The sequence below is a fragment of the Citrobacter sp. RHB36-C18 genome, from assembly GCF_013814485.1.
In the GTDB taxonomy this organism is placed as follows: Bacteria; Pseudomonadota; Gammaproteobacteria; order Enterobacterales; family Enterobacteriaceae; genus Citrobacter; species Citrobacter braakii.
Genome location: NZ_CP057125.1, coordinates 2,475,183 through 2,936,555, shown reverse-complemented (window position 1 = coordinate 2,936,555; position 461,373 = coordinate 2,475,183). Strand labels below are relative to the sequence as shown.

Annotated in this window: 457 protein-coding genes, 5 tRNA genes, 1 other RNA gene, 11 pseudogenes and 1 other annotated feature (2 of these 475 running past the window's edge); of the genes and pseudogenes, 263 read left to right on the top strand and 211 right to left on the bottom strand. The window is 50.9% G+C overall.

Annotated features, from left to right (window positions below):
• The 4 genes from csgC to HVZ52_RS14095 form a co-directional block, all read left to right on the top strand.
• On the top strand, positions 1-214 hold the 3' portion of the coding sequence (csgC, locus tag HVZ52_RS14110) for a curli assembly chaperone CsgC (RefSeq protein WP_016152602.1). Its footprint begins 119 nt before the window's first position; the window shows 214 of its 333 coding nt (coding positions 120-333); its start codon lies beyond the left edge, outside the window; the stop codon is at positions 212-214.
• 151 nt (positions 215-365) lie between these two features.
• A complete protein-coding gene (locus HVZ52_RS14105) occupies positions 366-686 on the top strand; it encodes a type 1 fimbrial protein (protein WP_016152603.1) in 321 nt (106 codons plus the stop codon).
• A gap of 100 nt (positions 687-786) precedes the next feature.
• On the top strand, positions 787-1,329 hold the full coding sequence (gene ymdB, locus HVZ52_RS14100; RefSeq protein ID WP_016156177.1) for an O-acetyl-ADP-ribose deacetylase: 543 nt from the start codon (positions 787-789) through the stop codon (positions 1,327-1,329).
• Positions 1,313-2,752, top strand: a complete 1,440-nt coding sequence (locus HVZ52_RS14095; protein WP_275943308.1) for a phospholipase D family protein — start codon at positions 1,313-1,315, stop codon at positions 2,750-2,752. Before ymdB ends, HVZ52_RS14095 begins: the two co-directional genes overlap by 17 nt.
• A 24-nt stretch (positions 2,753-2,776) precedes the next feature.
• Here HVZ52_RS14095 and mdoC read toward each other — a convergent pair whose 3' ends face one another.
• Positions 2,777-3,937, bottom strand: a complete 1,161-nt coding sequence (gene mdoC / locus HVZ52_RS14090) for a glucans biosynthesis protein MdoC (protein ID WP_016152606.1) — start codon at positions 3,935-3,937, stop codon at positions 2,777-2,779.
• A gap of 271 nt (positions 3,938-4,208) precedes the next feature.
• Here mdoC and mdoG point away from each other — a divergent pair, with 271 nt between their 5' ends.
• The 3 genes from mdoG to HVZ52_RS14075 all read left to right on the top strand — a co-directional run bounded on the left by mdoG (position 4,209) and on the right by HVZ52_RS14075 (position 8,568).
• On the top strand, positions 4,209-5,744 hold the full coding sequence (mdoG, locus tag HVZ52_RS14085) for a glucans biosynthesis protein MdoG (RefSeq protein ID WP_085951042.1): 1,536 nt from the start codon (positions 4,209-4,211) through the stop codon (positions 5,742-5,744).
• On the top strand, positions 5,737-8,265 hold the full coding sequence (mdoH, locus tag HVZ52_RS14080) for a glucans biosynthesis glucosyltransferase MdoH (protein ID WP_019076449.1): 2,529 nt from the start codon (positions 5,737-5,739) through the stop codon (positions 8,263-8,265). The genes mdoG and mdoH overlap by 8 nt, the downstream gene beginning before the upstream one ends.
• Before the next feature lie 75 nt (positions 8,266-8,340).
• Complete coding sequence (locus HVZ52_RS14075; protein ID WP_016152609.1) at positions 8,341-8,568, top strand: YceK/YidQ family lipoprotein; 228 nt, start codon at positions 8,341-8,343, stop codon at positions 8,566-8,568.
• Here the strand turns inward: HVZ52_RS14075 and HVZ52_RS14070 are convergent, their stop codons facing one another.
• The 3 genes from HVZ52_RS14070 to HVZ52_RS14060 form a co-directional block, all read right to left on the bottom strand.
• On the bottom strand, positions 8,569-8,952 hold the full coding sequence (locus HVZ52_RS14070; protein WP_181598362.1) for a MysB family protein: 384 nt from the start codon (positions 8,950-8,952) through the stop codon (positions 8,569-8,571).
• A gap of 81 nt (positions 8,953-9,033) precedes the next feature.
• On the bottom strand, positions 9,034-10,254 hold the full coding sequence (gene mdtG / locus HVZ52_RS14065; RefSeq protein WP_131405795.1) for a multidrug efflux MFS transporter MdtG: 1,221 nt from the start codon (positions 10,252-10,254) through the stop codon (positions 9,034-9,036).
• Positions 10,255-10,409: 155 nt separating this feature from the next.
• Positions 10,410-11,330 (bottom strand): Kdo(2)-lipid IV(A) acyltransferase, encoded by a 921-nt coding sequence (locus HVZ52_RS14060; RefSeq protein WP_181598361.1) that lies wholly within the window; start codon positions 11,328-11,330, stop codon positions 10,410-10,412.
• Between the two features lie 220 nt (positions 11,331-11,550).
• Between HVZ52_RS14060 and HVZ52_RS14055 the strand changes: the two genes are divergently transcribed.
• On the top strand, positions 11,551-12,603 hold the full coding sequence (locus HVZ52_RS14055; protein WP_181598360.1) for a rhodanese-related sulfurtransferase: 1,053 nt from the start codon (positions 11,551-11,553) through the stop codon (positions 12,601-12,603).
• 46 nt (positions 12,604-12,649) lie between these two features.
• Here HVZ52_RS14055 and HVZ52_RS14050 read toward each other — a convergent pair whose 3' ends face one another.
• From HVZ52_RS14050 to mdtH, 9 genes are all read right to left on the bottom strand, one after another.
• Complete coding sequence (locus HVZ52_RS14050) at positions 12,650-13,225, bottom strand: YceI family protein (protein WP_181598359.1); 576 nt, start codon at positions 13,223-13,225, stop codon at positions 12,650-12,652.
• Between the two features lies 1 nt (position 13,226).
• The gene (locus HVZ52_RS14045) at positions 13,227-13,793 is read right to left on the bottom strand and encodes a cytochrome b (RefSeq protein ID WP_181598358.1); all 567 of its coding nucleotides are present in this window, start codon (positions 13,791-13,793) and stop codon (positions 13,227-13,229) included.
• A 260-nt stretch (positions 13,794-14,053) separates the two neighbouring features.
• Positions 14,054-14,167, bottom strand: coding sequence for a YceO family protein (locus tag HVZ52_RS14040; protein ID WP_003036148.1), 114 nt, complete (start codon positions 14,165-14,167; stop codon positions 14,054-14,056).
• A 52-nt stretch (positions 14,168-14,219) separates the two neighbouring features.
• Positions 14,220-15,338 (bottom strand): N-methyl-L-tryptophan oxidase, encoded by a 1,119-nt coding sequence (solA, locus tag HVZ52_RS14035; RefSeq protein ID WP_181598357.1) that lies wholly within the window; start codon positions 15,336-15,338, stop codon positions 14,220-14,222.
• Positions 15,339-15,452: 114 nt separating this feature from the next.
• Positions 15,453-15,707: a biofilm formation regulator BssS gene (bssS, locus tag HVZ52_RS14030; protein WP_003036154.1), complete on the bottom strand. Its 255-nt coding sequence runs from the start codon at positions 15,705-15,707 to the stop codon at positions 15,453-15,455.
• 339 nt (positions 15,708-16,046) lie between these two features.
• On the bottom strand, positions 16,047-16,292 hold the full coding sequence (dinI, locus tag HVZ52_RS14025) for a DNA damage-inducible protein I (RefSeq protein WP_003036157.1): 246 nt from the start codon (positions 16,290-16,292) through the stop codon (positions 16,047-16,049).
• Between the two features lie 65 nt (positions 16,293-16,357).
• Complete coding sequence (pyrC, locus tag HVZ52_RS14020; RefSeq protein ID WP_047359338.1) at positions 16,358-17,404, bottom strand: dihydroorotase; 1,047 nt, start codon at positions 17,402-17,404, stop codon at positions 16,358-16,360.
• Positions 17,405-17,509: 105 nt separating this feature from the next.
• On the bottom strand, positions 17,510-18,070 hold the full coding sequence (locus HVZ52_RS14015) for a lipoprotein (protein WP_016152618.1): 561 nt from the start codon (positions 18,068-18,070) through the stop codon (positions 17,510-17,512).
• A gap of 114 nt (positions 18,071-18,184) precedes the next feature.
• Complete coding sequence (gene mdtH, locus HVZ52_RS14010; protein ID WP_049040972.1) at positions 18,185-19,393, bottom strand: multidrug efflux MFS transporter MdtH; 1,209 nt, start codon at positions 19,391-19,393, stop codon at positions 18,185-18,187.
• Positions 19,394-19,652: 259 nt separating this feature from the next.
• On the opposite strand from mdtH, the gene rimJ reads away from it, so the two are divergent.
• The 4 genes from rimJ to murJ all read left to right on the top strand — a co-directional run bounded on the left by rimJ (position 19,653) and on the right by murJ (position 23,603).
• Positions 19,653-20,237, top strand: coding sequence for a ribosomal protein S5-alanine N-acetyltransferase (gene rimJ, locus HVZ52_RS14005; RefSeq protein ID WP_006685101.1), 585 nt, complete (start codon positions 19,653-19,655; stop codon positions 20,235-20,237).
• 34 nt (positions 20,238-20,271) lie between these two features.
• Positions 20,272-20,919 (top strand): YceH family protein, encoded by a 648-nt coding sequence (locus HVZ52_RS14000; protein WP_047359336.1) that lies wholly within the window; start codon positions 20,272-20,274, stop codon positions 20,917-20,919.
• Between the two features lies 1 nt (position 20,920).
• Complete coding sequence (locus HVZ52_RS13995) at positions 20,921-21,844, top strand: Gfo/Idh/MocA family oxidoreductase (protein ID WP_181598356.1); 924 nt, start codon at positions 20,921-20,923, stop codon at positions 21,842-21,844.
• Between the two features lie 223 nt (positions 21,845-22,067).
• Positions 22,068-23,603 (top strand): murein biosynthesis integral membrane protein MurJ, encoded by a 1,536-nt coding sequence (murJ, locus tag HVZ52_RS13990; protein WP_016152622.1) that lies wholly within the window; start codon positions 22,068-22,070, stop codon positions 23,601-23,603.
• 85 nt (positions 23,604-23,688) lie between these two features.
• Here the strand turns inward: murJ and flgN are convergent, their stop codons facing one another.
• The 3 genes from flgN to flgA all read right to left on the bottom strand — a co-directional run bounded on the left by flgN (position 23,689) and on the right by flgA (position 25,161).
• A complete protein-coding gene (gene flgN / locus HVZ52_RS13985) occupies positions 23,689-24,111 on the bottom strand; it encodes a flagella biosynthesis chaperone FlgN (RefSeq protein WP_016152623.1) in 423 nt (140 codons plus the stop codon).
• Positions 24,112-24,114: 3 nt separating this feature from the next.
• Positions 24,115-24,408 carry a flagellar biosynthesis anti-sigma factor FlgM gene (gene flgM / locus HVZ52_RS13980; RefSeq protein WP_181598355.1) on the bottom strand — a complete coding sequence of 98 codons (294 nt, stop codon included), beginning with the start codon at positions 24,406-24,408 and terminating at the stop codon, positions 24,115-24,117.
• 93 nt (positions 24,409-24,501) lie between these two features.
• Positions 24,502-25,161 carry a flagellar basal body P-ring formation chaperone FlgA gene (flgA, locus tag HVZ52_RS13975; protein ID WP_047359507.1) on the bottom strand — a complete coding sequence of 220 codons (660 nt, stop codon included), beginning with the start codon at positions 25,159-25,161 and terminating at the stop codon, positions 24,502-24,504.
• Between the two features lie 157 nt (positions 25,162-25,318).
• On the opposite strand from flgA, the gene flgB reads away from it, so the two are divergent.
• The 11 genes from flgB (at position 25,319) to flgL (ending at position 35,213) form a co-directional block, all read left to right on the top strand.
• The gene (gene flgB / locus HVZ52_RS13970) at positions 25,319-25,735 is read left to right on the top strand and encodes a flagellar basal body rod protein FlgB (protein WP_016152626.1); all 417 of its coding nucleotides are present in this window, start codon (positions 25,319-25,321) and stop codon (positions 25,733-25,735) included.
• A 3-nt stretch (positions 25,736-25,738) separates the two neighbouring features.
• Positions 25,739-26,143: a flagellar basal body rod protein FlgC gene (gene flgC, locus HVZ52_RS13965; RefSeq protein WP_006685091.1), complete on the top strand. Its 405-nt coding sequence runs from the start codon at positions 25,739-25,741 to the stop codon at positions 26,141-26,143.
• A 12-nt stretch (positions 26,144-26,155) separates the two neighbouring features.
• Entirely contained in the window at positions 26,156-26,854 is a 699-nt protein-coding gene (flgD, locus tag HVZ52_RS13960) for a flagellar hook assembly protein FlgD (protein ID WP_016152627.1), read from the top strand.
• A gap of 26 nt (positions 26,855-26,880) precedes the next feature.
• Positions 26,881-28,134, top strand: coding sequence for a flagellar hook protein FlgE (gene flgE / locus HVZ52_RS13955; protein WP_016152628.1), 1,254 nt, complete (start codon positions 26,881-26,883; stop codon positions 28,132-28,134).
• Between the two features lie 20 nt (positions 28,135-28,154).
• Entirely contained in the window at positions 28,155-28,910 is a 756-nt protein-coding gene (locus tag HVZ52_RS13950; protein WP_181598354.1) for a flagellar basal body rod protein FlgF, read from the top strand.
• Between the two features lie 13 nt (positions 28,911-28,923).
• On the top strand, positions 28,924-29,706 hold the full coding sequence (gene flgG / locus HVZ52_RS13945; RefSeq protein WP_003036202.1) for a flagellar basal-body rod protein FlgG: 783 nt from the start codon (positions 28,924-28,926) through the stop codon (positions 29,704-29,706).
• Between the two features lie 57 nt (positions 29,707-29,763).
• Entirely contained in the window at positions 29,764-30,462 is a 699-nt protein-coding gene (gene flgH, locus HVZ52_RS13940) for a flagellar basal body L-ring protein FlgH (protein WP_016152630.1), read from the top strand.
• A gap of 33 nt (positions 30,463-30,495) precedes the next feature.
• Complete coding sequence (locus HVZ52_RS13935; RefSeq protein WP_019076467.1) at positions 30,496-31,572, top strand: flagellar basal body P-ring protein FlgI; 1,077 nt, start codon at positions 30,496-30,498, stop codon at positions 31,570-31,572.
• A complete protein-coding gene (flgJ, locus tag HVZ52_RS13930) occupies positions 31,572-32,522 on the top strand; it encodes a flagellar assembly peptidoglycan hydrolase FlgJ (protein WP_016152632.1) in 951 nt (316 codons plus the stop codon). The genes HVZ52_RS13935 and flgJ overlap by 1 nt, the downstream gene beginning before the upstream one ends.
• Positions 32,523-32,586: 64 nt before the next feature.
• Positions 32,587-34,245 carry a flagellar hook-associated protein FlgK gene (gene flgK / locus HVZ52_RS13925; protein ID WP_046274758.1) on the top strand — a complete coding sequence of 553 codons (1,659 nt, stop codon included), beginning with the start codon at positions 32,587-32,589 and terminating at the stop codon, positions 34,243-34,245.
• Between the two features lie 14 nt (positions 34,246-34,259).
• Positions 34,260-35,213, top strand: coding sequence for a flagellar hook-associated protein FlgL (gene flgL / locus HVZ52_RS13920; protein WP_094761485.1), 954 nt, complete (start codon positions 34,260-34,262; stop codon positions 35,211-35,213).
• A 242-nt stretch (positions 35,214-35,455) separates the two neighbouring features.
• Here flgL and rne read toward each other — a convergent pair whose 3' ends face one another.
• On the bottom strand, positions 35,456-38,704 hold the full coding sequence (gene rne, locus HVZ52_RS13915) for a ribonuclease E (RefSeq protein ID WP_181598353.1): 3,249 nt from the start codon (positions 38,702-38,704) through the stop codon (positions 35,456-35,458).
• A gap of 698 nt (positions 38,705-39,402) precedes the next feature.
• Between rne and rluC the strand changes: the two genes are divergently transcribed.
• Positions 39,403-40,356: a 23S rRNA pseudouridine(955/2504/2580) synthase RluC gene (gene rluC, locus HVZ52_RS13910; protein WP_049259723.1), complete on the top strand. Its 954-nt coding sequence runs from the start codon at positions 39,403-39,405 to the stop codon at positions 40,354-40,356.
• 90 nt (positions 40,357-40,446) lie between these two features.
• Here rluC and HVZ52_RS13905 read toward each other — a convergent pair whose 3' ends face one another.
• A complete protein-coding gene (locus HVZ52_RS13905; protein ID WP_016152637.1) occupies positions 40,447-41,031 on the bottom strand; it encodes a nucleoside triphosphate pyrophosphatase in 585 nt (194 codons plus the stop codon).
• A gap of 197 nt (positions 41,032-41,228) precedes the next feature.
• Here HVZ52_RS13905 and yceD point away from each other — a divergent pair, with 197 nt between their 5' ends.
• The 8 genes from yceD to fabF all read left to right on the top strand — a co-directional run bounded on the left by yceD (position 41,229) and on the right by fabF (position 47,584).
• Positions 41,229-41,750: a 23S rRNA accumulation protein YceD gene (gene yceD, locus HVZ52_RS13900; protein ID WP_003036239.1), complete on the top strand. Its 522-nt coding sequence runs from the start codon at positions 41,229-41,231 to the stop codon at positions 41,748-41,750.
• Positions 41,751-41,766: 16 nt separating this feature from the next.
• On the top strand, positions 41,767-41,940 hold the full coding sequence (gene rpmF, locus HVZ52_RS13895) for a 50S ribosomal protein L32 (protein ID WP_003036242.1): 174 nt from the start codon (positions 41,767-41,769) through the stop codon (positions 41,938-41,940).
• A 122-nt stretch (positions 41,941-42,062) separates the two neighbouring features.
• Positions 42,063-43,142, top strand: coding sequence for a phosphate acyltransferase PlsX (gene plsX, locus HVZ52_RS13890; RefSeq protein WP_181598352.1), 1,080 nt, complete (start codon positions 42,063-42,065; stop codon positions 43,140-43,142).
• Positions 43,143-43,219: 77 nt separating this feature from the next.
• On the top strand, positions 43,220-44,173 hold the full coding sequence (gene fabH / locus HVZ52_RS13885; protein ID WP_016152639.1) for a beta-ketoacyl-ACP synthase III: 954 nt from the start codon (positions 43,220-43,222) through the stop codon (positions 44,171-44,173).
• A 15-nt stretch (positions 44,174-44,188) separates the two neighbouring features.
• Positions 44,189-45,118, top strand: coding sequence for an ACP S-malonyltransferase (fabD, locus tag HVZ52_RS13880; protein WP_019076478.1), 930 nt, complete (start codon positions 44,189-44,191; stop codon positions 45,116-45,118).
• Positions 45,119-45,130: 12 nt separating this feature from the next.
• The gene (gene fabG, locus HVZ52_RS13875; protein ID WP_016152641.1) at positions 45,131-45,865 is read left to right on the top strand and encodes a 3-oxoacyl-ACP reductase FabG; all 735 of its coding nucleotides are present in this window, start codon (positions 45,131-45,133) and stop codon (positions 45,863-45,865) included.
• Between the two features lie 155 nt (positions 45,866-46,020).
• Positions 46,021-46,257 carry an acyl carrier protein gene (acpP, locus tag HVZ52_RS13870; RefSeq protein ID WP_000103754.1) on the top strand — a complete coding sequence of 79 codons (237 nt, stop codon included), beginning with the start codon at positions 46,021-46,023 and terminating at the stop codon, positions 46,255-46,257.
• 85 nt (positions 46,258-46,342) lie between these two features.
• Complete coding sequence (gene fabF / locus HVZ52_RS13865) at positions 46,343-47,584, top strand: beta-ketoacyl-ACP synthase II (protein WP_016152642.1); 1,242 nt, start codon at positions 46,343-46,345, stop codon at positions 47,582-47,584.
• Here fabF and HVZ52_RS13860 read toward each other — a convergent pair.
• From HVZ52_RS13860 to HVZ52_RS13830, 7 genes are all read right to left on the bottom strand, one after another.
• Positions 47,581-48,333 (bottom strand): molecular chaperone, encoded by a 753-nt coding sequence (locus tag HVZ52_RS13860; RefSeq protein WP_181598351.1) that lies wholly within the window; start codon positions 48,331-48,333, stop codon positions 47,581-47,583. The two genes, fabF and HVZ52_RS13860, sit on opposite strands and share 4 nt — an antisense overlap.
• 2 nt (positions 48,334-48,335) lie before the next feature.
• Positions 48,336-48,860, bottom strand: a complete 525-nt coding sequence (locus tag HVZ52_RS13855; protein ID WP_181598350.1) for a fimbrial protein — start codon at positions 48,858-48,860, stop codon at positions 48,336-48,338.
• A gap of 3 nt (positions 48,861-48,863) precedes the next feature.
• Entirely contained in the window at positions 48,864-49,409 is a 546-nt protein-coding gene (locus tag HVZ52_RS13850) for a fimbrial protein (RefSeq protein ID WP_181598349.1), read from the bottom strand.
• A gap of 14 nt (positions 49,410-49,423) precedes the next feature.
• Positions 49,424-50,503 carry a fimbrial protein gene (locus HVZ52_RS13845; protein WP_181598348.1) on the bottom strand — a complete coding sequence of 360 codons (1,080 nt, stop codon included), beginning with the start codon at positions 50,501-50,503 and terminating at the stop codon, positions 49,424-49,426.
• A complete protein-coding gene (locus tag HVZ52_RS13840) occupies positions 50,503-53,052 on the bottom strand; it encodes a fimbria/pilus outer membrane usher protein (protein WP_181598347.1) in 2,550 nt (849 codons plus the stop codon). The genes HVZ52_RS13845 and HVZ52_RS13840 overlap by 1 nt, the downstream gene beginning before the upstream one ends.
• Positions 53,049-53,747: a fimbria/pilus periplasmic chaperone gene (locus HVZ52_RS13835; RefSeq protein ID WP_181598346.1), complete on the bottom strand. Its 699-nt coding sequence runs from the start codon at positions 53,745-53,747 to the stop codon at positions 53,049-53,051. Before HVZ52_RS13835 ends, HVZ52_RS13840 begins: the two co-directional genes overlap by 4 nt.
• Positions 53,748-53,858: 111 nt before the next feature.
• Positions 53,859-54,434 carry a fimbrial protein gene (locus HVZ52_RS13830; RefSeq protein ID WP_181598345.1) on the bottom strand — a complete coding sequence of 192 codons (576 nt, stop codon included), beginning with the start codon at positions 54,432-54,434 and terminating at the stop codon, positions 53,859-53,861.
• Between the two features lie 541 nt (positions 54,435-54,975).
• On the opposite strand from HVZ52_RS13830, the gene pabC reads away from it, so the two are divergent.
• The 6 genes from pabC (at position 54,976) to ptsG (ending at position 60,976) form a co-directional block, all read left to right on the top strand.
• Positions 54,976-55,785 carry an aminodeoxychorismate lyase gene (pabC, locus tag HVZ52_RS13825; RefSeq protein WP_181598344.1) on the top strand — a complete coding sequence of 270 codons (810 nt, stop codon included), beginning with the start codon at positions 54,976-54,978 and terminating at the stop codon, positions 55,783-55,785.
• A gap of 1 nt (position 55,786) precedes the next feature.
• The gene (gene yceG, locus HVZ52_RS13820) at positions 55,787-56,809 is read left to right on the top strand and encodes a cell division protein YceG (protein ID WP_181598343.1); all 1,023 of its coding nucleotides are present in this window, start codon (positions 55,787-55,789) and stop codon (positions 56,807-56,809) included.
• Positions 56,799-57,440, top strand: a complete 642-nt coding sequence (tmk, locus tag HVZ52_RS13815) for a dTMP kinase (RefSeq protein ID WP_016156195.1) — start codon at positions 56,799-56,801, stop codon at positions 57,438-57,440. The genes yceG and tmk overlap by 11 nt, the downstream gene beginning before the upstream one ends.
• Positions 57,437-58,441 (top strand): DNA polymerase III subunit delta', encoded by a 1,005-nt coding sequence (gene holB, locus HVZ52_RS13810; RefSeq protein ID WP_016152653.1) that lies wholly within the window; start codon positions 57,437-57,439, stop codon positions 58,439-58,441. The genes tmk and holB overlap by 4 nt, the downstream gene beginning before the upstream one ends.
• A 10-nt stretch (positions 58,442-58,451) precedes the next feature.
• Entirely contained in the window at positions 58,452-59,249 is a 798-nt protein-coding gene (locus tag HVZ52_RS13805; protein WP_016156196.1) for a metal-dependent hydrolase, read from the top strand.
• A 293-nt stretch (positions 59,250-59,542) separates the two neighbouring features.
• Positions 59,543-60,976, top strand: a complete 1,434-nt coding sequence (ptsG, locus tag HVZ52_RS13800; protein ID WP_016152655.1) for a PTS glucose transporter subunit IIBC — start codon at positions 59,543-59,545, stop codon at positions 60,974-60,976.
• A 55-nt stretch (positions 60,977-61,031) separates the two neighbouring features.
• Here the strand turns inward: ptsG and HVZ52_RS13795 are convergent, their stop codons facing one another.
• From HVZ52_RS13795 to HVZ52_RS13775, 5 genes are all read right to left on the bottom strand, one after another.
• Positions 61,032-62,810, bottom strand: coding sequence for an aminopeptidase P family protein (locus HVZ52_RS13795; protein WP_131352093.1), 1,779 nt, complete (start codon positions 62,808-62,810; stop codon positions 61,032-61,034).
• A 15-nt stretch (positions 62,811-62,825) separates the two neighbouring features.
• Positions 62,826-64,280, bottom strand: coding sequence for an AMP nucleosidase (locus HVZ52_RS13790; protein WP_016152657.1), 1,455 nt, complete (start codon positions 64,278-64,280; stop codon positions 62,826-62,828).
• A 118-nt stretch (positions 64,281-64,398) separates the two neighbouring features.
• Entirely contained in the window at positions 64,399-65,715 is a 1,317-nt protein-coding gene (gene shiA / locus HVZ52_RS13785) for a shikimate transporter (protein WP_047415337.1), read from the bottom strand.
• A 208-nt stretch (positions 65,716-65,923) separates the two neighbouring features.
• Positions 65,924-65,999, bottom strand: a tRNA-Asn gene (locus HVZ52_RS13780).
• A 113-nt stretch (positions 66,000-66,112) separates the two neighbouring features.
• Positions 66,113-66,265, bottom strand: a complete 153-nt coding sequence (locus HVZ52_RS13775) for a hypothetical protein (protein ID WP_016156199.1) — start codon at positions 66,263-66,265, stop codon at positions 66,113-66,115.
• Positions 66,266-66,325: 60 nt separating this feature from the next.
• Here HVZ52_RS13775 and nac point away from each other — a divergent pair, with 60 nt between their 5' ends.
• The 10 genes from nac to HVZ52_RS13725 all read left to right on the top strand — a co-directional run bounded on the left by nac (position 66,326) and on the right by HVZ52_RS13725 (position 78,662).
• Entirely contained in the window at positions 66,326-67,243 is a 918-nt protein-coding gene (gene nac / locus HVZ52_RS13770) for a nitrogen assimilation transcriptional regulator NAC (RefSeq protein ID WP_016156200.1), read from the top strand.
• Positions 67,244-67,344: 101 nt separating this feature from the next.
• Complete coding sequence (cbl, locus tag HVZ52_RS13765) at positions 67,345-68,295, top strand: HTH-type transcriptional regulator Cbl (protein ID WP_016152661.1); 951 nt, start codon at positions 67,345-67,347, stop codon at positions 68,293-68,295.
• A 292-nt stretch (positions 68,296-68,587) separates the two neighbouring features.
• On the top strand, positions 68,588-69,583 hold the full coding sequence (locus HVZ52_RS13760; protein ID WP_181599299.1) for a hypothetical protein: 996 nt from the start codon (positions 68,588-68,590) through the stop codon (positions 69,581-69,583).
• A gap of 139 nt (positions 69,584-69,722) precedes the next feature.
• Positions 69,723-71,123 (top strand): hypothetical protein, encoded by a 1,401-nt coding sequence (locus tag HVZ52_RS13755; protein ID WP_181598342.1) that lies wholly within the window; start codon positions 69,723-69,725, stop codon positions 71,121-71,123.
• Positions 71,116-71,889, top strand: coding sequence for a chromosome partition protein MukE (locus HVZ52_RS13750; protein ID WP_049270517.1), 774 nt, complete (start codon positions 71,116-71,118; stop codon positions 71,887-71,889). Before HVZ52_RS13755 ends, HVZ52_RS13750 begins: the two co-directional genes overlap by 8 nt.
• On the top strand, positions 71,886-76,469 hold the full coding sequence (mukB, locus tag HVZ52_RS13745; protein WP_181598341.1) for a chromosome partition protein MukB: 4,584 nt from the start codon (positions 71,886-71,888) through the stop codon (positions 76,467-76,469). Before HVZ52_RS13750 ends, mukB begins: the two co-directional genes overlap by 4 nt.
• Entirely contained in the window at positions 76,469-77,443 is a 975-nt protein-coding gene (locus HVZ52_RS13740; RefSeq protein ID WP_137351926.1) for a DUF2220 family protein, read from the top strand. The genes mukB and HVZ52_RS13740 overlap by 1 nt, the downstream gene beginning before the upstream one ends.
• A gap of 112 nt (positions 77,444-77,555) precedes the next feature.
• Positions 77,556-77,870, top strand: coding sequence for a hypothetical protein (locus HVZ52_RS23050; protein ID WP_223949810.1), 315 nt, complete (start codon positions 77,556-77,558; stop codon positions 77,868-77,870).
• Positions 77,871-78,071: 201 nt separating this feature from the next.
• Positions 78,072-78,329, top strand: a complete 258-nt coding sequence (locus HVZ52_RS13730) for an antitoxin (RefSeq protein ID WP_049270509.1) — start codon at positions 78,072-78,074, stop codon at positions 78,327-78,329.
• Complete coding sequence (locus tag HVZ52_RS13725) at positions 78,330-78,662, top strand: type II toxin-antitoxin system PemK/MazF family toxin (protein ID WP_049270508.1); 333 nt, start codon at positions 78,330-78,332, stop codon at positions 78,660-78,662.
• Positions 78,663-78,734: 72 nt separating this feature from the next.
• Here the strand turns inward: HVZ52_RS13725 and HVZ52_RS13720 are convergent.
• Both HVZ52_RS13720 and HVZ52_RS13715 read right to left on the bottom strand, forming a co-directional pair.
• Positions 78,735-78,810: transfer RNA gene (locus tag HVZ52_RS13720), tRNA-Asn, on the bottom strand.
• 99 nt (positions 78,811-78,909) lie between these two features.
• Complete coding sequence (locus HVZ52_RS13715; protein WP_287091592.1) at positions 78,910-80,397, bottom strand: EmmdR/YeeO family multidrug/toxin efflux MATE transporter; 1,488 nt, start codon at positions 80,395-80,397, stop codon at positions 78,910-78,912.
• Between the two features lie 160 nt (positions 80,398-80,557).
• On the opposite strand from HVZ52_RS13715, the gene HVZ52_RS13710 reads away from it, so the two are divergent.
• Positions 80,558-80,633: transfer RNA gene (locus HVZ52_RS13710), tRNA-Asn, on the top strand.
• Positions 80,634-80,731: 98 nt separating this feature from the next.
• Here HVZ52_RS13710 and fhuE read toward each other — a convergent pair.
• Positions 80,732-82,918 (bottom strand): ferric-rhodotorulic acid/ferric-coprogen receptor FhuE, encoded by a 2,187-nt coding sequence (gene fhuE, locus HVZ52_RS13705; protein WP_181598339.1) that lies wholly within the window; start codon positions 82,916-82,918, stop codon positions 80,732-80,734.
• A gap of 347 nt (positions 82,919-83,265) precedes the next feature.
• On the opposite strand from fhuE, the gene hinT reads away from it, so the two are divergent.
• The 8 genes from hinT to HVZ52_RS13665 all read left to right on the top strand — a co-directional run bounded on the left by hinT (position 83,266) and on the right by HVZ52_RS13665 (position 89,310).
• The gene (hinT, locus tag HVZ52_RS13700) at positions 83,266-83,625 is read left to right on the top strand and encodes a purine nucleoside phosphoramidase (protein WP_181598338.1); all 360 of its coding nucleotides are present in this window, start codon (positions 83,266-83,268) and stop codon (positions 83,623-83,625) included.
• 2 nt (positions 83,626-83,627) lie between these two features.
• Entirely contained in the window at positions 83,628-84,002 is a 375-nt protein-coding gene (locus HVZ52_RS13695) for a YcfL family protein (protein WP_019076489.1), read from the top strand.
• Positions 84,003-84,015: 13 nt separating this feature from the next.
• Complete coding sequence (lpoB, locus tag HVZ52_RS13690) at positions 84,016-84,657, top strand: penicillin-binding protein activator LpoB (RefSeq protein ID WP_016152673.1); 642 nt, start codon at positions 84,016-84,018, stop codon at positions 84,655-84,657.
• Positions 84,638-85,462: a thiamine kinase gene (gene thiK / locus HVZ52_RS13685; RefSeq protein WP_181598337.1), complete on the top strand. Its 825-nt coding sequence runs from the start codon at positions 84,638-84,640 to the stop codon at positions 85,460-85,462. Before lpoB ends, thiK begins: the two co-directional genes overlap by 20 nt.
• A 10-nt stretch (positions 85,463-85,472) precedes the next feature.
• Positions 85,473-86,498: a beta-N-acetylhexosaminidase gene (gene nagZ, locus HVZ52_RS13680; RefSeq protein WP_016152675.1), complete on the top strand. Its 1,026-nt coding sequence runs from the start codon at positions 85,473-85,475 to the stop codon at positions 86,496-86,498.
• A gap of 21 nt (positions 86,499-86,519) precedes the next feature.
• Entirely contained in the window at positions 86,520-87,062 is a 543-nt protein-coding gene (ycfP, locus tag HVZ52_RS13675; protein ID WP_003030817.1) for an alpha/beta hydrolase YcfP, read from the top strand.
• A gap of 236 nt (positions 87,063-87,298) precedes the next feature.
• Positions 87,299-88,603 (top strand): NADH-quinone dehydrogenase, encoded by a 1,305-nt coding sequence (gene ndh, locus HVZ52_RS13670; RefSeq protein ID WP_016152676.1) that lies wholly within the window; start codon positions 87,299-87,301, stop codon positions 88,601-88,603.
• 167 nt (positions 88,604-88,770) lie between these two features.
• On the top strand, positions 88,771-89,310 hold the full coding sequence (locus HVZ52_RS13665) for a glycine zipper 2TM domain-containing protein (RefSeq protein ID WP_032936150.1): 540 nt from the start codon (positions 88,771-88,773) through the stop codon (positions 89,308-89,310).
• A 58-nt stretch (positions 89,311-89,368) separates the two neighbouring features.
• Here HVZ52_RS13665 and HVZ52_RS13660 read toward each other — a convergent pair whose 3' ends face one another.
• Positions 89,369-91,549, bottom strand: coding sequence for a TonB-dependent siderophore receptor (locus HVZ52_RS13660; protein WP_019076496.1), 2,181 nt, complete (start codon positions 91,547-91,549; stop codon positions 89,369-89,371).
• A gap of 255 nt (positions 91,550-91,804) precedes the next feature.
• Complete coding sequence (comR, locus tag HVZ52_RS13655; RefSeq protein WP_016156207.1) at positions 91,805-92,440, bottom strand: TetR family copper-responsive transcriptional repressor ComR; 636 nt, start codon at positions 92,438-92,440, stop codon at positions 91,805-91,807.
• Positions 92,441-92,683: 243 nt separating this feature from the next.
• Here comR and bhsA point away from each other — a divergent pair, with 243 nt between their 5' ends.
• Entirely contained in the window at positions 92,684-92,941 is a 258-nt protein-coding gene (gene bhsA / locus HVZ52_RS13650; RefSeq protein ID WP_029139491.1) for a multiple stress resistance protein BhsA, read from the top strand.
• A gap of 85 nt (positions 92,942-93,026) precedes the next feature.
• Here the strand turns inward: bhsA and HVZ52_RS13645 are convergent, their stop codons facing one another.
• From HVZ52_RS13645 to HVZ52_RS13635, 3 genes are all read right to left on the bottom strand, one after another.
• A complete protein-coding gene (locus tag HVZ52_RS13645) occupies positions 93,027-93,992 on the bottom strand; it encodes a L,D-transpeptidase family protein (protein WP_016156209.1) in 966 nt (321 codons plus the stop codon).
• Positions 93,993-94,140: 148 nt separating this feature from the next.
• The gene (gene mfd, locus HVZ52_RS13640; RefSeq protein ID WP_181598336.1) at positions 94,141-97,587 is read right to left on the bottom strand and encodes a transcription-repair coupling factor; all 3,447 of its coding nucleotides are present in this window, start codon (positions 97,585-97,587) and stop codon (positions 94,141-94,143) included.
• A gap of 118 nt (positions 97,588-97,705) precedes the next feature.
• Positions 97,706-98,770, bottom strand: a complete 1,065-nt coding sequence (locus tag HVZ52_RS13635) for an acyltransferase family protein (protein WP_181598335.1) — start codon at positions 98,768-98,770, stop codon at positions 97,706-97,708.
• 261 nt (positions 98,771-99,031) lie between these two features.
• Between HVZ52_RS13635 and lolC the strand changes: the two genes are divergently transcribed.
• The 5 genes from lolC to cobB all read left to right on the top strand — a co-directional run bounded on the left by lolC (position 99,032) and on the right by cobB (position 104,059).
• The gene (lolC, locus tag HVZ52_RS13630; RefSeq protein ID WP_003030806.1) at positions 99,032-100,231 is read left to right on the top strand and encodes a lipoprotein-releasing ABC transporter permease subunit LolC; all 1,200 of its coding nucleotides are present in this window, start codon (positions 99,032-99,034) and stop codon (positions 100,229-100,231) included.
• The gene (lolD, locus tag HVZ52_RS13625; protein WP_003832278.1) at positions 100,224-100,925 is read left to right on the top strand and encodes a lipoprotein-releasing ABC transporter ATP-binding protein LolD; all 702 of its coding nucleotides are present in this window, start codon (positions 100,224-100,226) and stop codon (positions 100,923-100,925) included. Before lolC ends, lolD begins: the two co-directional genes overlap by 8 nt.
• Entirely contained in the window at positions 100,925-102,169 is a 1,245-nt protein-coding gene (gene lolE / locus HVZ52_RS13620; protein WP_016152683.1) for a lipoprotein-releasing ABC transporter permease subunit LolE, read from the top strand. The genes lolD and lolE overlap by 1 nt, the downstream gene beginning before the upstream one ends.
• 141 nt (positions 102,170-102,310) lie before the next feature.
• Positions 102,311-103,222 carry an N-acetylglucosamine kinase gene (nagK, locus tag HVZ52_RS13615; RefSeq protein WP_016152684.1) on the top strand — a complete coding sequence of 304 codons (912 nt, stop codon included), beginning with the start codon at positions 102,311-102,313 and terminating at the stop codon, positions 103,220-103,222.
• A 15-nt stretch (positions 103,223-103,237) separates the two neighbouring features.
• Positions 103,238-104,059, top strand: a complete 822-nt coding sequence (gene cobB / locus HVZ52_RS13610; protein WP_016152685.1) for a Sir2 family NAD+-dependent deacetylase — start codon at positions 103,238-103,240, stop codon at positions 104,057-104,059.
• A gap of 51 nt (positions 104,060-104,110) precedes the next feature.
• On the opposite strand, the gene potD is transcribed toward cobB, so the two are convergent.
• Together potD and potC are read right to left on the bottom strand one after the other, a co-directional pair.
• Positions 104,111-105,157 (bottom strand): spermidine/putrescine ABC transporter substrate-binding protein PotD, encoded by a 1,047-nt coding sequence (potD, locus tag HVZ52_RS13605; protein WP_181599298.1) that lies wholly within the window; start codon positions 105,155-105,157, stop codon positions 104,111-104,113.
• 27 nt (positions 105,158-105,184) lie between these two features.
• The gene (gene potC / locus HVZ52_RS13600; RefSeq protein ID WP_003030794.1) at positions 105,185-105,964 is read right to left on the bottom strand and encodes a spermidine/putrescine ABC transporter permease PotC; all 780 of its coding nucleotides are present in this window, start codon (positions 105,962-105,964) and stop codon (positions 105,185-105,187) included.
• 238 nt (positions 105,965-106,202) lie between these two features.
• Here potC and HVZ52_RS13595 point away from each other — a divergent pair.
• Positions 106,203-106,310, top strand: a pseudogene (locus tag HVZ52_RS13595) (antitermination protein); the annotation flags it as partial.
• Positions 106,311-106,448: 138 nt separating this feature from the next.
• Here the strand turns inward: HVZ52_RS13595 and HVZ52_RS13590 are convergent.
• A complete protein-coding gene (locus HVZ52_RS13590) occupies positions 106,449-106,661 on the bottom strand; it encodes a KTSC domain-containing protein (RefSeq protein WP_016152687.1) in 213 nt (70 codons plus the stop codon).
• A gap of 553 nt (positions 106,662-107,214) precedes the next feature.
• On the opposite strand from HVZ52_RS13590, the gene HVZ52_RS13585 reads away from it, so the two are divergent.
• From HVZ52_RS13585 to HVZ52_RS13575, 3 genes are all read left to right on the top strand, one after another.
• Positions 107,215-107,427: a cold-shock protein gene (locus tag HVZ52_RS13585; protein ID WP_005127641.1), complete on the top strand. Its 213-nt coding sequence runs from the start codon at positions 107,215-107,217 to the stop codon at positions 107,425-107,427.
• Positions 107,428-107,855: 428 nt separating this feature from the next.
• Entirely contained in the window at positions 107,856-108,044 is a 189-nt protein-coding gene (locus HVZ52_RS13580; RefSeq protein WP_071600303.1) for a cold-shock protein, read from the top strand.
• A 342-nt stretch (positions 108,045-108,386) separates the two neighbouring features.
• Positions 108,387-108,557, top strand: a complete 171-nt coding sequence (locus HVZ52_RS13575; protein WP_223949811.1) for a hypothetical protein — start codon at positions 108,387-108,389, stop codon at positions 108,555-108,557.
• Between the two features lie 203 nt (positions 108,558-108,760).
• On the opposite strand, the gene HVZ52_RS13570 is transcribed toward HVZ52_RS13575, so the two are convergent.
• Positions 108,761-109,846, bottom strand: coding sequence for an FUSC family protein (locus HVZ52_RS13570; RefSeq protein WP_016156215.1), 1,086 nt, complete (start codon positions 109,844-109,846; stop codon positions 108,761-108,763).
• A gap of 1,338 nt (positions 109,847-111,184) precedes the next feature.
• Here HVZ52_RS13570 and cspG point away from each other — a divergent pair.
• The 6 genes from cspG (at position 111,185) to HVZ52_RS13545 (ending at position 121,881) form a co-directional block, all read left to right on the top strand.
• A complete protein-coding gene (gene cspG, locus HVZ52_RS13565) occupies positions 111,185-111,397 on the top strand; it encodes a cold shock protein CspG (RefSeq protein ID WP_003841958.1) in 213 nt (70 codons plus the stop codon).
• Between the two features lie 10 nt (positions 111,398-111,407).
• A complete protein-coding gene (locus tag HVZ52_RS13560) occupies positions 111,408-111,596 on the top strand; it encodes a cold-shock protein (protein WP_181599297.1) in 189 nt (62 codons plus the stop codon).
• Between the two features lie 73 nt (positions 111,597-111,669).
• Positions 111,670-111,900 (top strand): hypothetical protein, encoded by a 231-nt coding sequence (locus HVZ52_RS13555; RefSeq protein WP_019076503.1) that lies wholly within the window; start codon positions 111,670-111,672, stop codon positions 111,898-111,900.
• Positions 111,901-112,106: 206 nt separating this feature from the next.
• Positions 112,107-112,280: an addiction module toxin, GnsA/GnsB family gene (locus tag HVZ52_RS13550; protein WP_016152691.1), complete on the top strand. Its 174-nt coding sequence runs from the start codon at positions 112,107-112,109 to the stop codon at positions 112,278-112,280.
• A gap of 697 nt (positions 112,281-112,977) precedes the next feature.
• On the top strand, positions 112,978-113,142 hold the full coding sequence (locus tag HVZ52_RS22950; RefSeq protein ID WP_175299807.1) for a YnfU family zinc-binding protein: 165 nt from the start codon (positions 112,978-112,980) through the stop codon (positions 113,140-113,142).
• A gap of 156 nt (positions 113,143-113,298) precedes the next feature.
• A complete protein-coding gene (locus tag HVZ52_RS13545; RefSeq protein WP_181598334.1) occupies positions 113,299-121,881 on the top strand; it encodes a glucoamylase family protein in 8,583 nt (2,860 codons plus the stop codon).
• Between the two features lie 19 nt (positions 121,882-121,900).
• Here HVZ52_RS13545 and HVZ52_RS13540 read toward each other — a convergent pair whose 3' ends face one another.
• From HVZ52_RS13540 to potA, 3 genes are all read right to left on the bottom strand, one after another.
• Positions 121,901-122,134 (bottom strand): hypothetical protein, encoded by a 234-nt coding sequence (locus HVZ52_RS13540; protein ID WP_029139493.1) that lies wholly within the window; start codon positions 122,132-122,134, stop codon positions 121,901-121,903.
• 829 nt (positions 122,135-122,963) lie between these two features.
• Positions 122,964-123,827 (bottom strand): spermidine/putrescine ABC transporter permease PotB, encoded by an 864-nt coding sequence (gene potB / locus HVZ52_RS13535; RefSeq protein ID WP_016150058.1) that lies wholly within the window; start codon positions 123,825-123,827, stop codon positions 122,964-122,966.
• Entirely contained in the window at positions 123,811-124,947 is a 1,137-nt protein-coding gene (gene potA / locus HVZ52_RS13530; protein ID WP_016152695.1) for a spermidine/putrescine ABC transporter ATP-binding protein PotA, read from the bottom strand. Before potA ends, potB begins: the two co-directional genes overlap by 17 nt.
• Before the next feature lie 250 nt (positions 124,948-125,197).
• Here potA and pepT point away from each other — a divergent pair, with 250 nt between their 5' ends.
• Entirely contained in the window at positions 125,198-126,424 is a 1,227-nt protein-coding gene (gene pepT, locus HVZ52_RS13525) for a peptidase T (RefSeq protein WP_016152696.1), read from the top strand.
• 104 nt (positions 126,425-126,528) lie between these two features.
• On the opposite strand, the gene roxA is transcribed toward pepT, so the two are convergent.
• The 10 genes from roxA to HVZ52_RS13475 all read right to left on the bottom strand — a co-directional run bounded on the left by roxA (position 126,529) and on the right by HVZ52_RS13475 (position 135,803).
• A complete protein-coding gene (roxA, locus tag HVZ52_RS13520; RefSeq protein ID WP_016152697.1) occupies positions 126,529-127,650 on the bottom strand; it encodes a [50S ribosomal protein L16]-arginine 3-hydroxylase in 1,122 nt (373 codons plus the stop codon).
• A 92-nt stretch (positions 127,651-127,742) separates the two neighbouring features.
• Positions 127,743-129,206 (bottom strand): two-component system sensor histidine kinase PhoQ, encoded by a 1,464-nt coding sequence (gene phoQ / locus HVZ52_RS13515; RefSeq protein WP_181598333.1) that lies wholly within the window; start codon positions 129,204-129,206, stop codon positions 127,743-127,745.
• Entirely contained in the window at positions 129,206-129,877 is a 672-nt protein-coding gene (gene phoP / locus HVZ52_RS13510; protein WP_003846709.1) for a two-component system response regulator PhoP, read from the bottom strand. Before phoP ends, phoQ begins: the two co-directional genes overlap by 1 nt.
• A gap of 73 nt (positions 129,878-129,950) precedes the next feature.
• Positions 129,951-131,237: a site-specific integrase gene (locus tag HVZ52_RS13505; protein WP_044700610.1), complete on the bottom strand. Its 1,287-nt coding sequence runs from the start codon at positions 131,235-131,237 to the stop codon at positions 129,951-129,953.
• Positions 131,237-131,452, bottom strand: a complete 216-nt coding sequence (gene xisR / locus HVZ52_RS13500) for an excisionase family protein (protein ID WP_032943036.1) — start codon at positions 131,450-131,452, stop codon at positions 131,237-131,239. Before xisR ends, HVZ52_RS13505 begins: the two co-directional genes overlap by 1 nt.
• Before the next feature lie 66 nt (positions 131,453-131,518).
• Complete coding sequence (locus HVZ52_RS13495; protein ID WP_053090400.1) at positions 131,519-133,990, bottom strand: exonuclease; 2,472 nt, start codon at positions 133,988-133,990, stop codon at positions 131,519-131,521.
• 141 nt (positions 133,991-134,131) lie between these two features.
• Entirely contained in the window at positions 134,132-134,470 is a 339-nt protein-coding gene (locus tag HVZ52_RS13490) for an Rrf2 family transcriptional regulator (protein WP_225622103.1), read from the bottom strand.
• Positions 134,470-134,808: a hypothetical protein gene (locus HVZ52_RS13485; protein ID WP_135912188.1), complete on the bottom strand. Its 339-nt coding sequence runs from the start codon at positions 134,806-134,808 to the stop codon at positions 134,470-134,472. Before HVZ52_RS13485 ends, HVZ52_RS13490 begins: the two co-directional genes overlap by 1 nt.
• 161 nt (positions 134,809-134,969) lie before the next feature.
• Positions 134,970-135,185 (bottom strand): hypothetical protein, encoded by a 216-nt coding sequence (locus HVZ52_RS13480; RefSeq protein WP_048235613.1) that lies wholly within the window; start codon positions 135,183-135,185, stop codon positions 134,970-134,972.
• A gap of 228 nt (positions 135,186-135,413) precedes the next feature.
• Complete coding sequence (locus tag HVZ52_RS13475; protein WP_032949520.1) at positions 135,414-135,803, bottom strand: helix-turn-helix domain-containing protein; 390 nt, start codon at positions 135,801-135,803, stop codon at positions 135,414-135,416.
• Positions 135,804-135,904: 101 nt separating this feature from the next.
• Here HVZ52_RS13475 and HVZ52_RS13470 point away from each other — a divergent pair, with 101 nt between their 5' ends.
• From HVZ52_RS13470 to arsC, 9 genes are all read left to right on the top strand, one after another.
• Positions 135,905-136,120, top strand: coding sequence for a YdaS family helix-turn-helix protein (locus tag HVZ52_RS13470; protein ID WP_032949519.1), 216 nt, complete (start codon positions 135,905-135,907; stop codon positions 136,118-136,120).
• A 2-nt stretch (positions 136,121-136,122) separates the two neighbouring features.
• A complete protein-coding gene (locus tag HVZ52_RS13465; RefSeq protein WP_048235612.1) occupies positions 136,123-136,677 on the top strand; it encodes a toxin YdaT family protein in 555 nt (184 codons plus the stop codon).
• A 252-nt stretch (positions 136,678-136,929) separates the two neighbouring features.
• Positions 136,930-137,841: a DnaT-like ssDNA-binding domain-containing protein gene (locus HVZ52_RS23045; RefSeq protein ID WP_048236453.1), complete on the top strand. Its 912-nt coding sequence runs from the start codon at positions 136,930-136,932 to the stop codon at positions 137,839-137,841.
• A complete protein-coding gene (locus HVZ52_RS13460; protein WP_135912879.1) occupies positions 137,753-138,298 on the top strand; it encodes a replication protein P in 546 nt (181 codons plus the stop codon). Before HVZ52_RS23045 ends, HVZ52_RS13460 begins: the two co-directional genes overlap by 89 nt.
• A 123-nt stretch (positions 138,299-138,421) precedes the next feature.
• The gene (gene arsR / locus HVZ52_RS13455; RefSeq protein WP_044711237.1) at positions 138,422-138,775 is read left to right on the top strand and encodes an As(III)-sensing metalloregulatory transcriptional repressor ArsR; all 354 of its coding nucleotides are present in this window, start codon (positions 138,422-138,424) and stop codon (positions 138,773-138,775) included.
• A gap of 46 nt (positions 138,776-138,821) precedes the next feature.
• Positions 138,822-139,184 (top strand): arsenite efflux transporter metallochaperone ArsD, encoded by a 363-nt coding sequence (gene arsD / locus HVZ52_RS13450; protein WP_044711234.1) that lies wholly within the window; start codon positions 138,822-138,824, stop codon positions 139,182-139,184.
• 17 nt (positions 139,185-139,201) lie between these two features.
• Positions 139,202-140,953, top strand: coding sequence for an arsenite efflux transporter ATPase subunit ArsA (arsA, locus tag HVZ52_RS13445; protein WP_048235610.1), 1,752 nt, complete (start codon positions 139,202-139,204; stop codon positions 140,951-140,953).
• Positions 140,954-141,000: 47 nt separating this feature from the next.
• Entirely contained in the window at positions 141,001-142,290 is a 1,290-nt protein-coding gene (gene arsB, locus HVZ52_RS13440; protein WP_044711231.1) for an arsenite efflux transporter membrane subunit ArsB, read from the top strand.
• Between the two features lie 12 nt (positions 142,291-142,302).
• Positions 142,303-142,728, top strand: a complete 426-nt coding sequence (arsC, locus tag HVZ52_RS13435; protein ID WP_181598332.1) for a glutaredoxin-dependent arsenate reductase — start codon at positions 142,303-142,305, stop codon at positions 142,726-142,728.
• 67 nt (positions 142,729-142,795) lie between these two features.
• On the opposite strand, the gene HVZ52_RS13430 is transcribed toward arsC, so the two are convergent.
• Positions 142,796-143,092, bottom strand: a complete 297-nt coding sequence (locus HVZ52_RS13430) for a metalloregulator ArsR/SmtB family transcription factor (protein ID WP_038641364.1) — start codon at positions 143,090-143,092, stop codon at positions 142,796-142,798.
• Positions 143,093-143,192: 100 nt separating this feature from the next.
• Between HVZ52_RS13430 and HVZ52_RS13425 the strand changes: the two genes are divergently transcribed.
• The 7 genes from HVZ52_RS13425 (at position 143,193) to HVZ52_RS13395 (ending at position 147,436) form a co-directional block, all read left to right on the top strand.
• Entirely contained in the window at positions 143,193-144,284 is a 1,092-nt protein-coding gene (locus HVZ52_RS13425) for a permease (protein WP_044700597.1), read from the top strand.
• A gap of 286 nt (positions 144,285-144,570) precedes the next feature.
• Positions 144,571-144,804 carry a DinI family protein gene (locus HVZ52_RS13420; RefSeq protein WP_044700595.1) on the top strand — a complete coding sequence of 78 codons (234 nt, stop codon included), beginning with the start codon at positions 144,571-144,573 and terminating at the stop codon, positions 144,802-144,804.
• A 45-nt stretch (positions 144,805-144,849) separates the two neighbouring features.
• Complete coding sequence (locus HVZ52_RS13415) at positions 144,850-145,095, top strand: hypothetical protein (RefSeq protein ID WP_049268782.1); 246 nt, start codon at positions 144,850-144,852, stop codon at positions 145,093-145,095.
• A 128-nt stretch (positions 145,096-145,223) separates the two neighbouring features.
• The gene (locus tag HVZ52_RS13410; RefSeq protein ID WP_003832333.1) at positions 145,224-145,424 is read left to right on the top strand and encodes a hypothetical protein; all 201 of its coding nucleotides are present in this window, start codon (positions 145,224-145,226) and stop codon (positions 145,422-145,424) included.
• A gap of 2 nt (positions 145,425-145,426) precedes the next feature.
• Positions 145,427-145,786, top strand: a complete 360-nt coding sequence (locus tag HVZ52_RS13405; protein ID WP_049268781.1) for a RusA family crossover junction endodeoxyribonuclease — start codon at positions 145,427-145,429, stop codon at positions 145,784-145,786.
• Positions 145,783-146,823: a DUF968 domain-containing protein gene (locus HVZ52_RS13400; protein ID WP_049268780.1), complete on the top strand. Its 1,041-nt coding sequence runs from the start codon at positions 145,783-145,785 to the stop codon at positions 146,821-146,823. The genes HVZ52_RS13405 and HVZ52_RS13400 overlap by 4 nt, the downstream gene beginning before the upstream one ends.
• Before the next feature lie 13 nt (positions 146,824-146,836).
• Positions 146,837-147,436, top strand: a complete 600-nt coding sequence (locus tag HVZ52_RS13395; RefSeq protein WP_048235605.1) for a hypothetical protein — start codon at positions 146,837-146,839, stop codon at positions 147,434-147,436.
• A 317-nt stretch (positions 147,437-147,753) separates the two neighbouring features.
• Here the strand turns inward: HVZ52_RS13395 and HVZ52_RS13390 are convergent, their stop codons facing one another.
• On the bottom strand, positions 147,754-148,128 hold the full coding sequence (locus HVZ52_RS13390) for a FlxA-like family protein (protein ID WP_016152722.1): 375 nt from the start codon (positions 148,126-148,128) through the stop codon (positions 147,754-147,756).
• Positions 148,129-148,271: 143 nt separating this feature from the next.
• Here HVZ52_RS13390 and HVZ52_RS13385 point away from each other — a divergent pair, with 143 nt between their 5' ends.
• Together HVZ52_RS13385 and HVZ52_RS13380 are read left to right on the top strand one after the other, a co-directional pair.
• Positions 148,272-148,460, top strand: a complete 189-nt coding sequence (locus HVZ52_RS13385; RefSeq protein ID WP_049268779.1) for a hypothetical protein — start codon at positions 148,272-148,274, stop codon at positions 148,458-148,460.
• A 92-nt stretch (positions 148,461-148,552) separates the two neighbouring features.
• A pseudogene (locus tag HVZ52_RS13380) lies at positions 148,553-148,660 on the top strand (putative holin); the annotation flags it as partial.
• 136 nt (positions 148,661-148,796) lie between these two features.
• Here HVZ52_RS13380 and HVZ52_RS13375 read toward each other — a convergent pair.
• Complete coding sequence (locus HVZ52_RS13375) at positions 148,797-149,090, bottom strand: hypothetical protein (RefSeq protein WP_048233519.1); 294 nt, start codon at positions 149,088-149,090, stop codon at positions 148,797-148,799.
• 258 nt (positions 149,091-149,348) lie between these two features.
• Between HVZ52_RS13375 and HVZ52_RS13370 the strand changes: the two genes are divergently transcribed.
• From HVZ52_RS13370 to HVZ52_RS13345, 6 genes are all read left to right on the top strand, one after another.
• Complete coding sequence (locus HVZ52_RS13370; RefSeq protein WP_003832349.1) at positions 149,349-149,627, top strand: phage holin; 279 nt, start codon at positions 149,349-149,351, stop codon at positions 149,625-149,627.
• Positions 149,599-150,147: a lysozyme gene (locus tag HVZ52_RS13365; protein WP_049268778.1), complete on the top strand. Its 549-nt coding sequence runs from the start codon at positions 149,599-149,601 to the stop codon at positions 150,145-150,147. Before HVZ52_RS13370 ends, HVZ52_RS13365 begins: the two co-directional genes overlap by 29 nt.
• Positions 150,144-150,611, top strand: coding sequence for a lysis protein (locus HVZ52_RS13360; protein ID WP_049268777.1), 468 nt, complete (start codon positions 150,144-150,146; stop codon positions 150,609-150,611). Before HVZ52_RS13365 ends, HVZ52_RS13360 begins: the two co-directional genes overlap by 4 nt.
• A gap of 66 nt (positions 150,612-150,677) precedes the next feature.
• Positions 150,678-151,361, top strand: a complete 684-nt coding sequence (locus tag HVZ52_RS23040) for a DUF4145 domain-containing protein (RefSeq protein ID WP_249417936.1) — start codon at positions 150,678-150,680, stop codon at positions 151,359-151,361.
• Between the two features lie 151 nt (positions 151,362-151,512).
• On the top strand, positions 151,513-151,716 hold the full coding sequence (locus tag HVZ52_RS13350; protein ID WP_049268775.1) for a hypothetical protein: 204 nt from the start codon (positions 151,513-151,515) through the stop codon (positions 151,714-151,716).
• A 432-nt stretch (positions 151,717-152,148) separates the two neighbouring features.
• Positions 152,149-152,511, top strand: a complete 363-nt coding sequence (locus HVZ52_RS13345) for an HNH endonuclease signature motif containing protein (RefSeq protein WP_075207154.1) — start codon at positions 152,149-152,151, stop codon at positions 152,509-152,511.
• A 135-nt stretch (positions 152,512-152,646) separates the two neighbouring features.
• On the opposite strand, the gene HVZ52_RS13340 is transcribed toward HVZ52_RS13345, so the two are convergent.
• Positions 152,647-153,162: a hypothetical protein gene (locus HVZ52_RS13340; RefSeq protein WP_003841965.1), complete on the bottom strand. Its 516-nt coding sequence runs from the start codon at positions 153,160-153,162 to the stop codon at positions 152,647-152,649.
• Positions 153,163-153,377: 215 nt separating this feature from the next.
• Here HVZ52_RS13340 and HVZ52_RS13335 point away from each other — a divergent pair, with 215 nt between their 5' ends.
• From HVZ52_RS13335 to HVZ52_RS13235, 21 genes are all read left to right on the top strand, one after another.
• The gene (locus tag HVZ52_RS13335) at positions 153,378-153,875 is read left to right on the top strand and encodes a phage terminase small subunit P27 family (protein ID WP_003832359.1); all 498 of its coding nucleotides are present in this window, start codon (positions 153,378-153,380) and stop codon (positions 153,873-153,875) included.
• Positions 153,872-155,599, top strand: coding sequence for a terminase large subunit (locus HVZ52_RS13330; protein ID WP_016152731.1), 1,728 nt, complete (start codon positions 153,872-153,874; stop codon positions 155,597-155,599). The genes HVZ52_RS13335 and HVZ52_RS13330 overlap by 4 nt, the downstream gene beginning before the upstream one ends.
• Positions 155,593-155,772 carry a hypothetical protein gene (locus HVZ52_RS13325; RefSeq protein ID WP_003832363.1) on the top strand — a complete coding sequence of 60 codons (180 nt, stop codon included), beginning with the start codon at positions 155,593-155,595 and terminating at the stop codon, positions 155,770-155,772. The genes HVZ52_RS13330 and HVZ52_RS13325 overlap by 7 nt, the downstream gene beginning before the upstream one ends.
• On the top strand, positions 155,772-157,031 hold the full coding sequence (locus tag HVZ52_RS13320; protein ID WP_016152732.1) for a phage portal protein: 1,260 nt from the start codon (positions 155,772-155,774) through the stop codon (positions 157,029-157,031). The genes HVZ52_RS13325 and HVZ52_RS13320 overlap by 1 nt, the downstream gene beginning before the upstream one ends.
• A 36-nt stretch (positions 157,032-157,067) precedes the next feature.
• The gene (locus HVZ52_RS13315) at positions 157,068-157,988 is read left to right on the top strand and encodes a S49 family peptidase (protein ID WP_075847153.1); all 921 of its coding nucleotides are present in this window, start codon (positions 157,068-157,070) and stop codon (positions 157,986-157,988) included.
• Between the two features lie 72 nt (positions 157,989-158,060).
• Complete coding sequence (locus tag HVZ52_RS13310; RefSeq protein WP_016152734.1) at positions 158,061-159,347, top strand: phage major capsid protein; 1,287 nt, start codon at positions 158,061-158,063, stop codon at positions 159,345-159,347.
• A 97-nt stretch (positions 159,348-159,444) separates the two neighbouring features.
• On the top strand, positions 159,445-159,822 hold the full coding sequence (locus HVZ52_RS13305; RefSeq protein ID WP_016152735.1) for a hypothetical protein: 378 nt from the start codon (positions 159,445-159,447) through the stop codon (positions 159,820-159,822).
• Positions 159,803-160,120: a head-tail connector protein gene (locus HVZ52_RS13300; RefSeq protein WP_016152736.1), complete on the top strand. Its 318-nt coding sequence runs from the start codon at positions 159,803-159,805 to the stop codon at positions 160,118-160,120. The genes HVZ52_RS13305 and HVZ52_RS13300 overlap by 20 nt, the downstream gene beginning before the upstream one ends.
• Complete coding sequence (locus HVZ52_RS13295; protein WP_016152737.1) at positions 160,117-160,467, top strand: phage head closure protein; 351 nt, start codon at positions 160,117-160,119, stop codon at positions 160,465-160,467. Before HVZ52_RS13300 ends, HVZ52_RS13295 begins: the two co-directional genes overlap by 4 nt.
• On the top strand, positions 160,436-160,825 hold the full coding sequence (locus HVZ52_RS13290; protein ID WP_016152738.1) for a hypothetical protein: 390 nt from the start codon (positions 160,436-160,438) through the stop codon (positions 160,823-160,825). The genes HVZ52_RS13295 and HVZ52_RS13290 overlap by 32 nt, the downstream gene beginning before the upstream one ends.
• Positions 160,822-161,226, top strand: a complete 405-nt coding sequence (locus HVZ52_RS13285; protein WP_016152739.1) for an HK97-gp10 family putative phage morphogenesis protein — start codon at positions 160,822-160,824, stop codon at positions 161,224-161,226. The genes HVZ52_RS13290 and HVZ52_RS13285 overlap by 4 nt, the downstream gene beginning before the upstream one ends.
• Positions 161,227-161,259: 33 nt before the next feature.
• Complete coding sequence (locus HVZ52_RS13280; RefSeq protein ID WP_003832379.1) at positions 161,260-161,742, top strand: hypothetical protein; 483 nt, start codon at positions 161,260-161,262, stop codon at positions 161,740-161,742.
• A 62-nt stretch (positions 161,743-161,804) separates the two neighbouring features.
• Positions 161,805-162,167, top strand: a complete 363-nt coding sequence (locus tag HVZ52_RS13275; RefSeq protein WP_075847155.1) for a phage tail protein — start codon at positions 161,805-161,807, stop codon at positions 162,165-162,167.
• A 250-nt stretch (positions 162,168-162,417) separates the two neighbouring features.
• Positions 162,418-165,720, top strand: coding sequence for a phage tail tape measure protein (locus HVZ52_RS13270; RefSeq protein WP_137366890.1), 3,303 nt, complete (start codon positions 162,418-162,420; stop codon positions 165,718-165,720).
• 33 nt (positions 165,721-165,753) lie between these two features.
• On the top strand, positions 165,754-166,053 hold the full coding sequence (locus tag HVZ52_RS13265) for a phage tail protein (protein ID WP_049268767.1): 300 nt from the start codon (positions 165,754-165,756) through the stop codon (positions 166,051-166,053).
• Positions 166,054-166,061: 8 nt separating this feature from the next.
• Complete coding sequence (locus tag HVZ52_RS13260) at positions 166,062-166,757, top strand: phage minor tail protein L (RefSeq protein WP_016152743.1); 696 nt, start codon at positions 166,062-166,064, stop codon at positions 166,755-166,757.
• 11 nt (positions 166,758-166,768) lie between these two features.
• Entirely contained in the window at positions 166,769-167,503 is a 735-nt protein-coding gene (locus tag HVZ52_RS13255; protein WP_075847159.1) for a C40 family peptidase, read from the top strand.
• The gene (locus tag HVZ52_RS13250) at positions 167,401-168,078 is read left to right on the top strand and encodes a tail assembly protein (RefSeq protein WP_049268765.1); all 678 of its coding nucleotides are present in this window, start codon (positions 167,401-167,403) and stop codon (positions 168,076-168,078) included. The genes HVZ52_RS13255 and HVZ52_RS13250 overlap by 103 nt, the downstream gene beginning before the upstream one ends.
• Positions 168,079-168,149: 71 nt before the next feature.
• Positions 168,150-171,530, top strand: coding sequence for a host specificity protein J (locus tag HVZ52_RS13245; RefSeq protein ID WP_087050944.1), 3,381 nt, complete (start codon positions 168,150-168,152; stop codon positions 171,528-171,530).
• A gap of 68 nt (positions 171,531-171,598) precedes the next feature.
• Positions 171,599-174,346 carry a prophage tail fiber N-terminal domain-containing protein gene (locus tag HVZ52_RS13240; RefSeq protein ID WP_075847163.1) on the top strand — a complete coding sequence of 916 codons (2,748 nt, stop codon included), beginning with the start codon at positions 171,599-171,601 and terminating at the stop codon, positions 174,344-174,346.
• Positions 174,346-174,927, top strand: a complete 582-nt coding sequence (locus HVZ52_RS13235; RefSeq protein WP_075847165.1) for a tail fiber assembly protein — start codon at positions 174,346-174,348, stop codon at positions 174,925-174,927. The genes HVZ52_RS13240 and HVZ52_RS13235 overlap by 1 nt, the downstream gene beginning before the upstream one ends.
• On the opposite strand, the gene HVZ52_RS13230 is transcribed toward HVZ52_RS13235, so the two are convergent.
• A complete protein-coding gene (locus tag HVZ52_RS13230; RefSeq protein ID WP_306299935.1) occupies positions 174,899-174,982 on the bottom strand; it encodes a tail fiber assembly protein in 84 nt (27 codons plus the stop codon). The genes HVZ52_RS13235 and HVZ52_RS13230 overlap by 29 nt on opposite strands.
• A gap of 60 nt (positions 174,983-175,042) precedes the next feature.
• Here HVZ52_RS13230 and HVZ52_RS13225 point away from each other — a divergent pair.
• Positions 175,043-175,171: pseudogene (locus tag HVZ52_RS13225) on the top strand (helix-turn-helix domain-containing protein); the annotation flags it as partial.
• 147 nt (positions 175,172-175,318) lie between these two features.
• On the opposite strand, the pseudogene HVZ52_RS13220 reads toward HVZ52_RS13225, so the two are convergent.
• Positions 175,319-175,438 (bottom strand): annotated as a pseudogene (locus tag HVZ52_RS13220) (DinI-like family protein); the annotation flags it as partial.
• A 287-nt stretch (positions 175,439-175,725) separates the two neighbouring features.
• Here HVZ52_RS13220 and HVZ52_RS13215 point away from each other — a divergent pair.
• Positions 175,726-177,267, top strand: coding sequence for an EAL domain-containing protein (locus HVZ52_RS13215; RefSeq protein WP_153647147.1), 1,542 nt, complete (start codon positions 175,726-175,728; stop codon positions 177,265-177,267).
• Between the two features lie 114 nt (positions 177,268-177,381).
• Here HVZ52_RS13215 and HVZ52_RS13210 read toward each other — a convergent pair.
• From HVZ52_RS13210 to HVZ52_RS13195, 4 genes and pseudogenes are all read right to left on the bottom strand, one after another.
• Positions 177,382-177,477 (bottom strand): annotated as a pseudogene (locus tag HVZ52_RS13210) (SOS response-associated peptidase); the annotation flags it as partial.
• A gap of 537 nt (positions 177,478-178,014) precedes the next feature.
• Positions 178,015-178,272, bottom strand: a complete 258-nt coding sequence (locus tag HVZ52_RS13205; RefSeq protein WP_016152751.1) for a hypothetical protein — start codon at positions 178,270-178,272, stop codon at positions 178,015-178,017.
• Complete coding sequence (locus HVZ52_RS23035) at positions 178,260-178,367, bottom strand: hypothetical protein (RefSeq protein WP_230330203.1); 108 nt, start codon at positions 178,365-178,367, stop codon at positions 178,260-178,262. Before HVZ52_RS23035 ends, HVZ52_RS13205 begins: the two co-directional genes overlap by 13 nt.
• Before the next feature lie 223 nt (positions 178,368-178,590).
• Entirely contained in the window at positions 178,591-179,499 is a 909-nt protein-coding gene (locus HVZ52_RS13195; RefSeq protein ID WP_016152752.1) for an SDR family oxidoreductase, read from the bottom strand.
• Positions 179,500-179,838: 339 nt separating this feature from the next.
• Here HVZ52_RS13195 and HVZ52_RS13190 point away from each other — a divergent pair, with 339 nt between their 5' ends.
• The 3 genes from HVZ52_RS13190 to HVZ52_RS13180 all read left to right on the top strand — a co-directional run bounded on the left by HVZ52_RS13190 (position 179,839) and on the right by HVZ52_RS13180 (position 181,145).
• Complete coding sequence (locus HVZ52_RS13190) at positions 179,839-180,024, top strand: general stress protein (protein WP_016152753.1); 186 nt, start codon at positions 179,839-179,841, stop codon at positions 180,022-180,024.
• A 92-nt stretch (positions 180,025-180,116) separates the two neighbouring features.
• Positions 180,117-180,614 carry a ferritin-like domain-containing protein gene (locus HVZ52_RS13185; protein WP_181598331.1) on the top strand — a complete coding sequence of 166 codons (498 nt, stop codon included), beginning with the start codon at positions 180,117-180,119 and terminating at the stop codon, positions 180,612-180,614.
• 24 nt (positions 180,615-180,638) lie between these two features.
• Positions 180,639-181,145 carry a ferritin-like domain-containing protein gene (locus HVZ52_RS13180; protein ID WP_016152755.1) on the top strand — a complete coding sequence of 169 codons (507 nt, stop codon included), beginning with the start codon at positions 180,639-180,641 and terminating at the stop codon, positions 181,143-181,145.
• Positions 181,146-181,192: 47 nt separating this feature from the next.
• Here HVZ52_RS13180 and HVZ52_RS13175 read toward each other — a convergent pair whose 3' ends face one another.
• Genes HVZ52_RS13175 through HVZ52_RS13165 form a run of 3 tightly spaced genes read right to left on the bottom strand, consistent with a single transcriptional unit; the run spans position 181,193 to position 182,679 of the window.
• Positions 181,193-181,711 carry a 2-oxo-tetronate isomerase gene (locus HVZ52_RS13175; protein WP_016152756.1) on the bottom strand — a complete coding sequence of 173 codons (519 nt, stop codon included), beginning with the start codon at positions 181,709-181,711 and terminating at the stop codon, positions 181,193-181,195.
• Positions 181,712-181,719: 8 nt separating this feature from the next.
• Positions 181,720-182,166: a YetF domain-containing protein gene (locus HVZ52_RS13170; protein WP_075847167.1), complete on the bottom strand. Its 447-nt coding sequence runs from the start codon at positions 182,164-182,166 to the stop codon at positions 181,720-181,722.
• Positions 182,167-182,175: 9 nt separating this feature from the next.
• Positions 182,176-182,679, bottom strand: coding sequence for a hypothetical protein (locus tag HVZ52_RS13165; RefSeq protein ID WP_016152758.1), 504 nt, complete (start codon positions 182,677-182,679; stop codon positions 182,176-182,178).
• A 140-nt stretch (positions 182,680-182,819) separates the two neighbouring features.
• Between HVZ52_RS13165 and HVZ52_RS13160 the strand changes: the two genes are divergently transcribed.
• Positions 182,820-183,215 (top strand): YdeI family stress tolerance OB fold protein, encoded by a 396-nt coding sequence (locus HVZ52_RS13160; protein ID WP_181598330.1) that lies wholly within the window; start codon positions 182,820-182,822, stop codon positions 183,213-183,215.
• Positions 183,216-183,553: 338 nt separating this feature from the next.
• Here HVZ52_RS13160 and HVZ52_RS13155 read toward each other — a convergent pair.
• The 3 genes and pseudogenes from HVZ52_RS13155 to znuC form a co-directional block, all read right to left on the bottom strand.
• A pseudogene (locus tag HVZ52_RS13155) lies at positions 183,554-183,817 on the bottom strand (SOS response-associated peptidase family protein); the annotation flags it as partial.
• Positions 183,818-184,108: 291 nt separating this feature from the next.
• Positions 184,109-184,894: a zinc ABC transporter permease subunit ZnuB gene (gene znuB, locus HVZ52_RS13150; RefSeq protein ID WP_016152760.1), complete on the bottom strand. Its 786-nt coding sequence runs from the start codon at positions 184,892-184,894 to the stop codon at positions 184,109-184,111.
• On the bottom strand, positions 184,891-185,646 hold the full coding sequence (znuC, locus tag HVZ52_RS13145; protein ID WP_016152761.1) for a zinc ABC transporter ATP-binding protein ZnuC: 756 nt from the start codon (positions 185,644-185,646) through the stop codon (positions 184,891-184,893). Before znuC ends, znuB begins: the two co-directional genes overlap by 4 nt.
• A 78-nt stretch (positions 185,647-185,724) precedes the next feature.
• Here znuC and znuA point away from each other — a divergent pair, with 78 nt between their 5' ends.
• The 3 genes from znuA (at position 185,725) to lpxM (ending at position 189,095) form a co-directional block, all read left to right on the top strand.
• The gene (gene znuA / locus HVZ52_RS13140) at positions 185,725-186,669 is read left to right on the top strand and encodes a zinc ABC transporter substrate-binding protein ZnuA (protein WP_019076521.1); all 945 of its coding nucleotides are present in this window, start codon (positions 185,725-185,727) and stop codon (positions 186,667-186,669) included.
• A 15-nt stretch (positions 186,670-186,684) separates the two neighbouring features.
• Positions 186,685-188,004 carry a murein DD-endopeptidase MepM gene (gene mepM / locus HVZ52_RS13135; protein WP_016152763.1) on the top strand — a complete coding sequence of 440 codons (1,320 nt, stop codon included), beginning with the start codon at positions 186,685-186,687 and terminating at the stop codon, positions 188,002-188,004.
• A gap of 119 nt (positions 188,005-188,123) precedes the next feature.
• Complete coding sequence (gene lpxM, locus HVZ52_RS13130; protein WP_137381103.1) at positions 188,124-189,095, top strand: lauroyl-Kdo(2)-lipid IV(A) myristoyltransferase; 972 nt, start codon at positions 188,124-188,126, stop codon at positions 189,093-189,095.
• 44 nt (positions 189,096-189,139) lie between these two features.
• Here lpxM and pyk read toward each other — a convergent pair whose 3' ends face one another.
• Together pyk and HVZ52_RS13120 are read right to left on the bottom strand one after the other, a co-directional pair.
• Positions 189,140-190,582: a pyruvate kinase gene (gene pyk, locus HVZ52_RS13125; protein ID WP_016152765.1), complete on the bottom strand. Its 1,443-nt coding sequence runs from the start codon at positions 190,580-190,582 to the stop codon at positions 189,140-189,142.
• 118 nt (positions 190,583-190,700) lie between these two features.
• The gene (locus tag HVZ52_RS13120; RefSeq protein WP_019076523.1) at positions 190,701-191,570 is read right to left on the bottom strand and encodes a MurR/RpiR family transcriptional regulator; all 870 of its coding nucleotides are present in this window, start codon (positions 191,568-191,570) and stop codon (positions 190,701-190,703) included.
• 368 nt (positions 191,571-191,938) lie between these two features.
• Here HVZ52_RS13120 and zwf point away from each other — a divergent pair, with 368 nt between their 5' ends.
• The 3 genes from zwf (at position 191,939) to kdgA (ending at position 196,134) form a co-directional block, all read left to right on the top strand.
• Positions 191,939-193,414 (top strand): glucose-6-phosphate dehydrogenase, encoded by a 1,476-nt coding sequence (zwf, locus tag HVZ52_RS13115; protein ID WP_003034896.1) that lies wholly within the window; start codon positions 191,939-191,941, stop codon positions 193,412-193,414.
• A 232-nt stretch (positions 193,415-193,646) separates the two neighbouring features.
• Positions 193,647-195,458, top strand: a complete 1,812-nt coding sequence (edd, locus tag HVZ52_RS13110) for a phosphogluconate dehydratase (protein ID WP_047358576.1) — start codon at positions 193,647-193,649, stop codon at positions 195,456-195,458.
• A gap of 34 nt (positions 195,459-195,492) precedes the next feature.
• Positions 195,493-196,134, top strand: coding sequence for a bifunctional 4-hydroxy-2-oxoglutarate aldolase/2-dehydro-3-deoxy-phosphogluconate aldolase (gene kdgA, locus HVZ52_RS13105; RefSeq protein ID WP_016152768.1), 642 nt, complete (start codon positions 195,493-195,495; stop codon positions 196,132-196,134).
• Positions 196,135-196,200: 66 nt separating this feature from the next.
• Here the strand turns inward: kdgA and purT are convergent, their stop codons facing one another.
• On the bottom strand, positions 196,201-197,379 hold the full coding sequence (purT, locus tag HVZ52_RS13100; RefSeq protein WP_181598329.1) for a formate-dependent phosphoribosylglycinamide formyltransferase: 1,179 nt from the start codon (positions 197,377-197,379) through the stop codon (positions 196,201-196,203).
• 132 nt (positions 197,380-197,511) lie between these two features.
• Here purT and yebG point away from each other — a divergent pair, with 132 nt between their 5' ends.
• From yebG to ptrB, 4 genes are all read left to right on the top strand, one after another.
• Entirely contained in the window at positions 197,512-197,802 is a 291-nt protein-coding gene (yebG, locus tag HVZ52_RS13095; protein ID WP_003833810.1) for a DNA damage-inducible protein YebG, read from the top strand.
• Positions 197,803-197,923: 121 nt separating this feature from the next.
• Positions 197,924-198,277 carry a protein YebF gene (yebF, locus tag HVZ52_RS13090; RefSeq protein WP_016152770.1) on the top strand — a complete coding sequence of 118 codons (354 nt, stop codon included), beginning with the start codon at positions 197,924-197,926 and terminating at the stop codon, positions 198,275-198,277.
• A 101-nt stretch (positions 198,278-198,378) separates the two neighbouring features.
• A complete protein-coding gene (locus HVZ52_RS13085) occupies positions 198,379-199,038 on the top strand; it encodes a tellurite resistance TerB family protein (RefSeq protein ID WP_104652107.1) in 660 nt (219 codons plus the stop codon).
• Between the two features lie 86 nt (positions 199,039-199,124).
• Positions 199,125-201,200 carry an oligopeptidase B gene (gene ptrB / locus HVZ52_RS13080; protein WP_181598328.1) on the top strand — a complete coding sequence of 692 codons (2,076 nt, stop codon included), beginning with the start codon at positions 199,125-199,127 and terminating at the stop codon, positions 201,198-201,200.
• On the opposite strand, the gene exoX is transcribed toward ptrB, so the two are convergent.
• The 3 genes from exoX to HVZ52_RS13065 all read right to left on the bottom strand — a co-directional run bounded on the left by exoX (position 201,182) and on the right by HVZ52_RS13065 (position 202,861).
• A complete protein-coding gene (gene exoX / locus HVZ52_RS13075; RefSeq protein ID WP_181598327.1) occupies positions 201,182-201,844 on the bottom strand; it encodes an exodeoxyribonuclease X in 663 nt (220 codons plus the stop codon). The genes ptrB and exoX overlap by 19 nt on opposite strands.
• Positions 201,845-201,867: 23 nt before the next feature.
• Positions 201,868-202,524 (bottom strand): carbon-nitrogen hydrolase family protein, encoded by a 657-nt coding sequence (locus HVZ52_RS13070; RefSeq protein ID WP_016156222.1) that lies wholly within the window; start codon positions 202,522-202,524, stop codon positions 201,868-201,870.
• Between the two features lie 106 nt (positions 202,525-202,630).
• Positions 202,631-202,861 (bottom strand): DNA polymerase III subunit theta, encoded by a 231-nt coding sequence (locus HVZ52_RS13065; RefSeq protein WP_003034925.1) that lies wholly within the window; start codon positions 202,859-202,861, stop codon positions 202,631-202,633.
• 143 nt (positions 202,862-203,004) lie between these two features.
• Here HVZ52_RS13065 and yobA point away from each other — a divergent pair, with 143 nt between their 5' ends.
• From yobA to pphA, 5 genes are all read left to right on the top strand, one after another.
• The gene (yobA, locus tag HVZ52_RS13060) at positions 203,005-203,379 is read left to right on the top strand and encodes a CopC domain-containing protein YobA (RefSeq protein WP_047415373.1); all 375 of its coding nucleotides are present in this window, start codon (positions 203,005-203,007) and stop codon (positions 203,377-203,379) included.
• A gap of 3 nt (positions 203,380-203,382) precedes the next feature.
• On the top strand, positions 203,383-204,255 hold the full coding sequence (gene copD / locus HVZ52_RS13055; protein ID WP_181598326.1) for a copper homeostasis membrane protein CopD: 873 nt from the start codon (positions 203,383-203,385) through the stop codon (positions 204,253-204,255).
• Between the two features lie 20 nt (positions 204,256-204,275).
• The gene (locus tag HVZ52_RS13050) at positions 204,276-204,614 is read left to right on the top strand and encodes a YebY family protein (RefSeq protein ID WP_003833793.1); all 339 of its coding nucleotides are present in this window, start codon (positions 204,276-204,278) and stop codon (positions 204,612-204,614) included.
• 581 nt (positions 204,615-205,195) lie between these two features.
• The gene (locus HVZ52_RS13045) at positions 205,196-206,476 is read left to right on the top strand and encodes a hypothetical protein (protein WP_181598325.1); all 1,281 of its coding nucleotides are present in this window, start codon (positions 205,196-205,198) and stop codon (positions 206,474-206,476) included.
• Positions 206,477-206,553: 77 nt separating this feature from the next.
• The gene (gene pphA / locus HVZ52_RS13040; protein ID WP_047358581.1) at positions 206,554-207,195 is read left to right on the top strand and encodes a protein-serine/threonine phosphatase; all 642 of its coding nucleotides are present in this window, start codon (positions 206,554-206,556) and stop codon (positions 207,193-207,195) included.
• On the opposite strand, the gene HVZ52_RS13035 is transcribed toward pphA, so the two are convergent.
• From HVZ52_RS13035 to yebS, 5 genes are all read right to left on the bottom strand, one after another.
• Complete coding sequence (locus HVZ52_RS13035) at positions 207,196-207,387, bottom strand: YebW family protein (RefSeq protein ID WP_016152779.1); 192 nt, start codon at positions 207,385-207,387, stop codon at positions 207,196-207,198.
• A 102-nt stretch (positions 207,388-207,489) separates the two neighbouring features.
• Positions 207,490-207,726: a YebV family protein gene (locus HVZ52_RS13030; RefSeq protein WP_029139506.1), complete on the bottom strand. Its 237-nt coding sequence runs from the start codon at positions 207,724-207,726 to the stop codon at positions 207,490-207,492.
• 100 nt (positions 207,727-207,826) lie between these two features.
• Positions 207,827-209,215: a 16S rRNA (cytosine(1407)-C(5))-methyltransferase RsmF gene (gene rsmF / locus HVZ52_RS13025; RefSeq protein ID WP_053389829.1), complete on the bottom strand. Its 1,389-nt coding sequence runs from the start codon at positions 209,213-209,215 to the stop codon at positions 207,827-207,829.
• 116 nt (positions 209,216-209,331) lie between these two features.
• The gene (locus HVZ52_RS13020) at positions 209,332-211,965 is read right to left on the bottom strand and encodes a PqiB family protein (protein ID WP_181598324.1); all 2,634 of its coding nucleotides are present in this window, start codon (positions 211,963-211,965) and stop codon (positions 209,332-209,334) included.
• Positions 211,934-213,217: a membrane integrity lipid transport subunit YebS gene (yebS, locus tag HVZ52_RS13015; protein ID WP_016152782.1), complete on the bottom strand. Its 1,284-nt coding sequence runs from the start codon at positions 213,215-213,217 to the stop codon at positions 211,934-211,936. Before yebS ends, HVZ52_RS13020 begins: the two co-directional genes overlap by 32 nt.
• A 128-nt stretch (positions 213,218-213,345) precedes the next feature.
• Here yebS and HVZ52_RS13010 point away from each other — a divergent pair, with 128 nt between their 5' ends.
• The 4 genes from HVZ52_RS13010 (at position 213,346) to htpX (ending at position 217,768) form a co-directional block, all read left to right on the top strand.
• Positions 213,346-213,843: a GAF domain-containing protein gene (locus HVZ52_RS13010; protein ID WP_016152783.1), complete on the top strand. Its 498-nt coding sequence runs from the start codon at positions 213,346-213,348 to the stop codon at positions 213,841-213,843.
• A 96-nt stretch (positions 213,844-213,939) separates the two neighbouring features.
• Positions 213,940-214,626 (top strand): RNA chaperone ProQ, encoded by a 687-nt coding sequence (gene proQ / locus HVZ52_RS13005; protein WP_003833781.1) that lies wholly within the window; start codon positions 213,940-213,942, stop codon positions 214,624-214,626.
• Between the two features lie 19 nt (positions 214,627-214,645).
• A complete protein-coding gene (prc, locus tag HVZ52_RS13000) occupies positions 214,646-216,694 on the top strand; it encodes a carboxy terminal-processing peptidase (RefSeq protein WP_029139508.1) in 2,049 nt (682 codons plus the stop codon).
• Between the two features lie 192 nt (positions 216,695-216,886).
• The gene (htpX, locus tag HVZ52_RS12995) at positions 216,887-217,768 is read left to right on the top strand and encodes a protease HtpX (protein ID WP_003034964.1); all 882 of its coding nucleotides are present in this window, start codon (positions 216,887-216,889) and stop codon (positions 217,766-217,768) included.
• 283 nt (positions 217,769-218,051) lie between these two features.
• Here htpX and HVZ52_RS12990 read toward each other — a convergent pair whose 3' ends face one another.
• On the bottom strand, positions 218,052-220,139 hold the full coding sequence (locus HVZ52_RS12990) for a TonB-dependent receptor (protein ID WP_181598323.1): 2,088 nt from the start codon (positions 220,137-220,139) through the stop codon (positions 218,052-218,054).
• A 432-nt stretch (positions 220,140-220,571) separates the two neighbouring features.
• On the opposite strand from HVZ52_RS12990, the gene HVZ52_RS12985 reads away from it, so the two are divergent.
• From HVZ52_RS12985 to HVZ52_RS12940, 10 genes are all read left to right on the top strand, one after another.
• Entirely contained in the window at positions 220,572-222,158 is a 1,587-nt protein-coding gene (locus tag HVZ52_RS12985; protein ID WP_103766191.1) for an ABC transporter substrate-binding protein, read from the top strand.
• The gene (locus tag HVZ52_RS12980; protein ID WP_016156289.1) at positions 222,158-223,132 is read left to right on the top strand and encodes an ABC transporter permease; all 975 of its coding nucleotides are present in this window, start codon (positions 222,158-222,160) and stop codon (positions 223,130-223,132) included. Before HVZ52_RS12985 ends, HVZ52_RS12980 begins: the two co-directional genes overlap by 1 nt.
• Positions 223,122-223,934, top strand: coding sequence for an ABC transporter permease (locus tag HVZ52_RS12975; RefSeq protein ID WP_049271223.1), 813 nt, complete (start codon positions 223,122-223,124; stop codon positions 223,932-223,934). Before HVZ52_RS12980 ends, HVZ52_RS12975 begins: the two co-directional genes overlap by 11 nt.
• A complete protein-coding gene (locus tag HVZ52_RS12970) occupies positions 223,928-224,722 on the top strand; it encodes an ATP-binding cassette domain-containing protein (protein ID WP_016152790.1) in 795 nt (264 codons plus the stop codon). The genes HVZ52_RS12975 and HVZ52_RS12970 overlap by 7 nt, the downstream gene beginning before the upstream one ends.
• On the top strand, positions 224,706-225,296 hold the full coding sequence (locus tag HVZ52_RS12965; protein ID WP_029139511.1) for an ATP-binding cassette domain-containing protein: 591 nt from the start codon (positions 224,706-224,708) through the stop codon (positions 225,294-225,296). Before HVZ52_RS12970 ends, HVZ52_RS12965 begins: the two co-directional genes overlap by 17 nt.
• Positions 225,297-225,420: 124 nt before the next feature.
• Positions 225,421-226,032, top strand: a complete 612-nt coding sequence (gene zinT, locus HVZ52_RS12960; RefSeq protein ID WP_249417960.1) for a metal-binding protein ZinT — start codon at positions 225,421-225,423, stop codon at positions 226,030-226,032.
• 140 nt (positions 226,033-226,172) lie between these two features.
• Positions 226,173-226,811 (top strand): leucine efflux protein LeuE, encoded by a 639-nt coding sequence (gene leuE / locus HVZ52_RS12955; RefSeq protein WP_016152793.1) that lies wholly within the window; start codon positions 226,173-226,175, stop codon positions 226,809-226,811.
• A gap of 173 nt (positions 226,812-226,984) precedes the next feature.
• On the top strand, positions 226,985-227,347 hold the full coding sequence (gene yeaR / locus HVZ52_RS12950; protein ID WP_005120376.1) for a DUF1971 domain-containing protein YeaR: 363 nt from the start codon (positions 226,985-226,987) through the stop codon (positions 227,345-227,347).
• A 3-nt stretch (positions 227,348-227,350) separates the two neighbouring features.
• Positions 227,351-227,533 (top strand): DUF1869 domain-containing protein, encoded by a 183-nt coding sequence (locus HVZ52_RS12945; RefSeq protein WP_003832433.1) that lies wholly within the window; start codon positions 227,351-227,353, stop codon positions 227,531-227,533.
• A gap of 216 nt (positions 227,534-227,749) precedes the next feature.
• Positions 227,750-228,397, top strand: a complete 648-nt coding sequence (locus HVZ52_RS12940) for a hypothetical protein (RefSeq protein ID WP_181598321.1) — start codon at positions 227,750-227,752, stop codon at positions 228,395-228,397.
• A 49-nt stretch (positions 228,398-228,446) separates the two neighbouring features.
• Here HVZ52_RS12940 and fdhF read toward each other — a convergent pair whose 3' ends face one another.
• Complete coding sequence (fdhF, locus tag HVZ52_RS12935) at positions 228,447-230,594, bottom strand: formate dehydrogenase subunit alpha (protein WP_181598320.1); 2,148 nt, start codon at positions 230,592-230,594, stop codon at positions 228,447-228,449.
• 359 nt (positions 230,595-230,953) lie between these two features.
• On the opposite strand from fdhF, the gene HVZ52_RS12930 reads away from it, so the two are divergent.
• Positions 230,954-231,202: a GlsB/YeaQ/YmgE family stress response membrane protein gene (locus tag HVZ52_RS12930; protein WP_016152796.1), complete on the top strand. Its 249-nt coding sequence runs from the start codon at positions 230,954-230,956 to the stop codon at positions 231,200-231,202.
• 49 nt (positions 231,203-231,251) lie between these two features.
• Here HVZ52_RS12930 and yoaJ read toward each other — a convergent pair whose 3' ends face one another.
• The 3 genes from yoaJ to HVZ52_RS12915 are packed head-to-tail and all read right to left on the bottom strand — an operon-like array spanning position 231,252 to position 232,500.
• Positions 231,252-231,326 carry a protein YoaJ gene (gene yoaJ, locus HVZ52_RS12925; protein WP_101700011.1) on the bottom strand — a complete coding sequence of 25 codons (75 nt, stop codon included), beginning with the start codon at positions 231,324-231,326 and terminating at the stop codon, positions 231,252-231,254.
• Positions 231,327-231,328: 2 nt separating this feature from the next.
• The gene (locus HVZ52_RS12920) at positions 231,329-231,427 is read right to left on the bottom strand and encodes a YoaK family small membrane protein (protein ID WP_032941789.1); all 99 of its coding nucleotides are present in this window, start codon (positions 231,425-231,427) and stop codon (positions 231,329-231,331) included.
• A gap of 47 nt (positions 231,428-231,474) precedes the next feature.
• Positions 231,475-232,500, bottom strand: coding sequence for a sensor domain-containing diguanylate cyclase (locus tag HVZ52_RS12915; protein WP_181598319.1), 1,026 nt, complete (start codon positions 232,498-232,500; stop codon positions 231,475-231,477).
• A 186-nt stretch (positions 232,501-232,686) separates the two neighbouring features.
• On the opposite strand from HVZ52_RS12915, the gene HVZ52_RS12910 reads away from it, so the two are divergent.
• Positions 232,687-232,935: a DUF333 domain-containing protein gene (locus HVZ52_RS12910; protein WP_016152798.1), complete on the top strand. Its 249-nt coding sequence runs from the start codon at positions 232,687-232,689 to the stop codon at positions 232,933-232,935.
• Positions 232,936-232,942: 7 nt separating this feature from the next.
• On the opposite strand, the gene HVZ52_RS12905 is transcribed toward HVZ52_RS12910, so the two are convergent.
• The gene (locus HVZ52_RS12905; RefSeq protein WP_016152799.1) at positions 232,943-233,290 is read right to left on the bottom strand and encodes a DUF488 domain-containing protein; all 348 of its coding nucleotides are present in this window, start codon (positions 233,288-233,290) and stop codon (positions 232,943-232,945) included.
• Between the two features lie 198 nt (positions 233,291-233,488).
• On the opposite strand from HVZ52_RS12905, the gene HVZ52_RS12900 reads away from it, so the two are divergent.
• A complete protein-coding gene (locus HVZ52_RS12900) occupies positions 233,489-234,196 on the top strand; it encodes a CTP synthase (protein WP_016156299.1) in 708 nt (235 codons plus the stop codon).
• 37 nt (positions 234,197-234,233) lie between these two features.
• Here the strand turns inward: HVZ52_RS12900 and HVZ52_RS12895 are convergent, their stop codons facing one another.
• Positions 234,234-235,421 carry a CynX/NimT family MFS transporter gene (locus HVZ52_RS12895; RefSeq protein WP_181598318.1) on the bottom strand — a complete coding sequence of 396 codons (1,188 nt, stop codon included), beginning with the start codon at positions 235,419-235,421 and terminating at the stop codon, positions 234,234-234,236.
• 99 nt (positions 235,422-235,520) lie between these two features.
• Between HVZ52_RS12895 and HVZ52_RS12890 the strand changes: the two genes are divergently transcribed.
• Positions 235,521-236,339, top strand: coding sequence for a helix-turn-helix transcriptional regulator (locus tag HVZ52_RS12890; RefSeq protein ID WP_047358592.1), 819 nt, complete (start codon positions 235,521-235,523; stop codon positions 236,337-236,339).
• Here HVZ52_RS12890 and HVZ52_RS12885 read toward each other — a convergent pair.
• From HVZ52_RS12885 to dgcJ, 3 genes are all read right to left on the bottom strand, one after another.
• Positions 236,296-236,742, bottom strand: a complete 447-nt coding sequence (locus HVZ52_RS12885; protein WP_016152803.1) for a DUF441 domain-containing protein — start codon at positions 236,740-236,742, stop codon at positions 236,296-236,298. The two genes, HVZ52_RS12890 and HVZ52_RS12885, sit on opposite strands and share 44 nt — an antisense overlap.
• 137 nt (positions 236,743-236,879) lie before the next feature.
• Complete coding sequence (locus HVZ52_RS12880) at positions 236,880-237,383, bottom strand: YbaK/prolyl-tRNA synthetase associated domain-containing protein (RefSeq protein ID WP_181598317.1); 504 nt, start codon at positions 237,381-237,383, stop codon at positions 236,880-236,882.
• A 44-nt stretch (positions 237,384-237,427) separates the two neighbouring features.
• Positions 237,428-238,918 carry a diguanylate cyclase DgcJ gene (gene dgcJ / locus HVZ52_RS12875; protein ID WP_016156302.1) on the bottom strand — a complete coding sequence of 497 codons (1,491 nt, stop codon included), beginning with the start codon at positions 238,916-238,918 and terminating at the stop codon, positions 237,428-237,430.
• Between the two features lie 165 nt (positions 238,919-239,083).
• Between dgcJ and HVZ52_RS12870 the strand changes: the two genes are divergently transcribed.
• From HVZ52_RS12870 to HVZ52_RS12860, 3 genes are read left to right on the top strand one after another with little or no spacing between them, the layout of a single operon-like run.
• Positions 239,084-239,854 carry a class I SAM-dependent methyltransferase gene (locus HVZ52_RS12870; protein ID WP_181598316.1) on the top strand — a complete coding sequence of 257 codons (771 nt, stop codon included), beginning with the start codon at positions 239,084-239,086 and terminating at the stop codon, positions 239,852-239,854.
• Between the two features lie 13 nt (positions 239,855-239,867).
• A complete protein-coding gene (locus HVZ52_RS12865; RefSeq protein WP_169330190.1) occupies positions 239,868-240,278 on the top strand; it encodes a hemerythrin domain-containing protein in 411 nt (136 codons plus the stop codon).
• A 35-nt stretch (positions 240,279-240,313) separates the two neighbouring features.
• Positions 240,314-240,952 (top strand): CatB-related O-acetyltransferase, encoded by a 639-nt coding sequence (locus tag HVZ52_RS12860; protein ID WP_170973730.1) that lies wholly within the window; start codon positions 240,314-240,316, stop codon positions 240,950-240,952.
• Between the two features lie 75 nt (positions 240,953-241,027).
• On the opposite strand, the gene HVZ52_RS12855 is transcribed toward HVZ52_RS12860, so the two are convergent.
• Complete coding sequence (locus tag HVZ52_RS12855; protein WP_016152809.1) at positions 241,028-242,311, bottom strand: YeaH/YhbH family protein; 1,284 nt, start codon at positions 242,309-242,311, stop codon at positions 241,028-241,030.
• Positions 242,312-242,434: 123 nt separating this feature from the next.
• A complete protein-coding gene (gene yeaG, locus HVZ52_RS12850; RefSeq protein WP_016152810.1) occupies positions 242,435-244,369 on the bottom strand; it encodes a protein kinase YeaG in 1,935 nt (644 codons plus the stop codon).
• A 434-nt stretch (positions 244,370-244,803) separates the two neighbouring features.
• On the opposite strand from yeaG, the gene HVZ52_RS12845 reads away from it, so the two are divergent.
• From HVZ52_RS12845 to HVZ52_RS12830, 4 genes are all read left to right on the top strand, one after another.
• Positions 244,804-245,550, top strand: coding sequence for a MipA/OmpV family protein (locus tag HVZ52_RS12845; RefSeq protein ID WP_016152811.1), 747 nt, complete (start codon positions 244,804-244,806; stop codon positions 245,548-245,550).
• Positions 245,551-246,128: 578 nt separating this feature from the next.
• Positions 246,129-246,371: a hypothetical protein gene (locus HVZ52_RS12840; protein ID WP_019076610.1), complete on the top strand. Its 243-nt coding sequence runs from the start codon at positions 246,129-246,131 to the stop codon at positions 246,369-246,371.
• 10 nt (positions 246,372-246,381) lie between these two features.
• On the top strand, positions 246,382-246,735 hold the full coding sequence (locus HVZ52_RS12835) for a hypothetical protein (protein WP_016152813.1): 354 nt from the start codon (positions 246,382-246,384) through the stop codon (positions 246,733-246,735).
• A 178-nt stretch (positions 246,736-246,913) separates the two neighbouring features.
• Positions 246,914-247,768: an aldo/keto reductase gene (locus tag HVZ52_RS12830; RefSeq protein ID WP_181598315.1), complete on the top strand. Its 855-nt coding sequence runs from the start codon at positions 246,914-246,916 to the stop codon at positions 247,766-247,768.
• Positions 247,769-247,863: 95 nt separating this feature from the next.
• On the opposite strand, the gene HVZ52_RS12825 is transcribed toward HVZ52_RS12830, so the two are convergent.
• Together HVZ52_RS12825 and gapA are read right to left on the bottom strand one after the other, a co-directional pair.
• The gene (locus HVZ52_RS12825; RefSeq protein WP_181598314.1) at positions 247,864-248,748 is read right to left on the bottom strand and encodes a D-hexose-6-phosphate mutarotase; all 885 of its coding nucleotides are present in this window, start codon (positions 248,746-248,748) and stop codon (positions 247,864-247,866) included.
• 199 nt (positions 248,749-248,947) lie between these two features.
• Complete coding sequence (gene gapA, locus HVZ52_RS12820) at positions 248,948-249,943, bottom strand: glyceraldehyde-3-phosphate dehydrogenase (protein ID WP_003030697.1); 996 nt, start codon at positions 249,941-249,943, stop codon at positions 248,948-248,950.
• Positions 249,944-250,284: 341 nt separating this feature from the next.
• On the opposite strand from gapA, the gene msrB reads away from it, so the two are divergent.
• Positions 250,285-250,698 carry a peptide-methionine (R)-S-oxide reductase MsrB gene (msrB, locus tag HVZ52_RS12815; RefSeq protein WP_016152816.1) on the top strand — a complete coding sequence of 138 codons (414 nt, stop codon included), beginning with the start codon at positions 250,285-250,287 and terminating at the stop codon, positions 250,696-250,698.
• A gap of 42 nt (positions 250,699-250,740) precedes the next feature.
• Positions 250,741-251,016 (top strand): YeaC family protein, encoded by a 276-nt coding sequence (locus HVZ52_RS12810; RefSeq protein WP_016152817.1) that lies wholly within the window; start codon positions 250,741-250,743, stop codon positions 251,014-251,016.
• Between the two features lie 44 nt (positions 251,017-251,060).
• Here the strand turns inward: HVZ52_RS12810 and yajD are convergent, their stop codons facing one another.
• From yajD to sppA, 5 genes are all read right to left on the bottom strand, one after another.
• The gene (gene yajD / locus HVZ52_RS12805; RefSeq protein WP_003832478.1) at positions 251,061-251,405 is read right to left on the bottom strand and encodes an HNH nuclease YajD; all 345 of its coding nucleotides are present in this window, start codon (positions 251,403-251,405) and stop codon (positions 251,061-251,063) included.
• Positions 251,406-251,498: 93 nt separating this feature from the next.
• Entirely contained in the window at positions 251,499-252,752 is a 1,254-nt protein-coding gene (locus tag HVZ52_RS12800) for a glycoside hydrolase family 18 protein (protein ID WP_181598313.1), read from the bottom strand.
• A gap of 259 nt (positions 252,753-253,011) precedes the next feature.
• Positions 253,012-253,656, bottom strand: a complete 645-nt coding sequence (gene pncA / locus HVZ52_RS12795) for a bifunctional nicotinamidase/pyrazinamidase (protein ID WP_088583155.1) — start codon at positions 253,654-253,656, stop codon at positions 253,012-253,014.
• Between the two features lie 8 nt (positions 253,657-253,664).
• Positions 253,665-254,681 (bottom strand): asparaginase, encoded by a 1,017-nt coding sequence (gene ansA, locus HVZ52_RS12790; RefSeq protein WP_047498899.1) that lies wholly within the window; start codon positions 254,679-254,681, stop codon positions 253,665-253,667.
• Between the two features lie 55 nt (positions 254,682-254,736).
• A complete protein-coding gene (gene sppA / locus HVZ52_RS12785; protein ID WP_181598312.1) occupies positions 254,737-256,593 on the bottom strand; it encodes a signal peptide peptidase SppA in 1,857 nt (618 codons plus the stop codon).
• A gap of 175 nt (positions 256,594-256,768) precedes the next feature.
• Between sppA and HVZ52_RS12780 the strand changes: the two genes are divergently transcribed.
• From HVZ52_RS12780 to topB, 3 genes are all read left to right on the top strand, one after another.
• Positions 256,769-257,320, top strand: coding sequence for an NAD(P)H nitroreductase (locus HVZ52_RS12780; protein ID WP_016152830.1), 552 nt, complete (start codon positions 256,769-256,771; stop codon positions 257,318-257,320).
• Between the two features lie 116 nt (positions 257,321-257,436).
• Positions 257,437-258,480 carry a selenide, water dikinase SelD gene (gene selD / locus HVZ52_RS12775; protein ID WP_016152831.1) on the top strand — a complete coding sequence of 348 codons (1,044 nt, stop codon included), beginning with the start codon at positions 257,437-257,439 and terminating at the stop codon, positions 258,478-258,480.
• Between the two features lie 4 nt (positions 258,481-258,484).
• The gene (gene topB, locus HVZ52_RS12770; RefSeq protein WP_181599295.1) at positions 258,485-260,431 is read left to right on the top strand and encodes a DNA topoisomerase III; all 1,947 of its coding nucleotides are present in this window, start codon (positions 258,485-258,487) and stop codon (positions 260,429-260,431) included.
• A 63-nt stretch (positions 260,432-260,494) separates the two neighbouring features.
• Here topB and gdhA read toward each other — a convergent pair whose 3' ends face one another.
• Complete coding sequence (gene gdhA, locus HVZ52_RS12765; RefSeq protein ID WP_016152833.1) at positions 260,495-261,838, bottom strand: NADP-specific glutamate dehydrogenase; 1,344 nt, start codon at positions 261,836-261,838, stop codon at positions 260,495-260,497.
• Positions 261,839-262,090: 252 nt separating this feature from the next.
• Here gdhA and HVZ52_RS12760 point away from each other — a divergent pair, with 252 nt between their 5' ends.
• A complete protein-coding gene (locus HVZ52_RS12760; protein ID WP_170973731.1) occupies positions 262,091-262,351 on the top strand; it encodes a YnjH family protein in 261 nt (86 codons plus the stop codon).
• Here the strand turns inward: HVZ52_RS12760 and HVZ52_RS12755 are convergent.
• Positions 262,311-262,724, bottom strand: coding sequence for a pyrimidine (deoxy)nucleoside triphosphate diphosphatase (locus HVZ52_RS12755; protein WP_181598311.1), 414 nt, complete (start codon positions 262,722-262,724; stop codon positions 262,311-262,313). The two genes, HVZ52_RS12760 and HVZ52_RS12755, sit on opposite strands and share 41 nt — an antisense overlap.
• 79 nt (positions 262,725-262,803) lie before the next feature.
• Here HVZ52_RS12755 and HVZ52_RS12750 point away from each other — a divergent pair, with 79 nt between their 5' ends.
• Positions 262,804-263,373 (top strand): carboxymuconolactone decarboxylase family protein, encoded by a 570-nt coding sequence (locus tag HVZ52_RS12750; RefSeq protein ID WP_016156315.1) that lies wholly within the window; start codon positions 262,804-262,806, stop codon positions 263,371-263,373.
• Positions 263,366-263,989 carry a CDP-alcohol phosphatidyltransferase family protein gene (locus HVZ52_RS12745; protein WP_047358607.1) on the top strand — a complete coding sequence of 208 codons (624 nt, stop codon included), beginning with the start codon at positions 263,366-263,368 and terminating at the stop codon, positions 263,987-263,989. The genes HVZ52_RS12750 and HVZ52_RS12745 overlap by 8 nt, the downstream gene beginning before the upstream one ends.
• A gap of 100 nt (positions 263,990-264,089) precedes the next feature.
• Here HVZ52_RS12745 and HVZ52_RS12740 read toward each other — a convergent pair whose 3' ends face one another.
• From HVZ52_RS12740 to xthA, 7 genes are all read right to left on the bottom strand, one after another.
• Positions 264,090-265,397 carry a sulfurtransferase gene (locus HVZ52_RS12740; protein ID WP_181545681.1) on the bottom strand — a complete coding sequence of 436 codons (1,308 nt, stop codon included), beginning with the start codon at positions 265,395-265,397 and terminating at the stop codon, positions 264,090-264,092.
• An 86-nt stretch (positions 265,398-265,483) separates the two neighbouring features.
• Entirely contained in the window at positions 265,484-266,116 is a 633-nt protein-coding gene (locus tag HVZ52_RS12735) for an ATP-binding cassette domain-containing protein (protein WP_181598310.1), read from the bottom strand.
• Positions 266,116-267,651 carry a thiamine ABC transporter permease gene (locus HVZ52_RS12730; RefSeq protein WP_181598309.1) on the bottom strand — a complete coding sequence of 512 codons (1,536 nt, stop codon included), beginning with the start codon at positions 267,649-267,651 and terminating at the stop codon, positions 266,116-266,118. The genes HVZ52_RS12735 and HVZ52_RS12730 overlap by 1 nt, the downstream gene beginning before the upstream one ends.
• Positions 267,624-268,793: an ABC transporter substrate-binding protein gene (locus tag HVZ52_RS12725; protein WP_181598308.1), complete on the bottom strand. Its 1,170-nt coding sequence runs from the start codon at positions 268,791-268,793 to the stop codon at positions 267,624-267,626. The genes HVZ52_RS12730 and HVZ52_RS12725 overlap by 28 nt, the downstream gene beginning before the upstream one ends.
• 32 nt (positions 268,794-268,825) lie before the next feature.
• Positions 268,826-269,536, bottom strand: a complete 711-nt coding sequence (locus HVZ52_RS12720; protein WP_181598307.1) for a TVP38/TMEM64 family protein — start codon at positions 269,534-269,536, stop codon at positions 268,826-268,828.
• Positions 269,533-270,207, bottom strand: a complete 675-nt coding sequence (locus HVZ52_RS12715) for a TVP38/TMEM64 family protein (RefSeq protein ID WP_249417959.1) — start codon at positions 270,205-270,207, stop codon at positions 269,533-269,535. The genes HVZ52_RS12720 and HVZ52_RS12715 overlap by 4 nt, the downstream gene beginning before the upstream one ends.
• Before the next feature lie 205 nt (positions 270,208-270,412).
• Positions 270,413-271,219: an exodeoxyribonuclease III gene (xthA, locus tag HVZ52_RS12710; RefSeq protein ID WP_016156323.1), complete on the bottom strand. Its 807-nt coding sequence runs from the start codon at positions 271,217-271,219 to the stop codon at positions 270,413-270,415.
• Positions 271,220-271,663: 444 nt separating this feature from the next.
• On the opposite strand from xthA, the gene HVZ52_RS12705 reads away from it, so the two are divergent.
• The 7 genes from HVZ52_RS12705 to ves all read left to right on the top strand — a co-directional run bounded on the left by HVZ52_RS12705 (position 271,664) and on the right by ves (position 279,450).
• A complete protein-coding gene (locus HVZ52_RS12705) occupies positions 271,664-272,884 on the top strand; it encodes an aspartate aminotransferase family protein (RefSeq protein WP_016156324.1) in 1,221 nt (406 codons plus the stop codon).
• Positions 272,881-273,915 (top strand): arginine N-succinyltransferase, encoded by a 1,035-nt coding sequence (gene astA, locus HVZ52_RS12700; RefSeq protein WP_181598306.1) that lies wholly within the window; start codon positions 272,881-272,883, stop codon positions 273,913-273,915. Before HVZ52_RS12705 ends, astA begins: the two co-directional genes overlap by 4 nt.
• Positions 273,912-275,390 carry a succinylglutamate-semialdehyde dehydrogenase gene (gene astD, locus HVZ52_RS12695; protein ID WP_181598305.1) on the top strand — a complete coding sequence of 493 codons (1,479 nt, stop codon included), beginning with the start codon at positions 273,912-273,914 and terminating at the stop codon, positions 275,388-275,390. Before astA ends, astD begins: the two co-directional genes overlap by 4 nt.
• Entirely contained in the window at positions 275,387-276,730 is a 1,344-nt protein-coding gene (astB, locus tag HVZ52_RS12690; protein WP_131379188.1) for an N-succinylarginine dihydrolase, read from the top strand. Before astD ends, astB begins: the two co-directional genes overlap by 4 nt.
• Positions 276,723-277,688: a succinylglutamate desuccinylase gene (gene astE, locus HVZ52_RS12685; protein WP_181598304.1), complete on the top strand. Its 966-nt coding sequence runs from the start codon at positions 276,723-276,725 to the stop codon at positions 277,686-277,688. The genes astB and astE overlap by 8 nt, the downstream gene beginning before the upstream one ends.
• A gap of 349 nt (positions 277,689-278,037) precedes the next feature.
• The gene (spy, locus tag HVZ52_RS12680; protein WP_003030629.1) at positions 278,038-278,523 is read left to right on the top strand and encodes an ATP-independent periplasmic protein-refolding chaperone Spy; all 486 of its coding nucleotides are present in this window, start codon (positions 278,038-278,040) and stop codon (positions 278,521-278,523) included.
• Between the two features lie 351 nt (positions 278,524-278,874).
• On the top strand, positions 278,875-279,450 hold the full coding sequence (gene ves, locus HVZ52_RS12675; RefSeq protein WP_046275875.1) for an environmental stress-induced protein Ves: 576 nt from the start codon (positions 278,875-278,877) through the stop codon (positions 279,448-279,450).
• On the opposite strand, the gene cho is transcribed toward ves, so the two are convergent.
• Together cho and nadE are read right to left on the bottom strand one after the other, a co-directional pair.
• Positions 279,410-280,297 (bottom strand): excinuclease Cho, encoded by an 888-nt coding sequence (gene cho, locus HVZ52_RS12670; RefSeq protein WP_047417878.1) that lies wholly within the window; start codon positions 280,295-280,297, stop codon positions 279,410-279,412. The two genes, ves and cho, sit on opposite strands and share 41 nt — an antisense overlap.
• Positions 280,298-280,430: 133 nt before the next feature.
• Complete coding sequence (nadE, locus tag HVZ52_RS12665; RefSeq protein ID WP_103766219.1) at positions 280,431-281,261, bottom strand: ammonia-dependent NAD(+) synthetase; 831 nt, start codon at positions 281,259-281,261, stop codon at positions 280,431-280,433.
• Between the two features lie 210 nt (positions 281,262-281,471).
• On the opposite strand from nadE, the gene osmE reads away from it, so the two are divergent.
• The 7 genes from osmE (at position 281,472) to chbG (ending at position 287,383) form a co-directional block, all read left to right on the top strand.
• Complete coding sequence (osmE, locus tag HVZ52_RS12660) at positions 281,472-281,813, top strand: osmotically-inducible lipoprotein OsmE (protein WP_003030621.1); 342 nt, start codon at positions 281,472-281,474, stop codon at positions 281,811-281,813.
• A 297-nt stretch (positions 281,814-282,110) separates the two neighbouring features.
• Positions 282,111-282,431, top strand: a complete 321-nt coding sequence (gene chbB, locus HVZ52_RS12655) for a PTS N,N'-diacetylchitobiose transporter subunit IIB (RefSeq protein WP_003832547.1) — start codon at positions 282,111-282,113, stop codon at positions 282,429-282,431.
• Between the two features lie 87 nt (positions 282,432-282,518).
• Positions 282,519-283,877, top strand: coding sequence for a PTS N,N'-diacetylchitobiose transporter subunit IIC (gene chbC, locus HVZ52_RS12650; protein ID WP_003030619.1), 1,359 nt, complete (start codon positions 282,519-282,521; stop codon positions 283,875-283,877).
• A 54-nt stretch (positions 283,878-283,931) separates the two neighbouring features.
• On the top strand, positions 283,932-284,279 hold the full coding sequence (gene chbA / locus HVZ52_RS12645) for a PTS N,N'-diacetylchitobiose transporter subunit IIA (protein WP_003030618.1): 348 nt from the start codon (positions 283,932-283,934) through the stop codon (positions 284,277-284,279).
• 10 nt (positions 284,280-284,289) lie between these two features.
• Positions 284,290-285,132: a transcriptional regulator ChbR gene (gene chbR, locus HVZ52_RS12640; protein ID WP_085951046.1), complete on the top strand. Its 843-nt coding sequence runs from the start codon at positions 284,290-284,292 to the stop codon at positions 285,130-285,132.
• A gap of 124 nt (positions 285,133-285,256) precedes the next feature.
• Positions 285,257-286,612 (top strand): 6-phospho-beta-glucosidase, encoded by a 1,356-nt coding sequence (locus HVZ52_RS12635; protein WP_016152854.1) that lies wholly within the window; start codon positions 285,257-285,259, stop codon positions 286,610-286,612.
• A 12-nt stretch (positions 286,613-286,624) separates the two neighbouring features.
• Positions 286,625-287,383: a chitin disaccharide deacetylase gene (gene chbG, locus HVZ52_RS12630; protein ID WP_019076632.1), complete on the top strand. Its 759-nt coding sequence runs from the start codon at positions 286,625-286,627 to the stop codon at positions 287,381-287,383.
• A 36-nt stretch (positions 287,384-287,419) separates the two neighbouring features.
• Here the strand turns inward: chbG and katE are convergent, their stop codons facing one another.
• Complete coding sequence (katE, locus tag HVZ52_RS12625; RefSeq protein WP_181598303.1) at positions 287,420-289,678, bottom strand: catalase HPII; 2,259 nt, start codon at positions 289,676-289,678, stop codon at positions 287,420-287,422.
• Positions 289,679-289,890: 212 nt separating this feature from the next.
• On the opposite strand from katE, the gene cedA reads away from it, so the two are divergent.
• The gene (gene cedA / locus HVZ52_RS12620) at positions 289,891-290,133 is read left to right on the top strand and encodes a cell division activator CedA (protein WP_029139771.1); all 243 of its coding nucleotides are present in this window, start codon (positions 289,891-289,893) and stop codon (positions 290,131-290,133) included.
• 66 nt (positions 290,134-290,199) lie between these two features.
• On the opposite strand, the gene tcyP is transcribed toward cedA, so the two are convergent.
• From tcyP to hxpB, 4 genes and pseudogenes are all read right to left on the bottom strand, one after another.
• Entirely contained in the window at positions 290,200-291,591 is a 1,392-nt protein-coding gene (gene tcyP, locus HVZ52_RS12615) for a cystine/sulfocysteine:cation symporter (RefSeq protein ID WP_019078417.1), read from the bottom strand.
• Between the two features lie 135 nt (positions 291,592-291,726).
• Positions 291,727-292,326, bottom strand: coding sequence for a metal-dependent hydrolase (locus HVZ52_RS12610; RefSeq protein ID WP_087121839.1), 600 nt, complete (start codon positions 292,324-292,326; stop codon positions 291,727-291,729).
• 83 nt (positions 292,327-292,409) lie between these two features.
• Positions 292,410-292,532, bottom strand: a pseudogene (locus HVZ52_RS12605) (SDR family oxidoreductase); the annotation flags it as partial.
• 30 nt (positions 292,533-292,562) lie between these two features.
• Positions 292,563-293,231 carry a hexitol phosphatase HxpB gene (gene hxpB / locus HVZ52_RS12600; RefSeq protein ID WP_016156335.1) on the bottom strand — a complete coding sequence of 223 codons (669 nt, stop codon included), beginning with the start codon at positions 293,229-293,231 and terminating at the stop codon, positions 292,563-292,565.
• 168 nt (positions 293,232-293,399) lie between these two features.
• Between hxpB and HVZ52_RS12595 the strand changes: the two genes are divergently transcribed.
• Complete coding sequence (locus tag HVZ52_RS12595; protein ID WP_019076635.1) at positions 293,400-293,936, top strand: YniB family protein; 537 nt, start codon at positions 293,400-293,402, stop codon at positions 293,934-293,936.
• 64 nt (positions 293,937-294,000) lie between these two features.
• On the opposite strand, the gene HVZ52_RS12590 is transcribed toward HVZ52_RS12595, so the two are convergent.
• Positions 294,001-294,861, bottom strand: a complete 861-nt coding sequence (locus HVZ52_RS12590; RefSeq protein WP_016152861.1) for a fructosamine kinase family protein — start codon at positions 294,859-294,861, stop codon at positions 294,001-294,003.
• A gap of 269 nt (positions 294,862-295,130) precedes the next feature.
• On the bottom strand, positions 295,131-296,060 hold the full coding sequence (gene pfkB / locus HVZ52_RS12585) for a 6-phosphofructokinase II (protein WP_016156336.1): 930 nt from the start codon (positions 296,058-296,060) through the stop codon (positions 295,131-295,133).
• A gap of 287 nt (positions 296,061-296,347) precedes the next feature.
• On the opposite strand from pfkB, the gene HVZ52_RS12580 reads away from it, so the two are divergent.
• On the top strand, positions 296,348-297,106 hold the full coding sequence (locus tag HVZ52_RS12580) for a YdiY family protein (RefSeq protein WP_016152863.1): 759 nt from the start codon (positions 296,348-296,350) through the stop codon (positions 297,104-297,106).
• 167 nt (positions 297,107-297,273) lie between these two features.
• Here HVZ52_RS12580 and yniD read toward each other — a convergent pair whose 3' ends face one another.
• Positions 297,274-297,381 (bottom strand): small membrane protein YniD, encoded by a 108-nt coding sequence (yniD, locus tag HVZ52_RS12575; protein WP_003030590.1) that lies wholly within the window; start codon positions 297,379-297,381, stop codon positions 297,274-297,276.
• A 304-nt stretch (positions 297,382-297,685) separates the two neighbouring features.
• Between yniD and thrS the strand changes: the two genes are divergently transcribed.
• The 8 genes from thrS (at position 297,686) to ihfA (ending at position 304,969) form a co-directional block, all read left to right on the top strand.
• The gene (gene thrS, locus HVZ52_RS12570; protein WP_016152864.1) at positions 297,686-299,614 is read left to right on the top strand and encodes a threonine--tRNA ligase; all 1,929 of its coding nucleotides are present in this window, start codon (positions 297,686-297,688) and stop codon (positions 299,612-299,614) included.
• 3 nt (positions 299,615-299,617) lie between these two features.
• Entirely contained in the window at positions 299,618-300,160 is a 543-nt protein-coding gene (infC, locus tag HVZ52_RS12565; protein WP_048997935.1) for a translation initiation factor IF-3, read from the top strand.
• Positions 300,161-300,256: 96 nt separating this feature from the next.
• Positions 300,257-300,454, top strand: coding sequence for a 50S ribosomal protein L35 (rpmI, locus tag HVZ52_RS12560; RefSeq protein ID WP_003030583.1), 198 nt, complete (start codon positions 300,257-300,259; stop codon positions 300,452-300,454).
• Positions 300,455-300,509: 55 nt separating this feature from the next.
• Positions 300,510-300,866: a 50S ribosomal protein L20 gene (gene rplT / locus HVZ52_RS12555; RefSeq protein ID WP_003030578.1), complete on the top strand. Its 357-nt coding sequence runs from the start codon at positions 300,510-300,512 to the stop codon at positions 300,864-300,866.
• Between the two features lie 120 nt (positions 300,867-300,986).
• Positions 300,987-301,111, top strand: a sequence feature (Phe leader region).
• Complete coding sequence (gene pheM / locus HVZ52_RS22940) at positions 300,992-301,036, top strand: pheST operon leader peptide PheM (protein ID WP_001386830.1); 45 nt, start codon at positions 300,992-300,994, stop codon at positions 301,034-301,036. (Overlaps the previous feature by 45 nt.)
• Positions 301,112-301,278: 167 nt before the next feature.
• Positions 301,279-302,262: a phenylalanine--tRNA ligase subunit alpha gene (gene pheS / locus HVZ52_RS12545; protein ID WP_016152865.1), complete on the top strand. Its 984-nt coding sequence runs from the start codon at positions 301,279-301,281 to the stop codon at positions 302,260-302,262.
• A gap of 15 nt (positions 302,263-302,277) precedes the next feature.
• Positions 302,278-304,665: a phenylalanine--tRNA ligase subunit beta gene (gene pheT / locus HVZ52_RS12540; RefSeq protein WP_181598302.1), complete on the top strand. Its 2,388-nt coding sequence runs from the start codon at positions 302,278-302,280 to the stop codon at positions 304,663-304,665.
• A 4-nt stretch (positions 304,666-304,669) separates the two neighbouring features.
• On the top strand, positions 304,670-304,969 hold the full coding sequence (gene ihfA, locus HVZ52_RS12535) for an integration host factor subunit alpha (RefSeq protein WP_003030571.1): 300 nt from the start codon (positions 304,670-304,672) through the stop codon (positions 304,967-304,969).
• A 40-nt stretch (positions 304,970-305,009) separates the two neighbouring features.
• Here ihfA and HVZ52_RS12530 read toward each other — a convergent pair whose 3' ends face one another.
• The 5 genes from HVZ52_RS12530 to HVZ52_RS12510 all read right to left on the bottom strand — a co-directional run bounded on the left by HVZ52_RS12530 (position 305,010) and on the right by HVZ52_RS12510 (position 309,447).
• Positions 305,010-306,239, bottom strand: coding sequence for a NupC/NupG family nucleoside CNT transporter (locus HVZ52_RS12530; RefSeq protein WP_053389681.1), 1,230 nt, complete (start codon positions 306,237-306,239; stop codon positions 305,010-305,012).
• A gap of 3 nt (positions 306,240-306,242) precedes the next feature.
• A complete protein-coding gene (locus HVZ52_RS12525; RefSeq protein WP_080858713.1) occupies positions 306,243-307,205 on the bottom strand; it encodes a nucleoside hydrolase in 963 nt (320 codons plus the stop codon).
• Positions 307,206-307,222: 17 nt separating this feature from the next.
• Positions 307,223-307,957 carry an outer membrane protein OmpK gene (locus HVZ52_RS12520; protein ID WP_016152869.1) on the bottom strand — a complete coding sequence of 245 codons (735 nt, stop codon included), beginning with the start codon at positions 307,955-307,957 and terminating at the stop codon, positions 307,223-307,225.
• Between the two features lie 31 nt (positions 307,958-307,988).
• A complete protein-coding gene (locus tag HVZ52_RS12515) occupies positions 307,989-309,203 on the bottom strand; it encodes a PfkB family carbohydrate kinase (RefSeq protein ID WP_131405848.1) in 1,215 nt (404 codons plus the stop codon).
• Positions 309,204-309,288: 85 nt separating this feature from the next.
• Positions 309,289-309,447, bottom strand: coding sequence for a DUF1427 family protein (locus tag HVZ52_RS12510; protein ID WP_016152871.1), 159 nt, complete (start codon positions 309,445-309,447; stop codon positions 309,289-309,291).
• Between the two features lie 304 nt (positions 309,448-309,751).
• Between HVZ52_RS12510 and btuC the strand changes: the two genes are divergently transcribed.
• The 6 genes from btuC (at position 309,752) to selO (ending at position 315,172) form a co-directional block, all read left to right on the top strand.
• On the top strand, positions 309,752-310,732 hold the full coding sequence (gene btuC, locus HVZ52_RS12505) for a vitamin B12 ABC transporter permease BtuC (protein WP_032931198.1): 981 nt from the start codon (positions 309,752-309,754) through the stop codon (positions 310,730-310,732).
• Positions 310,733-310,792: 60 nt separating this feature from the next.
• The gene (locus HVZ52_RS12500; RefSeq protein ID WP_016156341.1) at positions 310,793-311,344 is read left to right on the top strand and encodes a glutathione peroxidase; all 552 of its coding nucleotides are present in this window, start codon (positions 310,793-310,795) and stop codon (positions 311,342-311,344) included.
• The gene (gene btuD / locus HVZ52_RS12495; protein WP_080858716.1) at positions 311,344-312,093 is read left to right on the top strand and encodes a vitamin B12 ABC transporter ATP-binding protein BtuD; all 750 of its coding nucleotides are present in this window, start codon (positions 311,344-311,346) and stop codon (positions 312,091-312,093) included. Before HVZ52_RS12500 ends, btuD begins: the two co-directional genes overlap by 1 nt.
• A 77-nt stretch (positions 312,094-312,170) precedes the next feature.
• Entirely contained in the window at positions 312,171-312,635 is a 465-nt protein-coding gene (locus HVZ52_RS12490) for an NlpC/P60 family protein (RefSeq protein ID WP_003832591.1), read from the top strand.
• 319 nt (positions 312,636-312,954) lie between these two features.
• Complete coding sequence (locus tag HVZ52_RS12485; protein ID WP_016152875.1) at positions 312,955-313,668, top strand: EAL domain-containing protein; 714 nt, start codon at positions 312,955-312,957, stop codon at positions 313,666-313,668.
• A gap of 61 nt (positions 313,669-313,729) precedes the next feature.
• On the top strand, positions 313,730-315,172 hold the full coding sequence (gene selO / locus HVZ52_RS12480) for a protein adenylyltransferase SelO (protein ID WP_047500304.1): 1,443 nt from the start codon (positions 313,730-313,732) through the stop codon (positions 315,170-315,172).
• Here the strand turns inward: selO and HVZ52_RS12475 are convergent.
• The 8 genes from HVZ52_RS12475 to ppsR all read right to left on the bottom strand — a co-directional run bounded on the left by HVZ52_RS12475 (position 315,169) and on the right by ppsR (position 323,251).
• Positions 315,169-315,948: a heme ABC transporter ATP-binding protein gene (locus HVZ52_RS12475; protein WP_080858718.1), complete on the bottom strand. Its 780-nt coding sequence runs from the start codon at positions 315,946-315,948 to the stop codon at positions 315,169-315,171. The genes selO and HVZ52_RS12475 overlap by 4 nt on opposite strands.
• Complete coding sequence (locus HVZ52_RS12470; RefSeq protein ID WP_032947022.1) at positions 315,941-316,933, bottom strand: iron ABC transporter permease; 993 nt, start codon at positions 316,931-316,933, stop codon at positions 315,941-315,943. The genes HVZ52_RS12475 and HVZ52_RS12470 overlap by 8 nt, the downstream gene beginning before the upstream one ends.
• Positions 316,933-317,754 (bottom strand): hemin ABC transporter substrate-binding protein, encoded by an 822-nt coding sequence (locus HVZ52_RS12465; protein ID WP_181598301.1) that lies wholly within the window; start codon positions 317,752-317,754, stop codon positions 316,933-316,935. The genes HVZ52_RS12470 and HVZ52_RS12465 overlap by 1 nt, the downstream gene beginning before the upstream one ends.
• Positions 317,751-318,782, bottom strand: coding sequence for a hematinate-forming heme oxygenase ChuS (gene chuS, locus HVZ52_RS12460; protein WP_016152880.1), 1,032 nt, complete (start codon positions 318,780-318,782; stop codon positions 317,751-317,753). The genes HVZ52_RS12465 and chuS overlap by 4 nt, the downstream gene beginning before the upstream one ends.
• Before the next feature lie 47 nt (positions 318,783-318,829).
• The gene (locus HVZ52_RS12455) at positions 318,830-320,815 is read right to left on the bottom strand and encodes a TonB-dependent hemoglobin/transferrin/lactoferrin family receptor (protein WP_109017540.1); all 1,986 of its coding nucleotides are present in this window, start codon (positions 320,813-320,815) and stop codon (positions 318,830-318,832) included.
• Positions 320,816-320,889: 74 nt separating this feature from the next.
• Positions 320,890-321,066 (bottom strand): hemin uptake protein HemP, encoded by a 177-nt coding sequence (gene hemP / locus HVZ52_RS12450; RefSeq protein WP_137367684.1) that lies wholly within the window; start codon positions 321,064-321,066, stop codon positions 320,890-320,892.
• A gap of 178 nt (positions 321,067-321,244) precedes the next feature.
• Complete coding sequence (aroH, locus tag HVZ52_RS12445; protein WP_016152883.1) at positions 321,245-322,291, bottom strand: 3-deoxy-7-phosphoheptulonate synthase AroH; 1,047 nt, start codon at positions 322,289-322,291, stop codon at positions 321,245-321,247.
• 126 nt (positions 322,292-322,417) lie between these two features.
• Complete coding sequence (ppsR, locus tag HVZ52_RS12440) at positions 322,418-323,251, bottom strand: posphoenolpyruvate synthetase regulatory kinase/phosphorylase PpsR (protein ID WP_016152884.1); 834 nt, start codon at positions 323,249-323,251, stop codon at positions 322,418-322,420.
• 328 nt (positions 323,252-323,579) lie between these two features.
• Between ppsR and ppsA the strand changes: the two genes are divergently transcribed.
• Positions 323,580-325,958: a phosphoenolpyruvate synthase gene (gene ppsA, locus HVZ52_RS12435; RefSeq protein WP_016152885.1), complete on the top strand. Its 2,379-nt coding sequence runs from the start codon at positions 323,580-323,582 to the stop codon at positions 325,956-325,958.
• A 95-nt stretch (positions 325,959-326,053) separates the two neighbouring features.
• Here ppsA and fadK read toward each other — a convergent pair whose 3' ends face one another.
• From fadK to HVZ52_RS12410, 5 genes are all read right to left on the bottom strand, one after another.
• Positions 326,054-327,700 (bottom strand): medium-chain fatty-acid--CoA ligase, encoded by a 1,647-nt coding sequence (gene fadK, locus HVZ52_RS12430; protein ID WP_181598300.1) that lies wholly within the window; start codon positions 327,698-327,700, stop codon positions 326,054-326,056.
• Positions 327,701-327,783: 83 nt separating this feature from the next.
• The gene (locus HVZ52_RS12425; protein ID WP_016152887.1) at positions 327,784-328,077 is read right to left on the bottom strand and encodes a ferredoxin; all 294 of its coding nucleotides are present in this window, start codon (positions 328,075-328,077) and stop codon (positions 327,784-327,786) included.
• Positions 328,074-329,363, bottom strand: coding sequence for an FAD-dependent oxidoreductase (locus HVZ52_RS12420; RefSeq protein ID WP_053389672.1), 1,290 nt, complete (start codon positions 329,361-329,363; stop codon positions 328,074-328,076). Before HVZ52_RS12420 ends, HVZ52_RS12425 begins: the two co-directional genes overlap by 4 nt.
• 53 nt (positions 329,364-329,416) lie before the next feature.
• Positions 329,417-330,352 carry an electron transfer flavoprotein subunit alpha gene (locus HVZ52_RS12415; RefSeq protein WP_016152889.1) on the bottom strand — a complete coding sequence of 312 codons (936 nt, stop codon included), beginning with the start codon at positions 330,350-330,352 and terminating at the stop codon, positions 329,417-329,419.
• Positions 330,353-330,373: 21 nt separating this feature from the next.
• Positions 330,374-331,138, bottom strand: coding sequence for an electron transfer flavoprotein (locus HVZ52_RS12410; RefSeq protein ID WP_181598299.1), 765 nt, complete (start codon positions 331,136-331,138; stop codon positions 330,374-330,376).
• Positions 331,139-331,643: 505 nt separating this feature from the next.
• On the opposite strand from HVZ52_RS12410, the gene HVZ52_RS12405 reads away from it, so the two are divergent.
• A complete protein-coding gene (locus tag HVZ52_RS12405; RefSeq protein WP_016152891.1) occupies positions 331,644-332,534 on the top strand; it encodes an AraC family transcriptional regulator in 891 nt (296 codons plus the stop codon).
• A gap of 54 nt (positions 332,535-332,588) precedes the next feature.
• On the opposite strand, the gene HVZ52_RS12400 is transcribed toward HVZ52_RS12405, so the two are convergent.
• The 9 genes from HVZ52_RS12400 to ydiK form a co-directional block, all read right to left on the bottom strand.
• Complete coding sequence (locus HVZ52_RS12400; protein WP_003836610.1) at positions 332,589-333,740, bottom strand: acyl-CoA dehydrogenase; 1,152 nt, start codon at positions 333,738-333,740, stop codon at positions 332,589-332,591.
• 13 nt (positions 333,741-333,753) lie between these two features.
• Positions 333,754-335,349 (bottom strand): acyl CoA:acetate/3-ketoacid CoA transferase, encoded by a 1,596-nt coding sequence (locus tag HVZ52_RS12395; RefSeq protein WP_046274671.1) that lies wholly within the window; start codon positions 335,347-335,349, stop codon positions 333,754-333,756.
• Between the two features lie 156 nt (positions 335,350-335,505).
• A complete protein-coding gene (gene aroD / locus HVZ52_RS12390; protein WP_181598298.1) occupies positions 335,506-336,264 on the bottom strand; it encodes a type I 3-dehydroquinate dehydratase in 759 nt (252 codons plus the stop codon).
• Positions 336,265-336,300: 36 nt separating this feature from the next.
• A complete protein-coding gene (gene ydiB, locus HVZ52_RS12385) occupies positions 336,301-337,167 on the bottom strand; it encodes a quinate/shikimate dehydrogenase (protein ID WP_016156358.1) in 867 nt (288 codons plus the stop codon).
• A gap of 21 nt (positions 337,168-337,188) precedes the next feature.
• Positions 337,189-338,424 (bottom strand): MFS transporter, encoded by a 1,236-nt coding sequence (locus tag HVZ52_RS12380; protein ID WP_181598297.1) that lies wholly within the window; start codon positions 338,422-338,424, stop codon positions 337,189-337,191.
• Positions 338,425-338,664: 240 nt separating this feature from the next.
• On the bottom strand, positions 338,665-339,885 hold the full coding sequence (locus HVZ52_RS12375) for an MFS transporter (RefSeq protein ID WP_049040475.1): 1,221 nt from the start codon (positions 339,883-339,885) through the stop codon (positions 338,665-338,667).
• Positions 339,886-339,933: 48 nt separating this feature from the next.
• Positions 339,934-340,290: a YdiL family protein gene (locus tag HVZ52_RS12370; protein ID WP_181598296.1), complete on the bottom strand. Its 357-nt coding sequence runs from the start codon at positions 340,288-340,290 to the stop codon at positions 339,934-339,936.
• Between the two features lie 158 nt (positions 340,291-340,448).
• Positions 340,449-340,556: antisense sRNA RprA (gene rprA / locus HVZ52_RS12365), an RNA gene on the bottom strand.
• Between the two features lie 184 nt (positions 340,557-340,740).
• Entirely contained in the window at positions 340,741-341,850 is a 1,110-nt protein-coding gene (gene ydiK / locus HVZ52_RS12360; RefSeq protein ID WP_016156362.1) for an AI-2E family transporter YdiK, read from the bottom strand.
• 213 nt (positions 341,851-342,063) lie between these two features.
• On the opposite strand from ydiK, the gene HVZ52_RS12355 reads away from it, so the two are divergent.
• The 3 genes from HVZ52_RS12355 (at position 342,064) to HVZ52_RS12345 (ending at position 345,793) form a co-directional block, all read left to right on the top strand.
• Positions 342,064-345,120 carry an FAD-binding and (Fe-S)-binding domain-containing protein gene (locus tag HVZ52_RS12355; protein ID WP_019076678.1) on the top strand — a complete coding sequence of 1,019 codons (3,057 nt, stop codon included), beginning with the start codon at positions 342,064-342,066 and terminating at the stop codon, positions 345,118-345,120.
• Positions 345,117-345,527, top strand: coding sequence for a 1,4-dihydroxy-2-naphthoyl-CoA hydrolase (gene menI, locus HVZ52_RS12350; protein WP_016152900.1), 411 nt, complete (start codon positions 345,117-345,119; stop codon positions 345,525-345,527). The genes HVZ52_RS12355 and menI overlap by 4 nt, the downstream gene beginning before the upstream one ends.
• Before the next feature lie 77 nt (positions 345,528-345,604).
• A complete protein-coding gene (locus tag HVZ52_RS12345; RefSeq protein WP_029139522.1) occupies positions 345,605-345,793 on the top strand; it encodes a YdiH family protein in 189 nt (62 codons plus the stop codon).
• Between the two features lie 67 nt (positions 345,794-345,860).
• Here HVZ52_RS12345 and HVZ52_RS12340 read toward each other — a convergent pair whose 3' ends face one another.
• Complete coding sequence (locus HVZ52_RS12340; RefSeq protein ID WP_046274676.1) at positions 345,861-346,712, bottom strand: Vmh family MBL fold metallo-hydrolase; 852 nt, start codon at positions 346,710-346,712, stop codon at positions 345,861-345,863.
• A gap of 122 nt (positions 346,713-346,834) precedes the next feature.
• On the opposite strand from HVZ52_RS12340, the gene HVZ52_RS12335 reads away from it, so the two are divergent.
• The 8 genes from HVZ52_RS12335 to HVZ52_RS12300 all read left to right on the top strand — a co-directional run bounded on the left by HVZ52_RS12335 (position 346,835) and on the right by HVZ52_RS12300 (position 355,132).
• Complete coding sequence (locus tag HVZ52_RS12335; RefSeq protein ID WP_181598295.1) at positions 346,835-347,722, top strand: LysR family transcriptional regulator; 888 nt, start codon at positions 346,835-346,837, stop codon at positions 347,720-347,722.
• A gap of 769 nt (positions 347,723-348,491) precedes the next feature.
• Positions 348,492-348,860: a Fe-S cluster assembly scaffold SufA gene (gene sufA, locus HVZ52_RS12330; protein WP_016152905.1), complete on the top strand. Its 369-nt coding sequence runs from the start codon at positions 348,492-348,494 to the stop codon at positions 348,858-348,860.
• 8 nt (positions 348,861-348,868) lie between these two features.
• On the top strand, positions 348,869-350,356 hold the full coding sequence (gene sufB / locus HVZ52_RS12325) for a Fe-S cluster assembly protein SufB (RefSeq protein ID WP_016152906.1): 1,488 nt from the start codon (positions 348,869-348,871) through the stop codon (positions 350,354-350,356).
• 16 nt (positions 350,357-350,372) lie between these two features.
• A complete protein-coding gene (gene sufC, locus HVZ52_RS12320) occupies positions 350,373-351,119 on the top strand; it encodes a Fe-S cluster assembly ATPase SufC (protein ID WP_019076682.1) in 747 nt (248 codons plus the stop codon).
• Positions 351,094-352,365 carry a Fe-S cluster assembly protein SufD gene (sufD, locus tag HVZ52_RS12315; RefSeq protein WP_016156369.1) on the top strand — a complete coding sequence of 424 codons (1,272 nt, stop codon included), beginning with the start codon at positions 351,094-351,096 and terminating at the stop codon, positions 352,363-352,365. The genes sufC and sufD overlap by 26 nt, the downstream gene beginning before the upstream one ends.
• The gene (sufS, locus tag HVZ52_RS12310) at positions 352,362-353,582 is read left to right on the top strand and encodes a cysteine desulfurase SufS (RefSeq protein ID WP_181598294.1); all 1,221 of its coding nucleotides are present in this window, start codon (positions 352,362-352,364) and stop codon (positions 353,580-353,582) included. Before sufD ends, sufS begins: the two co-directional genes overlap by 4 nt.
• Positions 353,583-353,594: 12 nt before the next feature.
• Positions 353,595-354,011, top strand: a complete 417-nt coding sequence (gene sufE / locus HVZ52_RS12305) for a cysteine desulfuration protein SufE (protein ID WP_016152910.1) — start codon at positions 353,595-353,597, stop codon at positions 354,009-354,011.
• 116 nt (positions 354,012-354,127) lie between these two features.
• Positions 354,128-355,132 (top strand): L,D-transpeptidase family protein, encoded by a 1,005-nt coding sequence (locus HVZ52_RS12300; RefSeq protein ID WP_016152911.1) that lies wholly within the window; start codon positions 354,128-354,130, stop codon positions 355,130-355,132.
• A gap of 68 nt (positions 355,133-355,200) precedes the next feature.
• Here HVZ52_RS12300 and lpp read toward each other — a convergent pair whose 3' ends face one another.
• From lpp to HVZ52_RS23030, 3 genes are all read right to left on the bottom strand, one after another.
• Complete coding sequence (lpp, locus tag HVZ52_RS12295) at positions 355,201-355,437, bottom strand: murein lipoprotein Lpp (RefSeq protein ID WP_003029373.1); 237 nt, start codon at positions 355,435-355,437, stop codon at positions 355,201-355,203.
• A gap of 309 nt (positions 355,438-355,746) precedes the next feature.
• Entirely contained in the window at positions 355,747-357,159 is a 1,413-nt protein-coding gene (gene pykF / locus HVZ52_RS12290; protein ID WP_016152912.1) for a pyruvate kinase PykF, read from the bottom strand.
• A gap of 7 nt (positions 357,160-357,166) precedes the next feature.
• Positions 357,167-357,361, bottom strand: coding sequence for a hypothetical protein (locus HVZ52_RS23030; protein ID WP_242637968.1), 195 nt, complete (start codon positions 357,359-357,361; stop codon positions 357,167-357,169).
• 374 nt (positions 357,362-357,735) lie between these two features.
• Between HVZ52_RS23030 and HVZ52_RS12285 the strand changes: the two genes are divergently transcribed.
• The 3 genes from HVZ52_RS12285 to HVZ52_RS12275 are packed head-to-tail and all read left to right on the top strand — an operon-like array spanning position 357,736 to position 360,253.
• The gene (locus HVZ52_RS12285; protein ID WP_016156371.1) at positions 357,736-358,758 is read left to right on the top strand and encodes an ATP-binding cassette domain-containing protein; all 1,023 of its coding nucleotides are present in this window, start codon (positions 357,736-357,738) and stop codon (positions 358,756-358,758) included.
• On the top strand, positions 358,751-359,419 hold the full coding sequence (locus HVZ52_RS12280; protein ID WP_016152914.1) for a methionine ABC transporter permease: 669 nt from the start codon (positions 358,751-358,753) through the stop codon (positions 359,417-359,419). Before HVZ52_RS12285 ends, HVZ52_RS12280 begins: the two co-directional genes overlap by 8 nt.
• 21 nt (positions 359,420-359,440) lie before the next feature.
• Positions 359,441-360,253 carry a MetQ/NlpA family ABC transporter substrate-binding protein gene (locus HVZ52_RS12275; RefSeq protein ID WP_003029358.1) on the top strand — a complete coding sequence of 271 codons (813 nt, stop codon included), beginning with the start codon at positions 359,441-359,443 and terminating at the stop codon, positions 360,251-360,253.
• Between the two features lie 74 nt (positions 360,254-360,327).
• Here HVZ52_RS12275 and ttrA read toward each other — a convergent pair whose 3' ends face one another.
• Genes ttrA through ttrB form a run of 3 tightly spaced genes read right to left on the bottom strand, consistent with a single transcriptional unit; the run spans position 360,328 to position 365,149 of the window.
• The gene (ttrA, locus tag HVZ52_RS12270) at positions 360,328-363,399 is read right to left on the bottom strand and encodes a tetrathionate reductase subunit TtrA (protein ID WP_181598293.1); all 3,072 of its coding nucleotides are present in this window, start codon (positions 363,397-363,399) and stop codon (positions 360,328-360,330) included.
• Positions 363,392-364,414: a tetrathionate reductase subunit TtrC gene (gene ttrC, locus HVZ52_RS12265; RefSeq protein WP_181598292.1), complete on the bottom strand. Its 1,023-nt coding sequence runs from the start codon at positions 364,412-364,414 to the stop codon at positions 363,392-363,394. Before ttrC ends, ttrA begins: the two co-directional genes overlap by 8 nt.
• Positions 364,415-365,149 carry a tetrathionate reductase subunit TtrB gene (gene ttrB / locus HVZ52_RS12260; RefSeq protein ID WP_019076686.1) on the bottom strand — a complete coding sequence of 245 codons (735 nt, stop codon included), beginning with the start codon at positions 365,147-365,149 and terminating at the stop codon, positions 364,415-364,417. It lies immediately after the preceding gene.
• A gap of 227 nt (positions 365,150-365,376) precedes the next feature.
• On the opposite strand from ttrB, the gene ttrS reads away from it, so the two are divergent.
• From ttrS to ydhT, 9 genes are all read left to right on the top strand, one after another.
• Entirely contained in the window at positions 365,377-367,110 is a 1,734-nt protein-coding gene (gene ttrS, locus HVZ52_RS12255) for a tetrathionate respiration histidine kinase TtrS (RefSeq protein WP_230675865.1), read from the top strand.
• Positions 367,085-367,669: a tetrathionate respiration response regulator TtrR gene (ttrR, locus tag HVZ52_RS12250; protein WP_049268696.1), complete on the top strand. Its 585-nt coding sequence runs from the start codon at positions 367,085-367,087 to the stop codon at positions 367,667-367,669. The genes ttrS and ttrR overlap by 26 nt, the downstream gene beginning before the upstream one ends.
• A 92-nt stretch (positions 367,670-367,761) precedes the next feature.
• Entirely contained in the window at positions 367,762-367,971 is a 210-nt protein-coding gene (gene fumD / locus HVZ52_RS12245; protein ID WP_003029345.1) for a fumarate hydratase FumD, read from the top strand.
• 482 nt (positions 367,972-368,453) lie between these two features.
• On the top strand, positions 368,454-369,080 hold the full coding sequence (locus tag HVZ52_RS12240) for a ferredoxin-like protein (protein WP_016152920.1): 627 nt from the start codon (positions 368,454-368,456) through the stop codon (positions 369,078-369,080).
• Between the two features lie 119 nt (positions 369,081-369,199).
• Positions 369,200-371,302, top strand: coding sequence for an aldehyde ferredoxin oxidoreductase (locus HVZ52_RS12235; RefSeq protein WP_181599293.1), 2,103 nt, complete (start codon positions 369,200-369,202; stop codon positions 371,300-371,302).
• A 10-nt stretch (positions 371,303-371,312) separates the two neighbouring features.
• Positions 371,313-371,978, top strand: a complete 666-nt coding sequence (locus tag HVZ52_RS12230) for a YdhW family putative oxidoreductase system protein (protein ID WP_181598291.1) — start codon at positions 371,313-371,315, stop codon at positions 371,976-371,978.
• Between the two features lie 64 nt (positions 371,979-372,042).
• A complete protein-coding gene (locus HVZ52_RS12225; protein WP_016152923.1) occupies positions 372,043-372,711 on the top strand; it encodes a 4Fe-4S dicluster domain-containing protein in 669 nt (222 codons plus the stop codon).
• Positions 372,708-373,493, top strand: a complete 786-nt coding sequence (gene phsC / locus HVZ52_RS12220) for a thiosulfate reductase cytochrome B subunit (RefSeq protein WP_049040486.1) — start codon at positions 372,708-372,710, stop codon at positions 373,491-373,493. Before HVZ52_RS12225 ends, phsC begins: the two co-directional genes overlap by 4 nt.
• Before the next feature lie 3 nt (positions 373,494-373,496).
• The gene (gene ydhT, locus HVZ52_RS12215; protein ID WP_181598290.1) at positions 373,497-374,309 is read left to right on the top strand and encodes a protein YdhT; all 813 of its coding nucleotides are present in this window, start codon (positions 373,497-373,499) and stop codon (positions 374,307-374,309) included.
• A gap of 9 nt (positions 374,310-374,318) precedes the next feature.
• Here the strand turns inward: ydhT and HVZ52_RS12210 are convergent, their stop codons facing one another.
• The 5 genes from HVZ52_RS12210 to HVZ52_RS12190 form a co-directional block, all read right to left on the bottom strand.
• Positions 374,319-374,996 (bottom strand): ABC transporter permease subunit, encoded by a 678-nt coding sequence (locus tag HVZ52_RS12210; RefSeq protein WP_137367649.1) that lies wholly within the window; start codon positions 374,994-374,996, stop codon positions 374,319-374,321.
• Complete coding sequence (locus HVZ52_RS12205) at positions 374,986-375,771, bottom strand: amino acid ABC transporter permease (protein ID WP_181598289.1); 786 nt, start codon at positions 375,769-375,771, stop codon at positions 374,986-374,988. The genes HVZ52_RS12210 and HVZ52_RS12205 overlap by 11 nt, the downstream gene beginning before the upstream one ends.
• The gene (locus HVZ52_RS12200) at positions 375,771-376,589 is read right to left on the bottom strand and encodes an amino acid ABC transporter ATP-binding protein (RefSeq protein WP_016156382.1); all 819 of its coding nucleotides are present in this window, start codon (positions 376,587-376,589) and stop codon (positions 375,771-375,773) included. The genes HVZ52_RS12205 and HVZ52_RS12200 overlap by 1 nt, the downstream gene beginning before the upstream one ends.
• Position 376,590: 1 nt before the next feature.
• Positions 376,591-377,424 carry an ABC transporter substrate-binding protein gene (locus HVZ52_RS12195; RefSeq protein WP_181598288.1) on the bottom strand — a complete coding sequence of 278 codons (834 nt, stop codon included), beginning with the start codon at positions 377,422-377,424 and terminating at the stop codon, positions 376,591-376,593.
• 204 nt (positions 377,425-377,628) lie between these two features.
• Positions 377,629-377,769: a hypothetical protein gene (locus tag HVZ52_RS12190; RefSeq protein WP_016152930.1), complete on the bottom strand. Its 141-nt coding sequence runs from the start codon at positions 377,767-377,769 to the stop codon at positions 377,629-377,631.
• Positions 377,770-378,100: 331 nt separating this feature from the next.
• Between HVZ52_RS12190 and HVZ52_RS12185 the strand changes: the two genes are divergently transcribed.
• Complete coding sequence (locus tag HVZ52_RS12185) at positions 378,101-379,582, top strand: APC family permease (RefSeq protein ID WP_016152931.1); 1,482 nt, start codon at positions 378,101-378,103, stop codon at positions 379,580-379,582.
• Between the two features lie 21 nt (positions 379,583-379,603).
• Here the strand turns inward: HVZ52_RS12185 and HVZ52_RS12180 are convergent, their stop codons facing one another.
• Both HVZ52_RS12180 and HVZ52_RS12175 read right to left on the bottom strand, forming a co-directional pair.
• Positions 379,604-380,302, bottom strand: a complete 699-nt coding sequence (locus tag HVZ52_RS12180) for a cache domain-containing protein (RefSeq protein ID WP_155574191.1) — start codon at positions 380,300-380,302, stop codon at positions 379,604-379,606.
• Positions 380,303-380,326: 24 nt separating this feature from the next.
• On the bottom strand, positions 380,327-381,052 hold the full coding sequence (locus tag HVZ52_RS12175; protein WP_047358859.1) for a GntR family transcriptional regulator: 726 nt from the start codon (positions 381,050-381,052) through the stop codon (positions 380,327-380,329).
• Positions 381,053-381,367: 315 nt separating this feature from the next.
• Between HVZ52_RS12175 and HVZ52_RS12170 the strand changes: the two genes are divergently transcribed.
• From HVZ52_RS12170 to HVZ52_RS12155, 4 genes are all read left to right on the top strand, one after another.
• Positions 381,368-382,795 carry a gamma-aminobutyraldehyde dehydrogenase gene (locus HVZ52_RS12170; RefSeq protein ID WP_181598287.1) on the top strand — a complete coding sequence of 476 codons (1,428 nt, stop codon included), beginning with the start codon at positions 381,368-381,370 and terminating at the stop codon, positions 382,793-382,795.
• Positions 382,796-382,806: 11 nt separating this feature from the next.
• Positions 382,807-383,280 (top strand): ester cyclase, encoded by a 474-nt coding sequence (locus HVZ52_RS12165; RefSeq protein WP_052733163.1) that lies wholly within the window; start codon positions 382,807-382,809, stop codon positions 383,278-383,280.
• An 88-nt stretch (positions 383,281-383,368) separates the two neighbouring features.
• The gene (locus tag HVZ52_RS12160) at positions 383,369-385,261 is read left to right on the top strand and encodes an FAD/NAD(P)-binding protein (RefSeq protein ID WP_181598286.1); all 1,893 of its coding nucleotides are present in this window, start codon (positions 383,369-383,371) and stop codon (positions 385,259-385,261) included.
• 3 nt (positions 385,262-385,264) lie between these two features.
• Positions 385,265-386,473: a cytochrome c gene (locus HVZ52_RS12155; RefSeq protein WP_181598285.1), complete on the top strand. Its 1,209-nt coding sequence runs from the start codon at positions 385,265-385,267 to the stop codon at positions 386,471-386,473.
• A gap of 47 nt (positions 386,474-386,520) precedes the next feature.
• On the opposite strand, the gene HVZ52_RS12150 is transcribed toward HVZ52_RS12155, so the two are convergent.
• A complete protein-coding gene (locus HVZ52_RS12150; protein WP_181598284.1) occupies positions 386,521-387,996 on the bottom strand; it encodes a PLP-dependent aminotransferase family protein in 1,476 nt (491 codons plus the stop codon).
• A 106-nt stretch (positions 387,997-388,102) separates the two neighbouring features.
• On the opposite strand from HVZ52_RS12150, the gene puuE reads away from it, so the two are divergent.
• From puuE to HVZ52_RS12130, 4 genes are all read left to right on the top strand, one after another.
• Entirely contained in the window at positions 388,103-389,365 is a 1,263-nt protein-coding gene (gene puuE / locus HVZ52_RS12145) for a 4-aminobutyrate transaminase (RefSeq protein WP_016152939.1), read from the top strand.
• A gap of 175 nt (positions 389,366-389,540) precedes the next feature.
• Positions 389,541-390,596: an ABC transporter substrate-binding protein gene (locus HVZ52_RS12140; RefSeq protein WP_047358855.1), complete on the top strand. Its 1,056-nt coding sequence runs from the start codon at positions 389,541-389,543 to the stop codon at positions 390,594-390,596.
• Positions 390,583-391,587: an iron ABC transporter permease gene (locus HVZ52_RS12135; RefSeq protein ID WP_181598283.1), complete on the top strand. Its 1,005-nt coding sequence runs from the start codon at positions 390,583-390,585 to the stop codon at positions 391,585-391,587. Before HVZ52_RS12140 ends, HVZ52_RS12135 begins: the two co-directional genes overlap by 14 nt.
• Entirely contained in the window at positions 391,584-392,336 is a 753-nt protein-coding gene (locus HVZ52_RS12130) for an ABC transporter ATP-binding protein (protein WP_181598282.1), read from the top strand. The genes HVZ52_RS12135 and HVZ52_RS12130 overlap by 4 nt, the downstream gene beginning before the upstream one ends.
• Here HVZ52_RS12130 and HVZ52_RS12125 read toward each other — a convergent pair.
• The 6 genes from HVZ52_RS12125 to HVZ52_RS12100 form a co-directional block, all read right to left on the bottom strand.
• The gene (locus HVZ52_RS12125; RefSeq protein WP_181598281.1) at positions 392,323-393,045 is read right to left on the bottom strand and encodes a substrate-binding domain-containing protein; all 723 of its coding nucleotides are present in this window, start codon (positions 393,043-393,045) and stop codon (positions 392,323-392,325) included. The two genes, HVZ52_RS12130 and HVZ52_RS12125, sit on opposite strands and share 14 nt — an antisense overlap.
• Before the next feature lie 200 nt (positions 393,046-393,245).
• Positions 393,246-393,322, bottom strand: a tRNA-Val gene (locus HVZ52_RS12120).
• A 4-nt stretch (positions 393,323-393,326) separates the two neighbouring features.
• Positions 393,327-393,403: transfer RNA gene (locus tag HVZ52_RS12115), tRNA-Val, on the bottom strand.
• 199 nt (positions 393,404-393,602) lie between these two features.
• Complete coding sequence (locus tag HVZ52_RS12110) at positions 393,603-394,085, bottom strand: glutathione peroxidase (protein WP_016152944.1); 483 nt, start codon at positions 394,083-394,085, stop codon at positions 393,603-393,605.
• A 267-nt stretch (positions 394,086-394,352) separates the two neighbouring features.
• Entirely contained in the window at positions 394,353-395,363 is a 1,011-nt protein-coding gene (gene gap, locus HVZ52_RS12105; protein ID WP_181598280.1) for a type I glyceraldehyde-3-phosphate dehydrogenase, read from the bottom strand.
• Positions 395,364-395,441: 78 nt separating this feature from the next.
• On the bottom strand, positions 395,442-396,422 hold the full coding sequence (locus tag HVZ52_RS12100) for a helix-turn-helix domain-containing protein (RefSeq protein WP_181598279.1): 981 nt from the start codon (positions 396,420-396,422) through the stop codon (positions 395,442-395,444).
• 248 nt (positions 396,423-396,670) lie between these two features.
• Here HVZ52_RS12100 and HVZ52_RS12095 point away from each other — a divergent pair, with 248 nt between their 5' ends.
• A complete protein-coding gene (locus HVZ52_RS12095) occupies positions 396,671-397,141 on the top strand; it encodes a GNAT family N-acetyltransferase (protein ID WP_019076706.1) in 471 nt (156 codons plus the stop codon).
• A gap of 554 nt (positions 397,142-397,695) precedes the next feature.
• On the top strand, positions 397,696-398,007 hold the full coding sequence (locus HVZ52_RS12090; RefSeq protein WP_153646506.1) for a hypothetical protein: 312 nt from the start codon (positions 397,696-397,698) through the stop codon (positions 398,005-398,007).
• A 99-nt stretch (positions 398,008-398,106) separates the two neighbouring features.
• On the opposite strand, the pseudogene HVZ52_RS12085 reads toward HVZ52_RS12090, so the two are convergent.
• From HVZ52_RS12085 to HVZ52_RS12060, 6 genes and pseudogenes are all read right to left on the bottom strand, one after another.
• Positions 398,107-398,543 (bottom strand): annotated as a pseudogene (locus tag HVZ52_RS12085) (integrase).
• Between the two features lie 80 nt (positions 398,544-398,623).
• Entirely contained in the window at positions 398,624-399,136 is a 513-nt protein-coding gene (locus HVZ52_RS12080) for a GNAT family N-acetyltransferase (protein WP_047499599.1), read from the bottom strand.
• A gap of 258 nt (positions 399,137-399,394) precedes the next feature.
• The gene (gene brnQ / locus HVZ52_RS12075; protein ID WP_115190619.1) at positions 399,395-400,564 is read right to left on the bottom strand and encodes a branched-chain amino acid transport system II carrier protein; all 1,170 of its coding nucleotides are present in this window, start codon (positions 400,562-400,564) and stop codon (positions 399,395-399,397) included.
• Positions 400,565-400,649: 85 nt separating this feature from the next.
• Complete coding sequence (locus HVZ52_RS12070; protein ID WP_047358845.1) at positions 400,650-401,456, bottom strand: PhzF family phenazine biosynthesis protein; 807 nt, start codon at positions 401,454-401,456, stop codon at positions 400,650-400,652.
• Positions 401,443-402,099, bottom strand: a complete 657-nt coding sequence (locus HVZ52_RS12065) for a PAS domain-containing protein (protein WP_047358844.1) — start codon at positions 402,097-402,099, stop codon at positions 401,443-401,445. Before HVZ52_RS12065 ends, HVZ52_RS12070 begins: the two co-directional genes overlap by 14 nt.
• 13 nt (positions 402,100-402,112) lie before the next feature.
• Positions 402,113-402,475: a RidA family protein gene (locus HVZ52_RS12060; protein WP_032947028.1), complete on the bottom strand. Its 363-nt coding sequence runs from the start codon at positions 402,473-402,475 to the stop codon at positions 402,113-402,115.
• 309 nt (positions 402,476-402,784) lie between these two features.
• Between HVZ52_RS12060 and HVZ52_RS23165 the strand changes: the two genes are divergently transcribed.
• Entirely contained in the window at positions 402,785-403,468 is a 684-nt protein-coding gene (locus tag HVZ52_RS23165) for a hypothetical protein (protein ID WP_249417935.1), read from the top strand.
• Here the strand turns inward: HVZ52_RS23165 and HVZ52_RS12050 are convergent.
• From HVZ52_RS12050 to HVZ52_RS12020, 7 genes and pseudogenes are all read right to left on the bottom strand, one after another.
• Positions 403,424-404,274: pseudogene (locus HVZ52_RS12050) on the bottom strand (AbrB family transcriptional regulator); the annotation flags it as partial. The gene HVZ52_RS23165 and the pseudogene HVZ52_RS12050 overlap by 45 nt on opposite strands.
• A 113-nt stretch (positions 404,275-404,387) precedes the next feature.
• The gene (locus HVZ52_RS12045; RefSeq protein WP_075849150.1) at positions 404,388-405,620 is read right to left on the bottom strand and encodes an ATP-grasp domain-containing protein; all 1,233 of its coding nucleotides are present in this window, start codon (positions 405,618-405,620) and stop codon (positions 404,388-404,390) included.
• An 8-nt stretch (positions 405,621-405,628) separates the two neighbouring features.
• Positions 405,629-406,258, bottom strand: a pseudogene (locus HVZ52_RS12040) (2OG-Fe dioxygenase family protein).
• A 146-nt stretch (positions 406,259-406,404) separates the two neighbouring features.
• Complete coding sequence (locus tag HVZ52_RS12035; protein WP_016152960.1) at positions 406,405-406,608, bottom strand: 4-oxalocrotonate tautomerase family protein; 204 nt, start codon at positions 406,606-406,608, stop codon at positions 406,405-406,407.
• A gap of 14 nt (positions 406,609-406,622) precedes the next feature.
• Positions 406,623-407,963 (bottom strand): hypothetical protein, encoded by a 1,341-nt coding sequence (locus tag HVZ52_RS12030; protein ID WP_047417697.1) that lies wholly within the window; start codon positions 407,961-407,963, stop codon positions 406,623-406,625.
• On the bottom strand, positions 407,953-409,815 hold the full coding sequence (locus HVZ52_RS12025; RefSeq protein ID WP_049040505.1) for an FAD/NAD(P)-binding domain-containing protein: 1,863 nt from the start codon (positions 409,813-409,815) through the stop codon (positions 407,953-407,955). The genes HVZ52_RS12030 and HVZ52_RS12025 overlap by 11 nt, the downstream gene beginning before the upstream one ends.
• Entirely contained in the window at positions 409,812-411,002 is a 1,191-nt protein-coding gene (locus tag HVZ52_RS12020) for an MFS transporter (RefSeq protein ID WP_046276354.1), read from the bottom strand. The genes HVZ52_RS12025 and HVZ52_RS12020 overlap by 4 nt, the downstream gene beginning before the upstream one ends.
• 108 nt (positions 411,003-411,110) lie before the next feature.
• Here HVZ52_RS12020 and HVZ52_RS12015 point away from each other — a divergent pair, with 108 nt between their 5' ends.
• Positions 411,111-411,983 (top strand): LysR family transcriptional regulator, encoded by an 873-nt coding sequence (locus tag HVZ52_RS12015; protein WP_016152964.1) that lies wholly within the window; start codon positions 411,111-411,113, stop codon positions 411,981-411,983.
• A gap of 249 nt (positions 411,984-412,232) precedes the next feature.
• On the opposite strand, the gene HVZ52_RS12010 is transcribed toward HVZ52_RS12015, so the two are convergent.
• Positions 412,233-412,835, bottom strand: a complete 603-nt coding sequence (locus HVZ52_RS12010; protein WP_103928174.1) for a site-specific integrase — start codon at positions 412,833-412,835, stop codon at positions 412,233-412,235.
• Positions 412,836-413,105: 270 nt separating this feature from the next.
• Between HVZ52_RS12010 and HVZ52_RS12005 the strand changes: the two genes are divergently transcribed.
• The 5 genes from HVZ52_RS12005 (at position 413,106) to HVZ52_RS11985 (ending at position 419,132) form a co-directional block, all read left to right on the top strand.
• Positions 413,106-413,819 (top strand): lysogenic protein, encoded by a 714-nt coding sequence (locus tag HVZ52_RS12005; RefSeq protein WP_223952617.1) that lies wholly within the window; start codon positions 413,106-413,108, stop codon positions 413,817-413,819.
• Positions 413,820-414,180: 361 nt separating this feature from the next.
• Positions 414,181-415,833 carry an AAA family ATPase gene (locus HVZ52_RS12000; RefSeq protein ID WP_181598278.1) on the top strand — a complete coding sequence of 551 codons (1,653 nt, stop codon included), beginning with the start codon at positions 414,181-414,183 and terminating at the stop codon, positions 415,831-415,833.
• On the top strand, positions 415,830-416,945 hold the full coding sequence (locus HVZ52_RS11995; RefSeq protein ID WP_181598277.1) for a UvrD-helicase domain-containing protein: 1,116 nt from the start codon (positions 415,830-415,832) through the stop codon (positions 416,943-416,945). The genes HVZ52_RS12000 and HVZ52_RS11995 overlap by 4 nt, the downstream gene beginning before the upstream one ends.
• A 448-nt stretch (positions 416,946-417,393) precedes the next feature.
• On the top strand, positions 417,394-417,639 hold the full coding sequence (locus tag HVZ52_RS11990; protein ID WP_181598276.1) for a hypothetical protein: 246 nt from the start codon (positions 417,394-417,396) through the stop codon (positions 417,637-417,639).
• A gap of 275 nt (positions 417,640-417,914) precedes the next feature.
• On the top strand, positions 417,915-419,132 hold the full coding sequence (locus tag HVZ52_RS11985; RefSeq protein ID WP_181598275.1) for a hypothetical protein: 1,218 nt from the start codon (positions 417,915-417,917) through the stop codon (positions 419,130-419,132).
• Between the two features lie 277 nt (positions 419,133-419,409).
• Here the strand turns inward: HVZ52_RS11985 and HVZ52_RS11980 are convergent, their stop codons facing one another.
• From HVZ52_RS11980 to HVZ52_RS11955, 6 genes are all read right to left on the bottom strand, one after another.
• A complete protein-coding gene (locus tag HVZ52_RS11980) occupies positions 419,410-419,970 on the bottom strand; it encodes a hypothetical protein (RefSeq protein WP_181598274.1) in 561 nt (186 codons plus the stop codon).
• A gap of 278 nt (positions 419,971-420,248) precedes the next feature.
• Positions 420,249-421,001, bottom strand: a complete 753-nt coding sequence (locus HVZ52_RS11975) for an SDR family oxidoreductase (protein ID WP_181598273.1) — start codon at positions 420,999-421,001, stop codon at positions 420,249-420,251.
• Between the two features lie 290 nt (positions 421,002-421,291).
• A complete protein-coding gene (locus tag HVZ52_RS11970; RefSeq protein ID WP_016152967.1) occupies positions 421,292-421,453 on the bottom strand; it encodes a hypothetical protein in 162 nt (53 codons plus the stop codon).
• Positions 421,454-421,802: 349 nt separating this feature from the next.
• Positions 421,803-422,807: a tryptophan--tRNA ligase gene (gene trpS / locus HVZ52_RS11965; protein WP_016152968.1), complete on the bottom strand. Its 1,005-nt coding sequence runs from the start codon at positions 422,805-422,807 to the stop codon at positions 421,803-421,805.
• A 218-nt stretch (positions 422,808-423,025) separates the two neighbouring features.
• Complete coding sequence (locus HVZ52_RS11960) at positions 423,026-424,810, bottom strand: diguanylate cyclase (protein WP_181598272.1); 1,785 nt, start codon at positions 424,808-424,810, stop codon at positions 423,026-423,028.
• A gap of 119 nt (positions 424,811-424,929) precedes the next feature.
• On the bottom strand, positions 424,930-426,039 hold the full coding sequence (locus tag HVZ52_RS11955) for an AI-2E family transporter (RefSeq protein ID WP_016156415.1): 1,110 nt from the start codon (positions 426,037-426,039) through the stop codon (positions 424,930-424,932).
• Between the two features lie 203 nt (positions 426,040-426,242).
• Here HVZ52_RS11955 and HVZ52_RS11950 point away from each other — a divergent pair, with 203 nt between their 5' ends.
• Entirely contained in the window at positions 426,243-427,202 is a 960-nt protein-coding gene (locus HVZ52_RS11950) for a DUF523 and DUF1722 domain-containing protein (RefSeq protein WP_094761209.1), read from the top strand.
• A gap of 154 nt (positions 427,203-427,356) precedes the next feature.
• On the opposite strand, the gene HVZ52_RS11945 is transcribed toward HVZ52_RS11950, so the two are convergent.
• The 7 genes from HVZ52_RS11945 to HVZ52_RS11915 all read right to left on the bottom strand — a co-directional run bounded on the left by HVZ52_RS11945 (position 427,357) and on the right by HVZ52_RS11915 (position 433,878).
• The gene (locus tag HVZ52_RS11945) at positions 427,357-429,285 is read right to left on the bottom strand and encodes a bifunctional diguanylate cyclase/phosphodiesterase (RefSeq protein ID WP_047358443.1); all 1,929 of its coding nucleotides are present in this window, start codon (positions 429,283-429,285) and stop codon (positions 427,357-427,359) included.
• Positions 429,286-429,302: 17 nt separating this feature from the next.
• The gene (locus HVZ52_RS11940) at positions 429,303-429,797 is read right to left on the bottom strand and encodes a molybdopterin-dependent oxidoreductase (RefSeq protein WP_016152974.1); all 495 of its coding nucleotides are present in this window, start codon (positions 429,795-429,797) and stop codon (positions 429,303-429,305) included.
• Positions 429,798-430,338: 541 nt separating this feature from the next.
• Positions 430,339-430,980 carry a PAS domain-containing protein gene (locus HVZ52_RS11935; RefSeq protein WP_016152975.1) on the bottom strand — a complete coding sequence of 214 codons (642 nt, stop codon included), beginning with the start codon at positions 430,978-430,980 and terminating at the stop codon, positions 430,339-430,341.
• A gap of 124 nt (positions 430,981-431,104) precedes the next feature.
• Positions 431,105-432,073 (bottom strand): threo-3-hydroxy-L-aspartate ammonia-lyase, encoded by a 969-nt coding sequence (locus tag HVZ52_RS11930; protein WP_181598271.1) that lies wholly within the window; start codon positions 432,071-432,073, stop codon positions 431,105-431,107.
• A 27-nt stretch (positions 432,074-432,100) separates the two neighbouring features.
• The gene (locus HVZ52_RS11925) at positions 432,101-432,496 is read right to left on the bottom strand and encodes a RidA family protein (protein WP_019076721.1); all 396 of its coding nucleotides are present in this window, start codon (positions 432,494-432,496) and stop codon (positions 432,101-432,103) included.
• 245 nt (positions 432,497-432,741) lie between these two features.
• Positions 432,742-433,050: a monooxygenase gene (locus HVZ52_RS11920; RefSeq protein WP_019076722.1), complete on the bottom strand. Its 309-nt coding sequence runs from the start codon at positions 433,048-433,050 to the stop codon at positions 432,742-432,744.
• A 36-nt stretch (positions 433,051-433,086) separates the two neighbouring features.
• On the bottom strand, positions 433,087-433,878 hold the full coding sequence (locus tag HVZ52_RS11915; protein ID WP_065554474.1) for a PhzF family phenazine biosynthesis protein: 792 nt from the start codon (positions 433,876-433,878) through the stop codon (positions 433,087-433,089).
• 133 nt (positions 433,879-434,011) lie between these two features.
• Here HVZ52_RS11915 and HVZ52_RS11910 point away from each other — a divergent pair, with 133 nt between their 5' ends.
• Positions 434,012-434,710 carry an RluA family pseudouridine synthase gene (locus HVZ52_RS11910; RefSeq protein WP_047358440.1) on the top strand — a complete coding sequence of 233 codons (699 nt, stop codon included), beginning with the start codon at positions 434,012-434,014 and terminating at the stop codon, positions 434,708-434,710.
• 38 nt (positions 434,711-434,748) lie between these two features.
• Here the strand turns inward: HVZ52_RS11910 and mdtK are convergent, their stop codons facing one another.
• Positions 434,749-436,122, bottom strand: coding sequence for a multidrug efflux MATE transporter MdtK (mdtK, locus tag HVZ52_RS11905; protein ID WP_016152981.1), 1,374 nt, complete (start codon positions 436,120-436,122; stop codon positions 434,749-434,751).
• Positions 436,123-436,339: 217 nt separating this feature from the next.
• On the opposite strand from mdtK, the gene HVZ52_RS11900 reads away from it, so the two are divergent.
• Positions 436,340-436,987 (top strand): riboflavin synthase, encoded by a 648-nt coding sequence (locus HVZ52_RS11900; protein WP_047417658.1) that lies wholly within the window; start codon positions 436,340-436,342, stop codon positions 436,985-436,987.
• Positions 436,988-437,028: 41 nt separating this feature from the next.
• Here HVZ52_RS11900 and cfa read toward each other — a convergent pair whose 3' ends face one another.
• Together cfa and punC are read right to left on the bottom strand one after the other, a co-directional pair.
• A complete protein-coding gene (gene cfa / locus HVZ52_RS11895) occupies positions 437,029-438,177 on the bottom strand; it encodes a cyclopropane fatty acyl phospholipid synthase (RefSeq protein ID WP_181598270.1) in 1,149 nt (382 codons plus the stop codon).
• 290 nt (positions 438,178-438,467) lie between these two features.
• The gene (gene punC / locus HVZ52_RS11890) at positions 438,468-439,673 is read right to left on the bottom strand and encodes a purine nucleoside transporter PunC (protein WP_016156423.1); all 1,206 of its coding nucleotides are present in this window, start codon (positions 439,671-439,673) and stop codon (positions 438,468-438,470) included.
• A gap of 113 nt (positions 439,674-439,786) precedes the next feature.
• On the opposite strand from punC, the gene punR reads away from it, so the two are divergent.
• Positions 439,787-440,719, top strand: coding sequence for a DNA-binding transcriptional activator PunR (punR, locus tag HVZ52_RS11885; RefSeq protein ID WP_019076726.1), 933 nt, complete (start codon positions 439,787-439,789; stop codon positions 440,717-440,719).
• Here the strand turns inward: punR and purR are convergent.
• Complete coding sequence (purR, locus tag HVZ52_RS11880; RefSeq protein WP_003832757.1) at positions 440,716-441,741, bottom strand: HTH-type transcriptional repressor PurR; 1,026 nt, start codon at positions 441,739-441,741, stop codon at positions 440,716-440,718. The two genes, punR and purR, sit on opposite strands and share 4 nt — an antisense overlap.
• A 297-nt stretch (positions 441,742-442,038) precedes the next feature.
• On the opposite strand from purR, the gene cydH reads away from it, so the two are divergent.
• Together cydH and HVZ52_RS11870 are read left to right on the top strand one after the other, a co-directional pair.
• On the top strand, positions 442,039-442,128 hold the full coding sequence (gene cydH, locus HVZ52_RS11875; RefSeq protein ID WP_003029209.1) for a cytochrome bd-I accessory subunit CydH: 90 nt from the start codon (positions 442,039-442,041) through the stop codon (positions 442,126-442,128).
• A gap of 176 nt (positions 442,129-442,304) precedes the next feature.
• A complete protein-coding gene (locus HVZ52_RS11870; protein ID WP_046276347.1) occupies positions 442,305-443,474 on the top strand; it encodes an MFS transporter in 1,170 nt (389 codons plus the stop codon).
• 40 nt (positions 443,475-443,514) lie between these two features.
• Here HVZ52_RS11870 and sodB read toward each other — a convergent pair whose 3' ends face one another.
• Together sodB and HVZ52_RS11860 are read right to left on the bottom strand one after the other, a co-directional pair.
• Positions 443,515-444,096, bottom strand: a complete 582-nt coding sequence (sodB, locus tag HVZ52_RS11865; RefSeq protein WP_181598269.1) for a superoxide dismutase [Fe] — start codon at positions 444,094-444,096, stop codon at positions 443,515-443,517.
• Between the two features lie 127 nt (positions 444,097-444,223).
• Positions 444,224-445,054, bottom strand: coding sequence for a C40 family peptidase (locus tag HVZ52_RS11860; protein ID WP_019076728.1), 831 nt, complete (start codon positions 445,052-445,054; stop codon positions 444,224-444,226).
• A 333-nt stretch (positions 445,055-445,387) separates the two neighbouring features.
• Here HVZ52_RS11860 and grxD point away from each other — a divergent pair, with 333 nt between their 5' ends.
• On the top strand, positions 445,388-445,735 hold the full coding sequence (gene grxD, locus HVZ52_RS11855) for a monothiol glutaredoxin 4 (protein ID WP_003832760.1): 348 nt from the start codon (positions 445,388-445,390) through the stop codon (positions 445,733-445,735).
• 54 nt (positions 445,736-445,789) lie between these two features.
• On the opposite strand, the gene rnt is transcribed toward grxD, so the two are convergent.
• The 4 genes from rnt to HVZ52_RS11835 form a co-directional block, all read right to left on the bottom strand.
• Positions 445,790-446,437, bottom strand: a complete 648-nt coding sequence (gene rnt / locus HVZ52_RS11850) for a ribonuclease T (RefSeq protein ID WP_016152990.1) — start codon at positions 446,435-446,437, stop codon at positions 445,790-445,792.
• A 94-nt stretch (positions 446,438-446,531) separates the two neighbouring features.
• Positions 446,532-446,939 (bottom strand): lactoylglutathione lyase, encoded by a 408-nt coding sequence (gene gloA, locus HVZ52_RS11845; protein ID WP_003029198.1) that lies wholly within the window; start codon positions 446,937-446,939, stop codon positions 446,532-446,534.
• Between the two features lie 97 nt (positions 446,940-447,036).
• The gene (locus HVZ52_RS11840) at positions 447,037-448,134 is read right to left on the bottom strand and encodes an alkene reductase (protein ID WP_003029197.1); all 1,098 of its coding nucleotides are present in this window, start codon (positions 448,132-448,134) and stop codon (positions 447,037-447,039) included.
• A 54-nt stretch (positions 448,135-448,188) separates the two neighbouring features.
• Positions 448,189-448,788 (bottom strand): TetR/AcrR family transcriptional regulator, encoded by a 600-nt coding sequence (locus HVZ52_RS11835; RefSeq protein ID WP_181598268.1) that lies wholly within the window; start codon positions 448,786-448,788, stop codon positions 448,189-448,191.
• Positions 448,789-448,889: 101 nt separating this feature from the next.
• On the opposite strand from HVZ52_RS11835, the gene HVZ52_RS11830 reads away from it, so the two are divergent.
• From HVZ52_RS11830 to sodC, 3 genes are all read left to right on the top strand, one after another.
• Positions 448,890-449,129: a DUF1289 domain-containing protein gene (locus HVZ52_RS11830; RefSeq protein ID WP_016156428.1), complete on the top strand. Its 240-nt coding sequence runs from the start codon at positions 448,890-448,892 to the stop codon at positions 449,127-449,129.
• 49 nt (positions 449,130-449,178) lie between these two features.
• Entirely contained in the window at positions 449,179-450,075 is an 897-nt protein-coding gene (locus HVZ52_RS11825) for an aldo/keto reductase family oxidoreductase (protein ID WP_016152993.1), read from the top strand.
• Between the two features lie 81 nt (positions 450,076-450,156).
• Positions 450,157-450,681: a superoxide dismutase [Cu-Zn] SodC gene (sodC, locus tag HVZ52_RS11820; RefSeq protein ID WP_016156429.1), complete on the top strand. Its 525-nt coding sequence runs from the start codon at positions 450,157-450,159 to the stop codon at positions 450,679-450,681.
• On the opposite strand, the pseudogene HVZ52_RS11815 reads toward sodC, so the two are convergent.
• The 3 genes and pseudogenes from HVZ52_RS11815 to HVZ52_RS11805 all read right to left on the bottom strand — a co-directional run bounded on the left by HVZ52_RS11815 (position 450,657) and on the right by HVZ52_RS11805 (position 453,796).
• Positions 450,657-452,697: pseudogene (locus HVZ52_RS11815) on the bottom strand (FUSC family protein). The gene sodC and the pseudogene HVZ52_RS11815 overlap by 25 nt on opposite strands.
• Entirely contained in the window at positions 452,694-453,557 is an 864-nt protein-coding gene (locus HVZ52_RS11810; RefSeq protein WP_016156431.1) for an HlyD family secretion protein, read from the bottom strand. Before HVZ52_RS11810 ends, HVZ52_RS11815 begins: the two are co-directional and overlap by 4 nt.
• 2 nt (positions 453,558-453,559) lie before the next feature.
• A complete protein-coding gene (locus HVZ52_RS11805) occupies positions 453,560-453,796 on the bottom strand; it encodes a DUF1656 domain-containing protein (RefSeq protein WP_016156432.1) in 237 nt (78 codons plus the stop codon).
• A gap of 192 nt (positions 453,797-453,988) precedes the next feature.
• On the opposite strand from HVZ52_RS11805, the gene slyA reads away from it, so the two are divergent.
• Complete coding sequence (gene slyA, locus HVZ52_RS11800) at positions 453,989-454,429, top strand: transcriptional regulator SlyA (RefSeq protein WP_019076732.1); 441 nt, start codon at positions 453,989-453,991, stop codon at positions 454,427-454,429.
• 47 nt (positions 454,430-454,476) lie between these two features.
• On the opposite strand, the gene slyB is transcribed toward slyA, so the two are convergent.
• Positions 454,477-454,944, bottom strand: a complete 468-nt coding sequence (gene slyB / locus HVZ52_RS11795) for an outer membrane lipoprotein SlyB (protein WP_046276343.1) — start codon at positions 454,942-454,944, stop codon at positions 454,477-454,479.
• A gap of 274 nt (positions 454,945-455,218) precedes the next feature.
• On the opposite strand from slyB, the gene anmK reads away from it, so the two are divergent.
• The 5 genes from anmK (at position 455,219) to pdxY (ending at position 459,798) form a co-directional block, all read left to right on the top strand.
• Positions 455,219-456,340 carry an anhydro-N-acetylmuramic acid kinase gene (anmK, locus tag HVZ52_RS11790; protein WP_016152999.1) on the top strand — a complete coding sequence of 374 codons (1,122 nt, stop codon included), beginning with the start codon at positions 455,219-455,221 and terminating at the stop codon, positions 456,338-456,340.
• Positions 456,341-456,427: 87 nt separating this feature from the next.
• Entirely contained in the window at positions 456,428-456,757 is a 330-nt protein-coding gene (gene mliC / locus HVZ52_RS11785) for a C-type lysozyme inhibitor (RefSeq protein ID WP_085951051.1), read from the top strand.
• 58 nt (positions 456,758-456,815) lie between these two features.
• Positions 456,816-457,472: a pyridoxamine 5'-phosphate oxidase gene (gene pdxH, locus HVZ52_RS11780; RefSeq protein WP_181598266.1), complete on the top strand. Its 657-nt coding sequence runs from the start codon at positions 456,816-456,818 to the stop codon at positions 457,470-457,472.
• A 126-nt stretch (positions 457,473-457,598) separates the two neighbouring features.
• Complete coding sequence (gene tyrS / locus HVZ52_RS11775) at positions 457,599-458,873, top strand: tyrosine--tRNA ligase (RefSeq protein ID WP_047500530.1); 1,275 nt, start codon at positions 457,599-457,601, stop codon at positions 458,871-458,873.
• Positions 458,874-458,937: 64 nt separating this feature from the next.
• Entirely contained in the window at positions 458,938-459,798 is an 861-nt protein-coding gene (pdxY, locus tag HVZ52_RS11770; RefSeq protein WP_019076734.1) for a pyridoxal kinase PdxY, read from the top strand.
• A gap of 83 nt (positions 459,799-459,881) precedes the next feature.
• Here the strand turns inward: pdxY and gstA are convergent, their stop codons facing one another.
• Positions 459,882-460,487: a glutathione transferase GstA gene (gene gstA / locus HVZ52_RS11765; RefSeq protein ID WP_016153002.1), complete on the bottom strand. Its 606-nt coding sequence runs from the start codon at positions 460,485-460,487 to the stop codon at positions 459,882-459,884.
• Positions 460,488-460,591: 104 nt separating this feature from the next.
• Positions 460,592-461,373, bottom strand: the 3' portion of a protein-coding gene (gene dtpA, locus HVZ52_RS11760) for a dipeptide/tripeptide permease DtpA (protein ID WP_016153003.1). 724 nt of this gene lie beyond the right edge of the window; the window shows 782 of its 1,506 coding nt (coding positions 725-1,506); its start codon lies off the right edge, out of view — the gene reads right to left on this strand; the stop codon is at positions 460,592-460,594.

Genomic DNA, 461,373 nt, shown 5'->3' with positions numbered 1-461,373 from the left:
GGTACAAGTCCTTGCCATACGTAAAGGGCAGGGGGGACAAAGCCAGTCGCAGCAGAAAATAAGCCTTTCGGTCCCTGCTAATCGACCGATTGAATTAACCAAACTGAGCTTTAATATTTCATCTGAGGACTCGGTCAAAATTATCGTTACCGTTTCAGATGGGCAGTCTCTGCATCTGTCGCAACAATGGCCTGACTCAAACAGTCACCCATAATTTTTTGCTGTATTTGCATTAAGGGTGTGGCTGGGAATGCGCTGCTGTTCTATGAATATAGAAGCGTGTGAGCGTTTGTATTTGATCGTTAATCGTAGCGGTGAAGGATCATTTCGATCCCTCAAAGATGGCTAATCATTGAGGAACCCTTATGTGTACATTATTAAAGCGTATTTTAAGTACCAGTTTATGTGCTTTTTCTCTTTTAACCCTCCCTGCAATTGCGCAGCAAATCACAACCGGCGGGGTTATTCATTTTCGCGGAGCGATAGTTGAATCACCTTGCGACGTTAACAGACAGCAGCAGCAAATTGAATTGTCATGTATCCGCAACGGCACCAACCAGAATAGTCTTTACAACCCGCAACAGCTCGCGACAGCCCCTCAGAATGTGCAGGAAATTGCCACAGTCAAAATGCACTACCTCAATGAACAGAAAAACATGGCGATTCTTAATATTGAATATAAATGACTCGCTGTGGCGTAGATATGCACACTTACGGTTAAAAAGAGAGATTTAAGGGAAAACCCTGCTGTACACTTAACGAATGGTGTTTTGTCAGGGGGAACTTATGCAATCACGTGTTCATGTGTTACATGGCGATATTACGACTGTCGCTGTTGATGTGATTGTCAATGCGGCGAATTCATCGCTACTGGGAGGCGGTGGCGTCGATGGCGCAATCCATCGCGCTGCCGGACCAGCATTGCTGGAGGCCTGCAAACAGGTTATCCAGCAACAAGGAGAATGCCCGACAGGGCATGCGGTGATCACTCTGGCGGGGGCGCTTGCGGCAAAAGCGGTCATTCATACCGTAGGACCCGTCTGGCAAGGGGGAGGTCATCATGAGGCCGAACGCCTCGAAGAAGCTTACTTAAACACCCTGCAACTGGCCCTGGCCAATGGTTATCACTCCATTGCTTTTCCGGCGATTAGCACCGGGGCTTATGGCTATCCGCGCGCCGCAGCGGCAGAAATAGCGGTGAAAACGGTGCTGAAATTTATTACCCGCCGCGCACTTCCTGATCAGATATACTTCGTGTGCTTTGATGACGAAAACGCTCAACTTTATAAGAGATTGCTAACACAACAAGGCGATGATCACACGGACTGATATGACGCGACTTGAGCGTGCCATCACGCCCCTTTGCGAAGACCACCCGGGAGAATGCGGCATTCTTGCGTTGGATGACAGCCTGGATGCGTTTGCTGCTCGCTATCGGTTAACGGAAATGGCGGAACGTACCCTGGATGTGCAGTATTACATCTGGGAAAACGACATGTCTGGGCTATTGTTATTTTCCGTTCTGCTGGCCGCAGCGAAGCGAGGCGTACGGGTGCGTTTGCTGCTGGATGATAACAACACGCCGGGTTTGGACGACACGCTGCGTCTGCTAGATAAGCACCCCAATATAGAAGTTCGCCTCTTCAATCCGTTTTCCTTTCGCATCCTGCGCGCGCTGGGCTATTTAACCGATTTTGCCCGGCTTAATCGGCGCATGCACAATAAAAGTTATACCGCTGACGGCGTGGTGACTCTCGTTGGTGGGCGTAATATTGGTGATGCCTATTTTGGCGCGGGTGAGCAACCGCTATTTTCCGACCTGGACGTCATGGCTATCGGGCCGGTTGTCAAAGATGTGGCAGATGATTTTGAGCGTTACTGGCACTGTCGCTCGGTTTCAACGTTACAAAATGTGCTTGAGATGTCTGAGCCAGATTCTGTGCAGCGTATTGAGCTACCCGAATCCTGGTATAACGATGATATTACCCGCCGCTATCTGCATAAGCTGGAAACCAGCCAGTTTATGTCCAGTCTCGATCAAAGATCGCTGCCGCTGATTTGGGCCAAAACGCGTTTGCTGAGCGATGATCCTGCAAAAGGAGAAGGGAAAGCGCCGCGCCACTCGCTATTACCGCAGCGTTTGTTTGACGTAATGGGCTCGCCGACCGAACGTATTGATATTATTTCTGCCTACTTTGTGCCGACGCGTGCCGGTGTGGCGCAGCTCCTGCGACTGGTAAGAAAAGGCGTCAAGATTGCCATTTTAACCAATTCACTGGCGGCGAATGATGTGGCGATCGTCCATGCGGGCTATGCGCGCTGGCGAAAGAAACTGCTGCGCTACGGTGTAGAATTATACGAACTTAAACCGACCCGCGATCGCGCCTCGGTCGTTCACGATCGTGGATTAACCGGTAATTCAGGGTCCAGCCTGCATGCGAAAACGTTCAGTATTGATGATCGCAAAGTGTTTATCGGCTCGCTAAATTTTGATCCTCGTTCGACGCTGCTCAATACGGAAATGGGATTTGTGATTGAGAGTGAAGTGCTGGCCGAATTGATTCATAAACGGTTTATGCAAAGCCAGCGTGATATGGCCTGGCAGCTACGTCTTGACCGTTGGGGGAGAATTAATTGGGTCGACCGACTTTCTGGCAGTGAACAGGTCCTGAAAAAAGAACCCGCCACAGGATTCTGGAAGCGGGTTCTGGTAAAGCTGGCGTCCGTGTTACCCATTGAATGGCTGCTTTGAACCACACAATGATTGAGGGAAAAACTAGCCGGCTACGGCCTTGTTTTTATCCTGCTTAACGGGCGGTTTACCCGAAAAGAGAAACTTCAGCACCGGTATGCGTAAATGGATTTCGTACAGTATTACCGCAATCCCAACCACAAACAGCAGACCGCAGAGAAAACCCAGCAGATTCGACGTGATATGCGGAGTGATGTAAGCGCCAAAAAACAGCGTTAACGGGTGGTGCACCAGATAGATAAACAGCGACGCGTTGACAAAATAGGTCACGCGGGCAGACTGGAAATTAAGCAAACGGTGACCCAACGAAAAGACGACGTTCACCATCCACAGTCCCATGACCATGGTAATGACATATTCGGTTTCATACATCCAGGCATCGCCGTTGCCATAACGCTGATTGAGCAGGTATGCCACAAATGCGAATGCAGCACCGAGCGTGCAACCGCGTGACGGTGTGGTAAACAGCGCTTTCAGATTCGGGTTGATAAACGCCAGTGCGCCGAGGATAAAGAATGGCGCATAGAACAGCGTTTGCATAACGATAAAATTGAACATGCCATCGCTGAGAATCGAAGGGTAGAGGATGAAAATTGTCCTTCTGACGGCAGCGTAACCGACACCTAACAAGATGAAGATCAGCGATAATTTAGTCATCGACACCGCCGGGGCGCTGGCGGCGTCACTACGCGTCAGTCTGTTTTTCATCTGGGTGAACACCCACATGCTCACGGTCGTTAATACGACCAGAACCAGTAAAAACCACAGATGGGAAATCAGCTCCCAGGCCAGCGCATTGTATTTATCGTAGCCGCTGAGAGTATGCCAACTGTCAGCTTTTCCCTTTACGTATTGCAGCATGATAAATTGCGGCAGCGTAAGTAATGGAATCGCGGTCAGCATCGGGATCCCCACGCGTTCTACACGCACCTTCCACCAGCGCTTTAGCGGATAGCGCAAAAATAGCATGTAGGAAAAATAACCCGAAATGACAAAGAAGACTTGCATGCGAAAAGCATGGATAAAGTCGTTAAACAGGGTCAACCACCACGACGGTTCCGCGCTGTTCACGTGCCAGGTGTGGGTCGAGTAAATCAATGAAATATGGAATGGGATCCCTAACAACATTAGCCAGGCACGGATGGAGTCAAGAAAATATTCGCGTGGTGGTGATACAGAGCTCATAGACAGTTATGTATTCTCAGACTTTTCGTCTTATCCCTAAGACGAATAATGGTTACATTCGAGGGCAACCCTACACGAAGTCCAACAACCTGTCTCCAGGATAAGCACGCAAAGTGAAAACAGGTAGTTGAACCTGATTAAACCATGAGCCAGCGCGCGAACAATACAGGGATTCAGTTGTCGGAATACCCGATTATCCATTAAAATGGATCGGATCAATATAAGCACACAAAGGGGGAAGTGCTTACTAATTATGAAACATAAACTACAAATGATGAAAATGCGTTGGTTGGGTGCAGCAGTTATGTTAACGCTGTACACATCATCGAGCTGGGCGTTCAGCATCGATGATGTTGCAAAACAAGCTCAATCCTTAGCCGGTAAAGGCTATGAGGCGCCAAAAAGTAACTTGCCCTCCGTTTTCCGCGACATGAAATATGCGGATTATCAGCAGATCCAGTTTAACCGCGATAAAGCCTACTGGAGCAATCTCAAGACCCCATTTAAGCTCGAGTTCTACCACCAGGGTATGTACTTCGACACGCCGGTCAAAATCAACGAAGTTACCGCTACAGCGGTGAAAAGAATCAAATACAGCCCGGATTATTTTAATTTTGGCGATGTTCAGCATGATAAAGACACGGTAAAAGATCTCGGTTTCGCCGGGTTCAAAGTGCTGTATCCGATCAACAGCAAAGATAAAAACGACGAAATCGTCAGCATGCTCGGTGCCAGCTATTTCCGTGTTCTGGGGGCAGGGCAGGTCTACGGTCTGTCTGCGCGCGGTCTCGCGATTGATACCGCTCTGCCTTCTGGCGAAGAATTTCCCCGCTTCCGTGAGTTTTGGATCGAGCGTCCGAAACCGACTGACAAACGTTTGACCATTTATGCCTTGCTGGATTCTCCGCGCGCAACCGGAGCGTATCGCTTTGTCATCATTCCGGGTCGTGACACGGTAGTCGATGTTCAGTCCAAAGTTTATCTGCGCGACAAAGTGGGCAAGCTGGGCGTGGCACCGTTAACCAGTATGTTCCTGTACGGACCAAACCAGCCTTCTCCGGCGACCAACTATCGTCCGGAACTGCATGACTCTAACGGTTTGTCGATCCACGCTGGCAACGGCGAGTGGATTTGGCGTCCGCTGAATAACCCGAAACATCTGGCGGTGAGCAGCTTTGCGATGGAAAATCCGCAAGGTTTCGGCCTGCTGCAGCGTGGCCGTCAGTTCTCGCGTTTTGAAGATATCGACGATCGTTACGATCTGCGCCCAAGCGCCTGGATCACGCCAAAAGGTGATTGGGGTAAAGGTAAGATTGAGTTAGTTGAAATCCCAACTAACGATGAAACGAACGATAACATCGTTGCGTACTGGACGCCGGATCAACTGCCTGAAGCTGGTAAAGAGATGAACTTCAAGTACACCCTGACGTTCACGCGTGACGAAGACAAGCTTCATGCCCCTGATAGCGCCTGGGTCCAGCAGACTCGTCGTTCTACCGGTGATGTAAAACAGTCTAACCTCATTCGTCAGCCTGATGGCACCATCGCGTTTGTGGTGGACTTTACCGGCACGGATATGAAAAAGCTGCCGCAGGATACCCCGGTTACCGCGCAAACCAGTATTGGCGACAACGGCGAGATCGTTGAAAGTACTGTGCGCTACAACCCGGTAACTAAAGGTTGGCGTTTGGTATTGCGCGTGAAAGTGAAAGATGTGAAGAAAACCACTGAAATGCGTGCTGCCTTGGTCAATGCCGATCAGACGCTGAGTGAAACCTGGAGCTACCAGTTACCTGCCAATGAATAAGACAACTGAGTATATTGACGCAATGCCGCTTTCGGATATCGAAAAAGCGGCACTGCCGAAAACTGACATCCGCGCCGTTCATCAGGCGCTGGATGCCGAGCATCGTACGTACTCGCGCGAAGATGATTCACCGCAGGGTTCGGTGAAAGCTCGCCTGGAGCAGGCGTGGCCTGATTCTCTGGCCAAAGAGCAGTTGGTTAAGGACGATGAGGGGCGCGATCAGCTGCAGGCGATGCCAAAAGCAACGCGTACCTCTATGTTCCCCGATCCCTGGCGTACCAACCCGGTTGGCCGCTTTTGGGATCGCCTGCGCGGGCGCGATGTGACTCCGCGTTATCTTTCGCGTTTGACGAAAGAAGAACAGGAGAGCGAGCAAAAATGGCGTACGGTTGGCACCATCCGCCGCTATACGTTGTTGATCTTAACGCTGGCGCAAACGGTCGTCGCAACCTGGTATATGAAGACGATCCTTCCGTATCAGGGGTGGGCATTCATTAATCCTGTTGACATGATGGGGCAGGATTTATGGGTCTCCTTTATGCAACTGCTGCCCTACATGCTCCAGACCGGCATTCTCATTTTGTTTGCCGTGCTTTTCTGTTGGGTTTCAGCAGGATTCTGGACCGCGCTGATGGGCTTCCTGCAACTGTTGATTGGGCGAGATAAGTACAGTATCTCCGCCTCAACGGTTGGGGACGAGCCGTTAAATCCCGAACACCGGACCGCGTTGATTATGCCGATCTGTAACGAGGACGTTGACCGCGTATTCGCGGGACTTCGCGCCACGTGGGAGTCGGTCAAAGCGACGGGCAACGCCGAGCATTTTGATGTTTACATCCTGAGCGACAGCTACAACCCCGATATCTGCGTAGCAGAACAAAAAGCGTGGATGGAGCTGATTGCCGAAGTGCAAGGCGAAGGGCAGATTTTCTACCGTCGTCGTCGTCGTCGCGTGAAGCGTAAAAGCGGTAACATTGATGACTTCTGCCGTCGCTGGGGAAATCAGTACAGCTACATGGTGGTGCTGGACGCTGATTCCGTGATGAGCGGTGACTGTCTGAGCGGGCTGGTGCGCCTGATGGAAGCGAATCCAAATGCCGGGATTATCCAGTCTTCACCGAAGGCTTCCGGTATGGATACGCTGTATGCACGCTGTCAGCAGTTTGCGACCCGTGTTTATGGTCCGTTGTTTACCGCTGGACTTCACTTCTGGCAATTGGGGGAATCGCACTACTGGGGCCATAACGCGATTATTCGCGTGAAGCCGTTTATCGAACACTGTGCGCTTGCGCCGTTACCGGGCGAAGGCTCGTTTGCGGGTTCGATTCTCTCCCACGACTTCGTCGAAGCGGCGTTGATGCGTCGTGCCGGCTGGGGCGTGTGGATTGCTTACGATCTGCCGGGCTCTTATGAAGAGCTACCGCCGAACCTGCTGGATGAACTCAAGCGTGACCGTCGCTGGTGTCATGGCAACCTGATGAACTTCCGTCTGTTCCTGGTGAAGGGGATGCACCCGGTTCACCGTGCAGTGTTCCTGACCGGCGTTATGTCCTATCTGTCCGCGCCGCTGTGGTTTATGTTCCTCGCGTTATCGACTGCATTGCAGGTGGTGCATGCGTTGACGGAACCACAGTACTTCCTGCAACCGCGCCAGCTGTTCCCGGTATGGCCGCAGTGGCGTCCTGAACTGGCGATCGCGCTGTTTGCTTCTACGATGGTGCTGCTGTTCCTGCCGAAGCTGCTGAGTATTTTGCTCATCTGGTGTAAAGGGACGAAAGAGTACGGCGGGTTTATCCGCGTCACGCTGTCGCTGCTGCTGGAGGTTCTGTTCTCCGTGCTGCTGGCGCCGGTACGTATGCTGTTCCATACCGTCTTCGTCGTGAGCGCCTTCCTCGGTTGGGAAGTGGTGTGGAATTCACCGCAGCGTGATGACGATTCCACCCCGTGGGGTGAAGCATTTATGCGTCACGGTTCTCAGTTACTGCTGGGGCTGGTGTGGGCGGTAGGTATGGCCTGGCTGGATCTGCGTTTCCTGTTCTGGCTGGCGCCGATTGTCTTCTCGCTGATCCTGTCGCCGTTTGTTTCCGTGATTTCCAGCCGTTCCACGGTTGGGTTACGTACCAAGCGCTGGAAGCTGTTCCTGATCCCGGAAGAGTATTCTCCGCCGCAGGTGCTGGTTGATACGGATACCTATCTGGTGATGAACCGCAATCGTACGCTGGACGACGGCTTTATGCATGCGGTGTTTAACCCGTCATTTAACGCACTGGCAACGGCAATGGCGACTGCACGTCACCGCGCGAGTAACGTGCTTGAGATTGCCCGTGACCGCCATGTGGAGCAGGCGCTGAACGAAACGCCGGAGAAACTAAACCGTGACCGCCGTCTGGTGCTGTTGAGCGATCCGGTGACGATGGCGCGTTTGCACTATCGCGTCTGGAATTCACCTGATAAGTATTCTTCGTGGGTGAATTACTACCAGGGACTGACCCTGAATCCGCTGGCGCTCAGGAAAAAGTAAGCGTTATGTAACGTGAAAATACCGGCCTGGTGCCGGTATTTTTTTATACTAAATAAAAGAGCCGTGAGGTATCAGGTGCGAATATTGGCAGTGGCAATCATGGTGTGCTTGCTGAGCGGATGCGGCAGTATTATTAGCCGAACTATCCCAGGGCAAGGGCACGGAAACCAATACTATCCTGGCGTGCAATGGGATGTCCGGGACTCCGCGTGGCGCTACGTCACCATCCTCGACCTGCCATTTTCGCTGGTGTTTGATACTTTGCTGCTCCCGCTCGACATTCACCACGGACCTTACGAGTAGCTATCGCTCATCCCATTCATCGGCCGCGGTCTGACCCTCTTCGGTATCCAGGGGAGGTTCCAGCTGGAATTCACCTTCATCCCATTCGTGAAGCGTGTTTTCTTCCTGCCACTCCTGACGGATCTCAATTTCATCATAGTCGCCATCAAAAACGCTTTGGGCCGCTTCACCACTCAGCATTGGCAGGCATTCACCCTCGCCCTCATCCTCATCCTCATCAGCAAAGAATTCCGCCTGCCACATAATGTCACCATCCTGTAGCACGTATTTTTGTACGCTTAGCTGTTGAACGCTGGCTTCGTCGGGCTCAAGGTCAGGGTTATCAGCCAGAAATTCTTCACGAGCGGCATCAATGGCTTCTTCCAGCGTGGCATACATGGTCATCAGAGTCTCCCTTTGATTTAATGAAGTATTCAGGGAAATAATAGTTGATTCTCCGATATTGCAAGTATGAATGCACAAAAATCATCCCGTGGCCTCAGTGTTCCGGCGACGGCGCAGACTATTCCACGAGTAGAAAGCGTTAAACAGTACGACGCCCGCGGTCACACAGAAGACGGCGCGAAAACCGTAGTTGGCGGAAATTGCCGCCCCCATTAACGGCCCCGTTACGTTACCGATATCGCGAAATGACTGGTTATAACTGAAAATACGCCCGGCGATCTGATTGGTTGAGTTATAGACCAGCAGCGTTTGTACAGCCGGGAGCAGAGCGCCGTCAGCGGCCCCCAATAAAAAGCGCAGAACGGCAAGTTGCCAGGGCGATTGTACAAACGACATTGGAATAAGCAGCAGCACGGAGATGACCAGAGCAACAATCAGGATCTTCTCCGGGCCAATTCGATCACCTAATTTGCCAAGTCGCGGGGCGCTGATTAACGCAGCCACACCCGGTACGGAAGCAATCATCCCGCTAATAAAGGCGATGTTACTGACGTTGCCAGCCAACTCTCGAACGTACAGCGTCAGAATTGGCGCGATGGACCCGGTTGCCACCTGGATTATCAGCGTTGTGACAAACAGGCTCAGCACCAGTTTGGGATTTTTTAACGAGGCCACGACTTCGCGAATGTGCAGCATCTCTTTCTTGCTCACCGGTTGGAAACGTTCGCGAATAAAAAATAGCGTCAGGATAAAACAGACCAGCAGTACGCTGGCGGTGATGAAAAATACCGGGCGTAGTCCGTACTGATCCGCGAGCAGCCCGCCAGCCAACGGTCCGAGCAGCGCGCCGCTGACGCCGCCGGTGGAAAGCGTTCCCAGCGCCCAGCCACTTTTATTGCGCGGAACCTGGGTGGCGATGAGTGCATTGGCGTTGGGAATGAAACCGCCGAGCAGACCCAACAGGGCACGCAGGACCAGGAACTGCCAGATATTTTGCGCCAGCCCCATCAGCAGCATCACAATCGCCATACCCAATGCGGAACGCAGCAGCATGATTTTTCGCCCTTTGCGATCGGCAAGGCCACCCCAGAAAGGAGAGGCGATGGCGGAAAAGAGAAAAGTGATGCTGAAGACCAGACCTGACCACATATTCAGGGCGCTATGACCCGTGACGCCGAGGCTCTCGACATAGAGGGGCAAAAAGGGCATAACCAGGCTAAATGCTGCACCGGTTAAAAAACAACCCAACCAGGCAACGGTGAGGTTGCGTTTCCAGTTTATGGGAGCATCTGAGGGTGACATAGCGTTCCGCAGTGTGGCGCGCTGTTTGCGCTATCGATTGAATATAAGCAAGCAGGCTAATTATGCGCCTGGTAGATAGTTGCTGCAATGCGGATAGCAGTTAAACCTAAAGCGGGCAGGGAAGGTGTTGCAGTCCGCAGGACTGCAACCGTGCTTTAGTACAGGGAAGGTGAACCTTCAGGACGCGTCTTGAAACGACGGTGTAGCCACATGTACTGCTCCGGGGCCATCATGATGCATTGCTCAACAATCTTATTCATCCACGCTGCCGTAGTCTCCGCGTTGTCTAACGGCGGTGAACACTCCGGAGGCAGCATAATCAATTGATAACCTTTACCGTCAGGTTTGCGGCGGGGAACAAACGGTACCAGGCAGGAATTCGACATGCGTGAAAGCATCCAGGTCCCGGAGGTTGTTGCGGCCTGTTCAACAGCAAAAAGCGGGACAAATACGCTGGCGCGGGGACCGTAGTCATGATCCGGCGCATACCAGACCACTTCGCCTTTTTTCAACGCTTTAATCATTCCTTTCAGGTCTTTACGATCGAGCATGGATTTATTAGAGCGCATACGGCCCCATGTTTGTAGCCAGTCGAGCAGTGGGTTGTCGTTAGGGCGATATACACCTATCCCCGGCTCCTGCAAACCAAACTGACGCGCACCCAGTTCAAGGGTCAGAAAGTGCAGACCCACTAACAAAATTCCCCGCTTTTGCGCCTGAACGTCGCGGATATGTTCCATCCCGATAACTTCCGTCCAGCGTGAAATGCGCTTGTCAGACCAAAACCAGGCCATTCCGGTTTCCATCACGCCCATGCCCACGGACTCGAAGTTCTTGACTACCATCTGCTGGCGTTCCTGCTCGCTCATTTGCGGGAAGCACAGTTCCAGATTACGGGAAACAATTTTTGCCCGACGTTTCATCAAACGTAATGCCAGACGACCTAATGCGCAGCCCAACTTGTAAAGAACCGGGTAGGGTAACTGCACGATTAACCAAAGGATGCCAATGCCCAGCCAGGTTAACCAATAACGTGGATGCAGTAACGCAGCCGAAAACTTGGGTAAATTCGTCATGTCTATCCTGTCTTCAAACGACCAATTGCCTGTATTGTCGCATTTTTTCGCGCATATCAAAAATTTGTGACGGGAGAACGGTGATTAAACCAGCAATTGTTGTTGCACTTTTATATTGGAGTAAGAAATGTAGCGTAAAATGTGTGGATGTAAATTGGCGGTGTTTGCTTTATTATGCCGCCGATTTTCATTTTCTCCCTATTTGCAGGATACGTACACCATGCCAGTGTTACACAACCGCATTTCGAACGATGCGCTCAAAGCCAAAATGTTGGCTGAGACCGAGCCGCGCACGACGATCTCATTCTATAAATATTTCACCATCGCCAATCCTCAGCACACGCGTGATGCGCTGTACCAGATGTTCACTGCATTGAACGTCTTCGGGCGCGTTTATCTTGCCCATGAAGGAATCAATGCGCAAATCAGCGTACCGCAAAGCAACGTCGAGGCATTCCGCCAGCAGCTTTATGCGTTTGATCCCGCATTCGCCGGGTTACGTCTGAATATCGCGCTGGATGATGATGGTAAATCGTTCTGGGTGCTGCGCATGAAAGTGCGTGAGCGCATCGTGGCGGATGGCATTGACGATCCGCAATTTGACGCCAGCAACGTAGGTGATTACCTGAAGGCGGCGGAAGTAAACGCCATGCTGGACGATCCTGACGCGGTATTCATTGATATGCGCAACCACTATGAATATGAAGTGGGCCATTTCGAGAATGCGCTAGAAATCCCGGCAGACACGTTCCGCGACCAGTTACCGAAAGCCGTTGAAATGATGCAGGCGCATAAAGATAAAAAAATCGTTATGTATTGCACAGGCGGGATCCGTTGTGAGAAAGCCAGCGCCTGGATGAAACACAACGGATTTAGCAAAGTCTGGCACATTGAGGGCGGTATTATTGAATATGCCCGCAAGGCGCGTGAACAGGGGCTTCCTGTGCGTTTTGTCGGTAAAAACTTCGTTTTTGATGAGCGTATGGGCGAAAGGATTTCTGAAGATGTTATTGCGCATTGCCATCAGTGCGGAACGGCGTGCGACAGCCATACTAATTGCAAAAATGATGGCTGCCATCTGTTGTTTATCCAGTGTCCGGCCTGCGCGCAGAAGTATAACGGCTGCTGTAGCGAGTTGTGTAGCGAAGAGAGTAAGTTGCCGGAAGAAGAGCAACGTCGTCTTCGCGCCGGACGTGAAAATGGCAACAAAATATTTAATAAGTCACGCGGTCGTCTGAATACCAAACTGGGTATTCCGGACCCTGCGAAATAGTCATCATGCCGGATGGCGGCTTTAGCCCCATCCGGCAACTCATACGTTACTTCTGTTGGACACCTTCCACTGAGATGATCAGATCGACTTCCTGAGACGCCGGGCCGAGATCGGTGGTGATGTTGAAGTCCTTCAACTTAATTTTACCTTCTGCTTCAAAACCTGCACGCGTGCCACCCCACGGATCGCCGCCCTGACCGATCAGCTTCGCATCCAGCGTAACCGGTTTAGTGACGCCGTTCAGGGTGAGATTACCGGTGATATCCAGGTCGTTCCCCTCTTTCTTCACGCTGGTAGAGCTAAAGGTCGCCTGCGGGAATTTGGCCACGTTAAGGAAATCTGCGCTGCGCAGGTGCTTGTCGCGTTCGGCGTGATTGGTGTCAACGCTGTTGGTGTTGATGGTGACGTTAACCTTATCGGCTGCGGGATTTTTCTCATCAAAGGTAAAAGTCCCGTCGAAATCTTTAAATGTGCCGTACAGCCAACTGTAACCCAGGTGCTGAATACGGAAATTAACAAAGGCATGCTGTCCTTCTTTGTCAATTTTGTAATCTGCCGCCACGGCTGACCCGGAGGTGAATAACAGAGAGGCGAGTGTAAGTCCCAGCAGGTTTTTTTTCATTTTAAGCTCCATAGTCAGATGACGATTTTCCCAACATGCGATTCAGGGTATCGTCGTTATCGATAAAGTGATGTTTCAGGGCCATCAGTCCGTGCAGAAGCGATAAAATCACCACGGTCCACGCAAGCCACAGGTGCAGACTACCGGCGAGGTCGGCCTGAGCGCCCGCATTGGCAAGGGTGGCAGGAATGTCGAACCAACCAAATACGCTTATCGCTTTGCCATCAGCGGTGGAAATCAAATACCCGCTGATGACAATTGAAAAGAGCAATGTGTATAGCGCGAGGTGACCCAGTGCCGCCGCGATGCGGGTGAAACGGGAATAACTTGCCAGCGCAGGAGGAGGAGGGGAGATCAACCGCCAGACGACGCGGATAACCAGCCCCATTATGAGCACAACGCCGATGCTTTTATGCAGTTCAGGGGCCTGGTGATACCAGCCGTCGTAATAGCTGAGTGTGACCATCCACAATCCCAGCGCAAACATGCCATATACAGCAATCGCAATCAGCCAGTGTAAAGTGGCAGACACCACGCCATAGCGTTGTGGAGTATTATTGAATTGCATAAGTGCACCGTTAGATATTTCAGAAGTGAATGAAAATGGCGCGTAAAAGACATTAATGCAACTAATAAATAACAATAATGGTGATATTTGTTTTTGATTCAATAAAATTGATTGAATTGTGAAGTAATCATCAAGGAATTAGTAGGGGTGGATGACATTAAGGCTTGGTTTCAGGGGGTAAGGTATTTTTCTTGTTCAGTTAATTGCAATGAAAATTAAGTTAATATCAGTTTATGTCAATTAGTGTCAGTGTTGCGGATTCAGAAAAACATAATATATATCACATCCATAATTGCCAGCAGCGACCATAAAATAATGTAGAGCATAAGATGCTCGCGAATATTATTAACCAGATAGTGAAAGATGCGGCGCATCAACGTTATTCCTGTCATTAAAAATGGCCTCACCAACGAGGCCATTCATTTATTATCGCTTAAAACGACTTAGCCTGAAGGGCGTCAGGTCAAAGTCAGACGATTTGTCCTGGGCGAAGTCTGCCGCAATCTCTCCGAGGACGGAGGCAAACTTAAAGCCATGTCCGCTCAGCCCGGTGATGATCAGCGTGTTGTCATGCTCCGGTAGAGTATCAATAATAAAGTCTTCATCTGGTGAGTTATCATAGGTGCAGGACGCACCGTGCAGACAGCAACCCACGCCTGGCAGTATTGTGCGCAGGAATGGGAAGGCTTCAGAACCATCGCTGGCTACAGCGGCAAACGGCTTGCGCTCTTCTGCCGAATGAATTACCTGTCCGCCATTGTGCTTACCAATTTTTAGCTCGTCGTTTTCTGCCGGGAAACCGTAGAATTGATCGCCATTTGGTAGCTCCCCGGTGAAGGCAGGGAAGTTATTCTTAACGCTGTAACGCCCATCGGCTTGATACCAGGCGAACACTTTGCGTACCGGTTGTATCGGTAGTTCAGGGACTAATGCCTGTACCCAGGTTCCGGCGCTGATCATCGCTTTTTGCGCGTGATAGTCACCATCGGCGGTTTCTACCGTGACGCCATCATCACTATGACGAATTGCGCTGACCGGGCATTTAAATAGCTGCGCACAGCCTGCTTCTTCCGCCAGACGGATCCAGGTTTTAATCGCTAACTCACTACGTAAAAAACCAGATTCCGCTTCAAACAGACCGATATAGTTTTCAGGTACGCGAATCTCTGGCCAGCGCGCCATAATGGCTGCTGCATCCAGTTGTTCAACATTGAGTTGCCACTGTTTTGCGCTTTGCGCTGCGGTCGCTAAGAAGGTTGAATCTGCCGGACCAAGGTTGATGACACCAGAGCGCACAAAAATCGGCTCTTCATTTTGGGTGGATAATTCATCCCATAATGTTTGCGCACGCAGCACCAGCGGAACATATTTTTCACCTTCGCCATAGGCATGACGAATTAATCGAGTGTCGCCGTGGTGGCTTCCCTGCTGATGCGGTGGCATATGCGCATCGATCATCAGAACCTTCAGACCGGCGCGAGTGGCATAGTATCCGGCTGCGGCGCCCACGGAACCGCTGCCAATTATGATTAAGTCGTATTTCATCCGCTTCTCTCTGCAATCGCGATAGTAGCAGGGTAAATAAGTGACCCGGAATATTCAACCTGGAAATAAGAAAGGCACCGGAAAGGTGCCTTTTGATGGTTGGATGTATCAGATTTAATGTCGCTGATACTCATTTACCTGGTAATCGCCGGATTCAATTTTAGCGATTCCTGCTTCTAATATCGAAATAAATTGCCTGGCAACATCAGTGGTTAACCAGAGCGTTTGACCAACTTCAGTCCCATCCGGGTCTGGACGATTCGGGGTCTGGTAGTGCAAACGCAGCATCAGCGCATCGTAGCTATCAACAGTGCTGATGTCCCATCCTACTAACGGATGAGTCTGAATGACTTCATTATTCTTTTCCATCATGCCCCCTAATTCGTGTTACTAGACAACGGTTTTCGAGGTTCAATGCGTTTTTTCTGAAGCAACTTCAGTATATCAATAAATAAGGGTATTCATTGAAAATTTAAAGAGGTAAGCACATAAAATTTTCGTTTTCAGCGTTATCTGACTAACAAACCGACATGTTATTCATTTTTTTTAAGCATGTTGCACAATTATTTTGGTGTTGTGGTTAAAAGATAGACAGGAATTTATTATTAAAATATCAGTTTGCCAGAAGGAATGAACTATTGATTAAAAGATGGTGTGTATAAAAAAGCCGGGGCGACCCGGCAAACAAACATCACTGCATATCATTATTTATTCATTGATGAACCAGTCATCCGCGCTTTCCCAGGTCTCCTGGAGGATCTCGCTGATGCGTTCTTTATCCTCTTTGGTGGCACCAATAACCGACAGATTGTTTGCGCCGGCATAACGGACGGTAACGTTACCTTCGTTATCCGGAAAATGGTGCTGAATACGGCGGGAGAGTTCACCTGCCAGCGCGTCAATTGCACCAGCAGGTAAAGGTGAAGTTTTGGCAATAGTGACTTCAATACGCATAGTAGCCCCCTGTGGAATATACTGTTTATTTATACAGTTATTCTCACCAGTTGGCTACACTTTTTTTAGCTTTTCACGGACCAGTGTACCGTTTCGCCACCCAGGAAAGGCACCAGCGTATCATCTTGCAGCGCAATGCTCTCCGGGACTTTGTGCTCCACGCGTTCCAGCTCAATAAAGGTTTCATTCACCGGCAAACCGTAGAACTGTGGGCCATTGAGTGAGCAGAAGGCTTCAAAATGGTCCAGCGCATTCATCTCTTCAAACACGGTGGCATAACTGCCCAGTGCGGTCGGCGCATTAAAGCAGCCCGCACAGCCACAGCTTGACTCTTTGCGATGACGCGCATGCGGCGCTGAGTCGGTACCGAGGAAGGCGCGGTTAAACCCGCTGGCGACCAGCTCACGCAGCGCCTGTTGATGGACGTTACGTTTGAGGATCGGCAGGCAGTACAGATGAGGGCGAATCCCGCCGACCAGCATGTGGTTGCGGTTAAACATCAGGTGCTGCGGCGTAATGGTCGCCGCCAGAAGGTCATTGCCGTCGCGCACGTATTCGGCAGCATCTTTAGTCGTGATATGTTCGAACACCACTTTCAGCGCAGTTAAACGCTGACGCAGTGGTTCCATTACCGTCTCAATAAAGCGCGCCTCGCGATCGAAAATATCGATATCCGCATGCGTCACTTCGCCGTGCACCAGCAGAGGCATACCCAATTTTTCCATCCGTTCCAGCACTGGCATGATGGCATCAATAGAGGTTACGCCATGCGTCGAGTTGGTGGTGGCATTGGCCGGATAGAGTTTTGCGGCGGTGAACACGCCTTCGTTGAATCCACGTTCTAGCTCATTGGGATCCAGCGTATCCGTTAAGTAGCAGGTCATTAATGGCGTGAAGTCGTGTCCGGCAGGTACCGCGTCAAGAATTCGCTGGCGGTAAGCGATAGCCGCGTCCACCGTGGTGACGGGCGGAGCCAGGTTCGGCATGACAATGGCGCGGCCATAAACTTCGCTGGTATAGGGCACGACAGTTTTTAACATGTCGCCATCGCGAAAGTGAAGATGCCAGTCGTCTGGGCGGCGGATCTTTAAAACCTGGGATGGTGCAGTCATCAATATGCTCCGGCTGAGGATAGTCTTTTTTGCCGGAAACAAAGGATAAGCGGAAACGTTTTCGTTTGCACGAAAAAAAAGGGCGCATCGGCGCCCTCTGTCATATTAGTCGGTGAACGGGATAATGATTTCTCCCGGTTTCACCTCAATGCCTTTCGCCAGTTTTTTCGCCAGCGCTTCCCCCTGGCTGCTGTCATCCCGCAGAATGTACGCTGGCTGCTGGTTGAAATAGTTGCGCAGCGACTGATTTAAATAAGGCATCAGCGTTTGCAGTACCGACTGCATTTTTTCCGGCGTGACGGTAGCGTCCACGACTTCCATTTCTTGCAGATAAATCGCGCCTTTTTCTTTATTGAAAACCGGTAAGGCTTTTAGCTTCAGCTTCATGGTCGCTTTCTGACTGCCAAACAGGGAGTTCATGTCCAGGTTGGCGTCTCCGGTCAGCGTCACTTTATTGGGTTCTTCACGGCCTATCTGGCTGGCGAGGTTGTTCAATACGATATGTGCTTCAGCGACGCCAGGCAAACCGATATCTTTTGAAAAGTTATTATTCTTCGCCAGGGCCTGATTAATCTCTTGCTCGCTAACCGTGTATTGCGTGAGTTGATTACAACCAACCAACAGGCCGCTGACAATTAGTGCAGCGGCAAAAAAAAACTTTTTCATGGGGTTCCTCAACATGATGCTTGTGGTGTAATCGTGACACAAAGCATCATCGAGCACCAGCGCTGCGGGTAACAGCAGAAAAAACTGAAAAAAGCACGTACGCCAGATTGGCTATCAGGCGTCAGGCTCCAGCATACCACGCGTTGGGCGTTTGAGACTGAATTGCCAGCCCAGCGCCAGGAAAGTGATGAAGCCGATAATACCGAGCATCATCCAGGGCAGCTCCGGTTGTGCCAGGGCTTTACCCATGTCAAACAGCCAGCCGCCGCCGATATAACCAATGGCGCCGCCGATGGCGAGTCCCAGTCGACTGAAACCCATATAGCTTCCCCGGGCACGTGCATTCGCCAGCGAGGCGCTCAGGGTTTCACGCGCCGGTTCGGCGATGATTGAGCCAATATAGAACGTGCATATCAGGGTGAACAACTGCTGCAAATTCCCGACCAGGCCGATGGGCATCATGCTGAAAGACATCACCAGCAGACCGGCCATCAGGCGATGCTCAAGGCGAAAGCGTTTTTCACTCCAGCGGGCAATCGGGTAGAGCAACGTTAAAGAGAGGCACGCCTCGATGGCATACATCCATTTCACTGCGGCCGGTGAGCCAGCGATGTCGTTTACCATTATTGGCAGCATCAGCATCACTTGTACCGCCAGCATGTAATAGCCCGCCAGCGTCAGCACATAAGTGACAAAGCGCTTGTCATGCATCACATGGCTCATTCCTTCGCGCACCGGAATTTTCACCGTCGACAGCTTCCATGCCGGAAGTAGCCAGGCGTTAAACGCCGCGCACAGAACGAACAAAATTGCGCCGGTGGCACACACCAGACGGAAATCGTATTGCAATAACCAACTGCCGAGCAACGCACCAACCACTGCCCCGGCGCTATCCTGCATCATCAGAATAGAGAAAAAACGCCCGCGCTTTTCCGGACGGATCAGTTTGACCACCAGCGCCGAGCGGGGAGGGTCGAACAACGTGCCGCCCAGCCCGGAAAGAAAGCAGGAAAACCATAGCAGCCACGGTTCATGGGCAATGCCCATGGTGGCGAATCCGGCAGCGCGCATCAGCATGCCGGTGACGATCATCGGTTTTGCCCCGAAACGGTCAGCAATAGCACCGCCGAAGATACCTAAACCTTGCTGGATAAATTGACGTAATCCAAGCGCGATACCGACCATCACGGCGGCCCAGCCCATTTGATCGACGAAACGAATTGAGATCAGCGGGAAAACGACGAAGAAACCCAGCACGACCAGCATGTTATCGATAAGAAGGAAGTATTTACCCAGGTTCCTTGCCTGCGAGACTTGCGACATTTCCCCTCCAGGGAAAAACTCGTCACTCTGGATAGAGTTTAAAAGATAAGCACCTCCTATTCTGCGGTGTCGTCATCGCTTTTCCCACCCTTCGCGGGACAATATTTTTTTATCAAAAGTCCGTCTTGATAGAGAGTTTTCATCAAAATGTGTGAATAATTCAAAAAATGGCATTTTGCTCTTTTCACAGGGCGTATTTGCGCAGGTATAGTAATGCGAATAGCGTATTGAAGACGTTACGGGAAGGAGTAGGTATAGAATGTTTGGCTATCGCAGTAACGTGCCAAAAGTGCGCTTAACCACGGACCGCCTGGTCGTGCGTTTAGTGCATGAGCGTGATGCCTGGCGTCTGGCAGATTATTACGCAGAAAATCGTCATTTCTTAAAACCCTGGGAACCTATTCGCGATGAAAGCCACTGTTATCCGTCAGGCTGGCAGGCGCGTCTGAGCATGATCTCTGAGTTTCATAAACAGGGCACAGCTTATTACTTTGCGCTGCTCGATCCGGAAGAAAAAGAGATTATTGGCGTCGCGAACTTCTCGAACGTCGTGCGGGGATCTTTCCACGCCTGTTATCTCGGTTACTCCATTGCACAGAAGTGGCAGGGGCAGGGGCTGATGTATGAAGCCTTAACCTCGGCCATCCGCTATATGCAGCGCACGCAGCATATTCACCGCATTATGGCTAACTACATGCCACATAATAAACGCAGCGGTGACCTGCTGGCGCGACTGGGTTTTGAAAAAGAAGGGTATGCCAAAGACTACCTGCTGATTGACGGGCAGTGGCGCGATCACGTGCTGACGGCGTTGACCACATCAGAATGGACCCCCGGCCGCTAAGTTTCAGATGCAGCCATGATTAATGGAGAAGACGATGAAATACGAATTAACCGCCACCGAAGCACGGGTGATTGGCTGTTTATTAGAAAAACAAGTGACTACACCTGAACAGTATCCGCTCTCCGTTAACGGAGTCGTAACCGCCTGCAATCAAAAAACGAATCGTGAACCCGTGATGAACCTGTCGGAATCCGACGTGCAGGATCAGCTTGATAACCTGGTGAAACGGCATTTCCTGCGTACGGTGAGTGGCTTTGGTAATCGCGTCACGAAATATGAGCAGCGTTTCTGCAACTCTGAGTTTGGCAATCTTAAGCTCAGCGCGGGGGAAGTCGCGCTCATTACCACGCTGTTGCTGCGCGGCGCTCAAACACCTGGTGAACTGCGTAGCCGCGCCTCCCGGATGTACGAATTCAGCGACATGGCCGAAGTAGAGTCGACACTGGAGAAACTGGCAACCCGGGAAGATGGTCCTTATGTCGTTCGCCTGGCGCGTGAGCCGGGCAAACGTGAAAGCCGTTATATGCACCTGTTTTGCGGTGACGTTGATGAAGCGATGGCCACCACAGATGAACTTCCGGCAGCTTCGGGCGATCTACAGGCGCGCGTTGACGCGCTGGAAACAGACGTCGCGGAGCTTAAGCAGCGGCTTGATTCCTTGCTGGCGCACCTGGGAGACTGATGTGAATAAATTACGTATCGGCGTTGTCGGGCTCGGCGGGATTGCGCAAAAGGCCTGGCTGCCCGTGCTGGGCGCTAGTGCAGACTGGACGCTGGAAGGGGCATTTTCACCTTCGAGGGAAAAAGCGCAGCGTATCTGTGATACCTGGCGGATACCTTACGTTGATTCACTGGTTAATCTGGCGCAAACCTGCGATGCGGTTTTCGTCCATTCCAGTACCGCAACGCACTATGCGGTGGTCAGCGAACTGCTGAATGCCGGGGTTCACGTGTGCGTGGATAAACCGCTGGCGGAAAACCTGCGCGAGGCTGAACAATTGGTGGAGCTGGCCGAGAGGAAAAAGCTGACGCTGATGGTGGGGTTTAACCGTCGATTTGCGCCGCTGTATCAGGATCTCAAATCCCAGTTGGGCAATGCGGCGTCCGTACGCATGGATAAGCACCGGACGGACAGCGTCGGGCCGCACGATCTGCGCTTCACTTTGCTGGACGACTATCTGCACGTTGTCGATACCGCATTGTGGCTGGCGGGAGAGAAAGCGCAGTTAAATAACGGTACGCTGTTAACCAATGACTCCGGCGCGATGCTCTATGCGGAGCACCATTTTTCTGCCGGGCAAATGCAGATAACGACCAGTATGCATCGCCGCGCCGGTAGCCAGCGCGAGAGCGTGCAGGCGGTGACGGATGGTGGCCTGATTGACGTTACGGATATGCGGGAATGGCGGGAAGAGCGCGGGCAAGGTGTGGTGCACAAGCCGGTAGCAGGCTGGCAAACTACCCTGGAACAGCGTGGTTTTGCCGGATGCGCACGTCATTTCATTGAGTGCGTGCAAAATCAGACGGTTCCCCAGACGGCAGGTGAGCAGGCGCTCCTGGCCCAGCGCGTTGTCGAAAAGCTGTGGCGGGAGGCGATGGCTGAATAACCCCCTGTAACATCTGGCGGTAGTAATTCATTGTAATCCAGGTACTATATGCCAACTCAAAAATAACACCTCTTTTCAACCATAGGCTGGTTTGTCGGCCTGATAAGACGCTACGGCGTCGCCATCAGGCACAGCAAAAGTGCCGGATGGCGGCGATCATGCCTTATCCGACCTACGGGCAGGTTTGTCGGGGTTTTGCCTCAGAGTCTGGAATACAACATAGATGAATTTATTAAAGTCGCTGGCAGCCGTCAGCTCGATGACGATGTTTTCACGTGTGCTGGGTTTTGCGCGTGATGCGATTGTCGCCAGAATCTTTGGCGCAGGGATGGCGACTGATGCCTTTTTTGTGGCATTCAAACTTCCTAACCTGCTGCGCCGAATCTTTGCTGAGGGCGCTTTTTCGCAGGCGTTTGTGCCTATTCTTGCCGAATATAAAAGTAAGCAGGGGGAGGATGCGACCCGCGTCTTTGTCTCTTACGTTTCCGGGCTGTTGACCCTGGCGCTGGCCGTGGTGACGGTCGCCGGGATGCTGGCTGCCCCATGGGTGATTTTAGTCACCGCGCCTGGGTTTGCCGACACCGCGGACAAATTTGCGCTGACCACTCAACTGCTACGGATCACCTTTCCATATATTCTGCTGATCTCGCTGGCTTCGCTGGTGGGTGCGATCCTGAATACCTGGAATCGCTTTTCCATTCCGGCGTTTGCGCCGACCTTTCTGAATATCAGCATGATCGGTTTCGCGCTGTTTGCTGCGCCTTATTTTCACCCTCCGGTGCTGGCGCTGGCGTGGGCCGTTACCGTTGGCGGCGTGCTACAGCTGATTTATCAGCTTCCGCACCTGAAGAAAATTGGCATGCTGGTGCTGCCGCGCGTGAACTTCCGTGATGCGGGGGCGATGCGCGTCGTCAAGCAAATGGGCCCGGCGATCCTTGGGGTATCTGTCAGCCAGATTTCACTGATCATCAATACGATTTTCGCTTCATTTCTGGCCTCTGGCTCAGTGTCATGGATGTATTATGCTGACCGTCTGATGGAGTTTCCGTCTGGCGTACTTGGTGTCGCGTTGGGGACTATCCTGCTGCCCTCGCTATCCAAAAGTTTTTCCAGCGGTAATCATGATGAGTATTGCCGTCTGATGGACTGGGGCCTGCGTTTGTGTTTTCTGTTGGCATTACCGAGCGCCGTGGCGTTGGGGATTCTGGCCAAACCGCTGACGGTTTCTCTGTTCCAGTACGGTAAATTTACCGCCTTTGACGCAGCGATGACGCAGCGCGCGCTGGTGGCATATTCGGTAGGTTTGATTGGCTTGATCGTGGTGAAAGTGTTGGCCCCTGGTTTTTATTCGCGCCAGGATATTAAAACGCCAGTCAAGATTGCCATTGTCACGCTGATTATGACCCAGGTAATGAACCTGGCATTTATTGGGCCGCTGAAACATGCAGGGCTGTCGCTGTCGATTGGTCTGGCGGCGTGTCTGAACGCTTCACTGCTGTACTGGCAACTGCGTAAACAGAAAATTTTTACCCCACAACCGGGTTGGGCCTGGTTCCTGGCGCGACTGGTGATTTCTGTGCTGGTGATGTCGGCGGCGCTGGTTGGGATGCTCTACATCATGCCGGACTGGTCGCAGGGAACGATGTTATGGCGTCTGCTGCGTCTGATGGCCGTTGTGGTGGCAGGTATTGCTGCTTACTTCGCTGCGCTCGCGGTGCTGGGCTTTAAAGTGAAAGAGTTTGTGCGCCGGACGGCGTAACAGATTAATGCCGGATGGCGGCATGACGCCGTATCCGGCCTACAAAACGCGTAGGCCTGATAAGCAAAACGTTATCAGGCTAGCATCAGATAGAGAATTTTTTCCCGCCGCGGTGCGCAGCAGAGGTTTGACCGTTTGCGCCATACAGCGCCGGTTCCTGGTGCGGTTTCAGCACTTGAATCGCTTGTTGATTGCGCTCGATCTGCCCTTCCAGCAGCCAACCGTTGTGCTGGTTGAGTTCGCGTAGGTCCTGTGTTTTCCGGGTAATGGTCTGCCAACGCTCGGCAATTTCATCATTGGCGCTGCGCGTGGCGTCATGCTCCAGACGGCGCTGCTGCTCCAGGTAATCAAGGGTTGCCAGCAAAGAGCTTTTTTCTTCTGTAATACGCTGTAGCTGGCTGCCGTTAATATATCCTGCGGAAAGCTGCTGCTGTTCAGCATCCATTACCGTTTTCAGGTCATTGAGGACGGTCGTCATCTGGTCAAGTATTTCTGACAAACGAGTCATACTTTATTTACTCTGTAAGTAGCTCTGCGCCTCGCGGATCAGCGAGTCGGCAATTTTTCCGGTGTCCATTTTCAGCTCGCCATTACGGATCGCGGTTTTCAGTGTTTCCACGCGTTCCATATTGATGTCATTGGTGCCGGGCTGCATCAGTTTGGCCTGGGCGTCGCTCAGCATGACGCTGGTGCTGGTGGTGGCGGTGGTTTTTTCCTTCCGCGTTTTTTGTACCGGCGCATCGCTGGTTTCACGTGGCTGAACGGTACTTACTGGCTTCAATGGTGAGGTACGATCAATGCTCATTTTGTTTATCCTCATCGAGGGGTTACGCTATAGCGGCCCGCTGTAATCATTGGTTGTTTATCTATCGGCACACGCTAAAAAATCTTTAACCTATTATAGGTTAATAAGAATATTCCCATCAGAATCGACGACACCGCTCACCACCTGGCCTGAAATCATCCGTACTCGGGCATTCTGGGCGACGGCGGCATTGTTCAGCGCTTTACCTTCGGCATTCACCCGAAAGCCATCTCCGTTGGCGATAACCAGTACGCGCTGACCGGCCTTGATTCGCCATGCTTGGCGCAACATGGAAAGCTGTATCGGCTGACCTGGCACCAGATCGCGCAAGCTTACGGCATCCTGCACCTGATTCATATCCAGCACGGCGCGCGGAGGGAGTTGGTCCAGTCGACCTCGTTTCAGCGTTACGCTGGCCGAAGTCAGGGCGCTACCCCGAGCGACGGGCGCGGCGGCAACAACGTAGTTTCCTGTGGCCTGCACGCTCACCTGCAGATAACGTTTCTCGTTGGCGCAGCGCGCCAGCACGTTCACATTACCCCACAATTTTGCACTCCCGGACACGCTTAATGCTGGTTGTTCGCAGCTCGGCAATAAGTTTGGCGACGTTCGGATAGTAACGACGACCTCATCGCTAAATCCGGCCAGACGCTGGGAAAACCATGCCGTCAGCTGTGAATTCAGGTCTTGCGCCAGCGTCATAGGACTGAACAGCAGTGCTGCCACGACGACTCCACGTTTAAACGTTTGCATCAAAACCTCGCGCTTTTTCAGGTAGTGACAGGATTCTACCTGTGTGACGCAGTCATCAACGCAACAAATAGCGACGCATTTTGCGTTTATTCCAGCGATAACGCGCGCGTAATGGGATTTAAGCTGTCGGCTGAATTTTGTCATTTGCGGAGGAGATATGCTCGATAAGCTCGACGCCGCCTTACGTTTTCAACAGGAAGCGCTGAATTTGCGCGCCCAACGCCAGGAAGTATTGGCGGCCAACATAGCCAATGCCGACACGCCGGGGTATCAGGCGCGCGACCTGGATTTCGCCAGTGAATTAAAAAAAGTCATGGTGCGAGGACGGGAAGAAACCGGCGGTGTCTCGTTGACGCTGACCTCTGCACAACACATTCCGGCCCAGACCGTTTCCGCTCCTTCTACGGAACTGCTCTACCGCATTCCTGATCAGCCATCTCTCGATGGCAACACGGTAGATATGGACCGGGAGCGTACGCAATTTGCAGACAACAGCCTCAAGTATCAAATGGGGCTGACCGCGTTGGGTGGACAAATCAAAGGCATGATGAACGTGCTGCAAGGAGGGAACTAATTCGTGGCGCTGTTAAATATTTTTGATATCGCAGGCTCTGCGCTGACGGCTCAGTCTAAGCGCCTGAACGTGGCGGCCAGCAACATGGCGAATGCGGATAGCGTCACCGGACCTGACGGTCAGCCCTATCGCGCGAAGCAGGTTGTGTTTCAGGTTGATGCCGCGCCAGGTGCGGCAACCGGTGGCGTAAAAGTCGCTGACGTCATTGAAAGCCAGGCGCCGGATAAGCTGGTTTATGAACCCGGTAATCCGCTGGCCGATGCGAACGGTTACGTAAAAATGCCGAATGTGGACGTCGTCGGCGAAATGGTCAACACCATGTCAGCCTCGCGTAGCTACCAGGCAAACGTCGAAGTGCTCAATACGGTGAAAAGCTTGATGCTCAAAACGCTGACGCTAGGCCAGTAAAAGGAGGCGCACATGTCTATTGCTGTAAAAATGAATGACCCGAGCACGACGGGTGTGAATGACGCAACGGGGAAGAGTTCACTGACGGGCAGCAACGCCGCGGACCTGCAAAGCAGCTTCCTTACGCTGCTGGTTGCACAGCTGAAAAACCAGGATCCAACCAACCCGCTGCAAAACAACGAACTGACCACCCAGTTGGCGCAAATCAGTACCGTGAGCGGAATTGAGAAACTGAACACCACGCTGGGATCGATCTCCGGGCAGATCGACAACAGTCAGTCGCTGCAGGCCAGTACGCTGATTGGCCACGGTGTCATGATCCCAGGTACCACCATCCTGACCGGTAAAGGTACGGAAGAGGGCGCAAAAACCACCACCACGCCGTTTGGCGTTGAACTGCAGCAACCGGCAGATAAGGTTACCGCAACCATTACCGATAAAGACGGCAAGGTGGTACGCACCATTGATATTGGTGGGTTGAAAGCGGGCGTTCATACCTTTACCTGGGACGGCACCATGACCGATGGCACGGATGCGCCAAGCGGTTCTTACAACGTGTCAATTGCTGCCAGTAATGGCGGAACACAACTGGTGGCTCAGCCGCTTCAGTTTGCGCTGGTGCAGGGCGTTATTCGCAGTAACGGCGGTAATACGCTGGATCTGGGCACCTATGGAACCACCACCCTCGACGAAGTACGGCAGATCATTTAAGCCTTCACACTTATCAGGAGTAAGTCATGGCCTTTTCACAAGCGGTCAGCGGTCTGAACGCTGCAGCGACCAACCTCGATGTCATTGGTAACAACATCGCCAACTCCGCCACCTACGGTTTTAAATCCGGTACGGCCTCTTTTGCCGATATGTTCGCCGGTTCTAAAGTGGGTCTGGGCGTTAAAGTTGCGGGCATTACCCAGGACTTTACCGACGGTACCACGACCAACACCGGTCGCGGGCTGGATGTCGCTATCAGCCAGAACGGTTTTTTCCGCATGGTAGACAGCAACGGTTCCGTTTTCTACAGCCGTAACGGTCAGTTCAAGCTCGATGAAAACCGCAATATCGTCAACATGCAGGGGCTACAGCTGACGGGCTATCCGGCTACCGGTACACCGCCAACGATACAGCAAGGTGCTAACCCGGCGCCGATCACTATCCCGAATACGCTGATGGCGGCTAAAACCACCACGACTGCGTCAATGCAGATCAACCTGAACTCCACTGACAAGGTGCCAACGAAGACCCCGTTTAATCCCAGCGATGCGGATTCCTACAACAAGAAAGGCACCGTTACCGTTTTCGATAGCCAGGGTAACGCCCATGACATGAATATTTTTTATGTCAAAAATGCGCAGAGCAACACCTGGGAAGTTCACACACAGGATGCTTCAACCGGAGCCGCTGCAAAATCAGCAGGGTTTATGCGCTTTAATGAAAATGGTGTGTTCTTAGGGATTAGCGCCACAGCCGCCGAGGCGGTACCAACGCCTCCTACCGTCTGGCCAAAGGAAATCAACATCACAACCGGACAGATTAACGGTGCTGATGCGGCAAATTTCTCCCTGAGCTTCCTGAACTCCATGCAGCAGAACACTGGCGCCAACAACATCGTTGCCACGAATCAGAATGGCTATAAGCCGGGCGACCTGGTGAGCTACCAGATTAACAATGACGGTACTGTGGTCGGTAACTACTCCAACGAACAGCAACAGGTTCTGGGGCAGATCGTGCTGGCAAACTTTGCCAACAACGAAGGTCTGGCTTCTCAGGGTGACAACGTCTGGGCAGCTACTCAGTCTTCCGGCGTGGCGCTGCTGGGTACCGCAGGCGAGGGTAACTTCGGCAAGCTGACCAACGGCGCGCTGGAAGCATCAAACGTGGATTTGAGTAAAGAACTGGTGAATATGATCGTCGCCCAGCGTAACTATCAGTCGAACGCGCAGACCATCAAAACCCAGGACCAGATCCTCAACACGCTGGTCAACCTGCGCTAAGCGCCTGACGGGATGGCTTAATGGATCACGCAATTTATACCGCCATGGGCGCGGCCAGTCAGACGCTGAATCAACAAGCGGTGACGGCCAGCAACCTGGCAAACGCCTCAACGCCGGGTTTTCGTGCGCAACTCAATGCGCTGCGCGCGGTTCCCGTTGAAGGATTGTCTTTACCGACGCGTACGCTGGTGGTGGCCTCCACGCCGGGGGTCGATATGACGCCGGGTCAGATGGACTATACCTCACGTCCGCTGGACGTGGCGCTGCAACAGGATGGCTGGTTGGCTGTGCAGACCGCGGACGGTAGCGAAGGATATACCCGAAATGGCGCCATTCAGGTAAGCCCTACGGGGGAACTGACCATTCAGGGACACCCGGTGATTGGCGAAGCCGGACCAATAGCCGTACCGGAAGGTTCAGAAGTCACCATTGCGGCAGACGGCACGATCTCGGCGCTCAACCCTGGCGATCCGGCTAACACCGTTGCGCCAGTTGGGCGACTGAAACTGGTGAAGGCCACGGGGAGTGAAGTGCAACGTGGCGATGACGGTATGTTCCGTCTGACTCAGGCCGCACAGGCTACCCGTGGCGCTACGTTACAGGCCGACCCCAGCATTCGCGTTATGTCGGGTGTGCTGGAAGGCAGTAACGTTAAGCCGGTAGCCGCGATGAGTGACATGATCGCCAACGCCCGTCGTTTCGAAATGCAAATGAAGATTATCAGTAGCGTGGATGATAACGCGGGTCGCGCCAACCAACTGCTGTCGATGAGTTAATACAGGACATTTTATGATCAGTTCATTGTGGATCGCCAAAACCGGCCTGGATGCGCAGCAAACCAACATGGATGTGATTGCCAACAACCTGGCAAACGTCAGCACCAACGGATTTAAGCGTCAACGTGCCGTTTTTGAAGATCTGTTGTACCAGACGATTCGCCAGCCTGGCGCACAGTCTTCTGAACAAACCACACTGCCGTCTGGTTTGCAGATTGGTACCGGTGTGCGCCCGGTCGCGACTGAGCGTTTACACAGCCAGGGGAACCTGTCGCAGACCAACAACAGTAAAGATGTGGCGATTAAAGGGCAGGGCTTTTTCCAGGTCATGCTGCCTGATGGCACGTCCGCCTACACCCGTGACGGTTCTTTCCAGGTGGATCAGAACGGCCAACTGGTGACTGCGGGGGGGTTTCAGGTTCAGCCAGCTATCACCATCCCGGCTAACTCGCTCAGTATCACCATTGGACGCGACGGTATCGTCAGCGTAACCCAGCAGGGCCAGGCAGCACCGGTTCAGGTTGGGCAGCTTAACCTGACTACTTTTATGAACGATACCGGTCTGGAAAGCATTGGTGAGAATCTGTACACCGAAACGCAGTCATCCGGTGCGCCGAATGAGAGCACTCCGGGGCTGAACGGTGCGGGTCTGCTGTACCAGGGCTATGTTGAAACCTCTAACGTCAACGTGGCGGAAGAGCTGGTAAACATGATCCAGGTTCAGCGCGCTTACGAAATCAACAGTAAAGCGGTATCGACCACCGATCAGATGCTGCAAAAACTGACGCAACTCTAAAGTGTGGCCCGGTGGGGTGAAAGCCTCACCGGCACACTGATTTTGAAGATGACCGCAATGCGAAAATACGCGCTTCACCCATACCCAATTTTAGCCCTGTTGGTGGTTTCACTGACAGGATGCGCCTGGATCCCGGCCACGCCCCTCGTGCAGGGCGCAACGTCTGCCCAGCCTGTTCCTGGCCCGACGCCGGTGGCGAATGGATCAATCTTCCAGTCGGCCCAACCGATTAACTACGGTTATCAGCCGCTATTCGAAGACCGCCGTCCGCGCAATATTGGCGATACGTTGACCATCGTATTGCAGGAAAACGTCAGCGCGAGCAAAAGTTCCTCGGCTAATGCCAGCCGCGACGGCAAAACCAACTTTGGCTTTGATACCGTACCGCGTTATTTGCAAGGACTGTTTGGCAACGAGCGTGCTGACGTAGAAGCTTCAGGCGGTAACACCTTTAACGGTAAAGGCGGCGCGAACGCCAGCAATACCTTCAGCGGTACGCTGACCGTAACGGTCGATCAGGTACTGGTGAATGGCAACTTACATGTTGTGGGTGAAAAACAGATCGCCATTAATCAGGGCACTGAATTCATTCGCTTCTCCGGGGTCGTTAACCCGCGCACCATCAGTGGCAGCAACTCCGTACCGTCAACTCAGGTTGCGGACGCACGTATTGAGTATGTCGGCAACGGCTACATCAATGAAGCGCAGAATATGGGCTGGTTGCAGCGTTTCTTCCTTAACTTGTCGCCGATGTAAGCGAGGTAGCCAGTGTTTAAATCTTTAGTTGGAATGGTACTGGTGCTGATAACCACCTTTGCGCATGCCGACCGTATTCGTGACCTGACCAGCGTTCAGGGCGTGCGGGAAAACTCGTTGATCGGTTATGGGCTGGTGGTCGGTTTGGATGGCACGGGTGACCAGACCACCCAGACGCCGTTTACTACGCAAACGCTCAACAACATGCTTTCGCAGTTGGGAATTACCGTGCCAACCGGCACCAATATGCAGCTGAAAAACGTGGCGGCGGTGATGGTGACCGCGCAATTCCCGGCCTTTGGTCGTCAGGGGCAAACCATTGACGTGGTGGTCTCTTCCATGGGGAACGCCAAAAGCCTGCGAGGCGGAACGTTGCTGATGACCCCGCTGAAAGGGGTCGATAGCCAGGTATATGCGCTGGCGCAGGGGAATATTCTGGTAGGCGGTGCAGGCGCGGCTGCGGGTGGCAGCAGCGTGCAGGTAAACCAGCTCAATGGCGGACGTATTACCAACGGCGCGACCATCGAACGTGAATTACCCAGCCAGTTCGGCGGCGGTAACACCATTAATCTGCAGCTCAATAATGAAGATTTCACTATGGCGCAGCAGATAACCGACACCATTAACCGTTCGCGCGGCTTTGGTAGCGCCACTGCGCTGGACGCCCGGACGATTCAGGTACGCGTGCCAAGCGGCAACAGTTCGCAGGTGCGTTTCCTTGCTGACATCCAGAATATGGAGGTGAATGTCACGCCGCAGGATGCGAAAGTGATTATCAACTCGCGCACCGGATCCGTTGTCATGAACCGTGAAGTCACGCTGGATAGCTGTGCCGTCGCGCAAGGCAACTTGTCGATAACGGTAAACCGCCAGGCGAACGTCAGCCAGCCGGATACACCGTTTGGCGGTGGACAGACCGTGGTGACACCTCAAACCCAGATCGATCTGCGCCAGAGCGGCGGTTCGCTGCAAAGCGTGCGTTCCAGCGCCAACCTGAACAATGTTGTGCGTGCGCTTAATGCGCTAGGGGCAACGCCGATGGATCTGATGTCCATTCTGCAATCGATGCAGAGCGCGGGATGCTTACGCGCCAAACTGGAAATCATCTAATGATTGGTGACAGCAAACTGCTGACCAGTGCCGCCTGGGATGCGCAATCACTGAACGAACTGAAAGCGAAAGCGGGTCAGGACCCGGCGGCGAATATCCGCCCGGTTGCCCGTCAGGTTGAAGGGATGTTCGTACAAATGATGCTGAAAAGCATGCGTGAAGCGCTGCCGAAAGATGGCGTTTTTAGCAGTGATTCAACACGTTTGTATACCAGCATGTATGACCAACAAATTGCGCAGCAGATGACCGCAGGTAAAGGTCTGGGACTGGCTGAAATGATGGTTAAGCAGATGACTGAAGGGCAGGCGCAACCCGCAGACGATGCGCCGCAGGTGCCAATGAAGTTCTCTCTGGAAACGGTGACCAGCTATCAAAACCAGGCGCTGACGCAACTGGTCCGTAAAGCCATTCCCCGCGCGACGGAAAGCAATGATGAGCCGCTGTCAGGTGACAGCAAAGACTTCCTCGCCCAGTTATCGCTGCCGGCTAAGCTGGCAAGTCAGCAAAGCGGGGTTCCACATCATCTGATTCTGGCGCAGGCGGCGCTGGAGTCTGGATGGGGGCAGCGACAAATCCGTCGTGAGAACGGTGAACCGAGCTTTAACATTTTTGGCGTGAAGGCTTCGGGAAGCTGGAAAGGCCCAACCACCGAAATCACCACCACCGAATATGAAAACGGCGAGGCGAAAAAGGTGAAAGCCCGATTCCGCGTCTATAGCTCTTACCTTGAGGCACTGTCGGATTATGTCGGTCTGATATCGCGTAACCCGCGCTATGCGGCGGTAACCGCCGCAGCTACCGCCGAGCAGGGGGCACAGGCTTTGCAGAATGCCGGTTACGCGACTGACCCTAACTATGCGCGTAAATTAACCAGCATGATCCAGCAGTTGAAATCGATGAGCGAAAAAGTGAGCAAAACCTACAGTACGAATATCGATAATCTCTTTTAAATAGCTCAAGTCTACCAACCTGCTGCCGATAATAACGAGTATTGAAGGATTACAAGGAACCTCCATGTCCAGCTTGATTAATAACGCGATGAGTGGACTCGCCGCAGCGCAGGCCGCGTTGAATTCTGCCAGTAATAACATCTCCAGCTATAACGTTGCCGGATACACCCGTCAAACGACAATTATGGCACAAGCGAACAGCACGCTGGGTGCGGGGGGCTGGGTTGGCAATGGCGTCTATGTTTCTGGCGTACAGCGCGAGTATGACTCCTTTATCACGAATCAGTTACGTGCCGCGCAGAACCAAAGCAGCGGCCTGACAACGCGCTATGAACAAATGTCGAAAATCGACAATCTGCTCTCCAGCAAAACCAGTTCCATTTCGACCTCAATGCAGGACTTTTTTACCAGCCTGCAAACCCTTGTCAGTAACGCGGAAGACCCGGCGGCGCGCCAGGCGCTGATCGGTAAAGCTGATGGTTTAGTCAACCAGTTCAGAACAACCGACCAGTATCTGCGCGATCAAGACAAGCAGGTTAATACTGCGATCAAGGCTAGCGTTGACCAGATCAACAACTATTCAAAACAGATTGCCAGCCTCAACGATCAGATTTCCCGTCTGACCGGCGTCGGCGCGGGCGCATCGCCTAACGATTTACTCGACCAGCGCGACCAACTGGTCAGTGAACTGAACCAGATTGTCGGTGTTGAAGTCAGCGTTCAGGACGGCGGGACTTACAACATAACCATGGCGAACGGCTATTCACTGGTGCAGGGCAGCAATGCACGCCAGCTGGCGGCTGTGCCCTCCAGTGACGATCCCAATCGAACCACAGTGGCCTACGTCGACGGGGTTGCCGGCGAGGTTGAAATTCCCGAAAAACTGTTGAATACCGGTTCACTGGGTGGGCTGTTGACTTTCCGTTCTCAAGAGCTTGACCAGACGCGTAATACGCTGGGCCAACTGGCGTTGGCGTTTGCCGATGCGTTTAACACCCAGCATAAAGAGGGTTTTGACGCGAACGGCGATCAGGGTAAGGATTTCTTTGCTATCGGTAGCCCTGCAGTATTCAACAACGCTAAAAATACAGGAACAGGATCGTTAAGCGCGAAGATTACCGACAGCTCTGCTGTACAGGCGACCGATTATAAAATCGTTTATGACGGGACGGACTGGCAGGTAACTCGCCTGGCGGATAATACCAGCTTCAAAGCTACCGTTACCGGTGGGAAGATGTCCTTTGACGGGATGGAAATCACCGTAAATGCTGGCGCAAAAGCAAATGACAGCTTCACAGTGAAACCTGTCAGTAACGCCGTTGTTGATATGAAAGTCATGGTGACCGATGAGTCGAAAATCGCCATGGCCCAGGTCTCAAAAAATGATCCGGACCCGGATATTGATAAGGGAAAAAGCGATAACCGTAACGGTCAGAAACTGCTGGATCTGCAGACCAAAGCTACCGTGGGTAATAAGACCTTCAACGATGCTTATGCCACGCTGGTAAGCGATGTCGGGAACAAAACCGCGACGCTGAAAACCAGCGCCATTACCCAGAACAACGTGGTAACGCAGCTTTATAAGCAGCAGCAGTCTATTTCCGGCGTCAACCTCGACGAAGAATACGGTAACTTACAGCGCTATCAACAGTATTACCTGGCTAATGCGCAAGTGCTGCAAACCGCAAATGCGCTGTTTGATGCACTGATTAATATTCGCTAAGGGAGAGGGACACAATGCGTATCAGCACCCAGATGATGTACCAGCAGAATATGCGTGGCATCACTAACTCTCAGGCTGAATGGATGAAGTTCGGCGAGCAGATGTCAACGGGCAAACGTGTGATTAACCCATCTGACGATCCGATCGCCGCCTCGCAGGCCGTGGTGCTTTCTCAAGCACAGGCGCAGAACAGCCAATATACGCTGGCGCGTTCATTTGCGACGCAAAAAGTATCGCTGGAAGAGAACGTACTGAGTCAGGTAACGACGGCAATTCAGACCGCGCAGGAAAAAATTGTCTATGCTGCGAATGGCACGTTAAGCGATGACGACCGTGCATCGCTGGCCACCGACCTGCAGGGGATCCGCGATCAACTGATGAACCTGGCGAACAGCACCGACGGTAATGGACGCTATATTTTTGGCGGATATAAAACAGAATCTGCACCATTTGCTCAGGCAGATGGCGCTTACAGCGGCGGTACAACAAATGTGACCCAGCAGGTCGATGCCTCCCGTACCATGGTGATTGGTCATACTGGCGATAAAGTATTTGTTAATCTGACCAGCAATGCCGTACCGGAACCTGGCGGCGGTACTCAGGAAAAGAACCTGTTCAAAATGCTGGATACCGCTATTGATGCGCTCAAAACCCCGATTGAGGGCAATGACGCGGCAAAAGCTACCGCCGCTGCAGCCATTGATAAAACCAGTCGTGGCCTGAAAAATTCACTGAATAACGTGCTTTCTGTTCGTGCAGAGTTAGGGACTCAGCTCAGCGAGTTAAGTTCACTGGATTCACTGGGCGCCGATCGCGCATTGGGCCAGACTCAGCAGATGAGCAATCTGGTGGATGTTGACTGGAACGCAGCGATTTCGTCCTACGTGATGCAGCAGGCCGCACTGCAGGCATCGTACAAAACGTTTACCGATATGCAGGGAATGTCGCTATTTCAACTGAACCGGTAACACCTTTTTGAACATATCATGAAACTGGATATGTTTGTCTGCCCGCTCCTTTAACACCCCGGAGCGGGCATTTTTTTAGGCCACTGTTATTTTCTCAGCGACAGATTACCCGTTAGTCTTATTACCTGCGCAATCGCACCGCTAAAGATTGCCAGCGTAACCACGCCTTATCAGTTTGCCAGTGCGTAGAGCAGAGATAAAAAAAAGCCGACCCGAAGGTCGGCTTTGATGTTGATTATGACTTACTCAACGGGCTGCGGGCGCGTTGCTGGCGCAGTCGCCTGGTGCGTGGCGCTGTGTCCACCTGCGGCACCTTTACCTTCAAAGGTGAATTCCGGGCGTTGCCAGTCACTATGACGCGGCGCTTCAGGCACATACTCTGGTGCAGGAGCTCGGGTCATCGGGGCGGCCGCGTGGCTGTGAAGATGTTCTGCGTCAACGCGGGTTGCGACAACTTCAGCCTTAACGACTGCGTCTTCGACGACAGGTGCGGCAACAACCTCTTGCGGCGCGGCAACTTCTTCAACCACTGGCGCTGTTTCCACAACCTCGGCAATCTCTTCAGCCACTTCAGGCTGAGAAATAACAACCTCCGCAGATTCTTCGACAACCGGCGCAGCCACTATTTCAGCGACAGGTTCGGCTTTCGCCGCGGTATCCTCAGCAACAGGCGCGTCAGATTCAGCGATAATTTGCGGTTGTTCCTCGACCGGAGTAGCGATGACTTCCGGATGGGTGGTTTCAACGACGGTAGCCTGAGGTTCAGCAATGACCACCTCTGGCTGTACGGTTTCAACCGAAGCAGGGGCGTTCACAATATGCTCAACGGCAGCTGCAGCAACCTGAGGCTCTACGGCGACAGGTGCAGTTTGCCCCTGAACCGTTTCCTGCTCGCGCTGCTCTGCAACCTGCTGATCCTGAGGACGAGCAACAGGGTAGCGGATCCAGACTTTACCGGACGCTAATTCTGGAGATGCGCAGGCAACCATTAACGGCATCGGCGACTGAACCGGGTAACGCTCGTCACGATAGCGACGACGGCGTTGTCCACTGACGCGCAGATGGCGAGGTGAGCGACGGGAACGACGCGGCATACCATTAGAGTCACGCGCTTCGCTGTTGTCTTCCTGCTCAGTCGCAACGACGGCAGGCAGATCAACTTTCGCCAGTTCTGTACGCTGTGCCGGTACGGACTGTTCAGTTGGTTGAGCGACAGCCGTTTCAGTGACCACCTCGGCAGTCGCGACTTCGGCTTCAACAGCCGGGCTGTCTGTGTAACGAACTTTCTGAGTCAGCTGACGCTGTTTACGGCGAGTCTGAGGCTGACGAACGCGCTCTTCCTGCTCGGTATCCTGCGCAGGTTGTTCTGCCAGGTTCAGCTCTTTAACTTCCTGCTGCGCCTGACGCTTATCATCGTTGCGACGGCGGTTGCGCTCGCGACGCGGAGCCTGCTGGTCATCACCGGATTTCGCTTTGTCGGCGACCTCAGTAGACTGCTGGCGGTTATCGCGTGCTTCCGCATTTTGCTGCTGCGACTGACGGCGGTTACGGCGGTTATCTTCACGGTTTTCACCGCTTTCTGAACGCTCGTTACGGTTATCACGCTCGCCACGGTTGTCGCGATTATCACGACGATCGTTACGGTCGCGACGATTGTTCTGACGCGGTTTACGACGATCCTGCTGGCGATCGGTTTTCTCTTCAGCTTTCGGCGCAGGTTGTTCAACCGGTTTCACTTCTTCGCTACCGCTGAAGATGGACTTCAGTGCGCCGAAGAAACGGCTAATCAAACCTGGCTGCGCGGCGACGGCCGCGGTCGCTGCTGCGGCTTTAGGCGCGGCGGCCTTCGCAGTAGGTTCCTGCAAAGCAGGGGCTGGCGGCACCTCTGGCATAGCAAAGGTGGCCAATGCCGGCTGCTCTGGCTGTTTACGCTCGACGAACTCTTCTTCCGTCGGCAATGCCATCGCTTCTTCATGCAGTTTCGGCAGCAGGTAGCTCAGGGTTGGTGTTTCTTCCCCTTTGCGTACGCGCAGCACGGAGTAATGCGGGGTTTCCATCTGATCGTTTGGCACAATCACACAGCGCACGCCATTCTGACGCGTCTCGATGGCATTTACCGCGGTACGTTTTTCGTTGAGCAGGTAGGATGCGATCGGCACAGGAACAATAGCGTGAACTTCCTGCGTATTTTCTTTCAGCGCTTCTTCTTCGATCAAACGCAGAATAGACAGCGACAGTGATTCGTTATCACGTACGGTACCCGTGCCGGAGCAGCGTGGGCATACGTGATGGCTGGATTCACCCAGCGACGGGCTCAGACGCTGGCGGGACATCTCCAGCAGGCCGAAGCGAGAAATATGGCTGATCTGAATACGCGCTCTGTCCTGGCGCACGGCTTCACGCAGGCGGTTTTCAACCGCACGCTGGTGACGAACCGGCGTCATATCAATGAAGTCGATTACGATCAGGCCGCCGAGGTCGCGCAGACGCAACTGACGAGCAATTTCATCGGCTGCTTCAAGGTTGGTGTTGAACGCAGTTTCTTCGATGTCGCCGCCGCGGGTCGCGCGTGCGGAGTTGATATCGATAGCGGTCAGCGCTTCTGTGCTGTCGATAACGATTGAGCCGCCGGACGGTAGACGCACTTCGCGCTGGAATGCGGACTCAATTTGAGATTCGATTTGATAGTGGCTGAACAGCGGGATTTCACCGGTGTACAGTTTGATTTTGCTGCTGAAATCCGGACGACCCAGCGCGGCGATGTGCTGACGCGCCATCTCCATAACTTTCGGGTTGTCGATGAGGATTTCGCCGATGTCCTGACGTAAATAGTCACGGAATGCGCGAACGATAACGTTGCTTTCCTGATGGATCAGGAACGGAGCAGGGCGGCTGTCAGCGGCTTTTTGAATCGCTTCCCAGTGCTTCAGGCGGAAACTCAGGTCCCACTGCAGCGCTTCGGCAGATTTGCCGACACCTGCGGTACGCACGATAAGCCCCATGCCATCAGGCAGTTCCAGGCTTGCCAGCGCTTCTTTTAATTCGGTACGGTCGTCGCCTTCAATGCGACGGGAGATACCGCCCGCGCGCGGGTTGTTCGGCATCAGAACCAGATAACTACCTGCCAGGCTGATAAAGGTGGTCAGCGCAGCGCCTTTATTGCCGCGTTCTTCTTTATCGATCTGAACAATGACTTCCTGACCTTCGCGCAACACGTCTTTAATGTTGGGACGACCATGGGAGTTGTAGCTAGCGGGGAAGTATTCGCGGGCAATTTCTTTTAACGGGAGGAAACCGTGACGTTCAGCGCCGTAATCAACAAAAGCAGCTTCCAGACTCGGTTCAATACGGGTAATTTTGCCTTTATAGATGTTGGCTTTTTTCTGTTCGTGTCCAGGACTTTCGATATCCAGATCGTACAGACGCTGCCCATCTACAAGGGCGACACGCAACTCTTCCTGCTGAGTCGCGTTAATTAACATTCTTTTCATCGTAACTTACTCATTATTCTTACATTGACGACTAAGCTGCGGGCAGAGTAATGCCTTTCCGGGTGTGAACCGATGGCCTCGTGTCTATTCGCGTCGCCAACCTCACGGTTATCGTCAGCTCAAAGAGGCGCAGAGTGTCGGTTGCCTGTATTTCATACGGAAACACAGCGCAATTATCAGGGGAACAGTCTGGGTGTTACTCTCCAGAGAAGCTTCCATCGTGCTTATCGTCTTTCACGCTGTGGGTGCGTTGGCTTCATCTTCTTACCCCAACCACTTACAGGAGTAAGCACCTGGGGTTCCCAGACTTGCCGCCTTCCTACAACGCGAAATCTATAGAGCACTTACCGGTAAGGACTGCAACCCGCAGCCCGCTAACTGCCTGAAAGATCAATACGTCTTACGCCATTGCTGCGTTGATGATCGGTCGGGCAAAATTGGGTCATTCCGGAAAAGTTCTTGTTTTAACAAGATTCAACACGGAAACAACCTCATTATTCCACTGCTAACCTTGTTATAGCAAGATGACTTTTGTCATTTATCACCCGGTTACTCACAGTTTTTTCACTTCCGCGTAGTGATTGCTTTAATAACCACCAAATCGGCTATGTCAAACTTAAGTAATAAGGTATAGCAGTTAATATAAGCATAGAAAAATGTGTGGCGCGAATCTTGATGGCTATTTAAAATCGGCCCCCATGAAAACAGAGACTCCAGCCGTAAAAACAGTTGCCATTACTGCCGACGAAGCAGGGCAACGCATCGACAACTTTTTGCGCACCCAGCTCAAGGGCGTGCCGAAAAGTATGATTTATCGCATTTTGCGTAAAGGCGAAGTGCGGGTGAACAAAAAACGCATTAAACCCGAGTACAAACTCGAAGACGGGGACATTGTGCGTATTCCACCTGTACGTGTCGCTGAACGTGAAGAAGAGGCCATTTCACCGAATTTGCAGAAGGTCGCGGCGCTGACCGATGTCATTTTATATGAAGATGACCACATTCTGGTGCTTAACAAGCCTTCAGGTACGGCCGTGCATGGTGGAAGCGGCTTAAGCTTTGGCGTCATTGAAGGCTTACGTGCGCTGCGCCCGGAAGCGCGTTTCCTTGAGCTGGTGCATCGCCTTGACCGGGATACCTCCGGCGTGCTGCTGGTGGCCAAAAAACGATCTGCCTTGCGTTCGTTGCATGAACAACTGCGTGAAAAAGGCATGCAGAAAGACTACCTCGCGTTGGTACGCGGCCAGTGGCAGTCCCATGTCAAAACCGTGCAGGCCCCGCTGTTAAAGAACATTCTGCAAAGCGGCGAGCGCATTGTGCGGGTGAATCAGGAAGGCAAACCATCGGAAACACGCTTTAAAGTGGAAGAGCGTTATGCGTTCGCTACGCTTGTGCGCTGCAGTCCCGTGACTGGACGAACGCACCAGATTCGCGTGCATACACAATATGCCGGACATCCGATTGCCTTTGACGACCGCTATGGCGATCGTGAGTTCGATAAGCAACTGGCGGATACCGGGCTGAGCAGGCTCTTTTTGCACGCCGCAGCGTTGAAATTTACTCATCCGGGGACGGGTGAAGTAATGCGTATTGAAGCGCCAATGGATAAGCAGTTGAAGCGCTGCCTCGAGGTGTTACGCAGTAAAGGCTGATGCGCATTGATATTATCGCGCATTACCTGTAGGCCTGATGGCGCTGCGCCTATCAGGCCTACAGGATTGGCCTGTACAGCCGTCAACCCGTCAGGCTTTTAACGGGTTCATATCTTCTCGTCGCAGCATTTGACACAGTGCGATTAGCGGCAAACCGATTAAGGTATTTGGGTCACGACCTTCCAGGCGCTCAAAAAGTGCAATGCCCAATCCTTCGCTTTTAAAACTACCGGCACAATGCAGCGGGCGCTCTTTGCGCACGTAATCTTCAATTTCCGTTTCGCTTAAGTGACGAAAATGGACGTCGAACGGTTCAACTTCAGTTTGTAAATGTCCGGTCGCAGAATTATACAGCGCCAGTCCGGTATAAAACGTCACAATATTGCCACGGGCTTTGAGTAACTGCTGGCGTGCATTTTCTTCTGTTAACGGTTTGCCGGTTATTTCACCATCGAGAACACAAATTTGATCGGAACCAATAATAAGGTGTGATGGATAACGGTGGGCGAGAGATTGCGCTTTTTTCTGCGCCAGTCGCAAGACTAAGTGCCGGGGGGCTTCGCCTGGTAACGGCGTTTCATCAACCTCTGGTGCTGCGCATTCGAACGGGATTGCCAGTTTTTCTAGTAAAGCGCGACGCCAGGGAGAGGTAGAAGCAAGAATAAGTTGAGGCATATTTTTTCCCTCGCATATAGCGTATTGATGAGAGCCATTTTAAACTATGGACTTCGTCCTACAAGCTGACTGTAATGGCTTGTGTTGAGCGATTTTAAGTCGATGACCCGCAATGTGTGCGAATTATTGGCAAAAGGCAACCACAGGCTGCCTTTTTCTTTGACTATATGACGTTACAAAGTTAATATGCGCGCCCTATGCAAAAGGTAAAATTACCCCTGACTCTTGATCCGGTTCGTACGGCTCAGAAACGCCTCGATTATGAAGGTATCTATACTTCTGATCTGGTTGAGCGTGTCGCCGATTCTGTAGTCAGTGTGGACAGTGATGTGGAATGCTCCATGTCGTTCGCTATCGATAACCAGCGCCTTGCCGTTATAACCGGTGATGCAAAGGTGTCGGTTACGCTCGAATGTCAGCGTTGCGGGAAACCGTTCCCACTTCATGTTCACACAACATATTGTTTTAGTCCTGTCCGTTCTGACGAGCAGGCTGAAGCACTCCCGGAAGCGTATGAGCCGATTGAGGTTAACGAATTCGGTGAAATCGATCTGCTTGCAATGGTTGAAGATGAGATTATCCTCTCCTTGCCGGTAGTTCCGGTGCATGATTCTGAACACTGTGAAGTGTCCGAGGCGGACATGGTCTTTGGCGAATTGCCTGATGAAGCGCAAAAACCAAACCCATTTGCCGTATTAGCCAGCTTAAAGCGTAAGTAATTGAGGAGTAAGGTCCATGGCCGTACAACAGAATAAACCAACCCGTTCCAAACGTGGCATGCGTCGTTCTCATGACGCTCTGACCGCAGTCACCAGCCTGTCTGTAGACAAAACTTCTGGTGAACAACACCTGCGTCACCACATCACTGCCGACGGTTTTTACCGTGGCCGTAAGGTAATCGCTAAGTAATCACGCATGACTCAATGGCTTTCCCGCTACGGTGAGAAAGACAAAGAGCACACGCGTGATGAAGCTTAGTGAGGCTTTCCCCGGGTAACTGGGGAAACACCTAACCGGGCAGCGACGATACCTTGACACGTCTAACCCTGGCGTTAGATGTCATGGGGGGAGATTTTGGCCCTACCGTGACAGTGCCTGCAGCATTGCAGGCACTGAATTCTAATTCGCAACTCACACTTCTTTTAGTCGGGGATCCCGATACAATCACGCCATTACTTGCCAAAGCTGACTTCGAACAACGTTCACGTCTGCAGATTATCCCTGCTCAGTCAGTTATTGCCAGTGATGCCCGGCCCTCGCAAGCTATTCGCGCCAGTCGTGGAAGCTCAATGCGCGTTGCCCTGGAGCTCGTGAAAGAAGGACGAGCGGAAGCCTGTGTGAGCGCCGGTAATACAGGCGCGCTAATGGGACTTGCGAAGTTATTGCTCAAACCCCTTGAGGGGATTGAGCGTCCTGCGCTGGTGACGGTTTTACCCCATCAGCAAAAGGGCAAAACGGTGGTGCTGGATTTGGGCGCCAACGTGGATTGTGATAGCACGATGTTGGTGCAATTTGCCGTCATGGGTTCCGTGCTGGCAGAAGAGGTGGTTGGAATTGCCAATCCCCGTGTTGCGTTGCTCAATATCGGTGAAGAAGAAACCAAGGGTCTCGACAGTATTCGGGATGCTTCTGCAGTGCTAAAAACAATCCCTTCTATCAATTATATCGGCTATCTTGAAGCCAATGAGTTACTGACTGGCAAAACTGATGTGTTGGTCTGTGACGGCTTTACAGGTAATGTCACATTAAAGACGATGGAAGGTGTTGTCAGAATGTTCCTTTCACTGCTGAAGTCTCAGGGTGAGGGCAAAAAACGGTCGTGGTGGCTGCTGTTATTAAAACGTTGGTTACAAAAAAGCCTGACAAGGCGATTTAGTCACCTCAACCCCGACCAGTATAATGGCGCCTGTCTGTTAGGATTGCGCGGCACGGTGATTAAGAGTCATGGTGCGGCCAATCAGCGAGCATTTGAAGTCGCGATTGAACAGGCAGTGCAGGCGGTGCAGCGACAAGTTCCTCAGCGAATTGCCGCTCGCCTGGAATCTGTATACCCAACTGGATTCGAACTGCTGGACGGTGGCGAAAACGCAAACTCGCGAGCACACAGATAACGGTGCGTTTGTGAATGCTGCCAGCGTATCAGCGATTTGCTCGTGGCGGTATATAACCAAAAAGTGACTGAGCGTACATGTATACGAAGATTATTGGTACTGGCAGCTATCTGCCTGAACAAGTGCGTACTAACGCCGATTTGGAAAAAATGGTTGAGACATCTGATGAGTGGATCGTCACTCGCACAGGTATCCGTGAACGCCATATTGCAGCGCCAAATGAAACAGTTGCGACGATGGGCTTTGCCGCCGCAAACCGTGCAATTGAAATGGCGGGCATCGACAAAGAACAAATTGGTCTGATTGTGGTTGCCACCACATCATCCACACACGCATTTCCAAGTGCGGCATGCCAGATCCAAAGTATGCTGGGGATCAAAGGCTGTCCGGCGTTTGACGTTGCAGCCGCTTGTGCCGGTTTCACCTACGCCCTGAGCGTTGCTGACCAGTACGTTAAGTCTGGCGCAGTGAAGCATGCTCTGGTGGTTGGCTCAGATGTCCTCGCTCGTACCTGTGATCCAACCGATCGCGGGACGATCATTATTTTCGGTGATGGCGCAGGTGCCGTTGTACTGAGCGCATCAGAAGAGCCCGGCATTCTTTCTACGCATCTGCACGCTGATGGTCGCTATGGCGAACTGTTGACGCTGCCTAATGCCGATCGCGTGAACCCGGAAAACCCGATCCACCTGACGATGGCGGGTAACGAAGTATTTAAAGTCGCGGTGACCGAGCTTGCACACATCGTTGATGAAACGCTGGAAGCAAATAATCTCGATCGTTCTGCACTGGACTGGCTGGTACCGCATCAGGCAAACCTCCGCATTATTAGCGCAACCGCGAAAAAGCTGGGTATGTCGATGGATAATGTTGTCGTGACGCTCGACAGACATGGCAATACCTCCGCGGCCTCCGTACCGTGCGCGCTGGACGAAGCCGTCCGCGACGGGCGTATTAAAGCTGGGCAGTTGATATTGCTTGAAGCCTTTGGTGGTGGATTCACCTGGGGCTCTGCGCTGATTCGTTTCTAGTATAAGGATTTAAACATGACGCAATTTGCATTTGTGTTCCCGGGGCAGGGTTCCCAGACCGTTGGGATGTTGTCTGAAATGGCAGCAAACTACCCAATTGTTGAAGAAACTTTTGCTGAAGCATCAGCTGCGCTGGGCTATGATCTGTGGGCGTTGACTCAGCAGGGGCCGGCCGAAGAGCTGAATAAAACCTGGCAGACGCAGCCAGCACTGTTGACTGCCTCTGTTGCGCTTTATCGCGTATGGCAGCAGCAGGGTGGTAAAACACCTGCGCTGATGGCAGGTCACAGCCTGGGCGAATACTCTGCGCTGGTGTGTGCGGGTGTTATCGGTTTTGCCGATGCCGTACGTCTGGTTGAACTGCGTGGTAAATTCATGCAGGAAGCGGTACCGGAAGGCACTGGCGGCATGTCTGCGATTATCGGTCTGGACGACGCTGCTATCGCTAAAGCGTGTGAAGAGTCTGCCGAAGGCCAGGTGGTTTCACCGGTAAACTTTAACTCACCAGGTCAGGTGGTTATTGCCGGGCACAAAGAAGCCGTAGAACGTGCCGGCGCAGCCTGTAAAGCGGCTGGCGCTAAGCGTGCTCTGCCACTGCCGGTCAGCGTTCCTTCTCACTGCGCGTTGATGAAGCCTGCTGCTGAGAAACTGGCTGTTGAACTGCAAAAAATCACTTTTAACGCGCCGACTGTTCCGGTTGTGAACAACGTCGACGTGAAGTGCGAAACAGATGCAGACGCTATTCGCGATGCGCTGGTTCGCCAGCTGTACAGCCCGGTTCAATGGACTAAAACCGTTGAATTTATGGCGTCCCAGGGCGTAGAGCACCTGTATGAAGTTGGTCCGGGCAAAGTTCTGACCGGTTTGACGAAACGTATTGTTGACACCCTGACTGCTTCGGCACTGAATGAGCCGGCGGCATTTTCTGCGGCGCTAGAGCAATAAAAGAGGAAGACCATGAGTTTTGAAGGAAAAGTCGCGCTGGTTACCGGTGCAAGCCGTGGCATTGGCCGCGCAATTGCTGAAACACTTGTTGCCCGTGGCGCGAAAGTTATCGGTACTGCAACCAGCGAAAGCGGTGCGCAGGCCATTAGCGATTACTTAGGTGCAAATGGTAAAGGTCTGATGTTGAATGTGACCGATCCGGCATCTATCGAATCTGTTCTGGGAAATATTCGTGCAGAATTTGGTGAAGTCGATATCCTGGTCAATAATGCCGGGATTACTCGTGATAACCTGTTAATGCGCATGAAAGATGACGAGTGGAACGATATCATCGAAACCAACCTGTCATCTGTTTTCCGTCTGTCAAAAGCGGTAATGCGAGCTATGATGAAAAAGCGTCATGGGCGTATTATCACTATCGGTTCTGTGGTTGGTACCATGGGAAATGCGGGTCAGGCTAACTACGCTGCGGCGAAAGCGGGTCTGATCGGCTTCAGTAAATCACTGGCGCGCGAAGTTGCGTCTCGTGGCATTACTGTAAACGTTGTTGCTCCGGGCTTTATTGAAACGGACATGACGCGTGCGCTGTCTGATGATCAGCGTGCGGGTATTCTGGCGCAGGTTCCTGCGGGTCGCCTTGGCGGCGCTCAGGAAATCGCCAGTGCGGTTGCATTTTTAGCTTCTGACGAAGCAAGTTACATCACAGGTGAGACTTTGCACGTCAACGGCGGGATGTACATGGTTTAACCACGAGATAAAAAAATTTGCGTTATTAGGGTGAATGCCCTCAAAATAACGTAAAATCGTGGTAAGACCTGCCGGGATTTAGTTGCAAATTTTTCAACATTTTATACACTACGAAAACCATCGCGAAAGCGAGTTTTGATAGGAAATTTAAGAGTATGAGCACTATCGAAGAACGCGTTAAGAAAATTATCGGCGAACAGCTGGGCGTTAAGCAGGAAGAAGTAACCAACAATGCTTCCTTCGTTGAAGACCTGGGCGCAGATTCTCTTGACACCGTTGAGCTGGTAATGGCTCTGGAAGAAGAGTTTGATACTGAGATTCCGGACGAAGAAGCTGAGAAAATCACTACCGTTCAGGCTGCCATTGATTACATCAACGGCCACCAGGCGTAAGTGAACATCTCCAGGCGGTCATTCGACCGCCTGAGTTTTATCTTTTTATCCCACTTGAATTATTTTCCCTCCCTGGAGGACAACCGTGTCTAAGCGTCGTGTAGTTGTGACCGGACTGGGCATGTTGTCTCCTGTCGGCAATACCGTAGAGTCTACCTGGAAAGCTCTCCTTGCCGGTCAGAGTGGCATCAGCCTGATCGACCATTTCGATACTAGCGCCTATGCAACGAAATTTGCTGGCTTAGTAAAGGATTTTAACTGTGAAGACATTATCTCGCGCAAAGAACAGCGCAAGATGGATGCTTTCATTCAATATGGAATTGTCGCTGGCGTTCAGGCCATGCAGGATTCTGGTCTCGAAATTACGGAAGAGAACGCTCACCGTATTGGCGCCGCTATCGGCTCTGGTATTGGCGGTCTCGGATTGATCGAAGAAAACCACACCTCTTTGGTGAATGGCGGTCCACGTAAGATCAGCCCGTTCTTCGTTCCGTCAACGATTGTTAACATGGTGGCAGGTCACCTGACCATCATGTACGGCCTGCAAGGGCCAAGCATCTCCATTGCGACCGCCTGTACTTCAGGTGTGCATAACATTGGTCATGCAGCACGTATCATTGCATACGGCGATGCAGACGCGATGGTTGCGGGTGGTGCAGAAAAAGCCAGTACCCCGCTGGGTGTGGGGGGTTTTGGCGCGGCACGTGCGCTGTCTACACGTAATGATAACCCGCAAGCGGCAAGCCGTCCGTGGGATAAAGAGCGTGATGGCTTTGTGCTGGGCGACGGCGCAGGCATGGTGGTACTGGAAGAGTACGAGCATGCGAAAGCGCGCGGTGCAAAAATCTATGCTGAAGTCGTTGGTTTTGGCATGAGCAGCGATGCTTACCACATGACGTCACCACCGGAAAACGGTGCGGGCGCTGCGCTGGCAATGGTCAACGCACTACGCGATGCGGCTATCGAAGCGGGTCAGATCGGCTATGTCAACGCGCATGGCACGTCTACTCCTGCTGGCGATAAAGCCGAAACCCAGGCAGTGAAATCTGTCTTTGGCGATGCGGCAAGCCGTGTGATGGTAAGCTCCACTAAATCCATGACCGGACACCTGTTGGGTGCGGCGGGCGCGGTAGAGTCTATTTTCTCTATCCTGGCGCTGCGCGATCAGGCTATTCCGCCAACCATCAACCTGGATAACCCGGATGAAGGTTGTGACCTGGACTTCGTACCTCACGAAGCGCGTCAGGTTAGTGGTCTGGAGTACGCACTGTGTAACTCCTTCGGCTTTGGCGGGACTAACGGTTCGTTGATCTTTAAACGCGTTTAGTTATAAACGATGATGCTGGACATTTTATGTCCGGCATCAGATTTAAGCGACATGTTCATCCTTTGTATTACTTCTCCTCTGTCCCCCAGCTTTTGCCAGGAAATTTCACACTTCCCTTTTTCAGGACACCAGTCATTGGCTCGCTGACTAAACGGCGGCACCATTCCCCCCTGATACATTTTACCATTGATCTGTAATGCCGATAGCGTCACGTACCAGGGTGAATCGTTGCTGACGGTCACACGTTTGTTATGGCGTTGCCACGTTAACGGTTTACGCTTCGCCACCGGTGTCGTCGGCATCCCCGTCGGTCGCCAGAGTATTTTTATCTGCTGACTTACGGCGATTTTTACCGGAGACACCAACCCTTCGCTGCTGTCTGTCGGTGGAATGGCTGCCACAGAGAGCCAGAATAAACTTTCCCGATCGCCTGGCAGCGAATCATCCACATAAATGATTTTAATCTGCTGCTCGTCTCCACCATTAACTACTACTAGCGGTGGTGTAGCAATAAACGGTGATTTTTGCGGCTCGGTGGTAGGGCTCAGCTGCCCGGAAGTGCTGAATCCGTTATCACTGACAATTTTGCTTTGTACCAGAAAAGGTTCTTTTTCAGTATTTCTCAGCGCGACGACCAGCGTTTTATCCTCCTGCGGGAAGATAAAACGTGTGCCTCCAACCACCACGCCGCAGTTCGCGTGATAGGGGAACAGTAGCAGGGTCGTTAGTACCCAGAGCAACTTCTTCATGATTATGGCCATGTCAGTGAAAGCTTAGCGCTGGCGTTCGCTTCACCAGGCTCTAACGGGACGCTAAGTGCGACGTACTGTGCATAAAACTGGAGTGTTTGGGTGTCGGCGTCCGGTATCAGAGAGTAAAGCTGGCCGCCATTTGTGTTGTCATTTAAGTTGATAGGTGTCTTGCTCTTATCCAGAATGCGGATTGCCAACTGGCTGATAGAGAAGTCGTCCAGCGCCAACAGAGCGCTATCCCTGGATGCCCCGGTGCCGGTAAACGCTATCTGGACTTCTCTCATATCTGGGCCACAGTTTTCAAGCTGGACGGTAAATTCTACGGGGGGGCTAACATCGTTGACGTGATCAAAATTTAGCACCAGATGCGTCCCCATCGGGACGTCTTTGGTTTTGTCTGCCAGTGCGACCTCACAGGTGCTGTCAGTGATCCTGCCGATGAGTTGTAACTGAAATGAGTCCGTTTCAACAGCATAAGAACTGAAAGAGAGGCTTAGCCAAAACAGGCAAAGTGCGTACTTCATTTTTTACTCCTCATAACGCAAAGTCACCCACAAGATAGCGTTCGCCTCTCCAGGCGTAACCTGGTCCTGGGTCGCACGATAGCGAAGTTTCAGGGTAGGCAGCGGTGTATCACCCTTCTGCATAGGGACTTTAACCACATCACTGTTCAGTGCGATGCGCTGATCGCTGTTATCGAGAATTTCAATGGCAACGCCGCTGGCGGTTCTGCTGCCATCTTTGGTCGTTATCTGCAATAGCTCCGTATCTGCCGAGTCCCCGGTTCCTCCGAGGATCATGCTGATGGCGTTAGTCGAGTTTGGGTTAAGCTGGCAGTTCTCAAGCGTGATATTCAGGGGGACGGAGGGTGAAACATCTCCGGTATGAGTGAATAATTTTCTTTCATGCTCGCCCAGATTAATCACTCTGTTGTAGTCGCTCGTTTTGACATCGCAGGAGCGCGCCAGAATGTTTCCTGTGAAATAGAGGGCACTACTGCCAGCTTGAGTGTCAGCCTGACTGCATGGGGTAAAGGTCAGCGCAATCAGTAAGTTATAAATAGGTATTCGCATTTAAATATCCCTCCTTATGGCACATACACATCCAGTAACGCTGTGGCTGAATAGCTGCCAGGGGCGGGATCATCCGACGATACTTTTACTGGCCATGATTTCAGCGTGATTGTTGCTTCGCCGTTGTGCGTATCTAACAGGAAAGGCACGCGTATCGAGGGGTCGCTTGTCAGGAGCTGCGTTTCCGGGCTCTGGGCTGATTGCGCCGAGAGCATGATGCCGATATTGTCGTTAGTGGTTTTAATCGCGCCATAGCCACCTGCGGCGGCAGTGGCTTCCATCCCGAGACTGAGCTGCTCTGTTGCGTGAACATTGTCACAGTGGGCTTTCACGGTGATCACTTTTGGTTCATAGGTGTCGGGTTTTGCCCCCGGTACTTTAAAGTCTGCCGCCCATGCATTACCCAGATCTATCGACAGCGTTGATCCGGCGTTGATAGTACAAGACTGCGGCACGATGATTGAACCCGAGACAATAACTTGTACCATAGGAGAGGGGCCGTAAGAGCCTTTGGTATGTGAACCCCACAGCTCAGCGACAACTGTTGGTGGGATGACGATACGAGACGAGGCGAGTTCTTTCTCTATCCGCACTATAATATATCCCTCACCCCCGCTGCTCCAGTGAAAACCGGGTTTGGAATGATCGTCAGGCGCCAAATTGCTGGCATCATTCAGCGGCACGCGCAGCTCACCATGGCCAACAATATATATGTGTGTTTGGACAGAAAGCGTGTTATCGGTACCTGGGATGTAATAGAAACGGGCATTGCCAGGAGCTTCACTTGTAAGCTGTGGGCCTGGGTTGGCTTTAAACCAGGTTTCGGTTTTTACGCCAGGTTCGTTGTCGCACCAGCCGACGTATGTCCCTCCCTCATCCCAGTCCTTGCGGATTGTTTGTCCAGGGGTGATCTTCGTGACATCGCTGACCGTTGTATTGAGTGAGAAAATATACTGGTGAGCGGTTCCTATTCCCGGTGTTCTGGTATCAGAACCCGCAGCACACCAGCCGGTGTAGGCGAGTACGCTGTGGGAAAAGCCAACGCTCATGATAAGCGCCAGGCAGGGAAGGGTGGCTTTTAAGATTCTCTTCATTACTGACACTCCACCTGTAGTTGTAACAACGGCGTATCGTTGGCTGATAGCTGATAATTTGCCTGGCAGCGCTGGTTGGTGTTTTTACCCCAGCTTGCTTTCAGTATTCCCTGCGCGGCAAGGCCGCTCATAAAGACTTGCCCGTCATCGCCAACAATACTGGTATTGTCGTTTTCTTCGCCAGTTACCGTGGCACCGAAGGGAATCGGTTTGCCGTTGTGAGTTAGGGTGATCAGCGCGCGCGCGCCCACTTTGGCGTTGAATTCGGCGCGCACGATGGCTCCTTTGGTGGGAACGACATACTGGACGTTGTGGGTGATCTCTACGTCATCGTTGATATCCGAAGCACGCAGGGCGATACGGTTCTGTCGCCAGGCGGTCGCCCAGGGGATCACTGTATAACCGCGGGAGTCAGTTTTAATTCCCGTGGCATTTTCCAGTGCCACACCCTCCGCCCCTGGCGCTTTGATAAGCACGTTGGTATCGCCGAGTTCCTGGCTTAAGGTGATGCCGTTAGCGTGTACCAGGGCACTGCCCTGAATTCCATAGCTGAGCTGATTGCCGTGAGTGTCGTAGCTATACGCAAGGTTGGTTTGTGCTCTGGCACCCCGGTAGCCCAGACTGGCATTACCACCGTAGCTGGTGTTCTGGTTGCTGACGTTCTGTCTGATGTTGTAGTTCAGGTTACTGTCTTTGAGCAGCGTGCCGGAGAGCCCCAGGCTGTTGCTACTGTTACCATTACTGTCCGTATTGTTGCTATAGCTAACCCAGGCGAGGTTGCGGGCGCTGCTGTAATCATCCGAAGCGGGTAAAAATGCACTCAATGGGACAGAGAGGTTAATGAACAGGATACGGTCGTTGCTGCTGCCGCTTATCTTGTTATAGCTGTAGGTTACGCTGTAGGTCAGCTTGTCGAGCGTACCGTTGTAACCGGTCTGGATATTGCGGGTTGACGCACTGGAGTTCCAGTAATCCTGATTATCCGCACTCACGAACACGGATCCCCATTCGGCCAGTGATTGGGAAAGTGTGAACTGAAACTGCGAGCGTTTATTCTGGCCCAGGTTCCAGGTGTTGAGTACGGTGCGGTCGTCGTCTTCATTCCATGATGCTTTATCCCCCGACATTCTGTTCCATGTCGTGTCCTGTAGGGTATAGAAGCCGCGTGTGGAATATCGGTATCCCGCCAACTGAATGTGGGTATTGGTCTGCTCTAGCGTTTTGGAGTAAAGGAAACGATACGATTCACCACTGTGTCTGGAGTCATCGATCAGGGTGCTATCGGCGTGAGTCACGTCCACAGAGATAGCGCCTAAACTTCCCATATTCATACCCAGACCGAGCGCCTGTGAACGATATTTGTCTGACCACTGCATGCCGCCATACAGCGTGGTGTTATAGGGAAGCCCCCAGAATAACTGGGCCTGCGCCACCTCCGGATTATCCTGATGGTTGTCGTTCGACTGGTACTGACCGACCGCAATGTTGTAGTTGACTCTCCCTTCGCGCTGCAGCATTGGAACGGCGGCGTAAGGGACGATAAAGCTGCTTTGGCTGTTATCCGACTCTTTGATAGTTACTTCCAGATCGCCGCTAGATGCCGCCGGATAGAGATCGTTAATCACAAAAGCACCCGGTGGAACATAAGTTTGGTAAATCACATAACCGTTTTGTTTTACGCTGACCTGGGCATTACTTCTGGCCGTACCATGAATGGTCGGTGCAAAGCCCTGCAAGCTGTCTGGATACATTCCATTTTCAGATTCCAGTTGTGCACCGCGTAAGTTAATGCTGTCAAAAAGCTCGCCAGAGGTCCAGGTGTCGCCCAGCATCAGTGTGCTGCGTAGCGCGTTAATACTGCGTGTTAACGTGGTGCTGATATGCTGAAAATTACCGCCAGAGGAGTTGCTGCTGCTGTTTTGGTTGTTCCAGGTGGAGTAGTCGCGCAGGCGCCAGGGGCCTAAATTGAGGCCACTTTGCAGATTGAGGAAGTTATCGTCACCGGACATCCCGCCGCTACCGGTGCTGCCGCTATACTGGTAGTTAAACCGAAGCGCGGTGATACCGTCATCCCACTCCGCAGGGTCAATATAACCACGGGCGTTTTGCTGTATCAAAATCTGTGGCACGGTGATTTTGAGCACCTGGCGTCGAGTGTCGTAATTCACCGTCGTACCATCGATTTGATGAGTGATAACCTGGCATGAGCCCTCTGCGACCGGTTTTTTCCCGGGGGGAGGTTTGATACCTAACATTTTAAATTCAGCGTCGCTAAAGCAGGGCTCTAACGTGCCGTTGTTAAGCTCAAACGCGATATCCTGGGTGCCGGTATGCTCATTATTAAGCCACAGCTCAACGTGGTATTTTCCAGGCGGTTGCGTTGCGCCTTGTTCAAAAAGGTCGAGCGCCGCGACGGCAGAGGGGTCGTTAGATAAAAATGCCGGATCAAAATGGAGTTTATCCGCCCCTGCGCTATCGCTTGCGCAGAGCAAAGCGATAGCAGAGAGATGGCAACCGCATAAAAAGGCGGCATTACGATGAATTTTCATTTCATCGCCCTTGTGATAACAGGCGTATAGGAACCGTAATCATTCACAGTCTGGAAAGAAACTGCCCCTTTTGCCCCGACGGGGAGTGGCAGATAGGTCTCTTTAAACGGTTCAATGGTATTACTGGGCAGTTTTGCGGCGCCGACCTGAACATTGACCAGGCTAAGGTAATACGGTGTCGGATTATTGATGATTAGGTCAGCGTTGTCGCGGCGGAACTGCAACATCCCCGGCGCATCGCTAAACTTCACTGACAGATCATGTGGACGAACTAGCAGACGAATACGGTTCTGAATGGCAATTTTCAGTGAGTTTCCCTGTTTTTCGCTTTCAGAGGAGGGAATTGCTTTTACATTAATCCAGTAAAGCGTTTCGCGATCGTCCGGGAGTTTTTTCCCGGTATAAATGATGCGTAAACTGTTTTCATCTTGCGGATTCATAACAAATAAAGGCGGTGTGATAATAAAATCATTAACTTTATTTCTGGAAAAGTCTTCAATAAAGGATTGCACCAGGAAGTGTTGTTTGGGGCTGGTATTACGCACTCCGAGCATTGTTTGTTTTTCACCCGACGCGATGACAATTCGTGAACTATTTAACCCAATGCCGCCGACGAGTGATGTATCCGCTGAACTGGCATTTGGGAGAGAGAACAAAATAAATAGGAAAATGAGAAGGCGATGTAAAATAAGCATAGTCCTGTGCCTTAATATATGTAATCCGTTACTTAACAGTTGAGGGTGATGAAATAAATCCCCCTTCGCAACAAGTGGCCCTCTGATGCTCTGTCATGAAGGGGGGGGGCGTTAGTTAAACGTTACGTCGAAAGTGGCGGTAGCTAATACATCTCCGATACTTACCGTTGATTCCGTTGCAATATAGTCGGCTTTAAAGGTTTGCTCGCCAGTTGCTGCTCCCACTGGAATAATGAGCGGGGTTGTAGTGCTTTCGTTAATTTTAACGGGAGTTGTGCCATCGTTTTCGAAGAGCGCCACGCCGACGCCAGTTGCTGCATCGCTGGCCGCGATATTTTTCAGCACCTCGCTATTACTGGTATCAGTCTCGCCTTTAAATTTAAAGGTTACATCTTGCGCCTGACTGGTATCACACTGCTCCAGATGAATCGTAAACTCAGCCGGTTGGCTGCCGACCTGTCCTACAGAGGCAATTGAAGCGCCAGAGCCATAGAACTGGTTTTTTGCAACGTCATTCAGTGTAACGTTTTTGCTATTATCGCTCTGTGCTACTACGCAAGGTGGAGAGACAACTTTACCATTAAAATTAATGGTTCCGGCATTTACTTCAGTAACCGAAGCATTTGCTAGTGACGCAGAACCAATTAAAGCGATACCTAATAAACTATTTAAATGTTTCATTTCCATTTGACTAATCCTTATCGAGTGGAGTAATAGGTTCGGTTTTGAGCATAACAATACATGGCTTACATATAGGCATGGTAGGTGCTAATGATAATATTATATATCGTGCTGCTTCGGTAATACTATAGTGACTTGTTTTTTTTGTTTTCAATTTGTTTTTTTCTTTCTGAATGTTAATGACTTGGATTGTATTTGTCGTGATTATATCTTGTTGTTTGATTATTAGTTGTTTGTATTAATTTTAATTATTAATTGGTTCTGCAAATGTGATTTGGAATGCCTTGTTTTCATTCAAATAAAAAGCGGGGATCTGGGGTGTTTGATTTAAATGGAGAGTCGTTTTGCTTTATGATTTTTAGCGAGACAGGGAGAAATATAAAGGGGGTTTTTTAATGTTCATAATTTTTGTGAATGTATATTTATGGTTCTTGCATGCCAAAATCAGTCTTTCCTATTAGGTCAGTCACGGTGCGCAATGGACCAGGTGATGCTTGCATAAAATGGTCATGAAAGGCACTCTTGACGAAGAGAACGAGGAGAAAGCATGTTTGTAATTAACGGCCAGCCTGCTGAAAATCTTGCTGTAACTGATAGGAGCATTCAGTTTGGTGACGGGTGCTTCACCACGGCTCGCGTGGTGAACGGGCGTGTTCAGTTGCTGGAAATGCATCTGCAAAGGCTGCAGAAAACGTGCGACGTACTGATGATCCCTTTTACGGCATGGTCTGATTTGCGCCAGGAGATGCAGACGATTGCCAGGGCTGATAATACCGGAGTGGTCAAGGTCATCCTAACCCGCGGAGCCGGATCACGGGGCTACGGCCTGGCGGGATGCCATACCCCTACGCGAATTGTTAGCGGAACCCCTGCTCCGACGCATTATGCCACCTGGCGTCAGCACGGAATAACTCTGTCGCAAAGCTCCGTGCGATTAGGACGAAATCCGTTACTTGCTGGCCTGAAACACCTTAATCGACTGGAGCAGGTGCTGATCCGCGCTCATCTTGAGCAGACAAACGCCGATGAGGCGCTGGTCCTTGACAGCGAAGGGTGGCTTACGGAATGCTGTGCCGCGAATTTATTCTGGCGCCGGGGAATGGATGTGTTTACCCCGTGTCTCGATCAGGCGGGCGTTAACGGTATTATGCGCCAGCACATTATCAGGCAGCTCGCCGCTTCGCCATATCGGGTGGCTGAAGTTGCCGCTCGCCTTGAGACGCTGGTCGATGCGGACGAAGTTTTTATCTGCAATGCACTGATGCCGATTGTTCCGGTGCAAAAATTTGAGGGCCAACGCTGGCCGTCGCGTGAACTTTACCAATATTTAGCCCCACTGTGTGAGTTGTCTGATTAGCATGAAGAAATTGTTAGGCGTTTTATTATTGTTGCTGGTAGTGATGGGTATCGCTGCCGGGTTCGGCGCGTGGAAAGTTCGCCAACTGGCGAACAGTACGCTACTCATCAAAGAAGAGGCTATTTTTTCCCTGAAGGCAGGCACCGGGCGTCTGGTGCTGGGCGAGCAACTTTATCGCGAAAAAATCATCAATCGTCCGCGTGTGTTCCAGTGGCTGCTGCGTGTTGAACCCGAACTGTCGCATTTTAAAGCCGGAACCTACCGTTTTACGCCCGACATGACGGTACGGGACATGTTGCAGCTGCTGGAAAGCGGTAAAGAGGCGCAGTTCCCGTTACGTCTGGTTGAAGGGATGCGTCTGAGCGACTACCTCAAGCAACTGCGCGACGCCCCGTACATCAAACATACGCTGAGCGATGATAATTACGAGACCGTTGCTCAGGCGCTGAAGCTGGAAAACCCGCAATGGGTGGAAGGCTGGTTCTGGCCAGATACCTGGATGTATACCGCCAAAACAACTGACGTGGCGTTACTAAAACGCGCACATCAGAAAATGGTTAAAGCAGTAGACTCCGTCTGGGAAGGGCGCGCTGAAGGCCTGCCTTATCAGGACAAAAATCAGCTGGTAACCATGGCCTCTATTATCGAAAAAGAGACTGCGGTTGCCAGCGAGCGTGACCAGGTGGCCTCCGTCTTTATTAACCGCTTACGGATTGGCATGCGTTTACAGACCGATCCGACGGTGATTTACGGGATGGGGTCACGGTATAATGGCAAGTTGTCGCGTGTGGATTTAGATACCCCGACCGCCTATAACACCTATACCATTACGGGGTTGCCGCCTGGTCCGATTGCCATGCCGGGAGAGGCCTCATTGCAGGCCGCGGCGCATCCGGCAAAAACGCCGTACCTCTATTTCGTGGCTGACGGTAAAGGCGGTCACACGTTTAACACCAATCTTGCCAGCCACAACCGGTCCGTGCAGGATTACCTGAAAGTGCTTAAGGAAAAAAATGGGCAGTAACTATATCGTCATCGAGGGCCTGGAAGGCGCCGGAAAAACCACCGCGCGTAACGTGGTGGTAGAGACACTTGAGCAACTCGGTATTCGTGACATGGTTTTTACCCGCGAACCGGGGGGAACGCAGCTCGCGGAGAAACTAAGAAGTCTGGTGCTGGACATTAAGTCGGTGGGTGACGAGGTCATCACTGACAAAGCTGAAGTTCTGATGTTTTACGCTGCGCGCGTACAGCTGGTCGAAACCGTTATTAAACCTGCGCTGGCAAAAGGCGCATGGGTAATTGGCGACCGTCACGATTTGTCGACCCAGGCGTATCAGGGGGGCGGACGCGGCATCGATCAAAACATGCTGGCAACCCTGCGCGATGCTGTGCTCGGTGATTTTCGCCCGGACCTGACGCTCTATCTGGACGTGACTCCAGAAGTCGGATTGAAGCGTGCCCGTGCACGCGGCGAGCTGGATCGTATTGAGCAGGAATCTTTCGATTTCTTTAATCGCACCCGCGCGCGCTATCTTGAACTGGCTGCCAAAGATGCCAGCATTCGTACCATCGACGCTACGCAGCCGCTGGAAGCTGTGATGGCTGATATCCGCAATACCATCACCCAGTGGGTGCAGGAGCAGGGCGCATGAAATGGTACCCATGGTTACGGCCAGATTTTGAAAAACTGGTAGCCAGCTACCAGGCGGGTCGTGGTCACCATGCGTTACTGATTCAGGCGTTACCCGGAATGGGTGACGACGCGCTGATTTACGCGCTCAGTCGCTATTTAATGTGCCAGCAGCCGGAAGGGCATAAAAGCTGCGGACACTGCCGGGGCTGTCAATTGATGCAGGCGGGGACGCATCCTGATTACTATTCGCTGCTGCCGGAAAAAGGCAAAAGCACGCTGGGGGTTGATGCGGTACGTGAAGTGAGTGAAAAGCTGTACGAGCATTCACGCCTTGGCGGTGCGAAAGTGGTGTGGATCCCTGATGCTGCCCAGTTAACTGATGCTGCTGCCAATGCTCTGCTAAAAACGCTGGAAGAACCGCCGGCACAAACCTGGTTTTTCCTCGCCAGCACAGAGCCTGCGCGATTGCTGGCGACATTGCGCAGCCGCTGCCGGTTACACCATCTTGCGCCGCCGGCTGAGTCGTACGCTATCTCCTGGCTCGCCCGTGAAGTGACCGCATCTCCAGAAGCTCTGTTGAGCGCATTACGCCTGAGCGCGGGTTCGCCTGGTGCGGCACTCTCGTTGTTACAGGCTGAAAGCTGGGCGCATCGCACAGATTTTTGTGCGGCACTGGCAAACACATTAAACGCAGGTGACTGGTATATCCTGCTCGCGGCGTTAAACCACGATCAGGCCGCCGCCCGTTTACACTGGCTGGCAACGTTGTTGACGGATGCCTTGAAGCGTCCGTATGGGGTTTCCCATTTAACCAATCCTGACGCGCTGGACCTGATATCTTCTATCGCAGAACGGTTATCCGTCGCCCGGATACAGGCGATACTCGGTGACGTTTGTCATTGCCGTCAGCAGTTGCTGAACGTAACAGGCGTAAACCGTGAACTGGTGTTAACCGATCTTATCCTGCGTATTGAGCATTACCTGCAACCAGGCACCGTACTGCCTGTTCCCCATCTTTGAGAGAGACATTATGTTTTTAGTCGACTCACACTGCCATCTTGATGGCCTGGATTATCAATCTCTGCATAAGGACGTGGATGACGTGCTGGCGAAAGCGGCCGCACGCGATGTGAAATTCTGTCTTGCCGTCGCGACCACTCTGCCAGGATACCGCAGTATGCGCGAACTGGTCGGTGAACGTGACAATGTGGTGTTCTCCTGCGGCGTGCATCCGTTAAATCAGGATGAAGCCTATGATGTTGAAGACCTGCGCCGTTTTGCCGCCGAAGAGGGCGTTGTGGCGATGGGGGAAACCGGGCTGGACTATTTCTATACGCCGGAAACAAAGGTGCGCCAGCAGGAATCTTTTATCCATCATATTCAGATTGGCCGTGAGTTACAAAAGCCAGTTATCGTACATACCCGCGATGCGCGGGCCGATACGCTGTCTATTCTGCGCGAAGAAAAAGTGACGGATTGTGGTGGCGTACTACACTGTTTTACAGAAGACAGAGAAACGGCGGGCAAATTGCTGGACCTCGGATTTTATATCTCGTTTTCCGGCATCGTCACGTTCCGTAACGCAGATCAGCTCCGTGATGCCGCCCGCTATGTTCCTCTGGATAGGTTGCTGGTTGAGACGGATTCTCCCTACCTTGCGCCTGTTCCGCATCGTGGAAAAGAGAACCAGCCTGCCATGACCCGTGACGTTGCGGAGTATATGGCCGTAGTGAAAGGTGTTGCCGTTGAAGAACTGGCGCAGGCAACCACTGATAACTTTGCCCGCCTGTTTCACATCGACGCTTCTCGCCTGCAATCCGTTCGTTAACTGACTTTTTTTAAAGCTCGTAATTAATAAGCAAAGCGAGTAAAGTTCAGCGCCTCAAAATGGGCGGTGAATAACCGGTTTGACACATTCAGAAACGCATTTTATCGGAATGTGCGGATTTTACGGCCATCCACGACTGAATTGTGATAGCCGTCAAACAAAAACAAACTGAATTATTTTACTCTGTGTAATAAATAAAGGGTACTTAGATGCCCTGTACACGGCGAGGTTCTCCCCCCTCGCTAATGCGTGAGAACGTAGAAAAGCACAAATACTCAGGAGCACTCTCAATTATGTTTAAGAATGCATTTGCTAACCTGCAAAAGGTCGGTAAATCGCTGATGCTGCCGGTATCCGTACTCCCGATTGCAGGTATCCTGCTGGGTGTCGGTTCCGCTAACTTCAGCTGGCTGCCAGCCGTTGTATCGCACGTAATGGCAGAAGCAGGCGGTTCTGTTTTTGCAAACATGCCGCTGATTTTTGCCATCGGTGTCGCGTTAGGCTTCACCAATAACGACGGCGTATCTGCACTGGCATCCGTTGTTGCCTACGGCATTATGGTTAAGACCATGGCTGTTGTTGCGCCGCTGGTTCTGCATTTACCTGCTGAAGAGATCGCAGCTAAACACCTTGCTGATACGGGTGTTCTCGGGGGGATTATCTCCGGTGCGATTGCAGCGTATATGTTCAACCGTTTCTACCGTATCAAATTGCCTGAGTATCTTGGCTTCTTTGCGGGTAAGCGCTTCGTTCCTATCATTTCTGGTCTGGCCGCTATCTTCACCGGTGTGGTTCTGTCCTTCATTTGGCCGCCGATCGGGACTGCTATTCAGACGTTTTCCCAGTGGGCTGCATACCAGAACCCGGTCGTAGCGTTCGGTATCTATGGCTTCATTGAACGCTGCCTGGTGCCGTTTGGTCTGCACCATATCTGGAACGTTCCATTCCAGATGCAGATCGGTGAATACACCAATGCTGCGGGCCAGGTATTCCACGGCGATATCCCTCGCTATATGGCGGGTGACCCGACTGCGGGCAAACTGTCCGGTGGCTTCCTGTTCAAAATGTACGGTCTGCCGGCTGCCGCTATCGCTATCTGGCACTCTGCTAAACCAGAAAACCGCGCGAAAGTGGGCGGTATCATGATCTCCGCGGCGCTGACCTCGTTCCTGACCGGTATTACCGAACCGATCGAGTTCTCGTTCATGTTCGTGGCGCCGATCCTGTACATCATCCACGCAATTCTGGCTGGTCTGGCATTCCCGATCTGTATCCTGTTGGGTATGCGTGACGGTACGTCGTTCTCCCACGGTCTGATCGACTTTATCGTTCTGTCCGGTAACAGCAGCAAACTGTGGCTGTTCCCGATTGTCGGTATCGGTTATGCGATTGTTTACTACACCATCTTCCGTGTGCTGATCAAAGCGCTGGACCTGAAAACTCCGGGTCGTGAAGATGCTACCGAAGACACCAAAGCGGGTGCGTCCGGCGAAATGGCTCCGGCCCTGGTTGCGGCATTCGGCGGTAAAGAAAACATCACTAACCTCGATGCGTGCATCACTCGTCTGCGTGTCAGCGTCGCTGACGTTGCCAAAGTGGATCAGGCTGGCCTGAAGAAACTGGGTGCGGCGGGCGTTGTAGTGGCGGGTTCCGGTGTTCAGGCTATCTTCGGTACTAAGTCCGATAACCTGAAAACTGAAATGGATGAGTACATCCGTCACAGCTAAGCAGTAAAAAGTTGGGGAGAATTAAGGCAGCCTGCGGGCTGCCTTATTTAATGCATTAATTGGCCTGAACGCGAATCGGCGCAGTGGCGGCGAACAACCACGGACGAGCCTCTGCGTTCACGCGTGGGGATAACGTCTCTCTGACCTGCTGGTGATAATCATCAATCCACTGCTTTTCAGCCTCACTTAGCAGATGCAGTTCAACCAGACTTAAATCAATCGGCACCAGCGTCAGCGTTGAGAAGCGACAGAAGCCAGGACGACTGTTGATAATCTCCACCTGATTCTCAATACGGATCCCATATTCTCCGGCCAGATAATAACCCGGCTCGATGGTAATGATATTGCCCGCAACCAGAGGCCAGGGGTTTACTTTTTTGGCAATGCGATGGGGCTGCTCATGGATCAGGAGCTGATGGCCTACGCCGTGTCCCGTACCGTGATCAAAATCCAGACCCAGATCCCACAGCGCCCGACGGCTAAAGGCATCCAGTTGATGACCCTGAGTGCCGCTGGGAAATTGCAGCGAGATAAGCGACAAAAAGCCTTTCAACACAGCGGTGTAATGCAGACGACGCTGCGGATCCTGTGGACCAAACGCGAGGGTGCGCGTTGTATCCGTCGTACCATTATGGTACTGGCCGCCGGAATCATTCAGATACATGGCCTGAGAGGTAATGGGCGTATTGGTTTTTTCGCTGGAATGGTAGTGGCACATTGCGGCATTGCTGGCTGAGGCCGAAATCGTGTTGAAGCTTTGCTCGATAAATCCCGGCTGCTGCTGGCGAAATTCCAGTTGCCTGGCCTGCGCTTCCAGCTCAGTGACCGGATTGCCTGCCGCTTCGCGCAAGGGAACTTCATGCGTAAGCCATGCCAGAAAGTTAACCCAGGCCGCGCCATCTTGTTCATGGCATTCCCGATAACCCGCCAGTTCAACGTCATTCTTGTGCGCTTTCATCAAGGTGATGGGATCGGGTGCCCATAAGACTTCGCCACCGTGTTCTACAATGGCAAAACGCAGCGCGACCGGGGCGTAGTCTTTATCGACCAAAAAGCGTTTCCCTTTGGCCAACTGCTGGCAGCGGGCAAGAAAACTCTCTTGTGGGGCCAGCGTGAGCGTATTCAGCAGTGCAGCAGGGAGCTGCTGGGTTTTGTTGCTATCAACAAACCATTCCAGCTCGCCGCTGCGATGGAGCAGGGCGAACGAAAACGGCACTGGCACCATTGGCAGATCGGAACCGCGCACATTCAGCAGCCAGGCAATGTTATCCGGCAGCGTGATCGCCAGAACGTCGGCCTGTTGTTGCGTGAGCAGATCCACGACGCGGGCACGTTTTTGTGTGCTGCTTTCCCCGCTGATTTCAATGGGCATTTCATGAATGATGCCGCAGGGTGCTGCCGGGCGATCAAGCCATACCTGGTCGAAAGGATCTTGCTCAAGAGACACCAGCTCGCAATGGGTCGCCGACAGTGCTTCAAACTGGCTGTTGACCATCAGCAACGGTTCAAAGCCGATACGCGCGCCCGCAGCAACGTGAGACTGCAAATAATCGGCCAGCGGTTCGTCATGCAAATGGTGAATTTCAAAATCATCCAGCGAGACTTCATTGCGCACCTGGACCTGATAGCGTCCATCGACAAACATTAATGCGCGGTCGCGCAGGACCAACGCGAGACCAGCGGAGCCGCTAAAACCGGTCAGCCAGGCCAGCTTATTGTCATGCGGTGTACAATCTTCGCTTTGGTGAGCGTCGGCGCGCGGAACAATCATGCCATCCAGCCCTTGCGCTAACAGCAGGTTGCGCAGAGCGGAAAGAGGAGTTGAGTTGTGCATAGTTACCTTCAGGCCTTAACGGAACGGCGGTTCGTTGAACGTACGTAATTTACGGGAGTGCAGTCGATCGCCTTCAGCACGCAGACGATCGATTGCCCGGATACCTATTTGCAGGTGCTCGGAAATGGCACCTTCATAAAAACGGTTGGCCTGACCAGGCAGTTTGATCTCGCCGTGCAGCGGTTTATCGGAAACGCACAGCAGCGTGCCGTAAGGGACACGGAAGCGGTAACCCTGGGCGGCGATGGTGGCGCTTTCCATATCAATAGCCACCGCGCGACTGAGGTTAAAACGCAGCGCAGAAGCGGAATAGCGTAACTCCCAGTTGCGATCGTCGGTGGTGACGACGGTACCGGTACGCAGGCGCTGTTTAACTTCTTCGCCGGGCATGCCGCTGACTTCTTTGGTGGCGTCATACAGTGCGCGTTGTACTTCCGCAATGCTCGGAATCGGAATATCCGGCGGTAGTACGGCATCCAGCACATGGTCGTCACGCAGATAAGCGTGGGCCAGAACATAGTCGCCAATCGCCTGACTTTCGCGCAGGCCGCCACAGTGTCCAATCATCAGCCAGACGTCAGGGCGCAGGACGGCCAGATGATCGCAAATGGTTTTAGCGTTGGACGGGCCAACGCCGATATTGACCAGCGTGATCCCCTGACCGTCGGCGGTGATTAAATGCCAGGCGGGCATCTGATGTTTCTTCCAGGCGAGGTCGGAGATGGCCTCTTCCGGAGCTTCCGTTTCAGCGGTGATCCAGATCCCGCCTGCGCATGACAGCGCGATATAGGGGCTGTTCGGATCGAGGATCTGGCTGCAGCCCCAGCGCACGAACTCATCGACATAGCGGGTGTAGTTGGTGAACAGCACAAATGGCTGGAAATGTTCAACCGGCGTTCCCGTGTAGTGACGCAGTCGTGCGAGCGAAAAATCAACTCGTCGGGCGTCGAAGTGCGACAGCGGGGAGAATTCCGCCGGATGATAGGTACCATCGGCTGTTTCGTCGCCAATTTGTGACAACTCGGTAGTGGGGAAATGGCGCGTTAATCCGGCGCTCATCGAGCGGTCGAGCGTCAGCTCAGAACCGTCGATCACATAGGGATAAGGGATTTCATGCTGCGACGGTTCGACGGAGATATGCGCATCATAATCCTGATACAGCAGCGTGAGTTGTTCTTCAAGATAGGGACGAAAAAGCGACGGACGGGTGATCGTAGTGGTATAGCTGCCCGCATGGGTAAAACGGCCATAGGCGCGGGTTTTCGGAGGATTGGTGGCGCTGCCATCCCAGGTGACACAAAGCGATGGGTAAACAAAAAGACCATTATGGCGGGCGATTATGTCAGGGAGCGTCCCTGTTTCAATGTACTTACCAATGGCGCTACGCAGTGCTTTAACCGACTGCTCGTACAGCGCGTCCAGTTTATCCAGTGCCTGAGTTGGGGTCAGGCTGGAGCCCTTATTGTTCATGTCTGTCTCCTTGTTCCACAGATGTACTGCTCTCCCGATAGTATGTCACAGGAATATGAAACAAAAGTCAGACGTTGAGGAAGATTGTGCGAAGGCCGAATGACCTTCGCATCAGGGCTTAACTGTGCTGCTTATCCCGCATCAGCAATGCAGTGGCGGCGGAAATAAGACACCCGGCCATCAGATAAATGGCCACGCTGTGCCAGTCTCCTCCTGAGAATGTCACCAGTGCCGCAGCAATGAAGGGGGTAAAACCACCGCCAACCACGCTTGCCACCTGATAGCCAACGCCTGCGCCGCTGTAGCGATAACTTGCGCCAAACAAACCGGTAAACATAGGCTGCTGTACGCAGACCACCATATCGTGCGCAATATTGGCCAACATAATCGCGAAGAACACGATCCAGAAAATAGACTGTGCTTCCAGCGCCATAAAGAACGGGAAGGCGCTCAGCGTACCGACCAGTGCACCGGTAATGTACACGCGCCGTCGACCAAAGCGGTCGGCAAACCAGGCAAAGCAGGGGATGGTCAGACAGCTCAGTCCTCCCACTAACAAACCGATATTCAGAAACAGCTCGCGGGGTAGGCCCAGGTTCTGCGTAGAGTAATTAAGGGCAAACGCGGTGACGATATACATCGTCAGCAGTTCACATAAGCGCAAGCCGATAATTTTTAAGAATGCGCCCGGATGGCGGATTAACGCCTCGACCACCGGTAACCGCTTTTTCTCTGGTTGCGCTGCCTGTTGCTGCTGTTCGAATTCGGCTGATTCATCCATTCTGTTGCGCATCCACAACGCGCCCAAAACCAGTACGATGCTGAACAGGAACGGAATACGCCAGCCCCAGCTCAGGAACTGCTCATCGGTAGTTTGCGAGCTAATCAGTGATACCAGACCGGTAGAAAGCAGCAGTCCGACGCCGTAACCGACCTGAACGCCACTGCTGTAGAAGGCTTTTTTATTTTTTGGCGCGCTTTCGACCGAGAGCAACGCCGCGCCGCCCCATTCACCACCAACGGCGAATCCCTGAATGGCGCGTAGCGTCACCAGCAGCACAGGGGCCCACCAGCCAATAGTGTCAAAAGAAGGAATAATCCCTATCAGCGCAGTGGCAATCCCCATCATCCAGACGGTGAGCATCAGCATGCGTTTACGGCCAAGGCGATCGCCAAAGTGGCCGAAGATAACCCCGCCTAACGGACGGAACAAAAATCCGACGCCAAAGGTGGCAAATGCGGCAAGTGTTCCCATTGCCGGGCTAACCTGCGGGAAGAACTCGCGATTAAAGACCAGTGCGGCGGTGATGCCATAAAGCAGAAAATCATACCAGTCGACCACGGCGCCAGCGAAGCTACCAAGCGCAGCGCGTCGGGCACGATGAAGCGAAGAGACGTCCTCTTGGGGACCCGCGGAGGTGAGAGTGGAATCCATAGTTATCCTGTCTGTACTGTCTTTTAGTTATTAGTATTTGAATTGGGCTACACACATTGCAGTCGATATATTAACGACCGTTATGAGATTACCGCGACAGACGGGAAGAGAAAACGATTATCTCCCTCACCAGAGGGCTACATGAAAAATAAGATGAATGAAAAACAGAAAAGCAAAAAGCCCGCTTAAAAGCGGGCTTCTCTAAATTTGGCTCCTCTGACTGGACTCGAACCAGTGACATACGGATTAACAGTCCGCCGTTCTACCGACTGAACTACAGAGGAATCGTTTGAACGAGGCGCATATTAGCGAGGGCGATGAGGCTTGTCAAAGGGGGAAATACATTTGTGCGTTCGTTTGCTGACAAAATCAGCAAAGCGGCGATCTTTCCGTCTTTTTATGCTTTTGCCCCATTCTGGTGCGCGTCTACCTCTTCCAGGGCAGCCAGAATGAGAGATTCAGGTGTGCAAAAAGTCCATTCTTCACCTTTGAGCCTGACTTTACGCGGTTTTAACCGTAAAACACGGCTGCTGACTAAACTGGCAAGCATCTTGCAATCCTGAATTTAATGACTGCCAGCACGGGTTCTGGTATTCCGACAGGAGGCAAAATGAACTTCAGACGACTGAAATATTTCGTGAAAATCGTCGATATTGGTAGCCTGACCCAGGCAGCGGAAGTGTTGCATATCGCGCAACCCGCGCTGAGCCAGCAGGTTGCTACGCTGGAAGGCGAACTGGATCAGCAACTGCTGATTCGCACCAAACGCGGCGTCACACCGACGGAAGCGGGGAAAGTGTTGTATGCCCATGCGCGGACGATTTTACGTCAGTGCGAGCAGGCGCAACTTGCGGTCAATAACGTGGGTCAGACCCTGGGGGGACAGGTCTCTATTGGCCTGGCACCGGGGACGGCGGCGTCAGCCATCACTATGCCGTTATTACAGACAGTACGAGCAGAGCTGCCCGATGTGCTGGTCTATTTGCATGAAAACAGTGGGGCGGTGCTGAATGACAAGCTGCTCAGCGGGCATTTAGACATGGCGGTGCTCTACGAGCGCTCACCCGTGGCGGGTATCAGCAGTCAACCGTTGCTTAAAGAGGATCTGTACCTGGTCGGGACGCGTGATTGCCCGGGGCAAAGCGTCGATTTAGCCGCGGTGGCGCAGATGAATCTGTTTTTGCCACGGGATTACAGCGCAGTTCGCCTGCGTGTAGATGAAGCTTTTTCGCTTCGTCGCCTGACGGCAAAAGTGATTGGCGAAATTGAATCTATCGCCACCTTAACGGCTGCCATCGCCAGTGGGATGGGCGTCACAGTGTTGCCTGAGTCGGCGGCCCGTTCATTATGTAATGCCGCTAACGGCTGGATGGCGCGGATAACAACCCCGTCGATGAATCTGCCATTATCGCTGAACGTCTCAGCCAGAGGGAGCTTATCGCCGCAGGCACAGGCCGTGAAGGAGATCCTGTTGTCGCTGGTAAGCCGTCCGGCACTGGAAAACCGCGAGCTACAGCTGGTCAGCTAAACCTTATTCCCTCCAGGAATAAGATGCGGGTTTTTATTATTTGTTATGCCGGGCATCAGACTTTAACAATAGCGTAATGTCTGATGCGCCCGGAGCGAAAAGTGAATTTCCAGCAACTTAAAATAATCCGCGAGGCGGCCCGTCAGGATTACAACCTGACGGAAGTCGCGAATATACTGTACACCTCGCAGTCGGGAGTCAGCCGACATATTCGTGAACTTGAAGATGAACTTGGCATTGAGATTTTTATCCGTCGCGGTAAACGCCTGCTGGGCATGACCGAACCGGGCAAAGCCTTGCTGGTTATTGCCGAGCGTATTCTGAATGAGGCCAGCAACGTTCGCAGACTGGCGGATCTGTTTACCAATGACACGTCCGGTGTACTGACGATTGCCACCACGCATACACAGGCACGCTATAGCCTGCCCGCGGTGATTAAAGCCTTTCGTGAGCTCTTTCCTGAGGTACGTCTGGAACTGATCCAGGGTACACCGCAGGAGATTGACGTACTGTTGCAAAACGGTGGGGCAGACATCGGGATTGCCAGCGAGCGACTTAGCAGCGATCCGCTGTTGGTAGCTTTTCCCTGGTTTCGTTGGCACCACAGCCTGCTTGTTCCTCACGATCATCCCTTGGTGAAAACGTCTCCTCTCACACTGGAATCTATCGCCCACTGGCCATTAATTACGTATCGTCAGGGGATTACGGGGCGTTCCCGTATCGATGAGGCATTTGCCCGTAAAGGGTTAGTGCCGGATATTATCCTCAGCGCCCAGGACTCGGATGTGATTAAAACCTATGTGTCGCTGGGGCTGGGAATCGGGCTGGTGGCAGAACAATCCAGTGGAGAGCAGGAGGAGGGGAGCTTAACCCGTCTGGATACCCGGCACTTATTTGATGCAAATACCGTCTGGCTGGGCCTGAAACGCGGGCAACTGCAGCGCAACTATGTCTGGCGATTTATTGAGCTATGCAACGCAGGGTTATCCGTCGATGAAATCAAGCGCCAGGCGATGGAGCCAGATGAAGCCGTGATTGATTATCAGATATAATGCAAAAAGCCTGCTTAGTTTCCTAAGCAGGCTTCTTAAATATGGCTCCTCTGACTGGGATCGCCGTAGCCAGTAAGTGGCTGATTGGTAAGCCAAACCTAAAAGTTGGGGTTGTCAAGACCACCAGAATGACCACCAATTTTGTTTGGTTTTTCCTTTCTGAACGCGAGCCGAGTATTATGGTTTGTACACCATTTCATCTATGCTTTCCTTCAAACCAGATAAAGCGCAAAGATGGCTGCGAGGTAGATGAGTCAAGGATTGCTACATAACATCAGGAGCCAGATAAATGATGGAAGGCCAACTAATTTTCTGCCCGGACTCAATACTACGCTTTCGCTCTGACTATGATGAAACGACGGCCCTCCCGTTACTATCAATACAGCAAGCCATTTCAGACACCGATCCCTTTTTTCTTCTCAGGTTCTTTCGTCATACCGTGATGATTGAAGAAGGAACAACGCTGGCGAATATCTTTTTTGCGATTGAGCCGTGGAAAGAATTGCTAACCGCTTACTTGGAGCGGGATGTTGGGGCCTATATTGTCGAAGTAAGAAAACCATCTAAACCTACCACATGGGATCTTGAGTGGATTGGCATTGATCGCCGCAGCTCTGTTTACCGCGCATATCAGCATCAGGATATGGGAGACGGTGAGGATTTTACAGCCTGGTTCAACCGTGAGCGGATCCCCACTGACGAATTTGATATAGAAAGTAGCTGCGATGCTTCCGGTTTTATCAAAGGTGATAGAGAACGCTGGAGCCTTAGCGAAAATGTCCACGAAATTAAAAATCTGCCAGTGATCCTCTACAGCAAGCAAACGCTGATGACCTTACAGAAGGATGAGCTGCTAAGAGAAAGTGCCTCTGGGGTAAATAATGCCGATCGTAGCCGTTTTGTTTATGGGGATACCTCTTTTTCCTTCTATGAAGTAATGGAAGCGATCTTCATTAGTGATTTGTTCTTCCATAACCCAAGTACTGCGACAAACTGCTTTGACGGGTTAAAAAACAGTCTTGATGGACTGGAAAACGAGGCGTCGAAGGAGACTGAATCTGATCTTACCGACAGTGAAGAAGAGAAACCGCTAAAAGTAGAAGTTGCCGAAGGGGCTTTTGATTCCCTGATTACCCATATGGAGTCTGAAACCGAAAACTGGCAGCTGCTCAAGAAACAGTGCCAAAAAGAGGGTTCTTTGCCAGTCAGAATTGGGGGTATTACACCAGCAAAGCCGCCTGAGTTGCGATTGTGCGGAGAGATTTGCCGGGATAGCAGTGGCGTTTAAGTTGTTATCGATTTCTATAATGTTTTTGAGGAAGAGGTTGAATTTATGTCACTGTTTCAGCGAGAAAAAAGGATCTCCAGCTATTTATTTGATATAACAGCATGGAGACTGAACGAGAAAAGCCGAGGTGAGCTTTATCATGGACAATGTCGCACCTACACCGCAGCAGTTTACTAGCCCACTAAGCTGCATACTGTTAAAAATCAGTAAATACCAGCCGAATTTACATCTTACCCCTAATGAGTTTAGTTATCTGGCGGCGATGGCTATGTGGGGTATGGAGGAGTCAGGCGTCGAATCAAATAGTGAGCATTACTTGGTTCAATCCGGCTACGATGAGACGACATGTCACAGCATTATCCGTTATGTTGATGAAAGAATAAATGAAGACCCTAATACCTCCGATGTTCGGGTTAATAACTTTCTGAAACGAGCGCTGGAACAGGGATTGTTGTCACTGGCCGGAATGTCTGTCGCTGATGTTGGTGGAACATATCGTTTGACTCAGTTGGCACATTATTTGTTAAAACCATTCCAACAATCTGATGAATTAGAAGATAAAGAAACATTAAGTCAACGTTATCTGAGAATTGATCAGGAGCTCTCCAGTTTAAATGCTACCAGCGACGGAGAAAAAATTACTGACAGTGAATGGTTGGTGAAGGTAGAACTTTTTTTACCGAGTCTGAAAGATCTGCTGACGGGTGTTTTTAAAAATCAGGAATTCCTTATCTCTAAATTTCATTCAATGCGCTCTGAGATACAAACTGAAATTGGTATTTCTCTGGAAACAGAAATTCAGCAACTCCTGGAAATAATACGCACGCTGGCTGGTCAGATCAACGATTTGAGAATGTTAGTAATGAACCGTGCCGATGCGGTATTAATGCAACTGGAAATTTTGCAAAATACAGTCGTGCAAAAAGGTGGAGCTCAGCGATTAAAAAATACATTATCCTCTTTGTTTGGTTCATTAGTGGATGTTCGAGAATTTGCTAATCATTCTTTAAGGGATTTATCCGGATTCTTTAGCAGCGTGCTGGACCGTATACGCATCCGCATCGCGTTAGATCCCAATGCTAATCTGGGGTATTTAATCGATCGTACTATCGAGTTGTTTGGTCGGTCATCATGGTCGTTAGCATTACCTTCGACGGTTAAGCTAATGCAATTACGTGAATGGGACACACCTCCGCCTCCGGCGGATAACGCGTTATTTCTTGATGATAATGATAATGAAGAGCTAGTGCGGGAAATGCCTGCATTTCAGTTAGAGAGTTTCGCAAGGGAATTTGTTGAAAAGGCATTAAGTGATAATAAACCGGTGAGTAACGTTTCTGTCATCAGAAATATTTTAAGAAAATTCCCGTTCAATGAAACAGATCGACTTCGTTTGGCACAGTGTGCAATAAAGGAACTGATGAAACAGAGTAACAATATTAAGGATGATATCTCCCCGGAATGGGTTTTAATGGATGAGTCAGCAGAATATGAAATCGAAGAGCAATGGCTAATTTCACAAGGTGATCTCAATGACTGAGCTTGAATCTACAGAGGGTGATCAATTTAATACATTTATGGACGTGATGAAATCACCTCTATTCCCCGTTGTAGATTATAAATTACGTAGAGGGATTAATATATTACCTGCGGATTATATGCTGTATTCATTTGTTAATCAGGCATTTCATCCGCTTTGTGAATATTACGACTGTTTGTCTTTAACTTTATGCTTTTCCAATGAATCTGTTTATTATTTACTGCCTCAGCGTCGAGGGAAAATACCCTTGGAGCGATTTAATGAGTTACAGATGGTCACTGGTCTGATTATTGTAGCAATGGAACTCGAAAAACAGCTTAGTCAAAAAGAGTGGTTCACAACGAATCAATTACTGGAGCGAATGAGTAATCAATTATCTGAAACCAGACTGCTGGAGTTATTCCGCCGTCGCCCTGGTCAACAAACCCAATATGATTTATCTAAAATCCAGGATGAAATAAGGAAATCGCTCATAGTATTCGATCGCTATGCTTTTATTCAACTATCTAAGGATCGGCAATCCTTCCAGACAACACCCGCGATCTATCGTTTTATTGAACCGCTGCGAGGATTACAGCAAGAGTCAGAAATTCCACAACGCTTGGCTGAACTGATCCAGGAGGGTTATTTGGTCAATATTGATGAGGTCGCGCGGGATAGTGTAGATGAAGATTTGGCAGAGAGCGATCGTTTCTCTGCTGAAGAAGAAATGGATACAACGGGCGATTTATTTGCTTCCGGGACTCATGAAGGGGAACAATTGTGAACCACTACCCTCTGATACGTAGCCTTAGTATTGTCAACATTAATGGCATTATGGCCCGAACATTAAATCTGGTAAATCCTCACGCATTGCGCACGTCGCGACAGTATGGCGGTACCGTTTCATTGTTGGGCAATAATGGTGCGGGAAAAACGTCTTTGTTGGGCGCGTTTATGTTCAGCCAGATCCCTGATATTCGCTACATTAGCTTAGGGACTAAGGATGATTTCAAAGTTTCAACATCAATAAAAGACAGCGAAATGTTTCCACGCTTAGGGCAGCCCAGTATTGTTGCTCTGGAGATTGAGGCCCGAGGGACAGGCCACCGGCATCTGTACGTCGTCAGGGCTGAAAAAAAGACAGGAACAACATTAGATACCCAGCTATTTTGTTTGAAACTTCCCGATAACGTTAACCCACTGGATTGTTTACTTGATCGTAAAGGACAAGTGGCTCATCCGGTTACGACAGATCAGTTACGCGATAAAGCAGCACTATTAGGATGCGCTATTCAGACATTTAAAGACCCAAATGCCTACATGTTGGCACTGTTTCAGCATGGCATTTTACCCCGGGCCTGCCAGTCATCCGATGATAAATACCGTCTAGCCCAGATCCTTCATTCGGCAATGGCAGGGCGTCTGGATAAATCGATAGAAAAACACCTCAGCGCTTATTTAATGGCCCATACTCGCGGGAATATACATTCCGTAGTTAATATGGTGCATGAGTCCATGATCAAAGTCAGGCTTACGCAGCAAGACCTGCAAAATTATCAAAAGGATTATCAATTTTTTAATTCATTACTTACGTTGAGCTTATTATTTTCAGCCAATACGTGGTCAGTTATTGAGATAACACTGGCGATGAATGGTGAAGAGTGCACGACTATTCAAAGAGAAAAATATCGGATTGAACGTGAGCTGGAGAAAATTGAGGAAGCCCTGAGTACTCTCAGACACAAAGAAGATGCCATCAAATCAGACTGGTCAATAACGCAGCAACAGATTGAGGGTATTGAGCCCCGGTTGTTATATGCTCGTGACGGTAGGATTTACTTTGATCAACAGCAAAAAGCAATTGGCGAACTGAATAAACTTGAACCGCAGTTAGAGAGTGCGGAAGAAGCAAACAAACTCCAGCAAAGCATTGTTGATGAGCTGGAAAGAAAAAAAAGTGAGAATGAAGAAAGCCAGCTACGTACCGCCAAACAGTTATCTAATGTCGTTACGCGTTATGACATTGCTCAGAAAATGGCATCGCAATACAACCACGCAAAACAGCTCTATGATGAGATTAACCAATGGAATATGGCTTTTACGCTGTCCGGATTAACCACATTCATTGAACAGTTAGCGAATCAGGAAAAAGAGGTGGGGAATGCATTCAGTCATGCAACGCGTCAATTACGATCTCATCAGGATATCCTGAATGCTTATACTTTCGCTGCAAATAGTGCACGAAAATTGGGGGATGATATCTCTCCTCCAGACGCTCAGCGCTGGTTTATGGAAAAATGTGCTCAACTGGCAAAATGGCGTATCGAAGACGCTCAACTGGGTGGATGGCAGCAACATCAAAAGACGTTACAAAGCGATCATCAAAAACAGCGGCGACTTCAGCAACGGCTTCGTGATGCTGGCATGCTATCGTTACCATCGAGCGATGAGGATTTTGCGCAGCAACTGGCGATGCAACAAGAGCAAGAATTGCACTTAAATGAAAAAAAGGAACAATTAGCGCAACGTCAGACTGAAGTAGAGGAACAAATTAAGCAGCTTGATATCGATATTGCACGCTTTGAGCAACAGAGTCAGCAGTGGCACCAATATCAGCCATCGGTTAGCTATTTAAGCACTATTTTCCCTGATGATGATTTAACACCGCAACGCTGCGAGCAACTTATTCTTGACCATGCGTTACACATTAAATCACGTTGGCAGGTGGTCATTGGCTACGAAACGGAAATCAAACAGTGTCAGGTGCGTCGTGACAAGCTGAGTGGAAGAGAAGCCGGATGTCTTGAGTATTTACGGACTCTTGCCGCTAATGTATCGGGAATATCGGTTGCTGAACTGTACGCAGATATCGAAGTACATGACGCCGGATATTTTGAGGCGGCATTAGGGCCGTTAATGTTTGCCATACTTGTCAATGGTGATGTTGATGATGCTGTCAGACAATTGCTTACACAATACGATGAGCAATGGCCGCTTCCCGATGTTTTGTTGATCAGTGTAACCCAGCCTATAGACGTTTTACGCAACGAGCCGTTCGAGTCGGAGTTACTTTTTAAAGATATCACCAACGAATATAACACGGTGGAGAGTCTCCTCCCGCCCTGGTGTGTTATCGATGAACCGCGATACCGCCGTATCAGCCAGATACGCTCAGAGCCCGTATTAGGTGATAAAGCCCGCGAGGCGCTTATCCTTCAATTGGACCAACAGATTCAACAGGCAGAAGAAAAGAGCGCGACGCTGGAACGTGAGATTGAAGACGTTGAACGCCATAACGAACATCTTAAGGCCATTAGCGTGGCCCCCTCATTTATCTGGGGTGACGAACCGCCACTGGAGGATACTCGCCGACAGCGAAATCATCGTCATACCGCTCTGACTGATATTGAAGAAAAACACAGAATCGTGTCCAGTCAGTGGAAAAAAAGCCGGAGTCTCTTGCTGGCGCTACAGGAATGTGAGCCAGACAGTAAAATCCTGTTTCGGAATTTTCCTCAGGAGCTGGCCGGGATTGCAGATCAGATAAAGCGGGCTGAAGCTGCCGGACGTGATATTAAACGCTATCAGCCGTTAATTAATCAGATAGAAAAAGAGTATCCATTACTACGGGAAGAATACCCGGAGAATATAGCGCAAGTACGCCAACAGGTTGAGCAGAGCGAGAAAACCTGGCAAACCTCTGCAATGCGAGTTCGGTTAGTGAAAGAGTTAGACAGAGTGCGTGCTCACCTTAACCCGGAATATGTTAATGCTCAGAAAATACTGGAAGATGAAGCACAAGCACAAATCCTCTTATCTGGCGATCAGAAACGGCTGGAAAAGGATGGCGAACGGATCAAACAAGAACTCACAACTGCAAAAAATGAGTTAGCTGAAAATGATAAGTTTTACTCAGATCTGATATCCGCGATTACTCACCACCGCGAGAATCGTGATGAGGCTAAAAATAATCTGGATAATTTGCCATTTCCCTACACATTCGGCCTGGAAACTAAACTTGCCTCACAACTCACGCATTTACAGGGTCAACTTAAAAAACTGAATAATAATTTAGGAGAGTGCAATACAAAAACGACTGAAACTCATCAGCAACGCTCAAACGAAGAATTAAACCTGAAAAACCAGAATGATAAACTCACTGTCCTGACAGAAAAAATTGAACAGATAACTCAGCAGCGCAACGGAATTATAAGCGCATTAAAAACCGATGGCTCTTATGGTGAGCTGGAACCTGCAATGCGCGAGATGCTGGTAAATCGAAAAGCACTATCACCAGGAACGCCATTGCTGGTCGATCAATCATTGCTGGCTCAGTTGACCCGGCTAACTGTTGAATATTCAATTTCCTCAGCCGACCCCTTTATGCAGCAATTAGCGTGCTGCGGTCAGAGTACATCTGACATCGCTGAAGTCTGTGCCACGCTTTATAGCCACGCAGTGGCGCTGTTTCGCCGCCGTGCCCGTCAGGATATCCAGCGCACCACACAACCCCGGGAAATGCTACTGGCATTGTCTCAGGCGGCGAAAGATGCACAGATGATGCTGGCTGAAACCGAAGCCGCGTTCCAGATGCGTCGGGATGAACTGGCCGATGCGCTATCGCGACGGATTAACGATGAAAAAAGAGCGATAAGCCGGTTAAGTGCTGAACTTACCGGAATTGGCTTTGGGCAGGTTGCCAGCGTGCGTCTGGAAGCCAGAACAGTTAAACATTTTCAGGATACTCTGAACGCCCTGAAATCAGGCGGTTATGGTATGGACGATCTCTTTTCCACGGCAGGAACCGTTACTGAAGCGCTGGCTGGCCTGTATAAAAAAATCAATCAACATGAAATTGATGGTTCACATTTGCTGGATCACCGTAATTATCTGGATATAAAAACGCTAATACAGCGTCGTGGTGCAGAGCAGTTTGAGCCACTGAACGCTTCCAGCCTGTCAACCGGGGAACGAATCGGCTCCGGGCTGGCAGTGCTGATTGCCGTGCTCAGGCACTGGGGACGTAGCTCTCACGGCAATAAAGAGCCTTTCACTTTGCCGCTGGTGATGGACGAGGTTTCCCGTCTGGATGCCGCTTCTCAGGCGACAGTCCACGAACTGGCGGTAAGAACTGGCTGCCAGATGTTGGTTGCAGCTCCGGAAACGTTAGGGAAAATTACCGGAACCGGCTACCAGTTGGTGCGCATAGTCAGAACTGAGAACACGGGAGTCAACGGACAAAGTGTTACGCGCCATCAGGTGAAAATTACCGGCGTCCGTGACGCCCAGCAGTTGCCATTTGACGTTGATAGCTATCTGGCTACAGCAGAGAATGCTGAAAGTGACGAGGTGAAAACAATTTAATGCATAATGAACTGTTTCAGTTAGGTTTCCCGGTTAGTGAACTTGGCGATATTCTTCAGCAACTGAAAGAACGGCAAATGATGTCCGAAAATGCTAAGGAAAAATCGCTACGAAATTATCTGGCTGAACTGGGTATTATCATTCCTTCCACGCGCAATCGCTGGCGGTTAGTGGAAAGTGAACGTCTGGAAATTCTGCTCGCGCAGGTGAAGCAACAGATACAACAACAGATCATTGGCAGAAAAGAGCATCGTCCGGCTATCCCTCGCCGCATGCAGAGGATCCATCATAAATCAGCGTCAGCATGGCGAGGTAACAGTAAAGCAGGTCTGAGCCAACCCTTAGTCAAAGGGCAGGTCGTTACCTATGATGATGTCTTACGGCTTCGTAGCCAGGGGACGGAACTGCGGCTAACGTTTACCTGTAATAGCGGGGAAAATGTTTTGTTTGCAGATGATGAGAGTCGATGGCGTTCGGAGTGCTGTTTGCCAGAACGAATGCTACTTGATTTATTCTCTGTGAACATGAAATCTGCGCAACTGATCATGACCGTCGAGAATTTAGGTGCTTATGTTGATATGCCGCTTGTTGATGGTTTGATACTGATCTTTGCTCCTGGTCTGAACTATCTCCCCGCCTGCCGGTGGATTTCTCAGTATGGGCAGGATATACCCTGGGTACATTTTCCCGATCTTGATCCGAATGGTCTGACGATTGCTCGACAACTATCCCACTCATTGGCCCGACCCTGCCGGATCTGGTTACCGGACTTTTGGCCGTCAGCACACCAGGTTAATGACATGATTGGGGCTGGTAAACATGCCTGGGATTCCGCGCCGGATTGCCCTCAACTTACGCAATTAAGGCAGGAACAGCGCTGGATTGAACAGGAGGTGCTGGTTGTGGATTACCGTTGTATTGCAGCGATACAGAAGTTGATGGGTAATCCGATGGAAGAAACGGTAACAATATAAGTTACGAGGCGATTTAGCTGAACGGCGCTTTCCTATATCCTAAGAAAAATGCTTTAATTGTTAAGCTTATTTATTGATAATTTTATGAAAACCATCAAGTACAGGGTGGATTATGGCTCGACCACTAAGAAAATTAACCAGAGAAGGTGTGGTTTATGCTCGGCGAGAAATCGTTGAGGCCGAGATCAATGAACTTGAAAAGCTCAGTGATGATGATGTTGCAAGCAGAGGCGTTGTTTGGCCTAAAAACACCCCCGGTTTTATCTCGAGTGAAGCTTTACTTTATTTTGTACGAAATCCGGATACGGAATCTGCGCCGCATTTTGTTTATCTGATTTGTCATAATCCTTTGAACCGCAATAACAGTTTTCTATTATCGGCCTTCTTACCACGAACTAAGCTCCCGCCTGCACAAAATGCTTCATGACCTGAAAGAAGCGCCTGATGTATCAGGATGGTCGCCGTTTTACCGGTAATGCAGCCTTTGAAAACTGCCGGACCTGTCTTAGGACGGATTAAGGCCTCCTTTACGCTTAGCTACATTAAGGAAACCATAATGAATCTGGCTAAAAATTGCGCTCCGCCAACCATTGATGTTATATTAAAATATAATATCCGGAGGTGCTCTATGTATACCACTCGCCTGAAAAAGGTTGGCGGATCCGTCATGCTGGCGGTTCCTCCCGCCGTGTTGAAAACGCTGGCTCTGTCGACAGACAGCGAAGTGGGAATGACCATTGATAATGGCTGCCTGATTATTGAACCCCAGAAACGGCCCCGTTATTCGCTTGAGGAACTACTGGCGCAGTGCGATCCGCACGCCGAAATGAGTGAAGAGGAGCGGGAATGGATTGATGCGCCTGCGGTGGGCAAGGAGATCCTGTAAATGGACAGAGGGGAAATCTGGCTCGTCTCACTGGATCCTACAGCCGGACATGAACAAAGCGGAAAACGTCCGGTACTTATCGTTTCTCCGGCCTCATTTAATAAGTTCACCCGGCTACCCGTTGTCGTTCCCGTCACCAGCGGCGGAAACTTTGCCCGCGCAGCCGGTTTTACCGTCTCCCTGGACGGTGTGGGAACAAAAACAACGGGCGTTATTCGCTGCGACCAACCCAGAACGATTGATATGGGGGCCCGGAATGGTAAGCGTCTGGAACGTATACCCGAAGCTGTCGTAAATGAAGTGCTGGCCCGGCTGGAAGCCATTCTAAGCTGAGGCTTTCGGTGCGATTAACAAACGTAGAAAAGCAAAAACCCTGCTTAGTTTCCTAAGCAGGGTTCTTAAATATGGCTCCTCTGACTGGACTCGAACCAGTGACATACGGATTAACAGTCCGCCGTTCTACCGACTGAACTACAGAGGAATCGTGTGAACGAGGCGAATATTAGCGATGCCACTCAGCGTTGTCAAAGCCTGAATAGATAAATGCGATCGTTTGCTGAAATATTCCCCATTTCGCCGCTTATTCAGACGCAACCGGTTGTTTTATGCACTTTTCACGCTCGGGACGAGGGTATTTCCATAACCAGCGGCCTGTAACCATACGCCAGTAAAATAACGCGGCGCGCACGGCCCAGTCGAAGAACATCCCTAACCAAACGCCGACTACACCCCATCCTAATACAATTCCCAAGGTGTAACCCGCCACAACGCGACAGCCCCACATGCCCAACATCGATACCCACATCGCAAAACGCACATCACGTGCGCCCTTAAACCCTGATGGTAGCACCCAGGATGCCGCCCATATCGGCATAAACGCTGCATTGAGCCAAATTAGGATGACTATGACCTCTTTTACATCCTGATCGTGGGTATAAAATGAGGCCATAACGCCGGCAAAAGGGGCGGTTAGCCAGGCGATGGCGGTTAAGCCGATTGTTGAGAGCCAGAATATATGGCGTAACTGGATTTCCGCTTGGGCTATCTGACCATTTCCCAGACGCCTGCCGGTAATGATTGTCGACGCGGAGCCTAAAGCATTCCCCGGCAGGTTGATGAGTGCGGCGATGGAAAATGCAATGAAGTTTCCGGCGATTACGCTGGTTCCCATGCCGGAGACAAACATCTGCGTTAACAGTTTACCGCCATTAAATAGCACTGACTCAATACTTGCCGGAATACCGATCCCCATAACTTCCCAGATAATGGCGAGATTGAGCGGCTTAAAATAGCTTTTGAAGGGAATACGCAGCGCCGGATTAAAACCAATCATCAGCACCCAGATAATGGCGAACGCACCGATGTAGCGTGAAATGGTCAGCCCGAGTCCTGCCCCCACAAATCCCAGCCCTTGCCAGGAAAAGACCCCGTAGATCAGGATGCTGCTGATGATGATATTTAGGATATTCATACCGCCATTAATCAACAGCGGAATTTTGGTATTTCCGGCTCCGCGAAGTGCGCCGCTACCGATCAAAGCAATGGCTGCCGCCGGGTAGCTGAGCACCGTTAGCTCCAGATAGTTGAGTGCCAAGGCCTTAACATCGGGGGTTGCTTCACCGGCGACAACGTCAATAATCTGTTCACCAAAATAGTGAATGACCGCTGCCAGCACTGTAGCAAAAATCGTCATGATCACCAGCGATTGTCTGGCTGCTGCCCTTGCCCGTCGACGATCTCGTTTTCCCAGGCTAAATGCTACCACCACCGTGGTTCCCAGATCGATGGCGGCAAAAAACGCCATGATGACCATATTGAAACTGTCGGCGAGACCAACGCCAGCCATTGCTTCTTTTCCCAACCAGCTAACAAGGAAGGTACTCAGTACGCCCATCAACAGCACACAGGTGTTTTCCAGAAAAATGGGGACAGCAAGCGGAGTGATTTCGCGCCAAAAGAGAACCTTATAACTCTTGCGTTTGGCATACCAGGGCGTGCGGGAAGCGACCTGGCGTAAGGCAGCGGAGACGTTCAAAGTGGACCTTAAAGAAGAAAGTTGAAACCTCATTTCAAATGATGAGGGAGAAACCAAAAAGCTGCAAAGTTTTTTCCATTTAAAATGTCTGGAAATGCAACAAACTGTCGAGAGAAGCATCAATTGAAACTTATTCGGGGAAATGGGGTTTGACAAAAATTTTTTCGCCGCTAAGATAAGCCTCCACAACGATTCCTCTGTAGTTCAGTCGGTAGAACGGCGGACTGTTAATCCGTATGTCACTGGTTCGAGTCCAGTCAGAGGAGCCATATTTAAGAAGCCCGCTTAAGGAAACTTAAGCGGGCTTTTTGTTTTCTCAGTCCAGTGGATCCACCTGACGAGCAGGTGGAGCGTGATGTGTTTCGAATCAGAACTGATAGCTGGCGGTGACGCTGACGTTGCGCGGCTCGCCATAGACGATAGATCCGTCGACATTGGTGTCGTAGGTTTTATCGAACAGGTTATTGAGGTTACCCTGCACAGAGAAGTTTTTCGTCACCTGATAGCGAGTGAATAAATCGACGAGGGCGTAGCTTCCCTGTTCCGCGCGGAATGTGCCATACGGCGTGACCGTATCGCTATAAACACGATTCTGCCAGTTAACCCCACCACCCACGGTCAGTTCCGGCATGGCTGGCAGGCGATAACGGGTAAAGAGTTTTACTGTGGTACGCGGTAGGTTCGGGTTTACCGCATTGCCTTCGTTGTCTTCAGCAACATAGCGTGTCGCGCCGAACGTCATCTGCCAGTTATCGGTGATCGCACCGTTAACTTCGAATTCGACCCCTTTGCTGACCGTTCCATCCATCGCTCTATAGGCCGTGTCGCCATTGCTACCGGCAATTGGTACGCCGGTTGATTGGCCCACGTTATCCTGTTCAATGCGGAACACCGCGAGGGTGGTGGTTAAACGGCTGTTCATCCAGTCGGACTTCAGGCCAAGTTCATAGTTATTGCCGGTAATTGGGGAAAGATATTTACCGGAACTGTCGCGCTTGTTCTGCGGCTGAAAGATTGAGGTATAGCTGGCGTACGTAGACCAGTTATCGTCAATGTCATACACCAGGCCCGCATACGGCGTGGTGTGGTTTTGTTCCATGCTGTAGGCGAGGGTGTCGATACGCCAGTTGGTATAACGCGCGCCGACAATCAAATGCAGTGGGTCGGCCAGCGAAATACGTGTTGCGGCGTAGAGCGATTTCATGTGCGTGGTATCGTCCTGGGCCAATGACTGCGGGTTCCAGTTGGTTTCCGGGAAGTTACCATCGAAGGTATAGAAACTGCCGATTTCGTTGGGGAATACGTTCGCCCACGCGCTTTCGTAACGGTTATTCTGTTTGCTGTAGCTGCCGCCCAGCATCAGATTATGCTGACGACCAAACAGGTCGTAACCGCCGTCGGCGAACAGATCGACGGCATCTACCTTACGCTTGCCGCTGTTCCAGCCGGTACCTCCGACGTAGTCATAGCCCGGACCATAGCTGCCATACGGGCCAATCAGCGTACCATCGGCTTTATTGACATAGGCATCGACGTACATCATTTTACTGTCGAACTTGACCTCGGAGTGGGTGGCATTCATGGTCGCCTGCCAGGTATCGGCAAAACGTTGCTTGATGGTGACAAACACTTTGTTGAAGTCTTTATCGTTGTACGCCCAGTCCGGCGCAGTGCTGCGCGAGCGGTCATAGCTGTTTTTGCTGCCGTCGGTATTCCAGCGCGGCAATCCACCCCATGTTGGACTGTTGATATCAATGCGCTGGTATTCATAACCCGCAGACAGGCTGGTGGTGTCGCCCAGATCGGCATCGACAATCCCGGAGAAGAACATTTTTTCGCTATTGTAGCGATCAAGCCAGGCGTCGTTATTCTGGTAGCCTGCCACGATGCGCCCGCGCACGTTGCCCTCTGCCGTGAGCGGGCTTTGCAGATCGGTCACATATCGTTGTTTATTCCAACTGCCATATTCCGCAGAAACATTACCGGTGAACTCGCGGCTGGTGGCATGCTTACGGATCATATTAATCGACGCTGAGGGGTTACCCGTCCCGGTCATTAGCCCGTTTGCGCCACGGACCACTTCGACACGCTCAAAAAGGGCCGTGTCGGAAAGGGCATCACCGAGATTCCAGCGGGATTCAAAATAGGTCGGAATCCCATCGACCATGTAGTTATCAATCTGAAATCCGCGAGAGTAATAGCTACTGCGATCTGAATCCGCCTGACTTCTGCTTATCCCCAACGTGTTGTCCATCACATCGCCCAGCGTTTGCAGTTGCTGATCTTCCATGCGCTGCTGACTGATAATGCTGACCGATTGCGGAATATCGCGCTGCGTCATCTGCATTTTGGTGCCAGCAGTCGTTGATTTAACGCTGTAATCCTGCTCCTCGCTGGATGTGGCTGGAGCAGAGCCCTCAACGATAACCGTCTCTTCAGCAGGGGCTGCGAGGCTGGTGGAAGGCAATAGTGCTAACGTGATGCAGGCTGCCAGTACAGAAGGGGCAAGCCCCGATTGGCGCTGGTCATCCCCGTTGAGTGTTGTGAAAGACATCGAAAAGTCCTTGATAATTATTAATATTAAGTTCGAATCACTGAGGTTGCGATGAACTTTTTGGTTGTAAATTATTAAGTTTGTATTGAATGCAAATACGAAATATACGCATTCACATTCAATGTGTAAACAGATGCTACGGCATAAATGAAATGTTGTTTCAGTACTATGCTTAAGCAATAGCGACGGGAAATGGTTATAAGAACAACAGTGGCAGGGCTTTTTGCTTAAAAAATCGAGGGTTAAAGTTGAAAGAGCGTGAGTAACTCGCTCATACTCTATACTCGCAGAGTGACCCGGCGTAGCATGGCATAACGCTTGGGCTGTTAATGAAAAAGGAAAACGTCGTGGCAGAAGAAACTATATTCAGCAAAATTATCCGTCGTGAAATTCCGTCAGATATCGTGTACCAGGATGAACTGGTCACTGCGTTTCGTGATATTTCCCCTCAGGCACCTACGCACATTCTGATCATTCCTAACGTCCTGATCCCGACCGTCAACGATGTGACGGCGGAAAACGAGCAGGCGTTGGGTCGCATGATCACCGTAGCGGCGAAAATCGCCGAGCAGGAAGGCATTGCTGCGGATGGGTATCGTTTAATTATGAATACCAATCGTCACGGCGGTCAGGAGGTGTATCACATTCATATGCACCTGCTGGGTGGACGTGCGCTGGGTCCAATGCTTGCGCATAAAGGTCTGTAAGCATGACCAGAGGATGCATTGCACTTTCACTGAGCTTGCTGCTACTGGCTGGCTGTCGGGCACATCCTGAAATTCCGGTAAGTGATGAACAGTCGCTGGTGATGGAATCAACGATTCTGGCGTCGGGCATTACAGCAGAACAGCCGACGTTAACCACGTCTGATATTCAGGCCTCAGCATCCTCGCGACTTTATAACGAAAGACAAGAACCCGTTACCGTTCATTATCGGTTTTACTGGTATGACGCCAGAGGACTGGAAATGCATCCTCTGGAAGCGCCACGCAGCGTGACTATCCCGGCTCATTCGTCGGTGACGCTGTACGGCAGCGCCAATTTTCTGGGGGCGCACAAGGTTAGACTTTATCTTTATTTGTAAGGGGTGAATCTTGATGATCAAAATGAATCGCTACGCACTGATTGCCGCGCTGGCGATGTTTCTCTCTGGCTGTGTGGCGCAACGTGAGCCCGCCCCCGTAGAGGAAGTGAAGCCGGTGCCGGAACAGCCCGCGCAGCCGCAACAGCCGGTGCCGGTTGTACCAACGGTGCCAAGCATACCGCAGCAGCCGGGTCCGATTGAGCACGAGGACCAAACGGCGCAGCCGACGCCACGTCAACGTCACTATGACTGGAACGGGGCTATGCAGCCGATGGTCGGTAAAATGCTGCAGGCTGACGGCGTCAAAGCGGGAGGCGTTCTGCTGGTTGATAGCGTGAATAACCGGACCAACGGCTCGTTGAACGCCGGTGAAGCCACCGAGACCTTGAGGAACGCGCTGGCGAATAACGGCAAGTTTACCCTGGTTTCCGCCCAGCAGTTGGCTGTCGCCAAACAGCAGTTAGGTCTGTCGCCGAACGACAGTCTGGGAACGCGCAGCAAAGCGATTGGTATCGCCCGTAACGTTGGCGCACAGTATGTGCTCTATTCCAGCGCCTCCGGCAACGTCAATTCGCCGGCGCTGCAAATGCAATTAATGCTGGTACAAACTGGCGAGATAATCTGGTCAGGTAAAGGTGCCGTACAGCAACAATAACCGGCTAACGCGCGACGAGGTGTTGTCGCGCTATTTCCCGCAGTATCATCCCGTCGTAGCCAACCAGAGCGGCCTGAGCGGCGGGAGCTGCATCATCGAACACGATACCCACCGCTTAGTGTTGCGCTGTCATCACGACCCTGACGCGCCGGAATCGCATTTCTTACGCCACTATCGCGCGTTAAAGCACCTGCCTGAAAGCCTTGCGCCGCGCCCCCGCTTTTATATACGTGGGTGGATGGCGGTCGACTTTTTTCTCGGTAAGGTAGAATCCAGATTGCCGGACGCCGACGAACTCGCTGGCTTATTGTATCATCTGCACCAACAACCCCAATTGGGCTGGCGAATCAGTCTGCTGCCGCTACTCGAACAGTACTGGCAGTGTGGCGATCCGGCGCGTCGCACGCCATGCTGGTTGCGAGCGTTGAAGCGACTCAGGAAAAGCGGTGAGCCTCGACCTTTGCGTCTGGGGCCTCTGCATATGGATGTCCACGGTGACAACATCGTACGTACAGCATCAGGGCTGCGGCTGATTGACTGGGAATATGCCGGAGACGGTGATATCGCTCTGGAGCTGGCGGCGGTTTGGGTCAACGACGAATCTCAGCACCAACGGCTGGTTAGCGCCTACGCCCAACGAGTGCACATTGAACAAAACGCGCTGTGGCGGCAGGTCAGACGATGGCGGCCCTGGGTCATAATGCTGAAAGCGGGGTGGTTTGAGTATCGCTGGCGACAAACCGGCGATCGACAATTTATCAGGCTGGCCGATGAAACCTGGCGGCAGCTAATAATGAAAGGATAAGGAGAGCAGTGTGGGCCCAGTAATGTTGGATGTCGAAGGGTATGAGCTGGACGCTGAAGAGCGTGAGATTCTGGCGCATCCGCTGGTAGGTGGGTTGATCCTCTTTACCCGAAATTATCATGACCCGGAACAGTTGCGTGAATTAGTGCGCCAGATTCGCGCGGCATCACGCAATCATCTGGTGGTGGCGGTAGATCAGGAAGGCGGCAGGGTACAGCGTTTTCGCGAAGGATTTACGCGTCTGCCCGCGGCCCAATCCTTTGCTGCGCTGCACGGTCTGGAAGACGGCGGCAATCTGGCTCAGGACGCCGGATGGCTAATGGCCAGCGAAATGATCGCAATGGATATAGATATCAGTTTTGCGCCGGTGCTGGATGTGGGGCATATCAGCGCGGCGATTGGGGAACGCTCTTACCATGCCGATCCGCGGAAAGCGCTGGCTATGGCGACCCGCTTCATTGACGGTATGCATGCTGCTGGCATGAAAACTACCGGTAAACATTTCCCCGGGCATGGGGCTGTGACGGCGGATTCGCATAAAGAAACCCCAACCGATCCACGTTCAGAAGCCGAAATTCGTGCAAAAGATATGTCCGTGTTCCAGACATTGATTACGGAAAACAAACTCGATGCCATTATGCCTGCGCATGTCATCTACAGTGACGTGGACCCGCGTCCGGCGAGCGGTTCGCCACACTGGCTGAAAACGGTGCTGCGTCAGGAGCTTGGTTTCGATGGCGTCATTTTCTCCGATGATTTGTCGATGGAAGGGGCGGCGATTATGGGAAGCTATGCGGAGCGTGGTCAGGCATCGCTGGATGCGGGTTGCGATATGATCCTGGTCTGCAATAATCGTAAAGGCGCGGTCAGTGTGTTAGATAATCTGTCGCCGATCAATGCAGAACGTGTTACACGTTTGTATCATAAAGGTTCATTTTCACGTCAGGAACTGATGGACTCGGCACGCTGGAAGACGGTAAGCGCCCAGCTCAACCAGCTTCATGAGCGCTGGCAGGAAGAGAAAGCAGGTCATTAACGCAAGTTTGGCGAGGATGCGATGATTATCTATTTACACGGTTTTGACTCTAACAGCCCGGGCAACCACGAAAAGGTGTTGCAGCTGCAGTTCATCGACCCGGATGTCAGGCTGATTAGCTACAGTACACGGCATCCTAAACATGACATGCAGCATCTACTGAAAGAAGTGGACAAAATGCTGCAGCTTAATGTGGACGACCGTCCGCTGATTTGTGGCGTGGGGCTCGGGGGATATTGGGCTGAACGGATTGGTTTTCTGTGTGATATTCGTCAGGTAGTGTTTAATCCCAACCTGTTCCCGTATGAGAACATGGAAGGAAAAATCGACAGGCCTGAAGAGTATGCCGATATCGCGACAAAATGCGTGACCAATTTCCGCGAAAAGAATCGCGATCGCTGCCTGGTGATCCTGTCACGTCATGATGAAGCGCTCAATAGTCAGCGTTCGTCAGAAGAGCTGCATCATTTTTACGAGATAGTCTGGGACGAAGAGCAGACGCACAAGTTTAAGAATATCTCCCCGCATTTGCAGCGCATCAAAGCGTTCAAGACGTTAGGTTAATCCTCAATGAACGTGTAAAAAACCAGCCTTCGGGCTGGTTTTTTTGTTCTTAAAGTTCGTGTTGTCTATCTTTTCAGCATCAAAACTTGATACACATCAATTTTGGTATGACCAATGCACCGTTCGTGTTATTCTCACTCTCGAAGAACATTTTCATTATCGTAACTTGTTGTTAATTAAAGGCTATGCCTATAACTTTTAGTTAACAATTGGTTAATAAATTTAAGGGGGTCACGTTGACTACACCATTAAAAAGAATCGTGATTGTCGGCGGCGGTGCTGGCGGACTGGAAATGGCGACTCAACTGGGTAAAAAGCTGGGGCGCAAGAAAAAGGCCAAAATCACGCTGGTGGACAGAAACCACAGCCATTTATGGAAACCGTTACTGCATGAAGTCGCGACGGGTTCCCTGGACGAAGGCGTGGATGCGCTGAGCTATCTGGCGCATGCCCGTAACCACGGTTTCCAGTTTCAGTTAGGTTCGGTGGTGGATATCGATCGCGAAGCGAAAACCATTACTCTTGCCGAGCTGCGCGATGAGAAGGGTGAGCTGCTGGTTCCTGAGCGCAAAGTCCCGTATGACACGCTGGTGATGGCGTTGGGCAGTACCTCCAACGATTTCAATACGCCGGGCGTCAAAGAAAACTGCATTTTCCTGGATAACCCGCATCAGGCGCGTCGTTTCCACCAGGAGATGCTGAATCTGTTCCTGAAGTATTCCGCGAATCTGGGCGCTAACGGCAAAGTAAATATCGCCATTGTCGGCGGCGGTGCGACGGGGGTTGAACTCTCAGCCGAGCTGCACAATGCGGTAAAACAGCTGCACAGCTATGGTTACAAAGGGCTGACCAACGAAGCGCTGAACGTTACGCTGGTAGAAGCCGGTGAGCGTATTCTGCCTGCGTTGCCGCCGCGTATTTCCAGTGCTGCGCATAATGAGTTAACCAAACTGGGCGTACGCGTACTGACCCAGACGATGGTAACCAGCGCTGATGAAGGCGGACTGCATACCAAGGATGGCGAGTACATTGAAGCCGATCTGATGGTGTGGGCTGCGGGGATCAAGGCGCCAGACTTTATGAAAGACATTGGCGGTCTGGAAACCAATCGTATTAACCAACTGGTGGTTGAGCCGACTCTGCAGACCACGCGCGATCCCGACGTGTACGCGATTGGCGACTGCGCTTCCTGCGCTCGCCCGGAAGGTGGTTTTGTGCCGCCGCGCGCTCAGGCTGCGCACCAGATGGCAAGCTGCGCAATGAACAACATTTTGGCGCAGATGAACGGCAAGCCGCTGAAAGCGTATCAGTACAAAGACCACGGCTCTCTGGTTTCACTTTCTAACTTCTCTACCGTGGGTAGCCTGATGGGCAACTTGACCCGTGGTTCGATGATGGTAGAAGGGCGTATTGCGCGCTTTGTGTACATCTCACTGTACCGCATGCACCAGATTGCTCTGCACGGTTACTTTAAAACCGGTCTGATGATGCTGGTTGGCAGCATTAACCGGGTGATCCGCCCGCGTCTGAAACTGCATTAATACAGCTTATGGCGTCGGATGATTGTACTTATCCGGCGCCTTCCTTCAGAGTTCTCCGAATCATCCTGCCTTCGCTCCTCCTCGTGCTATTTTCATCCGTAATCTGATTGGCATTCCTTACCTTCTGTTGCAAAGTTGTTGCTAATAGCAAAAAAGGAGGAAGTCCCGTGAATAAATCTATGTTGGCGGGTATAGGGATTGGCGTAGCTGCTGCGCTGGGTGTTGCAGCGGTGGCCAGTCTTAACGTTTTTGAGCGTGGCCCACAGTATGCACAAGTTGTCTCTGCAACACCGATTAAAGAGTCGGTAAAAACACCGCGCCAGGAGTGTCGGAACGTGACGGTCACACACCGTAAGCCGGTACAAGATGAAAACCGTATCGCGGGTTCCGTGCTGGGTGCGGTTGCTGGTGGCGTTATCGGCCATCAGTTTGGCGGCGGACGCGGTAAAGATATTGCTACCGTGGCCGGTGCTTTAGGCGGCGGTTATGCAGGTAACCAGATCCAGGGTTCGATGCAGGAAAATGATACGTACACCACTACGCAGCAGCGTTGTAAAACGGTGTATGACAAATCTGAAAAAATGCTGGGCTACGACGTGACGTACAAAATTGGCGATCAGCAGGGGAAAATCCGTATGGATAAGGACCCCGGCGCGCAAATTCCGTTGGATAACAACGGACAGTTGATACTAAATAACAAAGCGTAAAATAGCATTATCCTGAACATTAGCCCCCCATTCGCTCAGGCTGGGGGGGCTTTTTTTATCAGAAGGTTAAGGCGTAGTTCAGACCAAAGGTGCGGCCCCGGCCTTTGTATTCATACAGTGACGGGCTACCGTAGGTTGGGCTGTACAGCAGTGGCGCACGTTGTCCCCACAGCGTGGTGTACTCTTCATTCAGCAGGTTTTCTACGCTAAAGGTCAGTTTACCCAACGGGAGCTGATAGCTGCCGATAAAGTCCATCGTGTTATAGCCGTCCAGCTTATTGCCGCTGGCGTCCGTCAGATCAAATGTTTGCTGGCTCTGTACGCGCAATGTCCACGGTTCAGGTGCCCAGCCGACCCACGCGGTGGCTTTGGACGGGGAAGCCAGGGTGACATCCCATTTCTGCCACTTACCGTTTTGCTTCACTTCCGATTTAATGACGTTGAAGTTGCCGCCCAGACTCCAGTCCGTATCCGCAATGAAATAATCCACCGCACCTTCAAGGCCATAAATACGGCGATCGTCGGGCTGGACGTTAATGGTCATATCGCTGCGATTGATAACGATCGATTTATCCGAAGTGGAGTAGTAAGCGGCCAACTGCGTGCGCAGACTGTCGCCAGTGTAGCGCCATCCCAGTTCGTAGGAGTTAACTTTAATCCCCTCCAGGCGTGAATCCGCCACGTTGACGCTGCGTTGGAGCTGGTAATGATCGCCAACCAGGGAATAGGTGCCGTTACCGTAATATTTCCCCGGGTCCGGAAGCTCCACGCCCTGAGAGAAGTTAAACCACGTCTGCTGACGGTCGGTCAGGTGGGCGAGAATACCGGCGTTAAACAGGAAATTATCGTAATCGGTTTTACCGCCAGGAATGGTATCGGCGGAGTTTGCCAGGCCGGTGGCAATTCCCTGTTGTTGGGCATAACCAACGAAATCATCCACCCTGTTTTCGGTCCATTGATAGCGCACACCGCCGCTGAGGGTAAAGATGTCGTTAATGTCATAGCTGTTCTGCAGGAAAGGCGCGAAGTTGGTGATGCTGTAACCGGGGTAACGCCCGGTGGTATAAGCGGTTCGGTTGTCCATACCGCCGGAGGGCAGGGACCAGGCCAGATCGAAGAATTTCTGATTGGAATCGAAGGTTTCGTGATCGGCATCGACACCCCACGTCAGCTCCCAGTTGTCCATCAGCTGGCTGTTGAGGGTGATTTTGGCACCAAACTGGTCTGTGTCCTGCTGCGATGCGGAGAAACTGGTGACCTTGCCTTTGCTCAGCGTAGGGAAGGGGTAGAATTTCAGCGATTCGTCACGGTAATAGATTTGGCTGACCAGGTTCTGGCCGAAGAAATCCGCGTCTGAATACTGCAGGCTGATCAGATGACGCTCGGTGCCGGGAATACGATCGGAATTCAGTCCGCTGCTGGTATAAGCCTTACCGTTTCCCGTCACTGCGGACATGTTCTCGCCAAGATCCAGTCCGTAATCGTCATCCCCCTGGCTCTTATAATACTGCGTAACCAGTTGTAACTGACGGTTGTCGTCAAGCTCAATCGTCCCGGTGCCCATCACGTCCAGACGATCGGAGTGTTGCAGGCCAGTTTGGGTGTTATCCAGCAGCAGGGCATCGTGATTGCCGTCATACCAGCCGCCAAACCGTTGATACGCGACGGACATACGCCCGGAAGCGCGATCGGTTCCTCCGCTCACCGCTGCGGCAACGCGTTCATCATGATCGTTACTGTTATTGAAGCCGCTTTTACTCCCCAGTTCGAGTTCTACTTCACGCTCCGGCTGGCCTTTTTTGGTGACAATGTTGATTAACCCACCGGTACTGCCGCCGCCATACAGTGAGGTAGCGCCTGAGATGACTTCAATGTGTGCGATGTTAAACGGATCAATAGAATCAAGTTGACGACTGTCAGTACGCGAGGAGTTCAGACGGACACCATCTATCAGTACTACGATGGCACGACCGCGCATATTCATGCCGTAGTTTGTGCGCCCCTGGCTGCTGACATCGATTCCTGGGATTAACTGAGCAAGAACATCTTTGAACTCTTTCCCCCCCTGAACCTGCTGTTCAATCTCGCTTCCTTCAATAACCCAGGTCGTTTGTGCCATTTCTGCCACGGTGCGTTGACTACGGTTGGCACTGACGATGAGGTTATCTTCCTCAGCCGCGATGGCTGGGAGAGTTAAAGACAACAGGAGAGGATTGAGCACCCAGAGACGCTTATGCATTTGTATTCCTTTTAAAAAAGAGTCGATCTGTTTTTGTTATGGCGGTAGAGAAACCGATGGTTACATTGTGAAACCGGCGTTAAAACAAATGCGAATATTGCTGATAATAATTGTTGTTATCAATACATTTTACAAAAAATGATCGGATAAGATGATGAAAACACTGAATAATGTAGGGGTAATCCGCGGAAATCTAACCGGGGGCTTAATCAGCTCCCGGTGGTGTCAGTACTGCGGGGAAATAGCGGGAAAGGGTTAAACTTTGATAAGTTCAGGCCACAGTCGCAGAGTCGTGTGTGCGATCTGCATCAGTTTTTCAAACGTTGCGCCTTCACGGGCGCTGATCGACATACCCTGTAAAATACAGTTCAGGTATTCGGCCAGTTTTTGTACATCGCAATGGGCCGGAATTTCGCCTCGTTGCTGGCGCTGGTGAAGGAACTGGGTAAGCGTCTGTTCCTGCATGGCATGGCGGGATTTCACCGTGTGCGCAATATCCCGGGAAGAGGCCGCCAGTGTCGCGGAAGTGTTAATCATGAAACATCCCGCCGGGGTGTCTTTACTGGTAAAGCAGGTCGCTATTGCGGTGAAATAGTCTTCCAGCGCGCACTCAAGACTTTTTTCTTCACAAAATAACTGGGCTTCATGTTTCGCCGCGAAGCGGGTGATGTAGCGGTCCAGTACGGCACGAAACAACCCCTCTTTATTGGTGAACTCCGCATACAGCGTGGGCGCTTTTGCGCCGGTTGCTTCTACCAGATCGGCGAGCGATGTCGCTTCATACCCGTGCTGCCAGAAGAGTGTCATGGCCTTATCAAGCGCGGCTTCCCTGTCGAACACTTTTGGTCGGCCACGGCTTTTTTTAGCACAACCTGTCATTTCAGTTGTCATGGTGCCGATGTACCTTTGTTGGGTTTATTGAATAACCATTATAAAAATATTCGACTGCACACTCCAGCGGATTAGCGATAAAAATAATTTAACGCTATTGATATGAAAAATAAGGTCTTTGTATTTTATATAACGATCATTATAAAAAAATGTTGACGTGTGACCTGGATCACATCTATGATTTACCTATCGATCGTTAAGTTAATCTTTGCGACACACATTCATCTGCTAAAGGTCACTATCATGAAAAACGTAAAAACTCTGTTTGTTGCTGCTGTTCTTAGCTCACTCTCATTTGCAAGCTTTGCTGCCGTTGAAGTTCAGGCCACACCTGCGGGCCAACAGAAAGTCGGTACTATTTCTGCGAATGCGGGGACTAACTTAGGTTCTCTGGAAGATCAACTGGCGCAGAAAGCGGATGAGATGGGGGCGAAGTCTTTCCGTATTACTTCCGTTACCGGTCCTAACACCCTCCACGGGACTGCAGTTATCTACAAATAAGATTTAACCCATCGCAATGCCACTGCGAGTTAAATAAAAAACCCCCGCGGAATAAAATCCAGCGGGGGTTTTTTATGCGCTGAGTTTACAGCGGTTGTTGAGCAACGTCGTGATGACGGGTGACATCGACCGGCATGCCTGAGCGAATCTCCATCGCATGTTCCATGACGGCAGAGTCCGTTTGCGCCGCATTCTTAAACGTCTGCATGGATGCGTTCAGCACGATCGGCAGCAATTGCGGGTCGTCATTGATTTTTTCGGACAACGGCTGGTGTACTTCAACCAGGCGCACGCCGTTAGGTTCAACAGATGCTTTGATTGGCGTATTGATAATATTGACCTTGGTCCCTGGCTTCACCTGACGGAACAGGGTTTCGATATCACCGTCGCGTAGACGAATACAGCCGGAACTGACGCGCATTCCGATGCCAAAGTCAGCATTAGTTCCGTGCAGCAGGTACACACCGCCGTATGCCGCTAAGCGAATAGCATGATGGCCCATCGGGTTATCCGGCCCGGCAGGCACTACGGCAGGAAGGTCGATCCCGTTTGCTTTGTATCGCGCGCGGATATTTGCCGTAGGCGTCCAGGTCGGGTTGGCACGTTTATCAGAGATGGTGGTTACCATTGTGGGCGTCAGCGTGTCACCGCCTAACTGGCCAATACCAATAGGATACACGGTCACCGAATTTGTCCCTGGCTGGTAATAATAAAGACGCAGTTCGGCGAGGTTGATAACAATGCCTTCGCGTGGCGCATCCGGCAGCAGGGTTTGTAACGGAATAGTCAGCACGCTGCCCGGGCGTGGTACGTAAGGGTCAACGCCGGGGTTGGCCTGTAGCAGCGCCAGAAAGCCGACATTGTATTTTTTCGCAATCGCTTCCAGAGAACCGCCATTGTCTTCGACAACGTGAACGGCATTCTGACCCACCACGCGGCTTCCCGGTGGCGGCAGCGGCCAGGTATTTGCCTGGGCCGGAAGGGCTAACGCGAAGGTCGCGGCAAGCGTAAAAAATGCTAACCAGCGAGAGAGTCGTTTATTGTTTAACATCACCATAAATCCATTGTTTTTACGTGGTTTTTATTATGTAAAAGTAAACAAGAATTATGGCGGTTTGCAGTGTCGGGAAGTGCAGGGAAGTGCAAAGAGTTTGTAAATTCATCAGGCCGGGTGAGTGGAGGACTCACCCGGCTTGACGCTAGGCTACGGCGTTCTCTTCAAGCTGGCGCATAAACTGGCGAACCCAGTCGATCCGTGCTTTACGCTCGCCCAACTCCTGCATGAATTTCAGGCGTGTTGGACCATCCAGACGGAAGTGCTGCGGTTGTTTTTGCAGTAAACCAATTAGCCAGACCGGGTTAACGTGGTTTTTCTCGGCAAACTCAATAGTACCGCCTTTTTCATTGCCCTCGAGCTTTCTGATCCCCAGTTTCTGCGCCTGCTGGCGTAAACGGGCAATATCCAGCAACGTCCGGGCCGGGTCGGGCAGCAGGCCAAAACGGTCTATCAGCTCGACCTTAATTTCTTCCAACTCGGTTTCGCCTTTCGCACTGGCAATGCGCTTGTAGAACGACAGTCGCGTGTTGACATCCGGGATATAGTTATCCGGCAGAAGCGATGGCATGCGCAGTTCGACTTCGGTTTGCTGGCTGGTGAGATCTTCCAGCGACGGTTCACGCCCTTCTTTGAGCGCATCGACAGCGTTTTCCAGCAGCTCCATATACAGTGAGAAACCGATGCTTTCCATGGAGCCACTTTGATCTTCGCCCAGCAGTTCCCCTGCGCCACGAATTTCGAGGTCGTGGGTCGCCAACGCAAAACCTGCACCTAAATCTTCCAGCGAGGCGATGGCTTCCAGGCGTTTTTGTGCGTCGGTGGTCATCGCTTTTGGGTGCGGCGTCAGCAGCCAGGCGTATGCCTGATGGTGTGAGCGTCCCACGCGGCCCCGTAGCTGATGCAATTGCGCTAAACCGAAGTGGTCAGCTCGTTCAATGATGATGGTGTTGGCAGTGGGAATGTCGAGCCCGGTTTCGATAATGGTGGTACACACCAGCACGTTAAAACGCTGATGGTGGAAATCGTTCATCACGCGTTCCAGTTCGCGCTCGCGCATTTGCCCGTGGCCGATACCAATGCGCGCTTCCGGCACCAGTTCCGCTAATCTGTCAGCGGTTTTCTGGATATTTTCGACGTCGTTAAAGAGATAATAAACTTGTCCCCCGCGCATAACTTCACGCAGGATAGCCTCGCGTACCACCAGGTTGTCATATTCGCGCACGAAGGTTTTGACCGCCAGACGACGAGCGGGCGGTGTGGCGATGATCGACAGATCGCGCATGCCGCTCATCGCCATGTTGAGCGTGCGTGGAATTGGCGTTGCCGTCAGGGTCAGAATATCTACATCCGCGCGCATTGCCTTGATACGCTCTTTGTGGCGAACGCCGAAACGGTGCTCTTCATCGACAATCAGCAGACCCAGATCTTTTAGCTTCACATCCGCTTGCAGCAGTTTGTGAGTGCCGATGAGAATATCGATTTTACCTTCGGCAACCTGCTCCAGAATCTGCGCTTGCTCTTTGGCACTACGGAAACGGGACAGCATCTCAATGCGTACCGGCCAGTTGGCAAAGCGGTCGCGGAAGTTGTCGAAGTGCTGCTGAGCGAGCAGGGTGGTCGGTACCAACACGGCAACCTGCTTGTGATTCTCTACGGCGAGAAAGGCGGCACGCATCGCGACTTCGGTTTTACCAAAGCCGACATCGCCACACACCAGTCGGTCCATGGCCAGTGGTTGACACATATCGCTGAGTACCGCGTTGATCGCCTGTGCCTGGTCGGGCGTGGTTTCAAACGGGAAGCTGTCGCAAAACAGCTGGTACTGTTCACGGTCATGCTTAAAGGCAAAGCCTTCTTTCGCTGCGCGCTGGGCATAAATATCCAGCAGCTCTGCCGCGACATCGCGGACTTTCTCAGCGGCTTTCTGTCGGGCGCGTGACCAGGCATCACCGCCCAGTTTATGCAGCGGCGCATTCTCTTCCGCGCCGCCGGCGTAGCGGCTGATCAGATGCAGCGACGACACCGGCACATACAGTTTGGCGTCGTTGGCATAGGTGAGCATCAGGTATTCACCGGTAATGCCGCCTGCTTCCAGCGTGGTCATACCGGCATAGCGACCCACGCCGTGCTCCAGATGAACCACTGGCTGACCGGGATGCAGCTCCGCGAGGTTACGAATTAACGTATCCGGGTTGATGGTGCGACGAGAATCCTGGCGGCGACGCGCCACGCGTTCACCGAGCAGATCGCTTTCACAAATCAGCGCCAGATTGCGTTTGCTATCGATGAAGCCGTGCTCGGCTGAGCCAATCATCAGATAACGACCGTTGTCTACGGCTTCGTCGAGTCGCAATATCCGCTTCGGCGCGACTTTGATGCGGGCGAGCAGTTCGCCTAGCGCTTCCCGGCGTCCTTCACTTTCCACCGAGAAAATTACCGGACCGGTAAAGCCCTCCAGGAATTTACGTAATGCATCTAACGGTGCTTTTTGCTGTGCCTGAACGGCGATATCTGGCAGCTTCTGGAACCCGAGGTTGGTATTCGCCGCTTTCTTCGGCAGACTCTCGGTTTTCAGCTGAACACGCGGCCAGCGTTTAAGTTCAGAAAACAGCTCATCAACCCGCAGCCACAGCGATTCCGGTGGCAGAAGCGGGCGCATCGGATCAACGCCGCGATTCTCAAAGCGTGACAGGGTATCGGCCTGGAAGCGTGCTGCGCTGGTCTCGATATCGCCGGTATTTACCAACAACGTATTGGCGGGGAAGTAGCTGAACAGCGGCGGCAGCGGCTCGCTGAAAAACAGCGGCTGCCAGTATTCAATCCCCGTAGGTAACGTGCCTTTGCTGACCTGTTGATAAATATGCTCGGCGTCGCGTTTCACCTCAAACGTATCACGCCACTGACTACGGAACAGTTCGATGGCCGTTTTGTCAGTCGGAAATTCGTGTGCGGGCAGCAAATTAATGGCATCGACTTCTTCCAGCGTGCGCTGAGTGTCAGTATCAAACAGACGCAGGCTGTCGATTTCGTCATCAAAGAAATCCAGACGATAAGGCAATTCGCTGCCCATCGGGAACAGATCTAACAACGCGCCACGCGTGGCGTATTCGCCGTGTTCCATGACCTGATCAACATGGCGATAGCCAGCACTGTCCAGTTGTTCGCGCAGGGCGTCGCGCGAAAGCCGCTGGCCTTTTTTCATGACCAGCGCATGACCGTGCAGATAGCTGTGCGGACAGACACGCTGCATCAGCGTATTTACCGGAACGATCAGTACGCCGCGCTGCATGGCGGGCAGTTGATACAGTGTGGAGAGCCGTGAGGAGATAATCTCCTGATGGGGAGAAAAGCTGTCATAGGGAAGCGTTTCCCAGTCAGGCAGGTTCATCACCATCTGGTCAGTAAACTGACGAATTTCATCATGCAGACGCAAAGCATTTTGCATGTCCGGCGCGATCAGCACCACTGGACCCGCGTGACGTTCGGCGATTTCGGCGACCAGCGTTGCGCAGGCGGCACCCGTAAGCTCACCCAACTGGCGCTGATCGGAAGCGCCCGTTGGGAGCGTGTAACGATGTTGTTCAGGCATTCGGTTGTCAGGATCTCGTTTAGATATACATCTGATAAGCAATGTTCTTTATTATCCGTGATCGTTTCTCATAAGCAAATTGATTCGCCCCCGAATGGGGGCAAAAAGCGCGTAGGGGTTAGCGCGAGGCGGGCGATAAAGAGGGCGGGGAAAAGAGCAGATCGGCCACGGTTTTTTGTGAAATCTTACGCACCAGCAGGCCAAACAGGGTGCACAGCAGCAGGCAGGCGAACGGATACACCAGTAGCAGGGCCAGCTCCGCGTATGCAGGCCAGGCGGCATGATTGATTTTGGGGATAAGCGTTAAGCTGAACAGCTCAACCAGAATACGGTGTGTGGTGTAGATGGCGATGGTATTGGCGCCAATCACGCTTAACGGACTGGATGCGCGTATACCAAAGTGGAGCTCGAACTGATAAAACAGCTTCATGATCAACACAATGGAAAGGAGAGAAAGCAATAGCGAGACATGTGCCAGCCACGCGACGACGGCGACGATTGTGCAACCCAGAACAATGACCGCATGGCGGCGCAGGGGCACCTCCTTGATCCACGCCATCAGCGTTGCGCCAAACCATGCGCCGAGGCTATACCAGGGCAAATTGCGAATCACGCTGTTCATTCCCCACCACGGGGTCGGGAAAAAATTGATCGCCACGCTCAGCGCCACAAATAATGCTAACAACGGCATCGCCCAACGGCTGAAAATTTTACACAGAACAAAATAGACAATCAGCGCGTACAGATACCACAGGCTGGTGCTGGCGGTCAGCATCCCGTGGGTAAAATCAGCAATCGAATCCGCATAAGCGGCGTTGGCGGCATGGGTCAGATCGCGCTGCGGGGCGAGCCAGTTATTGAGCGCCACCAACGCCAGCCATTGCACCACTCCCCAAAGCACCAGCACCCAGGCGATACTCCAGATCCGTTTATCCACGCAGGTTGTCCACGGGACGTTATCGATGTAGCGGCGGATCAGATACCCCGAAATAAAGAAAAACACCGGCATGCGAAACGGTGCCAGGTACAAATTGAGGTAAATCCAGCATTTGCTCAGCACCTCTGACAGTGGATGCTGAAAAGTGGTGAGGTGCGGGTAAAATGTGATCACCGAGTGGTAAATCACCACCAGGCAAATGCATAACCCCTTGATTTGATTAATCCATAGTTCTTTTTTATTCATTGAGACGGCGCATCCATATTGATTGCAATAGCCTGCCATCCTGCGCAACCCGCTGTGCGCTGTAATGCGTAACTGTCTGCATTTTGTTTTTTTAGGATAAAGGTCAGGGATCGGGGTTGTAGGGAAGAGGGACAACTTTAGCGGTTTGATTTATTTATACTTTTAAGAATAGTGCTGACGAACACTTACGGTTCAGTCATTTACCCATTCCGCTTTCGCTTATATACTCGTGACTTTGCTAACAGCAACCAGACGGATTTCATGTACCAACCTGTCGCTCTATTCATCGGCCTGCGTTATATGCGTGGGCGTGCAGCAGATCGCTTCGGTCGCTTCGTTTCCTGGCTCTCCACCATTGGCATTACTCTCGGGGTAATGGCGCTGGTTACGGTGTTGTCGGTGATGAACGGTTTCGAGCGCGAGCTGCAAAACAATATTCTTGGCCTGATGCCTCAGGCCGTCCTCTCGTCTGAACAGGGTTCCCTAAACCCGCAACAGCTGCCGGAAAAAGCGGTGGTGTTGAACGGCGTCAACCGCGTCGCACCGATAACCACGGGGGATGTGGTACTGCAAAGTGCGCGTAGCGTGGCAGTCGGCGTGATGCTGGGTATTGACCCGGCGCAAAAAGATCCATTAACGCCATATCTGGTCAATGTGAAGCAAACAGATCTGCAGCCGGGTAAGTATAATGTCATCCTCGGAGAGCAGCTTGCCGGGCAACTGGGTGTTAATCGTGGCGATCAAATTCGCGTGATGGTGCCCTCAGCCAGCCAGTTTACCCCGATGGGGCGTCTGCCGAGCCAGCGTCTGTTTACGGTAATTGGCACCTTCGCCGCCAACAGCGAAGTCGACGGCTACCAGATGCTGACCAACATCCAGGATGCGTCACGTTTGATGCGTTACCCGGTGGGCAATATTACCGGCTGGCGTCTGTGGCTCAACGAACCGTTAAAGGTTGATACGCTGAGCCAGCAAACGCTGCCACAAGGCACCAAATGGCAGGACTGGCGCGAGCGCAAAGGGGAATTGTTCCAGGCCGTGCGTATGGAGAAAAACATGATGGGGCTGCTGCTTAGCCTGATCGTGGCGGTGGCGGCATTTAATATTATTACCTCGCTGGGTCTGATGGTAATGGAGAAGCAAGGGGAAGTGGCGATTCTACAAACGCAGGGGCTGACGCCGCGGCAGATAATGATGGTGTTTATGGTTCAGGGGGCCAGTGCCGGGATTATCGGCGCGCTGCTGGGCGCGGTGTTGGGCGCATTACTCGCCAGTCAACTGAACAACCTGATGCCAATTATCGGTGTGCTTCTGGATGGGGCTGCGCTGCCGGTCGCCATTGAGCCGCTGCAGGTTATCGTCATTGCGCTGGTGGCGATGGCCATCGCGCTGCTGTCTACGCTTTATCCTTCCTGGCGCGCTGCCGCCACTCAACCCGCTGAGGCTTTACGTTATGAATAAGATCCTGTTGCAATGCGACAACCTGTGCAAACGCTATCAGGAAGGCACAGTGCAGACCGATGTACTGCACGATGTCAGTTTTTGCGTCGGTGAAGGTGAGATGATGGCGATTGTCGGCAGCTCCGGTTCCGGTAAGAGTACGTTGCTGCATCTGTTAGGCGGTCTGGATACGCCAACTTCCGGCGATGTCATTTTTAGCGGTCAGCCGATGAGCAAACTCTCGTCGGCGGCGAAAGCGGAACTGCGTAATCAGAAGCTGGGCTTCATTTATCAGTTCCACCATCTGCTGCCGGACTTTACCGCGCTGGAAAACGTGGCGATGCCGTTGCTGATCGGCAAGAAAAAACCGGCTGAAATCACCGAGCGCGCACGAGATATGCTGAAAGCAGTAGGGCTGGACCATCGTGCCAGCCATCGCCCGTCTGAACTGTCAGGCGGTGAACGCCAGCGCGTGGCCATTGCTCGTGCGCTGGTGAATAACCCGCGCCTGGTACTGGCGGATGAGCCAACGGGTAACCTTGATGCGCGTAACGCGGACAGCATTTTCGAGCTTCTGGGTGAGCTGAACCGCTCTCAGGGCACGGCATTTTTGGTGGTGACACACGATCTGCAACTGGCGAAGCGCATGAGCCGCCAGCTTGAAATGCGCGATGGTCGCCTGACGGCTGAACTGAGCCTGATGGGAGCTGAGTAATGGCTTCGCCTTTATCGTTATTGATTGGTCTGCGTTTTAGCCGTGGTCGGCGGCGCGGCGGCATGGTCTCGCTGATTTCCGTGATTTCCACCGTTGGCATTGCGTTGGGCGTCGCGGTGTTGATCGTCGGCTTAAGCGCCATGAACGGATTTGAGCGTGAGCTTAACAACCGTATTCTGGCCGTGGTGCCGCACGGTGAGATTGAAGCCGTGAATCAGCCGTGGAACAACTGGCAGGAAGCGCTCGACAAGGTACAGAAGGTACCAGGCATTGCCGCTGCGGCGCCTTATATTAACTTTACCGGGCTGGTGGAGAGTGGGGCGAACCTACGCGCAGTGCAGGTGAAGGGCGTTGATCCGCAGCAGGAGCAGCGTTTAAGCGCGCTACCCTCGTTTGTGCAAAACCACGCATGGGATAATTTCAAAGCGGGTGAGCAACAAATCATTATTGGTAAGGGAATTGCCGATGCGCTGAAGGTGAAGCAGGGCGACTGGGTATCGATTATGATCCCTAACGCCAGTGCGGATCATAAGTTACAGCAGCCTAAACGTGTGCGTTTGCACGTCACGGGGATCCTGCAACTGAGCGGTCAGCTCGATCACAGCTTTGCCATGATCCCAATGGAAGATGCGCAGCAATACCTGGATATGGGATCCAGCGTTTCCGGGATCGCGCTGAAAGTGAACGACGTGTTTAACGCCAATAAGCTGGTGCGAGACGCGGGTGAAGTCACCAATAACTATGTGTACATTAAGAGCTGGATCGGTACTTACGGTTATATGTATCGCGATATCCAGATGATCCGCGCCATTATGTATCTGGCGATGGTGCTGGTGATTGGCGTGGCCTGTTTTAATATCGTTTCCACGTTAGTGATGGCGGTAAAAGACAAGAGCGGCGATATTGCGGTATTAAGAACCCTGGGGGCTAAAGATGGCCTTATCCGTGCCATTTTTGTCTGGTACGGCCTGCTGGCGGGTCTGTTCGGTAGCCTGATAGGCGTCGTCATTGGGGTGGTTGTCTCGCTGCAACTGACGCCGATCATTAACGGTATTGAGGCGCTTATCGGCCATCAGTTCCTGTCCGGCGATATCTATTTCATTGACTTCCTGCCATCGGAATTACACTGGCTGGATGTGATTTACGTGCTGGTGACAGCACTCGTGCTGAGTCTTTTGGCAAGTTGGTATCCGGCGCGTCGCGCCAGCAATATTGATCCTGCGAGAGTACTTAGCGGCCAATAACAATATATACACGAAAGCATTCATGCGGCGGTAAGGCGGCAAACCCAAATCTCCACGAGCATAGATAACGATGTGACTGGAGGGGGAGGGCGCAGCCAACCCCAAGGCATCTTGAAGGATGACGTGTATCAAGGAGCGGTGATGTATTACGGATTTGACATCGGCGGGACCAAAATTGCGCTGGGCGTGTTTGATAAGCAACGTCGTTTGCAATGGGAAACACGCGTCCCTACGCCTCGCGACAGCTATGACGCTTTCCTTGATGCGGTCTGCAATCTGGTGACGGAAGCGGACCAGCGGTTCGGCGTTAAAGGTTCGGTAGGCATCGGCATTCCTGGCATGCCGGAAACGGAAGACGGCACGCTGTATGCGGCCAATGTTCCTGCTGCCAGTGGTAAGCCGCTCCGCGCCGATCTCAGCGCTCGCCTTGACCGCGATGTGCGTCTGGATAACGATGCTAACTGTTTTGCCCTCTCCGAAGCCTGGGATGACGAGTTCACCCAATATCCACTCGTGATGGGGTTGATCCTCGGCACCGGTGTTGGCGGCGGTCTGGTGCTTAACGGGAAATCCATCACCGGGCGCAGCTATATCACCGGCGAGTTTGGTCATATCCGTTTGCCTGTCGATGCGCTGACGTTGATGGGCTTTGATTTCCCATTGCGCCGCTGCGGGTGCGGTCAACTGGGATGCATCGAAAGCTATCTTTCCGGCGGTGGATTTGCGTGGTTGTATCAGCATTACTACCATCAATCGCTGGATGCCCGTGAAATTATCGCGCTGTGGGAGCAGGGTGATGAACAAGCACGTGCCCATGTTGAACGCTATCTGGATTTGCTGGCGGTGTGCCTTGGGAATATCCTGACTATCGTCGATCCTGATTTGGTGGTGATTGGCGGAGGCTTGTCGAATTTTACCGCTATTACGACGCAACTGGCGGACCGACTGCCACGTCATCTGCTGCCGGTTGCCCGGGTGCCGCGTATTGAGCAGGCGCGGCACGGTGATGCGGGCGGGATGCGCGGAGCCGCTTTCCTACATCTTACCGATTAATACAAAGAGGTTGTTATGCTGTCGCGCCGGGGTCATCGGTTAAGCCGCTTTCGTAAAAATAAACGCCATATGCGCGATCGCCTGCGTCAACGAATCTTTTTCAGAGACAGAGTGGTGCCTGAATTGATGGAAAAACCAAGAGTGCTGGTACTGACGGGAGCGGGAATCTCCGCTGAGTCAGGAATTCGAACCTTTCGCGCGGCGGATGGTCTCTGGGAAGAACATCGGGTAGAGGACGTTGCGACTCCGGAAGGATTTAGTCGTAATCCGCAACTGGTCCAGTCGTTTTATAACGCCCGTCGTCATCAGTTGCAACAATCAGAAATCCAGCCTAACGCGGCGCATATCGCGCTGGCAAAACTCGAAGCCGAGCTGGGCGACCGTTTTTTACTGGTGACGCAGAATATTGATAACCTGCATGAACGTGCGGGCAGCCAGAACGTAATCCATATGCACGGCGAACTGCTCAAGGTTCGCTGTTCGCAAAGCGGGCAGATTCTGGAGTGGACTGGCGATGTGACTGCGGAAGATAAATGCCATTGTTGCCAGTTTCCGGCGCCGCTGCGCCCGCACGTGGTGTGGTTTGGTGAAATGCCGCTGGGCATGGATGAAATTTATATGGCACTGGCAATGGCCGATGTGTTCATTGCGATTGGTACATCGGGCCATGTATACCCGGCAGCGGGGTTTGTGCATGAAGCTCGACTACATGGGGCGCATACGGTAGAGCTAAATCTCGAACCGAGCCAGGTAGGAAGCGAGTTTGAAGAGAAGTATTACGGTCCGGCAAGCCAGGTGGTGCCTGAGTTTGTTGAGAAATTATTGAAAGGACTGTGATTTTTTTGCCCGATACGCGCAGCGCCATCGGGCATTCCTTACAACGCTGAATTAACGTCCTGCTTTCAGCTTCTGATAATACTCTTCATAGATAGCGCTGGCGGAACCGACATCATTCTGCCATTCCCCTTTGTTGATGGTTTCTGCATCAGGGTAGAGGGTTTTATCGTTCGCGACTTCAGGGCTTAACAGCTTACGTGCTGCCAGGTTTGGCGTCGGATAACCGATGGTTTCCGCGACTTCTTTCGCCACGTCCGGGCGCAGCAGGAAGTTAATCAGCTTCAGCGCACCTTCTTTATTTTTTGCGTTTGCTGGAATAGACAGGCTGTCCATCCAGAAAATCCCACCTTCTTTCGGCCATACCACTTCCAGCGGTGTACCTGCCTGACGCGCAACATACGCGGAGCCGTTCCACACCATCCCCAAATTGACTTCGCCTTCCATATACGGGTTGGCCGGGTTGTCAGAGTTAAATGCCGCGACGTTAGGCATCAGCTTCTTCAACTCGTTATAAGCGGTTTCAATCTCTTTAGGATCGGTGGTATTGCCGGAATATCCCAGCTTGCGCAGCGCCATCTGGAACACTTCACGCGCATCATCCGTTAACAGCAGGCTACCTTTGTACTCCGGTTTCCACAGATCGGCCCAGCTGGTTACTGTTTTCGGGTCGATGGCATCGCTATTGATGCCAATGGCCGTCGCACCCCAGATATACGGGATAGAGTAGTCATTGTTGGGGTCGAATGGCTTGTTGAGCATTTCCGGATCGAGGTTGTGGAAGTTGGTCAACGTCGACTTGTCGATCTTCTGGATCATGCCTTCTTTGCGCATTTTATCGACGTAATAGGTGGACGGAACCACCAGATCGTATGCGCCGTCTTTATAGGTTTTGAGCTTGGCGTACATGGTTTCGTTCGACTCGTAGGTCGAATAGATAACCTTAATGCCAGTCTCTTTGGTGAACTGCTCCAGCAGTCCAGGCGGGACATACTCGGTCCAGTTATAGAAATAGAGCGTGTTATTGTCATTAGCGTGAGCGGCGCTCATGCCCAGTGCCAGAGCACCCGCCGCGAGCAGGTGGCGTGACCATTTTTTCATCATTTAACGTCCCCTGAATTAAGGGCCTTAGCGGCCCTTGGTTTTATCACGTGCAATAAGCTGGCTGGCAATCACCATAACCAGCGACAGAACCAACAAAATGGTCGCCAGCGCGTTCACCTCTGGTGATACGCCGACTTTTACCATTGAGTAGATTTTTAACGGCAAAATTTCATAACCAGGCCCGGTAACGAAGGACGACACGACGACATCATCCATCGACAACGTAAAGCTCAGCAACCAGCCGGCAGCCACTGCAGGCATTGCCAGAGGCAGTATAATCTTGCGCAGAATAGTCACTTCACTGGCGCCGAGATCTTTGGCGGCTTCAAGCATTCGTACATCAAAACCTTTCAGACGTGAGTAAACCGTCACCACCACAAAAGGTAGACAAAAAGTGATATGCGAGAACAGCAGTGACCAGAAACCCAGTTGAATGCCGATCAGCATAAACAGCACCAGCAAAGAAATCGCCATTACGATATCCGGCGACATCATCACCACGAACAGCATGCCGCTGACAAACGGTTTACCGCGAAAACGGTAGCGGTAAAGTGCAACCGCTGTGAGTGAGCCGATCAGCGTGGCAAACGTGGCGGATAGCACCGCCATCGTCAGCGAGTGTTGCGCTGCCTGTAGCAGGCTGTCGTTGTTCATCAGCAGGCCGTACCATTTGGTGGTAAAACCCTGCCAGTTGATGCCAAAGCGCGAGCTGTTAAAGGAGTTCACAATCAAAATAATGATTGGAATATACAGATACGCGTAGATGGCGGTCATAAAACCGCCTCTGAGCAGCCGACCGATCATTCGCGTTTCACCTTCTTGTTCAGAAGGCGCGATGTTTTCAGAGTATTGAAAATAATCAACTTTTTCTCTTCTCCAAAATCTCTCCAAAACTTCCCGCCAAAACAGATAGCCAAAAAGAAGCAGCTATCACTAAGGCCGCGAATTTTACAACAATTTTTAGGATGATCGGGAAAAAAAGGCCATTTAAATGACCAGCTTTACTCATTGCTGACTGCGAGTGGCGGTATAGCAATCGGTTCAGGGAACAATTAGCGCACGCTACCGCTGTGGTGGTAAAGGGGAGGTACTTGACTGCAAAGCCACGAAAGAGCATGGCGTCCCAGTGTTTGAAACCTGTGAACGCTGCAGGGAGCATGCTTAACGAAGGGTAACGAAATTGACGGGAATAGTGGTTTTTGGGATATCAATTTCCTGGCCCGGTGCTAACAAAAACAGAAAACACCAGAACGGCGTTTTACGCTATCTACAGCGTAAATTTCTTGAATCACCCTGTTTTACGACACAAGAATTTACCTTTAATGACACCGTCAAAGAAACGGCCTTTAGATTGCACCGTGAGAAAAGAGTTATAGATGCTTTCAGGAACGCCCACATACTGGAAAGTTGAAGAATTTACGAAACCAATCTCCAGTATCTTTTCTAATGGGTAGTAACCAATAAATTTTATTTTTGATGAAATCATTGCCTGTCGTTGCATTTTTTCTCCTTCAATTTTTTTAATTTTCCTTCTCTGATAATACACTGATATGAAACAAAAGGAGCATAGTTTTGTAAATGTTATGGCTGTTTCAGAATTTACTGGTTGGAAGAAATGATTTTCTTTGTTGCTATTAATTTCCTCAGATGCGAAAAATAGCACGAAAATTCGTTGCTGGATTTTTACGGATTGAAACGGGGTTTCCTTTAAGTTGCTGATAAATATATTCTATTTTATTTTTCGTTATCCAGGGGACGACCGGCAGTATGTTATTGCTAGTGAACAGAACTCATTGATTATGCTGTCTCAGTTTCCATTTCTAAGATTTTGCGAAAAATTAAATGAAAAAATAACTTGCTATTGTTTGTGGGGTGTGTGATTAATGAGGGGTTGGTTAGGTACACAGACCCATTAAAGCGGTTTAGTAAAGCAGTTCTCATCTCAAGCGTTATCCACAGATAATCCTTTCTTTTGAGCCTTCTTATCGTTACTAATTAGATTGTGTGCGAAGCCCTTTTCGCCGTAAGGCTACATAGAATTTAAGGAATTACCTGTGTCTAATAAAATGACTGGTTTAGTAAAATGGTTTAACGAGTCTAAAGGTTTTGGTTTTATTACCCCTGACAATGGTAGTAAAGATGTGTTTGTACACTTCTCTGCTATTCAGAGTGGTGGCTTTAAAACGCTGAATGAAGGCCAAAAAGTTGAGTTCAGCATTACTGCTGGTGCAAAAGGGCCGTCAGCTGAAAACGTAGTTGCTGCCTGATATTTTTCCTGATGTAAACCAATATACGATAGCGAAGACGGTGAATGCCTGAGTAGATATATTGGTTTTTCAGAAACTCAACATCTGCCAACATAAAGCTGAACAGATGTCTGAGTCTAATCATTGGGTAGAACAGTTGAAATGATTATTTTATGAATGTCATTTGTTGTTTTACCTCTGTAGTTTTTCTTGCACGCTTAAGTGCATTCGTAAAAGCTAACAACATCCCAAAAATCGCTGGTGCTATAATATAAAGAAAATTATATTATTTTAGATTCCTCATGTGAACTGATAAGAAATATTTATTTTTTATTGCTTTTAATAGTGAGTTGTAACCTGGTACTGAAAACCAAGAGAAATTATTAGTTAAATAGATCTTTTGGATATCACTGCGGTAGTGAGTGTTGTAGCAAATAAAGGCTAACATCATGACCGACCATATTTATTTTAAGTGCCCTTGTTGTCATGGGTCACAGTACAGAACTTCCCATTTTGATGTGACTGAGAAAAATCCCTTTGGTGCAAAGTGTATTTTTTGTAAATCATCAATGATCACACCTGATAACTATGCGCCATATACTTCCAGTAAATCAAATGAACAGGTGTTGCGAAAGTAACATTTGGCTCTGACCTTCCAGTTAAGGCGGCAAGATTCATTATCATTGCCAGGCACTGGTTTAAGTCCAACAAGGGCCGTCAGTCTGCTACTACCTCATCGAATTGAGCGGGCGACTTTTGAACTTGCAGGAGACGAGGGTTTGATCCTCTATGGTTACACCATGAATAAAAACCTCGTTCTAACGGGGTTTTGTCATTTCAGGGGTATCCGTGCAACATACAAGTAAGTTGGGCAAAGAATTGTATTTTTTGTTTTGCTATTAACATCATGTCTGATGTGTAACGGTATTACTAATAACCATATAAAGGGCAACGCATTGAGAATCATACAAAACCATATTATGGCCCAGGAAATTGGTGAAACAGTTATCCAGCTACTTGAAAATGGCAAAAGGGTTACGACCGGGAATATCATTGATTTGCTCGAACGGAAAAGTCATGCCTTGCACGGTCAAGAGGCCGATGAGATAAGAGAAATATTGATATTTATCAGGAAAAAATCTGTTCTGTAAACGAGCTATAAATCACCTACGGTGCTCACGGATTATGGTTTCTCAATCAAAGACCTACTGAGAGGCATCTAGCCTGGTAGTGCAAAACTCTTCTTTTCTGGCCCACACAATAAAATAGGCCTTTTTCATTACTAAAAGATAGGTTGTGATATCTGGACGGTGTGAGGCAATAATGATTACATATTTTTCGGTTGACATTGAAATCAATTATTTTCTGTAAGCGCTTTTGTGATTAAGGTTGATAGTGCTTCAAGTTGGATAGCAAGCTGAATGCTCAACCAGACATATCCGTGAACGGCGCTTTCAATGATTTCCTCGCCCTCATTGGCGAGTAAAAGACAATGCAACTCTTTAGTAATTTCGAGAAGATGCTCGCTATTTGATGCTATCGGCGTTGGGTTTCCTTCATGCAAGGCATGTGCGAGGGTGTTGAGGGTGCTACGGGTCATTTTTTCCATATCTGACAGCGTGTGAGTATTCAATATGAGAAATCGACTGCCACGGGATGCCCAGTGGGCATTTATCTGAAATTTTTGCGCCGCTATCATATCGCGGGTTATCGATTGAATATCTTCAAGTAGACTCTTCGCAATCTTTGTTTCTTTATTTACTGGTGTAATAAGGCTGCGCATTTTTACTACATTATTCAGCGCTCGCGTTTGAAGTTTGGCCATTCTCGGGGGCGCAAGAACGTTTCGGGAGACTCCCGCCGTTGTTATTTTTAGATAATCAGAAAGAAAGTCAGCAAGTTGTATACGCCAGTTAATGAATGCTCTTTGGGGAAAAATGCTGGTAAACAACATCGCCAGAATGCATCCTATAATAATGTTGGTGCTTCGCCACAATGCTGTTTGTAAGTCTCCTGCAGGAGCGCTGCTGACAACCGCCAGCGTGATACCAATCAATAATGCGGCATAGGGACGTTTACTCATGGCCAGAAAACCACAAAGGAAAGCTGCGCATCCACACCACAGCATCATCATAGTGAGAGAGTACATTTCAATGTGTAATGCGATGATCCCCAAAATCGCACCCCCTACAGTTCCCGCCATACGTTCAAGTGCCCTGGGTATCACATTGCCCATGTAACTAATTGGTCCCATGACCACAACCAGTGTAATCAGGGGCCAGGAGTGGTCTGGTAAATTCAACATTCTTATCAGTAAGAAAGTTATAACAAATGCTAAAGCAATACGGATCCCATGAACTACACGATAGTTGCGGTAAATCTTAAGTTCTAAAGGACTTATCGGTTTATTCCGTTCAATGGAAAAAATATTGTTTTTCATTGGTTAAAATCTTTAACATAGACAGAATTATAGAGGATGTTCAGATATACACTGAAAAAATAATCTCGTCTTACTTTTTTAACTTATAAAAAAGGAGGGCGATACCTGATATAGGTTATTGTTAATCAATTGCTAATGCAGTAGCGAAAGAAGACGTAATTTTTAATACCCACATTATCTTTGGATTTGCCATTATGGTGGTAAGCGGTTCTACACATATTGAGTGGCCCATGACTTAAATTCAACATGTTGACTTTGACCGATATTAAAAACTTGTGGACTTCCAAAATACTGGTTAGCATGTTTAAAACGTTTTCTTTTTCAGGTTGTTATAAGGCTAAGCAAAACAGGTCAGATGGTTTCTGTGCACGGCTTTATATCAGCAACGGTATCATTATATTTATAACATATGCACTTTGATGAGCTAAGGCCCGGACCAAAGCTCATGAGATATAAGTTCTGGCTACATTAGATGGAAGCAGTACACAACCTATTCATGTGTTATCGAAAAGCAACTACGTAAACAGAAAGTGCAAGTGCGAGAAATATCCAGTATTGAGAATGGTAATGGAAAAGTTTGAGCATAAATATCCTCCACAGATTCGGTTCCTAATTAATGGCAGATTTAAATGTCAACAACAAACAAAAAAGCATGGGCATTGATTGTTTGATTGTTTCATATTGTTTCAGTGATGCGCTATGACGGTGCGTTTGCACCAACAATAGGATTCTTGCATTGTTATGGTGAGCTTAGTGTCAGCCGGGCATTAAGACGCGTCAATCTACTGATAAATATAACCCAGGCAGCCATATGCGGCTTTTTCTATCCTGTCTGTTACTCTTTGCCAGCCGCACACCGATACCACAAAGCTTGCCCGCCGCCTGAATGCCGCAAAGCACACCGGAAATCTTGCCGTTCCTGCCAAAAGCAAAACAGCCGGAGCTGACGTTGTAATCCTCTCTGACATGCTCGGAAATTTCGTGGTAGATGCTAAATATTATGCTGAGATGGAGGAAATACGACTCTTCCGTGAGTCAAAATCCCTGAAAACTTAGGGTGATAGATAAAGGTCTTAAGCAGCATGACATAATTTTCGATTTAAGCTATTTAAATTCATTTTTATGATAAGAATCATGTGCGATTTCCCTATAAAACTAAATCTTGCTATGTTTGGTTAATCATGCGTTAATGAATTCTTGGTTTGTAACGAATTTATCTAAAGCAAGTGCTGTATTAATTTTATTTCTTGTTCCTGTTGAGACTTCCTTGCTGGCTTTTCTCTCTGATAGTTTTTCGGACCATTCTGCCCAAGGGCTTACTCAAGAAAGGTAATAATTATGTCTAATAAAATGACTGGCTTAGTTAAATGGTTCAATCCTGAAAAAGGTTTTGGGTTTATCACCCCTAAAGATGGCAGTAAAGATGTGTTTGTACACTTTTCTGCTATCCAGAGTAACGATTTCAAGACGCTGAATGAGAATCAGGAAGTTGAGTTTAGTGTTGAACAGGGACCTAAAGGCCCCTCAGCAGTTAATGTCGTGGCTGTATAAGGTAACTGTTATTACACATAATATTCACTTCAGATGCCCGTGCTGCCACGGATCTCAGTACAGAACGTCGAGCTTTGATGTTACTGAAAAAAATCCTTTCGGAGCAAAATGTATTTTTTGCAAATCGGTAATGATTACATTTGACAATGTTGCGCTATACATTCGTTCTGGTCAGACTTCGTTAGATTTTAGAAAATAAAGTTCAGGTTCCTTATGGAGCCTTTTTTGTATGCTAAACCGTTCATCTTTGTACGAACCATCACGGTATCATTATGAAAAAAGTAATCGTTTTTTTTAACTCAGAACCGGCAGTTGTTGTATCCGTAATGAAGGGAATTACTTCGATAATGCGTGAGTTTCCCAATGGGGAAAAAGCACACCTGTCCGTGATGTCAGCAGGATTTCCATCTCTGACAGGAGACCATAAAATAGTTTATGTTGCCTCTGATCGCGATGTCAGTTCCGAAGAGATTCTCGAGGCAGCATCGAAGCTTTTGAAGTGACATCTGATTGTTTCTTTACCGACCGAGATAGTAGTCCAGTGGTTTGCAGATGTTTTGCGCTTTTCTTGTATGAAGATTGTACTGCAACCTCTTGATTATTGAGTCTTTCCATTCTATCTTTTAAACATGTCAGCGCTGTTATAAGTGCTCCACGGGGAATGTTACATACTTGGCGTTGATACGTTAGAGATCAAGAGAGGTAAATAATGAACGTCGAAGAGTTAAAAACAAAAACTGAAGCGGATATTTCTGAATTCATTACAAAAAAAATTGTTGAACTCAAAAAAAAGACAGGAAAAGAAGTTTCCGACATCCAGTTTACTGCTCGTGAAAAAATGACTGGGCTTGAAAGCTATGATATTAAAATTACATTGATCTAATTGTTAAAAGACCCAGCTTGAATGAAAAGCATTATCTTAAAAGGTAATGCTTTTTTATTACTGTCAAAAAATTTGGATGTTGTCAAAACCTTCATTTTTAACCATAGAGACAAGGCCTGATTTTTTAATGGGGCCTTTCCGATGCCAGCCCGCGCTATCGGGCTACTGCTGGCTCAGGGCAGGGAATGCACTTGTCGAATATTTCGTGGTCAGTGGGTATCACATTGAGGGGAGTGGGATGACGTAGTAGCCTGCGAATGGGTTAATTATCATTTCGGTCGGGATTGTTAGATAACCCAACTCCTACTTTTACCGCAGCAAACAACATAATGCACAGAGCGGTAATGACGGTAAATACCAATGAAAGGCTGGTAATCATAAATTTTCTTCATTTCAGATGGATTTGATTATTAGACTAAGGAATAAAGGAAAAGTTCAGGGTAAATATCATAGTATTTCCCGGAAGAAATATCGAAGCGGGTCATTGTATACCAGAGCGGACTGCAGAGAGCCGTATCGAAGAGTGGCGGAGCAACGGTCTCAACGGCCCCTGTGGCTGCAAATATCTATCTTGGCAAACGTCGTCATCTACCCTGTGATATCCCCCTTTTGGATAAAAAATAGGAAGATAAATTAAATGGTTAAATTTTATCCAAACGTGGTACAGTGAATCTCATTCATCGAAAGGGTAATCATCATGTCTCTCATCGATTACGCAATGAAGTACCTCGGCGGCGTATCGACGACTACTGTCATCTGCCCGGCCTGCGGCTTACGTTCATCCCAATCTATTTCTAAAATTCGCCTTAAGCAGACAATGCTGTGCCCTGGCTGTAAAACACTGTTTGTTTCACCACGATAATCCTGACACTTAGTTGCACCTAAACCCGGTGTTCTATACTTAAGTCAAATCCCGGCAGCTGTTAAATCCCTGATGCCTTACGCCCATCCTGAGAGAACGTTTCTGAACTGATTTCGCAACTGCTCCTGCATGCTAACTCTGCATCAGAGCAATGCTATGAAAATGAACCCCAGGGCGTGGTTTAACCGCTCCCATATTCCGATGAATGCTCCCGAAAGCGTAACGTTTTCGGCGAACGATCCTGCCGGTGAAAGCACGCTGCAGTCAGAACTCTTTTCGACCGCCCAGATGGAACGCTACGGTCAGAAGCTCGCACGGACCCATAAATTATCGCCGGATAAACATCCTTATTATCTTCTAAAAAGACTCGGCGAGAATGAGGCCATCATTACCCAAAGCTGTTATGAGCTTAACGCGGGTAAAAAGACCAGTATCATGCCTGCCGGGGAGTGGTTACTGGACAATTATTATCTGATTGAGGAACAAATCCGCACTGTCCGCCAGCACTTGCCGAAAAGCTTTGGTAAAGGTCTCCCGTCGCTGATGTCGCCGCTGAATTGCCCACGAATTTACAATATTGCATCAGAGGCCATTGCTCACGGTGACGGGCGCTGGGATGCCGCCAGCCTGACCAGCTATCTCACCGCCTATCAACAGGTGACCCCGCTGACATTAGGTGAAGTCTGGGCGTTACCGGGAATGCTGCGCCTGGCGCTGATAGAAAATCTTCGTCGTATCAGTATCGAAGTGATCAAAGCGCAGCAGGACAGAACGCTGGCTGATATGTGGATAACAAAGATTTTCGGATGTGCAGAGAATGCCCCTGGCGATTTAATCATGGTGGTTGCCGATATGGCACGCTCCCGACCTACGTTAACCAGTGCGTTTGTCGCAGAGCTGGTGCGGCGCCTGCAGGGGCATGGCAATGCGCTGTCGTTACCTCTGACCTGGGTTGATCAGTGCCTTCGGGAACAGGGGATCACCACCGACGTTCTCATACATAATTTCAATCAACAGCTTGCCGCCAGCCAGCTATCTGTCAGTAACAGTATCGCGGGTCTGCGATTACTGAGTGAAACGGATTGGGCTGATTTCGCCGAAACGATAAGTGTCGTCGAACAGGCATTACGCAATGATCCTGCCGGTATCTATCCTCGGATGCACTTTAATACCCGGGATCATTACCGGCACGTTGTTGAGGTCCTGGCCAGAGACAGTGGTCTCAGCGAGCCTGAAGTTGCTGACAGGGTGCTGACGCTTTCAGGAAACAGTGCTCCCGATACACTGGAACATCATATTGGTTATTATCTCGCAGGCGAAGGTCGGCAGGCGCTGGAAATTCATCTGTTAGCAGACACCTCAAGGCTCATGCGCTTGCGGCACAGTTTCAACAGAATAACCCTGCTGTCATGGCTTGGAAACCTGGCATTGTTGACAACCGCAACGACCGCAGCGATTTTGCACGAAACAGCCATGCAGGGCGCAGACTGGCTGCTGATCGCGGTGATATTCCCTCTGATTATCGCTGTAACTCAGTTAATGAGCGATTTACTCAGTGACGCCACCACCCGTTTTCGCGTTCCTCGCCCCTTGCCGCGGATGGATTTCTCAACCGGCATTCCCCCTGACAGCGCCACCCTGTTAGTCATCCCCTGCATGCTGACCAGCCACGCAAGTTTCAGCCAACTCCTCACCAGCCTTGAAGTCTGCTGGCTGGGGAATGAAAACGAAAATCTCAGGTTTGCGCTGCTCACTGATTTCGCTGATTCTGCAAATGAACCCTCGCCGGAAAGCCAGATGCTGCTCAGACAGGCGATCGCCGATACGCAGGCGCTGAATCGCCGCTATCCCTCCAGCCGCCCACGTTTTTACCTGCTACACCGCCAGCCTGAATGGAACCCCGCGGAAGGAACGTGGATGGGCTATGAACGCAAGCGGGGAAAACTGGCGTTACTGAACAGCTGGTTGCGCCATCCGGGGACACAATTCGTCAGCGTTGCAGACATGCCTGCTAACCTTTTACCGGGCCACATTAAATACGTCATTACCCTGGACAGTGATACGGTGCTGCCGCGCGATACGGCGCATAAACTGGTCGCGACGATGGCGCATCCGCTGAATACGCCAGAGTATGATCCGGTACGCCAGAGGGTTATCAAAGGATTTGGCATTTTACAACCCGGCCTTGCGGAGGAGATACCACGCAACGGTCAGGGACGTTACGCCGCCATGCGCAGCAGCATACCGGGCAATAATCCCTATTCGATGATGTCTTCGGATATCTATCAGGATCTTTTTGGGGAAGGATCGTTCGTGGGCAAAGGGATTTACGATGTTGACATTTTTATGCAGGCCACTGCCAACACCTGCCCGGAAAATCTGGTTCTCAGCCATGATCTACTCGAAGGATGCTATGCACGTTCGGGTCTGCTGAGTGAGGTGTTACTCTATGAACAGTACCCGAATAATTATCTGTCGGATGTTGCACGCCGTTCACGCTGGATCCGGGGTGACTGGCAACTGCTTAACTGGCTGAAACCACGTGTCAGAAGAGCCGATGGAACCCGGACCAGGAATCCGCTGACCGCGCTTTCTTACTGGAAATTACTCGATAATCTGCGTCGCAGTCTGGTCGCCCCCTCATTACTGGTATTGCTGTTCTTCACCCTGCTCGGGGTACCTAATCCGGTTTACTGGCTGGGCGTACTGTCGCTGATATGGCTGTTGCCAACCATCCTCTGCATCACCCATGACCTGCTGCATAAACCTCTGCGTCGCCGCCTGAAGCCGCATCTGTTACTGGTAGGGGCGGGCGCGCTGAAGCGTTTGTCAGGTATCGGCCTTAATTTTGCGATACTGCCGCACGAAGCCGGATATTCGCTAAAAGCGATCGCCGTGACGTTATGGCGATTGGGGATCAGCAGGCGTCACCTCAGCCAGTGGGTCAGCCACAGCCTGGACAGCAATCAGGCCGGACCCACTGTCGCGCGTTTTTATCAGGCGATGTGGCTGAATGTTGCATGTGGTGTGATGCTGATAATACTGACCGGACAATTTGCTCCACAACTGCTGGGGATTGCGTTGCCGATCGGTTTGTTATGGTGTGTGGCACCGCTGCTGATGAGCTGGCTGAGTCGTCAGCCTGCGCGGAAGGTGTTTTCGCCCAATCCGGAACAAAAACAGCTGTTGCGCCAGACAAGCCGTGAAATCTGGGCGTTTTTTGAAACCTTTGCCACAGAAAAAGAGAACTGGCTTCCGCCTGATAATTACCAGGAAATACCGCAGCCGACGGTGGCCCATCGAACTTCTCCTACCAATATTGGCCTTTCCCTCATGGCTAACCTGACGGCATGGGACTTTGGCTACCTGCCCGGCGGGGAAGTGCTCCGGCGCGTGTCGCTCACGCTCGACACAATGGATAAAATGGAGCACTACCGGGGCCATCTCTACAACTGGTATGACACTCGTACGCTGGCCCCCCTCAGCCCACGCTATATCTCAAGCGTCGACAGCGGCAACATGGCAGGGCATTTGTTGACGCTGCGTGCAGGGCTGTCCGCCATGCGTCATCAGCCAGTTTTAAATCGCCAACAGATACTGGCAGGACTGAACGATACGCTGGATATTCTGGAAAAACAGTGGGGTCAGAACCCGCCTGACAGCTTGCGGTTGCTGCGAAAACACTGCCTGAGCGCGGTGTCGCTCTCTCCGCAGACATTTTTCAGCGAGCTGAAAAATATGCGCACCCAGTGCAATCACCTGAACACGCTATGCCATCAGGGATCTCCTCTTCAGATGCGTTGGGCAGGACATCTGGAGCATCAACTGGTTCAGCTTTGCCATGAGTGGTCGCTGCTGCTTGGCTGGTTACCTGCATCCTGGAACGAACAGACGCTGCCGACTTTGTGCGAGCTTGCCCGCGCAACATTTACTGGTGTAGGAACCCCCCCGGCGTCAGCGACGGAGCAGGCCCGGATGCGACTCAATATTATCACTGAACTTGAACAACGGCTGGATGAGCATGCCCGGATGGATTTCGCCTTTCTGTACAGCGAAGCAACCAGTCTGCTCAGTGTTGGCTATAACTGTGACACGAATATGCCTGACAAGAGCCACTACGATCTTCTGCCGTCTGAAATCCGCCTGACCAGCTTTCTTGCCATTGCCACTAATCAACTGCCTCTTAAAAGCTGGTACGCGCTGGGGCGACTGTTCACCACCATTGACAATGAAACCGCCCTGATGTCTTGGAGCGGGTCAATGTTTGAATACCTGATGCCGAATCTGGTAATGCCCACCTGGCCTGGCAGCCTGCTCGATGAAATGAGTCAGTCGGCGGTAATGCGCCAGATTCATTGGGGGAAAGAACGCGGAGTACCGTGGGGCGTTTCAGAGTCTGGTTATCATGCTTTTGATGTTCAGCATAATTATCAATATCAGGCATTTGGTGTGCCGGGTCTCGGCCTGCGCAGGGGGCTTGCTGATGACATGGTTGTCGCCCCTTACGCCACACTGCTGGCGTTGATGGTCTCGCCACAGAAAGCCTGTGAGAACCTGATCAGGCTGCAAAAAAATGGCGCACATGGTGAATACGGTTTTTATGAAGCGCTGGACTATACTCCCTCACGCCTCGCAACCGGTCAGCTCTATGCGGTGGTTCAGTCCTGGATGGCGCATCACCAGGGCATGGCGTTTCAGGCGCTGGCTCATGTGCTACTTGACGCCCCGATGACTGAACGCTTCATGTCCAGTACGGTCTTCCGCTCAGCGAGCCTGCTGTTACAGGAACGCGTGCCGGATGCGGTCGATCTGTACAGCCCACGCCGTCATTTTGAATCTCATGAGGGCAGGGTCAAACCCGTTCGCTATGAACCCCGTATTTTCTATGGCGTGGACACGCCGGCCCCGGATATTCAACTGCTGTCCAACAACCATTATCATCTGATGTTGACCACGGGCGGCGGCGGCTATAGTCGCTGGAATAATATTGCGCTTACGCGCTGGCGCAGTGATACCACCCGCGATAACTGGGGAGCATTTTGCTATATCCGCGATATACAGACGGGGAATGTGTCGAGCAATACCTGGCAACCGACAGCCCACACCAGCGGGCATGACGAGGAAGTGATATTCACCGATGCGAGTGCTGAATTCAGACGTACTTTCGATGGGCTCAGCGTCAAAACTCAGGTTGTGATCTCCCCGGAGGATGATATTGAGTTGCGTCGGCTCACACTGATTCATCGTGGTCGCCAGCCCCGCTCTCTGGAACTGACAACCTATGCCGAAGTAGTACTGGCGCCTGAAGCCAGCGATCTGGCACACCCGGCATTTAGCAATCTGTTTATTCAGACGGAACTGGATCCTGAGCGTGACGCTATTCTTTGCCACCGGCGCCCGCGTTCTCCGGGTGAAGCGAGTCCCTGCCTGTTTCACATGATGGTGGTGCATGGCGATAACCGTCATAACGTTTCGTTTGAAACAGACAGGGCAAAATTTCTTGGTCGTGGCAGAAACCCTGCGGATGCCCAGGCAATAAAGGCAGGCGGGGCGCTCAGCAACACGTCGGGGTCAGTGCTGGATCCGATCCTGGCAATACGCCACACCATCACTCTGCAGCCGGGGCAGCCGGTCACGATTGATATCATTTATGGCATCAGCGAGACCCGCCAGCAGAGCCTGGCGTTGCTGGAAAAATACCGCGATTACCCTATCGCTGATCGCGTCTTTGAACTGGCCTGGTCTCACAGTCTGGTGGTATTACGCCAGATGAACGCCAGTGAAGATGATGCCACTTTGTTTAATCGTCTTGCCAGCGCGGTGCTTTACCCTGTCCAGGAGCTGCGTGCCGAAGGCCAGGCGATCAGCCGCAACCGGCGTGGTCAGTCCGGTCTGTGGGGCTGGGCAATTTCAGGCGATCTGCCGATAGTGCTGCTCAGTATTACCAGCGAGGAAAGTATTGCCTCAGTGACCACACTGATTCAGGCACACCGTTACTGGAGACAGAAAGGGCTGGATGTTGATTTGGTTATCCTGAATAACAGCCCCGGCGGCTACCAGCAGGGCTTACAAAATCAGATTATGGACTTAATTTATGCCGGATCTGAAGCCAGCCTGCTGGACAAAACGGGCGGTATTTTTGTTCGTAATGGCGAGCATCTCTCTGCTGAGGATAAGTTGCTTTTGATGAGCGTGGCCTGTCTTTATCTTGATGACCGCACAGGCAGTATCAATGAGCAGCTTAATCAGCGTACTCACACCCTTAAACCTCAGGCCAGAGCACTCATTCCACGAGCTGTGCGCGAGCGTAATCAACATACGGACTGGAGCCCCGATATCAGTCAGTTATGCCATTTCAATGGGTACGGTGGATTTTCTCAGGATGGTCGGGAATATCAGATTGTCCTGCGGGAAGATGCGCAGACACCGGCTCCCTGGTCAAACGTACTGGCAAATGCCCGTTTTGGCACTGTGATTTCAGAGGCGGGACAGGCCTACTCCTGGTATGAGAATGCACATGAATACCGGTTGACACCGTGGGAGAACGATCCGGTGAGCGATCGCAGCGGCGAGGCGTTTTATCTGCGCGATGAAGAGAGTGGTGAGTGTTGGTCACCGACGGCTTTACCTGTTCGCGGACATGGTGATTACCTGACCCGCCATGGTTTCGGTTACAGCGTGTTTGCCCATCGAGAGAATGGTATAGACAGCGAGCTGACGGTCCTGGTTGCCGAAGAGGCACCAGTTAAGCTAGCGCTCCTGACGCTCAGTAACTCTTCGGGGCGGACACGAAAACTTTCCGTCACCGGCTATGTGGAGTGGACGCTCGGAGGAACACGAACTCGTTCAGCCCCTCACATTGTGACACATGCGGCCAGACCGCCTGGCGGCTGCGGAGTGCTGGCGAACAACTTTTATGGCGATAACGGTAGCGGTCGTACTGCCTTTTTTGCCGTCAGCGGTAATGACTGTTCGTTGACCGGGGATCGCCGGGAGTTTATCGGTCGTAATGGTTCTCTGTACGCCCCGTCGGTCATGAAGCTACGCAGGCTTTCAGGTAAAACGGGCGCCGGTCTGGATCCCTGCGGGGCAGTACAATCGGCGGTAACATTAATTGATGGCGATCAGAGGACGTTTATTTTTATCCTCGGCGCAGAGGAGAATCATATTCGAGCTCAGGAGACGCTTGCCCGTTATATGAATGAGGAGACGGTCCGCGAGGAGCTGAACCGGGTTCACAACCACTGGCACAATGTGCTTGATAAAATTGTGGTTAACACCCCCGACACATCGGTAAATTTACTGGTGAATGGCTGGCTATTGTACCAGACGGTAGCCTGTCGCCTGATGGCTCGCAGCGGTTACTACCAGTCCGGCGGCGCATTTGGTTTTCGCGATCAACTGCAGGATACGCTGGCGCTGAGTCATGCTGATCCGAACCGGATGCGAGAACAGATAATCCTCTGTGCATCACGGCAATTTATTGAGGGTGATGTACAGCACTGGTGGCACCCGCCACACGGCAACGGGGTGCGCACGCGCTGTTCCGATGATTATCTGTGGCTTCCGCTTGCCGTTTGCCACTATGTTGAAACGACGGGGGATATGGATGTACTGGAAACACGTATTCCTTATCTGGAGGGACGTCCGCTTCAGCCTGGTGAAGAGTCTGCCTATGATACGCCGGTGATCAGCGGTACCGAAGAGACACTCTGGTTACACTGCGTCAAAGCCATTAAGTATGGACAACAGTTCGGGGAGCATGGTCTGCCGCTGATGGGGGCGGGTGACTGGAATGACGGCATGAACCGGGTGGGGATCGACGGCAAGGGTGAAAGCGTCTGGCTGGGCTTCTTTCTGTTCGACATTTTGCAGCGGTTTGCGGCGCTGGCTGATCGCAGGCTGGATGAAAGCGTCGCCTCAATGTGCCGTTCACAGGCTGTGCGCCTGCAAAGCAATCTCGAAGCCCACGCCTGGGATGGGGAATGGTACCGGCGTGGATATTTTGACGATGGTACTCCCCTGGGGTCGAAAGCATCACAGGATTGCCGGATTGATGCGATTGCCCAGAGCTGGTCAGTATTGTCCGGGGCCGCTAGCCCGGGACGGTGCGCAAAGGCCATGCAGGCGCTGGATAAGCACCTTGTGGATAGCGAAGGGGGACTGATAAAACTATTAACGCCGCCTTTCGATGGGCACGGTCCAAATCCGGGTTACATACAGGGCTACCTGCCTGGTGTGCGGGAAAACGGAGGGCAGTATACACATGGCGCTATCTGGGCTGTGATGGCATTTGCCCGAATGGGGAATGCCGAACGTGCCTGGCAACTCTGGTCCATGCTCAGCCCGATAAATCATACTCTGAATGTGAACTCAGTCGGGATTTATAAAGCCGAGCCTTATGTCATGAGCGCTGATGTCTACAGCGTCGCTCCCCATATCGGACGTGCCGGATGGAGCTGGTATACCGGTTCATCAGGCTGGGCCTGGCGTTTACTTACCGAAGAATTACTGGGGATAAAACGTTCCGGTGCTGATTTAACGGTTCATGCCCGGTTGCCGGATGGCTGGCCGTCTTTTTCTATGGCTTATCAATATGGCGAAAGCCATTATCAGATTAGTGTCTCACGCGGCGATGGAGAATATCGCGTTACACTGGATGGTGTTCTCCTCCCTGATGACAGAATACCGCTGCGGGATGATGGACAAAACCATACGGTTGAGATTATTCAGAACTGATACTGAGTCCGGACGCGCATTAACGTCTACCGTTAATGCGCTGATTATCCCTGAGAACCTCAATCGCTGTCTGCATGGCGATTTTGTCATCTCGTTTTTTTTGCTTGTCCTGCATGACCTGAAGGTATTCCAGCAAAGTTCGGGTATTAATAGGTCGGCCCTGTTTACCCACTGCCAGCACGGCTTCGCCAAGAATAATTTTCACTGGTGGCAACTGGGCTGGGTACCAGTCAAGGGTGTCTTCTGATTTCATGATAAATTTCTCACGGAAGGGTATTATATCATAAATCAGACGTTTAATTTTCAATATCTGATATCCTGATTTAATCATAAATTAACATAACTTAAGCCAGTTATTTTTATATTAAGGCGTATAATAATTACTGTGTTCCTCAGAGAATTATTTATGTCTTATACAAAAGGACTCAGGCACTTTAAAGAAAGACCGGTGCATGTTGCCTGCCCGGTATGCGCATACAGAGCCGATCAGAAAGCAGGTAAACTAAGAAAAGATGCGGTTCTGGAGTGCCCTGCCTGCGGGCTGTTGTTCAGACCATCAGAATGCTGGTGTATCGGCGGCTGATCGGCTTCTGCCACCTAACGTGAGTGATGTTGGGAAATGACAATATTGCTCCTGTACTGTAGTTTGAGAGGATATGATGAAATCTAAAAAATCTATTTTTATTGAAGGACATATCCTTTCGAACAGCTGTCATGGGCAGGTTGGTCAATCTTTCTGTATCCACAGGGCCAGGTTTAATAATGGTAAATATGCGATTATCCGGGAAGCTTCAGGAATATGTTTCAAGCCTGGCGAAATTATTCAACGAAACGATTGCGAGTGGTTTTATAACCTTACCAAAATTCGCCTTCTCTCATTTGAGTACCTTGAAGATGATGAATCCAGAAGACAATTTCTTGAATATCGATAATAAATTCATGCGTATCATGACGGCATAATTTTGCGGGTTTACAATTCCTTTCTGATTTTACAAATCTTATCCCCGTCCGTGACCTGGCATGCAGTTTACTTGAGGGTAAACTGCATGCCATGATCATTTTAACTTTTTGAGTAATATCGGTTAACTATCAATGTCGCTAACCTTCTTGTTCAGCAAGCGGGAGGCGCGCCAGTAGATCAGCAGCATCAGACCCATGACGATGGTCAGCGTAATGCTGGTGGCAGCACCGAACGGCCAGTCGCGGATGTTCAGGAACTGAACTTTAATCACGTTACCAATCAGCAGGTTTTTCGCCCCGCCCATTAAATCGGAAACGTAAAACAGCCCCATTGCGGGCAGCATAACCAGCAGGCATCCGGCGATAATTCCCGGCATCGTTAACGGAATAATGATGCGGGTGAAGGTCTGAAGTTTACTGGCACCCAAATCGCGCGCGGCTTCCAGCAGCGGTTTATCGAGCTTTTCAATGCTGGAATAGAGCGGCATCACCATAAACGGCAGCAGGATGTACACCAGGCCGATAATCACCGCGCTGGGGGTAAACATGATGCGAATGGGGGTATCGATCACGCCGAGCCACAACAGAAATTCGTTGAGGTAGCCCTTGGTACTGAGGAATATTTTGAGTCCGTAGATGCGAATAAGCGAGTTGGTCCAGAACGGAACAATCAGCAGGAACAGCAGCAATGGACGCACTTTTTCCGGCAGTTTCACCAAAAACCAGGCAAACGGATAGCCGAGCACCAGACAGGCGAGCGTGGCAATCAGCGCCATATTGAGGGAGTGAACCAGTACCTCAAAATAGAGCGGATCGAGCAGGCGTGTATAGTTTTCCAGCGTAAAGACCATTTTGACGAAATTGGCGTCGTCGCGGGTCAAAAAGCTGGTGCCGATGATCATCAGGTTGGGCAGAAAGACAAATAACACAAGCCAACCGACAATGGTGACGATCACCACACTCTGGAATTTACTTGTGTTCTTCATCAGCCAGTACGACCTCCCAGCTTTCTACCCAGTTAATCGCCATTTTCTGGTCGAGAGAGTGGTCAAAGTCAGGATCGTCTTCGTTGAAGAATTCACTGACCATCACCATCTTACCATTTTCCAGTTCCACAACCGACTCCAGCGTCATGCCTTTGTAGTTGCGTTCACGCACGTAGCCGATCAGGCCTTCGATATGATTGTCGTCGTTGATTTCATCAACGCGCAGATCTTCAGGGCGTAACAGGACGTGCAGCTTCTGCCCGGGAATCACCGCGAAGTTGACATAAATATTGCACTCACGACCTTCAACGTTAGCACGAACGCGCTGTTCGTCCAGACGTTCTATCACCGTCGCGTTAAACATATTGATCTCACCGATAAACCCGGCGACGAACAGATTTTTCGGCTCTTCGTAGATTTCGCGCGGCGTACCGTCCTGCTCAATCTTGCCATCGCGCATCACCACGATACGGTCTGACATGGTCAGCGCCTCTTCCTGATCGTGAGTGACAAAGACAAAGGTGATACCAAGCTTACGTTGCAGCGCTTTCAGTTCGTTCTGCATCTGCTTGCGTAGTTTGTAGTCCAGCGCAGAGAGAGATTCGTCTAACAGGAGTAAACGGGGTTTATTGACCACCGCTCGAGCAATCGCTACGCGCTGCTGCTGTCCACCGGAGAGTTGATGCGGTTTTCGCTGGGCGAACTCTTCCAGTTGCACCATGCGCAGAGCTTCGGTAACGCGGGGAGGAATGTCGGCTGCGGGCGTTTTTTGCATGCGTAAGCCAAAGGCCACATTCTCAAATACGGTCATGTGGGGAAATAACGCATAGCTTTGGAAGACGGTGTTCACGTAGCGGTTTTCCGCAGGAACGTGAGTGATGTCCTGGTTGTCCAACATGATATGACCGGAATCAACCGTTTCCAGACCGGCAATCAGGCGAAGAACGGTTGTTTTACCGCAGCCAGAGGGGCCAAGCAGCGTGAGAAACTCGCCATTATTGATGGTCAAATCCAGGCTGGAAATCACCTCTTTGCCATCGAAACTTTTGCGAATTCCCGCTAATTGCACCAGTGGAGAAAGCGAACGCGGTTGTTTATTCAATTTTTTACTCTGTCCCATGTAAACGCAACGGATGGCTGACCGCTGCGGGGTTCGTGGTTAACCACCTTGATGACTCTTAATGAGGGCCGTTATTCTACGGCAAACCATGGTAATCGCCAATCCTTGTTGCGAATTACTGACTTAGCCCTATAGTCAGAGGGGATGTCAGGGCGAAATATTCTCACTTGCGGGGATAAAAGTGACCTGACGCAATATTTGTCTTTTGTTGCTTATTGATAATGTTGTCACAAAAAGTGAGGGTGACTGCATGGATAAACTACTTGAGCGTTTTTTACACTACGTGTCGCTGGACACCCAATCAAAATCGGGCGTGCGGCAGGTACCCAGCACCGAAGGACAGTGGAAATTATTACAACTGCTCAAACAACAGCTCGAAGAGATGGGGCTGGTTAACATTTCACTGAGCGAAAAGGGGACGCTGATGGCCACGTTGCCCGCTAACGTTGCTGGCAATATTCCCGCGATCGGCTTTATTTCCCATGTGGATACCTCACCGGATTTCAGCGGTAAAAACGTTAATCCGCAAATCGTTGAAAACTATCGCGGCGGCGATATTGCGTTAGGCATTGGTGATGAAGTTCTGTCGCCGGTGATGTTCCCGGTGCTGCATCAACTTCTGGGTCAGACGCTGATCACTACAGACGGTAAAACGCTGCTGGGCGCGGATGATAAAGCAGGCGTGGCGGAAATCATGACCGCGCTGGCGGTGCTCATCCAAAAAGATATTCCGCACGGTGATATCCGCGTGGCCTTTACGCCGGACGAAGAGGTTGGTAAAGGGGCGAAGCATTTTGACGTTGCGGCATTTGATGCGCAGTGGGCCTATACCGTTGACGGCGGTGGCGTGGGAGAGCTGGAATTTGAAAACTTCAACGCCGCGTCGGTTAATATCAAAATTGTCGGCAACAATGTGCATCCCGGTACCGCAAAAGGGGTGATGGTGAATGCGCTGTCGCTGGCTGCTCGTATTCATGCTGAGGTTCCGGCAGACGAAAGCCCGGAAACGACGGAAGGCTACGAAGGCTTTTATCATCTGGCGAGCATGAAAGGGACGGTCGATCGGGCGGATATGCACTACATCATCCGTGATTTTGACCGCAAGCAGTTTGAAGCGCGCAAACGCAAGATCATGGAGATCGCCAAAAAGGTCGGTAAAGGGTTACACCCGGATTGCTATATCGAACTGGTGATTGAAGACAGCTACTACAATATGCGCGAAAAAGTGATTGAGCATCCGCATGTGCTGGATATCGCCCAGAAGGCGATGCGCGATTGCGATATTGAGCCGGTGCTGAAACCTATTCGTGGCGGTACCGACGGCGCGCAGCTGTCGTTTATGGGATTACCGTGTCCGAATCTGTTCACCGGAGGCTACAACTATCATGGTAAACATGAGTTTGTAACTCTGGAAGGAATGGAAAAAGCGGTGCGGGTGATTGTACGTATTGCGGAGTTAACCGCAAAGCAGCAGTAAATTTATCGATAGATGCCGGATAGCGCTTCGCTTATCCGGCCTACAGTATTTCACTCCAAAAGGCCTGATAGGACGCGCTAGCGTCGCATCAGGCACCGTTCGTATTATCCTTCGAAGAACCAGTACCCGCTGTTAACCAGTGCGGCAAGCATGGCAAGGAAAGACGGATCTTCCAGCGCATCCTCAAAGTTCTCGGCCGTCAGAACAATATGGCTGGCAAGCGCTTCCAGGGCAGGGCGATGCGGTGAATCAATTTTCTCACCGTTGGCGTAGACGTCATCGCCGATGCGCAATACGCGCAATCCGCCCAGACGCACTAACACATCCCCTTGCTTCAGGGCATCGTAAATTTCGTCTGGCTGATACGGCGGCTCCGGTGGAGCAATATCCAGCTCATGACGAGACTGAGATATAAACTCGCCAAACCACTGCTGGAAATGTTCCGGCTGATTAATCAGTCCAAGCATCATTTCACGCAGCTTGTCCATTTCCTGCGGCAGAACGTCAGCCGGATGATCGCGCGGCGGCAGGTCAGGATCGCTGTAATACGTGCTGCCCAGCTCACGTTGCAAAACGTAATCGGCGAACCCGCTGATCAGTTCGCGAGTATTCGGCGCGCGGAAACCGACCGAATAGTTCATGGCGTTTTCCAGCGCATAGCCTTCGTGCGGGAATCCTGGTGGAATGTACAGGATATCGCCGGGTTCCAGCTCTTCATCGATGATGGCTTCAAACGGGGCGACCTGCAGCAGGTCCGGGTGAGGACAGTGCTGCTTCAACTGCAGTTTTTCGCCCACGCGCCAGCGACGTCGCCCGGTTCCCTGAATAATAAACACATCGTACTGATCAAGATGTGGGCCAACGCCGCCACCGGGTACGGAGAAGGAGATCATCAGATCGTCAATCCGCCAGTCCGGCAGTTCGCGAAACGGACGCATCAGCGCGGCGGTGGGTTCATGCCAGTGATTGACCGCCTGTACCAGCAGCGACCAGTTGTTCTCGCCGAGATGATCATAGCTTTCGAACGGACCGTGGCTAACCTGCCATTTACCGTCCTGGTGGCTGACGAGTCGGCTGTCGACTTCACTTTCCATTGCCAGTCCAGCCAGTTCGTCAGGAGAGAGTGGATCAATAAAGTTGTTAAACCCGCGTTTTAAGACCACCGGGCGTTTCTGCCAGTGGCGTTCAAGAAAATCGGGCCAGTTAAGTGTGAGTTGGTATTCCATAATGAGCATCCCGCAGGCTGGTATCTGCAACCGATTATAACGGATACTTAACCGCAAGCGGGAAATCAGTACATATTTATTACATGCGGCGATTACTCGTCTATCTGCCCCGGCTGCTGGCGGCCAAAAATAACTTCCATGCGCGCGCCACCCAGCAGGCTATCGCCTGCAATAATCTGCCCGTCATACTGTTCGGTGATTTCTCGCGCCACCGCCAGTCCAACGCCTTGCCCTGGTCGTAGCGTATCGACACGCTGTCCACGGTCAAACACCACTTCCCGTTTGCTTTGCGGAATACCAGGACCATCATCTTCAACCAGAATGTGTAGCTGATCCTCGGACAAACGCGCTGAAATCTCGACAAACTCCAGACAATATTTACATGCGTTATCCAGCACATTGCCCATCACTTCGACAAAATCGTTCTGTTCGCCCACAAAACTGATTTCTGGTGAGATATCGAGATTTATGTTGACGCCTTTACGCTGATACACCTTATTTAGCGCCGAGGTGAGTTTATCCAGCAACGGCGCGACCGGATGCAGTTCGCGGCTAAGCAGCACGCTGCTGCCACGCATGCTGGCGCGATGCAGGTAATAGCCAATCTGCTGGGAAATACGGCTGATTTGTTCCAGCATGATGGGTTCCGCGTCGCTCACGTTCATTTTTTCATTACGCATCGAGCGGAGCGTACTCTGTAATACCGCCAGCGGTGTTTTCAGGCTGTGGGTGAGGTCTGTTAACGTCGTACGGTATTTGTCGTAGCGCTCGCGTTCGCTGTTTAAAAGTCGATTAAGATTGCGGACCAGGCTGGTCAGTTCGCGCGTGGTGGCGGGGTTTAACATCTCTCGATGATGTTCCTCAAGCTCACGGACTTCACGCGCCAGTGATTCGATGGGCCGCAGACTCCACCAGGCGGCTACCCATAACAGCGGAATGACCAGCAACAGATTGGCGACCAGCACATAAATAAACCAACTCCAGACCATATACGAGCGCTTTAGCTCAATAGGAATGGTATCGACAACCACTATGGTCAACTGTGGCATTCTGGCAGTGGCGGGGTAGACGTTCACGGCGACCGAGTGGGTCATTTCGGCATCGTCGTCATCTTCTCTGACTTCTTTTAGCTGCTGCTGAGCGGAGTGATCTTCGCCCAGTAAGGTGCTGGTGGCATCTACATTGGCTTCAATCTCATGAAAACCGTTCGCTTTTAGCCATTCTGGTTGGATACTGTGCGTCAGCCAGGGAACATTGCGCTGCGCCCACAACAACTCACCGTCTTCGTTATAGATCAGCGACATTGTTGGGCTTTGCATATCGAGATTCTCAGGCAGCTCGACGTTTATCTTACCGTTCTCCCATTTTGCCAGGGTATAGAACAGGTTACTTTCGCCCCGCAGCAGGCGGAACGTTGTTTTATCAAAGCTGACGCTGTAACCCACCAGGGCAACCATGCCGTAGGCCAGCGAAAGCACCAATACCACGCCCGCGGTTGCCAGTAAAAAGCGCAACCGCAGTGATAACGGGAAAAAATGACGCAATAATTTATTCATTAGCGCAGTTCAAAAAGATATCCCTGGCCACGCACGGTGGTGATGACATCATCCGGGTATTGCGCCTGTATTTTTTTACGCAGACGCCCCATCAGAACATCAATGGTGTGGCTTTCACGCAGCTCGGCATCCGGGTAAAGCTGTAACATGAGCGAATCTTTACTGACCACTTTGCCGTTGTTACGGATAAGTGTTTCCATAATGGTGTATTCGAACGCCGTGAGCTTGATAACTTCATCATTGACGGATAACTCGCGCCGAGAGAGGTCCACCTGGAAAGGAGGAAGAGAGATAATCTGCGATGCCAGACCGCTGTTGCGACGCATAAGTGCCTGCATGCGCGCAGCCACCTCTTCGATATGAAACGGTTTTGTGACGTAATCGTCGGCTCCGGCGCTGAGTACTTCCACCTTGTCCTGCCAGCCTTCACGCGCGGTTAACACCAGAATCGGCAACGAAACCTCATTGCTACGCCAACGGCGGATCAATGACAAACCGTCTTCATCGGGGAGTCCTAAATCAACGATCGCGATATCCGGCAGATGTTCATTCAGATAATAGTCCGCTTCCTTCGCATCTTCTGCATCATCCACCTGATGCCCTAAATCCTGTAACTGAACCTTGAGGTGGTGGCGTAATAAAGCATTATCCTCGACAACCAGTACGCGCATCATCGTTTCTCCCTAAAATAACGGTATAAATAGTTTAACGCTGATTATGTGGATTGAAAGCAGCGCTATGAAATTAAATAACTTTTCTCATGCTCCCCTGCCCGTGGGGGCGTCCTGGGGGCAATGCCGTTGGCATCTGATTGTTCAGCATGTTGACCTGATCCTGGTTCATGTCGCCAATCCACTTGGAGTAAACCTCGTACACCATTCGCGCATCTTCATGTCCCATCTGACTCGCTATGAATGACGGATTCGCTCCGGCCATCAACGTCCAGCATGCGTAGGTATGCCGTGACTGATAAGGATTCCTTTCGCGGATATTGGCAAGTTTAGTGCCTCGCTTCCAGCCATAGGCAATCGAGTTCTTGGAGAAGTAACTGCCTTTTTTTGACGAATATGCTGTCGGTGAAAAAACGAAGCGAAGAGATTGCTGCTCAGTTTTTCCGATCTCCCGATGGTGAAATCGAATTTCTTGCTTCGGATTAGCGCCGGTGACTTCGTATTGTTCCTTCAGTGCATCCAGAGCAGGTTTAAGCAACGTTATCGTCCTTATTCCGGCATCTGTCTTAGGGGGTACAAATACTCGCTTATTCGTCAAACTTCTGGATACGTGGATTTCACCTTTTACCAAATCAATGTCTTCCCATGCCAGGGCGCATATCTCGCCCGGCCTCATCCCCGTATGTACGGCAACAATAATGATTAATGCCTGGCTACGGGGAAGGGCGGCTATCAGAGCCTGGTACTCATGAAGTAAAAGTGGGTCGGGATCATTTTTAGATAACTTGAGTCGCGACACTCCTTCATAAGGAGCATGCAATATAAACTGGCTTCGGTTTGCGAGCTTAAGCATTTCTGATAAAACTGCCATCTGTTTATTGACTGTTGAGGGCGCGCGGCCCTGCCTGGTCAGATTCGGCATTGCCGGGTTAATAATTGTCCCGGTCAATAACTCCTTTCGGTAATGCAAAATATCGGCATGCTCAATATCTACCAGACGGGTATTTTCTCCGACTACACGCAGTAACGTATTTACGACCGAAGTAAGCGATAGCAGTGTTGCACCAGATACCTCTAAGGCTTTGGTGTCTGTAAAAAAATCACTTAGTTCTTTAAACGTGGTAATTTTTTTGGTTGTGATGAACTTCTTAAGCGCTTTGGATTCCGGGAAACGTTCCGCATAGTCGAACTTACCGAGCTGTATTTCACTTGTTATGAGCGCACGAAGATTTCCAGCTTTTTTGATGTTGCTGCTGTTCACCGTCCAGCCGCGAAGGACTTCGCGGCAACGTTTGCCGCGATAGGTAAATGTGATCCGTATTTTTCCATTATGCAGCTCAACGCCGGTTGGAAAGTCCATCATGCATCCTGTACTAATTGGTTAATCTTTGGATAGTTGTACCAAAGCAGACCTTTAGAATTGTCAGTTTCCCCGAGAGCTGTCAGATGTTTGAAATGCACGCCTTCGATCCACAAATTCAACCGATAACTTTTAATTTGTCTTTCCGACAAGCCGGTCTTTTCTGTTAGTCGCGCTTCAACCATCCACTCTTCGCTGAAAATGAGTTGCGACATACATAACTCCGATGCCGCCAGCCACAACAGTACATGCTGCAGCTGGCTGTAAGTGAAAACCTAAAATCAGTTTTTTGTCAGGCGCTGCCAGATTGCAGATACGTATTTGACCTGATGCCGGGCGTCAGAAAGCGCATTGTGCATGTCGCCTTCAAACGGGATGTCGAAGCGCGGGTTGATACCGACAGATTTACCCAGTTCAACCATGGTCCTTACGTCCCTGTCATTCCAGAACGGAACAGCGAAGGGAGTCTCTGCTAATGCATATGCGCGGCGGAGAATGACGTTATCAAACGAGCATCCATTACCCCACAGCTGAACAGTGTGACTACCGTTAGCAGCATTTTCAGCAATGAAGTCAGCCAGTAGTTCAAGGGTTTCACGCAGCCCCATGGCCTCATCAACCAGAATTGCAGAGCGGGCTTCAGATGATTGTTTCAACCACCACTGAATTGTTGACGCATCCGGTTTCATGCCAAACGACATCGATGATTCAAGACTGACAACCTGGTAAAATTCGGCACCAGTGTTACCAGTTGAAGGATCAAAATATACGGCGCCGATAGAGACTATTGGTGCATCAGGACCGCTGCCCATAGTTTCCAAATCAACCATCAGGTGAGTATAAAAAGCGTTCAGGTGATCCGTATCTATATGGTGAACGGGTTCATTATTCAGGGAAGCTGGAGGCTCACCAGTTGCATCAGTGCTTTCAACTGGCAAAGCTGCTGCTTCGCCCTGAGGCACATCAGGATTGGCTTTGATTTCGCTGTTGTCAGTTTTTTCCATCTGCACATCGCTGGTGGTTTCCTCGGTATTGGCTTGATGTAATTTTTCTTCGACCGCGCGCTGGCGTACCTGGTCTACGACAGAAAGCGCTGGCGCCGGCTGGTTACCCATCAGGCCATCAATGGAGAAAACACCGTTGCCCATGTTGGCGATTTCTGGTTGCTCGGTTATTGCCTTCTGTTCAGCTGTGGACTTCTCTTTAATCTCGTTTTCCCAGCTTTTTTCTGGTACGTGACCGGCTGCCGCCAGAGTTTCTTCAGTTGGGTGCTGGTGGTCGGTTTCAGTCAGGTTTTTGTTGATGTAACGGCTCAGCAGTTCCGGGAAATGGTGAGTGTTTTCTTCTGCACTACGAATAAGCGCGAAAATAGCGGCGCGGGAATAATCCAGGATACCAGCGCGTTTGCGCAGGGCGGCGGACCACTCTTTGAAAGGGCTTTCGTTTTTAGAAATGATCTCTTTTGCACGACGGAAAACGCCACCAGGAATATCGTAGATGTTGAAATCCATTGGAAGTGTGGCCAGCGCAATATCAATGTCCAGAGTATCCAGCGTGTGGACAAGTTCCGGGTTGCGATCGGTCTTATTGCCTCCACCAGCGTTGGTTCCGGAGTCAGTGCGCTGAATCTGCGACACACGATTGCCCTTACACCACTCTTTAACCAGCAGCCCACGGTCAATGTGCTCAGTATTGAACCAGGCCTTAAAGAACTGAATGACGGTGACCAGTTCAACTCGTTTTCCATCAACCGGAAAAACGGTTTTCAGCGCGCTGACAATCTTCCAGATATCGATCTCTGGCGCCTTCCTGAATGGTTCTACATTCTCGGCGGCAAGCAGCAGGTTCTGCACATAGCTGTTATCCACATCCAGCTCGAGTTCTTGAATGGTTTTCTTCTGCTCAGTATCAATATGGTAAGCATATTCTTCAGAAATAAACTGAGCTAAGAGGCGCTGGCGTAGCGGCAGAGTCGCAACGGTAATAAGCTCTGGCGTTACAGGTGGAGTGGCATGTTCATCACCCGCAACTCCTGCTTTCTTTTGATTAACCCACTCCTGAACGGTAAGAGCTCGCTTTTCTGGTTCTTCAATCCATTCGGTAATAAATTGCTCAAATGAAGCAACGGTATAGACCTGCTCACGGTCGAAGACTTCTTTTACAGCGCTTGTCAGCTTCCACTCGACATGAGCAGAAAGCTCTTTCACCGCTGGCACATTCGAAACGGCCTGTAACAGGTTTTGTACATAGAGATCATTTTCGTTCAGTACCATTTGCCCGATCTGGATGTGCTGCGCTTCACTGATTTCCTTCTCTTCAGTGTCATTGACCAGGTGCGCAATCAGTCGCTGAGACAGGCGCAGGCGAGATATGGGGCGGAGCAATGCTGGCGCATCGCTGTTGGGTACATTGTCGCTGGAAGTTTCAGGTTTTTGCTGACAGGAAGTCTCCTGATTCTCATTATCAGGCTTCTGTTTCAGTTGCCACGTTTGCTGGTCTTCTGCCAGTTCGTAACGATCGCACCATGTGTCATCAAGTTTGCTTTCCTCAGGAAGATCGTCAACAACAAACCAGTTGGTGCGGACAGGTAATTGATAGTCGGCGCCACGACCGACGGCAATATCATTGTCTTCGAGAATATTGAGGATTTCGCGTTCTGCACGGGAATCTGATTTCGCAGAGAACCAGCAAAACAGGTTTTTTGCCTCAGTTGCTTTCGCTTTGGCTTTAATAAGATACGCATACGTTAACATTGCGTTCGGGCTCCATAGGATTGTAAGATACCCGGCAGCTGATGATCGCCGCCTAAGGTAGTGGTTATTGGTCAAAACTCGTTCCGGAAAGCTTTGGTCGGCTGACCGGGTACTTAACCCGCCTTGCGCGGGTTTTGTGCTTTATGGGGTAGGGGATTTTCCCTGCGCCAGCTGTGCGACGGGGACCCACTCCAGAGCATTCAGCACGGGCTCAAATGAATCAGGCGTGTGAGTAACGGCGCGAACGACGTCAGCCACGCTGGGGTTTGCTTTGCTAAGGTGGTACCCGCCACCAGCGCCACGCTGGCTGGTGACGATTTCACTGCTGCGCAGCTTCGAGAAAATCTGCTCGAGGTAAGACACAGACAGCTTTGATTCTTTACTGATAGATGCGATGGAAACCGGACTGCCGTTGTAAATCCTGTTGAGGATGGCAACGACCTGAACAGAAGCCACCACGCGTTTCATTCCAAACTCCATCATGCATCCTTTGCCGGTTCGCGACCGTATCCCGGGTTATCGTTTAAGGCGTCATTCAGAACCTGCATTGCCTCATTATGTGGGAGAGTCAGAGCAAGTTTGATCGCCGTTCCAAGAGCTTCAGCCGCACATTCAAACTTACGAGCGAGCCTGGCTGTTTCATCAACTTGTTCACCCATCGCTTCCATTTCAAAGTTGTGCTCAGTCCAGATTTCATCCATCACATCACTTTCAACTTCTTCACGTAATGCTTCTTTTACTTCCAGAACAGGCAAAACCCCGATTAATGCCTCGGCTGGTGCGCTGCTGAAGCGCAATGCCAGATCGTTAGCTGACATAAAAACCTCCGGAAAAAAGCCCGCCACGGGACGGGCAAAGAACACTTTTCCAATTTAACCAGAACAGGTCTTCGTCTCCTGTTTGGTTACGATGGTGGTATTACCATCACAATGCCCTGTGCACCGGGCATGAGGCTGGCAACAGCCATTGGTCAAACTCGTTATGAACGAACAGCAGTCTGTTGGTCGGCAGACGGGTCGCCCTTCTGGGCAAGCGTGTAGCAAATCAGTCGAATGATTACTTCAATGCGATTTAGATGTACGGCCTGACACCGCACTGGTTTACGTGCGAAATCGATCATGGATTTATCCTCTTGTGTTGCCCTTGTCGCCAGGCTGGCGGAACGTTGAACCTGCTGCGTGTTAATGCCTGTCATCTCATCCGGTGATTCGTATGCCGCCGGCAGCTACTTCGTGGGCGTCCTGCCTCGATGACGTTTTCGATAGAATGATTAAATCATTGGTTTAATGTTTGTGTCAATCATCAATTGATGTAGAGGTAAACATTTGCTTTATCAGTCGTGAAAAACTAAGGGGAGGGAGGTTCTGACAAAAGGGCGAAAAAAAACCGGCAAACGCCGGTTTCAATGGATGGGAATAAACTCTTAGTTCACATCGTTAGCCTTAAAACGACCACGAAGATATTTCTCCACGTAATCATCAATTTCCTTTAACCGCAGTGCAAAGGTATCGATCATTCGCTCTTGCTCTGCCTCTGGTAGCTGCCTAAACAAGTTAAGCATTTTGCTCTCGTTAGGCTTGAGACCTGAATCTTCTGATACTTTCTCACCTAACAACCAAGTAACGGACACGTTGGCGGCTTCCGCAATTGCTATGGCGGACTTCTTACTGATAACTCCCTTCTTAAACCACCCATTCACAGCTTGAGGCGTAACTCCTGCAATGCGAGCCATATCAGCTTTGCTGATCCCTCTTTGAGTAATTTCTTCTAAGCGGGCTACCAGTTGGTTATTGAGATCGTCAGTGTTTTTCATACACCCATTGTAAATGTTTGGTTTATAGTCACAATAAATTTAAAGTTTGCAATTGATGTAAACCTATGGTTTATTACTCCCAATTTAAAAAGGAGATAGTTATGACAGCCATTGATAACGCAATTCGACTAGCTGGCTCGGCCAATAAATTAGCTTGCACGATTGGTGTAAGCGGAATGGCAGTAAGTCAGTGGAAAGCAAAAGGTACTGTTCCTTCGTCACGGGTACTTCAAGTCTTTAGCGCTACAGGGGTTACCCCCCACGAACTTAGACCCGACTTATACCCAAATCCAACGGATGGATTACCTAAGGAGTGACCATGCAAACCATCTCTTTTAAAAACCATACCCCGACGATGGTGAGAACTCAGAAAACAAAAAATCAGTTTTCTGTTTGTCGCCGGGATTGGATGAAGTGCAAAAAAATCTGGGTCGCCGTTCGTGAATGGGAATCGACATTACCAGGACAGGCACAGGAACGGATCGCTCAGCTGGTGGCTGAAGAGTGGGCCAAAGTAGATGGCCGTGGAATTGCTGTTAATAAACAGAATTTATTCCGATATCTGAAAAACGAGGGCGGTTCGGAAAAGTACACGGCTTACGTTATGCAACTGTCAGGTTCAATTATTGCTGCTATGCCAGTTCAGATTGCCAGAAAGCACGGATTAAGTAATGCGAGCACAGAAGCAGAGCTGGTGGCGAACGCTATCAAAGAATGCAGTGAGGCACACCATGCGAAATTAATTGGCGCGCCATTACAAAAGCTCGAGAAGGAAATTCGTGAGGCGGCAATCGCATTATTCAACATGTTACCTGCTGATGCGGCGGGACCACTACTGGCGAGCATAAGCGCCGTAGCGCCGCAATTGTTTTAATCGAGTTTTGACCAATGACCATTATTACTGCAACTCGCGGGGTGAAGTATGCCTAATCCTTTGGCTAAGGCCATGCCTAAGAGTAAGGCTAGTAACGAGCCTTACCGTAAGGTGAAGATCACCATGTGGGATGATCCTAAGTTTCGAGCCTTATCACCACTCCCGCCAAGTGGGCAGAGTCTGTTTATTTACCTGCTTACGGGTCCATTCACAGGGATTATTCCCGGGCTGTATAAGGCGGGAAGGGCGGCTATGGCCGAAGAATTAAACTGGGATGTCGAAGCCTTCGACTTAGCCTTAGGCGAAGCCATAGCGTTAGGTATGGTGGAAGCCGACCTTAAAGCCAGAGTTTTTTGGTTGCCTAACGCGGTGAAACATAACCCGCCAGCATCAGTGAACGTGATCAAATCATGGGCAAGATCGTTTGAATTACTGCCTGAATGTTCACTGAAAGATAAAGCATATGAAGCTCTCAAAGCCGCCTGCTACGGGGTTTCTGACGCTATGGGGACGGCTTTTGATAAGGCTTTCGCCTTGCCTAAGGATAAGGCTAAGTCTTTGGCTAAACCTTTGCCATCAGGTATCCAGAAAGCAGTAAGCAGTAAACAGATCTTAAACCCCTCTCTTAACGCGGGCGCGATGAAAAATCCGAATGGGGATGTACTGCCATCCCCGGCCATGCCCCGATACCTGGACGGTGTTGATGAACCGATCGGGAAATTCAGCATGACAGATAGCTGGCTTCCCTCCAGAGACTTCCGACAGCGCGCTGCATCGTGGGGTATCTCCCTGCCTGAACCAGATTACCTTCTGACTGAACTCGCAGAATTCACCGCGTATTGGGAGTCGGAAGGGAAAGTTTTTACACAAATCCAGTGGGAACAAAAATTTGCCCGACATGTAGCCCGGGTTAGAACGCAGGTAAAACCAGAAACCGGAGGTAACAGTCATGTGGGAGCAGGATCCGAACCAACAGCATCCCGGGCAGTTCAGCAAATTCAGTCAGCACACGCAGAGTGGCGCCGCAGGAATGGACTTGATGGCGACGGAAACAGCCTGGCGACTGTGGCAGGTCATGGGGGAGGTGTATTCGAACCGATGGACCCAGAAAAACGGGGCGGAGCCTTCGCCTATCTGGATAGCCCAGATAGGTTCGATGACTGAACCTCAAATTCGGCTGGTCTGTCAGCAGTGCATGGAGCGCTGCGCGATGGGAAATACATGGCCGCCTGACTTGGCTGAGTTTGTTTCTCTGGTTTCAGAGAGTGGGGCGAATCCATTCGGACTGACATCGGAGCAGGTTATGACGGAATACCGGCGCTGGCGCAATGAGTCATATCGGTATTCAGGAAGCGATAAATATCCATGGCCTCAGCCCGTGCTGTATCACATCTGCATCGAAATGCGCAGAACGGGCGTTGAACGACAAATGACAGAGGGGGAACTGAAACGACTGGCGGAAAAGTTACTTACGAAGTGGTCGAAGCATGTTGGTAACGGACTAAGTGTGCCACCAATTCGACGTCAACTGGCGGCGCCGCACCATCCGGCGGGACCAACGCCAGCGCAACTACTGATGGATGAATACAGGCGTCGAAAAGCGGCAGGGTTAACGAATTGAAGAATAAACAAATTGTAAACACGAAATGAAATTCACGTAACTATCATATTTGAATTTTCGAATATGATAGTTGACGGCACTCAACTATTGCAGGAAACTACGGAGAGAATTCAGGAGGTTAAAATGGTTGAACTAACTTCTCTACAACTTTTCAAAAATCTCTCAGATGAAACCCGGTTGGGTATCGTGTTATTGCTTAGAGAGATGGGAGAGTTGTGCGTGTGCGATCTCTGCACTGCGCTGGAACAATCTCAGCCCAAGATCTCCCGCCATCTGGCGATGCTTCGGGAAAGTGGATTATTGCTGGATCGCAAGCAGGGGAAATGGGTTCATTACCGCTTATCCCCGCATATTCCTTCCTGGGCTGCTCAGATTATTGAGCAGGCCTGGTTAAGCCAACAGGACGACGTTCAGGCCATCGCCCGTAAGCTGGCTTCAGCCAACTGCTCTGGTAGCGGGAAGGCTGTCTGCATCTAAAAAATTTGCCTGAACATATATGTTTTTTCAAATGTGAGGTATTGAAATGAAAACGTTAACGGTATTTGACCCAGCGATGTGTTGCAGCACCGGAGTCTGCGGTACAGATGTTGATCAGGCTCTGGTCGATTTTTCTGCGGATGTACAATGGCTCAAACAACGTGGTGTACAAATTGAGCGTTTCAATCTCGCACAACAACCGATGAGCTTTGTACAGAACGAGAAGGTCAAAGCGTTTATAGAGGCTTCCGGGGCAGAAGGTTTGCCATTGTTGTTACTGGATGGCGAAACAGTGATGGCTGGGCGTTATCCGAAACGCGCTGAGCTGGCTCGCTGGTTTGGCATTCCACTGGAGAAAGTGGGATTAGCGCCAACAATCTGCTGTGGTGGTAATACTTCTTGTTGTTAAGTATGTCAGGAGGACATATGAACTTCTTACAGAATATCCCCCCTTATCTGTTTTTTACTGGTAAAGGAGGCGTTGGTAAAACCTCTATTTCATGCGCCACGGCGATCCGTCTGGCAGAACAGGGGAAACGGGTGCTGCTGGTCAGTACCGATCCGGCCTCAAACGTAGGTCAGGTGTTTGGACAGACGATTGGCAATACCATTCAGCCAGTAGCTTCTGTTCCAGGATTATCGGCTCTTGAGATTGATCCTCAGGCCGCTGCACAACAGTACCGGGCCAGAATCGTTGACCCCATTAAAGGCATCCTGCCTGATGACGTCGTTTCCAGCATCAACGAACAACTGTCGGGGGCATGCACAACAGAGATTGCGGCTTTTGATGAATTTACCGGATTACTGACAGATGCTTCTCTACTGACCCGGTTTGACCATATCATTTTTGATACCGCACCGACGGGTCATACCATTCGCCTTCTCCAGTTGCCAGGTGCCTGGAGTAGCTTTATTGATAGCAATCCCGAGGGTGCGTCCTGCCTCGGCCCGATGGCCGGTCTGGAAAAACAGCGTGAACAGTATGCCCAGGCTGTTGAAGCATTATCTGATCCAGCACGTACCCGACTGGTTCTGGTTGCTCGTCTGCAAAAATCCACGTTGCAGGAAGTTGCCCGGACTCATCTGGAGCTTGCCGCCATCGGTCTTAAAAATCAGTACCTGGTCATCAACGGCGTTCTGCCCAAAACTGAAGCAGCAAACGATACACTGGCTGCGGCAATATGGGACCGTGAACAGGAGGCGCTGTCCAATCTTCCCTCTGATCTTTCCGGTCTGCCAACTGACACGTTATTCCTCCAGCCGGTCAATATGGTCGGCGTGTCTGCACTCAGCGGACTTCTCTCCACTCAGCCTATAGAGGCGTCATTCTCTGAAGAATACATTCAACAGCGCCCTGACATTCCGTCACTTTCTGCGTTGGTCGATGATATTGCCCGTAATGAGCATGGCCTGATCATGCTGATGGGTAAAGGTGGTGTAGGGAAAACCACGATGGCGGCTGCCATTGCTGTCAGACTGGCCGAAATGGGATTTGATGTCCATCTGACAACATCTGATCCTGCAGCGCATCTCAGCACAACCCTCAACGGCAGCCTCAACAATCTGCAGGTCAGCAGGATCGATCCTCTCGAGGAAACTGAACGCTATCGTCAGCATGTTCTTGAGACGAAGGGAAAAGAACTGGACGATGCGGGAAAACGCCTGCTGGAAGAGGACTTACGCTCACCCTGCACCGAGGAAATTGCGGTATTCCAGGCCTTTTCACGGGTGATTCGCGAGGCGGGTAAGCGCTTCGTGGTGATGGATACGGCACCGACCGGACACACGCTCTTGCTGCTTGATGCCACCGGGGCATATCACCGCGAGATTGCCAGAAAAATGGGGGAAAAAGGCCATTTCACCACACCGATGATGCAACTGCAGGACCCGGAGCGAACCAAAGTGTTACTGGTCACGCTACCGGAAACCACGCCGGTACTTGAGGCGGCAAATTTACAGGCCGACCTTGAACGTGCAGGAATTCACCCCTGGGGCTGGATTATCAATAACAGCCTTTCCATCGCGGATACCCGTTCACCGCTGCTCCGCTTGCGAGCGCAGCAGGAACGTCCGCAGATCGAGAGCGTTAAAAATCTACATGCCAGCCGTGTAGCACTTGTACCCGTACTGGCGTCAGAACCAACCGGCATCGATAAACTCAAACAACTCGCGGGTTAGTTATTACCATCATTCGGGGCAGCATTGCTGCCCTTTCAGGAGGTTATATGTTACTGGCAGGAGCCATTTTTATCCTGACCATCATATTGGTTATCTGGCAGCCAAAGGGATTAGGGATTGGCTGGAGCGCCACGCTGGGGGCCGTACTGGCTCTGGCATCGGGTGTGATTCACATTGCTGATATTCCGGTGGTGTGGAATATCGTCTGGAACGCGACGGCAACATTTATCGCCGTTATTATCATCAGTCTGTTGCTTGATGAGTCAGGCTTTTTCGAATGGGCAGCGCTGCACGTTTCTCGCTGGGGGAACGGTCGTGGCCGCCTTCTGTTTACGTATATCGTTCTGCTCGGCGCGGCAGTCGCGGCACTGTTTGCCAACGATGGCGCGGCACTTATTCTGACGCCGATTGTTATCGCTATGCTCCTGGCGCTTGGCTTCAGTAAAAGCACCACACTTGCTTTCGTGATGGCCGCAGGGTTTATTGCCGATACCGCCAGCTTGCCGCTTATCGTATCGAACCTGGTCAATATCGTTTCGGCTGATTTCTTCAAACTGGGATTCACGGAATATGCCTCGGTAATGGTGCCGGTGGATATCGCCGCCATCGTCGCCACTCTGGTGATGCTGCATCTATTTTTCCGCAAAGATATCCCGCCCACTTATGATATTGCACGACTGAAAGAGCCCGCAAAAGCCATCAAAGATCTGGCAACATTCAGAACAGGTTGGATTGTATTAATTCTTTTATTAGTGGGCTTTTTTGTACTCGAACCACTGGGTATTCCGGTCAGTGCCATTGCAGCAGTAGGGGCAGCAATCCTGTTTGCTGTGGCAAAAAAAGGTCACGGCATTAACACCGGTAAAGTGTTGCGTGGGGCACCATGGCAGATCGTGATCTTCTCGCTGGGAATGTATCTGGTGGTCTATGGGCTGCGTAACGCAGGGCTGACAGAATATTTGTCTGACGTGCTGAACTTACTCGCAGATAAAGGCCTGTGGGCAGCCACGCTGGGAACGGGATTCCTGACCGCATTCCTCTCTTCTATCATGAATAACATGCCTACCGTATTGATTGGCGCATTGTCGATTGATGGCAGTACCGCGTCGGGCGTTATCAAAGAAGCAATGATTTATGCCAACGTCATTGGCTGCGATCTGGGGCCGAAAATTACCCCTATTGGTAGCCTGGCAACGCTGCTCTGGCTACACGTACTTTCACAGAAGAATATGACCATCACCTGGGGATACTATTTCCGCACCGGGATCGTCATGACTCTGCCTGTGCTGTTTGTAACGCTGGCCGCGCTGGCGCTACGTCTCTCTTTCACTTTGTAATGAGATACTGATATGAGCAACATCACCATTTATCACAACCCAGCCTGCGGCACATCGCGTAACACGCTGGAGATGATCCGCAACAGCGGTAATGAGCCGACCGTTATTCTTTACCTTGAGACTCCACCTTCACGCGATGAGCTGGTCAAACTCATTGCTGATATGGACATTTCCGTCCGGGCGTTACTACGTAAGAACGTCGAGCCATATGAGGAACTGGGTCTTGCCGAAGATAAATTTACTGACGACCAGTTAATTAACTTTATGTTGCAGCATCCGATCCTGATTAATCGCCCCATCGTTGTAACACCGCTGGGAACCAAACTGTGCCGTCCTTCTGAAGTTGTTCTGGATATCCTTCCTGATGCTCAGAAAGGGGCTTTCGCCAAGGAAGATGGCGAGAAAGTCGTTGATGATGCAGGCAAAAAATTGAAATAAGCGACAGGAGAGCCGCCTGTTATTTAGGCGGCTCCTTTATCAAATAAAAACAATGGATTGCCTCGATTTAAATCTTTGGACTGTTGATGCAACATTCTTCGCGTAGAAAATCAATAATCGACTCTAACTTGTCATATTGAGAAACGCAGATTAAGGAGCGGCTTTCGCGATTTTGTTTGACCAGACCTACGGAAACAAGTGCGGATATATGATGACTCAGTGTTGAAGATGGAATCGCAAGTTGTTTTTGTAGATCACCTACAGGTAAACCTTGTTCACCGGCTTTAACAAGGTGTTTGAAAATAAACAAACGTGTTGGATGTCCTAATTCTTTCATAGCTTTAGCTACTTCTTCTAGTTGCATGGTACCTTCCTCATCTATTGATATTTCGATAATACCAGAAATATGTTGATCTAACCTCAATAATTCGATTATTCTAGAAATATGGTTTATAGGGGGTTTCATGAATAGCTGGATTTCTATGTTTACTAACGCGGCAGAGATGTTCTTGTTTCTTGCTGTCGAGTTGTCTGCGCTTTTTTTTCTGATTAGTGCGGGTGTTAGCCTTATCAGGCAAAAAATTCCGGACCAAAAGATTCAAAGAATGTTAGGGGCGAGAAAGGGGAGAGGTTACATACTTGCATCGCTGTTAGGAGCTGTAACACCGTTTTGCAGCTGCTCTACAATTCCCATGTTACGCGGACTGTTATCAGCAAAAGCAGGCTTCGGTCCAACACTTACATTCTTGTTTGTTTCACCTCTGCTTAACCCGATAATCATTGGTCTGATGTGGGTTACTTTTGGTTGGAAAGTTACCCTGCTATACGCTGTTATAGCTGCAACAGTTTCCGTACTGGCAAGTATTTTGTTAGATGTGCTTGGTTTTGACCGACATATTGTCGAAACATCAAAACCGCTGGCTAGCTGTTGTGGTGTTAGCAGTGGAAAAACTCCTGAAACTAAACTACAGAGTGTTTCAGCTTGCTGTTCTGTATCAAATCAACAGGACATAGGGGCTAATAGTTGTTCTAAACCACAAGAAACGTTTAAGAGTTTCTCAGCATTTCGGGGCACAAATTGTGAATTGAGCTGCGAGACGGGCCAAACAAATAAACAATTCTTCCCGAAAAGTGTAGTAAGAGAGCCTGGTGCGATACGACTGGCATTTCAGGATGCCTGGACTCAATTTAAAGATGTATTACCTTATCTGATGTTAGGTATTGTTATAGGGTCGTTTATCTACGGTTTTATACCTGCAGAGTGGATTGCTGCTCATGCTGGGAATGATAATCCGTTTGCGATTCCACTAAGTGCAATTATTGGAATACCGTTGTATATACGTGCTGAGGCAGTAATTCCGTTGGCATCAGTCTTGATGGATAAAGGCATGGGAACGGGAGCAGTAATGGCTCTGATTATTGGTAGCGCAGGAGCTAGTCTGACGGAAGTAATACTGCTTAAATCAATGTTCAAAACACCCTTGATTGCTGCATTTCTGACCGTTATTTTGGGCATGGCGATTATTATGGGATACCTGACACAGTTGTTATTTTGATTGGGTATGTTAGACAGAACCTGAAAAAGTTGCAGGGGGAGACGAGCATATGAAAGTTGCGCAATCAATCCCAATCAAAGCAGTTATCCAAATTTAAGGACGTTGATATCTCAATACTTACAATGGTGTCAAAACAACAAGTCCGCATTGGATTGAACCCGCTTCGGCGGGTTTTTTTTGCATCTCATTTATAGGCTAAGGTTAACAATTTGTGCTCTTAAGTCATTGATCATTTCAATGTATCGGTGTACTGTACAAATATACAGTATATGCAGTGGAGGCTAATATGAAAGTTGAACTCACCATTGATCGTACTAAAGAACTTCCAAAGGGAGCAGTGCCGGCGCTGGAGAAAGAGTTACTTAAAAGGCTGGGTAATCAGTATGAGAACTGCAGCCTGAGCATACGTCGTACAGGCTCTGATGGCTTAAGTGTTCTTGGTGGTGACAAGGAAGATAAAAAGAAAATAGAGACTATCCTCCAGGAAACCTGGGAAAGTGCTGACGACTGGTTTTATTAATTATTTTGGGTGTTACTTTTATCCCGTTTGCATGGGGGAGTTTAAGTGAAAGAAAAATTAGGATTGCCCAAAAAAGGCTACGCAGTCATCAGATGTCACGATGGAGTCATCGTTGCCAGGCTGCAATCATTTCCTGAGTGTGAGCGCGCCCTGATGTACCGACGCGATAGCATGGTGTCATTTTTGCCTCTTCAGGATAATGAAATTATTGGTACACCTACGTTGTTTACTCAGATGCTGGAAAGGGCTGGTTATCGCGTTACCCAAAAATCTGTTACACTCCCGTCATAGGCCTGAACAACCTATACCTGCTGCGCCACAGGAGAAAAGCCCATGGCGCAAGATCAATTCAAGCAATCCCACATACTGACGTTAACTAACGCCAGCGATTTTCTTTTTGCCGCATCCAGAGGTGCGTTATGAAGAAAAGCTGGTTTCAACATACTCAACTCACCACTGAGCAGGCTGATGAACTGGAAGCCCGCTATCGCGCAAAGCAGATTAAGACAGAGCGTAGTCTGGATAATGACTTCATTCACTGGACGATCAGCGCGTTCTTGCCAGAAGCATCTAAGCCTCCGCGTCAGGAGAGAACCTGGCAACAACGGATCTGGAGGTGAATGTGAAAGTCTACGATATCACCCCAATGGGCAAGCCCAGAATGACGCGCGCTGACAAATGGAAAAAGCGTCCCGAGGTTCTGCGTTACCGGGCTTTCTGTGATGAAGTTCGTCTGCAGGGTGTTGAGCTGCCGGAAAGCGGTTCACACGTCACCTTCATTCTTCCGATGCCGGCGAGCTGGGGCAAAAAGAAACGGGCTGAGTTCAACGGTAAACCACACCAGACTAAACCTGATTTCGACAATATGATGAAAGCCCTGATGGATGCTATTTACGAAGATGACGCTCACATCTGGGATTCACGTGTCACTAAATTATGGGGAGAGAAGGGACAAATAATTATCGGGGAGATAGCAGAATGAGGGCGCTGCTTAAACCCGTGGTTGCACGTGAGCTTGGAATTGTGCTGCTCAAGCCGGGCAGCGAGCTGATGTCATTATTCAGTTGTGAACGTGTGTTGGTGGAAAGTCAGCCTGCAAGCATGGAAAGGTTGCCTGCAGGCCCTGTTCCTGACGTTCGCCAGCCGCTGGCCAGTGACGAATCCCTGTGGCCGTTCTTCCAGGATGAAAAAGTTATAAAGGCTGCTGGTGGTTTTAGTGGTCTTGATTACTGGCTTCTGCGTTATGGCGGTAGCTGCTGCCAGTGGCCACACAGCAATTACCATTATCACGAGTTAACCACTCTGCGTCATGAACCCGGATCGGTTCTCCTGTGTGGACATTGTGATAACCATCTGCGTGACCACTACAGCGAACAACTTGCAGAGCTGGCGAGACGTAATGTTATTAACTGGATTATTAACAGCATCATGGTGGCGCTAAATATGGATTCTTCCAGAGAGTTGTCGCTGGCTGAGCTTTGCTGGTGGGCGGTTCGAATGGGAGTTACCGACGCAATTCCCGAATCAGCAGCCAGTCGGTCGCTACGTATTCCTTCGAAAGAGCATCATTCAGTCATGCGTGAATGCGATATCGAACCGGGTGTAACCGCCACCAGCATCATTACAGCCAGAGCCAACGCAGTAACCGTGAACATGCCACCAGCGCAAGTTCCAGCGATTAAACCCGTAGTCGGTGTCCTGGTAGATCCCGAGTCCCCGCAAACCTATATGAAACGTCCGAAGAGGATCCGTTGGGCGAACCCCAGATATCTTGCATGGATTAAAACACAGCCCTGCGAATGCTGCGGCAAACCATCAGATGACCCACACCATTTAATCGGCTGGGGGCAGGGAGGGATGGCAACGAAGGCGCATGATATTTTCGCGATCCCCTTGTGTCGTCAGTGCCATACAGAACTACATAACGACCCGGTGAAGTTTGAGCGAAAGCATGTGCCTCAGCCGGTAATGATTATCAGAGTGCTGGACCGGGCTTATGGGCTCGGCGTTCTGGCGTAAGGAGAAGAACAGGATGACACCACGTCAACGCCGCAATCATCTGGAAGCGCTGGGTAAAGCGGCTTCTGCTCCACGCAAAAGCTGGCTGGGTAAATGTATTCTCCTTACAGGGATCCAGTCCGGATGGATTAAATCCCTGCTCACTATATGGGGCGAGGGTGTGGGAGGAAAAACTGCACCCCGTTTGCTGCGAAGTCATGCATGCTGGAATGTTATTAAAGGACGGATTTGGTCAGATAAGGCGTTAGAGCGATTCACTGTTGCGTTAAATCAGGCGAGAGAAGAGGGATTCCGTGGACAGCAGGCAATGAACAGGGCACATAGCATTCTCTGGCCGCAGTCATCCGCTAGTGTGATTGATGAAGCCCTGCATAATGATGATGTCGATTTTGTTGAGCAATGCGTACTGCAGGCGCTGGATATTAATGATCCGGTTTATGTGGTCGGTCTTCAGTATTACACCACCCGAAAAAAAATCTCAGACATAACCCGGGAGTTGCAGGCGATTGCGCCATGGTTAACTGATGGGGAGGCGAGAAAGCGCGTGCGCTGGTGCCTGGAAATATTCAGAGCAAAGGTCTTTTTGGAAGCACGCAAACTGTTATCTGAATAGACTCACTGAAATCATTTTTTAGCTATTGATGCTATTTTTTGATAATGGTGTTGAAAACGGGCCAGAAAATCAGATAATTTATTCATGCTTGGCAGAGCTGCGCCACTATGGCAGCGACAAAAAGCGAACAATTTGAACATAACGAGAACCCCGCCACAGCGGGGTTTTTGGTTTCCGGCGATACGACAGGGGTATTCGCGAGGTGCATAGCACCAGTACCCCTGTCATATCGCCGATCTGAAATCGTTAACTCGAAAACAAGTTCTCACAATCCTTTTTCGTTTCTAACTCAGAGGAAAAATGATAGGGGGTCACTGCTAAACGTAGACATCAATATTTTTAGTATTATTCCCTGCAACGTTCGAACTTGATTTGTCACTTACCGTAGGTAATGCACCCGACGCCATTTGGTTTTTTTCTGCTTCTTGTTTTTGTAATTGAGCAATTTTTGCGTACATAGACTCGATTTGCCTTTGAATCATCTCCATCTGCTGTTTAAGCAGTTTTGCCTCATCTTCGGAGGTTACTTCATTTATTTTTGAACCCATGGCGCTGAGTTCTTTTGTCAACTCACCAATTTGTTTTTTCAGGTTTTGAATTTGTTGTGAAACAGAGTTGCCAGTACTTGAAGGTGCTTGTTTTACTGTGCTTTGCAGTATGTCCTGACCCAAAGTGCTAACTGTCATGCTCATGGTGGTTCCTCCGGCCTTACATTTATTACCCATTATCGTCATCTTTCGAAATTACTTTATAGCAAAGATTAAGTTGTGGCTTCCTGCACCACAGCATTATTTGTACTGCTCTATACTATCTGCTGAGTATCGCGGAGGAGCTTATGAAAGAAGGGTATTACTGGATTCAGCATGTCGGTGTTGTACAGGTAGCGTACTACACGAATGACACTGTTGATGACTTGGAAACGGGGAAAATAATCACAGGTGTTTGGCATCTGACCAGAGGCGATGACATTTGCCATAACGGTGAAGCAGAGGTGTTAGAAGGTCCTCTCTCTCCACCATTGTAAACAACCGTACTTACTTCGAGGCTGCCGCATGGCGGCCTTTTTTTTATTCCCCTCATTCCTGAGAGGACTCACAGCAATTTAGAGGGGGCTAAATGCCCGATCCGATTTCCGGTACTGGGCTGGCTGGTGGTGTCCTGACGGGGGCCAGTGTCTATGAACTGTTAACCGGAACCGATTACGGTGTGGTGTTTGGCGCATTTATCCGGGTAGCCCGTTCACGGGTCATAAGTAACGAAGTGTGATGTATATGTAAGATCGTATGCGCCTGTTAGGACGCAACTGGAAACAGAGCCTTATAGGCGTATCAGAAAAACCTCCGGCTATGCCGGAGGATATTTAAATAATTTCACCAGTCTTATAACCAAATTTCTCAAGTTTTAGCCTGGCTTCTTCTGCAATCTGCCATGATGAATTAACGGCTACCCAGATATTAGAATGTGTTTCGGGCTGATTCAGTGTTAAAGAATCTATGAAAACTTGAATCGGGTTTATAAACCCCTCTCTTTTTGTGCTCTCCAAAACAGAGTTAAGACTGTTGCTGATACTTTTACAGGCTTCTGTTAGTGCTGCAATATCCGCATCAAAACTGGATAAGTACACTCTGAATCGTTCATTTTTCCCATTATTCACGATCTATCCTTTTTCATTGGTTGCTAGAACCAAGTAGTAGATCAGGAATTGAATTGGAGAGCAAGCTACTGTAATTGGCTAGTCTAACCTTGCTCGATGGAAAAATTATCAAACATCATTTTTAGGCTGCCAACTGGCGGCCTTTTTCATTTCAGGCTCACGGGAATCATCCGCTACGTGCTTTGTTGATAAATCCAGCCCGTGAAGCCTGACCCTTTAATCACACACAGCGCCATCCGAAGAATCGGAGGTGAGGCTATGACCAGAATGAGCACCATTTACAGCAGACTTTCATATGGAACAGGAACCACGCTGACCGGCTGCGGTGTATCAGCGAAGGCATATGCCGAAACAGCTAAAACAGCAAAAGAGGTGTCCTGGATGTTGGCCGACAGAATTGCAGGGTTAAGCCTGAGCGACTGGGCAATTATTGTCGGTATCGCATGCACTGTTATCACCTGTGCAGTGAACTGGTATTACAGGAAAAAGGAAAGGGAGGACCGGCTTAATGGTAATGTCACCAAAGCTGAAGAATAAACTGAGCGCAGCGGTCGTTGGTTTGATTCTTGCCGGGGCTTCCGCGCCCGTGATTCTCGATCAGTTTCTGGATGAGAAAGAGGGTAACAGCACAACAGCGTACAAGGACGGCTCTGGTATATGGACCATTTGCCGTGGCGCCACGATGGTTGATGGTAAGCCGGTAGTTCAGGGCATGAAGCTGTCAGCAGAGAAATGTGCCCAGGTAAACGCCATTGAACGCGATAAAGCGCTGGCGTGGGTTGGGCGAAATATCAAGGTACCACTGACCGAACCACAGAAAGCCGGGATCGCATCTTTTTGTCCGTATAACATCGGTCCCGGAAAATGCTTCCCGTCTACGTTCTATAAGCGCATCAATGCTGGCGACCGTAAAGGAGCCTGTGAAGCGATCCGCTGGTGGATTAAAGACGGTGGCCGCGATTGTCGTCTGACCAAAGGCCAGAAAAATGGCTGCTATGGGCAGGTAGAAAGGCGAGACCAGGAAAGCGCGCTGACGTGCTGGGGGATAGGCCTGTGAGTCGACTATCCACAATTATCTTAGGTGCGGTCATCTGCATCATCGTATCACTTGGCTGGGCTGTTAATCACTATCGCGATAACGCCACCGAATACAAGAAGCAGCGTGATGAGAAAACTCAGGCTCTGAATTTGGCTAACACTACCATTACAGATATGACAACTAGGCAGCGAGAAGTTGCTGCACTGGATGCTAAATACACGAAGGAATTAGCAGATGCGAATGCTGAAAATACTGCTCTGCAGCGCAAGCTTGATAATGGTGGGCGGGTGTACGTCAAAGGCAAGTGTCCAGTGCCAGCCTCAACCGAAACCACCAGCTCCTCCAGCATGGGCAATGATGCCGCCATCGAACTCTCTCCAGTTGCTGGACGAAACGTTCTCGGTATCCGCTCAGGAATCATCAATGACCAGGCAGCATTGAGGACATTACAGGAGTTCATCGCTAATCAGTGCCTTAAGTAGCTATTGCTCGTTTATTAATACGATGAATTGAAATATATTAACCTTCACATACATGTGGAGGTTTCTATGTCTTCTTGGCAGTGCCCATATTGCGGGCATCTTTCAGTTTTCGAAAAAATTCAAAAGAAAGATAACGAATTCGCTATTAGTGCTGACACTAAGTATGGAGCGCTGGTGTTTGAGTCATGGGTTAATGTTTGCCCAAATCCTGAATGCAAAGAGTTCACATATGCCTCGAGGGTTTCATCTGCAGAGCTTGTGGGAGGTTTCTACCACGCAACTAAGGAAATCGAATCTTGGGTAAACAGACCAAATGGACAATACAAACAATTTCCTGACTATGTTCCTGCCCCAATACTTGCAGATTACAAAGAAGCCGTTTTGATTAAAGACCTCTCGCCAAAGACATCAGCGACACTCTCGCGTCGATGTCTTCAGGGGATGATCAGGAATGTTTGGAATGTCAAACCAGCAAGATTGGTCGATGAGATAAAAGCCATTGAGGGCCAGATAGAATCTGGTATGTGGAAAGCCATTGATGCTATTCGCAATATTGGCAATATTGGTGCTCATATGGAAAATGACATTAACGTGATCGTTGATGTTGATCCAGACGAAGCGGAAATGCTTATCGGTCTACTAGAGCTACTTATTCAAGAATGGTACATAGAAAGGCATGAAAGGCAGCTAAGAGTTGAAGCTATCACTGCCTTGGCCGCAGAAAAAAAAGCAATGAAACAAGCTAGATAATCGGTTTTTGACGATTTTTTTATTGTCATCATCATACTGATTGCAGCAGGCATACGCTGAAAGTCTGTGATAATCATGTTGAAACTGCTATGAAATTACATCAAATTATCTATGCCATACATACCATGTTGATAATAGATAAGGAGTTACTATGTTAGAGGGATATTTCGGAAACGGACCAGCTGAAAAAGATAGAAAACGCTTACTGGCTGTCCAGGCAGCTCTTGAAATTTCCAAAGCAACGGTTGCATCCGCAACTGCGATTGCTGGTGTGAAATCAGGCTACGATTTAGAGCATGTAACGAAAAAAGTTGAAGCATTGGCAGATGCAATACAGGCAGCCCTAGATAAATAATTGCTTTCTTAAGGTAACAATTTCATTGCCATCACAAAGGCCACCTTCGGGTGGCTTTTTTAATGGCTTGAACCATAGGAATAGAACCATGGCAAAACCGGACTGGGGAGCGCTGCAAGACCAGTTCCTCACCGAACATGCCAAATCCGGTCCCCCCCAATGAACTGGTGCGATTAGCTAGGACTGATTAACACATCTGCACGGCCAACTGAATTGTGGACTGGCCCGATACCGGTAGATGATCCTGTTCTAAGCATTATCTAGAGAAAACGATATTCATTCTCATTTACGGGGGCCTTTCCGGTGTTCCGGCCTGTTACGGGGCGGCGACCGCGCAGATTCTCGCTATTTATGAAAATTTTCCGTTAGTGGCCGTTTCCAGTTTCTTTCCGCGTACGACAAAAACTTTATTCAACAGACAGGACAATACCGATGCCAGCCCGAGCTAAGCGTCCATGCCGGCACAAAGGATGTGCGGCAATCACCAACGATGCCAGTGGGTATTGTGACCAACACCGACAACAGCATGTTGGTGATGGTTGGAGAAACTATCAGGCAGGTAAGAGCAGACAGGATCGAGGATATGGTCGGCTCTGGGAAATCATACGGGAGCGTGTCCTACAGCGTGATCAATACCTGTGTCAGAACCATCGCCGGCAGAAGATAGCGAAGAAAGCGACCAGCGTTGACCACATCATCCCAAAAGCTCATGGCGGCACTGATGACGATTCCAATCTTGAGTCGTTGTGCTGGGAATGCCACAGAGCGAAGACAGCAAGAGAACATATTCGATGATAATATTCACTGCTGTAATGCATAAGAACTGTTTCTACATTCATGCAGATACCCGGAAGGAATTTTGGGTGTTTTTAAGTAAAACACTGGGATGGGGCAAATTTGAGTTAATTCGCCCCTCTGACGAGTTTAGCCCTACTGGAGGGTTGTTTGAATTAGTCGAAGTGCGTTCGGCAGATTCAGAACCCCCTGAGTCAGTAACTGTAGGGTCAAATGTTTTATGGCGTCTCCCGGAAGCTCTCGGAGTTTTGAAATCAATCCCTTCTTCTGATCTTCAGATATATTTGCGACACGGATTATATCCTCAAGGGCAACAATCGTGTCATTGTGTAACCGAACGGTTTGAACCTTAAGGATTGCACTTAAGCCGCCATCATCAAGAAGAAAATCAATTCCTTTCTCTGTAATGTTGCAGTATGGGGCGTTGAAGATAAAATCAACGCCAGCCATTGTTTCGCTGCGTACGAAAGGTGTAGAAACAAGACTATGCATTTCAAGATATAGCATGCACGCCACAAAGTGATCATAGTTATCAAACTTCTCAATGAGGTCTCGCTCCTGTGCCTTGTTTAAAGAGTTAGGAGCACAATCTATAAGAGCGTTGAGGATCTCAAGTTGTAAGGCTCTATCATATTTTCTAGTTTTATCCATTTCTTAGACTCCATCGTTTATTTATTGAGAATAACTGAAGACACTATGCTGAACATCCTGATGGATGACCAGTATCTGCTTTTGCATGCTTTCTTGCTGTCATCTTCAAGGGGGAGGGGGGGATAAAATCCCTGACCCCTTTCGCGCTTTAGGACTGCCCGCTTCCTCGTATTTTTATACCCGCGAAAAATGAAATTTAACCAGGAGTGTCGCTTATGGCTGGAACGGCGGGGCGTTCCGGGCGTCGCCCCAAGCCAACGGCGCGCAAGGAGCTGGCAGGGAACCCCGGCAAACGAGCCCTGAATAAAGAGGAACCTGTATTCACACCGATTAAAGGTGTGGCACCACCTGACTGGTTTTCTGAGGATGATGGTCTGCCAATGGCGGCCGTCATGTGGGAACTGACCACGAAAGAATTATGTGGACAGGGATTACTGTGTGTTACCGATCTTGCCGTACTTGAGCGCTGGTGTGTTGCATATGAGTTCTGGCGCAGGGCGGTTAAAAATATCGCCAGAGAAGGGCTGACTATCACTGGTGCTATGGGGGGGAAGATAAAAAACCCTGAGCTAACCGCAAAGAAAGAGCAGGAATCGGAGATGAGCTCTACCGGCTCCATGCTTGGCCTTGATCCCAGCAGTCGACAACGCCTAATCGGCCTTGCCGGACAGAAGAAAACCTCTAACCCATTCCTGAAGATGATCAACTCATGAGCCGGAAATCGTACCCCAACGTAAACGCCGCGAATCAATACGCCCGCAACGTTGTGCGGGGGAAAATTCCGGCGTGCCAGTTTGTCATTCAGGCCTGCCAGCGTCATATCGATGACATGGCGGCTGAAAAGAGTAAGAAATTTCGTTACCGCTTCGATAAAGACATGGCAGAAAAGGCCGCGAAATTTATCCAGTTGTTGCCACATACAAAAGGAGAGTGGGCATTCAAGCGGATGCCGATCACTCTGGAGGCATGGCAACTGTTTATTGTGTGCTGCGCCTTTGGCTGGGTCCAGAAAGGGTCGAAGCTTCGACGATTTCGCGAGGTTTACACGGAGATACCGCGTAAAAATGGGAAATCAGCTATTTCGGCAGGTGTGGCGCTGTACTGTTTTACCTGTGATAACGAGTTTGGCGCTGAAGTATATTCCGGGGCCACAACTGAAAAACAGGCGTGGGAAGTATTCAGACCAGCTCGTCTGATGTGTAAGCGCACCCCGCTGCTGGTGGAAGCGTTCGGGATTGAAGTTAATGCGTCCAACCTGAGCCGGCCAGAAGATGGCGCGCGTTTTGAGCCGCTGATTGGTAACCCTGGGGACGGCGCTTCACCGCACTGTGCGATTGTTGACGAGTATCACGAACATCCCACAGATTCGCTCTACACCACTATGCTGACGGGTATGGGGGCGCGGCGACAACCACTAATGTGGGCGATCACGACGGCGGGTTACAACATTGAGGGTCCATGCTACGACAAACGGCGTGAAGTGATTGAGATGCTGAATGGCACAGTACCGAATGAGGAATTGTTCGGCGTGATATACACCGTCGACGAGGGGGATGACTGGACCGATCCTAAAGTGCTGGAAAAAGCTAACCCGAATATGGGCGTGTCGGTCTATCGTGACTTTCTCCTCAGCCAGCAACAGAGAGCTATTAATAACGCCCGTCAGGCTGGTGTATTTAAAACTAAACACCTCAACATCTGGGTTGCAGCCCGTGCTGCTTTCTACAACCTGGTTTCCTGGCAGAACTGTGAGGATAAGACACTTACGCTGGAGCAATTCGAAGGACAGCCATGTGTTCTGTCTTTCGACCTGGCGCGCAAGCTGGATATGAACAGTATGGCGCGGTTGTTCACCAGGGAAATTGACGGCAAGACACATTACTACAGCGTTGCTCCCCGCTTCTGGGTTCCCTACGACGCAGTATTCAGCGTTGAAAAGAACGAAGATCGTCGTACTGCGGAGCGATTTCAGAAATGGGTTGAAATGGGACTGCTTACAGTTACTGATGGCGCTGAAGTTGATTACCGCTACATCCTTGAAGAGGCCAAGGCGGCAAACAAGCTCAACCCAGTCAGTGAGTCACCGATTGACCCGTTCGGCGCGACGGGGCTTTCACATGATCTGGCTGATGAAAGCCTTAATCCGATCACTATTGTTCAGAACTACACCAATATGTCTGATCCGACGAAGGAGCTGGAAGCCGCCATTGAGTCAGGCCGCTTTCATCACGACGGGAACCCGATTATGAGCTGGTGTATCAGCAACGTCGTCGGGAAGTATTTGCCCGGTAATGACGATGTGGTTAAACCCATCAAAGAGCATAACGAAAACAAAATCGATGGCGCGGTTTCGCTAATTATGGCAATCGGACGGGCAATGTTGAATAGCCGGGCGAGTAATTCATCCGTTTACGACGAGGAAGATGTAGCATGCTAATGACGTTTTTAAGTTTTTTTATCGGCCTCGCCGGAGCCGCGTTACTGTCTGCCGGTGCCTGGCTTATTTCACCTGCAGCCGGGCTTATTACTGGCGGTTCAATCTGCCTGCTGTGGTCATTTTTAATCGCGAAATCAATGTCTGCCAGCGTAATTAAATCAGGGGGTGAATAATGTTCATTCCCCAGATGTTTCGGGGTAAATCTCAGTCTGGTGGTAGTTTCTGGCAGGCGATGCTGGGTGGTGTGAGTTCCAGCCAGAGCAAGGCGGGGATCGTTATCACTTCTGAAACCGCAATGGCGTTATCGGCGGTCCGGGCATGTGTAACGCTTCTGGCAGAATCGGTGGCGCAGCTGCCGTGTGAACTTTACAGGCGAGGCGCTAACGGAGGCCGTGAACGGGCGACTGACCACCCTGTATATGATCTGATTCATTCCGAGCCCAACAAAAAAGACACTTCATTTGAATACTTTGAACAGCAGCAGGGCCTGCTTGGCCTGGAGGGAAATTGCTACTCGATCATCGACAGGGACGGGAAAGGTTATCCCCGCGAATTAATCCCGGTTAATCCCCAAAAGGTCATTGTCCTGAAAGGCCCGGATGGGATGCCATATTATGAACTACCCGAAATTGGCGAAACGTTGCCAATGCGCATGATGCATCATGTGAAGGTCTTCTCACTGGATGGCTATATCGGCAGTTCCCCAATCCAGACGAACGCGGATGTTCTTGGGCTAAACCTCGCCGTGGAAGAGCATGCTTCTCAGGTCTTTCGCCGTGGTACAACGATGAGCGGCGTTATTGAACGTCCAAAAGACGCTCCGACGATCAAAAGCCAGGATGCTATCGACCGCCTGCTGGCAAAGTGGACGGACAGATATTCCGGCGTCAGGAACGCATTCTCTGTTGCATTGCTTCAGGAAGGGATGAGCTACAAACAGCTATCTCAGGATAATGAGAAAGCGCAGCTGTTACAGTCCCGTCAATGGGGCGTGGAGGAAGTGTGCCGGCTCTATAAAATCCCGCCCCATATGGTGCAGATGCTGGCGAAAGCCACGAATAACAACATTGAGCACCAGGGGCTGCAGTTTGTGATGTACACGCTGTTGGCCTGGCTGAAGCGCCATGAAGGCGCATTAATGCGCGATCTGCTTTTACCCAGCGAGCGCAGTGATCTGTACATTGAATTCAATGTTTCTGGCCTGCTGCGCGGTGATCAGAAGTCACGCTATGAATCTTATGCATTAGGCCGCCAGTGGGGCTGGTTATCGGTTAACGACATTCGCCGCATGGAGAACCTTCCACCCATCGCCGGAGGGGACAAATACCTGACGCCTCTGAATATGGTCGACAGTAAACAAATCTTACCTGGCGATAACACGCCAACAGCAAAACAACTGGCAGAAATCAACTCTATTCTGTCCAGAAACTGAATATCACCCGCAGTGCGGGCTGACCTGGTAAACATCATGACAAAAAATTTAATTAATCTGCCGCATCTGGCGGCTATGGTCTTTGGTGTTCCACATTACGTGACACGACAGACAATGGATTCTGTAAAAGCTGTGCTGGTTCCCCGTATTCAGGGATTATCAGAAGAGGCTGGAATTCACATGACACAGAATCCTGATAACAATCAGGCGCCAGATTTGGTTCAACCAGCTGGTGGAATGGCTGTTATTCCTGTTCACGGCATTCTGGTTCCACGTCGTGGGCAAATTACTGCAATGTGTTCGGAACTTACCAGCTATGAGCGCATACGTAGCCAGGTGCATGCTGCATTAAATGACCCTTCCATCAGTGAAATTGTGCTGGATATAAATTCTGGTGGTGGTGCGGCGGTTGGATGCAAGGAACTGGCCGATTATATTTTCCAGTCACGTCAAACTAAGCCTATTACTGCAATTGTGAACTACAGCGCCTATTCTGCGGCTTACTTTATCGCTTCGGCCTGCAGCAAAATTGTAGTCAGCCAGACCAGTGGAGTCGGCTCGATTGGAGTGATCATGGAACACCTGGATACTTCCAGGATGGAAGAGCAAATGGGGTTAACATTCACCACGATTTTTCGGGGAGATAACAAAAATAACGGTACACAACATGAGCCACTGAGTGAAGACGCTCGGGGAATGTTCCAGAGGATGATTGACGATATGTACGAGACGTTTATTACCTCTGTAGCGGAATACCGGAAACTTGCCCCTCAGACGGTGATTAACACACAGGCCGGAATCTATTTCGGCGCTGATGCCATTTCTGCTGGTCTTGCTGATGAAGTTTCGGATCCTCAGTCCGCGATTAATGCCATTGCGGCAAAGTACAAACAACCTCAACAAACCACTTCCATAAAGTTGCAGGCAGCCGCGATGGACCTGCAAACCAGAATGTAACCCGGCGCTAACGCGTCATTACCAGAAAGCAGCCAACAGGCTGCTTTTTTTATGCCAAAAAGAGAGAAAAACATGGATCATATTGAAGAATTGCGTCGTGAACGTGCGGGTATTAATCAGAAGGTTCAGGTACTGGCGGCAGTAGAAACTGGTGGCGGTACGCTGACTGCGGAGCAGTTAACCGAATTTGCCAGCCTGCAGCAGCAGTTCACGGATATCAGCGCCAAGATTGAGCGTCTGGAAGCGGCTGAACGTGCTGCAGCGCTTGTCGCCAAACCGGTTAAAGGCACACAGCAGACTCCAGGTATCAGCATTAAGGCTGAGCCAAAGCAATATACCGGCGCAGGCATGACCCGTCTGGTGATGTCGATTGCGGCAGCACAGGGTAACGTTCAGGATGCTGCTAAATTTGCAGCTGAAGAACTGAATGACCAGTCTGTCTCGATGGCCATCAACACTGCCGCCGCGTCAGGCGGTGTTCTTATTCCGCAAAACCTGCACAGCGAGGTGATCGAACTGCTGCGCGATCGCACCATCGTTCGTAAGCTGGGCGCGCGCTCCATTCCGCTGCCGAACGGCAACATGGCGCTGCCGCGTCTGGCAGGTGGTGCGACGGCGAGCTACACCGGGGAAGGCAAGGATGCGAAAACATCAGAAGCGCGCTTCGATGATGTGAAACTCACTGCGAAAACCATGATTGCAATGGTTCCAATCTCAAACCAGCTGATTGGTCGTGCTGGCTACAACGTGGAGCAGCTGGTCCTGCAGGATATTCTGACCGCGATCTCTGTTCGTGAAGATAAAGCCTTTATGCGCGATGACGGTACCGGTGATACGCCTGTCGGTATGAAAACGCGAGCAACTGAGTGGAACCGCCTGCTGCCGTGGGAAGCTGCTGCAGAGGTTAATCTGCAGACGATTGATACCTATCTCGACAGCATCATCCTGATGGCGATGGACGGGAACAGCAACATGATCAGCTGCGGCTGGGGCATGTCGAACCGTACCTACATGAAACTGTTCGGGCTGCGCGACGGTAACGGTAATAAGGTCTACCCGGAAATGGCCCAGGGGATGCTGAAGGGATTTCAGATTCAGCGTACCAGCGCTATCCCGGCAAACCTCGGTGACGCTGGCAAAGAGTCGGAAATTTACTTCGCTGACTTTAATGACGTGGTTATCGGTGAAGACGGCAACATGAAGGTGTCGTTTTCGCAGGAAGCCTCCTATCAGGACGGGGACGGAAATCTGGTTTCCGCGTTCTCCCGTAACCAGTCGTTGATTCGCGTGGTGACGGAGCACGATATCGGCTTCCGTCATCCGGAAGGTCTTGTTCTCGGGACAAAAGTGCTGTTTTAACCGGTCCTGCACTCTGTGCGACCACGGTCGCACAGCGTAAAAGCACGTAATTCCCCAAGCCCGCAGCAGCGGGTTTTTTCTTTTCAGGAGCAAAACGATGACGACGAAAGCGGCAAAAGCAGCGGCAGCGGCGGTTGCAGCCGGTGATGTGAAAAAGCCGGATGAACTGACGCCGGAAAATACAGTGGACGGGGATGACGGTCAGAATACTGCAGCGGGTTCAGGTGATACAGGTGTTGATCTGACCGGAAGTGAAACAAACGGGGCCACGGTCCTGACGGGAGCAGAAGTGATGCGGAAAGCGGTTTTTTTCCTGGGACCCTATCATCGTTATTCACGCGGTGATACGGCCTGTTTTGATACTGAGTACGCAGAAAAACTGGTTGAACGCCATATTGCGGTATGGCCAGAAGATGCGGAAAAGGCGCTGAGTCCCCGCAAGGGAGCCGATGACCATGATACTGACATTGGATGACGTGAAAACCCAGCTCCGTCTGGAGCCGGATTTCACGGAGCATGACGGCATGCTCACTAAAATGGTGGCGGCTGCGCAGAAGAGTATTGAACGTGACTACTACTGCAAACTGGTGGGAAGCGACGACGAACTGCAGGCGCTGCCGGAAGGTGTACGCGGTTTTGTGGCGGATGAAGATATCCAGCTGGCCATGCAGTATCTGGTCGGGGATGCGTATCTGAATGGTTTCACCGGTCAGTGGCTGGAGACGGCTCCGGTCCGGCATCTTCTTTTCCCGTTGCAGGAGAACACCGTATGAGCCTGAAGCCGGAAGAGATGACCTGCCGTCTTTCGATTGGGTATATGCAATCCGGTCGGGGACCGCTGGGTGAACAGCTGCCGGAGCAACTGGTCACGACCGGGAAAGCCTGGGCGAAGCGCGAGCTGGTCTCGGGCAGAAAGATCCGCACACTGGATCAACAACAGGTTGTTGAAACATGTCTTTTTACCACTCATCCGAACCTGAATATTGATATCGACTGGAAAATAACGACGTCTGACCGGGTTTATACCGTTCGTAACGTCGAACGTCTTGCGGACCGCATCATCATCACAGGGGAGGCAGACGCACGTCATGATCGAGCTGGCATTAAAGGCAGCACTTGAACGCCTGACCGGGCTGGATGTTTACCCTCTGCTCCTGCCTGATGAGCTGCAGGAGGGAATTACTTACCAGTGTATCTCCGATCCGGAGCTGTACGCCGGACTGTTGCGCACAGGCTTGATTGCGGGTCGCTTCCAGATAGCGATTTATCTGCTTAATGACTACACCCGCCTGTTACAGCTGGATAAGAAAATCAGCGCGGAATGGACCGCTATCGTGCATGGCCAGCTGGAGGGCTTTCCCGTGCAGAATGTGGTCCGGGGTGGAATACAGCAGAGTAAATCGGTACTGACCAGCGGCAATATTCAGTACCGGCTCGTCCGGGATTTCACCTTTCACTACCGGGATGCCTCACCATGATCACTATGGACGTAAAAGGGCTGGACGAGCTGGAGCGGCAGCTTATCGCACTCGGTGAAAAGGTCGGCACGAAGGTGTTACGTGACGCGGGGCGTGAGGCGCTGAAAGTGGTTGAAGACGACATGAAACAACATGCCGGCTTCGACGATGCATCCTCTGCAGAGCAGCATATGCGTGATTCCATCAAAATTCGCTCATCCACGCGGAAAGGTCGCGGAAATACGGTGGTCACCCTTCGGGTTGGCCCCAGCAAGAAGCATTACATGAAAGCGCTGGCCCAAGAGTTCGGTACGGTGAAACAGGTTGCCGATCCATTCATCCGTCCGGCACTGGATTACAACGTCCGGCAGGTTCTGCGCATTCTGACCGTTGAAATCCGCAATGGTATTCAGAACAGGTAGCAACCGCTGCCCACTATTTAAGAGAGAATCATTATGGCTGATGAAAATAACACGCCAAAATCATCCCCTGAGTACGCAATGCTTCCTGCCGGGACGGTGGTGAAGTTCGGCGAGGTGGGGGCCGCTGTGGCGGCGCTCAAACCCCTGATTAACTGTAAGGCACTGGGCGCGACAGGTCAGACGGGAGGATTTGTCGACTGTACCACCCTGCTGGACAAGAGTAAGCAGTCGGTGTCAGACCTGCCGGAAGGGCCGGAGAAATCGCTGGGATTCATTGACGACCCGGAAAACGAAGATTTCACCGCGTTCCTCAATGCTGCAGAACAGCGTAAGACCGTTCAGTTTTATATTGAGCTGCCGAACAAAAGAACGGCTTCAATGATCCTTGCGCTTTCAGGCTGGCAGATGAACGAAATCACAGCGCCTGCCAGTGAAGTTATCCAGATTACGGTGCAGGGTAAGCAAAACAACATTAAATGGGGGATCGCCGCGCCGGCACCAGATGCCGGAGCGTAATCTGTTTCCCGATATACACCGCCTCCGGGCGGTTTTTTTTCGTCTGAAAAACAGGATACACCATGTCTGAATTTAGCCTCTCCGCACTGAAAAATGCACTGCTCAAAACGAAATCCACGCCTACTGAAACTGAAATTTTAGGCACAAAGGTTTACCTGCGTCGGCTGACGGCGGCTGAGCTTATTGATCATGAAGATGCACTCATCGAGGCGCAGACCTCTGGCAATGCCCGCCTGGCGTCTGAGCTGAGCGTACAGATTGTTATCGACAGCCTGGTTCAGCCTGACGGCTCGCCGATTAAAGCCAAAGACAAACCCACGGCGAAGGAGCTGCTGGCGGCACACGATAACGTTGTGCTTCTGGATGCCATCGACAAAGTGAAAAAGCACGCCATCGGTAAGCTGGAAACCGCCGAAAAAAACTGAGTGACTCGCCCTGGCTGGAGCTGATTTTCTGGCTGGCCGACCGCTGGGGCGAGCCTGACCCGTCAAAAATTGCGGCGCTTCCGGCTGACACGCTTTTCCACTGGCGGGCTTTCTTCCTCAAACAGGGCATTTTCAAAAAGCCTTGCCGGGAAGAGCCTGACAGTAATCCGCCCCCTGTTAAATCCCCCACCGCCGCCGTGAATCCGAGTCTGGATGCGCAGTGTGCGGCAGTTATGAAGGTATTAATGTAATGGGTGACGTTGCCTCTCTTGCCGTTGGGCTGCATCTGAATGCAGCGAACTTTAAATCGCAGCTGATGAGCGCCTACGGCAGCGCTGAGAGTCAGTCACGCCAGTTTAACCGCAATGCCCAGGCTGATGCGAAAAAGACGGAGGATGCCTATAAGCGTGTTTCTGCTTCGGTATCAGGGCTGGCTGGCAGGCTGGCAGGTTTTGCCGGGGCGGGTTTATCGCTGGGCACCATTATTAACACTACGCGGCAGTACAGCCAGTCCCTGTCGGATTTGCAGGCCATCACCGGTGCCACCAGTGCGCAGATGAAACTGTACGATCAGGCAGCGCAGGAAATGGGCCGCACAACGGAATACAGCGCATCGCAGGCTGCCGAGGCCATTAAGCTGATGGCTTCGGCAAAGCCTGAACTGCTGAGTACCTCTGCGGGGCTGACGGCGGCGACCAAAAGCGCGTTAACGCTGGCCCAGGCGGCAGGGACCACGCTTCCGGATGCCACCCGAACGCTGGCGCTGTCGTTAAACCAGTTTGGGGCGGGAGCCAGTGAAGCCGACCGGTATATCAATGTGCTGGCTGCCGGCGCGAAATTTGGTTCGTCGGAGATAGCCGATACTGCTGCTGCTATTAAAAATGGCGGGGTGGCAGCGGCACAGGCTGGCGTAGGTTTTGAAACCCTCAATGCCGCCATACAGGTACTGGCGGAGCGTGAGGTTAAAGGCGGCGAGGCCGGAACCGCGCTGCGTAACGTGATCCTGAATCTGGAGAAGGGAACCGATAAAACCCTGAAGCCTTCTGTTGTCGGGCTGAGTCAGGCACTGGAGAACCTGGCCGGGAAAAACCAGTCAACAAAGCAGGCCGTGAAGCTGTTCGGGGTGGAAAACCTCAGCGCGGCATCCATCCTGGTGCAGAACCGCGAGAAGGTGGAGTCGCTGACCGCCGCCCTGACCGGTACACAGACCGCACATGAGCAGGCCGAAATCAGGGTAAATAACCTCAACGGCGATCTTCTCAGCCTGACTTCGGCTTTTGAAGGTCTGATTATTAAGGTGGGACAGAGCGGAAACGGCCCGCTGCGCAGTGGTGTTCAGACCGTTACCGATGCCATTAATGGCCTGACGGATAATTTTAATACGGTCGCCAACGTTGCGCTGTATACGCTGATTCCTGTTCTGGCGACAAAACTGACGGCAGGTATCAGGGGCAACATCGGTGCCTGGGTGGAGCAGCAGCAGGCAGTCAGGGCCAGCGCGATGGCGCAGGCCGATATGGCGCGAAAAACGCTGGAAAGTACCGCCGCCACGCTGGCACAGAATAACGCAGAATTCGGGCGTTATCGGGAAATGGAGAAAAGTGCCAGACAATTTGGCCTTAACGTCAGTTATCAGAGTGAGTTTAATCGCTTAATCCGGCAGGAAACCGAGCAGACACTGCTCTCCACCCAGGCAAAGAGCCAGCTGAATGCTGCCAATAAACAGCTTTCCGTTTCAGCCCGCGCAGCCTCTGCAGCAGTAGGTATGGCAAGAGGGGCGCTGGCACTTGTTGGCGGTCCGGTGGGAGCGGCGATGCTGGCAGGTTCGGCGTTGCTCTATTTCCATAATCAGGCGAAGAATGCCCGTCAGTCAGCGATTGACCTGAAAAATGCTGTCGTTGAAACGAATGAAGAACTAAAAAAACTGTCGCTTAACCAGCTCAACGTGAAACAGCTGGATATTGATGAACAGTTTGAGAATCAGGTTATTCAGCGAAATAAACTGATTAAGGAAATTCAGGATGCGGACAGCCGTATCGATGGATTGAGCGGCTTCGACCCGTTCGGACAGCTTAAAGGCGTACAGAACGATAAAACCCGCTACAAAGGGGATCTGGATGCCGTTGAACAAGGGTTAAAACTCCTCAAGGAACGGCAAAAAATTGTCAAAGAGGCCATAGAGCAGGCTAAATCAGGGAAAACCGATCCCTCGCCGAAGCCGGATAAACCAAGGAATGAAACAGGGAGCGATAAACCCGATACCCCCTGGACCGGGGAAGGCGGGGATACTGGTAAGGGGCAAAAGGCGAAGGTTAACCATTATGAGCAACTGCGGCGTGAAATCGAAGCGGCGCATGCCTCAAGTCTCGGACGAATCAACCTGCAGGAGCAGGAAAGCGCCAGAAAACTCCTTGAAGCCGCCCGCGCTGACGGGGCCAGCGAGGCTGATATTCAGAAGACGTTGCTACTGAATGCTGAAAATTATCAGAAACAGCGCCTCGAACTGGCAGAACAGTATGCGCCGGCCAGAGCCTCTCTGACAAAAGAGCGCGAAGCGAGCCAGGAGCTGAAGTCGCTCCTGGATGCCCGTCTTCTGGATGAAAAGGAATACCAGACGGCCAGAATCACGCTGGCACAAAGTACAGCCCGCGAACTGTTACAGGCACAGGCAGCGGCAATGTCTGCCCCTCTGATTGATATCGCCGGCACGGTTGATCCGCTGGCAGAACTGCGCAATCAACTGGCCGAGCGTCAGTCTTTGCTGCAGGCTTTTTATCAGAACGATGTTATCAATAAAGAACAGTACGAACTGCTGAAGCAAAAGGCTGACAAGGATTCCGCTGATGCGCAGTACCAGACGGCGGTGGAGCTTTATAAGTCGCAGGGAAACCTGAACAGCCTCGCCATTGGCCTGATGGAAACCACCCAGGAGCGAACCTCCAACATGCTGACCGGGATGCTGAACGGTACACAGACACTCCGGGACGGGATGATTGGGTTATTTTCCTCCCTGACACAGTCGGTGATTAAAAACCTTGTCGATATGGCAGCGCAGGCGCTGATTACTAACACCATTCTGAAATCCATTATGGGTATCGGCGGCAGTCTTTTGGGTGGTGCAGCCACCGCGAGTACCGGCACGGCCATCAGCAGTTTTGGCAGCAGTTTTAGTTTTAATGCGAAGGGCGGTGTTTATGACTCACCTTCATTAAGTGCCTACAGTAACGGCATCTATGACAGCCCGACCCTGTTTGCTTTTGCAAAGGGGGCAGGTGTGTTTGGTGAAGCTGGTCCGGAAGCCATTATGCCCCTTGCTAAAACGCCTGACGGTACGCTGGGCGTCAGGGCGCTGGGTGACCCGGGTTCCTCTGGTGGTGGTATGAATGGGTGGATTACTTATTCACCTGTGTATCACATTGCCATCCAGAATGACGGACAAAACGGGGAGATAGGGCCGCAGGCATCGCAGATGCTGGTCAGAATGATCGATACGCGCGTCATGAGCATCCTGAGAACTCAGGGCCGCGATGGCGGCATGCTGGCGGGAGGATAAGTGAAAACCTTTCATTGGGCACCCAGGGAGGGGATGCCGTCTTCTGTTTCCCCTTCAGTGACAACCATAAAATTTGGGGATGGCTATGAGCAACGTCGCCCGACCGGACTCAACCATCAGTTAATTAACTTCCAGCCTGTTTTCCGGACAACGTCGGACAATTCCCGCACCGCACTTGAAGCGTTTCTGGTCGAGCACGGGGGATATAAAGCCTTTCTGTGGCGACCGCCAAAATACAACCGCACGATTAAAGTTGTCTGCCGGGAATGGTCTGTTACGGACAACGTCACGTATTCTGATTTCAGCTGTAAATTTGAGCAGGTTATTGCTTAAGGATCCTTATGCAGGATATTCCTCAGAACACCCTCAACGAAACCACGAAAACCGAGCAGTCTGCCCGCATTGACTTGTGGGTAATCGACCTGACGGCCTTTGGTGGCCAGCGTTACTACTTTTCAAATGAACTAAACGAGAAGGGAGAGCCGGTCACCTGGCAGGGCAGGAAGTATGACGTTTACCCGATACAGGGAACCGGATTTGATCTGGTAGGGAAAGGGACGTCTTCCCGACCGACGCTGGCGGTGTCGAACCTGTTTGGCATGGTCACGGGACTCGCGGAGGATGTGCAGAGCCTCGTCGGGGCCACGGTGGTAAGGCGCGTGGTATACGCCCGTTTTCTCGATGCGGTGAACTTTACAGGCGGCAATCCGGAGGCTGATCCGGAACAGGAAGTGGTCAGCCGCTGGGTGATTGAACAACTGTCGGAGCTGAAAGCCACCACGGCGACCTTCGTGCTGGCCACACCGACCGAAACGGACGGTAGCGTGTATCCGTCGCGGATCATGCTGGCTGATGTCTGCAACTGGACCTACCGTTCGCAGGAGTGTGGCTATGTCGGGCCACCTGTGGCGGACGAGTTTGATAAACCCACGACAGACCCTGCAAAAGATGCCTGCAGCAAATGCCGTACCGGCTGCGAGCTGCGTAATAACCTGCCGCGCATCGGCTGTTTCCTCTCCATTAACCGTCTTTCCTGATGGATACACCCATGAAAAAAACACTCCTGGCGCATGCTGCAGCATGCGCGCCGGCTGAATCGTGTGGCTGGGTGGTGAACACGCCCGCAGGGGAGCGGTATTTTCCCTGCCAGAATCTTTCCGCTGAACCGACTCTGTATTTCCGCATGGATCCGGCAGATTACCTTCAGGCGCAGGCGGCAGGCGATGTGGTGGCCCTGGTACACAGCCATCCCGATGGCCAGCCGTTTCTCAGCGATGTTGATCGCCGCCTGCAGGTGCAAAGTGGCCTGCCGTGGTGGCTGGTCTGCGATGACCGGATATACAAATTTCGCTGCATGCCATTCCTCACCGGGCGGGCATTTGAGCACGGGGGGACGGACTGTTACACCCTGTTCCGAGATGCGTACCATCTGGCGGGTATTGAGATGCCGGATTTTGCGCGGGGGGAGGACTGGTGGAAGCAGGGCGAGAATCTGTATCTGGATAATCTGGAGGCGACAGGTTTTTATCGGGTGAATGCTGAAGAGGCACAGCCCGGAGACATTCTGATTTGTTGTTTTGGTTCATCAGTTGCCAACCATGCCGCGATTTACTGCGGCGACGGCGAACTGCTGCACCATATTCCTGACCAGCTCAGTAAACGCGAGAGGTATTCTGAAAAATGGCAACGCCGCACACACTCGATATGGCGACACCGGGCATGGCACGACTCTGCCTTCACGGGGATTTACAACGATTTGGCCGCCGCTTCAGCCTCAGTATAAAAACGGGGGCCGAGGCCATTTACGCGCTGGCCATACAGGTTCCGGGCTTCCGGCAGAAAATGAATGATGGCTGGTATCAGATACGCATCGCCGGTCAGGATGTGGATGAAACCAGCGTGTCAGCCCGTCTGCATGAACCGCTGCCGGACGGGGCCATTATTCATATTGTCCCGCGTATGGCAGGGGCAAAATCCGGTGGCCTGTTTCAGGTCGTGCTGGGTGCTGTGGCAATAGGCGCGTCCTTTTTTACGGCAGGCGCTTCAATGGCAGCCTGGGGGGCTGCGTTATCTGCCGGTGGTATTTCGGTATCCTCAGTTCTGTTTTCTATGGGGGCAGCCATGATGCTGGGTGGTGTGGCGCAGATGCTGACGCCGCAGGCAAAAATCCCCTCGTCCCGGCAGACCGATAACGGCAAACAGAACACTTATTTTTCGTCACTGGACAACATGGTGGCGCAGGGGAATGCCCTGCCGGTGTTGTACGGTGAAATGCTGGTCGGCTCCCGCACGATCTCCCAGGAAATAAGCACACGGGATGAGGGCGGCGGCGGGCAGGTGGTGATCATCGGTCGCTGATTTACTGCAGCATATTTATATTAAAACAGAACCGCCTTCGGGCGGTTTTGTCGTTTCAGAGGGAACAGATTATGGGGAAGGGTGGTGGCAGCAGTAAAACGCCTCATGAGGCTCCTGACGACCTGAAATCCAGCCAGATGCTGACCGTTGTTGATGCCATCTGCGAGGGGCCGATTGAAGGTCCGGTGGACGGGCTGAAAAGTGTCAGAATTAACAAAACGCCGGTCCTCGACAGCGACGGTAATGCGATGGTTCACGGTGTCACCGTGGTTTACCGCGTGGGGGAGGATGAGCAGACCGCGATGGAGGGATTCGAAGACTCCGGTGCTGAAACCCTGCTGGGTGTGGAGGTGAAGAAGTCAGAGCCGGTGACCCGCACCATTACCGCTAAAACGGTGGACCGTCTGCGTTTTACCTTTGGTGTGCAGTCTCTGGTCAGTACCAGTACCAAAGGCGACCGCAACCCGACCAGCGTACAGATGCTGATCCAGTTTCGCCGGGACGGGCTGTGGCGAACGGAACGGGATATCACCATTACAGGTAAAACAACCACGCAGTTTCTGGCATCTGTGGTGATCGATGATTTGCCGCCCCGGCCGTTTGAAGTCCGCATGCAACGTATCACTGATGACAGTACGACAGACCTGCTGCAGAACAAAACGGTGTGGTCGGGCTATACCGAAATCATTGATGTAAAACAACTCTATCCGAATACCGCCGTTATCGGGGTAAAAGTGGACGCGGAGCAGTTTGGCAGCCAACAGGTCACGCGAAACTATCTCCTGCGCGGGCGCATCGTACAGGTGCCGTCGAATTATGATCCGGTAAAACGGACGTATTCCGGGCTGTGGGACGGGACGTTTAAACCCGCCTGGACAGATAATCCGGCCTGGTGTGTGCTGGATATGCTGACCCACCCGCGCTATGGCATGGGAAGCCGCATCGGTGTTGCCGATGTGGACAAGTGGGCGCTGTATGCCATTGCACAGTACTGCGATCGGCTTGTTCCAGACGGTTTTGGCGGGACAGAGCCGCGTATCACCTGCAATGCGTATCTGACGGACCAGCGTAAAGCGTGGGACGTGCTGGGGGACTTCTGTTCCCTGATGCGCTGCATGCCGGTCTGGAACGGCAATACCCTGACCTTTGTACAGGACCGGCCCGCCGATAAAGTCTGGACCTATACGCAGAGTAATGTGGTGATGCCCGCTGACGGTGCGCCGTTCATCTACAGCTTCAGCGCCCTGAAAGAGCGCCATAATGCCGCCGAGGTCCGTTACACCGACCCGAACAACGGCTGGGAAACGTCCACCGAACTGGTGGAAAACGACGCTGCCATCCGGCGCTACGGTCGCAACGTCCTGAAGATGGACGCGTTCGCCTGTACCAGCCGGGGGCAGGCGCACCGCGCCGGACTGTGGGCCATCACCACCGAATTGCTGGAAACGCAGACGGTGGATTTTTCCGTGGGGGCCGAAGGACTGCGACATGTTCCCGGCGATATCATTGAGGTCTGCGACAGTGATTATGCCGGCGTGACCGTGGGCGGACGCGTTCTGTCGGTCGACAGCCTGTCCCGTACGCTCACCCTGGACCGCGAGGTGGAAATACCGCCAGGCGGCAATGTGGTGCTGAACCTGGTGGGCAGCGATGGCCAGCCTGTTACCGTCGCGGTCACTGCACATCCGGCCCCGGACCGCGTGACCGTCAGCCAGTTACCCGATGGCGTGGCGGCGTACAGCGTGTGGGGGCTGAAACTGCCGGACCTGCGCCAGCGCCTGTTTCGCTGCGTGGCCATACGGGAGAATGATGACGGGACGTATGCCATCACCGCCGTGCAGCATGTTCCGGAGAAAGAGAGCATCGTGGACAACGGTGCGAAGTTTGACCCGTTGCCCGGCACAGGTGTCACGAACACACCACCCGCTGTGCAGCATCTCACCACGGAGATTCTGGCAGAGGACGGGCAGTATCAGGCGCGGGCGCGCTGGGACACGCCGCGCGTGGTGAAAGGCGTTAACTTCTTCCTGCGCCTGACGGTGAAAGCGGAAGATAACAGCGACCGCCTGGCCAGCAGCCTGACCCTGACCGAAACGGAGCACACCTTCCGCAACCTGACGCCGGGGCGCTACACCCTGACGGTGCGGGCGGTGAACACCCAGGGCCAGCAGGGTGAGCCTGCCAGCACAGATTTCAGTATCGCCGCGCCGGCTGTACCGTCTTATGTTGAGCTGATTCCCGGCTATTTCCAGATAACCGCCACCCCGCGTCAGGCGGTATATGACCCCACGGTGCAGTATGAATTCTGGTTTACGGATACGCAGATAACCGATATCCGCCAGGTGGAAAGCGATGCGCGTTATCTCGGCACGGCGCTGTACTGGATTGCGGCAAACGCGAGTATCAAACCAGGTAAAGACTATTACTTCTATATCCGTGCCGTGAACCAGGTCGGGAAATCGGCGTTCGTGGAGGCTAAAGGCCAGGCCAGCAACGATGCGGCGGGCTATCTGGACTTCTTCAAAGGGGAAATCACCGAAAGCCACCTCGGCAAAGAACTGCTGGAGAAGGTGGAACTGACAGAAGACAACGCCAGCCGGCTGGATCAGTTTTCGGAAGAGTGGCAGGACGCGAACGGCAAGTGGAATGCCATGTGGGGCGTGAAGATAGAACAGACCGAAGACGGGAAGCACTATGTGGCTGGTCTGGGCCTGAGCATGGAGGATACGGAAGAAGGTAAGCTGAGCCAGTTCCTGGTGGCGGCTGACCGTATCGCGTTTATCAACCCGGCGAACGGCAATGAAACTCCGATGTTTGTGGCGCAGGGCAACCAGATATTTATGAACGAGGTGTTCCTCAAATATCTGACGGCCCCGAGCATCACCAGTGGCGGGAACCCGCCGACCTTTATGCTGACGCCTGACGGCAGGCTGACTGCCCGTAATGCGGATATCAGCGGTAATATCAGCGCGAATTCCGGCACCCTCAATAATGTGACGATAGCGGAAAACTGCACCATTAACGGGACAATGCGGGCAGAGAATATTGTCGGCGATATCGTTAAAGCCGTCGGGCGGGCTTTCCCCGGAAGCGCTAATTACCCGAATGGGACCCTCACGGTTCAGATACAGGATGACCACCATTTTGACAGGCAGATAATCATTCCCCCCATCACCTTTGCAGGAGGAAAGGCAAAATCAGAGACAAGCAACGAGATATGGACAGACTGTGGGCTTGTGGTGAAGCACAACGGCAGAGAGATATACAACGCAGAACCCGCGATTACAGCGAGATCATTCAGCAGGGTTCTTGATATGCCAGCCGGAGGTGGAAATGTGACGCTGAGCTTCACGGTTTCATCCAGGGGGTATGGCGGCGGGGCCTGGGCTGATATCAGCAACCTGCTGGTCATGGTGGTGAAGAAGAACAGCACGGGGATCAGCATTTACTGATACCTGAATCCAGAAACGAGCGCCTGAATGGGCGCTTTTTTATTGCTGAAAACAAGAGGTAATGACATATGTCAGTACAAATTTCTGGCGTATTTAAAGACGGGGCGGGGAAACCGGTACAGGGTTGCACTATTCAGCTGAATGCGAAGAAAACCAGCCCGACCGTTGTTGTGGAGGTGATTTCATCCACTGTTACAGACGCGAACGGCCACTACAGCATTGAGGCTGAACCGGGTTATTACAGTGTGTCACTGATGCGGGAAGGGTTTCCGCCCTCTGTGGCTGGCGACATTTACGTGGCCCCGACTGATGCGCCGGATACCCTGAATGCGTTTCTCGATGCACCAAAAGATGCAGATCTGCGCCCGGGGGTGATGAAACGCTTTGAAGAAATGGTAAACCGTGTAGTGGATTTGAGCGGTGCAACAGAAAAGGATCGGGAACGCGCCGAACAGGCCGCACAGTCAGCGGAACAAAGTAAGGATTCGGCAGCCCTTTCTGCAACGGCTGCAGCAGAGTCACAGAAGCAGGCAGCACGCTCTGCAGATGCTGCTGATGTGTCTGCCCGCTCTGCTGATGATAATGCCCGACAGACCGCGCAGGACGTTCTGGCCTGTGCAGCGGATGCGGACAGTGCGGCAAAGTCTGCACAGACAGCGACGGAGCAGGCCGGACAGGCAAAAATCGCCGCCGATACGGTACAGAAAGCGCAGGAGGAAGCGGGAGTTTCGGCACAGTCAGCAGCAGGAAGTGCCGGAAGTGCTGCTGCAGCAGCACAAACAGCGGGTGAACATGCCGGTAATGCAGCCGCATCTGAAATTTCAGCGCGTGAAAGCGCCCTTACGGCCACGCAGGCGGCAGAACAGGGTGATAACAGCGCGGCAGCTGCAGTGCTAAGTGAACAGCATGCCAGGGAGTACAGCGAAAAGGCTGCTAAATCAGAGGCTGCGGCATCAGCCAGTGCAGAATCGGCATCTTCCAGTGATGCATCAGCCCTGCAGTCAGCCGAAAAGGCTGAGAAACAGAAAAATGCAGCCGCTGAGAGTGTCACCCGTGCAGAACAGGCCAGAGATGAGGCGCTGACTTCCCGGAACGAGGCAGTGGAGGCCGCTGAAACAGCGGCGACAGACGCTGCGGAGAAAGCCGCAGGCAAGGTTTCGGAGCAACTGAAAGCTGCTGTAGCTGATGATACTCAGCGCGCCGAAGCCGCAATGGCTGGCGCTGAAAGCGCGGCAGTAGCCTCACAGGGATACCGTGATGAAGCGAGGGATATTGCTGAAAGTCTGAAGCCAGGAGACGCCAGCACCACGCAGAAAGGGCTTGTGCAGTTAAGCAGCGATGACGACAGCGACAGTGAAGCCTATGCAGCGACACCGAAAGCCGTTAAAAAAGTCAAAGACCTGGCAAACCAGAAGGCCCCACTGGACAGTCCGGATCTGACAGGGACTCCAACTGCCCCCACGCCGCCATTAAGTGTCAGTAACAAACAGATTGCGAATACCGAGTACGTTCAGGCTGCGGTTGCTGCATTAGTTGGCTCATCCCCTGAAGCTCTGGATACGCTGGCTGAGTTAGCGCAGGCATTAGGAAATGATCCTAATTTTGCAACCACGATGCTCAATGCGTTAGCGGGTAAACAGCCGCTAAATGAAATACTGACGTCGCTGTCCGGGCTGTCTACCTCCGGAAGTAAATTGCCATTTTTTAGCAGTAAAAATACGTTGATGTTGACGGATCTGACGACGACCGGGCGTGGGTTGATTGCTAAAAACTCAATAAATGAAATTATCACATACCTTGGTTTGGTAGAAACGATAAATTTAGCAGCTGGCGCGGTGCCTTCAACGCGCAGAGTAAACGAAAAAGCGCTTACAGATGATATTTACATCACCTCACAGGATATTTTTAACGGGCAAGTCTTGATGATTGGTGCAGACCAAAATCTGGACAATTTCCAGACGCCGGGGCTGTATGCTCAGGATATGAATGTTAATACCAGTACGGCACTGAATTACCCGGAGAATAATGCAGGTTCTCTGATGGTACTGAGAAGCGCCGGAGTGACACAGATTTACCGCGTGTACAATTCATCCCGCAGTTATACACGTAGCAAGCATTCAACGCAGGCATGGACTCCCTGGGTACCTGATGATTCTTTTCCGGTCGGCGCACCTATTCCCTGGCCGTCTGATACAACTCCGCAAGGGTATGCTTTAATGCAGGGGCAACCTTTCGATAAAGCAGCCTATCCATTGCTTGCGATTGCGTATCCATCGGGTGTTATCCCGGATATGCGAGGCCAGACGATTAAGGGTAAACCGAACGGTCGTGCGGCACTTTCATATGAACAGGATGGTGTTATATCGCATACCCACGGAGCCAGCGCATCCAGTACGGATTTGGGAACTAAAACCACATCATCGTTTGATTACGGCACTAAGACTTCAAACACTACCGGTGACCATAACCACAACAGAGGTACTATGGAAATTACTGGTACTCTCGGTTACTTCAGAAGTGATAATAGTAGCTTCTATACAGCAAGTGGAACATTTACACTTGGTGGCTCTACAGCGGCTAAAAGTTTTACAGGTTCTAATTTTACTTATGGTGTTCCTGTAAACTTTAACGCTTCCAGAACCTGGTCTGGCGTCACAAACACTACGGGTAACCATGCGCACTCTGTTGCAATTGGCGCTCATGCACACTCCATTGCTATTGGTTCACACGGACACTCCGTCACTGTTAACGCTACTGGTAACGCGGAAAACACTGTCAAAAATATTGCGTTTAACTATATTGTGAGGCTTGCCTGATGACTTTTGAAATGACCGGAGAAAATCGGACTATTACTCTCTACAATCTTCGTGCAGATACAAATGAATATATTGGGAAATGTGAAGGGTTTATCCCTGCTAATACCGGATTACCTGCTTACAGTACCAATATTTCTCCGCCGCCAGCGAAGGCCGGTTTTGTCGCTGTATTTAATCTTAAGTCAGAAAAATGGTCACTGGTTGAGGACCATCGCGGGAAAATTGTCTACGACATTCAAACCGGGAAAGCTACCACGATTGACCAGTTAGGTAAGTTACCTGACGATGTTGTTTCCGTCGCGCCGGAAGGCCATTTTGTTAAGTGGGATGGAGCACAGTGGGTCCACGATACCGATGCGGAAAATAAACATCTTCTGATGCTGGCCGAACAGGAAAAAATAAATCTTCTGGCGGTCGCAACATCCGCTATAGCCCCCTTACAGGATGCTGTTGATCTGGGCATGGCAACGAAGGTTGAAACCGCACTTTTACTGGAGTGGAAGAAATACCGTGTCTTGCTTAACCGGGTAGATACCTCAAATCCAGAATGGCCTACTCAACCGAATATTCAGGCCAGTTAATATCAGGGGCGGAAGACAAATCGATGCGACGTAACTCAGTTCGATAGCTTCGCAACGCCGCCAGTTCTGTTTCCTCGCTGGCTGATATATCGATGTCTTTTGTGCAAGAGGACTAAAGTTAACCGCAGAAGAGTGGGCTCAGGCTGGAAGGTTGATTGCTGCAGGTGAGTCAAGAAAACGTTTGGCTATAATTTATGATGTAGGGGTGTCGACGCTATACAAAAAATTACCTGCGCGGTGTTGAGAAGACGCCACGCGTCGTCGTATGCGAGAACGGGCGGCGGCGAACTGGCGAACGTTCGATAGTGCGAGTATTGAATGATTGCCAGTCACGGCGGATTGTACTTAAGCAATATGATGGTTCAAGGCGTTTAATCTGAAACCAGCCACAATCAGCCTCTTCAAACATTTCCTGAACAGTACAGCTAATCTGTTCCTTCCCATACTTGCTGGCGTCAGTGTTGATCGCCGGCAGTGTCATGAGCGGTTTTACCCGAACACCAGCATCGGGGGAAGAACGCTCCCTCATCATACTCAGCCCCCTTGAATGCTATCATGTTCACGATGTTTGTACATGTAGGGAGACATGTACTTGATTGAAATGGAGACATAAATCTCACTTATATAGTTTTGTACTATAGTATGATGTCAGTTTCTAATGGAAAGTATAAAGAAACAACTATTGTTGCCGATAATCTATTTTAATTGTATGTTCAACATTGTATATTGATAGTGGAATGTATGTTGTCACAAAGGGTTAGGATATATTAAGAGGTTTGTGTGATAAAGAACTACAAATTGACTACACTTAAGCCCTATGTGATATCAATCACATTTTCATTTTTGCTGTTTTTGTCGTTAACTGAGATTTCTACTTATTATATATATAAGGAGCGTATCGGTTCATATACAGAACGAGTATTGAATAGAAGTGTTAGTCTCATTCAACAGATTGATGAAATAAATGATGGTTATGAGATGTTTGATGCTTATAGTCCCTGTAGTGAACTACAGCTTCATGCTGTAAGAATCGCTCTATGGCCTTATGCACTTATAAAGGATATATCATTTATTTCTAATGGGGCAATTACTTGTACTGCGTTGTGGGGAAAGTTGCCAGCACCATTATTACTCAACATATACGATAGAAAAGTTGAAAAGGATAACTTGACGTGGTTTTTTGGCGTGTTGTTGGAAAATAATGTTAAAGCTGATTTACTAAGCAACCAAAAATTAGCTATAACGATTTCACCATTTGCTTTTAACAGATTTGCTACAGACCATGAAGAGAAAGGATTTTCAGCAATTGTCGGCAATAGAGATCATTCTCTTCATTTGTTTAGGTTTGGTGAACTGGTCGATCTGCTTGAGGAGGCTAAACATGATAAATCCTATCAGTTAGGACTTATTACTACGCAAAGTTGTAATGGAAAACATGACATCTGTGTCATGGGAGGAGTTAAATTTCCGTGGGTGAGTTTCGATAATTGGTTAATGATATTGTTGATTGCATTTACATCTATTGTAACAGGTGTTCTTTTAGGTGTTGTTTATAATCAAAAGGTTGCACGCAAACAATCATTAGTATCAAGATTAAAAAATGCCATAAGAAATGAATCATTATATCTTGTATATCAACCTATTTATAAAATAAAAACCGGTATGGTTATTGGTGTAGAGGCACTAATTAGATGGGATGACCATGATATTGGTAGCATTCCTCCTGATATTTTTATCCCTATTGCAGAGAGACATAATTTAATTCAAGATGTAAGTAATCTTGTATTTCGAATGGTAGTAAAAGAAGCTAGGTCCCTTTCTGAAAAATTTAATGTCTTTATAAGCATTAATGTTAGTTCACAAGACCTTTTGTCTGAATCTTTTCAAAGAAAAGTGTTTCAGATGATCGATGAATTAAATATAAAGCCCGGAATGATAATGATGGAATTAACAGAAAGACAGAGTGCGGATCTAAATTCACTCCAAAAGGTAATTTCTTTATTTAATGATAAAGGTATTTCAATAGCCATTGATGATTTCGGGACGGGCTATTCAAATTTAAACTGGCTGTCAAGTTTACAAATAGATGAAATTAAAATTGATAAATCAATTACAGACTCTATCGATGAATACTCTATAAGTAATAATTTATTATCAGGATTGGTAGAGATTTTTAAAGATATAACTCATAAGGTCGTATTCGAAGGTGTGGAAACATCAACTCAGGTTAATTATTTAACTGAAATGTTCCCTGAGTGCGGTGTACAGGGATGGTATTACTCAAAGCCGTTATCTATAGATAAATTGACAAAATTAGTCGAGGATGCCAATTTGCCTTAATAGTTATTACTTTATTTTCATTGTTTTCACATTCTATATAACACGCGTAACCGCGAGCTATATAAATTTAGCTGCAGAAGGATTTTGATATCTTGCCGCATTCAATCAGCTAGTTGGCTCAAAATTGTATGGAATGTCGCGTTCACCTTCTTCAGCGAGCAGGGCAAGATAGTCCTCTCGTGTCATTGACTGTGAAAAGCGTCCACACATAGAAACCTCCAGCCATATGTCAGACTAAAAGTATTGGGCAGTAAGAAAAAGTGGTGCGCACCGTTAAAGATTTAAACGGAGCTTGTAAAATAAATCGGAATGATTTCTTTGTGAATTGATGAATTCCGAAAGTGAAGGGGGCCTTAATCATTGTGTTCGAGAGCGATTAATAGACAACATTTGACGGACTTTTTCCCAGTAATTCCCCGAAGCTTCCCCTTTCAGAAAACAGACATAAAAAAACAGCCGTAACAGGCTGGTTATTAAAGGATTTTTGGTCGGCGCGAGAGGATTTGAACCTCCGCCCCCCCGACACCCCATGATGGCGAGTTACCGCTTAAGGGCTGCTATGTGCCATGAGCAGACAGTTCGTACGTAACTATTGTGCTCAGATTTTTCATTGAAGGGATTATTGCGCATATCTGAACCCCACCGCTATGGTCGGTTTGTCCCCGGCTGGGGAAGTCCGGAATGCGTTCACCCTAAGAGGATATTCCGCTTATCCTCTGGGGTAGTTTTGGATTAGTTAAGCTTGTTTTAGGTAGACGAGAGTATATTTAATATTCTCTCCGTAAGTTTATCCTCATAACCTTCCTCTACTGGATGATTGAATTTTACAAGAGGACCAGAACTTTTGGCTTGATCATAAGATCTTTCAAGTACTCCAGGTTCAGCACTCATGCTGTTTATCACAGTAGATAAAACGCTAATAGCAATCTTTGATGCGTGAAGGTCGAGTCTCAGATCGTCTAGATTTCTCTCAAGGATTTCAACGCGTTCATTTAAGTCAGCCATTTAATCTCCTGGGTGTCTGGGAAGAAGGGTATTACCACACGATCGCCAATACTGGCCGCTGTCACTTCCGGTTTTGTCTCAACGGCCTCTGTCATAAACTCATGGCCAAAGATGTCACCATGAAGTGCACTGGGGTTTACCCCGATAAGTATGCGGGGCCCGAACCACAGATAGCACTTTACGTTACACGAATAACAATATCTTACGGCGTTTATATACCGGGTTAAGGTAGTGTGTGGTTGCGGGCATGAAGACGGCTATGATAAGTCATTGCTTTCATCATTAGTTCTCCCGTTATTCATCTCGTGCAATCACTCGTTATAACGTCCCGGTCCCGCCGTCAGAACACCAGACCTGCCCGGACGTATAGCTGTTCTCTGGGGAAGCCAGGGTGACATATAGTGGTGCAATTTCCGAAGGCTGACCAGGTCGACCAAGTGGTGAATTAGCACCAAACTGCTCAATTTTCTCCTGTGGTTGGCCGCCACAGCATTGAAGAACCGTCCAGTAGGGACCGGGGGCAACGGCATTTACCCGGATCCCTTTCGGTGCCAGTTGTTTTGCCAGCGATTTTGTAAAAGCTACGATAGCCGCTTTGGTCTGAGCATAATCCAGTAGGATCTCGCTGGGCTCGTAGGCTTGAACTGATGAGGTGTTTATAATCACGCTACCAGGGGATAAATGTTGGAGTGCCGCTTTAGTAATCCAGAATAACGAGTAGACATTGGTCTTGAATGTTGCATCAAAGGCATCAGTTGTAAGTTCCTCAATCGACTCACAGAATTGCTGGCGACCCGCGTTATTGACCAGGATATCGAGCCCACCTAAGGTCTTAACCACCTGACTAATCAATTGCTGGCAAAATGTCTCTTCACGGATATCACCAGGGAGTGCCACGGCTTTTCTTCCTGCTTTCTGAATTAGATCGACGACCTCACGAGCGTCCTCTTCTTCATCAGGCAGGTAGTTGATTGCCACATCCGCGCCTTCACGTGCAAAAGCAATTGCGACTGCTCGTCCAATTCCTGAATCACCTCCGGTAATTAACACTTTTCGGTCAGTAAGGCGACCGCTTCCCTGATAACTTTCTTCACCATGATCCGGACGTGGTTGCATTTTTCCGGCAAGTCCCGGAAAAGGTTGTCTTTGGTGTGGAAAAGGTGGAACAGGAAAACGTTCTGAATTTGTCATATTCGTATCCTGTTTCTCATTATATTTATCCGCCATTCCATCACCTCTCTATATTTACTTGGAAGAGCTAATAAGCGTAGATCAAAATTCACAGCTTGTATCTTAATAATTTCCGTATCAGATTAATCCTGGTTTTAATATTTTTTATTTTTTTGTGCGTGGTCGGTGAGTTAGCGTGTCTTTAATATCATGTTAGCCTTAAAATAAGCCAAGCGAGAGATTTGTAATGTATTGAAAAATAAAGGTGGAAAAATGGTGGATGCCGGAATTAAATTTGACTAAGTCAGGATTACCGCTAACGTTAAGCACTGAACAACGACGGGTACGAAATACACTTTTGTATCTGACTGGCATAACCGATATATGAGGTGATATATGGCAGAGCATCGTGGTGGTTCCGGTAATTTCGCTGAAAACCGAGATAAAGCATCTGAAGCAGGCCGCAAAGGTGGTCAGCACAGCGGGGGAAACTTCAAAAATGATCCGCAACGTGCATCTGAAGCCGGTAAGAAAGGCGGGCAGAACAGTCACAGTGGTGGCCGTAAGTCTGACAATTCCTGATTATTAGTTTCAGTCTCATCTTTTAATAAAAAAGAGTGTCCTGCGGGTCTGGATTAGACTCGCAGTATTTCTCTAGCCCTGAAGGAATCCATATGAATATGAAAACTATTGAAGATGTATTTATTCACCTGCTTTCAGACACCTATAGTGCTGAAAAACAATTAACGCGCGGGTTGGCTAAACTTGCCAGAGCGGCGTCAAATGAAAAACTCAGTGCGGTTTTTAATGCACACCTGGAAGAAACTCGGGGGCAAATAGAGCGTATAGACCAAATCCTTGAACAAGAGCCGGAAATTAAGCTTAAACGTATCAAATGCGTGGCTATGGAAGGACTGATTGAAGAAGCTAATGAGGCCATAGAAGGCACTGAAAAAAATGAAGTTCGCGATGCGGCGTTAATCGCTGCGGCACAGAAAGTAGAGCACTATGAGATAGCCAGTTACGGCACTCTGGCCACCCTAGCGGAACAACTGGGTTATAAAAAAGCGGTGAAACTTCTCGCGGAAACACTTAAGGAAGAAAAAGATACCGACCTGAAACTCACCGACCTTGCGGTAGGCAATATCAATAAAAAGGCCGAGAAAAAATAAAATTACTGACTCGAGGAAATCACGATGAATTATATTGAGCATTACCATGATTGGCTACGGGATGCGCATGCGATGGAAAAGCAAGCGGAATCCATGCTGGAATCAATGGCAGGCCGTATCGATAATTATCCTGATTTACGTGCCAGAATAGAGCAACACCTGACCGAGACAAAACGACAGATTACCGTGCTGGAAGAGATTCTTAAGCGAAATGATATCTCGCGTTCTGTACTAAAAGACTCGATGAGTAAAATGGCCGCGTTTGGCCAGTCGATTGGAGGCATGTTACCCTCTGATGAAATTGTAAAGGGAGCGATCAGCGGCTATGTATTTGAACAATTTGAAATAGCTTGTTATACCTCGCTCCTGGTTGCTGCTGAGAAAGCGGGTGACACCGCGTCCATACCTGCCATAAAGTCAATTCTGGCGGAAGAACTCGATATGGCTGACTGGCTTCTTAAGCATCTCCCGAACACGACGGCGCAGTTCCTTTTGAGATCTGATGCAAACGGCGTCGAAGCGAAAAAATAAGTTCTTTTCAGACTATTTCTGGCAATGCATGCACTGACAAACCACAGTCAGTGCCGTTGCCAGGCTGAAACTTCTTCCACTAAAACCTCAAGGCTATAACAGATCGCTTTTTCAATGACATCCTGACAACTGCCGGAGAAAATGGTTCGTTTTGTTACTATCTGCCCGCGGAAATTCCACGCAAACCAGATTGTACCCGCGGGAGTACCATCCTCTCCGCCGTCAGGCCCCGCATAGCCGCTAATGGCAATACTGATATCTGTTCCGGCGCGTACCCGGGCGCCTTCAGACATTTCTATCACCGTCTGTTCACTTACAGCGGTATATTTCTCCAGCGTACTGGCCTGCACACCAAGCATTTTCTGTTTTGCACTGTTGCTAAAGGTAATGATGCCAATATCATAAAACGCGGCGGTATCTGCCTCTGCGCAGAGCGCAGCAGCCAGACGTCCACCCGTGCAAGATTCAGCTGTGGTTAAGGATAATCCGCTGTCAATGAACGTATTCGCGATCTGTTTTGTTAACTCGCCAGTGGTTTTGGTTTTGTTGTACGCTGATTTTTTCATTTCCCCCCTTAATCCTCATCAGGAATGACTGAAATATGGCCATTACGCTCAAGGATTGCATACTTAATTTTCCCTGGTTCCGTAATGCCCTGACTCTGGCGTGCAGCCACCAGAATATCATCGAGAGAGACATCAACCATTTTCATTTTCTCCATTAACGGTTCGCCGTGGTCCAGCAGAATCACCGGTGAGCCATCAAGAGCAGATTCAGCGCCGCTCATCTGTTTTTTAATGAATCCGAAAAATATATCGATCACTACCAAAGTGACAATGGTGAGCATCGCCCCTGTTATGGAAAAATCATTGCCAAGTAATGCCTGTTGTGTGGCTTCACTAATAATCAATAATAAAATCAGGTCGAAACTGGTCATTTGTAATAATGCGCGGCGTCCAACAATCTTAAATACGACGAGTAAAATAAGATAAATTGCTAAGGCTCTCAGCACCATTTCCATAATGATCTCCTATGGATAAATAAACTGACTGAAACGAATTTCAGGGCCGGAATTTAACTGGATCACACTCATGGCGCTTCCGGGTTTTACTGGTGTAACAAGTAACCAGATTGATATATTTTCTTGTTTTTTATTGGCATTATACACGAGGTACAGATCATCTCCCTTGCTGTACATTCTGTCAGGTAGAGGCCAGATATTTTCTGTTTCATAGAAAGCATTGAAATCTCCACCAATACGATAAATGTTCCCCTCAGAATGTTGACCTGTAGTCGAGATCTTTAATTTAAACTCTGTCTGCAAACGACCAAATCGCTCAAAATCCAGTGTCACTTCTCCGGTAGTATTCTTACTCACGGCATTACTGAAATAACCATCCGAAAAAACACCTAATACCGCCAGGGAAATAATAATGAGTAAAACAGCGAATCCAACCTTATGAAATTTCGACTCAAAATTCAGAAAGTAATGACTTTCTTCAATGCCGGGGACTGTCTGTTTTTTTCTGGGCATGTTTGACCTCTCTGTTTTGCTTGTATCTCGCCAGTTAGATGATTTGTAACGATATTACTTTTTAAGACAGTTCCAGTTTGCCAGATTAAGGAATAGCAACCAGACTTAATAAGTCAAGTTGTTACTGAGGTAAGGACGGAATGAAATTATACGTGATACCATTAATATATTGTTTTTTAATCCCGACAGTTTTCGCTGACGATGACAATGGTGGACTGAAAAAAGATACTGCGCCGCCACCACCACACGCTCTGGATGAGGGGTACCGGGGTACAGAAGATGCGCGAATCATGACGGTTCAACAAGCCAAAAGTATGCATGATGGTGCAACCATCTCCCTGCGCGGGAATCTGATTGATGGTCAAGGTGGAGATAAATTTGTTTTTCGTGACAAAACCGGCAGTATTTATACACTGATTCCACTTTCTGTCTTTGACGGTCGCACGGTAAATCCCGATCAAATGATCAGTATTAACGGCAGTCTTGACACCAAAACGCAACCTCCTGTGGTTCGCGTTAACAGAATACAAAAGTAACATTACTACTGCTCTGCAAATTTCCCGACGCAGAGTAACCCATGCTGGAAGCGTGGTATGGCATACCAGAAGAACTATCCTAAGGTCTGCTTATCGCTCATAGCGGACTTCAGCGGCAGTAAAAGCTTTATCATCGAGGTTTGCCAATAGTGGTAGCGCGTTGAATGTGCCGCCGAAAAACTTGGATTCTTGGCGAAAACTCTTCCCCAAAACTAAAATCAAAGTTTAGATAATCAATGAGTTGTAAAAGGTAGCCACTGGCTGTTTTTGAAAGTAGAAAGCATGATAATTTCAATTATATCAAATGGTAGCTATGAATTTGGCAATGTAATGCTGCGTCACATTGGTTGAGCTAACTGGGGCCCCTGATTTTTCACATTTCCAACGGCACGCGTCACCGCGTGTCGTATAAATTTATCAGCCGGTACGGCACCATCGGCCCGATGAATAAAGCAAGGCTGTTTCTTGTCGTCTTCCTTTTTCCATTCTTACCAGCCATCAGCTAAGCAAATTACACGGCCATGCTGCCAGAGTGGTTTAAACATTCTGCTGATGGTTGCAGTTTCAGAACGTGCATAAATTAGCGGCAGCTTAGACCACCATCGATTGTTAATTTTTGGGGGCAAATTTGGGGGCAAAAATCAGTTCGGGGCATGATTTGGGGCGATGAAATGACTCACATTGCCCGAAATTGTCCAAGGCGATTTTTCATTAACTGATTGATTTTATGGTAATTGACTGTAATTGCTAAATTTACAAAATCAATTTTATAGTCTAACGCTGATTATGTGGCTGTGGGGATAAACATTTAATAAACCGCGGGAAGGGAGCCATTTCGTTCATGAAATAAAAAGCCGGATAAGGTGATAGCCTCCATCCGGCTAAAATACGCATTAGCTCGCCTGTTTTTTCATCATGCTGAAGATAAACAGCAGCGCAGCACACAGCACCACGGAAGGACCTGCCGGGGTGTCATAGAAGGCCGAGAAGGTCAGCCCGCCTGTAACCGCTATCATTCCCACACCAACGGCAACCCCTGCCATTTGTTCTGGCGTACGGGCAAAGCGACGGGCGGTTGCCGCAGGGATAATAAGCAGAGAGGTGATAATTAACGCTCCGACAAATTTCATCGCCACGCCAATAGTTAATGCTGTGACCAGCATCAGCAGAAGCTTAACGCGTTGCAGCTTCACGCCATCCACAAATGCCAGATCCGGACTGATGGTCATCGACAGCAGGTTGCGCCACTGCCAGAACAAAATCGCCAGAACGATAACCACCCCAATGGCGATGGAAATAAGATCTTCTGGCGTCACGGCGAGCAAATCACCAAACAGGTAGGCCATCAGATCCACACGGATGTTAGACATCAGGCTGACGACAACCAGCCCTAATGACAGCGCACTGTGGGCCATAATGCCCAATAAAGTATCGATTGCGAGGTGGGGGCGTTTTTCCAGCCATACCAGACCGCCTGCCAGCAACAAGGTGACGACGATGACCGCATAGAAAGGGTTTACATCCAGCAGCAGGCCAAAGGCGACCCCCAGTAGCGAAGCGTGGGCCAGCGTATCACCGAAATAAGACATTCGACGCCAGACCACAAACGAGCCGAGCGGGCCAGCGGCACAGGCCAGCATGATCCCGGCTAACCAACCGGGTAATAACAATTCAATCATGAGTGACCATTTCCCCGGCGTAAGACGATACGACCCTGTAAATCGTGGCGGTGATTATGATTATGACGGTAAATTCCGAGTTGTTCGGCACCGCGTTGTCCGAACATTGAGATGAATTCCGGGTGCATGGAAACCACTTCCGGCGCACCAGAACAACAAATATGATGGTTCAGGCACAGTACCTCATCGGTTTTTGCCATCACCAGATGCAGGTCATGAGAAACCATCAGTACGGCGCAATCCAGTTCACGTCGCAACTGATCGATAAGATCGTACAGTGCGACCTGCCCATTGACATCCACGCCCTGGGTTGGCTCATCAAGCACCAGTAGCTGAGGTTTATTCAATAAAGCACGGGCCAACAGGACGCGTTGTGTCTCCCCGCCAGAGAGTTTTTGCATCGGCGCATTCATCAGATGTCCGGCCTGAACACGCTTCAGTGCCGGAAGGATATCTTCTTTTTTGGTGCCGGGACGCAGGCGCATAAACCGACTTACCGTCAGCGGAAGCGTAGTATCGAGGTACAGTTTTTGCGGCACATAGCCAATCCGCAATCGACCATTACGCTTGATAACTCCCTCATCAGCCTCTACCAGCCCTAATACAACGCGCACCAGCGTAGATTTCCCGGCACCATTTGGGCCGAGAAGCGTCAATATTTTACCGGGTCGAAGTTCAAGCGATACGTCAGAGAGGACGCGGCGTTGACCATAAGAGACCGAGACATTTTCCAGTGAAACCAAAGTCGTCATATCAATTTTAGTCTTGCAGAAGTTATAGAATGTTATAATATCACAATTCTCACATTCATTACGATGATTGGTCGCATTATGTTACATAAAAATACGCTTCTTTTCGCAGCATTATCCGCTGCTCTTTGGGGTAGTGCAACACAGTCGGCAAATGCCGCTGTCGTGGCTTCTCTTAAGCCACTGGGGTTTATCGCTTCAGCCATTGCTGACGGGGTTACTGACACCCAGGTTCTGCTGCCTGACGGGGCTTCCGAACACGATTACTCATTGCGTCCTTCAGACGTAAAACGCTTACAGGGCGCGGACTTAGTCGTTTGGATTGGACCTGAGATGGAAGCGTTTATGGAAAAATCAGTCAAGAATATTCCTAACGCAAAACAGGTAACGATTGCGCAGCTCAATGACGTGAAACCGTTACTCATGAAAGGTGCTGACGACGATGATGACGATCATGGACATAATGATGCCGGCAGTGAAAAAAGTGACGAGCATCACCATCACGGCGATTACAACATGCATCTTTGGCTTTCCCCAGAGATAGCACGGGCCTCAGCGGTTGCAATCCATGAAAAATTAGTGGAACTTATGCCGCAAAGTCGAGCCAAACTTGACGCCAACCTGAAGGATTTTGAGGCACAATTAGCCGCAACCGATAAGCAGGTAGGTAACGAGCTCGCGCCGCTCAAGGGAAAAGGTTACTTCGTTTTTCATGACGCCTATGGCTACTACGAAAAACACTACGGACTAACACCGCTTGGTCACTTTACCGTGAACCCTGAGATTCAACCTGGTGCGCAGCGTTTACATGAAATAAGAACACAGTTGGTTGAGCAAAAAGCAACCTGCGTTTTTGCTGAGCCACAGTTCAGGCCAGCGGTCGTTGAAGCCGTCGCGAGAGGGACATCCGTTCGAATGGGAACGTTGGATCCGCTCGGAACGAATATCAAACTGGGTAAAACAAGCTATTCAGCGTTTTTGAACCAATTAGCCAACCAGTATGCGAGCTGCCTGAAAGGAGATTAATGAGGAAGTGATTACGTGCAACAGATAGCCCGCTCTGTCGCTCTGGCATTTAATAATCTGCCGCGGCCCCATCGCGTTATGCTGGGGTCGCTTACCGTACTGACATTGGCCGTCGCTGTCTGGCGGCCCTATGTTTACCATCCTGATTCTGCACCCATCGTCAAAACTATCGAGCTGGAAAAAAGCGAGATTCGTTCACTATTGCCTGAGGCCAGCGAACCTATCGATCAGGCCGCTCAGGAAGACGAAGCCATCCCACAGGACGAACTGGATGACAAAACGTCTGGTGAAGCCGGCGTGCATGAGTATGTCGTCTCCACGGGCGATACGCTGAGCAGTATTCTGAATCAGTACGGCATCGATATGGGTGACATCAGCCAGCTCGCGGCTTCCGACAAACAACTGCGTAACCTGAAAATTGGTCAGCAACTTTCCTGGACGTTAGGCGCGGAAGGTGATTTGCAGCGCCTGACCTGGGAAGTCTCCCGTCGTGAAACCCGTACTTACGATCGCACCGCGACGGGTTTCAAAATGAGCAGCGAAATGCAGCAGGGCGATTGGGTTAACAGCCGAATCAAAGGCACCGTGGGCGGAAGTTTTGTCGCCAGTGCCAAAGATGCCGGACTGACCAGCTCTGAAATCAGCGCAGTGATTAAGGCCATGCAGTGGCAGATGGATTTCCGCAAACTGAAAAAAGGCGATGAGTTCTCGGTACTGATGTCTCGCGAAATGCTGGACGGTAAGCGTGAGCAAAGCCAACTGTTGGGCGTACGCTTGCGTTCTGAAGGTAAAGATTATTACGCAATCCGTGCTGAAGACGGTAAGTTCTATGACCGCAACGGTACCGGACTGGCGAAAGGCTTTATGCGTTTCCCGACGGCTAAGCAGTTCCGCATCTCTTCCAACTTTAACCCGCGTCGTCTGAACCCGGTGACCGGACGCGTTGCGCCGCACAAAGGTGTCGACTTTGCGATGCCGCAGGGGACGCCGGTGCTGTCGGTGGGTGATGGCGAAGTGGTTGTAGCGAAGCGCAGCGGCGCAGCCGGATACTATGTTGCGGTTCGTCATGGTCGCACTTATACCACACGTTATATGCACCTGCGTAAGTTGTTGGTCAAACCAGGACAAAAAGTGAAACGTGGCGATCGTATCGCGCTGTCTGGCAATACCGGGCGTTCAACGGGTCCGCATCTGCACTACGAAGTCTGGATCAACCAGCAGGCAGTGAATCCTCTGACGGCGAAACTGCCGCGCACAGAAGGTCTGACCGGGTCGGATCGCACCGATTACCTGGCACAGGTGAAAGAAGTTGTTCCTCAGTTGCGTTTCGATTAATTAACACGCTGACAGAGCCGGTACGCTATGCGTGCCGGCTTTTTTATTTTGTACGGCGCATCGCGCGCCGCTACACTATCAGCAGATCTACTTTTCGCCGCACCAGACACTGGAAGAGCATGGAAACGAAAAAAAAGAATATTGAATATATCCCCGAGTTTCACAAATCATTTCGCCATCCGCGCTACTGGGGTGCATGGCTTGGTGTGGCGGCGATAGCAGGCATTTCGTTAACGCCAGCATCATTTCGCGATCCAATTCTGGCAAAGCTCGGAAGAATGGCAGGGCGGCTGGGAAAAAGCTCGCGTCGCAGAGCACTGATCAATTTATCCCTCTGCTTTCCTGAGCGCAGCGAAGCTGAGCGTGAAGCTATTGTCGATGAGATGTTTGCGACTGCACCTCAGGCGATGGTCATGATGTCGGAACTCGCCATACGCGGCCCGGAAAAAATTCAGCATCGGGTTGACTGGCAGGGGCTGGAAATCATCGAAGAGATGCGTCGCAACGATGAAAAAGTGATTTTTCTGGTTCCTCATGGTTGGGGCGTAGATATCCCAGCGATGCTGATGGCTTCCCAGGGACAGAAAATGGCTGCGATGTTCCACAATCAGGGAAATCCGGTATTCGATTTTGTCTGGAACACGGTGCGTCGTCGTTTCGGTGGTCGTTTGCATGCGCGTAATGATGGCATCAAACCGTTTATTCAGTCTGTACGTCAGGGATATTGGGGATACTACCTGCCGGATCAGGACCATGGCGCTGAGCACAGCGAGTTTGTGGATTTTTTTGCTACCTATAAAGCCACGTTACCGGCGATTGGCCGCCTGATGAAGGTGTGTCACGCCCGTGTGGTGCCGCTGTTCCCGGTATACAATGGGAAAACGCATCGCTTAACGATTCAGGTTCGTCCTCCGATGGATGACATCCTGACGGCGGATGATCACACCATTGCCAGACGAATGAACGAAGAAGTGGAAATCTTTGTGACGCCGCATCTCGAGCAATACACCTGGATTCTAAAACTGCTTAAGACGCGCAAACCCGGTGAAATTGAGCCTTATAAGCGCAAAGATCTTTATCCGAAGAAATAAAAAAAGCCTCTCAAACGAGAGGCTTTTTTACTTCAAACGGGGCGTTACTCGACGGTCAGAATACGCGTGGTATTCGTTGAGCCAATGGTGCTCATGACATCGCCTTGCGTCACAATGACCAGGTCGCCGGAAACCAGATAGCCTTTATCGCGCAGCAGGTTCACTGCTTCACTGGCGGCAACGACGCCGTCAGTTTCGCTGTCAAAGTGAACCGGGGTGACGCCGCGATACAGGGAAGTCAGATTCAGCGTACGTTCATGACGAGACATCGCGAAAATCGGCAGACCAGAACTGATACGTGAAGTCATCAGCGCAGTACGACCGGATTCCGTCATTGTGATGATAGCGGTGACCCCTTTCAGGTGGTTAGCGGCATACATCGCTGACATGGCAATCGCTTCTTCAACGTTATCAAACTGCACGTCAAGGCGGTGTTTAGAGACGTTGATGCTCGGGATCTTCTCAGCACCCAAACAGACGCGTGCCATAGCCGCGACGGTTTCAGCCGGGTACTGACCTGCTGCAGTTTCTGCAGAGAGCATAACGGCATCGGTACCGTCGAGGACGGCGTTAGCCACGTCCATCACTTCCGCACGGGTCGGCATTGGGTTGGTGATCATCGACTCCATCATCTGCGTGGCGGTAATGACCGCACGGTTCAGCTGACGTGCGCGGCGAATCAACGCTTTCTGAATACCTACCAGCTCAGGATCGCCAATTTCAACGCCCAGGTCGCCACGCGCCACCATCACCACGTCGGAGGCAAGGATGATGTCATCCATCGCATTCTGGTCGCAGACGGCTTCTGCACGTTCTACCTTGGCGACAATTTTCGCATCGCAGCCAGCGTCGCGCGCCAGACGGCGGGCATAGTTCAGATCTTCGCCGCAGCGCGGGAAGGAGACGGCCAGATAGTCAACGCTGATTTGCGCAGCGGTGACGATGTCGGCTTTGTCTTTTTCGGTCAGGGCTTCAGCAGAGAGACCGCCGCCCAGTTTGTTAATGCCCTTATTGTTGGACAGCGGGCCACCGACGGTAACTTCGGTGAAGACTTTCATGCCCTGAACTTCCAGCACTTTAAGCTGTACGCGGCCGTCGTCGAGCAGCAGGATATCGCCCGGGACGACGTCAGCAGGCAGTCCTTTATAATCAATACCGACTTTTTCTTTGTCGCCTTCGCCTTTGCCGAGGTTGGCGTCTAACAGGAACTTGTCGCCAACGTTAAGAAATACTTTACCTTCTTTAAAGGTTGATACGCGGATTTTAGGTCCCTGCAGGTCACCCAAAATAGCTACATGACGTCCCAGTTTTGCGGCAATTTCACGGACCTTATCCGCCCGCAGTTTGTGATCTTCTGGAGAGCCGTGAGAAAAGTTCATACGTACGACGTTCGCACCCGCGGCGATAATCTTTTCAAGGTTATTATCGCGGTCAGTTGCCGGGCCTAACGTGGTAACGATTTTGGTTCTGCGAAGCCTTCTGGACATGTAATACTCCGTTGACTGAAACAACTTGGTGTTGCGTGAACATTAATCCGGTCGTTCTCAAATATTAACGGTAAATGAACGACCCGGATGATAAAAGGGTAGAACATTGTTATTGCTTTTAGCGGTCATCACTCTTGATGAGTAATTCTTTATCAAAACGCGATTCCTTGAGCGCTTCCTTGACACGCTTCAAGTTATCTCTAAATTTTGCCCCACGGCGCAAAGTAAATCCTGTAGCCAGCACATCTATCACGGTCAGTTGAGCAAGTCGAGAGACCATGGGCATATAAATGTCAGTATCTTCCGGTACATCGAGAGTAATTGCCAGCGTTGCTTCACGCGCCAGTGGCGTGCCGGGAGAGGTGAGGGCGATAACCATGGCGTCATTTTCCCGCGCCAACTGCGCCAGTTCCACCAGACTTTTGGTTCTTCCGGTATGAGAAATAAGCACAATGACGTCATCGTCGCTACAATTCATGCAACTCATGCGTTGCAGAACAATATCGTCGGAATAGATTACCGGTACGTTAAACCGGAAAAATTTATTCATTGCGTCATGCGCCACTGCGGCAGAAGAACCGAGGCCAAAGAAGGCAATTTTTTTCGCCTGAGTTAATAAATCTACTGCCCGGTTTACCGCTGCGTTATCCAGAGACTGGCGGACGTGGTCGAGGCTTGCCATCGCTGACTCGAAGATTTTCCCCGTGTAAGATTCTACGCTGTCATCCTCATCCACATTGCGATTAACATATGGGGTGCCATTTGCCAGACTTTGCGCCAGATGCAGTTTAAAATCAGGGAAGCCGCGGGTATCCATACTGCGACAGAAACGGTTCACCGTCGGTTCGCTGACATTGGCTTCCACAGCAAGTGTGGCGATGCTTGAATGGATTGCCCGCTCGGGAGAGGCAAGAATAATGTCGGCGACTTTACGCTCTGACTTGCTCAACTGTTCCAGTTTTAACTGGATTTTTTCCAGCATATTCATGATGTAGGTAGACTCATGGGTCATGGGCAAAAACGATTTCAATGATACGGAGAAATCGGGGCATAATTTCGTGTATAGATATTACCCCTGCTAATGCAGCAACGGGGCAAAATGGACAGAATAGTTGTTGTTTTTTTTCATTACATGATCGGAGTCGGGTTTTCTTACGTCTTCAGGGGTACGAAAAAAGACGACTTTTTTGTCCAATTTGCGACGGCAAACGCCCATAAAGCGACTGTTCGCGGTAACAGCACGGCTGGATAAGCGTTTACGGTTTCCGGATTCACGTAAAAGCAGTACAGTGCACTGTAATAAAATTACAACCAGTGTCTGGCAAAAGCACCAGGCACTTAATTGAGGAGAATGACATGGCGGTAACGCAAACAGCCCAGGCATGTGATCTGGTCATTTTCGGCGCGAAGGGCGACCTGGCGCGGCGGAAATTGCTGCCTTCCCTGTATCAACTGGAAAAGGCCGGCCAGATTAACCCGGAAACCCGTATCATTGGGGTAGGGCGTGCCGACTGGGACAAAGCAGCCTATACCAAGGTTGTGCGTGAAGCGCTCGAAACCTTCATGAAAGAAAAAATCGACGAAGGTTTGTGGGAGACTCTCAGCGGTCGTCTGGAGTTTTGTAATCTGGACGTCAATGACACCGCCGCGTTTAGCCGTCTGGGCGAAATGCTGGATCAAAAATCACGTACCACCATTAACTATTTCGCGATGCCGCCGAGCACCTTTGGCGCGATCTGCAAAGGCCTGGGTGAAGCAAAGCTGAATGCTAAACCAGCCCGTGTTGTGATGGAAAAACCGCTGGGTACGTCGCTGGCAACATCCCGTGAAATCAACGATCAGGTCGGCGAGTATTTCGAAGAGTGTCAGGTTTATCGTATCGACCACTATCTTGGCAAAGAGACGGTCCTGAACCTGCTGGCACTGCGTTTTGCCAACTCCCTGTTTGTGAACAACTGGGATAACCGCACTATCGATCACGTAGAAATTACCGTGGCGGAAGAAGTGGGTATTGAAGGCCGCTGGGGCTATTTTGACCAGGCAGGTCAAATGCGCGACATGATTCAGAACCACCTGCTGCAGATCCTGTGCATGATTGCGATGTCTCCGCCGTCCGATCTGAGCGCCGACAGCATTCGTGATGAAAAAGTGAAGGTACTGAAATCGCTGCGTCGTATCGATCGTTCGAACGTACGTGAAAAAACGGTTCGCGGTCAGTACACCGCGGGTTTTGCCCAGGGCAAAAAAGTGCCGGGGTATCTGGAAGAAGAAGGCGCGAACAAGAGCAGCAACACGGAAACGTTTGTGGCGATCCGTGTGGATATCGATAACTGGCGCTGGGCGGGAGTTCCGTTCTACCTGCGTACCGGTAAACGTTTACCGACGAAGTGCTCTGAAGTGGTGGTTTACTTCAAAACGCCTGAGCTGAATCTGTTCAGAGAATCCTGGCAGGATCTGCCGCAGAACAAGTTGACCATCCGTTTGCAGCCTGATGAAGGTGTCGATATCCAGGTACTGAACAAAGTGCCGGGTCTGGATCACAAGCATAATCTGCAAATTACCAAGCTTGATCTGAGCTATTCCGAAACCTTCAACCAGACGCACCTTGCCGACGCCTATGAGCGCCTGCTGCTCGAAACAATGCGCGGAATACAGGCGCTGTTTGTGCGTCGTGATGAAGTTGAAGAAGCATGGAAGTGGGTCGACTCAATTACCGAAGCCTGGGCGATGGACAACGACGCGCCGAAGCCGTATCAGGCAGGGACCTGGGGCCCGGTTGCTTCTGTGGCGATGATTACCCGAGATGGTCGTTCCTGGAACGAATTCGAGTAAAATATCATCTAGCCCATAGGTGTTATTTTACCGGTAACATGATCTAACACAGATTGTAGAATAATTTTTGCACTTTTAAGCTCCGCGTGGATTCACCCGCGGGGCTTTTTTTATTACACTCCCTGAAACGATTTTGCCCCTGAGCTACGGCCAACAAGCGATTCAGCTATTTTTGCCCAACTGAAACACATTGTTGATCCAACGCTCTGACAGATAAATTTTAGGAGCCTCTATGAATCCGAATTTGTTACGCGTAACACAACGTATCGTCGAACGTTCTCGTGACACACGTTCCGCCTACCTCGCCCGTATTGAACAAGCGAAATCAACTACCGTTCATCGCTCGCAACTGGCATGCGGTAACCTGGCGCATGGTTTTGCTGCGTGTCAGCCGGACGATAAGGCCTCGCTGAAAAGCATGCTGCGTAACAATATCGCGATCATTACCTCCTATAACGACATGCTTTCCGCGCATCAGCCGTATGAACACTATCCGGCCATCATTCGTAAAGCACTGCATGAAGCCAATGCAGTAGGCCAGGTTGCTGGCGGTGTACCTGCAATGTGCGACGGTGTGACCCAGGGACAGGATGGGATGGAGCTTTCGCTGCTCAGTCGTGAAGTGATTGCGATGTCTGCTGCAGTGGGCCTTTCCCACAACATGTTCGACGGCGCGTTGTTCCTCGGCGTGTGCGACAAAATTGTCCCTGGCCTGGTAATGGCTGCGCTGTCATTTGGTCATCTGCCGTCAATCTTTATTCCTTCCGGTCCGATGGCGAGCGGTCTGGCGAACAAAGAAAAAGTGCGTATCCGTCAGCTGTATGCTGAAGGTAAAGTCGATCGCATGGCGCTTCTTGAATCTGAAGCGGCGTCTTATCACGCTCCGGGTACCTGTACGTTCTACGGCACGGCGAACACTAACCAGATGGTGGTGGAGTTTATGGGTATGCAACTGCCTGGCTCCTCATTTGTACATCCTGATGCGCCGCTGCGTGAAGCGCTGACCGCGGCTGCAGCCCGTCAGGTAACACGCCTGACCGGCAACGGCAATGAATGGATGCCGATCGGTAAAATGATCGATGAAAAAGTGGTAGTGAACGGTATTGTAGCGCTGCTGGCGACCGGGGGCTCTACCAACCATACGATGCACCTGGTGGCTATGGCGCGTGCGGCCGGGATTCTGATTAACTGGGATGATTTCTCCGATCTGTCCGATATCGTGCCGCTGATGGCGCGTCTGTACCCGAATGGTCCGGCAGATATTAACCACTTCCAGGCGGCGGGTGGCGTACCGGTGTTAATGCGTGAACTGCTTAATGCGGGTCTGCTACATGAAGATGTGAACACCGTTGCCGGATTCGGTTTATCCCGCTACACCATGGAACCGTGGCTTAACGAGGGTGAACTGGACTGGCGCGAAGGGGCGGTGAAGTCTCTGGACAGCAACGTGATCGCCACCTTTGACCAACCATTCTCCCACCACGGCGGCACCAAAGTGCTGAGCGGTAACCTCGGGCGTGCGGTGATGAAAACGTCGGCGGTACCGGTAGAAAACCAGATTATTGAAGCGCCGGCAGTTGTCTTTGAAAGTCAGCATGATGTGTTACCCGCTTTCGATGCCGGTCTGCTTGACCGGGATTGCGTGGTGGTTGTACGCCATCAGGGACCAAAAGCGAACGGAATGCCAGAATTACATAAACTCATGCCGCCACTTGGTGTATTATTGGACCGTTGTTTCAAAATTGCGTTAGTTACCGATGGACGACTTTCAGGTGCTTCAGGTAAAGTGCCTTCAGCAATCCATGTAACCCCGGAAGCCTATGATGGCGGGCTGCTGGCAAAAGTACGCGATGGCGACATCATTCGTGTGAATGGACAGACAGGTGAATTGACGCTGCTGGTGGATGAAGAGGAACTTGCCTCCCGTCAGCCACACATTCCTGATCTCAGCGCATCGCGCGTGGGTACGGGACGTGAAATGTTCAGCGCGTTGCGTGAAAAGCTGTCCGGTGCGGAGCAGGGCGCAACCTGTATCACTTTTTAAGACTTATTTTGTAATCAGGCGAGAGAAAACTCTGATGAAAAACTGGAAGACAAGTGCAGAAGCAATCCTGACCACTGGCCCGGTTGTACCGGTTATCGTGGTTAATAAACTGGAACACGCGGTGCCAATGGCAAAAGCGCTGGTTGCAGGGGGCGTGCGCGTTCTGGAAGTGACCTTACGTACCGCATGTGCGATGGATGCCATTCGCGCGATCGCAAAAGAAGTTCCGGACGCTATCGTTGGTGCGGGTACCGTACTGAATCCACAACAGCTGGCTGAAGTCACTGAAGCGGGTGCGCAGTTTGCTATCAGCCCGGGCCTGACCGAGCCGCTGCTGAAAGCTGCAACTGAAGGCACTATTCCGCTGATCCCAGGCATTAGCACCGTTTCTGAACTGATGCTGGGTATGGACTACGGTTTGAAAGAGTTCAAATTCTTCCCGGCGGAAGCAAACGGCGGTACTAAAGCGCTGCAGGCAATTGCGGGTCCGTTCTCTCAGGTCCGTTTCTGCCCAACCGGCGGTATCTCTCCAGCGAACTACCGTGATTACCTGGCACTGAAAAGTGTGCTGTGCATCGGTGGTTCCTGGCTGGTTCCGGCAGATGCCCTGGAAGCTGGTGATTACGCACGCATTACCAAGCTGGCTCGTGAAGCAGTCGAAGGCGCGAAGCTGTAATAACGCAAAATGCCCGGTAATCATTACCGGGCCTGCGAGTCTGAAACGGGCCATCTGGCCCGTTTTTTATCCTGCGACTTTCACCTGTGCCGCCGCGTCTTTCGCGCGTGTCACCGCGTCTTCAATACTCTGCGCTGTTGCCAGCACAACGCCCATACGACGGCTCCCGTCGATGTCTGGCTTGCCGAAGAATCTGACTTGCATACCTGTGCCCACAGCGGCCTGTACGTTATCAAACGTGACATTCTGGCTGGTAAGCTGCGGCAGAATAACGGCGGAAGCAGAAGGCCCATATTGACGGATTGCGCCAACCGGCAGACCGAGAAATGCGCGAACATGCAGGGCAAACTCAGACAGATCCTGCGAAATCAAGGTCACCATACCCGTGTCGTGAGGGCGAGGGGAAACTTCGCTGAAAATCACCTCATCACCGCAGACAAATAGCTCTACCCCAAACAGACCGTGGCCGCCCAGCGCCAGCACCACCTTACGGGCAATCTCCTGCGCTCGAGCCAGCGCCAGTTCACTCATCTGCTGCGGCTGCCAGGATTCGCGATAATCGCCATCTTCCTGACGATGTCCTACCGGTGCGCAGAAATGTACGCCATCAACGGCGCTGACGGTAAGCAGGGTGATTTCAAAATCAAAATTCACTACGCCTTCGACGATAACGCGTCCGGCACCTGCTCGGCCGCCTTGTTGAGCATAATTCCAGGCTTCAGTGAGTCGATCGGCGGAACGAATAAAGCTCTGTCCCTTACCGGAGGAACTCATTACCGGCTTCACGATGCAGGGATAGCCGATTTCGGCGACGGCCTCGCGAAAGCGGGCTTCGCTGTCAGCAAAGCGGTAAGAAGAGGTCGGTAGAGATAATTCTTCGGCGGCGAGACGACGGATTCCTTCGCGGTTCATGGTCAACTGCGTCGCTCGGGCGCACGGCACGATGTTGTGACCGTCTTGTTCCAGTTTTACCAGCATATCCGTGGCAATCGCCTCTATTTCCGGCACGATATAATGTGGTTTTTCACGCTCGACGAGCTGGCGTAAAGCATCGCCATCCAGCATGTTGATTACGTATGAGCGATGGGCAACGTGCATGGCTGGCGCGTCGGGGTAACGATCCACGGCAATGACTTCCACACCCAGGCGTTGGCATTCAATCGCTACCTCTTTACCCAGTTCACCTGAACCTAATAATATCACTCGCGTTGCTGCGGGACGCAGCGCTGTGCCTAATAACGTCATAAATTAATCCCCTGTTTTATCTGGGCGCAGTATATACGAAAACGTTTGCGTCTGTCTTTATTACCAGGTTGATTTCAAGGCGCAAAAAGAATATACTGTACATAAATACAGGTAATTTAAGAGGCTGCAAAAATGGCGGTTGAAGTTAAATACGTAGTCATTCGGGAAGGTGAGGAAAAAATGTCGTTTACCAGCAAAAAGGAAGCCGATGCGTATGACAAAATGCTTGATACAGCAGATTTGCTCGACACATGGCTGGAGCAATCGCCGGTAGCGCTCGAAGACGAGCAGCGCGAAGCGCTTTCCCTGTGGCTGGCTGAGCAGAAAGATGTGCTGAGCGCCATTCTGAAAAACGGCAAGCTGCCCTCTCCGCAGGCGGTCGAAAACGATGCGCACGCTGAGGATGATACTCAGGCTGCCTGAAACGACTTGCGCTCCTGACGTTTTGTACCATGCTTTTCCCTGAATCATTGTGCAATCCCTGACGTCTTTTCACGTTGCAACAGGCAACCTGAAGGACGAAGGGGAGATTAAGGAGAAAAGAATGTATAAAAAAAGAGCGTTGTTGAGCCTGCTGTTGTTATCTGCCAGCGTATCTGTATTTGCGGCAAATATGGAAAGCAAGAAAGTTCAGTTCCCCAAGTGCGAAGGACTGAATGCTGACGGTATCGCGGCGAGCGTGAAACGTGATTATCAGCAAAATCGCATCGCGCGCTGGGCTGACGATCAAAAACGCGTCGGGCAAGCCGATCCTGTCGCCTGGGTCAACACGCCCGATATTACGGGTAAAGATGGGAAATGGTCAGTTCCCCTCACGGTTCGCGGTAAAAGCGCGGATATTCACTACCAGGTAAAAGTCGACTGCAAAGCCGGAACGGCGGAGTATCAGTCGCAGTAACGAAGGTAGAAGGTATTTGCACTTCTTTTGATGACCTGAACACTTCCTGACATCCCCTCGAGTACGCTTTGATGATTATTCGTCTGTACTTGAGGGGCAACATGGCTAACTGGCTGAATCAACTTCAATCTCTTCTTGGGCAAAAAGGATCTTCCGCGTCATCTTCTGGTGAGCAAGGGCTGAGTAAACTTCTGGTTCCCGGCGCGTTAGGCGGTCTGGCAGGATTACTGGTTGCCAACAAATCTTCACGGAAATTACTGAGTAAATACGGCACCAGCGCGCTTCTGGTGGGCGGCGGTGCGGTTGCCGGTACCGTATTATGGAACAAATACAAGGATAAGGTTCGCGCGGCGCATCAGGGTGAACCGCAGTTCGGTGCACAAAGCTCACCGCTGGATGAGCGAACCGAACGACTGATCCTGGCGCTGGTTTTTGCGGCGAAAAGCGATGGTCATATTGATGCCAAAGAACGTACCGCCATTGAGCAGCAGCTCCGTGAAGCAGGCGTGGAAGAGCAGGGCCGCATTCTGATCGAACGTGCGATTGAACAACCGTTAGATCCTCAGCGCCTGGCACAAGGGATCCGCAACGAAGAAGAGGCGCTGGAAATTTACTTCCTGAGCTGTGCGGCGATTGATATCGACCACTTTATGGAGCGTAGCTATCTGAACGCGCTGGGCGATGCGTTGAAGATCCCGCAGGATGTTCGTGAAGGCATTGAACAGGATCTCAAGGAACAAAAACAGGCTTTACCGGGTTAATTACTTACCGTTAAGGCGCATGTTTCGCTTGCATCATTGCTGTCTTTTGCCACCCTTATAGGATGTTTAAGCAAAAGAACAATGACATGCTACCAAAAGCTTCTCGTATTCCCCACGCCATGACGAATCATGGCGATACCCGCGTTGATAATTATTACTGGCTGCGAGATGACACCCGCTCGCAGCCAGAAGTGCTGGATTATCTGCAACAAGAAAATGCGTATGGCCGCCAGATTATGGCCTCGCAGCAGGCATTGCAGGATCGCGTCCTGAAAGAGATTATCGACCGTATCCCGCCTCAGGATGCTTCCGCCCCCTATGTGAAGAATGGTTATCGCTACCGGCATATTTATGAACCGGGATGCGAATATGCCATTTATCAGCGTCAGTCTGCCTTCAGTGAAGAGTGGGATGAATGGGACACCTTGCTGGATGGTAACCAGCGCGCGGCCCACAGTGAGTTTTATACGCTGGGGGGACTGGCGATATCTCCGGATAACACCATCATGGCGTTGGCCGAAGATTATCTCTCTCGTCGGCAATATGGCGTGCGTTTTCGCAATCTGCAAAGCGGTAACTGGTATCCGGAAGTGCTGGAAAACGTTGAAGCGGATCTGGTCTGGGCGAATGACTCGCAAACCTTCTATTACGTGCGCAAACACGCAACGACGCTGCTCCCGTATCAAGTGTGGCGGCATACCGTCGGCTCGCCGTCATCACTGGATGAGCTAGTGTATGAAGAAGCCGATGACATGTTTTATGTCAGTCTGCATAAAACGACCTCGTTACATTATGTGGTTATTCATATCGCCAGCGCGACCACCAGTGAGGTTTTGCTGCTTGACGCAGAACTGGCGGATGCCGAGCAGTTAGTCTTTTTAGCGCGACGCAAAGATCACGAGTACAGCCTCGATCACTATCAGCATACGTTTTATCTGCGTTCCAATCGTCAGGGTAAAAATTTCGGCCTGTACCGTACCCGTGTGCGTGATGAACAAGCCTGGGAGACGCTGATCCCGCCGCGCGACAGCATCATGTTGGAGGGCTTTACGCTGTTCACAGACTGGCTGGTGGTGGAAGAGCGTCAGCGGGGCTTAACCAGCCTGCGACAGATTAATCGTAAAACGCGCGAAGTGGTCGGTATCGCTTTTGATGATCCGGCGTATGTGACATGGCTTGCCTATAATCCAGAACCTGAGACAGCGCGCCTGCGTTATGGCTATTCCTCCATGACCACACCGGACACGCTGTTTGAACTGGATATGGACACCGGAGAGCGTCGCGTACTCAAACAGACGGAGGTCCCAGGATTTGATGCGGCGAACTACCGTAGCGAACACGTATGGATCACCGCGCGTGATGGCACCGAGGTTCCGGTTTCGCTGGTTTACCATCAAAAGTATTTCCTGAAAGGGAAAAACCCGTTACTGGTCTACGGCTATGGCTCGTATGGCGCCAGCATGGACGCCGATTTCAGCAGCAGCCGCTTGAGCTTACTGGATCGCGGCTTTGTTTATGCCATTGCTCATGTGCGTGGCGGCGGCGAGTTAGGACAGCAGTGGTACGAAGACGGTAAGTTTCTGCTCAAGAAAAATACCTTCAATGACTACCTCGACGTCTGCGACGCGCTGCTAAAAATGGGTTATGGCGCGCCTTCGCTGTGTTATGGCATGGGGGGGAGCGCCGGAGGAATGTTAATGGGTGTTGCCATTAATGAGCGCCCGGAACTCTTCCATGGCGTCATTGCGCAGGTGCCTTTTGTCGATGTGGTGACCACGATGCTGGATGAGTCCATTCCCCTGACGACCGGTGAGTTTGAAGAGTGGGGGAATCCGCAGGACGAAGAGTATTACACCTACATGAAAAGCTACAGCCCGTATGACAATGTTACAGCGCAAGATTATCCTCATCTGCTGGTTACGACGGGATTACACGACTCCCAGGTGCAATACTGGGAACCGGCAAAATGGGTGGCAAAACTGCGCGAGCTGAAAACGGACGATCGTCTGCTGTTACTCTGCACGGATATGGATTCCGGGCATGGCGGAAAATCAGGGCGTTTTAAATCATACGAAGGCGTGGCCCTGGAATACGCGTTTTTGATCGGACTGGCGCAGGGGACACTGCCTGGACAGGCATCTGCTCAGGCGTTATCCAGATAGTGCTTCAGCGTTAAGCGCAGCTCCGGGCTCATACTGTCGAGGTTATTAAATAACCAGCGCAGATAGCCCGGATCGCGTTCAGCCACTTCTGATACAGGTTTTCCGCGATACTTGCCGAAAGTGAAAGTAGTAAGTAACGCAGGACGGCCGGTAATATCGACCATCTGTTCTGCTGACCAGCCTGACGTCTGTATGATGTCGATCAGCAGTGCCGCGGTGATGTAGCAGTCGTACAGGGCACGGTGATGATGCAGGCCAGCTGGCGTCTGCACGCTCAGCTTGCGCGATTTATACAGCGCCATGTTGCTGTATTTGATTCCTGGCCACAAACGACGGGAGAGTTTCATGGTGCAAATCCACTCCCCGGGCATGTCGGGTAATACGCGGCGATCAAAACTTGCATTGTGCGCCACGTACCATTCGCTGCCGTAATATTGTGGGATGACATCTTCAATCCACGGCTTATCGGCCACCATCGCTTCCGTAATGCGATGAATTGCCATCGCCTGAGGGCTGATGGGGCGGTCAGGACGCACCAGGTGGCTCATGGGGTTGACTATTTTTCCGTCAATCACATCGACAGAAGCAATCTCAACAATGCCTCCCTGCAGACCACAGGTTTCTGTATCTATTATGCGCAACATGCCATGCTCCTGACCCAAAACGATTAGCGTAAAGGAATGATATCACCTTGCCAACCCCGTGGCGTGCGTTGACCGGTTAAGAGTAAGGAACCGCTGTCTGCGCGAACAATCAATCGACCTTGCTCATCCCATAACGCGCTGCTGCCACGCGCATTGGCCATTAATACCGCAATGGCAAATTTATGCGAGAAACTCTGTAGACGAGATGTGGAGGAGAGCAATTCGGGCTCACTGACAGACTGACTGCTGGTGAATAGCGAGTACGCCGGGTCGATATCGATACCTTCCGGTTGGCTATCCACAACGCTGATGGCATTTTGCTGTCTGGCTATACAGGCCCCGTGGCTCTGGTGAAACGTTAAGGGGGAGGTCATCCAGGGAGAGAAAAGCGCGATACCTTTTACGAACCGATTGTTATGTTCTACCGATAGCCCCGCAATAATCGTCATGCGATAAGTCACGGCTGCATGCGCGAGAGGTTCTAACAACGCTTCATCGGGTGGGGCAGGGAGCGCGTCATTCTCATCAACACAACCCAACAGGGAAAGGGAGGGGAAAACCAGCAATTCACATTGGCATTGAGCGGCTGCCTGAATGAATTGCAGGTGATGCGCGACATGTTCGGTAACTGAGGTTTGAAGAGGTTCGTACTGTGCTGCTGCGATTTTCCAGTGTGACATAATGATTTCCTTTTCATAGTGTCTACAACCATCTTTAAAGTATAGATTAAGAATATACTTATACTGTAGCAGGCATCATGTAAGGAATCGTAACGTAATATAAGTTTTATTTAACTTTAGGCTCGTAGGGTAAACGTGAAAGGGAAACGGATGCCAGACGGTGCGCGATCAGTCTTTCCCGAAACCAGTCGCGTAAATGTTCGGGCTGTTCACGCTCAACGACTTCGGCAACAACCGGCATGTTGTATCGCTCCTTAAATGCGACACCCGCCGCGGCCAGGTCAACATTGACCTTATCCATTTCAGCTTGCTCAAGTTTGGCCAGATTGATGTTCATGGGCTTCTCCTTTTCTCTGTCTTTCGGCGCGCAAAGTTACTAAGAGTGTGCATTAATGGCAAGACCGAAATGATGATTCTCGACTCGATCATTGTAGAAGGTTATTCTCTATAGATTAGACATAACAAAAAGGAATAGTTGAAATGGCTTCATCTGCATCTATGCTTCGCAACGCTCTCATCGTACTCGCCAGCCTTTTGGCAACTCCCGCCGCCCTGGCTCATGCTCACCTGACAAAACAAAGCCCGGCGGCTAATGCCGATGTTGCGGTATCTCCTCAGGCGTTGACGCTGAATTTCTCAGAAGGTGTCGAGCCGGGATTCAGCGGCGCAACGCTGACAGGCCCAAACAAAGAACAGATCAAAACGGGCAAGGCATCACGCAGTGAACAGGACAAAACACAACTGATTATTCCACTTGCTCAAACGCTTGAGGCCGGAAAATATACTGTCGACTGGCACGTCGTCTCCGTGGATGGTCATAAGACAAAGGGGCAATATACCTTTAGCGTGAAATAACCGATGCTGGAATTTACCTGGGTTGCACTACGGTTTATCCATTTTACCACGTTGATGCTGGTCTTTGGCTGTGCGCTCTACGGCGCATGGTTGGCTCCCGTTTCGGTTCGTCGTTTAATGATGCGTCGTTTTTTGCGTCTGCAACGACATGCCGCAGCGTGGAGCTTTATTAGCGCGACGCTGATGCTGGCGATCCAGGGTGGTTTAATGGGCTCAGGCTGGCGGGATGTTATTTCTAGTGACATATGGGGTGCCGTGTTGCAAACGCAGTTTGGCGGCGTCTGGTTATGGCAGATTATCCTCGCGCTGGTCACGCTGGTGGTGGTAATTATAGTACCGCGCAGCATGCCGCGACTGCTGTTAATGCTGACGATTGCGCAGTTTATTTTGCTGGCTGGCGTCGGACACGCGACGCTGCATAGCGGTATCGCAGGGGCAATCCAGCAGGTTAACCACGCCTTGCATTTGGTATGCGCAGCCGCCTGGTTCGGCGGTTTGCTGCCCGTACTTTACTGTATGCAAATGGCGCAAGGTCGCTGGCGGGAACAGGCCATCAATACTATGATGCGTTTCTCCCGCTACGGGCATCTTTTCGTTATCGGAGTTTTACTTACCGGTATCATGAATGCGCTGCTTATTGTCGGTTTCTCTGTTCCCTGGCACATGGCTTACGGGCAACTGCTTTTGTTAAAAGGTGCTCTGGTGATGCTAATGGTGGCGATTGCGCTGGTGAATCGGTATGTTCTGGTACCACGCATGCGGCAGGATAACCGCAGTATGGCACTCTATTTTGTTTGGATGACTAAGCTGGAATGGGGAATTGGGGCCGTTGTGCTGGCGATTGTCAGCCTGTTTGCAACCCTCGAACCTTTCTGATTGATGGATTGGCGAAACGCATGAAAAAAATCATTATCTCGTTATTACTACTGGCAAGTTCAGGGGCCGCGCTGGCTGCGCCACAGGTCATCACCGTCAGCCGTTTTGAGGTTGGCAAAGATAAGTGGGCGTTTAATCGGGAAGAGGTGATGCTGACCTGCCGTCCGGGTAACGCGCTGTATGTCATCAATCCCAGTACGCTGGTGCAATACCCATTGAATGATGTTGCCAGACAGCAGGTAGAGAGTGGGAAAACTACGGCGAAGCCGATCGAGATTATCCAGATTGACGACCCGGCGAAACCGGGTGAAAAAATGAGCCTCGCACCGTTTGTGGAGCGTGCAGAAAAGCTCTGCTAATTGTCAGATGTAGCGTTCTGATTTCCAATAAAAAACCGCAAGGCTCTCTCAGGAGAACTTGCGGTTTTTACGTTTGGATGTGTGACAATCGTCCTTTTTTTCAGGCCACTTTAGTCGCGGACTGGAAAACCTGGCGCTGTCATCTATTCTTAAATGGCAGGGTAACTTAGCCTGCATTAATGCCAACTTTTAGCGCACGGCTCTCTCCCAAGAGCCATTTCCCTGGACCGAATACAGGAATCGTATTCGGTCTCTTTTTATGTGGATTTTATTTCAATCACTTAGGACATCATGTCCGAAAGTTTCCGAAATTTGTCCGCATATCACAATTCGGGATTTCTTCGTTATACCACACTGCTTTTAACATTTACACTTCATTTGCGCAGAAAAAGATCAGATCGTGATGCCCATTTTTTCCTGTTCTCCAGGCGTATGGTCTGCTTATGCGCCAGCATTTCAGTTGTCACTAGTGCCGAGAGGTTTAGACTCACTTGTATCAATAGCGGTATAATTATCCATCAATTGATGCCGTTCTGGCCCCTGATACATGGACTCAGTTTCTCAATAACGAGATATAAGAAATGGAAAAGTTAAAAGAAAGACTCGTGATGGAGATTGGTAATGCGGAAGATCTCTCTGCAGCATTAAAACTATACACCAGTTTCTATCTATTAATCCCAGAGTATAAATTTGTCTTTTCATCGCCTAAAGGGCCATATCCGGGGTTTCAAACTAACAAGAAATTCAAGCATGGGGCGTCTATACGCTCTTTATTCAATGATGAAAATGTTTTCGTTATGGATCCTCAAACCATAGAGGAAATGTTCAGTGATAAAGGGCACTCCATATTTAAAATAGATTACTCAATATCTCTTGATAGCCAGGCATTAAGTTATCTCAGACCATATATCAATGGTAAAGTTTCTGGTCTGGATGATGACATCGAAGAAATATTTAAATTTATTTCTCATCAGAATACGCAGGTAGACTCTGTGTTATATGAGCTGGAGAACCTTAAAAATCTGGATGAGAAAGAGAATCACCATAAAATATTCGATAAGTTGATGGGTTACGAATTTATAAAAGATGTTGATCTCGTTAATTCAGGAACCAGCGGAGTATTGACCTCAAAAATATCGCAAGGTGAGCTTTTTCTTAATACCGACAGACATTTTAGCTCACTGCTCACCAAAAACAAAGACTCTGAGTTCAGGCGTGCCTTAAGAGACAGGCACGATAGTATTTACGCTTATGTTCTTATGATGAGTATCATCCAAATCAAATCGCCTGCCAGATCGCTCAAAAATAAATTGATCGAACTATTAAGTTTTGCTCACACCAAAGTATGCTTTTTGGCAACAAGAGAGTTAATTCTAGCGAGTGAGTTTTTTATACGAGGGACAGAATTTAGGTTTTTTAACAAAATACATAAAAAGTCGAAAAACATGTGGTCGGCATTACATGGTATGGCCTGGGATCTGACTCATTGTCGATATTTAGAGCAAGCACTTACCTTCAATACAGGAAATGATGAGCGATATTTTTTCCCTGGAATATTGACTTGTGACAAAGGTTTTATTGAGGCGATGGAGCTCACGCCGCTTAAGGCCGTTGCATTTGATACCAAAGGTGGACCGCCGTTGCTGTTTTATCATGAACATGATGTGATAAAAATTACCGGGGATATCCCTGCGGTTAATGATTTCTATCAGGAATTGTGTTGTAAACAGAAAAGAGAAGAAAGAGCTCGTGCGCGTAATGCACCCACTTATGACCTGCAATCTATAGTAGCTGAACTGGAAGCAGAACTGGAAGCTGTTGCGTTAGTACCTCGTCGACGCGCGGATAGCGTAGGACCGTGATGTATGATTCGGTCGCTCTGTTTTTTACTGCTATGGTTTAATTTAGAACAGGGCAATATTTGTGTACAGGAGGTCAAATGGGACTGCCTGACAATGCTTATCAAAGAGTGGAAGCGACGCGCTGGCGACATGTTTGGGTGGTCGGGGATATCCACGGTTGCTTCTCATTATTGATGGCGAAATTGCGCCTGTGTCATTTTGATCCGTGGCAGGACCTGCTGGTTTCAGTGGGGGATGTTATCGACCGCGGACCTGACAGTTTGCGTTGCCTGAAACTACTGCGTAAACGCTGGATTATCGCGGTCAGAGGGAATCATGAACAGATGGGGCTGGACGCGCTGGCAACCGGGGAGCAATTCCTGTGGTTTATGAATGGCGGTTCGTGGTTTGCGCAGGCGGAGCAGCCAGCGGCGACAACCGCTCTTGAAACGTGTCGGCAATTACCCTGGATTCTGGAGCTGCGTTGCCAGAACGGCATACACGTTATTGCTCACGCAGATTACCCTGATGATAATTATCAGTGGCAAAAAGAGGTCGATTTACAGCGGGTACTGTGGGATCGCACAAGGCTGATGAATAAAGGCAACGGCATTCGCGGCGCGGATCACTTTTGGTTTGGCCATACGCCTCTGCGTCAGCGACTGGACCACGAGAATCTGCACTATATTGATACCGGTGCGGTGTTTGGTGGCGAGTTGACGCTGGTGCAACTGCAATAATCAAAAATCGCTGTATTCCTGGGCCGGACGCCAGAAGCTGTCTATGTAGTCATCCGCGGGTAAACATCCGCCGTTACGAATACGCTGATCGTCCATCGATATCAGGCACTGCTGCTCAGTTTTGTAGACATCAACAACGATATCTTCACAACCGCCACCCAGGTAGCACACAAAAAGAACCAGCGTGAACATTCCATCCTCAAATGGTAAAGCCATACCTGTAGTGTAGAAGATGTTGATAGATGAGGGAAATTAACCAAGAAATAACCCGTCTGGCGACGGGTTCTTTTTGAATCAGGCAAGGCGCATGATCCAGGCATCTGACTTACGATCGTAGTGCTCGCGAAATAGAACTGAATGTTCTCCGTTAAGAAGGGCCGGGACGCTGGTGTCGGCATCCCAGGCATCAAGTTGCATGCATAAATCCGGATCGGATTTACATGGAATGGTTAACGTTCGGTCCCCTGGCGATTCGCCATGTAACTCGGCGTCGTCGATTTCAAAAGCGCCAATGCGCACACTGGTTTTCATCATCGTGCTCTCCGTTTATTTGCTGGTTGTGGTACGACCAGTTAGGCCGTCCATTTTTCAGCGTAGTCAACGTTAGCAAAAGCGCCAGTAAAAACGTGCGTTATCCTGTAAAGAGTTTGCCATCCCGGACAAGATCGCGCGGGTAGCTATTCTTTAATCGCGATCCAATACGTTTCGCCAGGCCAATCGGCTGATGCTGGAACGTAACCAGCACATCGTCGGTGGTCGGTGCGGTCTGCGGGTAGACATCCCGTCCGCGGTACCACTCTTCGGCTTCGGCAAGGGTCAGTTCAAACGCATGGCTGTGATTTGTGCTGGCGAGAGCAATGACGGCTTCATGCTGCCAGCGGTACCCTTTATTGTGCGTTTCAGCGAGTTTGATGCCGAGTCGGGAAAAGCGGACTTTGCCGATCAGGGGTTCAATCTCGGTTGGGAATAGCCAAATCTCTTTATCACGCTGCCACAGGCGCAGAGTGTCTTCCCACTGCAATCCACAGGCGTTAGCGGCCTGAGTGACAAGCGCGGATTCACGTCCTTTAAGCGGGCTGAACGGGAAGTTACCGACTTTGTATTTTGGCGTCGGTAGTGCAGGGATCGCGGTGGTTTTGCGCAGACGCGCGACGAAAAAACCTTCACAATCGTAGATCTGCGGGAACACATGCAGGAATCCTTCCGGGGTCAGGGCGCGTTCAGCCTGCGGGAATAAATCGCCCAGTGGTAAAAACTCGACGGCGTCCGGGTAGGTCTCAATCAACCACTGCATAATGTCTTCATTTTCGTCACGGTTCAGCGTGCAGGTCGAGTAAACCAACGTGCCGCCGGGACGCAAGGCATGAAAGGCGCTGTCGAGAAGTTCGCGCTGGGTTGCGGCAATTTCCAGATTACTTTCTGGCGACCAGTTTTTTAGCGCATCGGGATCTTTACGCACCACGCCTTCACCGGAACACGGCGCGTCCAGCAAAATGGCATCGAAGGCTTCTGGCAACGCTGCGCCAAATACCCGCCCGTCAAAATGGGTTAGAGCGACATTGGCTATCCCGCATCGGCTGATATTGGCATGCAGGACTTTGACGCGACTGGCGGAAAACTCATTCGCCAGAATAGCACCCTGATTTTTCATTTTTGCGGCAATTTGCGTGGTTTTGGAGCCGGGGGCTGCCGCGACATCCATCACCCGATCCGGGGTATTGCCATCGGCAAACAGCGCGGCGACCGGCAGCATTGAGCTGGCTTCCTGAATATAAAACAGGCCGCTTAAATGTTCCGCGGTACTGCCGAGCGGTACTGACTTTTCATCATCGCGTTCGATCCAGAAACCTTCAGCGCACCAGGGTATCGGAGTGAGCGACCAGTTGTAAGGTGCAGTCAGAGTGAGGAAGTCGGCAACGGAGATTTTCAGCGTATTGACGCGGATGCTGCGACGAAGCGGACGCTGGCAGGCAGCGAGAAAATCATCAAATGAGAGCGTGGAAGGCATTGCTTCACGCATTTGGTTTAGAAAGGCGTCGGGAAAATAAGCCACTTGGTACCACCGGCAAAAAAACAGGTGCGCAGTGTAGCATAAGTGCTCCGGCGCGAGTATGTACGCCGGAGCAAGGGGAGAGATTAACGTGGCAGGGCGGTTCCCCATTCACGCCACTCTTTTGGTTCGCTTTCGAGCAGCAGGAAGTGTTTACCTGCCTGCGCTTTCGGGGCCAGCGGCGTACCCGGTGGCGTAGCGAAGGCGATTCCGCCGCGAATGAACTGATTGAAGGTACCGGTCTTCACGACGCCGCCGGTCAAACCAAAGTCGAGATTGTATCCGGATGCCAGCCAGAACACTGAGTTGTTCCGCACCAGATGCTGATAGCGCTGGCTAATGCGCATCGCCACCATCACGCGGTCAGAAAGCGAGCCCAGCGTCAGCCCAGTGACGGTCCCCACTTCAATGCCTCTGAACAGGACTGGCGTACCGATATTCAGCGAACCTGCTTCCGGCGCTTCTACCACAATACTCAGACCATCGAGGTAACGAGAGTCGGTAATGGTGGCTTCCTGCAGTTCAAAATCACGGCGCGGGTTACCGCGTCCTGGTTCAACGTTAATATACGGCTGTAAGATCGTATCCAGATGCTCGACGCCTGCCGCTGAGATTTGCGGTGTGATCACGGAGAAGCGGGTACCGCTACGGGCAAAAGTCTGCACGTATTCCGGATACAGAACCGCTTTTGCCTGAACTTCGTTACGGGCGGTGATTAGCTCAAGCGTCTGGATCTGGCCGATATCGATCCCCAGGTAGCGAATTGGCATGCCGGCCGCGAGTTTACCGGCATCGAACGCGTGTAGGGTTATCTGGCCGCCCACCGCACGTGCAGCGGTTTCGGAAGCATACAGAATACGCTTGTCGCCTTTGCGTTGGCTGGCGCTGGCGCCGCTGAGGTTATCGAAGCTAATCGCCCCTTTGAGCGCTCGCGACAGGGGAGATGCCTGTACGGTCAATCCGCTACCGTTAAGCTGAACCTTTGCTCCGCCTTCGGCCCAGAATACGCTGTTGCTGGTCAGCAGGTTGCGATATTCCGGTTTGATATGCAGATCGATATCAAACGCATCGGCGCGTGGGCGAACGCTAATCACTTCACCGACCTCGAATTTGCGGTATAACACCACCGAACCGGCCTGCACATCAGGCAGCGTTTCGGCGCTCAGGCTGAGCGTGGTAGTTGGCAGATCGCTCAGGCTGTTTTCAATCGCTTTTTCCAGGTTGGCATACAGCGGGTAGCTTTTTTTCATTTCACCCTTGGTACCGGGCAAAATACGAATGCCGCCGCTGAGCCATTCGCTGGCGCTGGCGCCAAGGAATTCCACGCCATCAAGCCCGACCTTGACGTCAACGCGGCTGTTGACCACGAACTTACTGTCACCTTGCACCAGGGCGCGATGCTGTGGTTCGATGGCAACGGTAAATGAGACACCTTTGCCAGAGAGCGTGCGATCAATCACCTGACCGACCTGTACGCCGTGAAGAATCAGCGGCTGACCGGCATCAATACCGTAACTCTCCGGCGCGGTCAGCGTAAGCGTCATGACGCCCGGATCGTGTAACAACGACCTCTCAGCAGGAATAACCGCAAACTGGTTACGCGGCTCGCCCTCGCCAGGTACCAGCTCGAAAGTTTTGCCCGTCAGTAGCGAACTGATATTGGCATCGTTTAACGATAATTTAGGACTGTGTAATTCAATCCGCGTATTGTCGCGCAGCAGCGTTACGACGCTGGGATCGACCGTCATTTCGCCGGTCACTTTACCGCCCGGATTTAAATCCAGTTTGGTCAGTTGCCCGACTTCTAATCCTTGATACATCAGCGACGTTGAGCCGGCCTTGAGTCCATCGCCGCTGGGTAAATCAAGCTTGACGATCACTCCCCGCTGGCTGTGCGCGAGATCCTGATACAAACCAAACGTGTCATCGGCCACCGCGGGTTTAGAGTCTTCGGGCGAATCAAAAGCAATGGCGCCATTGACCAGCGCCGCCAGACTCTCCAGCTTGATCTTCGCTCCGCTGAGGCTGACATCCGCATTCACACCGGACACGTTCCAGAAACGGCTGCCTTTTTTCACCAGGTTGGTAAAGCGACGTTCGATCAGCACGTCGATGGTTACGCCCTGATGATTTGGGTTGATGGTGTAGTCATACACCCGGCCCACCGGAATCTTGCGGAAATAAACCAGCGAACCGCTATTGAGCGACCCGAGGTCAGGGGCGCGCAGGTGCAGCATCAAATCGCCATTATCCAGACGATATTTGGGCTGCGTATCGAGGGCGACGAAATGATCTTCCGGCTCGCCGGTTCCGGGCATCATGCCGATATAGTTGCCGCCAACCAACGCATCCAGGCCAGAAACCCCCGCCAGCGACGCTTTCGGCGTGACCAACCAGAACTGGGTATCTTTGCGCAGAGCATCTTTCATGGTCGATTTGATGCTGACGCGTACTTCAATTTTGCGTAGATCTTCGCTGAGGTTGATATCCTGCACGGTGCCCACTTCAACGCCCTGATAGCGAACGGGAGTACGGCCCGGCACAATGCCGTCAGCAGACATAAAGTCAATGGTTACGGTATTGCCGCGATCTTCATAGCTTCCCCAGATAAGCCATCCTGCAATCATCAGCGCGATGAAAGGCAGCAGCCAGAACGGAGAGATACGGCGTTTAGTTTTAATCTGCGCTTCAGTCTGCGAAGCGGGCGTTTCCTGACTCATGTGCATCCCAAAGTAAGCGGCTGTCCAGCCATTCCACAGCAAGAATAGTCAATATTACCGCTGCGCCGAAATAAAACGCAGCTGGCCCCATAGTAAAAGCAAGTATCTGATCGCGATTAATCAGCGACATGGTTAAAGCGATAACAAAGAGATCCAGCATCGACCAGCGACCAATCCAGGTCACCATACGCAGCAGTTTGATGCGGGTACGCAATCCTTGCTCACATCTAAAATGGATGCTGATGAGCAACGTAAACATCACAATCACTTTGGTGAATGGCACCAGAATACTGGCGATAAAAACAATCGCCGCTACGCCAACGTTGCTGTTCGCCAGGGACATTATGCCTGACAGGATCGTGTCTTCCTGGCGGCCGCCATTGACATAAATTACCGAGATGGGCAGCAGATTAGCAGGCAAAAGCAGGACGATCGAGGCCAGCAGAGCAGCCCAACACTTTTGGATACTTTGATTTCTGCGCCAGCGCAACGGGATATGACAGCGAGGGCAGCGACCTCGGGCGTCCGGATAACCTGTAAAGTGGCAACCGAGGCAGACGCGAAGTTTTTCATCGGGCCGACGGGCTGGTCTTTGCGGGTAGAAACGGTCCCAAAGCTGCTCAACGTTAAGGTGCGACAGCGTCAAAACACTGAGGATCACCAGCGCAATAAAAGCAAACAGACCTACACCGGGTTGCAAAAAAGCATAGTCCTGAACTTTGATTGATGCGACGCCAATGCCCACCAGATAGATATCAAGCATCACCCACTCTTTGAGCCTTTCCAGCATCAGCAGCACAGGGCGCAGGTTCATCCCAAGAATATTGCCAAACCACAGATAAGCGATTGAGGTCACGAGAATGATGGGCGCACCGGCAACGCAAAAGAGTACGAAGGATGCGGTGAGTGGGTCTCCTTGTCGGGTCATTTGCCAGATGCCTTGCAGCACATTGGCGTCAATGCGCACACCTAATAAATAGATGTGCAGGAGCGGTTCTCCCCAGGCAAAGGGCATCAGCAGCAGCATGGTGAAAGCCATAGCCGCCAGTCGTGTTAATGACCAGTCGCGTCCGTCACGAATTTTTGCCTGACAGCGTGGGCAAAATGCACTTTGGTGCGAACGCATTTTAGGCAAGCTAAAGATCAGGTCACATTCAGGGCAGCGATGGTAATGCGCACGAGGGAGTGCATCACCAATGGACCTGATGGCTATTTTTTTAGTCGGCGTGATGCGTGGTGTCGTTAAGGCCATGTATCGCGAATCAAATTGTTGAAGTAATGTTATCTTAACTCATGACGGGAATGATCTTGAGCATTAACGCATTTAATGTTTATTTTAGTAGGCTGCAGCTTTAAGTAAGACAACTAAGTGATTACATAATGAACAAAACAGAGCTATACACGGATCTGAACCGTGACTTTCAGGCATTAATGGCAGGTGAAACCAGTTTTCTGGCAACGCTGGCAAATACCAGCGCGTTGTTGTACGAACGTCTTGCAGAAGTGAACTGGGCCGGTTTTTATCTGCTCGAAAACGATACGCTGGTGTTGGGGCCTTTCCAGGGAAAAATCGCCTGCGTGCGGATCCCGGTAGGACGCGGGGTGTGTGGGACCGCAGTAGCGCAGAACCAGGTTCAGCGCATTGAGGACGTTCATGCTTTTGACGGACACATCGCATGTGATGCCGCCAGCAACGCTGAAATCGTCCTGCCAATCACCGTCGAAAATCAGATAATCGGCGTGCTGGATATCGATAGCACGGCGTTTGGCCGCTTTACTGACGAGGATGAACAGGGGCTGCGAACGCTGGTGGCACAGCTTGAAACCGTGCTTGCAACGACGGATTACAAAAAATTCTTTGCGCGCGTCGCAGGATAATCAACGGATAACGTAGCAATTACTGATGACGTCATTATAATGTCGCCTGTTCATGCCTGCGCTTGTTGGCTACGTCCGTTGTAATCAGGAAATTTCATGGAAAATCAACCTAAGTTGAATAGCAGTAAAGAAGTCATCGCGTTTCTGGCCGAACGCTTCCCGCAGTGTTTTAGTGCGGAAGGCGAAGCGCGCCCACTGAAAATTGGCATTTTTCAGGATCTGGTAGAGCGTGTTGAGGGCGAAATGAACCTCAGCAAGACGCAGCTCCGCTCTGCCTTACGTCTCTATACTTCAAGCTGGCGCTATCTGTATGGCGTTAAATTGGGCGCAACGCGTGTTGATCTCGACGGCAACCCCTGTGGTGAGCTGGATGAGCAGCATGTTGAACATGCTCGCAAACAGCTGGAAGAAGCTAAAGCCCGCGTTCAGGCGCAACGTGCAGAGCAACAGGCGAAAAAACGCGAAGCAGCCGCTGCTGCCGGTGAAAAAGAAGACGCACCGCGTCGCGAGCGTAAGCCGCGTCCTGCACCGCGTCGTAAAGAAGGCGCTGAGCGTAAACCTCGCGCTGAGAAACCAGCAGCAAAAGCACCGCGTGCTCCTCGTGAAGAACAGCATACCCCGGTATCTGATATTTCAGTACTGACGGTAGGGCAGTCTCTGAAGGTGAAAGCAGGTAATAATGCGATGGATGCCACCGTATTAGAAATCACCAAAGATGGCGTCCGTGTACAGCTGAATTCGGGTATGTCTTTGATTGTACGCGCAGAACACCTGGTGTTCTGAAACGGAGGCCAGGCCTGGCATGAACACTTTTTTTAGGCTTACTGCGTTAGCTGGTCTGCTTGCATTAGCAGGCCAGGCACTTGCTGTGGAAGATATCACGCGTGCCGATCAAATCCCCGTTTTAAAGGAAGAAACCCAGCATGCGACGGTAAGTGAACGTGTGACATCGCGTTTTACGCGTTCGCACTATCGCCAGTTCGATCTGGATCAGGCGTTTTCGGCAAAAATTTTTGACCGCTATTTGAATCTGCTCGACTACAGCCACAACGTGCTGTTGGCGAGCGATATCGAACAGTATGCAAAAAAGAAAACGGTCCTTGGCGATGAACTGCGTACCGGCAAGCTGGATGTCTTTTACGATCTCTATAATCTGGCGCAAAAACGCCGATTTGAACGTTATCAGTACGCGTTAAGCGTACTGGCACGTCCAATGGATTTCACCGGTACCGACACCTTTAACCTCGACCGGAGCAAAGCGCCATGGCCGAAGAGCGAAGCAGAGCTTAACGCGCTGTGGGACGGCAAGGTTAAATTTGACGAACTCAGCCTGAAGCTGACCGGCAAAACCGATGCGGAAATTCGTGAAACGCTGACGCGTCGCTACAAGTTTGCGATTCGCCGTCTGGCGCAGACCAACAGCGAAGATGTGTTCTCTCTGGCGATGACGGCTTTCGCCCGTGAGATCGACCCGCATACTAACTATCTCTCTCCACGCAATACCGAACAGTTCAATACTGAAATGAGCCTGTCTCTGGAAGGTATTGGCGCGGTTTTGCAAATGGATGATGACTACACCGTCATTAACTCCATGGTGGCGGGCGGCCCGGCAGCCAAGAGCAAAGCAATAAGCGTTGGCGACCGTATTGTCGGCGTGGGTCAGACCGGTAAGGGAATGGTCGACGTGATTGGCTGGCGTCTGGATGACGTTGTTGCGCTGATCAAAGGACCCAAAGGCAGCAAAGTTCGCCTTGAAATCCTGCCTGCCGGTAAAGGTACTAAGACGCGTACTGTCACGTTAACGCGTGAACGTATTCGTCTCGAAGACCGCGCCGTGAAAATGTCCGTGAAAACCGTTGGCAAAGAAAAAGTCGGCGTACTGGATATCCCTGGCTTCTATGTTGGCCTGACGGATGATGTCAAAGTTCAGTTGCAGAAGCTGGAAAAACAGAACGTCAGCAGCATCATTATCGATCTGCGCACTAACGGTGGCGGCGCGCTGACCGAAGCCGTTTCGCTCTCCGGTCTGTTCATTCCTTCCGGCCCGGTGGTTCAGGTTCGTGACAATAACGGTAAAGTGCGTGAAGACAGCGATACCGACGGCGTTGTGTACTACAAAGGCCCGCTGGTAGTGTTAGTCGATCGCTTCAGTGCTTCGGCATCAGAGATTTTTGCTGCGGCAATGCAGGATTATGGTCGTGCGCTGATCGTTGGTGAACCGACTTTCGGGAAAGGCACTGTACAGCAGTATCGCTCTCTGAACCGTATTTATGATCAGATGCTGCGTCCGGAATGGCCGGCGCTGGGTTCTGTTCAGTATACGATCCAGAAATTCTACCGTGTAAACGGGGGCAGTACACAGCGTAAGGGCGTTACGCCGGACATCATCATGCCGACAGGTAATGAAGAAACGGAAACCGGTGAGAAGTTTGAAGATAACGCGCTGCCGTGGGATAGCATTGATGCTGCGACCTACACCAAATCAGAGAATCTGACGCCGTTCGGACCTGAATTGTTAAAAGAGCACAATGCACGTATTGCCAACGATCCTGAGTTCCAGTACATCATGAAGGATATTGCGCGTTTCAATGCGATGAAGGATAAACGCAACATCGCTTCTCTCAATTATGCTCAGCGTGAGAAAGAGAATAACGAAGATGACGCAATGCGTCTGGCGCGTATCAACGATCGGTTTAAGCGAGAAGGTAAGCCGCCGCTGAAAAAACTGGACGATTTACCGAAGGATTACCAGGAACCAGATCCCTACCTGGATGAAACGGTAAAAATTGCGCTTGACCTGGCGCATCTTGAAAAAGAAAAGCCAGCGGAACAGCCCGCAACCAGTAAATAACCTCCAACAGGCACAAGAAATTGTGCCTGTTTTTTTAACAAACGCATGAAGACGTCAGTGTGATACGATAAAATGTAAAGTTGTGTCTTTCTGGTGACTTAGCACCTATGGATGCTTGAAAATAGCCATAAGACCCATACGATATGGGTAATCGCATAGTGCGTTTTGTTAAATTGAGGTTAAAAGAAAATTATGATGCGAATCGCGCTCTTCCTGCTGACGAACCTGGCTGTGATGGTCGTTTTCGGGCTGGTATTGAGCCTGACAGGGATTCAGTCAAGCAGCGTTCAAGGCTTGTTGATCATGGCACTGCTGTTTGGTTTTGGTGGTTCCTTCATTTCGCTGCTGATGTCCAAATGGATGGCGTTAAAATCCGTTGGTGGGGAAGTGATCGAACAGCCTCGCAATGAAAGAGAACGCTGGCTGATGAATACGGTAGCGAATCAGGCTCGCCAGGCTGGGATCGCTATGCCGCAGGTTGCAATCTACCATGCGCCAGATATTAACGCGTTTGCCACCGGTGCGCGCCGGGATGCTTCGCTGGTGGCTGTGAGTACAGGCCTGTTGCAAAACATGAGCCCGGACGAAGCTGAAGCCGTTATCGCGCATGAAATCAGCCACATTGCTAATGGCGATATGGTTACCATGACGCTCATTCAGGGTGTGGTGAACACCTTCGTTATCTTTATCTCACGTATTCTGGCGCAAATTGCCGCTGGCTTTATGGGCGGAAACCGCGATGAGGGTGAGGGCAGTAACGGCAACCCATTGATCTACTTCGCAGTGGCGACGGTGCTGGAACTGGTGTTTGGTATTCTGGCGAGCATTATTACCATGTGGTTCTCACGTCATCGTGAATTCCATGCGGATGCCGGTTCAGCAAAACTGGTGGGGCGTGAGAAAATGATCGCCGCGCTGCAGCGTCTGAAAACCAGCTATGAGCCGCAGGAAGCGACCAGCATGATGGCGTTCTGCATCAACGGTAAATCCAAGTCGTTGAGTGAGCTGTTTATGACTCACCCGCCGTTGGATAAACGTATTGAAGCGCTGCGCAGCGGAGAGTATTTGAAGTAAGTTAATGGCTGTCACGGGGCACCCGTTGCTCCGTGACTCATAAAACATAATGGCTATTTAAAGCTATCGATTAAAGCCTCGCCCAGACTATTCTGTCCCAGTTCTGCTTTACCTCTCATTCCGTCATTTTTCTCTGCCGGGGACGAAAATATTCCTTGTCGCTTTATCTCTGGTAAAAACATTAGAGCCCCGCTGGCTGCCAAAAGAACAGTGCCAGGCATTTGATGAAACCCAGTGGTAGACGGGCTATCATTGACAGCCCGTCTGGTAGGAAAAAACTAAATCAGAACTGGTAGTTTAATGATACCCAATAGTTACGGCCCGGGTTTACGTATCCGGTAGTGGATTGCGCAGTCTGATAGTAATCTCCTGCGTAGGTGCTATTACGGCCTACCTGATAAAGTTTAACCTCGCTAAAGTCTTTATCCAGCACGTTATTGACCGCCGTATTCAGCGTCAGATCTTTGGTCAGCTTATAAGACATTCCCATGTCGAGAACGGTCCAGGCTTTTAAATCAGCGCCTTTATCGTCATAGACGGCCTTTTGTACTGCGCTGAGGTTGTTGTAATTTTCGGTAAAGCGTGGGGCTTTACCGCGATAACGTGCGCTCAGCCAGGCATTCATATCTTCCGTTGCCTGCCAGTTCAGGCGAGCGTTAGCCATATGTTTTGGCGTGTAGCTTAACGGCGCGCCTTTATTGTCACCATCTTTTTGCTTGCTCTGGGTGTAGGTGTAGTTGAGGGATAAAGTCAGCACATCCGACCACAGAGGGAAGGTGCTGGCAAATTCAACGCCATCGGTCCTTGCCTTGCCGCTGTTGGTATAGCTGTTGGTATTATCATCGATAGAATACGAGACAATTTTATTTTTGTATTCGGTATAGAAGCCGGTAATGTTGGCGTTCAGCCCGGTGTCGTTCTCGTAATACAGCCCGGTTTCATAGCTGATACTTTCCTCAGGTTTTAGGTTCGGATTACCGACCGTATTCACGGTTCCTTGCGCGGTTACGCCGCTGATCCCGTTATGTAACTGGCTCAGTGATGGCGCTTTATAACCTGTCGTCACGCCGCCTTTGAGCGTCCATTCGTCGGATACGTCCCAAACTATATACGCGCGTGGGCTGAGATGACCGCCAAAGACATCGTTATGCTCGTAGTGTGTCCCTGCGGTTAAGGCCAACGAGTCGAGAATATGCCATTCATCTTCTACATAGGCTGCCCACGTTTTTTGATGGAACTTTTCGCCGGTATTGGCCAGCACCACACCGTCTTTCATGCGCGCATCCCAATATTCCCCGCCGAGGGTTAAGAGGTGCGAATCACCTAATGGCGTCAGCAGTACTGAGTCCAGAATGACGTTGGTGTTCTTCAGTTCACGTGCGTCACCGGCCCGGCCTGCGTTCTCTGGCGTGAGTGCGGAGGAGACCAATTGTCGTCCTTTGTTCTCAGTTTCATTCCAGCCGAGGGAGGATTTCCATGTGCCGAACGTTAAGGCGGTATCGTGGCCGAGGGTGACTTTGTTACGCTCATAGCGCAGCGTTTTATCGTAACCCCCCGTCAGGTTACCCAACTGACCGTCATCGTTATCATAGCGCTGTCTGGCGGAGTCGAGATCTAACCATAGCGTATTGCTTTCATTCGTCTTCCAGTCGAGTCGCGTGCCGATGTTATAGTTTTCTGACTCGGTAGGATAAGGTACGCGAGTGGAGGAGGTATCGCTCAGGGAGGTAACGCTGGAACCCTGACGTTGGGTGGTGCTACCCCGAACCTGCATATCCAGTACGCCAGCGATTAACGGGCCGCTTGACCAGAAGTTGGCGACCGTGCTGTTACCCCATTTATTACTCTCTTGCAGGTTAACGCCGGTATTGATGGAGGTGCTCCATTTATCGGTGCTTTTTTTGGTGATGATATTCACCACGCCACCGATTGCGTCGGAGCCATAAAGCGTCGACATCGGGCCGCGGATCACCTCAATATGATCGATTGCCGCCAGTGGAGGCATAAAGCTGGTATTCATAGCTGAGAAGCCGTTTGGCGTCACATCGCTGCTGCCGTTTTGACGAATACCGTCAATCAGGATCAGAGTATAACTGGCGGGCATGCCACGGATGCTGATCTCCAGGCCACCGGTTTTACCGGTGCTGCTTTCAACATCCACCCCTTCAACAGAACGCAGGGCTTCGCCTAAATCATTATATTTATTGGTTTGTAACTCTTGCTGTGAAATAACGGAGACGCTGGCGGCAGCGTTGGTGATTTTCTTTTCGTAACCGGAAGCGGTTACCACCATAACATCTTCAGCGAAGGCCAGGGGACTGGAAAATCCTAGACAGGACAGAACAACAGAAGCAATAGGTTTTAAGCGCATAGTCAAACTTCCTTTGTTAAAAATTCAAAGGAAGTAAGATAATTGATGGGAATGATAATAAAAATAATTATCATTATATGTTTACGTAACTTATCACTTCTGGTGTTTTTCTTGAATAAATATACATAAATTGTCATTAGTTTTAGCTAAGTAAATAGCGGAAATGACCAATAATTAGTATTTGTAATCATTAGGTTGTAATTAATTTGCCATTAATTGAATGGCTAACATTTAATCTATTTTCTGTGATTCAGAGGGTACTCAATTAGGAGTATCAGAAAAAAGTATGATAATTTTAGAAAATCGTCATACTTTTCTGCGCCGCATCATTTTTTTCGTCATTTCAGTCCGCCATAATCCCTTCCCCAGGAGACCGTTTAACGGCAATGAATCGTTGAGCGGCATAAAAATAACGCAAATCTGGATAACATAATGATTAAAGGCAAGCTGGCACTGCTTACGTGTGCATTGACTCTCGCATTAACCTCACCACTTCTCGCCGCGCAAAATGTGAGCGAGGGTCAGACGTTGAAGCTGGCAATTGGACCTGAGCCAACGGAAGGGTTTGACCCGATGCTGGGCTGGAGTCATGGCAGCTATTTGCTTTTGCATGCACCATTATTAAAACAAAACGCAGATATGAGCTGGGGTAACCTGCTGACGGAAAAAGTTGAAACCAGTGCTGACGGCAAAACCTGGACGTTGACGTTAAAACCCGACCTTAAATTCTCCGATGGTTCCCCGCTAACCGCTGAAGATGTGGTGTTCACCTATAATAAAGCCGCAAAGAGCGGCGGCAAAATCGACATGGGAAACTTTACTCATGCCAGCCTGAAAGATAACCGCACGGTAGAAATCACGCTGCGCAGCCCACAGAGCACCTTTGTGAACGTGCTGGGCTCTTTGGGTATTGTTCCCGAAAAACGGTATGACGAAAAAACATTCGCCAAAAATCCGATTGGCGCGGGCCCTTATCGGTTGGTGAGTTTTCAGCCGGGGCAACAGCTGATCGTGGAGGCGAACCCCTGGTATGCCGGTAAGAAAAATGATTTCAGTAAGCTGGTGTTTGTCTTCCTTGATGAAGATAACGCTTATGCCGCAGCGCGCAGTGGTCAACTGGGACTCGTGCGTATCGCGCCTTCGATGGCGGTTGCGCCTCAACAGCAGAATTTGAAGCTTTGGGTACGCGACAGCGTGGAAAATCGTGGCATTGTGTTCCCGATGGTTCCAGCGGGTAAAAAAGACGCCAATGGTTATCCGATCGGTAACGATATTACGGCTGATATCGCCATCAGACGCGCCATCAACTACGCCATCGATCGTAAACAACTTGCCGATCAGGTCATGGAAGGTCATGCGATTCCGGCGTATAGCGCGGTTCAGGGCCTGCCATGGCAGGGACAGTCAGTTGCGTTCAAAGATGGCGACAGCGAAAAAGCGCGGATGATTCTGGAAGAAGCCGGCTGGAAGGTGGGGAAAGACGGCGTACGCGTGAAAGACGGTAAAGAGGCTCGCCTGACTTTGTGGTACGCCAGCGGTGACAGTACGCGCCGGGATCTAGCCGAGGCCGTACGTGCGATGCTGGAGCCCGTGGGTATTCAGGTCTCGCTGCAATCCGGAAGCTGGGAAACCGTTGAGCGGCATATGCATTCGAATCCGACGCTGTTTGGCTGGGGAAGCCTGGATCCGATGGAGCTTTTCCATCACTACAGCAATCAGGCCGCGGGCGTGGAATACTACAATCCAGGCTATTACAGCAATCCCGTCGTTGAACAACATCTTAAACAGGCCATTGATGCTCCGGACTGGCAAAAAGCGTTGCCTTTCTGGCAACAGGTGGAGTGGGATGGCAAGCAAGGGGCTGGGGTGCAGGGCGATGCCGCCTGGGCATGGCTGCTGAACATTCAGCACACTTATCTGGCAAATCCGTGTATTGACTTAGGCAAAGGTGCGCCGGAGATCCACGGTAGCTGGTCACTGCTCAATAATCTGGATGAATGGACCTGGACCTGCCGTTGATGAAGTCTGTTGTAGGCCATTTTCTACGGCTGATAGTGTTATTAGTGCTGGTTGCGGCTGGCACTTTTATGCTGCTCAGCTTTTCTCCTGTCGATCCGATTCGCGCCTATATTGGCAACGATCTCCTGCACGTGCCGCCGGAACAATATGCGCGTATCGCTGCTCGCTGGGGATTAGACCAGCCGTTATGGGAGCGTTTTGGTCACTGGTTTATACGTGTATTGCAGGGCGATCTCGGCTACTCAATGTTGTTTAATGCACCGGTTGCCAGCGTAATCAAGGAGCGCTTTGCAACTTCGTTTGCCTTGCTTGGCGGCGCGTGGCTGCTCTCCGGCATACTGGGAACGGCAATGGGGTTTGTCGCGGGTCGTTATCTGAATCGCTGGCCGGATAAAGCAATCTGTCGACTCAGCTATCTGCTTTCGTCGTTGCCGACCTTCTGGATTGGCATGCTGCTGCTGGCGTTATTTGCCGTGCGCTGGCCGGTATTTCCGGTCTGCTGCGCGTGGGAGCCGGGCAACAGTGGTGATATGGCCACGCTGGCTGAGCGTCTGCGCCATTTAGTGCTGCCCGTTTGCGCGCTAAGTTTATTGGGACTTGGCCAAATTACACTTCATACACGGGAAAGTATCGCCAGCGTGATGAAAAGCGATTTTGTCCGTTTTGCGCGTTCTCAGGGAGATAAAGGCTGGTCGCTGCTGCGTCATCAGGTTCTGCGCCATGCTATCACGCCCGCGCTGTGCCTGCAGTTTGCCTCGCTGGGAGAATTGCTGGGCGGCGCACTGCTGGCGGAAAAAGTTTTTGCTTATCCGGGACTGGGACAGGCCACTATTGATGCCGGATTGCGCGGCGATCTGCCGTTACTGATGGGGATTGTGTTGTTCAGTACCGTACTGGTGTTCATTGGCAACTCGCTGTCTACCTGGCTTGTCCATGTGTTGAACCGTGCTCTGGAGCGACCTGATGCTCTATAATCCGACGCCGACGCTGATTCGTCTTCTGCTCTCTTTTAGCTGCCTGCTATGCATTGCGGTGTATGGCGCAGCGACGCTGGATAACCCATTGAGCGTTAATCTGCTTGCCCGTCATTTACCGCCTGATGCGCTGTATTGGTTTGGCACCGATAACCTCGGTCGCGATCTGTGGATTCGTTGCTTTCAGGGCGCGTTAACCAGTCTGCAAATTGGTATTGGCGCGGCGTTGTGCAGCGGCTTCATCGCATTAATGATGGCGGCGGTTTCACGTATACATCCGCGTCTGGATGTACTAATGCGTCTGATTACCGATGCCATGCTGTCAATGCCGCATTTGCTGTTGCTCATATTGATCTGTTTCACGCTGGGCGGCGGAAAAAATGGGGTGATTATGGCGGTTGCATTGACCCACTGGCCGCGGCTGGCGCTAATCCTGCGTGCCGAAGCGCAGCGCGTGGCCCACAGTGACTATCTGACGTTAACCTGGCGTCTGGGACACGGACATTTTTACTGCTGGCGGCATCACTATCTCCCGGCATTGTTACCCCAGTGGTTAACGGGAACCTTGCTGATGTTTCCCCACGCGGTGTTGCACAGCGCGGCGTTGAGCTTCCTCGGTTTTGGGCTGGCGCCGCATGAACCATCGCTGGGCCTGTTGCTGGCTGATGCGCTGAGGTTTATCAGTCATGGCGACTGGTGGTTAGTGCTGTTTCCCGGGCTGATGCTATTCAGTCTGGTTATGTTATTCGATCAGCTCGCAAGGGCAGTGCATCGTTTATGGTTACGAGGTGACGCATGTTGAGTTTAAGACAGGTCTCGCTGGACGTGGCGCGTTATCGCTGGTATGGCGCGAGAAACTGGTCTTCGCTGTTGCAGGATATCTCTTTCGACGTAGCGCCAGGTCAGATGGTGGCGTTAGTTGGGGGAAGTGGGGAAGGTAAAAGCCTGTTGCTGCAATGTCTGCTTGATCTCTTACCGGACAATTTGCGTTTCAACGGCTCCATCACCCTGGAGGGGAAAACGCTGGACAGTGATGATATTCGCAAATGTCGTGGCAATACTTTCAGCTATGTCCCGCAAGGTGTTCAGGCACTTAACCCGCTGCTCTCGATTGAAAAACATCTGCGCAGGGCAAGTCAGCTCTCCGGCCAGGCCTGGAATGCCGGAAAAATTGAACGATTGCTCCAGCGTAGCCAACTGGAAAGTCGCGTATTAGATGCCTTCCCACGCCAGCTTTCAGGGGGGATGGCGAAACGTGTTCTGGCCTGTCACGCGTCGCTGAGTCAGGCCCGCTATATTCTGGCGGATGAAATTACCGCCTGGCTTGATGCACCGCTGGCTAATCAACTGCTTGAACAGCTACGTGAGCAATGTGAGCAAGGGGCTGGCGTTTTATGGGTAACGCACGACCTTACGCTGGCCGCTCGCCACGCGGACCGCATTGTCGCGCTGCATCAGGGAAGGGTGTCGGATAACGTCAGCCGGGAACAGCTGTTACGCGGAGAGATCAGCGAGCATCTGCAACGCCAATGGCGGGCCCTGCCTGAAAGAAATCAACTTTTTGGAGAGCGCGATGCTGTGCTGTCGTGAGGTGACGATTTGTCAGGGAGGAAAGGTGCTATGGCAAAATCTGACCTTCTCTCTGCGCCCCGGAGAACGCATTGGGGTTTGCGCACCCAGCGGAACCGGCAAAACAACGTTGGGGCGCGTACTGGCGGGCTGGCAAAAACCGACCTCGGGTGACATTCTGGTTGATGACCAACCGCTGCCAATGCACCAGTATTGCCCGGTGCAACTGGTGCCACAGCATCCGGAATTAACCTTTAACCCGCGGCGTAGCACCGGCGATGCGGTTCATGATGCCTGGCGACCTGATGCTGAACTGCTTACCCGTCTTCACATCAACCCTGAGTGGTTAACTCGCCGTCCCGGACAGCTTTCTGGCGGTGAACTGGCGCGAATTGCTTTACTTCGCGCGCTGGATCCGCGGACACGTTTTCTTATTGCCGATGAAATTACCGCCCAGCTCGATCCTTCCATTCAAAAAGATATCTGGGTATTGCTGCTTGAAGAGTGCCAGCGTCGGCCATTAGGTATGCTCATTATCAGCCATCAGCAGGCTCTGCTTGAGCAGATTTGCTCCAGAAAACTCATTGAAGCGTGAGGCAATAACGTGCAGTAATGTCTATTGATTAAATTGTTATGTTATATTATAACAATTCACTCGCAAACGATTTGAGGGTGAAATTTTGGCTATTCGTTTTAACAAACTGACAATCGCTCTGGGGATGCTTTTAGTCAGTGGGCAGGTTTTGGCGCATGCTCATCATTCCCATGGTGCGCCGATGAGTGAAGCAGAACAAAAGGCGTCGGAAGGGGTATTTGATGATAACCAGGTGCAGAACCGAGCGCTGTCCGACTGGGATGGCATGTGGCAATCTGTCTATCCGTATCTGGTCAGTGGCGAACTTGATCCGGTTTTCAAAAAGAAAGCGGAGAAAGATAAAAGCAAAACGGCAGAACAAATTAAAGATTATTACCGTACAGGTTATGCAACCAATGTAGACACCATCGGCATCGAAGATGGCGTGATGGAATTTCACACCGGTAATCAGGTCGCATCGTGCAAATACGATTATGCCGGGTATAAAATCTTGCACTATAAATCAGGCAAGAAAGGTGTACGGTATCTGTTTGAGTGTAAAGCCGCTGACAGCAAAGCGCCTAAATACGTGCAATTCAGCGATCATATTATCGCGCCGCGTAAATCGAGCCACTTCCATATCTTTATGGGAAATACCTCGCAGGCTGCCTTGCTTGAGGAGATGGAAAACTGGCCTACCTACTACCCTTATCAGCTGAAGGGCGAAGAAGTAGTGGATGAGATGCTGCACCATTAATCCGGGCTAACCATATCTGTACACACCCGCCACCAGTGGCGGGTTTTTTTAATTAATAACCTGCTCTTTCCATCACCTGTCGCATTCGTTAGCATATTGTATCGCAGCAAGTGCATGTGTTTTTTCAGGAAGAGGTTAACGTGTTCGCAGAGTATGGAGTTCTGAATTACTGGACGTATCTGGTGGGGGCTATTTTTATCGTGCTGGTACCGGGGCCAAATACGATATTTGTGCTGAAAAACAGCGTCGGTAGGGGAGTAAAGGGGGGTTATCTCGCCGCCAGCGGTGTGTTTATTGGTGATGCCGTGTTGATGTTTTTGGCCTATGCCGGTGTTGCTGCATTGATTAAAACAACGCCCGTTTTGTTCAATATCGTTCGTTATCTTGGCGCTTTCTATTTACTGTATCTTGGCGCGAAGATCCTGTATGCAACACTGAAATCGAAAGCAAGCGACGCCGCGCCTGAGGAAGTCCCGTTTGGCGCTATTTTTAAGCGCGCATTAATCCTGAGCCTGACCAATCCCAAAGCTATTCTGTTTTATGTGTCATTCTTCGTGCAGTTTATTGATGTCAATGCGCCGCATTCAGGGCTGTCATTCTTTATTCTGGCTATTACGCTTGAGATAGTGAGCTTTTTCTATTTGAGTTTCCTTATTTTCTCCGGCGCGTTTGTGACGCAATATATCCGTACGAAGAAGAAACTGGCCAAAGTGGGGAATTCCCTTATCGGCCTGATTTTCGTTGGTTTTGCCGCCCGTCTGGCCACGCTTCAATCGTGATGCCATCGGCCCGCTGATTGCGGCGGGCCTTTAATATTGCGCTCTGCTTTTCATTTATAATCGTAGGGTTATAACCAATAAATGGTATTTTAAATGTATATTTTGAGGCGTACCCTGTGTACAGCAGCGGTTCAATATGACTCGCTGGTTGTCGACTGGAAAAGGGAAGAAAAATGCTTCAAATTCCACAGAATCATATCCATACACGCTCTACGCCATTCTGGAACAAAGAAACGGCGCCTGCCGGAATTTTCGAACGCCACCTTGATAAAGGGACCCGAGCCGGGGTTTATCCTCGACTTTCGGTTATGCAGGGGGCGGTCAAATATCTCGGATACGCAGACGAACACAGTCCGGAGCCAGTAGAGGTGATGATTATTGAAGCCGGTCAGTTTGGCGTTTTTCCACCGGAAAAATGGCATAACATCGAAGTGATGACCGACGACACTTACTTTAATATCGATTTTTTCGTCGCCCCGGAAGTTCTGATGGAGAGTGCAAATCAACGAAAAGTCGTGCGCACCGGCAAGGAGTAAATCATGGGTAAAGCAACCTATACCGTAACCGTGACCAATAACAGCAACGGTGTTTCTGTTGATTATGAAACAGAGGCACCAATGACATTACTGGTGCCGGATGTGGCAGCTGAAGTGGTCAAAGATCTGGTCAATACCGTGCGTTCGTACGATACCGAAAATGAGCACGAAGTCTGCGGGTGGTAGGCATTATTCACTGCTACTGATTGAATATATTAGTTTTTAATCTAAAAACTGCACTGTGCTTTGACGGCGCAGTGCGTTTTTTTATCTGGGCGAAACAGGGAAATATCCTGAAAGGATTCCTTAAGAATACCTTAAGAGATTCGCATTGATTGCTAATAGTTGATCATTCACAGGGGTTATGATCGCGAAACAGATATAAAACAGAACATCGCGCTTATGAAACTCAATACCCGACTTACATTACCCACAATCATTCTCGGATTAGCCATCGTGGCGATCCCGTTCGCCGCGAACTGGCATCTCCCGCTACTCAACGGTACTGTCGTCAGCTGGATTGAAAATGGCCAGGCGCTATGGCTGCTGTTTGGTGCCATATTTACACTCAGCTACATCAGGCCCTTATCACGTCCCGAAGGCGAGAAGCAATTTTGGCTTTGGGCGGCAGCGTGGTGGCTGGTATTACTGGGCCGAAGCACAAGTTGGGGCCGCGATTATTTTCCTGAGCATCCCAAACTCCTGTTCCGGGCTATCTCAGTGGTATTGATTGCCATGATTATTCTGCCAGTGCTGATTTCGAAGCGCTTACGCCAGGATATTGCCCGTCGCTTTCGCAATGAACCGCTACCTCTGTGGCTGTTAACGATCACCACCTGTGCATTTTTGATCTCCGATACGGTAGAGCATCATCGTCTGCTGGCTCCCATCTTTCTGCACAATGCTCAGTATGGCGATCTGATTGAAGAACTGTACGAACTACCGTTTATGGCGGGATTGTTTCTGATGAACCTCGGCTTTATGCGGCGGGATAAGCAGGAGGAAGCTGCATCCATCCGCTTCAGTGAACCACAGCTGGCGAAGTCATGAGATAAGGCCTGAGTCTGGAAAGCCAGACTCAGGCGATGATGGCGGTGACTTACGCAATAGCCTCACACAGACGTGACTTCATATCGCTATACGTTTGTGCGGCATATTTTTCTGCCCACCCCTGATCGGTAATGTGCTCAATATTTACGGCGCAATATTTGGTTTCCGGCGTTTTCGAAATAGGATCGAGATTGTCCTGGGTTAACTCGTTACACGCGCCAATCCACCATTGATAGGTCATATAGACCGTTCCGGCATTGATGCGCTCGGAGACATCCGCGCGGCTGATAACCTTACCGCGGCGCGAGCTGACCCATACCAGATCGCGATGACGAATACCCAATTTTTCAGCATCATGGGTATTGATTTGCACATACCCAGGCTCGTCTGCCAGTGCCTGCAATGCTGCGCAGTTGCCGGTCATCGAACGGCAGGAGTAGTGCCCAACCTCACGCACGGTACACAGCACCAGCGGATATTGTTCATCAGGAACTTCTGCAGGCGCTCGCCACGGTGCGGCAAACAGTTTGCCTTTGCCATTGGCGGTATCAAACTGGCTGTGCGCGTAAAGGTAGGGCGTACCAGGACTATCGAGATCGGGACATGGCCACTGAACATGACCCATCTCACCCATTTTCTCATAGGTCACGCCGTAGAACAGTGGACACAGCTCGCGCATCTCATCCCAGATTTGCTGGTTATTTTGATACTGCATTGGATAACCCATTTCGCTGGCCAGCAGGCTGATAATCTCCCAGTCACGCTTTACATCACCGGTGGGGTCAATCGCTTTCTCAAAACGCTGGAAACCGCGATCGGCGCAGGTAAAGACGCCACCGTGTTCACCCCATGAGGTGGCAGGCAGGAGGACATCGGCCATTTCCGCCGTCTTGGTCATGAAGATATCCTGCACGACGATAAAATCGAGCGCGTTAAATCCTTCGCGGACCAGACCCAAATCGGCCTCGGTTTGCAGCGGGTCTTCTCCCATGATGTAGTAGGCTTTGATTTTGCCTTCGATAGCCAGATGCGGAACTTCGGTGATGCGGGTCCCAACCTTGTCATCCATCTGATTAACGTCAATGCCCCATGCGGCGGCAAATTTCTCCCTGACGGCGAAATCGGTTACGTCCTGATACCCTGGAAACTGGTTAGGCAGCACCCCCATATCGCACGCGCCCTGCACGTTATTTTGCCCGCGCACCGGGCCAACACCGACGTTAGGGCGTCCCAGATTTCCGGTCAGCAAGGCCAGGCTCGACAAACCACGAACCACGTCAACGGCCTGACCAAACTGGGTGACGCCCATCCCCCACATCACGGTGGACGATGGCGCCGCAGCAAATGTACGCATCGCCTGACGAACCTGCTGTGCGGGAACACCGGTTAAATGTTCAACGTCTTCAGGCGCATACTCCTTAACGGTTTCCCAGTATGTTTCCAGTCCTTCCGCATGCTTTTGTACATACTCGCGATCGTAGAGTTGCTCCTCGATGAGAACATGGCCAAACGCGTTGACCAGCGCCATATTGCAACCGTTTTTCAACTGCAAATGTTGGTCAGCGATACGGGCAGTTTCAATACGGCGTGGGTCGCAGACAATGATTTTTGCGCCGTTCTGGCGAGCTTTAATTACCCGGCGGGCCACAATTGGGTGTGAATCGGCACAGTTATAACCAAAGATCAGCAGGCATTTTGAGTTTTCAATGTCGCTGATGGAATTGCTCATGGCGCCATTGCCTAACGTTTCCTGTAACCCGGCCACGGAAGGGCCGTGACAGACGCGGGCACAGCAATCGACATTGTTGGTATGGAGCACGCCACGTGCGAATTTTTGCATCACGTAGTTGGTCTCATTCCCAGTTCCACGGGAAGATCCGGTGGTCATGATGGCACGAGGGCCATAGGTATTTTTGATTTCAGTTAAGCGTTTTGCGGTGTAGCGAATGGCTTCATCCCAGCTAACGGGAGTGAATTTTCCACTTTTTTCATAACGGATCATCGGGCGGGTCAGACGGGGAGTCAGAAGGCGAGTGTCGTTAAGAAAGTCCCAACCATAATAGCCTTTCAGGCATAACTGATTTTGGTTCGTTACACCCTCTGCGGCCTCAGCGCGGATGATTTTGTTATTCTCAACAACAAGCTTGAGCTTGCACCCGGCCCCACAGTATGGGCATACACTGGTGATTTTTTTCATCAATAACAGACCTGTTAAATGCTGAAATAGCGCGAATTGTAGACGCAGTCACGCGATACGCATCGCGGACTACGATGTGTCGTAGTGACGGGCTGTTTAAGCATAAAGTGTGCCAGAAGTGAAAACCCAGCAATAGCAGGGGCTGACGGCCAAAGCGTTAAGCAGAATGACTGACGATTCGACATTAATGACGAGGCGCGACAAAATTAGTCTGCCGGTCAGCGGTGTAACCTTATGAAACATCAGAAAAAGATGAAAAACAGAAGTGATAGCGATCACAAATTTTAATTTTTCAGCGCTATGCTATGCTTTTATACGACGAGTGAATCGTTAATTTAAAAACATAAGCGAGGGAAATTATGGGCATTATTTCATGGGTGGTTTTCGGTCTTATTGCTGGGATTTTGGCAAAATGGATTATGCCGGGTAAAGATGGCGGCGGATTCTTTATGACCATTATCTTAGGGGTTGTCGGTGCGGTAGTGGGTGGCTGGATCAGCACCTTCTTTGGTTTTGGTAAAGTCGATGGTTTCAACTTCGGTAGTTTCGCCGTGGCGGTGATCGGTGCGATTGTGGTGTTGTTTATCTACAGAAAAATCAAAAGCTAAGTAAACATACAGACAATAGAGGCCACTAATATGTGGCCTTTTTCTTAGGTCACCACCAGCCGAATTCTGTTCCCAGAACGACGATGATAGCCACGCCAATCATAATAAGCGTTGTTTTTTTCATCGTTATGCTCCCGGCGCAGCGTAGCCGCCAATAAAAAACCAGGATAAGAAAACGACAGCGGAAATGAAAATGATGACGGGGAAAATAATACCGAGTCGCATACGATTATCTGCCAGAGTTATTTAAAGACGGGTTAGCATAGCAGGGCTTAATGTACGACAAAAGTGGTTTTATCCTGACGCTTTTTATCCTTGTACATTGCGCTGTCTGCGAGGTGAAGCGCGCAGTTTACATCAGTCTCCAACGGATTAATTTCCACCACGCCCAGACTGGCGCCAGGATAAAATAGATGAATGTCACCCAGGTGGTAGTCACCGCAAATTTGCTGTTGTAGCTGAATTTTCACCTGCTGCAGGCGGTCCCGCGGATCCCTGTCATCTTCCGGTGACAGGCTCACGACTAAAAATTCGTCACCACCCAGTCGGCCAAGGATATCGTTGTCACCGCATTCGCGAAGCAGACGCTGACCAATCTGGATCAGAAACTGGTCGCCAACCTCGTGGCCAAAGCGGTCATTGATCAATTTGAAATCATCCAAATCAATATAGGCAAAAATAATCTTCTGCCTGAGATGTCGGGCAAGGGAAAAAAGAGTCTCAACATTTTCAAAAATGGCGCGCCGATTCGGTAATCCGGTCAGGGCATCGGTGTAGGAGTGAGCAATCAGCGCGGCATTCGCTTCGCGTAACTGAGCAACCAGCGACTCTTTTTGAATAGACTGGGCGATCAGGCCCGCAAACAGATGTAACACCTGTTCGCCACGTTGGCTTAATGCGTGCTGGTGGCGACTGGTGGCGCAGAGCGTACCGTAAAACGTTCCGTCGGGAAGATGAACCGGCGTGCTCAGGAAAGTGGTTATCTCCAGCGCGCGGGCGGCGGTACACTCCGGCCAGCGAGCGGGGACGTTGTCGCTGTACAGACAGTTTTCGTCTATGGCGCGTTTGCATAGCGTCTCATCCCAGGGTACGGACAGCCCTTCAGGGATCTGCATCTGCTTGCTATTGCGCGCATACAAAATATGCTGCAGGCGGGCATCTAAATCGACCTTAGTTAAATAGGTGGATTCCATCTCAGTCACCACTTCCAGCATCTCCAGAAGTTGCCGAACCAGGCTCTCAACTGACTGCTCCGTGGCTAAGGATTGTGAGACTCTGGCAAGGATCATGTCCGACATGAGGTGTAAATGCTCCTGAGTAATGACTGGGCTGACGTGGCCCGCATGATAGAACATCAAGATGAAAGATGAAACACGCCATCCCGCTCAAAACTTAAACATTAAATTGAAAGCTGACAGTAAAACATGGAGATAGATGGAAAGTCGGGGTAACCTGCCGGGATAAGGTTTTTAACAGGAGTCGATATGAAACTGGCGTCTATTATTTTGCCCGGCTTGTTGGTGTTAGCGGGATGTACCACTCAGCCCGAAGCCCCCAAACCGCCGAAGATTGGTCTGGCGAATCCGGCATCGGTATATTGCGAACAAAAGGGCGGCTCGCTGATTGCGGTGCAGACCCCGCAAGGCGTAAGGTCGGACTGCAAATTACCGGGCGGGGAAGTGATTGATGAATGGGCGCTCTGGCGCAGAGATCATCCGACAACGGGCAAATGAAATCCGGTTAGCATTGACGTATCCATTCAGCCAGCACCAGCGCGTGGTTTTGCTGGGTGTTTTTCGCCGCATACAGTAGCGTTAAGGTTTGCTGTCGGGCAATCTCTGCGAGACGCTTTCCTTCCTGCTGCTGTAGGGCCAGTTCAGCGCGATATTGCTCCGAAAAGTGTGTGAAATCAATCAATTCTGCGTGGAACGCCTTGCGTAAATCAGATGACGGCGTAAGCGCTTTATTCCATTCGTTAAAAATAAGGTCGGTCTTTTTTACCCCGCGAGGCCACAGCCTGTCGACCAGTACGCGATAACCATCATTTTTTTCTGCTGGGTCATACACGCGTTTACATTGAATTTTCATCTTCTCATCCGCTCCATTAATCCACTGCTTTGATTTATTTCGACACCTTTATTACGGTTAAATAAGATCGTAAAACGTGACAATTGTAACATTCTGCCCGTCCTGACTCCCAATTTAAGGGATTGTGATACCAACAAAAAATCGGTAGGCTGAGGCTCCTTATATTGTCCCTCATTGTCTGGACATAAGGAAAGCTTAATGGAAATTTCCCCGTTTAAAGATACGCTTCGCATTGCGCTGGTGGGTGATTACAGCCCTGATATTGTGGCGCATCAGGCCATTCCTCTTGCTATCGATGATGCCGCTGCCGTTCTGGAATTAGTGGCTGATTATGACTGGCTAACCACCTCTGATATTAGCAGCAGTGAAGATCTGATTGGCTATGATGCTATTTGGGTCGTTCCTGGCAGTCCATATCGGCACCTAGAAGGCGCACTGATCGCGATACGCTACGCGCGTGAAAACAGCATCCCATTCCTCGGGACCTGTGGCGGTTTTCAACATGCGATTCTGGAGTATGCCCGCAACGTGCTGGGCTGGAGTGATGCTGCCCATGCGGAAACGGATACCACGGGGCGGATGGTCATCGCACCGTTGACCTGCTCGCTGGTAGAAAAAACGGATGATATTGAACTGAGGGCCAATACGCTGATTGCCAAAGCCTACGGACGGGGTGTTATCTCCGAGGGGTATCACTGCAACTATGGCGTATCGGAAGATTTTGCCGCCGAGCTTGAGAGCGGTGATCTTCGTGTGACTGGCTGGGATGAGGCTGGTGATATCCGTGCCATTGAGCTGGTGACGCATCCTTTTTTTGTCGGCACACTCTTTCAGCATGAACGTGGAGCGCTGGCGGGAAAACCCGTGCCGTTAGTTCAGGCAATGCTGCGCGCTGCGCGAGGATAAAAAAACGGGCAGGTTGTACCCAAACCTGCCCGCTGCTTTATGCGCTTGCGATCTCCCGATTACGCCCTGCGCACAGACCAAACACTGCCATCAGTATCGCTAACACGGCGACCCCAGCTAATGGAATCAGCCAGCTACCATTGAGGTCGTGAATCTTGCCCATCAGCGGTGGCCCACAGGCGGCCAGTAAATACCCGACGGACTGTGCCATGCCGGACAGGGCCGCGGCCTGATGCGCTGAGCTTGCGCGCAGGCCAATAAAGGTCAAACCAAGGATCATTGTGGCGCCTGAGCCAAAGCCAAACAGTATGGTCCACAGTAAAGCCTGCCCGGGTATTACCGCGAATCCCGCTGCGCCGACGGCGCACATTAACGAAACCAGTGCGGCGATGGCGCGCTGATCCTTAAATCTGTTCAGGACGAGAGGGATCAATAACCCCGGCGCGGCGGTTGCCAGTTGCAGTAAACCATGCAACGAACCGGCCTGCGCTTCGCTGTAGCCGTGGCTGATTAAAATGGCGGGTAGCCAGCCAATGATCACGTAGTAGATAAGTGAATTGATCCCGAGAAACAGCGTCACCTGCCAGGCAAGGCTCGAGCGCCAGATCGCGCGGGAATGCAAAGCGCGCGAGTTGCTCAAACTGGCATTGGCTGTCTGGCGACATTGGGGTAACCAGATAATCAGCGCCAGCAGCGGAAAGACCATCAGTACCATCAGCGCACCGCGCCAGCCAAACCCGTTCAGCGCCAGCGGAACCACAATAGCTGAACCCAGTGCCGCCGCTGCGCCCATAGTCAGCGAGTATGCGCCAGTGAGTTTTGCCACATGCTGAGCAAAATCACGCTTAATTAGCCCAGGTAACAGCACATTTCCCAGCGCGATTCCGCAACCAATGATAGCGGTGCCGCTAAACAGGAAACCTGGCGTGGGCAGAGAACGTATCGCAATACCTACGCAAATCAGTAGCATTGCGGCAAACAGGCTGCGTTCGATACCCCAACGGCGTGCAACGGCGGCGGCCAGAGGCGATACCAGTGCGAAGGCCAGCAGCGGCAGGGTGGTCAGAAGTCCCGTCTGGGCGGTACTCAGGCCGTAGTCGGTGCGAATTGCATCCAGCAGCGGGGCGGCTCCGGTAAAGGTGACGCGCAGCGTGGTGGCAATCATCAGGATCCCCGCGATCAGCCAGGCTGCGTTTTTGCCGCGGGAGGAAGGCATATTTGTCATTTTTTTCTCATATCGTCAGGCGAGGCGATACTTTAGCGTTTTTACTCAATGGATGAATCAAGCTAAAATGACAGTTTATCGCTAAAAACGGACATTTTTATGTTAGGACTGAGGCTGGATGGGTATGAGCCCGACCTTTACCACGATGCGGCGGTGGCGTTTTGTATACAGGCCCGGGAAGATGAACTCTTCAGTCCGCTGCATCAGCACCGTAAGGGGCAGTTGATTCTGGCCTTGCATGGCGCGATCACCTGTGAGGTTGAAAATGCTATGTGGATGGTGCCTCCACAATATGCGGTATGGATCCCCGGTGAAATTCCACACAGCAACCACGTTACCGTTGGGGCGCAACTGTGCTTTTTGTTTATTGAGCCGCAGGCAGTAGTGATGCCTGAACGCTGCTGCACCCTGAAAATCGCCCCGTTATGTCGGGAGCTCATTCTGGCGCTGGCGTCCAAAACGGATGATCAACGGCTGGAGCCCTCTACCCAGCGGCTGACGCAAGTGCTATTTGATGAACTCCCGCAGCAGCCGCAGGAGCAAATGCAGTTGCCGGTTTCCGATCACCCGAAAATCCGCAGAATGGTCGCGACGATGGCGCGGGAGCCCGCGCAGTGGCAGACGCTGGGACAGTGGGCCAGCGTATTTGCGATGAGTGAGCGGAACCTCGCCCGTCTGGTCGTTAAAGAAACGGGGTTGAGTTTTCGCCGCTGGCGTCACCAGCTTCAATTAATTCTGGCGCTGCAGGCGCTGATAGATGGCCATAACGTGCAACAGGTTGCGCAAATGCTCGGTTACGATTCGACCACAGCATTTATCACCATGTTCAAAAAAGGCCTGGGACAGACGCCAGGCCGTTATCTGGCTGGACTGGCTACTGCTTCCCAACAATCAATGACACCAGACCTGCCGCAATGAGCGGTCCCACCGGCACACCGCGAAATAGCGCCACGCCCAGTACCGTACCCACCAGTAAACCGGCCACAAGCTGAGGCTGGCTACCCATGAGCGTGACACCGCGCCCGCCAAGCCAGGAGACGAATACCCCGATGGCAATAGCGACCAGTGATTTCCAGTTCACAAAGGAGTGGATGAGCGTGGAGGGGGGGAGCGTTCCGCTGGCGATCGGCGCCATGACGCCAATGGTTAGAATTATAATCCCGACGGTCAGGCCCTGTTTTTCTATCCATGGAAAGAACGTATTCAGAGGGGTAACACGAACAATGATCAGCACCAGAATTGAAACAGCGACAGTGGTGTTGTGGCTGACAAAGCCCAGAGCTGCCAGTCCGAGCAGGATCAGCAGAGTGACATCAAACATCGTAGTTTCCTTGCCAAAAGAAAAAATAAGCCTGCTTACTGTACGCGTAAACGCGTGACGGAACAGGCTTTTTTTAATGATTATGATTTTTTTTGGGCTAATGCACGATGCTACGTTTTTACACCTGACTCGGACGGCTATGGTACGCGGCGGAACGGGAGTAATTCCGGTTGCGCGATACGCAGGTAATCTGCGGTATCCATGATCACGGATTTTTCCAGCACTCCGGCATTGAACGCAATTTCGTTAAAACGCTCAAACAATAGCGGATCGGCGACCAGCTTAAGATTTGGATGGAAGCTAAACGGTGGAATAGCGCCGAATACGCAGCCTGTCAGCGCATCGACTTCCGCCGGGCTGGCAAGTGATGCTCTTAACCCGCCGATATGACTGGCTAACAGGCTCAGGTCGGCCTGCTGGTCGGCAGAAAGAATCGCCAGGACATGCTGATTAACGCCGTTGCCTTTGACCTTACAAACCAGCGCTTTTGCTCCCTGGCCCAGTGCGGTACCGCGAATTTCAGAAACCGCTTCACATTTGCCGACCGCTTCATGGCTTACCACGCGATACGTCGCGCCTTGTTCTGACAACAGCGAAATTAAACGCTGATGCGTTGCGTTACCTTTGTTCACTTCCGTCATGACTTACTCCTGGTACAACAATGAAAATCCTGTCAGAAAAATGATTACGCATCCGCGCGTTTTTTCTGTTTGTTCAGGTAGAGCTGTGCATCGGATGCTTTGTAGGCATCATCAATGGTGTCGTTTGGCTGCATATTATAAATCCCTGCGGAGAAGCTGATTGCTCTATCTTGCGCAATAATTTGTAAGTTATAGCGAATCCTCTCCAGCAGACGAGGCGTTAATTCAGCGGGGTAATCGATGAGGATAATGCAAAACTCATCCCCACCGAGGCGTATGGCATAGTCGTTTTTGCGAATCGAGGTTTGAATGGCTCTAGCCAGAATGGTGATAATTCGATCGCCTTCCTTATGCCCCAGCGTATCATTAATGACTTTTAGTTTATCGCAATCAATGGCGATAAAGGTCACGAGGGTGCCCGCGTTTACCAACTGCTGTAAACGCTGTTCGAGCGTCGGCGTTAAAATTTTGCGGTTGTAGAGCCCGGTCATTGCGTCACTGATATTTTCACGCGTGACGTTGTGATACAGCCGAAAATGCGTTCTGACCATATTCAGCAACAGTATTGTCGCCAGCAGATAGAAGGCGAATACTTTCCAGGAGGAGACAATAAAGTACATAAAATCAAGCGATAAGGTGATGCGTATACCGCCGGGCATGTCCTCCTGGTAGTGAACATAGCTAAACAGGTTGTTCTCACTTTGGTGAACGAGTATCTCTTTACCTGAGTTGATGTCCGAAAGCGTCACGTTAAGATAGCGCCAGACGAGAGGGCGGTCGCTGGTATAGAAAATATTCTTTAAATTCTCTTTGTTAATATCCACCATCACCACGCCTTTTAACTTACCGGCATAGTAGACCGGTGTTAAAAAGCTCATCACTTTTTTCTCGGTCAGGTTATCTTCATAAATACGGGAGATTACCGTGCGGCCAGTGAAAATACCGTCAATATCATTCTGGTTGATACCCAGGTTTCCTTTTTGCAAAAACGACCAGTTGTGTATCGCAAATTTCCGCGAGTCGACCAGATCAAAGAAATAGACGTAGTTATTTTTGAGATCGACGTAATATCGAAATTTATACTCCTGCATACCTAAACCATGACCGTAATCTTTCTGTTCACGATTAACGTTTACCGCCCGGTCAAAAGAGGGCAGTAGAAATATGTCTTCAAGTTTCTCGCTACATTTTGTGGTGGGGGTTTGCAACGTACCGTGTAATGGTAGGTAGTTATGCTGGGTGAGGTTGAGCCCATGAGTGCCGTTAACGCTGTCGAAAGCGTTGCAAAGTGCTTTTTGTTGCTCGATAGAAGCGGGTACCTGGGGGGATGAAAATGTGCGCATCAGATGGGCTGCAATACTTTGATTAGTATACTTATCATAGAGAAACGATGAGTCGGCTTTCTCATTGATATAGCGCATGTACGCATTCATTGCTTTATCGCTGGCAATGAGCTCATAAACCAAAAAAGAAAATGTCAAAACAACTACGCTGACGGAGATAAAGAGCCTGAGCGCTTTATGATGCAATTGCATAATGATGTACAGCCCTGTAAGTCTGATACTTCAGTCTATCACACGGCATTCATCCGCTCTAACGCTACTGGGAAGGGCATTTTGTAATAAAAATCATTCGCGTGCTTCACCTTTAACTCTTATTGTTGTATTTATAATGCAACTTATAAGGAAGGAGACAAGCAGATGAGCGCGACTGATAAAGCGGGCCATACGTTCTTAGCCAGCCTGGGCAAAACCCGTCTGCGTCCGGGGGGCGTTGAAGCAACAGAGTGGTTGTTCAGCCAGTCACAGCTGACGCCCGACAGCCAGGTGCTGGAAGTGGCGTGCAACATGGCCACGACGGCGATAGAGTTAGTTCAACGTTTTGGTTGTACGGTATACGCCATTGATATGGATAAAATCGCACTGGCAAACGCCAGAAATAACGTGACGGCAAATGGTCTGGAAAATCACATTCACGTTATGGCAGCTAACGCTAACACCCTTCCATTTGCGGATAACAGTTTCGACGTTGTGATTAACGAAGCCATGCTGACAATGTATGCCGATAAAGCGAAGGCGAAGTTAATTGCCGAGTATTATCGCGTATTGAAGCCCGGCGGGCGTCTGTTAACTCACGACATTATGTTCACCGCACAAAAACTGGTCGCGGGCGAGCAGGGCCAGCTTGTAGAGGTAGTGAAATCAAACGTTAGCCCGATGACCAGACAAGGCTGGCGAGATTTATTTCTGAACGGTGGGTTTGCACAGGTCTTGCAGCAGAATGGCGATATGTCGCTGATGTCGCCGCGAGGATTAATTCGTGATGAAGGGCTGACTGGGGCGGTTAAAATTGTGTTTAACGGCTTACGCACACGCGAAAATCGTCGCCGGTTCCTGAAAATGTTTCGCTTCTTCCGTTCGCAACGTCACCAGCTAAACTACATTGCCTGCTGCTCCGTAAAGGGAAAATAAAAAGGATAAACGGATGAATATTGATAAAATGAAAAATCAGCATGTTGAAATTCTGGAAAAAATATCATTTCTACGTACCTTGAGCCATGCAGGCGTATCATCCAATGCCCAGGAAATTGCAACTGCGATCGTTAGCATGAGTGCCATTATAAAAACACATTTGTCTGCTGAAGATCAGTTCCTTTATCCACATATTGAGCAGGATGGAAATAGTACGCTCAGACAGGTTAGCTCAAAATTTCAACGTGAAATGACGGATATCGTCAGCGAATATGAAGTTTTTTCCCGGCGCTGGAATATTGCCAGTAAATTAAAAGGTAATGATGAGGCATTCAGACGTGATGCCAACAATGTTCTACGCAAAGTGTATGAGCGTATGCAAAAAGAAAATAAAGACTTCTATCCGCTGGTGGAAAGGATGTAGGGTGTTTTAAAACACAATGATAAAAGGATGGCGAAGTGTCAGAAAAACACTGGTCGAGAATGGAGTACCTTCATCAGACAGTGACCAACCCTAATATAGTTATTAAGGGTACGCATAGCTATTACAGTGACTGCTGGGATCAAGGATTCGAACGTTCGGTGGTGCGGTATTTACTCGGTGATGAGATCAGCCGGGACTGGGAACCGCTTGGGCATTTGGATAAGTTGATTATTGGGAATTTCGTCTGCATTGGCGCTGAGAGCGTTATTCTGATGGGGGGAAATAGTACGCACCGGCTTGACTGGATCAGTCTTTATCCCTTTATGGCGTCGATCAAAGATGCCTACGAGTTTCGGGGTGACACGGTGTTGCATGATGGTTGCTGGTTAGGCATGCGCGCCATGATCATGCCAGGCGTTACGCTCGGGGAAGGCGCTGTTGTCGCAGCAGGTGCGGTGGTGACTAAAGATGTGCCACCGTATGCGGTAGTCGGCGGTAATCCGGCAAAAATAATAAAATATCGCCTGCCGGTGGGGGATATTGAACGAATACTGGCCCTTAATTTGTATCAACTTCCGGAAGAGTCGCTCGTGAAAATGCAACCGCTGTTGTCTTCTGGCGATATTTCCGCGCTCGAAGTGGAAGTGGCTAGCCTGAGACAAAATGCTAAATGACATAACATGTGGTCGAAACGCGAGGTCATAAAAATCAACCAGAGGAGATAACCTCTGGCTGATTTATGTATGTGGTTAGCTATTGCTGGTTGTACTTTGCTTATGAAACAGTTCGCGAAAGACCGGATAAATGTCATCCTGGTCGCGGATATGCTGCATCGCAAAGTTTTCAAACGTTGATTGCAGATGTTCGTATTCACGCCACAAGGTCTGGTGCGCGCGGCGGGTGATTTCGATATAGCTATAATATCGCACCATCGGCAGCAGTTTTTTCGCCAGAATCTCATGACACAACGGGGAATCATCCGCCCAGTTATCACCGTCCGAGGCCTGTGCGGCATAGATGTTCCACTGGGCCGGGTCGTAACGGTCTTTTACCACTTCATCCATTAACTTCAGCGCGCTGGAAACAATGGTTCCCCCGGTTTCCTGAGAGTAGAAGAACTCGTGCTCATCCACCTCTTTCGCCTGGGTATGGTGGCGAATATAAACCACTTCCACGTTTTTGTAGGTCCGACTCAAGAACAGATACAGCAAGATATAAAAACGCTTGGCCATATCTTTGGTCGACTGATCCATTGAACCGGAGACGTCCATCAGACAGAACATCACTGCCTGGCTGGAAGGATCGGGCCGTTTTTCATAATTCTTGTAGCGTAAATCAAAGGTGTCGATAAACGGCACGCGTTCGATTTTTGCCCGTAGTTCGGCAATCTCTTTGCGTAACCGTTCCTCTTCCAGCAACTGCGCTGGTTCACTTTTTGCGATGGTTTCCAGATCCGCTTCGAGCGCATGCAATTCGCGACGCTTACCTGCCGTCATCGCTGTGCGGCGCGCCAGTGAGTTTTGCAGGGAGCGAACCACGCTAATGTTGGCAGGCACGCCGTTAGAGGTGAAACCTGCCCGGTGCGTTTTGTACTCCGTTAACTGACGCTGCTGATTCTGCTTCAGGTTAGGAAGTGCTAAATCTTCGAACAACAGATCGAGATATTCATCTTTAGAGATCTGGAAGACGAACTCATCCTGACCCTCGCCATCCTGGCTGGCCTGGCCTTGTCCGCTTCCTGAACCGCCGCCGCCGCCCTGCGGGCGTTCAATGCGGTCGTTCTGCACAAAATGGTCGTTACCCGGATGCACGCGATGGCGCAAGCCGCCACGCCCCTGATGGAACATCGGTTCGCTAATATCATCAGTTGGAATAGAGACAGATTCGCCGCTATCCACATCAGTCACCGAACGCTTGTTAATGGCCTCGGAGATCGACTGTTTAATTTGCGATTTATAACGGCGTAAGAAGCGCTGGCGGTTTACCGTGCTCTTGTTTTTGCCGTTAAGACGCCGGTCAATAAACCAGGTCATAAGCCCCCCGTACTGCATTTGCCAACTTTATGCTACATCAGTAACGCCGGATGCGCTGAGCATATCCGGCCTACGGATGTGTATTGTAGGCCCGGCAAGCGTACGCGCCTCCGGGCACTTATTTTAAGACGATTTACGTACGCGCAAATACCATTCGCACAGTAAACGTACCTGCTTACGCGTGTAGCCTTTTTCCATCATCCGGTCGACAAAATCGTCGTGTTTTTTCTGCTCGTCAGTTGAGGTTTTGGCGTTGAACGAAATGACCGGCAGCAGTTCCTCGGTATTGGAGAACATTTTCTTCTCAATGACCGTGCGCAGTTTTTCGTAACTGGTCCAGTTTGGATTGCGACCGCTGTTATTCGCTCTGGCACGCAGAACAAAGTTGACGATCTCGTTACGGAAATCTTTGGGGTTACTGATACCCGCCGGTTTCTCAATTTTCTCCAGTTCTGAGTTCAACGACTCGCGGTCAAACAGCTGACCGGTATCCGGGTCGCGATACTCCTGATCCTGAATCCAGAAATCCGCATAAGTGACATAACGGTCGAAAATGTTTTGTCCATATTCGGAATAGGATTCGAGATAAGCCGTCTGGATCTCTTTGCCAATGAACTCAGCATATTTCGGGATCAGATAGCCTTTCAGGAACTCAAGGTAACGTTCTGCCAGCTCCTGCGGGAACTGTTCACGCTCGATTTGCTGCTCCAGTACGTAGAACAGATGCACCGGGTTAGCTGCCACTTCGGCGTGGTCAAAGTTAAAGACGCGTGAGAGGATCTTAAACGCGAAGCGCGTGGAAAGACCGTTCATTCCCTCATCGACCCCGGCGTAATCCCGATATTCTTGATAGGACTTCGCTTTTGGATCGGTATCTTTCAGGCTTTCCCCATCGTAAACGCGCATCTTCGAGTAAATGCTCGAGTTCTCAGGCTCTTTCAGGCGAGAAAGAATGGTAAAGCGAGAGAGCGTTTCCAGCGTGCCCGGTGCGCAAGGCGCATGGGTCAGCTCACTGTGGTTAAGCAGTTTTTCGTAAATTTTGATCTCTTCGGAGATCCGCAGGCAATAAGGCACTTTGACGATGTAAACACGGTCAAGGAACGCCTCATTGTTTTTATTATTACGGAACGTCACCCATTCGGACTCGTTCGAGTGGGCAAGAATAATTCCGTTAAACGGCAGGGCAGAGATACCTTCTGTCCCGTTGTAGTTTCCTTCCTGGGTTGCGGTCAGCAGAGGATGCAGCACTTTAATTGGTGCTTTAAACATCTCAACGAACTCCATAATCCCCTGGTTTGAGCGGCACAGTGCGCCCGAATAACCGTAGGCATCAGGATCGTTCTGGGCGTGGTGTTCGAGTTTACGAATATCCACTTTCCCGACCAGCGCAGAGATATCCTGGTTGTTTTCATCACCAGGCTCCGTTTTGGCGATAGCGATCTGCTCCAGAATAGACGGCCAGACTTTGACAACGCGGAATTTTGTAATGTCCCCGCCAAAATCATGCAGACGTTTTGCAGCCCAGGGCGACATGATCGTACCGAGATAACGACGCGGGATCCCATACTCTTTTTCCAGGATCTGCGCGTCTTCCTGTGGGTTAAACAGGCATAACGGATGATCGTTTACCGGGCTACGTTCGCCGTTGGCGCTCAGGACATAAATCGGTACTCGCTGCATCAGCGACTTCAGCCGCTCAGCAAGAGATGATTTCCCCCCTCCCACAGGCCCCAGCAGATACAGAATCTGCTTCTTCTCTTCCAGACCCTGAGCCGCATGCTTCAAATAAGAAACAATCTGCTCAATGGCCTCTTCCATGCCATAAAACTCTTCAAAAGCAGGGTATCGTGCAATCACCCGATTCGAAAAGAGTCGAGAAAGACGAGGTTCGTGGGCAGTGTCGACCATGACAGGCTCACCAATAGCCATTAATAGCCGCTCTGCCGCATTGGCATAAGCGCTGCGATCTTGCCGACAAGTGGTAAGAAACTCCTGCAGCGTGAACTCTTCGTCCTTGGCAGCTTCATAACGCTGGCGATAGTGATCGAATATATTCATGGTATGCCGTCCTTTCGTTTTTTTAGCACATGTTAAGAGCCGTTCATATGAATAGTAGAGGCCCCTGAAGAGGTAAACTGAACGACGTCGCTGCTGAAGAAATAAGCAACTCTCATGCCATTGTGGTGGTCAGGAGATCAACGTATTCGGTGATACACCTTCTAAAATTAAGCGTAGATGGCATTTGCAAAACTTGCCTGTGTGCGCAAATGAATTTCAATGGCATATCAATAACTCATCAGCAAAAAAAGCATATCTTTTGTAAATATATGGGGCAGGATTCATGCGGTGTTCACTGTCCTGCAAGCAAAATGTCATCACTCGCTGAGAAATTAGGGGGTTACATTCTGGAGCGAATCCGTAAAATAGTTGGGCTGAAGCGTATTGACGGTTAAACTTTGACCGCTACACATTTAAATAAGGAATTATTGACTGTGACCAAACTCAAACTTCTGGCACTTAGCGTGCTTATTGCCACTTCCGCTAACGTCGCACAGGCAGAGAGCAACCTGACGCTGGGCGCAGGCGTTGGTGTGGTTGAGCACCCTTACAAAGATTACGATAGTGACGTTTACCCGGTCCCGGTTGTGACTTATGAAAGCGATAACTTCTGGTTCCGTGGTCTGGGCGGTGGTTACTACCTGTGGAATGACGATACCGATAAGCTGTCGGTGATGGCCTATTGGTCGCCAATGTACTTCAAACCGGGTGACAGCGACGACAACCGTCTGCGTAGTCTGGATAAACGTAAGAGCACCATGATGGCTGGCCTTTCTTACATTCACAACACGCAATACGGTTTCCTGCGTACCAGCCTTGCAGGGGACACGCTGGATAACAGCAATGGTATTGTATGGGATCTGGCGTGGTTATACCGCTATACCAATGGCGGTCTGACGTTGACTCCGGGGATTGGTGTCGAGTGGAACAGTGAAAACCAGAATGAATACTATTATGGTGTTTCACGCCATGAATCTGCCCGTAGCGGCTTGCGTAGCTACGATCCTGAAAGCTCCTGGAACCCGTATCTGGAGCTCAGCGCAAACTATAACTTCCTGGGCAACTGGAGCGTATACGGTACTGCGCGTTATACCCGCCTGTCTGATGAAGTGACAGACAGCCCGATGGTGGACAAATCCTGGACGGGTCTGATTTCAACGGGTGTTACCTACAAGTTCTGATACCACTGTGTGTCAAACACTCGCCCGCAGAGATGCGGGCTTTTTTGTGCATATCAGAGATGAATATTGATCCAAAACATGTGATTTGATTTTTTGTGCTGTTTTGGCATTACATCGGCCGCAACAAATAGTTAACGTATTTTTCCTGCCGCAATTACCAAAATTAAACCTGTTGTTTGATGAGACTGAAATCTATTCGTTTGTGAATGGAAGAGTATCTGTACAGCTTCACGAATTATTGTTCTGGGAGAGTGATTTCTGGTTTCGCAATATATTGATAATATTCTATTTTATAATCACGGTATAATTTTATCGTGAAACTCTCGCCACTAAAAATAGCAAGATAACTATTTTATTATTTTTGTGAGACGATGAAAGTTAACTTTCATTTGAAAAAATAAAATCATTAAGTTAATTTTTATTTTACATCTTTTAGGTATTTATCTGAAAAAATTAAAATTGACATTAAATAAGTGATTGCAGATATTACTCCAACTTAATAAGTAAAGACAGTAACGCTGCATGGCTCAGATATTAAATGTCATGTGGTTTTCTTGCGAATAAACCTGGTAGAGATAATGAAAAAGTTAATCATGATAGCAGTGATGGGTGGGATTCTGACGGGATGTTCCACCGAGGCTTCACGCATGAGTGCTTGCGAAAGCAAGGGCGTGAGCCGCGATGCCTGCTATATCGCTGAGCAAAACCGTCAGGCGACAATCAATGCCGTAGCTGAAAAACAAGCTATGGAGAACGCGCAAAACGTATATAACTCAAATGATACTAATTCCAGTCATCACCACAAACACAATAATTATTAAGGTGTAACTCATGAAGAAATTAATAATTATCGCTGTATTGGTCGCAACTTCTGCTGCTGCACCAGCCTATGCCATCAGCGAGGCTTACCGTCAGCAGTTACAGCATGAACATAAAACGATGGTCAGCGATGCTAATGCTCCGGTGCACGCCAGTAAAATCACACCCGTGCATGTGAATAAACTGGGCGTAGACTTTAAACGTGGCGCTGATGGTATTGCTTATATTAATGGCAAAGCTGCGGCAAATGATGAGAACAATGCAGACGCTCAGTCTTATAGCGCGGGCTTGATTTCAGTCATCGTCTATAAAAACGGGAAAATTAACGCGATGAAAGAAGGGAAATATTTAGGTCGCTTAAAATAACCGCAGTGCAGTTAAGATTTTCTGTCATTCGGCCCGGGAGCATTGTTTGTTCCCGGTTTTTTTATTGTCGTTGCCATAGCGGTCAACTTCCAATCTTAGAGGGTGCAATTTGTGCACCTTAACAGGACACATGCCAGTTGTTTTGCTTTACTGTGGTGCATTAACACAGGAGGGTGCGATGACAGCGAAACAGGTAATGTTTACAAAGCAGGTATCGCTGCCTGCTATTGGGCAGGGAACATGGTACATGGGCGAGGATCCTGGCCGACGCCGGGAAGAGGTTTCAGCGCTGCGGGCTGGTCTGGATCTCGGTCTGCGGTTGATCGATACCGCCGAAATGTATGCAGATGGTGCAGCGGAAGAGGTAGTGGGTGAAGCATTAATCGGGCGTCGTGATAGCGCTTTTTTAGTCTCGAAAGTATACCCCTGGAATGCCGGTGGTCAGAAAGCCATTGCCGCCTGTGAGGCGAGCCTGCGTCGACTAAAAACCGATTATCTGGATCTCTATTTGCTGCACTGGACGGGCAGTTTTTCATTTGCTGAGACCGTTGATGCCATGGAAGCACTCATTGCGCAGGGGAAAATCCGCCGCTGGGGCGTCTCTAATCTCGATTACGATGACATGCAGGCGTTATGGCAAGTCACAGGTGGGCGGGAATGTGCCACTAACCAGGTGCTTTATCATATAGCATCGCGCGGTATTGAATATGATTTACTGCCGTGGTGCCAGCAGCAGCAGATGCCGGTCATGGCTTACAGTCCGCTGGCTCAGGCGGGGCGATTGCGCGGTGACTTGCTTTCTCACTCTGTGGTGAACGACATCGCGCACGCGCACAATGTTAGTGCTGCGCAGATTTTGCTGGCATGGGTGATCCGTCTGCCGGGCGTGATGGCGATTCCAAAAGCGGCAAGCGTAGCGCATGTCGAACAAAATGCCGCCGCGCTGGAGATAACGCTCTCTGTTGATGAGCTGAAGCAGTTAGATAAGGCATATCCAGCGCCAAAGGGTAAAACGGCGCTGGATATGGCCTGATTTGCCGAATGGCGATGCTCACGCTTCTTATCCGGCCTACGCAATGTTTGGTAGGCCGGATAAGGCGCAAGCTCCGTCAGGCTACAGACACAATTTTAGCGTTTAGCAACGCGGATAGTTTGTGCCAGGCGTGATGGTTTTTCTTCGCAGGTTTTCTGCGGCGCGGTTGCGTAAGCCGTCTCTACGCAAACAAACGTTTTATACCCGTCATCCGGCATGTCGCCCATGCTAACGGACAGCGCCGGACCCGGGTTCCAGCCCACGACATTCAGATGGTGGTGATGGACGACGTCGATATTGCGGTTGAGCGCATCATCATGGATAACGCTGCACGCTTGCGGATTCAGATAGACACGATCGGTGCGGTCCGGGAAGGTCTGGATACCATCAGTCAGCACATCTTCTTTAGCATCATTCACTTTGTCGATCAGGCGATCGCCAAGTCCACTGACTTTTACTGCCGCAATGTCACCGACGTTGAAATAGGTATGCAGCGCAGAGGTGGTTTCAAATTCACCGTGGGCTTCCAGTTCCATTTCACAGGTGGCACCTACTTTGAAACGGGCCAGCAGGCAGAACTCGTGCGGCCATAGCTGACGCGTTTCAGCGTTGCTTTGCAATTCAAACGTCAGCACCACGCCATTGTCGTCTTCATTGTGCGCTTTCAGCGTCCATGGCAGGTTGCGGGCAAAACCATGAGAAGGCAGGCCCTGCTGAGCAGCCGGACCAAACCACGGCCAGCAAATTGGTACGCCGCCACGCAGCGCTACGCCGGTTTTAAACGGGGTATTGTTACTTAGCCACAGGACTTCCTCTTCGCCGTTGGGTTTCCAGGAAAGAAGATGTGCGCCCTGCAGTGCGAAAGATGCTTTAACCTGTGGATGATCGACCACAAGAATCTCAAGTTCATCAAGCTGGCGGCGGGAGAGGACCGGGGTAATTTGTTCGATTACCGGAAGTGCAAAAATTTTATTAATCATTATGCAATCCTTTTTTTTACCCTAAATAATTCGAGTTGCAGGACGGCGGCAAGTGAACGATCCCGATGAGCTTACAGAAGTAAGTGATTCGGGTGAGAGAGCATTGCCAACACACCGGTAACTTGAAGTATGACGGGTATCTTCAGGCAAAAAAAAGAGCGACCTGAGTCGCTCTTACAGATTACTGTTTCATCTCAACTTATTTGGAGATGTGAGCAATCAGGTCCAGAACTTTGTTGGAGTAGCCGGTTTCGTTGTCGTACCAGGATACCAGTTTCACGAAGTTGTCGTTCAGTGCGATACCAGCTTTAGCATCGAACACGGAAGTGCAAACTTCACCGTTGAAATCGGTAGATACTACGTCGTCTTCGGTGTAACCCAGAACGCCTTTCATCGGGCCTTCGGAAGCAGCTTTGATTGCTTTCTTAATTTCTTCGTAAGAAGCAGCTTTTTCCAGACGAACGGTCAGGTCAACAACAGATACGTTCGGGGTAGGAACGCGGAACGCCATACCAGTCAGTTTGCCGTTCAGTTCTGGCAGTACTTTACCTACAGCTTTAGCAGCACCGGTAGAGGACGGGATGATGTTCTGGGATGCGCCGCGGCCGCCGCGCCAGTCTTTGTGAGACGGGCCATCAACGGTTTTCTGAGTAGCGGTGGTCGCGTGAACAGTAGTCATCAGACCTTCGATGATGCCGAAGTTGTCGTTGATAACTTTAGCCAGCGGAGCCAGGCAGTTAGTGGTGCAGGAAGCGTTAGAAACGATGTCCTGACCTTCGTATTTGTCAAAGTTAGCGCCTTTAACAAACATCGGAGTGTTATCTTTGGACGGACCAGTCAGAACCACTTTTTTCGCGCCAGCAGTGATGTGCTTACGAGCGGTTTCATCTGTCAGGAACAGGCCAGTAGCTTCAGCTACTACGTCAACACCAACTTCGTCCCATTTCAGGTTAGCCGGATCACGTTCAGCGGTAACACGGATTTTTTTACCGTTTACGATCAGATGACCGTCTTTCACTTCAACGGTACCGTTGAAACGGCCGTGAGTGGAGTCATATTTCAGCATGTAAGCCATGTAGTCAGCGTCTAACAGGTCGTTGATTGCAACGATCTCGATGTCAGAGCGTTCTTGAGCAGCACGGAAAACAATGCGACCGATACGGCCAAAACCGTTGATACCTACTTTGATAGTCATATATTCCACCAGCTATTTGTTAGTGAATAAAAGGTTGCCTGTAAAATTACAAAAACCTTACGCAGCGTCAAGCGGAATCGTGTCAATCATTGCGACAAATCAATCTGCTGCTTAAGTTTTGCGCAACTGACTCGCCTCACTCTTCCTTTGGGCTTGAAACCACATGGGGTCGGCGGCCCGAATTTTAAAGGGCAATCAAGATAAAAACGTGATTGTGATCACGAATTGCAGGCTGCCATTTCGCACGGATCAAGTTTAGAACAAAAGTTCGCACTCTGGTGTTAATGTTTTGTTAGAATCTGTCTCGCGATGTGAGTTTAGATAAAGCGAGATGTGAGCAAATGGCTAATCAACCTTCTCCAGAAGAACTAAAAAAAAATTTAACCGAAATGCAGTTCTACGTGACGCAGAATCACGGGACAGAACCGCCATTTACCGGGCGTTTGCTGCACAACAAGCGTGACGGCATCTACCACTGTTTGGTCTGTGACAAACCGCTATTTCGTTCCGAGACAAAATATGACTCTGGCTGCGGCTGGCCCAGCTTTTACGAGCCTGTCAGCGCAGAGGCTATCCGTTACATTAAAGATACTTCACATGGCATGCAGCGCATTGAAATCCGCTGTGGTAACTGTGATGCGCACCTGGGGCACGTCTTCCCGGATGGTCCGCAACCTACCGGTGAACGTTACTGCGTTAACTCAGCGTCTTTGAACTTCACCGATGGTGAAAACGGTGAGCAGACCAAAGGCTGAAGAAACGATTCAGCAAATTATTCTACGGAGAGTGGATTTAACATGAATCTTGATGAGATGATCAACAGCATGACGCCGGAAGTTTATCAGCGCTTATCAACTGCCGTTGAACTCGGAAAATGGCCGGATGGCGTGGCGCTAACGGCAGAACAAAAAGAGAACTGCTTACAACTGGTGATGTTATGGCAGGCGCGAAACAATATTGACGCGCAGCATATGACGATTGATACCAACGGTGAGATGGTGATGAAGAGTAAGCAGCAGTTGAAAGTGGAGTTTGGTATTACGCCTGAACCCATTGCGACGTTTAAATCCTGATTACTTAGGCCCGGCAAACATCTATGTCGGGCCCGCAGTTGAAGTTATTTCTTGTTCATCATCGCCTTCAGATCGGCGAACGGATTATATTTCGCTTCGCCCACCGCCTTCTGAGCATCTTCGCCTGCAACCACCGTTGAACCATACTGGTCCGCTTCCGTATATTTGGAATGTTCGTGATCGTGGCAGTACAGGCACAACATTTCCCAGTTGCTTCCATCTTCCGGGTTATTGGAGTGATCGTGATCGATATGGTGTACCGTCAATTCGCGCAAATTTGAGTACACGAACTCACGGGAACAACGTCCGCAGACCCAGGGGAAGAGTTTAAGCGCCTTTTCCCGGTAACCGACTTCCAGACGGGCGTAATTTTTAGGGATAAAAGCCATAAAGCTCATGCCTCCAGTAGAAAATGAAAAGCTGCGCCAAAAGTTGGCGCAGCAGAATGCGATAATCATAACCTATTGTGTCAGGCGTTGGGATCAGTGTTTGATGCCTAACGAATCGGCTAACTGCTTCGCCAACTGGTTTTGGTCATCCGCACCGTATTCCCAGAACATGGCGCCTCCCAGCCCCTTGTTCTTGATATAGTCAGCCTTGATCGCTACCGAGCGCGGGTTTTCATAGGAGAGGGCAAAGAGCGCTTTTCCCTCCACAGACTGCACTGACAGCCACGGCACTTTTGCTTCATCATCCCAATGCTGGCTAAAGCGCTTTTGCGGATCGTTGATCAATTTCGCCACAATGTCGTTGTACTTCACGTAGGTATCTTTGCTCAGATCGACGCCCAGTGATTTGAACAATTCAATTTGCGCGGGCCCGAAATAGGGCTGGGTAACAGGATTTTTCTGTGCGTCAGGTTTGCTCCAGTCAATGCCAGGCTCAACAGCGCGTTTCGGTACGCGACCATAAAAACCAATGCCCAGGTTCATCTGACTCGCTTTTAGACCGGCAGCAAGGTAGTTGTTGACCACAAAATCAGCGCTGTACTTATCCGCCGCGGCGACTGTCGGCCATTGTGTCGAATCGTACAGGTTCGAGTTGAAATACTGCGTACCGTAAGCCATGTCATAGGTCATCAGGTTTATGTAGTCGAGCGATGGCGCAATGGCTTTCACATCCACCCAGCTTTTCGGGCTTTCCGCATTTGCGCCCACGGCGATAGTCAGTAGTTTTTTATGCCCCAATGCGGCGCGGAGCTCTTTTAACAGTGCGGTAAAGTTAGCTCGGTCGGCCGGTTGACTTTCGACCAGTCCCCAGGCGCCGTTGACCGGATATTCCCAGTCGAGGTCGATGCCATCAAGGCCATATTTCGCAATTATCTCCTGAGCAGACTGAATAAACACCGCCCGAGATTCTTTCGTTGCTGCCGCACCAGAGAATCCACGTGCCCCCCAACCACCGACGGAAAGCAATACTTTCAGGTTCGGATTCTGTTTACGCAACTGTGGAATTTTCAGTAAATCATCCTGCACTTTCGGTGAAAGCCAAATCTGATGCAGCTTGCCGGCGTCTTTTAAGGCGTCATTGGTCTCGTCTTTTTCGTTGTTGTAGACAAGCCCAAACGAATAGTTGAGATGGGTTATCTGACGAACATCCAGTTTATTGATGTCACCACCAGGACCGGCAGTGACGTCGCCGCCACCATTGAAGTAGCCAACTGACATCAGTGAACTGGCGGAAACAACGCTGGCGCAAAGCAGGGGTAATGCTGCCAACAAAGGCAATAGTTTCATCGGTGTTCCTCTTTGACATTTAAACAAGCAAACACGCCACGGAAATGGCGTGGCGAAAAAAACAGCACCTGCAGGTTAACAGTTTCATAACAGGAAAAATGCGAAGGTGTTCACGTCATGTTGGCGAAGCGGCAAACCATTTCTGGTAGGTTGTATCGGTTGGGGCAAACATTACTGAGTGTTGACGCAAGTCCCTTTCTGGCCTACAGATTTGCATACATGCGCAAATTCAATAGGCCGGATAAGGCGTTTTAAAGTATTAGCGCTGGGTTTCCAGCCAGTCATCAAGCGTATACAGCGTCGCGCCCGCTGCGGCCATTTCCATAAACGCCTCTGCACTGTCCTGGGGTTGAATATTGACACCACGGCAGCCGTCGGTAATAACGCTGACGGTATAACCAAGATCGAGCGCATCCAGAACGGTGAATTTAACGCAATAGTCGCTAGCCAGACCCATGATAATAAGCTCAGCAATACGGTGTTCGAGCAGCCAGGCGTTCAGCGTGGTTGCCTGACGACGACCGTTATCAAAAAACGCACTGTAACTGTCGACCAGCGGGTTCTCGCCCTTGGTGAAGGTTTTCGCTATCGCACGCTGGTTCAGCAGCGGATGCAGGGCCGCTCCTTCGCTGTTTTGCACGCAATGATCGGGCCAGAACGTTTGCGCCAGACCATCCAGTTGTCCCTGACTGTAGGGGGCGACCTGATGCTGGCTGGCAAAACTACCGTGATTAGCTGGATGCCAGTCCAGACTGGCAACAACCGTGTCGCCGCGTAGGGCGCACCAGTCAATCAGACGGTTGGCAATCTCGATTGTGCTGTCGCCTTGCGGAACAGCGAGAGCGCCGCCGGCACAAAAGTCATTTTGTAAATCGACCAACAGTAAGGCTCGGGCCATGGGCATAGACTCCTTTATTCGTCCGGGGTGAGCTCGCCGCGCAGATTTTGCGTCATAGCTTCACGAATGCTCTGCACATCCAGTCCCTGACTCAGTAAATAGTGCAATTTGGTGAGCGTGGCTTCGACGGTCATATCCGCGCCGCCAATCACGCCAGCGTGGGCGAGGGCATTACCCGTCGCGTAGCCACCCATGTTTACCTTGCCGGACATACACTGGGTTAGGTTCACCACCACAATGCCACGCGAGCTCGCATCTTCAAGTTCTTGCAGAAACTCTTTATTTTGCGGTGCATTGCCCACGCCGTAGGAGCGCAAAATTAACGCTTTTACCGGCTGGCGCAGGAAGTTACGCACCACATCAGCGGAGATACCTGGGTAAATGGTGACCACGCCAATCGGTTGTGGAGTAATAGGATGAACAATCAGTTCACCTGTGCCGTGCGGTGCTGGCGGAGTTCCCAGTCGACGGATGTGGATCCCGGCTTCCAGTAGCGGCGCAAGGTTGGGTGAGGCAAAGGCGTCAAAGCCATCGGCGTGCGCTTTAGTGGTACGGTTGCCGCGAAACAGTCGATTGTTGAAAAACAGGGTTACTTCATTGATCGGGTAATTTGCCGCAACGTACAGCGCGTTGAGCAGGTTGATTTGCCCGTCTGAACGTAGCTCTGCCAGCGGAATTTGTGACCCTGTCACAATGACCGGTTTACCCAGATTCTCCAACATAAAAGAGAGCGCCGAAGCCGTAAACGCCATGGTGTCGGTGCCGTGCAGAATGACAAAACCATCGTAATCGTCGTAGTGCGCTTTAATGTCTTCCGCAATATGCTGCCAGTCTTCCGGCGTCATGTCGGAGGAATCCATCAACGGGACGTATTCGTGGATGGTGAAGTCTGGCATCTCCGGGCGGTGGAATTCAGGCATCAATGCCAGTTGACGCTGGAGATGACCAGAAACAGGAATATAACCCTGTTCTGAGCGCTGCATACCAATGGTACCGCCGGTATAGGCAACGTAAATCGATTTCTTTTGCATGACTTTTCTTCTGTCTCAATGAAAACCCCTCTTCATCCCGAAGAGGGGGCGATTGTTAGCGAACGTTGGCGCAGGTCAGGCAAAACGCATATCGGTTTTGCGGATCGTTAAACGCGGCCAGCTTATCGCTTTCCGCTTTAACTGCACTGGCCGCAGAAGCAAACGGCGCCGGGAGCATGGCCTGAATAGCTTCGGGCAGCATGGCGCGAACGGAGCCTGACATGCTGTCCATTACCATATCGACGAATGTCGGTTCATCCTGATAATACGCAATGTGCCACTGTTTCAGCTTGGCAAGCTCAGCCGCTTTCGCGATGGCGTCGTCAAAATCACCGAGGCTGTCTACCAGTCCGTTGGCTTTCGCATCCTGACCGGTCCAGACGTGACCCTGCGCGATTTTGTCAATCTGCTCAGGGGTTGTCTTACGTGCATCCGCGACCAGCGTGATAAAGCGCTTATAGCCATTTTCAATGCTCAATTGCATCATTTGCTGCACTTCAGGCGGTAACGCTTTGGTGATGGAGATATCCGCCAGCGGGGAAGTGGCCACGCCATCGGTATGTACACCAATGGAATCCAGGCTGTTTTCTACGGTGTTGATCACACCAAAGATCCCGATTGAACCGGTCAACGTGCTGGGGTTCGCCACAATGTAACTGGCTGGGGTGGAGATCCAGTAGCCACCGGAGGCCGCCATGCCGCCCATAGACACGACAACCGGTTTACCCGCCGCTTTTGCCGCAGCCAGCTCAGCACGAATGACTTCCGAGGCGCTGACGCTGCCGCCAGGACTGTTCACGCGCAGTACAATAGCTTTCACTTTCGGATCGAGACGTGCTTCGCGGATTTGTGCGGCAGTGGTGTCGCCCCCCACATTTCCTGGGGTTTCTTCACCGTCCATAATCGCGCCGTTCGCGAAGATAACGCCAATGCTGTCTCCGGTATCCGCCGGCGTTTTCAGCGAATAATCGTAATAGCTGACGGCGCGATAGTTTTTATCCGCTTTGCTCCAGCCAAACTGTTTGGTCAGCATTTTTTCGACTTCGGCGCTGGAGGCGAGTGCATCCACCAGTTTGTTGTCGAGCGCATATTTCGCCGTATCTCCATCGACCTTCGTCAAACCGTCCAGCATTGCCTGTGCGCCAGGGAACACCTGCTGAGCTGGGATCTGGCGGTTGGCGGCGACCGTGTCGAGATAGTTCTGCCACAGCTCGCCGATCCAGCGACTGTCGGCTTCACGCGCGGCAGGAGACATATCATCGCGGATAAACGGTTCTACGGCAGACTTATAGGTCCCGACGCGGAATACGTGCGTGGAAACTTTCAGCTTATCGAGCAGGGACTTGTAGTACAGACCGTTGGTGGCAAAGCCGTGCAGATCAACGGAACCCTGCGGAGAGAGGTAAATTTTGTTAGCAAAACTGGCGAGGTAATACTGCCCCTGGCTGAAGTTATCGCCCACGGCAAAGACCGGTTTACCGCTGTCGCGGAATTCCCGCAGTGCTTTGCCGATATACTGCATGGAAGGCTGGTCTGCCCCGGCAAAATTTTTCAGATCCATCACGATGCCGGTGATGTTGCGATCATCTTTTGCCTGGCGAATCGTATTCACGATATCGAACAGGGAGTTTTCCTGCAGACGATCGGAACTGGCGCCAAACAGCTGACGGCCAATAACGCTTAAACGACTGGTGCTCGAAGGCTTATCGACAATCACCCCGGAGATATCCAGCAGCAGCGCGCCTCGCTCAGCGTGTTCGCTGGTGTTGCTGCTGCTGACCTGCATCCAGATGCCCACGCCAACCAGCACCAGAAAGATGAAGAACAGGTTAAGCACAAATTCACGGACGAAATTGAGTAATCGCCATGTCCATTTAAAAAATCCGGCAATAAATCGCCACAGGGTTCGCATGTATTCTCCCTACCAATTAACAACACGCCACCCCGAAATCCCGGAGAAAGGCGATAAGATGAGGCTATCGTAATGACCCGACAGGCACTTGTCAGCAGGAATCACCGCCTGTGCTGTAACAAAATCCGCTCACGTGTTAATTTTGTGAACAAATTTCATTGTTGGAGTTAAACAAATGGATGCACTCGAATTACTTATGACCCGTCGTAGCGCCTCTCGTCTCGTCGAACCGGCCCCGGCAGGAGAACAACTGCAAAATATTCTGCGTGCGGGAATGCGCGCGCCGGACCACAAAACGCTGCAACCGTGGCAATTCTTTGTCATTGAGGGCGAAGGGCGTGAACGCTTTGCCGCCGTGCTTGAAAAAGGCGCTATTGCATCTGGCAGCGATGAGAAGGCCCAGGAAAAAGCGCGCAGCGCGCCGTTTCGCGCGCCGCTGATTATTACCGTGGTGGCGAAATGTGAAGCAAACGACAAGGTTCCGCTATGGGAACAGGAAATGTCTGCCGGTTGTGCGGTGATGGCCATGCAGATGGCTGCCATTGCCCAGGGCTTTGGCGGTATCTGGCGCAGTGGCGCATTAACCGAAAGTGAGGTCGTCCGCGAAGCGTTTGACTGTCGCCCACAGGATAAAATCGTCGGTTTTCTCTATCTGGGCACACCACAGTTGAAAGCATCCACGACGATTACCCTTGCCGATCCGAGCGCATTCGTCCGTTATTTCTGATATCAACGGCAAAACTGTCTGGATTATGAGCAAAGGCACCCGAATTCAGACAGTCACTCTTACCACATCATGGAATGAGCGCTACCATATCCGGATTGCAATGACAGGAGATGTCCATGAGCGAGCAAGCTATTCGTTTAACGCAATACAGCCACGGAGCCGGTTGCGGTTGTAAAATTTCCCCAAAAGTGCTGGAAACCATCCTGCACAGCGAGCAGGCGAAGTTTGTTGACCCAAACTTACTGGTGGGTAATGAAACCCGCGACGACGCGGCTGTATACGATCTGGGGAACGGCACCAGCGTAATCAGCACCACCGATTTCTTTATGCCGATTGTCGATAATCCGTTTGATTTTGGCCGCATCGCCGCCACCAACGCCATCAGCGATATTTTCGCCATGGGCGGCAAACCGATTATGGCAATTGCTATCCTGGGCTGGCCGCTTGATAAGCTGGCGCCGGAAATCGCCCGCGAAGTAACCGAAGGCGGACGCTTTGCCTGCCGTCAGGCGGGTATCGCGCTGGCGGGGGGGCACTCTATCGATGCCCCTGAGCCTATCTTTGGTCTTGCGGTAACCGGCGTTGTTCCAACTGAACGCGTGAAGAAAAACAGCACCGCCGAGGCGGGATGCAAGCTGTTTTTGACCAAGCCTCTGGGTATTGGTGTCCTGACCACCGCAGAGAAAAAATCGCTGCTGAAGGACGAGCACAAAGGGCTGGCGACGGAAGTAATGTGCCGGATGAACATTGCCGGGGCGGCATTTGCCGATATCGACGGCGTGAAAGCCATGACCGACGTTACCGGTTTTGGGCTGCTGGGGCATCTGAGCGAGATGTGTCAGGGGGCCGGCGTTCAGGCGCAGATCGTCTACCAGGCTATTCCTAAGCTGCCAGGTGTTGAAGAATACATCGCGCAGGGCGCGGTGCCGGGCGGTACCCAGCGTAACTTTGCCAGCTACGGACACCTGATGGGTGAAATGCCGCAGTCGGTTCGCGATTTGCTCTGCGATCCGCAAACTTCCGGTGGTCTGCTGTTAGCGGTAACGCCGGAAGCTGAAGCCGAAGTTAAAGCGGCAGCGGCGCAGTTTGGCATCGACCTCACTGCGATTGGTGAGTTAGTGGAAGCTCGTGGCGGTCGCGCCATGGTTGAGATCCGTTAACTCGATGCGGTTGTTTATTGCCGAAAAACCGAGTCTGGCGCGTGCTATCGCCGATGTGCTGCCGAAGCCGCATCGCAAAGGTGACGGTTTTATCGAGTGCGGAAACGGGCAAGTGGTGACCTGGTGTATTGGTCACCTGCTTGAGCAGGCGCAGCCAGATGCCTATGACAGTCGTTATGCTCGCTGGAGTCTGGTTGATCTGCCGATTGTCCCGGAAAAGTGGCAACTGCAGCCGCGTCCCTCGGTGACCAAACAGCTCAACGTTATTAAGCGATTTTTGCATGAGGCCAGTGAAGTCATTCACGCAGGTGACCCCGATCGTGAAGGACAGCTGCTGGTGGATGAAGTGCTGGATTACCTGCAACTGGCCCCTGAAAAGCGCCAGCAGGTGCAACGCTGCCTGATTAACGACCTCAACCCGCAGGCCGTCGAGCGGGCGATTGAGCGTCTGCGCGCCAACAGTGAGTTCATCCCCCTTTGCGTGTCGGCACTGGCGCGAGCGCGGGCGGACTGGCTGTATGGTATCAACATGACGCGCGCTTATACCATTCTGGGGCGTAACGCGGGCTATCAGGGCGTACTTTCGGTCGGGCGCGTGCAAACGCCGGTGCTCGGACTGGTTGTGCGTCGCGATGAAGAGATTGAAAACTTCGTTGCCAAAGACTTCTTCGAGGTAAAGGCGCATATCGTGACGCCCGCCGATGAGCAGTTTACCGCTATCTGGCAGCCGAGCGAAGCGTGTGAGCCGTATCAGGATGAAGAAGGGCGCTTGCTAAACCGCACGCTGGCTGAACACGTGGTAAACCGCATTAACGGTCAGCCGGCGATCGTCACCAGCTATAACGATAAACGGGAATCAGAATCCGCGCCGCTGCCGTTTTCGCTGTCGGCGTTGCAGATTGAAGCGGCGAAACGCTTTGGCTTAAGTGCGCAAAACGTTCTGGATATCTGCCAGAAGCTGTATGAAACCCATAAACTGATCACCTATCCGCGTTCGGATAGCCGTTATCTGCCGGAAGAACACTTTGCCGGACGTCACGCGGTGCTGAACGCGATTAGCGTCCATGCGCCGGATCTGCTTCCGCAACCGGCGGTCAATCCCGATACGCGAAACCGCTGTTGGGATGATAAAAAAGTGGATGCGCACCACGCCATCATTCCAACCGCGCGCAGTTCGTCTATCAACCTGAACGATAATGAAGCGAAGATATACAATCTAATTGCCCGTCAATATCTGATGCAGTTTTGCGCGGATGCGGTATTCAGGAAGTGCGTTATTGAGCTGGATATCGCGAAAGGTAAGTTTGTCGCCAAAGCCCGTTTTCTGGCGGAGGCCGGATGGCGTACGCTGCTTGGCAACAAAGAGCGCGACGAAGATAACGACGGGACTCCGCTGCCGGTGGTGGCAAAAGACGACGAGCTGCTGTGCGAAAAAGGCGAAGTGGTTGAACGACAGACCCAGCCTCCGCGGCACTTTACCGATGCCACGCTGCTGTCAGCGATGACCGGAATCGCGCGCTTTGTGCAGGATAAAGATCTGAAAAAGATCCTGCGCGCAACGGACGGACTGGGAACGGAAGCGACGCGCGCCGGGATTATCGAGCTGCTGTTTAAGCGTGGTTTCCTGGTGAAGAAGGGGCGCTATATTCATTCTACCGATGCTGGAAAAGCGCTGTTTCATTCGCTGCCTGAAATGGCGACGCGTCCGGATATGACTGCGCACTGGGAATCTATCCTGACCCAAATCAGCGAAAAACAGTGTCGATATCAGGATTTCATGCAGCCGCTGGTGGGGACGCTGTATCAGCTAATCGATCAGGCGCGCAGCACGCCGGTACGACGCTTCCGTGGTATTGCCGCACCGGGTAGTAGTGGTGGTGACAAGAAAAAGAGCGCGCCGCGTAAACGCACGGCGAAAAAAAGCCCGCCATCTGAAGAGGCGGGCCTGTAGTGCGCTCTTAGGCTGGATAAGGCATGTGTGCCGCATCAAGCCTACGGGAACAACAGATCTGAATTAAATCACACCCTGGCCCAACATCGCGTCGGCAACTTTCACGAATCCCGCGATGTTGGCGCCACGTACGTAGTTGGTTTGCTTGCTTTCGCCGCCGTACTCGACGCAGGCATGGTGAATATCCAGCATGATGTGGTGCAGGCGTGCATCCACTTTCTCCGCTTTCCAGCCCAGACGTGCGGCGTTCTGCGCCATTTCCAGACCGGATGTCGCTACGCCTCCCGCGTTGGCCGCTTTACCCGGCGCGAACAATACACCCGCTTCCAGGAACAGATCGGTGGCCTCGATGGTGGTAGGCATGTTTGCCCCTTCGGCGACAGCCTTCACGCCGTTGGCGATCAGCACGCGTGCCGCATCGACATCAAGTTCGTTCTGGGTGGCGCACGGCAGGGCGATATCAACCGGAACCGACCACGGCTGTTGGCCTTCCAGATAGGTCAGGCCAAATTCGCGGGCGTAATCCGCCACGCGGCCGTCGCGGCTGTCTTTGATCGCGCACAGACGCGCCAGTTTTTCTTTGGTAAATCCGCTTTCGTCGACCACGGTACCGCTGGAATCGGAGGCGGTGACTACTCGCGCGCCAAACTCCATGGCTTTCTCAATGGCGAATTGCGCCACGTTACCGGAACCAGAGACGGCCACGCGCATGCCTTCAAAGCCCAGACCATGGCGTTTGAGCATCGCTTCGGTGAAGTACACCAGACCGTAGCCGGTAGCTTCCGGGCGAATCAGGCTGCCGCCGAAAGAGAGACCTTTACCGGTAAAGACGCAGGCGCTGTTGTTGGACAGTTTTTTCATCATCCCGGCCATAAAGCCGACTTCACGACCGCCTACGCCGATATCGCCCGCCGGAACATCGGTATCGGGCCCTAAATGGCGGAACAGTTCGGTCATCAGCGCCTGGCAGAAACGCATGATTTCGCCTTCGCTTTTACCTTTCGGATCGAAATCGCTCCCGCCTTTACCCCCGCCCATTGGCAGCGTGGTGAGGGCGTTTTTAAATGTTTGCTCGAAGCCAAGGAATTTCAGGATCGACAGGTTCACGGAAGGGTGGAAACGCATCCCGCCTTTGTATGGGCCAATGGCGGAGCTAAACTGCACGCGCCACGCGCGGTTGACCTGCACCTGATTGCGATCGTCCAGCCAGACGACGCGGAACTGGATCACGCGCTCCGGTTCAACCAGACGTTCCAGCAACGACATCTGACGATAACGCGGGTTTTGCTCGAGGAAGGGCCACAGTGTCGTCATTACCTCACGAACGGCTTGCGCGAACTCGGTCTGATTCGGGTCGCGCTTTTGCACATGGTTAAGGAATGACTCCAGAGAACGTGTCTGATCCATAGATATAAGTACCTCTTATGTATTGATATGGTTATATTTTTGATTTTTGTGTTAAGTGTTTTGCAGTTTTTGACTATAACATCAGCAGTGTGACGGGACGCAAGAAAAAATTAACCGCGCTAAGTAAATTAATATTGCGGTGTGGGTCATAACCAAAAGCGATGATGGCAAGGGCTAAAGTTTCTGCCGGTTTATACCGTTATACTGAGCATAACTGTCAGTCAAAAAGGAAAGAATATGCGCCGTATAATCATGGCAGGAGCGTTGGCACTGGTGTCCAGCGCGACGCTGGCAAATCAGCTCTATCGCCCGGACGTGCAGGTGAATGTCCCGCCGGAAGTGTTCAGTTCCAGCGGTCAGCGGGCGCAACCCTGTAGTCAGTGCTGTATTTATCAGGATCAAAACTACTCAGAAGGGGCGGTGATTAAAGCGGATGGCGTTTTGCTTCAGTGCCAGCGTGATGATAAAACGATCAGCACGAATCCGCTGGTCTGGCGTCGCGTAAAAGGATAAACGCTTCTAATAGCGGGATATCGGCAGGCGCCAGCGGATAACGCAGCGCCTCTTCGGGTGAACACCAGACGATATCCTGATGCTCATACGCTCTCAGCTCCCCCTGATATGACGGTACATGCCAGGCATGTAAGTGAATGAGTCGGCCTGAAACCTCGCGTTGATGGCTGGCAATGTAGCGCCCAACGACCGCCTCGATGCCCAACTCTTCACGCAGTTCACGGACCAGCGCCTTTGGCTGACTTTCCCCCGGCTCAACCTTACCGCCAGCAAACTCCCACATACCTGACTGATCCGCATGCTCCGGGCGTTGAGCCAGTAAAATTTTGCCATCACGTTCAATGATAGCGGCGACCACGTCGAGGGTTTTCATTATATTCATCAAGATCTAACGGTAGAAAATGACATACTATCGCTATCTTTGTTTTATCTAAAGTATTCAGGAGCCACCATTGAACGATCCTCAGTCGTGGGTAAAACCGTTAACGCGTATCCCTTCCAGTTTGCAACCGCTCGTTGCTACACAGAAAAAACATTATGGCGATGTGCTGCATCCCACGCGCTGGTGGGGGCGGATGCCGTTCCTGTTCTGGCTGGTGGCGCTGTTTGTCGGGTTTCTGGAGCGTAAAAAGGCGCGCCTGTCACCGGTGATGCGCGCGCTGTTGATGACCCGCGTTTCTCAGGTGTGCCACTGCGCTTTCTGCGTTGACGCCAACAGTTTACGGCTGGCTGAACGCTGCGGCGCGCTGGATAAAGTCTTACAGGTTGCCAACTGGCAAGAATCGACGCTATTTAGCGCAGAAGAACGTGTAGGGCTGGCCTATGCTGATGCGGTCACCGCAACGCCACCACAGGTTGACGATGCGCTGAAAGCACAGATGAAGCAGTATTTTACCGATGACGCCATTACTGAAATGACCGCGCTGATTGCGTTTCAAAATCTCTCGGCGCGTTTTAATGCCGCTCTCGATATTCCCTCCCAGGGACTGTGCGACAGTTTTAAAGGACGCCCGCATGCTTGACCGCCATCTTCATCCGCGATTAAAACCGCTTTTGCATCGCTGCGTGGGCATCATTGATCAACCGGCGATTACTCCGGACGGACTTACGCTGGTCGGTTTTGCTATTGGCGTGCTGGCGTTGCCATTTCTGGCGTTAGGCTGGTATATGGCGGCGCTGGTGGCTATTGTGCTCAATCGGCTGTTTGACGGGCTGGATGGGGCGCTGGCACGGCGCAGAGGACTAACGGACGCGGGAGGATTTCTCGATATCTCGCTCGATTTTCTGTTTTACGCCTTAGTGCCGTTTGGTTTTATTCTTGCTGCGCCGGCGCAAAATGCGCTGGCAGGCGGTTGGCTGTTGTTCGCGTTTATTGGCACCGGCAGCAGCTTCCTGGCCTTCGCCGCGCTGGCGGCAAAGCATCAGATTGATAACCCCGGTTATGCGCATAAATCGTTTTATTATCTGGGTGGACTGACCGAAGGAACCGAGACGATTTTGCTGTTTGTGTTGGGATGTCTGTTCCCGGAATATTTTGCCGTAATGGCGTGGGTCTTTGGCGCGCTGTGCTGGATGACGACGTTCACCCGGATCTGGAGCGGATATCTGACGCTGAAAGCGGTCCAGCGTCAGGCGTAACGTAGTGCGTTGCCGGATGCGCTTCGCTTATTCGGCCTACAACGATGGTTTATGTAGGCTGGGTAAAGCGTTCTCGCTGCATCCGGCAACAATGACAATCTTACTTGCTGGCGTCCGGACCCCGTTCACCGCTGGCGATCGGGTTTTTCGGAGAGCTGCTCCACTCATACCAGCCGCCGTCGTAGACGGAGACGTTTTTCCAGCCCATTGCGCGGGCATACATAAACGTTTCCGAAGCACGCCAGCCGGTACCACAATAGAATGAGACCTGTTGCTCTGGCAGGATATTCCATTGCTTCCACATGGCGGCGATGTCATCGGCGCTGCGCATGGTGCCATCCGGATTATGGAAATCTTCCATGTGGGTGGAGTCGCTGCCTGCATGGCCCCAACGCGCCCCTGCGATCTCACCTTTTGGCTTAATGTAGCTATAGCCGCTGGTCGTACCGATAAATTCCGGCCATGAACGAATGCTCACCAAAGACGCATCCTGGCGATGCAGCAGACCGCGAGCCTGTTCCATATCCAGCATCAGTTGCGGTTGGGCAGGGATCGTCACGCCGAAATCAGGTTCAGGCTTCACCGTTGGTGCAGTACCACGTTCGACCGGTAAACCTGAGTCAGACCAGGTCTGCCAACCGCCGTCGAGCAGACGAACATCTTTCACACCTGCATACAGCATAATTTGTGCCACGCGCGCGGCGGCGTAGACATCGCGGCCGTATAAAATCACCGTGGTGTCGTGGCGGATGCCGTGTTTCGCCAGCATCGCTTTGAGCTGCGCGTCGGACACTTTATTCCACAGCGGTTCGCTTTCGACTTCGTTGGTATCAATGTAGCCCGCGCCAGGGATATGGCTGAGCAGATACAACTTCGGCGCGCCCCAGGCGGCTTCAATCACTTTCCAGTCACCGGCCGGTTTGGCGGTCACCTCTTTACCCTGCTGAAGGTCGTGCAGCCACTGCGGGTAAACCAACTGTTCGAAGTGCGGCAGACGTTGCAGGCGGGCAGGGTCCGTAAGCGCATCGCTGAGGGTTGAGATAGCGTTAAAGCCGACTTTCTGCAGGCGGGATTTGACGGCCTGCATGTCAGTATCGCTGCCATACAATGCCACCGGCGCGTCGGTTTTCAGTTGATGTGCCTTAACCCAGGCGCTGAGTTGTTCATCATTCATCTTGTCGAGCCAGGCGGCAGACAGGTTCAGTGCGGAAGGCTCGTGTCCTGAAGGACCATTAAGCGATTGCGGCCAGCCGTTGTAAAAAGCGCTCTGACGGGTATCGATCGCCGCGCCTTGCTTTTGCTGTAACTGGTTGAGGGTGAGCGTCTGTGCTGTTTCAGCAGCCCAGGAAGAAGCGCAAGCGAGCCCTAAAGCCAGTGCCAGCGCGGTCATTTGAGAAACACGTTTCATCGAATAGCCCGACGTTGAAAAAGAGGACGACATTCTGTGCCGCCAGTTAAGTAAAAACCTTGCGTTAACGCAGCATATCGCCACATTCACGCCCAGTTTTCCATCTGTAATACGCGACCTGCTGGCGGAACGTCCTGCGCATCGTGGGTAACCTGGACCACCGGAATACCCAGTTTACGTACTTCGGTGAAGACCCACTGGCGAAAGGTATCGCGCAGCGACGCATCCAGCCTGCTAAAGGGTTCATCGAGTAACAGCGCCTGAGGTTGCGCCAGCAGCGCGCGAAGCAGGGCGACACGTGAGCGTTGCCCGCCGGAGAGCGAAGCCGGATCGCGTGAATAAAATCCTGCCAGGCCCGCGCGTGCGAGGGCGCTTTCCACCTCATGGCGTCTGGCGGGACCTTGCACGCTGGCGGGTAAGGCCAGCAGTAAATTCTGCCCAACGCTGAAATGGTCAAACAGCAGCGCATCCTGAAACAGAATGCCAATCTGGCGCTGCGCGGTAGGCAGTGTGTCTACGCGCTGTTCGTTGAGCCACAGTTCGCCTGACGCCTGAAGCTGAGGAGACAACGCCCCGATCATCCACGAAAATAACGAAGACTTACCGCTGCCGGAAGGTCCCATAATGGTGACAATGTCACTTTTATTAACCTGGAAATTAACGTCCTTCAGTAGCGCTGTCGTACCCTGGTACAACGAAACGCCTTGTACAGTGAGCATTAGCGGAGTCCTTGTCGAAAGCGGCCAATCCACGCAGCGAGAAACGCCGCCAGTGCGAAAATTATAAGCGGTAACAGAAGCTGCCATAGCGCCTGGGTTGCCAGAATGGCGGCGCTACCGCCGCTGCTTAATGCCACCGCTTCGGTGGTCAGCGTGGGATAGCGCCCGGCGCCTAACCACAGTGTCGGCATATACTGGGCGATACTGACTGAGAACCCTACCGCGAAGGCAACCAGCGCCGGGCGTGCCAGCTGCGGACATTTTACTTGCCAGAATATGCGCCCCCGGGTCCAACCCAGCGTTTGCGCAATCAAAATCAATCGTGGGTCAATGCGTTGCCACGCCGGTTTGAGCACAAACAGCATCCATGGCATCACCCACAGCAGGTGTCCCCAGACAATGGTTATCATCAGCCCATCCTGTCCGGCATATAACGCCAACAGATACTGTCCAGTCACCAGCGGCAGCGCAGGCAAAATGAGCGGTAGCCAGACCCAACGGTGTCCGGTTTGTGGACCCCATTCCAGCCAGGCAAAAAGTATCAGCAGCGCCAGCACGCTGGAGATAAGCCCCAGTTGCAGGCTAGTGCTGAGCGCCTCACTATTTAGCGACGAATAGCTGGCGATCAGCGCCAGAACCAGCGCGCACACCACACCGCCAAAGGGCAAAAGTTGTACCAGCGAACGTCCGATTGTACAGGATGAAAAACGCAGGCGTTCCCCGTTTACTGCGGGAATAGTGCGTTGCCAGGCGCGCCAGAGCAGATACCCCGCCAGCGCGATGATGAGTAGCAGCAGTACCAGCAGCAGGCTGGCGAGTGCTCCTTTAGCCTGTTGCTCGGCATCGCCCTGACTGAGCCATTGCCAGCTCAACACGGCAAGCGTTGGTGGGTTTCCGGGACCAAGGACGATTGCTACATCCACTACCGAGAGCGACCAGGCGACAATCGCCAGCATGGCTTTGCCTAACGCGGGGGCGAGAGAGGGCAGAACCAGCCAGTTCAGGCATTGCAGTCGGCTGTAACCCAGCGAATCCAGGACGATAACCTGCTGCGAAAGCTGTTTTTCACTCAGCAGAGCTGAGAGGATCCATAACAAAAAGGCACTCTCTTTTACCGCCAGCGTCACGCCAAGCCCAATGCCGTAGCGATCAGGCTGGGGGCTGAGGAACGGGAGCCATTGCCAGAGCATGCCGCCTTCGGCAAAAACCAACAGCACGCTGGTGGCGAAGGCAACGTGCGGAATCGCCAGCAGCCACGGAAGACGCGTGCACAGACGCGCCCAGCCTGCGCCGGGCCATAAGGCGAGGATCGCCAGCAGGGCGATGATCAGCGCGCCGCCAGCCGCGAGGCTTACGGAAACCAGCGTTGCCAGTAACGCCTGCGGGAGTTGAGGATCGCTAAATAGCGCCAGCCAGTGTCTGGTGCTCAGCGCCGGCGTTATCAGAGAAAAAGCCGCTGGCGCCAGCGGCAGATAAACGCCCGCCATGATGGCCCAGAGTAGCAGAATTAATGTGTACCGTAGCGGCGTAGCCATTCTTGTTCCAGAGCGTTTACCCATGCAGCATGCGGTTCTGGCAGTATGGCAGGGAGCCCTTGTGGGATCCGCGCCAGCAGCGCATTACGCTGGTCGACAGGCAATTTTTGTGGATCAAGCACCGAAGGATCTCCCCAGACTGACGGGTCGGCTTTACGCAACTGCGCTTCGGGTGAAAGCAGGAAATTTGCCACGACTTTCGCTCCGGCGCTGGCGCGCGCATTCGCTGGAATAGTGACAAAATGCACGTTGCCGAGCATGCCCTGTGAGAAACCAAAACTATAGCTGCTTTTGGGTAATTCACCGCTGGCCACTTTTTGCTGCGCGTGGGCAGGATTAAAGGTCATTGATAAACGCAGGGAGCCACCGTTGAGCAGCGCATCCATTCGCGCGGGCGTGGGCGGAAAATCTTTACCTTCGCGCCACAGGGCAGGATGCAAAGCATCAAGGTAATGCCACAATGGAGCGGTAACGTCGGCGAATGTGGACGCATCTGGCGCTATTTTCAGCGCCTGCGGCTTGTTGGTGAGCGAAATTAACAACTGCTCAAGAAAAGCCGTTCCGGTAAAGTCTGGCGGACGCGGATAGGTCACCGTGCCAGGGTGCGCCTGGGCAAACTCAAGCAGTGCCTGCGGGGATTGCGGCGGCTGCGCGGTGAGATCGTGCCTGGCAATAAATGTAAGCTGTGCGCCGCCCCACGGTGATTCAGCCCCCTCCGTTGGAATGGAAAAGTCTTCGTTCACCGGTTTCTGGGTATCAACATAGCGCCAGTTAGGCAGCGTTTGTGCCCACTGGGTCTGTAGCAGCCCGGCTTCTTTCAGCGTGCGGAAATTTTCGCCGTTCACCCACAGTAAATCGACCGAGCCACCGGTTTTTCGCCCGGATGCCGCTTCCGTCTGGATACGTTTTACGGCGTCGGCGGCATCCGCCAGGCGTACGATTTTCAGGTTAATGGCATAGTGCGTTTTCATCTCGCCGCTAACCCAGTCGAGATACTGGTTAACTGCGTTGTCGCCACCCCAGGCGTTGAACCACACCGTCTGACCGCGGGCGTCATTTTTGATTTGCTGCCAACTGGCGTCCTCGGCGAAAGCCGCCAGCGGAGAGAGCAGCAAACTCAGGCACAATAAGCAGTAACGCATAATATCTCCATTGCTAAAAATGGGGGAAAGACTCAGGTCTTTTTCCGTTGATGCTCAAGATAAAGGCTTCTGGCAACGGCAATCACCACGCTCAGAGCGAACAGGATGAACAGGCCGGTAACAAACCAAAATGTGCCGCCGGTTAACAGGCTACCAGCCCATGAATAGACGATAGTGGCCGGTAACTGACCGATGCCGGTGGCGATGAAGAAATGGCGAAAACGAATCGAGGTCAGGCCTGCTGCGTAACTTACCGGGTCGAACGGCACAAAAGGTAACAGGCGATAGACAAGAATTGTGTGCTTGCCATAGCGCTCGAAAAAAGCATCCATGTTGCTTAGCACCGTTTTTCCGGTTAGTTTTTCCACCGCGCCGCGACCTAAAACGCGGGCAATAAAAAAGCACAGCGCCGCGCCAGCCATCGCGCTGCTCCAGGACAGTACGCCGCCCCAAAATGCGCCAAACAGCGAGGCGTTGGCAAAGGTGATCACAAAGGCGGGAAGCGGCGCGACGATGGCCTGTAAGATCATCAGGAAGAACGACACGACCGCCGCCTGGGTTCCGTAAGAACGAATGAAGTTCTCAAGAGCATGCTGATCGAGCGTGGTAAATGCCGCCAGGCTGGCGTGAAGAAAATCACTCACGCCAGGTATCCACGCCCACGCCATCAGGGCGAGCAGCAGCAGGGCAAGCAAGCTTAAACGGTAATAGCGTATCCACCGCGCTTTATTCATCTTGATCATTTACCCGCGTACTCGTGACCGGGCGCCGGATCGACATGTTTATGTCGCGCCCAGGCTTTGGCTGCCTGAACGAGGACGAATAGCGCCAGCCCCGCAACGCTGAGCTTACCGATAAATGCCCAGCTAATCCCTTCGCTGGCCAGTTCGTGCGACATCAGCGTATAGATAAAGATGCCGGGCAAGGTGGTTAGCGCAGATATCACGGTAAATGACCAGAACGGAATGGCCGTTAGCCCATAGGCATAGTTTTGAATGTTATAGGGGAACAGTGGCACGAGCCGGGTCAGGATCAGAAAGTCTACTCCACTATGGGCAATGCCTTTTTCGATAGCCTGAAACGTTGCCGTGTGGCCAACGTATTTCAGCAGTAATTCCCGGCCAAGCCAGCGAGCCAGCATAAACGACAGCGCCGAAGCCATGGTTGCCGCCACTAACGAGATAAGCGTCCCTGTCACCGGGCCAAACAGCACACCGCCGACGATCACCAGGATGCTGCCAGGGATCAGACACAGCGCGGCAACTATAAACAGCAGGATATAAAGGGTATAGCCGAACAGGCCGCTTTGGCCGATGACATCTTGTAAATGATGGAAATTGGTGATCAGATCGGTCAGACCGTAATGATGGAAAACTCCCGCCAGAACGCAGAACGATACCGCAACAATTAGCAGCCGGTATTCTGCGTTATGCGAACTTCTTTTTCATGGGGGTTCTCCTGTAAAACCGAATGCAATGTAGCGTTTTCGTCAGCGAAAAGTGCGCGCGAAGATATAATAAATTTCCGGCCGCAACAATGTATTACCGTGGCTTTATTGATTTTGCACAGAATAAACAGACTCTCCAGGCAAGGCCCGGAGAGTGAAAATACGCAGACGATCAGACGCGGAATTTAGCCCATACAGGCGCATGGTCGGACGGCTTTTCCATGCTGCGGATTTCATAGTCGATGCCGGTTTCTTCGCAGCGCTCCGCCAGCGGTTTGCTCGCCAGCAGCAGATCGATACGCAGGCCACGGTTATCATCAAAGCCTTTTGAGCGGTAATCAAACCACGAGAACTGGTCGTTCTTTTCAGGCCAGGCGTGACGGTAGGTATCTACCAGGCCCCAGCCCAGCAGACGTTCCATCCACTCGCGCTCTTCTGGCAGGAAGGAACATTTGCCGGTACGCAGCCAGCGTTTACGGTTCTCTTCGCCAATACCGATATCGAGGTCGGTTGGGCTGATATTCATATCACCCATGATCAATACCGGATTGTCGCGCTTCAGTTCAGTCTCCAGGTAGTTTTGTAGGTTCTGATAAAACGCGGCTTTGGCCGGGAACTTGGTTTCATGGTCACGGCTTTCGCCCTGCGGGAAATAGCCGTTGATCACCGTGATGCTGCCCAGAGGCGACGGAATTTCCGCCATGATGATACGACGCTGCGCTTCTTCGCCATCACCCGGGAAGCCACGACGCACCGCAATCGGCGTTTCTTTCGTTAATAGTGCTACGCCGTAGTGGCCTTTCTGACCGTGATAAAAGACGTTATAACCCAGCTTTGCTACCTCTTCGAGAGGGAACATATCGTCGTGGACTTTTGTCTCCTGTAAGCCAATAACATCCGGTTGGTGTTTTTCGACAATGGCTGCCAGTTGATGGGGACGGGCACGCAGGCCGTTGATATTAAAAGAGACAAATTTCATAGTCGCTGCCACTTTGCAAGATGAATAGTGCAAGGATGGTAGCAGAATTTCTGCAGGCTGACTGCTTCTTGTCACCTGATTCCAACAATGATTGCTAATGGTGTTAACGATGGAGCAAAAACTGCACCGTTTTGGCGCGTAGCGCGTCGGAATAGAGCAATAATTTCCGATAAATTTCGTATACGATCACAATTCCAGAATTATATTTGGCGACTGAATAAAATTGCGTTTTTTCCTCTGTTTAGTCATCTGGTACGCAAACATATTCACTTTATATGCACATACAGTGAATATCGTCAGGTTGTAACTCGTTGATATTCCGTCACCGCCCTCCGTTTATGCACTTTTTTCGCTGGCTGGCACGAAGCCTGCAATCTACATTTACACCGCAAACACTATATTTATTAACATATAAATAACCTTTTATTTACCGTTGAGGTCGCTATGTCTCTGTCAATTACGCGTGAAAATTTTGATGAATGGATGATGCCCGTATACGCTCCGGCCCCTTTTATTCCGGTGCGTGGCGAAGGTTCACGTCTGTGGGATCAGCAGGGTAAAGAGTATATCGATTTCGCGGGAGGCATTGCGGTTAACGCGCTGGGTCATGCACATCCGGCATTGCGCGAGGCATTAAACGACCAGGCGAGCAAATTCTGGCATACGGGAAATGGCTACACCAACGAGCCGGTGCTGCGCCTGGCGAAAAAGCTGATTGATGCCACTTTTGCCGAGCGTATTTTCTTCTGTAACTCTGGCGCAGAAGCTAACGAAGCGGCATTAAAATTGGCACGTAAATATGCCCACGATCGTTTTGGTAGCCAGAAGAGCGGCATTGTGGCGTTTAAAAATGCTTTCCATGGTCGCACGCTGTTTACCGTCAGTGCCGGAGGACAGCCCGCCTATTCACAGGACTTCGCGCCGCTGCCGCCGGATATCCGCCATGCCGTGTATAACGATCTCGACTCTGCCAGCCAACTGATTGATGACAACACCTGTGCGGTTATTGTGGAGCCGGTGCAGGGGGAAGGCGGCGTAGTGCCGGCAACAAACGCCTTTTTGCAGGGGCTGCGTGAATTATGCGATCGCCATAATGCGCTGTTGATTTTTGATGAAGTTCAGACCGGAGTTGGTCGTACCGGCGAACTGTATGCCTACATGCACTACGGCGTTACGCCGGACCTGCTGACGACAGCGAAAGCGCTGGGCGGCGGTTTCCCCATCGGCGCACTGCTGGCGACAGAGCGTTGCGCCAGTGTGATGACGGTCGGTACGCACGGTACAACCTACGGCGGAAACCCGCTGGCCACTGCGGTGGCGGGAAAACTGCTGGAAATTGTTAACACGTCGGAAGTGCTTAACGGAGTGAAACAGCGCCACGACTGGTTTGTGGAGCGTATTAACGCCATTAACGAACGTTTTGGACTGTTTAGTGAAATTCGTGGACTCGGACTGCTGATTGGCTGTGTGCTGAACGCGGAATTTGCCGGGAAAGCAAAACTCATCTCGCAAGAAGCGGCGGTTGCCGGAGTGATGGTGCTGATTGCTGGCGCTAATGTGGTGCGGTTTGCGCCAGCGTTAAACGTCAGCGAAGAAGAAATCGCCACCGGACTGGATCGCTTTGCGCTGGCCTGCGAACGCATTAAAGCAGGAGGTTCATCATGATGGTGATTCGTCCCATTGAACGCGCTGATATCACCGCGCTGATGCTGCTTGCCAGTAAGACCGGCGGCGGGTTGACCTCGCTACCGGCGAATGAAGCTACGCTGATGGCGCGTATCGAACGTTCGCTACAAACCTGGCGCGGTGAGTTGCCCAAAAGTGAGCAGGGATATGTGTTTGTGCTTGAAGACAGCGCCAGCGGAACCGTGGCAGGGATTTGCGCCATTGAGGTGGCCGTAGGGCTTAACGATCCCTGGTACAACTACCGGGTCGGTACTCTGGTGCACGCCTCGAAAGAGCTGAACGTGTATAACGCGCTGCCGACGCTGTTTCTGAGTAACGATCACACGGGCAGTAGCGAACTTTGTTCTCTGTTTCTCGATCCGGACTGGCGTAAAGAAGGCAACGGCTATTTGTTGTCGAAGTCGCGCTTTATGTTTATGGCGGCCTTTCGTGATCGATTCAATGAGAAGGTCGTGGCCGAGATGCGCGGCGTGATCGATGAGCACGGCTACTCTCCGTTTTGGCAAAGCCTCGGCAAACGTTTTTTCTCAATGGAGTTCAGCCGGGCGGATTTTCTCTGCGGAACCGGGCAAAAAGCCTTTATTGCTGAACTGATGCCTAAGCATCCGATTTATACCCATTTCCTGTCTGACGAAGCGCAAAGCGTGATTGGTCAGGTGCATCCGCAAACGGCTCCTGCGCGGGCGGTGCTGGAGAAAGAAGGATTTCGCTATCGCAACTACGTCGATATTTTCGACGGCGGACCGACCCTGGAATGCGATATTGACCGGGTACGGGCTATCCGTAAGAGCAGGCTGGTGGAGGTGGCTGAAGGGCAGCCTGCGCCGGGCGACTATCCTGCTTGTCTGGTTGCCAATGAAAATTATCAAAACTTCCGCGTCATGTTGGTTCGTGCCGACCCGGATACTCAGCGTCTGGTACTGACGGCGGCGCAACTGGATGCCCTGAAATGTCACGCGGGCGACCATGTACGTTTTGTGCGTCTTTGTGCAGAGGAGAAAACAGCATGACATTATGGATAAACGGCGACTGGGTGACGGGGCTGGGCGAGCGTCGGGTGAAAACCAATCCCGTAAGCGGTGATGTACTGTGGCAGGGCAATGATGCCGATGCAGCCCAGGTAGCGCAGGCGTGCCGGGCCGCGCGCGCAGCCTTTGCCAGTTGGGCTAAACAGCCCTTTGGCGCACGCCAGGCCATTGTTGAAAAATTTGCCTCATTGCTGGAAAGCAATAAAGCCGAACTCACACAGATTATCGCCCGGGAAACCGGCAAACCCCGTTGGGAAGCCGCTACAGAACTGACGGCGATGATCAATAAAATTGCCATCTCCGTGAAAGCCTGGCATGCGCGTACCGGAGAGCAGCACAGCGAATTACCGGATGGCGCAGCGACGTTGCGCCATCGCCCGCACGGCGTGCTGGCGGTTTTTGGCCCGTATAACTTCCCCGGCCATTTACCCAATGGTCATATTGTTCCGGCACTGCTGGCAGGCAACACATTGATTTTCAAACCCAGCGAGCTGACTCCGTGGACCGGTGAAGCCGTGACAAAGCTCTGGGAGCAGGCGGGATTGCCGCCGGGCGTGCTGAACCTGGTGCAGGGCGGTCGCGAGACGGGGCAGGCGCTGAGCGGGCAGGACGATCTCGATGGTCTGCTGTTTACCGGCAGTGCCAATACGGGTTATCAACTGCATCGACAGCTATCCGGCCAGCCGGAAAAAATCCTCGCTCTGGAGATGGGGGGCAACAACCCGCTGATTATTGAGAACCCGGAAGATATTGATGCCGCAGTGCATCTGACTATTCAGTCCGCGTTTGTCACCGCCGGACAGCGTTGTACCTGCGCCCGTCGCCTGTTAGTTAAAAAAGGCGCGCAGGGGGATGCGTTCCTGAGGCGCCTGGTGGACGTCAGCCAGCGTTTAATGCCCGGCAACTGGGATGCAGAACCGCAGCCATTTATTGGCGGGCTGATTTCCGAACAGGCCGCGCGGCATGTCTATGATGCCTGGCAGCGTCTGGAGTCGTTAGGAGGCCGGACGCTGTTAGCGCCACGTCTGGTGCAAGCCGGAACGTCACTGCTCACCCCAGGGATCATCGAACTGACCGGGGCGGCGAACGTACCCGATGAAGAGGTCTTTGGACCGCTGCTTGGCGTCTGGCGTTATGACAGCTTTGATGACGCAATTCGTATGGCGAACAACACCCGCTTTGGATTGTCGTGTGGGTTGGTTTCCCCCGATCGCAGCCAGTTTGATCAACTGCTGCTCGAGGCGCGGGCCGGGATCGTCAACTGGAATAAGCCGTTAACCGGCGCGGCGAGTACAGCGCCGTTTGGCGGCGTTGGCGCATCCGGGAACCATCGCGCCAGCGCGTGGTATGCCGCAGATTATTGCGCCTGGCCGATGGCAAGTCTGGAATCACCGGCCTTAACGCTGCCAACGACGCTTAGCCCCGGCCTGGATTTTTCTCGCGAGGATAAGCTATGAAAGCCCGTGAGGTAAATTTTGATGGTCTGGTGGGGCTGACCCACCACTATGCGGGGCTGTCATTTGGTAATGAGGCCTCAACCAAACATCGTTTTCAGGTATCGAACCCGCGTCTGGCGGCGAAGCAGGGTCTGCTAAAGATGAAAGCGCTGGCGGATGCGGGATTTCCCCAGGCGGTGATCCCGCCTCATGAGCGGCCGTATATTCCGGTGCTGCGTCAGTTGGGCTTTACCGGCCGCGACGAACAGATACTGGAGAACGTGGCGCGTCAGGCGCCTCACTGGCTCTCCAGCGCCAGCTCCGCATCGTCTATGTGGGTGGCGAATGCGGCAACGGTCTGCCCTTCAGCCGATGCGCTGGACGGGAAAGTGCATCTGACGGTGGCGAATCTGAATAATAAGTTTCACCGTTCGCTGGAAGCGCCGACCACCGAAGCGTTGTTACGGGCGATTTTCCGTGATGAGAATAGTTTTACGGTCCACGGTGCGTTACCCCAGGTTGCGCTATTCGGTGATGAAGGTGCGGCAAACCATAACCGCCTCGGCGGGGATTACGGCGACCCTGGCGTACAGCTGTTTGTTTACGGTCGTGAAGAAGGGAATGCGTCCCATCCGAAGCGCTATCCGGCGAGGCAATCCCGTGAGGCCAGCGAGGCGGTCGCCCGACTGAATCAGGTTAACCCGCATCAGCGCATTTTTGCCCAACAAAACCCGGACGTTATCGATCTTGGCGTGTTTCATAACGATGTGATTGCGGTGTCGAATCGCCAGGTACTGTTTTGTCATCAGCTGGCGTTTGTCAGACAGCAGGCGTTGTTCGATCAGTTACGCAGTCAGGTGGCAGGTTTTACCCCGCTGGAAGTCCCGGCTGCGGAAGTGTCGGTGCAGGATGCGGTGACTACCTATCTGTTTAACAGCCAGTTACTGAGCCGTGATGACGGTTCGATGCTGCTGGTCCTGCCGCAGGAGTGTCGGGAGCATGCGGGCGTGTGGCGGTATTTGAACCGTCTGCTCGAGGAAGACAATCCGATCGATGACCTGCAGGTATTCGATCTGCGTGAAAGTATGTCCAACGGCGGCGGTCCGGCATGTCTGCGCCTGAGAGTGGTGCTTACGCCACAGGAGCTGCAGGCCGTAAATCCGGCGGTTATCATGAACGATACGCTGTTTAACACGCTGAATAATTGGGTCGACCGTTACTATCGCGATCGTCTTACCGCCGCCGACCTTGCCGACCCGCAGTTGTTACGTGAGGGGCGTGAAGCGCTGGATACGTTGACGCAATTGCTCAACCTCGGCTCTGTGTATCCCTTCCAGCAGGAGAGGACCAGCCATGGATAATTTTCTGGCCCTGACGCTGGCAGGGATAACCCCCGAGACAACCGAGGGCACAGCTCGCGGCTTTTCCTGGCAGTGGATTGGTCACGGAATTCTGGAGCTGACGCCGGACACTCCGGCGGAATATTCGCTGGTGCTGTCTGCGGGGATCCACGGTAATGAAACGGCCCCGGTAGAGATACTTGATTCAATTCTCTCCAGGCTGTTTAGCGGTGAACTAACGCTGACATGGCGGCTGCTGGTGATTCTGGGGAACCCGCAGGCGTTGGCGGCGGGACAACGTTATTGTCATAGCGATCTGAACCGTATGTTTGGCGGCCGTTGGCAGATTTTTGCCGCGAGTGAAGAAACGCACCGAGCCCATCAGCTTGAGCTGTGTCTGGAGGATTTTTATTCGCGGGCGAAAGAGTCAGTCCGCTGGCATCTGGATCTGCACACCGCAATTCGGGGTTCGCAGCATCTGCGCTTTGGCGTGTTGCCACAACGCAACGTTGCCTGGGACGAAGATTTTTTGGGATGGCTGGGAGAGGCAGGGCTGGAGGCGCTGGTTTTCCATCAGACACCTGGCGGCACGTTCACCCATTTTAGCGCTGAACATTTTGGCGCGCTGGCCTGCACGCTGGAACTGGGTAAAGCGCTGCCGTTTGGACAAAACGATCTGACTCAGTTTGCGCAGACGGCAGATGCGCTGGCGAAGCTGCTAAAGGGCGAGCGAATGTCACCGGGAGAAACATCTCCGCTGCGTTACCGCGTGGTGTCGCAAATCACGCGGCGTAGCGACGATTTCATTCTTCACATGGATAACCAGACGCTCAACTTTACCCCTTTTACAGAGGGCACCTTGCTGGCGCAGGACGGTGATGAACGTTTTACCGTCACCCATGATGTTGAATACGTTCTTTTTCCAAATCCAAACGTGGCCTGTGGTTTACGTGCCGGATTGATGCTCGAAAAATTGTGACAAATATATATGCCCTTTTGGTTTATCCCTAAGGGCTTATTTTTACGTGCTGTTTTTATTTATTACGGATTATTCCTGGTGAATTGCTTTCTTAATAATCAGGGATGAGGTATAGTTCTTCATAATCCCTTCAAAATCATCCTGTTGTAATTTTTTATTGCAACTCTGCGCAATTTATTCTTTTTTTCTCCATAATTGATGAAAGTTTGTTTTTTACACTTTCATTGTTTTACCGTTGCTCTGATTAATTGACGCTTAAGCCGGTAAAGTTAATCTCGTCAACACGACATCACATTGCATAAGAGTCGCATGAGTGTCGTAAAAATAACTGAAAGAAAGGATAGAAATTATGCGTAAACTGACTGCTCTGTTTGTTGCCTCTACCCTGGCGCTGGGCGCTGCTAACCTGGCCCACGCCGCTGACACGACAACAGCTGCGCCAGCTGATGCCAAACCAATGATGCACCACAACGGTAAGTTTGCCCCGCATCATGACATGATGTTTAAAGACCTGAACCTGACCGATGCGCAGAAACAGCAGATTCGCGAGATCATGAAAGGTCAGCGTGATCAGATGAAACGTCCGCCGCTGGAAGAGCGCCGCGCAATGCACGACATCATTGCCAGCGATAGCTTCGATAAAGCGAAAGCGGAAGCGCAGATTGCGAAGATGGAAGAACAGCGCAAAGCCAACATGCTGGCGCACATGGAAACTCAGAACAAGATTTACAACATTCTGACCCCGGAACAGAAAAAGCAGTTTAATGCCAATTTTGAGAAGCGTCTGACAGAACGTGCCGCGCAGAAGGGTAAAATGCCGCAAGCTGCTGAGTAATCGTTCAGCGTCTACACTATATCATTCACGCTGTGTGTGCTGATTGCCGCACAGTGTGAAACCAAACTCAAGACCGCCGCTCTTGTCCACTACACGTTTAACGAGGTGGGCAGGATCGGCGGTTTTTTCTTTGCTGCCTCTTGCACCGCGCTTGTGACACGTTATTCTCCTGAAGCCCGCGAAAATTCCACCTGGAGGGCGCGTTGTTCTTTTTTGCAAAACACCGGGTTCATCGCTAAGGCAAATCAACTCTGCTGCCGATAACAATAATCTGCAGGGTGAACATAACAATGATGATTTATGGCTGCCTGTTTACGGTGGGCTGCCGTGCTGCGCCTTTCTGGAGGGATGATGGAATACTTTGATATCCGCAAAATGCCGGTCAATCTGTGGCGAAATGGTGCGGGAGAAACGCGTGAGATTTGCTGTTTTCCGCCAGCAACACGAGATTTTCACTGGCGGGCGAGTATCGCCTCCATCGCAGCGAATGGAGAGTTTTCTCTTTTTCCCGGCGTAGAACGCGTGATTACTCTGCTGGAAGGCGGAGAAGTGACGCTGGAAGAGTCGAACACTTTCACGCATACCCTGAAACAGCATCAGCCTTTTACCTTTGCCGGTGACAAGGTGGTAAAAGCGAAGCTGACGGAAGGGCAGATGTCGATGGATTTTAATATCATGACCCGACGGGATGTCTGCCAGGCAAAAGTCAGAGTTGCCGATCGCACCTTTACGACCTTTGGTTCGCGCGGCGGCGTGGTGTTTGTTATCAGTGGAGCCTGGCAACTGGGTGATAAGCTGTTGACCGTCGATCAGGGCGCAAGCTGGCACGACGGTAAACACACGTTACGACTGCTGGAGCGCGAGGGGAAGCTGCTGTTCAGCGAGATTAACTGGATGCCGGGGCATTCTCCGGACTCAGTTCAATAATGTCATATTGACCAGACAGAATTGGCCGGCAGAGAATTTTGTAGCCATCTTGATCAAAGCCGGCCGGCATTCGCGCGAGTGTAGCTGCCTCATCCAGCGTTGAAACGGCTCCCAGCCACAGCCAGTTATTGATGATATGGTACTGCGTCATTTCAGCGCGGGTTTCCTGCAGCGCAATGGCATTGCTCCACGGCCAGCAGATTACGCGCACTCTTTCCAGGGCTTCTACCAGACGCAAATGATGTGCTTCAGGGCTTTCTTTCCCACAGCAGGCTCCGGCGCAGCGTTTAAGCGCGGAGCGAAAACAGGCGCGCCCGTGGCTGAGGGGTTCCAGCCCCAACAGGCCGTAGCACAGCTGTTGTTCATCGGCGAGGCTTTGCAGCGTCTGTAGCGCTGCGCGGCGGTTGGCAAACAGGCCAAACAGATTGGGGGCGTGGGAGAAATCAATATCTCGTGCGTAAACCACCTGAACCGTTCGGTCGGTAAGCTGCAAGGCACACAACTGGCGATTGCGTCGCAGCCGTTTGTTAAACAGGGGCTGCTGTTCTTTGATAAGCCGCGCTTCCAGCAGCAGGGCGCCAATTTCTCCGGCCGTACAAATCCAGCTAATGCGCCTGGCCTGACGCAGCATACTCGCTTCGTCTGCGGTACGCAGATGCGCCAGCACACGGCTGCGAATATTGACACTTTTACCAATATAAAGCGGCATGGTGTCGCTATCACTGTGAAACAGATAGACGCCTGGCGCGGTGGGAAGCGCACTCAAAAACGGGCGCAGGTGCTCGGGATATTCATAGATTGCCGCTGCCTCAAATGTCAGACGAGGGGCTGATTGACGCTGTACCACTGTTGACTCCAGATGCTGGTTATTCATCCAGTGTAGCAGTTTGAGGGCGATTAAAAAAGCGGCATGAGATTCAGCAGGCTAATGCCAGATAGTGCCAATCCTGGCGCTACCCGGCATTTTGAAGGGAAAAGGATTACGCTTTTTTCCAGAAATCATCAAACACGGTGATCGGGGTGCGACGTTTATGCTCAGTTTTCACGTACCAGCCTTCAATTTTTTTCGCGACGTCGGGATCCAGCGTTTTTCCTTCCAGATAGTCGTCGATATTGTCGTAAGTGACGCCGAGTGCGGCTTCATCCGGCAGAGAAGGGCGATCGTCCTCGAGGTCGGCAGTTGGTGCTTTCTTATATAAGTGCTCCGGGCACCCCAGCGCGGCGAGCAGTTGTTTGCCCTGGCGCTTGTTCAGACGAAATAGTGGGTTAATGTCGGTACCGCCATCACCGTACTTAGTGAAAAATCCGGTGATGGCTTCTGCAGCATGATCGGTACCCACGACAACCCCGCTGGTCATGCCGGCGATACTGTATTGTGCCTTCATACGTTCACGGGCTTTTTCATTGCCACGCACAAAATCGCTCAGTTCAATACCCGCTTCACGCAGGGCCTGCTCGCTGGCCAGCACCGCGCCCTTAATATTGACGGTCAGTACGCGGTCCGGTTGAATAAAGGCGATGGCATCCTGGCAGTCCTGCTCATCGGCCTGAACGCCATACGGTAGGCGTACGGCAATAAACTGCAGTGCGTCATTACCCGTTTCTTTTCGCAGCTCGGTGATCGCCATCTGGCACAGTTTTCCCGCGAGCGTTGAGTCCTGTCCGCCGCTAATTCCCAACACCAACGATTTCAGAAAGGGGTAGGTCTGCAGATACGATTTCAGGAAATCCACGCTGCGGCGAATTTCTTCTTCTGCATCGATGTGCGGTTTTGCGCCAAGCGCCTGGATTATCTCTTGCTGCAGAGTCATTTAACCCCCTCCGAAAAATAAAATGATCAAAAAAATGATGTGTTAAAGCTAACGCGTTGAGGCCCAAACGACAAGGGATGCGAGCCTGATATAGCATCATTTTGTTTTAATAGAATTTTCCGAAACCACCTAAGTATCCTCTGATTGCTTGAAAAATGCGTTGTTGTGCTCCAGGCTTATATAACACGCTGAAATACAAGAGGACGGAATATGAACAAGAATCTAACAGGAATTCTGAGCGCAGCGGCTGTTTTGACTATGCTGGCAGGGTGTACGGCCTACGATCGTACGAAAGACCAATTTGTTCAGCCCGTGGTGAAAGATGTGAAGAAAGGGATGAGCCGGGCGCAGGTAGCGCAGATTGCCGGTAAACCGTCTTCCGAAGTCAGTATGATCCATGCGCGTGGGACGTGTCAGACCTACATCCTGGGTCAACGAGATGGTAAAGCTGAGACCTATTTTGTTGCTTTAGATGACACCGGACACGTGATTAACTCTGGCTACCAGACCTGCGCAGAGTACGACACCGACCCGCAGGCAGCGAAGAAGTAACAACTGTTTATTGCCTGAGCACTCGGGAAAACCGGCCACTGCGCCGGTTTTTTTATGTCACACGATCTTAATTATTGACGCGAATTATTTGCCTGAAGTGTGAGGGTGGTCATAACGCCAGGTCAAGGAGAGACAATTTAGTTGGTCAAGGAAATACCATCCGCCGGTGCAATCCCGTATACTCATTTCAGCCACCTAAAAAAGTAATTTAGCTGACGCAAGTTACCCAGAGCATGGATGCAGGTTAGGGCTTGCGGAGTGTCTGGTGACAGATAATCGCACATGAGGATCGTTTTAATGGAAAAGAAACACATTTATCTGTTTTGTTCTGCGGGCATGTCGACTTCATTGTTGGTTTCGAAGATGCGTGCTCAGGCCGAAAAATACGAAGTACCGGTTATTATTGAAGCGTTTCCTGAAACGCTGGCCGGAGAAAAAGGTCCAGTGGCCGATGTTGTATTATTAGGTCCACAAATTGCTTATATGTTGCCCGAAATTCAGCGTTTGTTACCCAACAAGCCTGTGGAAGTGATTGACTCGCTGCTGTATGGCAAAGTCGATGGTTTAGGCGTGCTTAAGGCTGCGGTTGCAGCAATTAAAAAAGCCGCAGCAAATTAATTATTTTATTTTAATTTTTCCCGTCAAAGAGTTATTTCATTAACATTCACCGCAATTATTAATTGCGGTATTTAAGGGTATTTTTCTATGAGTAACGCTATTGCTTCACTTGAAAAGGTACTCCTTCCTTTTGCTGTAAAAATTGGAAAGCAGCCACACGTTAATGCAATCAAAAACGGTTTTATTCGTTTAATGCCGTTAACCCTCGCAGGGGCCATGTTTGTATTAATCAATAACGTTTTCCTGAGCTTTGGGGAGGGGTCGTTTTTTTATTCAATGGGCATTCGACTTGATGCTTCAACTATTGAAACGCTGAATAGTCTGAAAGGCATTGGTGGAAACGTCTATAACGGTACGCTGGGTATCATGTCATTGATGGCGCCGTTCTTTATCGGTATGGCGCTGGCAGAAGAACGCAAAGTCGACTCACTGGCTGCCGGGCTGTTATCCGTCGCCGCGTTTATGACCGTAACGCCATATAGCGTGGGTGAAGCCTATGCCGTTGGCGCGAACTGGCTCGGCGGTGCCAATATTATTTCCGGTATTATTATCGGCCTCGCGGTCGCGGAAATGTTCACCTTTGTGGTCCGTCGCAATTGGGTAATTAAATTACCTGATAGCGTACCGACATCCGTGTCGCGCTCTTTCTCTGCGCTGATTCCTGGCTTCCTTATCCTCTCCATTATGGGGATCATCGCCTGGGCATTGAACACCTGGGGTACGAACTTCCACCAGATCATCATGGATTCCATTTCAACTCCGCTGGCATCGCTGGGCAGCGTGGTGGGTTGGGCCTACGTGATTTTTGTTCCGCTGCTGTGGTTCTTCGGTATTCACGGTTCACTGGCGCTGACCGCGCTGGACAGCGGTATCATGACGCCATGGGCGCTGGAAAACATCTCCATTTACCAACAGTTTGGTTCCGTAGACGCCGCGCTGGAAGCCGGAAAGACCTTCCACGTCTGGGCGAAACCGATGCTCGACTCCTATATTTTCCTCGGGGGTAGCGGGGCTACGCTGGGTCTGATTATCGCTATCTTCCTGGCATCGCGTCGTCCGGATTATCGTCAGGTTGCTAAACTGGCACTGCCGTCAGGCCTGTTCCAGATTAACGAACCTATCCTGTTCGGTCTGCCGATCATCATGAACCCGGTGATGTTTATCCCGTTCATTCTGGTGCAGCCGATTCTGGCGGCGATTACGCTGGCAGCTTATTACTCCGGCATTATTCCACCGATTACCAACATCGCACCGTGGACCATGCCAACCGGTTTGGGCGCGTTCTTTAACACCAACGGTAGCGTCGCTGCTCTGCTGGTCGCGCTGTTCAACCTCGGTATCGCCACGCTGGTTTACCTGCCGTTCGTGGTGGTAGCCAACAAAGCGCAGAACGTTATTGATCAAGAAGAAAGCGAAGAAGATATCGCTAACGCATTGAAATTCTAAATTTAATCCGGCATGGCTTCACGGTCATGCCGGACTGAACCAGAGGAAAAAAGTATGTTGGATATCGAAAACATAGTCGACACGCAGTCAGAAGCAGAAGAACTCGAAGAAGTGGTGATGGGTCTCATCATCAACTCCGGTCAGGCGCGTAGCCTGGCGTACGGCGCGCTCAAAATGGCCAAGCAAGGCGATTTCGAGTCAGCTAAGGCTATGATGGACCAGTCCCGTCTGGCGCTGAACGAAGCGCACCTCGTGCAAACGAAACTGATTGAAGGCGATCAGGGCGAAGGTAAAATGAAAGTTAGCCTGGTGCTGGTTCATGCTCAGGACCACCTGATGACATCAATGCTGGCGCGTGAGCTGGTGACTGAACTGATTGAGCTTCACGAAAAGCTGAAATAGCGAGGAGTGCATAATGCAGCTACAGATTAACGCACCGGAAATCAAAACCGTCTATGAACAGCAGCTGTTTAATGGCAAAAATTTCCATGTGTTCATCTATAACAAAACTGAGAGCATCAGCGGGCTGCATCAGCATGACTACTACGAATTTACCCTGGTTTTAACCGGGCGCTATTATCAGGAAATCAACGGTAAACGCGTATTGCTCGAACGCGGGGACTTTGTTTTTATTCCATTGGGATCGCACCACCAGAGTTTTTATGATTTTGGGGCGACAAGGATCCTGAACGTCGGTATCAGTAAACGCTTTTTTGAACAGCACTACCACCCGCTGCTGCCATTTTGTTTCGTTGCATCGCAGGTCTATCGGGCGAATAATTCGTTTCTCACTTACATTGAAACGGTTATTGCATCACTAAACTTTCGCGAGAGCGGACTGGATGAATTTGTAGAAGTGGTCACCTTCTATATTATTAACCGGTTGCGCCATCATCGCGAAGAGCAGGTGCTGGATGATATTCCGCAGTGGCTTAAAACCACCGTGGAGACCATGCATGACAAACGGCAGTTTAGCGAGAATGCGCTGGAAAACATGGTACACCTGTCCGCGAAATCCCAGGAGTATCTGACCCGCGCAACCCAGCGTTATTACAGCAAAACGCCGATGCAGATCATTAATGAAATCCGCATTAACTTTGCTAAAAAACAGCTGGAAATGACTAACTATTCTGTAACGGATATTGCTTACGAGTCTGGCTACAGTAGTCCAAGTCTGTTTATTAAAACGTTTAAAAAGCTGACGTCATTTACACCTAATAGCTATCGTAAGAAATTAACTGAATTTAATCAGTAGATATTATTAGCCAATAACCCATTTTTTATAGCTTGCCCAAAATAGCGTCGGGACAGCCACGCTATACCTGACAAACGGGTTGAGCATAATACACGTCAGTGTTTTGACACTGAAGGGAGAAAGTATGAGCCAGAAATTAAAAGTCGTCACTATCGGTGGCGGGAGCAGCTACACCCCTGAGTTACTTGAAGGCTTTATTAAGCGCTATCATGAATTACCGGTTTCTGAATTGTGGCTGGTTGATGTCGACGATGGAAAAGAGAAGCTGGACATTATTTTTGACCTTTGCCAGCGCATGATCGATAAAGCTGGCGTGCCGATGAAGTTGTTTAAAACGCTGGACCGTCGTGAAGCGCTGAAAGATGCTGATTTCGTTACTACCCAGCTGCGCGTAGGGCAACTGAAAGCCCGCGAAAAGGATGAACGCATTCCGCTGAGCCACGGGTATTTGGGGCAGGAAACCAACGGCGCTGGTGGGCTGTTCAAAGGTCTGCGTACTATTCCGGTTATCTTTGATATTGTCAAAGATGTGGAAGAACTGTGCCCGAATGCGTGGGTGATTAACTTTACTAACCCGGCCGGGATGGTGACGGAAGCGGTCTATCGCCATACGAATTTTAAGAAATTCATCGGTGTATGTAATATTCCTGTCGGCATGAAAATGTTCATTAGCGATGTGCTGGCGCTGAAAGAGAGCGATGACTTATCCATCGATCTGTTCGGTCTGAACCATATGGTCTTCATTAAAGACGTGCTGGTGAATGGTAAATCACGCTTTGATGAACTGTTGGATGGCGTGGCTTCAGGTCAACTGAAAGCCTCCACCGTGAAGAACATCTTCGATCTGCCGTTCAGTGAAGGGTTGATTCGCTCGCTGAAGCTGCTGCCGTGCTCATATTTGCTCTATTACTTCAAGCCAAAAGAGATGCTGGCGATTGAAATGGGTGAATACTATAAGGGCGGCGCTCGCGCTCAGGTGGTACAGAAAGTGGAGAAACAACTGTTTGATCTGTACAAAAACCCGGATTTGAACGTGAAACCGAAAGAGCTGGAACAGCGTGGTGGAGCCTATTACTCCGATGCGGCCTGTGAAGTGATCAACGCCATCTACAACGACAAACAGACCGAGCACTATGTCAACGTTCCGCACCATGGGCATGTTGACAATATCCCGGCGGACTGGGCGGTTGAGATGACCTGTACACTGGGACGCAACGGCGCCACGCCGCACCCACGTATTACCCATTTTGATGAGAAAGTGCTGGGCCTTATCTATACCATAAAAGGCTTTGAAGTCGCGGCGAGCAATGCGGCACTGAGCGGTGAGCTGAATGATGTGCTGCTGGCGTTGAACCTGAGTCCGCTGGTGCATTCTGACAGCGATGCCGAGATTCTGGCGCGTGAGCTGATTCTGGCGCATGAAAAATGGCTGCCAAACTTCGCCGGGTGTATCGAGAAACTCAAAAGCGAACAACACTAACTGAGGTCGGCTATGGAACGCGTACTGATTGTAAATGCGGATGATTTTGGCCTGAGTAAAGGACAAAACTACGGCATTGTTGAAGCCTGTCGCAATGGCGTGGTCACCTCGACAACCGCACTGGTTAATGGCGCAGCCATTGACCATGCGGTACAGCTGAGTCGCGACATTCCTGAACTTGCCGTTGGGATGCATTTTGTTCTGACGCTGGGCAGGCCGTTGACGGCAATGCCAGGCCTTACTCGTGACGGGTTACTGGGAAAATGGATCTGGCAGATGGCTGAAGAAGACACCTTGCCGTTGGATGAAATTTCTCAGGAACTGGCCGCGCAGTATCAGCGTTTTATTGACCTGTTCGGGCGGGAGCCAACGCATCTGGATAGCCATCACCATGTGCATATGTTCCCGCAGATTTTCCCTATCGTGGCCGGGTTTGCTGCCCAACGGGGGATTGCGTTACGGATCGATCGTCAGACGGTATTCCAGGCGTCTGACTTTCCGCAGACGTTACGGACTTCCCAGGGATTCAGCAGCGAGTTTTATGGTGAAGCGATTTCTGAAGCCCTGTTTTTGCAAACGCTTGACGCGTCAGCAGACCGGGGAGAGTCCTCGCTGGAAGTGATGTGTCATCCGGCCTTTATCGATGACATTATTCGTCAAAGTGCCTACTGTTACCCCCGCTTAACTGAGCTCGACGTGCTGACGTCTCCGTCACTGAAATATGCTATTGCGGAGCGCGGTTATCGTCTTGGCAGTTTTCTGAACGTCTAACTCCTGAGTTTGCGGCGCATAATGCGCCGCATTTTTTTAGGCAGGGATCGTGTCGATTTTTCCGGCGCGTGACCAGACGCGGTGCGCAGTCATTAGCGTCAGCAGGGTATCCATAAACTGTGCGTCTACACTGTCTGCCTCCACCACGCCTTCTTCTCCTTCATTTTTGATATTCAACGTTGCTTTAAACTGACGCGCATCGCCAGCCAGTGCGATAGGTTTTAAGTGCTTATACGCTTCGAGTAAGTAATATCGGGCATCACCGTTCATAGCGATATCAGCGATATTGCCACACGGAACGATAACCGCATCGACGGTCAGCGATGGTGAACCCGCAAAGGTACCGGCGATTGTCAGGACGGAACCATCATCGGCAACCACATTACCCATTCGGGAATAGAGCAGTTTGGCGTGAACGCCTTTGGCCTGTAAGGCTTGCATGATGGCAAGCAGGTCGCCTGATTTCACCTGGTCATTAAGTAGAATGGCGACCACGCGGCCCTTAATCTCACCTTGCGCACCCGCATATAAACTGAGTGACGGCGCACTTTTCAAACCATTGACGTTGGCCGGTGGGGCGATTTTGGCCTGTTCCTCGGTTAGCTCAAAACCGAGATTATCGGCAACCGCCTCGGCGAGGGCTGTATCAATATGGGCTAACTGTTCGACCACTCTTTCCCGAATATAGGGGCGCGTAACTTTGCTGAGTTCGAAGCTGAATCCGCCGATAATATGCTGCTGTTCAATTGGCGTCTGACTTAGCCAGAACAGGCGAGGGTGCGCATAGTATTCGCCAAAAGAGGGGCTACGTTCGCGGATTTTGTTTCCTTCAATCCGTTCCTGATACGACTCAAATCCACCGCGTTTTGGCCCCGGCGGCGTTTCACGCGGCCAGTTATCATTGATGGAATTAGGTTCATAGTTGGCAGGGTTGGTATCGATGTCCATACGATGCATGCCGTCACGCTGGAAATTATGGTACGGGCAGGTCGGGCGATTAATCGGGATTTCATGGAAGTTGGGCCCGCCCAGGCGGCTGATTTGGGTATCGGTATAAGAAAACAAGCGGCCTTGCAGCAAGGGATCGTTGGTAAAATCGATACCAGGGACGATGTGTCCGGGATGAAAAGCGACTTGTTCATTTTCGGCGAAGAAATTATCCGGATTACGGTTCAGCACCATTTTACCAACGCGTTGTACCGGAACCAGCTCTTCCGGGATCAGTTTAGTCGGGTCGAGCAGGTCAAAATCGAACTTGAATTCGTCTTCTTCAGGAATGAGCTGCAGCCCCAGTTCGTATTCCGGATAATCGCCTGCTTCAATAGCTTCCCACAGATCGCGGCGATGAAAATCGGGATCACGACCGGTAAGTTTTTGCGCTTCATCCCATACCAGCGAAGCTTTGCCCGCCAGCGGTTTCCAGTGAAAACGGACAAAGGTGGCTTTCCCTTGCGCATTTATCAACCGGAACGTGTGAATGCCAAAGCCTTCCATCGTGCGATAGCTGCGTGGAATACCCCGGTCGGACATCGCCCATATAACGTTGTGCAACGTTTCTGGCTGTAACGAGACATAATCCCAAAAGGTATCGTGGGCGCTTTGACCCTGTGGGATAGCCCAATGCGGCTCCGGTTTTACCGCATGAACGAAATCCGGGAATTTATGGGCATCCTGAATGAAGAAGACTGGCGTGTTGTTTCCCACCAGATCGAAAATGCCCTCCTCAGTATAAAATTTGGTCGCAAATCCTCGAATATCTCTTACCGTATCCGCTGAGCCTGCGCCGCCCTGAACCGTAGAGAAACGGACAAAAACCGGGGTGGTTTTATTTTTATCACTCAGAAAGTCCGCTTTCGTTGTCGCGCTGAGACTGGCATAGGGCTGAAAGTAACCATGAGCGGCCGAACCTCGGGCATGTACGATCCGCTCCGGGATGCGTTCGTGATCAAAATGGGTGATTTTTTCCCGCAGGATAAAGTCTTCCAGCAGAGTTGGCCCACGGTTTCCTGCGCGCAGAGAGTTTTGATCGTCCGCGATGCGCACTCCCTGATTGGTTGTCAGAGCAAAATCTTCGCTGCCTTTACGAAAACTTTCCAGCGCGTTGAGTTTGTCACTTCTGGTGTCAGGTGCTTTTAAGCTGCCGGACGTAGTGGGCTGCATGCCAGGTGGTGTGGGTTCAGGTGTTGGCCGATGTGAACCGTCTGCTGGCGCCAGTGAGTCAAGTCCTGGCTGGGATTCGCTGGCATCATGAACCGGCGCTGAGTGATGGAGTGGGTGCTTATCATTCTGTGACATTAAACTCGTCTCCTGTTTTCATCGCTTAAAGGTCGTTGTTGCCGTCAAAAGCTTTAACTATAGACCACTTGCTCAGTGGTGCAGGAACTGACCGAGGGCGTAAAGCGCGATGAACCAGGCAAACAGCGCACGCAAGGCAGGACGTCAGGAGGCAAAATCGGCTAAGATAGCCGTTTTCTGATTTTTAGAATTAGTCTTTAGTGAAGCAACTGATTATGAAACCTCTTCGCCAACAAAATCGTCCGGTAATTAGCTATGTTCCTCGCGTGGAGCCAGCCCCACCAGAGCATGCAGTTAAAATGGATGCGTTTCGTGACGTATGGATACTGCGCGGAAAATATGTCGCTTTTGTCTTAATAGGGGAGGCGTTTCAGCGTTCACCTGCATTTACGGTCCCGGAATCAGCGCAACGCTGGGCTAATCAGGTTCGCCAGGAAAATGAACTGAGCGATTAATGGATATAAAAAAACCGCCGGAGCATGACACTCCGGCGGTTTTTTTTGTTTTTCAGTCTAACAGACTTAGCGATGCGCCAGTTCGGCGTTATCGTCGCTGTCCAGAATTGTTTTATCGGTCTGTTTCAGCCATTGGCTGGTCAGCGTACCGGCTGTCATAGAACCGCTCACGTTCAGCGCGGTACGACCCATATCGATCAGCGGCTCAACGGAAATCAGCAGCGCAACCAGCGTGACCGGCAGACCCATAGCTGGCAGGACGATCAGCGCGGCAAACGTTGCACCGCCACCCACACCCGCAACCCCTGCGGAACTGACGGTTACGATACCAACCAGCGTGGCAATCCACATCGGGTCCAGCGGGTTGATCCCGACGGTCGGGGCGACCATTACTGCCAGCATTGCCGGGTACAGCCCTGCACAACCGTTCTGGCCAATGGTGGCGCCAAAGGAGGCGGCAAAAGAGGCGATGGATTCAGGCACGCCCAGACGACGGGTTTGCGCTTCAACGTTCAGCGGAATTGAGGCTGCGCTGGAACGGCTGGTGAAGGCGAAAGTCAGCACCGGCCACACCTTGCGGAAGTATTTCAGCGGGCTAACGCCGTTAACACCCAACAGGATCCCGTGTACCACGAACATAATACCCAGACCGAGATAAGAGGCCACGACAAAGCTACCCAGCTTGATGATGTCCTGCAGGTTGGAGCCTGCAACCACTTTGGTCATCAGCGCCAGAACACCGTATGGTGTCAACTGCATCACCAAACGAACCAGCTTCATCACCCAGCTTTGCAGGGTATCGATAGCGACCAGCACGCGCTCGCCTTTCGGCGCATCATCTTTCAGCAGCTTCAGTGCGGCAACACCGAGGAATGCCGCGAAGATAACCACGCTGATAATCGACGTCGGGTTAGCTCCGGTCAGATCGGCAAACGGGTTTTTCGGGATAAACGACAACACCAGCTGTGGAACGCTGAGGTCAGCTACTTTGCCAACATAGTTGGTTTCAATCGCGTTCAGACGAGCGGTTTCGGCCCCACCTTGCACCAGACCTTCTGCGGTCAGGCCGAACAGGTTGGTCACCAGAACCCCTACCAGCGCGGCAATCAGCGTAGTAAACAGCAGCGTACCGATGGTCAGGAAGCTGATTTTACCTAACTGAGAGGCGTTGTGCAGACGCGCAACGGCGCTGAGAATAGACGCAAACACCAGCGGCATGACAATCATCTGCAGCAGTTGGACGTAACCGTTGCCGACAATGTTGAACCACTGTACGGAATCTTTAAGAACCTGGCTGTCGGAACCATAAATGGTGTGCAGGGCGAGGCCAAACACCACACCCATGACCAGACCGACCAGTACTTTTTTTGCCAGACTCCACTGCTTGTGACGGGCTTGCGCCAGCACGAACAGCAGCACTACGAACACGATAATGTTCGCGATTAATGGATAGTTCATCCCCGTTCTCCTGATCTTATTATGCGTATCACCGTGTGACGGTGATTCTGTTGGCGCAAGATTAGCAGAACTGTGACTTGCCTCTTATATTCAAATGGAATTGTTTATGCCAAAAATAACTTTATGGCTGATTTATTAGTCAACCTGGTGCGTTATAAAACGATTAAACTGCATTTGCAGCGTATTTATCATTTGTGATGACCAGCGCACCGCACTGTTCTCTTGTACGGTCTGCGGCATCCAGATTGCCCACGCGAACAGCGCCATGCACAGAAACCGCTCCAGTTGGTTGCCTTTTTGCGGCACGAGGATAGGCAGACGAAAACGCCAGCGGCAGGGCCAAAGCAAGGGGACGCCCGCCGGGGTCAACATGTCGGCCAGAATGTGGCTGAGATAACCGAGAACCATACCTTGTAAGGCATCCGCTGGAATTATCCAGGTATCAGGGACTTTCAGGTAAAACGTGGCCAGCAGGGCAAAAACCGCCAGCAGGCTATGCGTAAACCCGCGATGACCAAATGCCCGGGCAATGGGCTTTGATACCCACTTCAGACGCTGCCCCAGCAGGGATTTGGGATGATCGATATCCGGCAGTAAGCACGTCAAAATGGCTGAAGGAACAATATGCCACCAGTCACCCTGCGCAAGAACGGGCGTTAGCTCGGCATTCTTGGCAAATACCGCACAGGCAATAGAAAAAAGAAGGTGACCTTCCGCCGTCATGATAAAACCCAATAAACTGTCGATTCATACAGTATAGGGGTTTTATACAGTAGGCGGAAGAGGTGACGTTGTAACCCTTTGTCACAAGTGCGCCTTTACCGCGCCAGCCAACCGCCATCCACGACCAGCGTATAGCCATGTATATAGTCCGAGGCAGCACTTGCGAGGAACACGACCGGGCCTTTCAGATCATCAGGCGTGCCCCAGCGTCCGGCAGGCGGGCAATGCGATCATTGCCCGTCGCAGGATTAGCCGCGCAGGTGAGCGGCAGTGAGTTCGGTGAGCGAGGCCAGTTTGACGTCGGCCAGAACGAAGCGAGGATCGTCCTGATTTTCATGCGCAGGTACTACGATGGAACGCATACGGGCGGCTTTCGAAGCAATCATGCCGTTCACCGAGTCTTCCAGTGCTACGCAGTTTATAGGGTCAATGCCCAGTTTCGCCGCGCAATCGAGATAAACCTGCGGGTGCGGTTTGCTGTAGGGCAGTTTTTCCGCAGAAGCCAGTGCGTCGAAGCTGCTGCGCAGATCAAACATGGTTAGCACTTTTTCCAGCATATGCAGCGGCGAGGCGGATGCCAGTCCTACTTTCAACCCCTGAGATTTACACAATGCCACGGCCTCACGCACGCCCGGCAGCAGTGGTTTTGTTTCTTCAACTAACGCAATTGCCCGGGTAATGATGCGCTCAGTAACTTCCTGACGTGAGGGACCGTTCCACGGTTGCTGTGCAAACCACAAATCAACCACCATGTCGATGCGTAAGCCAAGTGTATCGGGAAGTTCATGGCGGCGGGAGATATCAACGCCTAAACTTGCTATCACATCCAGTTCGGCCTGATCCCAAAGCGGTTCAGAATCGACCAGTAATCCATCCATATCGAAAATTGCAGCAAGAATTTGACGCGGGGTTGACATCACAACCTCTCCTTTACGGGTGATAAAAGGGATTAAGAGCCAGCCAGGACGGGCTCTGAGCGTTCATTATGGCTAATTCAGCAGTATACCGCCTTTAAAGATCAGGCGAAAACGATAATCAACGGGTAAACTTAGGCCAAAATGACACGTCTTAATCAAGGGGAACTCATGACGTATCAACAAGCTGGACGCATTGCCATCTTGAAAAGGCTGGTGGGATGGGTGATTTTCATTCCCGCGCTGATTTCAACCCTGGTTTCAGTACTGAAGTTTATGTATGCGCACAGCGAAAAGCAGGAAGGGATTAACGCGGTCATGCTCGATTTTGCTCATGTGATGATCGACATGATGCGCGTGAACACACCTTTTCTTAACGTGTTTTGGTATAACTCGCCGACGCCCGATTTTCAAAGTGGACTGAATCTCGTTTTTTGGCTGATTTTCATTCTGATTTTTATCGGTCTGGCGTTGCAGGATTCAGGCGCCAGAATGAGCCGTCAGGCGCGTTATTTACGCGAGGGCGTTGAGGACCAGTTGATTCTGGAACAGGCAAAGGGCAGTGAAGGGTTATCACGCGAGCAACTTGAGTCGCGTATTGTGGTACCGCACCATACGATCTTTTTACAAATTTTCCCGCTCTATATTTTGCCGGTGATCGTTATCGTGATTGGCTACTTCTTCTTTTCATTACTGGGTTTTTTGTAACTGCTGCACTATCAGGCCTGACGCGTTGTGAAACGCCAGGCCAGATAAGCAACGTGCGACTTTGCTAAGCCGCCAGTAACCTGTCCAGCGCTTTCTGCGCCACGACCAGATGCTGTCCCCCAAACAGAATAGCCCTGTTCAGCAGCGTATAGAGCTGGTAGACAGGCTGTCTGTCGAGAAAATCCAATGGTAGCGGAGAAACAGACTGATAACCGTCATAGAGTTGCGGCGGCTGATCGGTATGTAACGGCAGCATTGCCAGGTCACACTCTCTGTCCCCCCAGTAGCAGGCAGGGTCAAAGATGTACGGGCCGTTCGGGCCGAGGGCGCAGTTCCCGGACCACAAATCACCATGCAGAAGAGATGGCTGCGGCTGATGGGAAGAGAGACGCTGCTGAACATGCTCGACAATGGCGTCGATATTGCCAAACGCAATGCCTTTTTCAGCGGCGAGTTCCAGCTGCCAGCCAATACGCTGCTCGGCAAAAAAGGTTGACCAGCGACGTTGCCAGGTGTTGGGCTGCGGCGTGGTAGAGAGCGCATTATCGAAGTCGAGCCCAAACTGCGGCTGATCGCTCCATTCATGCAAATGCGCCAACTGTTGGCCGAGGATAAACGCGTTGTGCGCATCAAGCGGACGGGGAGGGAGGAAATCCATCACCAGAAAGCTGTAATCTCTGTCTGCGCCTACCGCCCAGACTTTCGGTACAGATACGGTTTGACTGCGAGAAAGTAGCTCCAGCTGATCGGCTTCCGCCGTAAAGCCGGTTAACAGCTCTCTTTCATCGCATTTAACGAAAAAATCGCGCCCCGCATAGCGTAAATGCCATGCGGCGTGGATCTCTCCGCCGGGCAGTTCGTTACGCAGTTCGATTTCGCCTTCACCTAATTGCTCGCTTAAAAGACGACTGATAGCCTGCCACATGATGTCTCTCCCCATGTTGTCTGCCAGATCATAAGGTTAGCGCAAGAATGCGGTTAAAAAACACGAACTGACGCACACCACGGACGCGTCATCGCTGGAAAGGCACTTAATGTGTGTCGTTCTTCTTCACCTCGCATAGTTGTGAAGACGCCTGGTCGCACATGATTCACTGCTTTGTAATCACGTGACTTTTTATCATAGACGTATAACACCTATGCCGACAGTTTTACGGGGAAATCCCCTTGTATCTAGACAAGGGGAAGCCGTTATTACTGAGCCAGATACGCGTATATTTTTTGCGTATCGTCTAAAGCGCACAGACGCGTCCCCTGATTCAGGGTGGCGGCGCTACCTGCGGCGACACCGTAACGAACAATATCTGCAAAAGGTGCGCTCTCAGCCAGTTTAAGCGTCATGGCCCCGACCATACTGTCGCCCGCGCCTACGGTACTTTGACTCTTCACCGGTGGCGGAACCACCTGGACACAGGTTTCACGATCAACGCCAAGCGCTCCTTGTGGTCCAAGCGAGACCACTACGCGATGCGCTTTTCCGCTTTGCACGATTTCCTGCGCGGCGTTGCGCACATCATCGGGCTGCGTGAGTTCGCGATTCACCAGCGCGCTCAGTTCTTTGAGGTTGGGTTTGACCAGTTCGATATTGCCGATGGTTAATGCTGCCGCCAGCGCTTCGCCAGAACTATCGACGATACAGCGAATCCCTTGTTTTTGTGCTGTGGTAATGAGCCGGGTCAGCTTCTCAAGCTGTACGCCAGGCGGCAAACTGCCGCTAATAACCAGCAGTGCGCCAGACTCAATTTCCAGCACCTGATCCTGAAGTTGGTAGAACTCATCATCGGTGAGCGCAGCGCCTGGCATGACGAAGCGATATTGTTCGCCGCTGGACTCAACGTGGACATGGAGATTTTGTCGGGTCCAGTCTTTAGCTTCGACGGTGGACACGGGAACATTTTCGTCGGCGAGCAAAGCAACAAGATGCTCTCCGGTGGCGCCACCCGCAGGGAAGATGGCCGTAGCGGTGCCGCCAAGATGGGCAATTGCGCGAGCGACGTTGATGCCGCCGCCGCCGGGTTCAAAAACCGGCGAGGTACAGCGAAGCTTACCTTCCGGGTAGATTTGCGGCGTGATTGTTGCGCTATCGAGAGAGGGCGCAAGTGTTAACGTATAGATACGTACCATCTTTACCTCCTGTTAGGCTGTCCTCAGTCTGGCACTTAACCCCCCGAAAGTGAAGTAATTAACAACATGATTTTTCATATCTTTATTTAAAATAATCGCGTTAAAGATATATAAATAAAAAAACGGTTTAGGAACGCTCTTATTCAAAAAATGAAATAAGAATTTATTGCTATGTTATTCGAGTCTTTTTATAATTTGTTACCTTTCAAGGGTCTTTTGTCATTGATCCATATGAAAGTTTCCGAGACCGTTATGGTCTCTTTTTTTGTTGTACGGACTCTTAATAAATGAAGCTTTTGAAGACAGTGCCCGCAGCGTTACTGCTGACGGGTGGCCTGCTTGCGTCAATGCAGGCTGCCGCCGATGATTCCGTTTTTACTGTCATGGATGACCCTTCCAGCGCGAAAAAACCCTTTGAAGGTAACCTGAACGCGGGATATCTCGCCCAGTCAGGCAACACAAAAAGTTCTTCTTTAACTGCAGACACCACCATGACCTGGTACGGTCAAACTACGGCGTGGTCTTTGTGGGGAAATGCCAGCAATACCTCCTCAAATGATGAGCGTTCATCGGAGAAATATGCCGTAGGTGGCCGTAGTCGTTACAACATGACCGACTATGACTATCTCTTTGGTCAGGCAAGCTGGCTGACCGACCGTTACAACGGCTATCGCGAGCGTGACGTGCTAACCGCAGGTTATGGTCGTCAGTTCCTCAACGGACCAGTGCACAGCTTCCGTTTTGAATTCGGTCCTGGTGTGCGCTATGACGAGCACACGGATGGCACCACCGAAACACAGCCGCTGGGCTATGCGTCCGGGGCCTATGCGTGGCAGATGACGGACAATACTAAGTTTACGCAAGGTGTGTCGGTATTTGGTGCTGACGATACAACGCTCAATTCTGAAACGGCCTTGAACGTTGCTATCAACGAACACTTTGGGTTAAAGGTGGCTTACAACGTTACCTGGAACTCTGAACCACCGGCAACAGCGCCGGAGCATACCGATCGTCGTACTACTGTGTCACTCGGCTATCGTATGTAATGACAAGCCGGGTCAAATAATTGGCCCGGTTTTTCTCAATTAACGTTAAATTTAATTAATATTAAATCTGTGTTTTATTTTTAATACTTATCAATAACGCGCTATTTTCAGACGAATTCGATTTAATTGATAAATACAACAGAACCGGAACAGCGTGCGCCAGTATTTTAACCCCAGATCATCGCAGCCCAACGTAGCATCAGCATTGCCGCACAAATAACGAGCAGTATCACAACCATCTTCCAGTGTTTCTTCGCAAAGCGATTTGTTGGCATTGTCCTTTTCCTGCTCAGGTTAGATAACTTTATACAAGTGTAACAAAAACGTCAGGGTGTCAGTGAATTGATTTACATCATAGAGTGCGCGTTGATTGTTGCTTTGATCGGCTCGTAATGCCGTGTACACTGTCAAACGGTGTTATCAAAAAGCGGGTGTAGGTCCAGTGTAGCCATTAAGGCGACCAGTGACATATTTCGCAGAGTGAAGCGGGAATCAGCCCACACCTTTTTGATGATTTTAAATATTGAATCTTTGTATGTGATCTTACGTGTGGGTCACCACTGCAAATAAGGATATAACATGCCTGTTATTACTCTTCCTGATGGCAGCCAACGCCATTACGACCACGCTGTAAGCCCCATGGATGTTGCGCTGGACATCGGTCCAGGTCTGGCGAAAGCCACTATTGCTGGCCGTGTTGACGGTGAGCTGGTAGATGCTTCCGATCTGATTGAGCATGATGCGAAGCTCTCCATCATCACCGCGAAGGATGAAGAAGGTCTGGAGATCATTCGTCACTCCTGTGCGCACCTGTTAGGGCACGCGATCAAACAACTCTGGCCGCACACCAAAATGGCGATCGGACCGGTTGTTGATAACGGTTTTTACTACGATATCGATCTTGACCGTACGCTAACCCAGGAAGATGTCGACGCGCTCGAGAAGCGGATGCACGAGCTCGCTGAGAAAAACTACGATGTCATTAAGAAGAAAGTCAGCTGGTACGAAGCGCGTGAAACCTTCGTGAAGCGTGGCGAGACCTATAAAGTCTCCATTCTTGATGAAAACATTGCCCATGATGACAAGCCTGGCTTGTACCATCATGAAGAATATGTCGATATGTGCCGTGGCCCGCACGTGCCGAACATGCGTTTCTGTCATCACTTCAAACTGATGAAGACCGCTGGGGCATACTGGCGTGGCGACAGCAATAACAAGATGCTGCAGCGTATTTATGGTACTGCATGGGCCGATAAAAAAGCCCTGAGTGCCTACCTGCAACGTCTGGAAGAAGCGGCCAAACGCGACCACCGTAAAATCGGTAAGCAGCTTGACCTGTATCATATGCAGGAAGAAGCGCCGGGTATGGTGTTCTGGCACAATGATGGCTGGACAATCTTCCGTGAACTGGAAGTCTTTGTTCGCTCAAAACTGAAAGAATACCAGTATCAGGAAGTTAAAGGTCCGTTCATGATGGACCGCGTGCTGTGGGAAAAAACAGGTCACTGGGATAACTACAAAGATGCGATGTTCACGACCTCCTCTGAGAACCGTGAATACTGCATTAAGCCCATGAACTGCCCGGGCCACGTGCAGATCTTCAATCAGGGTCTGAAATCCTATCGTGATCTGCCGCTGCGTATGGCCGAGTTTGGTAGCTGCCACCGTAATGAGCCGTCAGGCGCGCTGCATGGCCTGATGCGTGTTCGTGGCTTCACTCAGGATGATGCACATATCTTCTGTACAGAAGAGCAGATCCGTGATGAAGTTAACGCTTGCATTCGTATGGTCTACGATATGTATAGCACCTTTGGCTTCGAGAAAATCGTCGTCAAACTGTCCACTCGCCCCGAAAAACGTATCGGTAGCGATGAAATGTGGGACCGTGCTGAAGCTGACCTGGCCGTTGCGCTGGAAGAAAACAACATCCCGTTTGAGTACCAACTGGGTGAGGGCGCATTCTACGGTCCGAAAATTGAATTTACCCTGTATGACTGCCTCGATCGTGCATGGCAGTGCGGTACTGTACAGCTGGACTTCTCTCTGCCGTCCCGTTTAAGCGCCTCTTATGTTGGCGAAAACAACGAGCGTCAGGTGCCGGTTATGATTCACCGCGCAATTCTTGGGTCGATGGAACGTTTCATCGGTATCCTGACCGAAGAGTTCGCTGGCTTCTTCCCGACCTGGCTTGCGCCAGTTCAGGTTGTCGTCATGAACATCACCGATTCACAGTCTGAATACGTCAACGAATTAACGCAGAAACTACAAAATGCGGGTATTCGTGTAAAAGCAGACTTGAGAAATGAGAAGATTGGCTTTAAAATCCGCGAGCACACTTTACGTCGTGTCCCTTACATGTTGGTCTGTGGCGACAAAGAGGTAGAAGCAGGCAAAGTTGCCGTGCGCACCCGTCGTGGCAAAGACTTGGGCAGCCTGGACGTAAATGAAGTGATTGAGAAGCTGCAACAAGAGATTCGCAGCCGCAGTCTTCAACAACTGGAGGAATAAGGTATTAAAGGCGGAAAACGAGTTCAAACGGCACGTCCGAATCGTATCAATGGCGAGATTCGCGCCCTGGAAGTTCGCTTAACAGGTCTGGAAGGCGAAGCTTTGGGTATTGTGAGTCTGAGAGAAGCGATCGAAAAAGCTGAAGAAGCTGGAGTAGATTTAGTTGAAATCAGCCCTAACGCCGAACCGCCAGTTTGTCGTATTATGGACTACGGCAAGTTCCTTTATGAAAAGAGTAAGTCTTCTAAGGAACAGAAGAAAAAGCAAAAAGTTATCCAGGTTAAGGAAATTAAATTCCGTCCTGGCACCGACGATGGCGATTACCAGGTAAAACTCCGCAGCCTGGTACGCTTTCTGGAAGATGGCGATAAGGCTAAGATCACGCTGCGTTTTCGCGGTCGTGAGATGGCCCACCAACAGATCGGTATGGAAGTGCTCAACCGCGTCCGTGACGATCTGAGTGAACTGGCAGTAGTCGAATCCTTCCCTACGAAGATCGAAGGCCGCCAGATGATCATGGTGCTCGCTCCTAAGAAGAAACAGTAAGGCCTTCAAGTAGCAATGTCTGTGGAGCCTACGGGTTCCACAGCCGTTGTTCGCCTACGTTTCGTTTATTAACAATGCGAAGTGGAAGTTATTAAAATGCCAAAAATTAAGACCGTACGCGGTGCTGCTAAGCGCTTCAAAAAAACCGGTGGTGGTGGATTTAAGCGTAAGCACGCAAACCTGCGTCATATTCTGACCAAAAAATCTACTAAGCGTAAACGTCACCTGCGTCCAAAAGGCCTCGTTTCTAAAGGCGATCTGGGTCTGGTTATCGCGTGCCTGCCGTACGCATAAGCCGTTAACGTTTAATTAATTTTTTTACTAAGAATATAGATACAGGAGAGCACATATGGCTCGCGTAAAACGTGGTGTAGTTGCCCGTGCACGTCACAAGAAAATTTTGAAACAAGCTAAAGGCTACTACGGTGCGCGTTCTCGCGTATACCGCGTTGCCTTCCAGGCTGTTATCAAAGCTGGTCAGTACGCTTATCGTGACCGTCGTCAGAAAAAGCGTCAGTTCCGTCAACTGTGGATTGCGCGTATCAACGCAGCAGCACGTCAGAACGGTATTTCTTACAGCAAATTCATCAACGGCCTGAAAAAAGCCTCTGTTGAAATCGACCGTAAGATCCTGGCTGACATCGCAGTATTCGACAAAGTAGCGTTCACCGCTCTGGTCGAAAAAGCGAAAGCAGCTCTGGCATAAGCCGGTGAAAAGAGGGAGCCTGGCTCCCTCTCTTTTATTTGTAGTGCAATCAATTGGTTGACAATTTATCCGTAAGCCTTTTCAATAAAGGTTGTCCGGTTTTTACCACACAAGGTAACGCAAGCATGAATGCTGCTATTTTCCGCTTCTTCTTTTACTTTAGCACCTGAACTCAGGAGGCTTGCGCGTGAAAGAAGAAACGGAAAACAGCGCCTAAAAGCCTCCCTGGTGGAGGCTTTTTTTATACACGTTATCCTTCAGGCTGCCTCTGCATTGGCTGCAGTCGCTTCCCCCAGTCTCGTACGTGTGTACGCTCCTGAGGATTAGCGCTCTACTGCTGCCTTGACTCAGCCAGAATGATTTTGTGTATATACGAGCGACTAGTGAATATCGCAACATAACGAGGAAAACCATGTCACATCTCGCAGAGCTGGTTGCCAGTGCAACGGCCGCCATTAACCAGGCTTCAGATGTTGCCGCGTTAGACAATGTCCGCGTCGAATATTTGGGCAAGAAAGGGCACCTGACCCTTCAGATGACTACCCTGCGTGAACTGCCGGCAGAAGAGCGCCCGGCAGCAGGTGCGGTGATAAACGAAGCCAAAGAGCAGGTTCAGCAAGCGCTGAACGCGCGTAAAGCCGAATTAGAAAATGCCGCGCTGAATGCTCGTCTGGCTGAAGAAACGATCGATATCTCCTTGCCTGGGCGTCGTATCGAAAACGGCGGTTTGCATCCGGTAACGCGGACTATCGATCGCATTGAAAGTTTCTTTGGTGAGCTGGGCTTTACCGTGGCGACCGGTCCGGAAATCGAAGATGACTATCATAACTTCGATGCGCTGAACATTCCTGGCCATCACCCGGCGCGCGCTGACCACGACACTTTCTGGTTTGATGCGACGCGTCTGCTGCGCACGCAGACTTCCGGCGTGCAGATCCGCACTATGAAAGAAAAACAGCCGCCGATCCGTATTATCGCTCCGGGCCGCGTATATCGTAACGACTACGATCAGACGCACACCCCAATGTTCCATCAGATGGAAGGGCTGATTGTTGATACCAACATCAACTTCACCAACCTGAAAGGCACGCTGCATGATTTCCTGCGCAACTTCTTTGAAGAAGACCTGCAGGTTCGTTTCCGTCCTTCCTACTTCCCGTTCACCGAACCTTCTGCGGAAGTCGATGTGATGGGTAAAAATGGCAAATGGCTGGAAGTATTGGGATGCGGAATGGTTCACCCGAACGTGCTGCGTAACGTCGGTATCGATCCGGAAATCTACTCTGGCTTTGCATTCGGTATGGGTATGGAGCGTCTGACCATGCTGCGTTACGGCGTAACCGATCTGCGTTCTTTCTTCGAAAACGATCTGCGTTTCCTCAAACAGTTTAAATAAAGGCAGGATAAAACAATGAAATTCAGTGAACTGTGGTTACGCGAATGGGTAAACCCGGCGATTGATAGCGATGCGTTGTCAAACCAAATCACGATGGCGGGTCTGGAAGTTGACGGTGTGGATCCTGTTTCTGGCGCGTTCAACGGCGTTGTGGTGGGCGAAGTGGTTGAGTGCGCTCAGCATCCGAACGCTGACAAACTGCGCGTCACCAAGGTGAATGTCGGCGGCGACCGCCTGCTGGATATCGTCTGCGGTGCGCCAAACTGCCGTCAAGGGCTGAAGGTGGCTGTAGCAACCGTTGGTGCCGTTCTGCCGGGCGATTTCAAAATCAAAGCCGCGAAACTGCGCGGTGAACCGTCTGAAGGCATGCTGTGCTCGTTCTCCGAGCTGGGTATTTCTGACGATCACAACGGTATTATCGAACTGCCTGTCGATGCACCAATTGGTACCGATATCCGTGAATACCTGAAACTTGACGATAATACTATCGAAATCAGCGTCACTCCGAACCGCGCCGACTGCTTAGGCATTATCGGTGTGGCACGTGACGTAGCTGTACTGAACAAAGCGCCTCTGGTTGAGCCGGAAATAGCGCCAGTAGCCGCAACCATTAGCGACGTCCTGCCGATTCAGGTCGACGCGGTGGAAGCCTGCCCACGCTATCTGGGCCGCGTGGTGAAAGGCATTAACGTTAAAGCGCCAACCCCGCTGTGGATGAAAGAAAAACTGCGTCGTTGCGGCATCCGCTCGATCGATGCCGTGGTTGACGTGACTAACTATGTGCTGCTCGAATTGGGCCAGCCGATGCACGCATTCGACAAAGACCGCATTGAAGGCGGGATTGTTGTCCGCATGGCAAAAGAAGGTGAAACCCTGGTATTGCTGGACGGCAGTGAAGCGAAGCTGAATGCGGATACGCTGGTGATTGCGGACCATAACAAAGCGCTGGCAATGGGCGGCATCTTTGGTGGCGAGCACTCCGGTGTGAATGATGAAACGCAAAACGTCCTGCTGGAATGCGCGTTCTTCAGCCCGCTGTCTATTACCGGTCGCGCACGTCGTCACGGTCTGCACACCGATGCCTCTCACCGCTATGAGCGTGGTGTCGATCCGGCGCTGCAACATAAAGCCATGGAACGTGCTACGCGCCTGCTGATTGATATCTGCGGCGGCGAAGCGGGTCCAATCATTGACGTGACGAACGAAGCCTCGCTGCCAAAACGCGCAACCATTACGCTTCGCCGTAGCAAACTGGATCGTCTGATCGGACACCATATTGCAGATGAGCAGGTGAGCGATATTCTGCGCCGTCTGGGTTGTGATGTCACGGAAGGGCAAGATGAGTGGAAAGCGGTAGCGCCGAGCTGGCGTTTCGATATGGAGATCGAAGAAGACCTGGTCGAAGAAGTCGCCCGCGTATACGGTTATGACAATATCCCGAATACGCCAATTCAGGCGGGTCTTATCATGGGTACGCATCGTGAAGCGGATTTGTCGCTGAAACGCGTAAAAACCATGCTGAATGACAAAGGCTACCAGGAAGTTATTACCTACAGCTTTGTCGACCCGAAAGTCCAGTCGCTGCTGCACCCGGGTGAAGAATCGCTGCTGCTGCCAAGCCCAATCTCGATTGATATGTCGGCAATGCGTTTATCCCTGTGGACCGGCTTGCTGTCTACGGTAGTGTACAACCAGAATCGTCAGCAAAACCGCGTGCGTATTTTCGAAACGGGTTTACGTTTCGTACCGGACACGCAGGCTAATCTCGGGATCCGTCAGGATCTGATGCTGGCGGGCGCGATCTGCGGTAACCGTCATGATGAACACTGGAATCTGGCAAAAGAGACCGTTGATTTCTATGATCTGAAAGGCGATCTGGAAGCGGTTCTCGACCTGACCGGCAAGCTGGCGGATATTCAGTTCAAAGCTGAAGCGAATCCAGCACTGCATCCGGGGCAGTCTGCGGCGATTTATCTGAAAGGTGAACGCATTGGTTTCATTGGGGTTGTTCATCCTGAACTGGAACGTAAACTGGATCTGAACGGTCGCACTCTGGTGTTTGAACTGGAGTGGAACAAGCTCGCAGACCGCGTGGTGCCTCAGGCGCGTGAAGTTTCTCGCTTCCCGGCGAACCGTCGTGACATCGCGGTCGTTGTGGCTGAAAACGTTCCCGCTGCGGATATTTTATCCGAATGTAAGAAAGTTGGCGTAAATCAGGTAGTTGGCGTAAACTTGTTTGACGTGTACCGCGGTAAGGGTGTTGCGGAGGGTTATAAGAGCCTCGCTATCAGCCTGATCCTTCAGGATACCAGCCGTACACTTGAAGAAGAGGAGATTGCCGCTACCGTCGCCAAATGTGTAGAGGCATTAAAAGAGCGATTCCAGGCATCATTGAGGGATTGAACCTATGGCGCTTACAAAAGCTGAAATGTCAGAATATCTGTTTGATAAGCTTGGGCTTAGCAAGCGGGATGCCAAAGAACTGGTCGAGCTGTTTTTCGAAGAGATCCGTCGTGCTCTGGAAAATGGTGAGCAGGTAAAACTCTCTGGTTTTGGTAACTTCGATCTGCGTGATAAGAATCAACGTCCGGGCCGTAATCCGAAAACGGGCGAAGATATTCCCATTACAGCACGGCGCGTGGTGACCTTCAGACCCGGACAGAAGTTAAAAAGCCGGGTTGAAAACGCAACGCCGAAAGAAGAGTAATCTGAACTAACTAAAAAGGCCGCGAATGCGGCCTTTTTTCTTAGTGGGCCAGAAGGAAAAACAGCCCGGTCAGTGCTGCGCTCAGCAGGTTAGACAACGTGCCCGCCAGGATCACTTTAAGCCCCATTTTAGCAATGAAACTTTTTTTCCCCGGCACAATCCCCCCCAGTACGCCAATCAATGCGGCAGGAGAGGACAAATTGGCAAACCCTGCCAGCGCCATGATCGTTATTATCTGCGAATATTCCGACAGTTGGTCTTTCATTGGAATAAAGCTGGTATACGCGACGAACTCATTCAACACCAATTTTTGACCTAACAGGCTGCCAATTTGCAAGACTTCATTAGTGGGAATGCCCAACAGCCAGGCAACCGGAGCAAAGAGGTAACTAAAGATAAATTGTAGCGTGACGTTACCATAGCCGAAAAAGCTACAAAACCAGCCCAACAAGCCGTTCACCATAGCAATTAATGCAATCAGTGCCAGAAGCATTGCCCCCACGTTAGCGGCGAGCTTCAGCCCGATAGTCGCGCCATTTGTAGCCGCTTCAACGATGTTGATAGGCTTTTCATCTTGACCAAGCATATCGCCTGACACGTCGGCAGTGTTTTCGGGTTCCGTTTCTGGAAACAGCATTTTCGCCATTAACAGACCGCCTGGCGCTGACATAAAAGAGGCGGCTACCAGATAGCGAATTTCGATCCCCATACTGGCATAGCCAACCAGCACTGAGCCAGCGATAGAGGCCACACCACCTGTCATGAGGGCAAACAGTTCTGAGCGCGTCATGCGTGGCGCATAAGGCTTCATCAGGACGAAGACGTCAGTATTGCCCGCAAAAATATTGGCCGTTGCAGCCATGGATTCTGCCGGGCTGGTGCGTAGCAGTTTATGGATACCCGTACCGATGAGACGGATAATCCACTGCATGATGCCCAGGTAGTACAGCACGGAGAACAATGCTGACATAAAAATGATAATCGGCAGAACATGCACGGCAAATACAAACCCCATTTTGAACTGTCCGAGATTACCGAAGAGAAAGTTAATCCCTTCCGACGAATAGTTCAGCATGCCTGACAGACTGTTTGATATGGCGAGTAAGATTTTTTCCCCTAAGGGGACATACAGGATAAATGCAGCAAAAAGAGCCTGGATTGCAAAGGCGCCGCCAACGGTGCGAAACCGGATAGCTTTGCGATTTTCTGAACATAGCCAGGCAACGAGTAACAGGACAACAATGCCAAGTATGACGATGAGTATCTGCATGGTTTATCCCTCATCGGCATCAATGATGCTACGGAAAAGATCTTTAAAGAGAGCATCCCGCTCAATAAATTTTGCGACCTGAATGACGTGACGGCGGTTATCAAAACTCCAGCTCAGATTGTCATTGATCAAAGGGGATGTACGGTATTCACAGGTGAACCAGTCAGGATTCAGGACATAGCCAACCGTAGTGATATCCCAAATGACTTTGCGGGATGCAAAACCAATCCAGGGGCATCGCGGGGCAATTTCAGCAAAGTAGCTACCAATGCGGCTGGTCTCTGCAAAATAGTGCTGCATCTCTGGGACCGATGAGGCCATAGTGTTAGCCACGCCAAAGCAGGGGATTTGGGTGAGCGCTACGCCGCTATCAAAAAGTACCCGACTCGCCGCAATGTCCTGCATCAGGTTGAATTCATGATTATCTTTCCAGGCATAACTGTTACCCCCAAGCCAGATGACATGAATCTTTGTGACGATGTCCGGCGCGAGGAGCAGTGCGTTAGCGATATTGGTCGGCGCGGCGATTGCGAGTACATGTAATGTTTGCTCAGCCGTTCTTGCCCGGTTAATCAAATCCTGTACTGCTGCTGACATCTCCGGCTGATTGCTATCTTTCAGATAGCGTGTTGAACCCTGGAATATTTGCGGTATGTTTTCGCGGCGGGGGAGTTTGTTAAATACGCGATAGATCTCATCGACGCTCAGTTGCATGCCTACTGCGGGATCGTCAACATATGTGTGCGAGCCCTCTTTACCAAAATAGTGGTTGGTAAACGGAGCGGCGTAAACAGCTTGCAGATCGAGGCGCTCCGGGTGTAAGAATGCCCAGGCAATGGCCATCTGATCGTCAATTTCATTGTAGGTATCGCTGTCAATAACGATAGGTACTTTGCCATACTTAGGTGGCGTAATTAAGGCAATACGCTGCGCTGAAGTTAATTCAGGCCAGTGGATACTTAACATCGTTAATGTTCCTTAAGTTAGAAGTCGTAGGCCAGTCGATAAATGAGAATATCGCCATATCCATCCGCACCAAGTTTGTTATAAAAGTACCGATACATTAATGTGGTGGATATATGAGGCATGATTTTCCAGGTAATATTCAGGCCGCCGTTTAAACCATTGCTACCATGATTGTTAGCGGTATAGTCATCATTACGGTCAAGTTCTATTTCATTCCAATTGGACAGTAAGAAGTCCTGGTTGAGGAGATTGAAAGCATAACCAGCGTTCCATCCAATTGAGAAACCATTGAGTCCATTAATATCATAAGCTGGGCCAAAATTACTGTGTGCGGTAATGTACTGACGAGCAATCCAGGGTTTAAACCACCATCCATCGCCTTTCAGGTCGGTATAGCCAAGCCCAATAAATTGATTCGTCTCTTTAAAATTAGGGCTTTGCGAATTATAGACTTTTGTAAATAGGCTGGCACCCGTTTTCCAGAGGTAGGTATGAATTTCACCATTCGCAGTCTGCCCCTGATTTCCTTCGTCATCTAGAATATTTTCAAAATCATAAAAACCGTACATTTCACCCCAATCAAAACCAATACCTCCCTCAATACCAATTAAGGCTTGTTCATATTCGAGGTCTTTAACACCGGCATCCCAGGATTGATAGTCAAAATGTATATTTCCCCAACCGTATTGTTGTTCAGCTAATGAGGAAAAAGCTACGCACGATAATAAAGCCCCGAAGGCGATTTTTTTCATTTTATATCCCTATTTTGGTGGTGGATTCATATCAGTATTTAGTACAAGCTAATCGTTTTAATACGAGTTCATGGGATGGCATATTGGCTGCGCCTTCACGCTCTACGGCCAGTGCTGCAAATACACAGGCGTAATGAATTGCGTTGGCAATATTTTCTCCACAGGCAAGTCGTGCAGCGAGTGCACCATTAAATGCATCACCGGCGCCGGATGTATCAATATTAACGGCGGGATATGCCGGGAACTGTTGGTGTGTAGATCCATCAAATAACCAGCACCCATCTTTGCCTAACGTAATTAGAATATATTGTGGTCCCATTTGGTGCATGATTTCGGCGGCCTGACGAATATCGTCTGGCGTACGAATAGCCTTGCCAATTATCGCCTCTGCTTCTGTGAGGTTTGGGGTCAGGATGTGTGTCCAGCGGAGAAGGTCTGTCACCTCCTTGCGCCATGGCGCTGGATTCAGGATTGTCATCACTCCTGCGGCATGTGCGAACTTAATAGCTTGAGCTGTAGCGTCAGGATTGTTTTCCATCTGCGTCAAAAAAACATTGGCGGTGCCTATCTCGTCATAACAGGATATAATTTCTTCACTCGTTATTTCCTGATTAGCCCCTGGATTAATAACGATTACATTATCGCCAGCTTCTTCGGATATCATCACTACGGCACTGCCGGTTGGCGCATCATTTTTGGTAAAGATGGTTAGTTTTTCTAATCCTACGCCATTTAAAAAATGCTGGGCTTTGGTTGAAAACTCATCTTCACCTAATTTGACTGTAAAATAAGTGCGAGCATTGGCTTGTGCGGATGCTATCGCCTGGTTGCTGCCTTTCCCTCCGGGTAAACAACAGGAAAAAAGCGCGCGCGTAGTTTCCCCTGAAATAGGAAAACGGTGAAGCCGATATACTAAGTCAGTATTAAATGAACCCAGAATGTAAACTTTCCCATTGTTTTCGTTCATTGATATTTCTCGTTCGATCTTTGATTGGTTAATGATGATGTTTTGGTGCAAATAAAGAGAGTTATTCTCATATAATGGGAATGCATTGTCGTGATTATATACAGCACCTCCATAGCATGAGCGGACATGTCCTGTTTTTACGAGGTCATTGATGTCGCGGCGGAGTGTTCTTTCCGTAACATCAAGTACCTTAACAAGAGATGATATTTTTACACTTCCTTGTTTTTTGAGTAGTGTTAAAATATAGCGAAGACGCTGTTTTTTGTAACGACAGGGCATCTAATCCTCACTTTTCATGAATGTGATGAGAGGTCCATGTAATAAGTTTATTTTGTCTATACGTTAATTTCTTTGGTGAATGAATTTATTTGTTGAATAAATAATTAAAGATCTGATTACCACTAAGTACACCGATGATACCAAATACACCAGGCCAGGCAGCAGGGGCTGGAATGGGGAGTTTTATTAATGTAAATATGAAACCAATAATTGCACCGGCAATAAGCGAAAGAATTATATCCATAAGATAATTCCTGAGGGTGTTATGATGATATGAAGACTACACAATATATTTACGTATTGATGAGAAGACAATCACACAAAACTTCTGCAACCGGACATCTTGTCCGGTTGTGGTTATTTATTTAATCTCAGGAACGATATTAATAATGACAGCTACTACCTGGTATTGCTGCCAGCATTGCATTATGCAAAAGACTAAGGTTCATGCTGTTTTGGGCCATTGCCTCATTTGCGGTAGAGCTTCCTTCCATGTTTTTTGCTTTCATCGTAAAATTAATGAGATAACCCATAAAAAAAGTATAAACATGCAACCTTTTGCACAATTACAACGTCGGCGAGACCGATACTGGTTAGGCACTTTATCGCTGTTGCTATTGGTCATGCTCGTGATTAGCTTATGCGCAGGAGAACAGTGGATCGCCCCCGGCGACTGGTTCAGCGCCCGCGGCGATCTGTTCGTCTGGCAAATCCGATTTCCCCGTACCCTCGCCGTTTTGCTGGTAGGCGCTGCGTTGGCCTTATCTGGCGCAGTGATGCAAGCTCTCTTTGAAAACCCGCTCGCAGAGCCTGGATTACTGGGCGTGTCTAATGGCGCGGGCGTCGGGCTCATCGCGGCGGTGCTGCTGGGGCAGGGGCAGCTCCCCGGCTGGGCGTTGGGCTTATGCGCCATCGCTGGGGCGCTGATTATCACGCTTATTCTGCTCCGTTTTGCCCGCCGTCATTTGTCTACCAGCCGTCTGCTGTTGGCGGGGGTGGCGCTGGGCATTATCTGTAGCGCGCTGATGACATGGGCCATCTACTTCTCCACTTCTTTTGATTTGCGACAGCTAATGTACTGGATGATGGGGGGCTTTGGCGGCGTTGACTGGCATCAGGCCTGGCTCATGGTGGCGTTGATTCCGGTGCTGGTGTGGATCTGCTGTCAGTCGCAGCCGATGAATATGCTGGCGCTGGGGGAGACTTCTGCACGTCAGTTGGGATTGCCGTTATGGTTCTGGCGCAACCTGCTGGTGGTCGCCACGGGCTGGATGGTTGGCGTAAGCGTGGCTCTGGCGGGAGCGATTGGCTTTATTGGGCTTGTGATCCCACATATTCTGCGGCTGTGCGGCTTAACCGATCATCGCGTGTTACTGCCGGGCTGCGCGTTGGCTGGCGCTATCGTGTTACTGTTGGCTGATGTTGTCGCGCGTCTGGTGCTGGCCTCGGCTGAGCTGCCAATTGGCGTGGTGACGGCCACCATGGGCGCACCGGTATTTATCTGGCTATTGTTAAAAGCCGCGCGCTAGAACGCGTTGATTCGGTCTATGATTAAAAACTGAAAATCCACATGTTGTTCTGGAGATGCTATGCAAAACACTATCCTCGATACAGACGTGACGACCATCGACGGCGAGGTGACCTCACTGCAGCCGTATGCCGGAAATGTGCTGTTAATCGTCAACGTTGCTTCAAAATGTGGGCTAACGCCGCAATATGAGCAACTGGAGAATCTGCAGAAAGCCTGGCATCAGCAGGGCTTTACCGTTCTTGGGTTCCCCTGCAACCAGTTTCTGGGCCAGGAGCCGGGCAGTGAAGAGGAAATAAAAACGTACTGCAGTACCACCTGGGGCGTTACCTTCCCGATGTTCAGCAAAATTGAGGTCAACGGCGAGGGACGCCATCCGCTGTATCAGAAACTGATTGATGCCGCGCCAACCGCCGTTGCGCCTGCGGATAGTGGATTCTATGAGCGTATGGCGAGTAAAGGTCGGGCGCCGCTCTACCCGGACGATATTCTGTGGAATTTCGAGAAGTTTTTAGTGGGTCGGGATGGTCAGGTACTGCAACGATTTTCACCCGATATGACGCCTGAGGATCCTGTTCTGGTGCAATCCATCAAGACGGCGCTGGCAAACTAATGTCTCGATTGATGCAGCTACAGGACGTAGCAGAATCGACCCGACTCGGCCCGCTTTCTGGTGAGATAAAAGCAGGGGAGATCCTGCATTTAGTGGGACCTAACGGCGCAGGAAAGAGCACGCTGTTGGCGCGAATGGCGGGGCTGACGACCGGCAAGGGCAGCATCACCTTTGGTGATGTGTCATTGGATGAATGGCCGGCAGCAAAGCTGGCGCAATATCGTGCTTATCTTGCGCAACAGCAAAACCCGCCGTTTGCGATGCCGGTCTGGCATTTTCTGACGCTGCATCAACCCGATAAAGCACGCACCGATCTGTTACAGGAAATCGCCGATGCGCTTGGGCTTGGAGATAAGCTGGGACGCAGCGTGAATCAGCTCTCCGGCGGTGAGTGGCAGCGCGTGCGCCTGGCTGCGGTTATCCTGCAGATTTGCCCACAAGCGAATCCATTCGGCCAGCTTTTACTGCTGGATGAGCCGATGAACAGCCTGGACGTGGCGCAACAAAATGCGCTGGACCGGATGCTGGGTCAGCTGTGTTTACAGGGCATCGCGATTGTAATGAGCAGTCATGACCTTAATCACACCTTACGTCATGCGCACAAGGCCTGGCTCCTCAAACGCGGGAAGCTGCTTGCCAGTGGTGCTCGTGATACGGTACTAACGCCAGCCAATTTGTCTGCGGCTTATGGCGTGAACTTCCGTCGTTTGGATATTGAAGGCCACAGAATGCTCATATCAACCACTTAAGTTAAATGGGTTCTTGAAAATCATATAATTTCCACGCTAAATTGACATAAAAATATAATTCAGAGGATTCGTCCTGAATGCGCTTTTGGCTTCTTTTCATCACAGCATTGTTTTTGGCGGGCTGCAGCAGCCATCGTGCTCCTGCGCCAAATGCCCGCTTGTCGGATTCTATCGCCGTTATCGCCGGGCTTAATGACCAGCTACAAACCTGGCATGGCACACCCTATCGTTATGGCGGCATGAGCCGTAGCGGAGTGGATTGTTCTGGATTTGTATTGATGACAATGCGCGATAAATTCGATCTGCAACTCCCGCGTGATACCCGCACGCAATCAAAGATTGGTACCGAAATTGATAAAGATGATTTGCTGCCCGGCGATCTGGTGTTCTTTAAAACCGGGTCTGGGGAAAGCGGTCTGCATGTCGGAATTTATGATACCAATAATCAATTTATTCATGCCTCAACCAGCCGTGGTGTGATGCGCTCATCACTGGACAACGTTTACTGGCGCAAAAACTTTTGGCAGGCGCGACGTATTTAATCCTCATCAGTCACGAGGCTGCCTACGGCTGAGCAGCCTCGACATTTCCATTTGTTAGTAACTTCTTATTTCTGCCGCCAGCCGGACAATACCCCTGAACATTAAGAGCGTATCTTGCTAAAAATATGATTTATTCCGAGATATTAAAAAGTGCAAAGCTGGATATTCGCTTATAATCAGGATAAGCTAAAAAAAAGGGATTCGATTTACTGGCTATAAAGGGAAAAATGAAAGGGCCTCTACTTGCATCAGCAATAACGTATTTCTCCATCCTTTGCTACAGGATGCCGGATAACACCTATGCAGAGGGGCTGGCACGATGATTGTTTCAATGGATACTCTTTACCATTCAGAGTTCTCTTTTCTCCCTGCGAGAAACGAAAAAGGCGATCTTGAATACGTAGATATCATTACCAGTTTTGCCAGTGCGCAGGGGGATGTGCGTATACCCACCGAGCTGGTCCTACCTCGGATGTCGGACGAAGAGCAATGTCGGTTATTTACCGAAAAGCTTGAATTAATCGAAACATGCCAACATTTTTTTATTCAACGAAAGGTTTCTGCCTGGATTAATTTAACGCCGGCAATTGCTAATACTTTATTATCAGATACTAAATTTGCTTCACAAGTTGAACGATTGTCATTTCTGGAACTGGCTATTAATGAAAACTATCCAGAGTTAAATAATGGAAAAGCGAATCCAACGTTGGCAGCACTGGCGGCGCGATTTCCATTAGTACTGACAAACTATGGTGCTGGCGGCATATCAAACCGGGCAATTTTTGATGGGCTGTTCAAACGCGTCGTGCTCGATAAAAACTTTGTTCAACAAAGGATTACACATATTTCGTTTGAGCCGTTTATGCGGGCTATCCTGGCACAGCTATTTCCCAGCAGTGAGTCAATTATCATTAGCGGTATTGATACACCCGAGATGTTAGCGCGCGTACTGCCTCTGGGATTCAGCGCCATGCAGGGCGCGCTGTGGCCTGCTGTGCCCCCCGCGCAGATAATTTCGCTCGCGAAGATATAACCCTCATATTTGCTGGTGTTTAACAGGCTTTTAACAGTCTACACTAGAGACAGGAGGCCCTATGACCCTGTCTTTTACCACCCGCTGGCGTGATGAATTACCAGCAACCTATACAGCACTTTCACCCACTCCCCTGAAAAACGCGCGCCTGATCTGGCATAACGATGCGCTGGCGGAGCAATTAGCTATTCCAGAGACACTATTTGATATTCCAACCGGAGCCGGTGTTTGGGGCGGTGAATCGTTGCTTCCCGGGATGTCGCCTTTAGCGCAAGTTTATAGCGGACATCAGTTTGGCGTCTGGGCGGGCCAGCTTGGCGATGGACGCGGGATCCTGTTGGGCGAACAACAGCTCGCTGACGGCTCAACGTGTGACTGGCACCTGAAAGGCGCCGGACTTACGCCTTATTCCCGTATGGGGGATGGTCGCGCCGTACTGCGCTCGACAATTCGCGAAAGCCTGGCCAGCGAAGCGATGCATTACCTGGGAATACCGACTACGCGGGCATTGTCGATTGTTACCAGCGACACGCCGGTGTATCGCGAAACGGTAGAATCAGGGGCGATGCTCATTCGCGTGGCGCAAAGCCATATGCGCTTTGGCCATTTTGAGCATTTTTACTATCGCCGCGAGCCGGAAAAAGTGCGCCAGTTGGCTGACTTTGCGATTCGCTATTATTGGCCGCAATGGCAGGAAGAAGCCGATAAGTATCAGCTGTGGTTTAACGATGTTGTCACGCGTACTGCGACGTTAATCGCGGACTGGCAGGCGGTGGGATTTGCGCATGGTGTCATGAACACGGACAACATGTCGATTCTGGGACTGACGATGGATTACGGCCCATTCGGTTTCCTTGATGACTACGTGCCCGATTTTATCTGCAACCACTCAGACAACCAGGGGCGATACAGTTTCGATAATCAACCGGCCGCGGCGCTTTGGAACCTGCAACGTCTGGCGCAAACTCTGTCGCCATTTATCCCGGTCGAGGCGCTTAATGATGCGCTGGACAGTTATCAACTGGCGCTGTTAACTCGCTACGGTCAGCGGATGCGACAAAAGCTTGGCTTCTTTAGCGAGCAAAAAAACGATAACGAACTGCTTAGTGAACTGTTTAACCTGATGGCGCGGGAAAGAAGCGACTATACGCGAACGTTTCGCATGCTCAGTCAGACGGAACAACACAGCGCGCAATCCCCGCTGCGCGATGAGTTTATCGATCGCGCAGCGTTTGACGATTGGTTCACGCGGTATCGCTCACGCCTGCAGCAAGACAACATTGCCGACGCAGTCAGACAAACGCAGATGAAGGCGGCTAATCCGGCGATGGTATTGCGTAACTGGTTGGCGCAACGGGCGATTAATCAGGCAGAGCAGGGGGATTACGCCGAGCTGCATCGGTTACACGAGGCGTTGCGTACCCCATTTGTCGATCGTGATGATGACTATGTCAGCCGTCCACCTGACTGGGGCAAACGGCTGGAAGTGAGCTGTTCAAGCTAAGGGGCCAGAAACACCTGTGGGGATCCGTTGGCCGGATGCTGGCCAACGTGTACCTGCGCGCCATACCAGCGTTTCAGGTCATCGGCCTGTAACACGGCCTCAGGCGTTCCCTGCGACACCAGCCTGCCGTTGTGCAGCAACACTATTCTGTCTGCCCACAGTGCGGCGAGATTCAGATCGTGAAGCACAATGCACACATGCAGCTCTTGTGAAGCGGTAAGCGTCTTCAGCAAGCGCAACAGATGCTGCTGGTGGTAAAGATCCAGCGCAGAGGTCGGTTCATCAAGGAATAACCAGCCGCGAGGCGCGCCGTCGCACCAAAGTTGCGCCAGTGCACGGGCTAACTGTACTCGCTGTTGTTCGCCGCCGGAAAGCGCGGCGTATTGCCGGCCCGCCAGCGGTGTACATCCGGTCATTTCCATCACCTGAGCGATAAGTCGAGGTTCCGACCGCTGGGTCCAGGGCGCACGCCCCATCGCGATGACGGCCTCTACCGGCCAGTCAAATCCCAGTTGTGTTTGCTGGCGCATCACCGCCCGATGCCGCGACAGTGTTTGGCTATGCCATTCATCCAGCGGTTTACCCGCCAGCACGCAGCGCCCTGTAGCCGGTTTCAGAAAACCGGTCAGCAGGCGCAGCAGGGTGGATTTCCCCGCACCGTTTGGGCCGATGAGCGCCACCAGTTCACCTTTTTCGAGGGCAAGAGTGACGTCGTCAATCACCGCTCTGCCCGCGACGCGATAGTGAAGCCCTTCAGCGATGAAATGTTCAGCCATGCGGTCCTCGTTGACGAAAAATAAGCCATAAAAACCACGGTGCGCCCAGAAGACTGGTTAGCAAACCGACCGGCATTTCCGCAGGCGCAACCGCCGTACGGGCCAGCGTGTCGGCTATCAGCAATAAAAATGCGCCCGCCAGCACGGAACCTGGGATAACGGCCCGATGGTCTGAGCCGAGCCACATGCGCATCAGATGCGGGATAACCAGCCCGATGAAGCCTATTACGCCGCTTACCGCCACGGCTGCGGCAACCAGCAATGCGCTACAAAGTAGCAAAACACGCTGAACGGTACGCACATCTACGCCGAGGTAATGCGCCTCTTCCTCACCTAACTGCAGCAGGTTCAGCGCCGGTGCCAGACGCCAGATGATCAGCACCGTCGGGACAGTCAATGAAGTGACAGCCAGCAGCGTGGACCATTGCGCGGCCCCCAGACTGCCCATCCCCCATAGCGACAGCTGGCGCAGTTGCGCGTCATTACTGACCCACGACAGAACGCCAACCGCCGCCCCGCACAGCGCGTTGATGGCAATACCGACCAACAGCAGACGTGAGAGTGAAGCGTCGCGCTGTTGGCTAAGGATAAAAATAACCACTGTTGCCGCCAGCGCACCGAGAAAAGCGGCCAGCATGGGGGCGTACAGCATCAACAGCGCGGGCAAAGAGACCGGCAGCACTACCCACAGGGCGACGGCGCAGGCGGCTCCGCTGCTTATCCCCAGTAATCCCGGATCGGCAAGCGGGTTGCGAAACAGGCCCTGCATCACGCAGCCCGCGAGCGCCAGAGAACCGCCAATCACCAGCGCCAGCAGGACGCGGGGCAGGCGAATGGTGAGCCAGATTTGACGCAGTGCCTCATCGCCATCACGCCACAGCAGACTTACCGGCAGGCGCAACGCGCCAAAACCGGTAGCCATAATTGTCATCACGACCAACATGAGTGCGAGTGTCCATAAAGAACAACGGATACGTCGCGACATCAGGGCAATTGCTCAGCTTTAGCGCGAAGCTGCAAAATGGCCAGCGGCGTGCGTACGCTAAAGCCGAGCAGCGCCATATCGTCAACCTGCAATACCTGTTTATTCCGTCCGGCAGGCGTCTGCGCCAGGCCCGGCAGCGCCCACAGGTTATCTTCGCCCCCCATCGCCTTAACGCCGTCCTGTGAAATCACCACCAGATCGGGCTGGCTGGCAATGACACCTTCCTGCGACAGCGGCTGATAGCGGTTAACACCCTGCATTGCGTTGCGCAAACCGGCGGCACGAATAGCCGCATCGGCTGCGGTTTGCTGGCCCGCTGCCATCGCGGTCATCCCGCCATGATTGAGAATAAACAGCACGCGTTTGTTAAGTTCAGATGACGGCAACGCCGCCAGTTCCTGACGTAAGCGGGTGCGCAGCGTTTCGCCATCGGCCTCCCTATGGGTGGCTTCGGCGATGACGCGAATTTTTTCATCAATCACGTTAAGCGCGTTGCTTGCCGGGATCGTCACAACCCTGACGTTGCTCTGTTCGAGCTGTTTTAGCGCCAGAGAGGGCTGCGCCTGCGTGCTGGCAAGGACCAGCGTAGGACGGGTGGCAAGGATCCCTTCGGCGTTGAGTTGGCGCAAATAACCGACATCAGGTAGGGCGTTTGCTGCTTCAGGCCACTGGCTGGTGCTGTCTCGCGCCACAAGGGAAGACTGTGCTCCCAGTGCGTATACAATCTCGGTGACATCGCCACCGAGAGCAACAACCCGTTCCCTGGACGCAGCCAGCGCTACGAAGGGCAGTAGCGCAATCAGGACCAGCAGTTTTTTCATGCGGCCAGCCCCTTCGGCGTCAGTGCGTCAATTTGCGCGCGCCATTGCGTCTGCTCCGGTTCGCCTTCCGTTCGTTGACCATACAACTGGGCGATTTGCGTGCCGTCGGCAGCAAACAGTTCCAGGCTGGTGACGTGGCCATCGGCGGTCGGTTTGCGCGTTACCCATGTTTCTGCCACGCTCTCTTCCAGCAGGTGTAAGGTAAATGTCGGGTTGAATATGTTCAGCCAGCCTTTCATCGGCACCAGTTTTTCTATCACACCGGTAAAAATCTGTACGCAGCCACGATTACCCACAAAGACCATAATTTCATTGCCATCCTGGCGCGCGGTGTCGAGTAACTGCGCCAATGCGCTATTTGCGACTTTACAGGCCAGATCGTCGCCCACCAGGTTAAACGCCTGTTGGCGGGTGAGATCGTGGCGTTTCAGCAGACCGAAGAACTGGTGTACATCGGTCATGGCTCGCCACTCTTGATCAACGGTCTGCGCATCGACCGTGACGGTGGCTGGAGCAGAAGGGGGGGCGGGTTGCAGCGCCAGGGGCGGGTTTTCAGCGAAGATGAAACGGGTCAGCAACGCAGCCCATTCCTCAATGAGGGTATTCTGTGTGGCATAGACCTTCAGCAGCGCATCCCCCTGATGGTCAAAGAACTGGATGCTCTGACGCTCGCCGTGGGCGGTTGTTTCGCTGATATGGAACACGCTTGCCCACTGATTGAGGAACAGGCGCAGGTCGAGGGCGCGCGGATTGAGTACCAGTCCGGCATGACCGTTCAGGTGCTGATTGGTAAACGCACCAACCTGCTCATGCACCGCATATTCGTTGCGGCATATACATTTGGTTTCGCCGACGGCTTCCAGTGCGCCGAGGATTTCACGCACTTCTCCACGTAAGCGCCAGGCGTCATGACCGACGCGCGCGAAGGTCAGTTCGGCTTCGCTAATATTCATCAATCCCGCAATATCACGTGCGTATTTGCCAGGATTTTCTTTCTTCAGTTCCAGCCAGCGAGTGTAATGATTCATTGTCTCTTCCTTCCAGATTGCTGCCCCGGCGAACCGGGGAAAAGTGATTACCACTGATAACTCACGAAAATTTTGCCATTACGACCATCCTGCGGAATGCCCTGCGGCGACCAGTACTCTTTGTCGAAGGCGTTGCCCAGTACCAGCGTGGTGGTCATGCCTTTCAGCGCTTGTTGGCCCTGATAGCTCACGTAGAAATCGTTTACCGCATAACCGGGCTGTTTCGTGTAGCTGTTGCTGATATGCGTTGAACGGTCAGCAAATGTACCTATCCAGCCAACGGAGAAACCGCTGTGCGCAACCGGTACGTTCAGTTTGCTGGTGACGGTATCCGGGTTAATGCTGGAAATGTATTCGCCGGTGTCTGTATCTTTGCCGCGCGTACGGTTATAGGCCATGTCGAGGCTGAACAGATCGGCGGAATATTTCGCCATCACGTCCCAACCCCAGATTTTGGCGTTGGGTACGTTATAGGACATGGTTGTCGCGGCGGCAAAGTCGACGCTGGTGGAGATGTAATCTTTCGCTTTGGTGTCGAAATAGCTGGCTTTAAATTCGAGCGCATCGCTCGCCATCAACAGATCGTCAAAGCGCAGGCCAAATCCGTATTCCTGGGTTTCGTTGGTTTCCGGGCGTAGGTTAGGGTTCGGCACCCAGTAGTTGGTGTAAAAACGGCCAATCGAGAAGTGTTTCGCATCGTTATACATCTCGCCCATGGTCGGCGCACGGAAGGCCTGAGCGTATGATCCGAACAGCATCAGCCAGTCGGTTGGCGCAACGGTGAGCCCGGCGCGGGACGACCATTTATCGGCATCGACATCTTCATAGCCGTCGCTGCTGCCGCGATAAGAGTCATAACGGGTACCGCCCAGCAGCGTAACCGGTAGGTCGCGCAGGGTGATTTCATCTTGTAGCCAACCGGAGCTGAAATCGATTTTTGCCTCCGGGAAACCGGTGGTTGCGCCGCCTGGCTGTTGTTCCTGACGATAGTATTCCCCGCCGTAAGTCAGCAGGTGAGATGCAAAAGAGTCGGTAAACAGACGGCTGCGGTTGTCGATTTTGCCGCCTTTGGTGGTTTGTTTGCGAAACTCGCCGGTGTTATCCGTGTTTTGCGCATTAATGCGTGCTTCGGACCAGTAGACGCGGGCATCCGCGTTCAACCAGTCATTGTCGGCTGGAGCAATCGAGTAGGTCAGTTGCGCGTCGCGCTGGATGGTTGAGCGATCGGTCATCGGGTTGCTGGTGGCATCCGCCGCGCTGGTTTGCGGGTTTTTAGGTTCACGGGCGTCATTGTTGTAGTAACGCAGCGAGCCGGCCAGCGTCTGGGCGCTGTCAATTTTCCAGCTGCCCTTCGCCAGCATATTGTTAATCGCTTCGTCGTTTGGTGCCGTAGTACCGTCGCTCTGGCGCAAATCACCGCGATCGCGACTGGACCAGGCAAGCAGTCCGTCCAGCGTATCGGTGCGACCAAACGCGCTGGCACCCATACCGAGGCTGTGATCGCCGGTTGCCGCGGTACCGAACACGCGATAACCGCTGTTTTGTCCGGCTTCCAGCAGATCTTTGGCATCCGCAGTGTCATAGGCGATCACCCCACCTAACGCGCCGCTACCGTACAGCAGTGCAGAAGGGCCACGGACGACCTCGATGCGTTTGATCAGTGCCGGATCGAGGAAGGTACTGTTCAGGTGTCCGGTGTCGGTTCCCTGACGAACGCCATCAACCAGCACCAGAACGCCACGTCGATCGTAGCCGCGCAGATTCACGTCCTGGCCGTTAGTGCGACCGGTGCCGTCAAGGGTCAGGCCCGGAACCGTACGCAACAGGTCGGCTGCTGAGCTGGCGGTCTGGTTTTCCGGCGCGGTGGCATCAATCACGCTGACCATCATCGGTGCTTCAAAAGCACTTCGGGCATTGCCGGTGGCGGTGACGGTCATATCTTCTACCGCCGCATACGCGACGGCGGGCAGGTTACTGATAATCGCCAGCGCCAAGAGCGAAGGGCGCAGGGATGCAGTGTGCAGGTGTGGCATAGCAACTCTCCATTAGGAAATCGAAAAGCGCTGGCTGCCTGGGTACTACCTGGGTGGCTGGCGAAAAGTGGTGTTTATTTGGTCAGAATGAGTTTTCCGGCTTGTGTCTGGCGCAGCAGATAGAGCTGACCATCGTGTTCTATGATCACGCGCCCCTCTTTGCCCAGCAGACTTTTACTGTCAATTCGGCGCTCGTTTGGCGCGACGGCAGGCGGTGTTTTTTCTTTTGCGGGCGTTGTTGTGTTATCCATACGTGAATAGTGTTTAAAAATAACAATCAATTTAACAATGATAATCATTATCATCAAACTGCAAAATTGCGGCAAGCCTTTTTGTGAAATAATTGTGACGAGAATAGATTTTGTACAATAAGGAGGGGAAAAACAAAGGATTAGCACCGGGCAACGTGATGTTACCCGGCGAACAGCATTAAAAACGGCTATCAACCGCAGAGGCGAGTTTTTCAACCAGTAGTTCAGTATCTTCCCAGTTCAGGCACGGGTCGGTAATGGACTGGCCGTAAACCAGCGGCTGGCCGCTAACGATTTTTTGCGTACCTTCACGCAGGAAACTCTCCGCCATAATCCCGGCAATCGCCGTCGAACCATTGCGAATTTGCTGGCACACATCATCACAAACGTCTAACTGACGACGATGCTGCTTCTGGCAATTGCCATGGCTAAAATCGACCACCAGATGTTCAGGCAGGGAAAATTCGTGCAGGGTATCGCAGGCGGCGGCAATATCTTCAGCATAATAATTCGGCTTTTTACCGCCGCGCATGATGATATGCCCGTAAGGATTACCGCTGGTCTGATAAATGGTCATCTGGCCGGTTTTATCCGGAGAGAGGAACATATGGCTGGCACGGGAGGCGCGAATCGCATCGACGGCAATACGCGTATTGCCATCCGTACCGTTTTTAAAGCCGACCGGGCAGGAAAGCGCAGAGGCCATTTCACGGTGGATCTGGCTTTCGGTGGTGCGTGCGCCAATGGCTCCCCAACTGATTAAATCGGCAATAAACTGACCGGTCACCATGTCGAGGAATTCTGTTGCCGTGGGTACGCCCAGTTCATTGACCTGCAACAGCAGTTTACGCGCCAGTTCAATGCCGTGGTTCACGCGGTAGCTGCCGTTTAAATCTGGGTCGGAAATTAAGCCTTTCCAGCCCACTACGGTGCGCGGTTTTTCAAAATAAGTGCGCATCACGATTTCCAGACGCGCCTGATGTTTTTCGCGCAGCGCCTGTAAACGCGTCGCGTATTCCATGGCGGCATCAAGATCGTGAATCGAGCAGGGACCTACGATCACCAGTAAACGAGCGTCTTCACCATTTAATATTTTTTCTATCCGGCGTCGGGAGTCCGTAACATGACGGGCGACGGAGGACGAAACAGGATGCCGTTGCGCAAGCTCTGCTGGAGTGACCAGGTTGTCAATACGCGCAGTACGGAGTTCATCGGTTCTGTTCATTACTTGTCTCAGAAATTTGTTGCTTCAACGGCAGGACTACCGGGAAGTGATGTATATCACAATATCATACTCATCCTGCCTGGTGGCGAGCATAATAACAAAAAATCGAACCAATGCACTAGCATTCTAGTACATGCGGCGATTCAGCCCCATGATGTCGAGGATCTTGGTAGCAATCTCTTCTACCGAATAATTGGTACTGTTCAGCCATGGGATCTGGTTTTTCCGGTATAGAGCTTCCACCTCAGCAACCTCCATCCGGCACTGGCGCATCGAGGCGTAACGGCTGTTTTCCCGGCGCTCTTCGCGGATGGCCGCCAGGCGCTCAGGGTCAATGGTCAGGCCGAACAATTTATGCTGTAACGGCTTCAGGGACGCTGGCAGCACCAGATTATCCATATCATCGGCAATAAAGGGGTAGTTGGCCGCGCGAATGCCAAACTGCATGGCCAGATACAAACTGGTCGGGGTTTTACCGCAACGGGAAACGCCAAGCAGGATCACCTGCGCCTGATCGAGGTTGCGCAACGAAATGCCGTCGTCATGAGCGAGGGTATAATCAATGGCGGCAATGCGCGCGTCGTACTTGTTAAGGTTGCCGGGGTTCAGGCCGTGGGTACGATGGGCGATCGGCGTAGGGTCGAGCTTCATCTCTTGTTGCAGTGGGGCAACCAACGCCTGCACGATATCCTGACAAAATCCTTCGCTTTGCAAAATGATCGAGCGAATTTCCGGCAAAACGATAGAGTAAAACACCAGAGGGCGCACGCCAGTTTGTTGATAGATCGCGTCAATCTGGTCTTTAACCGCTCGCGCACGACTCTCATTTTCTACAAACGGCAGCGTAATGCTGCTGATCGTAACCGGAAATTGCGACATTACCGCGTGGCCCAATACCTCGGCGGTGATGGCCGTACCATCAGAAATATAAAATACGTGACGATCAACAGCATTATCCATTTTGCTCATCCTGGGGCTGACATAATTCTCTGAAAGCATAAATTAAAATTCGCCAGAAGCGAATATTGCTGCATCTATTTTGTAAAATGAAACGGTATTTTTATATTTACTGAAAAGTACATTTCATTTTTCGGAACAAATGTTTATACCGGTAGTTTTTGTGGTGATCCCCTGTGGCTCGCGGGTTTGCGCAAATGCGGAAACAATCTGAAAAAATAAAAAATAAAGTTGCTTGAACGATTCACCGTTTTTTTCGCTGAAGTAAATATGCAAAGATAATTACGCAAAATTGAGTTTCCTAACCTCGTTCATATATAAGGATTGTTCGATGTCCAACAATGGCTCGTCACCGCTGGTGCTTTGGTATAACCAACTCGGCATGAATGATGTAGACAGAGTTGGGGGCAAAAATGCCTCCCTGGGTGAAATGATTACTAACCTTTCCGGTATGGGTGTTTCCGTACCGAATGGTTTTGCAACGACCGCCGATGCGTTTAACCAGTTTCTGGACCAGAGCGGTGTAAACCAGCGCATTTATGAGCTGCTGGATAAAACGGATATTGACGATGTCACCGAGCTTGCGAAAGCCGGCGCACAGATCCGCCAGTGGATTATCGACACTCCTTTCCAGCCGGAGCTGGAAAATGCCGTCCGCGATGCCTACGCGCAGCTGTCAGCAGACGATGCCCATGCCTCTTTTGCCGTGCGCTCTTCCGCCACCGCAGAAGATATGCCAGATGCGTCATTTGCCGGTCAGCAGGAAACCTTCCTCAACGTCCAGGGATTTGATGCCGTACTGGTTGCTATCAAACACGTCTTTGCCTCGCTGTTTAACGACCGTGCAATCTCTTATCGTGTTCACCAGGGTTATGACCATCGTGGCGTGGCGCTCTCTGCTGGCGTTCAGCGGATGGTGCGCTCAGACCTCGCGTCTTCCGGCGTAATGTTCTCCATCGATACCGAATCCGGTTTCGATCAGGTGGTGTTCATCACTTCCGCATGGGGACTGGGCGAGATGGTTGTGCAGGGTGCCGTTAACCCGGATGAATTCTACGTGCACAAACCGACTCTGGCGGCAAACCGTCCGGCGATCGTCCGTCGCACAATGGGTTCGAAAAAAATCCGTATGGTCTACGCGCCAACCCAGGAACACGGCAAGCAGGTGACGATTGAAGATGTACCGCAGGAGCAGCGCGACATTTTCTCCCTGACCAACGCAGAAGTGCAGGAACTGGCGAAGCAGGCGGTACAGATCGAGAAGCACTACGGTCGTCCGATGGACATCGAATGGGCGAAAGACGGTCATACCGGCAAGCTGTTCATTGTGCAGGCGCGTCCGGAAACCGTGCGCTCGCGCGGCCAGGTGATGGAGCGTTATACGCTGCATGCTCAGGGTAAAATTATTGCTGAAGGTCGTGCTATCGGTCACCGCATTGGCGCGGGTCCGGTCAAAGTCATTCAGGACATCAGCGAAATGAACCGTATCGAACCTGGCGACGTCCTGGTTACCGACATGACCGACCCGGACTGGGAACCGATCATGAAGAAAGCGGCGGCGATTGTCACCAACCGTGGCGGTCGTACCTGCCACGCGGCGATCATTGCCCGTGAACTGGGGATCCCGGCCGTGGTTGGCTGTGGTGATGCCACCGAGCGTATGAAGGACGGTGAGAAAGTCACAGTCTCCTGCGCCGAGGGTGATACCGGTTATGTTTATGCTGAGATGCTCGACTTCAGCGTGAAGAGTTCCAGCGTGGAGACCATGCCGGATCTGCCGTTGAAGGTGATGATGAACGTGGGTAACCCGGACCGGGCTTTCGACTTCGCCTGTCTGCCAAACGAAGGTGTCGGCCTGGCGCGTCTGGAATTTATCATCAACCGCATGATTGGCGTACACCCGCGTGCGTTGCTGGAGTTCGATGACCAGACGCCTGAGCTGCAAAACGAAATCCGCGGCATGATGAAAGGTTTTGATTCCCCGCGTGAATTCTACGTTGGTCGTCTGACGGAAGGGATCGCCACGCTGGGTGCGGCGTTCTATCCAAAACGCGTTATCGTGCGTATGTCAGACTTTAAGTCCAACGAATATGCCAACCTCGTCGGCGGTGAGCGTTATGAGCCGCACGAAGAGAACCCGATGCTGGGCTTCCGCGGGGCGGGCCGTTACATTGCTGATAGCTTCCGCGACTGTTTCGCGCTGGAATGTGACGCAGTGAAACGTGTCCGTAACGATATGGGCCTGACTAACGTTGAAGTGATGGTACCGTTTGTACGTACCGTTGCCCAGGCGAAAGCAGTAGTGGAAGAGCTGGCGCGTCAGGGGCTGAAACGCGGTGAGAACGGACTGAAGATCATCATGATGTGTGAGATCCCGTCCAACGCCTTGCTGGCCGAACAGTTCCTTGAGTACTTTGACGGCTTCTCCATCGGTTCAAACGACATGACGCAGCTGGCGTTGGGACTGGACCGTGACTCTGGTGTGGTTTCTGAACTGTTTGATGAGCGTAACGACGCGGTGAAAGCGCTGCTGTCGATGGCGATTCGTGCAGCCAAGAAACAGGGCAAATACGTGGGTATTTGCGGTCAGGGTCCATCCGATCACGAAGACTTCGCCGCCTGGCTGATGGAAGAGGGGATCGACAGTTTGTCGCTGAACCCGGACACCGTCGTGCAGACCTGGCTGAGCCTGGCTGAACTGAAGAAGTAACATCATGCCGGATGGTGGCGTAAATGCCTTACCCGGCCTACGGTTAGTATGCAACGTAGGCCGGATTAGAGGTGTTAGCATCGCCATCCGGTACTTTACCCTTCAACGCTTTCCACACTCTCCACGCTTAAACGCTGAATGATATCCTGACGCAGCTGGTATTTTTGTACCTTGCCTGACGCCGTGCGCGGTAACGTTTCGACAATGACGATGTGTTCCGGATATTTATACTTTGCCACCCGTTTGCGGCTAAAAAAGGCCACCACTGATTCCAACGACAGCGAATGATGCGGCGGTTTCAGTACCACATAAGCGCACGACCTTTCACCTAGCCGATCGTCTGGCATCGCGACAACGCAGGCATCATGAATGCGCGGATGCTGTAATAAAATATCCTCCACTTCGCGGCTGCTGATGTTTTCCCCACCGCGCACAATAATATCTTTTTTACGCCCAGTAATTTTGATGTATCCCGCTTCGTCCATGCGGCATAAGTCGCCACTGTAATACCAGCCATCTTTATCCAGCGCGCGGGCGGTTAGTTCAGGCTCATCGAGGTAGCCCATAAAAACATTGGGACCACGCGAGGCCTCTTCACCTTCGATCCCTGCAGGCAACGTATTGCGCGCTTCATCGACGACTTTAATTTCCACGCCTGCGGCGGCATATCCATCGGTGTTCATCATGCGTGAAAGTGAATCGTCGAGATTGACCAGCGCATGCGGCGAGCTCTCCGTCGAACCATAGATGCTTAACAATTTAATGCCGCGCTGTTGGCAGTCACGGGCAATCTTTTGCGGAATGGTGGTGCCACCGCATAAGAAAAAACGTAGTGATGTGAGATCACAGGGCCGTTTTTCCAGACTACACAACATGTCGTAGACGAAGGGGGTTGCACCGAGCACGCAGGTACAGCGTTGTTGCTCGAGCAGTTCAAGACAGGCGGTTGGGGTGAATATATCCAACAATACGCTGCGTGCGCCGATTAAAAACGGCGCGGTAACGCCATGCAAAAAACCGGTAGCGTGTCCCAGTGGGGCGGGCATCAAAAACACATCCTGCCAGGTGAGATTGAGTCGGGCACAGTAGGCGCGTTCGCTGGCAAGGATATTGTTGTGGGTTAACATTACGCCTTTCGGCATTCCCTCGGTCCCGGAGGTAAACAGCACGGCAGCCAGTTCATCGGCGTGAACGTTAATAACCTGGGTTAATGGCGGAGCCAGAAGCAGTTGGCTGAACGCCAGCGAGGCGGTGGCCGGTGCCAGTTTATCTACGGCGACAATCTGTTGCAGATGCGGCAACTGGTTTTGCAAGGGGAGGATCAGATCAACCGGTCGGGTCTGTTTAAACAACGTCGGTGCGAAAAAAATCTTCGCTTTGCATTTGTTCAGTACCCACACCAGTTCCGCTTCGCGCCAGGCAGGCAGCAGTGGTACGGAAACGGCTCCGGTTTTCAGGCAGGCCAGATAGATAATGGTGAACTCGCACCAGCCAGGCAACTGAAAGGCAATGCGATCGCCGGGTTGGAGCCCGCAGGCTACAAACCAGGTTGCCAGACTGCTGGCAGCATCGTCGAGTGCAGCGTAGGTATATGAAGCGCCATGATTATCAACCACGGCGATTTTATCCGGCATGGCTCTGGCGGTTTGGTGCCAGTAATCGCCAAGCGAAGCATCTCCCCATAAACCCAGTTGTCGCCAGGCCTGGCGACGTTCGGCGTTAAACGTAAGTGTGATACTCATGAAGTTATTCCCAGGATTATTTCGGCATACATCTGACCGGATGGCCAGGCGGGGCCAATCCGGCGTACAACATGCAAAATCCGTTAGCCGTAGCGGAAATCAACGCCAAATGTTCCGAGCGGGTATTCCCATTGTGTGAGGATCGTGTCACCGCACAGCACCCGGCAGGTGCCGCACTCCAGGCAGCCTGCGGAATCAAAATGAATATTTCCACTCTCATCCTGTTTATACAGTCCGGCGGGGCAGGCTTTCAGCAACTTGCGAAATTCATTAAGGTCGGGATGTTCAGCCAGAATGATGTGCGGGTGGCCTTCATCAACATTAAATTTATTGACGCCCAGTTTGACGTCGACGTTAACGTTAGTGTCCTGATTCATAGTGCGGTGGCCCCCTTGATGCCGTCTTTCAGTAAGTTCATCAGCCCAATCTGCCTGGCATGGGACATGATCATCTTGCGAACGGGCTGATTTGGGCTTCCGTCGACGGTAAACATATCGTTCATGATATCGGCCACCATGCGGGGATATTGGGTAAACAGGCGCGGGTTTTCCATCAGCGCTGGGATCTTGCGAAAATGCTGCAAATCACGCATCACACAGCCCTGTTCGAGGGCACGTTTGTAATCCATCAGGCTACTGGCCGAGTAATCCTGGCGCTCTTTTGCTGCAATGGCTGTTTGGGCGGCGGCTTCTGCGGAAGCTATCGCCAAATCCATGCCGCGCACGGTATAACCCAGATTCAGACAGAAACCAGCGGCATCGCCGACGATCATTACCCCGTCATCAACCAGTTTCGGAACCATTGCCAGACCGCCTTCCGGTACCATATGTGCGGAATACTCCAGCAGTTCTCCGCCGGCAATCAGCGGACGAATAGTCGGGTGTCGCTTAAAGTCTTCCAGCATTTGCGGAATGCTTTTCGTGGCATGGGCAATATCCCCCAGACCACACACCAGGCCCAGAGAGATGGAATCCTGGTTGGTATACAGAAATCCGCCTCCCATCAGTCCATCAGACGGTGAGCCTGCGAACAGCCAGGCTGCACCTTCGTTGCCTGACAGATTGAACCGATCCGCAATCACCGCCGACGGTAAGCCGATCAGCTCTTTTACGCCAACGGCATAGTGATGCGCAGAAGAGGGGGGAACCATCCCCAGCGACCGTCCCAGCATAGAATTAACGCCATCGGCTAGGATGACAATATTGGCTTCAAGGATATCGTCCCCGGCTTGCACTCCGGTGACCTTATTGCCTTCGCGAATTAGCGCGTCGACGCGCACGCCCGGGATGAACTGCACGCCAGCCTGTTCCGCTTTTTCCATTAGCCATGGGTCAAGCCGGTTGCGCAAAACGGTATAAGAGTCCTGCGCTGGCGCGTTGTCTTTTTCACGATGGAAGTCGAGGGTAACGGCGCTCTCTTCGGTCAGGAAGGAGATTTTTTCGCGGGTGACTTTACGTTCGAGAGGCGCTTCCTGCGCGAATCCGGGCATGATGCGCTCAAGGCTGTGCGCGTAGAGTCTCCCGCCGGTCATATTTTTACTGCCCGCACTGTTGCCGCGCTCAATGACCAGTACGTCCAGTCCGGCCCGGGCCATAACGTAACCTGCCATTGTACCCGCTACACCAGCACCGACCACGATGGCATCAAATTTTTCATCTGACATGCTTTATGCTCCTTTCCCGCCGCGAGGGCAGCGGGAGATGTGCGTTAACGGGATTAGCGGCTGAGATGGTCGATAAGGGCCGGAACCACTTTGTAGATGTCGCCCACCAGACCGTAATCGGCGTAATTGAAAATAGGGGCTTTTTTATCTTTGTTGATGGCGACAATGACTTTCGCGCCGTTACCGCCGACCATATGCTGAATTTGTCCTGAGATGCCCAGCGTGAGATACAGGTCTGATTTCAATAACACGCCAGAAACGCCAATGTAGCGTTCGCGTTCCATCCAGTTTTCGCCTTCGGCAATCGGTCGTGAACAACCCACTTCAGCACCCAGCACAGATGCCAGTTGGCGCACCATTTCCAGATCGTTTTGCGCCACCAGACCGCGACCCACACCCACCACGCGCTTGGCTTTGCTGAGATCCACGCTGCTCACGGATTTGGCGCGACGCTCCAGGCACATCACTTCATGGTGCGGCGCGATGTACGTTGCTGAGACAACCGGGCAGTTGTGCGAGGCGTTTTCCGCGACCGGTTCAAGCTGGCCTGGGGCAAGCGTGATAATCGCCAGCGTACTTTTGATTTTTTCTTTGCCAAATGCCAGACCTCCATACATCCGGTGTTCGGCGAACAAAATACCTGCATCCAGCGTTACCGATGTGGCGTCGTTCACCATCGCTGCGTTGAGCTGAATACTTAAGCGTGCGCCAAGGGATTTGGCTCGTTTAGTCGCGGACATCAGCAGCAGCCCGGCGTGTTCCTGCATCAGGGCGGCGATGGTCTCAGCGTAATTTTCAACACGCTGTAAACCGGAGGTTGCGTCGAGCACGACTATCTTATCGGCGCCCAGGGCTTGCAACTGATTGGCCTGGTCGCTGCCTTGTACGATAAGGTGTACCTGCTCACCCCACAGGCGAGCGCCGGCCATTAATTCTGCATAGCGTTCTACGTTATCGCTGAACACCCAGACGTTGGCTAATTTACTCATGATGATTTCTCTCCGTTGGGCTTAGTTCAGGGCTTTTTTCAGGTGTTCAGCCAGTTCGGCAATGGCTTCTGCTGAGTCATTTTCCAGAATGATGTGCTGACGTTCGGTTTGCGGCGGCACGGTAAGGCTCACCAGTTCCGCTAACGGTGATGCAGGTATCCAACCAATATCGCTGGCTTGCCACGGGGTGACCGGTTTTTTACCCGCGCCCAGAATCGCCTTCATCGAGGGAATACGCGGTGTGTTGATATCCGACGTCACGCACAGTACGGCGGGGAGCGGCAGATCAATTACTTCGACTTCATCTTCAAGTGTGCGCTCAACCACAAGGCGATCGCCGTTACGTTGGATGCTGCTGACGGCATTAATCACCGGGAGCTGTAATAGTTCGCCAACCAGTAAGCCGACCTGCTGCGCGTAGATATCCCCCGATCCTTCACCGAACAGCATCAGGTCGAAATCCATATTTTTGGCTGCACAGGCCAGCGCCTGAGCGGTATCCCGGGGTAATGAATGCTCCAGTTGTGGATCCTGCATCATATACAAACTGTCCGGCCCGCGGGACAGCACGTCTTTACGCACTTTGGAGTTTTGTAGTAGCGACCCGCCCACCGTTAAGGCGATGATTTCATCACCCTCTGCGCTAAGTTGCGCTGCGGCCTCTATCGCATTTAAGTCAAACTGGCTGATTTTGGCATCGGCCCGGTCAAAGTTAAGCGAGCGCTGTGGGGTAACAACAATGTCCTGTTCTTCAGGCACCAACTTAAAGCAGGTTATTATTTTCATGGCATCTCCAGTGATTCTCGTGTGGATGATGACGTGGTGCGTCATTATCGACAGTAGGGAAAATTGACTGAAAATAGTGTGCGACAGAGGGAGGGCTGTTTTCGACGGGGAAATCTGTTTTCATTGCCAACAATCTTGCAAAAAAAACGTCCCGGGAATGCCTGGTTTATCAGCAATAATCAGACGGTGCGTCCCAGAGGAAAAAACGGGAACACAAAGACAGTGAAAATAATTGCGAAATGCATCATGTTTTTAATCGCCTCTGCGCTGAATTTGTTTCTTATATGTAAATTATTAATGCAGACTTAATAACATTTATTCTTTTTGATTATTATAAAACGCAAATAATCAATGGCAGCAATGTACCAAAGCAAAAGGTGTCATCTTGCAGACGGCGCAAATAATTTTGTTTCGCCGGGAAGGAATAACGTTGTATAACGTCATTATCATTTTTATTTTCTGATATTAATAATCCCAAAATTGCTGCCTTTAGGTGGAGGTTGTCATGTATCAACGCTGCTTTGATAATGCCGTGGAGACCCTTTTTGAACAGGGAAAAACCCCGAGATTCTCGCGATTCGTCATCAGTGATGACCCTAACTGGGAGTCGGGTCATCACGTTCACGATAATGAAACAGAGCTTATTTATGTCAAAAAAGGGGTCGCAAGATTAATTATCGATTCATCGCTGTATGTCGCGCATGCCGGGGATATCGTGGTGATAGAGCAAGGGCGACTCCATGCGGTTGCTTCGGATAGTAGCGCGCCTGCAACGACTTACACCTGCGCGCTCTACGGTTTTCGTTTCAACGGCTGGCAGGATAATCAGCTATTGCAGATGCACTCGTGTCCGGTGATTAGCGTTACTCAGGGGAAGGAGGTTATTAAGAGTATCTTTAATGAGTTGGGGGTTATGCTCCCCCAGAGCAAAAATAACCTGACATCTTCAGCCTACGACGCTTTTGCTTATGCTCTAACCGTTTTATTTTACGAAAACTTTAAAAATGCCTATCGTTCTGAGCAAGGTTATATTAAAAAAGATGTCTTAATTAAAGATGTGCTGGTTTATTTAAATAATAACTTCCGCGAAAAAATTACTCTTGATCAGTTATCCAAAAAATTCCGGGCCAGCGTGAGTTATATCTGCCATGAATTTACTAAGGAGTATCGAATTTCGCCGATCAATTATGTGATTCAGCGACGAATGACCGAGGCGAAATTTGCCCTGACGAATACGGAAGCTTCGTTAGCGGAAATCTCCTGGCGGGTAGGGTATGAAAATGTCGATCACTTTGCCAAACTCTTTCAGCGGCATGTAGGCTGTACCCCCAGTGATTATCGCAAGCAGTTTAAAAATAATCTGGTTGAGCAGGAATGCTTGATGCCAGAGGTCTGATTATCCTGGCTCGTGCCGGAAAACGCTTGTGCGCTATCCGGCACGGATTACCGCTTACTTATTCTGATAATCTTTCAGGATTTGGCGTCCGGCGACGTAAATCATAATTTCGTCGGTGCCGCCGCCAATGCGCTCGCAGCGAACATCGCGCCAGAATCGGGAAACTCGCGCTTCATCGGTGTAACCCAGCCCGCCCATGATCTGAATGGCGTCATCAATCACTTCCATTGCCGTGCGGGCACAGTACAGTTTTGCCAACGCCGCGCTGGTCCGCAGCGACTGTTCCTGATCGGCCTGCCAGGCGACTTTCAACACCATATTGCGCATGTTTTCAATTTTAATCGCCATCAGCGCCAGTTTTTCCTGGATCATCTGGTTATGGCCAATCGGTTTACCAAATGCGATGCGCTGATTAGCGTAACGGGCGGCATCTTCGAAGGCGCACTCGGCGAAACCGGTACTACGCGCGGCGTTGATCAACCGTTCCATCTCAAAGTTGTACATGACGTTGAGGAAGCCCATGCCTTCTTCGCCGACCATATCGCTTTCGTCTACTTCAACATCATCAAGATAAACTTCGCAGGTGCTGAGCATGTGCCAGCCGATTTTATGCAGCGGATTAACCTTAATGCCGGGTTTCTTCGAATCCACCCACCACAGCGTAAAGGCTTTCTTCGGATCTTTCGGCTCCGGATCGCGAGCCAGTACCAGCATATAAGGATACTCTTTAGCGCCGGTGATAAAGGTTTTTTGCCCGTTGAGATATACCTTGCCGTTTTTGCGGGTGTAGCTGGTGGTGGCGCTGTTATTGTCTGAACCTGCTCCCGGTTCGGTTAATGCCAGCGCATAAGCCGGATCGCCCGTTTCCATGGTGCTTTCTGCCGTTTTACGTAACTGTTCGGCGGAGCCAAAACGACGCATACTGTGAATGCACTGACCGTTCGTGATTAAAAAAGCGGGTGCGCCGCATTTGGAAACTTCCATCAGTGCCAGCATCTGCGTGACGTAATCTGCCGGGATACCGCCGAATTCTTCCGGAACGCCCAGCATTGAAATACCGTTGTCCGCAAGGGCGCGCATAAACTCTTTCGGATAGGTCGCCGTCTGATCGCAGGTACGGAAATATTCCTCCGGGAAATTGCTGGTAATCAGTTCGCGAATGCTGGCAAGCAGCAGCTCTTGTTCTTCAGTTAATGAAAAATCCATCAGGGTACTCCTTTTAATTGGCGGCATCGGGCAATATAAAACCCATCGAAGCATCGATAAATAATCTTTCGTCCATCAGTTTCAGTTCCGGAGAAATAACCGGAGGGAAATCCATTTTGTCCAGAATGTCTTCCTGCAAAGAGACTCCTGGCGCAATTTCGACTAAATGAAGACCATCTTCTTTTAACGTAAATACAGCACGCTCGGTGATGTAACGCACATCCAGTCCGCGCTCGAGTGCAATTTTTCCGCTGAAAGTGACTTCAGGTAATTCGTTGACGAATTTTTTCACCCGGCCTTCCTGCACGATATTTAATTTGCCATTGGCAACTTCCGTTTTCAGGCTTCCGGCAGTTAAGGTGCCGCAAAATATTATTTTCTTCGAGGTGGCGCTAATATCGATAAAACCGCCGGTTCCCATAATTTTGCCATTGAATTTATGTACGCCGACATTGCCGTGGCGATCCACTTCGGCGAAGCTTAAATAGCATACATCCAGCCCACCGCCGTGGTAGAAGTCAAACTGGGAGGTCATATCCAGAATCGCGCGGGTGTTGACGTTAGCGCCAAAAGCGATGCCCTGGGAGGTAATTCCGCCAATCGGACCGGTCTCGACCGTCAGAATAAAGTCGTCAGCGCAGCCTTCTTCGCGTGCAACGAGACCAATACCATCGGCGATACCCACGCCAACGTTGCCGACCGCGCCTTTACGCATTTCGAACAGGGCGCGTCGGGCCACCAGTTTACGCTGATTGAGCGGCAGGGCAGTCTGCTGGCTGTCATCAAGGACAAAATCACCCGAGATAAAGCGGTTAACCGGCGCACCGCCGTACAATTGAGTTTGATCGGGATCGATGACCACAATATCGACCAGATAGCCCGGAATACGCACGGCTTTTGGGTGCAGTGTGGCTTTCTTCACCATTTTTTGCACCTGCATCATGACGATACCGCCGTTGTTGTGAACGGCCTGAGCAATCACCAGCGCGTCGAGATACATAACTTCATCTTCAAACGTGGCGTAACCTTCGCTATCGCAGGTGGTGGCGCGAATAAAGGCGATGTTTGGCGCAATGGCTTTGTAGTAGAGGTACTCTTTGTTATCAATTTCCACCAGCTTGATCAGATCTTCGGTGGTCACTTCATTCAGCTTTCCGCCCTGTTGGCGGGGATCGACAAATGTTCCGATACCGATCTCACTCAGAATACCCGGCTGGTGGGCTGCCGAGGCACGCAGGGTCTGGGTTAATACGCCCTGAGGATAGTTATAGGCGGCAATTTTATTCTGCTCAGCGAGGTCGGAAATTCGTGGTGATTGTCCCCAGTGGCCGCATAATGCCCATTTGACTAAACCTTCCTGTGCTAACGGGCTAATTCCACGGTCAGCACGGTCACCTAATCCCGTTGGGCTAATCAATGATAAGTTTCGGGGTGAGTGTGCGTTTTTATATTTTTCAGCCAGCGCATTAATTAATGTTGTTGCTTCGAGAATACCGCCGCCTGCGCCTAATACACAGAGCGTTGCCTCATCAGGAATATAATTAATGGCATCCGCTGCGGATAATACGGGGACCCGACCATCAATGCGTTTTGGTCTTGATAATTTCATGTGAACTCCAGATTATATGCGTGCGACTACCTGTCGCTATCTTCGACAATAATAATGTGAGTTATTTAATAATGTCCGGCCATCTGCCCGATATTCGGGATTAAGCGAATATCTGGGGCAGGGCATTACTGATATTAATATGGATAAACAGTACTATTACGCCTGATGCAATATGGTCAAAACGGTACGTAGGTCGGTGACCGAAATTTGCCCAGGGGCAGAGGCTTTTTTCACCGCGCCAAAGGTTGCCGCTGAACCGAAAACCTCACCGGACAGACGTGAAATCACCCCTGTTTTAGCCATCGACATAGTAATGATCGGGCGATCGGCATAGCGTTCCTGCATTTCCAGCGTGGCGCCAAGCAGGGTCAATACATCCGTCTTGTTTTGCGGCATCAGGGCGATTTTCGGGATATCAGCGCCAAGCTCCTGCATTTTACGCAGGCGCAGGACAATCTCTTGTGCCACTGGCGTCTTATGGAAATCATGATTCGACATAATGACGGCGATATTTTTTGCATGTGCATATTCGACGGTGGCTTTAATCAATTCGTCACCGGTGAAAAGCTCCAGGTCAATCATATCGACCAGACCGCTATCTACCGCCGCACGGTTTAGCGCAATATAGTTTTCGACAGCCAGCGCCTGTTCACCACCTTCTTTGGCACTACGGAAGGTGAACAGCAGCGGTTTGTCAGACATCACATCGCGGATGGCGCGTGCAGCTTCCAGTACGGCATCAACGGAGGACACCTCGGTGAAATGGTCAACGCGCCATTCCAGAATGTCGAAATCCGCCTCGCGATAGGCCAGCGCTTCGCTTTTTACCGTTGCGATGTCTTTACCCATCAGTGAGACAATGATCTTCGGCGCACCCTCGCCAATGACGAGGTTTTTTACGGTTACGGTTTTCATCGATTACCCTTTAAATATTTTACAAATGCTTGCCCATCAGGCTGCAAAACCCATAACCTGTTTCACATACTCAAGAGGGAAATCTTTCCCGGTCCAGAGTTTAAACTGTTCAGCCCCTTGCCATAACAACATGCCGTAACCATCAATCGTTTTGCAACCGGCAAGTTGTGCCTGTTGCAATAATTTGGTCATATGCGGGTTGTAGACGCATTCAGTCACCAGCAGATCCGGGCGTAGCAGGGAAACGTCGGTTACCAGAGATTCGTTCTCCAGCGGCTTCATTCCCACTTTCGTACCGTTAGTCAGAATATCCGCGCTTGCCAGTGCGTCCGCAAAAGCCTGTCGATCGTCGAGATCGATAACGGTGACCACGCAGTCGGTATTTTCATTAACACGTTTGGCGAATTCCTGCGCTTTGGCAAAGAACTCATCTTGACGGTTAAAGAGTTTGATTTCTTTGATGCCTTCAATCGCCGCCTGGGCGCCAATGGCCGTTGACGCGCCGCCTGCGCCCAACAGTACCATGGTTTTACCCCTGATATCGAAACCGCTTTCCTTGATGGCGCGAATATGCCCCGTGCCATCAGTATTGTAGCCGCGCAGGTAACCATCATCATTGACGATAGTATTAATCGCGCCGACCAGTTTGGCTGCAGGCGTTAATTCATCAACATATTCACATGCCAGCTGCTTGTTGGGCATCGAGACTCCGGTACCGCGCATTTTTAAGGCCTTCAGCCCGGCAATCGCATTAGCAAACGTGGAGTTATCGACTTCAAATGCCATGTAGGTAAAAGGTAATCCCGCTTTTTCTAATGCCTTATTTTGCATTTCAGGCGACAGGCTGTGTCTGATAGGGTAGGCCATCAGACCAATCAGTTCATATTTTGCAGTTACGTCCATTTGATACTCCTTCTAAGCAATTTATTGAAAATAACGTTCGCCCAACCGCACATCATTTTTGGGAATATCAAATACGCGGTAGTAACGAATAAAGACGATGATGGCGGTGATGAAGGCCAGCAAAGCAAATGCGAGGTCCAGCAAAATGATGTACTGCAGGCCAATGTTTGAAAGGTATCCGGTGATTAATGGGATAATAAAGTTGGCTACGCCCCCCATCATCATATAAATACTGGTGACCTTGGCTTTGCTCCTGGGGAAAAACTCTGACATCACCGAAACGCCGAGCTGTAAAATACCGCCTGCGGCAGAAAACCCGATAAGAAATGAACCGGCGTTACACACCAATGGGGATGGATATAAATAGATAACCGCTGCGGTGAGGGTTGCCAGCCCGGCGTTAAACACATTCGCCCAAATGGGTCGAACCATTTTCTTGAGCAGTACAGCAAAAATAAACACGCAGACCAGCGATCCCATACTGTAGTAAGAGATGGTTTTCAGCGCGTCGGCTTCTGCCATGCCGGCAAATGCCATCGCGTATTTCGGCATCCAGACCACGATGACGTAAAAGGTCGAGAATGCGGCCACCCCAAACATAACGGAGGCTACGCCTTCCAGCCAGACCAGCGGTTTACTGTTCATCTGCGGTAGCTCTTTTGCAATGCCCGCATCCACCATCTGGCTGGGGAAACGGCTTTTGAGCAGCATCAACGTTATGACGACGAACAGTAACCCCGGGATAATGACCGCATAGCCATACCAGATATGGTTGAGCAGCATGGTGCTGACGACGATGGGGTAGATCATCTGCCCAAATGAGACCATCGCTTTAACCAGGATAACCGCTGACCCAGACGCCTTAGGGAAGCATTCCATCAAAGCCGGATAGCCACCTGTATCCAGGGCCGAGTTAGCGACGCCGACACAAACAGCGAGAATAAAGGCAATCATCAGATTCGGGCTGGCGGGAATGCCGAAGAAAAACAGCATGTACAGAATTGCCCCTAACAGAATGATAGCCCGTCTACCAAATTTATCTGAGAGCACGCCAAAGAATAAAATACTCACCAGGCGACCAAGACCAATGCCGGAAATTAAATAGGCTATCCCAGCATTGTCAGTGGAGAATTTTTCTGCGAGAGAGCTCATATTTTGCGCCAGTGTAATGACGCTAATGCCGTGTAAAAAATAACTTAAATAAATACAGATTATCGCCAAAAGGAATGGCGTATTAAAGGTCTTATTTTGAGACATGTTCACAACTCCTTGCGGATTTTAAAATTGTTCTGTGCTCGTCGATTTTGTTTAAATTGCGGCGACCTTGTGATTAATATACCGAGGCGCTGATATTGTGCCTACATAGCATGGCGTTTAAGTTACCAGGTATGTTGCATGCTCAACTGTGAAACTTAATTCTTTCAACCAACATTTTGCTGAAGTTTTAAAACCGCGACCAATTATTTTGCAGCGGGGGAGAACAATATTGCATCCGCATTATTTTACGACCGTCGCCATGTTTAGTTGCTGCTTTGTCGCGATACGGCTGCGATAGCCAATAAACAATGCTAACAGGAAGCCTACCGCGGCTATGCCGGTATCAAACCACATGATGTGAGCAATGCTGGTCTGCGAGAGTCTTGCCGTTATCAGTGGGATGGTGAAGGTCGCAATGCTGCCCGCGCTGTAGTAAATCCCGGTAGCTTTGCCCTTCGCATCGGGAAAGCGTGCGGCCATCAGCGTTAAACCGATTTGTACAACGCCTCCGGCTGAAGAGAAACCGATGACAAACGCGAAGACGATCACCATGTAGATCGACGGATGCAGGCAGACCATCAGCAAGGCGATAAATGAGATAAAGGTGTACAGCATTAACAGAGAGGTTGCGCGCCCCGTCTTTCGTGCCAGTGGCGCGGTGATCAACACACACAGTAGAGAACCGCAGGTGTAAATGCTTAACAGCTTGATCGATAAGGTGTAGGACATCCCGGCGACAAACTGTCCGTACTGTGCCAACCACTGGCTTATCAGATAAAATGTCGCCATGGCGATGTAGCCGTACAGAGTGTAACTGGCGAGATCGAGAAGAGAACAACGATGTTCAGATTGTATGCTTTTCTGTTCAACAGGTAATGCCTTGAGGGGGGCTTGATGCCCAGGATGGGCCGGGAATCGACAGCGAAACAAAAATACGCCATTAATTAGCATCACGGCGGCCGCCACAAGAAAGGACCAGCCAAACCAAAGTTCTGCCCACACCAGCAGACTGATAATCATCGGCAGCAGAAACTGACCGATGGAAACAAACGCTTTAATTAAGATATTAGCCGTGCCGGGAGAGCGGGGAAACGCCTCCATCAGGCTGGGGTAAGTTCCGGCGTCAAGAAAACTGTTTGCCATTCCAGCTAAAAATCCAAAAGCATAGGCAATATAAATGCTGTGAGTATTGATGATGCCTACAAAGAACAGCAGGTAGCAGACCATACCGAAAATAATAAACGGTCTGCGGCCATAGCGATCGGAAAGCATGCCCGCCACCAATAACACGCTTAAACGGCCAATGCCGAGTGAGGAAATAACAATTGAGACCCCTGCGGCATCGGTGTGCCACTGTTGTTCCAGTGAAGACATATTGAGGCTCATCAGAATGACCCCCATGCCGTGTACCAGGTAATTAAAGTACAGCCCTATCGCAGTGGAGAAATAGGTGTTTTTCATAATATGTTACTCAGCGAAGAGGCTAAATGAGTGTGGCGCTGCGGTCTCTTAACACAAACGCTCAAGGTCGTGGGCATACAGTTCAACAGCGGCCGATTGATAGATTTTCCAGTCGAGAAAATCATCGTGCTGATAAACCGCCTGAAAAGAGTTCAGATCGGGAAAGAAACGCATGGTGTTATTACCGATACGGTTATTTATTTTTTCGATAATGGCGTTAATTCTTAACTTTCGTCTGGCTTTCATTTCTGCACAAATGCGCGTGATGTCTTCCGGGATTTCCCTTTCGCCATTCTCCCATTGTTGCCAGGCGGAAACATTGTGATCCCGCGAGATATACATAGCGCTTTCTTCTACCGTCATAGCAAAAATATGGCGGATAGCCTGGAGTTCTAATGCGTTCATTATTTGATCACCTCATAAAAGACGGTGGAATAGTAATAACATTGCTGTGGATATTTCGGCTTGAAGAGAGTCACAGTATCTTGTGCAATATTATTTGTTTATCAACGGGGAAGAGCGGAGCTGTGGTGCGGTAAGGTTGGTGGCGAGGCGCGCGAAGGACAAAAAAAAGCCCATCGTGGGAGATGGGCAAAGACTACACACAGCAATTCGTTGTTTCACTCAGGGGATTTCCATGCTTATAAATCAATGTGTTGATCTAAAGCCATGGGCTAATAGTAGGCATACTGATTTTTTACGTCGATCAGATTCATCTCAATAGTTTAAAAACTGTAAATAATTTGCGAAGCAAATGAGTATTTAAAGAAGGATAACGTTGGGTCTTATTCAGTAAGTGGGCGGAATTGATTAGTATTGTTAAACAGTCAGGCGGCGGTGCCGCCTGACGTGGGATTACTTATTGCGTTCGATTTCAGCAATTTCTTCGAGGATTTCGTCGGGATCGCTACCTGGCGCAGGGGCTTCGTTTACCCAGGCGGAGAACAGACGCCAGGACACGGCCAGTACCACCGGGCCGATAAACAGACCAATCATGCCGAAGGCAATCAGTCCGCCGATGACCCCTGAGAGAATCAGGATCAGCGGCAAATCGGCCCCCATGCGAATCAGCATCGGGCGAATAACGTTATCCAGCGTTCCGACCACGCCGCTCCACACCAGCAGCACCGTGCCCCAGGTAGAATCGCCCGTCCAGTACAGCCAGATAATGGCCGGGACCAGCACCGGCAATGGTCCCAGTTGCACCAGACAAGACAGGATCATCAATACCGCCAGCAGCGTGGCGTACGGCACGCCGGTTACCGCCAGACCAATACCACCGAGCACTGCCTGCACCAGCGCGGTGACCACAACCCCTAATGCGACGGCGCGAATGGCTTGTGCTGCCAGCAGAATGGCGGCATCGCCACGTTTGGATGCCAGGCGACAAGCGAAGTGGCGAATACCTAACGCCACCTGTTCACCGCGCCAGTACAGCAGGGCGCTGAACAGCAGCATCAGACCACAGTGCATCATAAAGCGGCCAAGATGTGCAGCCTGGCCAACAAACCAGGTCGTCGTCGTGCCGATATAAGGACGAACCTTGGCCATGATGGCCGCGCCGCCCATATCCAGCAGACTGTGCCACGCGGCATACAATTTTGCGCCGACCAACGGAATACTGTTCAGCCACGCCAGATCCGGCAGGGTCATATCGCCTGCGGTTACGGCATGGATCAATGGCCCGCTGCCATCAACAATGCTATTGACCAGTAGCGCGATAGGAATGATGAACAACAGCACCAGCAGCAGGGTCATCACCAGCACGGCCAGCGAGCGACGGCCCCAGAGCAATTTTTGTAAGCGTAGCAGGATCGGCCAGGTCGCAATGACCACCGTCCCCGCCCATGCAAAACCGAGGATAAAGGGCTGAACAATCCAAAGACAGGCCACAATCATGACGGCTAAAAACAGCGCCGATAGCAGCACTTGTGCAATATCCTTGGGCTGGCGGAAATTTACCATAAATACTTTTCACCTTTGTCTTTGCGCCAGAACGTTGACGCGACGTGAACACTTAAATGACACCCTGTAATGATGAGCAATTTCAGCGGTTTTTAACAGGCGGATTCTGCCTGTAAATCTGCTGAGCGTATTAGAAAAAAATGTGATACAACAAACAAAGCAACACGCAAACGATTAAATTCACAACACAGACCGCAGGAAAGGGTCATTATAATGATTCCACAAATTTCTCAGGCGCCAGGTGTCGTTCAACTGGTGCTCAATTTTTTGCAGGCACTGGAGCAGCAAGGATTTACGGGCGATACGGCAACGAGCTATGCCGATCGTCTGACAATGTCGACGGATAACAGTATTTATCAGCTGCTTCCTGATGCTGTCGTATTCCCTCGTTCAACCGCAGATGTGGCGCTCATCGCTCGTCTGGCGGCGGAACCTCTTTTCTCTTCGTTGATTTTTACCCCACGCGGCGGCGGCACCGGGACCAACGGTCAGGCGCTGAATCAGGGCATTATTGTTGATATGTCCCGCTATATGAGCCGCATCATTGAAATCAATGCGCAGGAAGGTTGGGTGCGGGTCGAAGCCGGGGTGATAAAAGACCAGCTCAACCAGTTTCTGAAGCCTTACGGCTATTTCTTTGCCCCCGAGTTATCCACCAGTAACCGGGCAACGCTGGGTGGGATGATCAATACCGACGCATCCGGACAAGGCTCGTTGGTTTACGGTAAAACCTCCGATCACGTGCTGGGTATCCGCGCGGTGCTGATGGGCGGCGATATTCTTGATACCCAGCCAATGCCGGTCGAACTTGCCCAAACGCTGGGTAATAGCAACACCACTATTGGCCGCATCTACAAGACGGTTTATGAGCGTTGCCGCGACAACCGACAGCTGATCATTGATAAATTCCCGAAACTTAATCGCTTCCTGACCGGTTACGATCTGCGGCACGTCTTTAACGATGAGATGACCGAATTTGATTTAACCCGCATTCTTACTGGCTCTGAAGGTACGCTGGCGTTCATCACCGAAGCCCGTCTCGATATCACGCCGCTACCCAAAGTCAGACAACTGGTTAACGTTAAGTACGACTCTTTCGACTCGGCATTGCGTAATGCCCCGGTGATGGTGGAAGCGCGCGCGCTGTCGGTAGAAACCGTCGACTCCAAAGTGCTTAACCTGGCACGGGAAGATATTGTCTGGCACTCGGTAAGTGAATTGATTACCGATGTGGCGGATAAAGAGATGCTGGGTCTGAATATTGTGGAGTTTGCCGGTGACGATGAAGCATTGATTGATTCGCAGGTCAGCGCACTGTGCGAACGGCTGGATGGCTTAATCGCGCGTCAGGAAGCGGGCGTTATAGGCTGGCAGCTATGTACTGAGCTGGCAGGCGTCGAGCGCATTTACGCGATGCGTAAAAAAGCCGTCGGTCTGCTGGGGAATGCGAAAGGGGCCGCGAAGCCGATTCCGTTTGCTGAAGATACCTGCGTTCCACCGGAACATCTGGCTGACTATATTGCCGAGTTCCGTGCGCTGCTCGATAGCCACGGCCTGAGTTACGGCATGTTTGGTCACGTAGATGCAGGCGTGCTGCACGTCAGACCGGCGCTGGATATGTGCGACCCGCAGCAGGAAGTGCTGATGAAACGCATTTCTGACGATGTTGTCGCGCTGACGGCAAAATATGGCGGTCTGCTGTGGGGCGAGCACGGGAAAGGTTTTCGTGCAGAATATAGCCCGGCGTTCTTCGGTGAGGAACTGTATCGAGAACTGCGTAAAGTGAAATCGGTGTTTGATCCGCAAAACCGGCTCAATCCTGGCAAAATCTGTCCACCGGAAGATGTTGATGCGCCGATGATGAAAGTGGACGCGGTGAAGCGCGGAACGTATGACCGTCAGATCCCGCTGGCCGTCCGCCAGGAGTGGCGTGGGGCGATGGAGTGTAACGGCAACGGGTTATGCTTTAACTTTGATGCGAAAAGCCCGATGTGTCCGTCGATGAAAATCAGCCTCAACCGCATCCATTCACCGAAAGGGCGAGCTACGCTGGTGCGTGAATGGCTGCGTCTGTTGGCAGATCGCGGGATTGACCCGCTACAGCTGGAAAAAGAGCTACCGGAAAAACGTGCCAGTTTACGTACGCTGATTGCCCGTACCCGCAACAGCTGGCATGCGCGCAAAGGCGAATACGATTTCTCGCACGAAGTGAAAGAGGCAATGTCGGGTTGTCTGGCGTGTAAAGCCTGCTCCACACAGTGTCCGATTAAAATCGATGTGCCGGAGTTCCGCTCACGCTTCCTGCAGTTGTATCACACGCGTTATCTGCGGCCGTTGCGCGATCACATGGTGGCGACCGTTGAGAGTTATGCGCCGTTAATGGCGCGGGCGCCCAACACGTTTAACTTCTTCATCAACCAGCCGCTGGTGCGTAATCTGGCTAAAAAGCACATCGGCATGGTCGACTTACCGCTGCTGTCTGCGCCGTCGCTTCAACGTCAGTTGGTTGGCCATCGTTCCGCTAATATGACGCTGGAACAACTCGAATTACTCAGCCTTGAGCAAAAAGCCCGTACGGTGCTGGTGGTGCAGGATCCGTTCACCAGCTATTACGATGCACAGGTGGTGGCTGATTTTATACGTCTGGTTGAAAAGCTAGGTCTGCAGCCAGTACTGTTGCCGTTCTCGCCAAACGGCAAGGCCCAGCATATTAAGGGCTTTTTAAACCGTTTTGCAAAAACCGCAAAGAAAACATCTGAGTTTCTCAATCGGGTGGCGAAGCTGAATATTCCGATGGTGGGTGTCGATCCGGCGCTGGTGCTTTGCTATCGCGATGAATACAAACTGGCGCTCGGGGAACAGCGGGGTGATTTCCATGTGTTACTCGCCAACGAATGGTTATCGACAGTTGTAGAGTCACAGCCGCCAGTCGCTGTGGGCGGTGAACCGTGGTACTTCTTTGGACACTGTACCGAAGTGACGGCCCTGCCGGGCGCGCCTGCTCAGTGGGCGGCTATTTTTGCCCGCTTTGGCGCAAAGCTGGAGAACATCAGCGTAGGGTGCTGTGGTATGGCGGGCACCTATGGCCACGAAGTGAAGAATCATCAGAACTCACTGGGGATCTATGAGCTATCATGGCACCAGGCAATGCAACGATTGCCGCGTAACCGTTGTCTGGCTACCGGATACTCCTGTCGCAGTCAGGTTAAACGCGTTGAAGGCACGGGCGTTCGCCATCCATTACAGGCACTGCTGGAGATTATAGGATGATCTGGAAACGTGAAGTCACACTCGAAGCGCTCAACGCCATGGGTGAAGGAAATATGGTTGGGCTGCTCGATATTCGTTTTGTGCACATTGGCGATGACACGCTGGAAGCCACAATGCCGGTAGACCACCGTACAAAACAACCTTTTGGTTTGCTGCACGGCGGCGCGTCCGTAGTGCTGGCTGAGAGCATTGGTTCGGTGGCTGGCTACCTGTGTACTCAGGGTGAGCAAAAAGTGGTGGGCCTGGAGGTCAACGCCAACCATATTCGCTCGGCGCGGGAAGGGCGCGTCAGAGGGGTATGTCGCGCGGTGCATACCGGCTCCCGTCATCAGGTATGGCAAATCGAAATCTTCGATGAGCAGGGACGATTGTGCTGCACGTCGCGTCTGACGACAGCAATTTTGTGATGCATATTGCTTTTGGTCATTATCTGCACAGGGAATGGTGTTATACTGTGCAGGTTTTGAACACAAGCGAGGATGATATGTCTACCCAATTAGACCCGGCCCAACTGGCAATAGAGTTTTTACGTCGTGATAAAACCGATCTTTCACCAGCTCAGTACCTGAAAAGACTGAAACAGTTAGAGCTGGAGTTCGCGGATTTATTGACGCTTTCTTCGACTGAACTAAAAGAAGAGATCTATTTTGCCTGGCGCATGGGCGTTCATTGATTCCGGTATGCTTATCGTAATGAAACCCCGACACGCGTTCGGGGTTATTTTTTGCGTTAAATCTCAATCACCACTTCATCTCACCAGTATTAACCTTCGCACTTAGCTCCAGAGAACTTGCGTCTGCAAGACCTGGCCATGCCGCGGTGATGGTTTTAATCACATAATCCGAACCTTTCTTCGCCCCTAACGCCTGCTCAAACGATTGCAGATAGTCCTGTGTGAAGCGAATCGCTTTATCGCCCGCAGGGCGTTCGCCGATGTAATGCCCCGGGACCACCTGGGTGGGTTGTAACTTCTGCATTTCGCTCAGTACGCTACGCCACGCGCTACGCTGTTCTGCAGATTGCGTATCCGCCGTCCAGACGTGTATACCAGACGCCACGCCGGTACCGCCAATAATGGCACGGTTTGCCGGGATCCAGACATAGGCTGCATAATCATTAGGGTGGCGCAGTTCCAGCGTTTCACCATCAACCGTGAAATGCGTTTGCGTTGTCGCTTGCGGAACAGTGAGCGATGTTGGCGCGCCATCCTTCATTTGCGGACCCCAGAATTGCAGTTTGGCCTCTTTGGTGGCACGGATATGCTCTACTACGTGCGGTGTTGCCAGGACTTTTACCTGTGGGAAGGCTTTGACGATAGGCTGCAGTCCGAAATAGAAATCCGGATCGCCGGAGGTGATCACGATGGCCTTCAGCGTTTTACCGCTGGCGCGAATCATCTGCACCAGCTGTTCACCATCTTTAGTACTGAACTGTGCGTCAAACAATATTGCTTCTTTCGGTCCTGAAACCAGCGTTGAAGAGACCGGGAAAATAGCCTTGTCCTGTGGATTGTAGACGTCCAGCTGTAGCGTCGCGGCAAAGGTTGAAGAGGCGAACAGAGGTAACAGCAGGGCCAGCGTTTTAACTTTCATGCCAGGTATCCTTGTGCAGGAAATTGTCTTTTGATAGTTCCTGTATTTTAAGGAAATTCGGATCTGTTAGAATTCCCTTATTAGGACATGCTGAGTTTCATAAAACGATCGGATGGGATGCAATGGACAGAGTGATGGCGGCAACGGTATTCAACCATATCTGTGATTTGGGCAGTCTGAGCGCCGCCGCGCGTGCGCTGGGGCTTTCCCGTCCGATGGTCAGTCGTTACCTCGACGAGATGGAGAGATGGGCGGGTGCAAGGCTTATCCATCGCTCGTCGCGCCGTCTGACGATCACGCCAGCGGGTGAAGAGGCATTAGTGAAAACGCGTTCTCTGGCGCAGCTTTCGCTGGATATTGGTGCCGCCAGCGCCGCGCAAACTCCCTCTGGCACGCTACGTGTGGCCTGTGCGCATTTTACAGCTATGCATATTTTAGCGCCGGTACTGCCCGCGTTTCTGACGAAGTATCCGCAACTGCGTATCGAGGTGGAGATCAATAATCAACCGGTAAGCCTCGTTGGAGAACGCATTGATGTGGCGATCCGTATAACGGAAAACCCTGAACCTGGAACTATCGCCCGTCGCCTTGGCGACTGTAAATCGGTACTGTGCACGTCTGTCGAGTACCTGCATCAACATGGCACTCCTGAGACTATCGACGACCTTACGCGGCATAATTGTCTGTACTACAGCGGGTTTGCCGGAAAATCCTGGCACTTTCTGGATGCCCAGGGGCGGGCTGCCGCTGTTGCGATTAAAGGCAATTTGAGCGCCGGGATCTCTTCGTTGCTCTGTGAGTCGGCGTTGGCGGGAACGGGCATTGCGCTGGTGCCGGAACTGGAGGCGCGGGAAGGGCTGGCACAGGGAAAGCTGGTTAGACTCTTGCCCGAGCTTCAACCAAAAAGCCTGCCAATTTATGGTTTATATCTTTCGCGGGAGCATCAGCCTGCAGGACTGCGCCTGTTGCTGGACGCGCTCAGTGAAAAACAGCGCCTAATAATTGATTGAATACGCTTATAAAATAGTCAAATCGCAATTTGTGTTAAACAAAACATATCCGGAAGTGAGATTATTCTTATCGCCCCTTCAAGAGCTAAGCCATCGTGAGTGCCGGAGATAAGCGCCGGATGGGGCCGGAACCCTTAAGCCTGCCAGCAAGCAGCCTTAAGGGTTTTTTGTTGTCTTCACGTAGTGCCCGAACGGGATTGTACCTACTTGCCGTGAGTCTGCAGACCGATGTTGTCAAAAAATAGCCGTGGTGACATTTAAGTTTAAAGAATCATAACCGCTTTATATCGCACAGAGAATGCAGAACAGACCCTTTGGTAAATCATTACTGTGTGCGCTGTTCTGGTCACCGTATCAGCTTGAAAATAATATAACCCCTGCCTACGGGCGAGTGAAAAATGGCAATGGGTGGTTAGCCAGCCGTTAACTTTTTTCCGTTCACCGCTCTGCGAATCTCATCTCTGATAACTCCCTGGTTAGGTATAGCCTGACAGAGGAAGTTACCCCTTCTATCACAGAAATAGTCATTTTCTATACATCTTTTGATTATCGACCTGTCTCGCCGATTGAAATTACTTAATCCATTATTAATCAATACATTGAACAAAAAAATCCATCCCTGTTAACCCACGCAGCAGGGTCTATGCTTAGTAAAAGGGGGCAAAAAGGGCGATTAACCCGAATGCCCCTGCTGTTGAGGGGTTGAAGTGATAATCATTATCACTAACATGTTGTTATAGCTTGAAAGCTAGTGACTCGAGGTAACCCTATGGAATTGCATTCAGGAACATTTAACCCGGACGATTTTGCCTGGCGAGGTCTGACGTTAACGCCAGCGGCTGCGGCGCACATCCGCGAGCTGGTGGCAAAGCAACCCGACATGTTAGGCGTGCGTTTAGGCGTGAAGCAAACGGGATGCGCGGGATTTGGCTACGTGCTGGACACCGTTCGCCAGGCGGAAAAAGACGATCTGCTGTTTGAAACGGAGGGGGCCAGACTTTATGTACCGTTACAGGCGATGCCGTTTATCGACGGCACAGAAGTTGATTTCGTGCGCGAAGGATTAAATCAGCTATTTAAATTTCATAACCCGAAAGCCCAGAACGAATGCGGCTGTGGCGAAAGTTTTGGGGTATAGGCGGTACTATGTCTCGTAATACTGAAGCAACTGACGATGTCAACACCTGGGCTGGCGGGCACCTTAATTACAAAGAGGGCTTCTTCACCCATCTACAAACCGATGAGCTGGCGAAAGGGATCAACGAAGATGTCGTGCGCGCGATTTCGGCAAAACGTAATGAACCCGACTGGATGCTGGAATTTCGCCTGAATGCCTTTAAAGCGTGGCTAACCATGGAAGAGCCGCACTGGCTAAAAGCGCATTACGATAAGCTGAACTACCAGGAGTACAGTTATTACTCCGCGCCGTCCTGCGGTAATTGCGATGAAACCTGCGCGTCTGAGCCGGGCGCGGTGCAGCAAACGGGGGCAAATGCGTTTTTAAGTAAAGAAGTTGAGGACGCATTCGAGCAGCTTGGCGTGCCGGTCCGCGAAGGCAAAGAGGTGGCGGTTGATGCCATTTTTGACTCGGTGTCGGTGGCGACAACTTATCGCGATAAACTGGCGGAACAGGGCATTATTTTCTGTTCGTTTGGTGAGGCGATTCACGATCACCCTGAGCTGGTAAAACAATATCTGGGTACGGTTGTCCCGGGTAATGACAATTTCTTTGCGGCGCTAAATGCGGCGGTGGCCTCCGACGGCACGTTTATTTATGTCCCGAAAGGTGTGCGTTGCCCAATGGAACTGTCGACCTATTTCCGTATAAATGCGGAAAAAACCGGTCAGTTTGAACGCACCATTCTGGTTGCGGATGAGGGCAGTTACGTCAGCTATATCGAAGGCTGTTCAGCCCCGGTACGCGATAGCTACCAACTGCATGCCGCGGTGGTAGAAGTCATCATCCACAAAGATGCCGAAGTGAAATACTCGACGGTACAAAACTGGTTCCCTGGTGATGGTAACACCGGCGGCATTTTGAACTTCGTCACCAAGCGCGCTCTGTGCGAAGGCGAAAACAGCAAAATGTCGTGGACGCAGTCGGAAACCGGCTCGGCCATTACCTGGAAATACCCAAGCTGTATTCTGCGCGGCGACAACTCTATCGGCGAATTCTACTCCGTCGCGCTGACCAGTGGTTATCAGCAGGCCGATACCGGCACCAAGATGATCCACATCGGCAAGAACACCAAATCGACCATTATCTCGAAAGGGATCTCTGCGGGACACAGTCAAAACAGCTATCGCGGCTTAGTGAAGATCATGCCGACCGCAACCAACGCCCGCAACTATACCCAATGCGACTCGATGCTGATTGGCGCGGATTGTGGAGCGCACACCTTCCCGTATGTGGAGTGTCGTAACAATAGCGCCCAGCTTGAGCATGAAGCCACGACCTCGCGCATTGGTGAAGACCAGCTGTTTTACTGTTTGCAGCGCGGCATCAGCGAAGAGGATGCCATTTCGATGATCGTCAATGGTTTCTGTAAAGACGTGTTCTCTGAACTGCCGCTGGAATTTGCCGTTGAAGCGCAAAAACTTCTCGCCATAAGTCTTGAACACAGCGTCGGTTAAAATTTAAGGAAAGCACATGTTAAGCATTAAAGATTTACAGGTCAGTGTGGAAGATAAGGCGATCCTGCGTGGGCTGAGCCTGGATATTGGCCCCGGAGAGGTACACGCCATTATGGGGCCGAACGGTTCCGGGAAAAGTACGCTTTCCGCAACGCTCGCCGGGCGCGATGACTACGAAGTCACCGGCGGGACGGTAGAATTTAACGGTAAGGATTTACTGGAACTGTCACCCGAAGACCGGGCCGGTGAAGGGATCTTTATGGCATTTCAGTATCCGGTAGAAATCCCCGGCGTCAGTAATCAGTTTTTCCTGCAAACGGCACTGAATGCGGTGCGCAGCTACCGTGGCGAAGAGTCTCTGGACAGGTTTGACTTCCAGGATCTGATGGAAGAGAAAATCGCGTTATTGAAGATGCCGGAAGATTTGTTAACGCGTTCGGTCAACGTTGGTTTCTCAGGTGGCGAGAAAAAGCGTAATGACATTTTGCAAATGGCGGTGCTGGAACCTCAGCTGTGCATTCTTGATGAGTCGGACTCCGGGCTGGATATCGACGCGCTGAAAGTCGTTGCGGATGGCGTGAACTCGCTGCGCGACGGGCAACGTTCATTCATTATCGTCACCCACTATCAGCGCATCCTGGATTACATCAAACCCGATTATGTGCACGTTCTCTACCAGGGGCGAATTGTGAAATCCGGTGATTTCACGCTGGTCAAACAACTGGAGGAGCAAGGTTATGGCTGGCTTAGCGAACAGCAGTAACGTGCTGCAACAGTGGCATCATCTGTTTGAAACGCAAGGGGAGACGCGCTCGCACCATGCCCATCAGCACCTGCAGCAGATGCTGCGTCTGGGACTGCCAACGCGTAAGCATGAGGACTGGAAATACACACCGCTGGAAGGATTAACCAACAGCCAGTTTGTCAGTCATGTCACTGAGATAACGTCCGCCCAGTGTGAAGCGTTAGCGCCGGCTATTGATGCTGTCCGCCTGGTGTTTGTTGACGGGCAATTCTGTCCAACGCTCAGCGACAGCGTGGAAGGTAGCGGGTTTAACATTACCGTTGATGATGTGCGCCAGTCGCTACCGGCGGCTATCCAACCGGAAGTCTTTCTGCACCTGACCGAAAGCCTCTCCCGCAGCGTAACGCACATTCAGGTGAAGCGTAACCAGCGACCGGCAAAACCGTTGCTGCTGCTGCACATTACCCAGGGGCTGGCGGGTGATGAGGTGAACACGGCGCACTATCGCCACCATCTGGATCTGGCAGAAGGCGCAGAAGCCACCGTCATTGAACACTATGTCAGCCTCAGCGAATATCGCCATTTTACCGGTGCACGATTAACGATGAACGTCGCGGCAAACGCACACTTGCGCCACATCAAACTGGCGTTTGAGAATCCGCTCAGCCACCACTTCGCGCATAATGATATTCAGTTGGGCGCTGATGCCACGGCCGCCAGCCACAGCTTTTTACTCGGTGATGCGGTGTTGCGCCATAACACCAGCACCCAGCTTAACGGCGAAAACACCACGCTTCGGCTTAACAGCCTGGCGATGCCGGTGAAAAATGAAGTCTGCGATACCCGCACCTGGCTTGCGCACAACAAGGGATATTGCAACAGTCGACAACTGCATAAAACGATTGTCAGCGATAAGGGGCGGGCGGTATTCAATGGCCTGATCAACGTCGCTCAGCACGCCATTAAAACCGATGGTCAGATGACCAACAATAATTTGCTGCTCGGAAAACTGGCGGAAGTGGATACCAAACCGCAGCTTGAAATTTATGCCGACGACGTGAAATGCAGCCACGGGGCGACGGTAGGGCGGATCGACGACGAGCAGATGTTCTATCTGCGTTCGCGCGGGATCGGCCAGCAGGATGCCCAACAAATGATTCTCTATGCGTTTGCCGCTGAGCTGACTGAAGCCCTGGGCGAGGAAACGCTGAAACAACAGGTCCTGGCACGGATCGCCCAACGCTTGCCGGGAGGCGTAGCATGACATTTCCCATTGAAAAAGTGCGGGCTGATTTTCCGGTCCTGACGCGTGAAGTGAACGGTTTACCGTTGGCGTATCTGGATAGCGCCGCCAGCGCGCAAAAGCCCAACCAGGTGATTGATGCCGAAGCCGAGTTTTACCGTCACGGCTATGCCGCGGTCCACCGCGGGATCCATACGCTGAGCGCGCAGGCCACGGAAAAAATGGAGAATGTGCGCAAGCTCGCCTCGCTGTTTATCAACGCCCGTTCAGTTGAAGAACTGGTGTTTGTTCGCGGCACAACGGAAGGTATTAACCTGGTGGCTAACAGCTGGGGCGGCAGCAATGTGCGGGCGGGAGATAACATTATCATCAGCGAAATGGAGCACCACGCCAATATTGTGCCCTGGCAGATGTTGTGCGCTCGCGTAGGTGCAGAACTGCGCGTTATTCCGCTCAATACAGAGGGGACGTTGCAACTGGAAACGCTGCCGACGCTGTTTGACGATCGCACGAAACTGCTGGCGATTACCCATGTGTCTAACGTGCTGGGCACGGAAAACCCATTGGTTGAGATGATTGAGCTGGCGCATCAATACGGCGCGAAAGTGCTGGTGGATGGCGCACAGGCAGTTATGCATCATCAGGTGGATGTGCAGGCGCTGGATTGCGACTTCTATGTTTTCTCTGGGCACAAGCTCTACGGGCCAACCGGTATTGGCGTTCTGTATGCCAGAGAGTCGTTGCTGCAGGAAATGCCGCCGTGGGAAGGCGGTGGGGCGATGATTGCGACGGTGAGCCTGAGCCAGGGGACGACGTGGGCCAAAGCCCCCTGGCGGTTTGAAGCCGGAACGCCAAACACCGGGGGAATTATTGGACTCGGCGCGGCTATTGAATATGTTTCCGCGCTGGGGCTTACTGAAATCAGCGAATATGAACAATTCCTGATGCGCTATGCGCTGGAACAGCTGGCGGATGTGCCGGATTTAACGCTCTACGGGCCGGATAATCGTCTGGGGGTGATTGCGTTTAACCTCGGCAAACATCATGCCTATGATGTCGGAAGTTTTCTTGATAACTATGGCATCGCCGTGCGGACAGGGCATCACTGCGCTATGCCGCTGATGGCCTACTATAACGTTCCTGCGATGTGCCGGGCGTCGATTGCCATGTACAACACCCACGAAGAAGTGGATCGCCTGGTAACGGGCCTCAAGCGTATTCATCACTTACTGGGATAACAGGGAGGCGTTATGGCTGCGCTGCCGGATAAAGAAAAGTTGTTGCGTAATTTTCTGCGTTGCGCTAATTGGGAAGAGAAATACCTGTACATTATTGAACTGGGTCAGCGTTTGCCGGAATTAAACGACGACGATCGTAATACGGAAAATAGCATCCAGGGCTGTCAAAGTCAGGTATGGATTGTCATGCGTCAGAATGCTGAAGGAATTATTGAATTACAGGGCGACAGCGATGCGGCAATTGTGAAAGGGCTTATCGCTGTCGTATTCATTTTATATGACCGCATGACCGCCCAGGATATTGTGAATTTTGATGTGCGTCCGTGGTTTGAAAAAATGGCGCTCGCACAGCATCTCACACCGTCTCGTTCACAAGGGCTGGAGGCGATGATTCGGGCTATTCGCACCAAAGCCGCAACTCTTAGCTAAACTGATAAAACACGTCAATTTTCAGCCGACGTAAAGAGTGAGGTAGTGCAACGCAGTGACTCGTAGGCCGGATCGGGCGCTCGACGCCGTCCGGCAGGAACGCCAGGGGGGTGAGTATGAAACGCGCGTCTGTTATTACGTTAATGCTAATCGGCGCTTACAGCGCTATTCAGGCCGCATGGGCGGTCGATTATCCTTTGCCTCAGGCGAACAGCCGTCTTGTTGGGCAAAATCAAACCTACACCGTGCAGGAAGGCGATAAAAACCTACAGGCGATTGCCCGTAAGTTTGATACCGCCGCAATGCTGATCCTTGAAGCCAATAATACGATTGCCCCCGTACCTAAACCCGGAACGCTAATTACTATTCCCTCGCAATTACTGCTACCGGATGCACCCCGAGAAGGCATTATTGTGAATCTGGCGGAACTGCGTCTGTATTACTTCCCGCCGGGAGAGAATATTGTTCAGGTTTTCCCAATTGGTATCGGTTTGCAGGGGCTGGAAACGCCGGTAATGGAAACCCGGGTTGGGCAGAAAATCCCGAATCCGACCTGGACCCCTACAGCAGGCATCCGTAAACGCTCTTTGGAGCGCGGCATAACATTACCGCCGGTAGTACCTGCCGGGCCAAATAACCCGTTAGGACGCTTTGCACTGCGTCTGGCGCATGGAAACGGTGAATATCTGATCCATGGCACCAGTGCGCCTGACAGCGTGGGACTGCGCGTAAGTTCTGGGTGTATTCGCATGAACGCGCCGGACATCAAAGCACTGTTTGCTCAGGTCCGGACAGGAACGCCGGTTCGGGTGATTAATGAGCCGATAAAATATTCGATAGAGCCGAACGGAATGCGCTATGTCGAGGTGCATCGACCGCTGTCGCCGGAAGAGGAGCAAAACGTCCAGACCATGCCGTATGTGCTGCCAGCCGGTTTTACCCAGTTTAAAGACAATAAAGCCGTCGATAACAGTTTGGTGGAAAGAGCCTTGTATCGTCGTGCGGGCTATCCGGTCACCGTAACGGCCGGGCAAGCGTCGGTCGTAAGCAATGGCGCGGAAGTGAAGTCTGCACAGAATGGCGTGCCGGGAGAGGATGCAGAGGTGCGCGCTACGCAATAACAGGGAAGGGTAATTCAGAGCAAAAAAAATGGCGCACAATGTGCGCCATTTTTATTACACAGATACTATTACTTGCGGTATTTAGTAGCTGCGTTGTCCAGACGCTGGTTAGCGCGAGCTGCGTCATCTTTAGCAGCCTGAACGTCGGAACGCATTGCGTTCACGTCGTTGCTCAGCTGGTCAACTTTAGCGTTCAGAGTCTGAACGTCAGAAGACAGCTGATCGATTTTAGCGTTGCTGGAGCAACCTGCCAGCAGAGTAGAACCCAGGATTACCGCGCCCAGTACCAGTTTAGTACGATTCATTATTAATACCCTCTAGATTGAGTTAATCTCCATGTAGCGTTACAAGTATTACACAAAGTTTTTTATGTTGAGAATATTTTTTTGATGGGAATGCACTTATTTTTGATCGTTCGCTCAAAGAAGCATCGAATTGTGCAAAAACGGCTAAAAACCCGAGTGAAAACAGAAAGCTTCCATCGGATTCATCTTAGATAATCACGGATTAGATAGTGAAATCCGATTTGATTTTTTATTAATTGTAGCTATCGATAAAATAAAAAAAGCGCCACCAGGGCGCTTTTTTAAGCAAATTAATTCGCGTTGGAATTATTACAGCACGTGAACGGATGCCGTGTTGGTCGTGCCGCTCGGAACCAGTGCACCGGAAACCATCACCACAACGTCACCTTTCTGAGCCAGACCGCTTTCCAGAGCGACTTCTTTACCCAGACGATAGAAATCATCGGTAGAGCTGATTTCTTTAACTACCTGTGCAACAACGCCTTTGCTCAGCACCAGCTGACGCGCGGTAGTTTCGTTGGTGGTCAGCGCCAGGATGGTGGCATCCGGGAAGTATTTACGTACTGCGCGAGCAGATTTACCGCCCTGGGTTGCTACAACGATCAGCGGGGCATCCAGTTTTTCTGCAGTTTCAACCGCGCCACGGCAAACGGCTTCGGTGATGCGCAGTTTGCGGCTGTCGTTGTTGAAGTCCAGACGGCTGGTCATCACGCGGTCGGTACGCTCACAGATGGTTGCCATGATGGTGACGGCTTCCAGCGGGTATTTACCTTTTGCAGACTCGCCAGACAACATGACTGCATCAGTACCGTCGAGGATGGCGTTCGCTACGTCACCGGCTTCAGCGCGGGTCGGACGCGGGTTTTTGATCATGGAGTCCAGCATCTGGGTCGCAGTGATAACGACTTTACGTGCACGGATACATTTTTCGATGATCATCTTCTGCGCGAAGATAACTTCTTCAACCGGGATCTCAACGCCCATGTCGCCACGAGCAACCATGATGCCGTCAGATGCTTCGAGGATTTCGTCGAAGTTGTTCAGGCCTTCCTGGTTTTCAATTTTGGAGATGATCTGGATGTTTTCGCCGCCGTGCGCTTTCAGGTGCTCACGGATTTCAACGACGTCAGAACGTTTACGGATAAAGGATGCTGCAACGAAGTCAACGCCTTGCTCGCAACCGAAGATCAGGTCCTGTTTGTCTTTTTCAGCCAGTGCTGGCAGCGCGATGGAAACGCCCGGCAGGTTAACGCCTTTGTTTTCGCCCAGGTCGCCGTTGTTCAGCACTTTACAGATAACTTTGTTACCTTCGATAGCGGTAACTTCCATGCCGATCAGACCATCGTCAACCAGAACGGTATTGCCGACGGACAGATCTTTAGTGAAGCCTTCATAAGTAACAGCAACGATTTCGTTGTTGCCGACGACAGATTTGTCGGTGGTGAAGGTGAAGGTTTGGCCCGCTTTCAGGGAAACGTCGTTACCGCCTTCCAGTTTGATGGTACGGATTTCCGGACCTTTGGTGTCGAGCAGGATTGCGGCTTTCTTGCCGGTTTTGCTCATGACGTTGCGCAAATTCTTGATGCGCTGACCGTGTTCTTCATAGTCCCCGTGGGAGAAGTTCAGACGCATGACGTTCATGCCCGCGTCCAGCATTTTGGTTAACATCTCTTCGGATTCGGTTTTCGGACCGATGGTGCAAACAATTTTCGTCTTTTTCATGACAGTCTTAGTCTTTAAGTTGAGAAGGATATGGAAATCTGGCTCCCGCCGCGCACGGACGGGAAGCTAAACCTGAGTTACGAAAGTTGTGATGCCTCGCTCTAAGGATAGGTGACATCGAAAGAGCGTGCAGAGGAATGTGTGCTTGTGTTTCAGCCCAACGGGATGGTGAGTTTTGTAGTCGTTGAGTTTTACAGGTCAATGTGCTGAAACCATTCAAGAGACAATTGGCGCGCATTATACGCTGAAAATTATCAAAAAGGAAAATGGAAACAGCGTTTCAAAACACTTCTGTGCAGTTTTACAGAAAATATTCATTAATTTGTTTCCAGGTATGGATAAAGAGGTTATTCGCAGCAGCATTTGTTGCGCAACAAGGTGTAATTGTCATCCCAATCCCTGACTTTTTGTGTATAACGCCGACCAAACCAACATATTTCTAAAAGTTATATCAAATGCGTTTTAATTCATTTTAAAAGCCAATCTCACTGATTACACTCGTTTGGACATCCATACTGCTAAACAGCCAAAAGCGCTAGCAGCAGAACAATAAGCAGCAGCGGATACCTAAACGACATGATTGTCCTGAAAAATATTTCGAAAGTGTTTACGCCAGGCAGGCTTGCCATTACCGCTGTCGATAACGTCAACCTGACGGTTGAACAGGGACAGATTTACGGAATTATTGGTTACAGCGGGGCGGGGAAAAGCACCTTAATACGCTTACTTAATGGTCTGGAAAAACCGACTTCAGGCAGCGTAACGATTAACGGCCACGATATCTCTGCCGCCCGTGGGGAATCTTTACGTCAGGCGCGACTGAAAATCAGCATGGTGTTTCAACACTTCAATTTGCTGTGGTCACGAACGGTTAGTGAAAATATTGCGTTCTCTATGCAAATTGCTGGAGCGCCAAAAGCATCGATTAAAGCGCGAGTTGCTGAACTGATTTCGCTGGTGGGGCTGAGCGGTCGTGAAAATGCGTATCCGTCTCAGCTGAGCGGTGGGCAAAAACAGCGGGTAGGAATTGCCCGTGCGCTGGCGAACAATCCTGACGTTCTGCTGTGTGATGAAGCCACTTCGGCGCTGGATCCGCAAACTACCGATCAGATCCTCGATTTGCTGCTCGATATTAATCGCCGCTTCAAATTAACCATTGTGCTGATCACGCATGAAATGCACGTGGTACGCAAAATCTGCGATCGCGTCGCGGTAATGGAAAACGGCAGGGTCGTTGAGGAAGGCGACGTGCTCAACGTCTTTACCCATCCGCAGCAGCCGATCACCCGACAGTTCGTTCGTCAGGTGAGTCAGTACACCGAGGAAGACGAGTTTAACCCACAGTTGGCCCGCGAGCTGGGCGGTGTGGTGATCAAGCTAACGTTTACCGGGCAACGTACGCATCGGCCTGTGGTTGGCGAATTGACCCTGCGCTATGGCCTGCCGTTTAACATTTTACACGGCAAGATGACGCAAACCGCGCACGGTGTGTTTGGTCAGCTTTGGGTGCACGTTGTGGCCTCTGAGGAACAATTGAACAATATTTTGGCCGATCTGCGCCAGAGCGACATTGAAGGCGAGGTAATCAACCATGGCTGAAGAACTGTTTCCTCATCTGAAGTGGGAGCAACTGCTGGCAGCAACCCAGGAAACGCTCTACATGACGGTCCTTTCTGGCGCAGCGACCTTTGTCCTGGGCGTTGCACTTGGTCTGGCTCTGTTCCTGACCGCACGCGGCGGACTGTTTCACAATCGCGCGGTGTATAGCGTTATTTCGCTGGTGGTGAATATCTTTCGTTCCATCCCGTTCATCATTCTGATCGTGCTGCTGATCCCGTTTACCAAAGCGATGGTTGGCACCATTCTCGGCGCTAATGCCGCGTTGCCTGCGCTGATCGTAGGGGCCGCACCGTTTTATGCGCGTCTGGTCGAAATTGCCCTGCGTGAAGTCGACAAAGGGGTTATTGAGGCGACGCGTTCGATGGGCGCACGGCTAAGCACGCTTATTTTTCGGGTTTTACTGCCGGAATCCTCTCCTGCTCTGGTGTCCGGGATCACCGTGACGCTGATTGCGCTGGTCAGCTACAGCGCGATGGCAGGGGTGATTGGCGCCGGTGGTTTAGGGAATTTGGCCTATCTGGAAGGATTCCAGCGCAACCACAGCGACGTCACGCTGGTGGCGACGGTGACGATTTTGCTCATTGTCTTCATCATCCAGCTTTGCGGCGATGTGATCACCTCTCTGTTAGATAAACGCTAATAAAATACGGAAACCATTATCATGAAAAAATCACTGACGTTACTCGCCGCAGCAACCTTAAGCGCCCTGAGCTTTGCCTCCTGGGCTGATACTCTGACCGTTGGCGCCTCTAACGTGCCGCACGCGGAGATCCTTGAGCAGGCTAAGCCTATTCTGGCGAAGCAAGGGATCGATTTAGAGATTAAACCGTTCCAGGATTACATTCTGCCCAACACCGCGCTGGCTGGCCGTGAGATTGACGCTAACTACTTCCAGCATATTCCGTACCTGAACAGCGTGATTAAAGATCATGCGGGCGATAAAACCTATGATTTCGTCAGCGCCGGAGCGATTCACATCGAGCCAATTGGGATCTATTCGAAAAAAGTAAAATCGCTTAAAGATCTGCCGGAAGGCGGCAAGGTCATCATGCGCGATGCGGTATCTGAGGAAGGCCGTATTCTGTCGATTTTCGAAAAAGAGGGCGTAATCAAGCTGAAGCCGGGCGTGGATAAAGTCACCGCGCGCATTAGCGATATCGTCGAGAACCCGAAAAAACTGAAGTTCCTGCCTAACGTGGAAGCCGCGCTGTTACCGCAGATGTATAACAACGACGAAGGCGATGCGGTGGTGATTAACGCTAACTACGCCATCGACGCCGGGCTGGATCCGGTAAAAGATCCTATCGCCGTCGAAAGTGGTGAAAACAACCCGTATGCCAACATCATTACCGTGCATCGTGGCGACGAGAAGAAAAAAGATATCGTGGCGCTGGTTGATGTCCTGCACTCAAAAGAGATCCAGGACTGGATCCGCACCAAATATAAAGGTGCGGTGATCCCGGTAAATAACTGATCCGCTGGCGTTGCCTTATCCGGCCTACGACGTTCTGTAGGCCGGATAAAACGCGTTGGCGTGGCCATCCGGCGCTAGAGTTTCACTCGCTCAATCCTCGCTGGCAACCCCTGGCGCACCGCTGCACCTGACACCCAGTCAAGCCAGGTATTGGCTACCTGCCGGGTAGGATCCGCAAAGCCCAAATCGTTGAGATTAATCCCCGACCTTATTTGTGCGTCAAACGCCATCGGCTTGCCGTCGAGCGTATGCTGCGCCGCGCCCATTTCTTTATGCCCATAACCGTGTTCAATGGCGATCACGCCCGGCATCACGCCATTAAGCAGGCTTATCTGCGCCTGCGCCTGACCGCCAGGCGTGGTGATACGCACCATATCGCCGTGCGCTAAACCATATCGTTGACCATCCTGCGGATTGAGCGCCACCAGATTAACCGGCTTCAGATGATGCAAACGTGGGATCACCGCCGTGGCGCTGGACATGGTATTGGATTTAAAAGAAATCAGTTTCAGCGGCCACTCTTGTTCCGGGAACAACTCCTCGACCGCACGCCCATCTGACAGGCGTGAAGGATACCAGGCCGGGCAGCCGCTGTAGCGCTCGCCGGTAATTGCATGGCGGTGCGCGGCGACGTCCGCATTCCAGATTTGTAGCGGTTTTTCCCACGCATTGCCTATCCGATTCTCAACCCGCCCGCTGTTGTCCGGCGCAAAACGCCCACCGCGGGAGTAGATAAACGCCACCCGGCTGATTTCATCGGCTTTCAGCGTTTGGGTCATCACTGGCACGATCCGCTGTACCCCAGTCAGCGCTATGTCTTCCGGTTGCGCTTCAGCGACCGGTGCTTTGCCCATAAACGCAATATTGGCGGCGAGTCGCAGGTAGTAATCTTCCGCACGATTCAACGGATAGTGATTGCCCTGCGGATCGGTAATCGCATTGTCACCAAATCCGGGGAGCCCGATACGTTTTGCCACTGCGATACAGAAAGATTCCATCGAGGCGGGTTGACCATCAGCGGTTCTGCTGGTTGCCGCTGTCACTACCGGCCAACGCGCGGTGGTGGCTTTACTGGCAACGCCGGCCCACGGGGCGCTGAATCCCCAACTTTCGAAGTTGTGGGTATCCGGCACGATGTAATCAGCCAGCGCCGTGGTTTCGTTCATAAAGGCGTCAATAGCGATAAACAGCGGCAGACGCGCAGGATCCTTGAGCTTTTCTTCCGCCACGCCGCGCAACCCTGCGATGCCGTAGAACGGGTTGGTCATGTTTGAGATCCAGGCTTTCAGCGGATAAGGGTAGCCTTCCAGCGCCGAGACGAGGAGTTCGGTAAGCTGGCCTGCGACAAACGGATACCACGGGGCTTTGGCCGGGAAGGGCGATTGTCCGGCCGCCACCTTATTGCGATACTCTTCGGAAGACTCATAAGCAGTTTTACTGCGCGCGATGCTTAATCCTTTTGGTTTTACCTTCCCGGCGAAGCTGTCCATGTTGTAGCGCGGACCGTCGGTGGCGCCATTGAACTTGCCGCCGCCGACAAATACGCCGCCTTCAAGACTGAGATTGCCAATCAGCGCATTGAGCATCATCACCGCCCAGGCGTTATAAAATCCATTGCCTGCCATCATTCCACCGTGCGTAATCACCGCTGCCTGGCGGCCATGGCGGGTAAACGCGTCGGCCAGGGCGCCAATGTCAGCTTCAGACACGCCGCATTGCTGGCTGTACTGCGTCAGCGTTAGTTTCCCGGCGGACTCTTTCAGACACTGGAAGCTGCTTTTTACCATCACCGTCTGACCGTCTGCCAGCGTGACCTGGCGGGTGACGAACAGCTGCGCGCGTGGGCAACTGCTGGCGGCGACAATTTCGCCGGCCTCGTTAATGACCACCGGCTCCTGGGCGGCGTTTGCACTCAAGTGCGCGAGGGTTAAATGCTGTCCGGCAAGGGTTGGAAGCTCATCGGTAATCACCAGATGCGTGGCGTTAGTCCAGCTTTTTTCTCCGGCCTGCTGCATGGCCTGTACGCCGGGAATGGTGAGATAATCGGCGTTATAACGCTGCTTTTCGATAATCCAACGGATCATCCCCATCGCCAGCGCGGAGTCACTTCCCGGACGTACAGGCTGCCAGTGGCCGCGATTGTCAGCCTGCACCGTGGTCAATGGCAGGGCCGGCGCCACCACCACATAACGGAAGTCGTCGCGTAAACGGGCGCTGGCCAGTTGGCGAGCCTGGCGCTTAAACGGGTTACCGGATTGCGCCGGAGACGTTCCCATAAATAGCGCGAATTTGACGTTGTCCCAGTCGGGCTTCACGTGGGTATTTTTATCCAGATCGCCCATTAACGCACCGGAACCGGCACGGTATGCCAGACCACAGTAAGCGCCATGAGCGCCGAAGTTTTTACTGCCAAAACTATTTAATGCAAAGCGGCGCAAAAATGTATCACGTCCTTCATCGCTGGTATTGGTGACCAGCAGTTGATTGGATTTAGGGCCAAAGCCGGGATGCCTGGCATCAAGCGGTGTGTTGGTGTCATGGATTGCCCGCAAGCCGTCAACGTGGCCTTCACCAAACAAGTCGCCGCCTTCCACCACCTCTTTGATCAGCTGTTCGAAGCTGATGCGCTGCCATTTTCCCTCACCGCGTTTGCCGACACGTTTCATGGGCTGGAGAATGCGTAACGGGCTGTATAAACCTTCAAGTAAGGTTGCGCCACGGGCGCAGGCCGTGGAACGCGCGTCAAGACCCGTTTCGCCCGCCAGTTGTTCCATTGCGGTGGCAAAGGGGACGGAGGCGTCAATATGGTGCTCGTGAGACAATGGGTGATAGGGGTTGCCCGCAATGCGCAACACCTTGCCTTGTTCGCTGTCAACGCGCACCCGCACGCCACACTGCGTCCAGCAGCCGAAGCACTGTGTCATGGAGATAACCTGCTGCGAGTTCTGCTGCCAGCGCGACTGGGCATTGGCTTCGGGGATGAGGGCGTTACCAAAGATGCGGTCTCGGGTAATTTTGCCCGAGGAGCCGTCCAGCAAACCGTCTATCGCGCGCTTTGCCACATCCCGATAACTCAGGCCAAAAGTCACCATACCACCTACGGCAAGGCCTACTTTAAGCCACTGACGACGGGTTAAATTAGCCATGTTGCATTCTCCTTGCGATCGCGTTCAGGGCTTCACGAACAATAATGATCAGTGCTATCCACAGGCCGAAGGTGCCCACAATGGCCAGCCAGCCATCGGTACCACCGGGCAGGGTGTAAGGATTAAACAGCGCGTTAAATTTCGGTACGGTCTGCACCTGGATAAGTAACGTCCAGCGCATCAGCCAGCACAGCGCCATCGCGCTAAATGCAAGTAATATGCGCAGCGGCAGCGATAAGGGGTTACGGAGCACCAGCCCGCACAGGACAAGCGAAACAAGCCATAGCGCAACCCAACCGATAGCGTATTGTCGTGCTAATGGGGCAACGTTCAGCCATTGGCGAATAGCCGAACCGGAAAGCGTGTTGCCGCTCATCCATATCACCACGACCAAAGCCAGTACCATCAGGGTGACTGTCTGCCCCCACGCCAGTTTGCGGGCCAATGTTCCCTCGCGTTTTGCCGCGGCGATGAGCAGGGCGAGAAACGTTTGCAGCGCGCTGAGGAACATCGCAACCGGAAAGGCGTAGCTGAACCAGACGGGACGCGCCTGCACTACCGACACTTCGCGGCCGGTGTATACCAGCAACCCGATGGCTGACAAGGCGCTACCTATCGCCAGCCACTTAGTGACGCTGTAACTTTTAAGCGTTAACCGTTTAACATGCTGCGCCAGAAACCACAGACCTAAGAAGCCGGTAAATAGCGGTAAAAACAGCGCGCCCCAGGGCATCCAGGACCACGGCGTCGGCCAGGCGTAGAAATGCCAGACGCGGGCGGTTTGGTGTAAGTCAGCGGTCAGCGCCAGCGGCGCGGTAATCGCGCAGGTCAGGGCGATTAACAGCGTCAGGTTTTCCAGTTCCGGCATCTCTTGTTTACGCCAGTGAAGCACGCAGGCGAACAGCGCGGCGCAGGCGGCAATGCCGATGAAAAAGAAATATTGTACGGCCCAGGGTAACCAGCTTACGTCCTGGGGATGGGCCAGAACCTCTTCAATAACCAGTGAATGGTTCATTTAAACCTCCTGCCAGAGAGCGGGTTGAGCACGTCCCATCAACGGGGTTACAAACGCTTCGTCCAGACCCAGATAGAACACGTGCGGTGATGTCCCGTTTTCCGGTTTCAGGACTTTGATGGCGTCATGGTGTTCACGCAGCATTTGAGAAATCCGGCTGTGCGGATCTTTGATATCGCCTATGATGCGCGCGCCGCCGACGCAGGATTCCACGCAGGCCGGGAGCAGGCCAGCTTCGAGGCGATGAACGCAAAAGGTACATTTATCTGCGGTTTGTGTTTCATGGTTGATGAACCGCGCATCATAAGGGCAGGCCTGCACGCAGTAGGCGCAGCCCACGCAGCGCGTGTTGTCGACCACCACAATGCCATCTTCGCGTTGGAAGGTAGCCTGTACCGGGCAAACGGGCACGCAGGGAGGATTATCACAATGGTTGCACAGCCGCGGCAGCAGGACGTTGGTGACGCTCTGCTGACCTTCAATCTGCACCTGGTACTGGTTAACGAGGGTGCGAAATTCACCCTGCGGCGTCTGGTTTTCAATGGCGCAACTGACAGTACAGGCCTGGCAGCCGATACAGCGTCGCAGGTCAACCAGCATGGCGTAGCGATGCTGAAGTGAGCCTTCATGGCGTTCAGGCGAGAAGGGAAATTGCGCCTGAGCCAAGGGTACCAGTGATGCGCCAGCGGTCAGGACGCCCAGTTGCTGGAGAAACTGCCTTTTACTGCTGTCCATATTTTCTCCCGTCACGATGCAACAACGAAACATTGGTCACGCCGTTGGTTTGCGTGTGATGAATAAAGAATCTTGATGATTTACAGTGTAAAAATCGTGACGGGGGGTACTCTATTGTGGTTAACCACATACCCGGCTTGTTGTTGATCTAAAACAACATAATTGACAGGGATAATTGAGTGGGACGCAACGTAGCAAAATGTCTGACGGTGCTGGTGTCGCTATGGATGCTAAGCGGTGTGGTCAGGGCCCAGACGTGGAACATTGGCGTTTTGGCGATGCGTGGGGAGGTCTCCACGCGTAATCACTGGCAGCCGCTGGAAACCCTGTTGAATCAGCAAATTCCCGGCGAACAGTTTCATATTCAACCGCTGGACCTGCGGCAGATGCAGGAGGCGGTGAATCGTGGAACGGTACAATTTGTGGTCACTAATCCGGCGCAATTTGTTCAACTAAACAGCCGCGCTGCGCTACGCTGGCTGGCGTCACTCCGTTCTACTCGCGGGGGGAAAGCCACCAGTAATGTGATTGGCAGCGCGATCCTCGTCAGGCGCGATAGCGGGATAACCTCCGCACACGATCTGATCGGCAAAACGGTGGGTGCCATTGATGCTCAGGCATTTGGCGGCTATTTGCTGGGATATAAAGCGCTCAGCGATGCCGGGCTGCGCCCGGAGCGCGATTTGCGCCTGACGTTTACCGGATTTCCCGCCGATGCCTTACTCTATTTATTACGCGAAAAAGCCGTGCAGGCAGTGATTGTGCCGGTGTGCCTGTTGGAAAAAATGGACGAAGAAGGGCTTATTCGTAAAACAGATTTTACGGCGGTGCTTAACCATCCAACGTCGATTCCCTGTTTAACCAGTACGCCGCTCTATCCTGACTGGTCATTTGCGGCACTGCCTGCGGTAAGCGACGAGCTGGCCGATCGCGTCACGCGGGCCCTGTTCAATGCGCCGCAGAATGCGACGTTTCGCTGGGGGGCGCCCGCCTCGACCCGCGAGGTGGAAGCGTTGCTGCGCGATGTCCGCCAGCATCCGCAGCAGCGCCAGTTGTGGCTGGATGTCAAAAGCTGGTTTATTCAACATCGGCTGGCGATGGGGGCCGCGGCTCTCGTACTGTTGTTGCTGACGCTCAATTACATCTGGGTGATGTTGCTGGTCCGCCGACGCGGCAGGCAATTGGAGCGAAACAACGTATTGTTGCGCAAACAGGAACAGGAACTGGAAACCGCTCGCCAAATGAGCGTGCTTGGCGAGATGACGTCGGGTTTTGCCCACGAGCTCAATCAGCCGCTATCGGCCATCCGTCATTATGCGCAGGGCTGTCTGATCCGCCTGCGTAGTCAGGATCAACAGCATCCACTGCTGCCCGCGCTGGAGCACATTGATACCCAGGCGCAGCGGGGGGCTGATACGCTGCACAATCTTCGCCAGTGGGTCAGCCAGGCACAGGGCAATCCGGTGATGACCGATGACTGGCAGGTCGTCAACGTTCATGATGCTATCCATCACGTCTGGCAATTATTACGCATGCCCCAGCAATTCCCGGCGGTAGCGCTGCAAACGCAGATCGGTAAGGCGTTAACATTAACGTTGCCAAGTGTTCTCCTCGAACAGGTACTGGCCAATGTGGTTCTCAACGCCGCCCAGGCGGGGGCAACCACCGTGTGGTTTAGCGCTCAGCGTGAGGATGGTGATGTGAGTATTCAGGTGCAGGATAACGCCGGAGGTATTGATGAGGTGCAGCTGTACCAGGCTTTTCAGCCGTTTATGACCACCCGTAAAGAGGGCATGGGGCTGGGGCTAGCCATTTGCCAGCGGCTGGTGCGCTACGCAAACGGAGACATTGAGATCAAAAATCATCAGGCTCCAGATGAAAAAGCGGGCGTGGTAGTGACATTACATTTTAAGCAAAATCCGGAGGGAGGCCGTCGTGGCAATCATTCATCTGCTGGATGACGATATCGCCGTCACCCAGGCTTGCGCGTTTTTACTGGAAAGTCTGGGATATGAGGTGTGTTGCTGGGAGCAAGGCGAAACATTCCTCTCCGAGGCAAATCTGCATCAGGTGGGCGTACTTTTGCTGGATATGCGTATGCCTGTACTGGATGGGCATGCTGTGCATGAAGCCATGCGCCAGCGTGAGAGTACGCTGGCGGTGGTATTTCTCACCGGGCATGGCGATGTGCCGATGGCGGTTGAGCAAATGAAACGCGGTGCGGTCGATTTTTTGCAAAAGCCGGTTTCCGCCGCGCCTCTGCAAGCGGCGTTAGAGCATGCAGTGCAGATTTCTCACGCCGCCTTTTCGCGACAAGAGATCGTGGTTTGCTATCAGCAGCTTACGCCAAAGGAGCGAGAGCTGGCGCAACTGGTAGCAAAAGGGTTAATGAATCGGGAAATTGCTGATGCCATGAATATTGCCGTGCGCACGGTTGAGGTTCATCGGGCGCGGGTGATGGAAAAAATGCAGGCGGGGAGTCTTGCTGAACTGGTTAATCGACTGCAGAGGATTCAGTAAATTTATGACATTTATTTGATTTTCATTGAATTTTGTCTAATCCGTCAGACTGATATATGCTGTTGGTTTGAGTTAATGACGAGCGGGAAAAAATGGGAAATCAGACCAAAGACGATGAGTTGTACCGTGAAATGTGCAGAGTAGTCGGTAAAGTAGTGCTGGAAATGCGCGATCTGGGACAAGAGCCTAAGCATATCGTCATTGCGGGAGTACTGAGAACCACCCTCGCCAACCAGCGTGTGAAGCGCAGCGAGTTAGAAAAACAGGCTATTGAGACCGTCATTAAAGCATTAGCCGGTTAATCCACAAAAAGAGGATGGTGGTCTCGTTCGCCGTCCTTTTATTCTCGTCACGTTAATTTATCAATATATATAATTTAGTGCTGCAATTAGAGGAGTAACCTTCGCTGTATATTGAGTTATATTCCGAATGATATATTAAAATATATATGCGAGTAGAGTCACAAATATTTGCAAAGCATGTGAAATATTATTTCAACTTATCTTAATGATAATAAATCTCACTCCGCATTTATTATTTCCCTTCCGTTTTTTAATTGATGACGATCAAAACTATGAGCGCTGAATAACCACATTATCTTTACGCCTAACCCTAAAGGATTAGATTCATTCAGTTTAACCACCGTCATTTTACGCGATCAGGTTAGGGCAAAAATTTACGTGTTGTTGGCAACATTAACCGCCCGAAATGGCTTGAGTTGCACGGGTTTAATTTAGCCTGGAGGTGTTGCTAACACAGCGTTTGCGAAGAGGATGCGAAATAAATGAATCAGGTTGATCGTCCATTTTTAGATTGTGGTTTAACGCGGCTTGAATTTCTGCGGATATCAGGAAAAGGTTTGGCGGGATTAACCATCGCCCCTGCACTGTTATCACTTTTTGGCTGTAAGCAGGAAGATATCGACAGCGGTACCGTGGGGCTTATCAATACGCCGAAAGGGGTGCTGGTGACCCAGCGAGCGCGCTGTACTGGCTGCCACCGCTGTGAAATTTCCTGTACCAATTATAACGATGGTGCCGTGGGGACTTTCTTTTCCCGTATAAAAATCCATCGCAACTTCTTCTTTGGCGATGATGGCGTCGGGTCCGGTGGCGGACTTTATGGCGATTTAAACTATACCGCTGATACCTGCCGTCAGTGCAAAGATCCGCAATGCATGAAGGTCTGCCCCATTGGCGCTATTACCTGGAAACAGGAAGACGGCTGTATTGCGGTGGATCATAAACGTTGTATTGGCTGCAGCGCTTGTACCACCGCCTGCCCGTGGATGATGGCGACCGTGAATACCGAAACAAAAAAATCCTCAAAATGTGTGTTATGTGGGGAGTGCGCCAATGCTTGTCCGACTGGGGCATTAAAAATTATCGAGTGGAAAGATATTACTGTTTGATAGATAGCAGGCATACCTGATACGCGTCATTAATTGCCAAAAATATCGCAGTTTTGCAAAAAAAACTGCCTGAAGGATGGCGGGTATATCTATTAAACCTTCTTGCAAAGGAAAACATGATGGCTAATGGTTGGACAGGTAATATTTTACGGGTCAATCTCACCACGGGGAATATCACCCTTGAAGATTCCAGTAAATTTAAAAAATTTGTCGGCGGGATGGGCTTTGGTTATAAAATTATGTACGACGAAGTCCCGCCAGGCACCATGCCTTTTGATGAAGGGAATAAACTGGTTTTCGCCACCGGGCCATTAACGGGCTCTGGTGCCCCTTGTAGCTCCCGCGTCAATATCACCTCCTTATCGACTTTTACCAAAGGCAATTTAGTGGTGGATGCTCATATGGGCGGCTTCTTTGCTGCGCAAATGAAATTCGCCGGTTACGACGCCATTATTATCGAAGGCAAGTCCGCGACGCCTGTCTGGATCAACATTAAAGACGAAAAGGTCAGCATCGAAAAAGCCGATTTCCTGTGGGGTAAGGGAACGCGCGCCACAACCGAAGAGATTTGCCGCATTACCAGCCCGGAAACCTGCGTCGCCGCTATTGGTCAGGCGGGTGAAAATCTGGTGCCGCTCTCCTGCATGATCAACAGTCGCAACCACAGCGGAGGCGCCGGTACTGGCGCGGTAATGGGGTCGAAAAACCTGAAGGCTATTGCGGTAGAAGGGACCAAAGGGGTCAATATTGCCGATCGTAAAGAGATGAAGCGGCTCAATGATTACATGCTGACCGAGCTCATCGGTGCCAACAACAACCACGTTGTGCCAAGCACCCCGCAGGCCTGGGCAGAATACTCTTCGCCAAACTCGCGCTGGACGGCCCGTAAGGGACTGTTCTGGGGCGCGGCAGAAGGGGGACCAATCGAAACCGGGGAAATCCCGCCGGGTAACCAGAATACCGTGGGTTTCCGTACCTATAAATCCGTGTTCGATCTGGGGCCAGCCGCTGAGAAATACACGGTCAAAATGAGCGGCTGCCATTCATGCCCCATTCGCTGTATGTCGCAGCTCAATGTCCCGCGGGTGAAAGATTTTGGCGTGCCAAGTACCGGCGGTAACACCTGCGTGGCGAACTTTGTCCACACCACCATTTTCCCCAATGGCCCGAAAGATTTCGACGATAAAGACGATGGGCGCGTGGTGGGAAATCTGATTGGCCTGAACCTGTTTGACGATTATGGCATCTGGTGTAACTACGGGCAGTTGCACCGTGATTTTACTTACTGCTATTCGAAAGGCGTTTTTAAGCGCGTACTGCCAACTGAAGAGTATGCGGAGATCCGCTGGGATCAGTTGGAAGCGGGCGATCCTCATTTTATTAAGGATTTTTACTACCGGTTGGCGCATCGCGTGGGGGAACTCAGCCATCTTGCGGACGGATCGTATGCCATTGCTGAACGCTGGAATTTGGGCGAAGAGTACTGGGGTTATGCCAAAAATAAACTGTGGTCGCCGTTTGGTTTTCCCGTCCACCATGCAAACGAGGCCTCTGCACAGGTGGGGGCGATCACCAACTGTATGTTTAACCGTGACTGTATGGCGCACACCCATATCAACTTCATCGGTTCCGGTTTACCGCTGAAATTACAGCGCGAAGTGGCGGGCGAGCTGTTTGGTTCGCAGGATGCATACGACGAAACCAAAAACTACACCCCGATCAATGCCGCCAAGATCAAATATGCCAAATGGACGCTGCTGAAAGTCTGCCTGCATAACGCGGTTACGTTGTGCAACTGGGTGTGGCCGATGACGGTTTCACCACTCAAGAGCCGTAACTATCGCGGCGATTTGGATCTGGAAGCAAAATTCTTCCAGGCGGTCACCGGCGATGAAACCACGCAGGAGAGTCTGGACCTGGCCGCTGAACGCATCTTTACCCTGCACCGTGCCTATACGGTCAAATTGATGCAAACCAAAGATATGCGCAATGAGCACGATCTCATCTGCTCCTGGGTGTTTGATAAAGATCCGAAGATCCCGGTCTTCACTGAAGGGACCGACAAGATGGACCGGGAGGATATGCGTCAGTCGCTGACGATGTTCTATCAGGAAATGGGCTGGGATCCAGAGCTGGGTTGCCCAACGCGTGAAACCCTGAACCGACTCGGACTTGAAGATGTAGCCGCTGATTTGGCTGCACAAGATCTGTTGCCGGCGTAAGGAATGCGAGATGACTAACGTGAGCGACGTTCTGACCCCCGTTGAGGCGTTTCCTGACGAAGTGGATAGCCGAAAGAGACAGTGGCTGCAGGCGTTTCACCCGCCTGTAGAACAGATGAATGCGCCCCAGGTTCAGGAACCAGCCAGCCCGGAGTCGATTGTGGCAGATTTTATCCGCCAGCATTCAGCATCGGGGCAACTGGTGGCGCGCAGTGTCTTTTTGCTGCCGCCTTATTCGGTTCCTGAAACCGATCTTTCCGCGCTGCTGGATGTGCTGGGCCAGGACGCGAATGGTGCGGATATCACCTGTGTGCAGGGTGCGGAAGAAGCATATTTCTATTCGACGCAAACCATGACGGCAAATTACGCCGACATGTGTATGCAGGTGGTGGAAAACGACATCTGCCGTGCGATTGCCGAGGCGGTACGCTTCGACTGTCGAACGTATCCTCGCCCTTATAAGGTCGCCATGTTGACGCAACCGCCGTATCGCTTTGAGTCTCAACAGATTGCCGCTGCGCTCACGGCTATGGAAACGCATCCTGATTATGCAGATATACGGACTGTGGAATCGTCAAATGCGGAGCCTTATTTGTTCAGCGAACGTTTTATGAGTTATGGCAAAGCGTACGGCCTGTGCGAATGGCTTGAGGTTGAGCAGTATCAGAACCCCTGAATTATTCAGGTTGATGTCATGGAACGTGTGGACGACCACTGTCACAGTATTAGAGGATAACCCGATGTCCTTCACCCGACGAAAATTTGTCATTGGCATGGGGACGGTGATTTTTTTCACTGGCCCAGGTCAAAATCTGTTAGCGAGTACCAGGAGTTCTAAAGACGTACATTACGTCATGATTCACGATGAATCACTGTGTAACGGATGTAATATCTGCGCCCGCGCATGCAGGAAAACCAACCATGTTCCTGCGCAGGGTAGCCGTTTGTCTATAGCTCATATTCCGGTTTCGGACAACGACAACGAAACGCTGTATCACTACTTCCGTCAGTCCTGCCAGCACTGTGATGATGCCCCCTGTATTGAGGTGTGTCCGACTGGCGCCTCATGGCGAGATGACAACGGCATTGTGCGGGTAGACACGTCTTCCTGTATCGGCTGCAGTTACTGTATTGGCGCGTGTCCTTATCAGGTGCGTTATCTCAACCCGCAGACCAAAGTGGCGGATAAATGCGACTTCTGCGCTGAATCACGTCTGGCGAAAGGTTTCCCGCCGATCTGTGTTAATGCCTGCCCGGAACATGCGCTGATTTTTGGTCGCGAAGATAGCCCGGAAATACAGACCTGGTTGAGAGAAAATAAGTATTACGAGCATCAACTTGCAGGCGCCGGGAAACCCCATCTGTATCGTCGGTTCGGTCAACATTTGATTAAAAAGGAAAATGTATGAACGCGTCGCAGAATGCCGAACAGTTTCACGCCCAGCTTGCGCAGTTTGTTCCCCTGTTTTCACCGGACTACTGGCCTGTGTGGTTGGTCATCGCCGGGTTAATGCTGGTGGGGATGTGGCTGGTGCTGGCGCTACACGCCATGCTGCGCTTTCGGGCCGCGCATAAAGCGTCGGCAGGGCACGGTGAGAAAGTCTATTTATACTCGAAGGCCGTTCGTTTGTGGCACTGGTCGAATGCGCTGCTATTTCTGCTACTTCTGGTCAGTGGCCTGGTCAATCACTTCTCCGTCGTCAGTGCGTCGGTGATGAAAAGCCTGCTTACCGTGCATGAGGTCTGCGGCTTTTTGTTGCTCGCCTGCTGGATTGGCTTTGTCCTGATCAATCTGATTGGCGGCAACGGGCATCACTATATTATTCAACGTCAGGGCTGGATCGGACGAGCGCAAAGACAAACGCGTTTTTACCTGTTTGGCATTATGCAGGGCGAGTCACACCCATTCCCGGCATCAAAGCGTTCTAAATTCAACCCGCTACAGCAGGCGGCCTATGTTGGCGTGATGTATGGCTTACTGCCACTGCTGCTGATCTCAGGGTTGTTATCGCTCTATCCGACGGTTGTCGGTGACCTGTTCCCCGGCGTGCGTTACTGGTTGCTCCAGGCGCACTTCGCGCTGGCAATAATCAGTCTGTTTTTCATTTTTGGGCATCTTTATCTCTGCACGACAGGTCGTACGCCGGGCGAAACCTTCAAGTGTATGGTGGATGGCTATCACCGGCATTAAGCGATGATGATTACGCGAAGTGACTTACGGGCCTGGCGCGTTGGGCCCGTAATGTATCGCTGGTTTCTACGCGCGTTTCCAACTGGCGGAAGCTATGCTGATGTCCATCGTGCGCTCCAGCGGGATGGGTATACAGACTGGGCAAATAGCCTGGTGGAATACGGCTGGTCAAAATGGCGGGAAGAGGCGAGTTTTGCCCAGCAGGATATTCGCGCGATGGGGAATATTTCCCGTGTGCAAACGGCGGGGGAAATCAGCCGTCCGCTGGCGAGTGCGGAAGATAATGCCCGATTCAGTTGTGCAAGTGATAACGTTAAAATCACCAGCGCCGGGTATGCCGCACAGATCGCCAGCGCAGGTTACAGCGCACGTATTGGTAGCGTAGGCTATAACGCGCATATCGGCAGTTCAGGCGATCGCGGGCGAATTGCGGTTGCGGGAAATTCGGCACGTATCAGTAGCGTGGGTGACGGGACGCGTATCGCCAGTACCGGCATGCGCGTACGCATCAGTTCGCTCGGCGACAGAAACCGGATTGCCTGCGGTGGTGATTTAACTCAGTTGGCCTGTTTTGGCGCAGAGTCTAAAATCGCCAACTGCGCCGACAACATCCACATTATTGCCAGCGGAGAGAACGCCGTTGTTGCCAGTACCGGTGTTGTCGATTCGATAATACTCGGTCCCGGCGGCTGCGCGGCGCTGGCCTATCACGATGGCGAGAGAATGCGTTTTGCGCTTGCCGTTGAGGGGGAAAATAACATCCGGGCGGGCGTGAAATATCGGCTCAACGAAGACCACCAGTTTGTGGAATGTTGAGCCGTGATCTCATTTTAACGCGAAGCGGCGTTGGGTGATTTTCTCCAGGCTCAGGCACAGCAGGTAATAGACCAGTCCGGTAAAGATAAAAATGGCTGCCGGATAGATTTGTACCCGGCTGTTAACCTGACCCGCAACCGTTGTGAGTTCCGGCACGTTAACGATAAACGCCAACGACGTGTCCTTCAGTAATCCAATAAAAATCCCCGTCAGCGATGGCAGTACGTTACGCAGCACCTGCGGCAATAAGATAAGCCACAGGGCCTGATACGGGCGAAAACCCTGAACCACGGCAGCATCATATTGCCCGCCAGGCAGCGCGCTAATTCCTGCATACACTGAGTGCATGACCGAGGCAGCGGTGAACCATGCCAGCGCCAGCGTCACGGTAACGGCTCCGGGGAGATCGCTTCCGGTCAGCATGGGTAGCAAATACCACATCCAGAAAATCACAAAGATTAGCGGAATGCCGCGAATAAACTCCGCCCAGATAAACAACCCGTTGCGAACCGTGCCTGGAAAACGCCAGGCGCAGCAGGCAAGAACTATCCCACCAGGCAAGGCCAGCAGCGCCGCGCCGAGAGCCATTAACAACGTGAGCAGAACGCCGCCGGGTTGTCCCTCCGCCAGCCGTCCCCACAGGAGATAATCAAGATTGTCGGTAATGACCGAAATGTTAGCGATCATGCAGTATGCTCCTGACGCTGAAGATACGCGTTTTAACCTTGGACGATTTACCCGATGCAGGCCGTGGGCCAAGACGCGTAAGCAGCATACCCAGAACGATGCCGGTGAACAGATAGAGCGCAGTGCCAACAGCAAAGGCTTCCAGCGCGTGCGCGTTGTAGCTCTCAATTTGCCGCACCTGGTAGGTGAGATCAGCAAATCCAATACCGCTGGCAAGCGAGGAAAGTTTCATCAGGTTAAGGTATTGCCCAACAATGGGTTGCCAGGCGTTCGCCAGTCCCTGAGGGAGCAGAATGTGACGAAACGTCGCCCAGGATGAAAAACCCTGCGCCACGGCAGCCTCACGTTGTCCGGCAGAAACCGCCTGTAAACCAGAGGCGATCTCCTCGACCAAAAATGCCGAGGTAAATACGCCCAGCCCCCATGCTGAACAGATAAACTCTGGTGTTAACCACCAGACATCGCCTGGCAGAATAGACCAGGGATGCTCTGCATTGATGAAGGTAATGACGTTGCGGGGCAGCCAGTTCCATGCGGCAAAATACCAGAACATCAGTTGCACCAGTAAAGGCGTGTTGCGAAACACCGAAACCCATACACTGACCACCGCTTTGTTGAAGCGATTGCCCGTCAGACGCAGGCCGAGTAGGAAGATGGCAATGAGCGTGGCGAGTACGACACCTGCCAGTGTCACCCAGAGCGTGGTGAGAAAACCGGAAATTATCCATTGCAGAGGTTGCCCGCTCAGCACTCCCTGCCAGTCCATTGCAAGCATTATAGCGATGACTCCTGGTGTAACGGGTCGAGCACTTTTTTCAGGAAACGCTGGGTTCTCGGGTGCTGTGGTCGGGTGAAAAAATCCTCCGGCGCGGCCACTTCAAGAATTTCTCCGCCATCGATGAATACCACGCGATCGGCAATCTCACGGGCAAAATGCATTTCATGGGTCACGACGATCATGGTGATACCGCTGTGGGCCAGGTTTTTCATCACCTGTAATACTTCGCCGATCATTTCTGGATCCAGCGCGGAGGTGGGTTCATCAAACAGAAGGATTTGTGGCGATGAGGCCAGCGCGCGGGCGATGGCCACGCGCTGTTGCTGCCCACCGGACAACTGTGCGGCATAAGCGCTCGCTTTTTCTGCCAGTCCCACCTGATCCAGCAATTCGAGTGCCCGACGCGCGGCTGCCGCCTTGTTCCAGCCGTGAACATATTCCAGTGCCAGCGAGATGTTCTGATGCGCTGTCAGATGCGAATAGAGATTGAATTGCTGAAAAACGAAACCGATACGGCTGCGTAACTGGCGTAATGCTGCCCCGCGCAACTGACTAATTGGTTTGTCATCAATGAAAATCTCGCCACCGCTGAGCGACTCAAGCTGATTGATAAGGCGTATAAGCGTGGATTTTCCCGAGCCAGAAGGGCCCAGAATAGTCACCACTTCACCGGGTTCAACTGACAGGCTGACGCCGTTAAGTACGGTGTGAGTGTCAAACTGTTTGATGACATTGCGCAGTTCGACGCTTGCCTGGCGCAAATGGTTAAAATCCGCCGCGGAAACTGCACAACGATGAAACAGGGCTGAGAGCATATTACTTCGCTTCTATTTTAAAGGCGCGGGGTTGCGGGTTTTTGGTTTCAGGGCCAAACCAGACATCATAAATTTTTGCCGCCTGCCCGGTAGATTCCAGCCTCAAAAGCTCATCATTGACGGCTTTTAACAGCGCTGGCTCACCTTTTTTCACTCCCACGCCGATCTCTTCTTTGCTCAACAGATCAGGCAGAATTTTGAAATCTGCTTTATCCGGCGCACCGCTTAATAGACCAGCCAGAATCGTACTGTCCTGGGTGATGGCCTGAACATTGCCATTGCGTAGCGCGGTCAACGCCAGTGGAATATCGTCGTAGGCCAGCACACGCGACTGCGGGAAGCGCTGATGTAACGCCTGCTCACCGGTAGTGCCTTTCACCGCACCGATTCGCGCTTTGCTGTATGCCTCGAGCTGGTCCGGGGATTTGGCCGGTACCAGGAACTGCTGCCCGGTAACAAAATAGGGGACGGAGAAGTCAATGACCTGCGCCCGCTCAGGCGTAATCGTGATATCCGCCACGATTAAATCGGCTTTACCGGATTGTAATAACGGAATGCGGTTTGCCGGATTAGTCGCTACCAGTTCCAGTTTTACGCCGAGGGATTTCGCCAGCGCTTCAGCAAAATCAACGTCATAGCCGACAATCTTATGCGTTTTTGCATCGATGGAGCCAAACGGCGGATTCGCGTCGAATGTCGCAACTTTTACTACACCTGCGGCTTTGATATCGGCCAGTTGGTCAGCCTGAGCCTGCGAGGCGGCAATGCCGGTGGCCAGCAGCACGCCGAGTGCCAACAGTGTTTTTTTAGCGCGGTAAGTTTTCGTTGCCATCATGATGTAAATCCCTGTCATTTTTGGTTTGTGCTTTTTACGCTCCCATAACTTACGTTCAGGACAAAATAAGAAAAAATTCTTATCTATTTACAAAATGTTATTAGTAAAAGCGGTGTTAACAATGGGTAAACGCAATGGGAAATGTAGATAAGAGGAGGGGCATAGTCTGGCGGTAAAAAAACCGGCATTGCGCCGGTTTGGAAATCAGATTTTACAGGCGTCGCCGCAGTCATTATCAGCAATAATGTCCTGCGCTTTCTTGTCTGCATCTTCCAGACGTTCAGCATTACGCTCTTGCGCTTCTTCCAGTCCATCAAAGACCAGATTATCGAGATCAATTTCCATCATTCACCTACTCAGGTTCAGCGTTTAACATCACATTATTATATTGCAAAAATGTTGCTTAACAGCAGCGATTCTTGCTACTTAGCGTCGAACTCAATTCGGGGGGCCTGTTTATCCGCCAATTGGCCAACAATTCGCAATTGCTAAAGAACCGTGAAGCGTAAATACCGAAAAAAGCTTGTGCCCTCGACTGTTCTACTTCCACTTCTTCATTAACGTGATGTGCGACAATTTTTAACAAATTGGCGACAAAATCACTATACATATAACTTAATATCTTTTATACATTAATTGTTCAACCCTGCGACTATTCCACAAAAGAGAAAGCTATATGGAACAGACACCTGATAAGAAAAACGATAATTTTCAAAAAGATGGCAAAGAACAGTTCAATCGCTCGATCGGTCTTATTTCAAACTTTGCGTTGGGTTTTACCTACCTTTCGCCGCTTACCGCCGTCTATTCGCTGTTTGCACTGGCCGTAACGCTGGCGGGGCCGCCCGCAGTCTGGTGGATTTTAATCGTCGCATGTGGACAACTTTTAGTGGCGTTGGTGTTTGGTGAGGTGGCTTCCCAGTATCCGATAACCGGCGGGCTTTATCCGTGGGCCAGAAGGTTATGGGGCAAGAAATATGCGTGGATCGCTGCCTGGATTTACCTGTGGGCACTGGTGGTCACCATTACGTCAATCGCGGAATATACTTCAACATTTGTTGAGTCGCTCTTCCACTATGGTCAGACGCCAGCCACTATGTTGGCGACTTCCGTCCTGCTGCTGCTTTTGATGATGGCTGTTAATATGTCCGGGACTAAAAATCTGGCTCGGGTCGCAAAAATTGGCTTCTGGTGTGAAATCGTTAGCGTGATTGCGCTGGGAATTTATCTGCTGATATTCCACCGTTCGCAGCCATTCTCCGTAATTTTTGATTCGATGGGCGTGCTGGCGCATGACGGCAGCTATTCCACCGCATTTATGTCTGCCGCGCTGATGGGGCTGTTTATGTTCTTTGGCTTTGAGGCCTGCGGTAACGTTGCGGAAGAGGTACAGAATCCAAGTAAAAAGATCCCGGTTGCGATGATTTTGAGCATCGTATTTGGTGCGATTTCGGCGATTATTTCCGTCATGGGATACCTCCTGGCTTCACCAAATCTGGTCAGTATCGTGAATGGCAAAACATCTGACCCGATTCCGGCCATCCTTAATGAAGCACTTGGTGAAACCGGCGCAACTATCTTTATCATCGTCGCGATTGTGGCGATGCTGTCGTGCATTTTGTCTCTGCAGGCTGCGTTAAGCCGCCTTATCTTTTCTTTCTCCCGTGACAGAATGCTGCCGGGAAGTGAGTGGATGTCAAAGATCTCTAAAAATGGCGTTCCGGATAATGCCATGGTTGTTAGCTGTCTGCTGCCAGTCATCATCTGCGTTTGGGTCTATTTCCAGCCAGACAACCTGTCGCGTATTACCGCGTTTGCCGTCATCGGTATTTATATCTCGTTCCAGATGGTTGTGCTTGCCGCACTGCGCCAGCGCCTGAAAGGCTGGAAACCGGCTGGGGAGTGGACCATTGGCGGTTGGGGCGTGATTGTGAACGTGCTGGCGCTAGCCTATGGATTGTGTGGGATCTGGTTGTTGGCGCAACCGGCAGACAGCAGCGATTTCATCGACCGTTGGACGGTACTGTTCGGCCTGGCGATTGTCGTTGGCTCCGGGCTTATCTATATGTTCCTGACCCGACCGTTTGGTCGCTCTGCTGCGCCGGAAAACGACGCCATTGCCTACGCTAACAAGCTGAATATGGGGCAGGATAACTAAAAACTAAGGGCCTTCGGGCCCTTAGTTTTGATAGTGATAAAGGATAAAGTAGTCGCTCTGATAAACAACGGTACTGTTTGCGGGAGAGAGTAATTCACCCACGCGAAAACGTGGCCAGCTGGAAAAGATAATTCTGTTTTCCAGATTGGTCAGAATGACATAGTCAGAATGAGCGCAGGAAAGCAGTTCGGCCTCAATCTGACTGACCAGCAGATCGACGGCGGCAACGCCAAGAAACTGATCGTTGTAGTAGATCGGCACTGCCGAGGTCAGGGTGTAGGAAATATTGCAGATATAGTCGACGTAGGGGCCGTGGATATAGGCTTTTCCTGCCGGAGGTGAGTGCTTAAACCACTCGAAGGTTCTGAAATCCAGGCGTTGCTGGGTGGCCTGATCTAAATCGAGGTGCGCCTGACTCAAACCATTATCTTTCTTATACCACCATTCCAGCAGCCAATACTCTTTTGTGGTGGCAGTGCTCTCAATATGGCTGGCGAACCCGGCCCCTGAACAGTAATGATTGTTACTGAGGGTGCGCTTGATGTGTTGCTGAACGGTAGATCTCACCGATGGATCGAGGACAACTTCTGCTGAGGCCTTTTGCACCCCGGAAATCGCCTCATGGATGCTCCTCGCCAGCGCAACGGTAGAATCTACGGTAGAGGCGGTAATATCATCAATCTTACGAATTAATGCGCTTAAGGATGTCGAAGAGCTCATTGTCTGTCCTGCCTTCACTGATTGTCAGTTCGAGTTATATTTCAGCTTTTTTTCAATAAGGTAATAGGTAAACGTGTCGATGATCCGTGTGGCAAGCTGCACGGATTCTGCCTCGTTGTGAGCTGCCAGCGCATCGGCCAGTGCCGAGTAAAGCGCAATAATTTCGGCATGAATGTTGTCTGCGCGATAAAGTATCGCCACCAGCGATGCCCATTCAGCCTGGACCTGCAGCTCCTGATTGGCCAGTCGCGCCGAATGTGAACTGGCAGCTATCGCCAGTAGACAGCGCATATCGGCCTGGGTCATAAGCTCTGGTGAGTTTGCCTTGTTGAGCACCTCAACAAACTCGCGAAATTTGGCGATATCCGCGCCGGTCATCCGTCTGGAAGCCAGCCTTGCGCTATGGCTGATAATGGCGCAATGCATTTCGCCCAGGTCAGAAAGATAATCCGTACTGATCGCTTTGAACGGATGCAGGGCGCTGTTTTTGCCATCAATATTTTCGCAAACGAAGCTCCCGCCATTTCGACCACGAACCGTATGGATAAGATTATTAGCCCGAAGCGTGTTTAGCGCTTCTCTGATAGTGATATGTGAGACACCCATCATCTTTGCCAAATCAGTTTCGTTGGGGAGCTGTTCTTTTGGCTCCAGCAACCCCGTGATAATGGCGTTTGACAGGCGCTGCACTATCTGGTCTGAACGACTGACCTGCCCGATAGGCGCAAATATGACCGCGTGAGTAATCATAATCTTTTCTGCACTCAATTCCCTGAAACAACGACCATTTTTAACACATGCCCGTCAGGCAAGGAAGGTAAGAATGGCCGAGTTATTTTACATGCCTATGCGCAACGTCACTGCACAAGCGGATGTGTGTCCCGATAACTTCATGATGAGCTGAGCATAAAGCCTCGGCTCACGATGAAAAGCCTTATCCCGAAAATGTAAAAATTAAGTTAAAAATGCGAGGCTTATCATAGTGTCAATGTTGCGCATTTGAAAATCTTTTACAATATATATATTACATAAGTTTCTTTATGTATTAACGGGCAGGAGACAGACATGAAAACCCTGAAGCATTTTATCAATGGGCAATACGTAGCAGGTCGTAGCGAAGATACCTTCGAACTGGTGAGTCCGGTCGACGGCGAAACGTATGCATTATCACCCAACGCCAATGCGGAAGAGGTGGAGCAGGCCTACTCGGCGGCGGAGGCGGCGTTTAGCATCTGGCGAAAATCGACGCCGGCACAGCGGCAAAAGGCGTTATTGCAGCTGGCAGATGAGATTGAACGAAACGTTGAGCGGCTGGTGAACGCGCAGAGTCAGGAGACCGGTCAGCTTCGCCATTTTATTGAGAAGGAAGAGATCGCGGCATCCTGCGATGCCATCCGCTTTTTTGCCGGTGCGGCGCGCTGTCTTGAAGGGAAAGCGGCAGGGGAATATTCCGCCGGGTTTACCTCGACTATCCGCCGTGAACCGCTGGGTATCGTTGGACAAGTCACGCCATGGAACTACCCGTTCATGATGGCGGTATGGAAGATTGCGCCAGCGCTGGCAGCAGGCAATACGGTCGTATTAAAACCCAGCGACACCACGCCGGTCAGCACGCTGCTGTTAGCTGAACTGGCCGCGCCGTTGTTCCCAAGAGGGGCGTTTAACGTCGTATTAGGTAAAGCCAGCACCGGTTCGCTGGTGGTTTCAAACCCGAAGGCCTCACTGGTTTCGATTACCGGTTCGGTCCGCGCGGGTCTACAGGTTGCGGCTTCGGCAGCGGCGAACCTGACCAAGGCGCATCTGGAATTGGGCGGGAAAGCGCCTGCGGTGGTGTTTGCTGATGCAGATATGGACAAGGCGATCGCGACGATCACCACGGCAGGCTTCTTCAATGCCGGCCAGGATTGCACGGCGGCTACGCGTATTCTGGTCGAACAATCCATCTACGCTGAATTCCTGGAAAAGCTGGTTCAGAAAACGAAGAGTATTAAATTTGGACCGCCAGCGGATCAGGCTGCGCTATATGGCGCATTGAACAGTAAAAACCAACTGGAGCAGGTGAAAGGCTTTATTGCGCGTTTACCGGCACATGCAAAAATTGAAACAGGTGGGCGTGCCGGGCCAGGTCCGGGCTTCTATTTTGAGCCGACGATCGTCTCCGGATTGCATCAACATGACGAAGCTATTCAGCATGAAGTATTTGGACCGGTAATGACTATTCAGCCGTTTTCGACTGATGAAGAGGGTCTACACAAAGCGAATGATGTGGAATATGGTCTGGCCGCCAGCGTCTGGACCAGTAACCATGGTCGCGCACAGCGCTTCAGCATTGACCTCGATTTTGGCACCGTGTGGATTAACCATCACATTCCTCTGTGCGCCGAAATGCCGCACGGCGGGTTCAAAAAATCGGGTTATGGCAAAGATCTCTCATCCTATTCGCTCGAAGAATATACCCGGGTGAAACATATCATGTGTGACATTTCTGAATAGAGAGGATTTCGATGAAAACATTAAACATAGCGGTGCTTTCATTCGTGATGTTCTCGGGCTATAGCCTGGCAGAAAGCACATCGCTGAATACCGTTAAAGAGTATATGGCGGCCTGGAATGCACACGATGCTTCGCGAGCCGCGCAATATCTTGCTGATGACGCAGTCTATTATGATGCCGCCGCTGGCGAACCGATAAATGGCAGAGAAAAAGCTGAAAAAGACGTTATCGGTGCCTTTATTAAGGCGGTGCCAGATCTGAGCTGGAAAATGGTCGGCAAACCCGTTTACGACGAAGATACCGTGGCGTTTCGTTGGGAATTTTCAGGCAAAAATAGTGGTGAATGGGCAGGGAGTCCGCCGACAAATAATCCGATAAAATTTGAAGGTGTCAGCTATATTCATGTTAAAGCAGGTAAAATCACCTGGCAGGGTGATTATTATGATTCTAAAAAACTGGATGAAGAGTTAAAGCCAGGGAAATAGTCGGCTGTACCCCTTTATTACTATGAAGGGGGACATCTCTTATTTGTGTCGTATTTAGGGCAGTGTGTAGCAATAAGGAAAAAAGTTAATGGCAATTACCAGACGTGATTTTCTCAACGGCGTCGCGGTGACTATTGCGGCGGGGCTTACCCCGCTGGAATGGGTCAGGGCGGCAGGAAAGGGAAACGCATTTATAGATGGAAATTATTATCCGCCAGGGCTGACGGGGCTGCGGGGTAATCATCCTGGATCGTTTGAAATGGCGCATGCAGTAGGCCGCGAGCATAAACATTTTGATTTAAACGCTCTGCCCGTTGAGGAAGAGTACGATCTGGTGATTGTGGGCGGCGGTATTAGCGGGCTGGCTGCCGGTTGTTTCTGGCGCCAGCTTGCCGGGCAAAATAGCCGGATCCTGATCCTCGATAACCATGACGATTTTGGCGGGCACGCCAAACGTAACGAATTTACGAGCTCAGGTAAGAAATTACTCGGCTATGGCGGCAGCGAAGCATTCCAGTCGCCCGCGCACAATTTCAGCCCTGAGGTGCAAAAACTGATGGAAACCGTGGGCGTCAGCGTCACGCGGTTAAAAGAGAGTTTTGACGTAAACTTCTACCCCGACTGGCAGCTCAGTCGCGGTGTTTTCTTCGACAAAAAGAATTTTGGCGAAACAAAAATCGTCAGCGGCGATCCGGGGCGCGCGGTATCTGATGATATCCCGCCGAACAGACTCAATGGCCGTAAAATTGAAGACTTTATCAATGATTTTCCGCTAAGTGAGCATGACCGAAAGGCGTTGATCGACCTGCACGTCCATCCTGGCGACTATCTTCCGGGCATGACGGTCGATGAGAAAATGGAATGGCTGGATACCCACAGCTACAGTGAATTTTTGGCCACAAAAGTTGGTTTGAGCAAAATGGCGCTGCTTTATTTTCAGCAGCGTTCTAATGACTTCTTTGCCATCGGCATTGAAGGCATTTCCTGTAGCGATGCCAGGGCGTGCGCATTACCCGGCATGGAGGCGCTGGGACTACCGCCGTTGGACGGCGAGTCGCTGGCCGACCTCGAAGAGCCGTATGTTTACCATTTCCCTGACGGTAACGCCGGGCTGGCCCGACTGTTAGTCAGGTATATGCTGCCGGATGCGCTACCGGGTAACACGATGGAAGACTCTGTCCTTGCCAGACTGCATTACGAAAAGCTGGATCTGCCGGAAAACACCACGCGCCTGCGTCTGAACAGCACGGTGATTAATGCGGCCAACACAGAGGATGGCGTGGTGGTGACCTATCTGCGTGACGGCAAAATGCATCGCGTGCGCGGTAAAAACACCATCATGGCGGGCTATAACATGATGATCCCGTATCTGGTGCCTGAGATGCCGGAACAGCAGCAGGCGGATCTCAAACTGAACGTGAAGGCACCGCTGGTGTATACCAATGTGGTGGTCAAAAACTGGCAGGCGTTCAAACAGCTTGGCGTGCATGAATTTTACTCTCCGGCGGCACCATACAGCCGGATTAAGCTCGACTATCCGGTCAGCATCGGCGGGTATCAACACCCGGCCTCACCGGACGATCCGATGGTCATTCACATGGTCTATGTGCCTACTTATCCAGGCAGTAATCTGTCGGCCAGAGAGCAGTTCCGTCTGGGGCGAGCGTATTTACTGGGGACCACATTTGCGACGCATGAGGAGATGATTCGCTCCCAGTTGCAGGAAATGTTTGGCTCAACGGGCTTTGATAATCAACGCGATATCTCCGCCATTACTGTTAACCGCTGGGCGCATGGCTATGCGTATTACGCCAACGCGTTGTTCGATGATATGGATAAAATGCCAGAAATTATCGAGCGGGCGCGTCAGCCAGTTGGTCGCATTGCCATCGCTAATTCCGATTCTGACTGGGGCGCTTATGCCCATACGGCCATCGACCAGGCATGGCGTGCGGTTAATGAACTCAAGGATATGGGGTGATCTATGCGTAACGTAACCGTTCTTGCCGCCTGTTTGTTTACCGCCTCTGTGAGTGCAGCGGAATCTAATGGCGAATATATCGCCCGTATCTCTGACTGTGTGGCCTGTCATACCACCGAAGGGGGGGCGGCGATGGCGGGTGGCAAAAAGTTTCCTACTCCGGTAGGGGATATTTATTCGACCAACATTACCCCAGACAAGACCCAGGGTATTGGTAATTACTCATACGAGGATTTTGACAAGGCCGTACGTCAGGGAATTGCTAAAGATGGTCATCCGTTATATCCGGCCATGCCTTATCCCTCTTACGCAAAACTTTCTGATGACGATGTACAGGCGTTGTATCGCTATTTTATGCATGATGTCACCCCCTCTGGGCAGCCCAATAAAGAGAATGCCATTCCGTGGCTACTCTCCGCCCGCTGGCCGCTGCATATCTGGAACTGGCTGTTTACCGACGTGCCAGCGACGGCTGTAGAGCGTGCAAAAACGGATGACAACGCTGCGCTAGTAAAACGGGGCGCTTATCTGGTGGAAGGTCCCGGACACTGCGGTTCTTGCCATACCCCGAGAGGCATGGCGATGAACGAAAAAGCGTATACCAATGCTGATGCCGAGTACCTGAGCGGCGCGATGATCGACGGCTGGTATGCGCCTTCGCTGCGCGGCACGGGAATGTCTGAGCAGGAATTAAAATCGCTGTTGCTGACCGGTAAAAGCAAGCATGCCGCGGTTTCAGGTTCGATGGCTGAAGTCGTTACGCAGAGTACACAGTACCTGACCGATGACGATGCCACGGCGATCGCGCAATATCTGCTGAGCCTGAAAAGCGAGAAGCCTGAAACGGTGCGCGCAGCGGCAACTACGGTGTCCTGGTCGCATTCATCCGAGGCGGGCAAAGTGACCTATAACCGCTACTGCTCCACCTGTCACGGTCTGGAGGGGAAAGGTACGGATGATAACGCACCTTCTTTGATCAACAATCCGCTGGTGATGGTTGATGACCCGACGCCGCTGTTCAGAGTGATTGCCCACGGCGCAGAAACACCGACAACGCGTGGCAGCGTCTCCTTTAAGATGCCGGCTTACGGTGGCATGTTAAGCGACAACGAAATGCGCGACGTGATTAATTACGTGCGTAAAAGTTGGGGAGAAGGGAATGGCGAAGTAAGCCAGGAGGACCTGGCAGGGATTAAAAAAGCGTCACATTAAACAGCATGTCGGATGGACAAGGTGCTTGCAGCGCCATCCGGCAGTGCTTAAACGGCGTTTACTCTGATAATACCCACCAGTCGGGTAAACGCCGCCGCCATTTCATGCTCTTCAATACTGGCAAATCCCAGCAGCAGGCCGCTGCGTTTCTCTTCATTCACGTAGTAGCGAGACAGCGGGCGCACCAGCAGCCCTTGCGCATTCGCCTGTTGGGCAATGAGAACGTCATCGCTCCCGACGGGCAACTGTAGAATCATGTGCAGCCCGGCGTTGCTGCTGAAGGAGCCAAGATACTGCTCGCCCAACTGGCGACTGATAAGCTCCACCAACGTCTGGCGGCGACGACTGTACAACTGGCGCATTTTACGAATGTGCGCCGCGTAGTAACCCTCGCGGATAAACTCCGCCAGCGCTGCCTGAATCAGCAAATGTCCACCACGATAGAGGTCGTTATGAACCTTCTTCAGCGGCGCGGCGAGCGGTTTGGGCAGTACCACATACCCGAGCCGCAGTGCGGGATAGAGTGTTTTACTGAATGTCCCGATATAGATGACCGGCGTCTCTTCTTCCAGTCCCTGCAATGATGGAATTGGCTGGCCGGAAAAGCGAAATTCGCTGTCGTAGTCATCTTCCACTATCCAGCTTCGCGTTTCACGTGCGCGAAAGAGAAGTGCCCGACGGCGGTTGAGGCTCATTACCGAACCGAGCGGATATTGATGTGACGGTGTCACAAAAATCAGCTTTGGCGCAGATTCGCCAGCCTCCGGCGGCACCATACCTTGTTCATCAACCGGGATCGCCGAAAAGTTAACCGCATTGATGCGCAGAATATTTTTGATTCCCCAGTAGCCCGGCTCCTCAATCCAGGCGTTATCCCCCGGGTTGCATAGCGTCCGGGTCACCAGATCCAGCGCCTGGTGAATACCTTCAGTAATCAGAATTTGCGCCGGTGAACACCGTACCCCGCGTGCGGTGCGCAGATAGTCTGCCAGCGCTTCTTTCAGCTCAGTCACGCCGCCTGCGGCATCGTAAGTGAGAAACTCCGGGCGCAAGCGCCTCGCCAGCCGATCCTGAATTTTTTTGAGCACCCGGTGAGGGAAATGCTCCACATCAGGCACGCCTGGAATAAATGCGCCCCATTGACGGGGGCTGGCGCTGGCATGACCCAGCAGCTCAAGGCAGCGGGCAGATAAGCGGGTGTGATCCTCCAGTGTGGCGGCAACGGGCTCTTTGTGGGGACGCAGGTCGAGATTGTCCAGCACGCTGTCGGTGACAAATGTGCCGCTGCTGGTGCGCGCGGAAATATAACCTTCGGCCTGCAATTGCTCGTAAACCCGCAGGACGGTATTGCGCGATAGCGTCAGTTCGCCTGCCAGGTCACGCGACGGAGGCATTCGGGTAGCCGGTTTCAGGCTACCTTCGAGGATGCAACTGCAGATGGCGGCATACAGGCGACGATGCAGCTTTTCATCGGTCTGCTGGCTAAATGCCTGCTTGATCACATCTCCGGCAAGTGAACGCATTTGGATCCTTAAAATAAAACGATTTGGCTCTCGATTAAAGTACCAGATGGCGTCTAAATTTAAAGGGTAATTCAACCTAAATGTATTAATGGACAAGGTGTAGAGAATGAACAATAAAAACCTGCAACAACGTCGTCTGGATGCCACCCCGCGTGGCGTGGGTGTAATGTGTGATTTTTATGCCCAGTCAGCAGAAAACAGCACAATTACCGATATCGAAGGCAATCAGTACATTGATTTTGCCGCCGGGATTGCCGTGCTGAACACCGGACACCGTCATCCTCGCCTGGTGCAGGCAGTCGAAGCGCAACTGCAGGCTTTTACCCATACGGCTTATCAGATTGTCCCGTACGAAAGCTATGTGTCTTTGGCTGAGAAAATCAACGCCGTTGCGCCAATCGACGGCAAGCGCAAAACCACATTCTTCACCACCGGGGCTGAAGCGGTCGAAAATGCGGTGAAAATTGCGCGCGCACATACCGGCCGTCCTGGCGTTATTGCTTTTGGCGGCGGTTTTCATGGGCGTACCTACATGACGATGGCGTTAACCGGCAAGGTGGCGCCGTATAAAAAAGGGTTCGGCCCGTTCCCTGGCTCCGTTTACCACGCACCGTATCCTTGCGAGTTGCAGGGGATTTCTACGGCGGACTCCATCAAAGCGATTGAGCGCCTGTTTAAAGCCGATATCGATCCCACCCAGGTCGCGGCGATTATTTTCGAACCCGTCCAGGGCGAAGGGGGCTTCGTGGTGGCGCCGCCGGAGTTTGTGGCTGCCATCCGCCGTATTTGCGACGAGCATGGCATCGTGATGATCGCCGATGAGGTGCAAAGCGGGTTTGCCCGTACAGGCCAGTTATTTGCGATGGACCACTATGCTGACAAAGCTGACCTGATGACTATGGCAAAAAGCCTTGCAGGCGGTATGCCGCTGTCTGGCGTCGTGGGCAAAGCTGAAATTATGGATGCGCCTGCGCCGGGTGGTCTGGGCGGAACCTACGCCGGAAACCCGCTGTCAATTGCGGCAGCTCATGCGGTGCTGGATATTATTCGTGATGAACAGCTGTGCCAGCGTGCGGCAGCTCTTGGCGAACAACTGCGCGCCACTCTGACTGACGCGCAAACCGGGTGTCCTGAACTGGCCGAAGTGCGCGGCTTAGGCTCTATGATCGCCGCTGAATTCTGTGATGCAGCGACGGGAGAACCCAACGCAGCCGCCGCACAACGCGTGCAGAAGAAAGCCCTTGAGCAAGGATTACTGCTGCTGACCTGCGGTCAGTATGGCAACGTTATTCGTTTCCTTTATCCGCTGACGATCCCGCAGGATCAGTTCGCCAAAGCGCTCGATATCATTAAAGCGGCAACCAAATAATCTGTTAGTCATAGTGTTACCCACAGCCGACGGTGGTCATCACCGTCGGCTTTTTTGTCGGCATAAATTGATCTTCCTCGTGTGTCGTGCGGTATTTATCGCGAATGGGTTGCCTGTTATATCGTTATATAATTTAATACACATCGTTTTTACTCCGCTATCCAGATGGTATCCCATGTTAACTTTCCGCTCTTTTGTGCTGGTATGCGCCAGCATGTTGTTTGCGTTTTCTGCCCAGGCCGACCGTACAATCACCGACCAGCTTGGTCGTCAGGTCACGATTCCGGACCACGTCGACAAAGTGGTCGTGCTGCAACACCAGACGCTGAATATTCTGGTCCAGCTTAATGCTCAGCAGGACATTATTGGCGTGATGTCGAGTTGGAAAAAACAGCTCGGGCCTGAGTTTGCGCGCTTTATGCCGACAATTGCCACATTGCCGACGCCGGGCGATCTCACCAGCGTGAATATTGAAAGCCTACTGGCGATTCATCCACAGGTGGTTTTTGTCGCCAACTATGCGCCTGCGGAGATGATCCAGCAGATTCAGAACGCCGGTATTCCGGTCGTGGCAATCTCATTGCGCAAGGATGCAGCCGGGCAACAGAATAAAATGAACCCGACCATGGCAGATGAAGAGCAGGTCTACAACGAAGGGTTAAAGCAGGGGATTCGCCTGATTGCGGACGTCGTGGGGCGCAAACCGCAAGCTGAGACGTTGATCGACTACGTTTTTGCGGCGCGGGCAAAATTCAATGCGCCGGTCGCAAAAATCCCGGATGCGCAAAAAGTCCGTATTTATATGGCTAACCCCGACCTGATGACTTACGGTTCCGGGAAGTACACGGGACTCATGATGCAGCACGCGGGTGGGCTAAACGTGGCGGCTGCCAGTGTAAAAGGCGCCCGTCAGGTTGCGCTGGAACAGGTATTGGCGTGGAACCCGCAGGTAATTTTTGTTCAGGATCGCTACCCGCAGGTGGTAACGGAGATCCAAAACGATCCTAACTGGCAGGGGATTGATGCGGTGAAAAATCATCGCGTCTGGTTGATGCCTGAGTACGCCAAAGCCTGGGGCTATCCGATGCCAGAAGCGTTGGCGATTGGTGAGCTGTGGATGGCCAAAAAACTGTACCCGGACGCCTATAAAGACGTGGATGTTGATGCGCAGGCGCAAGACTACTATCAGCGTTTTTATGGTGTGAACTGGCAGCCTGATGCAGTTAAGTAAGCGCATTTTACTCCAGCAACCACTCTTAATCGCGATGGTCCTGTTGCTGGGCCTTGGTTCGTTGTGCCTCGGACAATATCCGCTGTCGTTAAGCGAAGTCTTTTATCACCTGATGCACTATAGCGACGCTGAAGGGATTGCCGGTCAGGTTATCTGGACGGTCAGGCTACCGCGAATTCTGATGGCGCTGCTGGCGGGTGGGGCGTTGGGGTTATGTGGCGCGACGCTGCAAGGGGTATTTCATAATCCGCTGGTCGACCCGCATATTATTGGCGTGACGTCCGGGGCCGCTTTTGGCGGAACGCTGGCTATTCTGCTCGGCCTGTCGCCGTGGTTGATGATGGGTTCAACGTTTTTCTTCGGTCTGACGGCGCTGGTCCTGGTGTATGCCATTGCTGCGCTGCAGGGGCTGGAGAATACGCTGGTGCTGATCCTGTCGGGTATCATTTTGAGTGGTTTTTTTGCCGCGCTGGTGAGCCTGATTCAGTATCAGGCTGATACCGAAGAAACGTTACCCAATATCGTGTTCTGGCTGCTCGGCAGCTTTGCGACGGCTAACTGGCATAAAGTTCTGCTGTTGGCGATTCCAGTCGGTATCGCTGCGACAGTTTTGTACCAGCTACGCTGGCGGATAAACCTGTTATCACTCAATGATAAAGATGCCCGTTCGCTAGGCGTCGCGGTAGTTCCTCTGCGACGCAGCGTTTTGCTGTGCTGCGCTTGTTTAGTCGCCGCTCAGGTAGCGGTCAGCGGCAGTATCGCCTGGGTTGGGTTGGTTATTCCGCATCTGGCGCGTTTGCTGGTGGGGGTTGATCATCGTCGTCTGCTGCCGTGCGCCTTCTGGATGGGAGGCGGTTTTATGATTGTGGTGGATGATATTGCCCGTACCCTGATGCACGCGGAGATACCGCTTGGGATCATCACCGCATTATTCGGCGCGCCGCTGTTTGCTTTTTTACTCATCCGCTCCAGCCGCCGGGGGACATCATGAAACCTGCCGCATTGCGTGTAAATACGCTTACCTATGGGTATCGCGTGCCGCTATTTGAGCCGCTTACATTCAGTTGTCAGAAAGGTGAGATCTGGGCTGTGCTGGGACGTAACGGCCTGGGTAAAAGTACGCTGCTCGATACGCTAACCGGCACGCTGCCAGCTTTGGACGGCAGCATTGAAATTGACGGCGGGATAGGGATTGTGGCGCAGCATTGCCACCTGCCATTTCCTTATACGGTGAGCGACGTGGTGCTGATGGGGCGGGCACAGCACGTGAAGCTTTTTGCGCAACCCAGCCAGCAGGATCAACAAAGAGCGACCCAGGCGCTGGAGCAGTTAAATATTGCCCAGCTTGCTTCCCACTCGTTTAGCTCACTTTCCGGGGGTCAACAGCAACTGGTGATGATAGCCCGGGCGCTGGTGACGGAGTGTCAAACGCTGCTGCTTGATGAACCGTGCTCCGCGCTGGATCTCGCCAATCAGCAGGTGGTGCTTCAGCTCATCAGCGATCTGGCTCATCTACAGGGATGCAGCATTCTTTTTTCGACCCACGATCCGCTGCATGCGTTACAAATAGCCACCCATACTTTGCTGCTGCTCCCCGAAGGAAAATGGCGGGCAGGGCCAACGGACAGCATTGTGACGGAAGAGAATCTGTTCCTGGCCTATGGCTTACCGCTGCGAAAACTCCGTGTAGAGAACCACCCGACGCCGTTTATCGCACCGCTGTTTACTATTCGTCGTTAAGAGGTAAGAACCCGGCGGCGGTAAGAAACGCCTGACCGCCGTTGGAGAGCATGAATTTAACCAGCGCCATCACCTCGTTGGATGCGTCGAGCACCGCCAGTTGGTATTCGCAGCGAATATTGTGCTCATCAGGGATAGCTACATAATGCACGTCGGGTTGGGCGTGCAGCGTTTTCGCGTAATGCGCGTAGCCGATAAACAGATCGGCCAGTCCCTGGCGAAGGATCCAGGCGCTCGCTAGTTCACCAGACGGGATTTTCACCGTATCACGCCCACCAACCAGCGGGATGGCGCGCGCCCGAAGCTGTTGTCCGAGTCCTGGCTCCAGTACATCCATATTGTCGAAAAATGCCCAGGTATAGTCTCCGGAAGGGTCGCAGCCGGGCGTGGATGTACCTATTCGTAGCGTTGGGTCGCGGAGCAAATCCAGCCAGGCGCCGTTTCGGTTGCTGACCAGACTCAGTTGATTCCAGCTAAAGGTTTGCGTGAGGACAGCTTTTTGCAAAGCCAGCAGGCGTTGCGGGTGCTCCCGATTGGCTGAGGCAAAGAGCGCACACGGTTCACCGGCTTCAATACGCTCACGTAATAAACCGGCCGGACCATATTCCACCTTCACGTCTATTCCGCTATGGCGCGAGAACTGGCTTATCAAAGGGGCAAATGCCAGGCGTAAACTGCCCGCGGCAAACAGAAGAATGGAAGAGGGCATGGTATCCGATCTCTGACGAAAAAGGTTTGCGAAGAGGATAAATGATACGCGCTGAGCATAGAGTTTAGAAGGCTTTGGCCTATCGCTTTGTGCCAGCATCATACGGAGTAATGATTAAGCTTAAGGTTACGAACAGAAGGCAATAAAAAGAAATTATGAGGTGTAACTAAGGGAAATAGCACCAAATCATAGAAATAATTTGGTGCGTCCGAGTGGACTCGAACCACCGACCCCCACCATGTCAAGGTGGTGCTCTAACCAACTGAGCTACGGACGCAAGATGGTGCGTTCAATTGGACTCGAACCAACGACCCCCACCATGTCAAGGTGGTGCTCTAACCAACTGAGCTATGAACGCAACGTTGTAGGTGACAACGGGGACGAATATTAGCGGCACAGACCGAATGAGGCAAGAGGGAAATAGCATTTTTCTTCCTGAACTCACGCGATTGCAGAGTAATTAAGCAAGTTGATTATATTTTGTTGATTTTGCAGCGTGTTTTTTATTCAGACAGTGCGCTGGGGCATAATGGGGACGGTTTGAATGACAGGTGCGCTCAGACTTTAAGCGCAGCAAGGATCGCGGTTTCTATTTTCTCAGGGGTAGTGAACGGCGCAAAACGCTTGAGCGGTTTGCCGTCACGCCCGATCAGGAACTTAGTGAAATTCCACTTGATACGCCCACCCAGCACGCCGGGTAATTCGTTTTTCAGGTAACGAAACACCGGATGCGTAGCCGCACCGTTGACTTCCACTTTCTCAAATATCGGGAAGCTCACACCGTAGTTGATGTGACAGGTTTGCGAGATTTCGTCGGCCCCGCCGGGCTCCTGATTACCGAACTGGTTGCAGGGGAAACCAAGCACCACCAGACCCTGCGCGGCGTACTTCTTGTAAAGCGCTTCGAGGCCTGCATATTGCGGCGTGAAGCCACAATGGCTGGCAGTATTGACCACCAGAACCAGTTTGCCAGCATAGTCGGCCATAGAGACAGGCTCACCATGCAGACGGGTGGCTGTAAGTTGATAAAAGGTGATCATGCCGGAATCCTCAAATAAGATCGCATTACTCATTTTATTATGGTCGCAACTGTCTGATTAATAAACTGACCGTTAAAGTGATGCCGATTTATTATTTTGTCGGGTTATCGCTAATTTTTTTAAACGCGTCACCCCAGCAGCATCGTTAGGTGACGACTAAAAATGGGGGACGTGACGTTGTGGGCGATTGTCACTGCGACAAACACGTGACAAATATAAAAAAATCCACGCCTGGCGTGGATTTAGAGAGAGTGTGAGAACAGGGGATTAACGTTCGTGCTTTGCCATTAGCAATACCAGGTCGACGAGGCGATTAGAGAATCCCCATTCGTTGTCGTACCACGCCAGAATTTTGACCATATTGCCGCCAATCACCAGCGTTGACAGGCCGTCGATGATGGATGAGCGCGGGTCACCCTGGTAATCGCTTGAGACAAGCGGTTCATCGCTATAGCCGAGGATCCCTTTCAGTGGCCCTGTCGCGGCGGCGTCACGAAACGCATTATTGACCTCCTCTGCTGTTACATCCCGCTCAAGCGTTACGGTCAGGTCGACAATGGACACCACCGGAACCGGTACGCGCAGCGAGTAACCGGTTAAGCGACCATCCAGCTCCGGGATGACTTTGCCTAGCGCCTTCGCGGCACCGCTGGAGTAGGGCACAATCGACAATGCAGCGGCGCGGGCACCACGAAGATCTTTTTCCGGCTGGTCGTGCAGCGCCTGGCTGTTGGTATAGGCGTGGGTGGTATTCATCAAACCATGCTTAATGCCGAAATGTTGGTGCAAAACCTGTGCGGCAGGTGCCAGACCGTTAGTGGTGCAGCTACCGTTGCTGACGACAAAGTGTTTATCCGCGGAGTAGAGGTGATCGTTAACGCCCATCACGATGGTTAAATCATCGTTCTTACCGGGGGCGGAGATAATCACTCGTTTTGCGCCACCGCTGTGGATATGCACCGCCGCCTTGTCACGTTCAGTGAAGAAGCCGGTTGCTTCAATGACAATATCGACTTCACGCTGACGCCATGGGATGTTGGCTGGGTCGCGTTCGCTGAACACGGTAATGGATTTACCGTTAACCACCAACTGCCCCTCACCGGCGGTGACGTCGGCGTCGAGTTTACCGAGCAGCGAGTCGTATTTCAGCAGATGCGCCAGCGTTTTACTGTCTGTCAGATCGTTGATTGCCACGATCTGAATCTCCGGGTTACCCAGTGCAGCACGCAATACGTTACGTCCGATACGGCCAAAACCGTTAATACCGACCTTTACCATGATGAACTCCTTATCTGTTGTCTCTGGAGTAAATTTAGGCCGGTCACGGGTTGGCGTAAATGACAAAAAAGGATCATTTTACGCCATTTTACGACAGTGAAAGCGCTGACGATATTCACCAGGCGTCAGGTGAAGCTGTTTTTCAAACAGCCGTCGCAGGTTAATGCTGCTGCCAAATCCTGTTTGTTCGGCGATACGCTCCAGCGTCTCGTTGGTCTGCTCCAGACGCTGTCGTGCTGCGGCCAGACGGGCTTCAGCCACATAGCGTGCCGGTGATACGCCCGTTTCTCGGGTAAACACGCGGGTGAAATTACGCGGACTCATGGCGACTTTTTCCGCCAGTTTATCCACACTGAGATCGGCGGTGAGGTTCTCAAGCAGCCAGGTGAGCAGATCGTTAATCGGGCCCAGGGTGCTGGTCTGCTGAAGGTTGTAGCGGCTAAACTGGAGTTGTCCCCCGGGACGGCGCAGGTACATGACGAAATCCTGAGCGACGTCGCGCGCCAGACTGAAGCCGTAATCTTCTTCAACTAACGCTAACGTCAGGTCAAAGCCGGAACTGACGCCACCTGATGTCCAGATATGTTCGTCCTGGATATAGAGCGGACCGCTTTCGACGCGCACCTTTGGGAATTCTGCCTGCATGGTTTCCAGTAGCTTCCAGTGGGTGGTGGCTCGTCTGCCGTCCAGCAGCCCGGTTTCTGCCAGCAGCATCGCGCCGCCGCAAATGGATGCAATGCGGCGGGCGTGGGGAGCGGCAAGGCGTAGCCAGTCAACCACCGCAATCCCTTCCTGCGGGTTTTGACCTCTGCCAGTGATGATGATGGTATCGAGAGGTTCGCGAGGGTCTATCTCATGCAGTCGATGATCTGCCAGTAGATTTAGGCCGGACTGACCATGGATCACCTGATGCGGTTGCGTTGTCGCTAACTGAACCTGGTAACACGTCTCCGTAGCGCCTTTGGGATGCAGGCGGTTGGCCTGCATCAGAATGTCGGCAATACCGGCGGACTCAAACAGCATACCGCCATCGGGAACAATAATGAGTATCTTCTTCATGTCCTGAAAAGTAATCTTTTTACACAATAAGTCAATATTACATACTCAACTGGAAAAAGCCTTACCCGTGGCGTAGCGACATTACCGCCACAGGCCGATGGTTTGATGTTGACTCAACGGCGTTGCCTGAGCATCTCCCTTGATTAAGAATAGCGTTGCATTGACCCATTAAACTCACCACGAGGGGCTGACGCTCTGCTACACCAAAAATGGTATTGTTCTACAAGTCACTCTCCTGACGAGGTCTTATGAAAATCAGAAGGTTTAGTAATGGAGATGAAATTTCGTTATTCAGCGTCTTTTTATCTTCTGTACATACCCTCGCATCACACTACTACACACAGGAACAAATAGATGCGTGGGCCCCAACGGATATCGACCCGGAACAATGGGCCAATCATATGAAGGAATTACGCCCCTTTGTTGTTGAAGTGGATGGTGAAATAGCTGGATATGCAGATGTTCAGCCAAATGGGTACATTGACCATTTCTTTGTCTCGGGAACCTACCCGAGACAGGGAGTAGGGACACTATTGATGAATCGCATTCATGAAGAAGCCAGACAACGTGGAATTGGCGAACTGACTTCAAATGTCAGTAAGGCTGCGGAGGCGTTCTTTCTACGACACGGCTTTCATGTTGTGGAACGTGGGTTTCCTGCCTGTCGCGGAGTGACATTACAAAATGCACTGATGCGGAAATATTTGGTGAAAAAATAGAAGATAACTGGGCTAAAGGTCCGCGATCAGCGAGGGCGGTCATTGACTTCTAAATTGGCTGTGCTTTTAAGCCACAATCCTGGATGCACCATTAATAAATTTGTGTAAATTCAACCATGTTAAAGAGTAACGCTCAGACAGGTGCCGAAATAAATAATAAGGCAGATCGTTATTTGCCGCCACGTTCAATCGTCTTATAGTATTATCGTGAAAATAATTATTCATTATTAGGTGTGATGAAAAAACATCGCAGAGAGTTATATTAAAATATATGAGTTGGTCGCAAGTGCTGTATGAAAATTATCAATTTCTATAGGTTATTTAAATGAAGGATTATTCATTTTTAAGTTTGATTTTCGTCTTGCGTTATTGATTCATAGGATTTCTCTGAATCTTATTGAGTAATGGGTGATAATTACATTTTATTACCCCTGTTTTGATGAAAAAGCTTTCCATTCTTGAATCATGACTATTCAGTTAGTTATTTTGGCTGAGCTTCCGGCTCTCTCAACTTAACCTTGAAAGAAGAGCTATCACTTGATGAGGAAACAACAATGACGACTTGTACTGCTCCTGGTCATCCATCTTGCTCTATATCTTGTCCAAACGGGTGTATTGCTGTCTATTATGAACCGAATGGTCCTTGCCGCACCATGTGCGCCAACGGTGCAACCCTTGACCTTGATTCAACCCAAAACTACTCAATCCAGATGAGTGATATACTCGCAACAGACCTTGTGGAAATTTTTGGCACATCAATTCCTCTAGATAATTCATTAATTTTGCAGAGTAAAAATACAGTATCACTAAGCTTGCAAAATGTTTCTGTTGAGGAGCTTGTTAAAGCTATTCATAGCGCTTTGTAAGAATAGTAAAGCCAGGTCTTCTGCCTCCGATTGGTTGATTTACAGTAGTGATAATATGTCCGCTCCTGGCACAGGGCTGCTGTTGCAGCCCTGACAACCCTAGACTTCAATCGATTCAGTGATATCTAACGCATCATCGACTTCAATTCCCAGATAACGGACTGAGCTTTCCAGTTTCTTATAGCCCAACAGAAGTTGGATCACCCGGATATTCTTGGTTTTCTTGTAGATAAGGTAAGGTTTTGTTCTTCTCATGGAATGTGTGCTGTACAGCGAATCGTTGAGGCCAAGCTTCACTATCCATCCATGAAAAATATGGCTGTATTGTCGGGTTGAGATATGTTGGCAAGATCCTACCATATGCAACATCAGATATTTTGAGTTTGACCAGATCACAGCCTCGTAGTTTACTGTCAAAGGCCATATTGAACAGAGCTAAATCACGTGTTTTACCTTCCAGTTCAAGCCAGATTCGGATATCCCCAGATATGAGATATCTGAAGTGGTCTTTTTTGGCCGATGATACGGTCTTTGATCCACGGTGACTTTTCATACTCAAATCGCCTGCAATGTGGGAGATTTGAGTATGGTTGTGCCTTATGAGCGAGGGCAGAACTTATATACACATCCCCATTAACTTGAGTATGCTCCTCTGTGAATTTGTTTCGAAAATGATGTCGCTGATGTGTTTCATTCCCTGCTTTTTATAGAATTTTTGAGCACGTTCATTTTGTTCAAGAACCTCCAGCCATAAATATTTTTTCCCCTGACTTCGGGCAAGATCTATGACTTTATTAAACATTAGTTGACCGTAATGCTGATTCGTTTTGGTTGGGGCAAGGTAGAGTTTATTAAGTAAAACACCGCTGATGTCTGTATTCGGGACAGTTGCTTGCCATGTCAGCTTCACAAAACCAATCGGCTGCTCGATTTCAACTATATACCAGCTAATGTTTTTATCATTAATACTCTGCTCAATAACAGGAAGTGAATATTCACCCTCCAAATAATTATCAAATTCTGATTCTGACTTCCACATATGCTTAAAGTGCGCAGTATAGAAGCGGTAGCCAAGCTCATTTAGTAATCCCGAATCGGCTAATGTTGCTTGTCGTATGATTAAAGACATGGGATAGGCCCTTACTTTATGAGAGAAAAGTGATATTAAATTTGTAATATATACGGCCTGTTAAGTCTACATGTCCGTTGTGACTGTCTTACCCTCAAACTTTGAATACGCAATCTAAGGTCTGAAGTTGGTGGAGCTCGACCATTAAGTTATTTTTTATCGATGTTAGCTTCTGGCTCGAAGCAGACAGGCCAACTGATTGCCTGGTCTGCTTTGAGCGAAAATGAAAATACATCTTCCGAACTTGCGGCTGTTCATTCAGGATTTTACAAACAAGCTCATTATTCCCACTGCCAGGGCGCTATAGAAAAGCAACTGATACAGATTCGTCGGCACGTCTGTCCATTTTCTAACGATGCCCAGCGCGACCACGACCAACGCAGCCGGGTAAATGGCGCACAGCACGGGAACCGCCATTGCGGTGAGGGAATTCAGTCCCAGCACGGCAAGTGCTGCTGACACCATCAGGGAGAGCGTCACCAGCAGTCCATAAGACGCACCGGTCGTCTGGTTGAAATAGCGCGCCGTTCCGGTCGTCAGACCAATGGCCGTGACCAGACAGGCGAGGGTAATGATCGCCGCCAACAACACCCGGCCATAAACGCCAAAAACAGTCTCGACATAGGCGCTCATCACCTGCATACCGTTCGTTGCGCCCCGCACCGGGCTGTGGGACCCCATCGACAGATAGCAGATATAAATCACGTTCAGACCTGCAGCGGCGATAAAGGCTGCGGCGGTGGAATGGGTGAAGATGCCCCGCGGATGGTGGATCCCGCGCTGCTTAAGCGTGTGGGTGATAATGGCGCCAAAGCACAGCGCACTGATCACATCCAGGGTCTGATAACCGTTGACAAACCCTGTATCGAATGCGCGAGTTTGATACGCGGTTGTGGCGGTCGTGAGGTCACCAATCGGATGTAACCAGGCACATATGCCGATAAAAATCAGGGCACTAATTTTAATGGGCGAAAGGAAGAAACCGACGATTTCCAGCAGTTTTCCGGGTTTAGCCAGCGTCGCGCCAGCAAGGCCAAAGAACGCGGCGGAAAATATAATCTTCTGCATCAGGGAACTAGCTGCGCCATCGGTGATGACCTCGTAGCTAATCGTCGCGGTGCGTGGCGTACCAAATAAAACCCCCAGCGTTAAAAAGCAAATGCCAATAAAAATCAGGCTCGGCCATTTGCCTAAGGGTTTCGTTAATTCCGCGATATCACCGCCATTAATGGCAAGGGAAATAATCGCCAGCGCCGGGAACAGAACCGCTGTGATGATAAAGCCAAAGCCTGCATTAAAGGCGTTTGCGCCAGCCTGCATGCCGACCAGCGGCGGGAATATAATATTGCCTGCACCCAAAAAAAGCGCAAGGGTCATCCCGCCAAGAGCCATTGTCTCTGGCAATGAAAGTCTGGTGTTTGCTGTCATTATTAACTCTTATTTTATATAAACATCATGCTTTGGAAGGCGTGGTCATTATATGCCTGGTTACTGTTCCGGTCATACATCGTCATTACAACTGGAATATTCCTTCGATGGTCATACGAGCGAAGCCATGCAATTCCACGCGCCCGTCATCCCGAACCACGCAGCGCAACGCCCCTTTACGCTTCCCGCCTTGTTGAGCGGTCAGGACATTTTTACCCGTACGCGCCGCCCAGAACGGGGCGAGGAAAGTGTGTGCCGACCCGGTGACGGGATCTTCGTTCACGCCGACCTGCGGGCCGAACCAACGGGACACAAAATCAAACTGGTTATCAGCGGCGGTCACGATCACGCCGCGGGTGTCGAATACCGCCAGCTTGTTGAAGTCAGGATTAAGCCCGTCGATGATGGTTTTGTCATCGACCAGTACAATCAGATCGTCCGATTTCCACACCCCGATAACACCGTCGGTAATGCCGAGGGCTGCCAGCAGCCCATCAGGAGTATCAATCTTTATGGCCGATTTAGCCGGGAAGTCCATGCAGAGTTCGTCCCCGTTCTTACTCACCGTCAACAGGCCGCTGCGGGTGTGGAAGCTGATAGTTTCTTGTTGGTAGCCAAGCTTGTTGAACAGCACCCAGGATGCAGCGAGAGTGGCATGACCGCACAAATCCACTTCAACCGCAGGCGTACACCAGCGCAGTTGATAACCCTCCTCGAACGGCACAAAAAACGCGGTTTCAGAAAGATTATTCTCCGTGGCGATGGCTTGCAGAACAGCGTCAGGCAGCCACGCAGTTAACGGACAAACGCCCGCCGGGTTGCCGCCAAAAGGTTGAGAGGTGAAAGCATCAACCTGATAAAAAGGAATTACTGTGGTGTCAGACTTTGTCATTTAATTTATCCAGATAGTTGTAAACGGTGTATCGGGTGACGCCCAGCGCTTTAGCGACATGATTAACGCTGCCTTTAATCTTGAAAAAGCCCTGAGCATGTATTTCAGAAATAACCCGTTTTCTGAAATCAATTTTATTTTCTGAACCCGTGGGTCTGAATTTCGAAATAACGTCATCCAGAGATTTATCCTGAATATCACCTAGCGGATTTTCCGGCGTTTCAGCCGCGGCGGCCGGATGGAGTAAATAGTCCAGGTCGCGTTTGAGTTTTGATACCACATCCATATCGACGTTAATGCAAAAAGCCACTAACGGCACGCCGTCCTTGCTGTAATAAATCGTCGATGCGCTATTCAACGTGGTGCCAGAGAGAGTGGTGGTGGTATATCCACTGAATACCTGACTGGGAACACGCTGCGAAGCATCCAGTAAACCTAAAAATCCCGTGTCATTTTCCGGGCCGGACAACAGCGCATCACCGGGTTTCCTGCCGCTGACGTGTCCATTAATGATGTTTATCACGGACGATTCGGGGCGGGTAAGGTCATGCAGAACCGCTTCTGTGTTTAAGGGAAGCGTGGTTCTCAATGCCTCAAGCGAAGCCGTCAAAATAGTGATTAAACGTTCACGTTCGTCTTTCATTTTGCTCTCTCCATCAGACAACGGCCTGGACTTCTATTTCGACGTCTAAATCAAATGCAAGGTGGCTGGTGACGACGCTCCTTGCGGGGAAACCTTCCGGGAAGAACGCGCTGTAAGCAACATTGAATTCGCTAAAGTGCTCCATGCTGCTTAACCAAACCTGGACTTTCACAATGTGGTTCAGCGTCGTATGCGCCCGCGCCAGAGTTTCCCGGATGGCGTGCATGATATGCCGGGTCTGCTGGGTGACAGATCCATACAACGGTTCACCTTCGGGGCTCATGGCGACATGGCCTGAAAGAAAAACAAACCCGTTCACCTGCACGGCGTCTGAAAAGGGAAAAGGCTTGGTCGTGGGGTAGCGTACGATAGACATGTGTCAGATTTGCCCTAAAGAAAGTGTAGTAGCACGGTAGCATGACTTTATTTTTAATTAAACAAAATTATTATTTTAAACATTTGTTGATTTTGTGGTTTTCATGCATCGCCACTAGCTGAGCATCGACAGATGCTTTGTTGACGGGAGGGGACATGTTCTGACCCGCGTTTAAGTTCTGTAAGGACAAGCTCGTCTGTTTCTGGTACTGAACGGATAAGCTAACTGAGCGAATGTCCGTTGTGGGCGAGGAGCGGAAGTTAGTCTCGTAAGCACAAAAGCAGTCAGTCGGAAGCTCTATAAAAGTGAATGATTCGTTTTGCAGGGATACTTACACCGCCAGTTAGTTTGAAAATGGTGCAATTTCTCAACACAGGGTTTACCCAGATAGCTATGTCACCACCTCCTATTTTTGAAGGCAACGACTATTACAGCGTCTCTGAAGAATTTTTTAGCAAATTACCAGCTGATCTAAGAGCGCCTTTTGAACAAATAATGAAGAAAGGGGCGGAGATTATTAGCGGTTGCGATAAAGAGATTGAAAGTCTGATTAGACTTATAAAGGTAATACCTACTACAACAAGCCTTAGTTACATTTATCGTCGGCTTCGTACGACCAAGTTTGAAATCACTACTGAATCGATGATGGAACAGGAGATGTTAACAACCGCTTTTGTGGTCAGCTACGCACGTTTGTTCGCCAAAAGCAATGGCACTTGCGTTCTCCAGCGGAATGATCTCCCTGTCCACCTACGGGCTGTTCATGATGAGCTGTATAAAATTCGCAACGAACGTTATGCTCATAACGGAGGTCATAACCCCCTACAGCGGCCTCGTCGGCTTACTGGTTTTAGCGCTATTACCTTCTATAACCTCTCTTTTGCGGTAGATAACTATTGCAGGGATCGTTTGGATGAGCAACATGCGTATAATATGGCTTGCCATCACAAAACTCGCATTCGCGTTAAGCGCCAGTGCCGCAAAGGACATTGATTCCACGCTCCCGGGAACCAGGAGAGCATCAATAAATAAAATGGATAATCCAGAAGATGCGCCGCTGTAAATGCCATCATGACCGTCACACCCAGTCCAATAGCAATGAGCTGTATTGAAGACCAAAGATGACGCAAAAATGCAGTCAACGTAAACGCAATAAAATGATGCCCCAGTAATATGCCCATCAGGATCATACTGAACTGATTGAAAATATCGGGAAAAAACACAGTCTGAGATGACAAAGGGTGCAGGAGTGCTGCACAAAGCAACGACGTGATCATAAAGGGCGCAGGAAAGTGGAAGCGTTCAAGGCATTTGCCCAACACATAGCCCGCAAAGACAATACCCAATAGCCAGAGCACATTAGTCGTTGCAAACAATACAGGCGGCATGGCCATATGGGTTTGCGCACCGCCGGTAATATATCCGGCAAATAAGGTCAATGTGATGAGCCGTAGCGAGTGCGAAATGATAATTTTTTGCGGCGGCGTTTTAACATGGGACGCTAGCGCTAATACCGCTGCCATTGCCCCCGGAACGGCGCCCAATAACGCCTCTTTCTTACTCCAGCGTAATCGGTGAATACACCACAAGTAGCATGCGGTGAATTGCAGGGATAAGCATACTAATAACAACACCAGTAAAAATGCGATATTTCCTTGCGCCCCAAAAGAAAAATCGCGAAATAAAAGACCAATTGACGTACCAAGAGAGAGTTGAATCACCGTCAGGCTGCCCGGCAGCACTGGCACAGAAAGACCGGTACGTTTTAACACCAGCACGGTAATAAGGGGGCCAAACATCATACCTAACGGAACGTTGCAATAGGTAAAACCCAACCCAGCCAGGATACAAAGAGCAAAACCTAACAATAATTTCATACACCTTTCTCCTGGCTACCGGGAGTGTTTAATACTCAGTGAACGGTTTCGTTAACCCAAAGGGTATTTTCAGCAACCCATTGGGTCAATGCATCAAGACGTTCGTGTATTTCCCGGCTGGACTCCGCTTGAACAATAGCACTCACGATCTCGCCATTTGTTAATTTCATCGCGTCATATTGGCGGCCGACGACACCTGTTGCCCGATATTTAACCACAAAAGGCAATGGACATTTTTCCGCAATAGAGAGGAGCGTGCCCTGTGCAGGCGGCACATTTAATTGGCCAACCCGTAAAACGGGTTGTCTTTGCGATAAATCCTGCGGATAGATTTCGCATAAACTGGCTTTAAGCCAGGTCATTCGAGGATCAAGACCAAAAGCGGCCCCTAATTCTTCATTGACAAAGCAGCCACCTAATCGGCAAGCAAGCTCGCCAAAAATAATGTTGTTATCTTTATCAACAAAAACTTCAAGGTGAAGCAATGCGTTTTCTTCCGTTGGAAAAACCTCTTCAGCAAGATATTTGGTGTAGGCAATCAGTTTACGATGCAGCGGCGTGTCATCTTCCATAACCAGACCTAATGTTTTCCCGGATAGAAAATCCAGGCAGGAGACGGTTGCACGAGATGCAGAAACAAATATTGCCTTTCCTTTTAAATACAACGCATTAATTTGATAAGCTTCGCCTTCGATAAATTTTTCAATGAGCAGATTGTGATACTCTGGCGGCTTAACCTGCGCCAGATATTTATAAAGCTGGCCTTCATTTTTAAGAACCACCACGCCCTGTGATCCACGCCCATCATTAGGTTTGATGACGCAGGGATATCCCTGTTCGGCAATGAATCGCGCCATCGCAGTCGCACTGTCGACGCGTGCCATAGCAGGAACCGCTAACTGATGAGACTGAACAAGCGATTTCATCATAAATTTATCACGGAAGAACATGGCCTTTTTTTCACGGTCGTGTGTCAAACCCAGACGATCGCTGATTCGCGCGGCCCTCAGAACATCGATTTCGGCGAGGTAAAAGATACCCGTTGCTTTATTGTCCTGGGCGTAGTGGTAAATATCCATTTCCACGAAGGGATTATCATTAAAGTTTTCATAAAAAAGGAAAGAAAAACCTGCCCCCATATGATCAAGAATATTATCGATCTGGCTTGCGCACGTTGCAATCAGAACCGGGGCCACTGATTGCAATGACTGCCACTCTTCACGTGAGTGCTGAAAAATAATTTTTGGTGGACACAGCAATATATTCATTGTTTTTCTCATTCAATATCAAATGTAATGACAAATACATCCCGATAACCTTTTCCTGGCAACAAAGGAACCACTGCCGCGGTATAATGCTGATAATTCACATCATTGAATATTACTGCATCGCCCGCATGCAGTTTGAACGTAGAGGCATCATTGCCCCCATCATGATTAGGAATAAGCGTGGTTTCTCCACCAGTCACATTCTCAATTTCGCTGCAATAGATTGCAATGTACTTAAAACCATCTTTATGAATACCCTCTGGAGCGGGTTATCCAGGCCTTCGGTCATCTGTCGTTATTCTTATTTGATGAATGCCAATATTGTAAGTCGTGTCTGGAAGCAATGGTAAAAGCTTACGAAACACCAGATTCATCACTTCTTCAGCAACGTCTTGTTTTATTTCTGGGTATTTTCTTGCAATACCGCCAGCGTAATTGTTCAGTTTTTCCGCTTGAAAAAACTCACCCACTGCGCACAGATCAAAATACTTTTCACGTCCGGCCCTGGCCTGCATGTAACTTCTGAACCGAAAAATACCATCTTCAGCCTTAAGCCATGGATCGGGTAGTAATTCATCAAAACTATTTTTGACTTTCGCTGAAGTCTTCCCCAGTCGAATATGATGATAGGCGTGCATAGATAACGTCCTTAATACGGTAGTTTGAGCAGTCTACTTATAAGATATGAAATGCATATCCAACAATAAATAATATTGCAGACTCTTTTATACTGATAATCTATGGGCAAAAGTAAGGAGGCAGGCTCCTTACTTTTTAAATAACTCTACTTGCTTTTTTTACGTAACTCCGTCACTGGCACGCCACCAATTCCCCAGTTATCAGTCTCCACTTCATCAATGACCACGATGGTTGTGCTGGGGTTTTTATTCAGGACATCAACCAATAGTTGTGTCACTCCCTCCATTAATTTTTTCTTTTGCTGATCGGTAGCACCTTCATTAGTAATTTTAATATTTACGTAGGGCATATGAACTCCTTTTATTAGATAATTTTTGACATTGCACCAAGATAAACAAGTGCAAAGAGATTAAACGATAGAACATAACCGTAGTGCATTTTAAAACTGGTGTTACTGGGTGATACATTCAGACTGTTTGCGGCGAAAATAGCATTGATCGATACGGGAGAAATAAGCTGAGTTGCAATAAATAAGCAAATCCATATCTGATAATCAACCATCCCCCCCGTAAGATAATCAGAAAATATCGACCATGCGATACTAAAGATAATCAGTGGATGGATACCTAATAAACCAAAAAGCGGTACGATGAACAAAATAATCGCGTAGATCTGCAACGTTGTCAGCCCGCCAACATAAGCAGTGATACCCTCAGGTACATGGGAAAAAAGCAGCCAACAAACTGAGGTCAACACACTACAGCTTAAAAGCAACAATACCTCACCGGATATATTCTGTGCTGATTCAGTTAATTGCTCAGCCCAGGGTTTATCTTTTTTAACCAGATGATCGACAACAAAGAGCACAACTGCTGTAAAGGCAATACTTTGCAGTGAATTAAGATTCAGTACCGTTAATGAAAAAATGAATACTCCCCAGAACAGACCTACACATAGCAGGATATACCGCATCCCATCACGGCTGGGTGTCACCGTCTCGTTTTCAGCGATTACCGTCACTTTTGCGCTTTGGTTGAACAAGATACTGAATAAAAAGAGAGGGATACCCACCAGCATCGCCTTAAGATGCGGTACGTCAGGCATTGCCGCCCAAACGGCAGCAGCGCCGATGGTGGTTGGCATCAGTACCATCGTAATGCATACGGTGCGCGTAATAATCTTTGCCAGGTTGAATCTTGGCCCAATAACTGACTTGAGGCCATCGAGCAGCAATGATATTGCCCCCAGACTCATTGGCCATGTTAAGAACGCCGTCAATAACGTAACCCCAAAAGTCATGTTCGATGTTTTTCTACGCGAAAAATATCCTCCCAGAACAGCTGTAAAATTAAGAGAGGCCATGACTTGTCGTAATAAGGCAATACCAACAAGCAGTAAAATCACATCAAAATATCGCGAAAAAATTGCAGGGAGCACAATGCCTTTCAGGTTGTTTGTAGCAAGAAGAAACATCATCGAGCAGAGAAAAATAATCACACCACTTCTGGCGGATGATTTTTTTGACCAGAAAGCAAATGTCGATGCGAAGTAGAGCACGGCGGTAACTCCCGCAATAGCCGACATCGCCGCATGTTTATCCGTCAACGCACAAGCGAACAGAAATACCAGCAATGATGTTATCGCTAACGCAGGTTGCAATGATTGCCACGCCTTGCCACGGGCCTGGATTTGCTCAGTCTGCATTTATCGCTACCTCTGGCTGAGCCTGCCGCACCATCATTTGATGATACATATCTGCGACACAACGGCCTGCATCAACCAGGAATCTTGAATTAACCAGCGGACGTGGCAGGACGTAGGTGTAAAAATTCGCGCCTTCCGCAGGATTGCCCAGCACCCAAAAAGCCGTCTGCGCTTCCCCCATGCGATTAATAGGATGCTGGCATTGATCGATATCCAGCCCACCCGGGTGATACCCCTCATTCATAAATGGACGAACAATACCATTGGCTGTCATATTTCTGATTAACGGTGAAGCGTCATGTAGTGGCGAAAAACTGGCAATTTTCGCCTTGATTAAAACATCAGCCTGAATCTCAGTACTCTCTTCTTTAAAAGGTGAGTGAACTTCGAATTTTCCTTCGCAGTCGTTCAATACTAACCTTGAATCTTTACCACCGGCCAGACTCACCACATTCGCTTCCATTAATGCTAATAGTTGTTCATTTCTTAACTTCGGCGGGCCAACGGCAATGCGGTTAAAAATAGGATTAAAATGCTCAAGGAAATACTGATGTGACCGCGATTCAAGCCCTGAATTATCAATCGCTTCTCGTAAAATATCCCTGACATCACGAATAATGTCTGTCGCCGCTTTGATCGGGCCATGGACATTGCCCTCCTCAGACTCCTGGAGATCTTTACGCAGGAAATACATAAACCATTGAGTATAATCCTTTAAACTCAGATGTTCCTGCGATTGATGTGGATAAAGCACACTGTCAATTACCGCGATGTCTTCAGCGCTCGGTTCATAAGAGCCAGCATCTAACCACTGCCCATTTAGGGTTGAACGATAGGCATAACACATTTCTTTATGCAGTAAGGGGAAAACTTGTTCAAGAAAATCGATTTTTGAAGATCCTTTCTCAAACACATTTTTCAACCGCAATTCTCTGATAGCCATTGCCGTTAAGAAGCGTGGGGAGTACTGCCCAGAAACGCCTTTTTGATTCGCGCCGCGACTGCTAAAAGGTAGAGCCTTACGTGAATAGATAAAAATACCCGGTTCTTTTCCGGAAGGATGATAGCGAAGCTCACCATCTTCCCGGCTAAATTTTCCACCCCTGCCGATAGTGAGTTGCGAAATGACATCATAGGCAGTCAGACCAATACCCTGAACAATCACATTTGATTCCGCTGTTATTTTATTCAAATTATTTATTGGATAAGGAGTCGAATAGTAGTCCAGGCGTTCATTTTTCTTATAATTATTGGCAATAAATCGTTCAACAAGATGATCGTCAAACGTTTTGGCGTTGTCGCTGTGACCAGTGGTTAAATAGACGTAATCGGCCACCACACGCTGACTGTCTTCCAAGACAATAATAGACTTCGCATCGTCCTGAATCAGAATGTTGTTGGCCTGCTGATTTATCTGTGTAACCGAGATATTGTCAGGCAAACTTTTGATAATTTCGTGATAAAACCAATTTAAGTATTCACCTAATAATCGACGAGGTAAATAATCGTTGGCGTCAATTGGTTTGCCAGCCACGTCTTTTAAATAACGGCCATCAACATTTTTATAGCCCTGCTCATTAGCCCACTGATGAAAACATGGCCCTGAACGGAAAGATCCGGCATTTTTTACCGTCGCATCACCAAATAATGTTATCTGGCAAGCAACGGTGTTAACCAATAAATGGTCGGGCTGCGATAAACTGTGCGCACCTACACCCATCGCATTTTTATCAACGATAACAATATTAATATGTTCATTCTGTTTACGTTGTGCATGCTGAGCACAAATCCTTTCCAGAATACTAAGCCCCCGAGGCCCCATTCCTATAATAGCAACGGTTGTCTTTTTCATTCTTTGCTCCAACTTTGAGAGTATTTAACTTTGCTGTGTTGAACATAGCTAATCCCTGCTGCGATAAATAACGCACAAGCGCCAGATAATATTGAAATAGTCATCCCGTTTTTATTGTTCTGAAACGCACTCACGATTAATGGTCCGGCAATTTGCCCAATGCCATATGTTAACGTCACCAGACCCAGAAGATTAATTTTCTGTGGTGCAGAAATCTTTTTCGCGAGTGGCATAACGAGAGAACTGGTTCCCATGAAAGTTGCACCAAAGCCAATACAACTCAAGGTCAATAAAAGCGGGGAATGGATAAACGAGGCCATCACAACGCAGCTCGCCTGCACAATTAAGTTAACACTCAGGCAGGACAATATGCTCCACTTGCGTGCAGCCCATAACCAACCATAGCATCCTGGGATAACGGCAAGGCCAACAATAGACCAGATATGGTTGGCCAGAAATTCATTACCCACTCCCCGGGCCATTAAAGGGAGATAAGTAGCTACAATGATATAACCGAAGCCTGCCAGTCCATATAACAATGCTAAATTCCACCACTGGATGTTCGGCTCGGATGACGAAGCTTTTTTCTGAGGAGGTAGAACGTGTTTATTTGCAGGCAGCAAGATAATCAGCGCGATGAAGAGTACAGCTGAAATGATTGACGCGCCGATCCATAGTAGCTTTGAATTTAATGCATATGCGATACCGGCTATAACATATTCGTTGCCTATAAAAATACCCACCCCGACGCCGGCAAACAAAGAAGCAATGACAAACGGATTATGGGTATGCTGTAGCATAAGCATCGACCCGAATATCATCATGCCTGCGCTGGCAACACCGGCGAAAAATCGAATAACAATTACTATATCAGGGTGCGTGACTACTGCCATCGCAAAAATAAGTAGGCCGGTGACTAATGCAGCACAAATTAACATCGTTTTGATATTCTTCAGGCCACCAAAAATACCAAACGAGAACAGGAGGCTGCCAACCAGGTATCCGGCGTAATTCGCGCTTGCGATTAACGATAATTGCGAAAAATTAAAAATGCCTTCATGCAACATGACCGGCAGCATCGGAGTATATAAAAACCGACCAATTCCCATCCCCAGCGTTAAAACAATCATACCGAAGACAGCCGTGCTCAACTGGCGATGGCCAATAACATTGTGATCAAGATCCATTTTTCAGGCTCAATATGTCAATCAGATTTGATTGTTATGTTACATAAAGAAATGATAATAAAAAGTTAATAAAAATGACGAAAACCTTCACTTTGAGTGACAGACACGATGAACAGTACCTCATTAAATTTGTTTAAAACCGTCGCGGAAACCGGCTCTATCACCGCAGCAGCCCGTAATCTGCACTGCGTTTCTTCAAACGTCACGACGCGGCTCAAGCAACTGGAGTCCAGCCTGGATGTTTCGTTGTTTGTTCGCGAGAAGAATCGTCTTCACATCACCCCTGAAGGTGAACTGCTTCTGCGTTACGCTAACAAAATCCTCGCGCTTTTAGACGAAGCCGAGTTGTCTATGCAGGGAACGAAAGCGGCTGGCCCTCTGCGCATTGGCGCAATGGAAACCACTGCCGCCGTCCGACTTCCTGCTTTGCTGGCAAACTTCCACCGTGAAATGCCCTCCGTAGAATTAAACTTAAAAACGTCACCGACAGATGTGTTAGTTCGTCAGATCCAGAATAGTGAACTTGAAATTGCCTTCGTCGCTGACCACAAGGCGTTGCACGTAGACAATTCAAGGCTACAAACGCAGGTGCTGTGTCAGGAAACCCTGGTTCTGGTTACGGCCGCAGAGCATGGTGATGTCGTGACGGGAGCCGATCTGGAGGTGACAAGGCCGCTCGTCTTTGTGAAAGGATGTAATTATCGTTCCCGGCTTGGGCAATGGTTACGGCTACAAAATGTCGATTATGACGACCCGCTGGAGTTTGGTTCTTTTCAGGCAATACTTGGTTGCGTAAGTGCCGGAATGGGCATTGCATTATTGCCTGAGAGCGTCGTCAAACAGTATGAAACGAGCTTCCCCATACGGTGCCACTCTATTACTCCTCACATTGGTAATGTCAATACTATGATGATATGGCTTAAAAATCGTGAGGTTAGCCGGGTATTGAATTGCTTTGTTTCCTTTGTTTCATCCCACTGAGGTATTCCACAACCATATTGTGCCGTTAGGGCTTTTGGGCTGGTAAATACTCCATATGGATCTATTATCGATGCAGGCTTTCAGTTTCAGGATTGACTAATGCAATTTAATAGAGTTGCTGAAGATTTCTTTCCTGGGATTGGTCAAGAAATTTGACCACTGTTTTGTAGTAAGAACGGCATCTGCTCTTTGATTCGTTCGTTGCCAGTCTGCCATTGGCACAGGGCTGCTGTTGCAGCCCTGACAACCTTAGACTTCAATCGATTCAGAGATCTCTAACGCATCATCGACTTCAATGCCCAGATAACGGACTGTGCTTTCCAGTTTCCTATGGCCCAACAGAAGTTGGATCACCCGAAGATTCTTGGTTTTCTTGTAGATCAGGTAAGGTTTTGTTCTTCTCATGGAGTGTGTGCTGTAAAGCGAAGCTTCGAGACCAAGCTTTTCTACCCACCCATGAAAAATTCGGCTGTATTGCCGGGTTGATATGTGCCGGTTAGTTCCGATCCGAGACCGAAACAAGAAGTCTTTACTGTGCAAATTGCCAAGCTTTATCAATGCAGCAACAGCTTCTCTTGTCCCTTTGGTTATCTCAAATTGCACAGGGCTACCGGTTTTCTGTTGCAGCACCGTTGCTCTGCTTGAGACAGAGCTACCATATGCAACATCAGATACTTTGAGTTTGACCAGATCACAGCCTCGTAGCTTACTGTCTAAGGCCATGTTGAACAGAGCTAAATCACGCGTTTTACCTTCCAGTTCAAGCCGGATTCGGATCCCCCAGATATGAGATATCTGAAGTGGTCTTTTTTGGCCTATGATACGGTCTTTGTTCCACGGTGACATGTTCATACTCAAATCTCCTGCAATGTTGGAGATTTGAGTATGGTTGTCCCTTATGAGCGAGGAGCAGACGTTGCATTCGAGTTTATCGTAAAAACTGTTATGGCCTAGTAACTCTATAAGGCTTTTCATTGAAGCTATCTTTGTCACAAAACTCATGCAAAAAATGAGTTTATCTTTAGAGATTTAATAGGATAACATGATTGACGAAATTTATATTTGAAGGTTAGATTAAATCAAGTAAAGTTAGCGGAACGATATAAAAATATATAAGAGGTTATGATGAATGTGACATTGATTTCGAGTATCATTGGTGGAGTTTTTGCCATAGCTTCAGTTATTATTTCTGTTGGAATTACTACATTTAATCAGAACAGGGTTAATAAGATAAATAATGCCATAGAGGAAAAGAGGAAGCATCAATATTATCTTGAGCCATTGATTAGATCTGCCGCTGACTTACAAAGTCGAATTTATAACATACTAGAAGGCGGATTCATTGAACGGTATTATCATAACGGAAGTGATAGAAATCAAAACTATGTTATAAACAATACTGTTTTTCTTGTAGCTCAATTTTTTGCATGGACTGAAGCCGCTCGAATTGATGTTCAGTTTCTGAATCTTGAAAATGATTTAAAGACTCGCAAACTATCCGAACTGCAGAGTAGAATATATTCATTGATACAAACAGATAGTCTTGGTCCTCATTTTATTTTCTTTGCGGGAGAACAAAGAGCTATTGGCGAGCAGATGTTAATCAAAAGAGATAATGGATATAATTGTATTGGCTATGGTGAATTCATAAGAAAAGATGCGTTTTGTGACGAATTTTTATTTAAAGAATTGAAAGGCGAAGTTGTTAAAATGACGAAGAACTTACAAGCTTATCGCATTCGATTACAGAAGTTGCAACATGCACTAATTGATTTGCTTGACTACCTTGATCCCAATGAAGTAAGGATTAATAGTAATGAGCGTTCTAAACTATAAAGTTAACTCCTAATATAAAGGGACGAAACACATCGAAAGAAATTGATAAAAATTTGGTGAGTATTTTGATTTCTTAAAAAATTATCAATGAAACTCGGAAGGCACTTTCTTTGAGGTATAATTTTCCGCCTCTGGAGCGAAGTGGACAGAAAAAAGGTCGTGAGGCCTGCTAAGAGCGAGGCACGGAAGGTCTCAATTGTCCATACAATCGATAGTGGTATTGCTAACTTTGGCGTATTGTATTGAAAGGGACAGGTTAATTGCTCGGTTGATATTTAACCTGTTGCTATAAACCCCAATCCACTTTTCATCAAGTATATTTTCCTGAATTGATTGCGTACAACATGTAATGGAGATGTTAATGATTATTACAAAGTTAATTATTGAGGGTTTTAAGGGGTTTAAAGACCGATTCTGCATCGAGTTCAATGAGTCAGTGAACATTATCGTAGGCGATAATGAAGCGGGAAAAAGTACCATCCTTGAGGCTATCAATTTAGGCTTGACGGGTTTGTATGCAGGGAAACCTGTCAAGAATAACATCAGCCAATATCTCTTTAATGACCAATTGGTGAAGGAATATCTAGCCAGTCTCGCAACCGCAGCTAGATTGCCACCGCCAGCGCTATTCGTTGAGCTCCACTTCCAAAAAACGCCTGACACTGTTTTCCTGGAGGGGGATGGTAATTGCCTTAAGTCATCCTCAGTGGGAGTTGTATTCAAAATCAAGTTTAACGAGGACTATAAGGCTGCCTATGAAGCACTCTTGAAAGTGGGTGATATCAGAACGTTGCCTATAGAGTATTACGATATTGAGTGGAAAAGCTTCAGCAGGGACGCACTTTTATCACGTAATATCCCCATCAAGTCTGCATTTATCGATTCATCCTCGGCCAGAGGCAACAATGGGTCAGATGTTTACATCAGCAGAATAATCAAGGATTTGCTGACGGATGATGAGGTCATTAGCGTTTCTCAGTCGCACCGTAAGATGAAAGAAGCCTTCATATCAGACAAGTCTATCGAAACCATCAATAAGAAAATTATTAGTGCAAGCAAGATCACCAGTAAAAAGGTCACTATCTCAGTTGAGCTTTCCTCTCAAAAAGCATGGGAATCAAGCCTGATTACCTGCCTGGATGATGTTCCGTTTAACTACATTGGAAAGGGCGAGCAAAGCATTGTGAAGACAAATTTGGCGCTCTCGCACAATAAAGCCAAAGAGTCGAATGTCATTCTCATTGAAGAGCCTGAAAATAACCTATCGCACACCAAGCTTAATCTGCTCATTAAGACCATCAAAGACAACTGTGAAGGTAAACAGATCATCATTACGACTCACAGTAGTTTTGTTGCGAATAAACTCGGTCTTGGTGATCTGATTTTTCTCTCGAACCGCAAGACGACCAAGCTGGCTTCGTTAACACCTGGCACGAAAGAATTTTTCGAAAAGATTGCGGGTTACGACACGCTTCGAATGGTTTTGTGTAAGAAAGCGATTCTGGTTGAAGGCGATTCAGACGAGCTTGTGGTTCAGAAGGCATACATGGATACGAACCAGGGACGACTACCCATTGAGGACGGGATCGAAGTTATTTCAGTAGGGATTTCTTTTCTGAGATTTCTGGAAATAGCCGCGATTATCGACAAACCTACCCGCGTCGTAACGGACAATGATGGCGATATTGCCGCAATTCAGAAAAAATATAGCACCTATCTGGGCGCGAATATAAAACCACACATTGATATCTGTGTTGACCCGATTGTTGATACCGGTACGCTGATGGTGGGCACAAAAAAATACAATTATAATACTCTTGAGCCCAAATTGCTGAAGGCGAACAGTAGGGCAAGCCTTAATACCGTTTTAGGGACTGCTCATACTTCTGATGATGACTTACGCATTTACATGCATGCGAATAAAACAGATTGCGCATTGAAGATATTTAACTATACGAATACTGCGGCGCTCAGCATACAGTATCCGCAGTACATTCTGGATGCGATCAAATGAACAAAGTCATCATCGCATCTGCTGGAGCAGGTAAAAGTACCTTTGTAGTTAGTGAAGCATTAAAGGCCGTCACTTCAGGAAAGCGTATTCTGATTACCACGTTCACCGAGGCATGCCGGGATGAAATAAATGTCAAAATCATTAAAGAGAATGGGTGCGTTCCGCCTAATTTATATGTGATCACCTGGTTTTCCTTTCTTATTAAACATTGGATAAAACCCTATCAGGGGTGTTTATTTGACTATGACGTCAAAGGAATGCTCCTTTGCAGCAGCAAATCCGGTGTAAAGCCTTATAAGGTAGCAGGGAGACCCATCTACTGGGGGGAGAAAGATTTCAGGCAGCACTATTTCAGTTCTGATTTTAAGCTTTACTCCGATAAAATGGCCAAACTTTCTCTTCGCTGTGATGAGAAGTCGAGCGGAAAAGTCATCGCTCGATTGGCGTCGTGCTTTGATGAAATTTATGTGGATGAGGTTCAGGATCTTGCTGGTTACGATCTTGAAATTCTTCAAACACTGTTCAGGTCACCCATTAAAATCACGCTGGTCGGCGACCCGCGTCAGGCCACTTACAGTACCGTCAATACCGAGAAAAATGCGAAGTACAAAAAAGCTGCCATCGTGAATTTCTTTGATGACAAGGCGGTAGGGGTCACAGTTGATGATAAAATGTTGAATGAGAACTTTCGGTGCTTTCATGAAATCAATGATTTTGCCAACAAACTTTATCCTGCCTTTGCTCCTTCAGCCTCCAACGTTCGTGAAATATCCGGTCATGACGGAGTCTTCCTGCTGCCCGAAAAATTACTGAGTCACTACCTAGAAACGTATACTCCCGTGCAGTTGCGCTGGGATAAAAGGCGTACCGCTGATGAACGTTATCCTGTCTTTACCTTTGGTACATCTAAAGGCCTGACATTTGAACGTGTGATCATCTTTCCTACCGAACCTATGCTGAAGTGGTTCCAAGATAATAGCGCTGCACTCACTAATGATTCACGAGCCAAGTTGTATGTTGGTCTGACTAGGCCAGTTAAAAGTGTTGCGATTGTCTTTAATGGTGGCGCAGGTTTTAACTCTAATGGGATTAAAATTTACACTTCAGGGTAGGACCATGAGGGCCCTCAAATTCTTACGTTGCATCTGGTTATCACTGAGCTAAGGCTAGCACTAAGCGGCCGAACTAACTGAGCAGAAGGTCTGCTGTGACCGAATTGCTGTCTTTGGAAGATATTTCCATTCTATAATCCTGTGCTACTAAAAATTGGGGAGTGGTGGACAACCTTGATCATGATATTCTATTCAAGGAAGAACTATCACAGGTAGTGTGCTCTCTCGGTAGTCTAAGGACACACAAAACGTTTCGCTTATTTAGTTCGAACTGTTACATGTAACATAACTCTGGAGAGGAATCTATGGTCCAATATTTTTCCAAAAAAACACCCTTGAGAATAGAGCATTACAAATATGGCAAATTCTCATCGGATTCGCTTATGCGCGTAAGATAACTACATATAGAGAGATTGCTGATATTCTTGGGTATAAAGGCGCAGGTACGATGGATCGTCAATTAGGTCATATTCTTCATTTTTGTGCTCAGAATAAATTACCACCATTAAGTGTATTGGTTGTGAATTCTGAGACAGGATTACCTGGAGATGGGTTTGATACGACAGGTGATTTACATAAGCAGAGAGAAAAAGTATTTAATTTTGACTGGTTTGATATTATTCCACCAACGCCAACTGAGTTTTCTTCAGTGTGGGAAATAGCAGAGCAAAACGATTTTAGTGTTCACTCATAATAATCCGATGCAATTGATGGTAATGCTCCCAACTTAATGATCCGGTTATAGCACTACCTTCAATGAAGGTGTAAGTTTCGCATCCAAGCGGGTTATGTATGTCTAAAAATCTGTACTGTGACGTCCGCCTATGGCACAGACCTGACGTGCTGGCGGGGCTAAAGGTCCGCAGTGAGCGAGGAACGGACATTGCTAACCGCATTACGAGTGAATCAATGGAGTGCAGGTCAACATATCTAAAGAAAGCATAAAATTGCATGTGGAGAGAAGAACTCATGAGTGAAAAAACATTGACTTTTGTATGCTGCTTAGACAAAACGAATATAACCCTAGACTATATGTCTGAACATCAAGGTGTCAGGTTAAATAGTTTCAATAGAGATGAGTTAAACGATGATTCAACTGCGGTTTCAACGTTTTCAATCGACATCAAAGAGTCAGAGTTCTACAATAGAGAATCCAAAAATGGAAACTTGTATGTTCAAAGGCATATCACTAATCTTAAAAATGGCCACTGCTATATTTTATTGAAGTTTAAAAAATCAAATACTGCCGATGGGTATTACTATCGAAATTATCGTTCCCCTGAGGGAAGTAAAACAGAACAAGAATATGAAAAAATTAAAATCATAAGCTTGGCATTTGTTTACCCATCAAATAAATTAGTTGCAAAAAACAACCTGATTCAAAGTTTCCTGAATAAAAAGAAAAGCCATACCGATATAAATAAGGAGTTCAGGGGGCAAATATATTTGAATAGTTATTCTGTAGGTCAGGGAATGTGCTCATTGTTACACAATGGAAAAGAAGGGGTTCTGCTTGATTGTGGTGCAGGCAAACCTATTTTAAAGCCTAATTATAAAAAACTGTCTACCAATAAACTTATAATTGATCTTAATGCTCTATCACAGGTGGATATGATTTTATCTCATTTAGATAGCGATCATCATAGACTTTTATCTTGGGATCCATATATATTGGAAATGGTGTCTAATATATACATCCCTAGCAATACAGATGATCTTTTCCTTAAGGATAAATTAACCTTTCAGAAAGTTATAGCCTGCTCCAGGATTAAAATAAAATTTGCTAACGGGTTTCTGCATTCGTATCGTACTCAGCCTTTTTCTTCTTCAAAAGAAAAAAACGATAATGCATTAGTTACACACATTAGCACTGAGAAAGAGGAGGTCTTAGCTCCCGGAGATTATTCATACAAAAATATTCACACTGATTTATGTCCAGGAATAGCAGCGCTTAAAAACAATGAATATACTTATGTTATTGTACCGCACCATGGTGACATAGAAAGTAGTGAATCAATCCTGAGTCCATCAAAGTCAATTTTGGCAATTGCATTTTTTTCAGCTGGAACTAATGAAAAATATAAGCACCCATCCACTCAATCAATGGATGCACATAGTGCATTGATGTTCATAAATGTCGTAGACAATGAAAACAATGATATTGATAAAATACAGTTTAAACTTTAATTGTTAAATTAAGTAATTACACTGTGCCTTTGGATGTACCCGCCTAATTTTTAGGAAAGGATGAGTTAACCAGCCCTCAGCAGATTAGTAAATCCCGGTGTTAGCAATGTCCACTTCTGGCACAAAGCGGCTATTCAGTCTGCTTAACTTTGTTTCTAGGTTCAAAGGGGGAACGATGAGGTTTTGGCAGAATATGCTTAAGTTAAATGCGAAAAGGAATTCAAATTGGATGGAGTTTTTCACACATGAAAGACATCTTTCAGGATGCAGGTAAAAATTACCGAACAAGCAGATTCTGCCAATCTGGATTCTCAATTTTATGGGAATAGGTCAGCATCGCACGATTAATCAGATCAAAGAATTCTGACTCCACCATCCTTACCGCTTTGCTTGTACCTGGCCCTTTCCATTCATCAAAGAGACGCCAGTAAAGCGATTTCAGCATATCGACCGCTGCCTCGAAAATCTTTACGTCAGGTTCAAACCAATGACACACCAGAAAATACATTTTTTGTTCTGCATCATGAATGGATGTGCACTGGGAAAGTTGACTCATAAATAGCTTTATCCAGACCAATGCTGCTGTTTTTAGCGGTGGCAGTACAATCCGCTGCTCTATCATGTATCGTGACAGATATAATTCAACCTCAGTACGTTCAGGTTGATTATCAAGACCAAGTGAAGCGAGAATTAAGAGAGTCACCGAATCATTTCCTTCGGTAATTTTATCTTCAGCCCATGCAATGATCAGGCAGTCCAGATTATCGTAGAGAAAGTGATATTTCCTTGAAAAAACAAGCAGTCCGAGCAGGTCATTGAGTGAGTATTTACATAGCATCTGATGTTCTCTTTCCTGTATCGTTTACATGAACCTTGGCAATGCTCCTGTCTAAGGCCATCATTCATTTAACGGGTGGGGCTACGTATTCGAATGAAATGCCAGTTAACCTTCATTTTATCTTAACTATTGATATAAATACTATAAAGTGTAGTGACATACAGATTTTGACCACATAAGCCGAAGTGTGAGAAGTCCGCCTCTGGCACGGAGCAGTCTGGCTGGCGACCTTCAAGAGCCGCTAGGTCAAGAGCGGACGTTGACCGCGTTGTTCAACGTCACCAAATTAAGTCCCTGGAACTCAGTTTCTCTCGAGTCGGACCTTGAAAGTAGATACTACCTATATGGCAACTACGCGGTTGAGCGAGTACAAAACGAATAGTTTCCCAGACTGAGCGTCCATTTAATAAACGTTCCCCCATTCTGGATTGACTATCAACAAACGTATCTAACCCTGTAAGTTCGAAATCCGGTGGATACAACCCGGTCACACGTATATTTTCTTCGGACAACTGGTGTGACAGTTTAGTTGTGAATCCGCTAAGCCCGTGTTTGCTGGCAAAAAAAGCGGGATGCGCAATTGAATCCGTAAAATTCGGAATCCCACATGAAGATATTATTGAGACGACATCCGCGCTTTCTGAACGTCTTAACCCAGGCAACAATGCATGAGTCAGTAAAATCGCACCTGTCAGGCCTGAACTGACGGTATTGATAATTTCTGCGTCTGGTTGATCGTCTAACGTTCCTGACAGCCACTGGGCGGCATTGAGGATTAAAATGTCGATGGGCTTGTCTGAAGTTAACAACTGTGAAGAAAACTGCGAAAGGGATTCAGGCTGGGTTAAATCACAGATATATCCTTTTGCAATCCCGCCTTCAGCCGCGATGATACTGCAAGTTTTTTGAATATCATCAGCACGCCGCGCGCAAAAATCCACCTCGACGCCTTCTTGCGCCAGCCACACGCACAGCGCCTGACCAAATCCTCCACCTCCACCCGTAATTACAGCTCTTTTACCTCTCAGCATCTTCATCCATCCTTTTCTTTATGACTAAGTGTGGATATAGATATACATGAGGAAGTGGATTGGCATCTTTCAATTAGTGCCATTTTTACATGAGGAATAGGGATAGGGGACTTGCAAAGCCAGCATCTGGCGCGGAGCGGACTGAGCGTTAGGTTATTATATTCTCTGCAAGGATATGTATGCGCTATACACCAATTTTAATTGTGCTATTTAGTCAGTAAATTTGTTTAGAATACCATTCCTCTTCTGTTTATAAAGACAAGAAGAGGGATGTGCTAATCATTTAGATATCAGTAGCCTGCAGCCCTGTTGGCTTCTTTGATGCGATTGTTTCTTGCGTCTTTATCGTGTTGGTCTTTTGCCTGCATTATTCCACTTGCAGCATCCACCCAATCATTTGCGGTACAACCTGACAATACCATACTCAACATTAATGCAAACGCATACTTCATTTTAACTCCATCATTCATTATTGTATAAATAGCGTCTGTATAATGCTCAATGTATTTAACGCTAATGCGGTTAATTTAACAAATAATCATATCTCAGGCAAGGTGAGGATTTCGAACCCGTACATGTAATGGGTAATTCATAATGATTAGCTGAAATAATTGAAGGGGCCGGGTAGAAATAGCACTGCATAAAAAACGACATATCGTATTGCGTGGATTATTAAACAGCGAATTAATTAGCCTCTGTGACAGAGGTTATCTTTACGCGTCAACGCATGGCTGCGCTACTCCCGGCGATTGTCATTCGTCGGGAGCTATCTTTAATTATCGAACCTGTAGTGCTTCGAGTTCAGAACACCGGCAAACCCAGCCCTTGCTTTACTTCTTTTAATGTCTGCTGTGTGACCTCGTGCGCCTCTTCGCTTCCTTTTTTGAGCATCGCCATCAGCATACCTTTATCCTGGATGTAGGTTGCCCGCCGCTCGCGCATCGGGGCGATAAGCTCCTGCAAGCACATCTCCAGCTCGTTTTTGCATGTCCGGTCACCCAGCCCGCCGCGCTGATAATGTACTTTCATCTCCGCCACTTTTGCTTTATCCGGATGAAAAGCATCGAGGTAAGTAAATACCATATTGCCGTCAATCTGACCCGGATCGGACACTTTTAGATGATTGGGATCGGTGTACATTGCGCTGACCGCATGATGAATAGCCTCTTCGCTGGCAGACAGGAGTAGTGTGTTGCCGAGCGATTTTGACATTTTGGCATTACCGTCGATCCCTGGAAGACGGCTGGTCTCACTCAGTAGCGCTTTACAATGCGACAAGACAGAGGTCGGTAACAGACTATTCATCTTATGCACGATCTCATTGGTCTGTTCGATCATGGGCAACTGATCGTCGCCGACGGGAACCACCTCGGCTTTGAAAGCGGTAATATCTGCTGCCTGGCTGATGGGATAAACCAGAAAGCCAACCGGTAACGAGCGGGCAAATCCTTTCTGCGCAATTTCGTTTTTGACCGTAGGATTTCGCTCCACGCGAGCCACGGTAACAATGTTCATATAAAGCGCGGTCAGCTCAGCGAGGGCGGGCAGGGCCGACTGCAGACAAATGGTGGTGAGTGACGGGTCGATTCCTGCGGCGAGGTAATCAGCCAGCACTTCGGGAATATTGTTGCGGATCTTTTGTGGTGTGCTGCCGTTATCGGTTAGCCCTTGCAGGTCAGCAACCAATATAAACTGCTGATAATCATGTTGCAGCGTGGCGCGCTGGCGCAGAGAGCCAACATAGTGGCCGAGATGCAGCGGGCCAGTGGGACGATCGCCAGTGAGGATGATAGTTTTGTTGTTCATGTAAGACTCCTTAATCAAAAAACCGAAAGGGGTCTTTAAATGCAAATAACCGCCTTTCGGCGGTTATTTAAAATGGGGAAAACACATTCTGACCGCCTTTAAGAAGGCAGCCACCACAGGTTGTGATTAAACGCGGTGATATCGTGTTTTGTGTTCATCCAATCAACATATCACCGCCTGGCGCAGAGGTAAAGCAATGCACGGCGTACAGACGTATCTTAGCTCGCTTCCAGCATGCCAAAGCTCACGATGCGCGAACGCCCTAACTCTTTCGCGCGATACAGCGCCACGTCTGCGGCGCGCAGAAGATTGTCGCTCTGGGCGTGCTGCGGATAGCTGGCAACGCCGATAGAGACATCAACGTGACCAATCTCTGAGAGTCCAAAGCGCAGCGACAGTTCGCGTACACCATTATAAATATCTGTCGCAAAGCGGTTGGCGGCCTGCTCATCCGTATTGGCCAGCAACACCAGAAACTCTTCACCTCCGTAGCGGAAGGCCATGCCGCTGTCATGGACAACGCGCTGAATAGTGGTGGCGATACTTTTTATCACACTATCGCCCGCCTCATGGCCAAAGCGGTCGTTAATTTTTTTGAAATGATCGATATCGATCATCAGGCAACTGATTGGCTCTTTGTTACGCACTGCCTGGCTCATCTGGGTGCGCAGCGTATCTTCCAGATGGTGACGGTTGCGCAGGCCGGTTAGCGGGTCGTAGAGCGCTTTCTCCAGCAGCGCATCACGCAGGCGCTGGTTGGCTAACGCCAGACCGAGTGCTTCCGCCATCAGTTCCAGATACGCGCGAGAGGGAGCGGAATCATTGCTGAGGTTCTGGAATGAGAGCAGGCCGATGGCTTCACCCTGGGCAATCAGTGGCACGCACAGGGTATGCTGCTGGCATGATTCCGGTAGATGGTAGCAGGCGATATCGGGTTCGCCTTGCACCGGTGGATGGCTCTGACCGCGGCGCACTGCCCAGCATTCGTCCGGGTGGAAAGCATCCGCTTTGCCCTGCGGTGAAAGCCATTGCGCAACGCAGCGCATTTGCCAGGGCTCTCGATCCAGTATGTAAAGCCGCCCGGCAATACCGGGAGCAACATTCGGCGCAAACAGCTCTGCCACATTAATGACATCGGCAAAATTCTCGCAGCCTTGCAAACGTTGAGTCATACGTGCGAGCAGCTCGCGGATTGCCCAGTCGGCGTCTCGTTCTTTCTCCAGTCGCTGACGTGCCAGGCCGTTCTCGCGAAAAATGCGGATCGCCTGCGCCATATCGCCGATTTCGTCGATCTGATTAAAGCTGGGTGTCTCAACGGCGTAATCCTGCGACGCAAGACGGTTAACCACATCGCTCAAACGCACCACGGGACGCAGTACGCGGCGTTTTAAAATAAAGCCGAGAACGAACAAAAATAGCAGCGCCGTCAGCCCGACCATCACTTCCGAAGCCGTACGTAGCGTGCGCGAAGTCTGAGTGGCATCTTCAATGGTGTTGCGTACGCGGCTGTCGAGTAACTGACGGAAATGATCTATCCGGTCCTGGGCTCGCTCCAGTTCCTGTTCATAGGATTTGCCATACAGCAGGGCGATGGCCTGCGACTCTTCTCCGCGCGCGACGCTGGCAAGCGCCGTAGCTTGCTCATCCTGCAGGGCATCAACAATCTGCAGCCCTTCATGCAATAGCGCCAGCTCTTCATCCGTCGCCCCAATGTCTTTTAGTTTCGACAGCCGCTGTTCAACGGCTTTCAGCGACGCTTCTTTCTGGCGGTAGGCGTTAAGCGCTTCCGGGTCTTTTGCAATAACATATTCGCGTGCCAGACTGGACAGCGACCAGGCATCGAGCTCGACTTCTTCGGTCAGTTGATCGAATTGATAACGCTGCTCCACCACCTGCCGTTCGGTGTTATCGGCGCTGGAGGCCATCAACATGACAACGCCGGAGGCAATGGTCAGACACACCGTCGCGCTGTAGGCCCAGTTGGTGATTGTGGCAATTCGCACTGATTAGTTCCTTCTGCGACGATTAATGAATAAGCATGATTGAAATTATAGGAAACGTATGATTTTGCGTGAAAATAAAAAAGGCGGTCTCAGGACCGCCTTCTGTTATCGTCCTGCCATCATAAATCTGGAGGATTTTTTCCTTCTTCCATAAAGGCTTCGTCGATTCCTTCCACGTTACCTTCATGATCGCGCCCGGAAAACAGGTTCCAGCAGGTAATGAACAGTGCGGCAATCAGGGGGCCAATCACAAAGCCGTTAATGCCGTAGATCTCCATTCCGCCGAGAGTGGAAATCAGAATCAGATAATCCGGCATTTTGGTGTCTTTACCCACCAGCAGCGGGCGCAGGATATTGTCCACCAGCCCGACGATAATCACGAAGAAGCCAACGATAAACAGCCCTTGCCACAGCTGGTGCGTGGCGAAGAGGAATATTGCCGCAGGTACCCAGACGATCGCTGAGCCGACCGCGGGCACGAGGGAGAGAAACGCCATCAGCGCGCCCCACAGGACGCTGCCGTCGATGTCGACAATTGCAAACGCGATGCCGCCAAGAATACCCTGAACCAACGCCACGACCGCCGTGCCCTTGACCGTTGCCCGCGTCACGCCGACGAATTTGGCAAACAGGTGCTGTTTGGCAAAATCAGAAAGCGGTAATGAGTCCAGAATCTGGCGCACCAGGTACGGCCCGTCCTTCAGTAAGAAAAACAGCAGATACAGCATGATGCCAAAGCTAATAGCAAAGCCGAATGTCCCTTTACCAATCAGGAACGCGCTGCCGGCGAGGTACTGTCCACCCTGCAGTACAACGTCGGACAGTTTTTTCTGGATCTGCGCGACGTTATCCAGATTATGTTCTGCGAGGAATCCTCTGGCCCAGTCAGGAAGATACGAAATAATGGCGGTGACCACTTCCGGGAACTGAGTGTCGTTTTGTTGTAATTTGGCATACACCACGTTCAGCTCAATAGCCAACGAGGAGAAGATCACCATCAGTGGGATAAAAACAATCAGACAGATGATGCCGATGGTGAGCAGTGACGCCAGCCCGTTACGTTCGCCAAGCGCGCTGCGCAGTCTGTTTTTCACCGGGTTAAAGATGGTGGTTAAGATTGCGGCCCACAAAATGGCAGAGAAATAGGGAGACAACACATCGAAGAACGCCCAAGTCACAAGGGCAAGTATGAAAATGAAGAAACCTTTAGTCAGTCCGTTAAATCGCATTAGTGAACCCTGTAATGAGAAGCAGTCCCGACTATAGAACCGTTCAGGGGAATTACCAACTTTCGCTGCGCATATTTACTTAAATTGGTTAACCTGTTTTTCGTAGGGAGCCTGCTACAGATAAATAACGTACGCTATGATTTATTAGTGAAACAGTCATACTTTTCTTCCCGAAAAAGGGCGTCAAAAAAAGAGGGGGCGTTATGAACACTCAACCTGTCATCGGGATTAGTGGATGTTTAACCGGCTCAGCCGTGCGATTCGACGGCGGGCATAAACGGATGGGGTTTGTGATGGACGAGCTGGCTCAGTGGGTGACTTTTAAACCTGTCTGCCCGGAGATGTCCATCGGTTTGCCTGTACCACGCCCCGCGTTGCGTTTGGTTCAAACCGCCCAGGGGAATATCCGCATGTGTTTTAGCCATGCGCCTGGTGAGGATGTAACCGATAAAATGTCCGATTTCACCGCTTCATATATCAATGGACTTGGCGGTCTGTCGGGTTTTATCGTCTGTGCTAAATCACCGAGCTGCGGAATGGAGAGAGTGAGGCTGTATGACGAAAAGGGAAATCGTGGGCGAAAAGAGGGAATCGGTCTGTTTACCGGCACCTTAATGGAAACCTACCCGTGGTTGCCGGTCGAAGAAGATGGCCGCTTGCACGATCCGGTGCTGAGGGAGAACTTTGTCGAGCGAGTGTTCGCGTTACATGAACTTAATATGCTGCGAGCCACTGGTCTTACTCGCCACGGTTTACTCAACTTCCACAGCCGCTATAAGCTCCAGCTTTTGGCTCATCACCAGGCGGGTTACCGGGATATTGGCCCTTTCGTGGCCTCGCTCCATCAATGGGATGATTTGGACGCTTTTTTCGTGGTATATCGCGAAAAGCTAATGGCGATCCTCAAAAAGCCCGCCTCACGGAAAAATCACACCAACGTACTGATGCATATTCAGGGCTACTTCCGCGATCGGTTGAACACCCGCCAGCGCGGAGAGTTGCGTGACGTTATCCTCAACTATAGCGGCGGACTGCTGCCAATATTGGCGCCACTGACTCTGCTCAAGCACTACCTTGCTGAATACCCAGACAGCTATTTGCTTACCCAGAACTATTTTGATCCTTATCCGAAGGATTTAGCCCTACGGTTAATGATTAATTAGCCTGATGGCGAGTAAATCTGGGGCAGAAATATCCGTTGTTCGCGAAGGTTATCCCTGCCGTTTTCTGATGCGTTTAAGCAGGGATAACTTTCACGGTGTGTAATCGATGAGAAAATGCGGCCCTGCACCCACGGGCAAATGTGCCGACCGCGATTTAACCGTTTCTGATTTCTTCATCGATACAAGGCTGAGGTTTGCCAAACAGATATCCTTGCGCGAAATCGCAGCCCAGAGCCTGAAGTCTTGCCAGTTGCTCCTGCGTTTCAACACCTTCTGCAACAGCCTTCATATTGAGAGATTTCGCCATGCCCGTGATAAGTTTGATGATAGTCAGGGCGTCTTCCTGCGTAGATATCGAATGCACAAAGGACTTGTCTATTTTGATTTTATCGAAGGCAAGTCTGCTGAGGCGCGAAAGAGAAGAGTATCCGGTACCAAAATCATCGATGGAGATTTTTACCCCCAGGGCCCGGAGCTTATTAAGCGTATTTATCGGCGTAGCACTCTCGGTAAAGAGAGAGGATTCAGTCACTTCCAGTTCGAGGCGGTCAGGTGGAAGTCCAGTTTCTTTCAGAATGGTTAACACGATTCCTGCAAAGGCCTTGCTGCTTAGCTGGACAGGGGAGACATTGACTGAAATTTTAGCCGGAACCGCCCAACCCGCGGCTTCCCTGCAGGCAATTTCCAGCACCGCTTTCCCCATCTCATTAATCATCCCTGTTTTTTCAGCAACAGGAATAAAGCTATCCGGCGACAAGAGGCCCTTGAGAGGATGGACCCAACGAATTAGCGCCTCATAGCTGTATATTTTCTGACTGAAAGAATCGACAATAGGCTGGTAATACACCACGAACTCTTTGTTCACTATTGCTAATGCCATATCATGCTCAAGCGTTCTGCTTTCTTGCAATTTTTCTAACATTCGTTGCCGGAAGACTTTTATCTTGCCAGAGCCTTCATTTTTGGCTTCATAAAGGGCCAGATCGGCAAATTTATAAAGATAGTCGGAGCGGCGCTCATTTTCTGAGATAACAATGCCAACACAGGTGGTTATGTTGATAATTGTGTTGTAAATGGTGTAGGGCTGGCTGATAAACTCACATATTTTCTGGGCTCGCGAAACGGCCCGACTTTCTGTCAGACCACTTGAGAGAAACGCAAACTCATCCCCGCCTAAGCGATACAACGTATCCGACGTAAGGCTTGTCGAAATCAGACGATCGGATATCTGGCGCAGTAACATATCACCGGCATCATGACCATACGTATCATTGACCTCTTTGAATCGATCTAAATCAAACAACATCACCGTCACAGCATCGTTATTTTTCTCTGCCATTTCGATTGTTTTATTTAAATCGCTCCAGAATAGCTGGCGGTTATTCATCTCGGTGAGCGAGTCATGGTAGACGTCATATTCCAGCTTGGCATTCTGAATTTGTAGCTTTTCCTTCGATTTTTGCAGTTCTTCGGCAAGACTCTTGACCTGAAGGTGCGCCCGCAGAATATTTCTGTTTTGATAAAAAATGAGCACGCCCAGAATCGCACTCAGTATTATTAGCAGTACAGATGTCGTTGAGTAAATATAGTACAGCGTTTGAATTTTTTGGTTGGCGTTATTAATCGAGTTAACATCTTTGTTTAATGCGCCGGATGAAAGACGGCCAAGTTGTGCATCCAGGGTATGCATTTTTTTCAGATACGCCTGGAGTGCTGGACGGTTCATTTTCTCGAGATTATCATCCAGATAACTAAGGGTATTTTCAAGTGTTACCGCTAGCTCACGGTGGGCAATGTTGCTTTCTATGTAGCGCCCCAAATCACCTTCTTTTATCAAATCACTCTGGCTGAGCATAATGTCGAGACGCATGCGTACATCATCAAGATTCATCGTATCATCGATAGTGTAAAGACCAAGCAACGATTCAAATCGGTAATATTGAGATACCAACTGAGCGGCAGACCAGGAATCGGTGTAGTGAGTCAGTTTCTGTAGCTCTTGTTGCCTTTCATGCACGAGGAAAGAGATATATCCGGTCGATATAAAAAGAAAAAAGATGATGCCAGCCAGTATTCTGTTCATGATGTTCCTCTGAACGCTTACTCAATATCCATACTACTGACCTGCCATGCAGACCTTGAATAATAAATCTGATTATTTAGTTCCGGCATGCTGTCATAGGGGTACACAATGAATAATGGGCCCTTATCACGGATGCGCATATATTTTCCGTTGATTTTTAAAGCAAGGATGGCATTGTATTTTTTGAAATCACTGAGAGGGATAACGGTGGTGTAGTCATTAAGCGCAGTAACCTTTACAACGGAGCCGCTCGCTCCAACATAATCCATGAGTTTTTGTAGTGGAATACCCGTAAAGGTCGTACGTCCATTATACCAGGGGGAGGTGGTCTGAAAACTTACCATGCCCAGCTTCTCAAGGCTGGCGGTATCAAAAACCGCTTTCCCGTCTTCATTTGTATTTTCAATATTACCGGATAACGTTAAAAGAACTTTACCGGTGGGCCTGGAAAGTTCACCCGCCCAAAGCTGGGTGGAGAGCACAACGCTTACCAACATGACTATTAACCGCATTCTAACCTCACCAATCAGCCGGATGTAAAAGAATTATAATTTAGATATCACGCTATTTATATATTCCGCCTGTCTATTATTGATGATGTGAAGTTGTTTGTATTTTAATTCATTTAAATCAATGGGTTGCCATGCTTAATGGTTATGGATATTTATTAAATCAGGCGAAGTCTGTTATTAACGGACGGTGATTTTTGTTGTGTCTGTACAAAAAACACTCACTCTGTGGTTGTTAAAAAATCACACGATCATAAAGGTTTATTTTTTTGTACAGCGACAGGGAATCGTTGTTTTATCGGCGGGTAACCTTGTTGAATAAATCGAACTTTTGCCTATTCCCGGGATTAGATTACACAGGCGTAGCAGACGTTCAAAAATAGTCAATTATCAGGAATTCAAAATATGCAAAATCACCTACGGGATCGTCAGCAACTTAATGAACTTATCAATGGCTGGATGCACCGAGATTGGGGGAATATGCCGCGCTGGCTTGCTGCCTGAGCCACGCGGATAAACCTTGCTGAGCGCCACATAACCGGGCTTATTCGCCAGCCTGAGCCGACTGGCGGGCATACAGATACGCGGTCGCTCTGGAGACGCCCAGATGCTGCGCCACTGTGTCCATAGATTTTCGTACGTTCAGCAAACCGTCTTTGCGTAATTGTTGAATCAGTCGTTTACGGTCTTCAGGTTTCAGGGCGCGGGCCGTCGTTGCGCATTTAGCGGCAAAGTCATCGATACGCTGGCGGATGACTTCGTTACTGCCGGGATCGATATGTTCCTTAATGGGAGAGTCAGCGGTTTCAGTAAAACGCGCAAGGGCACTCTGCATGCCACGAAACAGCGTCATATCCACGTTCAGACAGAGTGCTGCTACGTATTTGCCTTCGTCATCCTTGATGCCGATGGAGGTACTTTTCACCGGGCGGCCATCGGCAAACTGGTTGCTGTAGTTGGCAATAATGCTGGGAAATTCAGGCGATGCGATTCGCGCCAGACCCAGTTCTGTTGCCGGTTGGCCGGGTTCTCGTCCGGACAGGTTATTATGGATGGATAAAATGGCATGTTCAGGATTTTTGAGATCATGAACCACCACTTCGCAAAACGGAGAGAAGGTCTCGCTCAAGCCCCTGGCGATAGTGTCAATTTGGCTGAGAAGTGAGTTGTTATCGGTTTTTGGCATGCCAGTCTCCTGCGGTGATGCCTGTTGCCATGATTGCGGGCAGTTTACAGTGAGCAGGGTTCGCTTTTCCAGACGCGAGTGTTCAGACGGTAATAAGGTATCCGCATGGCAGATACCTTCTTGATTACCCGGCAAGGAATTCACTGTAGCGGCTGATATCCACGTTCCCACCGCTGATGATAATGCCGATTTTCTTGCCGCGAAGTTCAGCTTTGTGCGCTCTGGCGGCGGCAAAACCCAGACAGCCAGTCGGCTCCACGACAATTTTCATTCGCTCAGCGATAAATTTCATCGAGGCGACTAATTCATCGTCTGAGACAGTCAGAATATCGTGCACATTTTGCTGGATAATCGGAAACGTAATATTCCCGAGATGTTGGGTCTGAGCACCGTCAGCAATGGTTTTCGGTGTATCGATATGAACAATCTTTCCGCTGCGAAACGACTGTTGACCATCGTTTCCTGCCTCCGGCTCGACACCATAGATGATGCAGTCAGGTGACAGATGTCTGGCTGCCAGTGCGGAGCCCGAAAGCAGGCCGCCACCGCCCAGACACACGAAAAGAACGTCTAGCTGACCCACTTCTTCAATCAGCTCTTTTGTGGCGGTACCCTGGCCCGCAATCACGTGCGGATGGTCGTATGGCGGGATCAGCGTCAATCCTTGTTTCTCTGCCAGCTCCCGCCCGATTTTTTCACGATCTTCGGTATAGCGATCGTAAATCACCACATTTCCACCATAGCCTTTTGTGGCTGCAACTTTAGCCGCCGGGGCATCATGCGGCATGATAATCGTCGCCGGGATCCCCAACAATTTTGCCGACAGGGCAATGGCCTGCGCATGGTTGCCGGACGAAAAGGTGACGACGCCCGCAGCGCGTTGTTCTGGCGTGAACTGGCGTAACGCATTCATGGCTCCGCGAAATTTAAACGCGCCCATTCTCTGGAAGTTTTCGCACTTGAAGAAAACTTCAGCACCAAATTCGTCATTAACCGTTCGGGAGGTCATCACCGGCGTTTTGTTGGCATAGTCGGCAATGCGCTCTGCCGCGGCGGCAACATCGTTATAATCAGGCAGTGTCATCTCAGTCATTGTTGTTCACCTGTATGTCGTTAAACGTCATGCTTGTGGGGCCAGGGCTATAGCTTCAACTTCCAGCGCGAAACCATAATGAAGTTCTGCAACGCCCGCTACCGCGCGGGAGGGCCGGAAATCACCGATCCACTCCCCATAGATTTTGTTAAACGTTGGCCATTGGTTGATATCTGTCACATAGACGCGTACTGACACCAGGTGCTGTCGAGAAACCCCAGCGCCAGCCAGGCAGGCATCAATATTCTGCAGTACCAGCCGCGTCTGCTCTTCAAAAGAGGCCTCGGTTTTTTTTTCGCCATCACTTGTGACCGGCAACTGACCAGAAATGAAGACGAATCCGCCAGCCGTTGTACTGTGCGAGTAATGACCTGCAGGCGGAAAACCTCCTGCAGATGAGTTCAATGTAATGTCCACGGACATAAGAGAATCTCCTGTAGTTAGTGGTAATTCATTTTGTATAAAATAATACTGTTTGTATTATTTATACGCTTTCATACCGCGTTCGGCTAGTGATAGTTTTCACAGGTGATGATTTTGTGAACTATGGCAAACGTGACCCACGTTATATAGCTATCCAGGTGCAGTGAAAGAGGGGGGAACGCTTTTGATGAGGGTAAAGCAGGGGAGTGAAGAAGCGCCCCGGGGCGGGGCGTTAAAGCCAAAAATTAGCCGATATGGCCGTGGTTAATCTTACTTAACGGTTCATTGATATCGAAGATTTTGCACGTCACGTCATCTACACCCAGGTGCTTCAGGCGGGCCGTGTGTTTTTTGATATAGGCCAGAGCGCTGTCTTCATCCTGAAACAAGTAGATGCCACCCGCTTCGTGGTTTGCTGCGTTCTCGGTCCAGATTTTCCAGATGAAACCCGGTTCCTGGTTGATGGATTCTGCCAGTTCAACAAGCTGATGTGACATCTCAGCGCCAAACGGACCAGGAAAATCAAAGTGTATCTGCACGAGTTTGTTTGCCATAAATCCTCCATGGATTGGTTAATTCGGGTAAGGCTGCTAGCGTAACAGCACTTTACCCGTCAGATAAGTTACTGCTTGTCCACCAATATAAACACGCGTTCCTGTCAGCTGGCAGCGTAAATCGCCGCCGCGTTCAGAGACCTGGCGCGCCAGCATCTGCGTTTTATTCAGTTTTGCAGCCCAGTAAGGAATCAGCATGCTATGCGTCGAACCGGTAACCGGGTCTTCCGCGACCGCTTCACCCGGGCAGAAGAAACGGCTGACGAAATCGTATTCCCCGTCACCCGGCGCGGTGATACATACCATTTTCCCGAGGGGAATCATGGCGTGGATATTCGGGCGCACAGCCTCAACCTGCTGTTGATTCTCCATCACGACCATGTAATCGCGCGCGACGCGCACTTCTTTATATTCGGTGATGCCCAATGTTTCCAGCAGTAAGGCGGGCGGTTCGGCAGGTTCGCTTTGCCAGGCAGGAAAATCAAGCGTCAGCCAATCACCGCTGCGCGTGACCGTCAGTGGCCCCACAAAACGGGTGGCAAAATGGATGGTCGCTTCCGGGAAATCCAGATGTTCAAAGATGACATGTGCGGCGGCAAGCGTGGCGTGCCCACACAGATTAATTTCGCCTTGCGTGGTAAACCAACGCAGCTCGAAGCCATTCTCATTGGCGACAAAAAAAGCGGTTTCCGACTGGTTATGCTGCTGCGACATTTTTAATAATATTTCATCGGGCAACCAGTCATCGAGCGGGCATACTGCTGCGGCATTACCGCCAAACGTCGTAGTGGTAAAGGCATCTACCATGTAGAAATCGATTTGTTGCACGGTGTAACCCTCTCATCGCACTCAGGATATCCCACACTCTATCATGCAATGATTGTCATTGGTTAAGCGCCCTGATTCGCCTGCGTGGTAAAAATTCGCTATCATCCGTTTCCACACTTCATCCTGGCCGCTCATGTCTACGATCCTCGATACCTTTATTGCCCCGCCTTGTCATGAGGAGATAGCGATCCTCTATCAGGACGAGCATCTGGTGCTTATCAATAAACCCACCGGACTGCTTAGCTTGTCGGGGAAAAACCCGCAGAATTTCGATTCGGTACATCACCGGCTGGTACAGATTTACCCCGGCTGTACGCTGGTACATCGGCTTGATTTTGGGACGTCAGGGCTGATGGTGATTGCCCGTAACAAGGCTATCAACGCCGCGCTTTGCCAGCAGTTCAGTCAGCGCGCGGTAAGCAAGGTGTATAGTGCGTTGTTGTGCGGGCATCTGAAAAACGATGAAGGCGTTATAGACGCAGCGATTGCCAAGGATCCGGCGCTGTTTCCACTGATGTCGATTTGCGCCATTAACGGTAAACCCGCGCGCTCGCGCTATCAGGTTATTGAGCGTTTTCATCATCGCCAGCAAGATGGGACGTTACTCGCTTTGACGCGGGTACGGCTGACACCTGAAACCGGGCGTACCCACCAGTTGCGGATCCACTGTCAGCAGTTGGGGCATCCCATTTTGGGGTGCGATTTATATGGTGGGCGTCTGCTGCCAGGCACCGAACGGACGTCGAGACTGATGCTGCATGCCAGTGAACTGCATTTCAGGCATCCGGTCAGTCAGGAATGGATGACGGCCCAAAACGCCAGCCCGTTTTGAGGATATAAAAAAGCCGCCAGATGGCGGCTATTTGGGGATTATCGTGCAGCGCGTTGTAAAATAACCGCTGACGGCTGGCGCTGCAGAAAACGCATCCGCAGCATCATCAACACGGCCGCAGAGGTCAGGCCGATAATAAAGCCCATCCAGAATCCTGCCGGTCCCATCCGGTCAACCACCAGATCGGTCAGCGCCAGAATATAGCCGCTCGGCAGACCCAGTACCCAGTATGCCGTAAAGGTAATAAAGAAAATGGAACGCGTATCTTTATAACCACGTAGGATACCGCTGCCAATAACCTGGATAGAGTCCGATATTTGATACACCGCGGCCAGTAACATGAGCTGCGCTGCCAGAGCGACAACTTCCGGGTTATTGTTGTAGAGCAGGGCAATGTGCTCACGGAATGTTACGGTGAAAATCGCCGTCACAACCGCCATGCAGACGCCGACGCCCAGACCTGTTCTGGCTGCGGTTTGCGCATCCAGCGTGGAACCCTGGCCCAGACGATAACCGACTCGAATGGTGACGGCTGCAGCCAGAGACATCGGCAGGACGAACATTAACGAGCTGAAGTTGAGCGCGATCTGGTGTCCGGCCACGTCGACAATCCCCAGCGGGGAAACCAGTAGCGCCACCACAGCAAACAGCGTCACTTCGAAAAATAACGCCAGCGCGATAGGTAAACCCAGCTGTACCAGGCGCTTCATTACGGCGGTGTCCGGTTTCTGGAAACCACGCTCATTACGGATATCACGCATCGAGCGTGCGCGTTTAACGTATGACAGCATGGCGATAAACATCACCCAGTAAACCGCCGCTGTTGCCACGCCGCAGCCCACACCGCCTAGCTCCGGCATGCCAAAATGCCCATAAATGAAAACATAGTTAACAGGAATGTTCACCAGCAGGCCGAGAAATCCCATCACCATCGCCGGTTTGGTTTTGGCCAGACCTTCACACTGGTTACGGGCTACCTGGAAGAACAAATACCCCGGCGCGCCCCACAGCAACGCGCGCAGGTAGCCGACGGCTTTATCTGCCAGCGCCGGGTCGATGTTATGCATGGAGCGAATAATGTATCCCGCGTTCCAGAGCACGATCATAATCAGAATGGAGACGCTGCCCGCCAGCCAGAAACCCTGGCGTATTTGATGGGCAATACGATCGCGGCGCCCGGAACCATTGAGTTGCGCAATCACTGGCGTCAAGGCCAGCAGCAGTCCGTGACCAAACAAAATGGCCGGCAACCAAATAGATGTGCCAATGGCGACGGCCGCCATGTCCGTGGCGCTGTATCCGCCCGCCATGACGGTATCAACGAATCCCATTGCGGTTTGAGCGATTTGCGCAAGAATCACCGGAATTGCCAGAGCTAATAACTGACGCGCTTCACTTACATACTTTTGCACGTGTACACCACTATATTGTTGTTATTTGAGAGACTAAAAAAGCCGCCTTATATGGCAGCAAGGAGAAAAAGCAGGGGAAATTTCAGTCTATTGTAGCGAGGAATACGTAATTCTCCAGTGAAAAAACAGGCAGTAGCGGCGCATCGCTGGCAACCTGAATTTCCACCTGCTATTGTGCTGTGCAGAGATGTCTTAATTCAGTTCAGGAGTTAGAAGTATGTTTACGGGTATTGTGCAGGGCACCGCGAAATTGGTGTCCATTGATGAAAAACCAAATTTTCGTACGCATGTTGTGGAGTTACCTGAATATATGTTGGATGCGCTGGAGACCGGCGCATCGGTTGCCCACAATGGGTGCTGCCTGACGGTAACCGAAATCAACGGTAACCAGATAAGCTTTGATCTGATGAAAGAAACGCTGCGTATCACCAATCTGGGTGACCTGAAGGTTGGGGATTTGGTCAACGTTGAGCGTGCGGCAAAATTCAGTGATGAAATTGGCGGACATTTAATGTCGGGCCATATTATGACGACCGCCGAAGTGTCGAAAATTCTGACCTCGGAGAACAACCGCCAGGTGTGGTTTAAAGTTCAGGACCCGTCGCTGATGAAATACATCTTGTACAAAGGATTTATCGGAATTGATGGCATCAGTCTGACGGTCGGCGAGGTGACACCGACGCGTTTCTGTGTGCATTTGATCCCGGAAACGCTGGAACGTACGACGCTGGGTAAGAAAAAGTTAGGCGCGCGGGTCAATATCGAAATCGATCCTCAAACCCAGGCGGTGGTTGATACCGTTGAGCGCGTACTGGCGGCGCGTGAAAACGCCATCAGTAACGTAACGGGTGAGGCGGGAGCCTAAGCCAGAGTGTAAAACCCCCGTTGGCACGGGGGTGATAACGATTAGCGGGGAACGCGCAGGCCGTGTTCAACGCCGCGGGAAAAAACCACCTGCCACAGCTGAATGTCGCGAGCACGAAACGCACCGGCGCAGGCGTTCAGGTAATAGCTGAACATCCGTTTAAAGCGTTCGGTATAGTTATCGGCGATTTCAGGCCAGGATCTCATGAAACGCTCGTGCCATGCCATCAACGTTGTATCGTAATCCGCGCCAAAATTATGCCAGTCTTCCATCACAAAATGCGGCTCGCTGGCGTTGGCAATCTGGCGAACTGACGGTAAACAGCCGTTCGGGAAGATATATTTATTGATCCACGGATCAACGTTATTGTCGGTCTTTTTGGAGCCGATGCTATGCAGCAAAAAGAGACCGTCGGGTTTTAAATTACGATCAACCACTTCAAAATAAGTCGCGTAGTTCTTCGGCCCCACATGCTCAAACATGCCGACGGAGACAATGCGATCAAATTTGTCGTTAAGGTCGCGATAATCCTGCAGCAAAATTGTGACATCCAGCCCCGCACAACGCGCCTGCGCCATTTTCTGCTGTTCTGCCGAAACGGTCACGCCCACCACGCTAACGCCATATTGTGACGCCATAAACTGGGATAAGCCGCCCCAGCCGCAGCCGATATCGAGCACCCGCATGCCTGGCTTCAACTGCAGTTTTTCGGCAATCATTTTTAGCTTCGCCTGTTGGGCAGATTCCAGGGTATCGGCATCTTTCCAGTAGGCGCAGGAATACTGCATATAAGGGTCCAGCATGCGGGTAAAGAGATCGTTGCCCAAATCGTAGTGTTCTTTGCCGACGACCCACGCACGTTTTTTGGTCTGTAAATTGAACAGGCGAGCCGTGGCGATACGGAGCGTATCTTTAAAGTGGCGGGGGAGTTGGTTTTCAAGACCGGCGCGCAGGACTTTACAAAAAAACATGTCCAGCCGGTCGCAATCCCACCAGCCATCCATATAACTTTCGCCCAACCCTAACGATCCTTCCTGCAATACGCGTTTGAAAAAATCGGGGTTCGTTACGCGAATATCTGCCGGTGCCGGACCATTAATGGTAATACCTGCACGGCTCAATAATTCATTGGTGATGCGGTACCAGTCATCATCCGGTACGCTGACGTCTTCTATACACGATGAACTCATAGCTTCTCCATCACTGGTCGGTGATCAGAACCTTAAAATAGCGTAGACGCTTTTTTGGGCTTTGTGAGAACTCTCACGGAATTAATCCGCAAATCTATAATCCGACGTAGAACAGAGGAAGGGAGGAACCCTTGCCGAAAAGACCATCCATGGGAAAACGGGAACGTTCTTGTCCCCGTTAACACATAACAATTATCGTTTTTTTAACAACCGGAAATCAGTATAGGCCTGAATTTTTGACGATTCAACCAATAAATATTAGCAGGCTAATCAATTATCAAAGGTGATTACTAGTGAGACTCACCGTGGGCAATTTGCGCCCGATCATCTGTGTGCGGGGCGTTAGCCTTCTGCGACTGCATTTTGTAACCCGCGGCCGCCAGCAGCACCGTTGTCAGCATCACGCTGGTGGTGGTGAGCAGCGGGGTGGCGATCAACCAGGAAACCACAAGGCTTGCCAGGAAGCATAAACCCAGTTGCAGTGTGTTCTGCAATGCCGCTGCGCGTCCCGTAGCTTGTGGGAAAGGACGTAACGCCTGAGCCACAACAATAGGGTAGATTGCTCCATTGGCAATCGCCATAACGCAGAATGGAATGAGGATTTCAGCCAGCGCAACATGGTGAATAAAGCCGGTTGCCCAGGTGGCTACTACGCTAAAGGCATACAGAATGAGTAACCAGGGCAGCAACTGACGGCCCTGCCATTTTTGCAGCGCAGCGCGGCAGCCGTAACCACCAATTAAGAAAGCGATGGTTTGTGGAACATAGCTCAGGCCAATCACCGCCGGACTGTAGCCCATTTCGCTGAGGATGAACGGGGAACCCGTCAGCCACGCGAAGAAGCTCGCGGAGCAGGCGGCATAAATCAGCACGTTTCCGCGGTAAACTTTTGAGCGCAACAGGGTAGCGAAAGTCAGTTTATCCTGGCTGTCGTCGCGTGCTTTAGCTGTTGGTTTTAAGCGCAGAGCCGGAAGCATCAGGATCAGGGTAATGGCAAACAGGGTGGCGAAAATGGCCTGCCAGGAAAAATGTACCAGGATCCAACTGCCTAATAACGGCGCTAATGCCGGGGATAACCCGACCAATGGCATAATGGTGGCAAAGATGCGGTTTACTTTTTGTGAAGGATAATAATCGGTGACCAGCGCCTGCCAGATAACCGATGCCGCACAAACGCCAACGGCCTGAACAAAGCGCAGTACCAGCAGACCGGTGGCATTTTCAACCCACAGCATGCCCAAACTGCCCAGCGCGAAGATGGATAAACCCAGCAGCAAAACAGGCTTGCGACCATAATGGTCAGAGAGCGGCCCCCACAGAAGTTGCGCGACGGCAAAACCCGCTAAGAATAAGCTAAGGCTGGCGCTGACGGCAGATGCAGGCGTCTGCAGATCGGACTGAATTGCGGCAAAGGCGGGCAGATACATATCCGTTGCCAGAAAGCCGAGTACGCTAAGACCCGCCAGCCAGACTAAAAATCCTTTCCCAGGTTGCATCATCATTTCTCTTTTTTTAGCAGTAGAACAATGCCGCTGAGTGTAGTGAGTGTAATTCTTGCTGTGAAACGCTAATATTTGCTTACTGATTTCAAATTTTTTGTGGGCAGAATATGTGGTCGGAATATTCACTTGAAGTTGTGGATGCGGTTGCGCGTAACGGTAGCTTTAGTTCGGCCGCGCAGGAGTTGCACCGCGTACCCTCGGCGGTAAGCTACACCGTGCGTCAACTGGAAGAGTGGCTGGCGGTGCCGCTTTTTGAGCGACGCCATCGGGATGTGGAATTGACGCCTGCCGGTGCATGGTTTCTCAAAGAAGGCCGCTCTGTTATCAAAAAAATGCAGATCACCCGCCAGCAATGTCAGCAAATTGCCAACGGCTGGCGCGGGCAGTTGGCGATCGCGGTAGATAACATTGTCCGCCCGGATCGTACCCGACAGATGATCGTGGATTTCTATCGTCATTTTGATGATGTGGAACTGCTGGTTTTCCAGGAGGTGTTTAACGGTGTCTGGGATGCGCTGTCCGATGGGCGCGTTGAGCTGGCAATCGGCGCCACGCAGGCGATTCCGGTGGGGGGGCGCTATACCTTCCGCGACATGGGAATGCTGAGCTGGAGCTGCGTGGTGGCAAGCCATCATCCGTTGGCGTCAATGCCCGGACCGCTAAGCGACGACACGTTGCGCAACTGGCCGTCGCTGGTGCGTGAAGACACGTCGCGGACGCTTCCTAAGCGTATTACCTGGCTGCTGGATAACCAAAAGCGCGTCGTGGTGCCTGACTGGGAATCTTCTGCGACCTGTTTATCGGCAGGTTTGTGCGTGGGTATGGTACCGACGCATTTTGCCAAACCGTGGATCGATAGCGGCAAATGGGTCGCGCTACAGCTGGAGAATCCATTTCCTGATGCCGCATGCTGCCTGACATGGCAACAGAACGATACGTCGCCGGCATTGAGCTGGCTGCTGGACTATTTAGGGGATAGTGAAACGCTGAATAAGGAATGGTTGCGGGAGCCCGATGAGGCTCCCGCACAACAGTCTTAACGACGGTAATCGCGGAACGGGCCGTCGGCAACGGAGCGGCGTTCTACCAGGCGCGGATGAACCTCGATAGACTGCGACTCTTCACGTTTATTCACGATACGGTCTAACAGCATGTTGAAGGCCGTTTCCCCCAGTGAATCTTTAGGCTGGTGAATGGTCGTCAGAGCCGGCGTGAAGAAGCGGGCGTTGCGCACGTTGTCGTAACCGATGAGCGAAACATCCTGCGGTACGCGCAGTCCCATCTCGTCAGCGGCGCACAGCGCACCCATCGCCATGATATCGCCACCGCAGAAGACGGCGGTCGGACGATGCGACTGTGACAGAATTTGCTGCATGGCGCGATAGCCGGATTCAGGCTCAAAATCGCCCTGCACAATCCAGTTTTCAGGAACTTTAATGAGCGCTTCTTCCATCGCTTTCATAAAGCCTGCCAGACGCCCGGCTCCGGTATTACGCTCCATTGGGCCTGGGATCACGCCAATCTCACGATGACCGCGTTCTACCAGATACCGACCCGCCATGTAACCGCCTTCGAAGGCGTTATCAATGACCGTATCGGTAAAGTCGGCTTTAGCTTCGCCCCAGTCCATGACGACCATCGGAATATGGCGGTACTCTTCGAGCATCGAAAGCAGCGACTCCGGATATTCAGAACACATCACCAGCAGACCATCAACGCGCTTTTGCGCCATCATTGACAGATAAGCCTGCTGTTTTTCGAGACTGTTCCATGCGTTACCCAGAATCAGGGTATAGCCTTTCTGGAAACAGTTTTTCTCAACGGCTTCGATAATTTCAGCGAAATAGGCCGCTTCGCTGCTGGTGGCCAGCAAGCCAATAGACTTGGTGTGATTCACCTTCAGGCTGCGCGCCACGGCGCTCGGAGAATAGTGCAGCTCTTTGATCGCCGCCCAGACAGCATTACGCGTTTCTTCCGCGACAAAGCGCGTCTTGTTAATTACGTGTGATACGGTTGTAGTGGAAACGTTTGCTCGCTTCGCTACATCTTTAATTGTTGCCATTACATCTCACTCCAGACCATATCCTAAGCTCCTGAGAATACTCCAGGTAAACGTTTGCCTTAACACACCCTTAGCGCAACGTAAGGGTTGCGGCACGCCGGGAAAACGACACGGAACGTCAGGAAGGGGTCAATGGCCGGTACGCTAATCAAGTAAGCGTGGAATTTTGTCTGATCTTAACGAAAAGGGGAAGAGTTAAAAGCAGTTATCAATATAAATCGTGAGAGATTTTTGCTTTCAAGTGTGTAAAAATGCGCAATATCACTTTTTGTGTGGGAATAAAAAGGAGAAAACTTGATGAGCACCGATCTGAAATTTTCGTTAGTGACTACCATTATTGTTCTGGGTTTGATCGTCGCGGGTGGCCTGACCGCAGCGCTGCATTGATTTCCCCCGAGGGAGTTCGCTCTCCCTCATCCTTTCCGCTTGCCTTTCCCGTCGATTGTTTGCGAATAAGCAAAAGTCTTTTGCAATTTTGTTAACTTTATTAATTTTGCGATCAATGTCATGCTTTTGACTCTTATTTTATGTCGCGCCCCGGCTCGACGTTACGGAGTCGAAATATGAAACTCAATTATCCTTTACTGGCGCTGGCGATCGGCGCGTTTGGCATTGGCACCACTGAATTTTCGCCAATGGGATTATTGCCCGTCATTGCCAAAGGTGTGGATGTCTCGATTCCCGCGGCCGGAATGTTAATCAGCGCGTATGCGGTTGGGGTGATGGTGGGTGCTCCGCTGATGACATTACTGCTGTCTCATCGTGCGCGACGTAATGCGTTGATATTCCTGATGGCGATTTTCACGCTGGGCAACGTGCTTTCGGCTATCTCGCCGGATTACACCACCCTGATGTTATCGCGTATTTTGACCAGTCTGAACCATGGGGCATTTTTTGGTCTTGGCTCCGTTGTCGCTGCAAGCGTAGTACCCAAACATAAGCAGGCCAGCGCCGTGGCAACCATGTTTATGGGGTTGACCATTGCCAATATTGGCGGCGTTCCTGCGGCGACCTGGCTTGGTGAAACCATCGGTTGGCGTATGTCGTTTATGGCAACGGCGGGTCTGGGCGTCATCGCCATGGTCAGCCTGTTCTTCTCTTTACCCAAAGGTGGGGCGGGAGAGCGCCCGGACGTCCGTAGCGAACTGGCGGTACTTATGCGTCCGCAGGTGCTGTCGGCGCTGCTGACGACCGTTCTGGGAGCCGGGGCGATGTTCACGCTTTATACCTATATCTCACCAGTGTTACATACGATCACCCATGCCACACCGGCGTTTGTGACCGGTATGCTGGTGCTGATTGGCGTTGGCTTCTCTATCGGTAACTATCTTGGTGGCAAACTGGCTGACCGTTCCGTCAACGGTACGCTGAAAGGCTTTTTACTGCTGCTGATGGTTATTATGCTGGCCATTCCTTTCCTGGCGCGTAATGAGCTGGGTGCGGCAGTCAGTATGGTGGTCTGGGGGGCAGCGACGTTTGCGGTCGTTCCGCCGTTGCAGATGCGCGTGATGCGCGTTGCCAGCGAAGCGCCTGGATTATCATCGTCAGTCAACATTGGCGCGTTTAATCTGGGGAATGCTCTGGGTGCCGCAGCCGGTGGGGCGGTGATTTCCGGTGGGTTGGGCTACAGCTTTGTTCCGGTGATGGGGGCAATTGTGGCGGGGCTTGCGCTGCTGCTGGTCTTTATCTCGGCGCGCAAACAGCCTGAAGAGGCTTTCACTACCGCGAATTAATGCTAAAACGCAGAAGGGTTCTCCTTCTGCGTCATCTTTTTTATGCTGCGAAGTTCTTCGCAACAAATTGCCAGTTCACCAGCGCCCAGAAGTTTTCCAGGTAGCCAGGACGGGCATTGCGATAATCGATGTAGTAGGCGTGTTCCCATACGTCAACGGTCATCAGCGGCGTCGCGTCGGTGGTCAGCGGTGTACCTGCATTGGAGGTGGAAACGATAGCCAGTTTGCCATCCGTTCCTTTTACCAGCCAGGTCCAGCCAGAACCGAAGTTTTTAATAGCGGCATCGGTGAACTGCGCTTTGAAATCCGCAAAGCTGCCAAAGGAGGCGGCAATTGCTTCGGCCAGTTTACCGGTAGGTTCGCCACCTGCGTTCGGTGCCAGGCAGTTCCAGTAGAACGTGTGGTTCCATACCTGTGCTGCGTTATTGAATACACCGCCTTCAGAGCTACGTACGATCTCTTCCAGTGATTTGCCTTCAAACGCCGTGCCTTTAATCAGGTTGTTCAGATTAGTCACGTAAGTTTGATGGTGTTTGCCATAGTGATATTCCAGCGTTTCGGCAGAAATGTGCGGTGCCAGAGCATCTTTGGCATACGGTAATGCAGGTAATTCAAACGACATTGCTTCTCTCCTTATTATTTATATTGAGTACACACAATAGCCTCATTGTGAGTAAGGATAGGGTAGCAAATTGAAAGGTTATGCAAAAGAAGAACTTACCCTACAGCATGTACTGTAGGGTAAGTTTTTAACGAATTGTTTTTGGCGTCATTACCCGACGAGCGCCCACATAGTGGCGCTGCCAGTAATCTTCACTCAGAGAGGTGATTTGAATTTCCTGGCCGCTGCGCGGTGACTGAATAAACTTACCGTTGCCAACATAAACGCCAACGTGATCGGCAGTTCCACGCCCCTGGGTACGGAAAAATACCAGGTCGCCATTTTTCAGTTCGCCACGTTCAATCGGCGCTGCATCGCGCAGATGATACATTTCGTTCGCAGTGCGTGGAATGCGGAATTTCACCAGATCTTTATAGGCGTAATAGACCAGACCGCTGCAGTCAAACCCGGTTCTTGGTGAGGTGCCGCCCCAGCGATAAGGCTTGCCGATTTGGTTCATCAGCGTGGACATGGCGGTTTTAGTGGCTTTCTGCACTTTCACTTTATGCGCGTCAGCCAGCGTCGTTGGTGCGGTGGTTTTCACTTTTACACAGCGCGGCTTATGACCTTTGCGCGGCGTGCATTTTTCAGTCCAGGTAACGGCAGCGGTTTGTGCTGCGGTGTTTTTACCACGACGGTTTGCTGTTTTAGTCGACTTTGCCGGAGCGGCAGTGCGATGTTTAGAAGAGGAAGCGGTTTTGGTGCTGGTTTTGCTGGTGGTTTTTGTCGCCGTTTTCTTGCTGGTCTTTGTTGTTTTTTGGCTGGTTGTTGCGCTTTTCTTTTTATCTACCGTTTTGATGGTGTGGGAATGGGTAGGTGTCGTCCTGGCCTGCTTGGAAGCATGAGCCATGGGCGTAAAGGGCAGTGTAGTAAAAAGTAAAGCACAGAGCGTGATCGAGATTCGGTTTATCCGCGCCACTGAGCAATCCTCTGGTAAGGCAGGTCTATCATGCCTGCGTGTGATTTTCAAAACTTGATGATTCTAATCTATAGAAAGAGGGAAAGTTAATAGCTTTTTTGTTTAAAACTACGTTTCGTAACCGACCGCAAAAAAAATCAGCAATTAAAGTTGGCGTTGGTGAACGAATAATCAAATCCACAGGCTTTAAAGGGATAAGTGAGATTGTGAATGCAACTTTTGGCGTCAGGGGATAAAATAATAACGCGTAATGAAAATGTTATTTTCCGTTGCCTGTCTGACCCGCTACAATGTCAGACTACTGCCGTAAAAGAAGTTTAAGGAAGCAAGATAATGAGCACCACTATCGAAAAAATCCAGCGCCAGATCGCTGAAAACCCGATTCTCCTGTACATGAAAGGTTCCCCTAAACTGCCAAGCTGCGGTTTCTCCGCTCAGGCTGTGCAGGCGCTGTCCGCCTGTGGTGAACGCTTTGCTTATGTTGATATTCTGCAGAACCCGGATATTCGCGCCGAGCTGCCGAAATACGCAAACTGGCCAACCTTCCCGCAGCTGTGGGTTGATGGTGAGCTGGTTGGCGGCTGTGACATTTTGATCGAAATGTACCAGCGCGGTGAGTTGCAGCAGCTGATTAAAGAAACAGCGGCGAAATACAAAACTGAAGAGCCGGACGCTGAATAATATCAGCGTAAATAAAAAAGCGACCTCGTGATGGTCGCTTTTTTTATCGGTCCGTTATGCCTCTTCAGGCACGGGAAGAGGCCAGCCGCCGAGACGTTTCCAGCGGTTAACAATTTCGCAAAACAGCACGGCCGTCCGTTCGGTGTCATACAGCGCCGAGTGCGCCTGAGTCCCGTCAAATTCCATTCCTGCCGCCAGGCACGCTTTCGATAACACAGTTTGCCCCAGAGACAGGCCGCTTAAGGCCGCAGTATCAAAGGTGACGAACGGATGAAATGGATTACGTTTGAGCGAGGCGCGTTCTGCTGCGGCCATCATAAAACTGTGGTCGAACGTAGCGTTATGCGCCACCATGATCGCCCGATTGCAGCCGCTGTCTTTAATGCCTTTACGCACCATTTTAAAGATGGCATGCAGAGCGTCATATTCGCTGACCGCGCCGCGTAGCGGATTGTTAGGGTCAATTCCGTTAAAGGCGAGGGCTTCCGGCTGCAAATTCGCGCCTTCAAATGGCTCTACGTGGAAATGTAACGTCGTGTCCGGCATCAGCCAGCCTTGTTCATCCATTTTCAGTGTGATGGCTGCGATCTCAAGCAGCGCATCGGTTTTGGCATTGAACCCTGCGGTTTCGACATCAATGACGACAGGATAAAAACCACGAAAACGGTCACACAGACCGGAAAGTTGAGCGTTATCGGACATCTGGGTCTCTTAATACGGGAAAATTGCAGCGCGTATTATGGCAAAATGATGAGTATAAAACTACGGGCACAGACGATCTGCGCCCGTGGGGAGGTCAGTCGCCCAGGCCGCGCCCGGCGTCTTTCTCTTCGATCAGTTCAATTTTGTAACCGTCTGGATCTTCAACGAACGCAATTACGGTGGTGCCGCCTTTTACCGGACCGGCTTCACGCGTGACGTTACCGCCATTCTGACGAATACGTTCACAGGCTTCGGCTGCGTTGTCTACGCTCAGGGCGATATGGCCGTAGGCAGTGCCCAGCTCATACTTGTCGACACCCCAGTTATAGGTCAGTTCGATCACGGCTTCGCTGGTTTCAGGGCCGTAGCCGACAAAGGCCAGGGAGTATTTGTATTCAGGGTTTTCGCTGGTACGCAGCAGCTTCATGCCCAGCACGTTGGTATAAAACTCGATGGAACGCTGCAGGTCACCCACGCGCAGCATGGTATGAAGTAAACGCATCTTTTTCCCCTTCGAAAATGGCTAATACATTCAAAATGTTGTTTTAGTATAGCGGCGTTGTTACGCCGCTATCAATGGCAGAACGGAGTTTGTGACGTTAGAGGGTAGGATAATCGGTGTAACCTTCCGCGCCGCCGCCGTAGAAGCTTTCGGCACGTTGCGGATTCAGCTCCGCTTTACGCTGCAGGCGCGCAACCAGATCCGGGTTTGCGATATAGGCGCGACCAAAAGCAACGGCGTCGATCAGGCCCTTCTCGATCAGTGCTTCTGCTTTTTCAGGTGTGTAGGCACCCGCACCAATGATCGGACCGTGGAAACGTGCACGAACTTTTTCGCGAAACGCATCGGAATACGGCTCGCCGCCAGCCCAGTCCGGCTCAGACATATGCAGGTAAGCGATTCCGCGCTTGCCCAGTTGTTCAATCAGATACAGCGCATCAGCTTCTTCGTTCGGGCCGTTGTCAACGTTCTGGAATGAGCCAATCGGAGATACGCGAATACCAATGCGATCGGCACCCCATTCTTTAATACCGGCATCGACAACTTCCAGCACCAGACGCGCACGATTTTCGACGCTGCCGCCGTATTGATCGGTACGCTGGTTAGACGTTGGCGACAGGAACTGGTGCAGCAGATAGCCGTGAGCGGAGTGCAGTTCAACCATGTCGAAACCCGCTTCGCGCGCGTTGGCAATCGCCTGACGGAAGTCATTAACGATGCCGGGAATTTCTTCCGTTTCCAGCGCACGCGGCATTGAGGTATCCGCACGCGTTGCCAGACCATTTTCATCACGCAGCGAGGTCCGGGTACCGGCGCTAATTGCGGAAGGTGCGACCGGTGCCTGACCGTTGGGCTGCAGACTGGCGTGAGAGATGCGCCCGGTATGCCACAACTGGACCGCAATATGACCTTGCTCCGCATGTACGGCAGCGGTGATTTTTTTCCATGCGGCAATTTGCGCTTCGCTGTGTAAGCCGGGTGCCCCCGCATAGCCTTTCGCCTGCGCGGAAATCTGTGTAGCTTCACTGATGATAAGACCCGCGCTGGCGCGTTGACGGTAATACTCGGCCATCAGCGGAGTAGGGATGTCGCCAGGCTCAATGCTGCGCAGACGCGTCAGCGGTGCCATGAATACGCGGTTTGCTGCCGTAATAGCACCCACTTTCAGTGGGGAAAAAAGTTTTTCAGATGACATATGGCACTCCTGAATAGACCGGTCGTCTAGTAATAAAAGAAATAAAAACGCCTGTTAAACGGCAGGCGTAGTAATGATGGTTTTAACGTGCGCCAGCGCATTTTCCAGCGGGGTGGCGCTACGAGAAATCTTGGCCTGCAGGTTGGCGCCCAGCCACAGCGCATACAATACCTGCGCCTGCTGTAACGGCTCGCCAACAAAGGACAGACAATGGTTTGCCTGACCTTTCTCCAGCGCCTGCGCTAACAGCGCAATAATGTGCCGCGCGCCTTTATCCATCGCCGTGCGCATATCTTCTGACAGATCGCACACTTCGGCGGACAGTTTTACGGTTAAACAACCGCTGATAATGCCGTGCTGGCTAAACTGGTTCAGTGTTTCCTGATAGTAGGCCAGAATGCGGTCGCGATAGTTTCCTGCCCCCGTATCAAAGTGCGTAGCCAGTCGCTGATGATAGGCCGCATAGTGGCGTTCCAGCATCGCAACACCGAACGCTTCTTTAGAGCGAAAATAGTGATAAAACGAACCTTTGGGGATTTCAGCGGTTTTCAGTAGTTCGCTTAAGCCCATACCGGTGAAGCCGCGCTGCATACACAGCAGTTCGCCAGTCGCCAGCAGATGTTCGCGTGTATCGTGTTCAGTGATTTTGTTCATGGAAAGGAGTGTAATAGACCAGTCGGTCTAATGCAATAGCGCTTGCGAGAAATTCAGTTAACGTCTTCAATAGGTATATCAATCTTACGAAAGGAGGGGATGTGGCCGAACAGCTGGAGTTTTTCCCCGTCCAGAGCCCATGCCGTGGAATATGTCAGTCTGACGAGCGCGGTTTTTGCCGCGGCTGTTTTCGCAGTCGGGATGAGCGTTTTAACTGGCAAAAGATGAGCGATGCCGAAAAGCAGGAAGTGCTACGGCTTTGTCGTCAGCGCCTGATGCGTAAATTACGAGCAAACAAAGCCAACCCTTCGGAAGAACCGCAACAACCTTCACTCTTTTAAAAGCGTAATTGCGTATACTCGATGCACATTCACTTATAAGGAAGCTGCTATGGTTCAGCGTATTACTATTGCGCCGCAAGGTCCGGAATTTTCTCGCTTTGTAATGGGGTATTGGCGCCTGATGGACTGGAATATGTCCGCGCGCCAGCTAGTCAGCTTTATTGAAGAACATCTGGATCTGGGCGTTACCACCGTCGATCACGCCGATATTTACGGCGGATACCAGTGTGAAGCGGCGTTTGGTGAGGCACTGAAGCTGGCCCCGCATCTGCGTGAAAAAATGCAGATTGTTACCAAGTGCGGGATCGCCACGACGGCGCGCACGGAAAATGCGCTGGGTCATTACATCACCGACAGCGCGCATATCATTGCCAGTGCGGAAGCATCGTTGAAGTTGCTGGCGACCGATCATATTGATTTGCTGCTCATCCACCGTCCCGATCCGCTCATGGATGCGGACGACGTCGCTGACGCGTTCAAAAAATTGCACCATAGCGGAAAAGTGCGTCACTTTGGCGTATCTAACTTCACCCCGGCACAGTTCTCACTACTGCAATCGCGTCTGCCGTTCACGCTGGCGACTAACCAGGTTGAGATCTCACCGGTACATCAGCCGCTCCTGCTGGATGGTACTTTAGATCAACTGCAACAATTGCGCATTCGTCCGATGGCCTGGTCCTGCCTCGGCGGTGGTCGTCTGTTTAATGACGATGCGTTCCAGCCATTACGTAATGAACTTGCCACAATCGCAGAAGAGTTAAACGCGCAGTCCATTGAGCAGGTGGTGTACGCCTGGATTTTACGTCTGCCGTCTCAGCCGCTGCCGATTATTGGCTCAGGGAAGATAGAGCGTGTACGCGCCGCCGTTGAGTCTGAGTCATTGAACATGTCTCGCCAGCAGTGGTTCCGTATTCGCAAAGCTGCGCTGGGTTACGACGTACCGTAATCGCGTTTTTGACGCTTCTCCGTTCAAATTTGTGTCACTGGTTTACACTTATCAATCAGACACCTTTTGGACGGAGGTCTTATGAAGCGTTTGAGTTTGGCCATTATTACTCTACTCGCCTGTGCAGGTGCGCAGGCTGCCAGTGAAGAAAAAGTGACGATGAATCTGGTAACGTCGCAAGGCGTCGGCCAGGCGATTGGTACGGTCACTATTGCTGAAACCGGGAAAGGGCTGGAGTTTACGCCCGATCTGAAAGCGCTGCCGCCGGGTGAACATGGCTTCCATGTCCATGCGAATGGCAGTTGCCAACCGGCGATTAAAGAAGGAAAAGCCTCAGCCGCGGAATCGGCTGGAGGCCATTATGATCCGCACCAAACCGGCAAGCACGAAGGCCCGGAAGGCGCAGGCCACATGGGCGACCTGCCTCTGCTGGTGGTGAATAACGACGGTAACGCCACAACACCGGTCATTGCGCCGCGGCTGAAAACGCTCGATGAGGTTAAAGGCAAAGCGCTGATGATCCATGTCGGTGGCGATAATATGTCCGATCAACCAAAACCGCTTGGCGGTGGCGGAGCGCGCTACGCCTGTGGCGTTATTAAATAATCAATTGCCTAGCGTACCCGGCGGAGGCGCCTGTTCGAGCTGCGAAAGCGAGCAGTGTAGTCGCCAGATAAGCGCCGACAGTTCCTGCGCCGCAGGTTGATGATGGTGGGCGAGCGTGTCGCAAATACGCTGTAGCTCACTCAGCGTGGTATTCAGTGGCCGTTGCTGAACGCCGCGCTCACTCATTACGTCGCGAAGCAACGAAATACACACGTCTCTGACACGAGCCAGAGGATCTGAACGCACCTCCCAGGTGCGCAGTTGCCACACCACGTGCGAGCAGTTCAGCAAGACAACCCCCCAACGCAATAGCCAGCGTCGCGCCAGTGCATCCTGACTGTTGCTGAGCTGGCTGACGTGATGATAGGTCAGCGACTCAAATTCGTTTTCACTGAGCGAGGGATGTCGGCTGAGCTGATCGACAAAATCCCGGCGCAGGGCGCGAATGTGGCGGCGACCTTTCCGCGCATCCGATCCGGGCCGCAGAATGGCGAATGCCAGCCACGATAGCGCCACGCCGGTGATTTTCGCCATATTGTCATTCAGGAAATCAGCAAAATCATAAACCGGTGGATTAGTCACCGCGATAAACGATCCCATAAACACGATTAGCTGTCCCCAAAGACCCGCCAGCGCGGGCATTTGCAGCTTCAGGAGTTGCATGGTAGCGAGCAACGGGAAGAGAAACAGAATGAATTGCCAGAGGTCAGAGATTTGCACCATCAGGCCAAACTTAACCACAAAGCTAAACAGCGACAGCAGAACCAGCGTGCGCATCAGCAAAGAAAGTGACTTGAACGGCGTGGCTACGGCGGAATAGAGCACGCTGCTGATGGCCGCGAGCGTTAGTGCGCCAGAGCCTGATTCCCATTGCGCGCCAATGCTCCATGCGCCGATAAGCATCAGGGTACAGAACGTACGCAATCCGCTCCAGAGTGCTTCCGCATTATCGGTATGACGGGCAAGTCCTGGCGTGCGGGCGATAGTAATACGCTCGGCGGTAACGCCATTTTCCAGTAAATGCAGATAATGACTGCTGCGTAAGTACAGCCGACAAAAATAACGCAGTCGTTGCCAGAAGGCGACGTGCCGATAGTCGCGCGCATCGAGGGGACGCAGGGGGGCAATAATACGCGCGACGGTGTAGGTGTCGGTATTGGATTTGACCAGCTCGCTGAGCAGTTGTTCGATGATTTCCCGGGTATTAGCCGGGGGAGTGGGCCAGTTCAGGAGCATCCTGCGCAGACTGGAGATCACGCTGGTCATACGTAACTGCTGATGCAACAGCGAATTGAGCAACGCATTTTGACGGCGAAAACGGTAGTGACTCCAGAACGCCTGAATACGCAGCAGGTTCATGGTCAGAATCTGACCGATAACACCTTCATGGGCTGTGCGAATCGCATCCGTTGTCTCCGGTTGCCAGAGTAAGCTGGCATGCTCCAGTAAACGCGAATGCATGTTTTTCAGCGCGGTAAGCAGCGTGGTCCCATCGGAGGTGCTGGGGAGGATCATCATCATCATGCCGCCGCACAGGATACCGACGATGACCTCGCATACGCGGGCCTGAGCGATATCCCACAACTGCGTAATCTCTATGGTATTGACCATGGGAAAAGCAATGATCGCCGCCGTATAACCGGCCAGTTGAAAGGCGTAGGCGACGTTATTGGTGAAGTGAGCGCAGGCCCAGGTACAAAAACCGATCCACACTGACATGCTCAGCAAAAACAACCACGGCTCATTGAGGGTATGACCGGCAATAATCAACGCGGCGGTGGCACCCAGCAAGCTACCCGCAACACGACCCAGACTTTTGCTGATAACCCCGCCGACGGTGGGAAAGCTGACCACTGCCGCCGAGGTCATCGCCCAGTAGGGCTCATCCAGATTCAGGTAATAGGCGAACGTTAATGCCAGACACATCGCAATGGTATTTCGCAACGCATAACGCCACTGCGCTACCGTGGCTTTAAACCACGGCCAATGGCCTGGCATCAGGTGGGACAGTTTCATTTACGCTGGCCGATAGAGACGCTGCAGGTCGTACCAGAAACCAGGGTGACATTCTGCGGCAGAGCGTCGAATTCGATGCGGACCGGAACGCGTTGGGCCAGACGCACCCACGGCACATTGGGTTTGATGTCGGGAATCAGGCCGGAATCGCTTTCCACACTTTGGTCGTAGATGGCGCGACCAATACTGGATACGTGACCCTGTAACTTTATGTTGCCGCTGTAGAGCGTGATAACCGCAGGAGCACCTTCACGAATGTGGCGCAACTTGGTTTCTTCAAAATACCCCATCACATAGAAAGAGTGGCTGTCGACAAGGGCAAACAGGGGCTTACCGGTTGAGGCGTAGTCTCCAGTACGAGTTGAAAGGTTGGTGACCCAGCCCGCTACGGGCGCTTTGACCACCGTCTGCGTCAGTTGCCACTGTGCCTGGCGCAGACTGGCCTCGGCTGCTTCAACGCTGGCCTGCATGGCTTTCACGTTGAGGTTAGCAGTATCCAGATCTTCGGCTGAGATATAATTTTGCGATAAATGACGGCGGCGGTTGGCTTCGTTATTGGCTTTCGCCAGATCGGACTGTGCCTTCGCCAGCTGCGCTTGCGCATTTAGTTCAGCAATGTGAAACGGCGTCTTATCGATGATAAAAAGGACATCGCCTTTGTTCACAAACTGGTTATCTTTTATATTGAGTTCGCTAATGCTGCCTGAGACCTGCGGCGTGATGCTGACCTGCTCAGCACGTACTTTGCCATCACGTGTCCAGGGCGATTGCATATAGTAATTCCACATCCACCATCCGGCGAAAACTGCGATGGCAGCGACTATAATGGTGGAGAAGTATTTAATGGTTTTAAGCGACATAATCACCACACAATCAGCATTACAAAGGCCAGACATACGCAAAGCGTAAAGAGTGACAGATCCATTAACAGGGGATGCCAGATTTCGCCGGAGTAAATCCAGTCGCGCAGGAGGCGATGAACAACCAGCCAGAGAATAAATCCTGCTACAAACGCCTTGAAAACAGGAGGGAAGTAGACAGATGCTCCGATCATTAAATCTTGTAGGGGCAATCCTGTTGCATTAAACATAAACTTCACGGGCAAAATCCTTGGCGGAAGAGAGCATTGCTATAGGTTTAGCAAAAAAGAGACAATGAGTCTCTGTAACGCATAATGTCTGAAAAAATGTCAGCCGGTAAGCAAATTTGGCAATACATTTGTTTTGGGAATACAAATGCTGCACACTATTCTAAAATCAGCATAATAACTTAGCAAGCTAATTATAAGGAGATGAAATTGGAATCGCCATTAGGTTCTGATCTGGCACGGTTGGTGCGCATTTGGCGTGCTCTGATTGACCATCGCCTGAAACCTCTGGAGTTGACGCAGACGCATTGGGTTACGCTGCACAACATTCATCAATTGCCGCCTGATCAATCGCAGATTCAGTTGGCTAAAGCGATTGGCATCGAGCAGCCTTCGTTGGTACGCACGCTTGACCAGCTGGAAGAAAAGGGACTCATTTCACGACAGACTTGCGCCAGCGATCGTCGGGCAAAGAGAATTAAACTGACAGAAAAAGCAGAGCCGCTGATTGCAGATATGGAAGCGGTTATCAACAAGACGCGTGGAGAAATTTTGGAAGGGATTTCAGCTGAGGAAATTGATCTGCTGATTAAACTGGTCGCCAGACTGGAACACAATATTATTGAACTGCAGTCACAGGGCTGAAACGATAAGATGACGTGTGGCCAGAGCCTGACCACACGTGAATTCGATTAGCGTGGAGACACAGTAACCTGGCTGCCGTTGTTAGCCATAACAACGCGCTGGCCAGCTGAGAACTTGGTCGCACCCTGTTTCTGAACCACCATGATGGTATTACCGTCGTCCTTACGGATTTCCAGTTCTACACCCTGGGTTTTATTCATCGCACCTTGTACGCCTTGACCCGCTACGCCACCGGCAACTGCGCCAGCCGCCGTGGCTAATGAACGACCCGTACCGCCGCCGACGGTGTTACCCAGGAACCCGCCGAGTACCGCACCACCAATGGCGCCAATCACGTTTGCGTCATCGCCACCCTGGATTTGCACCGGACGAACATGAACAATTGTACCGTAGGTAACGTTCTGAACTTGTTTCGCTTCGGATGCGGTGTATACGTCGCCTGAAAGGCTATCATTGTTAACGCAGCCCGCCAAAGACACACCCATTAATGCAACAATCAGCACACGTTTAATCATTTACAAATCTCCTTTAACACCACGAAACGCTAATAAAGCACCCTTCATGGCTAAATTATATGGCACTTGTGAGCCTAAGGTCACATGTTCTACTGGAACAATATGAAAATCTTAACCGAAATCGGATATACCGAGTATAAACGAATCATTCATATAATTGATGTAATAAAGCGTCCATTGTAATGATTAGCCCTCAAAAATCATTAAGGAAGCATGGCATTAGTCGGCACTTTATGGTTGAGTGTCAAGGCTAATTTGCTTAAAAGGATGACATATGAAATCGGGCCGTTTTATCGGTGTAATGTCTGGAACCAGCCTTGATGGCGTCGATGTTGTGCTGGCGACAATAGATGAAACGATGGTTGCGCAACAGGCGAGTCTGACCTGGCCTATCCCTCTCCATATAAAGCAGGCGATCCTGGATATCTGCCAGGGGCAGCAGCTTACGCTATCGCAGTTTGGCCAACTCGACGCACAGCTCGGTTATCTGTTTGCCGAGGCGGTGAATGCACTGTTGGCACAGGAAAAATTGAAACCGCAGGAGATCGTTGCGATTGGCTGTCATGGGCAAACCGTGTGGCATGAACCGACGGGAATCGCGCCGCACACGCTGCAAATTGGCGACAACAATCAAATCGTTGCGCGTACCGGGATAACGGTGATCGGCGATTTTCGTCGCCGCGATATCGCTCTCGGCGGGCAGGGCGCGCCGTTGGTTCCCGCTTTTCATCAGGCGCTGTTGGCTCATCCAACGGAGCGGCGGATGGTGCTAAACATCGGCGGAATTGCCAATCTGTCTCTGCTTATCCCACAGCAACCCGTTCGCGGTTACGACACCGGGCCGGGCAATATGCTGATGGATGCCTGGATCTGGCGGCAATGCGGCCAACCCTACGACAAAGATGCGCAGTGGGCCACATCGGGAACGGTGATCCTGCCTTTACTGCAAAATATGCTTAACGATCCTTATTTTTCTGCGCCTGCGCCGAAAAGCACTGGCCGCGAGTATTTCAATTATGGCTGGATAGAACGTCATATGGCGCAGTTCCCGGGAATAAGCCCGCGGGATGTGCAGGCGACGCTTGCCGAACTGACGGCCGTGACCATTTCCGAGCAGGTCTTGCTAAGCGGAGGCTGTGAACGGCTAATGGTATGCGGCGGCGGCAGCCGTAATCCGCTGCTGATGATGCGTCTGGCGGCGTTATTGCCAGGGACAGAGGTCACCTCAACCGATGAGGCTGGGATCAGCGGCGATGATATGGAGGCCCTGGCTTTTGCCTGGCTGGCGTGGCGAACGCTGGCGGGATTACCGGGAAATCTGCCTTCCGTGACCGGCGCATCAGAACCGAGCGTTTTAGGGGCGATTTATCCCGCTAACCCACGAACTCAGAGTTAACTGAAATTATTCAGCGCCATATGTCGATAAACTAGGGATATTAGGGAGGGTGCCATTACCCTCCAGGACCAGGAAAGTCTTCAGGATATGGCTATGAAAAAACTGTTGTTAGTGTGTCTGCCGGTACTACTTAGCGGGTGCAGCGTGTACAACCAATTTGTCGAGCGTATGCAAACGGATACGCTTGAATACCGCTGTGACGAAAAACCGCTTACCGTGAAGCTGAACAATACCCGTCAGATGGCGAGTTTTGTTTATGATAATCAGCTATTGAACCTCAAACAGGGCGTGTCGGCATCAGGTGCTCGCTATACCGATGGTATTTACGTCTTCTGGTCTAAAGGCGACGAGGCAACGGTCTATAAACGAGACAGAATTGTGCTAAATAACTGTCAGTTACAGAACCCGAAGCGTTGAGATTTTCACCTGGGCGGCGCACAATAGCGTCACCCACTGACAATCCGTAGCCAACATCATGTCTGATAACGACGAATTGCAGCAAATCGCGCATTTGCGCCGTGAATACACGAAAGGCGGTCTCCGCCGCCGCGATCTTCCCGCCGAACCCCTTGCGCTGTTCGAGCGCTGGCTGGGGCAAGCCTGTGACGCCAAACTGGCCGATCCCACTGCGATGGTCGTTGCTACCGTCGATGAAAACGGTCAGCCTTATCAGCGTATCGTGTTGCTCAAACATTATGATGACAAAGGGCTGGTGTTCTATACCAACCTCAGTAGCCGTAAGGCACATCAGATTGAGAAAAACCCACGCATCAGCCTCCTGTTTCCCTGGCATACGCTGGAACGGCAGGTGATGGTGATCGGCAAGGCTGAGCGCCTTTCCACGCTGGAAGTGGTGAAATACTTCCACAGTCGCCCACGTGATAGTCAGATTGGCGCCTGGGTCTCTAAGCAATCCAGTCGGATCTCCGCGCGCGGTATTCTGGAAAGCAAATTCCTCGAACTGAAGCAGAAGTTTCAGCAAGGAGAAGTTCCACTGCCCAGTTTCTGGGGAGGCTTTCGCGTAAGTATTGAGCAGATGGAGTTCTGGCAGGGTGGCGAAAACCGTCTGCACGATCGTTTTTTATACCAACGCGAAGATAACGCGTGGAAAATTGATCGCCTGGCCCCCTAAAGATGCAAAATTCTTGTTTTAAGCGCTGGTGCTGAACAATCCGGCGCTTTATTCTATGTTTCTTTCGCATCAGGCGAAAAGTCGTGTACCGGCTAAGGTGCAGTCGTTTTATACATGGAGATTTTGATGGCAAGCAGTAACTTGATTAAACAATTGCAAGAGCGGGGGCTGGTGGCCCAGGTGACGGACGAGGAAGCGTTAGCAGAGCGACTGGCGCAAGGCCCGATCGCGCTCTATTGCGGCTTCGATCCTACCGCTGACAGCTTGCATTTGGGGCATCTGGTTCCATTGTTATGCCTGAAACGCTTCCAGCAGGCAGGCCATAAGCCTGTCGCACTGGTGGGTGGCGCAACCGGTCTGATTGGTGACCCGAGCTTTAAAGCCGCCGAGCGTAAACTGAATACCGAAGACACCGTGCAGCAGTGGGTGGATAAAATCCGCAAACAGGTTGCGCCGTTCCTCGATTTCGACTGTGGCGACAACTCGGCGATTGCTGCGAACAACTATGACTGGTTTGGCAGTATGAATGTACTGACTTTCCTGCGTGATATCGGCAAACACTTCTCCGTTAACCAGATGATCAACAAAGAAGCGGTGAAGCAGCGTCTGAACCGTGACGATCAGGGGATCTCGTTTACCGAGTTTTCTTACAACCTGCTGCAGGGTTATGACTTTGCCTGCCTGAACAAACTGCACGGTGTTGCGCTGCAGATTGGCGGTTCTGACCAGTGGGGCAATATTACTTCGGGTATCGATTTGACCCGTCGCCTGCACCAGAACCAGGTGTTTGGTCTGACCGTTCCGTTGATCACTAAAGCTGACGGCACGAAATTCGGTAAGACGGAAGGCGGCGCTGTGTGGCTGGATCCGAAGAAAACCAGTCCGTACAAATTCTACCAGTTCTGGATCAATACCGCCGATGCGGATGTTTATCGCTTCCTGAAATTCTTCACCTTCATGGACATTGAAGAGATCAATGCGCTGGAAGAAGAAGATAAAAATAGCGGTAAAGCGCCGCGCGCCCAGTATGTTCTGGCTGAGCAAGTAACGCGTCTGGTTCACGGCGAAGAAGGGCTGGTAGCGGCAAAACGTATTACCGAAAGCTTGTTCAACGGTAATCTGAGCGATTTGAGCGAAGCGGATTTCGAACAGCTCGCGCAAGATGGCGTGCCGATGATCGAGATGGACAAAGGTGCCGATCTGATGCAGGCGCTGGTGGACTCCGAGCTGCAACCTTCTCGCGGCCAGGCACGTAAGACTATCGCGTCTAATGCGGTGACCATCAACGGTGAGAAGCAATCCGATCCGGAATATTTCTTCCAGGAGAGTGATATCCTGTTCGGGCGCTACACCTTACTGCGCCGTGGCAAGAAGAACTATTGTCTGATTTGCTGGAAGTAAGATTTAGTTAGCAGGGGCGTGGGAAACTACGCCCCTTTATTTTTTCAGGGTTGTGGTAAGTAAAATGAAGAATATCCTCGCCATCCAGTCCCACGTTGTTTTTGGTCATGCGGGCAACAGTGCAGCAGAATTTCCAATGCGTCGTCTTGGCGCAAATGTCTGGCCGCTGAATACCGTTCAGTTTTCTAACCACACACAGTACGGCAAATGGACCGGTTGCGTTATGCCGCCGAGTCATCTGACTGACATTGTCCAGGGCATTGCCGATATCGATAAACTCCAGACTTGTGACGCAGTACTGAGTGGCTATCTTGGCTCGGCTGAACAGGGCGAGCATATTCTGGGTATTGTACGCAAAGTAAAAGCGGCCAATCCGCAGGCGAAATATTTTTGTGACCCGGTGATGGGCCATCCGGAAAAAGGGTGTATCGTCGCGCCGGGCGTAGCGGAGTTTCATGTACGCCATGCGCTTCCAGCCAGCGATATTATCGCCCCGAATTTGGTTGAGCTCGAAATTCTGTGCGAGCATGCGGTGAACAATGTTAATGAGGCCGTTGCGGCAGCGCGTGAACTCATCGCTCAGGGACCAGAGATTGTGCTGGTGAAGCACCTGGCTCGCGCGGGTATCAGCGCAGATCGTTTCGAGATGCTGTTAGTTACTGCTGAACAGGCATGGCATATCAGCCGACCGTTAGTCGATTTTGGCGCACGTCAACCGGTTGGCGTAGGTGATGTCACCAGCGGCTTATTGTTGGTTAAACTGCTGCAGGGCGCGTCTTTACAGCAGGCGCTGGAGCACGTGACGGCGGCGGTGTACGAAGTGATGATTGCTACCAAAAAAATGCACGAGTATGAGCTGCAGGTTGTGGCTGCGCAGGATTGTATCGCGAAGCCTGAACACTACTTCAGCGCGACGCAGCTGTAAGCAATGCCCGATGGCGCTCACGCTTATCGGGCCTGCGTTTGGCTGAAGGCCGGGTAAGCGCAAGCGCTTCCCGGCAACAACAATTAATTTAACCCTTCTGCTTTCAACGCCGCGGCAACCGCCGGACGTTCAGCCATACGCGCCATATACGCATCGATATTACTTAACCCTGCCATATTCAGCTTAACCGCATAGGCCCAACGCAGCACGGTGAACAGATAGGCGTCCGCAATGCTGAAGCGCGAACCGCAGATCCATTGGTTATCTTGCAGCGCGTCGTTCACATACTGCATTTTTTTCTCCAGCAGCGCGCGAACGGTTGGCTTGAAGTCTTCAGGCGTATCGGGACGGAACAGTGGGGTAAAGCCTTTATGCAGTTCTGTCGCAATGTAGTTAAGCCATTCAATGGTTTTGTAACGGGAGAGGCTGCTGGTCGGGGCAAGGAGTTGACGGTCTGGAACGGTGTCCGCCAGGTATTGCATGATGGCGACGCCTTCGGTCAGTAGCGTACCGTCATCCAGCAGCAGCGCGGGAACTTGCCCTTTTGGGTTTACCGCGAAAAAATCATCGCCGTTTTCCAGACGCTTCTTCATCAGATCAACACCATCCAGCGTGAAATCTTTACCGCTCTCACGAAGTGTGATGTGGGAAGCAAGAGAACAAGCGCCCGGTTTGTAGAACAGTTTCATCGGTAACTCCTTTTGGCTGAGGTATATCGTATGGTAGTGCTAGCTCAGGCAAAAAAAAAGCCGCTAACACCAGTTAGCGGCCTGAAAAAGAGTTTCCCTGAGAATTACGCTGTCGCGGCCTTAGAGGCTTTCTCATTGACGTCATCGTCCTGAGTCATACGATTCAGCTTCGGTGCCGTCAGCAGCATCAGAACAGCGATAACAGCCGTAGCAACACCAATCTGCAGGAACACACGACCGTAGACTTCAAGGGACATCAGCGGGTCAGTGACGTTCTCTGGTACAGCCATCATGTTGGCTACGTAACCACCGATGATGTTTGCACCTGCAGTGGTCAGGAACCAGCTACCCATGATGAAGCCCATCAGGCGTTGCGGAACCAACTGAGCCACCATTGCCAGACCCAGACCGGAGATCATCAGTTCACCGATACTTTGCAGACCGTAGCAGATGATCAGCCAGTTAACGGAAACGATGCCCGCATCGGTAGCGAATTTAGCACCCAGCGGCAGGATCAGGAACGCACCGGAACACAGCACCATACCAATCGCAAACTTGGTTGGCATCGGCAGGGTATCGCCCATCTTGTTATAGATAGCGGCGAGGATTGGGCTACCAATGATGATCCAGAACGGGTTCAGTGCCTGGTACTGCTCAGGTTCGAAAGCAATGCCAAGAATAGAGTGCTCAACGTTACGAATCGCGAAGAAGTTCAGTGAGGTCGGCATCTGGCTGTACAGCACGAAGAAGATAATCGCTTCCAGCATCAGAATGAAGGCGACGATCATTTTACGACGCGCAGCACCGTGCATGGTGAATGCTTCTTTACCGAAGATAAACACGATACCCAGAGCAATGACGCCCAGAACCATACGTGCGATCTGCT

Coding starts and splice junctions, on each gene's coding strand:
- HVZ52_RS14105 (WP_016152603.1), top strand. CDS start 366: ATGTGTACATTATTAAAGCGTATTTTAAGTACCAGTTTATGTGCTTTT.
- HVZ52_RS13280 (WP_003832379.1), top strand. CDS start 161,260: ATGGCTGATGAAAATAACACGCCAAAATCATCCCCTGAGTACGCAATG.
- HVZ52_RS12910 (WP_016152798.1), top strand. CDS start 232,687: ATGAAACTGGCGTCTATTATTTTGCCCGGCTTGTTGGTGTTAGCGGGA.
- HVZ52_RS12920 (WP_032941789.1), bottom strand. CDS start 231,427: ATGCGACTCGGTATTATTTTCCCCGTCATCATTTTCATTTCCGCTGTC.
- HVZ52_RS12930 (WP_016152796.1), top strand. CDS start 230,954: ATGGGCATTATTTCATGGGTGGTTTTCGGTCTTATTGCTGGGATTTTG.
- comR (WP_016156207.1), bottom strand. CDS start 92,440: ATGACAACTGAAATGACAGGTTGTGCTAAAAAAAGCCGTGGCCGACCA.
- HVZ52_RS13120 (WP_019076523.1), bottom strand. CDS start 191,570: ATGAATATGCTGGAAAAAATCCAGTTAAAACTGGAACAGTTGAGCAAG.
- HVZ52_RS12380 (WP_181598297.1), bottom strand. CDS start 338,424: ATGTCTCAAAATAAGACCTTTAATACGCCATTCCTTTTGGCGATAATC.
- ptsG (WP_016152655.1), top strand. CDS start 59,543: ATGTTTAAGAATGCATTTGCTAACCTGCAAAAGGTCGGTAAATCGCTG.
- yeaG (WP_016152810.1), bottom strand. CDS start 244,369: ATGAATATATTCGATCACTATCGCCAGCGTTATGAAGCTGCCAAGGAC.
- HVZ52_RS12135 (WP_181598283.1), top strand. CDS start 390,583: ATGCAGTTAAGTAAGCGCATTTTACTCCAGCAACCACTCTTAATCGCG.
- mdtH (WP_049040972.1), bottom strand. CDS start 19,393: ATGTCGCAAGTCTCGCAGGCAAGGAACCTGGGTAAATACTTCCTTCTT.
- ppsR (WP_016152884.1), bottom strand. CDS start 323,251: ATGGATAATGCTGTTGATCGTCACGTATTTTATATTTCTGATGGTACG.
- HVZ52_RS13760 (WP_181599299.1), top strand. CDS start 68,588: ATGGAAGGCCAACTAATTTTCTGCCCGGACTCAATACTACGCTTTCGC.
- HVZ52_RS13695 (WP_019076489.1), top strand. CDS start 83,628: ATGACCAGAGGATGCATTGCACTTTCACTGAGCTTGCTGCTACTGGCT.
- mdtG (WP_131405795.1), bottom strand. CDS start 10,254: ATGTCACCCTCAGATGCTCCCATAAACTGGAAACGCAACCTCACCGTT.
- pncA (WP_088583155.1), bottom strand. CDS start 253,656: ATGCCCATGGCCCGAGCCTTACTGTTGGTCGATTTACAAAATGACTTT.
- HVZ52_RS13190 (WP_016152753.1), top strand. CDS start 179,839: ATGGCAGAGCATCGTGGTGGTTCCGGTAATTTCGCTGAAAACCGAGAT.
- ydiB (WP_016156358.1), bottom strand. CDS start 337,167: ATGGACGTAACTGCAAAATATGAACTGATTGGTCTGATGGCCTACCCT.
- HVZ52_RS23045 (WP_048236453.1), top strand. CDS start 136,930: ATGGCCGAAGAATTAAACTGGGATGTCGAAGCCTTCGACTTAGCCTTA.
- copD (WP_181598326.1), top strand. CDS start 203,383: ATGCTGGAATTTACCTGGGTTGCACTACGGTTTATCCATTTTACCACG.
- HVZ52_RS12140 (WP_047358855.1), top strand. CDS start 389,541: ATGTTAACTTTCCGCTCTTTTGTGCTGGTATGCGCCAGCATGTTGTTT.
- HVZ52_RS13905 (WP_016152637.1), bottom strand. CDS start 41,031: ATGCCTCAACTTATTCTTGCTTCTACCTCTCCCTGGCGTCGCGCTTTA.
- katE (WP_181598303.1), bottom strand. CDS start 289,678: ATGTCACAGAATGATAAGCACCCACTCCATCACTCAGCGCCGGTTCAT.
- HVZ52_RS13575 (WP_223949811.1), top strand. CDS start 108,387: ATGGCCCAGGAAATTGGTGAAACAGTTATCCAGCTACTTGAAAATGGC.
- HVZ52_RS12020 (WP_046276354.1), bottom strand. CDS start 411,002: ATGGATCTTGATCACAATGTTATTGGCCATCGCCAGTTGAGCACGGCT.
- HVZ52_RS13460 (WP_135912879.1), top strand. CDS start 137,753: ATGGGGGAGGTGTATTCGAACCGATGGACCCAGAAAAACGGGGCGGAG.
- prc (WP_029139508.1), top strand. CDS start 214,646: ATGAACACTTTTTTTAGGCTTACTGCGTTAGCTGGTCTGCTTGCATTA.
- HVZ52_RS13270 (WP_137366890.1), top strand. CDS start 162,418: ATGGGTGACGTTGCCTCTCTTGCCGTTGGGCTGCATCTGAATGCAGCG.
- pyk (WP_016152765.1), bottom strand. CDS start 190,582: ATGTCCAGAAGGCTTCGCAGAACCAAAATCGTTACCACGTTAGGCCCG.
- HVZ52_RS12090 (WP_153646506.1), top strand. CDS start 397,696: ATGACGACTTGTACTGCTCCTGGTCATCCATCTTGCTCTATATCTTGT.
- mdoH (WP_019076449.1), top strand. CDS start 5,737: ATGAATAAGACAACTGAGTATATTGACGCAATGCCGCTTTCGGATATC.
- mdoG (WP_085951042.1), top strand. CDS start 4,209: ATGATGAAAATGCGTTGGTTGGGTGCAGCAGTTATGTTAACGCTGTAC.
- rsmF (WP_053389829.1), bottom strand. CDS start 209,215: ATGCGTGAAGCAATGCCTTCCACGCTCTCATTTGATGATTTTCTCGCT.
- kdgA (WP_016152768.1), top strand. CDS start 195,493: ATGAAAAACTGGAAGACAAGTGCAGAAGCAATCCTGACCACTGGCCCG.
- HVZ52_RS11910 (WP_047358440.1), top strand. CDS start 434,012: ATGTCTACGATCCTCGATACCTTTATTGCCCCGCCTTGTCATGAGGAG.
- flgH (WP_016152630.1), top strand. CDS start 29,764: ATGCGAAAATACGCGCTTCACCCATACCCAATTTTAGCCCTGTTGGTG.
- HVZ52_RS13830 (WP_181598345.1), bottom strand. CDS start 54,434: ATGGAAATGAAACATTTAAATAGTTTATTAGGTATCGCTTTAATTGGT.
- sodB (WP_181598269.1), bottom strand. CDS start 444,096: ATGTCGTTTGAATTACCTGCATTACCGTATGCCAAAGATGCTCTGGCA.
- mfd (WP_181598336.1), bottom strand. CDS start 97,587: ATGCCTGAACAACATCGTTACACGCTCCCAACGGGCGCTTCCGATCAG.
- HVZ52_RS13845 (WP_181598348.1), bottom strand. CDS start 50,503: ATGAAGAGAATCTTAAAAGCCACCCTTCCCTGCCTGGCGCTTATCATG.
- HVZ52_RS13010 (WP_016152783.1), top strand. CDS start 213,346: ATGAACAAAACAGAGCTATACACGGATCTGAACCGTGACTTTCAGGCA.
- HVZ52_RS12965 (WP_029139511.1), top strand. CDS start 224,706: ATGCTGTGCTGTCGTGAGGTGACGATTTGTCAGGGAGGAAAGGTGCTA.
- HVZ52_RS12635 (WP_016152854.1), top strand. CDS start 285,257: ATGAGCCAGAAATTAAAAGTCGTCACTATCGGTGGCGGGAGCAGCTAC.
- HVZ52_RS13480 (WP_048235613.1), bottom strand. CDS start 135,185: ATGACAGGCATTAACACGCAGCAGGTTCAACGTTCCGCCAGCCTGGCG.
- HVZ52_RS11935 (WP_016152975.1), bottom strand. CDS start 430,980: ATGCCAAAAACCGATAACAACTCACTTCTCAGCCAAATTGACACTATC.
- HVZ52_RS12985 (WP_103766191.1), top strand. CDS start 220,572: ATGATTAAAGGCAAGCTGGCACTGCTTACGTGTGCATTGACTCTCGCA.
- potC (WP_003030794.1), bottom strand. CDS start 105,964: ATGATCGGTCGGCTGCTCAGAGGCGGTTTTATGACCGCCATCTACGCG.
- HVZ52_RS13790 (WP_016152657.1), bottom strand. CDS start 64,280: ATGAACAATAAGGGCTCCAGCCTGACCCCAACTCAGGCACTGGATAAA.
- HVZ52_RS12095 (WP_019076706.1), top strand. CDS start 396,671: ATGAAAATCAGAAGGTTTAGTAATGGAGATGAAATTTCGTTATTCAGC.
- HVZ52_RS14050 (WP_181598359.1), bottom strand. CDS start 13,225: ATGAAAAAAAACCTGCTGGGACTTACACTCGCCTCTCTGTTATTCACC.
- HVZ52_RS12760 (WP_170973731.1), top strand. CDS start 262,091: ATGGCAGGAGCGTTGGCACTGGTGTCCAGCGCGACGCTGGCAAATCAG.
- pphA (WP_047358581.1), top strand. CDS start 206,554: ATGGGACTGCCTGACAATGCTTATCAAAGAGTGGAAGCGACGCGCTGG.
- HVZ52_RS12520 (WP_016152869.1), bottom strand. CDS start 307,957: ATGAAAAAAATCGCCTTCGGGGCTTTATTATCGTGCGTAGCTTTTTCC.
- fabG (WP_016152641.1), top strand. CDS start 45,131: ATGAGTTTTGAAGGAAAAGTCGCGCTGGTTACCGGTGCAAGCCGTGGC.
- potB (WP_016150058.1), bottom strand. CDS start 123,827: ATGAAGAACACAAGTAAATTCCAGAGTGTGGTGATCGTCACCATTGTC.
- HVZ52_RS12400 (WP_003836610.1), bottom strand. CDS start 333,740: ATGGATTTTTCATTAACTGAAGAACAAGAGCTGCTGCTTGCCAGCATT.
- HVZ52_RS13265 (WP_049268767.1), top strand. CDS start 165,754: ATGCCGTCTTCTGTTTCCCCTTCAGTGACAACCATAAAATTTGGGGAT.
- HVZ52_RS12730 (WP_181598309.1), bottom strand. CDS start 267,651: ATGGCTACGCCGCTACGGTACACATTAATTCTGCTACTCTGGGCCATC.
- pheT (WP_181598302.1), top strand. CDS start 302,278: ATGAAATTCAGTGAACTGTGGTTACGCGAATGGGTAAACCCGGCGATT.
- nadE (WP_103766219.1), bottom strand. CDS start 281,261: ATGACTCTGCAGCAAGAGATAATCCAGGCGCTTGGCGCAAAACCGCAC.
- HVZ52_RS12155 (WP_181598285.1), top strand. CDS start 385,265: ATGCGTAACGTAACCGTTCTTGCCGCCTGTTTGTTTACCGCCTCTGTG.
- ttrB (WP_019076686.1), bottom strand. CDS start 365,149: ATGGACAGCAGTAAAAGGCAGTTTCTCCAGCAACTGGGCGTCCTGACC.
- rluC (WP_049259723.1), top strand. CDS start 39,403: ATGAAAACAGAGACTCCAGCCGTAAAAACAGTTGCCATTACTGCCGAC.
- punR (WP_019076726.1), top strand. CDS start 439,787: ATGTGGTCGGAATATTCACTTGAAGTTGTGGATGCGGTTGCGCGTAAC.
- HVZ52_RS13505 (WP_044700610.1), bottom strand. CDS start 131,237: ATGGACTTTCCAACCGGCGTTGAGCTGCATAATGGAAAAATACGGATC.
- HVZ52_RS12940 (WP_181598321.1), top strand. CDS start 227,750: ATGAAACTCAATACCCGACTTACATTACCCACAATCATTCTCGGATTA.
- HVZ52_RS12890 (WP_047358592.1), top strand. CDS start 235,521: ATGTTAGGACTGAGGCTGGATGGGTATGAGCCCGACCTTTACCACGAT.
- HVZ52_RS13050 (WP_003833793.1), top strand. CDS start 204,276: ATGAAAAAAATCATTATCTCGTTATTACTACTGGCAAGTTCAGGGGCC.
- lpp (WP_003029373.1), bottom strand. CDS start 355,437: ATGAATCGTACTAAACTGGTACTGGGCGCGGTAATCCTGGGTTCTACT.
- HVZ52_RS13775 (WP_016156199.1), bottom strand. CDS start 66,265: ATGCTTGCCAGTTTAGTCAGCAGCCGTGTTTTACGGTTAAAACCGCGT.
- HVZ52_RS13715 (WP_287091592.1), bottom strand. CDS start 80,397: ATGAGGTTTCAACTTTCTTCTTTAAGGTCCACTTTGAACGTCTCCGCT.
- HVZ52_RS13570 (WP_016156215.1), bottom strand. CDS start 109,846: ATGAAAAACAATATTTTTTCCATTGAACGGAATAAACCGATAAGTCCT.
- HVZ52_RS13315 (WP_075847153.1), top strand. CDS start 157,068: ATGACAAAAAATTTAATTAATCTGCCGCATCTGGCGGCTATGGTCTTT.
- HVZ52_RS12810 (WP_016152817.1), top strand. CDS start 250,741: ATGAATCTTGATGAGATGATCAACAGCATGACGCCGGAAGTTTATCAG.
- chbA (WP_003030618.1), top strand. CDS start 283,932: ATGTTGGATATCGAAAACATAGTCGACACGCAGTCAGAAGCAGAAGAA.
- HVZ52_RS12745 (WP_047358607.1), top strand. CDS start 263,366: ATGCTTGACCGCCATCTTCATCCGCGATTAAAACCGCTTTTGCATCGC.
- HVZ52_RS12885 (WP_016152803.1), bottom strand. CDS start 236,742: ATGTTTGATGTCACTCTGCTGATCCTGCTCGGACTGGCAGCTCTGGGC.
- HVZ52_RS13660 (WP_019076496.1), bottom strand. CDS start 91,549: ATGCATAAGCGTCTCTGGGTGCTCAATCCTCTCCTGTTGTCTTTAACT.
- HVZ52_RS23050 (WP_223949810.1), top strand. CDS start 77,556: ATGGCTCGACCACTAAGAAAATTAACCAGAGAAGGTGTGGTTTATGCT.
- zwf (WP_003034896.1), top strand. CDS start 191,939: ATGGCGGTAACGCAAACAGCCCAGGCATGTGATCTGGTCATTTTCGGC.
- HVZ52_RS13795 (WP_131352093.1), bottom strand. CDS start 62,810: ATGCACAACTCAACTCCTCTTTCCGCTCTGCGCAACCTGCTGTTAGCG.
- astB (WP_131379188.1), top strand. CDS start 275,387: ATGAAAGCCCGTGAGGTAAATTTTGATGGTCTGGTGGGGCTGACCCAC.
- puuE (WP_016152939.1), top strand. CDS start 388,103: ATGAACAATAAAAACCTGCAACAACGTCGTCTGGATGCCACCCCGCGT.
- HVZ52_RS13750 (WP_049270517.1), top strand. CDS start 71,116: ATGACTGAGCTTGAATCTACAGAGGGTGATCAATTTAATACATTTATG.
- cobB (WP_016152685.1), top strand. CDS start 103,238: ATGCTGTCGCGCCGGGGTCATCGGTTAAGCCGCTTTCGTAAAAATAAA.
- fabD (WP_019076478.1), top strand. CDS start 44,189: ATGACGCAATTTGCATTTGTGTTCCCGGGGCAGGGTTCCCAGACCGTT.
- HVZ52_RS12175 (WP_047358859.1), bottom strand. CDS start 381,052: ATGATTACTCACGCGGTCATATTTGCGCCTATCGGGCAGGTCAGTCGT.
- rpmI (WP_003030583.1), top strand. CDS start 300,257: ATGCCAAAAATTAAGACCGTACGCGGTGCTGCTAAGCGCTTCAAAAAA.
- pdxH (WP_181598266.1), top strand. CDS start 456,816: ATGTCTGATAACGACGAATTGCAGCAAATCGCGCATTTGCGCCGTGAA.
- arsB (WP_044711231.1), top strand. CDS start 141,001: ATGTTACTGGCAGGAGCCATTTTTATCCTGACCATCATATTGGTTATC.
- HVZ52_RS13635 (WP_181598335.1), bottom strand. CDS start 98,770: ATGAATAAAAAAGAACTATGGATTAATCAAATCAAGGGGTTATGCATT.
- HVZ52_RS12210 (WP_137367649.1), bottom strand. CDS start 374,996: ATGATCGCTAACATTTCGGTCATTACCGACAATCTTGATTATCTCCTG.
- punC (WP_016156423.1), bottom strand. CDS start 439,673: ATGCAACCTGGGAAAGGATTTTTAGTCTGGCTGGCGGGTCTTAGCGTA.
- phsC (WP_049040486.1), top strand. CDS start 372,708: ATGAACGCGTCGCAGAATGCCGAACAGTTTCACGCCCAGCTTGCGCAG.
- xisR (WP_032943036.1), bottom strand. CDS start 131,452: ATGTCGCAACTCATTTTCAGCGAAGAGTGGATGGTTGAAGCGCGACTA.
- chbC (WP_003030619.1), top strand. CDS start 282,519: ATGAGTAACGCTATTGCTTCACTTGAAAAGGTACTCCTTCCTTTTGCT.
- znuA (WP_019076521.1), top strand. CDS start 185,725: ATGTTACATAAAAATACGCTTCTTTTCGCAGCATTATCCGCTGCTCTT.
- lolD (WP_003832278.1), top strand. CDS start 100,224: ATGAATAAGATCCTGTTGCAATGCGACAACCTGTGCAAACGCTATCAG.
- HVZ52_RS23035 (WP_230330203.1), bottom strand. CDS start 178,367: ATGACAGAGGCCGTTGAGACAAAACCGGAAGTGACAGCGGCCAGTATT.
- HVZ52_RS11870 (WP_046276347.1), top strand. CDS start 442,305: ATGAAACTCAATTATCCTTTACTGGCGCTGGCGATCGGCGCGTTTGGC.
- HVZ52_RS13545 (WP_181598334.1), top strand. CDS start 113,299: ATGAAAATGAACCCCAGGGCGTGGTTTAACCGCTCCCATATTCCGATG.
- HVZ52_RS12285 (WP_016156371.1), top strand. CDS start 357,736: ATGATTGTCCTGAAAAATATTTCGAAAGTGTTTACGCCAGGCAGGCTT.
- sodC (WP_016156429.1), top strand. CDS start 450,157: ATGAAGCGTTTGAGTTTGGCCATTATTACTCTACTCGCCTGTGCAGGT.
- ymdB (WP_016156177.1), top strand. CDS start 787: ATGCAATCACGTGTTCATGTGTTACATGGCGATATTACGACTGTCGCT.
- HVZ52_RS12590 (WP_016152861.1), bottom strand. CDS start 294,861: ATGTGGCAGGCTATCAGTCGTCTTTTAAGCGAGCAATTAGGTGAAGGC.
- HVZ52_RS13275 (WP_075847155.1), top strand. CDS start 161,805: ATGTCTGAATTTAGCCTCTCCGCACTGAAAAATGCACTGCTCAAAACG.
- yniD (WP_003030590.1), bottom strand. CDS start 297,381: ATGCCAACAAATCGCTTTGCGAAGAAACACTGGAAGATGGTTGTGATA.
- HVZ52_RS14040 (WP_003036148.1), bottom strand. CDS start 14,167: ATGCGCCGCATCTTTCACTATCTGGTTAATAATATTCGCGAGCATCTT.
- HVZ52_RS12515 (WP_131405848.1), bottom strand. CDS start 309,203: ATGCCCTGTCGTTACAAAAAACAGCGTCTTCGCTATATTTTAACACTA.
- znuB (WP_016152760.1), bottom strand. CDS start 184,894: ATGATTGAATTGTTATTACCCGGTTGGTTAGCCGGGATCATGCTGGCC.
- HVZ52_RS12510 (WP_016152871.1), bottom strand. CDS start 309,447: ATGGATATAATTCTTTCGCTTATTGCCGGTGCAATTATTGGTTTCATA.
- spy (WP_003030629.1), top strand. CDS start 278,038: ATGCGTAAACTGACTGCTCTGTTTGTTGCCTCTACCCTGGCGCTGGGC.
- btuC (WP_032931198.1), top strand. CDS start 309,752: ATGCAACCTTTTGCACAATTACAACGTCGGCGAGACCGATACTGGTTA.
- HVZ52_RS13950 (WP_181598354.1), top strand. CDS start 28,155: ATGGATCACGCAATTTATACCGCCATGGGCGCGGCCAGTCAGACGCTG.
- potA (WP_016152695.1), bottom strand. CDS start 124,947: ATGGGACAGAGTAAAAAATTGAATAAACAACCGCGTTCGCTTTCTCCA.
- HVZ52_RS12780 (WP_016152830.1), top strand. CDS start 256,769: ATGGATGCACTCGAATTACTTATGACCCGTCGTAGCGCCTCTCGTCTC.
- HVZ52_RS12465 (WP_181598301.1), bottom strand. CDS start 317,754: ATGAAAAAACTGCTGGTCCTGATTGCGCTACTGCCCTTCGTAGCGCTG.
- HVZ52_RS13285 (WP_016152739.1), top strand. CDS start 160,822: ATGATCACTATGGACGTAAAAGGGCTGGACGAGCTGGAGCGGCAGCTT.
- rnt (WP_016152990.1), bottom strand. CDS start 446,437: ATGTCCGATAACGCTCAACTTTCCGGTCTGTGTGACCGTTTTCGTGGT.
- HVZ52_RS13205 (WP_016152751.1), bottom strand. CDS start 178,272: ATGGCTGACTTAAATGAACGCGTTGAAATCCTTGAGAGAAATCTAGAC.
- gdhA (WP_016152833.1), bottom strand. CDS start 261,838: ATGGATCAGACACGTTCTCTGGAGTCATTCCTTAACCATGTGCAAAAG.
- HVZ52_RS11925 (WP_019076721.1), bottom strand. CDS start 432,496: ATGTCCGTGGACATTACATTGAACTCATCTGCAGGAGGTTTTCCGCCT.
- gloA (WP_003029198.1), bottom strand. CDS start 446,939: ATGCGTTTACTTCATACCATGCTGCGCGTGGGTGACCTGCAGCGTTCC.
- HVZ52_RS12230 (WP_181598291.1), top strand. CDS start 371,313: ATGACTAACGTGAGCGACGTTCTGACCCCCGTTGAGGCGTTTCCTGAC.
- topB (WP_181599295.1), top strand. CDS start 258,485: ATGCGGTTGTTTATTGCCGAAAAACCGAGTCTGGCGCGTGCTATCGCC.
- hxpB (WP_016156335.1), bottom strand. CDS start 293,231: ATGTCAACCCCGCGTCAAATTCTTGCTGCAATTTTCGATATGGATGGA.
- HVZ52_RS13180 (WP_016152755.1), top strand. CDS start 180,639: ATGAATTATATTGAGCATTACCATGATTGGCTACGGGATGCGCATGCG.
- HVZ52_RS13325 (WP_003832363.1), top strand. CDS start 155,593: ATGCTAATGACGTTTTTAAGTTTTTTTATCGGCCTCGCCGGAGCCGCG.
- nagK (WP_016152684.1), top strand. CDS start 102,311: ATGTATTACGGATTTGACATCGGCGGGACCAAAATTGCGCTGGGCGTG.
- HVZ52_RS12970 (WP_016152790.1), top strand. CDS start 223,928: ATGTTGAGTTTAAGACAGGTCTCGCTGGACGTGGCGCGTTATCGCTGG.
- astD (WP_181598305.1), top strand. CDS start 273,912: ATGACATTATGGATAAACGGCGACTGGGTGACGGGGCTGGGCGAGCGT.
- pepT (WP_016152696.1), top strand. CDS start 125,198: ATGGATAAACTACTTGAGCGTTTTTTACACTACGTGTCGCTGGACACC.
- HVZ52_RS13390 (WP_016152722.1), bottom strand. CDS start 148,128: ATGAGCATGACAGTTAGCACTTTGGGTCAGGACATACTGCAAAGCACA.
- HVZ52_RS13070 (WP_016156222.1), bottom strand. CDS start 202,524: ATGTCACACTGGAAAATCGCAGCAGCACAGTACGAACCTCTTCAAACC.
- HVZ52_RS12485 (WP_016152875.1), top strand. CDS start 312,955: ATGATTGTTTCAATGGATACTCTTTACCATTCAGAGTTCTCTTTTCTC.
- sufA (WP_016152905.1), top strand. CDS start 348,492: ATGGAATTGCATTCAGGAACATTTAACCCGGACGATTTTGCCTGGCGA.
- HVZ52_RS14055 (WP_181598360.1), top strand. CDS start 11,551: ATGCCAGTGTTACACAACCGCATTTCGAACGATGCGCTCAAAGCCAAA.
- flgD (WP_016152627.1), top strand. CDS start 26,156: ATGTCTATTGCTGTAAAAATGAATGACCCGAGCACGACGGGTGTGAAT.
- HVZ52_RS12200 (WP_016156382.1), bottom strand. CDS start 376,589: ATGCTCTCAGCCCTGTTTCATCGTTGTGCAGTTTCCGCGGCGGATTTT.
- HVZ52_RS13420 (WP_044700595.1), top strand. CDS start 144,571: ATGAAAGTTGAACTCACCATTGATCGTACTAAAGAACTTCCAAAGGGA.
- flgL (WP_094761485.1), top strand. CDS start 34,260: ATGCGTATCAGCACCCAGATGATGTACCAGCAGAATATGCGTGGCATC.
- HVZ52_RS13035 (WP_016152779.1), bottom strand. CDS start 207,387: ATGTTCACGCTGGTTCTTTTTGTGTGCTACCTGGGTGGCGGTTGTGAA.
- HVZ52_RS14095 (WP_275943308.1), top strand. CDS start 1,313: ATGATCACACGGACTGATATGACGCGACTTGAGCGTGCCATCACGCCC.
- fhuE (WP_181598339.1), bottom strand. CDS start 82,918: ATGTCTTTCACAACACTCAACGGGGATGACCAGCGCCAATCGGGGCTT.
- HVZ52_RS13330 (WP_016152731.1), top strand. CDS start 153,872: ATGAGCCGGAAATCGTACCCCAACGTAAACGCCGCGAATCAATACGCC.
- arsC (WP_181598332.1), top strand. CDS start 142,303: ATGAGCAACATCACCATTTATCACAACCCAGCCTGCGGCACATCGCGT.
- rne (WP_181598353.1), bottom strand. CDS start 38,704: ATGAAAAGAATGTTAATTAACGCGACTCAGCAGGAAGAGTTGCGTGTC.
- HVZ52_RS23165 (WP_249417935.1), top strand. CDS start 402,785: ATGATTCGTTTTGCAGGGATACTTACACCGCCAGTTAGTTTGAAAATG.
- HVZ52_RS13555 (WP_019076503.1), top strand. CDS start 111,670: ATGAAAAAAGTAATCGTTTTTTTTAACTCAGAACCGGCAGTTGTTGTA.
- HVZ52_RS13485 (WP_135912188.1), bottom strand. CDS start 134,808: ATGTCAGCTAACGATCTGGCATTGCGCTTCAGCAGCGCACCAGCCGAG.
- HVZ52_RS13540 (WP_029139493.1), bottom strand. CDS start 122,134: ATGAAATCAGAAGACACCCTTGACTGGTACCCAGCCCAGTTGCCACCA.
- HVZ52_RS11975 (WP_181598273.1), bottom strand. CDS start 421,001: ATGCTGAGAGGTAAAAGAGCTGTAATTACGGGTGGAGGTGGAGGATTT.
- shiA (WP_047415337.1), bottom strand. CDS start 65,715: ATGGATTCCACTCTCACCTCCGCGGGTCCCCAAGAGGACGTCTCTTCG.
- tmk (WP_016156195.1), top strand. CDS start 56,799: ATGGGCAGTAACTATATCGTCATCGAGGGCCTGGAAGGCGCCGGAAAA.
- HVZ52_RS12065 (WP_047358844.1), bottom strand. CDS start 402,099: ATGAAAGACGAACGTGAACGTTTAATCACTATTTTGACGGCTTCGCTT.
- flgG (WP_003036202.1), top strand. CDS start 28,924: ATGATCAGTTCATTGTGGATCGCCAAAACCGGCCTGGATGCGCAGCAA.
- astE (WP_181598304.1), top strand. CDS start 276,723: ATGGATAATTTTCTGGCCCTGACGCTGGCAGGGATAACCCCCGAGACA.
- HVZ52_RS13410 (WP_003832333.1), top strand. CDS start 145,224: ATGAAGAAAAGCTGGTTTCAACATACTCAACTCACCACTGAGCAGGCT.
- solA (WP_181598357.1), bottom strand. CDS start 15,338: ATGAAATACGACTTAATCATAATTGGCAGCGGTTCCGTGGGCGCCGCA.
- yeaR (WP_005120376.1), top strand. CDS start 226,985: ATGCTTCAAATTCCACAGAATCATATCCATACACGCTCTACGCCATTC.
- rplT (WP_003030578.1), top strand. CDS start 300,510: ATGGCTCGCGTAAAACGTGGTGTAGTTGCCCGTGCACGTCACAAGAAA.
- HVZ52_RS12110 (WP_016152944.1), bottom strand. CDS start 394,085: ATGATCACCTTTTATCAACTTACAGCCACCCGTCTGCATGGTGAGCCT.
- pheS (WP_016152865.1), top strand. CDS start 301,279: ATGTCACATCTCGCAGAGCTGGTTGCCAGTGCAACGGCCGCCATTAAC.
- HVZ52_RS11810 (WP_016156431.1), bottom strand. CDS start 453,557: ATGTCGCTTAAAACCATTAAATACTTCTCCACCATTATAGTCGCTGCC.
- HVZ52_RS13250 (WP_049268765.1), top strand. CDS start 167,401: ATGGCAACGCCGCACACACTCGATATGGCGACACCGGGCATGGCACGA.
- HVZ52_RS12125 (WP_181598281.1), bottom strand. CDS start 393,045: ATGCCCTCTTCCATTCTTCTGTTTGCCGCGGGCAGTTTACGCCTGGCA.
- HVZ52_RS13030 (WP_029139506.1), bottom strand. CDS start 207,726: ATGAAAACCAGTGTGCGCATTGGCGCTTTTGAAATCGACGACGCCGAG.
- HVZ52_RS13295 (WP_016152737.1), top strand. CDS start 160,117: ATGAGCCTGAAGCCGGAAGAGATGACCTGCCGTCTTTCGATTGGGTAT.
- lpxM (WP_137381103.1), top strand. CDS start 188,124: ATGGAAACGAAAAAAAAGAATATTGAATATATCCCCGAGTTTCACAAA.
- fumD (WP_003029345.1), top strand. CDS start 367,762: ATGGGAAATCAGACCAAAGACGATGAGTTGTACCGTGAAATGTGCAGA.
- HVZ52_RS12035 (WP_016152960.1), bottom strand. CDS start 406,608: ATGCCCTACGTAAATATTAAAATTACTAATGAAGGTGCTACCGATCAG.
- HVZ52_RS22950 (WP_175299807.1), top strand. CDS start 112,978: ATGTCTCTCATCGATTACGCAATGAAGTACCTCGGCGGCGTATCGACG.
- msrB (WP_016152816.1), top strand. CDS start 250,285: ATGGCTAATCAACCTTCTCCAGAAGAACTAAAAAAAAATTTAACCGAA.
- HVZ52_RS13290 (WP_016152738.1), top strand. CDS start 160,436: ATGATCGAGCTGGCATTAAAGGCAGCACTTGAACGCCTGACCGGGCTG.
- HVZ52_RS12530 (WP_053389681.1), bottom strand. CDS start 306,239: ATGCAGATACTCATCGTCATACTTGGCATTGTTGTCCTGTTACTCGTT.
- grxD (WP_003832760.1), top strand. CDS start 445,388: ATGAGCACCACTATCGAAAAAATCCAGCGCCAGATCGCTGAAAACCCG.
- HVZ52_RS13840 (WP_181598347.1), bottom strand. CDS start 53,052: ATGAAAATTCATCGTAATGCCGCCTTTTTATGCGGTTGCCATCTCTCT.
- ttrS (WP_230675865.1), top strand. CDS start 365,377: ATGCTAAGCGGTGTGGTCAGGGCCCAGACGTGGAACATTGGCGTTTTG.
- HVZ52_RS13645 (WP_016156209.1), bottom strand. CDS start 93,992: ATGTTAAACAATAAACGACTCTCTCGCTGGTTAGCATTTTTTACGCTT.
- HVZ52_RS12190 (WP_016152930.1), bottom strand. CDS start 377,769: ATGGAAATTGATCTCGATAATCTGGTCTTTGATGGACTGGAAGAAGCG.
- HVZ52_RS12405 (WP_016152891.1), top strand. CDS start 331,644: ATGTATCAACGCTGCTTTGATAATGCCGTGGAGACCCTTTTTGAACAG.
- HVZ52_RS12830 (WP_181598315.1), top strand. CDS start 246,914: ATGACAGCGAAACAGGTAATGTTTACAAAGCAGGTATCGCTGCCTGCT.
- arsA (WP_048235610.1), top strand. CDS start 139,202: ATGAACTTCTTACAGAATATCCCCCCTTATCTGTTTTTTACTGGTAAA.
- HVZ52_RS12500 (WP_016156341.1), top strand. CDS start 310,793: ATGCAAAACACTATCCTCGATACAGACGTGACGACCATCGACGGCGAG.
- cydH (WP_003029209.1), top strand. CDS start 442,039: ATGAGCACCGATCTGAAATTTTCGTTAGTGACTACCATTATTGTTCTG.
- pfkB (WP_016156336.1), bottom strand. CDS start 296,060: ATGGTACGTATCTATACGTTAACACTTGCGCCCTCTCTCGATAGCGCA.
- chbG (WP_019076632.1), top strand. CDS start 286,625: ATGGAACGCGTACTGATTGTAAATGCGGATGATTTTGGCCTGAGTAAA.
- yceD (WP_003036239.1), top strand. CDS start 41,229: ATGCAAAAGGTAAAATTACCCCTGACTCTTGATCCGGTTCGTACGGCT.
- HVZ52_RS13065 (WP_003034925.1), bottom strand. CDS start 202,861: ATGAACATCAATCTGGCCAAACTTGAGCAAGCTGAAATGGATAAGGTC.
- HVZ52_RS13590 (WP_016152687.1), bottom strand. CDS start 106,661: ATGCAACGACAGGCAATGATTTCATCAAAAATAAAATTTATTGGTTAC.
- HVZ52_RS13340 (WP_003841965.1), bottom strand. CDS start 153,162: ATGGATAAAACTAGAAAATATGATAGAGCCTTACAACTTGAGATCCTC.
- dgcJ (WP_016156302.1), bottom strand. CDS start 238,918: ATGCAATTGCATCATAAAGCGCTCAGGCTCTTTATCTCCGTCAGCGTA.
- HVZ52_RS13320 (WP_016152732.1), top strand. CDS start 155,772: ATGTTCATTCCCCAGATGTTTCGGGGTAAATCTCAGTCTGGTGGTAGT.
- flgB (WP_016152626.1), top strand. CDS start 25,319: ATGCTCGATAAGCTCGACGCCGCCTTACGTTTTCAACAGGAAGCGCTG.
- HVZ52_RS13465 (WP_048235612.1), top strand. CDS start 136,123: ATGCAAACCATCTCTTTTAAAAACCATACCCCGACGATGGTGAGAACT.
- phoP (WP_003846709.1), bottom strand. CDS start 129,877: ATGCGCGTACTGGTTGTCGAGGATAATGCTTTATTACGCCACCACCTC.
- HVZ52_RS13185 (WP_181598331.1), top strand. CDS start 180,117: ATGAATATGAAAACTATTGAAGATGTATTTATTCACCTGCTTTCAGAC.
- HVZ52_RS11835 (WP_181598268.1), bottom strand. CDS start 448,788: ATGAACAAAATCACTGAACACGATACACGCGAACATCTGCTGGCGACT.
- HVZ52_RS12355 (WP_019076678.1), top strand. CDS start 342,064: ATGATTCCACAAATTTCTCAGGCGCCAGGTGTCGTTCAACTGGTGCTC.
- HVZ52_RS12705 (WP_016156324.1), top strand. CDS start 271,664: ATGTCTCTGTCAATTACGCGTGAAAATTTTGATGAATGGATGATGCCC.
- HVZ52_RS12015 (WP_016152964.1), top strand. CDS start 411,111: ATGAACAGTACCTCATTAAATTTGTTTAAAACCGTCGCGGAAACCGGC.
- HVZ52_RS12195 (WP_181598288.1), bottom strand. CDS start 377,424: ATGATGGCAACGAAAACTTACCGCGCTAAAAAAACACTGTTGGCACTC.
- ves (WP_046275875.1), top strand. CDS start 278,875: ATGGAATACTTTGATATCCGCAAAATGCCGGTCAATCTGTGGCGAAAT.
- HVZ52_RS12030 (WP_047417697.1), bottom strand. CDS start 407,963: ATGCAGACTGAGCAAATCCAGGCCCGTGGCAAGGCGTGGCAATCATTG.
- HVZ52_RS12170 (WP_181598287.1), top strand. CDS start 381,368: ATGAAAACCCTGAAGCATTTTATCAATGGGCAATACGTAGCAGGTCGT.
- HVZ52_RS13235 (WP_075847165.1), top strand. CDS start 174,346: ATGACTTTTGAAATGACCGGAGAAAATCGGACTATTACTCTCTACAAT.
- slyA (WP_019076732.1), top strand. CDS start 453,989: ATGAAATTGGAATCGCCATTAGGTTCTGATCTGGCACGGTTGGTGCGC.
- HVZ52_RS12100 (WP_181598279.1), bottom strand. CDS start 396,422: ATGAAGAAGATACTCATTATTGTTCCCGATGGCGGTATGCTGTTTGAG.
- HVZ52_RS12725 (WP_181598308.1), bottom strand. CDS start 268,793: ATGCGTTACTGCTTATTGTGCCTGAGTTTGCTGCTCTCTCCGCTGGCG.
- cspG (WP_003841958.1), top strand. CDS start 111,185: ATGTCTAATAAAATGACTGGCTTAGTTAAATGGTTCAATCCTGAAAAA.
- HVZ52_RS12990 (WP_181598323.1), bottom strand. CDS start 220,139: ATGCGCTTAAAACCTATTGCTTCTGTTGTTCTGTCCTGTCTAGGATTT.
- aroH (WP_016152883.1), bottom strand. CDS start 322,291: ATGAACAGAACCGATGAACTCCGTACTGCGCGTATTGACAACCTGGTC.
- HVZ52_RS11920 (WP_019076722.1), bottom strand. CDS start 433,050: ATGGCAAACAAACTCGTGCAGATACACTTTGATTTTCCTGGTCCGTTT.
- purT (WP_181598329.1), bottom strand. CDS start 197,379: ATGACGTTATTAGGCACAGCGCTGCGTCCCGCAGCAACGCGAGTGATA.
- HVZ52_RS13170 (WP_075847167.1), bottom strand. CDS start 182,166: ATGGAAATGGTGCTGAGAGCCTTAGCAATTTATCTTATTTTACTCGTC.
- cfa (WP_181598270.1), bottom strand. CDS start 438,177: ATGAGTTCATCGTGTATAGAAGACGTCAGCGTACCGGATGATGACTGG.
- HVZ52_RS13045 (WP_181598325.1), top strand. CDS start 205,196: ATGGAAAAGTTAAAAGAAAGACTCGTGATGGAGATTGGTAATGCGGAA.
- HVZ52_RS13475 (WP_032949520.1), bottom strand. CDS start 135,803: ATGAAAAACACTGACGATCTCAATAACCAACTGGTAGCCCGCTTAGAA.
- ppsA (WP_016152885.1), top strand. CDS start 323,580: ATGTCCAACAATGGCTCGTCACCGCTGGTGCTTTGGTATAACCAACTC.
- HVZ52_RS13350 (WP_049268775.1), top strand. CDS start 151,513: ATGTTAGAGGGATATTTCGGAAACGGACCAGCTGAAAAAGATAGAAAA.
- sufC (WP_019076682.1), top strand. CDS start 350,373: ATGTTAAGCATTAAAGATTTACAGGTCAGTGTGGAAGATAAGGCGATC.
- HVZ52_RS13255 (WP_075847159.1), top strand. CDS start 166,769: ATGAAAAAAACACTCCTGGCGCATGCTGCAGCATGCGCGCCGGCTGAA.
- sppA (WP_181598312.1), bottom strand. CDS start 256,593: ATGCGAACCCTGTGGCGATTTATTGCCGGATTTTTTAAATGGACATGG.
- brnQ (WP_115190619.1), bottom strand. CDS start 400,564: ATGACAGCAAACACCAGACTTTCATTGCCAGAGACAATGGCTCTTGGC.
- hemP (WP_137367684.1), bottom strand. CDS start 321,066: ATGGATAACACAACAACGCCCGCAAAAGAAAAAACACCGCCTGCCGTC.
- flgJ (WP_016152632.1), top strand. CDS start 31,572: ATGATTGGTGACAGCAAACTGCTGACCAGTGCCGCCTGGGATGCGCAA.
- HVZ52_RS12000 (WP_181598278.1), top strand. CDS start 414,181: ATGATTATTACAAAGTTAATTATTGAGGGTTTTAAGGGGTTTAAAGAC.
- HVZ52_RS12010 (WP_103928174.1), bottom strand. CDS start 412,835: ATGAACATGTCACCGTGGAACAAAGACCGTATCATAGGCCAAAAAAGA.
- sufD (WP_016156369.1), top strand. CDS start 351,094: ATGGCTGGCTTAGCGAACAGCAGTAACGTGCTGCAACAGTGGCATCAT.
- HVZ52_RS12275 (WP_003029358.1), top strand. CDS start 359,441: ATGAAAAAATCACTGACGTTACTCGCCGCAGCAACCTTAAGCGCCCTG.
- HVZ52_RS13345 (WP_075207154.1), top strand. CDS start 152,149: ATGCCAGCCCGAGCTAAGCGTCCATGCCGGCACAAAGGATGTGCGGCA.
- ycfP (WP_003030817.1), top strand. CDS start 86,520: ATGATTATCTATTTACACGGTTTTGACTCTAACAGCCCGGGCAACCAC.
- trpS (WP_016152968.1), bottom strand. CDS start 422,807: ATGAACAACAAAACTATCATCCTCACTGGCGATCGTCCCACTGGCCCG.
- HVZ52_RS13085 (WP_104652107.1), top strand. CDS start 198,379: ATGGCTAACTGGCTGAATCAACTTCAATCTCTTCTTGGGCAAAAAGGA.
- yobA (WP_047415373.1), top strand. CDS start 203,005: ATGGCTTCATCTGCATCTATGCTTCGCAACGCTCTCATCGTACTCGCC.
- HVZ52_RS11930 (WP_181598271.1), bottom strand. CDS start 432,073: ATGACTGAGATGACACTGCCTGATTATAACGATGTTGCCGCCGCGGCA.
- HVZ52_RS13935 (WP_019076467.1), top strand. CDS start 30,496: ATGGTACTGGTGCTGATAACCACCTTTGCGCATGCCGACCGTATTCGT.
- lpoB (WP_016152673.1), top strand. CDS start 84,016: ATGATCAAAATGAATCGCTACGCACTGATTGCCGCGCTGGCGATGTTT.
- osmE (WP_003030621.1), top strand. CDS start 281,472: ATGAACAAGAATCTAACAGGAATTCTGAGCGCAGCGGCTGTTTTGACT.
- HVZ52_RS13740 (WP_137351926.1), top strand. CDS start 76,469: ATGCATAATGAACTGTTTCAGTTAGGTTTCCCGGTTAGTGAACTTGGC.
- HVZ52_RS12840 (WP_019076610.1), top strand. CDS start 246,129: ATGAAAAAGTTAATCATGATAGCAGTGATGGGTGGGATTCTGACGGGA.
- HVZ52_RS12895 (WP_181598318.1), bottom strand. CDS start 235,421: ATGACAAATATGCCTTCCTCCCGCGGCAAAAACGCAGCCTGGCTGATC.
- ttrA (WP_181598293.1), bottom strand. CDS start 363,399: ATGGCTAATTTAACCCGTCGTCAGTGGCTTAAAGTAGGCCTTGCCGTA.
- HVZ52_RS11900 (WP_047417658.1), top strand. CDS start 436,340: ATGTTTACGGGTATTGTGCAGGGCACCGCGAAATTGGTGTCCATTGAT.
- pabC (WP_181598344.1), top strand. CDS start 54,976: ATGTTTGTAATTAACGGCCAGCCTGCTGAAAATCTTGCTGTAACTGAT.
- potD (WP_181599298.1), bottom strand. CDS start 105,157: ATGAAAAAATGGTCACGCCACCTGCTCGCGGCGGGTGCTCTGGCACTG.
- murJ (WP_016152622.1), top strand. CDS start 22,068: ATGAATTTATTAAAGTCGCTGGCAGCCGTCAGCTCGATGACGATGTTT.
- HVZ52_RS12855 (WP_016152809.1), bottom strand. CDS start 242,311: ATGACCTGGTTTATTGACCGGCGTCTTAACGGCAAAAACAAGAGCACG.
- yebG (WP_003833810.1), top strand. CDS start 197,512: ATGGCGGTTGAAGTTAAATACGTAGTCATTCGGGAAGGTGAGGAAAAA.
- HVZ52_RS13160 (WP_181598330.1), top strand. CDS start 182,820: ATGAAATTATACGTGATACCATTAATATATTGTTTTTTAATCCCGACA.
- HVZ52_RS12720 (WP_181598307.1), bottom strand. CDS start 269,536: ATGATCAAGATGAATAAAGCGCGGTGGATACGCTATTACCGTTTAAGC.
- thrS (WP_016152864.1), top strand. CDS start 297,686: ATGCCTGTTATTACTCTTCCTGATGGCAGCCAACGCCATTACGACCAC.
- zinT (WP_249417960.1), top strand. CDS start 225,421: ATGCTTTTAGTCAGTGGGCAGGTTTTGGCGCATGCTCATCATTCCCAT.
- ttrC (WP_181598292.1), bottom strand. CDS start 364,414: ATGAACCATTCACTGGTTATTGAAGAGGTTCTGGCCCATCCCCAGGAC.
- HVZ52_RS13195 (WP_016152752.1), bottom strand. CDS start 179,499: ATGGCGGATAAATATAATGAGAAACAGGATACGAATATGACAAATTCA.
- chbB (WP_003832547.1), top strand. CDS start 282,111: ATGGAAAAGAAACACATTTATCTGTTTTGTTCTGCGGGCATGTCGACT.
- HVZ52_RS13580 (WP_071600303.1), top strand. CDS start 107,856: ATGACCGACCATATTTATTTTAAGTGCCCTTGTTGTCATGGGTCACAG.
- chuS (WP_016152880.1), bottom strand. CDS start 318,782: ATGAATCATTACACTCGCTGGCTGGAACTGAAGAAAGAAAATCCTGGC.
- HVZ52_RS11940 (WP_016152974.1), bottom strand. CDS start 429,797: ATGCGGTTAATAGTCATGTTGGTAAGCGTTGTGCTCTCCACCCAGCTT.
- rpmF (WP_003036242.1), top strand. CDS start 41,767: ATGGCCGTACAACAGAATAAACCAACCCGTTCCAAACGTGGCATGCGT.
- purR (WP_003832757.1), bottom strand. CDS start 441,741: ATGGCAACAATTAAAGATGTAGCGAAGCGAGCAAACGTTTCCACTACA.
- HVZ52_RS11945 (WP_047358443.1), bottom strand. CDS start 429,285: ATGAACAGAATACTGGCTGGCATCATCTTTTTTCTTTTTATATCGACC.
- HVZ52_RS12800 (WP_181598313.1), bottom strand. CDS start 252,752: ATGAAACTATTGCCTTTGTTGGCAGCATTACCCCTGCTTTGCGCCAGC.
- gstA (WP_016153002.1), bottom strand. CDS start 460,487: ATGAAACTGTTCTACAAACCGGGCGCTTGTTCTCTTGCTTCCCACATC.
- HVZ52_RS13175 (WP_016152756.1), bottom strand. CDS start 181,711: ATGAAAAAATCAGCGTACAACAAAACCAAAACCACTGGCGAGTTAACA.
- HVZ52_RS12980 (WP_016156289.1), top strand. CDS start 222,158: ATGAAGTCTGTTGTAGGCCATTTTCTACGGCTGATAGTGTTATTAGTG.
- HVZ52_RS12900 (WP_016156299.1), top strand. CDS start 233,489: ATGGAAATTTCCCCGTTTAAAGATACGCTTCGCATTGCGCTGGTGGGT.
- ptrB (WP_181598328.1), top strand. CDS start 199,125: ATGCTACCAAAAGCTTCTCGTATTCCCCACGCCATGACGAATCATGGC.
- HVZ52_RS12340 (WP_046274676.1), bottom strand. CDS start 346,712: ATGAAAGTTAAAACGCTGGCCCTGCTGTTACCTCTGTTCGCCTCTTCA.
- HVZ52_RS12475 (WP_080858718.1), bottom strand. CDS start 315,948: ATGGCTGAACATTTCATCGCTGAAGGGCTTCACTATCGCGTCGCGGGC.
- HVZ52_RS12150 (WP_181598284.1), bottom strand. CDS start 387,996: ATGCGTTCACTTGCCGGAGATGTGATCAAGCAGGCATTTAGCCAGCAG.
- HVZ52_RS13725 (WP_049270508.1), top strand. CDS start 78,330: ATGGACAGAGGGGAAATCTGGCTCGTCTCACTGGATCCTACAGCCGGA.
- sufB (WP_016152906.1), top strand. CDS start 348,869: ATGTCTCGTAATACTGAAGCAACTGACGATGTCAACACCTGGGCTGGC.
- HVZ52_RS13370 (WP_003832349.1), top strand. CDS start 149,349: ATGACCAGAATGAGCACCATTTACAGCAGACTTTCATATGGAACAGGA.
- HVZ52_RS13425 (WP_044700597.1), top strand. CDS start 143,193: ATGAATAGCTGGATTTCTATGTTTACTAACGCGGCAGAGATGTTCTTG.
- HVZ52_RS11995 (WP_181598277.1), top strand. CDS start 415,830: ATGAACAAAGTCATCATCGCATCTGCTGGAGCAGGTAAAAGTACCTTT.
- HVZ52_RS12025 (WP_049040505.1), bottom strand. CDS start 409,815: ATGAAAAAGACAACCGTTGCTATTATAGGAATGGGGCCTCGGGGGCTT.
- HVZ52_RS12185 (WP_016152931.1), top strand. CDS start 378,101: ATGGAACAGACACCTGATAAGAAAAACGATAATTTTCAAAAAGATGGC.
- HVZ52_RS12080 (WP_047499599.1), bottom strand. CDS start 399,136: ATGTCTTTAATCATACGACAAGCAACATTAGCCGATTCGGGATTACTA.
- HVZ52_RS12070 (WP_047358845.1), bottom strand. CDS start 401,456: ATGACAAAGTCTGACACCACAGTAATTCCTTTTTATCAGGTTGATGCT.
- mliC (WP_085951051.1), top strand. CDS start 456,428: ATGGCTATGAAAAAACTGTTGTTAGTGTGTCTGCCGGTACTACTTAGC.
- HVZ52_RS12240 (WP_016152920.1), top strand. CDS start 368,454: ATGAATCAGGTTGATCGTCCATTTTTAGATTGTGGTTTAACGCGGCTT.
- arsD (WP_044711234.1), top strand. CDS start 138,822: ATGAAAACGTTAACGGTATTTGACCCAGCGATGTGTTGCAGCACCGGA.
- mdoC (WP_016152606.1), bottom strand. CDS start 3,937: ATGAGCTCTGTATCACCACCACGCGAATATTTTCTTGACTCCATCCGT.
- bssS (WP_003036154.1), bottom strand. CDS start 15,707: ATGGAAAAGAATAATGAAGTCATTCAGACTCATCCGTTAGTAGGATGG.
- HVZ52_RS13755 (WP_181598342.1), top strand. CDS start 69,723: ATGGACAATGTCGCACCTACACCGCAGCAGTTTACTAGCCCACTAAGC.
- HVZ52_RS13850 (WP_181598349.1), bottom strand. CDS start 49,409: ATGCGAATACCTATTTATAACTTACTGATTGCGCTGACCTTTACCCCA.
- roxA (WP_016152697.1), bottom strand. CDS start 127,650: ATGGAATACCAACTCACACTTAACTGGCCCGATTTTCTTGAACGCCAC.
- HVZ52_RS12865 (WP_169330190.1), top strand. CDS start 239,868: ATGAATATTGATAAAATGAAAAATCAGCATGTTGAAATTCTGGAAAAA.
- HVZ52_RS12345 (WP_029139522.1), top strand. CDS start 345,605: ATGTCTACCCAATTAGACCCGGCCCAACTGGCAATAGAGTTTTTACGT.
- tyrS (WP_047500530.1), top strand. CDS start 457,599: ATGGCAAGCAGTAACTTGATTAAACAATTGCAAGAGCGGGGGCTGGTG.
- HVZ52_RS13365 (WP_049268778.1), top strand. CDS start 149,599: ATGGTAATGTCACCAAAGCTGAAGAATAAACTGAGCGCAGCGGTCGTT.
- HVZ52_RS11840 (WP_003029197.1), bottom strand. CDS start 448,134: ATGTCATCTGAAAAACTTTTTTCCCCACTGAAAGTGGGTGCTATTACG.
- HVZ52_RS13860 (WP_181598351.1), bottom strand. CDS start 48,333: ATGAAGAAGTTGCTCTGGGTACTAACGACCCTGCTACTGTTCCCCTAT.
- HVZ52_RS13855 (WP_181598350.1), bottom strand. CDS start 48,860: ATGAAGTACGCACTTTGCCTGTTTTGGCTAAGCCTCTCTTTCAGTTCT.
- gap (WP_181598280.1), bottom strand. CDS start 395,363: ATGGTAAAGGTCGGTATTAACGGTTTTGGCCGTATCGGACGTAACGTA.
- yajD (WP_003832478.1), bottom strand. CDS start 251,405: ATGGCTTTTATCCCTAAAAATTACGCCCGTCTGGAAGTCGGTTACCGG.
- pdxY (WP_019076734.1), top strand. CDS start 458,938: ATGAAGAATATCCTCGCCATCCAGTCCCACGTTGTTTTTGGTCATGCG.
- sufE (WP_016152910.1), top strand. CDS start 353,595: ATGGCTGCGCTGCCGGATAAAGAAAAGTTGTTGCGTAATTTTCTGCGT.
- HVZ52_RS13470 (WP_032949519.1), top strand. CDS start 135,905: ATGACAGCCATTGATAACGCAATTCGACTAGCTGGCTCGGCCAATAAA.
- HVZ52_RS12395 (WP_046274671.1), bottom strand. CDS start 335,349: ATGAAATTATCAAGACCAAAACGCATTGATGGTCGGGTCCCCGTATTA.
- HVZ52_RS12370 (WP_181598296.1), bottom strand. CDS start 340,290: ATGAACGCATTAGAACTCCAGGCTATCCGCCATATTTTTGCTATGACG.
- arsR (WP_044711237.1), top strand. CDS start 138,422: ATGGTTGAACTAACTTCTCTACAACTTTTCAAAAATCTCTCAGATGAA.
- HVZ52_RS12835 (WP_016152813.1), top strand. CDS start 246,382: ATGAAGAAATTAATAATTATCGCTGTATTGGTCGCAACTTCTGCTGCT.
- HVZ52_RS13300 (WP_016152736.1), top strand. CDS start 159,803: ATGATACTGACATTGGATGACGTGAAAACCCAGCTCCGTCTGGAGCCG.
- HVZ52_RS13245 (WP_087050944.1), top strand. CDS start 168,150: ATGGGGAAGGGTGGTGGCAGCAGTAAAACGCCTCATGAGGCTCCTGAC.
- HVZ52_RS12415 (WP_016152889.1), bottom strand. CDS start 330,352: ATGAGTAAATTAGCCAACGTCTGGGTGTTCAGCGATAACGTAGAACGC.
- rimJ (WP_006685101.1), top strand. CDS start 19,653: ATGTTTGGCTATCGCAGTAACGTGCCAAAAGTGCGCTTAACCACGGAC.
- htpX (WP_003034964.1), top strand. CDS start 216,887: ATGATGCGAATCGCGCTCTTCCTGCTGACGAACCTGGCTGTGATGGTC.
- HVZ52_RS13805 (WP_016156196.1), top strand. CDS start 58,452: ATGTTTTTAGTCGACTCACACTGCCATCTTGATGGCCTGGATTATCAA.
- HVZ52_RS11955 (WP_016156415.1), bottom strand. CDS start 426,039: ATGCGATTTAACGGACTGACTAAAGGTTTCTTCATTTTCATACTTGCC.
- exoX (WP_181598327.1), bottom strand. CDS start 201,844: ATGTTGCGCATAATAGATACAGAAACCTGTGGTCTGCAGGGAGGCATT.
- proQ (WP_003833781.1), top strand. CDS start 213,940: ATGGAAAATCAACCTAAGTTGAATAGCAGTAAAGAAGTCATCGCGTTT.
- HVZ52_RS12580 (WP_016152863.1), top strand. CDS start 296,348: ATGAAGCTTTTGAAGACAGTGCCCGCAGCGTTACTGCTGACGGGTGGC.
- HVZ52_RS14015 (WP_016152618.1), bottom strand. CDS start 18,070: ATGAAAAAGTTTTTTTTTGCCGCTGCACTAATTGTCAGCGGCCTGTTG.
- flgA (WP_047359507.1), bottom strand. CDS start 25,161: ATGCAAACGTTTAAACGTGGAGTCGTCGTGGCAGCACTGCTGTTCAGT.
- flgN (WP_016152623.1), bottom strand. CDS start 24,111: ATGACTCGTTTGTCAGAAATACTTGACCAGATGACGACCGTCCTCAAT.
- nac (WP_016156200.1), top strand. CDS start 66,326: ATGAACTTCAGACGACTGAAATATTTCGTGAAAATCGTCGATATTGGT.
- pykF (WP_016152912.1), bottom strand. CDS start 357,159: ATGAAAAAGACGAAAATTGTTTGCACCATCGGTCCGAAAACCGAATCC.
- HVZ52_RS12595 (WP_019076635.1), top strand. CDS start 293,400: ATGACGTATCAACAAGCTGGACGCATTGCCATCTTGAAAAGGCTGGTG.
- HVZ52_RS12335 (WP_181598295.1), top strand. CDS start 346,835: ATGGACAGAGTGATGGCGGCAACGGTATTCAACCATATCTGTGATTTG.
- selD (WP_016152831.1), top strand. CDS start 257,437: ATGAGCGAGCAAGCTATTCGTTTAACGCAATACAGCCACGGAGCCGGT.
- HVZ52_RS12975 (WP_049271223.1), top strand. CDS start 223,122: ATGCTCTATAATCCGACGCCGACGCTGATTCGTCTTCTGCTCTCTTTT.
- ydiK (WP_016156362.1), bottom strand. CDS start 341,850: ATGGTAAATTTCCGCCAGCCCAAGGATATTGCACAAGTGCTGCTATCG.
- HVZ52_RS12905 (WP_016152799.1), bottom strand. CDS start 233,290: ATGAAAATTCAATGTAAACGCGTGTATGACCCAGCAGAAAAAAATGAT.
- HVZ52_RS12735 (WP_181598310.1), bottom strand. CDS start 266,116: ATGCTCACTGTACAAGGCGTTTCGTTGTACCAGGGTACGACAGCGCTA.
- HVZ52_RS12225 (WP_016152923.1), top strand. CDS start 372,043: ATGTCCTTCACCCGACGAAAATTTGTCATTGGCATGGGGACGGTGATT.
- acpP (WP_000103754.1), top strand. CDS start 46,021: ATGAGCACTATCGAAGAACGCGTTAAGAAAATTATCGGCGAACAGCTG.
- lolE (WP_016152683.1), top strand. CDS start 100,925: ATGGCTTCGCCTTTATCGTTATTGATTGGTCTGCGTTTTAGCCGTGGT.
- HVZ52_RS13430 (WP_038641364.1), bottom strand. CDS start 143,092: ATGCAACTAGAAGAAGTAGCTAAAGCTATGAAAGAATTAGGACATCCA.
- HVZ52_RS13165 (WP_016152758.1), bottom strand. CDS start 182,679: ATGCCCAGAAAAAAACAGACAGTCCCCGGCATTGAAGAAAGTCATTAC.
- HVZ52_RS12870 (WP_181598316.1), top strand. CDS start 239,084: ATGAGCGCGACTGATAAAGCGGGCCATACGTTCTTAGCCAGCCTGGGC.
- HVZ52_RS12235 (WP_181599293.1), top strand. CDS start 369,200: ATGGCTAATGGTTGGACAGGTAATATTTTACGGGTCAATCTCACCACG.
- HVZ52_RS14060 (WP_181598361.1), bottom strand. CDS start 11,330: ATGACGAATTTACCCAAGTTTTCGGCTGCGTTACTGCATCCACGTTAT.
- HVZ52_RS13835 (WP_181598346.1), bottom strand. CDS start 53,747: ATGCTTATTTTACATCGCCTTCTCATTTTCCTATTTATTTTGTTCTCT.
- HVZ52_RS11980 (WP_181598274.1), bottom strand. CDS start 419,970: ATGCTATGTAAATACTCACTCAATGACCTGCTCGGACTGCTTGTTTTT.
- HVZ52_RS11990 (WP_181598276.1), top strand. CDS start 417,394: ATGGATCGTCAATTAGGTCATATTCTTCATTTTTGTGCTCAGAATAAA.
- btuD (WP_080858716.1), top strand. CDS start 311,344: ATGTCTCGATTGATGCAGCTACAGGACGTAGCAGAATCGACCCGACTC.
- flgE (WP_016152628.1), top strand. CDS start 26,881: ATGGCCTTTTCACAAGCGGTCAGCGGTCTGAACGCTGCAGCGACCAAC.
- lolC (WP_003030806.1), top strand. CDS start 99,032: ATGTACCAACCTGTCGCTCTATTCATCGGCCTGCGTTATATGCGTGGG.
- HVZ52_RS12205 (WP_181598289.1), bottom strand. CDS start 375,771: ATGCTTGCAATGGACTGGCAGGGAGTGCTGAGCGGGCAACCTCTGCAA.
- HVZ52_RS12045 (WP_075849150.1), bottom strand. CDS start 405,620: ATGAATATATTGCTGTGTCCACCAAAAATTATTTTTCAGCACTCACGT.
- HVZ52_RS13335 (WP_003832359.1), top strand. CDS start 153,378: ATGGCTGGAACGGCGGGGCGTTCCGGGCGTCGCCCCAAGCCAACGGCG.
- HVZ52_RS23040 (WP_249417936.1), top strand. CDS start 150,678: ATGTCTTCTTGGCAGTGCCCATATTGCGGGCATCTTTCAGTTTTCGAA.
- HVZ52_RS11950 (WP_094761209.1), top strand. CDS start 426,243: ATGAACACTCAACCTGTCATCGGGATTAGTGGATGTTTAACCGGCTCA.
- bhsA (WP_029139491.1), top strand. CDS start 92,684: ATGAAAAACGTAAAAACTCTGTTTGTTGCTGCTGTTCTTAGCTCACTC.
- HVZ52_RS14000 (WP_047359336.1), top strand. CDS start 20,272: ATGAAATACGAATTAACCGCCACCGAAGCACGGGTGATTGGCTGTTTA.
- HVZ52_RS14045 (WP_181598358.1), bottom strand. CDS start 13,793: ATGCAATTCAATAATACTCCACAACGCTATGGCGTGGTGTCTGCCACT.
- fdhF (WP_181598320.1), bottom strand. CDS start 230,594: ATGAAAAAAATCACCAGTGTATGCCCATACTGTGGGGCCGGGTGCAAG.
- ydhT (WP_181598290.1), top strand. CDS start 373,497: ATGATGATTACGCGAAGTGACTTACGGGCCTGGCGCGTTGGGCCCGTA.
- HVZ52_RS12410 (WP_181598299.1), bottom strand. CDS start 331,138: ATGAAAATAATAACCTGCTTTAAGTTGGTGCCTGAAGAACAGGACATT.
- phoQ (WP_181598333.1), bottom strand. CDS start 129,206: ATGAATAAATTATTGCGTCATTTTTTCCCGTTATCACTGCGGTTGCGC.
- HVZ52_RS12180 (WP_155574191.1), bottom strand. CDS start 380,302: ATGAGCTCTTCGACATCCTTAAGCGCATTAATTCGTAAGATTGATGAT.
- HVZ52_RS12880 (WP_181598317.1), bottom strand. CDS start 237,383: ATGACGGAAGTGAACAAAGGTAACGCAACGCATCAGCGTTTAATTTCG.
- HVZ52_RS12165 (WP_052733163.1), top strand. CDS start 382,807: ATGAAAACATTAAACATAGCGGTGCTTTCATTCGTGATGTTCTCGGGC.
- HVZ52_RS13495 (WP_053090400.1), bottom strand. CDS start 133,990: ATGTTAACGTATGCGTATCTTATTAAAGCCAAAGCGAAAGCAACTGAG.
- gapA (WP_003030697.1), bottom strand. CDS start 249,943: ATGACTATCAAAGTAGGTATCAACGGTTTTGGCCGTATCGGTCGCATT.
- HVZ52_RS12280 (WP_016152914.1), top strand. CDS start 358,751: ATGGCTGAAGAACTGTTTCCTCATCTGAAGTGGGAGCAACTGCTGGCA.
- HVZ52_RS13550 (WP_016152691.1), top strand. CDS start 112,107: ATGAACGTCGAAGAGTTAAAAACAAAAACTGAAGCGGATATTTCTGAA.
- HVZ52_RS12945 (WP_003832433.1), top strand. CDS start 227,351: ATGGGTAAAGCAACCTATACCGTAACCGTGACCAATAACAGCAACGGT.
- HVZ52_RS12525 (WP_080858713.1), bottom strand. CDS start 307,205: ATGTTAAGTATCCACTGGCCTGAATTAACTTCAGCGCAGCGTATTGCC.
- HVZ52_RS13395 (WP_048235605.1), top strand. CDS start 146,837: ATGACACCACGTCAACGCCGCAATCATCTGGAAGCGCTGGGTAAAGCG.
- HVZ52_RS13385 (WP_049268779.1), top strand. CDS start 148,272: ATGAAAGAAGGGTATTACTGGATTCAGCATGTCGGTGTTGTACAGGTA.
- HVZ52_RS13020 (WP_181598324.1), bottom strand. CDS start 211,965: ATGAGTCAGGAAACGCCCGCTTCGCAGACTGAAGCGCAGATTAAAACT.
- HVZ52_RS12455 (WP_109017540.1), bottom strand. CDS start 320,815: ATGCCACACCTGCACACTGCATCCCTGCGCCCTTCGCTCTTGGCGCTG.
- HVZ52_RS13260 (WP_016152743.1), top strand. CDS start 166,062: ATGCAGGATATTCCTCAGAACACCCTCAACGAAACCACGAAAACCGAG.
- ansA (WP_047498899.1), bottom strand. CDS start 254,681: ATGCAAAAGAAATCGATTTACGTTGCCTATACCGGCGGTACCATTGGT.
- HVZ52_RS13490 (WP_225622103.1), bottom strand. CDS start 134,470: ATGGAGTTTGGAATGAAACGCGTGGTGGCTTCTGTTCAGGTCGTTGCC.
- fadK (WP_181598300.1), bottom strand. CDS start 327,700: ATGAGTATCACACTTACGTTTAACGCCGAACGTCGCCAGGCCTGGCGA.
- xthA (WP_016156323.1), bottom strand. CDS start 271,219: ATGAAATTTGTCTCTTTTAATATCAACGGCCTGCGTGCCCGTCCCCAT.
- sufS (WP_181598294.1), top strand. CDS start 352,362: ATGACATTTCCCATTGAAAAAGTGCGGGCTGATTTTCCGGTCCTGACG.
- yebS (WP_016152782.1), bottom strand. CDS start 213,217: ATGGCCTTAACGACACCACGCATCACGCCGACTAAAAAAATAGCCATC.
- HVZ52_RS12470 (WP_032947022.1), bottom strand. CDS start 316,933: ATGTCGCGACGTATCCGTTGTTCTTTATGGACACTCGCACTCATGTTG.
- HVZ52_RS12915 (WP_181598319.1), bottom strand. CDS start 232,500: ATGTCGGACATGATCCTTGCCAGAGTCTCACAATCCTTAGCCACGGAG.
- HVZ52_RS13305 (WP_016152735.1), top strand. CDS start 159,445: ATGACGACGAAAGCGGCAAAAGCAGCGGCAGCGGCGGTTGCAGCCGGT.
- HVZ52_RS13400 (WP_049268780.1), top strand. CDS start 145,783: ATGAGGGCGCTGCTTAAACCCGTGGTTGCACGTGAGCTTGGAATTGTG.
- HVZ52_RS12740 (WP_181545681.1), bottom strand. CDS start 265,397: ATGAAACGTGTTTCTCAAATGACCGCGCTGGCACTGGCTTTAGGGCTC.
- yebF (WP_016152770.1), top strand. CDS start 197,924: ATGTATAAAAAAAGAGCGTTGTTGAGCCTGCTGTTGTTATCTGCCAGC.
- znuC (WP_016152761.1), bottom strand. CDS start 185,646: ATGACGACTTTGGTTTCACTGGAAAATGTCTCGGTCTCTTATGGTCAA.
- flgM (WP_181598355.1), bottom strand. CDS start 24,408: ATGAGCATTGATCGTACCTCACCATTGAAGCCAGTAAGTACCGTTCAG.
- edd (WP_047358576.1), top strand. CDS start 193,647: ATGAATCCGAATTTGTTACGCGTAACACAACGTATCGTCGAACGTTCT.
- HVZ52_RS13730 (WP_049270509.1), top strand. CDS start 78,072: ATGTATACCACTCGCCTGAAAAAGGTTGGCGGATCCGTCATGCTGGCG.
- HVZ52_RS11985 (WP_181598275.1), top strand. CDS start 417,915: ATGAGTGAAAAAACATTGACTTTTGTATGCTGCTTAGACAAAACGAAT.
- HVZ52_RS12375 (WP_049040475.1), bottom strand. CDS start 339,885: ATGAAAAACACCTATTTCTCCACTGCGATAGGGCTGTACTTTAATTAC.
- HVZ52_RS12300 (WP_016152911.1), top strand. CDS start 354,128: ATGAAACGCGCGTCTGTTATTACGTTAATGCTAATCGGCGCTTACAGC.
- selO (WP_047500304.1), top strand. CDS start 313,730: ATGACCCTGTCTTTTACCACCCGCTGGCGTGATGAATTACCAGCAACC.
- yceG (WP_181598343.1), top strand. CDS start 55,787: ATGAAGAAATTGTTAGGCGTTTTATTATTGTTGCTGGTAGTGATGGGT.
- HVZ52_RS12420 (WP_053389672.1), bottom strand. CDS start 329,363: ATGTCAGATGAAAAATTTGATGCCATCGTGGTCGGTGCTGGTGTAGCG.
- astA (WP_181598306.1), top strand. CDS start 272,881: ATGATGGTGATTCGTCCCATTGAACGCGCTGATATCACCGCGCTGATG.
- flgK (WP_046274758.1), top strand. CDS start 32,587: ATGTCCAGCTTGATTAATAACGCGATGAGTGGACTCGCCGCAGCGCAG.
- tcyP (WP_019078417.1), bottom strand. CDS start 291,591: ATGAACTATCCATTAATCGCGAACATTATCGTGTTCGTAGTGCTGCTG.
- dinI (WP_003036157.1), bottom strand. CDS start 16,292: ATGCGTATTGAAGTCACTATTGCCAAAACTTCACCTTTACCTGCTGGT.
- menI (WP_016152900.1), top strand. CDS start 345,117: ATGATCTGGAAACGTGAAGTCACACTCGAAGCGCTCAACGCCATGGGT.
- holB (WP_016152653.1), top strand. CDS start 57,437: ATGAAATGGTACCCATGGTTACGGCCAGATTTTGAAAAACTGGTAGCC.
- HVZ52_RS12755 (WP_181598311.1), bottom strand. CDS start 262,724: ATGAAAACCCTCGACGTGGTCGCCGCTATCATTGAACGTGATGGCAAA.
- HVZ52_RS12005 (WP_223952617.1), top strand. CDS start 413,106: ATGATGAATGTGACATTGATTTCGAGTATCATTGGTGGAGTTTTTGCC.
- anmK (WP_016152999.1), top strand. CDS start 455,219: ATGAAATCGGGCCGTTTTATCGGTGTAATGTCTGGAACCAGCCTTGAT.
- HVZ52_RS13310 (WP_016152734.1), top strand. CDS start 158,061: ATGGATCATATTGAAGAATTGCGTCGTGAACGTGCGGGTATTAATCAG.
- HVZ52_RS12060 (WP_032947028.1), bottom strand. CDS start 402,475: ATGTCTATCGTACGCTACCCCACGACCAAGCCTTTTCCCTTTTCAGAC.
- HVZ52_RS12425 (WP_016152887.1), bottom strand. CDS start 328,077: ATGAATCAGGACACTAACGTTAACGTCGACGTCAAACTGGGCGTCAAT.
- HVZ52_RS12160 (WP_181598286.1), top strand. CDS start 383,369: ATGGCAATTACCAGACGTGATTTTCTCAACGGCGTCGCGGTGACTATT.
- fabH (WP_016152639.1), top strand. CDS start 43,220: ATGTATACGAAGATTATTGGTACTGGCAGCTATCTGCCTGAACAAGTG.
- HVZ52_RS11825 (WP_016152993.1), top strand. CDS start 449,179: ATGGTTCAGCGTATTACTATTGCGCCGCAAGGTCCGGAATTTTCTCGC.
- pyrC (WP_047359338.1), bottom strand. CDS start 17,404: ATGACTGCACCATCCCAGGTTTTAAAGATCCGCCGCCCAGACGACTGG.
- HVZ52_RS14070 (WP_181598362.1), bottom strand. CDS start 8,952: ATGACCATGTATGCCACGCTGGAAGAAGCCATTGATGCCGCTCGTGAA.
- slyB (WP_046276343.1), bottom strand. CDS start 454,944: ATGATTAAACGTGTGCTGATTGTTGCATTAATGGGTGTGTCTTTGGCG.
- aroD (WP_181598298.1), bottom strand. CDS start 336,264: ATGAAAACCGTAACCGTAAAAAACCTCGTCATTGGCGAGGGTGCGCCG.
- ihfA (WP_003030571.1), top strand. CDS start 304,670: ATGGCGCTTACAAAAGCTGAAATGTCAGAATATCTGTTTGATAAGCTT.
- HVZ52_RS12825 (WP_181598314.1), bottom strand. CDS start 248,748: ATGATTAATAAAATTTTTGCACTTCCGGTAATCGAACAAATTACCCCG.
- HVZ52_RS12130 (WP_181598282.1), top strand. CDS start 391,584: ATGAAACCTGCCGCATTGCGTGTAAATACGCTTACCTATGGGTATCGC.
- HVZ52_RS11970 (WP_016152967.1), bottom strand. CDS start 421,453: ATGAAGTATGCGTTTGCATTAATGTTGAGTATGGTATTGTCAGGTTGT.
- HVZ52_RS12490 (WP_003832591.1), top strand. CDS start 312,171: ATGCGCTTTTGGCTTCTTTTCATCACAGCATTGTTTTTGGCGGGCTGC.
- HVZ52_RS13240 (WP_075847163.1), top strand. CDS start 171,599: ATGTCAGTACAAATTTCTGGCGTATTTAAAGACGGGGCGGGGAAACCG.